The 461373-nt window shown below is 63.0% G+C and carries 413 protein-coding genes, 6 tRNA genes and 3 pseudogenes (2 of these 422 only partly in view); 255 read left to right on the forward strand and 167 right to left on the reverse strand.

Annotated elements, in window-relative coordinates:
* From PATSB16_RS04120 to PATSB16_RS04145, 6 genes are all read right to left on the reverse strand, one after another.
* Positions 1–222, reverse strand: partial view of an AraC family transcriptional regulator gene (locus PATSB16_RS04120; protein ID WP_047216251.1) — the start only. 492 nt of this gene lie to the left of the window's left edge; 222 of the gene's 714 nt are visible here — the first part of the coding sequence; the start codon lies at positions 220–222; its stop codon lies off the left edge, out of view.
* A 62-nt stretch (positions 223–284) separates the two neighbouring features.
* Positions 285–1895 (reverse strand): aldehyde dehydrogenase (NADP(+)), encoded by a 1611-nt coding sequence (locus PATSB16_RS04125; protein WP_047212763.1) that lies wholly within the window; start codon positions 1893–1895, stop codon positions 285–287.
* Positions 1896–1908: 13 nt separating this feature from the next.
* The gene (locus PATSB16_RS04130) at positions 1909–3201 is read right to left on the reverse strand and encodes an NAD(P)/FAD-dependent oxidoreductase (protein ID WP_047212764.1); all 1293 of its coding nucleotides are present in this window, start codon (positions 3199–3201) and stop codon (positions 1909–1911) included.
* Positions 3198–3458, reverse strand: coding sequence for a (2Fe-2S)-binding protein (locus tag PATSB16_RS04135; RefSeq protein ID WP_047212765.1), 261 nt, complete (start codon positions 3456–3458; stop codon positions 3198–3200). The genes PATSB16_RS04130 and PATSB16_RS04135 overlap by 4 nt, the downstream gene beginning before the upstream one ends.
* Positions 3451–4593 carry an NAD(P)/FAD-dependent oxidoreductase gene (locus PATSB16_RS04140; RefSeq protein WP_047212766.1) on the reverse strand — a complete coding sequence of 381 codons (1143 nt, stop codon included), beginning with the start codon at positions 4591–4593 and terminating at the stop codon, positions 3451–3453. The genes PATSB16_RS04135 and PATSB16_RS04140 overlap by 8 nt, the downstream gene beginning before the upstream one ends.
* The gene (locus PATSB16_RS04145; protein ID WP_156884597.1) at positions 4590–5552 is read right to left on the reverse strand and encodes a 4-hydroxyproline epimerase; all 963 of its coding nucleotides are present in this window, start codon (positions 5550–5552) and stop codon (positions 4590–4592) included. The genes PATSB16_RS04140 and PATSB16_RS04145 overlap by 4 nt, the downstream gene beginning before the upstream one ends.
* Positions 5553–5931: 379 nt before the next feature.
* Here PATSB16_RS04145 and PATSB16_RS04150 point away from each other — a divergent pair, with 379 nt between their 5' ends.
* On the forward strand, positions 5932–6849 hold the full coding sequence (locus PATSB16_RS04150; RefSeq protein ID WP_047212768.1) for a dihydrodipicolinate synthase family protein: 918 nt from the start codon (positions 5932–5934) through the stop codon (positions 6847–6849).
* Positions 6850–7105: 256 nt separating this feature from the next.
* On the opposite strand, the gene PATSB16_RS04155 is transcribed toward PATSB16_RS04150, so the two are convergent.
* From PATSB16_RS04155 to rph, 5 genes are all read right to left on the reverse strand, one after another.
* Positions 7106–7288, reverse strand: coding sequence for a hypothetical protein (locus tag PATSB16_RS04155; protein WP_047212769.1), 183 nt, complete (start codon positions 7286–7288; stop codon positions 7106–7108).
* Between the two features lie 393 nt (positions 7289–7681).
* A tRNA-Ser gene (locus tag PATSB16_RS04160) sits at positions 7682–7771 on the reverse strand.
* Positions 7772–7843: 72 nt separating this feature from the next.
* Complete coding sequence (gene hemW, locus PATSB16_RS04165; RefSeq protein ID WP_047212770.1) at positions 7844–9046, reverse strand: radical SAM family heme chaperone HemW; 1203 nt, start codon at positions 9044–9046, stop codon at positions 7844–7846.
* A gap of 2 nt (positions 9047–9048) precedes the next feature.
* On the reverse strand, positions 9049–9660 hold the full coding sequence (gene rdgB, locus PATSB16_RS04170; RefSeq protein ID WP_047212771.1) for an RdgB/HAM1 family non-canonical purine NTP pyrophosphatase: 612 nt from the start codon (positions 9658–9660) through the stop codon (positions 9049–9051).
* Between the two features lies 1 nt (position 9661).
* On the reverse strand, positions 9662–10393 hold the full coding sequence (gene rph / locus PATSB16_RS04175) for a ribonuclease PH (RefSeq protein ID WP_418303891.1): 732 nt from the start codon (positions 10391–10393) through the stop codon (positions 9662–9664).
* A 189-nt stretch (positions 10394–10582) separates the two neighbouring features.
* Here rph and PATSB16_RS04180 point away from each other — a divergent pair, with 189 nt between their 5' ends.
* From PATSB16_RS04180 to PATSB16_RS04195, 4 genes are all read left to right on the forward strand, one after another.
* Positions 10583–11521 carry a YicC/YloC family endoribonuclease gene (locus PATSB16_RS04180; protein WP_047212772.1) on the forward strand — a complete coding sequence of 313 codons (939 nt, stop codon included), beginning with the start codon at positions 10583–10585 and terminating at the stop codon, positions 11519–11521.
* A gap of 3 nt (positions 11522–11524) precedes the next feature.
* Complete coding sequence (gene gmk, locus PATSB16_RS04185) at positions 11525–12211, forward strand: guanylate kinase (protein ID WP_047212773.1); 687 nt, start codon at positions 11525–11527, stop codon at positions 12209–12211.
* A gap of 122 nt (positions 12212–12333) precedes the next feature.
* Positions 12334–12537 (forward strand): DNA-directed RNA polymerase subunit omega, encoded by a 204-nt coding sequence (gene rpoZ, locus PATSB16_RS04190; protein ID WP_047212774.1) that lies wholly within the window; start codon positions 12334–12336, stop codon positions 12535–12537.
* A gap of 57 nt (positions 12538–12594) precedes the next feature.
* Positions 12595–14982: a RelA/SpoT family protein gene (locus PATSB16_RS04195; RefSeq protein WP_047212775.1), complete on the forward strand. Its 2388-nt coding sequence runs from the start codon at positions 12595–12597 to the stop codon at positions 14980–14982.
* Positions 14983–14989: 7 nt separating this feature from the next.
* On the opposite strand, the gene greB is transcribed toward PATSB16_RS04195, so the two are convergent.
* Positions 14990–15550, reverse strand: a complete 561-nt coding sequence (greB, locus tag PATSB16_RS04200) for a transcription elongation factor GreB (protein WP_047212776.1) — start codon at positions 15548–15550, stop codon at positions 14990–14992.
* 79 nt (positions 15551–15629) lie between these two features.
* Here greB and PATSB16_RS04205 point away from each other — a divergent pair, with 79 nt between their 5' ends.
* The 15 genes from PATSB16_RS04205 to PATSB16_RS04275 all read left to right on the forward strand — a co-directional run bounded on the left by PATSB16_RS04205 (position 15630) and on the right by PATSB16_RS04275 (position 32072).
* A complete protein-coding gene (locus PATSB16_RS04205) occupies positions 15630–16511 on the forward strand; it encodes a pirin family protein (RefSeq protein WP_047212777.1) in 882 nt (293 codons plus the stop codon).
* Positions 16512–16593: 82 nt separating this feature from the next.
* The gene (locus PATSB16_RS04210; RefSeq protein WP_047216253.1) at positions 16594–17439 is read left to right on the forward strand and encodes a thioredoxin family protein; all 846 of its coding nucleotides are present in this window, start codon (positions 16594–16596) and stop codon (positions 17437–17439) included.
* 8 nt (positions 17440–17447) lie between these two features.
* Positions 17448–18029, forward strand: a complete 582-nt coding sequence (locus PATSB16_RS04215; protein ID WP_047212778.1) for a P-loop nucleotide/nucleoside kinase family protein — start codon at positions 17448–17450, stop codon at positions 18027–18029.
* A 266-nt stretch (positions 18030–18295) separates the two neighbouring features.
* Positions 18296–18388 carry a K(+)-transporting ATPase subunit F gene (gene kdpF / locus PATSB16_RS04220; protein WP_062551255.1) on the forward strand — a complete coding sequence of 31 codons (93 nt, stop codon included), beginning with the start codon at positions 18296–18298 and terminating at the stop codon, positions 18386–18388.
* Positions 18385–20190, forward strand: a complete 1806-nt coding sequence (kdpA, locus tag PATSB16_RS04225) for a potassium-transporting ATPase subunit KdpA (protein WP_047212779.1) — start codon at positions 18385–18387, stop codon at positions 20188–20190. The genes kdpF and kdpA overlap by 4 nt, the downstream gene beginning before the upstream one ends.
* A gap of 14 nt (positions 20191–20204) precedes the next feature.
* Positions 20205–22319: a potassium-transporting ATPase subunit KdpB gene (gene kdpB, locus PATSB16_RS04230; RefSeq protein WP_047212780.1), complete on the forward strand. Its 2115-nt coding sequence runs from the start codon at positions 20205–20207 to the stop codon at positions 22317–22319.
* A gap of 25 nt (positions 22320–22344) precedes the next feature.
* Positions 22345–22932 (forward strand): potassium-transporting ATPase subunit KdpC, encoded by a 588-nt coding sequence (gene kdpC, locus PATSB16_RS04235; RefSeq protein WP_047212781.1) that lies wholly within the window; start codon positions 22345–22347, stop codon positions 22930–22932.
* Between the two features lie 36 nt (positions 22933–22968).
* A complete protein-coding gene (locus tag PATSB16_RS04240; RefSeq protein ID WP_047212782.1) occupies positions 22969–25749 on the forward strand; it encodes a DUF4118 domain-containing protein in 2781 nt (926 codons plus the stop codon).
* Positions 25742–26449, forward strand: coding sequence for a two-component system response regulator KdpE (gene kdpE / locus PATSB16_RS04245; RefSeq protein WP_047212783.1), 708 nt, complete (start codon positions 25742–25744; stop codon positions 26447–26449). The genes PATSB16_RS04240 and kdpE overlap by 8 nt, the downstream gene beginning before the upstream one ends.
* 123 nt (positions 26450–26572) lie before the next feature.
* Positions 26573–26890, forward strand: a complete 318-nt coding sequence (sugE, locus tag PATSB16_RS04250) for a quaternary ammonium compound efflux SMR transporter SugE (protein ID WP_047212784.1) — start codon at positions 26573–26575, stop codon at positions 26888–26890.
* A 214-nt stretch (positions 26891–27104) separates the two neighbouring features.
* Positions 27105–27707, forward strand: a complete 603-nt coding sequence (locus PATSB16_RS04255) for a DUF4126 domain-containing protein (RefSeq protein ID WP_047212785.1) — start codon at positions 27105–27107, stop codon at positions 27705–27707.
* Positions 27682–30258 carry an ABC transporter permease gene (locus tag PATSB16_RS04260; protein WP_047212786.1) on the forward strand — a complete coding sequence of 859 codons (2577 nt, stop codon included), beginning with the start codon at positions 27682–27684 and terminating at the stop codon, positions 30256–30258. Before PATSB16_RS04255 ends, PATSB16_RS04260 begins: the two co-directional genes overlap by 26 nt.
* A 25-nt stretch (positions 30259–30283) precedes the next feature.
* A complete protein-coding gene (locus PATSB16_RS04265; protein ID WP_047212787.1) occupies positions 30284–30709 on the forward strand; it encodes a group II truncated hemoglobin in 426 nt (141 codons plus the stop codon).
* A gap of 44 nt (positions 30710–30753) precedes the next feature.
* Positions 30754–31485 (forward strand): alanyl-tRNA editing protein, encoded by a 732-nt coding sequence (locus PATSB16_RS04270; protein ID WP_047212788.1) that lies wholly within the window; start codon positions 30754–30756, stop codon positions 31483–31485.
* Entirely contained in the window at positions 31482–32072 is a 591-nt protein-coding gene (locus tag PATSB16_RS04275) for a DUF924 family protein (RefSeq protein ID WP_047212789.1), read from the forward strand. Before PATSB16_RS04270 ends, PATSB16_RS04275 begins: the two co-directional genes overlap by 4 nt.
* Positions 32073–32088: 16 nt before the next feature.
* Here PATSB16_RS04275 and PATSB16_RS04280 read toward each other — a convergent pair whose 3' ends face one another.
* The 8 genes from PATSB16_RS04280 to PATSB16_RS04315 form a co-directional block, all read right to left on the reverse strand.
* A complete protein-coding gene (locus PATSB16_RS04280) occupies positions 32089–32673 on the reverse strand; it encodes an LOG family protein (RefSeq protein ID WP_047216254.1) in 585 nt (194 codons plus the stop codon).
* Positions 32673–33341: a TetR/AcrR family transcriptional regulator gene (locus PATSB16_RS04285; protein ID WP_047212790.1), complete on the reverse strand. Its 669-nt coding sequence runs from the start codon at positions 33339–33341 to the stop codon at positions 32673–32675. The genes PATSB16_RS04280 and PATSB16_RS04285 overlap by 1 nt, the downstream gene beginning before the upstream one ends.
* A gap of 136 nt (positions 33342–33477) precedes the next feature.
* Positions 33478–34515, reverse strand: a complete 1038-nt coding sequence (locus PATSB16_RS04290) for a glycosyltransferase family 4 protein (RefSeq protein WP_047212791.1) — start codon at positions 34513–34515, stop codon at positions 33478–33480.
* 42 nt (positions 34516–34557) lie between these two features.
* Positions 34558–35457 (reverse strand): UDP-2,3-diacylglucosamine diphosphatase, encoded by a 900-nt coding sequence (locus PATSB16_RS04295; protein WP_418303892.1) that lies wholly within the window; start codon positions 35455–35457, stop codon positions 34558–34560.
* A 229-nt stretch (positions 35458–35686) separates the two neighbouring features.
* A complete protein-coding gene (locus PATSB16_RS04300) occupies positions 35687–36238 on the reverse strand; it encodes an RDD family protein (protein WP_047212792.1) in 552 nt (183 codons plus the stop codon).
* 136 nt (positions 36239–36374) lie between these two features.
* A complete protein-coding gene (locus tag PATSB16_RS04305; RefSeq protein WP_052892564.1) occupies positions 36375–37082 on the reverse strand; it encodes a DUF3106 domain-containing protein in 708 nt (235 codons plus the stop codon).
* A 19-nt stretch (positions 37083–37101) separates the two neighbouring features.
* On the reverse strand, positions 37102–37527 hold the full coding sequence (locus PATSB16_RS04310) for a DUF3619 family protein (protein WP_047212793.1): 426 nt from the start codon (positions 37525–37527) through the stop codon (positions 37102–37104).
* Positions 37524–38090 carry an RNA polymerase sigma factor gene (locus PATSB16_RS04315; protein WP_047212794.1) on the reverse strand — a complete coding sequence of 189 codons (567 nt, stop codon included), beginning with the start codon at positions 38088–38090 and terminating at the stop codon, positions 37524–37526. Before PATSB16_RS04315 ends, PATSB16_RS04310 begins: the two co-directional genes overlap by 4 nt.
* A 336-nt stretch (positions 38091–38426) precedes the next feature.
* Between PATSB16_RS04315 and PATSB16_RS04320 the strand changes: the two genes are divergently transcribed.
* From PATSB16_RS04320 to PATSB16_RS04370, 11 genes are all read left to right on the forward strand, one after another.
* A complete protein-coding gene (locus PATSB16_RS04320; protein WP_047212795.1) occupies positions 38427–40190 on the forward strand; it encodes an acetolactate synthase 3 catalytic subunit in 1764 nt (587 codons plus the stop codon).
* Positions 40191–40268: 78 nt separating this feature from the next.
* Entirely contained in the window at positions 40269–40760 is a 492-nt protein-coding gene (gene ilvN, locus PATSB16_RS04325; RefSeq protein ID WP_047212796.1) for an acetolactate synthase small subunit, read from the forward strand.
* Between the two features lie 16 nt (positions 40761–40776).
* The gene (locus PATSB16_RS04330) at positions 40777–41022 is read left to right on the forward strand and encodes a DUF4282 domain-containing protein (protein ID WP_047212797.1); all 246 of its coding nucleotides are present in this window, start codon (positions 40777–40779) and stop codon (positions 41020–41022) included.
* A gap of 69 nt (positions 41023–41091) precedes the next feature.
* A complete protein-coding gene (gene ilvC / locus PATSB16_RS04335) occupies positions 41092–42108 on the forward strand; it encodes a ketol-acid reductoisomerase (protein ID WP_047212798.1) in 1017 nt (338 codons plus the stop codon).
* A gap of 227 nt (positions 42109–42335) precedes the next feature.
* Positions 42336–42971, forward strand: a complete 636-nt coding sequence (locus PATSB16_RS04340) for a phosphatidylserine decarboxylase (protein ID WP_047212799.1) — start codon at positions 42336–42338, stop codon at positions 42969–42971.
* Between the two features lie 45 nt (positions 42972–43016).
* Complete coding sequence (pssA, locus tag PATSB16_RS04345) at positions 43017–43892, forward strand: CDP-diacylglycerol--serine O-phosphatidyltransferase (protein WP_047212800.1); 876 nt, start codon at positions 43017–43019, stop codon at positions 43890–43892.
* Between the two features lie 140 nt (positions 43893–44032).
* Positions 44033–44245, forward strand: coding sequence for a 30S ribosomal protein S21 (gene rpsU, locus PATSB16_RS04350; protein ID WP_047212801.1), 213 nt, complete (start codon positions 44033–44035; stop codon positions 44243–44245).
* Between the two features lie 198 nt (positions 44246–44443).
* Positions 44444–44890: a GatB/YqeY domain-containing protein gene (locus PATSB16_RS04355; protein ID WP_047212802.1), complete on the forward strand. Its 447-nt coding sequence runs from the start codon at positions 44444–44446 to the stop codon at positions 44888–44890.
* 82 nt (positions 44891–44972) lie between these two features.
* The gene (gene dnaG / locus PATSB16_RS04360) at positions 44973–46805 is read left to right on the forward strand and encodes a DNA primase (protein WP_047212803.1); all 1833 of its coding nucleotides are present in this window, start codon (positions 44973–44975) and stop codon (positions 46803–46805) included.
* Positions 46806–46902: 97 nt separating this feature from the next.
* On the forward strand, positions 46903–49368 hold the full coding sequence (rpoD, locus tag PATSB16_RS04365; protein WP_083566857.1) for an RNA polymerase sigma factor RpoD: 2466 nt from the start codon (positions 46903–46905) through the stop codon (positions 49366–49368).
* A gap of 27 nt (positions 49369–49395) precedes the next feature.
* Positions 49396–49471 (forward strand) — tRNA-Ile (locus PATSB16_RS04370).
* Between the two features lie 171 nt (positions 49472–49642).
* Here the strand turns inward: PATSB16_RS04370 and PATSB16_RS04375 are convergent.
* The gene (locus tag PATSB16_RS04375) at positions 49643–50452 is read right to left on the reverse strand and encodes a glycosyltransferase (protein WP_169834608.1); all 810 of its coding nucleotides are present in this window, start codon (positions 50450–50452) and stop codon (positions 49643–49645) included.
* A gap of 115 nt (positions 50453–50567) precedes the next feature.
* Between PATSB16_RS04375 and istA the strand changes: the two genes are divergently transcribed.
* The 3 genes from istA to PATSB16_RS04390 all read left to right on the forward strand — a co-directional run bounded on the left by istA (position 50568) and on the right by PATSB16_RS04390 (position 53525).
* Positions 50568–51596 carry an IS21 family transposase gene (gene istA / locus PATSB16_RS04380; RefSeq protein WP_047216197.1) on the forward strand — a complete coding sequence of 343 codons (1029 nt, stop codon included), beginning with the start codon at positions 50568–50570 and terminating at the stop codon, positions 51594–51596.
* Entirely contained in the window at positions 51593–52393 is an 801-nt protein-coding gene (istB, locus tag PATSB16_RS04385; RefSeq protein WP_047212435.1) for an IS21-like element helper ATPase IstB, read from the forward strand. Before istA ends, istB begins: the two co-directional genes overlap by 4 nt.
* 544 nt (positions 52394–52937) lie before the next feature.
* Complete coding sequence (locus PATSB16_RS04390; RefSeq protein ID WP_047212806.1) at positions 52938–53525, forward strand: cysteine dioxygenase family protein; 588 nt, start codon at positions 52938–52940, stop codon at positions 53523–53525.
* Positions 53526–53606: 81 nt separating this feature from the next.
* Here the strand turns inward: PATSB16_RS04390 and PATSB16_RS04395 are convergent, their stop codons facing one another.
* Both PATSB16_RS04395 and PATSB16_RS04400 read right to left on the reverse strand, forming a co-directional pair.
* Positions 53607–54071, reverse strand: coding sequence for a universal stress protein (locus PATSB16_RS04395; protein WP_047212807.1), 465 nt, complete (start codon positions 54069–54071; stop codon positions 53607–53609).
* Between the two features lie 120 nt (positions 54072–54191).
* Entirely contained in the window at positions 54192–54431 is a 240-nt protein-coding gene (locus PATSB16_RS04400) for a hypothetical protein (RefSeq protein ID WP_072628603.1), read from the reverse strand.
* 175 nt (positions 54432–54606) lie between these two features.
* Here PATSB16_RS04400 and hisN point away from each other — a divergent pair, with 175 nt between their 5' ends.
* Together hisN and PATSB16_RS04410 are read left to right on the forward strand one after the other, a co-directional pair.
* Positions 54607–55413 (forward strand): histidinol-phosphatase, encoded by an 807-nt coding sequence (hisN, locus tag PATSB16_RS04405; RefSeq protein ID WP_047212808.1) that lies wholly within the window; start codon positions 54607–54609, stop codon positions 55411–55413.
* A 91-nt stretch (positions 55414–55504) separates the two neighbouring features.
* Positions 55505–55822, forward strand: coding sequence for a YXWGXW repeat-containing protein (locus PATSB16_RS04410; RefSeq protein WP_052892565.1), 318 nt, complete (start codon positions 55505–55507; stop codon positions 55820–55822).
* A 33-nt stretch (positions 55823–55855) separates the two neighbouring features.
* Here the strand turns inward: PATSB16_RS04410 and PATSB16_RS04415 are convergent, their stop codons facing one another.
* Genes PATSB16_RS04415 through PATSB16_RS04450 form a run of 8 tightly spaced genes read right to left on the reverse strand, consistent with a single transcriptional unit; the run spans position 55856 to position 63846 of the window.
* Positions 55856–57331, reverse strand: a complete 1476-nt coding sequence (locus PATSB16_RS04415) for a cryptochrome/photolyase family protein (protein ID WP_047212809.1) — start codon at positions 57329–57331, stop codon at positions 55856–55858.
* A 24-nt stretch (positions 57332–57355) separates the two neighbouring features.
* Positions 57356–58141: an SDR family NAD(P)-dependent oxidoreductase gene (locus PATSB16_RS04420; RefSeq protein WP_047212810.1), complete on the reverse strand. Its 786-nt coding sequence runs from the start codon at positions 58139–58141 to the stop codon at positions 57356–57358.
* A 26-nt stretch (positions 58142–58167) separates the two neighbouring features.
* Entirely contained in the window at positions 58168–58701 is a 534-nt protein-coding gene (locus PATSB16_RS04425; RefSeq protein WP_047212811.1) for a DUF3833 domain-containing protein, read from the reverse strand.
* Positions 58698–59954 carry an MFS transporter gene (locus tag PATSB16_RS04430; protein ID WP_047212812.1) on the reverse strand — a complete coding sequence of 419 codons (1257 nt, stop codon included), beginning with the start codon at positions 59952–59954 and terminating at the stop codon, positions 58698–58700. The genes PATSB16_RS04425 and PATSB16_RS04430 overlap by 4 nt, the downstream gene beginning before the upstream one ends.
* Complete coding sequence (locus tag PATSB16_RS04435; protein WP_047212813.1) at positions 59951–60502, reverse strand: chalcone isomerase family protein; 552 nt, start codon at positions 60500–60502, stop codon at positions 59951–59953. Before PATSB16_RS04435 ends, PATSB16_RS04430 begins: the two co-directional genes overlap by 4 nt.
* A 1-nt stretch (position 60503) precedes the next feature.
* A complete protein-coding gene (locus tag PATSB16_RS04440) occupies positions 60504–61718 on the reverse strand; it encodes an SAM-dependent methyltransferase (protein ID WP_047212814.1) in 1215 nt (404 codons plus the stop codon).
* A complete protein-coding gene (locus tag PATSB16_RS04445) occupies positions 61715–62539 on the reverse strand; it encodes a DUF1365 domain-containing protein (protein ID WP_047212815.1) in 825 nt (274 codons plus the stop codon). The genes PATSB16_RS04440 and PATSB16_RS04445 overlap by 4 nt, the downstream gene beginning before the upstream one ends.
* On the reverse strand, positions 62536–63846 hold the full coding sequence (locus PATSB16_RS04450) for an NAD(P)/FAD-dependent oxidoreductase (protein ID WP_047212816.1): 1311 nt from the start codon (positions 63844–63846) through the stop codon (positions 62536–62538). Before PATSB16_RS04450 ends, PATSB16_RS04445 begins: the two co-directional genes overlap by 4 nt.
* Positions 63847–64016: 170 nt before the next feature.
* Between PATSB16_RS04450 and PATSB16_RS04455 the strand changes: the two genes are divergently transcribed.
* Positions 64017–64622 carry a TetR/AcrR family transcriptional regulator gene (locus tag PATSB16_RS04455; protein WP_047212817.1) on the forward strand — a complete coding sequence of 202 codons (606 nt, stop codon included), beginning with the start codon at positions 64017–64019 and terminating at the stop codon, positions 64620–64622.
* Between the two features lie 44 nt (positions 64623–64666).
* Here the strand turns inward: PATSB16_RS04455 and PATSB16_RS04460 are convergent, their stop codons facing one another.
* On the reverse strand, positions 64667–65587 hold the full coding sequence (locus PATSB16_RS04460) for an alpha/beta hydrolase (protein WP_047212818.1): 921 nt from the start codon (positions 65585–65587) through the stop codon (positions 64667–64669).
* 210 nt (positions 65588–65797) lie between these two features.
* Here PATSB16_RS04460 and PATSB16_RS04465 point away from each other — a divergent pair, with 210 nt between their 5' ends.
* The 5 genes from PATSB16_RS04465 (at position 65798) to PATSB16_RS04485 (ending at position 78587) form a co-directional block, all read left to right on the forward strand.
* Complete coding sequence (locus tag PATSB16_RS04465; protein WP_052892797.1) at positions 65798–66340, forward strand: phospholipase D family nuclease; 543 nt, start codon at positions 65798–65800, stop codon at positions 66338–66340.
* Between the two features lie 288 nt (positions 66341–66628).
* A complete protein-coding gene (locus tag PATSB16_RS04470; RefSeq protein ID WP_156884599.1) occupies positions 66629–67783 on the forward strand; it encodes a ShlB/FhaC/HecB family hemolysin secretion/activation protein in 1155 nt (384 codons plus the stop codon).
* 341 nt (positions 67784–68124) lie between these two features.
* Positions 68125–68586, forward strand: a complete 462-nt coding sequence (locus PATSB16_RS04475; RefSeq protein WP_047212820.1) for a MarR family winged helix-turn-helix transcriptional regulator — start codon at positions 68125–68127, stop codon at positions 68584–68586.
* A gap of 43 nt (positions 68587–68629) precedes the next feature.
* Entirely contained in the window at positions 68630–69058 is a 429-nt protein-coding gene (locus PATSB16_RS04480; protein WP_047212821.1) for an organic hydroperoxide resistance protein, read from the forward strand.
* A 1015-nt stretch (positions 69059–70073) separates the two neighbouring features.
* A complete protein-coding gene (locus PATSB16_RS04485) occupies positions 70074–78587 on the forward strand; it encodes a DUF4781 domain-containing protein (RefSeq protein ID WP_047212822.1) in 8514 nt (2837 codons plus the stop codon).
* Positions 78588–78731: 144 nt separating this feature from the next.
* Here PATSB16_RS04485 and PATSB16_RS04490 read toward each other — a convergent pair whose 3' ends face one another.
* Entirely contained in the window at positions 78732–79835 is a 1104-nt protein-coding gene (locus PATSB16_RS04490) for a saccharopine dehydrogenase family protein (RefSeq protein ID WP_047212823.1), read from the reverse strand.
* A gap of 622 nt (positions 79836–80457) precedes the next feature.
* Here PATSB16_RS04490 and trxA point away from each other — a divergent pair.
* Both trxA and PATSB16_RS04500 read left to right on the forward strand, forming a co-directional pair.
* Positions 80458–80790, forward strand: a complete 333-nt coding sequence (gene trxA, locus PATSB16_RS04495) for a thioredoxin (protein WP_047212824.1) — start codon at positions 80458–80460, stop codon at positions 80788–80790.
* Between the two features lie 3 nt (positions 80791–80793).
* Entirely contained in the window at positions 80794–81684 is an 891-nt protein-coding gene (locus PATSB16_RS04500; RefSeq protein WP_047212825.1) for a hypothetical protein, read from the forward strand.
* Here the strand turns inward: PATSB16_RS04500 and PATSB16_RS04505 are convergent, their stop codons facing one another.
* The 3 genes from PATSB16_RS04505 to PATSB16_RS04515 form a co-directional block, all read right to left on the reverse strand.
* On the reverse strand, positions 81685–83133 hold the full coding sequence (locus tag PATSB16_RS04505) for an aminotransferase-like domain-containing protein (protein ID WP_047216260.1): 1449 nt from the start codon (positions 83131–83133) through the stop codon (positions 81685–81687).
* Positions 83134–83339: 206 nt separating this feature from the next.
* The gene (locus tag PATSB16_RS04510) at positions 83340–84287 is read right to left on the reverse strand and encodes a FecR family protein (protein WP_047212826.1); all 948 of its coding nucleotides are present in this window, start codon (positions 84285–84287) and stop codon (positions 83340–83342) included.
* Positions 84288–84291: 4 nt separating this feature from the next.
* On the reverse strand, positions 84292–84870 hold the full coding sequence (locus PATSB16_RS04515; protein WP_083566662.1) for a sigma-70 family RNA polymerase sigma factor: 579 nt from the start codon (positions 84868–84870) through the stop codon (positions 84292–84294).
* A gap of 540 nt (positions 84871–85410) precedes the next feature.
* Between PATSB16_RS04515 and PATSB16_RS04520 the strand changes: the two genes are divergently transcribed.
* The 16 genes from PATSB16_RS04520 to PATSB16_RS04605 all read left to right on the forward strand — a co-directional run bounded on the left by PATSB16_RS04520 (position 85411) and on the right by PATSB16_RS04605 (position 106291).
* Positions 85411–87225: an aminopeptidase P family protein gene (locus tag PATSB16_RS04520; RefSeq protein ID WP_047212827.1), complete on the forward strand. Its 1815-nt coding sequence runs from the start codon at positions 85411–85413 to the stop codon at positions 87223–87225.
* A 177-nt stretch (positions 87226–87402) separates the two neighbouring features.
* Positions 87403–90078: an aminopeptidase N gene (gene pepN / locus PATSB16_RS04525; RefSeq protein WP_047212828.1), complete on the forward strand. Its 2676-nt coding sequence runs from the start codon at positions 87403–87405 to the stop codon at positions 90076–90078.
* 481 nt (positions 90079–90559) lie between these two features.
* The gene (locus PATSB16_RS04535) at positions 90560–91021 is read left to right on the forward strand and encodes an Lrp/AsnC family transcriptional regulator (RefSeq protein ID WP_206093685.1); all 462 of its coding nucleotides are present in this window, start codon (positions 90560–90562) and stop codon (positions 91019–91021) included.
* Positions 91022–91401: 380 nt separating this feature from the next.
* A complete protein-coding gene (locus tag PATSB16_RS04540) occupies positions 91402–93810 on the forward strand; it encodes a TonB-dependent siderophore receptor (RefSeq protein ID WP_237170295.1) in 2409 nt (802 codons plus the stop codon).
* Entirely contained in the window at positions 93800–94609 is an 810-nt protein-coding gene (locus tag PATSB16_RS04545; protein ID WP_237170296.1) for an energy transducer TonB, read from the forward strand. Before PATSB16_RS04540 ends, PATSB16_RS04545 begins: the two co-directional genes overlap by 11 nt.
* Before the next feature lie 26 nt (positions 94610–94635).
* Complete coding sequence (locus PATSB16_RS04550) at positions 94636–95373, forward strand: MotA/TolQ/ExbB proton channel family protein (RefSeq protein ID WP_047212832.1); 738 nt, start codon at positions 94636–94638, stop codon at positions 95371–95373.
* Between the two features lie 10 nt (positions 95374–95383).
* Entirely contained in the window at positions 95384–95809 is a 426-nt protein-coding gene (locus tag PATSB16_RS04555; RefSeq protein ID WP_047212833.1) for an ExbD/TolR family protein, read from the forward strand.
* Positions 95806–97611, forward strand: a complete 1806-nt coding sequence (locus tag PATSB16_RS04560) for an ABC transporter ATP-binding protein/permease (protein ID WP_047212834.1) — start codon at positions 95806–95808, stop codon at positions 97609–97611. Before PATSB16_RS04555 ends, PATSB16_RS04560 begins: the two co-directional genes overlap by 4 nt.
* A complete protein-coding gene (locus tag PATSB16_RS04565; protein ID WP_052892567.1) occupies positions 97587–98945 on the forward strand; it encodes a TldD/PmbA family protein in 1359 nt (452 codons plus the stop codon). The genes PATSB16_RS04560 and PATSB16_RS04565 overlap by 25 nt, the downstream gene beginning before the upstream one ends.
* A gap of 47 nt (positions 98946–98992) precedes the next feature.
* Complete coding sequence (gene tldD, locus PATSB16_RS04570) at positions 98993–100450, forward strand: metalloprotease TldD (protein ID WP_052892568.1); 1458 nt, start codon at positions 98993–98995, stop codon at positions 100448–100450.
* 602 nt (positions 100451–101052) lie between these two features.
* Complete coding sequence (locus PATSB16_RS04575) at positions 101053–102063, forward strand: DUF2891 domain-containing protein (protein WP_047212835.1); 1011 nt, start codon at positions 101053–101055, stop codon at positions 102061–102063.
* A 162-nt stretch (positions 102064–102225) separates the two neighbouring features.
* Positions 102226–102750: a cysteine dioxygenase family protein gene (locus PATSB16_RS04580; protein ID WP_083566663.1), complete on the forward strand. Its 525-nt coding sequence runs from the start codon at positions 102226–102228 to the stop codon at positions 102748–102750.
* Positions 102751–102836: 86 nt separating this feature from the next.
* Entirely contained in the window at positions 102837–103784 is a 948-nt protein-coding gene (trxB, locus tag PATSB16_RS04585) for a thioredoxin-disulfide reductase (RefSeq protein WP_047212836.1), read from the forward strand.
* Between the two features lie 301 nt (positions 103785–104085).
* The gene (locus PATSB16_RS04590) at positions 104086–105279 is read left to right on the forward strand and encodes an AAA family ATPase (RefSeq protein WP_072628605.1); all 1194 of its coding nucleotides are present in this window, start codon (positions 104086–104088) and stop codon (positions 105277–105279) included.
* 31 nt (positions 105280–105310) lie between these two features.
* Positions 105311–105862, forward strand: coding sequence for a TolC family protein (locus tag PATSB16_RS04595; RefSeq protein ID WP_237170347.1), 552 nt, complete (start codon positions 105311–105313; stop codon positions 105860–105862).
* Between the two features lie 354 nt (positions 105863–106216).
* A tRNA-Arg gene (locus PATSB16_RS04605) sits at positions 106217–106291 on the forward strand.
* A 38-nt stretch (positions 106292–106329) separates the two neighbouring features.
* On the opposite strand, the gene PATSB16_RS04610 is transcribed toward PATSB16_RS04605, so the two are convergent.
* Positions 106330–107316, reverse strand: a complete 987-nt coding sequence (locus PATSB16_RS04610; RefSeq protein WP_047212839.1) for an aldo/keto reductase — start codon at positions 107314–107316, stop codon at positions 106330–106332.
* A 90-nt stretch (positions 107317–107406) separates the two neighbouring features.
* Positions 107407–108258, reverse strand: a complete 852-nt coding sequence (locus tag PATSB16_RS04615) for an oxidoreductase (protein WP_047212840.1) — start codon at positions 108256–108258, stop codon at positions 107407–107409.
* 184 nt (positions 108259–108442) lie between these two features.
* Here PATSB16_RS04615 and PATSB16_RS04620 point away from each other — a divergent pair, with 184 nt between their 5' ends.
* The 7 genes from PATSB16_RS04620 to PATSB16_RS04650 all read left to right on the forward strand — a co-directional run bounded on the left by PATSB16_RS04620 (position 108443) and on the right by PATSB16_RS04650 (position 116768).
* Positions 108443–110371, forward strand: a complete 1929-nt coding sequence (locus tag PATSB16_RS04620) for a sensor histidine kinase (RefSeq protein WP_052892569.1) — start codon at positions 108443–108445, stop codon at positions 110369–110371.
* Positions 110372–110382: 11 nt separating this feature from the next.
* Complete coding sequence (locus PATSB16_RS04625; RefSeq protein ID WP_047212841.1) at positions 110383–111717, forward strand: sigma-54-dependent transcriptional regulator; 1335 nt, start codon at positions 110383–110385, stop codon at positions 111715–111717.
* A 455-nt stretch (positions 111718–112172) separates the two neighbouring features.
* Positions 112173–113366, forward strand: a complete 1194-nt coding sequence (locus tag PATSB16_RS04630; protein ID WP_052892570.1) for an amino acid ABC transporter substrate-binding protein — start codon at positions 112173–112175, stop codon at positions 113364–113366.
* 144 nt (positions 113367–113510) lie between these two features.
* Positions 113511–114374, forward strand: coding sequence for a branched-chain amino acid ABC transporter permease (locus PATSB16_RS04635; protein ID WP_047212842.1), 864 nt, complete (start codon positions 113511–113513; stop codon positions 114372–114374).
* Positions 114371–115321, forward strand: a complete 951-nt coding sequence (locus tag PATSB16_RS04640) for a branched-chain amino acid ABC transporter permease (protein WP_047212843.1) — start codon at positions 114371–114373, stop codon at positions 115319–115321. The genes PATSB16_RS04635 and PATSB16_RS04640 overlap by 4 nt, the downstream gene beginning before the upstream one ends.
* Entirely contained in the window at positions 115318–116058 is a 741-nt protein-coding gene (locus tag PATSB16_RS04645; RefSeq protein WP_047212844.1) for an ABC transporter ATP-binding protein, read from the forward strand. Before PATSB16_RS04640 ends, PATSB16_RS04645 begins: the two co-directional genes overlap by 4 nt.
* On the forward strand, positions 116055–116768 hold the full coding sequence (locus PATSB16_RS04650; RefSeq protein WP_047212845.1) for an ABC transporter ATP-binding protein: 714 nt from the start codon (positions 116055–116057) through the stop codon (positions 116766–116768). The genes PATSB16_RS04645 and PATSB16_RS04650 overlap by 4 nt, the downstream gene beginning before the upstream one ends.
* Before the next feature lie 126 nt (positions 116769–116894).
* Here the strand turns inward: PATSB16_RS04650 and PATSB16_RS04655 are convergent, their stop codons facing one another.
* Genes PATSB16_RS04655 through PATSB16_RS04665 form a run of 3 tightly spaced genes read right to left on the reverse strand, consistent with a single transcriptional unit; the run spans position 116895 to position 119929 of the window.
* Positions 116895–117689, reverse strand: coding sequence for a crotonase/enoyl-CoA hydratase family protein (locus PATSB16_RS04655; RefSeq protein ID WP_047212846.1), 795 nt, complete (start codon positions 117687–117689; stop codon positions 116895–116897).
* Positions 117690–117743: 54 nt separating this feature from the next.
* Complete coding sequence (locus PATSB16_RS04660; RefSeq protein WP_047212847.1) at positions 117744–118745, reverse strand: acyl-CoA dehydrogenase family protein; 1002 nt, start codon at positions 118743–118745, stop codon at positions 117744–117746.
* Positions 118746–118774: 29 nt separating this feature from the next.
* Complete coding sequence (locus PATSB16_RS04665; RefSeq protein ID WP_047212848.1) at positions 118775–119929, reverse strand: acyl-CoA dehydrogenase family protein; 1155 nt, start codon at positions 119927–119929, stop codon at positions 118775–118777.
* A 275-nt stretch (positions 119930–120204) separates the two neighbouring features.
* Between PATSB16_RS04665 and hpnD the strand changes: the two genes are divergently transcribed.
* The 3 genes from hpnD (at position 120205) to PATSB16_RS04680 (ending at position 123901) form a co-directional block, all read left to right on the forward strand.
* On the forward strand, positions 120205–121050 hold the full coding sequence (gene hpnD / locus PATSB16_RS04670; RefSeq protein ID WP_083566667.1) for a presqualene diphosphate synthase HpnD: 846 nt from the start codon (positions 120205–120207) through the stop codon (positions 121048–121050).
* Between the two features lie 182 nt (positions 121051–121232).
* Entirely contained in the window at positions 121233–123191 is a 1959-nt protein-coding gene (gene shc, locus PATSB16_RS04675; protein WP_047216268.1) for a squalene--hopene cyclase, read from the forward strand.
* Positions 123188–123901, forward strand: a complete 714-nt coding sequence (locus PATSB16_RS04680) for a phosphorylase (protein WP_072628607.1) — start codon at positions 123188–123190, stop codon at positions 123899–123901. The genes shc and PATSB16_RS04680 overlap by 4 nt, the downstream gene beginning before the upstream one ends.
* Here the strand turns inward: PATSB16_RS04680 and PATSB16_RS04685 are convergent.
* The 5 genes from PATSB16_RS04685 to PATSB16_RS04705 all read right to left on the reverse strand — a co-directional run bounded on the left by PATSB16_RS04685 (position 123886) and on the right by PATSB16_RS04705 (position 128910).
* Positions 123886–125049, reverse strand: coding sequence for a glycosyltransferase (locus PATSB16_RS04685; RefSeq protein WP_047212850.1), 1164 nt, complete (start codon positions 125047–125049; stop codon positions 123886–123888). The genes PATSB16_RS04680 and PATSB16_RS04685 overlap by 16 nt on opposite strands.
* Positions 125046–126047 carry a hopanoid-associated sugar epimerase gene (gene hpnA / locus PATSB16_RS04690; RefSeq protein ID WP_047212851.1) on the reverse strand — a complete coding sequence of 334 codons (1002 nt, stop codon included), beginning with the start codon at positions 126045–126047 and terminating at the stop codon, positions 125046–125048. The genes PATSB16_RS04685 and hpnA overlap by 4 nt, the downstream gene beginning before the upstream one ends.
* Positions 126048–127169, reverse strand: coding sequence for an adenosyl-hopene transferase HpnH (hpnH, locus tag PATSB16_RS04695; RefSeq protein ID WP_047212852.1), 1122 nt, complete (start codon positions 127167–127169; stop codon positions 126048–126050).
* 17 nt (positions 127170–127186) lie between these two features.
* On the reverse strand, positions 127187–128146 hold the full coding sequence (ispH, locus tag PATSB16_RS04700; protein WP_047212853.1) for a 4-hydroxy-3-methylbut-2-enyl diphosphate reductase: 960 nt from the start codon (positions 128144–128146) through the stop codon (positions 127187–127189).
* A 152-nt stretch (positions 128147–128298) separates the two neighbouring features.
* Positions 128299–128910 carry an MlaC/ttg2D family ABC transporter substrate-binding protein gene (locus PATSB16_RS04705; RefSeq protein ID WP_047212854.1) on the reverse strand — a complete coding sequence of 204 codons (612 nt, stop codon included), beginning with the start codon at positions 128908–128910 and terminating at the stop codon, positions 128299–128301.
* A gap of 101 nt (positions 128911–129011) precedes the next feature.
* On the opposite strand from PATSB16_RS04705, the gene hpnN reads away from it, so the two are divergent.
* The 8 genes from hpnN (at position 129012) to PATSB16_RS04745 (ending at position 140547) form a co-directional block, all read left to right on the forward strand.
* The gene (gene hpnN / locus PATSB16_RS04710; protein WP_047212855.1) at positions 129012–131603 is read left to right on the forward strand and encodes a hopanoid transporter HpnN; all 2592 of its coding nucleotides are present in this window, start codon (positions 129012–129014) and stop codon (positions 131601–131603) included.
* Between the two features lie 144 nt (positions 131604–131747).
* The gene (locus PATSB16_RS04715) at positions 131748–132278 is read left to right on the forward strand and encodes a hypothetical protein (RefSeq protein WP_047212856.1); all 531 of its coding nucleotides are present in this window, start codon (positions 131748–131750) and stop codon (positions 132276–132278) included.
* A 476-nt stretch (positions 132279–132754) separates the two neighbouring features.
* A complete protein-coding gene (locus tag PATSB16_RS04720) occupies positions 132755–132988 on the forward strand; it encodes a hypothetical protein (protein ID WP_047212857.1) in 234 nt (77 codons plus the stop codon).
* Between the two features lie 56 nt (positions 132989–133044).
* Positions 133045–133503, forward strand: a complete 459-nt coding sequence (locus tag PATSB16_RS04725; protein WP_047212858.1) for a GNAT family N-acetyltransferase — start codon at positions 133045–133047, stop codon at positions 133501–133503.
* An 84-nt stretch (positions 133504–133587) separates the two neighbouring features.
* Complete coding sequence (locus tag PATSB16_RS04730; RefSeq protein ID WP_047212859.1) at positions 133588–135519, forward strand: ATP-binding cassette domain-containing protein; 1932 nt, start codon at positions 133588–133590, stop codon at positions 135517–135519.
* Between the two features lie 178 nt (positions 135520–135697).
* A complete protein-coding gene (locus tag PATSB16_RS04735; RefSeq protein ID WP_047212860.1) occupies positions 135698–137674 on the forward strand; it encodes a DNA topoisomerase IV subunit B in 1977 nt (658 codons plus the stop codon).
* 49 nt (positions 137675–137723) lie between these two features.
* Positions 137724–140057 carry a DNA topoisomerase IV subunit A gene (parC, locus tag PATSB16_RS04740; RefSeq protein WP_047212861.1) on the forward strand — a complete coding sequence of 778 codons (2334 nt, stop codon included), beginning with the start codon at positions 137724–137726 and terminating at the stop codon, positions 140055–140057.
* Between the two features lie 37 nt (positions 140058–140094).
* Entirely contained in the window at positions 140095–140547 is a 453-nt protein-coding gene (locus PATSB16_RS04745) for a CopD family protein (RefSeq protein ID WP_047212862.1), read from the forward strand.
* 61 nt (positions 140548–140608) lie between these two features.
* Here the strand turns inward: PATSB16_RS04745 and fahA are convergent, their stop codons facing one another.
* Complete coding sequence (gene fahA / locus PATSB16_RS04750) at positions 140609–141913, reverse strand: fumarylacetoacetase (protein WP_047212863.1); 1305 nt, start codon at positions 141911–141913, stop codon at positions 140609–140611.
* A gap of 11 nt (positions 141914–141924) precedes the next feature.
* Positions 141925–143265 carry a homogentisate 1,2-dioxygenase gene (gene hmgA, locus PATSB16_RS04755; RefSeq protein WP_047212864.1) on the reverse strand — a complete coding sequence of 447 codons (1341 nt, stop codon included), beginning with the start codon at positions 143263–143265 and terminating at the stop codon, positions 141925–141927.
* Between the two features lie 133 nt (positions 143266–143398).
* Between hmgA and PATSB16_RS04760 the strand changes: the two genes are divergently transcribed.
* A complete protein-coding gene (locus PATSB16_RS04760) occupies positions 143399–144304 on the forward strand; it encodes a LysR family transcriptional regulator (RefSeq protein ID WP_206093670.1) in 906 nt (301 codons plus the stop codon).
* Between the two features lie 7 nt (positions 144305–144311).
* On the opposite strand, the gene PATSB16_RS04765 is transcribed toward PATSB16_RS04760, so the two are convergent.
* The gene (locus tag PATSB16_RS04765; RefSeq protein WP_047212866.1) at positions 144312–145208 is read right to left on the reverse strand and encodes a LysR family transcriptional regulator; all 897 of its coding nucleotides are present in this window, start codon (positions 145206–145208) and stop codon (positions 144312–144314) included.
* 100 nt (positions 145209–145308) lie between these two features.
* Between PATSB16_RS04765 and PATSB16_RS04770 the strand changes: the two genes are divergently transcribed.
* From PATSB16_RS04770 to PATSB16_RS04780, 3 genes are read left to right on the forward strand one after another with little or no spacing between them, the layout of a single operon-like run.
* The gene (locus PATSB16_RS04770) at positions 145309–146547 is read left to right on the forward strand and encodes an MFS transporter (protein ID WP_047212867.1); all 1239 of its coding nucleotides are present in this window, start codon (positions 145309–145311) and stop codon (positions 146545–146547) included.
* 3 nt (positions 146548–146550) lie between these two features.
* A complete protein-coding gene (locus PATSB16_RS04775) occupies positions 146551–147150 on the forward strand; it encodes a chromate transporter (RefSeq protein ID WP_047212868.1) in 600 nt (199 codons plus the stop codon).
* Positions 147147–147668 (forward strand): chromate transporter, encoded by a 522-nt coding sequence (locus PATSB16_RS04780; RefSeq protein WP_047216269.1) that lies wholly within the window; start codon positions 147147–147149, stop codon positions 147666–147668. Before PATSB16_RS04775 ends, PATSB16_RS04780 begins: the two co-directional genes overlap by 4 nt.
* A 101-nt stretch (positions 147669–147769) precedes the next feature.
* Here PATSB16_RS04780 and PATSB16_RS04785 read toward each other — a convergent pair whose 3' ends face one another.
* From PATSB16_RS04785 to PATSB16_RS04805, 5 genes are all read right to left on the reverse strand, one after another.
* Positions 147770–148225 (reverse strand): RidA family protein, encoded by a 456-nt coding sequence (locus tag PATSB16_RS04785; RefSeq protein ID WP_047212869.1) that lies wholly within the window; start codon positions 148223–148225, stop codon positions 147770–147772.
* 59 nt (positions 148226–148284) lie between these two features.
* Positions 148285–149475 (reverse strand): aminotransferase-like domain-containing protein, encoded by a 1191-nt coding sequence (locus PATSB16_RS04790; RefSeq protein ID WP_047212870.1) that lies wholly within the window; start codon positions 149473–149475, stop codon positions 148285–148287.
* A gap of 58 nt (positions 149476–149533) precedes the next feature.
* Entirely contained in the window at positions 149534–150430 is an 897-nt protein-coding gene (locus tag PATSB16_RS04795; protein ID WP_047212871.1) for a DMT family transporter, read from the reverse strand.
* 26 nt (positions 150431–150456) lie between these two features.
* Positions 150457–151158, reverse strand: coding sequence for a VOC family protein (locus PATSB16_RS04800; protein WP_047212872.1), 702 nt, complete (start codon positions 151156–151158; stop codon positions 150457–150459).
* 75 nt (positions 151159–151233) lie between these two features.
* Positions 151234–151551 carry a DUF2917 domain-containing protein gene (locus tag PATSB16_RS04805; RefSeq protein WP_047212873.1) on the reverse strand — a complete coding sequence of 106 codons (318 nt, stop codon included), beginning with the start codon at positions 151549–151551 and terminating at the stop codon, positions 151234–151236.
* A gap of 157 nt (positions 151552–151708) precedes the next feature.
* Between PATSB16_RS04805 and PATSB16_RS04810 the strand changes: the two genes are divergently transcribed.
* From PATSB16_RS04810 to PATSB16_RS04830, 5 genes are all read left to right on the forward strand, one after another.
* On the forward strand, positions 151709–153088 hold the full coding sequence (locus PATSB16_RS04810; RefSeq protein ID WP_047216270.1) for an aminotransferase-like domain-containing protein: 1380 nt from the start codon (positions 151709–151711) through the stop codon (positions 153086–153088).
* 127 nt (positions 153089–153215) lie between these two features.
* Positions 153216–155105, forward strand: a complete 1890-nt coding sequence (gene htpG / locus PATSB16_RS04815; protein ID WP_047212874.1) for a molecular chaperone HtpG — start codon at positions 153216–153218, stop codon at positions 155103–155105.
* A gap of 76 nt (positions 155106–155181) precedes the next feature.
* Entirely contained in the window at positions 155182–155760 is a 579-nt protein-coding gene (locus PATSB16_RS04820; RefSeq protein WP_047212875.1) for a chorismate--pyruvate lyase family protein, read from the forward strand.
* Positions 155757–156233, forward strand: a complete 477-nt coding sequence (locus PATSB16_RS04825) for a DNA-deoxyinosine glycosylase (protein WP_047212876.1) — start codon at positions 155757–155759, stop codon at positions 156231–156233. Before PATSB16_RS04820 ends, PATSB16_RS04825 begins: the two co-directional genes overlap by 4 nt.
* 18 nt (positions 156234–156251) lie before the next feature.
* Entirely contained in the window at positions 156252–157079 is an 828-nt protein-coding gene (locus PATSB16_RS04830; RefSeq protein ID WP_047212877.1) for a class I SAM-dependent methyltransferase, read from the forward strand.
* Between the two features lie 16 nt (positions 157080–157095).
* Here the strand turns inward: PATSB16_RS04830 and PATSB16_RS04835 are convergent, their stop codons facing one another.
* Positions 157096–157428 carry a DUF2322 family protein gene (locus PATSB16_RS04835; protein ID WP_047212878.1) on the reverse strand — a complete coding sequence of 111 codons (333 nt, stop codon included), beginning with the start codon at positions 157426–157428 and terminating at the stop codon, positions 157096–157098.
* 23 nt (positions 157429–157451) lie between these two features.
* Positions 157452–158102, reverse strand: coding sequence for an FMN-binding negative transcriptional regulator (locus PATSB16_RS04840; protein WP_047212879.1), 651 nt, complete (start codon positions 158100–158102; stop codon positions 157452–157454).
* A 162-nt stretch (positions 158103–158264) separates the two neighbouring features.
* Between PATSB16_RS04840 and PATSB16_RS04845 the strand changes: the two genes are divergently transcribed.
* Positions 158265–159233 (forward strand): threo-3-hydroxy-L-aspartate ammonia-lyase, encoded by a 969-nt coding sequence (locus PATSB16_RS04845; protein ID WP_047212880.1) that lies wholly within the window; start codon positions 158265–158267, stop codon positions 159231–159233.
* A gap of 40 nt (positions 159234–159273) precedes the next feature.
* Here PATSB16_RS04845 and PATSB16_RS04850 read toward each other — a convergent pair whose 3' ends face one another.
* Genes PATSB16_RS04850 through PATSB16_RS04860 form a run of 3 tightly spaced genes read right to left on the reverse strand, consistent with a single transcriptional unit; the run spans position 159274 to position 162531 of the window.
* Entirely contained in the window at positions 159274–160479 is a 1206-nt protein-coding gene (locus tag PATSB16_RS04850) for a benzoate/H(+) symporter BenE family transporter (protein ID WP_047212881.1), read from the reverse strand.
* A gap of 22 nt (positions 160480–160501) precedes the next feature.
* Positions 160502–161674 (reverse strand): vWA domain-containing protein, encoded by a 1173-nt coding sequence (locus PATSB16_RS04855; protein ID WP_047212882.1) that lies wholly within the window; start codon positions 161672–161674, stop codon positions 160502–160504.
* Between the two features lie 14 nt (positions 161675–161688).
* Positions 161689–162531, reverse strand: coding sequence for an AAA family ATPase (locus tag PATSB16_RS04860; RefSeq protein WP_047212883.1), 843 nt, complete (start codon positions 162529–162531; stop codon positions 161689–161691).
* A gap of 261 nt (positions 162532–162792) precedes the next feature.
* On the opposite strand from PATSB16_RS04860, the gene PATSB16_RS04865 reads away from it, so the two are divergent.
* Positions 162793–163140 (forward strand): c-type cytochrome, encoded by a 348-nt coding sequence (locus PATSB16_RS04865; protein WP_047212884.1) that lies wholly within the window; start codon positions 162793–162795, stop codon positions 163138–163140.
* A gap of 24 nt (positions 163141–163164) precedes the next feature.
* A complete protein-coding gene (locus tag PATSB16_RS04870; RefSeq protein WP_047212885.1) occupies positions 163165–163557 on the forward strand; it encodes a c-type cytochrome in 393 nt (130 codons plus the stop codon).
* A gap of 67 nt (positions 163558–163624) precedes the next feature.
* Here the strand turns inward: PATSB16_RS04870 and PATSB16_RS04875 are convergent, their stop codons facing one another.
* Positions 163625–164056 (reverse strand): DUF1841 family protein, encoded by a 432-nt coding sequence (locus PATSB16_RS04875; RefSeq protein WP_047212886.1) that lies wholly within the window; start codon positions 164054–164056, stop codon positions 163625–163627.
* A gap of 98 nt (positions 164057–164154) precedes the next feature.
* Here PATSB16_RS04875 and PATSB16_RS04880 point away from each other — a divergent pair, with 98 nt between their 5' ends.
* Positions 164155–165084, forward strand: coding sequence for a DMT family transporter (locus PATSB16_RS04880; RefSeq protein WP_047212887.1), 930 nt, complete (start codon positions 164155–164157; stop codon positions 165082–165084).
* 60 nt (positions 165085–165144) lie between these two features.
* On the forward strand, positions 165145–165732 hold the full coding sequence (locus PATSB16_RS04885) for a malonic semialdehyde reductase (RefSeq protein WP_047212888.1): 588 nt from the start codon (positions 165145–165147) through the stop codon (positions 165730–165732).
* A gap of 172 nt (positions 165733–165904) precedes the next feature.
* Here the strand turns inward: PATSB16_RS04885 and nth are convergent, their stop codons facing one another.
* Both nth and rsxB read right to left on the reverse strand, forming a co-directional pair.
* Positions 165905–166552 (reverse strand): endonuclease III, encoded by a 648-nt coding sequence (gene nth, locus PATSB16_RS04890; RefSeq protein ID WP_047212889.1) that lies wholly within the window; start codon positions 166550–166552, stop codon positions 165905–165907.
* Positions 166549–167394: an electron transport complex subunit RsxB gene (rsxB, locus tag PATSB16_RS04895; RefSeq protein WP_047212890.1), complete on the reverse strand. Its 846-nt coding sequence runs from the start codon at positions 167392–167394 to the stop codon at positions 166549–166551. Before rsxB ends, nth begins: the two co-directional genes overlap by 4 nt.
* A 126-nt stretch (positions 167395–167520) precedes the next feature.
* Here rsxB and PATSB16_RS04900 point away from each other — a divergent pair, with 126 nt between their 5' ends.
* Positions 167521–168174: a TetR/AcrR family transcriptional regulator gene (locus PATSB16_RS04900; protein WP_047216271.1), complete on the forward strand. Its 654-nt coding sequence runs from the start codon at positions 167521–167523 to the stop codon at positions 168172–168174.
* On the opposite strand, the gene PATSB16_RS04905 is transcribed toward PATSB16_RS04900, so the two are convergent.
* Positions 168171–169454 (reverse strand): polyhydroxyalkanoate depolymerase, encoded by a 1284-nt coding sequence (locus PATSB16_RS04905; RefSeq protein WP_047212891.1) that lies wholly within the window; start codon positions 169452–169454, stop codon positions 168171–168173. The genes PATSB16_RS04900 and PATSB16_RS04905 overlap by 4 nt on opposite strands.
* Before the next feature lie 153 nt (positions 169455–169607).
* The gene (locus tag PATSB16_RS04910; protein WP_047212892.1) at positions 169608–170807 is read right to left on the reverse strand and encodes an amino acid aminotransferase; all 1200 of its coding nucleotides are present in this window, start codon (positions 170805–170807) and stop codon (positions 169608–169610) included.
* Positions 170808–170998: 191 nt separating this feature from the next.
* Between PATSB16_RS04910 and uvrB the strand changes: the two genes are divergently transcribed.
* From uvrB to iscX, 13 genes are all read left to right on the forward strand, one after another.
* Entirely contained in the window at positions 170999–173083 is a 2085-nt protein-coding gene (gene uvrB, locus PATSB16_RS04915; protein ID WP_047212893.1) for an excinuclease ABC subunit UvrB, read from the forward strand.
* Positions 173084–173166: 83 nt separating this feature from the next.
* A tRNA-Met gene (locus PATSB16_RS04920) sits at positions 173167–173242 on the forward strand.
* Positions 173243–173518: 276 nt separating this feature from the next.
* Complete coding sequence (locus PATSB16_RS04925) at positions 173519–174007, forward strand: low molecular weight protein-tyrosine-phosphatase (RefSeq protein ID WP_047212894.1); 489 nt, start codon at positions 173519–173521, stop codon at positions 174005–174007.
* Between the two features lie 19 nt (positions 174008–174026).
* The gene (locus PATSB16_RS04930; protein ID WP_047212895.1) at positions 174027–176135 is read left to right on the forward strand and encodes a site-specific recombinase; all 2109 of its coding nucleotides are present in this window, start codon (positions 174027–174029) and stop codon (positions 176133–176135) included.
* Positions 176136–176200: 65 nt separating this feature from the next.
* On the forward strand, positions 176201–176719 hold the full coding sequence (iscR, locus tag PATSB16_RS04935; protein WP_047212896.1) for a Fe-S cluster assembly transcriptional regulator IscR: 519 nt from the start codon (positions 176201–176203) through the stop codon (positions 176717–176719).
* 32 nt (positions 176720–176751) lie between these two features.
* The gene (locus PATSB16_RS04940; RefSeq protein WP_047212898.1) at positions 176752–177975 is read left to right on the forward strand and encodes an IscS subfamily cysteine desulfurase; all 1224 of its coding nucleotides are present in this window, start codon (positions 176752–176754) and stop codon (positions 177973–177975) included.
* 41 nt (positions 177976–178016) lie between these two features.
* Complete coding sequence (iscU, locus tag PATSB16_RS04945) at positions 178017–178421, forward strand: Fe-S cluster assembly scaffold IscU (protein ID WP_047212899.1); 405 nt, start codon at positions 178017–178019, stop codon at positions 178419–178421.
* Positions 178422–178440: 19 nt separating this feature from the next.
* Positions 178441–178764, forward strand: coding sequence for an iron-sulfur cluster assembly protein IscA (gene iscA, locus PATSB16_RS04950; protein WP_047212901.1), 324 nt, complete (start codon positions 178441–178443; stop codon positions 178762–178764).
* A gap of 16 nt (positions 178765–178780) precedes the next feature.
* Entirely contained in the window at positions 178781–179005 is a 225-nt protein-coding gene (locus PATSB16_RS04955; protein WP_047212903.1) for a DUF3565 domain-containing protein, read from the forward strand.
* 87 nt (positions 179006–179092) lie between these two features.
* Positions 179093–179659, forward strand: coding sequence for a Fe-S protein assembly co-chaperone HscB (hscB, locus tag PATSB16_RS04960; protein WP_047212904.1), 567 nt, complete (start codon positions 179093–179095; stop codon positions 179657–179659).
* Positions 179660–179762: 103 nt separating this feature from the next.
* Positions 179763–181634: a Fe-S protein assembly chaperone HscA gene (hscA, locus tag PATSB16_RS04965; RefSeq protein WP_047212906.1), complete on the forward strand. Its 1872-nt coding sequence runs from the start codon at positions 179763–179765 to the stop codon at positions 181632–181634.
* Between the two features lie 47 nt (positions 181635–181681).
* Positions 181682–182023, forward strand: coding sequence for an ISC system 2Fe-2S type ferredoxin (fdx, locus tag PATSB16_RS04970; protein WP_047216272.1), 342 nt, complete (start codon positions 181682–181684; stop codon positions 182021–182023).
* A gap of 49 nt (positions 182024–182072) precedes the next feature.
* Positions 182073–182267 (forward strand): Fe-S cluster assembly protein IscX, encoded by a 195-nt coding sequence (gene iscX / locus PATSB16_RS04975; RefSeq protein WP_425320098.1) that lies wholly within the window; start codon positions 182073–182075, stop codon positions 182265–182267.
* 84 nt (positions 182268–182351) lie between these two features.
* Here iscX and PATSB16_RS04980 read toward each other — a convergent pair whose 3' ends face one another.
* The 6 genes from PATSB16_RS04980 to PATSB16_RS05005 all read right to left on the reverse strand — a co-directional run bounded on the left by PATSB16_RS04980 (position 182352) and on the right by PATSB16_RS05005 (position 189404).
* Positions 182352–182942 (reverse strand): glycine zipper 2TM domain-containing protein, encoded by a 591-nt coding sequence (locus PATSB16_RS04980; protein ID WP_047212909.1) that lies wholly within the window; start codon positions 182940–182942, stop codon positions 182352–182354.
* 391 nt (positions 182943–183333) lie between these two features.
* A complete protein-coding gene (lysS, locus tag PATSB16_RS04985) occupies positions 183334–184866 on the reverse strand; it encodes a lysine--tRNA ligase (protein WP_047212911.1) in 1533 nt (510 codons plus the stop codon).
* Positions 184867–184881: 15 nt separating this feature from the next.
* Complete coding sequence (locus PATSB16_RS04990) at positions 184882–185400, reverse strand: Ivy family c-type lysozyme inhibitor (RefSeq protein WP_052892571.1); 519 nt, start codon at positions 185398–185400, stop codon at positions 184882–184884.
* Positions 185401–185402: 2 nt separating this feature from the next.
* A protein-coding gene (gene prfB / locus PATSB16_RS04995) for a peptide chain release factor 2 (protein WP_156884603.1) occupies positions 185403–186507 on the reverse strand; the annotation gives its coding sequence in 2 pieces (ribosomal slippage) (positions 185403–186425 and positions 186427–186507; 1104 coding nt in all).
* A 105-nt stretch (positions 186508–186612) separates the two neighbouring features.
* Complete coding sequence (gene recJ / locus PATSB16_RS05000; RefSeq protein WP_047212914.1) at positions 186613–188325, reverse strand: single-stranded-DNA-specific exonuclease RecJ; 1713 nt, start codon at positions 188323–188325, stop codon at positions 186613–186615.
* Positions 188322–189404 carry a hypothetical protein gene (locus PATSB16_RS05005; RefSeq protein WP_047212915.1) on the reverse strand — a complete coding sequence of 361 codons (1083 nt, stop codon included), beginning with the start codon at positions 189402–189404 and terminating at the stop codon, positions 188322–188324. Before PATSB16_RS05005 ends, recJ begins: the two co-directional genes overlap by 4 nt.
* A gap of 78 nt (positions 189405–189482) precedes the next feature.
* Here PATSB16_RS05005 and PATSB16_RS05010 point away from each other — a divergent pair, with 78 nt between their 5' ends.
* From PATSB16_RS05010 to ftsB, 9 genes are all read left to right on the forward strand, one after another.
* The gene (locus tag PATSB16_RS05010; RefSeq protein WP_047212916.1) at positions 189483–190736 is read left to right on the forward strand and encodes a lipoprotein-releasing ABC transporter permease subunit; all 1254 of its coding nucleotides are present in this window, start codon (positions 189483–189485) and stop codon (positions 190734–190736) included.
* Positions 190729–191439, forward strand: a complete 711-nt coding sequence (lolD, locus tag PATSB16_RS05015) for a lipoprotein-releasing ABC transporter ATP-binding protein LolD (RefSeq protein WP_072628608.1) — start codon at positions 190729–190731, stop codon at positions 191437–191439. Before PATSB16_RS05010 ends, lolD begins: the two co-directional genes overlap by 8 nt.
* An 89-nt stretch (positions 191440–191528) precedes the next feature.
* Entirely contained in the window at positions 191529–192332 is an 804-nt protein-coding gene (locus PATSB16_RS05020) for a TatD family hydrolase (protein WP_047212918.1), read from the forward strand.
* A gap of 18 nt (positions 192333–192350) precedes the next feature.
* Complete coding sequence (locus PATSB16_RS05025; protein ID WP_047212919.1) at positions 192351–194759, forward strand: DNA internalization-related competence protein ComEC/Rec2; 2409 nt, start codon at positions 192351–192353, stop codon at positions 194757–194759.
* Positions 194760–194859: 100 nt separating this feature from the next.
* Positions 194860–195687 carry an alpha/beta fold hydrolase gene (locus PATSB16_RS05030; protein WP_047216275.1) on the forward strand — a complete coding sequence of 276 codons (828 nt, stop codon included), beginning with the start codon at positions 194860–194862 and terminating at the stop codon, positions 195685–195687.
* Between the two features lie 150 nt (positions 195688–195837).
* Positions 195838–197496 carry a CTP synthase gene (locus PATSB16_RS05035; protein WP_047212920.1) on the forward strand — a complete coding sequence of 553 codons (1659 nt, stop codon included), beginning with the start codon at positions 195838–195840 and terminating at the stop codon, positions 197494–197496.
* Positions 197497–197518: 22 nt separating this feature from the next.
* Positions 197519–198373 (forward strand): 3-deoxy-8-phosphooctulonate synthase, encoded by an 855-nt coding sequence (kdsA, locus tag PATSB16_RS05040; protein ID WP_047212921.1) that lies wholly within the window; start codon positions 197519–197521, stop codon positions 198371–198373.
* Between the two features lie 139 nt (positions 198374–198512).
* The gene (eno, locus tag PATSB16_RS05045; protein WP_047212923.1) at positions 198513–199796 is read left to right on the forward strand and encodes a phosphopyruvate hydratase; all 1284 of its coding nucleotides are present in this window, start codon (positions 198513–198515) and stop codon (positions 199794–199796) included.
* 63 nt (positions 199797–199859) lie between these two features.
* Entirely contained in the window at positions 199860–200273 is a 414-nt protein-coding gene (gene ftsB, locus PATSB16_RS05050) for a cell division protein FtsB (RefSeq protein WP_047212925.1), read from the forward strand.
* 18 nt (positions 200274–200291) lie between these two features.
* Here ftsB and PATSB16_RS05055 read toward each other — a convergent pair whose 3' ends face one another.
* The 3 genes from PATSB16_RS05055 to PATSB16_RS05065 all read right to left on the reverse strand — a co-directional run bounded on the left by PATSB16_RS05055 (position 200292) and on the right by PATSB16_RS05065 (position 202250).
* Positions 200292–200672: a hypothetical protein gene (locus PATSB16_RS05055; protein ID WP_047212926.1), complete on the reverse strand. Its 381-nt coding sequence runs from the start codon at positions 200670–200672 to the stop codon at positions 200292–200294.
* Between the two features lie 50 nt (positions 200673–200722).
* Positions 200723–201664 carry an Hsp33 family molecular chaperone HslO gene (gene hslO, locus PATSB16_RS05060; RefSeq protein ID WP_047212928.1) on the reverse strand — a complete coding sequence of 314 codons (942 nt, stop codon included), beginning with the start codon at positions 201662–201664 and terminating at the stop codon, positions 200723–200725.
* A 61-nt stretch (positions 201665–201725) separates the two neighbouring features.
* Positions 201726–202250, reverse strand: coding sequence for a gamma carbonic anhydrase family protein (locus tag PATSB16_RS05065; RefSeq protein ID WP_047212929.1), 525 nt, complete (start codon positions 202248–202250; stop codon positions 201726–201728).
* A 41-nt stretch (positions 202251–202291) separates the two neighbouring features.
* Here PATSB16_RS05065 and PATSB16_RS05070 point away from each other — a divergent pair, with 41 nt between their 5' ends.
* From PATSB16_RS05070 to PATSB16_RS05115, 10 genes are all read left to right on the forward strand, one after another.
* The gene (locus tag PATSB16_RS05070; protein WP_047212931.1) at positions 202292–203140 is read left to right on the forward strand and encodes a ferritin-like domain-containing protein; all 849 of its coding nucleotides are present in this window, start codon (positions 202292–202294) and stop codon (positions 203138–203140) included.
* Positions 203141–203230: 90 nt separating this feature from the next.
* On the forward strand, positions 203231–204118 hold the full coding sequence (locus PATSB16_RS05075) for an alpha/beta fold hydrolase (RefSeq protein ID WP_047212932.1): 888 nt from the start codon (positions 203231–203233) through the stop codon (positions 204116–204118).
* 64 nt (positions 204119–204182) lie between these two features.
* Complete coding sequence (locus PATSB16_RS05080) at positions 204183–205016, forward strand: 3',5'-nucleoside bisphosphate phosphatase (protein WP_047212933.1); 834 nt, start codon at positions 204183–204185, stop codon at positions 205014–205016.
* Between the two features lie 65 nt (positions 205017–205081).
* A complete protein-coding gene (locus PATSB16_RS05085) occupies positions 205082–205711 on the forward strand; it encodes an L-threonylcarbamoyladenylate synthase (RefSeq protein ID WP_047212934.1) in 630 nt (209 codons plus the stop codon).
* A 61-nt stretch (positions 205712–205772) separates the two neighbouring features.
* The gene (locus PATSB16_RS05090) at positions 205773–206441 is read left to right on the forward strand and encodes a site-2 protease family protein (protein ID WP_047212936.1); all 669 of its coding nucleotides are present in this window, start codon (positions 205773–205775) and stop codon (positions 206439–206441) included.
* Positions 206442–206450: 9 nt separating this feature from the next.
* A complete protein-coding gene (locus PATSB16_RS05095) occupies positions 206451–207653 on the forward strand; it encodes a tryptophan--tRNA ligase (RefSeq protein WP_047212938.1) in 1203 nt (400 codons plus the stop codon).
* A 1-nt stretch (position 207654) separates the two neighbouring features.
* Positions 207655–208233 (forward strand): class I SAM-dependent methyltransferase, encoded by a 579-nt coding sequence (locus PATSB16_RS05100; RefSeq protein ID WP_047212939.1) that lies wholly within the window; start codon positions 207655–207657, stop codon positions 208231–208233.
* A gap of 43 nt (positions 208234–208276) precedes the next feature.
* Entirely contained in the window at positions 208277–209176 is a 900-nt protein-coding gene (gene dapA, locus PATSB16_RS05105; RefSeq protein WP_047212941.1) for a 4-hydroxy-tetrahydrodipicolinate synthase, read from the forward strand.
* A 37-nt stretch (positions 209177–209213) separates the two neighbouring features.
* Positions 209214–210350 (forward strand): outer membrane protein assembly factor BamC, encoded by a 1137-nt coding sequence (gene bamC / locus PATSB16_RS05110; protein ID WP_047212942.1) that lies wholly within the window; start codon positions 209214–209216, stop codon positions 210348–210350.
* 8 nt (positions 210351–210358) lie between these two features.
* Positions 210359–211129, forward strand: a complete 771-nt coding sequence (locus PATSB16_RS05115; protein ID WP_047212944.1) for an MBL fold metallo-hydrolase — start codon at positions 210359–210361, stop codon at positions 211127–211129.
* A 78-nt stretch (positions 211130–211207) separates the two neighbouring features.
* Here PATSB16_RS05115 and PATSB16_RS05120 read toward each other — a convergent pair whose 3' ends face one another.
* The 3 genes from PATSB16_RS05120 to PATSB16_RS05130 all read right to left on the reverse strand — a co-directional run bounded on the left by PATSB16_RS05120 (position 211208) and on the right by PATSB16_RS05130 (position 214393).
* Positions 211208–212530 carry an IS4 family transposase gene (locus PATSB16_RS05120; RefSeq protein ID WP_047216276.1) on the reverse strand — a complete coding sequence of 441 codons (1323 nt, stop codon included), beginning with the start codon at positions 212528–212530 and terminating at the stop codon, positions 211208–211210.
* Between the two features lie 119 nt (positions 212531–212649).
* Entirely contained in the window at positions 212650–212940 is a 291-nt protein-coding gene (locus tag PATSB16_RS05125) for a hypothetical protein (protein ID WP_047212946.1), read from the reverse strand.
* Between the two features lie 280 nt (positions 212941–213220).
* Entirely contained in the window at positions 213221–214393 is a 1173-nt protein-coding gene (locus tag PATSB16_RS05130; RefSeq protein ID WP_047212948.1) for a JmjC domain-containing protein, read from the reverse strand.
* Between the two features lie 63 nt (positions 214394–214456).
* On the opposite strand from PATSB16_RS05130, the gene PATSB16_RS05135 reads away from it, so the two are divergent.
* Positions 214457–215020 (forward strand): FKBP-type peptidyl-prolyl cis-trans isomerase, encoded by a 564-nt coding sequence (locus tag PATSB16_RS05135; protein WP_047212950.1) that lies wholly within the window; start codon positions 214457–214459, stop codon positions 215018–215020.
* A gap of 291 nt (positions 215021–215311) precedes the next feature.
* Here PATSB16_RS05135 and mutS read toward each other — a convergent pair whose 3' ends face one another.
* On the reverse strand, positions 215312–217972 hold the full coding sequence (mutS, locus tag PATSB16_RS05140; RefSeq protein WP_047212951.1) for a DNA mismatch repair protein MutS: 2661 nt from the start codon (positions 217970–217972) through the stop codon (positions 215312–215314).
* 241 nt (positions 217973–218213) lie between these two features.
* Here mutS and PATSB16_RS05145 point away from each other — a divergent pair.
* From PATSB16_RS05145 to PATSB16_RS05185, 9 genes are all read left to right on the forward strand, one after another.
* Positions 218214–218290: transfer RNA gene (locus tag PATSB16_RS05145), tRNA-Val, on the forward strand.
* Between the two features lie 208 nt (positions 218291–218498).
* A complete protein-coding gene (gene thrS, locus PATSB16_RS05150; protein ID WP_047212953.1) occupies positions 218499–220406 on the forward strand; it encodes a threonine--tRNA ligase in 1908 nt (635 codons plus the stop codon).
* 50 nt (positions 220407–220456) lie between these two features.
* Complete coding sequence (gene infC / locus PATSB16_RS05155) at positions 220457–220978, forward strand: translation initiation factor IF-3 (protein ID WP_072628609.1); 522 nt, start codon at positions 220457–220459, stop codon at positions 220976–220978.
* 127 nt (positions 220979–221105) lie between these two features.
* The gene (gene rpmI, locus PATSB16_RS05160) at positions 221106–221303 is read left to right on the forward strand and encodes a 50S ribosomal protein L35 (protein WP_047212955.1); all 198 of its coding nucleotides are present in this window, start codon (positions 221106–221108) and stop codon (positions 221301–221303) included.
* 23 nt (positions 221304–221326) lie between these two features.
* Positions 221327–221686: a 50S ribosomal protein L20 gene (rplT, locus tag PATSB16_RS05165; protein ID WP_047212956.1), complete on the forward strand. Its 360-nt coding sequence runs from the start codon at positions 221327–221329 to the stop codon at positions 221684–221686.
* Positions 221687–221792: 106 nt separating this feature from the next.
* The gene (gene pheS, locus PATSB16_RS05170; RefSeq protein ID WP_047212958.1) at positions 221793–222806 is read left to right on the forward strand and encodes a phenylalanine--tRNA ligase subunit alpha; all 1014 of its coding nucleotides are present in this window, start codon (positions 221793–221795) and stop codon (positions 222804–222806) included.
* A gap of 17 nt (positions 222807–222823) precedes the next feature.
* Positions 222824–225262 (forward strand): phenylalanine--tRNA ligase subunit beta, encoded by a 2439-nt coding sequence (pheT, locus tag PATSB16_RS05175; RefSeq protein ID WP_047212959.1) that lies wholly within the window; start codon positions 222824–222826, stop codon positions 225260–225262.
* 69 nt (positions 225263–225331) lie between these two features.
* Positions 225332–225724 (forward strand): integration host factor subunit alpha, encoded by a 393-nt coding sequence (locus PATSB16_RS05180; RefSeq protein WP_047212961.1) that lies wholly within the window; start codon positions 225332–225334, stop codon positions 225722–225724.
* A gap of 40 nt (positions 225725–225764) precedes the next feature.
* Positions 225765–226151, forward strand: a complete 387-nt coding sequence (locus PATSB16_RS05185) for a MerR family transcriptional regulator (protein ID WP_047212962.1) — start codon at positions 225765–225767, stop codon at positions 226149–226151.
* 272 nt (positions 226152–226423) lie between these two features.
* Here the strand turns inward: PATSB16_RS05185 and PATSB16_RS05190 are convergent, their stop codons facing one another.
* Positions 226424–227125, reverse strand: coding sequence for a Bax inhibitor-1 family protein (locus PATSB16_RS05190; protein ID WP_047212964.1), 702 nt, complete (start codon positions 227123–227125; stop codon positions 226424–226426).
* Positions 227126–227392: 267 nt separating this feature from the next.
* Between PATSB16_RS05190 and ndk the strand changes: the two genes are divergently transcribed.
* From ndk to PATSB16_RS05280, 18 genes are all read left to right on the forward strand, one after another.
* Positions 227393–227818 (forward strand): nucleoside-diphosphate kinase, encoded by a 426-nt coding sequence (gene ndk / locus PATSB16_RS05195; protein ID WP_047212966.1) that lies wholly within the window; start codon positions 227393–227395, stop codon positions 227816–227818.
* A gap of 34 nt (positions 227819–227852) precedes the next feature.
* Positions 227853–228980, forward strand: a complete 1128-nt coding sequence (rlmN, locus tag PATSB16_RS05200; RefSeq protein ID WP_047212968.1) for a dual-specificity RNA methyltransferase RlmN — start codon at positions 227853–227855, stop codon at positions 228978–228980.
* Entirely contained in the window at positions 228977–229744 is a 768-nt protein-coding gene (gene pilW, locus PATSB16_RS05205) for a type IV pilus biogenesis/stability protein PilW (protein ID WP_062551257.1), read from the forward strand. Before rlmN ends, pilW begins: the two co-directional genes overlap by 4 nt.
* Positions 229737–230768 carry a helix-turn-helix domain-containing protein gene (locus PATSB16_RS05210; RefSeq protein WP_083566668.1) on the forward strand — a complete coding sequence of 344 codons (1032 nt, stop codon included), beginning with the start codon at positions 229737–229739 and terminating at the stop codon, positions 230766–230768. The genes pilW and PATSB16_RS05210 overlap by 8 nt, the downstream gene beginning before the upstream one ends.
* Positions 230769–230790: 22 nt before the next feature.
* Entirely contained in the window at positions 230791–232062 is a 1272-nt protein-coding gene (gene ispG, locus PATSB16_RS05215) for a flavodoxin-dependent (E)-4-hydroxy-3-methylbut-2-enyl-diphosphate synthase (protein WP_047212972.1), read from the forward strand.
* A 20-nt stretch (positions 232063–232082) separates the two neighbouring features.
* The gene (hisS, locus tag PATSB16_RS05220) at positions 232083–233441 is read left to right on the forward strand and encodes a histidine--tRNA ligase (protein ID WP_083566670.1); all 1359 of its coding nucleotides are present in this window, start codon (positions 232083–232085) and stop codon (positions 233439–233441) included.
* A gap of 15 nt (positions 233442–233456) precedes the next feature.
* Positions 233457–234086: a tetratricopeptide repeat protein gene (locus tag PATSB16_RS05225; RefSeq protein WP_047212975.1), complete on the forward strand. Its 630-nt coding sequence runs from the start codon at positions 233457–233459 to the stop codon at positions 234084–234086.
* Between the two features lie 124 nt (positions 234087–234210).
* Positions 234211–235350 (forward strand): outer membrane protein assembly factor BamB, encoded by a 1140-nt coding sequence (bamB, locus tag PATSB16_RS05230; protein ID WP_237170298.1) that lies wholly within the window; start codon positions 234211–234213, stop codon positions 235348–235350.
* 66 nt (positions 235351–235416) lie between these two features.
* On the forward strand, positions 235417–236757 hold the full coding sequence (der, locus tag PATSB16_RS05235; protein ID WP_047212977.1) for a ribosome biogenesis GTPase Der: 1341 nt from the start codon (positions 235417–235419) through the stop codon (positions 236755–236757).
* A gap of 126 nt (positions 236758–236883) precedes the next feature.
* The gene (gene hfq / locus PATSB16_RS05240; RefSeq protein WP_047212979.1) at positions 236884–237120 is read left to right on the forward strand and encodes an RNA chaperone Hfq; all 237 of its coding nucleotides are present in this window, start codon (positions 236884–236886) and stop codon (positions 237118–237120) included.
* A gap of 75 nt (positions 237121–237195) precedes the next feature.
* Positions 237196–238362, forward strand: a complete 1167-nt coding sequence (gene hflX / locus PATSB16_RS05245) for a GTPase HflX (RefSeq protein WP_047212981.1) — start codon at positions 237196–237198, stop codon at positions 238360–238362.
* Between the two features lie 74 nt (positions 238363–238436).
* Positions 238437–239864, forward strand: coding sequence for an FtsH protease activity modulator HflK (gene hflK / locus PATSB16_RS05250; RefSeq protein WP_072628611.1), 1428 nt, complete (start codon positions 238437–238439; stop codon positions 239862–239864).
* A complete protein-coding gene (gene hflC / locus PATSB16_RS05255; protein WP_047212983.1) occupies positions 239861–240757 on the forward strand; it encodes a protease modulator HflC in 897 nt (298 codons plus the stop codon). The genes hflK and hflC overlap by 4 nt, the downstream gene beginning before the upstream one ends.
* A 74-nt stretch (positions 240758–240831) precedes the next feature.
* Positions 240832–241020, forward strand: a complete 189-nt coding sequence (locus PATSB16_RS05260; RefSeq protein ID WP_047212984.1) for a DUF2065 domain-containing protein — start codon at positions 240832–240834, stop codon at positions 241018–241020.
* A gap of 44 nt (positions 241021–241064) precedes the next feature.
* Entirely contained in the window at positions 241065–242213 is a 1149-nt protein-coding gene (locus PATSB16_RS05265) for an ATP phosphoribosyltransferase regulatory subunit (protein WP_047212985.1), read from the forward strand.
* A gap of 62 nt (positions 242214–242275) precedes the next feature.
* Complete coding sequence (locus PATSB16_RS05270) at positions 242276–243616, forward strand: adenylosuccinate synthase (RefSeq protein ID WP_047212986.1); 1341 nt, start codon at positions 242276–242278, stop codon at positions 243614–243616.
* A gap of 28 nt (positions 243617–243644) precedes the next feature.
* Positions 243645–244193, forward strand: coding sequence for a phosphoribosyltransferase (locus PATSB16_RS05275; RefSeq protein WP_047212988.1), 549 nt, complete (start codon positions 243645–243647; stop codon positions 244191–244193).
* Positions 244194–244247: 54 nt separating this feature from the next.
* Positions 244248–245627 carry an ATP-grasp domain-containing protein gene (locus PATSB16_RS05280; RefSeq protein WP_052892575.1) on the forward strand — a complete coding sequence of 460 codons (1380 nt, stop codon included), beginning with the start codon at positions 244248–244250 and terminating at the stop codon, positions 245625–245627.
* Positions 245628–245680: 53 nt separating this feature from the next.
* Here PATSB16_RS05280 and PATSB16_RS05285 read toward each other — a convergent pair whose 3' ends face one another.
* The 5 genes from PATSB16_RS05285 to PATSB16_RS05305 all read right to left on the reverse strand — a co-directional run bounded on the left by PATSB16_RS05285 (position 245681) and on the right by PATSB16_RS05305 (position 252522).
* The gene (locus PATSB16_RS05285) at positions 245681–246148 is read right to left on the reverse strand and encodes an Rrf2 family transcriptional regulator (protein WP_047212990.1); all 468 of its coding nucleotides are present in this window, start codon (positions 246146–246148) and stop codon (positions 245681–245683) included.
* A gap of 68 nt (positions 246149–246216) precedes the next feature.
* Entirely contained in the window at positions 246217–248298 is a 2082-nt protein-coding gene (locus PATSB16_RS05290; protein ID WP_047216280.1) for a M3 family metallopeptidase, read from the reverse strand.
* 167 nt (positions 248299–248465) lie between these two features.
* Positions 248466–249317 carry a bifunctional methylenetetrahydrofolate dehydrogenase/methenyltetrahydrofolate cyclohydrolase FolD gene (gene folD, locus PATSB16_RS05295; RefSeq protein ID WP_047212991.1) on the reverse strand — a complete coding sequence of 284 codons (852 nt, stop codon included), beginning with the start codon at positions 249315–249317 and terminating at the stop codon, positions 248466–248468.
* A 101-nt stretch (positions 249318–249418) separates the two neighbouring features.
* Positions 249419–250045 (reverse strand): response regulator transcription factor, encoded by a 627-nt coding sequence (locus tag PATSB16_RS05300; RefSeq protein WP_047212993.1) that lies wholly within the window; start codon positions 250043–250045, stop codon positions 249419–249421.
* The gene (locus PATSB16_RS05305) at positions 250042–252522 is read right to left on the reverse strand and encodes a PAS domain-containing sensor histidine kinase (RefSeq protein ID WP_047212994.1); all 2481 of its coding nucleotides are present in this window, start codon (positions 252520–252522) and stop codon (positions 250042–250044) included. The genes PATSB16_RS05300 and PATSB16_RS05305 overlap by 4 nt, the downstream gene beginning before the upstream one ends.
* 308 nt (positions 252523–252830) lie before the next feature.
* On the opposite strand from PATSB16_RS05305, the gene aceE reads away from it, so the two are divergent.
* From aceE to lpdA (PATSB16_RS05325), 4 genes are all read left to right on the forward strand, one after another.
* Complete coding sequence (aceE, locus tag PATSB16_RS05310) at positions 252831–255518, forward strand: pyruvate dehydrogenase (acetyl-transferring), homodimeric type (protein ID WP_047212995.1); 2688 nt, start codon at positions 252831–252833, stop codon at positions 255516–255518.
* Between the two features lie 81 nt (positions 255519–255599).
* The gene (gene aceF / locus PATSB16_RS05315; RefSeq protein WP_047212996.1) at positions 255600–257261 is read left to right on the forward strand and encodes a dihydrolipoyllysine-residue acetyltransferase; all 1662 of its coding nucleotides are present in this window, start codon (positions 255600–255602) and stop codon (positions 257259–257261) included.
* Between the two features lie 78 nt (positions 257262–257339).
* Positions 257340–257930, forward strand: a complete 591-nt coding sequence (locus PATSB16_RS05320; protein WP_047212997.1) for an Ntn hydrolase family protein — start codon at positions 257340–257342, stop codon at positions 257928–257930.
* Positions 257930–259666, forward strand: a complete 1737-nt coding sequence (gene lpdA / locus PATSB16_RS05325) for a dihydrolipoyl dehydrogenase (RefSeq protein ID WP_047212999.1) — start codon at positions 257930–257932, stop codon at positions 259664–259666. The genes PATSB16_RS05320 and lpdA (PATSB16_RS05325) overlap by 1 nt, the downstream gene beginning before the upstream one ends.
* A 778-nt stretch (positions 259667–260444) precedes the next feature.
* Here the strand turns inward: lpdA (PATSB16_RS05325) and PATSB16_RS05330 are convergent.
* On the reverse strand, positions 260445–261002 hold the full coding sequence (locus PATSB16_RS05330) for a phasin family protein (RefSeq protein ID WP_047213000.1): 558 nt from the start codon (positions 261000–261002) through the stop codon (positions 260445–260447).
* 439 nt (positions 261003–261441) lie between these two features.
* Here PATSB16_RS05330 and PATSB16_RS05335 point away from each other — a divergent pair, with 439 nt between their 5' ends.
* A complete protein-coding gene (locus PATSB16_RS05335) occupies positions 261442–262137 on the forward strand; it encodes a nitroreductase (RefSeq protein WP_047213002.1) in 696 nt (231 codons plus the stop codon).
* A gap of 174 nt (positions 262138–262311) precedes the next feature.
* Entirely contained in the window at positions 262312–263502 is a 1191-nt protein-coding gene (gene pbpG / locus PATSB16_RS05340) for a D-alanyl-D-alanine endopeptidase (protein ID WP_047213003.1), read from the forward strand.
* A 108-nt stretch (positions 263503–263610) separates the two neighbouring features.
* Here pbpG and PATSB16_RS05345 read toward each other — a convergent pair whose 3' ends face one another.
* Positions 263611–264462, reverse strand: coding sequence for an IclR family transcriptional regulator (locus PATSB16_RS05345; protein ID WP_237170299.1), 852 nt, complete (start codon positions 264460–264462; stop codon positions 263611–263613).
* Positions 264463–264649: 187 nt separating this feature from the next.
* On the opposite strand from PATSB16_RS05345, the gene PATSB16_RS05350 reads away from it, so the two are divergent.
* Entirely contained in the window at positions 264650–265381 is a 732-nt protein-coding gene (locus PATSB16_RS05350; protein ID WP_047213005.1) for a (Fe-S)-binding protein, read from the forward strand.
* A gap of 77 nt (positions 265382–265458) precedes the next feature.
* Positions 265459–266880 carry a lactate utilization protein B gene (locus tag PATSB16_RS05355; RefSeq protein WP_047213006.1) on the forward strand — a complete coding sequence of 474 codons (1422 nt, stop codon included), beginning with the start codon at positions 265459–265461 and terminating at the stop codon, positions 266878–266880.
* A gap of 15 nt (positions 266881–266895) precedes the next feature.
* Here PATSB16_RS05355 and PATSB16_RS05360 read toward each other — a convergent pair whose 3' ends face one another.
* The 6 genes from PATSB16_RS05360 to PATSB16_RS05385 all read right to left on the reverse strand — a co-directional run bounded on the left by PATSB16_RS05360 (position 266896) and on the right by PATSB16_RS05385 (position 271844).
* Entirely contained in the window at positions 266896–267555 is a 660-nt protein-coding gene (locus PATSB16_RS05360; protein WP_047213008.1) for an amino acid ABC transporter permease, read from the reverse strand.
* A gap of 98 nt (positions 267556–267653) precedes the next feature.
* A complete protein-coding gene (locus PATSB16_RS05365) occupies positions 267654–268451 on the reverse strand; it encodes a transporter substrate-binding domain-containing protein (protein ID WP_047213009.1) in 798 nt (265 codons plus the stop codon).
* Between the two features lie 132 nt (positions 268452–268583).
* The gene (locus PATSB16_RS05370) at positions 268584–269615 is read right to left on the reverse strand and encodes a quinone-dependent dihydroorotate dehydrogenase (RefSeq protein ID WP_047216282.1); all 1032 of its coding nucleotides are present in this window, start codon (positions 269613–269615) and stop codon (positions 268584–268586) included.
* A gap of 73 nt (positions 269616–269688) precedes the next feature.
* The gene (locus PATSB16_RS05375; RefSeq protein WP_047213010.1) at positions 269689–270492 is read right to left on the reverse strand and encodes an arginyltransferase; all 804 of its coding nucleotides are present in this window, start codon (positions 270490–270492) and stop codon (positions 269689–269691) included.
* Positions 270479–271252, reverse strand: coding sequence for a leucyl/phenylalanyl-tRNA--protein transferase (gene aat / locus PATSB16_RS05380; protein WP_047213012.1), 774 nt, complete (start codon positions 271250–271252; stop codon positions 270479–270481). The genes PATSB16_RS05375 and aat overlap by 14 nt, the downstream gene beginning before the upstream one ends.
* Before the next feature lie 28 nt (positions 271253–271280).
* Complete coding sequence (locus tag PATSB16_RS05385) at positions 271281–271844, reverse strand: NUDIX hydrolase (protein WP_047213015.1); 564 nt, start codon at positions 271842–271844, stop codon at positions 271281–271283.
* A gap of 127 nt (positions 271845–271971) precedes the next feature.
* Between PATSB16_RS05385 and PATSB16_RS05390 the strand changes: the two genes are divergently transcribed.
* A tRNA-Met gene (locus tag PATSB16_RS05390) sits at positions 271972–272047 on the forward strand.
* A 178-nt stretch (positions 272048–272225) separates the two neighbouring features.
* On the opposite strand, the gene PATSB16_RS05395 is transcribed toward PATSB16_RS05390, so the two are convergent.
* Entirely contained in the window at positions 272226–273131 is a 906-nt protein-coding gene (locus PATSB16_RS05395; protein WP_047213016.1) for a LysR family transcriptional regulator, read from the reverse strand.
* Between the two features lie 95 nt (positions 273132–273226).
* Between PATSB16_RS05395 and PATSB16_RS05400 the strand changes: the two genes are divergently transcribed.
* Positions 273227–273826, forward strand: a complete 600-nt coding sequence (locus tag PATSB16_RS05400) for a LysE family translocator (protein WP_047213017.1) — start codon at positions 273227–273229, stop codon at positions 273824–273826.
* Between the two features lie 261 nt (positions 273827–274087).
* Positions 274088–275719 (forward strand): glutamate--cysteine ligase, encoded by a 1632-nt coding sequence (gene gshA, locus PATSB16_RS05405; protein ID WP_047213018.1) that lies wholly within the window; start codon positions 274088–274090, stop codon positions 275717–275719.
* 40 nt (positions 275720–275759) lie between these two features.
* Here gshA and aqpZ read toward each other — a convergent pair whose 3' ends face one another.
* The 5 genes from aqpZ to PATSB16_RS05430 form a co-directional block, all read right to left on the reverse strand.
* Positions 275760–276464: an aquaporin Z gene (gene aqpZ, locus PATSB16_RS05410; RefSeq protein WP_047216283.1), complete on the reverse strand. Its 705-nt coding sequence runs from the start codon at positions 276462–276464 to the stop codon at positions 275760–275762.
* Between the two features lie 158 nt (positions 276465–276622).
* Positions 276623–276943, reverse strand: a complete 321-nt coding sequence (locus PATSB16_RS05415; protein WP_047213019.1) for an AzlD domain-containing protein — start codon at positions 276941–276943, stop codon at positions 276623–276625.
* Positions 276940–277698, reverse strand: coding sequence for an AzlC family ABC transporter permease (locus tag PATSB16_RS05420; RefSeq protein ID WP_047213020.1), 759 nt, complete (start codon positions 277696–277698; stop codon positions 276940–276942). Before PATSB16_RS05420 ends, PATSB16_RS05415 begins: the two co-directional genes overlap by 4 nt.
* A gap of 88 nt (positions 277699–277786) precedes the next feature.
* Positions 277787–278611 carry an AraC family transcriptional regulator gene (locus tag PATSB16_RS05425; protein ID WP_047213021.1) on the reverse strand — a complete coding sequence of 275 codons (825 nt, stop codon included), beginning with the start codon at positions 278609–278611 and terminating at the stop codon, positions 277787–277789.
* A 21-nt stretch (positions 278612–278632) separates the two neighbouring features.
* Positions 278633–281083, reverse strand: a complete 2451-nt coding sequence (locus tag PATSB16_RS05430) for a penicillin-binding protein 1A (RefSeq protein WP_083566861.1) — start codon at positions 281081–281083, stop codon at positions 278633–278635.
* A gap of 289 nt (positions 281084–281372) precedes the next feature.
* Here PATSB16_RS05430 and PATSB16_RS05435 point away from each other — a divergent pair, with 289 nt between their 5' ends.
* Positions 281373–281771: a hypothetical protein gene (locus tag PATSB16_RS05435; protein ID WP_047213024.1), complete on the forward strand. Its 399-nt coding sequence runs from the start codon at positions 281373–281375 to the stop codon at positions 281769–281771.
* A gap of 95 nt (positions 281772–281866) precedes the next feature.
* Here the strand turns inward: PATSB16_RS05435 and PATSB16_RS05440 are convergent, their stop codons facing one another.
* Together PATSB16_RS05440 and PATSB16_RS05445 are read right to left on the reverse strand one after the other, a co-directional pair.
* Entirely contained in the window at positions 281867–283579 is a 1713-nt protein-coding gene (locus PATSB16_RS05440; protein WP_047213025.1) for an NADPH-dependent assimilatory sulfite reductase hemoprotein subunit, read from the reverse strand.
* 8 nt (positions 283580–283587) lie between these two features.
* Positions 283588–285426 carry an assimilatory sulfite reductase (NADPH) flavoprotein subunit gene (locus PATSB16_RS05445; protein ID WP_047213027.1) on the reverse strand — a complete coding sequence of 613 codons (1839 nt, stop codon included), beginning with the start codon at positions 285424–285426 and terminating at the stop codon, positions 283588–283590.
* A 434-nt stretch (positions 285427–285860) separates the two neighbouring features.
* Between PATSB16_RS05445 and PATSB16_RS05450 the strand changes: the two genes are divergently transcribed.
* The 10 genes from PATSB16_RS05450 to PATSB16_RS05500 all read left to right on the forward strand — a co-directional run bounded on the left by PATSB16_RS05450 (position 285861) and on the right by PATSB16_RS05500 (position 298062).
* Complete coding sequence (locus tag PATSB16_RS05450; protein ID WP_156884607.1) at positions 285861–288722, forward strand: 2-oxoglutarate dehydrogenase E1 component; 2862 nt, start codon at positions 285861–285863, stop codon at positions 288720–288722.
* Between the two features lie 79 nt (positions 288723–288801).
* A complete protein-coding gene (gene odhB, locus PATSB16_RS05455; RefSeq protein ID WP_047213029.1) occupies positions 288802–290076 on the forward strand; it encodes a 2-oxoglutarate dehydrogenase complex dihydrolipoyllysine-residue succinyltransferase in 1275 nt (424 codons plus the stop codon).
* Positions 290077–290166: 90 nt separating this feature from the next.
* A complete protein-coding gene (lpdA, locus tag PATSB16_RS05460; RefSeq protein WP_047213030.1) occupies positions 290167–291597 on the forward strand; it encodes a dihydrolipoyl dehydrogenase in 1431 nt (476 codons plus the stop codon).
* Between the two features lie 87 nt (positions 291598–291684).
* The gene (gene zapE, locus PATSB16_RS05465) at positions 291685–292782 is read left to right on the forward strand and encodes a cell division protein ZapE (protein ID WP_047213032.1); all 1098 of its coding nucleotides are present in this window, start codon (positions 291685–291687) and stop codon (positions 292780–292782) included.
* Between the two features lie 509 nt (positions 292783–293291).
* The gene (locus PATSB16_RS05475) at positions 293292–293906 is read left to right on the forward strand and encodes a DUF2939 domain-containing protein (RefSeq protein WP_047213035.1); all 615 of its coding nucleotides are present in this window, start codon (positions 293292–293294) and stop codon (positions 293904–293906) included.
* Between the two features lie 71 nt (positions 293907–293977).
* Positions 293978–294394, forward strand: coding sequence for an MbcA/ParS/Xre antitoxin family protein (locus PATSB16_RS05480; protein ID WP_047213036.1), 417 nt, complete (start codon positions 293978–293980; stop codon positions 294392–294394).
* Complete coding sequence (locus PATSB16_RS05485; protein ID WP_047213038.1) at positions 294385–295077, forward strand: RES family NAD+ phosphorylase; 693 nt, start codon at positions 294385–294387, stop codon at positions 295075–295077. Before PATSB16_RS05480 ends, PATSB16_RS05485 begins: the two co-directional genes overlap by 10 nt.
* Positions 295078–295250: 173 nt before the next feature.
* On the forward strand, positions 295251–297119 hold the full coding sequence (locus tag PATSB16_RS05490) for a chloride channel protein (RefSeq protein WP_083566676.1): 1869 nt from the start codon (positions 295251–295253) through the stop codon (positions 297117–297119).
* Positions 297120–297209: 90 nt separating this feature from the next.
* On the forward strand, positions 297210–297458 hold the full coding sequence (locus PATSB16_RS05495) for a hypothetical protein (RefSeq protein ID WP_047216286.1): 249 nt from the start codon (positions 297210–297212) through the stop codon (positions 297456–297458).
* Positions 297459–297582: 124 nt separating this feature from the next.
* Positions 297583–298062, forward strand: a complete 480-nt coding sequence (locus tag PATSB16_RS05500; protein ID WP_047213040.1) for a DUF2147 domain-containing protein — start codon at positions 297583–297585, stop codon at positions 298060–298062.
* A 96-nt stretch (positions 298063–298158) separates the two neighbouring features.
* On the opposite strand, the gene PATSB16_RS05505 is transcribed toward PATSB16_RS05500, so the two are convergent.
* Genes PATSB16_RS05505 through PATSB16_RS05515 form a run of 3 tightly spaced genes read right to left on the reverse strand, consistent with a single transcriptional unit; the run spans position 298159 to position 301508 of the window.
* Positions 298159–298827, reverse strand: a complete 669-nt coding sequence (locus tag PATSB16_RS05505; protein ID WP_052892576.1) for a MarR family winged helix-turn-helix transcriptional regulator — start codon at positions 298825–298827, stop codon at positions 298159–298161.
* 13 nt (positions 298828–298840) lie between these two features.
* The gene (locus PATSB16_RS05510) at positions 298841–300004 is read right to left on the reverse strand and encodes a collagen-like triple helix repeat-containing protein (protein WP_047213041.1); all 1164 of its coding nucleotides are present in this window, start codon (positions 300002–300004) and stop codon (positions 298841–298843) included.
* A gap of 55 nt (positions 300005–300059) precedes the next feature.
* Positions 300060–301508: a collagen-like triple helix repeat-containing protein gene (locus PATSB16_RS05515; protein WP_047213043.1), complete on the reverse strand. Its 1449-nt coding sequence runs from the start codon at positions 301506–301508 to the stop codon at positions 300060–300062.
* 1270 nt (positions 301509–302778) lie between these two features.
* Here PATSB16_RS05515 and PATSB16_RS05520 point away from each other — a divergent pair.
* The 16 genes from PATSB16_RS05520 (at position 302779) to PATSB16_RS05595 (ending at position 320854) form a co-directional block, all read left to right on the forward strand.
* A complete protein-coding gene (locus PATSB16_RS05520; protein ID WP_047213044.1) occupies positions 302779–302973 on the forward strand; it encodes a Flp family type IVb pilin in 195 nt (64 codons plus the stop codon).
* A gap of 32 nt (positions 302974–303005) precedes the next feature.
* Complete coding sequence (locus PATSB16_RS05525) at positions 303006–303512, forward strand: A24 family peptidase (RefSeq protein WP_206093671.1); 507 nt, start codon at positions 303006–303008, stop codon at positions 303510–303512.
* 32 nt (positions 303513–303544) lie between these two features.
* Positions 303545–304054 (forward strand): TadE/TadG family type IV pilus assembly protein, encoded by a 510-nt coding sequence (locus tag PATSB16_RS05530; RefSeq protein ID WP_156884611.1) that lies wholly within the window; start codon positions 303545–303547, stop codon positions 304052–304054.
* A 33-nt stretch (positions 304055–304087) separates the two neighbouring features.
* The gene (gene cpaB / locus PATSB16_RS05535) at positions 304088–305011 is read left to right on the forward strand and encodes a Flp pilus assembly protein CpaB (RefSeq protein WP_047213048.1); all 924 of its coding nucleotides are present in this window, start codon (positions 304088–304090) and stop codon (positions 305009–305011) included.
* An 85-nt stretch (positions 305012–305096) separates the two neighbouring features.
* Entirely contained in the window at positions 305097–306404 is a 1308-nt protein-coding gene (locus PATSB16_RS05540) for a type II and III secretion system protein family protein (protein ID WP_206093672.1), read from the forward strand.
* 29 nt (positions 306405–306433) lie between these two features.
* Positions 306434–307753: a CpaE/TadZ family protein gene (locus PATSB16_RS05545; protein WP_047213050.1), complete on the forward strand. Its 1320-nt coding sequence runs from the start codon at positions 306434–306436 to the stop codon at positions 307751–307753.
* A gap of 7 nt (positions 307754–307760) precedes the next feature.
* Positions 307761–309122, forward strand: a complete 1362-nt coding sequence (locus PATSB16_RS05550) for a CpaF family protein (RefSeq protein WP_047213051.1) — start codon at positions 307761–307763, stop codon at positions 309120–309122.
* Positions 309119–310042, forward strand: coding sequence for a type II secretion system F family protein (locus PATSB16_RS05555; RefSeq protein ID WP_047213052.1), 924 nt, complete (start codon positions 309119–309121; stop codon positions 310040–310042). Before PATSB16_RS05550 ends, PATSB16_RS05555 begins: the two co-directional genes overlap by 4 nt.
* A gap of 7 nt (positions 310043–310049) precedes the next feature.
* Positions 310050–311033 carry a type II secretion system F family protein gene (locus PATSB16_RS05560; RefSeq protein ID WP_047213054.1) on the forward strand — a complete coding sequence of 328 codons (984 nt, stop codon included), beginning with the start codon at positions 310050–310052 and terminating at the stop codon, positions 311031–311033.
* Positions 311030–311887 (forward strand): tetratricopeptide repeat protein, encoded by an 858-nt coding sequence (locus tag PATSB16_RS05565; RefSeq protein ID WP_052892579.1) that lies wholly within the window; start codon positions 311030–311032, stop codon positions 311885–311887. Before PATSB16_RS05560 ends, PATSB16_RS05565 begins: the two co-directional genes overlap by 4 nt.
* Positions 311888–311899: 12 nt before the next feature.
* A complete protein-coding gene (locus PATSB16_RS05570; RefSeq protein ID WP_052892580.1) occupies positions 311900–312316 on the forward strand; it encodes a DUF3613 domain-containing protein in 417 nt (138 codons plus the stop codon).
* Between the two features lie 44 nt (positions 312317–312360).
* The gene (locus tag PATSB16_RS05575) at positions 312361–314409 is read left to right on the forward strand and encodes a TadG family pilus assembly protein (protein ID WP_047213055.1); all 2049 of its coding nucleotides are present in this window, start codon (positions 312361–312363) and stop codon (positions 314407–314409) included.
* An 11-nt stretch (positions 314410–314420) separates the two neighbouring features.
* On the forward strand, positions 314421–315830 hold the full coding sequence (locus PATSB16_RS05580) for a sigma 54-interacting transcriptional regulator (protein ID WP_047213057.1): 1410 nt from the start codon (positions 314421–314423) through the stop codon (positions 315828–315830).
* 125 nt (positions 315831–315955) lie between these two features.
* On the forward strand, positions 315956–316681 hold the full coding sequence (locus PATSB16_RS05585; protein WP_052892581.1) for a DUF2968 domain-containing protein: 726 nt from the start codon (positions 315956–315958) through the stop codon (positions 316679–316681).
* Between the two features lie 106 nt (positions 316682–316787).
* Positions 316788–318680, forward strand: coding sequence for a potassium transporter Kup (locus PATSB16_RS05590; protein WP_047213058.1), 1893 nt, complete (start codon positions 316788–316790; stop codon positions 318678–318680).
* Between the two features lie 86 nt (positions 318681–318766).
* A complete protein-coding gene (locus PATSB16_RS05595) occupies positions 318767–320854 on the forward strand; it encodes an OPT family oligopeptide transporter (RefSeq protein ID WP_047213060.1) in 2088 nt (695 codons plus the stop codon).
* Between the two features lie 31 nt (positions 320855–320885).
* Here PATSB16_RS05595 and PATSB16_RS05600 read toward each other — a convergent pair whose 3' ends face one another.
* Complete coding sequence (locus PATSB16_RS05600; protein WP_047213062.1) at positions 320886–322298, reverse strand: MFS transporter; 1413 nt, start codon at positions 322296–322298, stop codon at positions 320886–320888.
* A gap of 117 nt (positions 322299–322415) precedes the next feature.
* On the opposite strand from PATSB16_RS05600, the gene PATSB16_RS05605 reads away from it, so the two are divergent.
* A complete protein-coding gene (locus tag PATSB16_RS05605; RefSeq protein ID WP_047216293.1) occupies positions 322416–323312 on the forward strand; it encodes a LysR family transcriptional regulator in 897 nt (298 codons plus the stop codon).
* Between the two features lie 8 nt (positions 323313–323320).
* Here PATSB16_RS05605 and PATSB16_RS05610 read toward each other — a convergent pair whose 3' ends face one another.
* Positions 323321–325636, reverse strand: a complete 2316-nt coding sequence (locus tag PATSB16_RS05610) for a Tex family protein (RefSeq protein WP_047216294.1) — start codon at positions 325634–325636, stop codon at positions 323321–323323.
* Between the two features lie 115 nt (positions 325637–325751).
* On the opposite strand from PATSB16_RS05610, the gene PATSB16_RS05615 reads away from it, so the two are divergent.
* From PATSB16_RS05615 to PATSB16_RS05625, 3 genes are all read left to right on the forward strand, one after another.
* Complete coding sequence (locus PATSB16_RS05615; protein ID WP_156884615.1) at positions 325752–326534, forward strand: colicin transporter; 783 nt, start codon at positions 325752–325754, stop codon at positions 326532–326534.
* 50 nt (positions 326535–326584) lie between these two features.
* The gene (locus PATSB16_RS05620; protein WP_047213065.1) at positions 326585–326788 is read left to right on the forward strand and encodes a DUF465 domain-containing protein; all 204 of its coding nucleotides are present in this window, start codon (positions 326585–326587) and stop codon (positions 326786–326788) included.
* Positions 326789–326861: 73 nt separating this feature from the next.
* Positions 326862–328934 carry an ATP-dependent DNA helicase gene (locus tag PATSB16_RS05625; RefSeq protein WP_237170351.1) on the forward strand — a complete coding sequence of 691 codons (2073 nt, stop codon included), beginning with the start codon at positions 326862–326864 and terminating at the stop codon, positions 328932–328934.
* Positions 328935–329058: 124 nt separating this feature from the next.
* Here PATSB16_RS05625 and PATSB16_RS05630 read toward each other — a convergent pair whose 3' ends face one another.
* Positions 329059–329886, reverse strand: a complete 828-nt coding sequence (locus PATSB16_RS05630) for an outer membrane protein assembly factor BamD (protein ID WP_047213067.1) — start codon at positions 329884–329886, stop codon at positions 329059–329061.
* A 20-nt stretch (positions 329887–329906) separates the two neighbouring features.
* Between PATSB16_RS05630 and PATSB16_RS05635 the strand changes: the two genes are divergently transcribed.
* The 7 genes from PATSB16_RS05635 (at position 329907) to rimO (ending at position 338186) form a co-directional block, all read left to right on the forward strand.
* Positions 329907–331019 carry an RluA family pseudouridine synthase gene (locus PATSB16_RS05635; protein WP_083566680.1) on the forward strand — a complete coding sequence of 371 codons (1113 nt, stop codon included), beginning with the start codon at positions 329907–329909 and terminating at the stop codon, positions 331017–331019.
* Positions 330997–331803: a peptidoglycan editing factor PgeF gene (gene pgeF / locus PATSB16_RS05640; protein WP_047213069.1), complete on the forward strand. Its 807-nt coding sequence runs from the start codon at positions 330997–330999 to the stop codon at positions 331801–331803. The genes PATSB16_RS05635 and pgeF overlap by 23 nt, the downstream gene beginning before the upstream one ends.
* A 369-nt stretch (positions 331804–332172) precedes the next feature.
* On the forward strand, positions 332173–333933 hold the full coding sequence (phaC, locus tag PATSB16_RS05645) for a class I poly(R)-hydroxyalkanoic acid synthase (RefSeq protein ID WP_083566681.1): 1761 nt from the start codon (positions 332173–332175) through the stop codon (positions 333931–333933).
* Positions 333934–333985: 52 nt separating this feature from the next.
* Positions 333986–335167 (forward strand): acetyl-CoA C-acetyltransferase, encoded by a 1182-nt coding sequence (locus PATSB16_RS05650; RefSeq protein ID WP_047213070.1) that lies wholly within the window; start codon positions 333986–333988, stop codon positions 335165–335167.
* Positions 335168–335225: 58 nt separating this feature from the next.
* Positions 335226–335966, forward strand: coding sequence for a 3-ketoacyl-ACP reductase (locus PATSB16_RS05655; protein ID WP_047213071.1), 741 nt, complete (start codon positions 335226–335228; stop codon positions 335964–335966).
* 196 nt (positions 335967–336162) lie between these two features.
* The gene (gene phaR, locus PATSB16_RS05660) at positions 336163–336735 is read left to right on the forward strand and encodes a polyhydroxyalkanoate synthesis repressor PhaR (protein WP_047213072.1); all 573 of its coding nucleotides are present in this window, start codon (positions 336163–336165) and stop codon (positions 336733–336735) included.
* 83 nt (positions 336736–336818) lie between these two features.
* Positions 336819–338186: a 30S ribosomal protein S12 methylthiotransferase RimO gene (rimO, locus tag PATSB16_RS05665; RefSeq protein ID WP_047213074.1), complete on the forward strand. Its 1368-nt coding sequence runs from the start codon at positions 336819–336821 to the stop codon at positions 338184–338186.
* A gap of 26 nt (positions 338187–338212) precedes the next feature.
* Here the strand turns inward: rimO and PATSB16_RS05670 are convergent, their stop codons facing one another.
* Entirely contained in the window at positions 338213–339757 is a 1545-nt protein-coding gene (locus PATSB16_RS05670; protein ID WP_062551259.1) for an RHS repeat-associated core domain-containing protein, read from the reverse strand.
* A gap of 388 nt (positions 339758–340145) precedes the next feature.
* Here PATSB16_RS05670 and bktB point away from each other — a divergent pair, with 388 nt between their 5' ends.
* The 8 genes from bktB to PATSB16_RS05710 all read left to right on the forward strand — a co-directional run bounded on the left by bktB (position 340146) and on the right by PATSB16_RS05710 (position 349172).
* Positions 340146–341327 (forward strand): beta-ketothiolase BktB, encoded by a 1182-nt coding sequence (gene bktB / locus PATSB16_RS05675; protein ID WP_047213075.1) that lies wholly within the window; start codon positions 340146–340148, stop codon positions 341325–341327.
* A gap of 749 nt (positions 341328–342076) precedes the next feature.
* Positions 342077–343210 (forward strand): branched-chain amino acid ABC transporter substrate-binding protein, encoded by a 1134-nt coding sequence (locus PATSB16_RS05680; RefSeq protein WP_047213076.1) that lies wholly within the window; start codon positions 342077–342079, stop codon positions 343208–343210.
* A 93-nt stretch (positions 343211–343303) separates the two neighbouring features.
* On the forward strand, positions 343304–344206 hold the full coding sequence (locus PATSB16_RS05685) for a branched-chain amino acid ABC transporter permease (RefSeq protein ID WP_047213078.1): 903 nt from the start codon (positions 343304–343306) through the stop codon (positions 344204–344206).
* Between the two features lie 58 nt (positions 344207–344264).
* Positions 344265–345218 (forward strand): branched-chain amino acid ABC transporter permease, encoded by a 954-nt coding sequence (locus PATSB16_RS05690; RefSeq protein WP_047213079.1) that lies wholly within the window; start codon positions 344265–344267, stop codon positions 345216–345218.
* The gene (locus PATSB16_RS05695) at positions 345215–346069 is read left to right on the forward strand and encodes an ABC transporter ATP-binding protein (protein WP_047213081.1); all 855 of its coding nucleotides are present in this window, start codon (positions 345215–345217) and stop codon (positions 346067–346069) included. Before PATSB16_RS05690 ends, PATSB16_RS05695 begins: the two co-directional genes overlap by 4 nt.
* Complete coding sequence (locus tag PATSB16_RS05700) at positions 346066–346776, forward strand: ABC transporter ATP-binding protein (RefSeq protein WP_047213083.1); 711 nt, start codon at positions 346066–346068, stop codon at positions 346774–346776. Before PATSB16_RS05695 ends, PATSB16_RS05700 begins: the two co-directional genes overlap by 4 nt.
* Positions 346777–347125: 349 nt before the next feature.
* Positions 347126–347869, forward strand: coding sequence for a carbonic anhydrase (locus tag PATSB16_RS05705; RefSeq protein ID WP_047213084.1), 744 nt, complete (start codon positions 347126–347128; stop codon positions 347867–347869).
* A gap of 91 nt (positions 347870–347960) precedes the next feature.
* Complete coding sequence (locus tag PATSB16_RS05710) at positions 347961–349172, forward strand: cystathionine beta-lyase (RefSeq protein WP_047213085.1); 1212 nt, start codon at positions 347961–347963, stop codon at positions 349170–349172.
* A 36-nt stretch (positions 349173–349208) separates the two neighbouring features.
* Here the strand turns inward: PATSB16_RS05710 and serB are convergent, their stop codons facing one another.
* The 4 genes from serB to PATSB16_RS20800 all read right to left on the reverse strand — a co-directional run bounded on the left by serB (position 349209) and on the right by PATSB16_RS20800 (position 352178).
* Entirely contained in the window at positions 349209–350072 is an 864-nt protein-coding gene (gene serB, locus PATSB16_RS05715) for a phosphoserine phosphatase SerB (protein WP_047213087.1), read from the reverse strand.
* 50 nt (positions 350073–350122) lie between these two features.
* The gene (locus PATSB16_RS05720) at positions 350123–351133 is read right to left on the reverse strand and encodes a GlxA family transcriptional regulator (RefSeq protein ID WP_047213088.1); all 1011 of its coding nucleotides are present in this window, start codon (positions 351131–351133) and stop codon (positions 350123–350125) included.
* 74 nt (positions 351134–351207) lie between these two features.
* Positions 351208–351777: an isochorismatase family protein gene (locus PATSB16_RS05725; RefSeq protein ID WP_047213089.1), complete on the reverse strand. Its 570-nt coding sequence runs from the start codon at positions 351775–351777 to the stop codon at positions 351208–351210.
* Positions 351778–351794: 17 nt separating this feature from the next.
* Positions 351795–352178, reverse strand: coding sequence for a hypothetical protein (locus PATSB16_RS20800; protein ID WP_156884617.1), 384 nt, complete (start codon positions 352176–352178; stop codon positions 351795–351797).
* 310 nt (positions 352179–352488) lie between these two features.
* Between PATSB16_RS20800 and PATSB16_RS05730 the strand changes: the two are divergent.
* Together PATSB16_RS05730 and PATSB16_RS21340 are read left to right on the forward strand one after the other, a co-directional pair.
* A pseudogene (locus PATSB16_RS05730) lies at positions 352489–352917 on the forward strand (collagen-like triple helix repeat-containing protein); the annotation flags it as partial.
* Between the two features lie 843 nt (positions 352918–353760).
* Positions 353761–354138 (forward strand): annotated as a pseudogene (locus PATSB16_RS21340) (collagen-like triple helix repeat-containing protein); the annotation flags it as partial.
* A 70-nt stretch (positions 354139–354208) separates the two neighbouring features.
* Here PATSB16_RS21340 and PATSB16_RS05740 read toward each other — a convergent pair.
* Positions 354209–355201 carry a threonine/serine dehydratase gene (locus PATSB16_RS05740; RefSeq protein WP_047213091.1) on the reverse strand — a complete coding sequence of 331 codons (993 nt, stop codon included), beginning with the start codon at positions 355199–355201 and terminating at the stop codon, positions 354209–354211.
* 121 nt (positions 355202–355322) lie between these two features.
* Entirely contained in the window at positions 355323–356501 is a 1179-nt protein-coding gene (gene argE, locus PATSB16_RS05745) for an acetylornithine deacetylase (protein WP_047213092.1), read from the reverse strand.
* A 216-nt stretch (positions 356502–356717) separates the two neighbouring features.
* Between argE and PATSB16_RS05750 the strand changes: the two genes are divergently transcribed.
* The 3 genes from PATSB16_RS05750 to PATSB16_RS05760 all read left to right on the forward strand — a co-directional run bounded on the left by PATSB16_RS05750 (position 356718) and on the right by PATSB16_RS05760 (position 359629).
* Entirely contained in the window at positions 356718–357647 is a 930-nt protein-coding gene (locus tag PATSB16_RS05750) for an extracellular solute-binding protein (RefSeq protein WP_047213094.1), read from the forward strand.
* Positions 357648–357737: 90 nt separating this feature from the next.
* On the forward strand, positions 357738–358535 hold the full coding sequence (locus PATSB16_RS05755; protein ID WP_047213096.1) for an ABC transporter permease subunit: 798 nt from the start codon (positions 357738–357740) through the stop codon (positions 358533–358535).
* Between the two features lie 2 nt (positions 358536–358537).
* Positions 358538–359629 carry an ABC transporter ATP-binding protein gene (locus PATSB16_RS05760; protein WP_083566684.1) on the forward strand — a complete coding sequence of 364 codons (1092 nt, stop codon included), beginning with the start codon at positions 358538–358540 and terminating at the stop codon, positions 359627–359629.
* Here PATSB16_RS05760 and PATSB16_RS05765 read toward each other — a convergent pair.
* The gene (locus PATSB16_RS05765) at positions 359612–360181 is read right to left on the reverse strand and encodes a TetR/AcrR family transcriptional regulator (protein WP_237170301.1); all 570 of its coding nucleotides are present in this window, start codon (positions 360179–360181) and stop codon (positions 359612–359614) included. The genes PATSB16_RS05760 and PATSB16_RS05765 overlap by 18 nt on opposite strands.
* Before the next feature lie 143 nt (positions 360182–360324).
* Here PATSB16_RS05765 and PATSB16_RS05770 point away from each other — a divergent pair, with 143 nt between their 5' ends.
* Positions 360325–360987 carry a glutathione binding-like protein gene (locus PATSB16_RS05770; protein WP_047213098.1) on the forward strand — a complete coding sequence of 221 codons (663 nt, stop codon included), beginning with the start codon at positions 360325–360327 and terminating at the stop codon, positions 360985–360987.
* A gap of 111 nt (positions 360988–361098) precedes the next feature.
* Here the strand turns inward: PATSB16_RS05770 and PATSB16_RS05775 are convergent, their stop codons facing one another.
* Complete coding sequence (locus tag PATSB16_RS05775; protein ID WP_169834610.1) at positions 361099–361536, reverse strand: plastocyanin/azurin family copper-binding protein; 438 nt, start codon at positions 361534–361536, stop codon at positions 361099–361101.
* Positions 361537–361880: 344 nt separating this feature from the next.
* Here PATSB16_RS05775 and PATSB16_RS05780 point away from each other — a divergent pair, with 344 nt between their 5' ends.
* On the forward strand, positions 361881–362183 hold the full coding sequence (locus PATSB16_RS05780) for a DUF4148 domain-containing protein (RefSeq protein ID WP_047213101.1): 303 nt from the start codon (positions 361881–361883) through the stop codon (positions 362181–362183).
* A 69-nt stretch (positions 362184–362252) separates the two neighbouring features.
* Here PATSB16_RS05780 and PATSB16_RS05785 read toward each other — a convergent pair whose 3' ends face one another.
* Positions 362253–362822, reverse strand: a complete 570-nt coding sequence (locus PATSB16_RS05785; RefSeq protein ID WP_047213102.1) for a cytochrome b — start codon at positions 362820–362822, stop codon at positions 362253–362255.
* Between the two features lie 545 nt (positions 362823–363367).
* Here PATSB16_RS05785 and PATSB16_RS05790 point away from each other — a divergent pair.
* Positions 363368–363895 carry a Spy/CpxP family protein refolding chaperone gene (locus PATSB16_RS05790; protein ID WP_047213103.1) on the forward strand — a complete coding sequence of 176 codons (528 nt, stop codon included), beginning with the start codon at positions 363368–363370 and terminating at the stop codon, positions 363893–363895.
* Positions 363896–364008: 113 nt separating this feature from the next.
* Here the strand turns inward: PATSB16_RS05790 and PATSB16_RS05795 are convergent, their stop codons facing one another.
* Positions 364009–364956: an aldo/keto reductase gene (locus PATSB16_RS05795; protein ID WP_047213105.1), complete on the reverse strand. Its 948-nt coding sequence runs from the start codon at positions 364954–364956 to the stop codon at positions 364009–364011.
* A gap of 171 nt (positions 364957–365127) precedes the next feature.
* On the opposite strand from PATSB16_RS05795, the gene PATSB16_RS05800 reads away from it, so the two are divergent.
* Complete coding sequence (locus tag PATSB16_RS05800; RefSeq protein WP_047213107.1) at positions 365128–365826, forward strand: AIM24 family protein; 699 nt, start codon at positions 365128–365130, stop codon at positions 365824–365826.
* A gap of 48 nt (positions 365827–365874) precedes the next feature.
* On the opposite strand, the gene PATSB16_RS05805 is transcribed toward PATSB16_RS05800, so the two are convergent.
* The 9 genes from PATSB16_RS05805 to PATSB16_RS05845 all read right to left on the reverse strand — a co-directional run bounded on the left by PATSB16_RS05805 (position 365875) and on the right by PATSB16_RS05845 (position 376653).
* Positions 365875–366993, reverse strand: a complete 1119-nt coding sequence (locus PATSB16_RS05805; RefSeq protein WP_047213108.1) for a 3-deoxy-7-phosphoheptulonate synthase — start codon at positions 366991–366993, stop codon at positions 365875–365877.
* A 60-nt stretch (positions 366994–367053) separates the two neighbouring features.
* Complete coding sequence (lpdA, locus tag PATSB16_RS05810; RefSeq protein WP_047213109.1) at positions 367054–368469, reverse strand: dihydrolipoyl dehydrogenase; 1416 nt, start codon at positions 368467–368469, stop codon at positions 367054–367056.
* A complete protein-coding gene (locus PATSB16_RS05815) occupies positions 368466–369767 on the reverse strand; it encodes a dihydrolipoamide acetyltransferase family protein (RefSeq protein ID WP_047213111.1) in 1302 nt (433 codons plus the stop codon). The genes lpdA (PATSB16_RS05810) and PATSB16_RS05815 overlap by 4 nt, the downstream gene beginning before the upstream one ends.
* A 1-nt stretch (position 369768) precedes the next feature.
* Positions 369769–370812 carry an alpha-ketoacid dehydrogenase subunit beta gene (locus PATSB16_RS05820; protein WP_047213112.1) on the reverse strand — a complete coding sequence of 348 codons (1044 nt, stop codon included), beginning with the start codon at positions 370810–370812 and terminating at the stop codon, positions 369769–369771.
* A 2-nt stretch (positions 370813–370814) separates the two neighbouring features.
* Positions 370815–372047, reverse strand: a complete 1233-nt coding sequence (locus PATSB16_RS05825; RefSeq protein ID WP_047213113.1) for a 3-methyl-2-oxobutanoate dehydrogenase (2-methylpropanoyl-transferring) subunit alpha — start codon at positions 372045–372047, stop codon at positions 370815–370817.
* 167 nt (positions 372048–372214) lie between these two features.
* The gene (locus PATSB16_RS05830) at positions 372215–372982 is read right to left on the reverse strand and encodes a molybdate ABC transporter substrate-binding protein (RefSeq protein WP_047213115.1); all 768 of its coding nucleotides are present in this window, start codon (positions 372980–372982) and stop codon (positions 372215–372217) included.
* Between the two features lie 105 nt (positions 372983–373087).
* The gene (locus PATSB16_RS05835) at positions 373088–374098 is read right to left on the reverse strand and encodes a serine hydrolase (RefSeq protein ID WP_237170302.1); all 1011 of its coding nucleotides are present in this window, start codon (positions 374096–374098) and stop codon (positions 373088–373090) included.
* Between the two features lie 163 nt (positions 374099–374261).
* Entirely contained in the window at positions 374262–375710 is a 1449-nt protein-coding gene (locus PATSB16_RS05840; protein ID WP_047213117.1) for an alkaline phosphatase family protein, read from the reverse strand.
* Positions 375711–375939: 229 nt separating this feature from the next.
* On the reverse strand, positions 375940–376653 hold the full coding sequence (locus tag PATSB16_RS05845) for a GntR family transcriptional regulator (protein WP_237170303.1): 714 nt from the start codon (positions 376651–376653) through the stop codon (positions 375940–375942).
* 347 nt (positions 376654–377000) lie between these two features.
* Here PATSB16_RS05845 and PATSB16_RS05850 point away from each other — a divergent pair, with 347 nt between their 5' ends.
* The 4 genes from PATSB16_RS05850 (at position 377001) to hydA (PATSB16_RS05865) (ending at position 381405) form a co-directional block, all read left to right on the forward strand.
* Complete coding sequence (locus tag PATSB16_RS05850) at positions 377001–378020, forward strand: ABC transporter substrate-binding protein (RefSeq protein WP_047213118.1); 1020 nt, start codon at positions 377001–377003, stop codon at positions 378018–378020.
* 125 nt (positions 378021–378145) lie between these two features.
* On the forward strand, positions 378146–378934 hold the full coding sequence (locus tag PATSB16_RS05855) for an ABC transporter permease (protein ID WP_047213119.1): 789 nt from the start codon (positions 378146–378148) through the stop codon (positions 378932–378934).
* A gap of 45 nt (positions 378935–378979) precedes the next feature.
* Positions 378980–379765 carry an ABC transporter ATP-binding protein gene (locus PATSB16_RS05860; RefSeq protein ID WP_047213121.1) on the forward strand — a complete coding sequence of 262 codons (786 nt, stop codon included), beginning with the start codon at positions 378980–378982 and terminating at the stop codon, positions 379763–379765.
* 125 nt (positions 379766–379890) lie between these two features.
* Positions 379891–381405 carry a dihydropyrimidinase gene (hydA, locus tag PATSB16_RS05865; protein ID WP_237170304.1) on the forward strand — a complete coding sequence of 505 codons (1515 nt, stop codon included), beginning with the start codon at positions 379891–379893 and terminating at the stop codon, positions 381403–381405.
* A 15-nt stretch (positions 381406–381420) separates the two neighbouring features.
* Here hydA (PATSB16_RS05865) and PATSB16_RS05870 read toward each other — a convergent pair whose 3' ends face one another.
* The 6 genes from PATSB16_RS05870 to PATSB16_RS20810 all read right to left on the reverse strand — a co-directional run bounded on the left by PATSB16_RS05870 (position 381421) and on the right by PATSB16_RS20810 (position 387411).
* The gene (locus PATSB16_RS05870) at positions 381421–382950 is read right to left on the reverse strand and encodes a chemotaxis protein CheW (RefSeq protein ID WP_052892586.1); all 1530 of its coding nucleotides are present in this window, start codon (positions 382948–382950) and stop codon (positions 381421–381423) included.
* A gap of 23 nt (positions 382951–382973) precedes the next feature.
* Positions 382974–383465 (reverse strand): chemotaxis protein CheD, encoded by a 492-nt coding sequence (locus PATSB16_RS05875; RefSeq protein ID WP_047213125.1) that lies wholly within the window; start codon positions 383463–383465, stop codon positions 382974–382976.
* Complete coding sequence (locus PATSB16_RS05880; protein WP_047213127.1) at positions 383449–384294, reverse strand: CheR family methyltransferase; 846 nt, start codon at positions 384292–384294, stop codon at positions 383449–383451. The genes PATSB16_RS05875 and PATSB16_RS05880 overlap by 17 nt, the downstream gene beginning before the upstream one ends.
* Positions 384295–384312: 18 nt before the next feature.
* The gene (locus PATSB16_RS05885; protein WP_047213128.1) at positions 384313–386010 is read right to left on the reverse strand and encodes a methyl-accepting chemotaxis protein; all 1698 of its coding nucleotides are present in this window, start codon (positions 386008–386010) and stop codon (positions 384313–384315) included.
* 423 nt (positions 386011–386433) lie between these two features.
* Complete coding sequence (locus PATSB16_RS05890; protein ID WP_052892587.1) at positions 386434–387039, reverse strand: cytochrome b; 606 nt, start codon at positions 387037–387039, stop codon at positions 386434–386436.
* A gap of 225 nt (positions 387040–387264) precedes the next feature.
* Positions 387265–387411: a hypothetical protein gene (locus tag PATSB16_RS20810; RefSeq protein ID WP_156884621.1), complete on the reverse strand. Its 147-nt coding sequence runs from the start codon at positions 387409–387411 to the stop codon at positions 387265–387267.
* 100 nt (positions 387412–387511) lie between these two features.
* On the opposite strand from PATSB16_RS20810, the pseudogene PATSB16_RS21290 reads away from it, so the two are divergent.
* From PATSB16_RS21290 to PATSB16_RS05900, 3 genes and pseudogenes are all read left to right on the forward strand, one after another.
* Positions 387512–387715 (forward strand): annotated as a pseudogene (locus PATSB16_RS21290) (Rieske 2Fe-2S domain-containing protein); the annotation flags it as partial.
* Between the two features lie 19 nt (positions 387716–387734).
* Positions 387735–388520: a hypothetical protein gene (locus PATSB16_RS21085; protein WP_237170305.1), complete on the forward strand. Its 786-nt coding sequence runs from the start codon at positions 387735–387737 to the stop codon at positions 388518–388520.
* 93 nt (positions 388521–388613) lie between these two features.
* Entirely contained in the window at positions 388614–389276 is a 663-nt protein-coding gene (locus PATSB16_RS05900) for a LysE family translocator (protein WP_047213132.1), read from the forward strand.
* 25 nt (positions 389277–389301) lie between these two features.
* On the opposite strand, the gene PATSB16_RS05905 is transcribed toward PATSB16_RS05900, so the two are convergent.
* The 3 genes from PATSB16_RS05905 to PATSB16_RS05915 are packed head-to-tail and all read right to left on the reverse strand — an operon-like array spanning position 389302 to position 392431.
* Positions 389302–390138 (reverse strand): DODA-type extradiol aromatic ring-opening family dioxygenase, encoded by an 837-nt coding sequence (locus PATSB16_RS05905; RefSeq protein ID WP_047213133.1) that lies wholly within the window; start codon positions 390136–390138, stop codon positions 389302–389304.
* Between the two features lie 41 nt (positions 390139–390179).
* Positions 390180–391229, reverse strand: a complete 1050-nt coding sequence (locus tag PATSB16_RS05910) for a phosphotransferase (protein ID WP_047213135.1) — start codon at positions 391227–391229, stop codon at positions 390180–390182.
* Positions 391226–392431: an acyl-CoA dehydrogenase family protein gene (locus PATSB16_RS05915; RefSeq protein ID WP_047213137.1), complete on the reverse strand. Its 1206-nt coding sequence runs from the start codon at positions 392429–392431 to the stop codon at positions 391226–391228. The genes PATSB16_RS05910 and PATSB16_RS05915 overlap by 4 nt, the downstream gene beginning before the upstream one ends.
* A gap of 244 nt (positions 392432–392675) precedes the next feature.
* Between PATSB16_RS05915 and PATSB16_RS05920 the strand changes: the two genes are divergently transcribed.
* A complete protein-coding gene (locus PATSB16_RS05920; RefSeq protein ID WP_047213139.1) occupies positions 392676–393791 on the forward strand; it encodes an NADH:flavin oxidoreductase/NADH oxidase in 1116 nt (371 codons plus the stop codon).
* 96 nt (positions 393792–393887) lie between these two features.
* Here PATSB16_RS05920 and PATSB16_RS05925 read toward each other — a convergent pair whose 3' ends face one another.
* From PATSB16_RS05925 to PATSB16_RS05940, 5 genes are all read right to left on the reverse strand, one after another.
* Complete coding sequence (locus PATSB16_RS05925) at positions 393888–395072, reverse strand: thiolase family protein (RefSeq protein WP_047213140.1); 1185 nt, start codon at positions 395070–395072, stop codon at positions 393888–393890.
* Positions 395073–395116: 44 nt separating this feature from the next.
* On the reverse strand, positions 395117–395728 hold the full coding sequence (locus PATSB16_RS05930) for a Spy/CpxP family protein refolding chaperone (protein ID WP_047213142.1): 612 nt from the start codon (positions 395726–395728) through the stop codon (positions 395117–395119).
* A gap of 212 nt (positions 395729–395940) precedes the next feature.
* Positions 395941–396384 (reverse strand): Spy/CpxP family protein refolding chaperone, encoded by a 444-nt coding sequence (locus PATSB16_RS05935; protein ID WP_072628613.1) that lies wholly within the window; start codon positions 396382–396384, stop codon positions 395941–395943.
* Positions 396385–396498: 114 nt separating this feature from the next.
* Positions 396499–396639, reverse strand: a complete 141-nt coding sequence (locus PATSB16_RS20815; RefSeq protein ID WP_156884623.1) for a hypothetical protein — start codon at positions 396637–396639, stop codon at positions 396499–396501.
* Between the two features lie 267 nt (positions 396640–396906).
* Entirely contained in the window at positions 396907–398460 is a 1554-nt protein-coding gene (locus PATSB16_RS05940) for a phospholipase C (RefSeq protein ID WP_047213145.1), read from the reverse strand.
* 191 nt (positions 398461–398651) lie between these two features.
* On the opposite strand from PATSB16_RS05940, the gene PATSB16_RS05945 reads away from it, so the two are divergent.
* Both PATSB16_RS05945 and PATSB16_RS05950 read left to right on the forward strand, forming a co-directional pair.
* Positions 398652–399164 carry a MarR family winged helix-turn-helix transcriptional regulator gene (locus PATSB16_RS05945; protein ID WP_083566696.1) on the forward strand — a complete coding sequence of 171 codons (513 nt, stop codon included), beginning with the start codon at positions 398652–398654 and terminating at the stop codon, positions 399162–399164.
* Positions 399165–399231: 67 nt separating this feature from the next.
* The gene (locus PATSB16_RS05950; protein ID WP_072628614.1) at positions 399232–399969 is read left to right on the forward strand and encodes a hypothetical protein; all 738 of its coding nucleotides are present in this window, start codon (positions 399232–399234) and stop codon (positions 399967–399969) included.
* Here the strand turns inward: PATSB16_RS05950 and PATSB16_RS05955 are convergent.
* The 3 genes from PATSB16_RS05955 to mfd form a co-directional block, all read right to left on the reverse strand.
* Complete coding sequence (locus PATSB16_RS05955) at positions 399966–401600, reverse strand: methyl-accepting chemotaxis protein (RefSeq protein WP_083566698.1); 1635 nt, start codon at positions 401598–401600, stop codon at positions 399966–399968. The genes PATSB16_RS05950 and PATSB16_RS05955 overlap by 4 nt on opposite strands.
* A 187-nt stretch (positions 401601–401787) precedes the next feature.
* Positions 401788–403155 (reverse strand): sensor domain-containing diguanylate cyclase, encoded by a 1368-nt coding sequence (locus PATSB16_RS05960; RefSeq protein ID WP_083566700.1) that lies wholly within the window; start codon positions 403153–403155, stop codon positions 401788–401790.
* Positions 403156–403259: 104 nt separating this feature from the next.
* Positions 403260–406718 (reverse strand): transcription-repair coupling factor, encoded by a 3459-nt coding sequence (gene mfd / locus PATSB16_RS05965; RefSeq protein ID WP_047213146.1) that lies wholly within the window; start codon positions 406716–406718, stop codon positions 403260–403262.
* 95 nt (positions 406719–406813) lie between these two features.
* Between mfd and ispD the strand changes: the two genes are divergently transcribed.
* Together ispD and ispF are read left to right on the forward strand one after the other, a co-directional pair.
* Positions 406814–407530 (forward strand): 2-C-methyl-D-erythritol 4-phosphate cytidylyltransferase, encoded by a 717-nt coding sequence (gene ispD / locus PATSB16_RS05970; RefSeq protein WP_047213148.1) that lies wholly within the window; start codon positions 406814–406816, stop codon positions 407528–407530.
* 8 nt (positions 407531–407538) lie between these two features.
* Positions 407539–408024: a 2-C-methyl-D-erythritol 2,4-cyclodiphosphate synthase gene (ispF, locus tag PATSB16_RS05975; protein WP_047216308.1), complete on the forward strand. Its 486-nt coding sequence runs from the start codon at positions 407539–407541 to the stop codon at positions 408022–408024.
* 308 nt (positions 408025–408332) lie between these two features.
* Here ispF and PATSB16_RS05980 read toward each other — a convergent pair whose 3' ends face one another.
* The gene (locus PATSB16_RS05980; RefSeq protein ID WP_052892589.1) at positions 408333–408890 is read right to left on the reverse strand and encodes a winged helix DNA-binding protein; all 558 of its coding nucleotides are present in this window, start codon (positions 408888–408890) and stop codon (positions 408333–408335) included.
* Between the two features lie 124 nt (positions 408891–409014).
* On the opposite strand from PATSB16_RS05980, the gene PATSB16_RS05985 reads away from it, so the two are divergent.
* The 3 genes from PATSB16_RS05985 (at position 409015) to PATSB16_RS05995 (ending at position 411941) form a co-directional block, all read left to right on the forward strand.
* Positions 409015–410142, forward strand: a complete 1128-nt coding sequence (locus PATSB16_RS05985; RefSeq protein ID WP_047213150.1) for an LLM class flavin-dependent oxidoreductase — start codon at positions 409015–409017, stop codon at positions 410140–410142.
* On the forward strand, positions 410139–410702 hold the full coding sequence (locus PATSB16_RS05990) for a flavin reductase family protein (protein WP_047213151.1): 564 nt from the start codon (positions 410139–410141) through the stop codon (positions 410700–410702). The genes PATSB16_RS05985 and PATSB16_RS05990 overlap by 4 nt, the downstream gene beginning before the upstream one ends.
* Positions 410703–410795: 93 nt before the next feature.
* Positions 410796–411941 (forward strand): porin, encoded by a 1146-nt coding sequence (locus PATSB16_RS05995; protein WP_083566865.1) that lies wholly within the window; start codon positions 410796–410798, stop codon positions 411939–411941.
* 184 nt (positions 411942–412125) lie between these two features.
* Here the strand turns inward: PATSB16_RS05995 and PATSB16_RS06000 are convergent, their stop codons facing one another.
* Positions 412126–413502 (reverse strand): amino acid permease, encoded by a 1377-nt coding sequence (locus PATSB16_RS06000; RefSeq protein ID WP_047213152.1) that lies wholly within the window; start codon positions 413500–413502, stop codon positions 412126–412128.
* A 337-nt stretch (positions 413503–413839) separates the two neighbouring features.
* On the opposite strand from PATSB16_RS06000, the gene PATSB16_RS06005 reads away from it, so the two are divergent.
* A complete protein-coding gene (locus tag PATSB16_RS06005; RefSeq protein ID WP_047213154.1) occupies positions 413840–414313 on the forward strand; it encodes an Lrp/AsnC family transcriptional regulator in 474 nt (157 codons plus the stop codon).
* Between the two features lie 18 nt (positions 414314–414331).
* Here PATSB16_RS06005 and arcC read toward each other — a convergent pair whose 3' ends face one another.
* From arcC to PATSB16_RS06045, 8 genes are all read right to left on the reverse strand, one after another.
* The gene (gene arcC, locus PATSB16_RS06010) at positions 414332–415243 is read right to left on the reverse strand and encodes a carbamate kinase (protein WP_047213156.1); all 912 of its coding nucleotides are present in this window, start codon (positions 415241–415243) and stop codon (positions 414332–414334) included.
* Between the two features lie 12 nt (positions 415244–415255).
* Positions 415256–416257, reverse strand: a complete 1002-nt coding sequence (locus tag PATSB16_RS06015) for an ornithine carbamoyltransferase (protein ID WP_047213157.1) — start codon at positions 416255–416257, stop codon at positions 415256–415258.
* Between the two features lie 22 nt (positions 416258–416279).
* On the reverse strand, positions 416280–417503 hold the full coding sequence (locus tag PATSB16_RS06020) for an arginine deiminase (RefSeq protein ID WP_047213158.1): 1224 nt from the start codon (positions 417501–417503) through the stop codon (positions 416280–416282).
* A 21-nt stretch (positions 417504–417524) separates the two neighbouring features.
* The gene (speC, locus tag PATSB16_RS06025) at positions 417525–419861 is read right to left on the reverse strand and encodes an ornithine decarboxylase (protein WP_052892590.1); all 2337 of its coding nucleotides are present in this window, start codon (positions 419859–419861) and stop codon (positions 417525–417527) included.
* A gap of 48 nt (positions 419862–419909) precedes the next feature.
* Positions 419910–421397, reverse strand: coding sequence for a basic amino acid/polyamine antiporter (locus tag PATSB16_RS06030; protein ID WP_052892591.1), 1488 nt, complete (start codon positions 421395–421397; stop codon positions 419910–419912).
* A 299-nt stretch (positions 421398–421696) separates the two neighbouring features.
* Entirely contained in the window at positions 421697–423181 is a 1485-nt protein-coding gene (locus PATSB16_RS06035; RefSeq protein WP_047213159.1) for an MFS transporter, read from the reverse strand.
* A gap of 129 nt (positions 423182–423310) precedes the next feature.
* Positions 423311–424657 carry an MFS transporter gene (locus PATSB16_RS06040; RefSeq protein WP_047213160.1) on the reverse strand — a complete coding sequence of 449 codons (1347 nt, stop codon included), beginning with the start codon at positions 424655–424657 and terminating at the stop codon, positions 423311–423313.
* 80 nt (positions 424658–424737) lie between these two features.
* A complete protein-coding gene (locus PATSB16_RS06045; protein ID WP_047213161.1) occupies positions 424738–425853 on the reverse strand; it encodes an NADH:flavin oxidoreductase/NADH oxidase in 1116 nt (371 codons plus the stop codon).
* Between the two features lie 280 nt (positions 425854–426133).
* Between PATSB16_RS06045 and PATSB16_RS06050 the strand changes: the two genes are divergently transcribed.
* Positions 426134–427054, forward strand: coding sequence for a LysR family transcriptional regulator (locus PATSB16_RS06050; RefSeq protein ID WP_237170306.1), 921 nt, complete (start codon positions 426134–426136; stop codon positions 427052–427054).
* Positions 427055–427127: 73 nt separating this feature from the next.
* Here the strand turns inward: PATSB16_RS06050 and PATSB16_RS21265 are convergent, their stop codons facing one another.
* The 6 genes from PATSB16_RS21265 to PATSB16_RS06080 form a co-directional block, all read right to left on the reverse strand.
* Positions 427128–427661, reverse strand: coding sequence for a putative RNA-binding protein (locus PATSB16_RS21265; RefSeq protein ID WP_072628615.1), 534 nt, complete (start codon positions 427659–427661; stop codon positions 427128–427130).
* Positions 427662–427728: 67 nt separating this feature from the next.
* Positions 427729–428499: a hypothetical protein gene (locus PATSB16_RS06060; protein WP_047213162.1), complete on the reverse strand. Its 771-nt coding sequence runs from the start codon at positions 428497–428499 to the stop codon at positions 427729–427731.
* A 2-nt stretch (positions 428500–428501) separates the two neighbouring features.
* Entirely contained in the window at positions 428502–429533 is a 1032-nt protein-coding gene (locus tag PATSB16_RS06065) for a hypothetical protein (RefSeq protein ID WP_052892592.1), read from the reverse strand.
* A 55-nt stretch (positions 429534–429588) separates the two neighbouring features.
* Positions 429589–430431 carry a hypothetical protein gene (locus PATSB16_RS06070; RefSeq protein WP_047213163.1) on the reverse strand — a complete coding sequence of 281 codons (843 nt, stop codon included), beginning with the start codon at positions 430429–430431 and terminating at the stop codon, positions 429589–429591.
* 273 nt (positions 430432–430704) lie between these two features.
* The gene (locus PATSB16_RS06075; RefSeq protein WP_047213164.1) at positions 430705–432126 is read right to left on the reverse strand and encodes an outer membrane beta-barrel protein; all 1422 of its coding nucleotides are present in this window, start codon (positions 432124–432126) and stop codon (positions 430705–430707) included.
* 360 nt (positions 432127–432486) lie between these two features.
* A complete protein-coding gene (locus PATSB16_RS06080) occupies positions 432487–433221 on the reverse strand; it encodes a siderophore-interacting protein (RefSeq protein ID WP_047213165.1) in 735 nt (244 codons plus the stop codon).
* A 35-nt stretch (positions 433222–433256) separates the two neighbouring features.
* On the opposite strand from PATSB16_RS06080, the gene PATSB16_RS06085 reads away from it, so the two are divergent.
* Positions 433257–433730, forward strand: a complete 474-nt coding sequence (locus tag PATSB16_RS06085; RefSeq protein ID WP_052892593.1) for a MarR family winged helix-turn-helix transcriptional regulator — start codon at positions 433257–433259, stop codon at positions 433728–433730.
* 133 nt (positions 433731–433863) lie between these two features.
* On the forward strand, positions 433864–434280 hold the full coding sequence (locus PATSB16_RS06090; protein ID WP_047213167.1) for a PilZ domain-containing protein: 417 nt from the start codon (positions 433864–433866) through the stop codon (positions 434278–434280).
* A gap of 39 nt (positions 434281–434319) precedes the next feature.
* Here the strand turns inward: PATSB16_RS06090 and PATSB16_RS06095 are convergent, their stop codons facing one another.
* Positions 434320–435033: a GntR family transcriptional regulator gene (locus tag PATSB16_RS06095; protein ID WP_418303884.1), complete on the reverse strand. Its 714-nt coding sequence runs from the start codon at positions 435031–435033 to the stop codon at positions 434320–434322.
* A gap of 200 nt (positions 435034–435233) precedes the next feature.
* On the opposite strand from PATSB16_RS06095, the gene PATSB16_RS06100 reads away from it, so the two are divergent.
* Genes PATSB16_RS06100 through hydA (PATSB16_RS06110) form a run of 3 tightly spaced genes read left to right on the forward strand, consistent with a single transcriptional unit; the run spans position 435234 to position 438766 of the window.
* Positions 435234–436529 carry an MFS transporter gene (locus tag PATSB16_RS06100; RefSeq protein WP_047213168.1) on the forward strand — a complete coding sequence of 432 codons (1296 nt, stop codon included), beginning with the start codon at positions 435234–435236 and terminating at the stop codon, positions 436527–436529.
* Positions 436530–436561: 32 nt separating this feature from the next.
* Positions 436562–437290 carry a maleate cis-trans isomerase family protein gene (locus tag PATSB16_RS06105; RefSeq protein WP_047213169.1) on the forward strand — a complete coding sequence of 243 codons (729 nt, stop codon included), beginning with the start codon at positions 436562–436564 and terminating at the stop codon, positions 437288–437290.
* Between the two features lie 12 nt (positions 437291–437302).
* Positions 437303–438766 carry a dihydropyrimidinase gene (gene hydA / locus PATSB16_RS06110; protein ID WP_047213170.1) on the forward strand — a complete coding sequence of 488 codons (1464 nt, stop codon included), beginning with the start codon at positions 437303–437305 and terminating at the stop codon, positions 438764–438766.
* A gap of 133 nt (positions 438767–438899) precedes the next feature.
* Here hydA (PATSB16_RS06110) and PATSB16_RS06115 read toward each other — a convergent pair whose 3' ends face one another.
* Positions 438900–439232, reverse strand: a complete 333-nt coding sequence (locus tag PATSB16_RS06115) for a DUF1484 family protein (protein WP_047213171.1) — start codon at positions 439230–439232, stop codon at positions 438900–438902.
* A 277-nt stretch (positions 439233–439509) separates the two neighbouring features.
* On the opposite strand from PATSB16_RS06115, the gene PATSB16_RS20995 reads away from it, so the two are divergent.
* The 3 genes from PATSB16_RS20995 to PATSB16_RS06125 all read left to right on the forward strand — a co-directional run bounded on the left by PATSB16_RS20995 (position 439510) and on the right by PATSB16_RS06125 (position 442349).
* Entirely contained in the window at positions 439510–439677 is a 168-nt protein-coding gene (locus PATSB16_RS20995; protein ID WP_169834611.1) for a hypothetical protein, read from the forward strand.
* A gap of 380 nt (positions 439678–440057) precedes the next feature.
* Positions 440058–440822, forward strand: a complete 765-nt coding sequence (locus PATSB16_RS06120; RefSeq protein WP_047213172.1) for a hypothetical protein — start codon at positions 440058–440060, stop codon at positions 440820–440822.
* Positions 440823–440825: 3 nt separating this feature from the next.
* Positions 440826–442349: an ABC transporter ATP-binding protein gene (locus PATSB16_RS06125; RefSeq protein WP_047213174.1), complete on the forward strand. Its 1524-nt coding sequence runs from the start codon at positions 440826–440828 to the stop codon at positions 442347–442349.
* Between the two features lie 554 nt (positions 442350–442903).
* Here PATSB16_RS06125 and PATSB16_RS06130 read toward each other — a convergent pair.
* On the reverse strand, positions 442904–444292 hold the full coding sequence (locus PATSB16_RS06130; RefSeq protein ID WP_047213175.1) for an NAD-dependent succinate-semialdehyde dehydrogenase: 1389 nt from the start codon (positions 444290–444292) through the stop codon (positions 442904–442906).
* A gap of 248 nt (positions 444293–444540) precedes the next feature.
* Here PATSB16_RS06130 and PATSB16_RS06135 point away from each other — a divergent pair, with 248 nt between their 5' ends.
* From PATSB16_RS06135 to PATSB16_RS06160, 6 genes are all read left to right on the forward strand, one after another.
* The gene (locus PATSB16_RS06135) at positions 444541–445491 is read left to right on the forward strand and encodes an AraC family transcriptional regulator (protein WP_047216317.1); all 951 of its coding nucleotides are present in this window, start codon (positions 444541–444543) and stop codon (positions 445489–445491) included.
* A 25-nt stretch (positions 445492–445516) separates the two neighbouring features.
* Complete coding sequence (locus PATSB16_RS06140; protein ID WP_047213177.1) at positions 445517–446401, forward strand: LysR substrate-binding domain-containing protein; 885 nt, start codon at positions 445517–445519, stop codon at positions 446399–446401.
* A 152-nt stretch (positions 446402–446553) separates the two neighbouring features.
* Complete coding sequence (locus PATSB16_RS06145) at positions 446554–447777, forward strand: CaiB/BaiF CoA transferase family protein (protein WP_047213178.1); 1224 nt, start codon at positions 446554–446556, stop codon at positions 447775–447777.
* Positions 447778–447786: 9 nt separating this feature from the next.
* Complete coding sequence (locus tag PATSB16_RS06150) at positions 447787–448563, forward strand: enoyl-CoA hydratase-related protein (RefSeq protein WP_047213180.1); 777 nt, start codon at positions 447787–447789, stop codon at positions 448561–448563.
* 23 nt (positions 448564–448586) lie between these two features.
* A complete protein-coding gene (locus tag PATSB16_RS06155; protein WP_047213182.1) occupies positions 448587–449399 on the forward strand; it encodes an enoyl-CoA hydratase-related protein in 813 nt (270 codons plus the stop codon).
* Positions 449400–449460: 61 nt separating this feature from the next.
* Positions 449461–450813 carry an MFS transporter gene (locus PATSB16_RS06160; protein ID WP_156884625.1) on the forward strand — a complete coding sequence of 451 codons (1353 nt, stop codon included), beginning with the start codon at positions 449461–449463 and terminating at the stop codon, positions 450811–450813.
* A gap of 46 nt (positions 450814–450859) precedes the next feature.
* Here the strand turns inward: PATSB16_RS06160 and PATSB16_RS06165 are convergent, their stop codons facing one another.
* Positions 450860–451765: a LysR family transcriptional regulator gene (locus tag PATSB16_RS06165; RefSeq protein ID WP_047213183.1), complete on the reverse strand. Its 906-nt coding sequence runs from the start codon at positions 451763–451765 to the stop codon at positions 450860–450862.
* A 151-nt stretch (positions 451766–451916) separates the two neighbouring features.
* Here PATSB16_RS06165 and PATSB16_RS06170 point away from each other — a divergent pair, with 151 nt between their 5' ends.
* Positions 451917–452504 (forward strand): flavodoxin family protein, encoded by a 588-nt coding sequence (locus tag PATSB16_RS06170; RefSeq protein ID WP_047216319.1) that lies wholly within the window; start codon positions 451917–451919, stop codon positions 452502–452504.
* Between the two features lie 78 nt (positions 452505–452582).
* Here the strand turns inward: PATSB16_RS06170 and PATSB16_RS06175 are convergent, their stop codons facing one another.
* The 3 genes from PATSB16_RS06175 to gcvA form a co-directional block, all read right to left on the reverse strand.
* Positions 452583–453002 (reverse strand): Zn-ribbon domain-containing OB-fold protein, encoded by a 420-nt coding sequence (locus tag PATSB16_RS06175; RefSeq protein ID WP_047213185.1) that lies wholly within the window; start codon positions 453000–453002, stop codon positions 452583–452585.
* Position 453003: 1 nt separating this feature from the next.
* A complete protein-coding gene (locus tag PATSB16_RS06180) occupies positions 453004–454284 on the reverse strand; it encodes a thiolase family protein (RefSeq protein WP_047213186.1) in 1281 nt (426 codons plus the stop codon).
* A gap of 163 nt (positions 454285–454447) precedes the next feature.
* A complete protein-coding gene (gene gcvA / locus PATSB16_RS06185; RefSeq protein ID WP_047213188.1) occupies positions 454448–455380 on the reverse strand; it encodes a transcriptional regulator GcvA in 933 nt (310 codons plus the stop codon).
* A 166-nt stretch (positions 455381–455546) separates the two neighbouring features.
* Here gcvA and PATSB16_RS06190 point away from each other — a divergent pair, with 166 nt between their 5' ends.
* The 3 genes from PATSB16_RS06190 to PATSB16_RS06200 all read left to right on the forward strand — a co-directional run bounded on the left by PATSB16_RS06190 (position 455547) and on the right by PATSB16_RS06200 (position 458854).
* Positions 455547–456221 carry a cupin domain-containing protein gene (locus tag PATSB16_RS06190; RefSeq protein ID WP_047213190.1) on the forward strand — a complete coding sequence of 225 codons (675 nt, stop codon included), beginning with the start codon at positions 455547–455549 and terminating at the stop codon, positions 456219–456221.
* Positions 456218–457432, forward strand: a complete 1215-nt coding sequence (locus tag PATSB16_RS06195) for a flavin monoamine oxidase family protein (RefSeq protein ID WP_072628616.1) — start codon at positions 456218–456220, stop codon at positions 457430–457432. Before PATSB16_RS06190 ends, PATSB16_RS06195 begins: the two co-directional genes overlap by 4 nt.
* 174 nt (positions 457433–457606) lie before the next feature.
* The gene (locus tag PATSB16_RS06200; protein ID WP_237170307.1) at positions 457607–458854 is read left to right on the forward strand and encodes an MFS transporter; all 1248 of its coding nucleotides are present in this window, start codon (positions 457607–457609) and stop codon (positions 458852–458854) included.
* 18 nt (positions 458855–458872) lie between these two features.
* On the opposite strand, the gene PATSB16_RS06205 is transcribed toward PATSB16_RS06200, so the two are convergent.
* On the reverse strand, positions 458873–459619 hold the full coding sequence (locus tag PATSB16_RS06205; RefSeq protein WP_047213192.1) for a GNAT family N-acetyltransferase: 747 nt from the start codon (positions 459617–459619) through the stop codon (positions 458873–458875).
* A gap of 304 nt (positions 459620–459923) precedes the next feature.
* Positions 459924–460982: an IS110 family RNA-guided transposase gene (locus PATSB16_RS06210; RefSeq protein WP_047216322.1), complete on the reverse strand. Its 1059-nt coding sequence runs from the start codon at positions 460980–460982 to the stop codon at positions 459924–459926.
* Positions 460983–461297: 315 nt separating this feature from the next.
* Here PATSB16_RS06210 and pdxR point away from each other — a divergent pair, with 315 nt between their 5' ends.
* Positions 461298–461373 carry the 5' portion of a MocR-like pyridoxine biosynthesis transcription factor PdxR gene (pdxR, locus tag PATSB16_RS06215; RefSeq protein WP_047213193.1) on the forward strand. The gene runs 1406 nt beyond the window's last position, so the window shows 76 of its 1482 coding nt (coding positions 1–76); its start codon is at positions 461298–461300; the stop codon falls past the right edge of the window.

Here is a 461373-nt window from a genome sequence, read left to right on the forward strand (position 1 = left end):
CGCAATCACCGCTTTGTCCTGCGCGGTATAGATGCAGCCGAAGCGTGCCGGGAATACCTGCTCGGCGGTCTTGCCCAGCAACGCCGCCTTGTCCTTGAAGCCGCACCGCGCGGCCAGCGTGCGATTGGCCAGCACATAGCGGGCTTCGGTGTCCTTGACGAAAAACACCACGTCCGGCATTGCATCGAACACCGGTTCGAGCAGCGCGAAGTGCGCGACCATCTGCGGCAGCGTGGTGCTCTCGATGGCCGCCAGCGGTGCGAAATCAGACACGGCGCGTTACCTCAGAGAGCCGGCGCGATCGGCTCGCGGGTCGGCTCGCCGTCGACCAGCCGCAGCAGGCCGAGCGGATTGGCGTCCTGCAGCGCCGGCGGCAGCAGCGCATCGGGCGTGTTCTGGTAGCACACCGGCCGCAGAAATCTCGCGATTGCCAGCGTGCCGACCGACGTGCCGCGCGCGTCGGTAGTGGCCGGGTAGGGCCCGCCATGAACCATCGCGTCGCATACTTCGACGCCGGTCGGAAAGCCGTTGAGCAGTACGCGTCCGACCTTTTCCTCGAGGGCTGCGAGTACCGCACGGTAGTGCGGCAATTCTGCCGCCTCGCCGATCAGCGTGGCGGTGAGCTGGCCGTGCAGATGAGCGATGCCGGCGAGCAGTTCGGCCTCGTCGTCGAGTTCGACGACCACCGTCGAGGGCCCGAACACTTCCTCCTGAATGGTGGCCGCGCCGCTGAGCAGCAACGCCTTGTCGGCGACAAACAGGTGCGGTGCGGCGCGGTGCTCGTCCTGCCCGTCGTGCCCGCCGGCCAGGGTTGCAACGCCGGCGGTCTCGCGCAGCCGCTGCGTGCCGGCCCGATAGTTGGCGAGGATGCCGGCATGCAGCATCGGCTGCGAGGCCTGGCTTTGCAGTGCGGCGCGCAACGCCTCGATGAACGCGCCGCTGTGCGGCGTGCGCAGCAGCAGAACCAGGCCGGGATTGGTGCAGAACTGGCCGCAGCCCAGCGCCACCGATGCGGCGAGATCCCTGGCGAGGTCGGCCGCGCGGGCTTGCTGCGCCTGCGGCAGGACGATGACCGGATTGATGCTCGACATCTCGGCGAAGACCGGAATCGGTTCGGGGCGGGCCGCCGCCAGGTCGAACAGGGCGCGGCCGCCCTGCAGCGAACCGGTGAAACCGACCGCGCGGATCGGCGCGGCCTGCACCAGCCAGGCGCTCACCGCATTGCCGCCGTAGACCATGTTGAACACGCCTGCCGGCATGCCGCACCGAGCGGCGGCCCGGCCGATCGCGTCGGCCACACGCTCGGAGGTGACCAGGTGGCCCGGATGCGCCTTGACTACCACCGGGCAGCCAGCCGCCAGGGCAGCCGCGGTATCGCCGCCGGCGACTGAAAACGCGAGCGGGAAATTGCTGGCGCCGAATACCGCCACCGGGCCGAGTCCGATCTGGTATTGGCGCAGATCGGGGCGCGGCAGCGGCTGGCGGCCCGGCAGCGCCCGATCGATGCGTGCGCCGTACCAGTCGCCACGTCGCAGCATCTTCGCGAACAGCCGCATCTGGCCCGAGGTGCGGCCCCGTTCGCCCGTCAGGCGGGCGGCAGGCAGTGCCGTTTCGCGCTGCACTTCGCTGATGAAGTCGTCTCCCAGCGCATCGATCTCGGCGGCGATGGCATCGAGAAAATCCGCGCGGGCGGCGGCGCTCAGTCGGCGATAGACTGGATAAGCGCCGGCCGCGCTGGTTGCTGCGGCCAGCACCTCGGCTTGCGTAGCCTCGAAGAATTTCACCGGATAGGGTGCGCCGTCCAGTGCCGCGCGGCTCTCCAGCGCGGGCTGCCCAAGGGCGCTGCGGGTGCCGCCGATATATTGGCGACCCTGAATCTCGCTCGTCTTGCTCATCTTGCTATCTCCATCACGAATTTGATTCACCTTGCATCAAGGTATCGATACGCGCCGGCGCAAAGGGCGGGCGCGGTGCTTGAGTTCCTGGGGTTTGCCAGCCGAGACAAAAGCCGGCGGCGCTGCCGCACACTTTACCTTGACACGGCCCCATGCCGCAGCGCGTGTGCAATTTGGCACTGCGCCACGAATCGTGCGCGGCGGCCTGGCCGAAGGTAACGTCTTCGCAGCGGCACAGCAATGTGTCGGCACGCGCGAGCGAGCGCAGCACGGGGTCGAGTGCGAAGGCGGCGTGCAAGCGTGCGGCGAATTGCCGATAGCGCTCGCGCGCCGGGAAGCTGCGCCGTGCCTCGTCGCGCTGGCCGAGCGCGGCGTATGCGGCGATGCGTCCCTCCACGGCCGCCAATTCCATGCCACCCACGCCGGTACATTCGCCGGCGGCGAATACATCGGCTACAGAGCTCGCCTGCCAAGCGTCGACCGCGATCACCGGCGCGTTCGCATTGGCCGCGTCGAGGTCGAGCCGGCATCCCAATGCCGCTGCGACCTCGGTGTTCGACAGCAGGCCGTAGGCGCAACCCAGCCGGTCGCAAGGCACAAGTGTCTCGCGACCCTGGCGCCGGATCGTGACGTGGTCGAGGCGTGCGTCGCCATGCGCGGCCGTGACGTAGGCGCCGCGCCAATAAGGGGTTTGCCACAGGCCCAGCCGCAGGCGCAGCGCCTGCGTGAGCTTGGCCGGCGTATGCACCAGCGCTCTGGCAAAGCGCGCTACGGCCGGCGCCGGCGCCTGTTCGACGATGGCCACGATGCGTGCGCCTGCCGCGCGTGCGCTGGCCGCCGCAGCCCACAGCAGCGGGCCCGAGCCCGCCATCACGACGCGCTGGCCGCGCACTGGCGTGCCGCCCTTGATCAGCGCCTGCAGGCCGCCGGCGCCGGTCACGCCCGGCAAGGTCCAGCCGGGAAACGGCAAAAAGCGCTCGCGCGCGCCGGTGGCGAGAATCAGCTTGCCGTAGCCGAGCATCAGGCTTTGCTGCGCATCTTCGGCCAGCAGGCGACCCGGGCCCAGCGACTGCACCACGCGCGTGCCGCTCAGGCGCATGACGTTCGGATGTCCCGCCAACTGCTCGAGCAGGGCGCGCGCCGGGACCGCAGGTGGATGAGCCGGACCCTGGCGCCAGATTTGGCCGCCCGGCAGCGGGTTGTCGTCGACGATACCCACCCGCGCGCCGCAGCCGGCGGCAACTGCCGCGGCCGACAGGCCGGCCGGACCCGCGCCGATAATCAGGATGTCGAAATATAAGATCATGAACGTGCGGTGATGACGACCATGCCGGGGGTACATAGGGTTTGACACGCCAGGCGGTGCGGGCGGCCATCGATCGTCACACGGCATTCCTGGCAGATGCCCATGCCGCACAGCGGCCCGCGCACTGCGCCGCCGACCGAGCGGCGCGTGAGCACGCCGGCATTGTCGCTGGCGCGCGCGATGGCGGCGGCGACGGTGCTGCCGGCCGGCACGCTGAGCGTGCGTGCGTCGATCTCGAGCGTAATGGTCTCAGCCATGAGCGACTCCCGGGCGAGCGAAGCGCGCCGGCAGGTAAGGCGCGGCGTCCAGCGGCGCCTGCGTGCGCAGCATCTGGGCGGCAATCAATCGGGCGGTGCCCAGCGCCGTGGTGACACCCAGTCCTTCGTGGCCGAGCGCGAGCCAGGTCGCGGGATGTGGCGTATCGAGCGCGGCCGGGCCGATCAGCGGCAGGCCGTCGCTGGAGGCTGGGCGAAACCCTGTCCAGGCGCGAATCGCCTGCAGCGCCGGGAGATTCGGCAGGTATTCGGCGGCGCGCCGCAGCATGCGCGCCAGGACCGCTTGATCGATCGCCGCATCGAGGCTATCGAACTGGCGCGACGAGCCGATCAGCAACTGGCCGGTCGGGCGCGGCTGTACGTTAAAGGCGACCGAAGTGCCGCTCTGATGATGGGCGCTCTTGATGTAGCCGAGTTCGAGGATTTGGTGGTGCACCATGCCGGGGTAGCGGTCGGTGATCAGCAGATGTCCCTTTTTCGCCTGCAGCGGCAGGCCCGGAAGCAGCTCGGGCGCCTGGATGCCATTGGCCAGCAGCACGGCGCCGGCGGCAATGCTGCTGCCGTCGGCCAGCCGAACGCCGTCGCGCTCGAGCGCGACGACCTCGCTGGCGAGCCGCGTGTCGATACGGCCTGCGACCGGTTGCGCGAGCAGCCAGGCGGCCACCGTCGGCGCATAGACCACGGCGTCGTCGGGCACCACCATGCCGCCGGCCAGGCCGTCGCGCAATTCCGGTTCGGCCTCGCGCACCTGGTCGGCGTCGAGCATGTGGCAGGCAATGCCCTGGGCCTCGAGCGCCTGCTGGCGGGTTTGCGCCAGCGCGAGCTCCTCGTCGTCGGCGGCGACCCATAGCGTGCCGCATTTGACGAACGCATGACGGGCCTCCAGGCGCGGCGCGAGCGCCAGCCAGAGCGCGCGCGAATAGGCGCTGAGCGCGAACTCCGCGGGCGAGTCGTCCATCACGACCAAATGACCCATGCCGGCCGCGGTGGTGCCGGTGCCGACGCCGGCACGGTCGATCACCATCACGTGCAGCCCGCGCGCGGCCAGCTCGTGGGCGCACGCGGCGCCGACGATGCCGGCGCCGACGATCGCGACATCGGGTACAGGCGTGTTCATACCGCCTGAATGCCCCAGGCGAACGGGTCGTCGTCGGCGAATATCAGGGTTGCCTGCGCGCTGATGTGCGCGTTGCCGCGAATGCTCGGCAGCACCTGCCCGGCAGGCAGCGCCGGATCGAGCGCGTAGCTGGCCTCGAACATGCTGCCGATGATGCTTTCCTGGCGCCAGGTCGCGCCCGGCGCAAGCTTGCCGTCGGCGGCCAGGCAGGCGACCTTGGCGCTGGTGCCGGTACCGCACGGCGAACGATCGTAGGCCTTGCCGGGGCACAGCACGAAGTTGCGGCTGTCGATGCCGGCTTTGGGCGATTTGACAAACAGTTCGATATGGTCGATCAGCGCACCCTCGGCGCCCGTGATGCCGTTGGCTTCGAGGGCTTGGCGTACCGCCCAGGTGTAGTCGGTCAGTGCGTCGACGTGCTGGAATTCGAGCACTTGGTCGTGGTCGGCGATGAGGAAGAACCAGTTGCCGCCCCAGGCGACGTCGCCATGCACGCGGCCGTGGCCGGGCACATCCAGCGGCACGGCATGGCGATAGCGCCACGCCGGCACGTTATGCACGGTGACGCTGCCGTCGGCATGCAATTCGGCCTCGACCACCCCCACCGGAGTCTCGATGCGGTGCGCACCCGGTGCGATGCGGCCAAGGTAGGCGAGCGATGCGATCAGGCCGATGGTGCCGTGGCCGCACATGCCGAGAAAGCCGACGTTGTTGAAAAAAATCACGCCGGCCGAGCAGCTTGGGTCGTGCGGCTCGCACAGCAGCGCGCCGACCATGACGTCGGAGCCGCGCGGCTCGTTGACGATGCCGGCGCGAATCCGGTCGAAGTCGCGCTGGAAGATCGCCAGCCGCTCTCGCAGCGGGCCGTTGCCCAGGTCGGGGCCGCCGGCGGTGACCAGGCGGGTCGGTTCGCCGCCGGTATGGGAGTCGATAACGGTTAAGGTTTTCATAACGCCTATCGTAGGTCAGCCAGCCTTGCGCGTCTTGCTGAATCTCGCTCGCGGGAGTGACGATTTCCGCATAGTGGCGACGTCCCGCGCGGCGCCTCGGCGTTTATCCGGGCGCGGCCCGGTTGCGCCGGTGCAACTTCGTCACGCGACAGAAACGGCGCCGCTTGTGGCGGCGTTGGCCCGCAGCGTAGCTTATCGTGCCGATTCCGGCATGCGGCGCGCCGGTCCTGCCGGATTGCGAAAGTCTTTGAGCAAAACAGCATCAGCGACGCATCGAGCGCATCGATTGTGCAGAGATGCTCATCGAATGCGCGCCACCGATGCAAGACAGAGGCGCTCGCGTTTCCTATAATTTTTCCACCATCACGTCACATTCTGGAGAGCAACGATGACGCATTTGTGGGAAGGTGTATTGCCCGCGGTCACGACAAAATTCAATGCTGATTACAGCATAGACCGTGCTGGCACGAAAAAGAATATCGAAGCGCAGATCGACGCCGGCGTCGACGGCATCATCGTATGCGGCTCCCTGGGCGAGGCCTCGACGCTCTCGCTCGATGAAAAATTGACGGTGCTCGACGTGGCGGTCGACGCCGCGGCCGGTCGCGTGCCGGTCCTGCTGACGGTGGCCGAGAACAGCACGCTCGACGGGTGCCGCCAGGTCGCTGAAGGCGCCAAGCACGGCGCGGCCGGCTATATGGTGCTGCCGGGGCTGCGCTATCTGTCGGACCGCCGCGAGACGCTCAACCATTTCCGTACCGTGGCCGAAGCCAGCCCGCTGCCGATCATGGTCTATAACAATCCGCTGGCCTATGGCGTGGACGTGACACCGGACATGTTCGCCGAACTGGCAAGCGAGCCGAAATTCGTCGCGATCAAGGAATCGTGCGGCGACGTGCGGCGCATCACCGACCTGATCAATGTGGTGGGCGATCGCTACAGCCTGCTGTGCGGTGTCGATAACCTGGCGATGGAAGCGATTCTGATGGGCGGTCACGGCTGGGTTGCCGGCCTGGTTTGCGCCTTCCCGCGCGAGACCGTGGTGATCTATCGCTTGCTCAAGGCCGGTCGGCTGGAAGAGGCGCGCGCGATCTATCGCTGGTTCGCGCCGCTGCTCAAGCTCGATGTCTCGGCCAAGCTGGTGCAGAACATCAAGCTGGCCGAAGCCATGGTGGGCCTGGGCACCGAACACGTGCGCCTGCCGCGCCTGCCGCTGGTCGGCGAGGAGCGCGCCAGCGTCGAAGCCTTGATCCGTCATGCGCTGGAGACGCGGCCGACGCTGCCGGACGTGCCGGCGCCGCGGTGAGATTGGCGCAGCGCGATTGATTGTCCGCCGGAGGAAAGCGCCCCGCTCGGGGCGCTTTTTTTGCCCAATGACTCGCGCGGATGGCGATTTCCCGCGCGCGTTGCGTTACGGAAGACCAAATGAAAACACCCGCGATAGCGGGTGTTGTGTGAAAGCCTGGAAGCCACGCGGCTTCCGATCGGCATGTCAAGCCGCCAGTACGAGGCGCGGGCGCCTCGACGGCTGCGAGCGAAACCTGGTAGCGCGAAGGTCGTCGCTAGGACGAGACAGCCGCGGCGATGTCCAGCAGCAGGAACCCGACAATAAAACAACTGACGGCGGTCACAGCCACGCGCAGGAACAATTGCTCGCGCTGCTGTGCGATTCTCTCGGGCGGCAATGCGCGTTTGAACGTCCCAACCCGGCTATGCGAATGCGGAAATTCCCAGCGGATACCCATGGTTCACCTCGCGTGGTAAGGGCTCGACTCCACTTCAACAGCGACCGGTATTATCTGCAATCAGGGAAAACGCGGAGATGGATCGGTCTCCCAATCTTGATTGCTGCGCCGCGCGTCAGCTCGATTTGTTGCTATGCAAAATATGCTGCAGTCCGATAAATAAACCGGGTTGGGCCGGCCATTTCCTCGAATGCGGTGGCGCAATATGCAATGTTGGGCATGCGTGCACTGCGCCGCGGCAGACTGCCAAATATGTAACCAAATCTGGAATTGGGTCGGGCGACAGGGAATTGTGCGAGCAGTGCCATCGCTGATATCGATTTCATTTTTCACGCTGCTCCGGTGATCTATGAGAGCGGTGGAAATGAAGATGCGGCGAGCGCAAATGCGGGATGGCGGAGGGCGTGGGATTCGAACCCACGAAGGCCGTGAAGCCTTGCCGGTTTTCAAGACCGGTGCATTCAACCGCTCTGCCAGCCCTCCGAGGCCGCTATTGTAACCGCAAGCGCGCCGGCGGCGCGCGCGTCGCCGCTTTTTTTGCGCGTGCCGAGCGGCTCAGGTGGGCAGGAACAGCGCCTGCAGGTCGTTGAGAAAGCGCAGCCCGAGCGGCGTGGGGGCGATGCGGCCCGGATCGTCGACCAGCAATCCTTTGGCGACGGCTGCGGCCAGCGGCTTGGCAATTTGGGCGACCGACAGGCCGGTGCGGTCGGCGAAGGTGTCGGTGGGCACGCCCTCGGTCAGGCGCAGGGCGTTCAGCATGAATTCGAACGGCAGTTCCTGCGCGGTGACTTCATGTTCTTCCTGCAGCGGCGTGCCGGCCGCGCACTGTGCGATGTATTGCTGCGGATGCCGGTGTCGGACCTGGCGCACGATGCGATGCGGAAACGACAGTTTGCCGTGCGCGCCGGCGCCAATGCCGAGGTAGTCGCCGAAACGCCAGTAGTTGAGGTTGTGGCGCGATTGGCGGTGCGGCTGGCCATAGGCGGACACCTCGTAATGCGCGAAGCCGGCCTCGGCAGTGCGCTGGTGGATCCATTCCTGCATGTCGGCCGAAGCATCTTCGTCTGGCAGGCTGGGCGGGTACTTGTGAAACAGCGTATTGGGTTCGAGCGTCAGGTGGTAGAGCGACAGATGCGGCGGCGCGAAGCCCAGCGCCGTCTCGACGTCCTGCCGGCATTCGGCCAGCGTCTGCGAGGGCAGCGCAAACATCAGATCCAGGTTGAAGTTGTCGAAATGACGCTGCGCGATGTCGATCGCGTGGCGGGCCTCGGCGGCATCGTGAATGCGCCCGAGCGCCTGCAGGTGGCGATCGTTGAAGCTCTGGATGCCGATCGACAGGCGGTTGACGCCACTGGCACGAAAGCTGCGGAATTTGTCCGCCTCGAAGGTGCCGGGGTTGGCTTCGAGCGTGATTTCGGCGTCGGCGTCGAGCGGCAGCAGCGCGCGGATGTCGGAGAGCAGCCGGTCGAGCCCGGCGGCCGACAGCAGGCTGGGGGTGCCGCCGCCGATGAATACAGTGTGCACCGGCCGGCCCCACACCAGCGGCAGGCTGTGTTCGAGATCCTGGCGCAGGGCGTCGAGGTAGGCCGATTCGGGGAATGCGGTGCTGCCGCCTTCGCCCTTCCACTCGTGCGAATTGAAATCGCAGTACGGGCATTTGCGCACGCACCACGGGAAATGCACATACAGCGACAGCGGCGGCAGGGCCGGCAGCTTGAGCTGGCCGGGCCGCAGGAAATTCTGCACCGGGGTAGTCATGCTCACGTCGTTTGCCCCAGTTTCTCGATCAGTTGGCGCAGCGCGCGCGCCCGGTGGCTGACTTCGTTTTTCACGTCGGGCGACAGTTCGGCCGCGGTCTGGCCGAGTGCCGGAATGAAAAAGTGCGGATCGTAGCCGAAGCCGTGCGTGCCGCGCGCGAGGTCGATGATCTGTCCGTCCCAGCGGCCTTCGGCGATGATCGGCAGGGGGTCGTCGGCGCGTCGCACCAGCGCCAGCGCGCAGTAGTAGCAGGCGGTGCGCTCGCCGGCGCCCGGATGCGCGGCGAGCTGCTCGATCAGATGCGCGTTGTTGGCCGCGTCGGATTTGGTTTTGCCGACGAGGCTCGCGTAGCGCGCCGAATAGACGCCGGGCGCGCCGTGCAAGGCCGCCACGCACAAGCCGGAATCGTCGGCCAGGGCCGGCAGTCCGGTGGCGGCGCTGGCGTGACGCGCCTTGGCCAGCGCATTTTCGATAAAGGTCACGTGCGGCTCGTCCGCCTCGCTCACGCCGAGCGCGCCTTGCGGCACCAGTTCGATGCCCAGCGGCTTGAATAGCGCGTCGAATTCGCGCAGTTTGCCCGGATTGTTGGAGGCCAATACGATGCGGTCGAGCATGTCAGAGCAATCCCAGGGCTTGTTTTTGCAGCTGGACGAGCTGGCCGATGCCCGTGCTGGCCAGATCCAGCAGCGTGTTGCTTTGCTCGCGGGTGAACGGCTCGCCCTCGGCGGTGCCCTGGATTTCGACGAAGCCGCCGGCGCCGGTCATGACGACGTTCATGTCGGTATCGCAATCGGAGTCTTCGAGGTAGTTCAGGTCAAGCACGGGCACGCCACGATGAATGCCCACCGACACCGCGGCGACGAAATCGCGGATCGGCGATTCGGCGAGCTGGCCGCTGGCCAGCAGTTCGCTGACCGCGTCGTGCGCCGCGACGAACGCACCGGTGATCGAGGCGGTGCGGGTGCCGCCATCGGCCTGGATCACGTCGCAGTCGAGGTGCAGCGTGCGCTGGCCGAATTTTTCCAGGTCGAACACGGCGCGCAGCGCGCGGCCGATCAGGCGCTGGATTTCCTGGGTGCGCCCGCTTTGCTTGCCGCGCGCGGCCTCGCGGTCGCCCCGCGTGTGGGTCGCGCGCGGCAGCATGCCGTACTCCGCGGTCAGCCAGCCCTGATTTTTGTCGCGCAGGAAGGGCGGCACTTTTTCCGCCACGCTGGCGGTGCAGATGACCTTGGTCTCACCGAATTCGACCAGCACCGAGCCTTCGGCGTACTTGGTGTAGCGACGCGTGATGCGCACTGGGCGCAAGGCGTCGGCGCGGCGACCGTCGGGGCGGGTGGCGGGTGGCATTGAGGCAGATGTCATGAAGGTGTCCGGCAAGAGAAAATAGGCCAATGGTAGCGCCAAACGCGTTGCATGCGCGCGCTGGCGAGCCGTGCCACGACGTTTCGACGGGGGCAAAACCGGAAAGTGCGATAATCGACGCTTATCAACGCTCTTCCAGGAAGCGCCGCGTGGCGGCGTTTTTCGGATTTTCCAATGAAAGAAAAAAATCTTTACAGCATGACCGGCTATGCGAGCGCGACCCGCGAGATCGCGGTGGCCGGGCTCGCGGGCACTGCACACAACCTGAGCGTGTCGGTGGAGCTGCGTACCGTCAACTCGCGCTTTCTCGATTTGGCTTTCCGCATGCCGGAAGAATGCCGGGCCTGCGAGCCGGCGCTGCGCGAGGCGCTGAGCGCGCGCCTGTCGCGCGGCAAGGTGGACATTCGCGTGAATGTGCAGCGCGGCGAGAATTTGCTCTCGGGTGAAGTCAATCGCGACACGCTGGCCCAACTTGCCGCGCTCGAGCAGCAGGTGCTGGCGGTGTTTCCCGATGCCGAGCGCATGCGCACCGGCGAAATTCTGCGCTGGCCGGGCGTGCTCGGCGAGCAGGACCTGAGCGCCGACATGCTGCGCGATGCAGTCATCGAATGCGGCAAGGCGGCGCTCGACGATCTGGTCGAAGTGCGCCAGCGCGAGGGCGCGCAGCTCAAGGTGATGCTGCTCGATCGCATCGCGAAAATGGAGGCGATTCTCGCCGGCCTGCAGCCGCTGGTGCCGGAGCTGATCGCGCGCCACCAGCAGAAAATCGTCGACCGCTTGCAGGAGGCCCTGGGGCTGGCGCTGCCCGACGGCGCGCCCGGCATCGGCAAGGAAGAAGTGGCCGAGCGGATTCGCCAGGAAGTGACGATGTACGGTGTGCGCATCGACGTGGCCGAGGAAATGACCCGGCTCGACACGCATCTGAAGGAGACGCGGCATTTGCTCGACAAGGGCGGCCAGCTCGGCAAGCGGCTCGACTTCATGATGCAGGAGCTCAATCGCGAGGCCAATACGCTGGGCTCGAAAGCCGCCTCGAAGGAGTTGGCCGATGCGTCGATGGAGCTGAAATTGTTCATCGAGCAGATGCGCGAGCAAGTGCAGAATCTGGAGTGAGCGATGAAGCACGAGATCAAGTACGACACCCCGCACGAGCACCCCGAGCACCGGGATTATCCCGGCAATCTGTTCATGGTGGTGGCGCCTTCGGGCGCTGGTAAATCGACGCTGGTCAACGCGCTGCTGGCGCAGGACGCCGACATTTGCCTGTCGGTGTCGTTCACCACGCGAGCGCCGCGCCCCGGCGAGCAGGACGGCCAGGCGTATCATTTCGTGAGTGTCGAGGAATTCCTGCGGCGCCGGCGCGCGGGCGAGTTTCTCGAAAGCGCCGAGGTGCATGGCAACTATTACGCGACATCGCGCTTGTGGATCGAGGAGCAGATGAGCGAGGGCCGCGATGTGCTGCTGGAGATCGATTGGCAAGGTGCGCAGCAGGTGCGCAAGCAATTCCGTAACGCGGTGGGCGTCTTTATTTTGCCGCCGTCGATCGCGGCGCTCGAGGAGCGCCTGAAGAAGCGCGGGCAAGATGAGCCGAACGTGATCGCGCGGCGGCTGCTGGCCGCGGGCGGCGAAATGGCGCACGCGGGCGAGGCCGATTATGTGCTGATCAACGAGGAATTCGCACGTGCGCTGAGCGAGCTGCAAAGCGTGGTGACCGCCACGCGCTTGCGGGTCGCCTCGCAGCGCGCGCGTCACCAGGACCTGTTCATTCAATTGGGCATTCACTCGCCCCAAGCGACGGAATAAGCGACTGCTGCAAGGCGCACTCGCAGGCATTGCGAGCAGCAGAATTCGCAAGACTTTGAGCGGCCGGCGCGTGAACCCGCCGGCTGAGCTAAAATACGCACATCTTGAGAAGGAATACCGTTATGGCCCGAATTACCGTTGAAGACTGCCTGAAGAAAATCCCTAATCGCTTCGAACTGGCCCTTGCCGCAACCTACCGTGCGCGCCAGTTGGCGCAGGGACATACGCCGAAGGTCGACAGCAAGGACAAACCGACCGTGATTGCTTTGCGTGAAATCGCCAGCGGGCAAGTCGGCGTCGAAATGCTGAAGAAAGTCCCGGTCTAACGACTGGTCATTGCTCGCAGTCACTTCGAGGGCCGATCGACCGATGCAGGTGCAAGCATGAGTACCGCGAAATCTCCGGCCCCCGATATTGCGCCGGTCGAGAAAAAGAAGAAAAGCGAAAGCTCGACCCGCCAGTACATCGATGCGCTGCTCGAGCAGTCGTATCGCCATCTTTTTGGTCCCACTGCAACACCCGAGCAGCCCCGCAAGCCGGAGGTCGTGTCGATCGCCCGCCTCAAGGGATTGCTCAGCGCATACCTGAAAAGCAGCGATCTGGCCCAGATCAAGGAAGCGTTCCATTTCAGTGACGAAGCGCATCTGGGCCAATACCGCCAAAGCGGCCAGCCTTACATCACCCATCCGGTGGCGGTGGCCGAGATCTGCGCCGAATGGAAGCTCGACCCCCAATCGGTGATGGCCGCGCTGCTGCACGACGTGATGGAAGACCAGGGCGTGACCAAGGCCGAGCTGGCCGAGCGGTTCGGCCCGAAAGTCGCCGAATTGGTCGATGGGCTGTCCAAGCTCGACAAAATGGAGTTCCGCAGTCGCGAGGAAGCGCAGGCCGAGAGCTTCCGCAAGATGCTGCTGGCGATGGCTCGCGACGTACGGGTGATTCTCGTGAAGCTGGCCGACCGTCTGCACAATATGCGCACCCTGGGCGTGACGGCCATGGAGAAACGCCGGCGCGTGGCGCGCGAGACGCTCGATATTTACGCGCCGATCGCGAACCGGCTGGGTTTGAACAACACCTACCGCGAACTGCAGGATCTGAGTTTCGCCAATTATTATCCGCGCCGTTATGCGACGCTCGACAAGGCCGTCAAGGCCGCGCGCGGCAATCGCCGCGAGGTGGTCGGCAAGATTCTCGACGCGGTGCAGAAGTCGCTCAAGGAAGGCGGCGTCAAGGCCGAGGTCTACGGGCGCGAGAAGACGCTTTACAGCATCTATAACAAGATGCGGGACAAGCAGTTGTCGTTTTCGCAGGTGCTCGACGTCTACGGCTTTCGGGTAGTGGTCGACGCCAACGTGCAGTGTTACATGGCGCTCGGCATTCTGCACGGACTCTATAAGCCGGTGCCCGGCAAGTTCAAGGATTACATCGCGATCCCGAAGCTCAACGGCTATCAATCGCTGCATACGACCCTGGTCGGGCCGTTCGGCACGCCGATCGAGTTTCAGATCCGCACGCGTCGCATGCACCAGATCGCCGAGGCCGGCGTGGCCGCGCACTGGCTCTACAAGAACGGCGGCGCGGACATGAACGATGTACAGAAGCACGCGCATCAGTGGCTGCAGTCGCTGCTCGACATTCAAAGCGAAACGGGGGACTCCACCGAGTTTCTCGAACACGTCAAGATCGACCTGTTCCCTGACGCCGTTTATGTATTTACGCCGAAGGCGCGCATTCTGGCGCTGCCGCGCGGCGCCACCGCACTGGACTTCGCTTATGCGGTGCACAGCGACCTGGGCAACCAGTGTGTCGCCGTGAAGGTCAACAATGAATTGCTGCCGTTGCGCACCGAGCTGAAAAACGGTGACATCGTCGAGGTCATTACCGCGCCTTACTCGAAGCCGAATCCGGCATGGCTGGGGTTCGTGCGCACCGGCAAGGCGCGCTCGGCGATTCGGCATTACCTCAAGACGATGCGCTTCGGCGAGTCGGTGCAACTGGGCGAGCGGCTGGTCGAGCAGGCGCTCAAGAGCTACGGGCTGAACGCGGCCGAAATCAGCCAGGAGATCTGGGACAAGCTGGCGCAATGGACCGGTAACAAGGATCGCCAGGAGATCTTCGCCGACATCGGTCTGGGGCGTCGCGTCGCGGCAGTGATGGCCAAGCGTCTGGCGGTGTTGATCAGCGGCAAGGATGGCGAGAACGAGACGCTGGACGAGGCCGAGGCGCTGCGCCTGGAGGAAGCCGTCAGCGCGCCGGTGCTGATCACCGGCACCGAGGGCATGTCGGTGCAGTTCGCACCCTGCTGCCGGCCGATTCCGGGCGACAACATCATGGGCTACATCGGCATCGGCATGGGCATGGCGATTCACACCACCGACTGCCGCGTGGCGCGCCGCATTCATCGCAAGGATCCGACGCGCTGGATCGACGTCGCGTGGTCGCCGCAACCGGGGCGGCTGTTCGACGTGGCGGTCAAGATTCTGGTCCGTCATAACCGTGGCGTGTTCGCTCGGGTAGCGGCCGACATCACCGCGTCGGACGCCAATATCGTGCACATCGCGATGGACGACGTGATGCCGCAGGAGTCCGCGCAACTGCGCTTTATCATCCAGGTGTCCGACCGCGTTCATCTGGCCAACGTGATGCGGCGCGTGCGCACCAATCCGGATGTGATTCGCGTGGCTCGCGAGCGCCCGGGCGAGCGGCATCAGGATGAGCTGCATGCCGCTCATGCGATGCGCGTGACGCGTGACCGCGGCGGTGAGTACTGAGCGGCGGCTACGCCGCCAAAACCGGGTAGCTGACGTCCAGTATCTCGATTTGCTCGATGCCGCCGGGCGTGCGCAACGAAATCGTGTCGCCCACGCGTGCCTTGGTGAGCGCCCGCGCAATCGGGGATACCCAACTGACGTGACCGCGCTCGAGATCGACTTCATCGACCCCGACAATCATGATCGTATGCTCAGTGCCGGCGCCGTCCGCGTAATGGACTTGTGCTCCGAAGAAAACCTGGTCCTGGTTTTCCTGGCGCCGTGTATCGACGACTTCGGCCAGGTCCAGCCGCTTGGTGAGAAAGCGAATGCGCCGATCGATTTCACGCAGCCGGCGCTTGCCGTAGATGTAGTCGCCATTCTCCGAGCGATCGCCGTTCGAAGCGGCCCACGATACGATGCGCACGACTTCGGGGCGCTCGACGTCGATCAGATGCAGCAGTTCGTCCTTCAGGCGCTGATAGCCGGCCGGCGTGATGTAATTCTTCGCGCCGGCCGGGATTTCCGGCGCAGCGATTTCCAGATCGTCGTCGTCGTTATCGTTCTCTTTGACAAAAGCTTTGTTCATGGTATCCGGGCTTGCAATTCAACGGCTAACTGAACAATTATAGGATGCGGTTTACAATCCTCGCCTCTGGGAGCTCGATATGACTCAACCTTTTCTGGCCGTGCTCAAGCCTCACACCAGCGACATCGGTGCGTTTACAGTACAGCGCTCGTTGCCCGGCATGCCTTTCAAAACGGTCGGGCCGTTCATTTTCTTCGACCATATGGGCCCGGCCACGCTGAGCGCGGGGCAGGGCATGGACGTGCGTCCGCATCCGCATATCGGCCTGGCGACCGTCACCTATCTGTTCGACGGTGAAATCATGCACCGCGACAGCCTGGGAAGCGAGCAGCGCATCCGCCCGGGCGATGTCAACTGGATGACCGCCGGGCGCGGCATCGTGCACTCGGAACGCACGCCGGGCGATGTGCGCGAGTCGGGCGGGCCGGTGCACGGCATACAGACCTGGGTCGCGTTGCCGCGCGCGGACGAAGAAACCGACCCGTCGTTCTCGCATCATCCAGCTGCAACACTGCCCGAGATCGAGCTGCCGGGGGTGCGCCTGCGCGTGATTGCCGGCACTGCCTACGGCCGCCAGTCGCCGGTGCGGGTTTTTTCCGGCACGCTTTACGTGGCCGTCGAGATGCAGGCGGGAGCGTCGTTCGACGTGCCGCCCGAGCATGCCGAGCGGGGCCTGTACGTGGTCGATGGCGACGTGACGGTCGATGGCCAGACGCTGCCGCCGCAGCGCCTGGGCGTGCTCGCGCCCGAACAGACCGTGACCGTCGCCGCGGCGCCCGGCAGTGCGGCCCGCCTGATGTTGCTCGGCGGCGAGCCGGTCGATGGCGAGCGCTACATCTGGTGGAATTTCGTCTCGTCCGATCGCGCCCGCATCGAAGCGGCCAAGGCCGACTGGCAGGCGCAGCGCATGGGGCAGGTGCCCGGCGAGACTGAATGGATCCCGCTGCCGGAGCGCCGCTGAAGGGCGACGCGGCGGCGACGGCTGGCGAATTGCGAAACGGCAGCTTTGAATTATTTTTTCGCAAGGCAATGGAGTGTTCATGATCGATACGAATCAAGCGAATTTTGAACTCGACGTGATCGAAGCGTCGCACCGGGTGCCGGTGCTGGTGGATTTCTGGGCGCCGTGGTGCGGCCCATGCCGGGCGCTCGGCCCGCTGTTGGAAAAACTCGAGGCGGCGGACGCCGGGCGCTGGAAGCTGGTCAAGATCAATTCCGATGAAAACCAGGAATTGGCGATGCAGTTCGGGGTCCGGAGTATTCCCTTCGTTGCCGCGTTCGTCGACGGCGCGATGGTCGATCAGTTCGTCGGCGCGTTGCCTGAAGGCCAACTGCGTGCATTCCTCGACCGCTTGGTGCCCGACCCCAGCGAGATCGAGCGCCGCCGCGCCAGGTTGGCGCTTGCCGAGGGCGACGCCGAGACGGCACTGGAAGCGCTGCAGGCGGCCCTGGCGCTCGACCCCGGGCATGACGAGGCGCGGCTCGACCTGATCGAGCTGCTGTTGAATCAGGATCGGCTCGATGCTGCCCGTCAGGAGGTCGCGTTGTTGTCGCCGAAAATCACCGGTGGTTATGACACGCGTTTTACTGCGCTGCAGACACAGCTCGTGGCAGCGGAGCAGGCCGCGGCCTTGCCCGATCCGGCAACGCTGGCGCAGCGCGTGGCCGCTCACCCCGACGATTTGCAGGCCAGATTCGACCTGGCCAGTCGCCATATCGCGGCACGCGAATTCGAGCCGGCGCTCGAGCAATTGCTGGCAATCGTGCAGCGCGACCGCGGTTTCGGCGACGACGCGGCACGCAAGACGATGTTGTCGGTGTTCGACCTGATGGGCGAGCCGGAGCGAATCGCCGCCTGGCGTCGCAAACTGGCCAGCGCGTTGAATTAAGCCTCGCCATGGCCCGGCTCATTTTCTTTTGCGGGCACGCCGGCACCGGCAAGACCACGCTGGCCAAGCGCCTGATCGGCCCGCTGATGCAGCGAACCGGCGAGTCGTTTTGCCTGCTCGACAAGGACACGCTGTACGGCAATTACAGCGCAGCGGTGATGGGCGCCTTGACGGGCGACCCGAACGACCGCGACAGTCCGACCTACCTGCGGTTGCTGCGCGACCCGGAGTATGCCGGTCTGCTCGACACCGCCCGCGAGAACCTGGCGCTGGGCGTGAACGTCCTGGTGGTTGGGCCGTTGTCACGCGAAATCCGAAATCGCCAGCTGTTCGATCGTGCCTGGCTGGGCATTGGGGCCGACGTACGATGGCGAGTGCTGTGGGTGCATTTGCCCGAGGCGCTCGCACGGGCACGCATCAACGCCCGCGGCAACCCCCACGACGCCTATAAGCTGGCCCATTGGGACGAATATCGCCAGCGGCGATTTGCGCCCGATGCGGTTACCTATCCTGAACTCCTGCATTTCGACAACAGCGCGCCCGGCGCTGCCGACTATGCGGCGCTGCTCGATGCGCTAGTGGCGCTGTAACGCCGGACTGCGTCCGGCCGATCCGCGGCGTTTACGGCTTTTTTACGCCGCGCTCGCCGAAATTATCCCTATCTTTACGCCTGGCCCGATATCGTCCTGACATCGGTCGTGGCGTCCCATTTGCCGAGTTGCGTGGGCCGCTGTGTCGACCGCTCATCGAGGAACACGGACAAGGCTATGGACTGGATCTATCTCGGCTTGCTGGCGCTTTTCACGGCGCTCACGGTTTGGCTGGTGGCGCTGTTTGGCCGCGCGGAGGGCAAGCGATGAACTGGATGTATTTGATCAGCGGCGCGCTTACGTTGTTGCTGCTCGTGTACCTCGGCTATGCGCTGTTTTGGCCGGAGAAGCTCGCATGACGACTAACGCGTGGCTGCAACTCGGCGCTTATCTGCTGGTGCTGCTGGCGCTCGCCAAGCCGCTGGGCGCCTACATGGCGGCGGTGATCGGCGGCGAGTCGCGCGTCAATCGCTGGTTCGGCGGCTTCGAGCGAGGCCTGTACCGCGCCTGCGGCATCGATCCGACGCAGGAGATGAACTGGCGCGTCTATGCGCTCGCGCTGATCGGCTTCAATGCGCTGGGGGCGTTGGCCGTCTATGCGCTGCAGCGCTGGCAAGGCTGGCTGCCGCTCAATCCGCAGCATCTGGGATCGGTCAGCCCCGACTCATCGTTCAACACCGCGGTGAGTTTCGTCACCAATACCAATTGGCAGGGCTATGGCGGCGAGACCACCATGAGCTACCTGACGCAGATGCTCGGCCTGGCGGTGCAGAATTTCCTCTCGGCCGCGACCGGGATTGCGGTGGTGATCGCTTTGATTCGCGGCTTTGCCCGCCATACGGCGCAGACCATCGGCAACTTCTGGGTCGATCTGACGCGCATCACCGCATATATCCTGCTGCCGCTGTCGATCGTGCTGGCCGTGCTGCTGATGAGCCAGGGCGTGATTCAGAACTTCGATCGATACCAGACGGTGTCGACGTTACAGGCCACGCATTACGACCAGCCGAAGTTGGATTCAGCCGGCCATCCCGTGCTCGATGCCGCCGGCGAACCGGTCAGCACGCCGGTGGTGACCGGCACACAGTTGTTGCCGATGGGGCCGGTCGCCTCGCAGGAGGCGATCAAGATGCTCGGCACCAACGGAGGCGGCTTCTTCAACGCGAATTCGGCGCACCCGTACGAGAATCCGACACCGCTGTCGAACTTCCTTGAGATGCTGGCGATTTTCCTGATCCCGGCCGGCTTGTGCCATACGCTGGGCCGCATGATCGGCGACAGGCGTCAGGGCTTGGCGATTCTGGCGGCAATGACGATCGCATTTGCCGGCGCGGCCTGTCTGACGATCAGCGCGGAGCAGGCCGGCAATCCGCTGTTGAGCGCGGCCGGCGCCGATCAGAGCGTCAGTGCGCTGCAGCCGGGCGGCAACATGGAGGGCAAGGAAGCGCGTTTCGGCATCGTCGACACGGGCATTTTCGCCACCGTGACGACGGCCGCATCGTGCGGTGCGGTCAACGGCATGCACGACTCGTTCACGCCGCTGGGCGGCATGGTGCCGCTATTACTGATCCAGCTGGGTGAGGTCATTTTCGGCGGCGTCGGCTCGGGGCTCTACGGCATGCTGGTGTTCGCCATGCTGGCGGTGTTCGTGGCGGGGCTGATGATCGGCCGCACGCCGGAGTATCTCGGCAAGAAGATCGAATCCTTCGAAATGAAGATGGTGTCGGTGGCCGTCCTGATGACGCCGCTGCTGGTGCTGCTCGGCACCTCGCTTGCCGTGCTGGCCGGTGCCGGCAAGGCCGGCGTGGCCAATCCCGGCACGCACGGCTTCTCGGAAATCCTGTACGCCTTCAGTTCGGCCGCCAACAACAACGGCAGCGCATTCGCGGGCCTGTCGGCCAATACGCCCTTCTATGACGTGACGCTGGCAGTCGCGATGTGGTTCGGCCGCATGTGGGTGATCGTGCCGGTGCTGGCGATGGCTGGCGCGCTCGCGCGCAAGAAGCGCATCGCGCCGACGGGCGGCACCTTGCCCACGCACGGGCCGCTGTTCGTCGTGCTGCTGCTGGGCACGCTGCTGCTGGTCGGCGCGTTGACGTATGTGCCGGCCCTGGCCCTGGGCCCGATCGCCGAGCATCTGCAAATGCTCGGTGTGCACTGAATTCGAGGAGTGTCATGAATCAATCATCCACGACGGGCGCCACACTGCCGTCGAAAACCGTCGCCCGTGCCATGTTCGATGCCCCGATCTTGCGTGCCGCGGTCGTCGATTCGTTCCGCAAACTCGACCCGCGGGTGCAAGCCCGCAATCCGGTAATGTTTGTCGCCTATGCCGGCAGCATCCTGAGCACGGCACTGCTGGGCTTGGCCATCGCCGGCCATGGCGAGGCGTCGACCGGCTTTATCCTCGCGGTGGCTTTATGGCTGTGGTTCACCGTGCTGTTCGCCAACTTCGCCGAGGCGCTGGCCGAGGGCCGCAGCAAGGCGCAGGCGGCCTCGCTGCGGCATGCCAAGAAGAACGTTCCGGCCAAGAAGATCAACGGCACTGCGCGTGACGATGAAATTATGCTGATCGACAGCGCCAGCCTGCGCAAGGGCGACTGCGTGCTGGTCGAGGCGGGCGATACGATGCCGGCCGACGGTGAAGTCATCGACGGCGTCGCCTCGATCGACGAGAGCGCCATCACCGGCGAATCGGCGCCGGTGATTCGGGAGTCGGGCGGCGATTTCACGGCGGTGACCGGCGGCACGCGCGTGCTGTCCGACTGGCTGGTAATGCGCGTGACGGCCAATCCCGGCGAATCGTTCCTCGATCGCATGATTGCCATGGTCGAGGGCGCCAAGCGCCAAAAGACGCCCAACGAGATCGCCCTGACGATTCTGCTGGTGGCCCTGACGATCGTGCTGTTGCTGGCCACGGCCACGTTGTTGCCGTTCTCGCTGTTCAGTGTCGAAGTCACGCGGCTCGGCGCCCCGGTGACGATCACCGTGTTGGTCGCGCTGCTGGTGTGCCTGATACCGACCACCATCGGTGGGCTGCTGTCGGCCATTGGCGTGGCCGGAATGAGCCGCATGATGCAATCGAACGTGATCGCTACGTCCGGACGGGCGGTCGAGGCCGCCGGCGACGTCGACGTGCTGTTGCTGGACAAGACCGGCACGATCACGCTGGGCAATCGCCAGGCTTCCGCGTTTTTTCCGGCGCCGGGCGTGACCGAGCAAGCGCTGGCTGACGCGGCCCAGTTGGCCTCGCTGGCCGACGAAACCCCCGAGGGGCGCAGCATCGTCGTGCTGGCCAAACAGCGCTTCAATTTGCGGCAGCGGGAGATGAACGCACTGCACGCCGAGTTCATCCCGTTCACGGCGCAAACGCGCATGAGCGGCGTCGATCTGGCCGAGCGCAGGATTCGCAAGGGGGCGGCCGACGCCGTGCGCCAATCCGTGCTGGCGGCCGGCGGCGTTTATCCGAGCCTGGTGGCGGCGGCGGTCGACGACGTGGCGCGGCGTGGCAGCACGCCGCTGGTGGTGGCCGAGTATGCCGGCGAGGGCGCGCGCGTGCTGGGGGTGATCGAGCTCAAGGACATCGTCAAGGGCGGCATCCGGGAGCGCTTTGCCGAACTGCGCCGCATGGGGATCAAGACGATCATGGTGACGGGCGACAACCGCCTGACCGCTGCCGCGATTGCCGCCGAGGCGGGGGTGGACGACTTCCTGGCAGAGGCCACGCCCGAGACCAAGCTGGCCACGATCCGTCAGCACCAGGCCGACGGCAAGCTGGTGGCGATGACCGGGGACGGTACCAACGACGCGCCGGCGCTCGCGCAGGCCGATGTCGCAGTGGTGATGAACACCGGCACTCAGGCGGCCAAGGAAGCCGGAAACATGGTCGATCTCGATTCGAATCCGACCAAGCTGATCGAAATCGTCGAGATCGGCAAGCAGATGCTGATGACGCGCGGCAGCCTGACGACCTTCAGCATCGCCAACGACGTGGCGAAGTATTTCGCCATCATTCCGGCGGCATTCGCCACCACCTATCCGCAACTCAATGCGCTCAACGTGATGCATCTGGCGAGCCCCGCCTCGGCCATCATGTCGGCGGTGATTTTCAATGCGCTGGTCATCATTTTCCTGATCCCGCTCGCACTCCGGGGCGTGGTCTACCGGCCGTTGGGCGCAACCACGCTGCTGCGCCGCAATCTGCTGATCTATGGCCTGGGCGGCATCGTCGTGCCGTTCATCGGCATCAAACTGATCGACGTGGTGTTGAGCCTGCTCGGCTTGACGTGATTTCCGCACTCGCTTAGGCATTCACATGAAAACTCTCTGGCGACCGATGGCGACGCTGTTCGTTGCGTTGAGCCTGCTCACAGGCGTGCTGTATCCGCTGCTGATAACCGGTATCGGCCGCGCGGTATTTGCGCGGCAGGCCGCCGGCAGCCTGGTGTTCCGCGACGGGCAGCCGATCGGCTCGACGTTGATCGGTCAAAATTTTGACCGACCCGGCTACTTCTGGGGACGGCTTTCGGCGACCGCGCCGATGCCCTACAACGGCGACGCCTCGGGCGGCTCCAATGACGGACCGCTGAACCCGGCACTGGTGGCGGCCGCGAAAGCGCGCATCGCGGCGCTGCGAGCGGCCGATCCGGGCAACGCCGCGCCGGTGCCGGTGGATCTGGTGACCGCCTCGGGCAGCGGCCTGGATCCGCAGATCAGTCCGGCCGCGGCCGACTATCAGGCCGCGCGCGTGGCCCGCGCCCGGCACTTGCCGCTGGCCGAGGTGCAGGCGCTGATCCGGCGCTATACGGCGGGACGGCAGTTGGGCATACTGGGCGAGCCGACGGTCAATGTGCTGGCGCTGAATCTGGCGCTCGATGCGCTCGGCGCGAAAAGCGCCGGCTGACGCGCGTGTGCGGACCCTCTCTCATTGGCTGACTTCATGGAACGTCCCGATCCCGATGAACTGCTCGACAAGTTGCAGCGCGACGAAGCCAGGCAGCAGCGCGGGTATTTGAAGGTATTCTTCGGCGCCTGTGCCGGGGTGGGGAAAACCTATGCGATGCTGCTCGCCGCGCGCAAGCTGCGCGACGAGGGGAGCGACGTGGTGGTCGGGATCGTCGAGACGCATGGACGGGAGGAGACTGCGCGACTGCTCGACGGGCTCGAGTCGATAGCGCCGCGGCAGGTCGATTATCGCGGCCGCCGCATGAACGAATTCGACCTGGACGCGACGCTGGCTCGCCATCCTGCGGTGGTGCTGATCGACGAGCTGGCGCACAGCAACCTGCCGGGCTCGCGCCACCTCAAGCGCTGGCAGGATGTCGAGGAGTTGCTCAGCGCCGGCGTCGACGTCTACACCACGGTCAACGTACAGCACCTGGAACGGCTCAATGACGTGGTCGGGCAAATCACCGGCATTCGCGTGTGGGAGACGGTGCCCGATCGGGTGTTCGATCTGGCCGATGAAGTCAAGCTGGTCGACCTGCCGCCCGAGGAGTTGCTCGAACGCTTGCGCGAGGGCAAGGTATATCTGCCGCACCAGGCCGAAAACGCGATCCGCAATTTCTTTCGCAAGGGCAACCTGATCGCGCTGCGCGAGCTGGCGTTGCGCCGCACGGCCGATCGGGTCGATGCCCAGATGCGCGAGTATCGCGCCGACCAGTCGATCAGCCGCGTATGGCAAGCGCGGGAGCGCCTGCTGGTATGCGTCGGTCCAGGGCCCGAGGCGGCCACGCTGGTGCGTTCGGCGGCGCGGCTGGCCGCCAGCCTGAAGGCGGACTGGCTTGCGGTGTATGTGGAGACGCCGCGCCTGCAGCGCCTGCCGGCGTCGCGCCGCGGGCCGGCGATCAGGGCGATCAAGGCGCTCAAGCTGGCTCAGGAACTTGGCGCGGAAACCGCCACGCTCGACGGCGCCGATGTGGCGGCGACGCTGCTCGGCTATGCGCAGGTGCGTAACGTGTCGAAATTGGTGCTCGGCGCGTCGTCTGCCCGCCGGCGTTGGCAATTCTGGCGTAAGCCCTTGTCGGAGCAGCTGGCGCACAGATCGACCGAATCCGACGTGTATGTGATTCGGCGCGAGCTCGAGCATGCGCCCGCATCGGCCAGCACGGAGGCCAGCGCCGAGAGCGGCCTCGTTGGCGAAATGCCGCAGGCCAGGTGGGGCAGCCCGCTCAGTGCTTACGGCTGGGCTGCGGCCGCGTGCGGGGCGATGACGCTGGTGGCTGCGTCACTGGTGCCGTTTCTCGAGCTGTCGAACGTGGTCATGCTGTATCTGTTGTGCGTGATCCTGGCGGCCATGCGCCTGGGGCGGGGGCCGAGCGTGCTGATCTCGTTTCTGAGCGTGATGGCGTTCGACTTCTTTTTCGTGCCGCCGAAATTTTCCTTTTCGGTCTCGGACACCCAATACCTGCTGACCTTCGCCGTGATGCTCACGGTAGCGCTGGTGACCAGTCACTTGACCACCAGCCTGCATCAGCAGGCGCGCGTGGCGACCTGGCGCGAGCGACGGACCGCGGCGATGTACGCGATGGCGCGCGAGCTGGCCGCGGCGCTGACCACCGCGCAGATTCTGGAGATCGGCGAGCGCCACGTCCGCGAAGTGTTTCAGGCGAGGGTGGCACTGCTGCTGCCCGACAGCAGCGCGAAGGTCCGCCAGCCGGTGGAGGATGCCGACCCGGCTCACCTGCCGGCCCATCTCGACGAGGATGTCGCGCAATGGGTGTACGACCAGCAAAAGCCCGCCGGCATGGGCACCGACACGTTGCCAGCGGCCGATGCGCTGTATGTGCCGCTGCGCGCGCCGATGCGCACGCGCGGCGTACTGGCGCTGGCGCCCCGGAACGCCCGGCAGTTCGCGGTGCCCGAGCAGCAGCGCCTGCTCGATACGTTTGCCGCGCAGATTGCCCTGGCGCTCGAGCGCGTGCATTACGTCGAGATCGCTCAGGACGCGCTGGTCAATATGGAATCCGAGCGCCTGCGCAATTCGCTGTTATCGGCAATTTCGCATGATCTGCGTACCCCGTTGACTGCCATCGTGGGCTTTGCCAGCATGCTCGCGCGTGACGAGCGTTTGCCGAATCAGACGCGCGCCGAGTTGATCGAAGCGTTATATGAAGAAGCGTTGCGCATGAACGGGTTGGTCACGAATCTGCTCGATATGGCTCGCCTGCAGGCCGGCGGCGTGCCGCTGAACAAGCAATGGCAGATGCTGGAAGAAGTGATTGGCACGGCGCTGCGGGCCTGCCGGTTGCCGCTGGCCGAGCATGACGTCAAGGTGATGTTGGCGCCGGGGTTGCCGCTGCTCAATTTCGACGCCGTTCTGCTCGAGCGCCTGTTCACCAATTTGCTGGAGAACGCGGCCAAGTACACGCCGCCGGGCTCCAGCATAGAAATCGACGTGCGGCGCGCCGGCGACCAGGTGCTCGCCACCATTACCGATAACGGGCCTGGACTGCCGCCGGGCATGGAGGCGCGGGTGTTCGACAAGTTCACGCGCGGCGAAACCGAATCGGCCAAGCCGGGCGTGGGACTGGGGCTGGCGATTTGCCGGGCCATCGCCGAGGCGCACGGCGGTAAAATCAAGGCCGAGAATCTTGCCGGCCGCGGCGCCCGGTTTATCCTGAGCCTGCCGATCGAGCCGATGCCGGCCGAGATGGATGTCGCCGCCTGGTCGGGCGAGCCGTCCACTGAATTCCAGTCACCCGCAAGCGAACATGAGTGAGCCGTCAGTATCGGTGGTGGTCATCGAAGACGAAAAGCAGATCCGCCGTTTTCTGCGGGCTTCGCTCGAGGCCGAGGGCATGCAGGTCCATGAGGCCGACACGGGCCGCCAGGGCCTGATCGAGGCGGCCACGCGCAAGCCGGATCTGGCGATCGTCGACCTGGGACTGCCCGATATCGACGGGCTCGAGGTCATCCGGGAACTGCGCACCTGGAGCGCGTTGCCGATCATCGTCCTGTCGGCGCGCAGCGAGGAGCGCGAGAAGGTCGCGGCGCTGGACGCCGGGGCCGACGATTATCTGAGCAAGCCGTTCGGCGTGTCGGAATTGCTGGCACGCATCCGCGCCCAGTTGCGCCGGCATTATCGCGCCGGCAGTGCGTCCGAGGCACAGGGCGAGTCGTTCGCCTTCGGCGACATCGAGCTTGACCTGGTGCGGCGCCGCGTCGTGCGTGGCGGCGTGGCGATCCACCTCACGCCGATCGAGTACCGCCTGCTCGTTACACTGGTGCGCCACGCAGGGCGCGTGTTGACGCACCGCCAGTTGCTCAAGGAGGTGTGGGGGCCGTCGCACGTCGACAGTAACCATTATCTGCGCATCTACATGGGCCATTTGCGGCAGAAGCTGGAAGTCGATCCGGCTCAGCCGAGGCATATCCTGACCGAGACGGGCGTGGGCTACCGGCTCGAGGTCGACGCTTAGCACCCTCCAGCTTTGCTAGAATGTGCCCGGTTCGTTCAGCGCGGAGCGAACCGACGGCGGGATGGCCCGTGCGTCGCCTCATCATTCGCGGGGACAGCCCCGGATTTTCAGTCGGAGGCTGTCATGGCCTGGATTCTCCTTCTCCTCGCCGGTTGCTTCGAAGTCGCCTGGGCCGTCGGCCTCAAATATTCGCACGGCTTCTCCCGTTTGTGGCCATCCATATTGACGATCATCGGCATGGTGGCCAGCGTTTGGCTGCTGGCGCTGGCCATGCGTACGCTGCCGCTGGGTACCGCCTATGCGATATGGACCGGTATCGGTGCGATCGGCTCGTTCGTGCTTGGCATCATGCTGTTTGGCGAGGCGCTCAGCGCGGCCCGCCTGGGCAGCGCGGTGCTGATTTTCGCGGGTCTGATCGGCCTGAAACTGTCGGCCGCGTAGCGCGGATTCGATGCGGCGTATCCGGCGTATCCGGCGCAGTCCAGGTGCGCTGTCAGCCCGGCAGCGCCGCTGTCGCGCGGCGATTGCAGGCCGGCGCCTGGCGTGAGAATCCTCTGACTGTTGCCGATAGCACGAAAACCCGTCGAATAGCGCCTGCACGTCGCGGCGAGCGGGAGCATAATGAAACGCATGTAGGCCTCCTCGCGAGAGAATCATGCTCGAATCCATTGCACTCGGCGCCGGCTTGTCCTGGGCCAGCGGTCTGCGCTTGTATCTGACCGTGTTTTGCGCCGGCCTGCTGGCTCGGCTGGGGTGGCTGCATTTGCCGCCGACGCTCGAGGTTCTGAGTTCCTCGTGGGTGATCGGGTTGGCAGGGGTGCTGGCGGTGGTGGAGTTTTTCGCCGACAAGATTCCGGTGGTCGACACCGTGTGGGATGCGGTTCACACGTTCATCCGGATTCCGGCCGGTATTTTGCTGGCGGCCGGCGCCATGGGGCAGATGGATCCGGCGGTGACGGTGAGCGCCGGTCTGCTGGGCGGTGCATTGGCCGGTACCTCGCACCTGACCAAGGCGGGCACGCGTGCCTTGATCAACACCTCGCCCGAGCCGCTATCCAACCTGGCCGCTTCCGGGGTCGAGGATGTCTCGGCGCTGGGGGGATTGAGTCTGGCGTTCTTCTCTCCACTGTTGTTCCTGTTGCTTCTGCTGCCGTTTTTGCTGCTGGCGGCCTGGTGGCTGCCCCGGCTGTGGCGCGGCTGGCGCAGCGCGATCAGCCTGGTCCGGCCGCGGCATGAGGGCGGCGGTTTCCGGGCCTGATGCCGCGATGAATTTTCCGGGGTTGGCGCGCCAGGCGTGGCGCATGTTGCGGCGCGACTGGCGCGCCGCAGAGTTGCATTTGCTGTCGGTGGCATTGGTGCTGGCGGTGGCTGCCCTGTCCAGCGTCGGCTTTCTGGCCGATCGCATGAGACTCGGTTTGGCGCAGGACGCGCACCAGATGCTGGGCGCGGATCTGGTCGTGCGCGGCGATGCGCCGCTGGCGCCCGATTTCGCCCAACACGCCACGCAGCTTGGGCTGCGAACTGCCCAAACCGCGGTTTTTCCCAGTATGGTCACTGCCGTGCCGGCCGATGGCGGGGAGGCTCCCGGCCGGCTGGTGTCGCTCAAGGCGGTTTCGTCAGGCTATCCATTGCGCGGCCAATTGCGTATCGCGCGCACTCCCGGGGACTCGTCATCGGCCGGCGTGGCTGCCGATGGCATTCCCGCGCCGGGTACCGTGTGGGTCGACCGGGCATTGCTCGAGGCGCTGCACTTGCAGCTTGGCGGCACCGTCCGGATCGGTACCCGCTCGTTCGTCGTCGGCGCACGCATCACGCGCGAGATGGATCGCGGCTTCGGATTCAGCAGTCTCGCGCCGCGCGTGATGATGCGCCTCGACGAGTTGCCGTCGACTGGCCTGGTGCAATTCGGCAGCCGCATTACCTATCGTTTGCTGGTCGCCGGTGCAAGCGCGCCGATGGCGGCGTATCAGCGCTGGGCCGAGCCGGTGATCCGGACGCAGCGGGGCGTGCAGCTCGAAACCCTGCAGGGGCAGCCGCAAATGCAGCAAACCCTGGAGCGGGCCGATCGCTTCCTGTCGCTGGTCGCGCTGCTGGCCGCCGTACTGGCTGCGGTGGCGATCGGCATTGCCGCGCATCGCTACAGCGCGCGGCATCTGGACAGTTGTGCTGTGATGCGCTGCCTGGGCATTGGGCGCGGAGCTCTGCGCGCCATGGTTGCGCTCGAATTCATCTACCTGGGGGCGGCCGGCAGCGTGCTCGGCGTGCTGGCTGGGTACGTTGTCCATGGGCTGTTGCTGCATCAACTGAGCGGCCTGGTGCCGGCCGATCTGCCGCCGCCGTCGTGGCGGCCGGCGGCGCTGGGCGTGGCCAGCGGGCTGTCATTGTTGCTGGGGTTTGCGTTGCCGCCATTGCTGCCGCTGGCGCGGGTCTCGCCGTTACGGGCCTTGCGTCGCGAGTGGGGCGGCGCAGCGCGTAGTGGCTGGCTGGCCTACGGCCTGAGCGGTCTGGTGTTCGCCGGTCTGCTGCTGTTCGCGGCGCGCAACGTGCGATTGGGCGCGATGGTGGCCGGCGGATTTGTCGGTGGGGCCCTGGTGTTTGGCCTGCTGGCGTGGCTGAGCATCGGCGCGCTGGCGCGGTGGGCGCATCGGCCGCATGCCGCCGGCGGCCGCGGTATTGGCTGGCGGTATGCGATCGCAGGACTGCATCGGCGCGGCCTGGGCAGCGCGCTCCAGGTGGTGGCGTTGACGCTGGGGTTGATGGCTTTGTTGTTGCTGGCCATCACTCGCAATGACCTGATCGCGGGGTGGCGGCAGTCGACGCCGCCGGGCGCGCCCAACCGTTTCGTGATCGACATTCAGACCGGCCAGCAAGCGCAGGTGGCCCGGCAATTGCAGACCGCCGGCATGACCGACGCGAAATTGTGGCCGATGGTCAAGGCGCGCCTGACCGGGATCAACGGGCGGGCCGTGACCGGTGCCAATTACACCGACCCGCGCGCGCGCCGGCTGGCCGAGCGCGAATTCAATCTCTCCTATACGAATGAGCTCCCGCCGGACGACCGCATCGAAGGCGGGCAGTGGTTTGGCGCCAGTGCCGGGGCGCCGCAGATTTCGCTGGAAGCCGGTATCGCGAAAACCCTGGGCGTGAAGCTGGGCGATCACCTGCGATTTGAAGTCGCGGGGCAGGTCATCGAGGCGCCCGTCACCAGTTTGCGCAAGGTGGATTGGGGGTCGATGCGCGTCAATTTCTTCGTTTTGATGCCCCCCAGCGCGCTGCAGGATTTTCCGGCGACCTGGATCACTGCGTTTCATCTTGCGCCGGGACAGCAGCACATCGTGGATAATCTGCTGCGTGCGATGCCGAATCTGACGGTGATCGATACCGGTGCGTTGCTCGACAAAGTGCAGCATGTCGTGAATCAGGTAATCGATGCGGTCCAGTCATTGTTCGTCTTCACTTTGGCCGCCGGCTTGCTGGTTTTGTATGCGGCGCTATCCGGCACGCGCGACGAGCGCATGCGTGAGTCCGGCGTGTTGCGTGCATTGGGCGCGTCGGCGCGCCAAATCGGCGCGATTCACCGCGCCGAGCTGGTGACGGTAGGCGCGCTGGCGGGGCTGTTGGCCGCGGCCGGCGCGGCATTGCTGGGTTGGCTGCTGGCGCGCGAGGTATTCGACTTCAGTCTGGCGTTGAACCCGTGGCTGGTGCTGGTCGGGGTCGGCGGCGGCATTTTGTGCGCGCTGGCGGGCGGCTGGAGCGGCCTGCGCACGGTATTGCGGCAATCGGCCCTGCGTACGCTGCGAGAAATTTGATTGAATTGGTAGAGACAGATCATCGATGGCAACGAATTCCGAAACAACCGACGCGCCAGCCGCCGAGCAGGCGCCGAGCGCCTTCTCATTGCTGGGCGGAGAGCAGGCGGTGCGAACTCTGGTCGACCGCTTTTATGATTTGATGGATCTCGAGCCGGAATTTGCTGGCATACGCCAGTTGCACCCTGAGTCGCTCGACGGCTCGCGCGATAAGCTTTTCTGGTTTCTGTGCGGCTGGCTGGGCGGGCCGGATCACTATATCGAGCGTTTCGGCCATCCGCGCTTGCGGGCGCGCCATCTGCCGTTCGCCATCGCCAGCGACGAGCGCGACCAGTGGCTGCGGTGCATGGCATGGGCGATGCAGGATACGGGCGTGCCGCAGGCACTGCAGGAGCGGCTGATGCAGGCGTTTTTCCAGACGGCCGACTGGATGCGTAACCGCGCGGGGTGAGACCCGTGCGATATCGTTGATCAACGCGACGCGGGAGGGAGTTGATGGCTACCGAGGCCTTGTTTCGCAGTGACGCCTATTTGCAGGAATGCATGTCGATCGTGACCCGGGTCGATGAAACCGGCATTGCATTGGATCGCACCGTGTTTTATCCGCATGGCGGCGGCCAGGCCGGCGACGCCGGATGGCTGGTGCTGCCCGACGGCGCGCGCCTGGCGATTGCCGATACGCGCAAATCGAAGCATCCCGAGGCTACCCCCGACGACGCGGTGCACCTGCCCGCGCCAGGCCAGGAGGCGCTGCTGCAGACGCTGGTGGCGGGCATGCCGGTTGCCGCGCAGATCGACTGGACTCGCCGCTATCGGCACATGCGTTTTCACACAGCGTCGCATCTGATGTGCGCGGTTTTGCCGTATCCGGTCGATGGCTGCAGCATTACGACCGAGTATGCGCGGCTGGATTTCGTCACTAACGAGCCGATTGCGCGCGAGACCGTCGAGGCGGGACTGGCGGCGCTGGTGGCGGGGGCGCACCCGGTGACGATCGACTCGATCAGCGACGAGGAGCTCGAGGCGCGGCCGGAGCTGGTGCGGACCATGAGCGTCAAGCCGCCGAGCGGACTGGGGCGGGTGCGGCTGGTGCATGTCGAGGACGTCGATCTGCAGCCTTGCGGCGGAACGCATGTGGCCAACACACGGGAGGTGGGCGAGATGCGGGTCGCCAAGATCGAAAAGAAAACCGCGCGCACGCGCCGTATCGTATTGGAGCTGGCATGAGCGCACCCATCGATGCCTGGCAGGAAGTGCTCGATTTCTGGTTCGGCGCGCCTGGCTCGCCAGAATTCAATGCCGAGCGGAGTTTGTGGTTCACCAAGTCGCCGGCTACCGATCAGGCGATCGGGCGCACGTTCGGCGCGCTTCATGCACGCGCGCTCGACGGGCAACTCAACGCGTGGGCCGAGGCGCCGGCCAGCGCCTGTGCGTTGATCGTGTTGCTCGATCAGTTCTCGCGCAATCTTTATCGGGACGACGCGCGTGCCTTTGCCGGCGATGCGCAGGCCCTCGCGCTGGCGCGGCGCATGGTGGATACCGGAGCCGACAGCCAGTTGCCGACGCCGTATCACCGCTGGTTCGTGTATCTGCCGTTCGAGCATGACGAAAGCCTGCAGAGCCAGCGCGAGTCGCTGCGCCTGTTTGGCTTGCTGGCGCAACGCGAGCAGGTCGCTAGCCCCCTCGAGTGGGCGCGCAAGCACGCCGAAGTGATCGAGCGATTCGGCCGATACCCGCACCGCAATCGCGCGCTGGGCCGGGTATCGACGCCCGAGGAGGAGGCTTTCCTGAGGTTGCCGGGATCGTCGTTTTGAGCCGTCCCGGGGGCGCTCAGACTTGATCGCGCTGCTGTGACCAGCGATCGACCTGGGCCGGCTTGAAACTCGCGAGACGATCGAGCAGCGTGGCCGGTTCGTCGGCGATCTGCAATTGATCGAGCTGGGCGCGCTGCAGGAAATTCTCGGTGACCATGTGCTGCAGGAAGCCAAGCAGCGGGTCGTAGTAGTGCTCGACGTTGAGCAGGCCGATCGGCTTGGCATGGTAGCCGATCTGCAGCCAGGTGAAGACTTCGAACAGTTCCTCGCAGGTGCCGATTCCGCCGGGCATGGCAATGAATGCATCGGCCTGGTCGGCCATCATCTGCTTGCGCTGGTGCATGTTCGCAACCACGTGCAACTCGGTCAGGCCGTGGTGCCCCACTTCCTTTTTCAGCAAGGCTTCGGGAATGACGCCGATGGCCTGGCCGCCGTGCTCGAGGACGGCGTCTGCCACGACACCCATCAGGCCGACCTTGCCGCCGCCATAGATCAGGCGGATCCCACGCTCGGCCAGCCGACGGCCGAGCAAGGCCGCGGCCTGCGCATAGGCCGGGCGCACGCCGGTGCTGGCGCCGCAGTAGACGCAGACCGACCGCATCATGCTGCCCGCTCCGCGTCCTGCTCGCGGGCCATCTTGTCGAACAGTTCGCGCGAGCGCCCGCGCAGATAGGGGGCCATCAGCGAGAGGATGTGGTAGCTGGCCAGCCGCAGGTCGGCGCCGATTTCCTCGGGGTCGTTGTATTTTCGCGGGTTCATGACGAATTGATAGGACAGCCAATAAGTGGAGATGACGACCATATTGGTGGTCAGCGGCTCGATTTCGCCGGGCTTGATATCCATTTCACCGTCGGCCACCAGCAGGTCGCACATCTCCCGCGCGAAGCGCTGCTTGTGAATGATGATCTGCTTGAAGTGGGTCTCGAGCGTGCGGTTGCGCGCCAGCAGGTCGTTCAGGTCGCGATACAGGAAGCGGTATTGCCACAGGAAACCGATCAGGTATTGCAGGTAGGTCCAGACCTCGTCGATCAGCGGCTTGTGATCGTCGGGCAGGCGCAGGCGCCGTTCGATTTCATGTTCGAACTGCGCAAAGATGCTGTTGATGATGTCGTCTTTGTTACGGAAATGGTAGTAAAGATTGCCGGGGCTGATTTTCATCTCCTCGGCAATCGTGGTTGTGGTGACGTTGGGTTCGCCGATGTCATTGAACAATCTCAGCGAAACTTCGAGAATCCGTTCGCGAGTACGGCGCGGCGGTTTTGCTTCCATGACTGGCGGCCCGGTATGCGGAGGAGCTTCCGCTAGCGTTTATCGGAATGTTTTCCGATTGATTATACCCGGCGCGATTGGGCTGCCAAGCTCGTTTTAGCCTCAAGGGCATGGAGGATGCGGGCCGCGCCGCATCTCACGCGGTTTGCGCGACGGGCCCGGCGTTGGCGCTGCGTGGGTGCAGGTGGGCGAGAAACTCCATCGACGCAGCTTGCCAGGAGAAACGCTCGGCCCAGGCGCGGGCGCCCTGGCGCGGCACTTTCAGCGCGTTCAGGCAAGCTTCGCGCAGATCTTCGTGTAGCGCGCCAGCGCTTCCCGGGGCGCTGCCGGCGAGCACGTCGATCGGGCCAGTCACCGGGTAGGCGGCGACCGGCAGGCCGCAGGCCATTGCTTCGAGCAGGACCAGGCCGAAGGTGTCGGTTTTGCTGGGAAACACGAACACGTCGGCCGAGGCATAGACCTTGGCCAATTCAGGCTGCGAGAGCATGCCGAGGTAATTGACGTCGGGGTAGCGCGAGCGCAGATGGGCCAGTTGAGGGCCCTCGCCGGCCACCCACTTGGAGCCGGGCAGGTCGAGCGCGAGAAATGCTTCGATGTTTTTTTCGACCGCGACGCGCCCGACGTATAGAAAAATCGGATGGGAGGTGTTCAGGACATGGGATTCCTGCGGGTGGAAGATGTCCAGGTCCACGCCACGGGTCCAAAGCGTCACATTCTTGAAGCCGTTCGCTTCGAGGTCGCGCTTGACGACCGGTGTGGGCGCCATCACCGCTTGCGAGCGGCTATGAAACCAGCGCAGAAAGCGGTAGGTCGCCGACAGCGGGATGCCGAAGCGCGCCTGAACGTATTCCGGAAAGCGCGTGTGATAGGCGGTAGTGAACGGAAAGCCGTTGCGCACTGCCCAGCGGCGGGCGGCCAGACCGAGCGGGCCCTCGGTGGCGATGTGCAGGGCGTCCGGACGAAAGGTCTCGACCCGCTGCGTAAAACGCTGCGCCGGCAGGATCGACAGGCGGATCTCGGGGTACGTGGGGCACGGTACGGTACGGAACTCGAGCGGCGTGAGCATTTCCACGGTGTGGCCAAGCAGTTGAAGCTGCGCGGTGGTGTTTTTCAGCGTGCGGACCACGCCATTGATTTGCGGCTCCCAGGCGTCGGTAACGATCATGATTCTCATAAGGATGCCTCTCGGTCGCTCATTGAAAATAAAAGGGCGTTGTTAAACGGTGGTACGGCTTTTGAGTGTCTGCGCGGCGGCGCCTTGCCGCTGCGTCCAGTAGACGATGCGCAGTTCGCCCTCGTCGGTCTCCACGAGCGCGGACAGACTCTCGACCCAATCGCCGTCGTTGCAGTAAAGGACGCCGTCGATATCGCGTATTTCAGCTTTATGGATGTGCCCGCATACGACGCCGTCGCAGCCGCGCCGGCGCGCCTCGTCGGCCATTACGTGTTCGAACGCGGAGATGAAATTGACCGCGTTTTTCACCTGATGCTTGAGATATTGCGACAGCGACCAGTACGGAAAGCCGAGCCGGTGACGCACGCGATTGAACCAGCGGTTGAGCACCAGCACCATTGTGTAGAGCGAGTCGCCCAGGTAAGCGAGCCATTTGGCGTGCTGGACCACGCCGTCGAACAGGTCGCCATGAGTGATCCACAGGCGCTGGCCGGCCAGCGTGGTGTGAAACGCTTCATCGCGTACTGCGATGTCGCCAAACGCCAGCCCGCAAAATTGCCGCGCGACTTCGTCGTGATTGCCCGGCACATAGGTGACCTGCGTGCCTTTGCGGGCTTTGCGCAGCAACTTCTGTACGACGTCGTTGTGCGCCTGCGGCCAGTGCCAACCCTTGCGAAGATGCCAGCCGTCGATGATGTCGCCCACGAGGTAGAGGTAGTCGGATTCGTGGTGGCGCAGGAAATCGAGCAGGTAATCAGCCTGGCATCCGTTGGTGCCGAGGTGGATGTCGGACAGCCAGATCGCCCGATAACGTCGAGCGTTCTCGGGCGGCGGGCTGTGCCGGTCCGTATCGGGGTCGTCGTGACGCAACCCGCTCGGGCTCACGAAGGGACGCTCGACCGGAAAGTTGTCACTCTGGCGAGCCAGGGTGCGCGAAAACATTCTGTGTGGTGTCGTCATGCCGACCGTCCATCGCAATCAACATGACCGCATTGCGCCATGCCGATGTGAAATGCCGATGACAGTCACAATGTGAAGCGCGCTGTTGTGCTTTGCCAACAGCGGCGGATGACGTGGTCCGGATCGCGCCGCACTGCGCGTGCGGACACTTTTGTCGACCCGACGCGACTTGCGCGGTGTCTTTGCCGGGATGGGGGATGCGTGCGCGCGGTCAGGCGGGCCTGGGGACGCTCGGCGTTTCGATGACGCTGACGAGCCGTGTGCCGGCCAGACGGTCGTGCAGGAACTGACGGTCGCGGTCGATGAACATGGTGCAGGCCCATAGCGCCACCCAGGCGCTCGCCACGCCAACGCTGCTCCAGTCCTTGATGCCGAACAGCCAATCCAGCGCCATGCCGGGCACAAACCACAGCCAGCAAAGACAATAGCGCAGCACGGCGCGAGGCAGCGAAACCGCACGCAGGTCGGCGCCGACGACGCGGATTTTCCAGGTTTTCATCGGCAGGGTCTGGCCGCCGTGGCGCCAGAACCACGTGAAGTACGCGCCGAGGACCAGGAACAGCCAGAGTTGCAGCGCATGACGGTACATCAGTGCGCTGCGTTGCTGTGTCAGGGTGCTGAACAGGTAGCCGGTGATGAACAGCACGCCGAACAGGATCAACGCTTCATAAATCACGCAGAGCACGCGCCGACGCAATGTCGGCACGGCGAGCAGGGCCGGGGCGGCGGGACAGGGCGCAGTGGCGTGGGTGGAATCGGACATTGCGGCGCGTGGTCGGTTACGGAGTATCGGGCGGCGACTGACGAGTGCCTCGGTTGGCCGACATTATCTGCCAGAAATGCCGGTTCGAGGGGACTGTCGCCGCGACGAGAAGGTGATTGCCGCGGCCGGCCCGCTCTCAATGCTGATAGAGATCGGAGTTGACCGGCGATGGCGGCGAGGACGGCAGCGCCGCAGGGGCCGAGGCAGGCAGTGCCGAGGCGGCTGCCGGGGCGCTGGCGGCCTGGGCTGCGCGGCGGTGGACCGCGTCGTAGGGATTCTGAACGCCGGGCTTGCCGCTGGGCGGCGCCGTGACGACGCTGGGTCGCTTGCGATCACGATATTCCGCCGCTAGCCGCTTCTTCTGAGCCTCTGACAATTGCTGGTATTTTTTCCAAGCCTCGGCCTTGGCGTCGGGCGGCAGCGACTTTGCATTGAGATAGTTTTCGCGGGCGATACGCTTTTGCTGCGGTGTCAGCCTGAGCCAGGCGCGCATGCGTTCGTGCAGCCGGTCACGGCCGGCCGGCGACAGTTTGTGATACCGCCGGGCAATGGCGAGCCACTTGTCGCGCTGGAACTGGCTCATATGCCCCCAACTGTCTGCCAATGGGGCGAGCGCGCTCTTTTGGGCCGGCGTCAGGGCCAGCCAGGCCGCCGAGAGCTTCACCGGGGCGGCGGCCTGCGACGCACCGCCTGCCGACGCGCCGACGGCTGCTCCGACCTGTGTGGATGGCATGACCGGGGAGGGACCGGCCGGGAGCCGGGCGGGACGCCACCATACCACCGCGCCGACGATGGCGGCGATGACCAGCAATGTCAGCAGGAGAGGGCGGGTGCGGATCGTCACGGGGCGTTTGGAGACGGCGCTATCGGGCGTCGTGCTTGAGATAGACGTCGAAGCCGTGGTCCAGGTAGGCGGACAACGGCAGTTCGTCGCTCATGACCGCCGCGTCGATATCCGCCATATCGTTGATGTGCTGCTGCCGCTCCCAGTAGCTGATGCCAGCCAGGACGAGGATCAGCGCGAACAGCGGCAACAGCAGGCCAAAGCGATTGAGCAATCCGCCACGCCGCGCATTGCCGGCGCTCAGGCCGAGCGGCGCTCCCATTGCGGTGACCAGCACCGGTTCGCGCACCACTCGTGCCTCAGGCTTCTTGCGGGCGATAGCCTGTCGGCGTGCGGCAGCCAGCCGCTCGGCCGCCCCTGCGGGCAGTTGACTGGCGGACTCATCCAATGCCTGCCGGATCTGGTAGGCGAAGCGAATTTCCTCTGGGTCGGGCGTGTGGCTCATAATTTGATTCCTTGCGCCTTCAACGCATGTGCCAGCGCATGGGTGGCGCGAGAGCAATGCGTCTTGACACTGCCTTCGGAGCACCCCATGGCGGCAGCGGTTTCGGCGACATCCATATCTTCCCAATAACGCATTAGGAATGCTTCCCGTTGACGCATCGGCAGTTTCTTAATTTCGTTTTCAATCAACGACAGGGTTTCGGCACGGGAAACCTGGTCTTCCGTGCTTTCCGACTGGGTTGACCCGTCCTCGGATTGGAAGGTTTCCAGCAGATCGAAATCGTCGCGCTCTTCGTCGGAATTAAGACTGGAGAACAGTGAAATCCAGGTATTGCGTACTTTTTGACGACGGAAGTAGTCAAAAATGACGTTCTGGAGGATGCGCTGAAACAATAGCGGCAAGTCTGCGGCCGGCTTGTCGCCGTATTTTTCTGCCAGCCGGATCATGGCGTCCTGAACGACATCCAATGCCGCATCGTCGTCCCTGACGGCGAAAACGGCTTGTTTGAAGGCGCGCCGCTCGATATTTTCGAGAAAATCCGCCAGTTCTTTGTCAGATGCCATCCAGGTCGGCCAAAACGATCAAATGCAGCAAGTGCTTAAACGGAGCGGATCGTAACAAAATTTGCTTGGCTTGTACCGCGTTTTGTGATTTTGCGACATTATCGCCGGCAAAAGCGGCTTTTTGCGGGCCAATGGTACGCGCAAACTGCCGGCAGCGCTTGACCAATCGGCGACGACAGATTATCGTTCCGAGTTCGCGACATAAAGTGATTGTCTCAATATCGGCGCAGCCTATCCGGAGCGCCAATCATTCAGACGCGCCGCTTGAACCCGTGCCACAAGCCCGAGGAGAGAGCATCCGATCAAATTTTTTGCCGAAAACTTGAAAGGTTGACGATGAACATGCCAAGCGCGGAATTTTCCGAAGCGGACGCTTCTCGACATCAAGCCCCCGAACTCATTGGCGCCGAAATTCTCGTGCGCGCCTTGCAGGAAGAAGGGGTGGAGTACATCTGGGGTTACCCGGGCGGCTCCGTGCTCTACATCTACGACGAACTCTACAAGCAGGACAGGATCCAGCATATCCTGGTGCGCCACGAGCAGGCAGCAGTGCATGCCGCGGACGCCTATTCCCGCTCCACCGACAAGGTCGGCGTGTGTCTGGTCACCTCGGGTCCTGGCGTGACCAACGCGGTCACCGGGATCGCCACCGCGTATATGGATTCCGTCCCGATGGTGGTCATCACCGGGCAGGTGCCGACCGCGGCGATCGGCCAGGATGCGTTCCAGGAGTGCGATACGGTCGGGATCACCCGGCCGTGCGTGAAGCATAACTTCCTGGTCAAGGATCCGCGCGACCTTGCCGCCACCATCAAAAAGGCGTTCTATATCGCCCGTACCGGCCGGCCCGGCCCGGTGCTGGTCGATATTCCGAAGGACGTCTCCAAGGCCAAGGCGCCTTTCGAGTATCCCAAGACGATCTCGCTGCGTTCGTACAATCCGGTCACCAAGGGCCATTCCGGTCAGATTCGCAAGGCCGTCAACCTGTTGCTGCAGGCCAAGCGCCCCTATATCTACACCGGCGGCGGCGTGATTCTTGCCAACGCGTCGAAGGAGCTGAACCAGTTTGCCGACCTGCTGGGATACCCGGTCACCAATACCCTGATGGGGCTGGGCGGCTATCGCGCGAGCGACCCCAAGTTTCTCGGCATGCTGGGCATGCATGGCACCTACGAAGCCAATATGGCGATGCAGAATTGCGATGTGCTGATCGCCGTGGGCGCACGTTTCGATGACCGGGTGATTGGCAATCCGGCGCACTTCGCCGAGTCGCCGCGCAAGATCATCCACGTCGACATCGACCCGTCGTCGATTTCCAAGCGCGTCAAGGTCGACATTCCGATCGTCGGTGACGTCAAGGAAGTGTTGCGCGAGATGATCGATCACCTGCAAACGGCCGAGCATGGTCCGGACGGTGCGGCGCTCGATGCCTGGTGGAAGCAGATCGAAACGTGGCGCGCGCGTGATTGCCTCAAATACGATCGCGACAGCGAGATCATCAAGCCGCAATATGTCGTCGAAAAACTGCACGAGCTGACCCACGGCGAGGCGTACGTCTGTTCCGACGTCGGCCAGCATCAGATGTGGGCGGCGCAGTACTACAAATTCGACAAGCCGCGCCGCTGGATCAACTCCGGCGGGCTGGGCACGATGGGTTTCGGCCTGCCCGCGGCGATGGGCGTGAAGATGGCGCATCCGGATGCCGAGGTTGCTTGCATCACCGGCGAAGGCTCGATCCAGATGTGCATCCAGGAGCTCTCGACCTGCCTGCAGTACAGCACGCCGATCAAGATCATCGCCCTGAACAACCGATACCTCGGCATGGTTCGTCAGTGGCAGCAAATCGAATACAGCAAGCGCTATTCGCATTCGTACATGGATGCGCTGCCCGATTTCGTCAAGCTCGCCGAGGCGTATGGTCACGTCGGCATACGCGTCGACAAGACCTCGGACGTGGAGGGCGCTCTGAAAGAGGCGTTGCGTCTCAAGGATCGTACGGTATTTCTGGACTTTCAAACGGACCCGACGGAAAACGTCTGGCCCATGGTGCAGTCGGGCAAGGGCATCACCGAGATGCTGCTTGGCTCGGAGGACCTATAGCGCGTGCCATGACCGAGCCCGCTGGCGCGGGTTCGGGCGGCGCGGCGATTTTGTCACCAGAACAACCGGATACCAACCATGAGGCACATAATTTCTGTTTTGCTGGAGAATGAGGCGGGCGCGCTCTCGCGCGTGGTGGGCCTGTTCTCCGCGCGGGGCTACAACATTGAAACGCTGACCGTGGCGCCCACGGAGGATCGCTCCTTGTCGCGCATGACGGTGGTCACGAACGGCTCGGACGACGTGGTCGAGCAGATCACCAAACACCTGAATCGTCTGATCGAAGTCGTCAAGGTGGTCGACCTGACCGAGGGGTCGCACATCGAACGCGAACTGATGCTGATCAAGGTGCGCTCGGTCGGCAAGGAACGCGAAGAAATGAAGCGCATGGCGGACATTTTCCGCGGGCGCATCATCGATGTGACGGAGAAGACGTATACGATCGAACTGACTGGCGATGCTTCCAAGCTGGATGCCTTCCTGGAAGCGATCGATCAGACGGCTATCCTGGAAACCGTACGCACCGGCGGCTCGGGGATCGGTAGGGGGGAGCGCATTCTAAAGGTGTAAATTAAAAAGAGGTGGCATGAAAGACTGGCTGTCGTTTGACAAGATGATCACACCGGTCATCCTCAAGATCGTCTACATCCTGGCCATGATCGCAGTGGTAGTCTCCGGGGTCATCACCCTGTTGCGCGGCGAGTTCTGGCATGCCATCGGCATCATCGTATTTGGTTTGCTCGGCGTGCGGGTGTACTGCGAGTTGTTGATACTTCTGTTCAGAATCCACGAGAATCTGGTTGAGATCAATCACAGCTTGAAAAACAAGTGAAAGCAGCGCGCATCTCGGGCGGGGCCGCCACGGTTACATATTATTGAGTTCGATTTACGGGACAATTCCATGAAAGTTTATTACGACAAAGACGCAGACCTCTCCCTGATCAAAGGCAAGCAAGTCACGATCATTGGCTACGGTTCGCAAGGCCACGCCCACGCACTGAACCTGAAAGACAGCGGCGTGAACGTCACCGTCGGCCTGCGCCGCGGCGGCGCCTCCTGGAACAAGGCAGTCAATGCCGGCTTGACGGTCAAGGAAGTCGCCGAAGCCGTCAAGGGCGCCGATATCGTCATGATGCTGCTGCCCGATGAGCAGATCGCCGAGGTTTATCAGCGCGAAGTCGCATCGAACATCAAGGAAGGCGGCGCGCTCGCATTCGCCCACGGCTTCAACGTGCACTACGGTTGCGTGGTGCCCCGTGCTGACCTCGATGTGATCATGATCGCTCCCAAGGCACCTGGCCACACCGTTCGCTCGACCTACACCCAGGGTGGCGGCGTGCCGCACCTGATCGCTGTCGCGCAGGACAAGTCCGGCGCCGCTCGCGACATCGCCCTGTCGTACGCCGCAGCCAATGGCGGCGGTCGCGCCGGTGTGATCGAAACCAATTTCCGCGAAGAGACCGAAACCGACCTGTTCGGCGAGCAGGCCGTGCTGTGCGGCGGCACCGTCGAACTGATCAAGGCCGGTTTCGAAACCCTGGTGGAGGCCGGTTACGCGCCGGAAATGGCTTATTTCGAGTGCCTGCACGAGTTGAAGCTGATCGTCGACCTGATTTACGAGGGCGGCATCGCCAACATGAACTATTCGATTTCGAACAATGCCGAGTACGGCGAGTATGTGACCGGCCCGCGTATCGTCAACGAAGACACCAAAAACGCGATGCGTCAGGCTCTGAAGGACATCCAGACCGGTGAGTACGCGAAGAGCTTCATTCTTGAGAATCGCGCCGGCGCGCCGACGCTGATCTCCCGGCGCCGCTTGATGGCCGAGCATCAAATCGAGCAGGTTGGCGGCAAGCTGCGCGCAATGATGCCCTGGATCGCCAAAAACAAACTGGTCGACCAGTCCAAGAACTGATCGGGACCGTAACCCGTGCATCGAGGGCCGACGGCTTCGCCGGCCCGCAAAAAGCCGCTTCAGGCACCCACAGGCGTCTGAAGCGGCTTTTCTGTTGGCTCCCGGATCGGGAAAATCCGGTCGCGCGCCGACCGAGTTGTTACAATGCGGCCACACCGCGCGAGCGCGGATAGCCGCAAGGCTGGTTTGCCCCTCATTCACCCGTTTTTAGGACGCGAGCGATTCGCATGAATTATCCCCATCCGATCATTGCCAAAGAAGGCTGGCCGTTCCTGGCCGTGGCTGTTGCGGCAGCGCTGATCGTCCATTTCATCGCCGGCGTGTTGTGGGCCGCGCCCCTATGGCTCGTGGCCCTGTTCGTTCTGCAGTTCTTTCGCGATCCACCTCGCGTGGTGCCGTCCCAGGCCGGGGCCGTGCTGTCGCCGGCCGACGGCCGCATCGTGGCGATCGAAACGACGCAGGATCCTTACGGGCAGCGCGATGCGCTCAAAATCAGCGTTTTCATGAACGTCTTCAACGTGCACTCGAACCGGGCGCCAGTTGACGGTACCATCACGAAGGTGGAATATTTCCCTGGGCGTTTCCTCAACGCCGCGCTCGACAAGGCTTCGCTGGAGAACGAGCGCAATGCGCTGGTGATCGACGCCGGTGGGCACAAGGTGACCTGCGTTCAGGTGGCCGGACTGGTGGCACGTCGCATTCTTTGTTACGTCAAGGTCGGCGACGCGCTTACGCGTGGCCAGCGTTACGGTTTCATCCGCTTTGGCTCGCGGGTCGACGTTTATCTGCCGCTGACGGCCCAGCCACGCGTGGCCATCGGCGACAAGGTATCTGCAACCTCGACGATCCTGGCCGAACTCTAATGGCGCATGCGGTCAAACCGCTGGGTCACGTTTTAGGAGCAAGCAATGGCGGGCAACAATCGCCGCCGGCCGCGTAACAATGTCACTCATTTGCCACGGCTGTCGCGCACTGACCAGACAATGAACGAAGAACTCGAGCACGACGACGACGCGAGGGCGGCTCGCCCGCGCAAGCGGGGCATTTATCTGCTGCCCAACGCCTTTACCACGGCGGCGTTGTTCTGCGGGTTCTATGCGATCGTGCAGGCCATGAATCTGCGCTTCGAGTACGCAGCGATAGCGATCTTCTGCGCCATGGTGCTCGACGGCATGGATGGCCGCGTCGCCCGCATGACGAACACGCAGAGCGCATTCGGCGAGCAGTACGATAGTCTGTCCGACATGATTTCGTTTGGCGCCGCGCCCGCGCTGGTGATGTACGAATGGATCCTGCGTGATCTCGGCAAATGGGGGTGGCTGGCGGCCTTCGTCTACTGTGCCGGCGCTGCCCTGCGCCTGGCCCGCTTCAACACCAACATCGGTGTGGTCGACAAGCGCTTTTTCCAGGGGTTGGCCAGTCCGGCGGCCGCTGCGCTGATCGCCGGTTTCGTTTGGCTGGCAATCGACAACAAATTGCCGGTGCGCGATGCGTGGATGCCTTGGGTTGCGTTTGGATTGACCGTCTACGCTGGCGTGTCGATGGTTTCGAACGCGCCGTTCTATAGCGGCAAGGCGCTCGATGTGCGGCATCGGGTGTCATTCGGCATGATTCTGCTGTTCATGGTGGGCTTCGTGCTGGTGTCCTCCGATCCTCCGGTGGTGCTGTTTTGCCTGTTCGTCGCCTACAGCGTGTCCGGATACGTGGTTTGGGGCGCTCGTGCGGTGCGGGGGCGGCATACGCGGATTTTTGGGGACGACGACCTGGGCGGCGCGGACGAATAACGAATAGCCGTCAATTGCCTCGCGAGGCCCGCAGGGCCTCGTATCGCGGCCGAAATGGGGTGTGACGGACGTGCTGCGGATCGGGAAGAGCTGTGGTAAGATTTTCAGCCGTTGCGGAAAGTCAACCCCCCAATCAGCAAATGACGACTATTCGTTTAAAAGAGAACGAACCGTTCGAAGTCGCGATGCGCCGTTTCAAGCGCACGATCGAGAAAAACGGCCTGCTGACCGATCTTCGCGCCCGTGAGTTCTACGAAAAGCCCACGGCTGAGCGCAAACGCAAGAAGGCGGCGGCAGCCAAGCGCCATTTCAAGCGCCTGCGCAGCCAGATGCTGCCGAAAAAGCTCTACTGAATTCGCTGCCGGCGGCATGCTGGTCAAGATGTCAAAGAACCCGCTTGCGGTTTTGCGCAAGCGGGTTCTTGTGTTTCAAGCGTGTCGCCCCGATAACCCGTAGTCACGCCGGCCGACCAGTCTTTTGCCGGCTTTGCGTCAGCGGTTTGGCGGGGCATGGTCTACACTGAATTGTATTCGTCCAGGAAAGGTTTGCCGATGAGTTTGAAAGCCCGTATCAACGACGACATGAAAACAGCCATGCGAGCCAGGGACGCCGAGCGCCTGGGCGCCATCCGGCTGCTGCTGGCAGCGATAAAGCAGAAAGAGGTCGACGAGCGCGTCGAGCTGGACGACGCCGCCATTACGGCGGTGATCGACAAGCTGATCAAGCAGCGCAAGGATTCAATCACCCAGTTTCAGGCCGCAGGACGGGACGACCTGGTCGCCAAGGAAAGCGCCGAACTGAACGTGCTGATGGCGTACATGCCGCAGCAGCTGTCGGCCGAGGAGGTCGCTCGGGAGGTGCAGGCGGCGATCACGCAGACCGGCGCGGCGGGGCCGCAGGACATGGGCAAGGTCATGGGTATTCTCAAGGCCAAGCTGGCAGGCCGGGCCGACATGACGGCCGTCTCGTCCCAGGTCAAGGCGTTGCTGGCCCGATGAGGTCGCGGCGGCCCGCCCTGGCGTGGAGAACACCCCACGCCATATGCTGCGCGGGCCCCTGCCATAGTCGATACGCAATCCCGTGATCCCCCAATCCTTTCTTCAGGATCTGCTCAACCGCGTCGATATCGTCGAGGTGGTGGGCCGTTACGTGCAATTGAAAAAGGGTGGCGCCAACTTCATGGGGCTCTGCCCGTTCCATAACGAGAAATCGCCGTCGTTCACGGTCAGTCCGACCAAGCAGTTTTACCACTGCTTCGGGTGCGGCGCGCACGGCACGGCGATTGGTTTCCTGATGGAACACACCGGCCTGTCGTTCGTCGAGGCGGTCAACGATCTGGCCAGAAATATCGGCATGACCGTGCCCCAGGAGGGCGGCACGGCCGGGCATGCCGGGCCGCGCGGTCATGCGGTGGCGCTGACGGACGTCATGACCCGCGCCTGTGACTATTATCGGCAGCAACTGCGCGGCGCCTTGAGCGCCATCGAATACCTCAAGGGACGTGGCCTGTCGGGACAAATCGCCGCGCATTTTGGCCTGGGCTACGCGCCCGAGGGCTGGCAGAACCTGGAGGCGGTATTCGAGCGCTACCAGGACGATACGCTGCTCGAAGCCGGGTTGGTGATCGACAGCGAAAAAACCGACGCTCAAGGCCGCAATCGCCGCTATGACCGCTTTCGCCACCGCATCATGTTCCCGATCCGCAATACCAAGGGGCAGGTGATCGCTTTCGGCGGGCGGGTGCTTGGAGCCGGCGAGCCGAAATATTTGAATTCGCCGGAAACACCCCTATTTAGCAAGGGAAGCGAGTTATACGGATTGTTCGAGGCGCGCGCGGCGATTCGCGACGCGGGTTTTGTGTTGGTTGTCGAAGGTTATATGGATGTCGTGGCGCTCGCGCAGCTGGGCTTTCCGAACGCGGTGGCCACGCTCGGCACGGCATGCACGCCGATTCACGTGCAGAAGCTGCTGCGGCAGACCGACGAAATCGTGTTCAGCTTCGACGGCGACGCGGCCGGCCGGCGAGCGGCCCGTCGGGCGCTCGAGGCTTGCCTGCCGCATGCCTCCGACAACCGGACGCTGAAATTCCTATTTCTTCCTGTCGAGCACGACCCGGACAGTTTCGTGCGTGAGTTCGGCGCCGAGGCGTTCAGCGCGGAGATAGCCAAGGCCTTGCCGCTATCGCAATTTTTGCTTAACGAAGTCTTGCACGACAAGGAATTGCACCAACCTGAGGGGCGTGCGCGTGCGCTGTTCGAGGCCAAGCCGCTGCTGCAGGCGCTGCCTGCCAACGCGTTGCGGGCGCAGATCGTTCACGCGCTGGCCGAACGCGTGGGCAGTCCGCTCGACGAGGTAACGCGCCTGTGCGGACTCGATGCGGGCAAACCGGCCTGGGACCGCGCTCCGGCCAAGCGCGAAAAGCGCCGGGTGCAGGGCCAGGCGCATCGCGCGCTGCAGAATTTGCTCATGTACCCACGGTTGGGAAACGAATTGAGCGCCGACGACATCCAAGTTTTAGCGTCGACCTCATATGCCGAACTGTTTGGCGAGGTTCTTTCTCATTGCCGCGAGATGGGGGCGCAAGCGGAATTCCGCTATTTGTCGGACCGGCTGCGCGACTCCGAGAATGCCGCGAGCTACGAGGACCTCTTCAAGGAAATCCTGTCGATGGACGAAAACGTCCGCGATTTGCTGCTTTACGATCCGGACGACGCCCTGCAGGCCGAGCGGGCCGAGGAGCAATGGCGCCTGCGTCTGGCCGAACTCAGGGCGGCGGTGCGCAAGCTGCATTACGACAGCGTGTGCGACCGGCTCGAGCAGATGTTCAAGCGCGGCACGCTGAGCCCGGACGAAATGACCGAGGCCGCGGCCCTGACGCGCCAGCGGGCCGTGCTAAAGCAGCAGTTGGCGTGAAGTAGAGGGCGGCATCGGAGCTACTGGCCTCCGAGTGCTATAATTGAGAGTTTTCAGTGGGCTGTTTTCGAGCGGAAGCGAGATCGCTATGGCAAAGATGACAAGCGGAAAAACGGTGGGCAAGAAGGCAGTGGCAGCAAAGGCCGGTCACAAAGCGCCCGTCACGGGCAAGCCGGCTCGCTCCGCGAGATCTGCTGCCGCCACGCCGTCCGCGACAGGCCACCGAAAGACGTCGGGAAACGTAACGGCACAAAAAAGCGCAGCGGCCAAATCAGTTGGCACGACGGCTGCGAGAGCGGCAAACGCCGCAGTGCGCAAGACGGAGACCGGCAGCAAGGCGAGCGCTGCGCCCAAGGCAAAGCAACCTGCTCGCAACGGAACGGACGCCAAGGCGTCCGCATCGAAACCCCTAACCGGCAAAAGACCCGTCATGGAAAAACGCAAAACCCCATCCGGGCAGCATGCTGGCTCCGAGAAACACTCCAAGGCCCCGACGCCTGCCAAACGCGGTAAAGCCGCATCGGCAAAGGCGGTCGCCTCCGCGACGCAACCGGTGGCTCCCGAGTCTCTTGACAACGAATCCGTGAACGAAGATCAGACCAAAGTTGAAAAGCAAAAGGCGCGTGATCGCCGCGCCAAGGAAAAAGCCCTCCTGAAGGATGCGTTCGCCTCGCACCAGCCCGGCACCGCCGAAGAGCTGGAAGAGCGCCGCACCAAGCTGAAGGCGCTGATCAAGCTCGGCAAGGAGCGTGGCTTCCTCACGTACGCCGAGATCAACGATCACCTGCCGGACGATCTGGTGGAAACCGAAGCGCTCGAGGGCGTGATCGGCACCTTCAACGACATGGGGATTGCCGTCTACGAACAGGCGCCCGATGCCGAGACGCTGCTGCTCAATGACAACGCTCCGGCCGCCACCAGCGACGACGAGGTGGAAGAAGAAGCCGAGGCGGCGCTGTCCACCGTCGACTCGGAATTCGGCCGCACGACCGACCCGGTGCGCATGTACATGCGCGAAATGGGCACTGTCGAGTTGCTCACGCGCGAGGGCGAAATCGAGATCGCGAAGCGTATCGAGGAAGGTCTCAAGCACATGGTGCAGGCCATCTCCACATGTCCGACCACGATTGCCGAAATCCTCGCGCAGGCCGACCGCGTGGCCAACGAAGAAATCCGTATCGACGAATTCGTCGATGGCTTGATCGACCCGAATGCCGAGGAAAACGCTCTGGCCGCGGCGGCAGCCGAGGAGGAAGAGTTCGAGGCTGACGCGGAGGAAGAGGAAACCGAAGAGGCTGACGACGAGGATGATGGCGACGGCGGCGCCAGCGCCAATGCCGCGCAACTGGAACAGCTCAAGCGCGACTCCCTGGAGAAATTCCAGTCGATCGCCGACTGGTTCCAGAAGATGCGCCGTGCCTTCGAGAAGGAAGGCTATCAATCGAAGCCGTATATGAAGGCTCGCGAGGCGATCCAGACCGAATTGATGTCGATTCGGTTCACCGCGCGCACGGTCGAGCGCCTGTGTGACACACTGCGCTCGCAGGTCGACGAAGTGCGCAAGATCGAGCGCGCGATTCTGCATATCGTCGTCGATAAATGCGGCATGCCCCGCGCCGATTTCGTGAGCCGCTTCCCCGGCAATGAAACCGACCTGAACTGGGTGCACAGCGTGGTCGCCGATGGCAAGCCGTACAGCGCGATCGTCGAGCGCAACGTGCCCGCGGTGCAGGAACTGCAGCAAAAACTGATCGATCTGCAAGCGCGTGTGGTGTTGCCGTTGCCCGAACTGAAAGACGTCAACCGCAAAATGTCGGAAGGCGAGCGGCGCGCTCGTCAGGCCAAGCGCGAAATGACCGAGGCCAATTTGCGGCTGGTGATCTCGATCGCCAAGAAATACACCAATCGGGGCCTGCAATTCCTCGACCTCATCCAGGAAGGCAACATTGGCTTGATGAAGGCGGTCGACAAGTTCGAATATCGCCGCGGTTACAAGTTCTCGACCTATGCCACGTGGTGGATCCGGCAGGCGATCACCCGTTCGATTGCCGATCAGGCGCGCACCATCCGCATTCCGGTGCACATGATCGAGACGATCAACAAGATGAATCGTATCTCTCGCCAGATTCTGCAAGAAACCGGTCTCGAGCCCGATCCTGCGACGCTGGCCGAGAAAATGGAAATGCCGGAGGACAAGATCCGCAAGATCATGAAAATCGCCAAAGAGCCGATTTCCATGGAAACGCCGATCGGCGACGACGACGATTCCCATCTTGGCGATTTCATCGAGGACACCGGCACGGTGGCACCGGCCGACGCAGCCTTGCACGGCAGCATGCGAGACGTCGTCAAGGACGTGCTCGACTCGCTCACGCCGCGTGAGGCCAAGGTCCTGCGCATGCGCTTTGGCGTGGAAATGAGCACCGACCATACGCTCGAGGAAGTAGGCAAGCAGTTCGACGTCACACGCGAGCGCATTCGTCAGATCGAAGCCAAGGCGTTGCGCAAGCTGCGTCACCCGAGCCGCTCGGACAAACTGAAGTCGTTCCTGGAAGGCAACTGATCCGCTGGTAACCGCCTATCGTTTGACGGGCCGTTAGCTCAGCGGTTAGAGCAGGGGACTCATAATCCCTTGGTCGATGGTTCGAACCCATCACGGCCCACCATCCCTGCGGGCTAGCAAGCATATGCTTGCTAGCCCGTTTTTTTATTGCGCGACGATTTCACGAGAGGAGCGATCGACATGGTCGTCAATCCACGATATTTCCCGCTTGCGAGACGACGGGGCAACGGCGCGTGCCGCCCGAACCTGGGGTGCCTCCGAATCTTTTGCTCGTTTAGCGATGACTGGCTGTATCAAACACAGGCATATCTTCGAGATCACAAAGAAAAGAAGAGAGAGCGGAAGGAAAGCCTTGCGAATAGGGAGTCGGCTGTGTGGCTATCCGTCTTGGATTGGATTTTATGTGCTCGATAAAGAGCGATTCGTCCAGCTGTGAGTCAATTAGCGCATTGAAGACATTCGTATCGTGAATCAGCTGTATCCATCGCGCGGAGTGACACTGTATGTGCGGGTGTGAAATCACGTGCTGGTGATAGATATCGTAGACGTTTTCTCCATTGAACCGCGGGCAAAATCTCGTCAGAAACGGTGAGCGGTTGTAATACACTTCCTGCCAGCATTCTTTCGTGACGTGATAACCTCGTGTCGCGACCACGTGCGTGAATCGAATATTGTTTTCGATTGCTCTTTGAATCGCTCGATTAATCTCTTCAAAATAGTTGTCGGCCAAAGCATCGTCCGAATCAACGCGAGACAGTGCAATGTTGGTATATCCCGCCCGTGTGATTTCTTCGTTGACCTGTTGGATATGATTTTTGTCTTTTGAAAAAACAGGGGTAACGATGTCGGAAAATAGATGCTCAAATTTTCTGTAATCTGCCTCGTCAGTTTCATCCATCAGGAGAAAATTTTTAAGGCTCTTAACCTTTTGACGCCGCAGTGACGCCGCCAGGAACCGACGAAACAATGCAACTCTGTAGGCGAACCATTTGCTTCTATTCTCTTCTGGTCCGTAGGCAATTTCCTGCCACTCTGGATTCAACTTAAGCGAAAATCGAACCACCACGAGGTTGTTGATCTCCATACCCATCGTGTGAATCGACTTGTGCTGTTACGCGCGGAGTAAAAATGAGCCACTTCGCGCGAAGTAAATCTGAGCCACTTTTTCGTAAAGTCGGATCTTTTTGCGCGAGATCCGAGTGCTACACAAGGAAGAGTGGATGGAAATTCATGTGCTCAAGGCCCAGGGCCTCTCGGAGCGACAGATAGCCCGCCAGCTGGGCATTTCGCGAAACACGGTTGCGCGGTACCTGGATGCACCGCAGGCACCGAAGTACAAGATGCGCGAGCCACGAGCGACCAAACTGGAGCCGTTCAAAGCCTATATCGAGAAGCGGATTGCGCAGGCCCGGCCGGATTGGATACCGGCACCGGCCATGCTGCGCGAGTTGCGTGCACAGGGCTACACCGGCCAGATCCGGCAATTACAGGATTTCATGCGAAGCCGCAAGCCGATTCCCAAGGACGATCCGGTGGTACGCTTTGAGACCGCACCCGGCCAGCAGATGCAGTGTGATTTCGTCGTGTTCCGGCGCGGACGTGCTCCTCTCTATGCGTTCACGGCCACCCTCGGCTACAGCCGCTGGCGCTGGGTATGCTTCACTAGCGACGAGACCGCCGCCACGCTGGTCGCCTGCCACCATGCTCTGTTCGAGGCCTTGGGGGGTGTGCCCAGGGAGGTCCTGTACGACAATGCCAAGAGCGTCGTGATCAAGCGCGACGGCTACGGCCAAGGCCAGCATCGCTGGAACGATGACTTCCTGGACATGGCCAAGCTGTATGGCTTCATGCCGCGCCTGTGCCGTCCGTATCGCGCTCGCACCAAGGGCAAGGTAGAGCGTTTCCACCGCTACTTGCGCGGCAACTTCTATGTCCCGCTGGACAGCCGGATGCGCGCCAGCGGACTGGTCGTCGATGTCGCCACCGCCAATGCCGAAGTCGGCAAATGGCTGCGTGATGTAGCCAACCGCCGCGTGCATCCGCAAACCGGTCATGCCCCGTGCACCCTGTATGAGAACGTCGAGAAGGCACAGCTGCAATCATTACCAAAGCACGTACCGAAGCTTCAGCCGAGCTGGCCGGCGACACGGCCGGTGCGTGAGCAGATCCACTCGCTTCAGCATCCGCTGTCGGTCTACCAACAGATCCTCACGGAGGTGGTGGCATGAATCTGCAAGCAGAGCGCATCGACGCCTACTGTCGGCAACTCAAGCTTGACGGCTTGGCCGAACGGTTCGAAGCTATCGCCGCTCAGGCCTCCGAGCAGGACTGGAGCTTCATGGAATTCCTGGAGCAGGCCTTGGCCCACGAACGGGATGCTCGGCAGGTGCGAAGTCGGCAGACGCTCGCCCGGATGGCCTCCTTCCCGGTGATCAAAACACTGGAGCAGTATGACTTCGAGTTCGCCACCGGCACGCCAAGGAACCTGATCGAAGAGTTGGCCACGCTGCGTTTCATCGAGCGCGGAGAGAATGCTGTCTTCCTCGGTCCTTCTGGCGTGGGCAAGAGCCATCTAGCTATCGCTCTGGGCTACCTAGCCACGCAGGCCAGCATAAAAACTCACTTCGTGAGTGCCGCCGATCTGATGCTGCAACTCGCGGCCGCACAGCGACAGGACCGCTACGACTCGGTCATGCGCCACCGGGTGCTCGGCCCACGATTGCTGATCATCGACGAAATCGGCTATTTACCCTTTACCGGAGATCAGGCCAGCCACTTCTTCCATATCGTCTCAAAGCGCTATGAGCGAGGCGGTTCGATGATCCTGACCAGCAATCTTCCGTTTGCACAATGGGGCGACACCTTTGGCGATAACCCGACGCTGACTGCGGCAATGCTCGACCGCATCTTGCATCACGCTCACATCGTGCAGATCAAGGGTGACAGTTACAGGCTAAGGAAGCAGAAGAAAGCAGGATTCCTGGGCAAACCAGGTAAGCCAGTGGCTCAGAATTCGGTCGCGTAAACCGCCGCCTAGTGGCTCAGATTTACTTTGCGTTTGACAGTGCTGCATTTTTTCCATTATGCGCGCCATTCGTGATTACCATTCGCATTATGGCCGTTGACAAAAATGAGTTTAACAGCGCACGCGCAGCCGTATTGAGTTAGCGAAAACCTCCTCGATTCGTCACGGGAGCGTGTGTGCCGGTGAGTATCTACCCGGCGGAAGATGTCGGCCGGCTAGCAGCAAAGCGCGGTAGCGCGAGGCTGTCGAGCATGTGATTTATCGCGGCGGAAATCGAAATCCGCCTTAAACGACGAGCAAAAAAAATGGCCAGCAATCTGCTGGCCATAAAATCCACCAGGAGGAGGTGGAGGAGACAGGTGAATAATATCAGGGAAATCCCTATCAGGGATAGCTCTTAATAGAGGTGTTGCTCTATTGCAACAATTGAGCCGGTCAGCGCCTATATTGCCGCCTGTAACGCATTGCAGCACTGCCGGCTGGCTGGGCAATGCACAATGGCCAGCAACCCCACAATATTCGTTTGGCATGAGGTCGACCGTTGATGAATCCGAATTTCGCACGTCTTCGTGAATTTGTAACGGCCTTCGGGGCGTTGGTGGCAGCTCGGCCCAGCGAGGCAGACTTGCTGCGCGAAGGCGAACCGCTTTTGGCCGGCCTGGTGTCGGTCGACGATTGGCTGCCGGCTGAATATGCTCAGCCGGATCCGGCCCGCTACACCCAATATCTGCTGCACGCCGATTCCGAGCAGCGTTTCTCGATCGTCAGCTTTGTGTGGGGCCCCGGACAGTCGACGCCGATCCACGATCACACCGTGTGGGGAATCATAGGATTGCTGCGAGGCGCCGAATATTCGCAGCCCTATCGCCTGGCGCCTGGCGATCGGCCTATCGTGCAGGGCCCGGCCAAGTTGCTGGAGCCGGGGCAGGTCGAAGTCGTTTCGCCGACGGTCGGCGACGTCCATCAGGTACGCAACGCTTTCGATGACCGCGCATCGATCAGCATCCACGTCTATGGCGCCAACATCGGCGGCGTCCGGCGATCGGTCTATCTGCCAGAAGGCGGCCGCAAAAGCTTCGTCTCCGGCTATTCGAACGCCGTCTTGCCCAATATCTGGAGCCTCAACGCATGAGGTGAGCCGGTCTGGCCGCTTTCACGATTGCATTACCGTCACAGTGTGCGACGTAGCAGGGCGCCGGCTGGCGCCGTGGCCTCACGTCGTCTCGGGAGACTTCACCAGCAGCAGCGGCAAGGTCGAGATGCGCAGCAGCGCTTCCGCCACGCTGCCCAGCAGCAGACGGGTCACGCCGCGCCGGCCGTGCGTGCCCAGCACCACCACATCGGCTTTCCAGGCGGTTGCCTCGGCGAGGATGGCCTCGGCGATGGTTTGCGCTCCGACATCGAGATCGAGCCGCTTGATGTCGGCGGCGACACCCTTGGCCTGCAACGGTGCCAGCGCCGCCTGCAGGATGTCATCGGCGTCCTTCTCCAGGACGGCTTGAGTATCGACCGGTACAAAGCCGGCATAGGCGCCGGCGGCCGACGGGTCGAGCATCGGCGGCACGACGGACACCAGATGGATCTTGCCTTGTGTGAGACCGACCAGCTTGACGGCCTCGTCAAGCGCGCGTTGCGACGGCGTGCTGCCGTCGACGGCAACCAGGATGCGTTCGTACATAGGATGTTCTCTCGATGGGAGGGCGCTTTACGAGGATCAACGCCGTTCGTCATGACTACCCCGCCATTGTCGCACCGGCGGGCGGTATCGTCATCAGCAGTGCAAATTAATCAGCGCGACTCAATTCGGCGCCGCCTTGCACGCGATCAGCATCGAGCGCGTGGCATCGTCGTCATCGTTGCGCTGGATCACGTCGAAGCCGGCCGGACCGCATTGCTTGGCCGCGCGCAACCGGCATAAGTCCCATGAACTGCCCGGACAGGAGATCAGGTTGGTCGGCCGATTGTCGGATGTGAATAACGGCGGAGCCGAACTGCAGGCAGTCAAGACAAGCGCGCTCACGCAGATGGCAGTTTTCATGACGAGAGAGTGTGTCGAGGAAATCCAGATGCCGGGAGTATAGCGCGGCGCCACGCGCTTGCGCGGCGAGCCCGATGCAAAGAAGGGCGGGCCGCGCTACAGTAGCGGTTGATGCCCTGCTGGCGCCGCTTGGCGCGGCTCTGCCGTCCTGCTGGGCGCTTTATGGAGGCATTCAGTGCACCCCTCGCCGACGACTTCACCCACGCCGGAAGCGCTCGCCGCTTTTGCGGTCGAGCTCGCTCAGGCGGTACGCCCCATTTCACGGCGGTGGTTTCGCCACCCGCTGGAAATCGAATCCAAAGCCGATCTGAGCCCGGTCACCATCGCCGACCGCGAGATCGAACAAGCGCTGCGCCAGCGCATCGCCGAACGCTTTCCGCTGCACGGCATCCTGGGCGAGGAATTCGGCCTGGCGCACGGCGAGGCCGAATACGTCTGGTCGATCGATCCGATCGACGGCACACGCAGCTTCATCTCCGGATATCCGCTGTGGGGCACGCTGCTGGCGCTGCTGCACCATGGCGCGCCCGTGCTCGGCGTGATCGACGTGCCGGTGTTGAACGAGTGCTGGGTTGGCGTGCGCGGCCTCGGTACGCACCTGAACGGCGAACCGTGCCATACCGGTGCCCGCGGCAACCTGTCCGATGCCACGCTCTATGCCACCACGCCTGACATCTTCGACGCGGCCGAACTCGCCGTGTTCGATGCGCTGAGCCGTCGCGTCGGCATGCGCCGTTTCGGCGGCGACTGCTACAGCTATGCGCTATTGGCCGCCGGGCATGTCGATCTCGTCATGGAGGCAGGCTTGCAGCCCTATGACTACCTGGCGCTCGCGCCGGTCATCGAAGGTGCGGGGGGCGTCATCACCGATTGGCAGGGCCGCGCCTTGACGTTGAGCTCCGGCTCGCGGGTGCTGGCCGCGGCGAACCCGGAACTCCATCGGCAGGCCCTGGATGTGATTCGCGCGGCCCCACCCGGGTAAGCGTTTGTAACAATCGACGCACAAATCCTTACAGCACGTGCAAGCGCCAGCCCTTAACATGAAACGCATTCGCACCGCAGAAGGAATTCGCATGAACGTCACCTGGTTTTTCATGGCGGCAGCCATCTCGTTGGCTGCCGCGCTGTTCTCGCCGGCGTCGTCGGCGCGACCGCAGGCGAACGTAACCGTGATGATCGACCGGGCGCCGCCGCCGCCCGTCTACGAACGGATGCCGCCGCCGCGTCGCGGCTATGTCTGGTCGCCCGGCTACTGGCGCTGGACCGGTCATCGCCACATCTGGGTCAACGGACAATGGGTGCGCGCGCGCCGCGGTTACCGCTACCAGCCGCCGCACTGGGTACGCGACGGACGCGAGTGGCGATTCTCTCCAGGTGACTGGCGTCGCTAGCGAGGCGCTGCCGACGAGACTACCGCGCGCGCCTTACGGAGAAGGGCTTGTCGTCAGCTTGAGCGCATCCAGAGCGCGCTCGCGCGCTGCCTGATGCGCCACGATTGGCGCGGGGTAGGTCTGGCCGAGCGTCAACCCGGCTGCTTCGCGCTGCGCTGGCGAAGCCTCCCACGGATGATGCACGACAGAGGTCGGTAAGCCGTCCAACTCCGGCACCCAGCGTTTCACATACACCGCCTGCGGATCGAATTTCTCCGCTTGCAGCACCGGATTGAAAATGCGGAAATACGGCGCCGCGTCGACGCCGGAGCCCGCCACCCATTGCCAACTCGACGGATTGCTGGCCGGATCGGCATCCACCAGCGTATCCCAGAACCACGCCTCTCCGTCGCGCCAGTCGAGCAGCAGATGCTTGGCAAGAAACGACGCGCACACCATGCGCACGCGGTTGTGCATCCACCCGGTGGTCCACAGTTCGCGCATGCCGGCATCCACCAACGGATAGCCGGTGCGACCCTGCTGCCAGGCCCGCAATGCAGCCGGGTCGGTACGCCAGGGCATCGCATCGAAACGCGCTTGAAAATTGCGGCGCGCCAGATCGGGGAAATAATAAAGCTGGTGATACGAGAATTCGCGCCAGCCGAGTTCGGCAAGCAGCTTGTCCAGATCGGTCTGGCTCGCGCGTGTCGTCCCGGCGCGCATCGCCGCCTTGGCTGCGTGCCAGATTTGACGGGGCGACAGATGGCCAAAGCGCAAATACGGCGACAGTCGGCTCGTGCCGGCCACATGCGGCAGGTCGCGGTGGTTGGCATAGCCTGCCAATCCATCTTCCAGGAAGTCATCGAGCCGTTCGTGCGCAGCAGCCTCGCCGCGCCGCCAGGCGCGACGCAATCCCCCGGCCCAGTCCGGTGTGTGCGGCTCGAGCCGCAAGCTGGCCAGCGACACGGTGCGCATCTGCCCAGGCCAAGGATGAAAGGTCAGGGTGGCGGGCGCCGATAACGGAACGGCCGGTTCATCCTGCCGGGAGCATGCCCGCCAGTAGGCCGTGAAAACGCGAAACGGCTGCCCGGCGCCATTGAGCACCGTCCATGGCTCGGTCAGCAATTGGCCGTTGCTGCTGCGCACCGTGATGCCGCGTGCTTCCAGATTCTTTTTCAGGCCGCTGTCGAGCGCACGCTCGGCCGCGCCGTAACGGCGATTCCAGTAAACGGCGCCGGCGCCTGTTTGCGCCACCAGGGTTTCGATCTCTTGTGCCGCTGAGCCTTGCAATATCGCCAGGCGTCCGCCGAGCGAGCTCAGACTCGCATCGAGCGCTTCGAGCGCGCCGTGCAGCCACCAGCGCGCAGCGCCGCCAAGCGGGCGCAAACCGTCGCTTTGTTCGTCCAATACATAGACGCAGATCAGCGGGCGGCCCGATGCGGCAGCGTGATGCAGGGCGGGATTGTCCGCCACGCGCAGATCGTCGCGAAACCAGACGATCGCGGGTGACGGTGATGACGTTGCGGACATGGCAATTTCAATAAAAGGCGGAGGCTAGGATATACCCGTCACGCGTTGCAGGGCGGCCAGGCGAAGCCGATAGGGCAGCAGGCTGGCGAATTTTAACAAGCGCGTAAAGCGCTTTGGAAAGTCGATTTCGAAGCGCCCGCGCGCCAGGCCGTCGACGATCGCCTCGGCGGCCGCCTCGGGCGTTTGCAATGCCGGCATCGGAAAGCTGTTGGCCGCCGTCAGGCGCGTCTTCACGAAACCGGGATTGATCAAATAGACACCGAGCCCCTTGGCATGAAGCTCCGTGTACAGCAACTCCGCAAGATTGATCAGCGCCGCCTTGGTCGGCCCGTACACGGTGGCATTGGGCAGGCCGAGGTAGCCGGCAATACTCGCGATGACCGCAATGCCGCCGCTTTGCTGCGACAGCAGCCCAGGCAATACGACTTCAAGCCCATAGTAGACGCTGTTCAGATTGACCTCGACTGTTTTGCGAACCTGATCCGCCCGGATATCCCACGGACGCAGCGGGCGATATTCGGCCGCGCAAAAAACGATCAGATCGATGGCTTCCCATTCCTGGCGCAGAGTCCGGTGGGACGCGTCCCACGCGGCCGGGTCGGTCACATCCAGCGGCACGATCCAGGCGGTCGGAAGATCCGCCGCGACCGCTTGCAACGCGTCGATGCGCCGCGCCGACAAGGCCACGCTCGCGCCGCGCCGCAACAGGTTCCGCGCCAACGCGGCGCCAATGCCGCTGGAGGCTCCGACCACCCACACCCGCTTGCCTTGCCAGTTGGTCCAACGAGGGTTAAGAGACGTCCATTTCATGATGGCCTCGCGGCGAGCGCATAAGATTAGGCAGGATGCCGAAAGAACAGGGTGACCTGTCCGACCTCGAAGCCGAACTTGGTGACCTTGGCCCGATTGATCATGGTGTGTTCATCGACCAGATACATCCAGTCGTCGAATTGCACGTTGTAGGTCGTCTTGTCGACCGGCAGCTTGACCGTATAGCGCCAATGCAGGGTGTTGCCGGCGGTATGGCCGATCGCCTGGCCGATCACGTCGGCGGCGATACCTCGCCACGAGCCGTCGGGTTGCGCCGTGAGCGTCCAGACGCGACTTTGCTTGGTGCCGTCGCTATAAGTGAAATGCTCGTCGAGCACCAGCTTGCCGTTTTCCTCGCGGCCTTCCATATTGACGTGAAAGCGCTTGACCACTTCGCCGTTGCGTTTCTGGAACATGCCCCATGCCTCGGTTTTACCGCTGAAGAATTTGACGACGTCGAAGTGCGGCTGATTTTGCGCGTAATCGGAAATCTTTTGCGTGGCGCAGGCCGAGAGCATCATGGTGGCGCCCAGTGCGAGCGCGTATTTAATCGAGATCATGTCGAAGGTTCCTCGCTGGTTGAGAATTCCGCGGTGCGCAGGGTCCCCCACGCCGCGAGCTTGAATAAACAGGGCAGCCCGCCATAGGCGAGCGCGAGCGCCGCACCGCCGCTGGCGGCCGCGCCCGGCTGGTAGCCGAACGCAGCCAGCAATGGCAGCGTCAGGCCGGAAAGCGCCAACGCCAGCTTGCCGAGCAGGCTCCACACGCCGTAATAGCCGGCCGGCTGTTCGTTCGGTGGGATCAGGCAAGCCAACAGCACCGGCGGCAGGATCAAATCTGCCCCCAGCGCCAGCCCGGCCATCACGCACACGGCCAGATAGGCTGGTGCGTCACCCGGCCCGAGCAGGGTCGCCCAAATGAAAGCCGCCACCGCCAACGCCATTCCCAGACGCCAGGCACGTGCCGGGCCGATGCGGGCGGCCAGCCGCGTCCAGCCCGGCAAGCCAGCCGCTCCGGCGGCGAAGTAGACGGCCAGGAACAGGCCCGACCAGCGGGGCGCCTGCAGCCGGTCGGCAATAAAAAAGAGCGCCAGCGTGGCTGGTACCGACACGGATATGGCGTTCAGGAAGTAGGGCACCAGCAACTGGCGAAAGCGCGCATTGGCCAGCGTCGAGGTCCAGTTCGGCGCAACCGCCACGACGGGATCCCGCCAGCGCGGTGCATAGCGCAGCAATGCCAGCAGGCCGATGAACAGCAGTACGGCGAATAACGCTGAATAAGCGGCCATGCCTCGCTCGGCTGACCACGTGTGGCTGTTCATCAGCCAGGTCGGCAAGGCGCTGGCGAGCATCACGCCGAGCAGGCCTGCACCCTCGCGCCAGCCCGCGGCATTGGTCAGCCCGGTGGTGCTTGGCGCCAGACGCGCCCCCCAGGCGAGGTAGGTGATGTTCAGCAGGCTGTGCGCGGTATAGACGGCGATCAGCGCCAACGCGAGCCATGCCGCCAGTGCATTGCCCGACAGCGGAGGCAGCCAAAGGCCGGCAAACGTCATGGCCAGCAATAGTGCCGCGACGACCAGCATCGGCGTGAGCCGCCCGCGCCGGGCCAGCCGGTCGATCCATTGCCCCAGCCAGGGGTCCTGCACGGTATCGACCAGCCGGGCGGCAAACAGCACCGTGCCGGTTAGCGACAGCGCCAGCCCGAGATGGGTCGTGTAATAGATGGGCACCTGCACGTACACGGGCAGCGCGGCCATCGCCAACGGCATGCCGAGTGCGCCATATGCGGCCAGCGCCGAGACCTTCTCGCTCATGACGAAGCCCGTCCCAGCAACTGGCGGCGAAGATCGGGCGCCCGCGTGCCGCGATCGAGCCAGATACCGAAGAACCGTTTAGCGAATGCCGGATCGTCGACCGTCGCGGTAAGGCGGCCGTCGGCATAAAAGCGCGCACCTTCGCCGGGCAGGAACACGCCGACGATGCTGTCGCCCGGCGCCACGCCCACGAAGGCGCGCTGCATTGCCAAACGCCACTGCTGCAGAGCGGCCGCGTCGATCGGGTGCACCGCCATCCGGGTGATCTCGTCCAGGCTGCTTTGCACCAGCCGGGCGCGGGAAATGTGCCGGTGATAGATCAGCTTGAGCGCAAACGGCGCCGCAAACGGCGCGCCCGGATTTGCCGCATCGCACGCGCGCCACATTTGTGCGGTGTAGATCAGGAATCCGATCACGCGAAAGTCGCCCTGGCCGCACAGTTGCGCGGCTGGCACATCGGCCCGCCAGCCGGCGTCGAGCGGCGCGGCAGATGCCGGCGGCAGCGTCAGCAGCAGGGCGATCGCGAGCGCCGGGATAAGACGGCGCATGTCAGGCCTGCCGCTTCAGCACGAACTGCACGACATCGGTGCGGGCCTCGTCGAAGCCCGCCTCGCAATACGCCAGGTAAAGGCGCCACAGGCGGATGAACTCCTCGTCGAATCCCTGCTGCCGTACTTCGGCCAGCCGTGCCTCGAACGCCTGACGCCAGCGCCGCAGTGTCTCGGCGTAGTCCCTGCCGAAAGCAAGCGAAACGCGGCCCGCCAGATTGGCCCGGCGGGCGGTGTCGAGCAGCCGCTCGGGACTCGGCAGCATGCCGCCGGGGAAAATCGTGTGCCGGATGAAATCGCTGCTCGCGCGATAGGCGAGAAAACGCGATTCGTCGATCGTGATCGATTGCAGCAACGCGCTGGCCCCCGGCACCAGCCGGTCGTGCAGCACGTTAAAGAAGCCAGGCCAGAAACGCTCGCCCACCGCCTCGAACATCTCGATCGACACCACGGCGTCGTATCGGCCGGCGATGTCGCGATAGTCGCACAGCGCCAGCGTGACCAACGTGCCCAGGCCTGCCTCGGTAACGCGCTCGCGCGCCAGCGCAAGTTGCGCCTCGGAAATCGTCACGCCATGCACCCGAATGCCCTGGCGCGCGGCGTGCAGCGCAAAGCCGCCCCAGCCGCAGCCGATTTCGAGCACGTGCATGCCGGGCCGCAGGCCGAGCGTGTCGATGATGCGCTGGTATTTCGCCGCTTGCGCATCGGCCAGCGGGCGCTGCAGATCGCCGTCGAACCATGCGCTGGAATAGCTCCAGGTCGGGTCGAGCCACAGCGCATAGAACGGATTGCCGATATCGTAGTGTGCGTGAATGTTGCGCCGGCTACCCGCTCTGGTGTTGGGGCGCAGCCGATGCAGCAGGCCGTACCACAGACGCGCCAGACGATTTCCCCACACGGTTTGCGCGACGGCGTCCTCATTGCGGATCGCCAGCCGCAGCAGCGCGGTGAGATCAGGTGTATTGAGCCAGCCGTGGCGATAGGCGTCGGCAAACCCGATATCGCCGGCCCGCAAAACCAGCTCGCAGCCGCGCCAGTCGGTCACTTCCAGGCGGGCGCTGGGGCTACCGTGCGGATCGCCGAATACGCGCTGTTCGCCGGACGGCATGATCAGCACCAGATGCCCGCAACGGATTTTCTCGAGCAGCGAAAGAAACACGCGCGCCAAGGCGGGGATGGGCGTACGCGACGAATAAAGAGTGCGGGAGAGATTCATAATGGGTGTTTCTCCGACGAGGACTCGGTAACGTGAATGGTTTGCGCGACTGCTGGAGGGGCGGGCTTGGTATGAAATGGCACTTTGCGCAGCCACAGGCGCAGCGCCTGTCGATGAATGCGCGCGACGACGCCAAAGGTCAGCAGCGGCTGCCGTAGCACGGCGCTCAGCACCTGCGCGCGGGAGAATGGCTGCTTGCGCCCGCCCACCGAGGTGCGTAACAGCAGGCCGTCGCGATCGAAGTAATCGATGCCCGTGAAGGCGGTCGCGGCGCTCTCGCGCAGGCGGAACTCGTAATGCCCCTCGACCTCGCAAAACGGCGAAACATGGAATGACTTGCGGCACGTCAGCGTCGTGCCCGGGCCGATCGGCGCGGCGTCGCCGGCAGCCAGCAGATAGCGGTGACGCTCGCCGAAGGTGTTGTTGACCTCCGCCAGCAACGCCCGCAATTGGCCCGCGCTGTCGTGGCAGTACCAGAAACTCACCGGGTTGAAGACATAGCCGAACAGGCGCGGAAAGGTCTGCAGCCAGATCGGCCCGTCGTTGGGCAGGCCAGCCTCGGCCAGTTGCGCCCGCATCCAGGTTGCCAGGTCGCTGCCGTCGCGCGGGCCGTAGTCGCGCACGAAAAGACTCAAAAGCCGCCAGCGGTTGACGCCGAACCACCAGCGGCTCAGGCCGGCCAGGCGGTCCAGATTCACGCGCACGCAAAATACCGGGTAGACGAAGCGATTGCGCGTCGGGCGCAGGCGCTCGTGCATGACCTGGCCTGTCAGCAACAGGGCATCATCACCGATATGTTGGGCGGGGCGGGATGTTTTCATAGCTTGGCCCAGGCCGGCAACACGCCGAAATCTCTGGCAACGCGCAACGCCGACTTGAGGCCGTCCTCATGGAAGCCATAACCGGTCCAGGCGCCCGCAAACCAGGTGCGCCGCTTACCCTGTAGTGCCGGCAGGCGCTGCTGGGCCGCGATGGCGGGCAAATCCAGCAGCGGGTGTTCATACTCGAAGCGCTCCAGCTCGGAGCCCTCGACCGGCATTTCGATCGGATTGAGCGTGACGACTACCGGACGGCGGAACGGCAGCGGCTGCAATTGATTGATCAAATAGCTCACGCACACCGGGCGATTGCCTGCAACTGCGCGCCCGCCCAGGTAATTCCACGCCGACCAGACACGCCGCCGCCGGGGCAGCAAGCGCGTATCGGTGTGCAGCAGGGCGATGTTTTTTTGATAACGCACCGCGCCCAGGGTGTCGCGCTCGGCGTCGTCGGCGTCGAGCAGCAGGCGCAGCGAGGTCGGGGCATGAGTGGCCAGTACCACCGCATCGAAGCGCGCCGGGCCCGAGGGCGTCAGCAGCGTGACGCCGTCCGCATCGCGCTGGATCGCGTGAATCGGGGTATCGAGGCGCACGTCGTCCAGCCGCGCGGCAATGCGGCGCACGTACTCGCGCCCGCCGCCGAGCACGGTCCTCCACTGCGGGCGGTTGCGAATTTGCAGCAGCGCGTGATTCATGCAAAAGCGCAGAAACGTCGCAGCGGGAAAACGCAGAATATCCGCCGTCGCACTCGACCAGATCGCCGCGGCCATCGGCAGCAAATAGTTGTCGCGAAATGGCGTGCCATATCCGCCGGCCGTCAACAGCTCACCCACCGAGCAGCCGCTGTGCTGAGATTCGGCAAGGTGGCGCTCGGCGGCGTCGTTAAAGCGCAGGGTGTCACGCAGCATCGACAGGAAGTTTGGCGAAAAAAGGTTCTGGCGTTGTGCGAACACCGTATTCAGATCGCTGCCGGCCCATTCCAGCCGGCCTTGGTCGAGCGACACTGAAAACGTCATGTCGCTGGGGTGGCTCGCTACGCCGAGTTCGGCAAACAGCGCGATCAGGTTGGGGTAAGTCCGGTCGTTGAAAACCAGGAAACCCGTGTCGACCGGATGGCGCTCGCCATCGACTTCAGCCTCGACGGTATTGGTGTGACCGCCGAGATAGCTGCCCGCCTCGAACAGCGTGACTGCGTGGCGCCCGGCCAGGAAGTAGGCGCTGGCCAGACCGCTGATGCCCGAGCCCACCACGGCAATGCGTAGTCCATTGGATCTGGTCGGATTGACAGTGTTGATCGCGTGCTTGCCCATCGAGTTATTTTCTCCGGCCGCTTTGAGTCATTTCCGGGAATCCCCGTAACTATTTGTTAAATAACTATTTTTTTGCTTTCTGGCTTTTCCCGTTGCCTTTGCCGGTAACGGTGCTAAGATGCTTAAACTATTTTGGAAAAAATACTACTACACAGTAGCGATATTTACCAATGGGTATTTTCAATAAATTGAGCTTCAAGGATCAAGCCTTCAAGTTGCGCGAGGACGCCATCCTCGATGCCGCCACGCGCATGCTTGCCAGCAAGGGCTTCGATCTGATGACCATGGACGACGTCGCGCTCGAGGTCGGTATCTCCAAACCGAGCCTCTATAAGCATTTCAAGTCCAAGGAAGATCTGGTGGGCGAGGCGTTGATCCGCCTGATCGACGGCGCGATCGAGCATCTCGGGCAAATGCCCGCCACGCTCACGCCATTGCAGCGCCTGAGCGATCTGCTCGAATGGGCGCTGCGCGTGCGGCTCGGCGGCGGCTTGCCGTTCCTGCCCTCGACGAGTGCCCACGTGCGCGACATGCTGACGCGCAATTTGCGGTACGTCGCGCGCGTGCTCAAGTTGCATCAGCAGCTCAAGGCGCTGGTGCGCCAGGCGAAGGCCGCTGGACAGCTCGACGCGGCATTGCCCGACGACGTAATCCTGTTCAGCTATTACGCCCGCACTTGCGACCCGTCGGTCGATTACCTGCGCCTGTACAGCCAGCTCGACGATGAGGCGATCGTCGCCAGCATGCTGCGCGTGTGCTTCGACGGGCTGCGCTGACCGGGCTCCCGGCCATGCCGCCGCGCCCATGCCGCGCGCGGTCATCATGACGCCCCGCGCGGCAGGATCTGCGCCACATGGTCGGGTGTCGGGCGCGTCGCCGGCGCCGTGTGCTCCACGAACGCCACCACCCGCGCCAGCGCCGGCGCGACCCAGCGCAGCGGCCTGGCAAACGAGCCGATCAACAGTGCATGCGTCACGCCCCGATAGTTTTCGGCCTGGACCGGGTCGTGCGCGGCGCGCAACGCGGCAGCCAGCGCGTCGGAATTGCGTATCGGGCTGACGATCGTGTCGGCCGAGCCCGTGAGCAGCAAGCTCGGCGGCGCGTCGCCGGTGACGTGATTGATCGGTTGCGAGGCCGGCGGCGTATTCGGAAACAGGAAGATCGGCTTGATTTCGTCGACGTCGATCGGCAGAAAATTGTACGGACCGGCCAATCCGATCCAGCCGCTGAGCATGCCTGGCGAGTCGCCAAAGCGGGCCAGCCAGCGCGGATCGAGCGCCACCATGGCAGCGTTGTAGGCGCCGGCACTGTGTCCCATCACGAACAGCCGGTGCGGATCTCCGCCATAGGCTTCGATGTGCGCAAGCGTCCACGCAACCGCACGGGCGGAGTCCTCCACAAAGTCCGGATAAACCACCTGCGGATACAGACGATAATCTGCGATGACCGCGGTGATGCCGCGCGAGGCGAGCGCCTCGCCGACGAAACGGTACTCGCTGCGAGCCCCGCTATCCCAGTTGCCGCCGTAGAAAAACACCACCACTGGTGTTGGCCGGGTCGCGCCAAGCGGCGCATAGATGTCGAGCTTCTGCCGCCCCAGCGGGCCATAGGCGATGCCCGCGCTCAGGCGGTAGGTATTATCGGGCGTCAGGCGATCGATGGTGCGCAGTGGCGAGCAGGCGGCGAGGCAGCCCAGTAAGAGCGGCGTCAGAAAAAACCTGGACCAGATCGAACCAGTCATAAAATCTCCACGAAAAGTGCTGGGCGGCAACGATATTCGTAGATACGGCCGGTCGCGCGATTTGGATGCACTCTGCATTCGAGTTGCGGGATTACGCCCCAGTGGCGGCAGGAATTTTCCGGGAGTCGCGTTGGCGTGGTCGTGCCCGGGGCGTAACGCTTGCCGAGCCGCTACAATGGCCGGCCTCTCAAACGCTTCCTGCCGAACCTCATGCGACGCTTTTCACGCTATGCCGCCGTGTTGTTGTTCCTTGCCGGCGCGTTACACGCGCAAACCAACCCGCCGATGGCACTGCGCGGCGCCACCGTGCAGGTGTACTTCTCACCCGACGGCGGCGCGGCGCGCGCGGTCGTCGGCATGATCGACGGCGCCCGTCAGCGCGTCATGCTGGCCGGCTATCTCCTGACCTCGTATCCGATTGCCCGGGCGCTCAAGCGAGCCCACGCTCGCGGCGTGCAGGTGCGAGTAGTGCTCGATTCGGCCAATGAGACCGACCGATACAGCGGCGCCACCTATCTTGCGCGGGCTGGCATCGACGTAGTGATCGATAAAAAATACGCGATCATGCATCACAAATTCATCATCGCGGATCGCACTCTGGGATTTGGGTCGATGAATTTCACGCGTGCCGGCGATGAAAAAAATGCCGAGAATTTCAATATTTTCCGTGGCGCGCCGACGTTGCTCGACAGATACGAGAAGGAGTTCGAGCGGCTCTATCGAGAGTCGGCGCCCTATCGACGTGGCGGATGAGCCGATTCGACGTAATGGTGCGCGGTCGGCGCCGGCGATGCGATGTCGGGAGTTGCCGTCAGGAAGAGAGGACGAGCCGATGCCCGGTCTACCCTTTAGCGAGACGAGAAAGAAAAAACCCGCCGACGGCGAGATGCCGGTAGCGGGTGAAATTACTTCTGGGGAAGTCCTGCACTCGTGGGAGTCGAAGAATCTGCAGTTGGTTCCGCGCGCATGCGTTCACCGAACAAATTTAAGGCACTAAAATATCGCTTTGACCACTGATGTTTTATGCAAAGCGACTGCAGCATGGCTTCTCTCGGACGTTTCGTGAAATGGATCGGACTGTGTGCCATTGGCGTCGCTGTTTGCCAGTGCCCGGCCCAGGCCACCGGCACCCCCTGTTTCGTGAACTCGGTCGTCTATGCGTTCACCATGCCTGCAAGCCCGTGGTCATTGGCGTCGGCCGGGGCCTCTTTGCCACGCCCGACATTCAATAGCGGCGGCGAACTCGGCCGGCATTCGATCGTAACGGCGCCGCTGACGGAAGTCACGGCCGCGCCGATAACGTCGGGGGACATCGTGGTCGCGCCATTGCCCCAGGCGGCCGACGCATCCCAGACAGACGGAGCCGCGCCGGAGCAGGGTGTCTCGGCGAGCATTACCCCGCCGTCGAACACATCGGCGCAGGCGCAGCCCCCGCGCGCCAATCGGACCCCGCCGGTGTCGGACTGTTTCCGGCTTGAAGCGCGGAATCCCACCCGCATCCAGCAGAATATCCATTACGCGATCACCCAATTTCAGCCGCAGCGCGGCAGTTGGCTGCCAACCTTGAATGTGCAGCGCAGCGGCGTGCCCGGTGAGGGCAACGTGGGTTGGCAGGTCATCGACGAGCGCCCCTGGCAATTCAATGTCGGCTTGAACAACAACGGCATGACCAGCACCGGAAAAATGGAGGGCACTGCCGGCTTGACCGTCAACAATCCACTGGGTTTGCGCGGTTTGCTCAATACCACCTGGAGCAAGGATCTGCAAAATGCCGCGAATGATCCGACCAATCAAGGCATGAGGGCCAACTACACCTTGCCGTGGAGCGACGCGTGGACATTCGGCGTTTCTGGCAGTTCGATCTTTTCGGCCGATCAGGGCGTGCCGTCGAGCGACAATACTTTCCACTCGCTGCAATGGCGAGTGCGGCACGTCCTGGACGGCTCGCGCGACGGCCAGACATCCCTGCTGTTCTCGGTCACGCGCAACATCGACCAGGCGGCCGGCGATCAATCCACCGGCGATACTTACGCCCAAATCGGCCTGACGCAGCGACATTATCTCGGCATGGGCTATGTCGATTTCTCGTTGTTGCAGCGGGTCGGATCGCCGCTGGCGCCAGTGGCCCCTGGAGCGGGCGGATGGGCCTATCGTTTCGAGTCGCTCAACGCGAACTTCTCGATTCCATTTTATTGAGCCGGTCTGCACCGATGCTGCTTGCGCCGATAGGCTCGGCGCCAGTCGCGCGCCGCGTGCAAAAAAAACCCGCCACGAGGGCGGGTGTAAAAACGAGCCTTTCACGGGGATGAAAAGGCCGACCTCTGCACAAAGAGGTGCATGCATTATGCGAGTCCACACGCATTTGAAACATGAGAATCGGCCGAATATTCGATTCCTTAGTCTGAATGAACGATGCTGCCCGGCATTTCCCGCCGTTGCTGGCTGACGGGCTCAAACAGAGATTCCACAGGTATCCACAATAGATTCGATTGAAAATTTAAATTGCACACAACTTAATTGTGTCCTATATTAAAGCCATGCCAAACAAATCCAAACCCGCCGATCAAAGTCCTGGCGATGACCTGCGTCTCGAGAATCAGCTGTGTTTTGCACTGTATTCGACGTCGCTTGCCATGACAAAAATATACAAGCCGCTACTCGATGCGCTCGGACTGACCTATCCGCAATATCTTGTAATGCTCGTGTTGTGGGAGAGCGACGGGCTGATGGTGTCGGAAATCGGCGAGCGTCTGTTTCTGGACTCCGGCACATTGACACCATTGCTCAAACGCATGGAGGCAAACGGCTTGCTGAGCAGGCTGCGCGACGCCGACGACGAGCGTCGTGTGCGCGTGAAGTTGTCGAAAGCAGGCAGCGATCTCAAGCGTGCGGCCGCCGGCATACCCTCGTGCATTCGCCAACTCTCCGGGTGTTCTGTTTCTGAATTGATTTCCCTGAGCCAAAGCGTGAAGGCCTTCCGCCAACGGCTGGTGGCCTGATTTCCCCTCAATCCCACTGATTCAATCTATCCAAGGACGCATGATGACGACGAAACTCGACAAAGTTATTTACACCGCCAAAGCTCACACCACGGGTGGTCGCGACGGCCGCTCGGTGAGCGACGATGGATTGCTCGACGTCAAGCTGGCATTGCCCAAAGTCATGGGCGGCGCGGGCAACGCGACCAATCCCGAGCAGCTCTTTGCCGCCGGCTATTCGGCTTGCTTCATGGGCGCGCTCAAGCATGTGGCAGGGATGAAGAAAGTCGTGGTGCCCGCTGATGCTTCCATCGACGCCAGCGTCGACATCGGCCCCATTCCCGCCGGCTTCGGTATTGCGGTCAAAATGGCAATCCATCTGCCCGGCCTCGACCGGGCCGTGGCGCAAGATCTGGTCGATACCGCGCACCAGGTTTGCCCCTATTCGAACGCCACACGCGGCAATATCGAAGTCGAGTTGACGCTGGTTTGAGTCCAATATCGTCTGCCTGGACCTCGTCTCCACGGGCTCCGTCCCGTGCATTCGGCTAACCGATAGCTGAAAGCCCGCAGCGCCCGGATGCGATGCTGCCCCCTGATGGTTCGGGGGCGGCATCGCCGCAAAGTCGTTTGTGCTGTAGACAATCTGACCGCAAAAGCCTCTGACGAATTTGCCGCCGAAGCTCATGCTGCCGGTTTCGACGATACTCGAGCGCCGCTGGGCGCCCGATACAAACCTCGACGCCCACACTCACTTTCGACGCACGCGGGCTCGTCACACAGGGCGATGTGGCTCACCTGCGATGGCGTGACACGCCGTCTGAGCGAAGGCGATACCTGCTCGGTCGCCCGCCTGGCGCCCCACTCGGAGCGATACTGGCCGCAGGGCGTGACTTGTTGGGCAGCGCGGTGGCGCGGCGGGGTGCGCGGTAGGCGCCGATTGAGAGGTCGCGCCCGGGGTGTAGTTGCCCATGATGGCAAAGACGATCCGGCCCCGTTCATCCGCAATGTGGACACTGGCATTGCCAAGCGTATTGCCACATTGGATTGCCTCGATATTTCAAGCCGAATAGCTCCTCCCCTACGAAAATACCGAGGATTGCAAAGTTTTCCCCAGTGCCTGCATCGTCGACTACGAGAAGGTTGGATTGAGCGTTGGCGTGCCGCGCCGCACAATGTATCGCGCTAACGGTCCCCGCAGATATCTTCTCCCGTAACGTCTTCGACACTGAAGCCATCGGGCCATACGCTGCTCGAACCGAGGCATCTGCGGATTTCGTAGCCGATACCAGACGCATTCCCAGCGACTCCGTGGCCTGCGGGTGGCCAAGTGAAACTGCATGGCCGGCGTCATTCATAGGGGATGGAACATGTACATAGCGAGCGTGGACGGAAGCCTCGTCGACCCATCTGCGCTTGCAACCAGGGCGGATGCGCCGGGTAATGCCAACGCTTCTGGCGGCCCTCCCAACGGCGGCGGCAACCCGACGGTCCCCGCCACGTCGCAGGTGAACGCACCCGGTCAGAGTCCTCAGCAAGCGCTGCTGGCGGCCGACGCGGAGACCGCGCGACGTCTGGCGATCGCGCAAGGCGATACGAAGACGGTGCAGGCCGCTTTGCAGAAGCAATACCCGAACGGGATGACTGACGCCCAGTTCAGCGCATTCCTGCAAAACGACCCGACGGGCCAGAAATTCAACGCGGACTGGTCGGCGGTGCAACGCTCGGTGTCAAACCAACTGAGGCTGGCCGCGGATGGGGCGAAGGACCCGGGTGACACGGGCAGCGTGAACGCGGCTATCGCCGCACGAGCCAGGCAAATCAAGGCAACCGGCAAAGACGACCCGACGCTGGACGCCGTGGTGGACGATTCGGTCACGCAGGTCCAGAGCCAAAGCGCGGCATCGCGCGCGACCAGCGAAGCGGCATTCCGGGTGGAGATTGTGAGCAACATGCCCGGGGCGACGTCGACGCAGGTCAGCACGGCGATCGGAGCGTTCAAACAGGCGTTGGCCCATGAGGTAGCACTGAGCGCAGCCAAACTGCATCTGGACAATGCGCAGGCGGCACTGGCGGCGCTGGGCAAGAAGCCGATCGAAGCGCGCCGTGCCGACGCAGGCGACGTGAATGCGACGCTCGCCGAAGCGAAGCGCGAATACGGCCAAGTGCAGGCAGGCAATGACGCGGCCGGCAACAGCATCACCCCCGACGAACAGGCGCAAGCCGAACAAGCCGTTGGCCAGGCGCACAACGGCGAAATCTATTCGCAAGGCAACAACGCCCCGCCGCTGGCCGTCGCCGGGCAAATCGGCGTCGTCTCGGCCAGGCAAACCTTGCAGCACTACGTGGCGACGCTGGATCCGAGTGACCCGATGCTCAGTCCGGCTGAACAGCAACTGGCCAAGACCAACCCGATCGCGGTGGCGCAAATCCAGATGAGCGGGGTGCGGATCGACCCCAGCCAAATCGCCAACCCGTGGGAAAAGCACCTGGCGCAGAGCGACCCGCTGGAATACGCGATCTACAAAATGACGGGGGTCGATGCCACGGCGGTCAACCCCAACGATCCGCGCCTGAGCGCCACCGACCAGACGCAACTGCATAATCAGCAATACCTGCAGTACGCGATGGCCCACGCGAGCCAGGGTACGCAGCAGCAAATCGGTCTCATTCTGGGGGCGGGCGAAGCGGTGCGCTACGACAGCGTCAAAGCGCAAGTCAACGCACTGACCAGCGGCACGCGCAGCACGGCCAACGACCAAAAGGCGCTGCAAGTCCTGGCCGTCAACATGAATCAAACGATGCTGCCGGGCGCAGCCGACGCGCTGTGGCAAAACATCGGGGCGCCCAAATTCAGCGCGAGCTACATCCAGAGCCAATACGCGGCGCTGGTTCAGAGCCCTGGGGATAACGCGACGCCGGCGCAGAAAAGCGACGCGACGATGAACGCGGACAAGGTCGGCGTGTGGCTGCAGCAGATGACGAAGAATGCGCCGCCGCAGTTTGCCGCCCTGGCGCTGCAAACCCTGCGGCACAACTTCAATGGCCAGTGGTTCCAGTCCAACAGCGGCATCCCGTCCCCCACGCGCGGCAAGAACATCTACAAAGGTTTGAGTCAGGCGGTGCAAACGGCAGACCTGCAAGACCCCAGCCATACCGAGGCCAACAGAATGGCCGGATGGCTGCTCGATGCAGGCAACACCAGCGCGACGGGCAAATCCGGCAATCTCATCTATGTCATCCAGGGCAGCGCAGGCAGCGGGGAGATGTTGTTTGAAAGCGTGCGCGACGCGATGAGCGGGGGTTTTGGCACTGACCTGTCGGATGCGTTGAATGCGCAAATCTACAACGCCAGGAACGTACCGGCCAACAACTTCACCCAGGCGTACCAGCAAGGCAGCCAAGCCGCGGCGGGCAAACAGAACTCGGCGGCGGCGCAGCAAAGCTACCAGAACTTCCTGAACGCAATGCCGCAGACGTTGCAGACCTACTTTGGCGACGTGGCGAAGAATTTCGGGAACGCCCCGGTGCAGTTCAGGGATGGCACGCAGTTGAACAACTTCCTGGCGGCTGGGCTGAACGTGTCGCCGGACACGGTGGCGATGCCTACGGCCAAGGGCAGCGACGCCCAGGCGCAAGGGCAAGCGCAATCGCCGCTGATGACCGCGCAGTGGCTCAGGCAGGCCGGGTATGCGGCGCCGCAAAGCGGGGGCAAGCCGGTCTCCAATGAAGCTTGGGCGCAGCTGATCGTGGACGGGCAATATGCGTTGCCGCTCGACGGGCAGGCCCAGTTGCTCACCCCGCAGCAGCTGGCCAAACTGCTGGCCACCGGGCAGTATGCGCACGTGACGCCGCCCACGGACAACCAGGGCAAGGCAATGGGCGCGCAGCAGATAGCCAACGCGCTGAGCGCCGGAAAATACCAGATCCCGGCCGCGGGGCTGGTGAACTTCAGCGCACAGAGCACGCTGGACGGGCGGCACGCGGTGCCGGTGGACATCTATGGCAAGCCGCTCACGGAAGGCGCGCTGCTGCACCAGATCAGCATCGGGACGTACCAGGGCGAAAACCTGTACGCGCACAACCCAAAATTGCAGCAGATCGTGAACCCGATCGCCAAGGAGCTGCAGAAGACCGCTGGCGTGAGCCTGCCCGGCCAGAGCAGCGCGGGCGGCACCGGACCAGTGCTCACGGTGAGCCTGATCCCCACGTTCTACGCGTCCAACGGGGTCGGAGCGAGCCCCTCGGCGCTCTTTAGCGAAAAAGACCGCGACGGTCACACCAAACTGATCGACGACCGGGGGTGGCGGTACGACGATCTGAACGACTATCAGCACAACAACGCGCTGGCGGGGGGCAAGCTGTATGTGCCCACGTGGCTCAAGAACGGCAACACGGCACCGGGGGCGGGTATCGAACTGGCGAGCTACAGCCCGGGCGGCAGCCCCGGCGCCAGCGGCGGTGCCGGCGCGAGCTATACCGACGTGGCTTCGCACAAGACGAGCTTTGGTCAAGAAGTGGAAAGCGTGGTGGACGGCATCGCCACGGTCGCCACCGTGGCGGCCGGCGTGGGACTGATGTTTACCGGCGTGGGCTCGATCGCGGGGGCCTCGCTGCTGGGCGTGACGGCGGCGGGCATGGGTTGGGGGGCGTACCGCTCGTTCGACGACCTGGCCAACCTGGGCGAGCACGGGCAGGCGATCAACCCGTTTGCGGGAGGCAAGGCCACGCAGGACTGGATGATGGGAACGGTGAGCCTGGTGGCGATGGGCGCCAGCGGGCTCGCGTTCAAGGGTGCACGGGTGGTGGCGCTGGCGAACGGCATGGAACAGGCGGGGGCCGATCCGGCGGCGGTGGAAGCGGTCAGGGCGAGCGCGCGGAGCTGGGAGGGCGCGGCGCGGCTGACGAATCTGCCGGCGATGGCCGGAGGCGGGTACATGTCGGTCAAGCAGGGCGCCTCGCTGATGCAGAACTGGGGGGCGCTCTCGGGCGGGCAGAAGTGGTGGCAGGCCGCGCAGATGGCGCTGAACCTGGTGCCTTTCGCAGTGGACAAGACCATCGTGTCGCAGCGCAACGCGCTGGCGGCGAGCAATCCGAATGCCGCGACGGTGCCTGCGGTGGGCGCGCCGGGCGAGGCATTCGCGCCGCCGGGGGACGAGGCGCTCACCCAAGCCGCGGCGGTGGGGCTGGCCGGCAACGCGCTGGCCAAGCTGGGGAATCAAGGAGAACAGAACCAGAGCGGGCAGGGGCAGCAAAGCGCCCAGGGGCAGGACGCGGTCGCTGGCATCGGCGGGAGGGATGGGGCGCAGGGCAATCAAGGAGGGTTGCACAGCTTCGTCAAGCCGAATGCGCTCAATGCGCAGGATGCCTTACTAACGCTGCCACCGGGGAAGCGGGCGGCGGCGGGGGGCGGGCAGGGCGCGGCGCCAGCGGCGTATGAGCTGAATCCCTCGCTTGCGGTGACACCCGAGGACAACTGGCGGCAAGGCTTGATGGACCTGGCCAACCCGCTGCATTCCGGCGTGCTGGATCAGTATCCGTCGCCGGCCACGCTGCAGGCGATCGCCGGAATCGATCCTGTCGAACTGTACCCGGCATTGCGCAGCGTCGGCGTTTCGGACGAGACGGCGCGCGGCTTGGCGGCCCAGGTCTCCAGCATGGCCGCGCCGCCGCCGGGCAGCTATGAAATCCCCGCTGCAACGCGGGCCAATCCACTCGCGCTGGCGACGGTCATGTCGATTGTGCTGCGCACCCATGGCCGCATCAATGGGGCGACTTACGTGGTGTTCCCGCATGATCTCGATCCGGCGCAGCGCGGTCTGAATTCATCCAATGCCTCGCAAACCGCGATGCAGGCCGACAAACTGCTCGAAGAGATCGATCTGGCCAGCCGCAATGCGCTCCCGCCGACGCGCTACGGCTCGCTGGCCGACGCGCGCATGGTCGCGAATGCGTCGCCGTCCTATGGCGTCGCGATGGTCGATGGCAGTGCGGTAGGCCAGAATGGTGCGGTGCTGTCTCACGACGTAATCGCGACGATCGGGGCGGGAGGACTCTCGCCGGGCCCGAAGCAGATCGGTATCAACCCAGGTTACGTGAAGCCGATTCGCTTCTCGTATCCGTCGGCGGGGCGCGCGAGCGCGCCACCCCCGGTTGAGATCGACCCGGCCACGGGCGGCTGGCTCGTACCTGACGACGTGCGTCAGCACGGCCCGCTGATGAACGAGTTCGTTACCGGACTGCTGAATAGCGGCGGGCGGCTCGCGGGCACGCACTATGCGCTGTTCAGCCAGAATGGCGGCATCGATCCGGCGCTTGCGATTGGTGAGCAGGCGGACGAAGTTGAGCACTTCCGCAACTTCGATGCACTCGCGCGCGCGATCGATACGTCACAGCAACACGGCCCGAACGCTGGGCAAGGCGACGCAAACAACAACGGATATCGGCCGCGCCTCGCTGCGATCGTCGACGACTCCGGCCGGGTGGTCGCGACGCTGTACCGCGATCCGGCCAAGGGCCGCTGGCTGGCGACCTTCCTGAGCGACTACACGGGAAACGTATCGGTCGCGTACCCCGACAATTTCGAAGCGGGCAAGCCGCTGATTCGCGGTGATGGCGTCGACGCCATCAACGCGCTGACCGGAGAGGGCCCCACGCAACTCGTGAGCTATCCACGCCGCGCGGCCGATCTCTCGGTGCTCTTCAGCGCCAATACAGATCAGCAGAACCGGTTATCCGGCAGCGACGCGTCGGGCAATCCCCGCGCGTCATTGCTACCCGCTCCGCCGGGCTATTTCATCGTCGAGCAGCATTCGAACCCGATGGGATTCGTCAGCCGCTCGGGAGGCGTGTTGGAGCCTGAAGCCGAAGCGGCGCTGATCATCGGCGCGGGGTGGGACGGCAAAGCGCCGATCCTGTTCTATTCATGCGCGCCGAGCACGCAGATCGACGCAGGCGGCGGCCATCTGATTCCGACGCCAGTCATCCAGCGGGTCACCGATGCGCTGCAGCAGTTGTATCCGCTGATGCGCGGCAAGCCCGTCGATGAAGGCTTTCACACCATCGCGGCGAATAGTCTGGTTGGTGTTGATTTGCTATCCAGCGCGAACGTCGCTCCCTACACGGTGGACGTTCACGTCGCGTCGCAGGAAGCTTGGCAAAACTCGCCGGCCGTGGCGTCCTGGCTCGATCAGCAGCAGGTGTCGATCATCGGCACCGGGAATCTGCGCTTCTCGCGCTTCTATCCGTCGCTGCCGGTTGTCAAGGCCGACGAACCCGGCACCGGTTTGACCGACCCGCCGGCGGGCGCCATAGCGATTCCAATGTCGCTGGGGCCGGGCAGCGGGGGCGCGCATGAGCCGCCGCGCGGTCAGGCGGTGGTGCCGTCAGGCAAGCCGCCGATGCGAGGCTATGAGATTCCCGCCGAGACCCGCGCCGATCCGCTGGCGCTGGCGACGGTCATCTCGGCCGTGCTGCGTTCGTATGGCCGCATCGAGGGGGCGACATACGGCGTGTTCGCACCGGATGATCTCGACCCGGCGCAGCACGGTTTGAGCTCGTCCTATGGTTCGCTGGATGAAGCACGCTCGGCCGCCAATGTGTCGGACGGCATTGCAATTGTCGACAGCAGCGCAGTGGACGTGAGCGGCGAGGTGCCGCCGCAAGGCGTGATCGCGACAATTCGGCCAGGTGGATTGTCGCTGGCCCCGGACCAGATCGACGTCAACCCCGGTTACGCGAAGCCGATCAGCTTCGCTTATCCGTTCGAGGGGCGCTCGCGCACGCAGCCGCCGGTCGAGATCGATCCGGCGACCGGCGGTTGGCTCGTGCCGGATGACGTGCGCCACAACGGCGCCGTGATGGACGAGCTTATTACGGGGTTGCTCAACAGCGGCGGGCGGCTCGCGGGCACACACTACGCGGTCGGGGGCGCGAGCGGTCATGGCGATTCGGCGCATCTGCTCCACGACCAAGCGGGCAACATCGAACACTTCCACAACATCGATGCGCTCGCTCGTGCGATCGATGCATCACAGCAACCCGGATCAAACGGTGGGCAATACGGCGTAAATACGATTGGAAGCCAATCGACCCCCACCATTGCGATCGTCGACGACTCGGGCCGGACCGTTGCGACCGCATACCGCGATACCGCTCGGAATCGCTGGGTGGCAAGCTTCATGGACGATTACGAGGGCAACGTGGCGGTTGCGTATCCCGGCAACTTCGAGGCGGGCAAGCCGCTGATTCGCGGCAATGGTATCGACGCCATCAACGCACCGGCCGGCGTTGGCCGCACGCAGCTCGCGAGCTATCCCCGCCGCGAGCCGGATCTCCCGGTGTACGTCACTCTCGATACGTTTACGGAGAACTGGATGGTCGGCCGCGATCGATCGGGCAACCCCAACCCGTTGCAGCTGCCGGCGCCACCGGGTTATTTCGTCGTCAGTCAGCACGCGAGCCCGAACGAGTTCATCTACAGAGACCCGCAACAGACCTTGACGCCAGAGGCCGAAGCGGCGCTGATCATCGGCGCGGGTTGGGACGGCAAGACGCCAATCCTGTTCTATTCGTGCGGACCGGGCGCGCAGATTGACGAAGGTGGCGGCCAATTGATACTGGCGCCGCTCATTCAGCGGGTCACCGATTCCCTGCATCAGCTATACCCGCTGATGCGCGGCACGCCGGTCGATGCGGGCTTCCACACCATCGCGGCGAACAGCCCGGTTATGTATTATCTGCTGCAGGACGAAGGCGGTTATACGGTCGACGTGCGCGTTGCGCCGCGGGAGGAATGGCAGAACGGAGCGGAGTTGGCGTCCTGGCGTGAGCAGCAGTATTCGATCATCGACACCGGAGATCTGCGCTTCTCGCGCTTCTATCCGTCGCTGCCGGTGGTGAAGGGCGATTCGGCGGGTTCGGCGGGGTCGCCGACGGGCACACAAGCCGCCGTCAGCGCGCTTGACCCGGTCAGGATGACGAACGCGCTGCTCGATGTCGGCGTATCGGAGGATACGGCGCAGGCGTTCGTCGCGCAATTGAACCAGGCGGCACACAGCGGCGGGCCGGGACCGCTGGATCCCGTGCGCTCCGTCAATGTAACGGCCGCCGATACCCCCGGCTGGGCGATGCCGTTCGATCCGCGGGAGCGGGCGCGCCTGGGATTGGAGTACACCGCCCGAACCGAGGACTCGACGTTTACGGCGTTTACGCGTGCGGATAAGGATGTCGATCTCTATATCGACGTGGATGCGCGCGAAGGCGGGAGGTCCGACGATTGGGCCCGCGTGACCAACATTCTTTCGTTCTATCGCGGTCATTTGCCGAAGGGCGGCGGCAGCCGCTTACTGGTGTCGCTGCTGGATCATTTCAATCTCACGCCGGCGCCAGGTGGGCAGATCGTATTCGAGGGCATTGTCAACAAGGCGACGAAGAACGCGTTCGCGAACGGTACCGATCCGGCACAAACACCCCTGGCGATCTCGCTCACGCGCGCATTGGGCGCCTGGGGGCTGGATGTCGAGCAGTTCCGGTTCACGACCGATAAACATGGGAGCCTGTCGCTGGTGGCCCAACTGCGCAACGCGGGCACGCCAGGCATGCTGCCGCTGCGCGTCGACGTGCCATGGCGCGACGCGCCGCTGTCCAGCCCAAACCTGAGCTATTTGCCCAGCTGGATTCCCGCGCGCTTGCCGGTGCCGGGCGGGCCCGATGCTTACTACACGGTGCAGGCGCTTGGCGTAGACGCCGGGATCGTGTTTGACCAGAACGGTGACGAGCTTTCTCCGGATCGGCTGGCGCAGGACATCAATCTCGACGGGGGCAGTCTGCCGCGCCGGCCAATTCTGCTGGCGTCCGACTATGCGGGGTCCGGCGGGCCGCAGGCCTACGCGCAACAGCTGGCCGACATCCTTGGCACGGAGGTGCTCGCACCTGACTTTGCGCTGAGCCTCGGCGAAGACCAGGCGGTCAATATGACCGGAGACGGCAATTGGTATCGCTTCACCCCGGCGGTCGTTTGAGCAGCTGGACTTGGGGGAGAGTGACTCTGCGGTGTCGCCCGACAAATGAACAGGTGCAGCGTCGGGAGCGGATCGTCGATTGGCCTTCAGACCGCCACCCTTCCCAGTCGCCATTAATGGCTGTTACCTCCTGCTGTTATGGGCTCAGGAAATCGACTCGATATGAGTTGACTGCGCGTAGGCACGTCCGAATCGATTAGCGAGAAAATCAGGTAGATTGATCTGCTCCTGACGAATGAAACCGCGCTTCGGCAGCTTGCCGGTGCGGAACAGATCGAGTGCGGCACAAATGCCTGCGGCCGTGGTGATTTGGATAGCGCTGTGCGTATGCCCATCGGTGCGCTCGGCGAAGATTTTGCGTGCCAGTACCTCTTGCGCTAGTACACCGTTGCGCATCCCGCTGGCAATTACCACCACCAGGACGACGTCTTGCAGTGTGGTCGGTACTGAGCGGCGAAAGATTGTTTTCAAATTATCCGGATCAGATTTGAGCTGCAATTCATCGAGCAGCATGCTCATCAAGGCGCGATGTCCCGGATAGCGTACCGACTTGTAATCGAGGTTTTCGACTTTTCCCTCGAGGGTGGCGCATAACGTACCCAGGCCACCCGAGGTGTTGAAGGCCTCATATTCGACGCCGTCGAGCGAAAAATGCTCCAACCCTTCCATGGGCAATACGGGGATGCGGCGGTTATCGCGTATGGCGTCACACGGATGGCAGTACTCGTTGATTAGGCCGTCGACGCTCCACGTCAAATTGTATTTGAGCGCGTTGGAGGGGAAGGCGGGCAGCGCGCCGACACGCAATTTCAGGTCGCGCACCGAGTCGAAGCCGGCAGCCACATGATGGGCCGCTATCGAGATAAAACCCGGCGCCAGTCCGCATTGCGGCATGAACGCCGTCCGCGCACCCTCCGCCAGGCGAATAATGGCTTGAGTGGCGGCGACGTCTTCCGTGAGATCGAAGTAATGACATCCTGCCGCCGCCGCTTGGGTTGCAGCATGAATCGCTAATGAGTATGGCAACGCGTTGACTACCGCATCCTGCCCGGATAGAGCCTCGCGCAGAATCGTCGGGTTTTCGAGCGCCAGCGGGCGCGTTGCGCACGCGTTTGCTGTTGCATTTGCGGCGACTTCGAGCGCATGGCGGTCCCGGTCCATGATCGTAACGCGATAGTCACCCGACGCATTCAGCAGTCGGGCGATAGTTTGGCCGATATGACCGGCACCTAGCAGGGCAATATTCATCTTGTGATCCTTTTCTTGGTTAGTTCAGCGATTAATCGCTCGCCTTAGTGTAAGAAAAGAGACTGATGAATCGTAGTTCAATATTGACGATATCAACTATTTTTATGTCATTTCGTCGAGAATATTAGACGATTCGTCAAATACTGAAGATAAAGGCATTTCCCTCGCGTTGACGGAGCCGCGCCGCCGCAACCTACTTGCGCTGCGCCCGGGCGGCTCCGTCAACGCTCGCAATATGCCGCCGGTCTGCCATTCCGAATCGGGTGATAGGCGACAGCCGGTATGTTGATTGTCCGACGGGCATCTGGCGGAAGATCGCCAAGGAAAGTGGAGGGGATCATTAGCGTGCATGTCACCGTTAACACGCCACGCGGGTGTGGCACTTCGTGCGCTCCGTGCGGGTACATCGCGAACCGCTTGATTTTCAGCGATCGCCGTGATCATCATCCCCCATCAACTGTCCTGACAAAAATTTCATGACAGACGGGGGCGCAATATTTGGCCGTGTCCCGATTATTACGCGAGTAATCCCTTACGGTGTCATCTGGCGAGCAACCGGCTCAAGGGCAATTTTCTTGAGCTCCGTGCGGTGGCTTCGCTGCTACTTTAAGGAGATTTATTCGTGTCCGATAAAATTTTAACCGTCACGGATGCTTCGTTTGAGGTTGACGTGACGAAGTCATCGGTTCCTGTTCTGGTCGATTTTTGGGCAGATTGGTGTGGTCCATGCAAAATGCTTGCGCCGTTGCTCGCCGAGGTGGCGGAGGATTTCGGCGATGGCTTGCGTGTTGCCAAGATCAATGCGGACGAAAACAAGCAACAAATGGAACGCCTTGGGGTTCGCGGTCTGCCGTCATTGTTGCTGTTCGTCAATGGAAGCGAGCGCGCCAGGCTTGTTGGCACGCAATCGAAAACGCGTCTTGTCGCGTTCATCGAAGCCAATCTTGAGGGGTGACCGATGACAAGTTCGTTTCAAGACAACATCGACGTGAAGAATACGATGCTGCTGCGCGCCGAAAAGCATTGGACCGCCGGGCATATGAAACCGACGCCGCTTGCTTGGTCGGACGGGGACGGCAGTGTTGTGGGATGCGCGATAGAGAGCGTCGACCTGTTGATCTGGACCGATTCGTTGGGGTTGCCCAAGTGGCTGGCGCTTGTGATCGATGAAATAGCGTCTGGACTGACTTCTCGCGATGTGGCGCCGCAGGAGGCATGCAAAGCCGGGCTGGAATTACTCAAGGCAATTCCGGTTGGCGTGGATCTTGGGCAGGCTGGCAGCAAATTTATAATCTCTCTCCTCGCCGACGTTGACGAGCGCCTCGTGCAATTGGAGCAGGACAAGGTGTTGGGGCAGATCTATCGCGCTTTGGTCGAACTTCATCATGGGGTAATTGGCGGTGACCAACCCGATGCCACGCAGTGGCGCGCGATGCGCAAGTCGGCGGTCGAGTTGACCAACAATCTGCCAGAGGGGTCAGAGGTTGCGGCATTGGCGGGCGTCGTGGAGGCGGCGATGTGGGACGCGCGGACGTCGCCATCAGTCGGGGTTGACACTCTGCGCCAATTTTCCCGTGCCCGCAGTATTCGTGCCGTTGTTGAGTTTGGATGGACGGAGGCCGATGAGGCTCATACTAAAATGCGCTTGGACGATATGTTTAAACGCTTCCTTAAGGACAATCCGGAAAACAAGCGTACCGTGTTCGACCATTACGCCGATGAATTCCCTGAAGAGGAGGCGCGGCTGCGTCGTCGCATCGCAATTGAACGGGACGCGCGTTGCATCGGGGCCGAGCTTGGAAGGATCGCACTATCGAACGTGCTGGGGGCGGCATCAAAAAAGCAGTAGTTAGCGACTTCGACTAATCGTTGCTGCAAGCATGCGAAACGCGGTCTCGTTTTCGCATGCGGCAATATTGAAGCGCATATATGAACGGCATGCTTGGGATTGAGAGAACAGGCGACCTGGCGCCGTAAGATAGCCTGCCTCAAGCATTCGCTCGGCGACGCACAAGGCGTCCAATTCACCCGGGAGTCGACCCCATAGGTACATGCCGGGGTAAGGATTGGACGTCACCGCGATATCGAGATCGCATAGCTTTTCTAGCGCATGGACGCGGGAAGAGTTGAGCCGCGCGCGCAGTTGTTCGCAATGGTGCCGATAGGTGCCTTCCGACAGCAATCGATAAACGGTACGTTCGCCGAGACTGCCGTTCGTAGCGCGACTAACCGACTTGTACCGAAGGAGCCATTCAATGGATTGTGCTGATGCCGCAATATATCCCACCCTAAGACCTACGCCGAGGATTTTTGAAAAGCTACCTATGTAAATGACGCGACGTAGTTGGTCGAGTGTCGCAAGTCGTGTTAGGTGAGGGGCAGTGTTGGCTGGCAGCAGGTCACCATAGGTATCGTCCTCGACAATAGTGAGATCGAATTCCTGGGCTATCTGCAGTACTTGAAATGCCTTGTGCGGCTCGAGGCTGGTCGAGGTCGGATTGTGGAGCAGCGTATTGCAGAAGAACAGTCTTGGCCGGTGGTGCTCGCAAGCCAGACGCAGTGCTTCCACATCGGGGCCATCATGCAGGCGTGGCACCCCAATAATATTGAGGCCGGATGCCAACAGCCGATCTATCAAAAGGAAGGATGCGGGATCATCCACCAAAACCGCTTCGCCGGGCGTGCGTAGATAACTCATGACAACCAGGTTCAGTGCATCCGTTCCGCCTATTGTCGTCATGATCTGTTTGGGGTCTACCGCTACTCCAAAAGCTCCCAATTTCAAGTGGAGTTGCTGTCTTAATGGCAGGTAACCTTGCTGATCTTCATATTCCATCATCCAGTTCAGCTTGCCGCGTGCAACGCTACGTAATGCGTTCGACAATTGAGGTTCGTTGATCCACGCAACCGGCAAGTTGCCGCCGCCAAGGTTCCCCGCCAGCACTGTGCGTGGGTCGAGTAGGCGCTGGCGCCAGTCCTCCGGCATAGGAAGCGCTGCGTCGCCACGAGATTGATCCGCTACGCCGGTGCGCTTGTCCGGAACGTCCTGGCCCCTGACATAAAACCCCGCGCCGGGTCGCGTGATCAGATACCCGTGAGCCACCAATTTGTCATAGGCGCGGGTTGCAGTGTCGCGGCTCACATCGCAAGCTCGAGCGACATCACGAATGGATGGCAACCTCTGGCCCGGCCCCAGTTGCTTCGACTGGATGGCGGTACGCACTAGCAGGAAGATACGGTCGACAAGCCCCGTCTTTGGGTCTGCAATAGCCACAGCATCGAGCTCTCGCTTGCTCAATGCGAAGGTCTCCACCAACGGCGTTGAAGGTTTCATCGGACGGCATATATTGATCGCGAGTGCGATTGTCGGCGATGATCCGCCGGGCGGCAATGCCCAGACGTCATCCGTGGGGGGGTATCGTCGAATTTCGAGAAATTTTGAAATTCAATGCCATTGCAATGATGGTTATGAGTATATTTTTCTTGTCTATTCGCTTGCGCTATTTAGCTGTTCCTTACGACCACGAGAAAATTGCCATACGAATCGATCTTCAGCGAAAGCGACTCGGCCAACTGCCGCAGGGCTTCATTCGGATGATTTAGACTGAACACGCCGCTCACGCGGCGTCGCGCCGCCGTGCTGGAAACCTCGATCAAGCCATGATGGTAGCGGCGTAATACGGCGATCAAGTCTCCCACGGATTCGTTGGACGCGACGTGCAAACCGGATGTCCACGCAAGCGCACTCGCAACGGCCTCCTTTCTGCGCTGAATGCTGTCGCTGGAAAACCCTACGACCTCGCCTTTCGCGATGGGTTGTACTGTGCCATCCTTTAATGTCAGCTTGCCTTGCCCGGATTCCATGGCAACAACGGTATGCAAATCGAAGACGCCTATGCTGAAGCGCGCATTCTGTGTATGAATCGCACCGTGCTTGGAGGCAATTGCAAATCGCGCGCTGTTTGATGCACTGACAAGCATCCGGCCGGAGTGGAGGCGCCAGCGATTGTCGTGCGGGCGTGAGTCAGTGTAGACGGTGGTGTCCGCATCGAGCAGAGCATGAATGTTTGGCGTCAAAGCCACCGTGCGACGCTCGGCAGTACCGGTGCGAAACTGGGCGTCATAGCCCAGTTCGTGAACGACTCGATAACTGACTACACCGCAAACGGCGAGGCCCAGCGTTCCCTTGAGGCCGAGCTTGAGCATATTGCGTCGTTCGCGGCCAACCGCCAGGAGCGCTTCGCGTCCTGCTGCCGGGGCCTGAGTGGCCAGTGCTTGAAAGGGCCTGAGTTTGGCCTGCAGCGAATTCCACGCGTTGGCGTTGGCATGACTTGCCGAACGCCAAGCGTCAAAGCGCGAGAAATCTTCCGTTGTGGCCTCGCCTGATCGGAGACGTACTTCCCAAGCAATTGCTGCCTTGATCGGGTCCTTCAAATTGTCCCTGTCAGACATGATGTCAAGCGCATAAGTAGCATTTTTCCAGTGCCTTGGAAATATACTTTCGAACCATACTCGCGGACACACCGAGCAGGTCCGCGATCTCGTTATATGTCATACCGTCGAGTTGGCTATACAGAAACGCCTGCCTAGCCCTTTTGGGCAGCCCCCGAAGCAATTTATCGATGTGATTTAATGTCTGAACGACTTCCAGCAGTGCTTCCGGCGACGGCGTGGTGGGTTCGTCGGCGGCGGCGAGCGCGGCAAGATAGGCGGCTTCGAGGTCGCGCCGTCGCCAAAGATCGAATAGCACACGACGTGAAATCGTGGTGAGAAGCGCACGGGGCTCCCGTACGCCCCGAAGATCCGGCATTGCCGCCAACTCGACGAAGCTTGACGACGCTACGTCTTCCGCATCCGCGGGAGAGTTGACGTGACGACGCAGATATTGTCGAAGCCAGCGGTAGCTTCGTGCAAATTCGGCTGCAAGGAAGTCGTGTCGAAAGGCGAGTTCACCGGCGTCGGAAGGAAGCGAGGAGGCTCGCTCAGACGTCGGGGAGGACGTCAACGCGAATGAATCAGGACTCGTCCCACGCATTTTTCTCCAACCTGGTACGTAACGCTCCCGACAAGGCACAGTTTTTGTGCGCCTGAAATTGCCCAATAACGGGGCACAGGAGTTGATATTTTCGACGCGCGCCGCTAAACGGCAATTCAGTGCTTCACCTATGAATGGTACTAGAAAAAATCTACTGAATCCGCCGGCATCACCTAGGGAGTTTCCCGTAAGGTGTGATTGGAAAATACATCTACGTAATCACCATCATGCAACAGATCGAGACTTTGCGTCACGGGGGACGTCGACGCCACATTTGGTGCGATGACTTTGGTGTACGTGGGGTGCGATGGGCGAAGCCTTCGGCTTATTGGGCGTAAGTCAAGGAACAGGTTTCTCTTTGCCGCGTGGTTTGCGCATCAATTTAGCAAAATATTCTGAGGACCCTTTGCTAGCCTACTGATTGTCAGACCGCATCGCATGTTCGCTTGGTTCAGTGTGCAGTGCCGTCGACGCGGAGCTTAAGCACCGGTGTGAAAAATCGAGATAAGTCCGGTTTGTGCCCAGTAGAAAGCAAAAATTATGAATCGCTGTTTTCATGACGATACAACCATCCCCGATCGGCTCCGTCGTTTGCGAGCTGCTATGGTCGACGTGGGTCTCGATGCCTATGTGGTCCCGTCAAGCGACCCGCATCTATCGGAGTATCTCCCCGAGCATTGGCAGGGCAGGCAATGGCTGTCGGGATTTACGGGGTCTGTCGGTTCGCTCGTGGTGACGGCCGAATGCGCTGGGTTGTGGGTCGACAGCCGCTACTGGGTACAGGCTCAGGCACAACTGACAGGTACCGGTATTGAAATGATGCGGGCCGAGAATGGGGCGGCAAGCGCTCCCTATGTCGATTGGCTCGCAAAGCACATTCCTTGCGGCGGGTCGGTCGGCGTCGATGGCGCCGTGTTGAGTGTACTGACCTCGCGTGCAATGAGTGACTCACTATCCCGGCGCGGCATCAGACTGCGAGTCGATCTGGATTTGCTGGATTCCATTTGGCAGCAACGTCCGCCGCTATCGACCCATCGAATTTATGAACACGGCGCCCCATATGCGTGCGTGTCTCGCCGTGAGAAAATTTTACGGATTCGCGAAGCGATGCGGATGCGGGAGGCGCAGTGGCATTTGATTTCCGCGCTTGACGATATCGCCTGGCTGCTGAATCTGCGGGGTGCGGACGTCGAGTACAACCCCGTGTTCGTCGCGCATATGTTGCTCGGCCTTGACTGCGCGTCGCTCTTTGTGGTCGACAAAAAAATCTCGCAAAAGCTGGCTGAATCGCTGGCGTCCGATGGCATTCGGATCGAATCCTACGACAAGATATCGGCCGCGCTCGCGGCGCTGCCGGCCGCTCAGGCACTCCTGATCGATCCGCGCCGTACTGCACAGGGCATCGTGCGGTCGGCCCCGGCATCGGTGCGAATCATCGAGGCAGTGAACCCATCGACTCTGCTCAAATCCCGCAAAACGCAAGCCGAGATCGAGCACATACGCGCAACAATGGCGCGTGATGGCGCGGCACTTGCTGCGTTCTTCGCTTGGTTTGAAGGTGCACAGGGGCGCGAACGAATCACGGAGCTAACCATTGACGAACGGATAACCGCAGCGAGGGAGCGTCGTCAGGGGTTTGTCGGGCCGAGCTTTGCAACTATCGCGGCGTTTGGGCCGAACGGAGCAATGCCCCATTATCGCGCGACACCCGCATCGCACTCGCTGATTGAAGGTAACGGATTGCTGCTCATTGACTCCGGCGGCCAATACCTTGATGGAACGACCGATGTGACGCGTGTCGTCCCCGTTGGCGACATCAGTGATGCACATCGACACGACTTTACGGTGGTGCTCAAGGGTGTGATTGCGCTCGCGCGCGCCCGCTTCCCGCGTGGTATTCGATCGCCGATGCTTGATGCCATCGCTCGTGCGCCTATATGGAACGCGGGACTGGACTACGGCCATGGCACCGGGCACGGCGTCGGCTATTTTCTGAATGTCCATGAAGGTCCGCAATCGATCTCATATAAGGCGCCTGCGGACGCCTGGACCGCGATGGAAGAGGGCATGGTGACGTCCATCGAGCCGGGCGTCTATCGTCCCGGAAAATGGGGTATTCGTATCGAAAACCTGGCGTTGACCCGAACCGCAAACCAGACCGAGTTCGGAGATTTTCTCGAATTCGAGACTCTGACTTTATGTCCAATAGACACGCGCTGCATTGCCGTGAATTTGCTCAGTGACGAAGACCGCCTGTGGCTGAATGCGTACCACAAGATGGTGCTTGAGAGAGTCTCACCGATGGTTTCTGGAGATGCCCGGGCATGGCTTGAGTCTCGCACAACCCCGATTTGAAAATTGAACTTGAGCAGTGAACGGGGTGCATCCGGTGAACAACGGTTACCGATTCGCTGGGCGAGCCCGAGACGCAGGATGAGGCTCGAATGAATTCACAGCGATTGGTACGTTCAATCGGCATCTCGTTTGCGTCGACCCATCAATATTCCGAGAACCAATCTTATTTTTCCTGAGATGCAAAACAGAACAGAAGTTGCCGTGATACAGCGCAGCGATTATGCCCGCCCCGATTTTCTCATTCATGATGTCGTCTTGACTTTCGACTTGGCATTGGATCGCACGCTAGTGAAGAGCCGCATGGCAGTGCGCCGCGCGCCCGAAACGCCGAAGGACAGGCCATTGATCTTGGACGGTGAGGGACTCGAACTTCTGTCGACTCGTATCGACGGTGAGGCGGCAACCAGCGCGATCGTGTCTCGCCACCATCTGACGATCGAGGGTGTACCGGACGTCTTTGACCTGGAAATCGAAACCGCCTGTTCACCGGTGGCCAATTCGTCGCTCACGGGCTTATATGCCTCCGCGGGTGGGTTGTTTACGCAGTGTGAGCCCGAGGGGTTTAGGCGCATCACGTACTTCCTGGATCGTCCAGACGTTATGGCGACCTACACTGTTACGTTGAGAGCGGATAGAACGACATTCCCGGTACTTCTCTCGAATGGCAACCTCACGGCGAGTGGCTCCCTGGACAATGGCCGACATTACGCAGTGTGGGAAGATCCCTTCCGAAAGCCAAGCTATCTCTTTGCAATTGTCGCCGGTAAATTTGTTGCCAGAGAGGAACGGATTACGACCGCGTCCGGTAAGGAAAAGCTCTTGCAGATATGGAGTGAGCCGCGTGATTTGCCTCGCACTGGCCACGCGATGGCATCCTTGATCAATGCAATCCGCTGGGATGAGCATCGCTTTGGGCTCGAGCTCGACCTGGAGCGGTTCATGATTGTAGCGGCGACTGATTTCAATATGGGGGCGATGGAGAACAAGGGGTTGAATGTGTTCAACGCAAAGTTCCTGCTTGCGGATCCCGATACTGCTACTGACGCGGATTACGAGCGGATCGAATCGATCGTTGGCCATGAATACTTCCACAACTGGACAGGGAATCGCGTCACGTGCCGAGACTGGTTTCAACTTAGCCTGAAGGAGGGGCTTACGGTCTTTCGCGATCAAGAGTTCAGTGCCGACATGTCAGGCGATCCCGCCGGCCGCTCAGCGGAGCGAATTGCCTCGGTGCGGGCTCTGCGTCGCGCCCAATTCGCTGAAGATGCCAGTCCTATGGCGCACCCGGTGAGGCCCGAGGCATATGCTGAAATTAACAATTTCTATACGCCGACTGTTTACGACAAGGGAGCCGAAGTTGTGCGCATGTATCAGACGCTCCTGGGTCGAGACGGCTTCCGCTCGGGTATGAAGTTGTATTTCGATCGTCACGATGGATGCGCGGTGACCTGTGATGATTTCCGTATGGCAATGGCGGACGCGAATAATCGTGATTTAACGCAGTTTGAACGCTGGTATGACCAGGCCAGAACCCCTCGGGTGAGCGTTGATACGCATTATGACGAGCCATCGCGTCGATTTACTCTCAACCTACGCCAGCATTACGCGCACTGCGTTACTGGAACCGGCCTGGCACCGCGACCATTTCATATTCCATTTGCCTTTGGGCTGGTGGGGGCGGACGGCTGCGACGTACCGCTGTGGCTGGAGGGTGAGGCCAATCCGGGAGGGACAACCAGGGTGCTCGAGCTGAGCGAGGAAACACAGCAATTCACCTTCGTTGGCGTAGCCCCCGGCTGTTTGCCATCGTTACTTCGCGGTTTTTCCGCGCCCGTTTCCGTCGACTATGACTATTCAGATGAGCAATTGGCGTTTCTGTTGAGTCACGATAGTGACGCTTTTAATCGCTGGGAAGCAGGTCAAAAGCTGTTTTGCAGGGAGTTGCTGCGTCTGGCTGGGTGCGCCAAGCGGGGCGAGCCGCTTGAAATCACACCCAATGTCGTTGACGCGGTAGCCAAGGTGCTCCGTGGCCAATCCCAGTCCCCGAAATTGCTCGAATTGATACTGACGTTGCCGTCGGAGAGCTATCTGGTCGAGCTTACGACGGCAGCCGATCCTGCCGCAGTCCGGGCCGCGCATAAATTTTTGTCTCGAACATTGGCCACGACACTGAGCGAGCTGTGGCTCGATATCTACCACAGCGCCGCGGCGATGGCGGCTGATACGTCGACGAGTCAACCGGGCGGCGCCCGTGCACTGAAAAACCTAGCCCTTCGCTATCTTGCCGAGATCGGTAGTCCGGCTGGAGAGGCTCTTGTCCGCGCTCAGTATGCTGATGCGACCAATATAACGGATCGCATTGGAGCGCTTTTTGCTGGAACGATCGGATGGAATTCTTCCGCTGACGAACTGCTGGACGGCTTCTACCTACGGTTCGAGAGGGAGCCACTTGTCGTCGACAAATGGTTCATGCTGCAAGCGCTACGGCCTGGCGCACCCGACGGGGGAGCGCTTGTCCACCATATTCGGAAATTGATGGGGCACCCGTCGTTCACACTCAAAAATCCCAACCGGATGCGGAGTCTGATCTTTAGCTTCTGCGACGGAAACCCAAGTCAATTTCACGCCTCGGATGGGGCAGGGTATGAACTCTGGCAAGAACTCGTGGCGGAGCTCGATGCAATCAATCCGCAGATGGCAGCGCAACTTGCGCGCAAGCTCGAAGGATGGAGAAAGTATACGCCGGCACTGCGCGAGAAAATGACCGCAGCGTTGTCCCGATTGAATCAGTTGCCGCTGTCGCGCAATACCACCGAAATCGTTAGCAAAGCCCTCTCTATCGACGCTTAAACCGGATAGGCTGAATCATCACCGACACGGATGACAACTCACCGTGTCGTGCCCACGGTCTACGTATGCATGTATGCGCAGACCAAAATGGCACCTGAAGGTTGAGGGGCATGGCGAATGCCAGCACCGGGCGGCGGTCCTTGGCGGTGTGCTAGTCAACGCTAGGAATTGATCACCCTTTTATATTATCGCCGCGCAATGCGGCGGTCATGGTCGTCGACTTGAGCGCCGCTCGGCGCGGCATCCGACTTTTCCTGCGTCTCCCCGGAATCTTGGCCGGCATGGCCCCAGGCCGAGATTCCATTTTTCCAGCGTTTGACGCCAGGGCTTTGACTTTCGCCTAGCAGCGCAAGGGTACCGCAAAAAAAAATCGCATGTCGTGGTGTCACTTTTGCGCTCTCGTCGCACATATCTCATATAAGCGTCGCGGCCGCGATATCCAGAAGCAATGAATCCTCACAATTTTTCGAGGGAAAACGTGATCGACCGAACGGACAAACGAATTTTAGAAATTCTCCAGGAAGATAGCACCTGCGCAGTTGCGGACATTGCCGAGCGCGTGAGTCTGTCGACCACACCGTGCTGGCGTCGCATCCAGAAATTGGAGCAAGAGGGCGTGATCAAGCGTCGTGTCGTCCTGCTCGACCCCGAAAAACTCAATGTCGATGTGACGGTGCTGGTCGAGATCAAGACAACGCAGCATAACGCCGCCTGGTTGAAATCTTTTCGCAACGCGATTGAGTCGATCCCGGAAATCGTGGAGGCATACCGGATGAGCGGGCACATCGACTACCTGCTCAAAGTGGTCGTGCCCAATATCGGTGCCTACGACAAAGTCTATAAGCGCCTTATCGGAACAGTGGAATTGCATGACGTGAGCTCAAGCTTTTCGATGGAGGTGCTCAAGTCGACGACGGCACTGCCACTGACTTATTCGGATTAGGGTTCGCCCTAGGGAAATGAAATGCGAAAACCCATTCCATTTGCGAGGCATTGCATGAAATCACATTTCCATATTGCTCTTATGACATCGTCGATTTAAAAAAAAAATCCGTTAAACGGTCTATAGAATTTCCATTGATTACTGCGTTGCGCACAAGAATTTCTAGGGTATCGCCTTGAGCGAATGAATGTGAATGCACAAAAAATTTTTGAGCGCGGAAGCGGCGAGAAGTTGGCACTAACGCTGAGAAGGAGGGGCACCAGAATGGAGCGAGGCTTGTTAAATTTTACGAAAAATAGGCTGAATGGGTGCGAGAAATAATTCTAGCTATTTATGAGAAATAGAAAGTAATTTTAAATCCCTGTTTTACGCCAGATAACATGAGAGATAACATCAAAATGAGAGTGATTTCAAAATCTTGCCGGATGTTCCGCCCCACGGCCATTGCATTAGCCATTGCGGCGGCACAATGCCTGCTTGCCAACGCCGCTTATGCGCAAAATCCCCAGCCGCCGCAGGAATATCATCTTCAGCGGGCGCCGCTTGATCAGACGTTGCTGTTGATTGCGAAGAAAAGTGGCGTCCTGATTTCGTATGACCCGACGCTGGTCAACTCTCTTCAGTCTTCTCCAGTCAACGGAAAATTCTCGCCAGTGGGGGCTATTGAACAAGCGCTCCAAGGCACGGGGTTGGAACTGGTTACGACCGCTGGCGGACAGTTGACGCTTCGGCGTAGCTCACAAGCCAAAGTGAAATCTGCAAAGCCGACGAAAAAGCCTGCATCATCGGCAGCACTGCCGGAAGCTGAGCTGCCGCTCATTAGCGTGGCAGCGCAGCGTGACTCTGGGGGAACCGGCTTTGTCGCAGACTCATCCAGCACATTCACCCGTACCGATACTCCCTTGAGCGAGACGCCGAAGTCGGTGTCCGTCATCAACGCCGCTGTTATTCAGAGTCAGTCTGACACAAGTCTGTCGGAGATCCTGCGTAACGCGTCGGGGGTTGTGACCCGGCCAGGGCCGTATGGAGTGCCTTCTTACAACGTGCGAGGTTATGCAGGTGCTCCTGTCATGTCTAATGGCCTTAGCACGCAGAGCATCGACGCGGGGCCGACTCTGACACCATCGATTGCTATTGCCAGCGTGGAAGTGGTTAAGGGGCCGTCAGCAATTCTAGCCGGGGACGCCCCCCCGGGGGGCGTGATCAATATTGTTAAGAAGATGCCGCAAGCAAAGCCATTTCACGAAATACAGGCGGGTGTCGGCATGTATGGGTACCAGCAACTGGCATTTGACAGCACGGGCGCAATTACCCAAGACAAAAAGCTGCGCTACCGCTTCATTGTTTCCGGCGACAAAGCAGGCCAAACGGCGATGGGATACGACGGCAGACGCGATTTCTATTTTGCGCCGACGTTGCAGTGGAAAGATAGCTCAACGGATTTCACGATTGGCTATAGTCGAACGGTAGCAAGACAGCCGTTTCCCCAATATACGGTTGGCTTTGCCAAAGGCGGTTTTATTCCAGGCTATCTTGGCTATCCGCTGGGTAGCAAAGAAGACGCTTTCCCCGTCAAAACCGATGAAGTGGAAGCCAAGTTGGAGCAAAAATTTGGGCAGTATGTGGCCTTTGTCAGTCATGCCGCGTACAGTCGCTCTGATCAACTGCAGGACGGATGGGCCTCTGTAACGCCAATTAGCAACTCAAACAGCCTCACGCTTTTGGGTTTCTACTCTAGATCAATCTACTACAACTTGAGCATGCAGAATTACTTGCGTGTCAAGACAAGCGTTGGCCGGTTCAAGTCCACCACGTTGGTTGGAATGGATTATTCAAGATATCGCTACACGCAGTTTGACACGAACGACTTCAATATTTTCACGATCCCCAATGTCTTTGTGCCGGCCGAAGTGCCACCACTCAATGATTCGCTGTACAACGATATTCGGGGCGAGACGACAAATGTCGGCCTGTATCTGCAGGAACAGGCAAACTATGGCCGCTTTCACATTCTCGGGTCGTTGCGTCAGGATAACAACTTAACCGATGCACTAGTCACTGGTATGCCGCCGTATCCTGGCAGTCACCAGAGGGCGGTCAGTCCGAGTTTGGGGGTGATGTATCAATTGACCTCAGATGTGGCGGCTTATGTCAGCTATAACGGCGGATTCGTGCCTGGTACCGCAACCACGTTTACCGGTGCCCTTTTGCCGCCGCAACGTAGCAAACAGGTTGAGGCGGGTTTCAAATTCAATCTGCTCAATGACCGCCTTTTCGTAACGACCTCGGTTTATCGGATTGGTTATTCGAACCAGAATGTCTCTGATCCGGTCCATCGTGGCTTTTCCCTTCCCGCCGGTGGGGCTGTGAGCAGAGGCGCCGAGATCGAAGTGCAAGGGCAAGTGTTGCCGGGCCTGAACGTTACCGCACAATACGCTTATAACAACTATCGGCAGGACTATAACCCCGCCCTGAAGGTTAATTTGCCCAGGAATACGGCCAGCATGTGGGCAACCTATAACTTCCAATCGCCAAATCTGCGCGGCTTTGGGGTTGGTCTCGGGCTTTTCTTCGCGAGTGATCAGTCGGTTGGAAACCAAGGGCTTTATAACCTGCCGAGCCAGCTTGAAACCGATGTCGGCCTCTTCTACCGGAAAAAGAAGTATGGCCTGAATCTCTCGGTCAAAAACATCTTCAATCGAAATCTCTATTACAGCTCTGTTAACTCGACATTCATTCCAATGGGGCCGTCGCGTACCGTGATGCTGACGGGGACGTATGACTTCTAATGTGATGACTGCTTCCGCGGCCAAAAGCGTCACTGCGCGAGGCAACGGCCCAATAAATCCCCGTGGTGTAAGAAGAGGGATTTGGGCGATTGTGATAGCAGTTATCGTCCTGCATTTGCTGGGCATCTATTGGTTGGTTTATCAATCATCGGAAGTCACGCTCAGTTCGGCTGGATCGACTTCGGGCAGCCGATCGGTTGCGGTGACGCTTGTCAGGCGCACGCCAACCCCGAAGCCCGCACCGCCCAAACCGGTTCCCCCTGTCAAAAAGCCCGTTGAGAAGAAAGTGGTCAAGCCTGTGCCGCCCAAGATAACAAAAGTGAAGGAGCCGCCAAAACTGGTAACACAGGCTCCGTCGACTCGCACAGTTCAGGCGCCCGTACCGCAACCGGTCGCGAAGCCTCAACCCGTGCCAGCCCCGCAACCCACAGCGCAAGCGCCCACACCAGCGCCCGCAGTGCCGCAGCGAGCTGGAAACCCCACCAGCAATCAACCGATGCTCGCGACCAAGACGATCAGTTTTAACGAGCTTAAACAGCTTGACTGCCAGATTCCGCAGCCCGTCTACCCACGGAAGTCGAAACGGCTCGATCAGGAGGGTGTCGTCGTACTCAAAGTCACTATTGGCGCCAATGGACACGTAGTTGCCGCCGCAGTCTCAAAGAGCAGCGGGTTTCCGTTGCTGGACGCCGCAGCGGTCGACGCTTTGCGTGTGGGGCAGTGTCATCCCTATGTGGATGGTGGCTTACCGCGTCAGGTTCAGGCGTTGCAGGCTATCGCATTCCGTCTTAACGATTAAGCAGCAATCGATTTCAGGAGCTTCAAATGCAACAGTATGGTTTGATCAATGTTTGGCAATCGGGCGATTGGGTCATCCGATTCATTCTCGTTTTCCTATTCAGCATGTCGATCGTCTCGTGGACGGTCACCATTGCCAAGGGCTTCTCCAATCGGCGCTTGAAGCGGCTTGGCCTGGCGGCGCAAAAGCGGTTCTGGGCGGCACGCTCGATTGACGGCGGTATCGAGGCACTGGGCAACGACGCCAACAACCCCTATCGCAATTTGGCCATCGCGGCCCGCGAGGCGAGCGAGCAGAAGGACCAGCCGATGCTGCAGGGTGATCGCAACGGCAGCGAATGGGTCGCGTATTGCGTCCGCAATGCCCTCGACGAGCAGGTTGCGCATCTGCAAAACGGATTGGCTGTACTCGCGTCGATCGGAAGTACCTCGCCATTCGTCGGGCTGTTCGGCACCGTGTGGGGTATCTACCACGCGCTGGTTGCTATCGGTGTGTCGGGTCAGGTGGGGCTCGACCATGTGGCGGGCCCGGTCGGCGAAGCGCTCGTGACGACGGCCATTGGCCTGTTTGTTGCGATTCCCGCAGTGCTTGGCTACAACTATGTGGCCCGTGGCAATAAGAACGTGGCACAAAAGCTCATGCGCTTCTCATATCAACTGCACGTCTTCCACGTGACCGGCAGCAAATCGGAGAGGACTCAACCGACGGCGGCGTCCAGCGCGGGATCGGCGGATTGCAAGCGAGTTGGTGCGTTGACGGCGTAGGGGGGGGAATATGGCCATCATTATGAATGACTCGAACGTCGAGTCCGACTTCGTCAATGACATCAACATGACGCCGTTGATCGATGTGATGTTGGTGCTGTTGATCGTTTTTATCATCACGTTGCCGGTGATCAATCAGGCAGTGAAGGTGACGCTGCCTCAGGCGAGCGCACAGGCGGCCAAGGCCAACGTCAAGGATATCGATTTGTCGATTACGAGCGACGGAACGGTTTCATGGGATCGCCAACCCGTTGATGACAGCGAGCTCAGTGCCCGTATTGCCAATGCGGCAAATGTCGCGGACGCGCCGGCCGTGAACATATACGCGGACGAAAACGTGAGGTACGGGCGGGTTGCAAAAGTGTTGGCCAGCGTTGAGGCGGGAGGACTCACCAAGATCAACTTTGTCACCGACCCCGTCAAGGATTCGAAATGAAGCAAAGTGAGCAACCGGACCTCACATATGCTGAATCCGATGAACGCCGCGCGCACTTCAATACGTCGGTATGGCAACTGATTCTGCCTTACTGGAAATCCGATGAGCGATGGGTGTCCGGGTCACTCGCACTATTCATGATCGGTGTAAGTTTTGGGCAAGCGTACATTGGTGTATGGAGAAATGGTTGGATCGGGAAATTCTATGATGCAATTAGCGGTGCGCATTTTGGAAAATTGTCTCCGCTATTGGCCATTTATTTGATAATCATCGTTGTCACGACGGCGGTGACGATCGCCAGCTATGTCGCCAATGAGGTCCTGATATTGCGCTGGAGAACTTGGCTGACCAATTATCTAGTAGACAGGTGGACTCATAATGAAACCTACTTCCGCATCGAGCGAGACAAGTTGCTCGACAATGCAGATCAACGTATTTCGGAAGACGCCAAAAATTTTGTGAGTACCACAGTCAACTTGGTTTTTGGCTTAATCAGCGTCCCGGTGACGACCGTGACATTCAGCGTTTTGTTGTGGCGGATTTCCGGAGACTATGTGCTGCATGTAGGCGGATCGCGGTTTGTCATTCCAGGCTATATGGTGATCGCGGTGTTTCTATACACCGGTATCACGCTCCTGGTGACCCATCTGATTGGTAGGCGTCTGATCCCTGTCAACGTTCGACAACAAAAAGTCGAAGCGGATTTTCGAGCGTTAATGTTGCAGATTCGAGAGGGGGCCGAACAGGTGGCTCTTTACGGGGGGGCACACACTGAAGCGGCAAGGCTAAAACGAACGTTTTGGGCCATCCGAGATAACACTTGGAAAGTGATCCGTGTGACCAGCGACGTTATGTTCAGTACTCAGGTGCCTGGCCAAATAACCAGCATCTTGCCGGCGTTGTTGGTGCTGCCGCAATTGACCTCCGGCGCGTTGACACTGGGCGGATTGATGCGAATCACCTCCGCCTTCGGTTCGTTGGACGGCACATTGAGCTTTTTCCCTCAAACGTACCAGTCGTTCGCAAGTTGGCGTGCCATCGTACGCCGCTTACTAGCGCTATTGGACGCCGTTGAGCCTAGAGATCTGGCGCAGACCCTGTCTCTGGAGTTGCGTGACGATGGTGCAATCGACGTCGGGCCGTTGAATCTTGCGACGATGCGAGGTGCAGTGTTGTCACAGATTCCTGCGTTCAGAATCGAGAAAGGAGCGCGGTGCCTTATTCGAGGGCGTTCGGGTGCCGGGAAAAGCACGCTTTTGCGAGCGTTGGCTGGGATTTGGCCTTATGGTGACGGAGTGATTGGCATGCCTAGTGGCGTCTCGACGATATTCGTTCCGCAAAAAAGCTACGTACCGGTCGGCACGCTTAAACAAGCGCTGGCGTATCCGGCTGACGAGGCCGATGTGACCGACGAAGCGGCTTGTCGCGCGTTGACCGACTGCGGGCTAGTCAAGTATCGCGGTTGCTTGCACGAGGTCGATCGGTGGGGAAGCCGCCTTTCTGGGGGCGAACAGCAACGCCTGGCTTTCGCTCGGATTTTCCTCAGGCGTCCAACGCATATCTTTTTGGATGAATCGACCAGCGCGCTCGACGATGTCTCCGAGAGGCGGCTTTATTCGCACCTGATTGAGACGTTACCCGAGAGCACATTGGTGAGTGTGGCTCATCGCAAGGAAGTCGAGGAATTTCATACTCAGTTTGTTGACCTGTCAGCGGCGACGGTACATCCGATGGGCACTGAGTCAACTGCCGCAGGCGATCAACACGGACAGATAGCATGGCAAAGATTGTCGGCAACATAAACGATTGGAAAGGCGAATTGGAACGAACGATTGAACTCACGCTTTCCTGCGCAAAAAGGGCGGGAGCTCATTCAGCAATCGCACGCTTAAATGACTCCGACGAAATCTCCGTCAGTGTTCGGGCGGGCGAACCGACGGAGCAGACGATGCGTCGCACAAGCCATCTGCAACTAACGTTGTACGGGGCAAACCGACAGGCAAGCGTTTCATCGTCGGATTTTTCGCCCAAGGCAATTGAGGCGCTGGTCGATCGCGGCATGAAGATCGTGGATATTGCGGCAGAAGATCCGTATGTCGGACTTCCGGACAGCACGGACTACGCCACGGAGATTGTCGACCTTGATCTGGATCACCCTTGGTCACTAAGCATTCAGGACGCAACCGATGTGGCGCGCCGCGCGGAGGACGAGGCGTTGTCGACGAGTCCCTATGTCTTGCAAACCGAAGGAGCAACACTGAGCTCGCATCGGTTACGTCAATGTTTGGCGACCAGTGATGGATTCCTGCAAACTCAAGCGTCTACGTCCCACTTTATTTCTTGCACGCCAATCGCAATCAAGGATGGTTGCAAGGAAATTGATCGCTGGTGGAGCGTTATGGTGCACCCGGAGGATCTGATGTCACCCCAGGACATTGGAAGAATTGCGGCTGATCGAGCAGTGAGTCGACTTGGCGCTCGCAAGATTTCCACGCGATCATGTCCAGTCTTGTTTGAGCCCTTGGCTGCAGCGGCTCTGGTAAGGGACTTCGTTGCGGCGACGACGGCTCGCCCTCTCTATACGAACGCCTCATATCTGGCGGGCGCCCTGGATTCACAGTGCTTTGCACCGCACGTCAGCGTAACTGATGACCCGTTTGTGCGACGCGGGCAAGGGAGTCGGTCTTATGATGATATCGGCATTGCCTTGCGTCGCCGCTCAATAGTTGAGAACGGTTTTCTGCGCGGATATTTTCTCGGCCTCTATGGAGCGCGGCGACTCGGTCTGCCGGTCTCTGAGCATGGCAGCGGGCCGACCAATTTGACTGTGTCAAGCGCTTTGACGCGCGACGAAGACGACTTTGATCGCATGCTGTGGCATCTGGGGACAGGGCTCGTGGTGAGTGGGCTGACGGGGCAGGGCGTCAATCTGATGACCGGCGACTTTTCTCGGGCTGCTCACGGTTTCTGGGTCGAGAATGGCGTGATCCAATATCCGGTTGCCGGAATTACCGTCGCCTCGAATCTGCAGCGGATGTTCAAGGCGCTGCAAGCTATTGGGCGCGACACCTTGACACAGCAAGGGGTGACCACAGGGTCTTGGCTGGTCGACGACATGCGAATCGGTGGTGTGTAAAATATAATTAGGATATCAAAATGCATAAATATGCTTCACCAATTCCCATGGTTCTTGGCGGTACGACGGCAGACGCCTACGGTTCGGCGAGCGATGCGCTTCTTTCCCGCAATGGATTGGGCGAGGATAATCTGATTTCCAATGCTTCCCTTGCCCTGGGCAAGGGGGGCGACTACGCGGATATTTACCTGAAGTCGTCCATGGTCGAAAGCTGGGCGATAGAAAGCGGAGAAGTCAAGCGAGGCAGCTTCGGTATCGATCAAGGATTCGGTGTGCGAGCGGTGAGGGGGGAGCAATCCGTACTGGCGACGTCGCAGCGCATTGATTTTCCCTCGGTGCGACAAGCGTGTAACGTCGTCGCCGGTCCGTTGGGTGCGCAGGCGTCCAACGGAAATGCTGTCGTGCGTATGAATCAGGCAACGCCCATATATTATGGGTTCGATGACCCGGTCGCGGCGATCGATTCGAGCGAAAAGACAGCACTGCTTGAAGCAATCGATAACGCGGCGCGCCGATATGATGCGCGCGTTGTCGAAGTTATGGCAAGTTTGACTGTAAGCCGGGATATTGTGTTTATCGCTCGCCATGATGGTTATTGCGGGTCGGACATCCGCCCCCTGTCGCGCCTTGATGTCATGGTGCAGGTTATGCAAAACGGCCGACGCGAGAGCGCCTCGAGGACGATAGGGGGACGAGGTAATCTCGGTGGTTTAACGCAGCAGGCGATTCGGGAACTTGCCGCCGAAGCCGTTGACGCCGCCCTGAGCAAATTGGATGCGCAAGCGGCGCCGGCGGGAACGATGACTGTTGTTATCGGGCCAGGATGGAATGGCGTGTTGCTGCACGAGGCCGTCGGTCATGGCCTGGAAGGAGACTTCAACCGCCGGGGTGCATCGGCTTTTGCTGGGCGAATTGGGCAGCGCGTTGCCGCCCCGGGCGTAACGATCGTTGATGATGGAACGGTGGTCGGCAGTCGGGGTTCCGTCAACATAGATGACGAAGGTACGCCAGGCCAATGCACAACGCTTATCGAGGATGGCATTTTGACCGGCTATATGCAGGATACGCTGAACGCTCGACTGGCCGGAGTCGCCAGCACAGGAAACGGGCGGCGCGAGAGCTACGATGTCTTGCCGATGCCGCGCATGACAAACACGTATATGCGTTCCGGCGGAGTAGACCCGGATGAGATTATCGCCTCGGTAAAGCGAGGCATTTATGTAGCACACCTTGGAGGAGGGCAAGTCGACATAACAAGCGGACGCTTTGTGTTCTCGGCGTCCGAGGCGTTTCTGATCGACAATGGCAAGCTCACAACCCCAGTGAAAGGCGCAACGGTGCTGGGTGATGGCCCCGAGTCGCTAAAGCGAGTCAAGTTGATCGGCAATGATTTGCGTATCGACACAGCTGCCGGCGTATGTGGGAAAGGCGGACAGAGTGTGCCGGTTGGCGTCGGTCAGCCGACACTGCGCATAGATGAAATGACTGTTGGCGGAACCGCGTAATAGTGCCGTTAACTGATAGAGACGAAGTTAATCAACAAAGCGAGTGTAATCCTCTTCGCCATGCCGGCAGCTGCTGTTCTGGACCGTCAATGTGCCTCGGTAAGCATCCCTTCGTGTGGGCGAACCTCTTTATCGCGGTCATCTTGTTGAGGCCAATACACGGTGAATTGCCAGTGATTTGGTAAATCTTCGTACGCATCATCGTGGCGCGAGAGCTCGACATATCTGATGCATCTTTGCGGGGGGCTGACGCAGCGTAGGGAGCTGCGTTCGATCTGACGAGACGTAGCGATACGATGAGCGGGTGCCCCGGCCGCGTCCGAGAGCATCCGTCAGTGTCGACAGGTTTAAGCTCCGATTGCGGAAATTTTCTCCTGATATGCCAAATCTGGCGGTGTTGCCTTATAGGGAGATTTCTGGTCAACGCGATAGAACTGCTTATTCGAAAAATTTGACTGTCTATCGGAACACACGTCCAGTTGACTCCGACGCCGGGCTGGCACGACAGCAGGCAGGAGCTACTCCTAAGGTGCTCCCCTCACCGTATGCAAAGCCTCGTAGCTTATGAACGCTTTTGAATCGAAATATCGATGAGAGGATTTATGGCCGCTTTGTTGACGGCAGAGATAGCCGATGATTTTGTGGAGCTTGTGCTTTGTCATCTGACACGGGAGTTCCCCAATAAGCCGTCGCACGAGCTCGCGTCTCCCGCTGACATTAAGGGCCCACGTGCCTTGCATCCGGTTTTTTACGGAAGCTACGACTGGCACTCGTGCGTACACGGATACTGGCTTCTCCTGTATTTAATTCAACGCTTCCCCGACTTGAGACAAGCGTCGCGGATCATCGAAGTTGTTGATGACCACTTCACTGTTCCTAAGTTGGCCATGGAACTGGCGTACGTCGAGATGCCGCATAACCGAAGCTTCGAACGGCCGTATGGGTGGGCGTGGCTCCTGAAGCTAGCATCTCAGGTCGAAGTGTCGCAATTGCCGGGCGCGAAGGTGTGGCGTGATGCGCTCGCTCCCCTTGCGGCGGCTTTTGTGGCGCGATTGGAAGAATATTTGCCTAAGGCCACGTACCCCATCAGAACCGGTACCCATTCCAATACCGCGTTCGCCCTTGCATTCGCGCTCGACTTTGCGCGCACCATCGGCCACCATACACTGGCCGACCTCGTAACGAAAACTGCCAGGAGGTGGTATTTGGCGGACGTAGCCTGTCAGGCTTGGGAGCCTTGCGGGGATGAGTTTCTGTCACCCTCACTGATGGAGGCTGAACTGATGCGTCGCGTACTGCCTGCCTCCGAATTTGGGGAATGGTTTTCGGTTTTTTTGCCTGAACTGGCCCATGGCCGACCCGCCACGCTGTTTCGGCCTGCAACAGTCACTGACCACAGCGATAGCAAGATTGCTCATCTCGACGGACTGAACTTGAGCCGTGCTTGGTGCCTAAGGTCTCTCGCGCAATCACTGGCCGCGAATGATAGCCGCAGAGAACGGATGCTGCATGCAAGCGAGCTTCATCTTGTCCAAGGGTTACAGCACGTCAGGGGTAACTACATTGGGGAGCACTGGCTGGCCACATTCGCGACTCTCGCACTCGAAGGCTAGACCGGCACTGAAATACTTTTCAGCATTGCTATCAGATTTGAAAAAATATGCTATTCGGTTCAATGTTTGCGGCCAATTTAGCAAAATTTTCGCCATGCTTACCGCATAAGATTGTTGGGTTGATTCGACGTTCGTGATCGAATAATTCAAAGGATTTATGCGATGCCGAGTTCACTCGAAACGCTCAATTGCGTGTCGGAATTTGCTCAACGAATTGAGACTATCGTTGATCTACCCTGGGATGAATTTCGCCAGCGATTACCGGGTATGTTGCATGACGCGTCCGACCTAGGCGTGAGCCTTACGGAGGCGCAGCGGCTTGGCGAAGCGCAAAAATATGCGCGGCACATTCTTCACGCGGATGCGCAAGGGCGTTTTACCGTCATGGCACTCATCTGGCGAGAAGGTCAGTTTAGCCCGATTCATGGGCATTGGACCTGGTGCGGCTATGCTGTGCTAGAAGGATCTTTAACGGAAGAACATTTCCATTGGAGTGCGCTTTCCCAAACGGCAACGTTGGATAAGTGTGTAGAGCGGCCAAGTGGCTCGGTGGTCATATCCTCGGCCGGATTGAACGAGGTTCATCGTCTGGGAAATGCTCACGCGACGCCAGCGGTTTCGCTGCACGTGTATGGGGTTGCCGCGGATCTCGCTGCTACGCGTGTCAACCGGGTCGTGACTCAATGAATTGCGCATGATGTGCAATCTGGTTCGGTGGCGCCGCGCGGTTCTCCGTCGAACCCGCCGATGACGGGGTAGTAATCTTTCATAACATGAAGAAACACAGCAAAGTACTTGTTCTGGGATCCGGGCCGGCTGGGTACACGGCCGCCATTTATGCCGCTCGGGCGAATTTGAAGCCGCTCCTGGTCACCGGGCTGATGCCCGGCGGGCAACTGACGACGACCACCGACGTCGAGAACTGGCCGGCGGATGTCTACGGTGTGCAGGGCCCGGAATTGATGGCGCGTTTTCGAGAGCATGCCGAGCGGTTCGGCACCGATATCGCGCTCGATCACATCAACGCCGTGCATTTGCAGGAGCGCCCGATGAGACTCGTTGGAGACGACTGCGAATATACCTGCGATGCGTTGATCGTGGCGACCGGGGCGTCGGCCAAATATCTGGGCTTGCCGTCCGAGGAAAAATTTATGGGGCGTGGCGTGTCGGCATGTGCGACTTGCGACGGCTTCTTCTACAAGGGTCGCGATGTTGCCGTCGTTGGGGGCGGCAATACGGCTGTGGAAGAAGCGCTATACCTGGCTCAAATCGCCCGTAAGGTTACCGTCATTCATCGACGCGACAAATTTCGCGCCGAACCGATCCTGGTCGAGCGACTGCGCGCGCGTGAGCGTGACGGGCGGGTAGAGATCATTTGGAACGCGGAGGTCGACGAGGTGCTCGGCGACGAAAGTGGGGTGACCGGTATTCGACTACGCAAGTCAAAGACGGATGAGACAGCGGAGCTTCAGGTCGCCGGGGTGTTCATCGCAATCGGACATCGGCCAAACACCGATCTGTTTTCCGGCCAATTAGCCAGCAATAACGGCTATCTCGTGACCAAGGGGGGGCGTGACGGCGATTCAACCGCGACTTCCATGCCGGGAGTGTTTGCCGCCGGAGACGTTCAGGACTGTGTATACCGGCAAGCGATTACCAGTGCCGGGACCGGCTGCATGGCGGCGCTTGACGCCCAACGTTTTATCGACGCGATCGCTTAATTCGTGGACGGTGCTTTGGTCATTGCAAGGCGGCCGCCACTTTACGTTGACGCCGTCGGGGTCGCGCAGCCACACCTCCCGGCGGTTGAAAAATAGCCGGCGGGGATGCGGACAAAATCCTGGACTACTTTGGGGGTACGCCATGTCTTCATATGAAGACCGCATGACGGCTGTGTGATCTTGCCTTGCCCCGCTTTTACCGGACACAGTCACATTCGGGTAGTTCAACTTCCGTTGTTGGTGCGTACGTCGCCGGTTGATTGTAATACCGCAGAAAATTCAAATCGATTTGGAGACGTCGATGTTAAACACGCTGGCTATTAATAACTATCGCTCGATTCGCGAACTCGTTATGCCGCTAACGCGACTGAACCTAATAACTGGTGCGAACGGCAGCGGCAAGTCTAACCTCTACAGAGCGTTGAGATTGCTGGCTAGCACGGCGCACGACGGCATCATTGCTCCATTAGCTCGTGAGGGAGGTTTGCAGTCGGCAGTATGGGCCGGAGTGGAAGACCGTGCCGGGCGAGTGCGCCGTGGTGAGATCCTTGCTACCCCAAGGGCGCCGGGCACACCAGCGCCACGACTTAGGCTGGGCTTCAGTGGTGACAGCTTCGGCTACGCGGTAAGCATGGGAATTGTGTCGCCACCTGGAAATGCTGATAGAGATACTCGCTCATCGTTTGAACTGGACCCGGAGTTCAAACGCGAATCGATTTGGTCGGGGCCTTTTTTGCGACCCGCCAGTCTTTTAATAGACCGCGATGGTAGCCTCGTTCGTCGTCGTTCCGGGCAAGGATGGGACGTTGTTACAACGCATCTGCCGCGCTTCGAGAGCCTGTTCTCCCAAGTCGGCCGCGATGAGCTTAGCCCCGAAGTGTTCGCAGTTCGAGAGGCGATGCGGAGCTGGAGGTTCTATGACCATTTTCGCGTCGATTCGGATTCTCCGGCACGCCAATCGCAGATAGGCACGCGCACACTGGTGCTGCACCATGATGGAAGGGACTTGGCAGGCGCATGGCAGACTATACGAGAAATCGGAGACCGTCGGGCTCTTGATGAAGCGGTGTCGGATGCGTTTCCGGGTGCGCGAGTCGAAATAGACGCTCGCCCAGGTGGTTTGTTCTCGGTGCTCTTTCACCAGAATGGCCTTTCAAGGCCTCTTTACACATCTGAATTGTCCGATGGAACGTTACGTTATTTGTTGCTCTGCGCGGCGCTGCTAACTCCACGGCCACCGGAACTGATGGTTCTTAATGAGCCTGAATCAAGTTTGCATGCCGATCTGATACCTGCACTAGGACGCTTGATTCGCCATGCAGCCCAAAACTCGCAAATTTGGGTCATCTCTCACTCGTCTCGGCTGGCTGCAGCGCTTGAAGAGGATTCAGATTGCAACACTGTCGTCCTCGAGAAAGTTTTCTCCGAAACGGAAATCGTTGGATTGCGTCCACTAGACCGACCCGCTTGGCATTGGGCTGATTCTGGGAAATAGCGGAATTTTCAGCACGATCGCCTTGTTGGTCGTGTCGCTGGGCGTTGCCGCATGCGGGACGCTGACGCGCACGGCGTGGACGCGGCCCGAGGTCTCGATTCCCCGGCGTTGGCAGACAGACTCTGCCGTCTCGGTCGGGGCGTCTTACAACCAGAGCGGCGCTCCTGACGCGTCCAGGTCGTCGTCGGTAGACACGGAAGCGAATCCGGGCAGTGATACGAATATCGACCCGTGGTGGTACGCGTTCGGCGATCCAGAACTGAACCGGCTTGTCGAGCGGGCGTTGGCTGCCAATCACGATCTCAAGACCGCGATCGTCAATCTGCGCGCGGCGCAATTTTCCGTCGAGCTCGCCCGCGCAAATCAATTGCCCACGATGAGCGTAAGTGCGGGGCTGTCGAATTCTCATTCGCTGCGTGGTGCGCCCGTCGTATCACACGCGAATTCGCTTCTCGCATCGGCTAGCTATGTCGTTGACCTATGGGGTTCGCAGGCGAGTTCGACCGGTGCATCGCGCTGGGAGGCGCGGGCAACTGAGCAGGATGAACGGACGGTTAAGATGGCGGTCGCATACCAGATGTGAATTTCGGCATACATCGATATTCCAGCTTTCGGGGCAGGTCACTGCGGCCGCCTTCGTTCGAAAGGTCTTTGATATACTCTGGCCTCGCCGGCGAACCTGCGCCCGCCAACGGTTGCCGATTGGAAGGATGGAGGGCATGCGATTCGTGTCTGGTAGACTGTAGCAACGTTAGGTGGATAAAGTTTGCTATGCGATATTTCGTAGCAATTTTGTAGCATACGCAACGTTTCACAGCGTTACACAATGGGTCACGGCGCTTCATTTAGGGTGAAGCAAAAATGCCGAAAACCCACGCTGGATATGACGAAACCCCCCCTTGATCGAGGATTCGTCCTATCCGGTGAACAATGTGCTCTCCCCGTAGTTCAATGGATAGAACGAGTGCCTCCTAAGCGCTAGATACAGGTTCGATTCCTGTCGGGGGGACCACCCAATTTCCCCGCCCGACAGCATCCTTCCCCTTTTTCTCAGCGATTGAGCGCCTGCATCGCCGGCGCCGCGTAGCGTTCGCCGGCGGCCGCGCCCGGCGGCAGGATGCCGTCGATGCGCTGCAAATCCGCGTCGCTGAGCGTCACTTCGAGCGCGCCGACGTTGTCTTCGAGCTTGGCGCGCCGCTTGGTGCCGGGAATCGGCACGATGTCTTCGCCTTGCGCCAGCACCCAGGCGAGCGCCAATTGTGCCGGCGTGCAGCCTTTTTCCGCGGCCATGCGCTCGATTTCGGCGAACAGGTCCAGGTTACGCTGGAAATTGTCACCCTGGAAGCGGGGCGAGTTGCGGCGGTAGTCGTCGGCGGCGAGATCGTCGATGCGCTTGATCTGGCCGGTCAGAAAGCCGCGCCCCAATGGGCTGTAGGCGACAAAGCCGATGCCCAGTTCGCGCAGCGTCGGCAGGATCTCGGATTCGACGTCGCGGCTCCAGAGGGAGTATTCGGTTTGCAAGGCCGTGATCGGGTGCACCGCGTGGGCGCGCCGCACGGTTTGCGCCGCTGCTTCCGACAGGCCCAGATAGCGCACCTTGCCGGCTTTGACCAGATCGGCCATTGCGCCAACGGTTTCTTCGATAGGGACCTTCGGGTCGACCCGGTGCTGGTAGTACAGGTCGATATGATCGACGCCGAGGCGCTGCAGCGATGCGTCGCATGCGCGCTTGACGTAGGCGTCGTCGCCGCGAATGCCGAGAAACTCGCCATTGGCGCCGCGCTCGTTGCCGAATTTGGTTGCCAGTATCACTTCGTTGCGCAGCCCCTTGAGGGCCTTGCCCACCAGCAGTTCATTGGTAAATGGCCCGTACATGTCGGCCGTGTCGAAGAAGTTGACGCCGAGCTCCAGCGCACGGTGAATCGTGGCGATGGATTCGGCTTCGTCGCGCCCGCTGTAAAACTCCGACATGCCCATGCAGCCCAGGCCCAGGGCGGAAACTGCGAGGCCTTGCGTCCCCAGTTGGCGTGTTTGCATATGCTTCACCCTCGATTGAGTTTTGGGAATATGAGATCGCGAACCGGCGCAGTCGCGACTGCGCGCGGCGTTGCCGGCATCGGTCAGCCGTTATTCGCCGGGCGGAAAATCGGCGCCCAGCGTGACGCGCTCCCACGCGTCGAAATCGTTGCGCAGCATCTCCAGCTTCTTGTGCGCGAGATCAAGCGCGTCCTTGCCCAGCAGCAGCCGCAACGGTGGTGTGTCCGACAGCGCCGCTTCGATGATCGCTTGCGCGCCGCGCACCGGATCGCCCGGCTGATGCCCGCTGCGGCCCATGGTCTGGCGGCGGCGCGCGCCGGCCGTGTCGGCATAGTCGTCGATGTGCGTGGCCGACTGCTTGAGCGAGGCGCCTGCCCAGTTGGTGCGAAAGCCGCTCGGCTCGACGATGAGCACGTCGATGCCCAGCGGCTTGAGTTCGTAGGAGAGCGCTTCCGAAATGCCCTCGACCGCATATTTGGTGCCGTTGTAATAACCAATGGCAGGGGCGCTGCGCAACCCGCCGATCGAGGAAATGTTGATCACCAGCCCGCTGCGCTGCTCGCGCATCGCGGGCAGCACGGCTTTGGTCATGTCGACCAGGCCGAACACATTGGTCTCGAACATCGCGCGCACCGCGTCGTCCTCGCCTTCCTCGATCGCCGCGAGATAGCCGTAGCCGGCGTTGTTGACGAGCACGTCGATGCGCCCGAAGCACCGCAGCGTTTGCGTCACCGCGTGATCGATCTGTCGCCGGTCGGTCACGTCCAGATCGAGCGCCAGCGCCCGGTCTGGATGTCCTTCGAGCAAATCCGCGACCGTGGCGCTGTGGCGTGCGGTGACGACCGCACGCCAGCCGCGCGCTAGCACCTGTTTGGCCAACTCGCGGCCGAAGCCGCCCGAGCAGCCGGTGATCAGCCAAACGGGATTGTCACGATTCATCATGATTGAACTCCTGGGATGGGGGGGCGCGCGCGGCCGGCGCAGTGGCATGACACTGACTTTATAATAGCGCAGGGCGCGCGCGCTCGCAGCGCCCCGGCGCCGGCGCCACGAGACGACGATATGGCCGCCTTATAAGAATGTATACCGGAGACCGCCGCGGCACGATTCACATGAAAGAAATCCTATGACTCCATCGACGCAAGCCTCGCGCGCCGGGCGGCTGGCCGCCCGGTTGTCGGCCCGTCCGTGGGTGACCCAGGGGATCAAGATCATCCTGCTGCTGTCGTTGATCACGGTCGGCGCATGGCGCGTCTATTTGTACGCCGAACGTATCGAGATCGGCGATATGCGAGACAGCGCGCAACATCGGTTGGATATCTACGAGAGCGCGGTGACTAGCGCGATTGCGCGCTACGATTATCTGACCGGCCTGCTCAATCTCAATCCGGACGTGATCGCCCTGTTGCGGCACCCGAACGATCCGGTGCTGATCGATAAGGTCAATCGCTATCTGGCGGCGGTCAACGCCGATGCGCGTACCAACACGCTTTATGTGATGGATCTGCAGGGGACCACCCTGGCGGCGAGCAATTGGAGTACCCCCATCAGCTTCGTCGGCGCCAATTTTTCGTTCAGGCCATACTTCATCGATGCAATGAAAAATGGCCACGGCACGTTCTACGGCCTTGGCACAACCAGCAAGCAGGCCGGCTACTTCTATGCCGAGCGCATTTATGCCGACGGCAAGCCGATCGGCGTGGCCACCGCCAAGATCGACCTGGATAAGGTCGAGCAGGTGTGGAAGCAAAGTACCGAGACGGTGATGGTGGCCGATGCCAATGGCGTTGTTTTCCTGACATCGTTTCCCGGCTGGAAATTCAAGGCCCTGCATCCCCTCACGCCGCAAGCCCGCGAGGAGATCGCCGCGACGCGCCAATACAACGCGCCCGGCGCGCTCGAGCTGATCGGGCTGCATCAGGTCGAGCGGCTCAGCCAGAACGCCAGTATCGTCGCGTTGCCGCAGCACAGCCGCTTTGCCGCCAGCGCCTCGAATCCGTTCAGACCAGAATATTTGCTGGTGAGCCGCCCGGTATCCGGCACCGACTGGCACATCATGATCCTCTCGAACGTCACCTCCGCGCGCGTGGCGGCGCGCAACGCCGCGTTCGATACCGCGTTGGGGTTGGCCTTCGTGTCGATCGCCGTGCTGTACGTGTTGCAGCGCCGGCGTATCATCTCCCAGCGGCTGGCGATGGAAGAGACCCTGCAGCGCCTGAACGATGAGCTCGAACGCAAGGTCGCGCGCCGTACCGAGGCACTGAGCCGCTCGAACAACAGTCTGCGCAGCGAAATCACGCGCCACAAGCAGACCGAGGCGACCCTCAAGGCAACGCTGGAAGAACTGGTGCAAGCCGGCAAAATGGCGGCGTTGGGCCAGATGTCGGCCGGGGTCACCCATGAATTGAACCAGCCGCTGGCGGCGTTGCGTACATTGTCGGACAACGCGTTGATGTTTCTCGAGCGTGGCCGCACCGGCGAGACGCAGGACAACCTGCGCATGATCAGCGAGCTGATCGAGCGCATGGGCAAGATCACCGCGCAGCTCAAGCGCTTCGCGCGCAAGTCGCCGCCCGACATGCGCGCGGTTTCGGTCGACACGGCGATCTCGAACGCGCTGTTTCTGATCGAACCCCGCTTGCGCAAGGAGTCGGTAACGCTCGACTATGCCAAGCCGCCGGTTGCGAGCTATGTGCTGGCCGACGCCAATCGGCTCGAGCAGGTGCTGGTCAACCTGTTCGCCAACGCGCTCGACGCCATGGCACATAGCGAACACCGGCAACTCAGCGTTATCGTGCAAACTGATGCCGAGCGCTCGACCATTACCGTGCGGGACACCGGCGATGGACTCAGCGAGGCGGCGCAGGCGCATTTGTTCGAGCCATTTTTCACTACCAAGGCGCAGGGGGCCGGGCTTGGCCTGGGGCTGGCGATTTCGGCGGGCATTTTGCGAGAATTCGGCGGCAGCCTCAGAGGAACCAATTGGGACGGCGGCGCAGAGTTCATCGTTACCCTGCGTACCGCCGCACAGAACAACGCGTTGGAGACAGAATAAAGGTTGGCAACATGCATGAGCCGTTGAAGGTACTTTTTGTGGAAGACGACCCGGCCGTGCGCCTGGGCAGCGTCCAGGCGCTCCAATTGCACGGTATCGAGGTGCAGGCGTTCGAGCGCGCGGAGCCGGTGCTGCGGCAGGTCAAGATGGGGTTCCCGGGCATTGTCGTGAGCGACGTCAAGCTGCCCGGAGTGGACGGGCTGACATTGCTGCAGGAGCTCGCGCAAGTCGATCCGACCCTGCCGGTCATTCTGGTGACCGGGCATGGCGACATTTCGATCGCCGTGGAGGCGATGCGGCGCGGCGCGTATGACTTCATCGAGAAGCCGTTCTCGTCGGAACAACTGGTCGATGTGGTCCAGCGGGCGCTGGAAAAGCGCCACTTGACGCTCGAACTCGAAAGCCTGCGCGAAAAACTCGACAGGCGCGACAGTATCGAGAGCAAGATACTCGGACGCGCGCCCGCCATCGAGCGTCTGCGGCGCGTCATTCTCGAGCTGGCCGACACGGATGCCAACGTGCTGGTGCTGGGCGAGACCGGAACCGGCAAGGAGCTGGTGGCGCGTTGCCTGCACGAGCACGGCCGCCGGCGCGGCGCGAATTTCGCCGCGATCAACTGCGCGGGCATTCCCGAACCGCTGTTCGAGAGCGAGGTGTTCGGTCACGAAGCCGGCTCTTTTACCGGCGCACTCAAGCGCCGTATCGGCAAGATCGAGCATACCCGCGGCGGCACGCTGTTCCTCGACGAGATCGAGACCATGCAGATGTCACTGCAGGTCAAGTTCCTGCGCCTGCTGCAGGAGCGCACTTTCGAGCGCGTCGGCTCCAACGAATTGCTGCCGATGGAATGCCGCATCGTCGCCGGCACCAAGGCCGACTTGCTCGAGCTGGCCCGGCAACAGCGGTTTCGCGACGACCTGTACTACCGGCTAGGCGTCATCGTGCTCGAAATTCCGCCGCTGCGCGAACGCCGCGAAGATATTCCGATCCTGTTCGAGCATTTTGTCCTGCAGGCGGCCGTGGCTTATGGGCGGCCGGTGCCGACCCTGTCTCCGACGCTGATGCACGACCTGATGTCGCGACCCTGGCCCGGCAACGTCCGGGAGTTGCGCAACGCGGCCGAGCGGCTCACACTCGGACTGCAGGACGCCGGCGGCACGGCCGATCCGGCGCCGCCACGCAGTCTGGAGGAGCAGATGAATCTGTTCGAGCGCCATCTGATCGAGGACGCCTTGCGCGCGTGCGGCGGACGGGCTGCGCTGGCCTGCGAGCAGCTTGCCGTGCCGAAGAAAACGCTTTACGACAAAATGCGACGTCTGGGCATCGCATCGGACGATTTCAAATAGGGCGCCCACGCGGGTTTTCCCGGGTGCGCCCGTCTGACACGATTTCCGCACACGCCATCCGGCGAATGTCTGGAATTTCGCCAAGTGAGGTCAGATGCTTAATTTTTATCTCATATAAATCAATTAGTTAAAAAATTTGCTCGGTAGGCACGGAGCTTGCGTAAGTCTTGGAAACAACATATTCAAAAAATTGGAGACAAGGCCAACACGCCAATCCCCTTGGCGAGCCATCACGCTGCGTCCCCTTGAATTGAATTGTGTATCCGCCCCGTCGTGGCCGGCCGGCATCTGCTTGGCGTGCCAAACCGGGGCCGGTAGTACCAGGCAGCAAGCGCTGGCCGAGACCTGACCGTCCCGGCCGGCGCGACCGATGCGTTCGGCCCGGCGAGACGGGCCGACCACATCGGTCGAAAACGCGGTACCGCAGTTTCTTTTAATGAAAATAGGAGATTGGAATGAAACGTCTGATGATCGGGATTGCCGCCGCGCTGGCATTGAGCGGCACGGCGATGGCCCAGGATACGATCACGCTGGGGGCATCGGTACAGGAAACCGGCCCGCTGGCCAACACCGGGCGCTACTATCGCGACGGCTACAACTTCGCGATCGACAAGATCAACGAAAAGGGTGGCGTGACGGTCAATGGCAAGCATTACAAGCTGGCGCTGAAGATTCTCGACAATCAATCCGACACGAATCTGAGCGTGCGCCAATACGTGCAGTTGCTCACGCAGGATAAGGTCAATTTCCTGCTCGGACCGTTCGCCAGCGATTTTGCCCTGGCCGATTCGTCGGTGGCCGAAAAATATCAAGTGCCGATGATCGAAGGCGGCGGTGCGTCCGACCAGATTTTCAGTCGCGGCTACAAGTACATTTTCGGTACTTTGCCGGCCGGCAGCGAATATTTCGACAGCACGCTGCAGATGATGGGCAAACTCAAGCCGGCGCCGAAGTCGGTTGCCTTGCTGTACGCGGATGACGCGTTCGATGTCTCGGTGGCCAAGGGCACGCGCGCGCTGATCAAGGCCTACGGCCTGCAGGCGGTGCAGGACCAGCGTTACAGCAGCAATACGTCGGATTTCAGCACGCTGATTTCCCAGTTGAAGTCGTCGCAGCCCGATGCCATTCTGGTCTCCGGCCATGAAACGGAAGTCCTGAATTTTATCCGCCAGGCCAAGAGCCTCAACCTCAGCGCCAAGCTGTATTCGTTCACGGTGGGCGTGCCGACCGCTGACTTCCGCAAGGCGCTCGGCAAGGATGCCAACTATGCATTCGGGATGACGCCGTGGCTGCCGTCGACCAAGGACAAGGACGAATATTTTGGAGACGGCGCCAATTTCGCCAGTGCGTACGCCAAGCAGTTCGGCTATGCGCCTGATTACCATGCGGCGTCGGCAGCAGCCGATGTCGAAGCTTACGTGAAGGCAATCACCGCAGCCAACTCGCTTGACCCGAAGAAGGTCCGTGACGAGATTGCCAAGCTGAACTTCGACAGCCTGTATGGTCGGATCGCATTCACCGCCCATGGTCAGATCAATCTGCCGCAAACGGTGATTCAGGTGCAAGACGGCAAGGTCGTGCCGATCTACAACCGCACCGGCTTCCTGGCCAAAGCCCAGTACCCGATGCCTGCGTGGGATAAGCGCTAATCCCGTTTGCCGGGGCCGCTCGAACGAGGTCTGTTCGGTGTGGCCCCGGGATAACGCCTGGCATTGCCGGCACGCTCGACCGTCGAGGCGTAGCGTGCGTGCCGGATCGATCAATTTTTGTCAAAGGCGGCTTGCCTAATCACTATGCATTTGCTCTTGCAAATTCTCGTCAACGGGGTGCTGCTCGGCGGCTTGTATGCGCTGATGGCCCTCGGTTTGGCGCTGGTCTGGGGCGTCCTGAACATCGTTAACCTGGCACACGGCTCGTTCATCATGCTGGGTGCGTATGCCGGGTACTACCTGTTCACCAAACTGGGCGTCGACCCGTTCGTCGCGCTGCCGATCTCGATGGTGTCGCTGTTCTGCGTCGGTTATCTGATTCAACGCAACATCCTTAACCTGATTGCGCGCGCACCCATGTTCAACACGCTGCTGATCACGTTTGGCATCGACGTGGTGCTGACGTATCTGGCGCAAATGATCTTCAGCGCGGACTTTCGCACCACCAACCCGGTCTATGCCGGCGACAATTTTGCCGTCGCCGGAATCACGCTGCCGCTGGTGCGGGTGCTGGCGTGCGGCATTGCCCTGGCGCTAACGATCGCACTCTGGTTGTTCCTTAGCCGTTCGCGGCTGGGGCGGGCGATTCGGGCGACAGCCCAGAACCTTGGCGCAGCCCGTTTGTACGGGGTCGAGCCGCGCCTGATCTACGCCTTGACGTTCGGACTGGGCGCCGCCCTGGCCGGCGCTGCCGGTGACCTGTACGGCGTCGTGTCGCAAATCAACCCGTACATTGGCGCAACGCTGACCGGCAAGTCGTTCGCGATTGCCATCATCGGGGGGCTTGAGAGCCCGCTGGGCGTGGTGGTGGGCGGCATGTTCCTCGGTATCGTCGAGTCGCTGACCGCGCTTTACATCGGACCGACCTACGTCGACGTGGTCAGTTTCGGGATTCTCGTACTGGTCTTGATTTTCCGGCCGAACGGCATTTTGGGGGCGACGGCATGACAGCTCGTTTTGGTTTGATTATCGCGTTGGCGGTGGCCGCGCTGCTGGCGCTGGTGCCCTGGGTGGCATCGCCCGTGCTGGTGCAGTTCGGCATCACCACGCTGCTGCTGGCCACGCTGGCGCAAGGGTGGAACATTATCGGCGGCTACACCGGTTATGCCTCGTTCGGTAACTCGGTGTTCTACGGATTGGGCAGTTACGGCACCGCGATCGCCATGGTGCAGTGGAACCTGCCGTTCGGCGTGGGCCTGGCCTTCGGCGTAGTCCTGTCGGTTGCGTTCGCGTTTCTGCTGGGTTTGCCGGTACTGCGCCTGCGCGGGCATTACTTCGCGATCGCCACGCTGGCGCTGGCGCAAGTGATGACGGCGGTGGTCTCCAACCTGGAGATCGCCGGGCGCAACGTCGGACTGGTGTTGCCGCTGCTCAGCGGCGACAAGCTCTTCTATGAGCTGTCGCTCGGCTTGCTGGTGCTGGCCACGCTGACCGTCTTCTGGCTCTCGCGCAGCCGCTTCGGCTTTGGCCTGATCGCGATCCGTGAGAACGAGGATGCTGCCGCGTCGATGGGGGTCAACACAACGCTGTACAAGGTGCTGGCGTTTGCCCTGGCCGGCGTGTTCAGCGCGTTGGCCGGCGGTATCCACGCCTACTGGATCACCTTCATCGATCCGGTCAGCGCGTTCGACATCAGTCTGAACGTCAAGATGATCATCATGGCGGTGTTCGGCGGGCCCGGCTCGATTCTCGGACCGGCCATCGGCGCCTTCGTGCTCTCGGCGATCTCCGAAGTGCTGTCGACCGAGGTGTCGACCATCGCAAGCCTGTTCTTCGGCGCGGTGGTGATCGTTGCCGTGGTGTTCATGCCGCGCGGCCTGGCTGACCTGGTGCGGCGCATCAGGAAGACCGGCTGGCGCTATTTCAGTGAAAACGTCAAATCGCACCGCCTATGACTACCGCTCCTATTTTAGAAGTCCGCGACCTGACAAGGCGTTTTGGCGGCCTGGTGGCCGTCAATCAGGTGAATTTCAGCCTGCAGCGCGGCGAAACGCTCGGCCTGATCGGCCCCAACGGCGCGGGCAAGACCACGCTGATCAGCCTGATCAGCGGCACCACCGCGCCCAGCGCCGGCGACATCCTGTTCGAGGGCCGCTCGGTCAAGCACGAGTCGGCCTACCAGCGGGCGCGCCAGGGCATCGGCCGCACCTTCCAGATCATGAAGCCGTTTCCGGGGCTCACCGTGCTCGACAATGTGGCCGTCGGCGCGTTGTTCGGCACGGCTTCTTCGGCCAAGGCACTGCGCGTGGCCCGCGAGGAAGCGCGTGAATGGCTGCGCCTGATGGATCTGGACAAGCACGCCGGCCAACGCGCCGACGAGCTCGGCGGGCCCGACCGCAAGCGCCTGGAGCTGGCCAAGGCGATGGCGATGAAGCCCAAGCTGCTGCTGCTCGACGAAGTGATGGCCGGCCTGAACCACGTCGAGATCGACGAGGTGATCGACGCCATCAAGAAAGTGCGTTCGAGCGGCATCACGGTGCTGGTGATCGAGCACGTGATCAAGGCGATCCAGAGCCTGTCGGACCGCCTGCTGGTGCTGCATCACGGGCAGCAGATCATCGAAGGGCCGCCGGCCGAAGTGCTGGCCGACCCGCGGGTTATCGAAGCGTATCTTGGACGGCGGCGCGCATGAGCGATATTTTGTTGAAGGTGGAAGGCCTGAGCGCCGGCTATGGCGCCATGCCGGTATTGCGCAACCTCGATTTGACGGTTGCGCGGGGCGAGATCGTGGCGATGGTCGGCAGCAACGGCGCCGGCAAGACGACGCTGCTGCGCGTGCTCTCGCGCATGCTCGGCAGCACCGGCAAGATCGAGCTCGACGGCCAGGACCTGAGCGGGCTGACGCCCGATCAGGCGTTTGCACTCGGTCTGGTGCAGGTGCCCGAGGGCCGGCAGTTGTTCGACCAGATGTCGGTCGAGGAGAACCTGCTGATGGGCGCTTACCGGCGTCGCGACAAAGCCGGAATCGCCGCCACGCTCGAGCATGTGTACGAGTTGTTTCCGCGCATGCGCGAGCGCCGGCAGCAGCGTGCCGGCAGCATGTCCGGCGGCGAGCAGCAAATGTGTGCGATGGGGCGCGCCTTGATGGCGCAACCCAAGCTGCTGATGGTCGATGAAATGAGCCTGGGCCTGGCCCCGGTCATCGTCGACCAGTTGCTCGACGTGCTCTCGGCAATCCGCAAGCAAGGAGTCACGGTGCTGCTGGTCGAGCAGGACGTGTTCGCCGCGCTGCAAGTGGCCGATCGTGGCTACGTGCTGGAGCTGGGTGAAATCACGCGCACCGGCACCGCCACGGAGCTGACCGAGGATCCGGAGGTGAAGCGGGCCTATCTGGGCATCTGAGGCGCCTGCACAAAGCGGGCAGCCGATCGGCTGCCCGCTCGGCGTCGCAGCACACACTTGGCAGCACCGCGGCACGGCATACCGATTTCGATCGTCATGCCGTGCCGCTTTCTTTTTTTCGCCCGATCAATCGCTGAACTTGGGTGCGCGCTTTTCGATGAAGGCCTGCACGGCCTCCCGGTTTTGCGGCGTTTTGTGGGCGATCGCCTGCATCGTGGCCGACATTTCCAGGACAGTGTCCAGGCGCGCTGTCTGAGCTTCGCGCAGCAGGCGCTTGGTCATGCGCAGCGCCGGCCCGGAATTCCTGACGATGCGCGACGCGAGTTCACGCGCCGCGTTCAGCAGTTCCGCGGCCGGCACGACCTGCGAGACCAGTCCGATCGCCAGCGCCTGCTGCGCGTTGAGCGTGTCGCCGGTAAAGGCCATTTCGGCGGCCCGCGAGGCGCCCACCGCGCGCGGCAGCAGCCAGGCGCCGCCGTCGCCCGGCACGATGCCGACTTTGACGAAGCTCTCGGCGAAGCTGGCGTTTTCCGAGGCGATGCGGATGTCGCACATGCAGCTCAAGTCGCAGCCCGCGCCGATGGCCGGCCCGCCGACCGCGGCGATCGTCGGCACCTCGAGTCCATGGACCGCGCGCGCCAGGCGTTGAATGCCGGTGCGATACTCCTGCGCGATGCGCTCGGGCGTCATCGCATCGTCGAAAAAGCGGCGCATGTCCTTGACGTTGCCGCCCGAGGAAAACATGCCCTCGTACCCGGTGATGATCACCGCGCGCACCGTCGGATCGGCGTTGGCCGCTTCGCAGGCGGCGATGAACTCGGCCGCGGCGGTGTTGCCGGTCAGGGCGTTGCGCACTTCGGGCGCGTGCATCGACCAGGTGAGCACCGGGCCATCCCGGTCGATTGTCAGAAATGTTTCCATTGGCGATTTCCTTGCAAACGGTAGGTGTGACGGCGAGCGGAAAATCGCCGGGTGTCAGGTCGCCGCGGGCGACAGCGTGGTTCGCACAAAGTCGAGCGCGCTGGCCTTGCCGGCCAGCCACAGCTCGCCGAGTTCGCCGTGCCAGTACGACTCGGCGCCATAGGCCAGGCGCCACGCATGCAGCCGCCGCGTGTAGCTTTGCAGGGCGAACTCGGCGGTGATGCCGATCGCGCCATGCACGGCGTGAGCAATGCTGGCGGCCAGCGTGGCGGCCTCGCTGGCGTAACCCTTGGCGAGCGCCGCGGCAGCGCGCTCGACGCGCCAGCCCTGCGCGGCACAGCCAATGCAGGCGGCCATGCGAGTGGCGAATACGCGCTCGGCCAGCACACTGATCTGCTGCTGCAGCGCCTGGAATTTGCCGATCGGCCGGCCGAACTGGCTGCGGTCGTTGGCGTAAGCGATGGTCATCTCGAGAATCCGCGTCATCGCGCCGGCCATCTGCACGGCGCTCACGCACGCGGCGATGGCCTGCCAGTCGGCCAGCGGCAACGGGACGGCATCGCCGGGCGGCGCGGGCCAGACAATGTCGGCATCGAGGCTGGCGTATATGCCGTCGCCCTCGATCGAGGCCCCATGCACCGGCCACAATGCCGGCAGGCCGTTGTCGACCACGATCCAATCGGCCACCGCGCCAAACGGCACCCGCGCGCAGCGGATACCGTCGCTGCCGGCCTGCGGCGCGGCCGCGGCGATCGTGATGGGGCCGGCCACGCTATGCGCGCCGGTTTCCGCCAGCGCCGCACGAACCACCATGGTCAACGGCAGCGGGAGAGGCAGCGCGTGGCGGGCGCAGGACTCGATCAGCGGCACGGCCTCGCGCAGGGATAGCCCGGCGCCGCCCGCGGCCTCGGGGCTCAGCGCATCGGCGAAGCCGGCGTCGGCCAGCGCCGTCCACAGCGCCTCCTTGGGTTGGCCGGCTTCGAGCGCGCGAATCGTCTCGGGCTGGCAGATGTCGGCCAGCAGGCGTTCCATGGCCTCGGCGAGCATGTCTTGCATCAGGCGATCTCCATTTTTATTGTCGAGGGTCAGCGCAGGCCCAGCCCGCGCGCGATCATGCCGCGCAAAATCTCTCGCGTGCCGCCGCGCAGCGAGTACGAGGGCGCCACATGGGTCACGTAGGCCAGCGCGCGCAGCAACTCGGCTGGCGGCGCTGCACCATCGGCATCGTTGTCGAGCAGGTCGCCGATCACGATCGGGATGGCCTGTTCGAACTCGGTACCGAGATCCTTGGTCAGCGCGGCTTCGGTAACCGGGCTCTGTCCGGCGGCAAGTTTCGCCGTGATGGCCACCGACATCGCCCGCAAGGTGGCGAGTTGGGCCAGCAGGCGGCCGGCAGCGATACGGGCCGGCTCGCGCACCTGGCCCCGGCGGCGCAGCAAATCGATCCATTCATTCAGGACCACGATGCTCGAGTAGATTCGTTCCGGGCCGCTGCGCTCGAACGCCAGCTCCGCGGTCACTTGTTGCCAGCCGCTGCCTTCGGTGCCGATCAGCGCATCGTCGGCGAGTTCGACGTTATCGAAAAAAACCTCGCAGAAGTGCTGGTCGCCGGCCAGGTCGGTGATCGGGCGCACGGTAATGCCCGGCAGTTTGAGGTCGATAATGAATTGGGACAGCCCGGCGTGGCGCTCGGCCGTGCTGGCCGAGGTGCGTACCAGCGCGATCATGTAGTGCGAGCGATGCGCCTGGGTGGTCCAGATCTTTTGCCCCGACAGGCGCCAGCCGTGTGCGGTTTTTTCGGCGCGCGTCCGCACGCTGGCAAGATCCGAGCCGGCGTTGGGTTCGCTCATGCCGATGCAGAAGAAGGCTTCGCCGCGGCAGATTTTCGGCAGGTAAAGCGCTTTTTGCGCCGCGGTGCCGTAGGTCGCGATCAGCGGACCGCTTTGCCGGTCGGCGATCCAGTGGGCGCCAACCGGCGCGCCGGCATTGAGCAGTTCTTCAGACAGTACGAAGCGCGCGAAGGCGCCGCGCTCGCTGCCGCCATATTCGCGCGGCAAGGTGAGTCCGAGCCAGCCGTGGCGGCCCAGGGCGCGGCTGAAATCGGCGTCGAAACCCATCCAGGAGCGCGCTCGCACGTCGGCAGGCACGGCGGGCAGGCTGGTCTGCAAAAAGGCGCGTACTTCGTCGCGCAGGGCTTGATCCTCGGCGGGAATGCCAACCAGAGCGAGCGGCTCGATCATCTTGTCTCCGTTGTTATTGGGCGGATGGCGACTCAGGGGTAAATAATGCCATGCAATGCCCGATATCGCCGGCTGCCATCGTCGCAAGCGCGTCGCCGGCGCCCGGCAGGCGACGCGAGCCGCGCCGAGACTGCTCCGCACCGGCCGTCGGGAGCCAAGTCGGAAGATTCTATGCTATCGTGCGAACCAACGGCGGGGGCCGGGCCGTGTTCCGCGGTTTTCCCGTCAAGCCGAATCCTGCCTGTGACACGTTCATTGAGCATTGAGGAGCCTCCGTGGGCGTTGCCGAACCAATCGAAATCCAAGCCGTGGAAACCAGCCAGCGCGTTGCCGCCAGCAGCACTTTTTATGCAGCCATGCGCATTTTGCCGCGCGCCCAGCGCGACGGCATGTTCGAGATCTACGCATTTTGCCGGCAGGTCGACGACATCGCCGACGGCGAGGGCTCCAGCGCCAGCCGGCTGGCAGACCTGGCGCGCTGGCGCGACGACATCGAAGCGCTGTACGCGGGCAAGCCGCCGGCTGCGTTGACCAGCCTGGCGTGCGTGGTCGCCGAATTCTCGCTCGAGAAAGCCGATTTCCTGGCCGTGATCGACGGCATGGAAATGGATGTGCACACGACCATCGTTGCCCCCGACCTGCCGACCCTCGATCTTTATTGTGACCGGGTGGCCAGCGCGGTCGGCCGCCTATCGGTGAAAATTTTCGGACTGCCCGAGGCCGACGGGCGCGAACTGGCCCACCACCTCGGCCGGGCGCTGCAATTGACCAACATCCTGCGCGATATCGACGAAGACGCGGCCATCGGCCGCGTTTATCTGCCGCGCGAGACGTTGGCGCACGCCGGCATCACCGCGCCGCAACCCGCGGCGCTGGCCGGCACCTCCCTTGACGCGGCCTGTGCGCCGCTCGTCGCGCAGGCGCGCGAGCATTTCGCCGTGGCTCGCACTATCATGGCGCGCTATCCGCGTCGCATGGTGATCGCCCCGCGCATCATGGCGCAGGCATACGGCGCGATCCTGGAGAAACTGATCGCACGCGGCTTTGCCGCACCGCGCGAGCGCGTGCGGGTCTCGCGGCTGCGCGTCGGCGCCTTGCTGTTGCGGCAGATGCTGTTCTGATGGACGTCGCGATTCATGGGCTCGGCGCGGGAGTGCCCGGGTTGGCCGCAGGCGAGCGCGCGCACTGAGCGCATCGCCGAAACGGCGTGAGCGCCGTTCAGGCGGGCTTTGATATTTTGTTGGGAGTACTCTTGTCGGATCAAGCAATCATGCAAACGGCACACGATCAGTCATCGCCGGCCATGACGCGGCAGTCGCTGCCCGGAGAATTCGCCCAGCGGGTGGAGACTGGCGTCGAGCGCGCGTGCGACGCGCTGCTGGCGTTGCAGCATGCCGACGGTTATTGGCTTTTCGAACTCGAGGCGGATGCCACGATTCCGGCCGAATACGTGCTGTTGCGCCATTATTTGGGCGAGCCGGCAGATGCCGCGCTGGAGGCGAAAATCGCCGTCTACCTGCGGCGCATTCAGGGCAAGCACGGCGGCTGGCCGCTGTTTCACGATGGCGCGTTCGATATGAGCGCCAGCGTCAAGGCCTATTTCGCGCTGAAAATGATCGGCGATCCGCTCGATGCGCCGCACATGGTCCGCGCGCGCGAGGCCATTCTGGCGCGTGGCGGGGCGGCCGGCAGCAATGTGTTCACCCGTATCCTGCTCGCGCTGTACGGCGTGCTCGACTGGCGGGCCGTGCCGATGATGCCGGTCGAAATCATGCTGTTGCCGGCCTGGTTTCCGTTCCATCTATCGAAGATTTCCTACTGGGCGCGCACGGTGATCGTGCCGCTGCTGGTGCTGCAGGCCAAGCGGCCGTGCGCGCGTAACCCCAAGGGCGTGACGATCGACGAACTGTTCATCGGCTCGCCGCGCGAGGTGGGCCCGCCGTCCCGGGCTGCGCATCAGAGCCGGCTGTGGTTCACGTTCTTTGCCGGCGTCGACTCCGTGCTGCGCGCGACCGACAAGTGGTTTCCCAAGCGGTTGCGGCAGCGTGCCATCGACGCGGCGGTGCGTTTCGTCGACGAGCGCCTCAATGGCGAAGACGGGCTGGGCGCGATTTTCCCGGCAATGGCCAATGCAGTCATGATGTACGACGTGCTTGGCTATGCCGAAGACCACCCGCGGCGCGCGATTGCGCGCCGTTCAGTCAATAAGCTGCTGGTCGTGCACGAGCGGGAGGCTTACTGCCAGCCTTGCCTGTCGCCGATCTGGGACACCGCGCTGAGCGCGCAGGCGCTGCTCGAAACCGGCGACGCGCGGGCGATCGAGCAGGCCGAGCGCGGATTGTCGTGGCTCGCGCCGCTGCAGATTCTCGACACGCGCGGTGACTGGATTTCCCGCCGGCCGCACGTGCGCCCGGGGGGCTGGGCATTCCAGTTCGCCAATCCGCATTATCCGGACGTCGACGATACCGCTGTGGTGGCCATGGCGATGGATCGCGTCGCGCGTCTGCGCGGCCACGACCAGTTTCGCGAGGCGATCGACCGCGGTTGCGAGTGGGTCATCGGCATGCAAAGCGGCAATGGCGGCTGGGGCGCGTTCGAGCCGGAAAATACCCATCTGTATTTGAACAACATCCCGTTCTCCGATCACGGCGCGCTGCTCGATCCGCCGACCGTGGACGTGTCGGCCCGCTGCCTGTCGATGCTGGCGCAACTGCCGCTGTCGCCGGAGCGCGAGGTCGCCGCCGCGCGGGCTCGCCAGTATCTGCTCGATGAACAGGAGACCGACGGCAGCTGGTATGGCCGCTGGGGCATGAATTACATCTACGGCACCTGGTCGGCGCTGTGCGGACTGCGCGCGGCCGGCCTCGAGCCCGGCAGCGCCCCGCTGCAACGCGGCGCGCAGTGGCTGCTGGCGATTCAGAACGACGATGGCGGCTGGGGTGAGGACGGCGAGAGCTACAAGCTCGATTACCACGGCTATGAGCGTGCGCCGAGCACGGCCTCGCAAACGGCGTGGGCGCTGCTGGGTTTGATGGCCGCCGGCTATGTCGACGATCCGGCGGTCGCCAGTGGCATTGCCTACCTGCTCAAGACTCAAGGCGCCGACGGGCTCTGGGAAGAAGCGTTGTTTACGGCAACCGGATTTCCGCGCGTGTTCTATCTGCGCTATCACGGTTATCGCAAATTCTTTCCGCTGTGGGCGCTGGCGCGGTACCGCAACCTGACGGTGCGCAATCTCTGTCCGGTGCCGGGGGGAATGTGAGCCCGGCCAGGCCGGCATCGAGCGGCAGAGACGATCGAGCGGAAGACGGCCGGCCGGTGGTCGTCGTGACCGGTATGCCATTCGAGGCGCGCATTGCCGCCGGGCCGGACGTGCGGGTGGTCTGCCAGCAGAATACCGCGCTGGCCGAGATGCTCGAGGCGGCGCTGGCGCAAGGCTGCCGAGGCGTGGTCAGTTTCGGCACGGCGGGCGGGCTGGTCGATGCGCTGCGCCCCGGGACCTGGGTGGTTGCGCGGCGCGTGCTGAGCGAGACGGAGTGTTTCGAGACCGATGAAGACTGGTCACGCGCCTTGTGCCGGGCGCTGCCGGGCGCCTCATACGGCGATTTGGCCGGCGTTGCCAGTCCGGTGGTGCAGGCGCAGGCCAAGCACGCGCTGCATCAGGCGAGCGGAGCGGTTGCCGCGGACATGGAATCGCATATCGTCGGCCGTCTGGCCGCGCAGCGCGGACTGCCATTCGCCGTTTGCCGGGTGGTGATCGATCCGGCCGAGCGCTCGCTGCCGGAGGCTGCGCTGGCGGGCTTGCGTGCCGACGGCTCGACCGACGTGTGGGCCGTGCTGCGCTCGCTGGCTCGTCACCCGGGACAATTCCCCGGCTTGCTGCGCCTGGCCGGCGACGCTCGGCGTGCCCGGCGGGCCATGATCGCCGGGCGTCGTTCGCTCGGCCGCGGATTCGCCTACTGCCGGGCCTGAGCGCGCCCCTTCCACATCCCGCCGCGCCCGCGCCAGTGCTGGAGCGCGGAATCGAACGTGAATAGCGTATAAAGCGCCGCAATAGCCGGCAGCAGCGGCGCGTACCCGGGTGCGCAGCGATAGAAGTGCAGCATCGGCAAATAGGCCACCATCATGGCCAGCCAGGCCAGGGCGCCCAAAAGTTGTGCCACGCCGCTGCCGAACAGCGCCAGCGCCGGGGGCACGATAAAGGTCAGCAGCAGCGAGACTATCGTGCCGGCCAGCAGCCACGGCGAGTATTTCAGCTGCGCATAGGCCGTGCGCGAGACCATGCGACGAATCTCGCCCAGGTTGTCGTACGGACGCAGACTCACGGCGCGCTCGGTCAGGCCAAGCCAGATCGCGCCTTGCTTTTTCATCAGCGCGCCGAGTGAACAGTCGTCGATGATTTCGTCGCGAATCATCTGAATGCCGCCTGCTGTCTCCAGGGCGTCGCGCCGCACCAGCATGCAGCCGCCGGCGGCTGCCGCCATCGAGTGCCGGCGCCGGTTGACCCAGGCAAACGGGTACAGCATCTGGAAGAACAGCACGAAGGCCGGAATCAGTGCGCGCTCGAACCATGCGTCGCAACGCAGCCTGGCCATCAGCGACACCAACACACGTTTGTCGGATACGGCCCGGGTGACCAGGCGGCGCAGATTGTCGGGCGTGTGAGCGATGTCGGCATCGGTCAGCAGTAGCCAGGCGGGTGCGTTTTCGCTGGCGCAGGCATGCGCGATACCTTGATGCACGGCCCACAATTTGCCGGTCCAGCCGCCTGGCAGCGGTGCGCCGCGCAGCACGTCCAGACGTGCCCCGGCGCCGGCCGCCGTCGCGGCGGCGCGGGCGAGTTCGGCGGTGCCGTCGTCGCTCTGGTCGTCGACTACCACGATCCGGAAGGCGCCCGGGTAATCCTGCCGGCAAAGGCTTTCGACGGTCTGCGCGATCGACTCGGCTTCATTGCGGGCCGGAATGACCACCGCCACCGCCGGCCAGTCGTCGGGCTCCGTGAGCGGATAATCGCCGGGTTGGGTGTCGCGTTCCCGGGTGAGCCAGAAGCCGCCGCGCGCGCTGAGCAAATAGATCCAGATGGCCAGCGCGAGGGCGCCGAGCAGGGCGAGTGGGTTCATTTCAGATAGCCGGCGCCGCCAAACCAGTCGAGAGCGTCGCGCAAGCCTTCGGCGTAGGGGCGCGCGCGATAGCCCAGTTCGGCCTGAGCCTTGGCCGAGCTGAAAAACATGTGGTAACGCGACATTTTCAGCCCGTCGACCGTGAGGAAAGGTTCTTTGCCGCTCAGGCGCGCGATGCCTTGCGCCACGTGCGCCAGCGGGTAGAGCGGCCAGCGCGGCAGGGTCAGCGTCGGGGCTTTGCGTCCGGTCATGCGGGCGATCTCGCCGAGCATGTCGCGCAACAGCACGTCGTCACCGCCCAAAATATAGCGCTCGCCGATGCGGCCGCGTTCGAGCGCCAGCAGGTGCCCTTCGGCGACGTCGTCCACGTGCGCCAGGTTCAGGCCCGTGTCGACGAAGGCGGGAATCTTGCCGAGCGCGGCCTCGACGATGATTCGCCCGGTCGGCGTCGGCTTGATGTCGCGCGGACCGATCGGGGTCGAGGGGTTGACGATCACGGCCGGCAGCCCCTGCCGGGCAATCATCTGTTCGACCAGACGCTCGGCCGCGACCTTGCTGCGCTTGTAGATGCCGATGGTCTGCTGTTCGTCGGCAGGTGCGGATTCGGTCACCGGGGCGCTGGCGCCCTGCACGCGCAGCGTGGCGACACTGCTGGTGTAGACGATGCGCTCGACGCCCTGCCGCAGCGCGGCCTGCATGACGGTACGGGTGCCTTCCAGGTTGGCCCGCATGATGTCGGCCGGATCGGACGCCCACAGGCGGTAGTCGGCGGCGACATGCAGCAGAATGCCCACGCCAGAGAGTGCCTTGTCCATCGATGCGGCGTCGCGCATGTCGCCTTCGACGAGTTCGACGTCCAGCTCGCGCAGGTTATCTCGCGGGCTGGACGCGCGCACCAGCGCCCGCACGCGATGACCTCGCGCGAGCGCCGTGCGAATCACCGCCGAACCGACGAAACCGGATGCGCCGGTGATCAGCACACGGTCGGAATCGGGCATTTAAGCTTTGTGATGGCCGAGTTCGGCGAGCTTGATCTCGACGTGGCGGGAGAAAACATATTCGGCCGGCCGCTGCTGCTCGAAGGAGACGTCGGGCGCCATCTGCCCTTCGGTACGCACGCCGCGCATGGCCACACCCAGCGCGCGCAGCGGATGCGCCATGGTGTCGTTGACCGCCGTGGCTTCGTAGCCGCTATGCACCATGCAGTCGGCGCATTTCTCGTAGTTGCCGGTACCGTATTTGTCCCAGTCGGTCGACTCCATCAGCTCGCGATAGGTCTTGGTATAACCTTCGCCGAGCAGATAGCACGGACGTTGCCAACCGAACACGGTGCGCGTCGGGTTGCCCCACGGCGTGCAGTGATAGGTGCGGTTGCCGGCCAGGAAATCGAGAAACAGGCTGGACTGGCTGAACGACCACTCGCGCCCGCCGCGGCCGCGCTTGAGAATGTCGCGGAACAGCTGCTTGGTTTTTTCGCGATTCAGGAAGTGCTGCTGGTCCGGTGCGCGTTCGTAAGCGTAGCCGGGCGAGACGGTGATGCCGTCGATGCCCAGCGACTTGGTCTGATCGAAGAATTCGGCAACCTGTGCGGGCTTGGCGTCGTTGAACAGCGTGCAGTTGATATTGACGCGAAAGCCGCGCTCCTTGGCGAGCTTGATTGCCGCCACGGCGCGGTCGTAGACGCCGGTCTGGCAGACCGACTTGTCGTGCATTTCACGGTCGCCGTCGAGGTGAATCGACCAGACGAAGAACGGGCTCGGCTCGTAGTCGTCGATCTTCTTCTCGAGCAGCAGCGCGTTGGTGCACAGGTAGACGAATTTACGTCGCGCGATGATGCCCTTGACGATCTCGGGCATTTCCTTGTGCAGCAGCGGCTCGCCGCCGGCGATCGAGACCACCGGCGCGCCGCATTCGTCGACCGCCTCCAGCGCCTCGGCTACCGAAAGACGCTGGTTCAGAATCGGATCTGGATAGTCGATCTTGCCGCAGCCAGCGCAGGCCAGGTTGCAGCGGAACAGCGGCTCGAGCATCAGGACCAGCGGGTAACGCTTGGTGCGCTTGATGCGCTGTTTCATCAGGTAGGCGCCGACATACGCCTGTTGCAGAAATGGAATTGCCACGTTCGGCTCCTATTGCCTTAACCCGCCACCGCGCGCGGCGCCTTGACGGGGGTATCTTCGGTGAGTTCGGTCGGCAGGCGAAACTGAATGGTTTCTTCGATGCCGTCCATGGTGGTCACTTCGACCGGCTCGATTTTGCGCAGCGCGTCGATGACGTCTTCGACCATGCGCTCCGGGGCCGAGGCGCCGGCGGTGATGGCCACCGTGCGAGCGCCGCGCACCCAGTCGGGATTCAGTTCGCTGCCGTCGGCCAGCAAATAGCTCGGCACGCCGACTTCGGCGCCGATCTCGCGCAGCCGGTTCGAGTTCGAACTGTTGGTCGCACCGACCACCAGCAGCACGTCGGCGCGCGCGCACAGCTCGCGCACCGCCGTCTGGCGGTTTTGCGTCGCATAGCAGATGTCCTTGGTGTCGGGGCCGACGATGTTGGTGAAGCGGCGCTTGAGCGCGGCGATGATACCGCGCGTCTCGTCGACCGAGAGCGTGGTTTGTGTCACGTACGACACCGGGGTGTCGGCCGCGAGATCGAGCGCGTCGACGTCGGCCTCGGTCTGCACCAGGTGGACCGGGCCGTCGATCTGGCCCATGGTGCCGAGAATCTCGGGGTGGCCGGCATGTCCGATCAGAATCACTTCACGTCCGCTGGCAACATAATTCTTGCCCTGGATATGGACTTTGGTGACCAGCGGGCAGGTCGCATTGAGCACTTTCAGGCCGCGTTCCTGCGCTTCGACCTCGACGGCCTTGGCCACGCCGTGTGCGCTGAAAATCGTGACCGCGCCGGCTGGCGCTTCCGAAAGTTCGTCGATGAAACGGGCGCCCTTGGCCTTCAGCGATTCGACGACGTGCCGATTGTGGACAATCTCGTGACGCACGTAGACCGGCGCGCCGTACTTTTCTAACGCACGCTCGACAATCTCGATTGCGCGAATGACGCCTGCGCAAAAACCGCGAGGTTGAGCAAGGATGACTTGCATGTAGCTCTCCGACTTGGGTCGACCAGTTGGGTAGTCTGACGGAGCGTCGGGCGCTCGTGACCGAACCCTGCTAATTGTGGGCAGCAGCGATTGTAACCTCCGCCGGGGATTATTGCTCGATCCAGGGCGGCCCGACGCCGTCGATCCGGTACTTATTTCCCGAAACGCGCATTATGCGCCGCCAGGTACTTGATCAGCCCGTCGATGCCGTTGCGCGCGATCTGGTCGGCGAATTGCTGGCGGTAGATTTGGATCAGCCATGCGCCCATCATATCGATATCGTAAATCTTCCAGCCCTCGCTGGTGCGCCCCAGGCGATAGCCTACCTCCAGATCGTCGCCGGAGCCGCTCACGCGGGTATTGACGACCGCATCGGTTCCGTTGGCGCTGAGGGTGGCCGGCGAGAAGTGAAACGTCAGCGTCTGGCCGCGCAACTGGGTCAGTTGCAGCGCGTAGGTATGCACCAGGACCGTCTGGAACTGCTCGAACAACTGCTGCTGCTGCGCCGGCGTGGCGGTTTTCCAGGCCGCGCCGACCGCCAGGCGGGTGGTGCGGCGAAAATCGGTGTAGGGCAGGAAGTCGCGCTCGACCACCTTGACGGTAGCCAGGACGTCGCCCGCGCGCGAGGCCGGGTCGGCCTTGGCGGCCTTGACGACGGTTTCGACCGCTTGCTTGACCGCCGTGTTCGGATTGGCCGTGCCGGTTTGCGCCAGTGCGCCGGTCATGGTCAACGCCGTCATCAATGCCATTAGAAATTTCTTCATCCGCTTACCTTGTGCCATCGTTGGGTTGGGTGCCGCAGCCGCCGTGAGGCGGCGCCCGCCCGGTATACTACCGGCGATTCCCCATCTCTTCAGGATTCTGCATGCTGACTTCGATCATCGTGCGCGTGGTTCGGTTCTCGACACGGCACGCGTATCTGGTCATCGCCGCCTCGTTGTTGCTGGCGGCAGCGAGCTGCTTTTACGTGGCTTCTCATTTCGCCATCAATACCGACATATCCGGCCTGATCGACAGTCACACGCCGTGGGCTCAGCGCGACAAGGCCATCGATCGCGCTTTTCCGCAACGCTCGGATACCACGCTCGCGGTGATCGAATCGCCATCCGCAGAATTTGCCGACCGCGCGGCGGCCGAATTGGCCGCGAAACTGGCCGGCGAGCCGCAGTTCTTCCGGTCCGTCAGCCGGCCGGGCGCGGGCGAGTTTTTTGCGCGCAACGCGCTGCTGTTCGCCTCGCGCGACGATTTGGCGAGCCTGAGCAAAAAGCTGCTCGATGCCAAACCCTTGCTGAACCGGTTGGCCGGCGACCCGACGCTGACCGGTCTGGCCAATTTGCTGTCGGTCACGCTGCAAACGCCTTTGCTGACCGGTCAGGTGCATCTGTCCGACATGGCCGGGCTGCTGTCGCACAGCGCGGATACGGTCGACGCCGTGCTGGCCGGGCGTCCGGCGGGTCTGTCGTGGCGCACGCTGGTCGAGCCCGATGCGGTGCCGCGCAGCTTCGTCGAGGTGCAGCCGGTGCTGGACTATGCGGCGCTGGAGGCTGGCGCCGCCGCATCCGAGCGGATTCGCGCCACCGCCGAAGCGTTGCAGTTGCGGCAACGATACGGTGCGACGGTCCGCCTGACCGGCTCCCAACCGCTGGCCGACGAAGAATTCGGTTCGGTGGCACAAGGTGCGGTGCCCAACGCGATCGCCACCTTGCTGGCGGTGCTGGTGGTGCTGTGGCTGGCGGTGCGCTCGGGCAAGATGGTTATCGCGGTATTCATCACGCTGTTGGCCGGCCTGGCGGTGACGGCCGCGCTCGGCCTGTGGATGGTGGGCGCCCTGAACATGATTTCGGTGGCGTTTGCCGTCCTTTTCGTCGGCATCGGCGTCGATTTCGGTATCCAGTTTGCGGTGCGCTACCGGGAGGAGCGGCATCGGCACGGGGATCTCGACATGGCGTTGGCCAGCGCCGGACGGTCGATTGCGATGCCGTTGTCGCTGGCGGCGGCGGCCACCGCGGCGAGCTTCTTCTCGTTTTTGCCGACTCACTACCGGGGCGTGGCCGAACTGGGGCAGATCGCGGGCGTCGGCATTCTGTGCGTTGCGTTCCCTTCGAGCATTACTTTGCTGCCGGCGCTCATTCGCGTGCTGGGGCCGGTGAGCGAGCGTGTCGCGCCGGGATTTCGCTGGCTTGCGCCAGTCGACGATTTCACTCAGCGCCACCGTCGACCGTTGCTGTTCGGCACACTGGCGCTGGTGTTGGGGGGATTGCCGTTGCTGTTGCACCTGCGCTTCGATTTCAATCCGCTGCACCTGAAAGATCCGCATACCGAATCGATGGCGACGCTGCTCAAGCTGGCCGATTCGCCGCAAACCGGCGTCAACGACGTGCAGGTTCTGGCGCCGTCGCTGGCGGCCGCCGATGCCGACGCGGCCAGACTGCGCCGCGTGCCGCAGGTTGGGCAGGTCGTAACGCTGAGTAGCTTTGTGCCCCAGGATCAAGCGGAAAAACTCGCGGAGATTCAGTCGGTCGCCGCGCAGCTCCTGCCCGTGCTCGAGCAGGCGCCCGCCTCGCCCGCGCCGGACGAGGCGCGCGTGGCGGCGCTGCGTGTGGCCGCCAGCCAGCTGGAAAACGCCGCGCTCGACCATCCGGGGCCGGGCGCCGCGCAGGCCCAGCGCTTGGCTGCCGGGTTACGCAAGCTGGCGGCCGCCGACGCCGCCGCGCGCGACCGGGCCGAGCATGCGATTGCCGGTTCGTTGCGTCTGGCCCTGGCCGACCTGCGCCTGGCTCTGGAGCCTCAGCCGGTGACGCTGGCCAGCGTTCCGCCAGCGCTTGCCAGGCAGTGGCTCGCGGCCGACGGGCGCGCCCTGGTCAATATCTCGCCGAAGGTAGCGCCCGGTGCCGATCCGAACAATGACGCAATGCTGCGTGCGTTCAGCCGGGCGGTGTTGCAGGCGATGCCCGATGCGATCGGCGGCCCGATCTCGATTCTTTACTCGGCCAACACCATCATTCGTGCTTTCATCGAGGCGGGCATCCTGGCCCTGGTGACCATCACGCTCCTGCTGTGGCTGGCATTGCGCAATTTCGGCGACGTGTTGCGCACGCTCGTGCCTTTGCTGGTGTCGGCCGCCGTCACGCTGGAAATCTCGGTGCTGATCGGATTGCCACTGAATTTCGCCAACATCATCGCGCTGCCGTTGCTGCTCGGCGTCGGCGTGGCATTCAAGATTTATTACGTGATCGCCTGGCGCGCGGGCGGCACGCACTTGCTGCAATCGAGTCTGACGCAGGCCGTCATCCTGTCGGCGGCGACCACCGCCATTGCCTTCGGCAGCCTTTGGCTGTCGCACCACCCGGGCACTTCCAGCATGGGCAAGCTGCTGGCGCTGTCGCTGGCCTGCACGCTGATCGGTGCGGTGTTTTTTCAGCCGGTGCTGATGGGCAAGCCGCGCGCGCGGCGCTGAACCGGGCGGCCATGCCGAGGGGCCGCGCCGTCCGGCATGGCCCCCGGCATGATGCGCTGCGGCAAGCGCCGAGTGGATGATTCGCCGCTATCGACCTATGCTAGGGATGAAGTACTTCAACGGCACCTCGACAAGGAGGCTGGCATGGAACTTCATCTCGGTACGCATCATTTCACGCATCGCAGACCCGACTGGTCGGCCGCCGCAACGGCCGGCTTCGCCGCCTGCGCCTTCTTCTGCGCGGTGGAGATGCTGGCGGTGCTGCTGGTGACGGGGCAAAGCCCCTGGATACCGCCGCGCATGGTGGCGGCCATCTTGCTCGGCACGGGCGTCCTGCAACCGCCGGCGACCTTCGACGTGACGATCGTGGCCGCCGCACTGGCCGTTCACTTCGTGCTTGGCATCGGCCTGGGGCTCATCCTGGGGGCGATCGTCGCGCCGTTCCGGCTCGACTCCGACGTGGCAACCGTCTCGATTGCCGGCGGCGTGTTCGGTTTGGTGGTCTATCTGTTCAATTTCCATGTGATGACCGACGTTTTTCCCTGGTTCGCCGCCTCGCGCGGCTGGCTGATGCTTGCCGGCCATCTGGTATTCGGCGCGTTTGCCGGCTACATGTACTGGTTGCTTGCGCAGATCGACGAGCGGCCCAGAGCGCGGACTCTGGCGCGTCGCTAGCGCGATTTGCACGGAGCCCGCCTGCCTGTTGGCGCAGGCAAGCGGGCGGGGTTGGTCGTGGGCGGCGGTTTGATGTATAATCCGCCCCTAGCCGCATGACATTTGCCTAATTAAAAGAAAGTTTTTGCGCGCCATCTTGTTGGTTTCTGCAGTTCTCCTGCATATTCGCATTTCACGAATAACAAGTTTTTTCGCGCGCTTTTTCCTCTGCCAGCCCATTACCCGGTTTGCATTTTTCGTTCGTGTTGTCGACTGCGTCGTCAACCGGCCGAGGTAGATTTTCAGCGGGCGCGCAACACCCTCGGGTGCCGTGCCTGATTGCGGTAGAGCTGGCCTGCCAGTTCGCCCACTGCGGCTCGACGCCGTGCGGGTGACATGCATGGTCCGGCGTTTTATCGAACGAACGCCACCTTCGTCACGTATTTGCAAAACACGCCTGCGAAGATGCGCCGACTCAAGCGAGAAATTTGAACAAGATGAAATACACGAAATATCAAGATCTTCATTACCACGTCAGCGCGGTGCAGCGCGACAATGCGCGCTGGGACGCGTTCTACGAAATTCTGCAGCCGTGCGACACCGGCCTGAAGAAAGTCCGTACGTATCAGGTTCAGACCGCCTACGGTTTCGAGAGCCGGCATACGGCGCTCGACGACGCCGAGCGCAATGCCCGGGCCGACATCGAAGAAGGGATTGTGCGTTTTCACTGAGCCGGCTGGCGCGGCGCCCACCTTATATCGATCCCCTATTTATTCTCCTCGCGCCCATGCAATGGCACTGCAAACGCTTCGAATCACTCCAAGCCGATGAGTTGTACGGCATCCTGGCCGCTCGCGCCGCGGTATTCGTACTCGAGCAGCAATGCCTTTACGCCGATATCGACGGCAAGGACGAGCACGCGCTGCATGTCTTTGCGCAGGCGCCGGGCGAAGCCGGGCAGGCGGTCATTGCCGCTTACGCACGTTTGTTGCCGCCCGGCGTGTCTTATGCCGAGGCGTCGCTTGGCCGTGTTCTGACCACCGCCGGGCATCGCCGCACCGGCATGGGCCGCCAATTGGTGAGTTACGGGCTCGATTGCATTCGCTCCCATTGGCCCGGTAGTGCGGTACGTATTGCCGCTCAGGCGCACTTGCAGCGCTTTTACGAATCATTTGGTTTCGTCGCGGTCGGTGAGCCCTACGACGAAGACGGCATTGCCCATCTCGAAATGCTGCGGCGCGCCTGACGCCGGACGTCGCCAAGCCCGCGACGCCGCCGGGGCCGGCGCGTACAATAGCCCTTTTTCGCAGTTCCCCACGCATCTCTACATATGTCCCTGTTTTCCATTTCCGCCGCGCAACTGGCGTTTGGCCACGTTGCGCTGCTCGATCATGCCGAATTCTCGCTGGAGGCGGGCGAGCGCGTCGGCCTGATCGGACGCAACGGCGCCGGCAAGTCGTCTCTGCTGAAAATCGTCGCCGGCTTGATCGCTCCCGACGATGGTCAGATCACCCGGCAAAACGGCATCAGCACCGTCTACGTTCCGCAGGAGCCTGCGTTCGATGCGCAGCAGACGGTGTTCGACGCGGTCGCCAGCGGGCTCGGCGAGATGCACGTCACGCTGTCGGCCTACGAGCGGATTGCCGAAGAACTGGCGAGCAGCGGCGAGGGTGCCGAGCACGACGCGTTGCTCGCCGAGTTCACCGCTTTGCAGGCATCGCTCGATGCCACCGATGGCTGGCAGCTCAAAACGCGGGTCGAGACGACGCTGGCACAGCTCAAGCTCGATGGCCATGCGCGTGTGGGCACGCTCTCGGGCGGGCAGCAAAAGCGCGTGGCGCTTGCGCAGGCGCTGGTGGCGCGCCCCGACGTGCTGCTGCTCGACGAGCCGACCAATCACCTCGACTTCGATTCGATCCGCTGGCTCGAGGAGCTGCTGCTGGGTTTTCGAGGCAGTCTGTTGTTCATTACCCACGACCGCAGTTTTCTTGATCGCGTGGCAACGCGCATCGTCGAACTCGACCGCGGCCGGCTGCTGTCCTATCCAGGCAATTTTTCCAAGTATCAGGAACGCAAGGCGCAACAACTCGCGGCCGAGCAGGTCGAGAACGAGAAATTCGACAAGTTGTTATCGCAGGAAGAGGTTTGGATCCGCAAGGGCGTCGAGGCGCGCCGCACGCGCAGCGTGTCGCGCATCGAGCGCTTGCTGCAGATGCGCCGCGAGCGCGCCGCGCGCCGCGAGGCCCAGGGCAACGTCAAGCTCGATATCGCCCAGGCGGACCGCTCCGGCAAGGTAATTGCCGAACTGGTCAACGTCAGCAAGTCGTTCGGCACGCGCTGCGTGGTCCGAGATTTTTCGGCCACCCTGATGCGTGGCGACAAGGTCGGCATCATCGGGCCCAACGGTGCCGGCAAGACGACCCTGCTGAAAATCATTCTCGGCCAGTTGACGCCCGATGCCGGCCAGGTGCGCAATGGCACCAATCTGCAGATCGCCTATTTCGACCAGATGCGCGCGCAGCTCGACCCGGAGCGTTCGCTGGTCGACACCATCAGTCCCGGCAGCGACTGGATCGAGATCAACGGCGCGCGCAAGCACGTCATGAGCTATCTGGGCGATTTTCTGTTCTCGCCCGAGCGGGCCCGCTCGCCGGTGCGCTCGCTCTCGGGCGGTGAGCGCAATCGCTTGCTGCTGGCCCGGCTGTTCGCCAAGCCTGCGAACGTGCTGGTGCTCGACGAGCCGACCAACGACCTGGATATTCCGACGCTCGAGTTGCTCGAGGAGCTGCTCGAGGATTTCGCCGGAACGGTGTTTCTGGTCAGCCACGATCGCGCTTTTCTCGACAACGTCGTGACCTCGGTCATCGCCGCCGAGGGCGACGGCCGGTGGCGGGAGTATGTGGGCGGATTCAGCGACTGGCAGGTGCAGTCGGCGCGCGCCCAGGCGCTGGCGGCCGCCGACGAGGCCAGCGCCAAGCCCGCTGCGAAAGAAGATGCCAAGGTCCCGCGCGGCGCCAATCGCACGGTCAAGCTCAGCTATAAGGAGCAGCGCGAGCTCGACACGCTGCCCGAGCAAATCGCCGCACTGGAGAGCGAGCAAAAGACCATCGCCGCGCAGTTGGAGGACGGCAGCGTGTTCGCCGCCGATCCGCAGCGCGGCACCGCACTGAGCGAGCGGCATGAGCAAATCGAGCTGGCGCTGCTCGATGCGCTCGAGCGCTGGGAGGCACTGGAGAGCAAGCGTCGTGGGGAAAACGGCTGAGTCTCCCGTAGAATAGGCGCGCCGAACCGGGCACCGAATCTGCCCAGATTCCGGGCGCAACATGGAACGCTTTGATTCCATGATGGTTTTGAGAAATTTCAACGGGTTTTCCCCGCACTTGTCCACACGCGCTGTGGACAAGTGCGATGAGATCCCGGATCGTCCGTCAAGAAAAAACATGTCGAAGAAAACGTCATCCGCGCAATACAGCGAAGCGTCGATCAAGGTGCTCAAGGGACTCGAGCCGGTCAAGCAACGGCCGGGCATGTACACCCGCACCGAGAATCCGCTGCATATCGTTCAGGAAGTGATCGACAACGCCTCGGACGAGGCGCTGGGCGGCTACGGCAATCAGATCGAAGTCACGCTGCACAAAGACGGCAGTGTCAGCGTCGAGGATGACGGGCGGGGCATCCCCGTCGGCCCGCACCCGGAAGAGCGGGTGCCGGTGGTCGAGATCGTCTATACCCGATTGCACGCCGGCGGCAAGTTCGATAAGGCCGCCGGCGGCGCCTACACTTTCTCTGGCGGCCTGCACGGCGTCGGCGTCTCGGTCACCAATGCGTTGTCGACCCGCCTGGCGGTCACCGTCTGGCGCGATGGCCAGGTCTCGGACATCGCCTTTGCCGGTGGCGAGGTAAGCGAGGCGCTGCGCTCGCGCCCCCTTGCGCGCGGCGAGAAAAAAAGCGGCACGCGCGTGACGGTCTGGCCTGACCCCAAGTATTTCGACGCGAATCATATTCCATTGCCCGACTTGCAACGCCTGCTGCGCTCGAAGGCCGTGCTGCTGCCCGGCGTGCGCGTGCGGCTGCGCAATGAAAAAAATGGCGATCAGCAGGAGTGGTGCTATGAGCATGGCTTGCGCGGCTATCTGCTGGAAGCGCTCAATGGCGCCGAGCCGTTGATTCCCCTGTTCGAGGGCGAGCGCTTTGCCGATGCGAACGAAGAGAGTTTTGCCGAGGGTGAGGGCGCGGCCTGGGTCGTGGCCTGGAGCGAAGACGGCGCGCTGGTGCGCGAATCGTATGTCAACCTGATTCCCACGCCGGCCGGCGGTACTCATGAAGCAGGGCTGCGCGACGGGTTGTTCCAGGCCGTGAAGAACTTCGTCGAGTTGCACGGCTTGCAGCCCAAGGGCGTCAAGGTGCTGCCCGAAGACGTCTTCTCGCGCGTGTCGTTCGTGCTGTCGGCCAAAGTGCTCGACCCGCAATTCCAGGGGCAGATCAAGGAGCGCCTGAATAGCCGGGACGCCGTGCGTCTGGTATCGACCTTCACTCGTCCGGCGCTGGAATTGTGGCTCAACCAGCACGTCGAGCACGGCAAGAAGCTGGCCGAACTGGTGATACGCCAGGCGCAGGCGCGCACGCGCGCCGGGCAGAAGATCGAGAAGCGCAAGAGTTCGGGGGTGGCGGTGCTGCCCGGCAAGCTGACCGACTGCGAGTCGGAAGACATCGCGCGCAATGAACTTTTCCTGGTCGAGGGCGATTCGGCCGGCGGCTCGGCCAAGATGGGCCGCGACAAGGAGTTTCAAGCGATCCTGCCGTTGCGCGGCAAGGTGCTCAACACGTGGGAGACCGAGCGCGACCGGCTGTTCGCCAATAACGAAGTGCACGATATCGCCGTGGCCATCGGGGTCGACCCGCATGGCCAGGGCCAGGAAGCGGATCTGTCGAATTTGCGTTACGGCAAGATCTGCATTTTGTCGGATGCCGACGTCGACGGCTCGCATATCCAGGTCTTGCTGCTGACCCTGTTCTTCCGTCACTTCCCGCAATTGATCGCGCGTGGCCACGTGTTCGTCGCTCGCCCGCCGCTGTACCGGGTCGATGCGCCGGCGCGCGGCAAGAAGCCGGTCCAGAAGCTGTATGCGCTCGACGAGGGCGAACTCGAGGCGATCCTGGACAAGTTGCGCAAGGAGGGCGTGCGCGAGGCCAGTTGGGCGATCAGCCGATTCAAGGGGCTGGGCGAGATGAGCGCGGAGCAATTGTGGGAGACCACCATGAATCCCGACACCCGTCGCCTGAGCCCGGTCACGCTGGGCGAACTCGACTTCAGCACGACCGTCGCGCGCATGAATATGTTGATGGGCAAGGGCGAAGCGGCGGCGCGCCGCAGCTGGCTCGAAGAGAAAGGCAACGAGGCGCAAGCCGACATCTGAGCGACTGGCCGGATCTTCTCCCCGATTTCTGAAAATGCACAGCTGATTTATGGAACAACAAGACATTCTTTTCGAGCCGAATGCCGATGCCCTGACGCTCGGCGCTTATGCCGAACGCGCCTACCTCGACTATGCGGTCAGCGTGGTCAAGGGGCGTGCGCTGCCCGACGTTTGCGATGGGCAAAAGCCGGTGCAGCGCCGTATCCTGTTCGCGATGAACGAGATGGGGCTGGCGGCCGACGCCAAGCCGGTCAAGTCGGCGCGCGTGGTCGGCGATGTGCTGGGCAAGTTCCATCCGCACGGCGACCAGTCGGCCTACGACGCACTGGTGCGTCTGGCCCAGGGGTTCTCGATGCGCTATCCGCTGATCGACGGCCAGGGCAATTTCGGCTCGCGCGACGGCGATGGCGCGGCGGCCATGCGCTACACCGAAGCGCGACTGACGCCGATCGCGCGCCTGTTGCTCGACGAAATCGATGCCGGCACGGTCGATTTCGTGCCCAACTATGACGGCTCGACCGAGGAGCCCAAGACTCTGCCGGCGCGCCTGCCGTTCGTGCTGCTCAATGGCGCTTCCGGCATTGCGGTGGGGCTGGCGACCGAAATCCCGTCGCACAACCTGCGCGAAGTGGCCGACGCGACGATCGCGTTGATTCGCAATCCGAAGCTCGATTCGGGCGACTTGCTGGAATACATCAGCGCGCCCGATTTCCCGGGCGGCGGCCAGATCATTTCGAGCCCGGCCGATATCCGCGCAGCCTACGAGACCGGGCGCGGCAGCCTGAAAGTGCGGGCGCGCTGGAAAATCGAGGAGCTGGCACGCGGCCAGTGGCAGTTGGTGGTGCACGAGTTGCCGCCCAACGCTTCCTGCCAGAAGGTGCTCGAAGAGATCGAGGAAATCACCAACCCGAAGGTCAAGCTCGGCAAAAAGTCGCTCACGCCCGAGCAAACACAGCTCAAGCAAAGCGTGCTGGCGCTGCTCGACGCGGTGCGCGACGAGTCCGGCAAGAATGCGCCGGTCAGGCTGGTGTTCGAGCCGAAGTCGAGCCGGATCGATCAGACCGAGTTCGTCAATGCGCTGCTGGCGCACACCAGCATGGAGTCGAACGCGGCGATCAATCTTGTGATGGTCGGCGCCGACGGCCGGCCGCGCCAGAAGTCGCTGCGCGACATTCTGAGCGAATGGATCGGCTTTCGCTTCGTCACGGTCACACGCCGTACACAGCATCGGCTCGGCAAGGTGGACGACCGCATCCACATCCTGGAAGGCCGCCTGACGGTCTTCCTCAACATCGACGAGGTGATTCGCATCATCCGCGAATCCGACGAGCCCAAGGCGGCGCTGATCGCCGCTTTCCGCCTCAGCGAGCGGCAGGCCGAGGACATTCTCGAAATCCGCTTGCGCCAATTGGCCCGCCTCGAAGCGATCAAGCTCGAACAGGAGCTGGCGGCGCTGCGCGACGAGAAGGCCAGGCTGGAAGAACTGTTGGCCAGCGAGACGGCGATGAAGCGGCTCATCATCAAGGAGATCGAGGCCGACGCCAAGCAGTTCGGCGACGCGCGCCGCACGCTGATCCAGGAGGAAAAGCGCGCCACGCTGGAGACGCGCGTGGTCGACGAGCCGGTCACCGTGGTGGTGTCGCAAAAGGGCTGGTTGCGTACCCAAAAGGGGCACGGCCTCGATCAGCAGCAATTCGGCTTCAAAAGCGGCGACGCGCTGTATGGCGCATTCGAGTGCCGCACGGTCGATCAACTGATCGCCTGGGGCAGCACCGGCCGGGTCTACTCGGTGCCGGTTTCGGCGTTGCCCGGCGGACGCGGTGACGGGGTGCCGATGACCTCGCTGATCGAACTGGAGCCCGGCTCGCATCTGACGCATTATTTCGCTGGGCCGGCCGAACAGGTGCTGATGCTGGCGACCAGCGCCGGCTTTGGCTTCACCGCGCGAATTGGCGACATGGTCAGCCGCGTCAAGGCCGGCAAGGCGTTCATGACGATCGACGATGGTGCCGTGCCGCTGCGGCCGACGCCCGTGTGGCATGGCGCACATCAACTGGCGTGCCTGTCGGCCGACGGGCGTGTGCTGGTGTGCGAGCTGGACGAAATCAAGGCGCTTGGCGGCGGCGGGCGCGGGCTCACGCTGATCGGCCTCGACGGCAAGGAGACCCTGCTGCAGGCCCTGCCGATCGGTCCGGGCGGGCTGGTGCTGTTTGGCTTGGGCCGCGGCGGCAAGCCGCAACAGGCGACGCTCGCCGGCGAAGCGCTGACGCCGCACCTCGGCAAGCGCGCGCGCCGGGGCCGCACGCCGGCAACAAAATTCAAGGTGACCGATCTGATGCCGGTGTTGCCGAAAGTGGCGCCGGGGACGACAGCCACGCCCTGATGCTCGACCCTATCCCCCCATTTTTCGGAGGCATGCCATGAAGTTGTACGCGCTGAGTCTTTTTCTGCATCTCACCAGTGTCACCGTCTGGGTCGGCGGAATGTTCTTCGCTTACCTCTGTCTGCGCCCCGCCGCATCCAGCCTGAAACCGGAGCAACGCCTGCCGTTGTGGGAGGCCGCGCTGGGGCGCTTTCTGAATTGGGTTGGTATTGCCGTCGTGTTGATTCTGCTCTCGGGCCTCTACATGATGATGGCGATGGGACCCGCCAACACGCCCTGGCCGATTCATGCGATGGCGGGCCTGGGGATTGTCATGATGCTGGCGTTCGGGCATGCGCGTTTTGCTTCCTATCGGCGCCTGCGCCGCGCAGTGCAGGCGCAGAACTGGCCGGACGGCGCCCGCGCACTGGACGGCGTGCGCCGGATCGTAGCCTTCAATCTGGTGTTGGGCTTTATCGTGATCGCGCTGGCGGCCGCCATTCGCGGCTGAGCGCATTGAAGACGGTGAAGACGGGCGCCGACGCCCCAAGCGGGACGCCGGCGCAGCGACGCTAGCGGGCGCCAGGCAGCGCCGGCAGGATTTCTCCGCGACATTCGCCGAAGCCGACCCGGTAGCCGTCGCCCTGGCACCAGCCGACCAGCGTCAATTCGTCGCCGTCCTCGATGAAGGTGCGGGACTCACCGCTATCGAGCGTCAGCGGATGCTTGCCGCCCCACGTTATTTCCAGCAGGCTGCCGTAGGAATCGGGCGTCGGGCCGCTGATCGTGCCCGAGCCCATCAAATCGCCCACGCGCGTATTGCATCCCGAGACCGTGTGATGCGCGAGCTGCTGGGCCATGGTCCAGTACATGTACTTGAAATTCGTGCGCGAGATGGTGCTTGCCCGAGCTGCCTGCGCCGGACGCATGCGCACCTCGAGATGAATGTCGAAGCCGTGCTGGCCGGCATGGCGCAGATACGGCAGCGGCTGCGGCGATTGCTCGGGCTGCGCGACGCGAAATGGCTCGAGCGCGTCGAGCGTGACGATCCATGGCGAAATCGTGGTGGCGAACGTCTTGGCGTTGAATGGGCCGAGCGGCACGTATTCCCATTGCTGGATATCGCGCGCGCTCCAGTCGTTGAGCAGCACCATGCCGAAAATATGCTGCTCGGCGTCCTCGCACGCGATCGGCTCGCCCAGCGCATTGCCCTGGCCTACGATGAAGCCGGTTTCCAGTTCGATATCCAGGCGGCGGCACGGGCCGAACGCCGGGCGCTCCTGATCCGGCAATTTGATCTGCCCGTTGGGGCGCCGCACCGGCGTGCCGCTGACCACCACCGACGAGGCCCGGCCGTTGTAGCCGATGGGGATCTCCAGCCAGTTCGGCAGCAGTGCGTTCTTCGGGTCGCGAAACATCGCGCCGACATTGGTCGCATGTTCTTTCGACGAGTAGAAATCGGTGTAACCGGGAATCTCCACCGGCAGATGCAGGGCGGCCACCGCTTGCTTGACCAGGGCACGCTCGCGCAGCGCGCTGTTGTCGCGCAGCGTGGCGGTGCCTTCGCGCAGCAGGCGGCTCAGTTGCAGACGGGTGTCGCGCCAGGCGGCGCGGCCCAGGGCGATGAAGGGGTTGAGTGTGGCCGCGGCGAACACCGGCTGCTCGGCGCCGGGCGGGCTCACCAGCCCGGCGGCCTCGAGCGCGGCCAGATCGACGATGACCTCGCCAATGGCCACACCGACGCGCGGCTGCGGGTCGTCGGCCGTGGAGAAAATGCCGAACGGCAGGTTCTGGATCGGGAAATCGCAGGACGGATCGTTGGCGCTGCTGATCCAGCTCTTCAGTTTGGGGTCGTGGGTTTCGTTCAACAATGTCATCGGCGCGTCTCTTATTTCGCGTTCGGGTTGAAGTGCTTGCGCAAGCCTTGCCAGCATTCGAAGTAGTCCTGCTGCCGCAACGGCGTATCGAGCGCGAAGCGGGTCGGATGAATCACGGCGCGCGTCTCGAACATGAAGGCCATGGTGTTGTCGACCTTGTGGGGCCGCGTGGTGTCGCTATGGCTGGCGTTCTCGAACGTCTCGGCGTCGGGGCCGTGACCGCTCATGCAATTATGCAAGCTCGCGCCGCCCGGCACAAAGCCCTCGGCCTTGGCGTCGTAGGCGCCTTTGATCAGGCCCATGAACTCGCTGGCGATATTGCGATGGAACCAGGGCGGGCGGAAAGTATTTTCGGCGGCCAGCCAGCGCGGCGGGAAAATCACGAAATCGATGGTGTCGACCCCCGGGGTGTCACTGGGCGCCTGCAATACCAGGAAGATCGACGGATCGGGGTGATCGTAGCTGATCGAGCCGATCGTGTTGAAGTGGCGCAAATCATATTTGTAGGGGGCGTAATTGCCGTGCCATGCGACCACGTCCAGCGGCGAATGGTCGATCTCGGCGCGCCACAGGTTGCCGCTGAATTTCGCCACCAGCTCGAATTTGCCCTCGCGATCTTCATACCAGGCCTGCGGCGTGAGAAAGTCGCGCGGATTGGCCAGGCCGTTCGAGCCGATCACGCCCAGGTCGGGCAGGCGCAGCAACGCGCCGTAATTTTCACAAATGTAGCCGCGCGCCGCGCCGTCCGGCAGTTCGACGCGAAAGCGCACGCCTCGGGGAATCACTGCGATTTCGAGCGGCTCGATGTCGAGCCGTCCGAGTTCGGTGGCGATATGCAGGCGGCCCTCTTGCGGTACCACCAGCAGTTCGCCGTCGGCGTTGTAGAAGAAGCGATCCTGCATCGAACGGTTGGCTGCGTACCAGTGGATCGCGCAGCCGCTCATGGCTTCGGGCGCGCCGTTGCCGGCCATCGTCACCCACCCGTCGATGAAGTCGGTGGGGGCGTCGGGAATCGGCAGCGGGTTCCAGCGCAGCTGATTGGGCGGCGTGGCCACGTCGCCGAAGCGGCTCACGATGCGATCGTTGGGCAATGGTACGAACGGCTGGTGCATGGCGGCCGGACGGATACGATAGAGCCACGAGCGGCGGTTATGGCTGCGCGGCGCGGTGAATGCGGCGCCGTTGAGTTGCTCGGCATACAGACCGTAAGGCGCTTGCTGCGGCGAGTTGCGCCCGATCGGCAACGCGCCAGGCAATGCCTCGGTCGCGAATTCGTTGCCGAAGCCGGACTGATAGCCGGCGGTCTGCGCTGCCACGGGCAATGCCACTTCGTTCGGTGAGACCTGATTCATCAGCGGTTCTCCTGATCAAAAATAGAGACTCCCCGGCACGCGCCGGACGTCGATGACGCTATTTTCGTCCAGTTGACCTATCTTCGTGCAAAAAATGAGAAAATAACTCTTATTGATTTCATGAATAATGGTCATGCGCGAACTCCGGGATGTCGATCTGAATTTGCTGGTGGTGTTCCAGGCGCTCTATCAGGAGCGGCAGGTGTCGCTGGTGGCGCGCCGCCTGGGTTTGTCGCAACCGGCGGTCAGCAATGCGCTGGCGAGATTGCGCAAAACGTTCAATGACGAGCTGTTCGTCCGTTCGCCGCAGGGCATGCTGCCGACCCCGCTGACGGCGACGCTGGCCGACCCCATCGCGGTCGCGCTCGAGAACGTGGCGCGCGCGCTCAATCATGAGGAACGTTTCGATCCGGGCACCAGCCGCCGGCAGTTCACTCTGGCCATGAGCGACGTCGGCGAGATTTACTTCATGCCGGCACTGGCGCAACTGTGCCGAGCCAGCGCGCCCGGCGTGAGTCTGCAGACGGTGCGGGTGGCCAGCCAGGCGCTGGGCGAGGCGATGGCCGCCGGCCGGATCGACCTGGCGATCGGCGCTTTCGAGCGCCGCTCGGACGCGCTGTTTCAGCGCCGCCTGTTCACCCAGTCTTATCTGAGCCTGTTCCGCGCCGGTCATCCGCTCGACGGCAGGCCGCTGACCCGCAAGGCGTTTGCCGCGGCCGAGCATCTGTTCGTCACGGGGCAGGACGATCCCTACGATCGCCTGAACGCTCATCTGGAGAAAATCGGCATTGCGGCGAGTGCCAAATTCCGGGTGCCGAACCTGATCGCCGTGCCGTTTATCGTCGGCAGCACCGATCTGGTCGTGACCGTGCCGCAAAAGTTGGCCGAACGCGTGGCCGAGCCGTTCGGCCTGCGCCATGCGGCGCCGCCAATACCGCTGCCGGCGCTGCAGACGCATATCTTCTGGCATCGGCGCGCGCATCAGGACCCCGGCAATCAGTGGCTGCGGCAATTACTGGCCGACAACTTCGCGCAATGACGCGGCGTCAATGCGCCGCATGCTCCGCGCATAGCTCGACGAAGGCTCGCACCAGCGGGCTCGGATCGTCCTGCCGACGCGCCAGCAGGAGTGGCGAGACGGCGTCGGGGTCGGACAGCCGGACGTAGCGCACCCCGTCGATCTGAATGCACTGGATGGCGGCCGGCAAGATCGAAATTCCGAGTCCGGTCGCGGCCAGAGCGACGATCGTGGTGGATTCGCGCGCTTCCTGCACGATGGTCGGCGTGTACCCGGCGCGCTCGCACATCTGCACGATCTTGTGATGGATGGCGGTGCCCGAGCCGCGCGGATGCAGGATGAAGCGCTCCGCGCGCAGTTCGCGAACCGCCACTGTCCGGCGGCCGGCCAGCGGATGATCGCGATGCAGGACCAAGACCAGTGCCTCGTTGCTCAACACGGAGAATTGCACCGAGGGCGCCGGCCCGATGTGCTCGGGGCGGCGCACCAGGCCGATATCCAGCTGGCGCTGCTCGATCGCCTGCACCTGAAGCGACGACGGCATTTCATGCAGCGTCAGCGTCACTTGGGCAAATCGCTTGCGATAGGCGCTGAGCACCTGCTGGAGCAGCGATGTGAAAGGCGACGAGGTGGTGAAGCCGATGCGCAACTCGCCGCTCTCGCAGCCGGTGACGCTGCGTGCCTGGTGGGCGGCGCTCTCGACATCCGCCAGGATTGCCTCGGCCCGCGCCAGGAAAATGCGGCCGGCGTCGGTGAGGAAGACCCGGCGGCGCGTGCGCTCGAACAGCGTCACGCCCAGTTCCTGTTCGAGCGCCCGGATCTGCATGCTCAACGGCGGTTGGCCGATATTGAGCTTGGCCGCCGCGCGGGAGAAGTGCAGCTCGCGCGCGACGGTCACGAAATAACGAAGATGGCGCAGTTCCACTGATATTTTTTATATATTGAAAAGCGGTGAAAATATATATTGGACTGAAATTAAGCACAACTTTAATATAGTCCGTTATCGTCTTCATCGCAGCGTGCGCATGTCGTCCCTTCCCACCGATTCGTTTGCTCCGTCCGGCGCGACACCGCCAGCCGGAGTCACGCGCGGCACGCGGCGTTATACCCACATCAGCTGGGCAATGTTCTTCGGTGGTTTCGCGACCTTTGCACAGCTTTATTGCATGCAGTCGCTGTTGCCGTTGCTGGCGACACATTTCGATATCACGCCAGCGCGCAGCAGTCTGGCGGTGTCGGCATCCACGCTGACCATGGCGGGCGGCCTGCTGGTGACCTGCCTGCTGTCGGACAGCATCAGCCGCAAGCGACTGATGTGCGCGGCGCTGTTCAGTTCGTCGCTGCTGACTATCGTCTCGGCCTTCACACCCGGCTTCGCTTCGCTGATCGCGATATGCGCGCTCAAGGGACTGGCACTGTCGGGGCTGCCTGCGATCGCCATGGCTTATCTGAGCGAGGAAGTCGAACACGGCTCGCTGGGCATGTCGATGGGCCTGTACATCAGCGGCAATATTCTGGGCGGCATGGTCGGGCGCGTCGGCTCGGCGTTGTTGGCCGACGTATTTTCCTGGCGCGTCGCGGTGGCTGTGATCGGCGTGAGCTGCTTTCTGATGAGCCTGCAGTTCGTACGAGGCCTGCCGCCGTCGCAGCGCTTTACGCCGCGCCGCGCGCCGGTGAGCGACATCGTGCGCCAGGCCCGGCGTCATCTGAAGGATCCGGCACTGCTGGGTTTGTACCTGTTCGCCGGATTGATGATGGGCAGTTTCGTCAGCGTCTATAACTACCTCGGCTTTCGTCTGGAGGCGCCGCCGTTCGGCCTGCCGCAGGCCGTGATCGGCATGATTTTTTCGATGTACCTGATCGGCGTGATGGGTTCGTTCATTGCCGGGCCGCTGTCCGACCGGCTCGGACGGCACCGCATGCTGTGGCTGCTCGTGGCACTGGCTCTGTGCGGGTTGCTGCTGACCCTGTCGCAACAGTTGGGGTGGGTCATCGGCGGGCTGGCGCTATTTACGTTTGGATTCTTCGGAGGCCATACGGTCGCCAGCAGCTGGGTCGGTCAGCATGCCCGCGAAGGCCGCGCCGCTGCATCGGCCTTGTATCTCTTCTTCTACTACATGGGGTCGACCGTGCTGGGCACTTACACGGGCGTCGTGATGCATGGCTCGGGCTGGCATGGCGTGGTTGCCCTGTTGAGCGTCGCATTGCTGATTTCGCTGGCGGTATCGCTGGCCATGCGCCGCGCCTTTATGCGCAAGGGGTGACTCATGGAACATCGGACATCGTCGCCGGAACCGGGCCAGACACCGCCGCCGCAGGACGTCGGCCGGGCCGCGGCGTCGATCACCGCCGCCGAGCTGTTTCGCGCTTTTGCGTTGATGGGGCTGTACGGCTTCGGGGGCGTGATGCCGTGGGCTCACCGCATGCTTGTCGAGCGCAAGCGCTGGCTCGATGACCGCGAGTTTGCCGAACTGCTGAGCCTGGGGCAGATCCTGCCGGGGCCGAACATCACCAATCTGGCCGTCATGTTTGGCTATCGCAGCGGCGGCGTGCGCGGCGCGGCCGCCGCGGTCGGCGGGTTGCTCGGTCTGCCGTTTGTCATCGTGCTGCTGCTCGGCGGCCTGTATCACATCTATGGCGACGTACGCGCCGTGCAGGGCGCTTTGCACGGCATGACCGCGGTAGCTGCCGGACTGATCTTCGTTACCGGCCTGAAGCTCGCTCGCAAACAGCCTCGCACCCGCCGCGGACTGATATTCGGGGCACTGGCGCTGATATGCGTCGGCGGCCTGCAATGGTCGCTGCCGCTGGTGATGGCGGTATTGATCCCGGTGGCGATCGCCGTCGAGTGGAGGGCGCGCGCATGAATGTTCTGCTGACCCTGGCCGGGCACTTCTTTCTCATCTCGCTGATTTCGTTTGGCGGTGCCAGCGCGGTCCTGCCGGAGATGCACCGCTTCCTGGTCGAATCGATGCATTGGCTGACCGACAGTCAGTTCGTCGCCCTGTATGCGATTTCGCAGGCCTCGCCCGGACCGAACGTGTTGTTCGTTGCGTTGTTCGGCTGGCAGGTGGCAGGCGTCATCGGTGCGCTGGTGTCGATGCTGGCGATGTGCGGGCCCACCTCGTTGCTGGCGCTGGCCGTCGAGCGTTACGGTCGCCGCCATCAGGACTCGCGTTGGCACATCACGGTGCGCCGGGCGCTGGCGCCGCCGACGATCGGCTTGCTGCTGGCGACCGCCTATGTGCTGGCACGCTCGGCCGATGTCAACTGGCGGCTCGTGCTGTTGACCCTGCTGACGGTCGCGGTCGGGGCGCGCACCCGCGTCAACCTGTTGTGGATGATCGGCGCGGGGGCGCTGCTCGGCGCGCTCGGCTGGTTGTGAGCGGCCGGCGCATCGGATGCGGCGCGCCGCCGGTTGTCGATAAAAAAATGCTGCGGCCCCGGCGGGCATCGCAGCATTTTTTTGCCAGTACCGCAGGTGATTTATTCGACCTCGGCGATCAATTCGATTTCGACGCAGGCGCCGAGCGGAATCTGTGCAACACCGAATGCGGAGCGAGCATGCTTGCCGCGCTCGCCGAATACCTGGGCCAGCAATTCAGAGGCGCCGTTGGTCACCAGATGTTGCTCGGTGTATTCGAGCGTCGAATTGACCAGGCTCATGACCTTGACGATGCGCTTGACCTTGTTCAGGTCGCCGGTGTGGGCGTGCAGCGTGGCCAGCAGGTCGATCGCCACCGCGCGCGCGGCGGCAACGCCTTGCTCGGTGGTGATGTCCTGCCCCAGCTTGCCCGCCCAGACCTTGCCGTCCTTCTTGGCGATATGGCCGGACAGAAATACGGTATTGCCGGTTTGCGCGCTCATCACGTAGGCGGCTGCGGGCGCGCCGGCGCTGGGCAGGTCGATGCCGAGTTGCTTCAGGGTTTCATAGACGGACATGCGAATTTCCTTATCAGGTAAAAGGTGTATGGGAGCCGGGCTAGCGCGCCGGCCCGGCTTCAGGCGGCTTGCCTGTCGAGCGCCGCGGTGATCAGGCCGGCCAGCGTGGCGACGCCCTGTTCGATCTTTGCCGGCGGCACGGTCACGAACGACAGCCGCAGCGTGTTGGTCGGTGCGCCGTTGGCGAAAAACGGTGCGCCAGGCACGAACGCGACATTGTGCGCGACCGCCTGCTCGAGCAGTTGCATGGTGTCGATGTTGCCGGGCAGCGTGACCCAGATGAACATGCCGCCGGCGGGCTGGTTCCAGTGCGCGCCCGCCGGCATGTGGCGCGCCAGCGCGTCGAGCATGGCCCGGCACTGGGCCGAGTACAGTTGCCGGATGGTGGGGATGTGGGCGTCGAGAAAGCCGTCCTTGACGACTTCATAGACGATGCGCTGCAGCAGGCTGGGCGAGTGCAGATCGGCCGCTTGCTTGGCCTGTACCAGCTTGTGGTGAACCGGCTGCGGCGCGATCACGTAGCCCAGGCGCAGGCCGGGCGCCAGCACCTTGGAAAACGAGCCCAGGTGTATGACGTTGTCCGGCGCCAGCGACAGCAGGGTCGGCAGACTCTTGCCCTCGTAGTCGAGCGCGCCGTAGGGGTCGTCTTCGACGATCGGCAGGCCGCGCTCGCGGGCGATTGCCGCCAGGGCTTGGCGCCGTGCCAGCGACAGGCGGCGCCCGGTCGGATTCTGGAAGTTCGGCATCGCGTACAGAAAGCGCGCGCCGTCGGTGAGGGCCGGGCTCAGCGCCTCGGGGTCCAGCCCGTCATCGTCGGTCGGCACGGAAACGTACTGCGGCGAGAACAGCGAGAAGGACTGCAGTGCGCCCAGATAACTGGGGGCTTCGACCAGCACGCGGCTGCCTTCGTCGATCAGGATCTTGCCGAGCAGGTCGAGCGCCTGTTGCGAGCCGGTCGTGATCAGCACCTCGTCGGGTTTGACGGTGTGCTGCGGCGTCGAATAGCGGGCCGCGACCCACTCGCGCAGCGGCAGGTAGCCCTCGGTGGCGCTGTATTGCAAGGCGGCATGGGGTGCTTCGCTGAGCACGCGGTTGGTGGCGACGCGGATTTGTTCGGCGGGGAAGGTGGCCGGGGAGGGCAGCCCGCCGGCGAATGAGATCACCTCCGGACGTTCGGTCACTTTGAGGATCTCTCGGATCGCCGAGCTGGTGAGATTGCGGGCGCGCTGGGAAAAGGGCCAATCGTTCATGCTTGTCTCGCTTGATATCGTTGCTATTGAGTTGGGGGTGATTCCCCGCCGAGGCGGCTCAAGAGGCCTTGTGAGCCAATTGAGCGGAACCGATCTTCATATTCCGCCCGATCGCGATGGTGGCAACCACGCCGGCGGCGAACAGCCAGGTCGTGAGGTCGACCTTTTCGCCGAACAACAGGGCAGACAACGCAATGGTAAAGAATATTTGCAGCAATTGTACTTGGCCCACGCGGGCGATTCCGCCTATCGCCAGGCCGGCATACCAGGCAAAGAAGCCCAGAAACTGCGAAAACATCGCGACATAGCCGAACGCGAGCCATACCCTCAGGCTGAGCGGCGCGCTCTGGTGCCAGGCCAGCCAGCCCACCGGCAGCGCCAGCACCGGCGCGGCGACCACCAGCGCCCAGCATATCACTTGCCAGCCGCCCATCTGCTTGGCGAGCTTGCCGCCCTCGGCGTAGCCGAGCGCGCCGATGCCAACCGCCAGCAGCATCAGGCCGTCGGCCGGTTGCGGCATGCCGCCGCCTTCGCGCAGCGCGAACATCATCACCAGGGCGCTGCCCAGTCCGGCGCAAGCCCAGAAGCCCCTGGACGGGCGCTCGCCGCCGAGCAAATAGGCGTAGATCGCTACGAAAAACGGCTGCAGGCCGTTGAGCACCGCGCCGTGCGAGGCCGGAATGGAGCGCATGGCCCAGGCCGAGAGCACCGGGAACGCCAGGATCACGCCGCACGCGACGATTGCCAGACTTTTCAGCTGGGCAAAGGTCGGCCGTTTTTCACCTCGCCACCAGAGCAGCGCTGCGGCCGGCACCGCCGCCGCCAGTGCGCGGCCCAGGCCGACCAGGATTGGATTCATTTCGGTCACGACGATGCGCGTCATCGGCAGCGTCAGGCTGAAAATAAGCACGCCGAGCAAACCGAGCAACATGCCTTTGGATTCGTGTGAATTCATGAGTCCTTTCCTGGAGGGGGATGACATTACTTCAGTGTTCGCACGCCGGCAGGCGTTTCGATTTCGGCAACCAGCGTTGGCTCGACCAGCGTGGCATCGAGCTGCAGCAGCCCGTCCGCGCCCAGCCAGCGCAGCGGTTCGCGCAGCAGCTCGGCTTGCGGGTGGAAGGCGCGCAGACACTTCAGCGCGCAGCCGCTGGCCGGCAAGCGAGTCGACGGATGGGCCGGGGTATCCCACTGGATCAGCGTCGGCAGCACGCCGTGCGCGTCGAGCATCGGCTGGCTCGGTTGACCGGGCCAGCCGGGCAGGGCGCCATCGTCCGGCACGCTGATGTGCCAGTGCAGATCGCCGCGCGCCATCGGCATGACCGGCGCGATGCGCTGCGGGTATTGCTGTTGCCAGCGCGCCAATTGACGCGGTCGGGGCAGCCTGACGACCCAGTGGGCCAGGAATGGCCCGTCTTGCAGGCGTTCGGCGGTGGCCGGGTCATCGAGCCCGAACCAGCGCGGCCGGGTCGGCGCAGGCGCCTGCGGGTCGATGGCGATGATTTCCAGATAGCTGCCGCCCCACAGGTTGAGCAGGCTGTTGTGCGTGCCCATGCCGGCATGTTTGCCGCCGCGCACCGGCCGGTGCTGCTCGTCGAGGGCAAGCTGCTCGATGACATGCTGCTCGCCGGCCTCGAGGGTGGCGGCAGCGATGACGAGATGATCGAGTTGGGTCGCGTTCATGCACAAACCTGGGACAAAAATTCAAAGGGGCCTATGTTACCCGTCGCCGCGAGCCATCGCAGCGTAGCCGCGTGCTCAGCGGGCCAGGCGCCTGCGCAACGGCAGCCGAACCCACTGGGACGCCCAACGGAGTCGGCCGCTTGGCGCGCCAACCTGCCGGTTGTCCAGGGGCTGGCTCAGGCGGAACCGCACGGCCCCTTGCCAATTGCTCAGCCACAGCAGTTCGCCCGGGTGCACCTCGATGCAGTCTCCGGCATGCAGCCAGTGATCGGTAGGGTGTCCCTCGACCGTGAGCCACAACTCGCCCCGCAAAACCTGCAAGGTCTGGTGGTCGGTCGAAAGCCAGCGAACGGCTTGGCGGTCATCTAACTCGAAGGTACGGATTTCTCTCATGGTTTTCTCCGATTGAGAAAACACTTTACCGATGAAACCCTGTACAGTAACGGTACAGTTTGGCAATTAGTGCTCAGTACAGTCGGGGTAAACCATGGATCGACCGCCCGCCGCTTCATTCGGCACGTTTTCCGGCGCCGGCGCCGCCCAAGGGGGCATGACGCTGGTGGACCAACTGGTGAATTGGGCCTGCCTGCGCATCGACGAGCGGGTATTCCGCCCCGGCGTGCGCATGCCGTCGATTCGCGCGCTGGCGCAGGAGCGGGGCATTTCGCGCTTTACCGTGGTCGAGGCTTACGACCGGCTGGTGGCGCAGGGGTATCTCGAGTCGCGCCGCGGCTCGGGTTTTTACGTGCGGGCGCGCCCCGCGCTGCCGGTTCAGGCGCAATCGGTGCTGCCGGACAACCGCAATATCGACGTGGTCTGGCTGCTGCGCAGCATGCACCATACGGTGTCGCCCGAGCGCGGGCCGGGGCTGGGATACTTGCCGCCGAGCTGGCTCGACGGCGATCTGCTGTCCGGCGCGTTGCGCTCGCTGGGCCGACAGAACGGGGCGCAGCTGCTGGGCAACGGCACGCCTCAGGGCTTTTTGCCGCTGCGCCAGCAACTGCAGCTGCATTTGGCGGAGCTGGAAATCGGCGCCCAGCCCGAGCAGATCGTCATGACGTCGGGGGTTACCCAGGCGCTCGATTTCATCCTGCGCTTGCACGTGCAGCCCGGCGATACCGTACTGGTCGGCGATCCGTCCTGGTTTGTCATGTTCGGGCGTATCGTTGCCCAGGGCGCGCGCGCGATCGGGGTGCCCTATACGCTCGAGGGGCCGGACATGACGGCGCTCGAGGCGCTGGTGCAGGCACATCGGCCCAAGCTGCTGATTCTCAATTCGATTCTGCATAACCCGACCGGCACGTCGCTGTCGGCCGCTCGCGCCTTCCAGATACTGAGGCTGGCCGAGCAGTATGACTTCCTGGTAGTGGAGGACGACATCTATTGCGATCTGTGCCCGCCGGGACTGGCGGTGACCCGCCTGGCCAGCCTCGATCAGCTCAAGCGGGTGTTTTACCTGGGCAGCTATTCGAAGTCGCTGGCCTCGAACCTGCGCACCGGGTTCATCGCCTGCGCGCCGGAGCAGGCCAAGACGATTGCCGACCATAAAATGCTGATCGGCTCGCCTACCCCGGAAATCAACGAACGGCTGCTGTACCGGGTGCTCACCGAGGGGCATTACCGCAAGCACACCGAACGCCTGCGCACCCGGCTCGACACGGTGCGCGACAAGGCGCATCGCGCGCTCGAGCGGATCGGCATTCGCGCGCTGGTGGCGCCGCCGGCCGGCATGTTTCTGTGGGTCGACACGGGTGTCGATACCAATGTGCTGGCCGCGGCAGGCCACGAGGATGGGTTTTTGCTGGCGCCCGGCAGCCTGTTTTCGCCGACCCAGGCCCCCAGCACGTGGATGCGCTTCAACGTGGCCTGCAGCGGAGAAAACCCGGCCGTGCTGGATTTCCTGGCCCGGCAAATCGAACGTGCCGCGTAGGCCCGGCCAGGCCCGCTGCGGGTCTTGAAAGCGGCGCTGGCATCCCCATTTGGGCTGACAGGTTTTGCTCGCGCGCAGCCCGCGCGCGGTTCCCGGTTTTTAGCAACGACGATTGAGGACTGAATCCATGGCGCAACAAACCATGAGCTTCCAGGCGGAAGTCAAACAGCTTTTGCAGTTGATGATTCATTCGCTGTACAGCAACAAGGAGATTTTCCTGCGCGAGTTGATTTCCAATGCTTCGGATGCCGCCGACAAGCTGCGTTTCGAGGCGATCAACAACGATGCGCTTTATGAAAACGACCCGCAGTTGCGTATCCGCGTCGGCTACGACAAGGCGGCCCGCACCGTATTCATCGAGGACAACGGCATCGGCATGAGCCGCGACGACGCGGTCACGCACCTGGGCACGATCGCCAAATCGGGCACGCGCGAATTCTTCCAGCGTCTGACCGGCGACCAGCAAAAGGATGCGGCGCTGATCGGCCAGTTCGGCGTCGGGTTCTACTCCGGCTTTATCGTGGCCGACAAGATCACCGTCGAGTCGCGCCGCGCCGGGCTGCCGGGCAACGAGGGCGTGCGCTGGGAGTCGGGCGGCGAGGGCGATTTCACGGTCGAGACGATCGAGCGCGCGGCGCGCGGCACGACCATCACGCTGCATTTGCGCGAGGGCGAAGACGAACTGCTGTCGAGCTGGCGCCTCAAGTCGATCATTCAGAAATACTCGGATCACATCTCCCTGCCGATCGTCATGCGCAAGGAAAGCTGGGACGCCGAGAAGAGCGAGATGGTACTGCAGGACGAAGACGAGACGGTCAATCAGGCCAGCGCCCTGTGGACCCGAAGCAAGAGCGAGATCACCGACGAGCAATATCAAGCGTTCTACGAACATATTGCGCACGATTCCGAAGCGCCGCTGGCGTGGGCGCACAACCGCGTCGAAGGGCGCAGCGAATACACGCAGCTGCTGTATGTGCCGTCGCACGCGCCCTATGACCTGTGGGATCGCTCGCAGCGCGCGGGCATCAAGCTGTACGTCAGGCGCGTGTTCATCATGGACGACGCCGAGCAGCTGATGCCGTCCTACCTGCGCTTCGTGCGCGGGGTGGTCGATTCGAGCGATCTGCCCCTCAATGTGTCGCGCGAAATTCTGCAGGAAAGCCGCGACGTCAAGGCGATTCGCGAGGGCGGCACCAAGCGCGTGCTGGGCCTGCTCGAAGATCTGGCGGAAAACCAGAAGGAAAAATACACGACGTTCTGGCGCACCTTCGGTCAAGTGCTCAAGGAAGGGCTTGGCGAAGACAACGCCAACCGGGAGCGTCTGGCCAAGCTGTTGCGCTTTGCCAGCACGCGGCAGGACAGCGACGAGCAGAGCGTGTCGCTGGCCGATTACGTGGCGCGCATGAAGGAAGGGCAAGACAAGATCTACTACGTGACGGCCGAGAGTTGGCAGGCCGCGAGCCATAGCCCGCATCTGGAGGTGTTCCGCAAGAAGGACGTCGAAGTGCTGTTGCTGACCGATCGCGTCGACGAGTGGATGCTGTCGTTCCTGCAGGAGTTCGACGGCAAGCCGCTGGTGAGCGTCGCGCGTGGCGATCTCGACCTCGGCCAGCTGGAAGACACGCAGGTCAAGGAAGAGCGCGAGAAGATCGGCGAGACGTTCAAGCCGTTGATCGAGAAAATGCAGGAAGCGCTCAAGGACAAGGCCAAGGAGGTTCGAGTCACGTTCCGCCTGACCGATTCGCCATCCTGCCTGGTGGCCGACGAACACGACATGAGCGGCACCTTGCAGCGCCTGCTCAAGGCAGCCGGCCAGAAAGCGCCGAATTTCAAGCCGATCCTGGAGATCAATCCCGAGCATGCACTGGTGCGCCGGCTGTCGGCCGACGACAGCCAACTGGCCGATTGGTCGCATCTGTTGTTCGACCAGGCGCTGCTTGCCGAGGGCGGCAGCCTCGAGGATCCGGCGGCGTTCGTCAAGCGCACCAACACGCTGCTGTTGGGGCACCTGCAGTAAGGCAGCATATGGGTCGGCGCCATGGTGCTCCGACCCGTATCGTGCGACGGCCGGCGAGGCCGTATAATCGCGCCTCATGTCTCGACGTTTCCATGTGGCCGGCAATCGCTGGCTCGATCATCCTCCCCCTGTTCTCTCGCCGGCGCAGAAAGACTGGCTCACGCGCGGCGGCTCGCTGACCCGGCACCTGCAGGCCTTTGGGCGGGTCAAGGTCGTCGTGCTGAATGAATCGGTGGTCGGCGCCGATGGCGACGAACACGGTTGCCTGGCCGTCGCGCCGCGCCATCCGCTGTGGTCGCGCGATGTGATGCTGACCGTCGATGGCTCACCGATGGTGGTCGCGCACAGCGTGACGCGCCTGGCGCACAGCCGCTCGGTCTGGCAGGCGATGCGCCGTCTGCGCACCCGGCCGCTGGCCGATCTGCTCTATCACGACACCACGGTGACGCGCTCGATTCTGGTTTGCCGCGCGCTGGGCCGGCGGCACATGCTGCATCGCCTGGCCTGGCAAAGCGGTGCGCAGGCGCCGCTGCCGCCGCGCCTGTGGGCACGCCGTTCGGTGTTCCAGCGGCACGGCGCTGCGTTGCTGGTGAGCGAGGCGTTTTTGCCGCGCTTCTGGGACATGCTGAACTCACAATCGCTGGCGGCGCGATGAAGCTGCAGGGCTTGCCGCCGGTATGGCGCGCGGACACCGAAGTGGTCGTGCTGGGCAGTTTTCCCGGCGCGGCGTCACTGGCCGCAGCACAGTACTACGCGCATCCGCGCAACCAATTCTGGCGCCTGCTGGAGCAAGTGCTTGGCGAGCCGTTGGCGGCGCTGCCTTATGAAGCGAGGCTCGAGCGTGTGCTCGGCCACCACGTGGGCATCTGGGACGTGCTGGCGGCGTGCCGCCGCGAAGGCAGCCTGGACGCCGCAATCCGCGAGGCCACGCCGAACGATTTCGAGTGGCTCCGTGCGCACGCGCCGCGCCTGCGAAAATTGTGCTTCAACGGCAAGACCGCCGGGCGCTTCGCGCCAAAGCTGGCGGCCGCCGGCTATGCGACGCTGGTGATGCCTTCCTCGAGTCCGGCACATGCCGCGCTCACTTTCGAGCAAAAGCTGTGCGACTGGCAGCATTTGCTGGCCTGAGTTCTTATCGACACGACAATGACCCCCCTCATCAAGAAGAAATCCATCGAAGCCCAAGCTTTTGCCGGTGACGCCCGTCCGCGCTACAGTCCGCGCTTTGCGCCGGTCACGTTTTCGGAGCAGGGCGGCGTGCGCTATCTGCACTTCGGTACCGAATGGGTGCAAGGTGCGATGCGTTTATCGAAACCCGATCGTATCGAGCTGGAGTACGCGCAGCAGATGATGGCCTGGCTGCTGTTTTTGCAGTCGCCCCGCCATGTCGTGCAGCTCGGCTTGGGCGCCGCGGCGCTGACCAAGTTCTGTCACCGCTATTTGCCGGGCACCCGGGTGAGCGCGGTCGAATTGAATCCTGCCGTGGTGGTGGCCGCTCGCAGCATGTTCGGCTTACCCGACGATGACCGCCGTTTGCAGGTCCTCGAGATGGACGCCTGGGACTACGTGACCGATCCGGCGCGACACGCGAGTGCCGACGTCCTGCAGATCGATCTATATGACGCCACGGCGCGCGGCCCGGTGCTCGACACGCCGGCGTTCTACAAGGCGTGCCGGTCGGTGTTGCGCTCGCCGGGCGTGCTGAGCGTGAATCTGTTCGGCGATCACGATAGCTTCCCGAAGAACATTCGGCGCCTGCGCGCTGCCTTCGATGGCCGTGTCCTGGTATTTCCGGAGGTGCACGAAGGCAACGTGGTCGCGCTGGCGTTCAACGGTCCGCCGCTGCAGGTTGGCTGGGACCAGCTCGAACTGCGCGCCCGCGGGTTGACGCAGAGCACCGGTTTGCCTGCGCTGCGCTGGGTCAAGGGACTCAAGGCAGCTAATGCATTCGCCTCGGATCTCTGCGAGGTGTGACGCGACGCTGCCGTATTCAGGCAGCGCGTACGACCCGCACGGTATAGGGCGGCGCGCCGTCGCGCAAAGCCAGCAGCCGGTCGACGTTCGGGTGTTTGCCGGGGTGGGCGAGGGCGTCGGCGGTATGTTCGCCGAACACTGCCAGGCCATGCGCCGCCGCGCGTGCATCGAGGGTGCCGAATTGTTGCTGCAGGTAGTGATAGACCGCCAGCGAGCCCTGCTTGCCGGGTTGATTCTCGATCACGCTGTCGAGTCGCTCATCGGCGCCGCGCAACTCGATGCGCACGATGCCGTCGATCGATGGCAGGCGTGCCAGGTTTTCCTTGAAATTGGCGCTCGGTTCAATCACTGAAAGACTCCACAAAGCCGGGTTTATTTGGAAAAGGTCGCGGGACTGGCCGCCACCACGGTGTCGGCCATCGCGATTGTCTCATGCGTGCCGACTTCCCGAAGGCCCGCCACCGCGCCGATCTTGTCGGCGTCCGAGCGGTTCTGGCTGGCCTTCCATTTGCCGCTTAGGCGGGTGATTTCCAGCTCGAGCCCGACGATCTTGGTCAGCATGTCGGCGATGAATTCGGGCGGTGCGTCACCCATGCGCCATGGTTTGGGCTGGTCGGCCTCCATTTTGCGGGTCAGGCGCGCAAGCAGCGAGCGCAATGGTTTTTCGTCATCCATCACGCGCAGCCGCCCGTGCGCGTGCACGACCGCATAGTTGTAAGTCGGCACTGCCTGATGGTGTTCCCCCTTGGACGGATACCAGTTCGGCGAGATGTAGGCTTGCGGCCCCTGGAATACTGCCATCGGCGCGATCGGTTCGTCGCATTGGGTCCAAACCGGGTTGCCGCGCGCGACATGGAACAGCAGCGTGCCGAATCGGCCGCGCGTGGGATCTAGCAGGAACGGCAGGTGGTTGACCTCCAACTGGCCGCCGGCGGCGCTGACCAGCATGCCGAGGGGGTGTTCCTCGATCAGGCGGTGCATCACTTCGACCCGGGTTTCCTCGAAATGCGGGGGCATATACATGGTTGGCTCCAGAATTCTGACGTTGGCTGCCCTGGCGCCACGCCCCGCGCCGTTGTTGGATTCAGTTGATCAGGCGTGTTTGCCGTAAGCGTAAGATAATGCGGCACAGGCGCACCGGTGCGCAATAGCGAAGCCCCCACTTTGGCCAGAAGGACCTCAACGATGGAAAAACCCGAGTATCGCGATGTCGAAGCCGCCGCCGCCCGCCTGGCGGGCGTCGCGCACCGCACCCCCGTACTGACCTCGAGCGAGGCCAACCGGCGCACTGGCGCGCAGCTGTTTTTCAAGTGCGAGAATTTTCAGCGCATGGGCGCCTTCAAGTTCCGGGGCGCTTACAACTCGATCGCGCAGTTCACGCCGGCGCAGCGCGAGGCCGGCGTAGTGACGTTTTCCTCCGGCAATCATGCGCAGGCGATCGCACTGGCGGCGCAATTGAGCGGCATCAAGGCGACCATCCTGATGCCCGAGGACGCACCCAAAGCGAAGGTTGCCGCCACGCGCGGCTATGGCGGCGAAATCGTGACCTACAACCGTTATACCGAGGATCGTGACGCGATCGGCCGAGCGCTGGCCAGGGAACGGGGCATGACGCTGATTCCGCCCTACGATCACCCGCACGTGATCGCCGGGCAGGGCACCGCCGCCAAGGAACTGATTGAAGCGTGCGGCGAGCTGGACGTGCTGGTGGTGTGCCTGGGCGGCGGCGGCCTGCTCTCCGGCAGCGCATTGGCGGCCGCGGCGCTCGCGCCTCGGTGCCGCGTGATCGGCGTCGAGCCGGAGGCCGGCAACGACGGCCAGCAATCGCTGCGCAAGGGCGAGATCGTACATATCGCAGCCCCGAAGACACTGGCCGACGGCGCCGCCACCACGCATCTGGGTGAGTGGACCTTTCCGATCATCCAGCGGCATGTCGCGGATATTGTGACGGTGTCGGACGAGCAGCTGCGGCAAGCGATGCGCTTCTTCGCCGAACGGATGAAGATGGTGGTCGAGCCGACCGGTTGCCTGGCCGCCGCGGCCGTGCTGTCGGGCGTGATACCGACGGCCGGGCAAAAGGTCGGCATGCTGATCAGCGGCGGTAACGTCGATCTGCCGGTGCTGGCCGCAATCCTGAACGCCGAAGGCGCTTAAAAGCCCGAAACCCGATGCGCGTGCGGTCGGCGGTGTCCGTCTAGGATGCCGGCGGTTTGCGCCAGTTCAGCACGAACAGCGTCAGCGCGCCGGCAATCAAGCCCCAGAAGGCCGAGCCGATCGACAGCAAGGTCAGGCCCGAGGCCGTCACCATAAAAGTCACGAGGGCGGCTTCGCGCTGCCGGGCGTCGCTCATGGCATTGGTCAGTCCGTTCATGATCGAGCCGAACAGCGCGAGCGCCGCGATGGCCGCGACCAGCGCGGCCGGGAATGCCGCGAACAGCGCGGCGATGGTGGCGCCGAATATGCCGGCGATCAAATAAAAAAGTCCGCACCAGATGGCAGCCGTGTAGCGCTTGGCATGATTTTCGTGCGCCTCGTGACCGGTGCAGATGGCGGCGGTGATGGCCGCCATGTTCAGGCCGTGCGATCCAAACGGGGCGAGCACCAGCGACGCCAGGCCGGTGACCGAGATCAACGGCGAGGCCGCCACGTTGTAGTTGTCGGCGCGCAGCACCGCCATGCCCGGCACGTTCTGGGAGGCCATGGCGACCACGAACAGCGGAATGCCGATGCTGACGATCGATGCCAGCGAGAAGGTCGGCGTGGTCCAGACCGGCCTGGCCAGCGCGACGTGAAAGTGGCTGAAGTCAAGTTGTCCGAGTGCGCCTGCGACCAGAATGCCGGCCAGCAGCGACAGGAGAATCGCATAGCGCGGCACGAGCCGCTTGGTAACGAGATAGGCCGCGAACATGCTCAGCACCAGTTCCGTCTGGTGCTGCGCGGCGACGAAAATTTCCAGGCCGATTTCGAACAGAATGCCCGCGAGCAGCGCCGCGGCGAGCGAGCCCGGCACGTGACGCATCAGTTTCTCGAAACCGCCGGTCAGGCCGCACGCGGCCAGTAGCACCGCGCATACGACAAATGCGCCGATCGCGTCGCTGTACGGCACGCCCGGCAGGCTGGTGATCAATAGCGCGGCGCCCGGTGTCGACCAGGCGATCACAATCGGCATCCGGTAACGCAGCGACAGGCCGATGGTGCAGATGCCCATGCCGATCGACAGCGCCCAAATCCATGAAGAAATTTGTGCGGCCGACAAGTGCGCGGCCTGGCCGGCCTGGAACATCAGCACGAGCGAACTGGTGTAACCGGTCATCATCGCGACGAAGCCGGCGACCACAGCCGATGGCGAGGTGTCGGCCAATGGCCGCAGGAAGGAAGAGCCGGGTTGCGAAGAGGTCATGTTTTTCTGATTGTCGGAAGGCTTATTTGCTTAGCAGTCGCATGGCGCTCTCGAGTCCGGCGAGCGTGATCGGGAACATGCGGTTTCCCATCAACTGCCGGATGATCGCCACCGACTGGCGGTATTGCCACAGTCCCTCGGGCTCCGGATTGAGCCACGCATGGCGCGGGAAATGATCGGTGAAGCGACGCAGCCAAAGGGCGCCGGCTTCGGGGTTGTTGTATTCGACCGAGCCGCCGGGCTGCAGTATTTCGTAGGGACTCATGGTCGCATCGCCGACGAAAATGACTTTGTAGTCGGGTGGATACTTGCGGATGACGTCCCAGGTCGGAAAACGCTCGGCGTGCCGCCGCCGGTTTTCCTGCCACAGCCAGTCGTAGACGCAGTTGTGGAAATAATAGAACTCGAGATGCTTGAACTCGGACTTGGCCGCCGAGAAAAGCTCTTCGGTGCGCTTGATGTGATCGTCCATCGAGCCGCCGACGTCGAGCAGCATCAGCACTTTTACGTTGTTGTGCCGCTCCGGCACGAGTTTCAGGTCGAGCCAGCCCGCATTGGCCGCAGTGCTGCGGATAGTGTCGTCCAGGTCGAGTTCTTCGGCCGCGCCTTGCCGCGCGAATTTGCGCAGGCGCCGCAACGCGATCTTGATATTGCGCGTGCCGAGTTCGACTTCATCGTCGTAGTCGCGATAGGCGCGCGCGTCCCAGACCTTCACCGCGCTGCGATTGCCGCCATCGCCGCCGATGCGAATGCCCTCCGGGTTGTAGCCGCCGTTGCCGAACGGCGACGTGCCGCCCGTGCCGATCCATTTGTTGCCGCCCTGATGCCGCTCCTTCTGCTCGTCGAGCAACTGCTTGAGGCGCTCCATCAGTTTGTCGAGCCCGCCCATGGCTTCGACCTTGGCCTTTTCTTCGGGCGTGAGCTCGCGCCGCAGGCGCTGTTCGAGCCAGTCGCGCGGAATCTCGGGATGGTTCTCGAGCGCCTGGCTGATGCCGTTGAAGTAGGCGCCGAACGCCTGGTCGAACTTGTCGAAATGTTTTTCGTCCTTGACCAGCGTCATGCGAGCCAGGTAGTAGAACTCGTCGAGCGACGGACCGATGACCTGCTTTTGCAGTGCTTCGAGCAGCGCCAGGTATTCCTTGACCGAGACCGGCAGCCTGGCGTCGCGCAGCGTGAAAAAGAAATCGATGAGCATGGCCTGGGACCGTGTCAGCGATTGGCGCGGTTCATGAACACCAGGCGCTCGAACAGGTGCACGTCCTGCTCGTTTTTCAGCAGGGCGCCGTGCAGCGGCGGGATCGACAGTTTGTGGTCCTTGCTGCGCAGCGCTTGCGGGCCGATGTCCTCGGCCATCAGCAATTTGAGCCAGTCGAGCAACTCCGAGGTCGAAGGCTTTTTCTTCAGGCCGGGGATCTCGCGGATCTCGAAAAAGCTGGCCAGCGCCGCGCTGACCAATTCCTGCTTGATGCCGGGGTAGTGAACGTCGACGATCTGTTGCATGGTCGTCGCGTCCGGGAATTTGATGTAATGGAAAAAGCAGCGCCGCAGAAAGGCGTCCGGCAGTTCCTTTTCGTTATTCGACGTGATCACGACCAGCGGGCGATGACGGGCGCGCACCAGCTCGCGGGTCTCGTACACGTAGAACTCCATGCGGTCGAGCTCCCGCAGCAAATCGTTGGGGAACTCGATATCGGCCTTGTCGATTTCGTCGATCAGCAGCACGCTTTGCTGGTCGGACTCGAAGGCTTGCCACAGCACACCCTTGACGATGTAGTTGCGGATGTCCTTGACGCGCTCATCGCCCAGTTGCGAGTCGCGCAGCCGCGACACCGCATCGTACTCGTAGAGTCCTTGCTGCGCCTTGGTGGTCGACTTGACGTGCCACTGCAGGAGCGGCATGTTCAGCGCCGCGGCGACTTCCTCGGCCAGCATGGTTTTGCCGGTGCCGGGTTCGCCCTTGATCAGCAGCGGGCGTTGCAATGTCATTGCCGCGTTGACGGCAAGCTTGAGGTCGTCGGTGGCGACGTATTGGGAAGAGCCTTCGAAGCGCATGGCGGACCGGGGGGGAAATGGCAAAAAAGTCAGTATAAGTCAAAGCGCATATCCCCTCCCGGAATTCCGCGCAAGTCGTTATTGGCAAAGGCTTGCACCCCTATTGGTCAGAGCCGCGCCGCAGGCCCCCCACCCCAATGGACTGGCGTTAGGCGACTGGGGTACAATTGACCGATTTTTTCGGCTGGTCGTCCGATGGAGCACGGCGGCGGTCGGTGAATGGCGCGTCAAACTTCTCAACCCATCGTTCTCGAAAAAACCATGAAAAAGTTTCTCACGATGTTGACGCTGGCGGCCGGCATGACGACGCTGCATGCGGCTGATCTGAAAGGCAATGCCCTGGCGGCCAGGGACAAGGTCGCGATGTGCATCGGCTGCCATGGTATCCCCGGCTATCGCACGGCGTTTCCCGAGGTCTACCACGTCCCCAAGCTGGGCGGCCAGAACGCGCAGTACATCGAGAATGCGTTGAAGGAGTATGCGAAAGGCAACCGCAAGTTCCAGACGATGCATGGCATCGCGGCGTCGCTGAGCGATCAGGACATCGCCGATATCGCGGCCTACTATTCGCAGCAGACGGCGGCCACGCCACCCAATCCCGACAAATAACAAAGACGCGGCATAGGAGAACCCATGAAATCACTGTACGCAGTATTGACCGCGGTTGCCGTATCGACGCTTGCTTTGCCGGCCGCCCAGGCCGCCGATGTGGCGCTTGGCAAGGCACTGGTTGAAAAGGCCAATTGCGCGGCCTGTCATGGCGCGGGCTTGAACCATCCGATCAGCCCGGCCTATCCGAAACTCGCCGGGCAGTACGCCGACTATATCTACAACGCGTTGCGCGCCTATCAGAACGGCGACAGCCCGGTGTTCGGGCGTGATAACCCGATCATGAAGGCCCAGGTGCTGCAGAGCCCGGCGGTGACCGGCAAGGACGGCAAGCCGCGACCGTTCACGTCGGCCGAGTTACACGACATTGCTGCTTACGTCGCGTCGTTGCCCGGCGACCTGGTGACGAACAAATAAACCGGCATTGGTTTGCCGCCGTGAAAAAGCCTCGGTGTTGCGCCGAGGCTTTTTCGTATTTGCGGCGCTAGCGCGAGGCCAACTGCTCGATGCGCTCGAGGTAGGCCGCGGAGTCCGGCGGCGTGCCGGTGCGCTGCGCCTCCCAGAGCGTCTGTCCGAGGCATTCCATGATCTGGTGCTGCGCTTCATGAGGTGAGTCGAGCCGTTGGCTCAGGCGCTCGTAGGCGGCCCGGATCCCCGGCGGCTGGTCGATGGAGATCTGCTCGCTGATGGCAAGGTGCATCGACAGATGCAGGAAAGGGTTGGTTTTGCCTTGTTCCGGGGTGTAGTCGTGCCCGACGCTGTCGCCCGCATCGCTCAGGTCGTCGTGATATTCCGGGTGCTCGATGATCCACTCGGCCGCGATGCTCTCGAGCGGTGTGAGCACACCGCCTTCGCGCTGCTTGCGCCATGTCTGGCAAAAGAATTGCCGCACTTCGTCGCGGCTTGGATTGAACATGAAACCTCCGGCGCATGCACGCCCCATAAGTGTCTGCGGACGCTACAATGGCGCGGCGCGAGGCGTGACATCAACAGTAATAGCGATCGTTCGACATTATGACGCATGCATTGAGACTGCGCTGGCCGGCCGGCGCCTGGCAGGGCGTGGCGCTGATCGCCAGCTCGGCTGCCGCTTTTGGCGCGATGCCGATTTTCGCTCGCGCCGCCTATGCCGACGGAGCGGACGTGTTCGGCTTGCTGCTGACGCGTTTTGGCCTTGCTTTCGTATTGCTCGGGTGGTTCGCATGGTCCCGGCGTATCGCGCTGCCGCCCTGGCGGCGCGTCGCCGCGCTGGCCTTGATGGGCGGCATCGGGTATGTCGGGCAATCGATCTGCTATTTCGAGGCACTGCGATTCGCGCAGGCTGGCCTGGTGGCGTTGCTGCTTTATCTGTACCCGTTTTTCGTGACCGTGTTGGCGGCTATGTTCCTGCACGAGCGGCTCACGCGGGTTAAGATTGGCGCGCTGCTGCTGTGCTCGGCCGGTTGCGCGCTGACAGTGGGTGGCGGCGTCGGCCAACCGCTCGGCATCGGTTTGGCGATCGGGGCTGCGATGATCTACTCGATATACATCGTGGTCGGGGCACGCGTGAGCGCCGGCGTCGATCCGCGCGCGACGACGCTGGTCGTGTGTGGCGCCGCGTCGCTGGTCCTGAGTTGCGCCGCGCTGGTCCGCAGCCATGCGGGCGCCCCGCCGCATTGGCCGGCCCACGCCGGTGGATGGCTGGCGCTGGTCGCGATTGCCGTGTTCTCGACCGTGGTTGCGATCCTGACTTTCTTTGCCGGCATGCAGCGGTTGGGCGCGGCGCGCGCATCGATGCTGTCGACGCTCGAGCCGGGCGTGACCGTGGCATTGGCCGCCATCACCTTGGGCGAGAAACTCAAGCCCGGGCAGTTGGCCGGCGGCTTGCTGATTTTGGCCGGCGTGCTCTGGCTGTCGGTGCGCGATCGCCAGAGCCATGCGCCCGAGCCGCCGACGCCAGCCTGACGCGATTCGGCCGGCGCCGTTAAAATCAAGCCTGCACGAACTCTCACCATGGAACTGGCAATGAATCAAATCGACCCGTCCGCCATCGGGCAACTGTTCACGGATGCCCGCACGCACGCCGCATGGCAGGACAGGGCGGTGCCCGACAGTGTTCTCAAGGATTTGTACGACCTGATGAAATGGGGGCCGACCTCCGGCAACAGTACGCCGGCGCGCATGGTCTTCGTGCGCAGTCCGGCGCAAAAGGCCGTGCTGCTTGAATGCATGGCGCCCGGCAATGTCGAGAAGACCCGCACGGCGCCGGTCACGGCCATCGTGGCCTACGATTTGGCGTTTTTCGAACATTTGCCGCGCCTGTTTCCGCATGCCGACATGCGCACCGGATTTGCCGCGAACCCTGAACGAGCTGCGCGCGCCGCGCTGATGAACGGTTCGCTGCAAGGCGGTTATTTCATTCTCGCGGCCCGTGCGTTGGGCCTGGATTGCGGCCCGATGGGCGGGTTCGACGCCGAGAAGGTCAATGCCGCGTTCTTTGCCGACAGTACCTGGCGGGTGAATTTCATCTGCAATCTTGGGTATGGCGACGCGGCGCGACTGCACCCCCGTGGCCCGCGCCTGTCGTTCGACGAGGCTTGCCGGATCGTCTGAGCGATTTGTCTCGATGCGGCCGCTTGGCAGGGCGTCGAGAGACTGCCGTGTGTGCCTGCCTGACTCGGGGCTGGGCAGTGCCCGGAATTGTTACAGCCGACGTGTGCGCTCCGCTTCCCGCGCGTCGGCCTGACCTGATTCAAACCCGCTCGCTACGTTTTTCAACGCCGTGTCACGCGCCGTCGGGCGCCGGCGTTTTATCGCGATATTCGCACAGGGGTTCGATCACGCAGTGCCAGCACTCTGGCTTGCGGGCCTTGCAGACATAACGTCCGTGCAGAATCAGCCAATGATGCGCGTCGAGGAGGAATTCGTTGGGGGTGGTGCGCTCGAGCGCCAGCTCGACGGCCAGCGGGTCCTTGCCGGGGGCCAGTCCGGTGCGGTTGGCGACCCGGAAAATGTGCGTGTCCACAGCGATGGTCGGCTGACTGAATGCGGTGTTGAGCACGACGTTGGCGGTTTTGCGACCGACCCCGGGCAAGGCTTCGAGCGCCTCTCGCGAGGCTGGCACCTGGCCGCCATGCCGTTCGAGCAGCAGACGGCAGGTGGCAATGACGTTCTTGGCCTTGTTGCGGAACAGGCCGATGGTCTTGATGTATTCGGTGAGTCCCGGCTCGCCCAGCGCCAGCATCGTCTGCGGCGTATTGGCCACCAGAAACAGGCGGCGGGTGGCTTTGTTGACCGACACGTCGGTTGCCTGCGCCGAGAGCATCACGGCGATCAGCAGTTCGAACGGCGTGGTGTAGGCCAGCTCGGTGGTGGGGTGAGGGTTGAGTTCGCGCAACGTCTCGAAAATCGCGCGACGCTTGACGTCGTTCATGACGGCGTTCCTGTTGGGTTGTCGGGCTTGCCGGGTTCCGGCGGAGCATCGCTCAGGCCAAGACGGCGTCGCCGCGCCTCCGCCTGATCGATCTGGGCCTGGGTTTGTGCGCTCGGATTATCGACGTTTTTGGGCCCCAGCCCTTGTTGGCGCAGGGCCTCCTTCTTTTGCCGGGCGCGCTCCAGCGCCGCCTGGATGATCGCCTGCTTGCGTGCGGCGGCGGCGGCGGCGGCGGCGTCGACGGCGGCGGCCGGCGCGTTGCCGCCAGGCGGTTGCGCCTGGGCGGCAGCCAGGCGCGCCGCCTTGGCTGCCAGGCGGGCTTCCTGAGCCGCCTGCTCGCGCCTGCGGCGAGCCTGATGTTGCTCATAGCGCTCGCGCGCGGCGTCGGCCTGCGCCTGCGACCAGGCATCCCAGCCGGTCAGGTTGCCGGTGACGGGCACCATGGCGATGCAATCGACCGGACATGGCGGCACGCACAGGTCGCAGCCGGTGCAAAGGGCTTCGACGACGGTGTGCATTTGCTTGGCCGCGCCCACGATCGCATCGACCGGGCACGCCTGCATGCACAGGGTGCAACCGATGCATAACGATTCGTCGATGAGCGCGCGCGGCCGTGGACGTTCCACGCCATTGGCCGGATTGAGCGGCAGCGGCGGTTTGCCTAGCAAGTCGGCAAGTCGCGCCACGCCTTGCGCGCCGCCCGGCGGGCACTGGTTGTGTTGCGCCTGGCCGCGCGCCATCGCCTCGGCGTAGGGCCGGCAACCGTCGTAGCCGCATTTGGTGCATTGCGTCTGCGGCAAGGCGTCTTCGAGACGCTCGGCAAGGGAACGGGATTCGGTCACTTCAGCACATCGGTTAAGGGCAATCGGAAATTATCGTCGATTTTTGGGCCGGCCGGATCCCTGTGCCATAATGCGCGCGCCGGGCGCAAAGTCGGCACAGGCTGGACTTCCATGAACGACAAGGCCATGACTCAAGATCTGAACAAACTCAAGCGGGATCCGGAACGCACGCGCAAGCGCATTCTCGAGGCCGCGACCGAGGAGTTCTCCGAGCGCGGCTTGAGCGGCGCCCGGGTCGACAGCATTGCCCGTCGCGCCGACGTCAACGAGCGCATGCTGTATTACTACTTCGGCAACAAGGATCAGTTGTATCTTGCCGTGCTGGAGAAGGTCTACGGCGATTTCAACGACGCCGAACACGCGCTGCAGCTCGATGCGCTCGCGCCGCTCGATGCGGTCCGGGAACTGGCGCATTTCATCTGGAACTATTATCAGCAGCATCCGGAGCTGATTCGGCTGATCAACAACGAAAACCTTCACGAGGCGCGCCATATGCGCGAATCGACCCGGGTCCAGGCGTTCGTCTCACCGATTGTCGCGATGCTGGCGTCGGTGCTCGAGCGCGGCGAGGCCGATGGCACGATCCAGCCCGGCGTCGATCCGGTGCAATGTTATGTGACGATCTCCGGGCTCGGCTACTACGTGCTCTCCAATCGCCACACGCTGACCACCGTGATGGGGCGCGACCCTCTTGCGCCCGAGGAGCGGGCCCGCACGATGGCATTTCACACTGACATGCTGCTGAATTACCTGCGCGCGGGCGCCAAGCCGGCTAACTAGCGAGCGGAGGCCGTCTTGGCGACGGTCTTGGGCATCGGATTGTCGTAAGCGCGAATGAAATCCCTGATTTTCGGGTAAATCACCGTACGCCAGCGGCTTCCGGAGAAGATGCCGTAGTGTCCGCAACCCGGTGCCGTGAAGTGCTGGCGATGGCTCGCCGGAATGCCGGTGCAAAGGTCATGCGCCGCTTCGGTCTGGCCGCTGCCGGAAATGTCATCGAGTTCGCCCTCGATCGTGAACAGGGCAGTGCGAGTGATGTCCTGCGGGCGCACGCGCTCGCCACGTACATCCCACGTGCCCTTGGCCAGGCGAAATTCCTGGAACACAGTGTGAATGGTCTCGAGGTAATACTCGGCCGCCATATCGAGCACGGCGTTGTATTCGTCGTAGAAGCGGCGGTGGGCCTCGGCGTCGTCGTTGTCGCCGCGCAACAGGTCGAGGTAGTAGTCCCAATGCGAGGTGACGTGCCGATCGGGGTTCATCGCCACGAAGCCGGCATGCTGCAGGAAACCCGGATAGACCATTCGGCCGGCGCCCGGATAGTTGCTCGGCACCGCGTAAATGACGGTATCACGGAACCATTCGAAAGACTTGTTGGTGGCCAGCGAGTTGACCGACGTCGGACATTTGCGCGCATCGATCGGCCCGCCCATCATGGTCATGGTCTTGGGCGTGGGCTCGCCGTTGCTGGCCATCAGCGAGATGGCCGCCAGTACCGGTACGGTGGGCTGGCAAACCGAAATCACATGCAGATTTTCGGCGCCGATGTGGCGGATGAAATCCTGTATGTAGGCGACATAGTCGTCGAGATGGAACGGTCCTTCGGAGGCCGGCACCATGCGTGCGTCGTTCCAGTCGGTGATGTACACCTTGTGATCTTGCAGCAGTGTGCGCACGGTGTCGCGCAGCAGCGTGGAGTGATGGCCGGACAGCGGCGCGCAAACCAGCACGGTCGGCTCTTCCTTCATGCCCCGCACGGTATTGGTGTCGTCCGAGTAGCGTTTGAAGCGCAGCAGGCGGCAGAAGGGTTTCTCAATGATCGTCTGTTCGATGATCGGACACTTGCGACCGTCCTTTTCGATCTGGCGAATATCGAATTCCGGCTTTTCGTAGGCCTTGCCCAGCCGGTAAAGCAGTTCGTACCCGGCAGCGACCCGGGCGGCGCCGGGGATCAGGGCAAACGGGCTGGCGGGGTCGGCAAACGACTTTGCCGCGGCCTCTGCCCAGGCCGTCATCGGATTTAACCAGGCGCGCTGATATTCATGAATTTGATACAGCATGGCATGCCTTGGAACGAGGGGAATGATTTGATTATGCAGTACATTGATTTTGTGTGCAACGCAACAAAATCAATGGCTTGAATTTTTTGTTTCCAAAACGAACGGCCCGCCGAGGCGGGCCGTTTTCGTTGGACCACGGAGGGTCGACAGGGGTTAGCGCAGCACCTGGGCGATCGCAGTGACGACCGGGTCGATATTGGCGTTATTGAGCGCCGCGACGCAAATGCGACCGGTGCCGACCGCATAGATGCCGAATTCCGTCTTCAGGCGCTCGACTTGCTCCGCGCTCAGCCCGGAGTAGGAGAACATGCCACGCTGCTGTGCGACAAAGGAGAAGTCGCGCGCGACTCCCTGCGCCTTGAGCTTGCTCACCAATGCATGGCGCATGGTGCGGATGCGCTCGCGCATTTCGCCGAGCTCCTGCTCCCACAGCGCGCGCAGCTCCGGGCTGTTGAGCACTGCCGAGACGATCGAGCCGCCATGTGTGGGCGGGTTCGAGTAGTTGGTACGAATCACTCGCTTGACTTGCGACAGCACGCGGGTGCTTTCATCCTTGCTGGCGGTCACGATCGACAACGCGCCGACTCGCTCGCCATACAGGGAGAACGACTTGGAGAACGAGCTGGACACGAAGAAGCTCAGGCCAGCGTCGGCGAACAAGCGCACGGCTGCGGCGTCGGGTTCGATGCCGTCGCCGAATCCCTGGTAGGCGATATCGAGGAACGGCACCAGATCGCGTGCGCGTACCGCATCGACCACCTGTTGCCACTGGGCGGGGGCGAGATCGACGCCGGTCGGGTTATGGCAGCAGGCGTGCAGCACGACGATGGAGCGTGCCGGCAGCTTGCCCAGCGCATCGAGCATGCCGTCGAGATTCACGCCATGGGTGGCGGCGTCGTAGTACGGATAGGCCACCACCTCGAAACCGGCGGCAGAGAACAGCGCGCGGTGATTTTCCCAGCTCGGATCGCTGATGGCGACCTTGGCCGAGGGGTTGAGCTGGCGCAGGAAGTCGGCTCCGATCTTGAGCGCGCCCGTGCCGCCCAACGCTTGCGCGGTAACCACGCGACCTTCGGCAATCAATGCCGATTCGGCGCCGAACAACATCTTCTGCACCGCCTGGTCGTAGGCTGCGATGCCTTCGATCGGCAAATAGCCGCGCGGCGCCGCGGCCGCGACCCGTGCCTTCTCCGCTTCCTGCACGGCACGCAACAGCGGAATGCGTCCTTGATCGTTGTAGTACACGCCAACGCCAAGATTGACCTTGGTGGGGCGGGTATCGGCGTTAAAAGCTTCGGTCAGGCCAAGAATGGGGTCGCGAGGGGCCAGTTCGACGGCGGAGAAGAGCGTCATGATAGATCGGCTGTGAGAGAGGAAACGAGGGTCGGGCGTGCGCCCTGAGGGCGAAAACATATATTGTAACGGAGAAATATCGCCTTCGGCGGCGGCGCGGGACATGAGGGCGCCGCGCGCGCCGGGCTTGCCGAGTCCGAAGACGGTAGAATGCTCTTTTGCCGTCCGGGCGCAGGGCCCTGCCAAACGCCATGCCAGATTTGCACAAAGTTTCCGACGGGCTCGACGAGAGCAAATTCATCAGCTTCGAAGGCTCCCCCTACCGCTTGTATCAACCGTTCGCCCCGGCGGGCGACCAGCCCGAGGCGATTCGCCAACTGGTCGAGGGCATTGACGACGGGTTGTCCTTTCAGACGCTGCTGGGGGTGACCGGCTCCGGCAAGACTTTCACGATGGCCAATGTGATTGCCCGCCTCGGACGACCCGCCATTGTGTTCGCGCCGAACAAGACGCTCGCTGCGCAGCTGTATTCCGAGTTTCGCGAATTTTTCCCGCATAACGCGGTGGAATATTTCGTCTCGTACTATGACTACTACCAGCCCGAAGCGTATGTGCCGCAGCGCGACCTGTACATCGAGAAGGACTCGTCGATCAACGAGCACATCGAGCAGATGCGCCTGTCGGCCACCAAGAGCCTGCTCGAGCGGCGCGACACCGTGATTGTGGCGACGGTTTCGGCGATTTACGGGATCGGCAATCCGAACGAGTATCACCGAATGATCCTGGTGCTGCGCCAGGGCGACAAGATCGGCCAGCGCGAGGTCATCGCGCGGTTGATCGCGATGCAGTACACGCGCAATGACATGGATTTCGCGCGCGGCACCTTTCGGGTGCGCGGCGACACCATCGATATTTTCCCTGCCGAGCATGCGGAGTTGGCCGTGCGGGTCGAACTGTTCGACGATGAGATCGAGTCGCTGCAATTGTTCGATCCGCTCACCGGCCGCATACGGCAGAAAATTCCGCGCTTCACGGTGTATCCATCGTCGCACTACGTCACGCCGCGCGAGACGGTGATGCGCGCGATCGAGGCAATCAAGGAAGAACTGCGCGAGCGGCTCGATTTCTTCTACGCAGAAAACAAGCTGGTCGAGGCGCAGCGGCTCGAGCAGCGCACTCGCTTCGATCTCGAAATGCTGCAGGAGCTGGGTTTCTGCAAGGGCATCGAAAACTACTCTCGCCATTTGTCCGGCGCGCAACCGGGCGAACCACCGCCGACCCTGGTCGATTATTTGCCCAGTGACGCGCTGATGTTTCTGGACGAGTCGCATGTGCTGATCGGGCAATTCAATGGCATGTACAACGGCGACCGAGCCCGCAAGGAAAATCTGGTGAATTACGGATTCCGGTTGCCGTCGGCGCTGGATAACCGGCCGCTCAAATTCGCCGAATTCGAGCGCAAGATGCGCCAGGTGATCTTCGTCTCGGCCACGCCCGCCGATTATGAAAATCGTCAAGCCGGCCAGGTGGTCGAGCAAGTCGTGCGCCCGACCGGCCTCATCGATCCCGAGATCCTGGTGCGCCCAGCGCACAATCAGGTGGACGACGTACTGTCGGAAATCCACAAGCGGGTCAAGGTCAACGAGCGCGTGCTGGTGACGACGCTGACCAAGCGCATGGCTGAGCAGCTGACCGAATATCTGGCGGATAACGGCATCAAGGTGCGCTACCTGCACAGCGATATCGACACGGTTGAGCGCGTCGAAATCATTCGTGATTTGCGGCTCGGTGCGTTCGACGTGCTGGTCGGCATCAACTTGCTGCGCGAGGGGCTGGACATTCCCGAGGTGTCGCTGGTGGCGATTCTCGATGCCGACAAGGAAGGCTTCCTGCGGGCCGAGCGTTCGCTGATCCAGACCATCGGCCGGGCCGCGCGCAACATTCACGGACTGGCGATTCTCTACGGTGACAAGGTCACCGACTCGATGCGCCGGGCGATCGACGAGACCAATCGTCGGCGCGCCAAGCAGACAGCACATAACGAAGCGCTGGGGATTACGCCGACCTCCGTGACCAAGCGCATCAAGGACATCATCGACGGCGTGTACGACCCGGACGAGGCACGTGCGGAGCTGCAGGTTGCCGAGGAGCAGGCGCGATATCAGGAGATGAGCGAAAAGCAGTTGTCGAAGGAAATCAAACGGCTGGAAAAATTGATGCAGGAACACGCGCGCAATCTCGAGTTCGAGCAGGCGGCCCAGGTGCGAGACCAGTTGCTGCACGTCAAGCAGCAGGTCTTCGGCGCCGATGGTGCCGGAGAGATGGCAGCGCTGTGAAGCGCTGCCCAATAAAAATTGCGTTGTCGCGCGAATTTCTGGTTGCTTATTTTTCCCGACGCTATATACTTCACTCCCTCTGACGCGGGGTGGAGCAGTTGGCAGCTCGTCGGGCTCATAACCCGAAGGTCGCTGGTTCGAGTCCAGCCCCCGCAACCAGTCCGAATCATCGCCAAGGCCCGCCATCGCGCGGGCCTTGGCGTTTTCTGCGCGCCCGCGGCAGATTCGGCGTGCCTCGGACAACCGCGAATCACTGAAGGCAATGGCTTTTGCGTCAATGTGTTAGCGCACGCGTTAACACGTTATCAACAAGCTTGTGCACTTTTTCTGTGGATAAGGGCGCACGGTGATCAAGGCATTCGAAGCGGCATCGATGCCACCTTATAATTCGTCATCGCGTCAAGCCGGCGGCGCTTCCCGTTTTGATCTGATCAAATGCAGAAAGTCTCAGTCCTGTTCGTTTGCATGGGCAATATCTGTCGCTCGCCGAGCGCCGAGGGCGTGATGCGGCGCTTGGTCGTCGAGGCTGGGTTGGACGATGAGATCGTCATCGATTCGGCCGGCACCCACGGTTATCATCTGGGCCACGCCCCCGATGCACGCAGCCAGGCGGCGGCCGCCGCACGCGGCTACGACCTGACGGCACTGCGCTCGCGCCTGGTGACGACTGAGGATTTTCAGCGCTTCGACTGGCTCCTGGCGATGGACGCCGACAATCTCGCCGAATTGCGCGCGCGCTGCCCAGCCGCGCAACAGCACAAGCTGGCTTTGCTGATGCGATTCGCGAGCAAGCATGCTGCCGAGCATGTGCCCGACCCGTATTACGGCGCGGCGCAAGGTTTCGAGCAGGTGCTCGATTATGTCGAAGACGCCTGCGAGGGACTGCTGGCGCATTTGCGCGAACACTTGCGCGCCGACTCCTGAAAGATCTACATAACACGTCATGCTGCTGACCCTGCGCACGTACTGGAGGAAGTGGCGAGTCTCCCGCCATGCCGGACAGCAACTCGACGCACTGCTCGCGCACGCCGACCCCACCGCGCCGCTGGGCGTGCGCAATCAGTGGCTGATCGAGCTCGCGCATTGGCTGCATCGCGGCGGCTCGTTGCCTGACGAGTTGCGGCACGACGCGGTCGAGGCGACCGGCAAAGGCGCGACATTCCCGCCACACACCCGTCTGCGCTACCTGCTGCAAATGCTGGAGCGCAATCCCGCATGGCGTCTTGCGGTCGCGCGCACGCTGCGCTCGATCATCCACGAGAGCGATGCCATGTCTTTGCTTTGCGATACCGGCATGCCGGTGCGCTCAGGATTCTGGGGGGCGCTGGTCGAACGTCTCGAAACTCACCTGATTCCGCCGCCGCCGACGCGCCGTGATCTGGGCGCTCTCTTCACGTTAATGTTCAACTCGGCCGATGATGCCGAGTGGGTCGTCGAGTTGCCGGATGACCTGCGCATTGCGCTGGCCGACCTGCTGCAATTCGAGGTGACCGGCGATGAATGCGATTGGAACCGCTTTGCGCAAGACCTGATGGCGGCGATGCACAATCTGGTGAGCCAGATCGGCTCGACTGGCCTGTCGTATGCGGTGCGCACGCGGCTGGCCGAAGTGCGCACGACGGAGTTGCCGTTTTACCGCTTGAGCCGCGCCATGCAGGCGGTCGAAGATGCCGCGCAGGACTTCGGCAGTGGCGCACCGCCCAGCCAGCGCCTGCTTCAGCAAGTGAATTATTTCCGACTGGTGCTGGACGACTGTCGGCGTGCGATTGGCGAAGTGTATGCGCATTTGGACGACAACGGCGTCAGCGTCGAAATTGTCTTTCAGGTCGAGCGCATGCGCACCCGCATTCGCCGATTGGAGCGCCTGCTCGAGGCATGGCTGGCGACCGGCAACGATGCCCTCCAGGCGCGCATCAGCCTGCTGGCGGATCTCATTCGGGCAAACCGTGCCAGTCAGAGCGTGGCCTCGCTGGCGAGAACCTCGTTCGGCCTGCTTGCACGCAAGGTGGTCGAGCGCAGCGCCGAGACCGGTGAACACTACATTGCGAAGGACCGCCCGGCCTATCTGTCGATGCTGAAGATGGCAGCCGGCGGGGGGCTGGTGACGGTAGCCACTGTCTATTTGAAATTCTTTATCGTCGGCGCTCATTTGCAACCCATGGTGGAGGGTCTTCTGGCCGGCTTGAATTACGCGGCCAGCTTCCTGCTGATGCATTTTTGTCATTTCACCCTGGCGACCAAGCAACCGGCGATGACGGCACCGGCGATCGCCGGCAAGCTCGACGGCGTGCACACGCCGGAGGGCATGGCCGCCTTTGTGGATGAGGTGATCGCGTTGGTGCGCACGCAAGCGGCGGCCATTTTCGGCAACCTCGCGCTGGTTTTTCCCGGCTGCCTGCTGATCCAGTGGCTTGCCGCCAGCGCGCTGGGGGTCGACCTGATTTCCCCGGCCAAGGCCAGCGCGACGCTGACGTCCTTTTCGCTGCTTGGCTGGACGCCGATCTACGCGGCCCTGACGGGTGTTCTACTCTGGTTTTCCAGCGTGCTGTCGGGGTGGGCCGACAATTGGTTCGCGTTTCATCGACTGGGCGACGTGCTCGCCTATAACCGCCGGTTGCGTTTCGTTTTCGGTGACCGCGGCGCAGCCCGTCTCGCGGCGTTTTGTCGCGAGCATGTTTCCGGGGTCGTGGGCAATGCCGGTCTGGGCCTGATGCTGGGATTGGTGCCGGCAATTTTTACCGCTTTTGCCTTGCCGTTCGAAGTGCGCCACGTGACGCTGAGCATCGGGGCGATCGCCGCGGCATTGGGCGTGCTGGGCCCGCAAGCGCTGGATATGCGGGCGCTTTGGCTGGCTGTCTCCGGAATCACCAGTATGGCCATCCTGAATGTGGGGGTAAGTTTTATGCTAGCCTTTCAGATGGCGCTGCGCTCCCGCTCCCTGCGGCCCGTCGATCGACGGCAGATCCACCGCGCCATCTGGCGCGCAGTCTGGCGAAATCCTCTTTGTTTGATTTTTCCTATTGCGCCAAAAGCTAAAATCAATCCCGAATAACTTGACTAAATCTGTAGGGTATTTATACTTGAGCGAAATAGTCGAGATTATATCCCTGCACGATCATGAGACTCACCACGAAAGGACGTTTCGCCGTCACGGCGATGATCGACCTGGCCATGCGCCAGGACGGTGGGCCCGTGACGCTCGCGGGCATCAGTCAGCGTCAGCACATTTCCCTCTCTTATCTTGAGCAACTGTTCGGCAAGCTGCGCCGCCACGAGATCGTGGAGAGCGTGCGCGGCCCCGGCGGCGGCTACAGCCTGGCACGCCGCGCCGAAGACGTGACGGTGGCCGACATCATTATCGCGGTCGACGAGCCGCTGGATGCGACGCAATGCGGCAGCAAGGGCAATTGCGAAGGGCAGGATGGCGCCAAGCGCCAATGCATGACGCACGAATTGTGGGCGACATTGAACCAGAAGATGGTTGAGTACCTGGATTCGGTGTCTCTGAAGGATTTGGTGGAGCAGCAACGCAACAAACAAGCGCAGTCCTCGGTGCTGCATGATTCGCGCGAGGCGACGCCGGCGCGCAGCCTGGGCGCCAGAATTCCCAATTCCGTATTCGATATGGCTCGTTAGTAGCGCGAGCGCAGTGAGCTTTTGGAGCATTCATGAAAAACGACACCCTGCAACTCCCCATTTACATGGATTACAGTGCGACCACGCCGATCGATCCGCGCGTGGTGGACAAAATGCTGCCCTACTTGCGCGAACAGTTCGGTAACCCGGCGTCGCGCAGCCACTCGTTCGGCTGGGCCGCTGAGCGCGCTGTCGAAGAAGCACGGGAGCAGGTGGCGGCGCTGGTCAATGCGGACCCGCGGGAAATCATCTGGACCTCCGGTGCGACCGAGTCCGATAACCTGGCCCTCAAGGGCGCGGCGCATTTCTACCGCGGCAAGGGCAAACACATCATCACGCTCAAGACCGAACACAAGGCCGTGCTCGATACCTGCCGCGAGCTCGAGCGCGAAGGGTTCGAGGTGACCTACCTCGACGTCAAGGAAGACGGTCTGCTCGATATCGAAGCGTTCAAGCAAGCGCTGCGGCCCGATACCATTTTGGTTTCGGTGATGCTGGTCAACAACGAAATCGGCGTGATTCAGGACATTCCGCAGATCGGTGAAATCTGCCGCGACAAGGGCATTATTTTCCACGTCGATGCGGCTCAGGCCACCGGCAAGATGGCGATCGATCTGGCCAACTGGAAGGTCGACCTGATGGCGTTCTCGGCGCACAAGACCTATGGCCCCAAAGGCATCGGCGCGCTGTACGTGCGCCGCAAGCCGCGTGTGCGTATCGAGGCGCAGATTCACGGCGGCGGGCACGAGCGCGGGATGCGCTCGGGCACGTTGGCCACGCATCAGATTGTCGGCATGGGCGAGGCGTTCCGTCTGGCGCGCGAGGAAATGGCGGTCGAGAACGAGCGCATCCGGATGCTGCGCGACAAGCTGCTGCATGGCCTGACGCAGATGGAAGAAGTGTATGTCAACGGTGACATGGAGCACCGTGTGCCGCACAACCTGAACATTAGTTTCAATTTTGTCGAAGGCGAGTCGCTGATCATGGCGATCAAGGACGTGGCCGTCTCGTCGGGGTCGGCCTGCACGTCGGCTTCGCTGGAGCCTTCGTACGTATTGCGCGCGCTGGGCCGCAACGACGAACTGGCGCACAGCTCGATCCGTTTCACGGTTGGCCGGTTTACCACCGAGCAGGACGTCGATTATGTCGTCAAGTTGCTGCAGGGCAAGATCGCCAAGCTGCGCGACCTCTCGCCGCTGTGGGAAATGTACAAGGACGGCGTCGACCTGAACTCGATTCAATGGGCGGCGCATTGAGCGATCGCCAAACAGGTTATACGGAATACTAGGAGCGCGTTATGTCTTACAGCAACAAAGTTCTGGATCATTACGAAAATCCCCGTAACGTGGGGTCGTTCGACAAGGGTGACGATGCGGTCGGCACCGGCATGGTCGGTGCGCCGGCTTGCGGCGACGTGATGAAGCTGCAGATTCGGGTCAATGAACAGGGCGTGATCGAGGATGCCAAGTTCAAAACCTATGGCTGTGGCTCCGCTATCGCTTCATCGTCGCTGGTGACCGAATGGGTCAAGGGCAAGACGCTCGATCAGGCGCTGACGATCAAGAACACACAGATTGCCGAGGAGCTGGCGTTGCCGCCGGTGAAGATTCACTGCTCGATTCTTGCCGAGGACGCAATCAAGGCGGCCGTGGCCGACTACAAGCAAAAGCACGAGGCGGCAGCCGATCAGGCAGCGGCCTGATCGAACTGGCGGATTCGATATGGCAATTACATTGACCGAAAAAGCCGCGCAGCATGTCTCGCGCTATCTGACGCGGCGCGGCAAGGGCGTCGGCTTGCGGCTCGGCGTGAAGACGACCGGCTGCTCTGGCCTGGCATACAAGCTCGAGTACGCCGATGAGATCGAACCGCACGACGAAGTGTTCGAATGCCATGGCGTGAAGGTCATCGTCGATCCGAAAAGTCTGGCCTATATCGATGGCACGGAGCTCGACTTTGCGCGCGAGGGGTTGAACGAAGGATTCCGCTTCAATAACCCCAACGTCAAGGATGAGTGCGGTTGCGGTGAGTCATTCCGCGTCTGACTCGTCATCGACTGGCGTGCCGCGCCGGATCATCGGCTTTCATCTCGACGACGAAGGGCACTGGGTAGCCGAGCTGGCCTGCGGACACGGTCAGCACGTGCGTCACGATCCGCCCTGGCAAAGTCGCCCATGGACCCAATCGGCGCAGACGCGCGAGGCCCGCATCGGCAGTGTGCTGTATTGCCGGAAATGCGAACGCGGCGAGCCCGCCGACGCGTGGCAGGAGCGGGTCGAGCAATGATGGCGCCGCGCAGGCGCCAGGCGATGAATCAAGGCGGCGACAGCCGCTTTTTTTCTGGGGCGAATGCAGTAACGATAGTGGAGTGGCATGGCAGAGAACTCGGGACAGACTACAGGAACGGCAAACGCGCTCAAGGGCGATTACTTTGAACTGTTCGGCTTGCCGCAGCGCTTCGAGCTCGATCTGGCGGCGCTGGAGAGCGCCTATCGTGCCGTGCAGGGACAGGTCCACCCTGATCGTTTCGCCAGCGCAGGCGCCGCGCAGCGGCGCGCGGCGATGCAATGGGCGGCACAGGCCAACGAGGCATTCCAGACCCTGCGCCAGCCGCTCAAACGCGCGGTGTATCTGCTCGGCTTGCATGGCGTCGACGTGGCAGCCGAGAGCAACACCGCGATGGCGCCGGCGTTTCTGATGCAGCAAATGGAATGGCGCGAGACGATCGATGATGCGGTTGCCGCTGGCAATCCGGACGCGTTGGAGCGCTTGCTGGGCGAATTGCGCGACGAGAAGCGCGCGCGGTACCAGAAGCTTGGCGAGTGGCTCGACGGCAACGCGCACCAACCGGCGGCCGAGGCAGTGCGCCAACTGATGTTTATCGAGCGCGCAGAGCAGGAGATCGTACAGCGTATCGAGCGTTTGGAAGATATGGCGTGACGACGGCAGCCGAGCCGTCGCAGCGAGCTCGGCACCGACGTGACGCAGACCGATTAACGAGAGACTGGCCGGATGCAGGCGGCCGGCCCGATGCAAGCGAATTATGGCGTTACTACAAATTTCCGAACCGGGGATGTCACCCGCGCCGCATCAACGGCGCCTGGCGGTCGGCATCGACCTGGGAACCACGCACTCGCTGGTGGCGACGGTGCGCAATGGCGTGGCTGAAGTCCTGCCCGACGAGCGGGGCAGAGTGCTGTTGCCCTCGGTGGTGCGTTACCTGGCTGGCGGTCGCACGCATATCGGGCATGCCGCCAAGGACGCCGCGGTGGAGGATCCGCGCAATACGATCGTCTCGGTCAAGCGCTTCATGGGGCGCGGCCTGAGCGATGTCGCGGAAGCCGACAACGCGCCCTATGATTTCGTCGATGCCCCCGGCATGGTGCAGTTGCGTACCACCGGCGGCGTCAAGAGCCCGGTCGAGGTATCGGCGGAAATCCTCGCCACGTTGCGCCAACGCGCCGAGGATTCGCTCGGCGACGAACTGCTGGGCGCGGTCATCACGGTGCCGGCGTATTTCGATGATGCCCAGCGTCAAGCCACCAAGGACGCCGCGCAGCTGGCGGGTCTGAACGTGCTGCGCCTGCTCAACGAACCCACCGCGGCGGCGCTCGCGTATGGGCTCGATAATGGCGCCGAAGGCCTCTACGCCGTCTACGACCTGGGCGGCGGCACATTCGATATTTCCATCCTGCGGCTGACCAAAGGGGTGTTCGAAGTATTGGCCGCGGGTGGCGACTCCGCGCTTGGCGGTGACGATTTCGATCAGGCGCTCTATCGCTGGATCCTTGCCGAGGCCGGTTTGCCGGCAGCGCTCGCACCGCAGGACGTCCGGCAACTGTTGAATCAGGCGCGCACCGCCAAGGAGGCATTGTCCTCAACGGAGCAAACCGACATCGCGGCGACGCTCAGTGACGGCCGGGCGGTGAGCCTGACGATCAGCGCCGCGCAATTCGCCGGGTTGACGCAGCCCCTGGTGCAGAAAACCATCGGACCGATGCGCAAGGCGTTGCGTGACGCCGGCATTGGCGCGCAAGAGGTCAAGGGCGTTGTGCTGGTGGGCGGCGCCACGCGCATGCCGCATGTGCGCGCCGCGGTCGGCGAGTTCTTCGGCCAGCCGCCGTTGACCGATCTCGACCCTGACCAGGTGGTCGCGCTGGGCGCGGCGATTCAGGCCAATCTGCTGGCGGGCAATCGCGCGCCCGGCGACGATTGGCTGCTGCTCGATGTGATTCCATTGTCGCTCGGCGTGGAAACGATGGGCGGCCTGGTGGAAAAGATCATTCCCCGCAACTCGACCATTCCGGTCGCCCGCGCCCAGGAATTCACCACCTTCAAGGACGGCCAGACGGCGATGGCCATTCATGTCCTGCAAGGCGAGCGCGAACTGGCCAACGACTGCCGCTCGCTGGCCCGTTTCGAATTGCGCGGCATCCCGCCCATGGCCGCCGGCGCGGCCCGGATTCGCGTGACCTACCAGGTCGACGCCGACGGGCTGCTCTCGGTGGTGGCCCAGGAACTCCACTCGGGCGTGGAAGCGTCGATCGTGGTCAAGCCGTCTTACGGGCTGGCCGACGACGACATCGCGCGCATGCTGCAGGACAGTTTCAGTGCCGCCGAGGTCGACATGCGCGCACGTGCCCTGAGAGAAGAGCAGGTCGAGGCCGAGCGCTTGATCGCCGCGACCGAGAGCGCGCTGGATGCCGATCACGATCTGCTCGATGCGGCTGAGCGCACACGCATCGACGCGCAAATCGCCGCCTTGCGCACGCTAGCGACGGGCACCGATCACCTGGCGATCAAGGACGGCATCGACGCGCTTGGCCGTGCTACCGAGGATTTCGCCGCGCGCCGAATGGACAAGAGCATCCGGGCCGCGCTGGCCGGACGCAAGGTCAATGACCTGAATACGTGAACGGCTGATTCTCGCCGATTCGAATGCAAGAAACTGCGGACCGCAAAATGTCACAAATCGTTGTATTACCCCACGTCGAACTCTGCCCGGAAGGCGCCGTGCTGGAAGTCCCGCCGGGCAAAAGCATTTGCGACACGCTGCTCGATAACGGCATCGAAATCGAGCACGCGTGCGAGAAATCGTGCGCCTGCACCACCTGCCACGTGATCGTGCGTGAAGGGTTCGATACCCTCGAGCCCGCCGAGGACGACGAGGAAGATCTGCTCGACCGGGCCTGGGGGCTGGAACCCACCTCTCGCCTGTCGTGCCAGGCGATCGTGCCCGAGGGCGCCGAACTGGTTATCGAGATTCCGAAATACTCGATCAACCACGCTAAGGAAAATCACTGATCGTTGCCGCCGAACTCCCGTGAAGGCAGCCGACTTGAGGAGAATGACGATGAAATGGACCGATACGTTGGATATTGCGATTGCGTTGTACGAGACCCATCCCGACGTCGATCCGCGTTATGTGCGCTTTACCGATTTGCATAACTGGGTGATGTCGCTGGAGGACTTCGACGACGATCCGAAGCACTCTGGGGAGAAGATTCTCGAGGCGATTCAAATGGCGTGGATCGACGAAGCACGCTGAGCATCCGTCCGCGGCCTTGGCCTTGGATAAAAAAAGGGCGATCCCCAGAAGGATCGCCCTTTTTGATTGCGAGCCTGGCGGATACTATCCGGCCATCACAAGCCTGCCGTTCTCCAGCCGCACGCGGGTGCCCGGCTGCACGCCAGGGGCGCTACGGTAGTTGAAGCTGCGCCAGGTGCCGTTGTCCATATGGACGCTGACACGGTAATACGTTTCCGAACGCATATTCTTTTCGACTTCGTTGCCGGCCAGGCCGCCGCCCACGGCGCCGACGACCGTCATGGCGGCACGGCCGTTGCCGGCGCCGAACTGGTTGCCGAGCAGGCCGCCGGCCAGCGCCCCGCCAATGGCGCCGATACCCGTGCTGGCGCCTTGCGTACGCACCGGCGTGACCGATGCCACGGTACCGCATGCGCTGCAGGCGCTGGCACGTTGATGGGCCCGGGCTTCCTGCGCTTCGCGCGCACGCGCCTGGGCCGCGCGCTGCTCATCGGTGCGTGAAGGTGAGGGCGCGTGCTGCGCCTGCGTGACCGCAGGTGTCGGGCGGTCGGTGCCGAGCGCCTTGGGCAGCACGCCGGTGATGGCGGCTACCGCGACCAGACTGGCGATCAATACCGCGCCGGCGGCGGTCGCCACGAGCGGATGCAGGCGGCGTGATGAGTTATTGGTATCCATAGGAGATGCTCCCGCGTGTTCTGTATTCCGTATTCTTTTGGCGCCAGCCTGAGTGGGGGGCTGGCTTGCCGTAAGTGTCGGTGAATTGCCGGACCCCAATGGTTTCAATTTGTAACGGCTTGTAAGCCTGCCGGCCGTGGCGCATCGGGCAAACACCGTGTCGGACGTCGCGACAAGGATTGCGGGGCCACCGCGCGGGCGCGCGAGGGGTAACCGCTCAGAAACGGTTACAAATTCGGCTGCGGCTTTTCGAGCGCGACGCGCGCCCGACACCGGCCATCGGGCCATCGAACCATCGAACCATCGGGCAGCACCGGCGAGAGCGCAGAGCGGCTCGCAAAAATAGAAAAGGGCGGCCTGGGCCGCCCCGACAACGGTGCTGAGATACGGCTCAGTCTTCCCGGCGCATGTGAGGAAACAGAATCACGTCGCGAATATTTGCACTGTTGGTCAGCAGCATGACCAGACGGTCGATGCCGATGCCGCAACCACCGGTCGGCGGCATGCCGTATTCGAGCGCGCGAATGTAGTCGGCGTCGTAGAACATCGCTTCCTCGTCGCCCGCGTCCTTTTGCTCGACCTGCTTGCGAAAGCGCGCGGCCTGGTCTTCCGGATCGTTGAGCTCGGAGAACCCGTTGGCGATTTCACGTCCGGTAATGAACAGTTCGAAGCGTTCAGTGACACCGGGGATTCGATCCGAGGCGCGCGCCAGCGGCGACACTTCGACCGGGTAATCGACGATGAAGGTGGGCTCCCACAACTGGCTCTCCGCCGTCTCCTCGAACAGCGCCAACTGGAGCGCACCGAGCCCGGCGTTGAGAAAATTGGCGGCTTGCGTATCGACACCGAATTTCTTGAGTTCGGTGCGCAGGAATGCGGCATCCTGCAATTGCGCGTCCGTGTAGTGCGGCGCGTATTTCTGGATCGCAGCGCAAATTGTCAGGCGGTGAAACGGCTTGGAAAAATCCAGTTCGCGGCCTTGGTATTCGATGCGCGCCGCGCCGTGTGCGTCGGTCGCAGCCTGGCGGATCAGGTTTTCGGTGAAATCCATCAGCCACGTGTAATCGGTATAGGCCGCATAGAACTCCATCATCGTGAATTCCGGATTGTGGCGCGGCGAGACGCCCTCGTTGCGGAAGTTGCGATTGATCTCGAACACGCGTTCGAACCCACCGACGATGAGTCGCTTCAGATACAGTTCCGGTGCGATGCGCAGGTACATATCCATGTCCAGCGCATTGTGGTGCGTAATGAACGGCTTGGCTGCGGCACCGCCGGGAATCACATGCAGCATCGGCGTTTCGACTTCCATGAAGTCGGCGTCGGCCATGTATTTGCGGATCGAGGCGATCGCCCTGGTGCGCGCGGCGAACGTCGCGCGCGTCTCGGGCGATACGATCAGGTCGACGTAGCGCTGGCGATACCGGGTTTCCTGATCCGCCAGCCCGTGGAATTTGTCCGGCAACGGGCGCAATGCCTTCGACAGCAGGCGCAGTTCCTTGACGCGCACCGACAGTTCGCCCTTGTTGGTGCGGAACAGCACGCCGCGCGCGGCAATGATGTCGCCCATGTCCCAGTGCTTGAAGGCCGTCTGGGTTTGCGCTCCGACATCCTCGGCGCTGATGAAGAACTGAATCTGGCCCGTGGCATCCTGCACGGTGGCGAAGCTGGCTTTGCCCATGACGCGCTTGAGCATCATGCGGCCGGCTACCGCTACAGTGTGCTGGCGTGCCTCGAGTTCTTCCTTGGTGACCGTGCCAAAACTCGCATGCAGATCGCCGGCATGGTCGGTGGGCCGAAAGTCGTTGGGGTAGGCTACGCCGGCAGCCCGAATCGCCTGCAGCTTCTCGCGACGCTCGGCGATGATTTGGTTTTCGTCCAGCGCCTCCGGGGCGCTTGCGGGTGTGTTGCGGGAGTCGGTCATGGGCGGGATGGAGAGTTATTCGGTAAAGCGAAGCGCGTGCAGCAGCGCGTTTTTCATCTGGCCGTCGGGCGCGCCCAGCCAGATCAGTTCAGTCTTGTCCTCGTGATGCTTCGAGGCTTGCGGCGCGGCGCCAGGATCGCGCACGAACATGCCCACCATGGTGTCCGAGCGAGGCTCGAACAGAACGTGGATGTGCTCGCTCGGGCAGTCGTGCGGTTTGCAGCTCTCGGCGAGCAGCCACGGCTTGCCGTTGATCTGTATCCGTTGCGCCGGCGTCGACGTACCGCCGGTCCTGACCCAGCCGGGCAGACCCGCGCTGGCGATCAGCTGTCGGTAAGCATCGGCGAACATCGGCATTTTCAGCAAGTCATGCAGGTACGGGCCGGACGCCTCGCTGGCGAGCTCGCCGCCATCGTGCGCCGGCCGGCCGGCAAACCCGGACGAGGAAGCCGCGGCCGGCAGGCTCATGGAGCCGGCCTGAACGCTGGCAATTCCCAGTCCTGCCAATGCCAGTGCGCATAGCAGCCGACGCATCGTCACACCCCTTGCTTCAGGCTGGCAACGATGAAGTCATCCAGGTCGCCGTCGAGCACGGCGCGCGTGTTGCTGACCTCGACATTGGTGCGCAAATCCTTGATACGCGACTGATCGAGCACGTATGAGCGGATCTGATGACCCCAGCCCACGTCGGTCTTGCTCGACTCGAGTTTGTCCTGCTCGGCCTGGCGCTTGCGCAATTCGAACTCGAACAGGCGCGACTTGAGCATCGCCATGGCCTCGGCGCGATTGCGGTGCTGCGAGCGATCGTTCTGGCACTGCACGACGATGCCGGTCGGCAAGTGAGTGATGCGCACCGCCGAGTCGGTCTTGTTGATGTGCTGCCCGCCGGCGCCGGAGGCACGGAACGTGTCGATGCGCAGATCGGCGGGGTTGATGTCGACCTCGATCGAGTCGTCCACCTCCGGGTACACGAACACGCTCGAGAATGACGTATGACGGCCGCCCGACGAATCGAACGGCGACTTGCGCACCAGCCGGTGCACGCCTGTTTCGGTGCGCAGAAAGCCGTAGGCATACTCGCCGTTGACCTTGATCGTCGCGCTCTTGATGCCGGCCACATCGCCGGCCGATTCTTCGAGGATTTCCGTCTTGAAGCCCTTGCGTTCGCAATATCGCAAATATTGGCGCAGCAGCATCGCCGCCCAATCGCAGGCTTCGGTGCCGCCAGCGCCGGCCTGGATGTCGAGAAAGCAATTGTTCGGGTCGACCGGATTGTTGAACATCCGGCGAAACTCCATATCGCCGACACGTCGGGCAATCGCGGCGGTGTCGGCCTCGACGGCGAGCAACGTTTCTTCGTCGGACTCTTCGCGCGCCAAATCGAACAGATCCTGGGTATTGCGCAGGTCCCCGTCGAGCGAGGTCAGGGCGAGTACGACGCCTTCGAGCTGTTTCTTTTCCTTGCCGAGTTCCTGGGCGCGCTTGGCGTCGTTCCAGACGTTCGGATCTTCGAGCTCCCGGTTGACGGAGTCTAGACGCAGTTCCTTGGCATCGTAGTCAAAGATACCCCCGTAGCTCGCCGGCGCGGGTGCGCAGGTCGGCGAGCAAAGTTTCGATGGCGTTGAGGCGTTCGGCTTCCATGAGCAGCAGTCAGTTCGGGAGAAACAGAAATTATAGCCGATCGAGGCGAGCCGGTCCGGCCGGCGAAGCGATAAACGACGCGCGAAACCCTTGCAAACACGCCATTTACGCTCCCGCCGCGTGCTCGACGATCAGTTGCACGCGCGCCGCGCCGTTGAAGGTGTCGCTGGCCAGCCGATAGGCCACTAGCGCACGCTCGGGCAGCAGCACGTTATGGTTGAACCAAATGGCGTTGTAGCGCTGGCGCGGCTGGCCGGGGCGGCTCAGTTGCAGTTTCAGGTGCTTGTCCTTGAGCAGTGTCTGCGAGAGCACCTGGAATTCGCCGCAGAAGACCGGCGGCGGGAATCCCTGGCCCCATACCTGGCTGTCGAGCAGTTCCACGAAGGACGGCGAGAAGCATGTCTCGTCGTCGAGGTCGCCGTCGGTTTCAATCACCCGAGAGAGGGCTTTTTCGTCCAGCCACTCGCTGCCGACCGCCTCGAAGGCGGCGGCGAAACGGTCGACGTCGTCGGCTTGCAGGGTCAGTCCGGCCGCCATCGCGTGCCCGCCGAATTTACGGATCAGGCCGGGATCGCGCTTGGTTACGAGGTCGAGCGCATCGCGCAGATGAAAGCCGGGAATCGAGCGGCCCGAGCCCTTGACCAGGCCGTCGTCGCCTGGCGCGAAAACGATCGTCGGTCGATAGAATTTTTCTTTCAGGCGCGCCGCGACGATGCCGATGACACCCTGGTGCCAGGTGTCGTTGAAAACGCACAGGGTCGAGGCTCGCCGCGGGTCGAAGCGGGCCAGGTCGGCCAGCGCTTCCTGCTGCATGCCGGTCTCGATCTCGCGCCGCTCGCGGTTCATGGCGTCGAGTTCCTGCGCCAGCTGCCAGGCGCGCCCGCTATCGTCGGTGAGCAGGCATTCGATGCCCAGCGACATATCGGCAAGCCGGCCCGCCGCATTCAGGCGCGGGCCGAGACCGAAGCCGAGATCGAAGCCGCCGGCGGTGCGAGCGTTGCGCCCGGCCGCCCGAAAGAGCGCGGCGATACCCGGTTGCATTCGCCCGGCGCGAATGCGGGAAAGACCTTGCGCCACCAGGATGCGGTTGTTGCTGTCGAGCTTGACCACGTCGGCGACCGTGCCCAGCGCGACCAGGTCGAGCAGGGCATCCAGGCGCGGCTGGCTGGCGGCATCGAAATGGCCGCGTTGGCGAAGTTCGGCGCGCAGCGCCAGCAGCACGTAAAACATCACGCCGACGCCGGCCAGATGCTTGCTCGCGAAGGTGCAGCCCGGCTGATTGGGATTGACGATGCAGCGCGCCTGCGGCAGCGTGTCGCCGGGCAAGTGGTGGTCGGTGACGACGACGTCGATGTTCAGCGCCTGGGCGGCGGCGACACCGTCGAGGCTGGCGATGCCGTTGTCGACGGTGATCAGCACGTCCGGCGCGCCGCCGCGCCGGCGCGCGGCCAGCGCGACGATTTCGGGCGTCAGGCCATAGCCGTATTCGAAGCGGTTGGGCACCAGGTAATCCACCTCCGCGCCCATCGTGCGCAGCCCGCGTACGGCGACGGCGCATGCCGTGGCACCGTCGCAGTCGTAGTCGGCCACCACCAGCATGCGCCGCCGCGCGGTGATGGCGTCGGCCAAAAAGGCGGCCGTCGCGTCGATGCCTTTGAGTTCGGAGGGCGGCAGCAGGCGTGATAGTCCGCTCTCCGTTTCGGCGGCCTGAGTGATACCGCGCGCCGCATACAGGCGCGCCAGAACCGGGTGCAAACCGGCGTTGCTCAACGCCTCGGCTGCTGCGGCAGGGTAGCTGCGGGTGACAAGTTGCGTCATATCGCGCTCAAGCCGGCCAGCCGGCTCGCCAGCGGCCCACGACGCCAGAATTTGCGCAGGTCGCCGCGCCGGGCCAGCAGTGTTACTTGCTGGGTGTCGCCGCATAGCGTGAGGCTCAGACGCGCCAGATCGCCCTGCTCCAATTGCGCCAGCGCCGGCGCGAACCAGGCGTTTTCCAGGCGCACCAGCGCATCGCGCCAGCGGGCCCAATCCTGGCGGACGAAGTGGCCGGCAAGCTCGCCCAGTTCGACCAGCGTGGTGCCCGCCGGCCACGTCGTCGGGCTCGGGCAGTCGTCGGCCGGCGTGCCGACGGGAATGCTGTGGTGCAACGCGAGCCCTCGCGTCGCCGGGTTTTCGCTGTGCACTGCCGCAAGATGCCGGCCGGGCCCATCTGCCGAAGCGAGCCTGCCGCCGCCATACAGCCATACGGAATTCACCGGCGGCAGGCCAAGCGCTTCTCGGCGCGCGTTGACCGGGTGATCGAACCAGGTCATCTGGATCTCGTTCTGCAATTTCAACCAGGCACGGGCGCCATCGCCGCTGGGCATCCAGATGTCGATGTTATGGCCGCAGGCACGCAGCAGCGACGTCGTATGCAAGGCGCCCAGCGCGTCGTCGGCCAGATACCAACGCGCCGGCCGGGTGCCGGATGGGGCAAGCAGTGCGGCGTCGCCAGCTATCAGCGGCAGCGCGGCCGCGTGCAGGGCTGCGGCGTCCTGCGCATTGAGTTCGAGGTCCGACGGATCGGTTAATACGAGGTGATCGCGTGCGATGTGAATGTGTACCGGCTGCGCGCAGAACCAGGTGCGCTCGCCCGGCACGCCGCCATCGGCCAGCAACATGTATGGTGCCAGCGGCGTCTGGTCGCCGGACTCGGTCAAGCCGAAAGTACGCGCGAGCCAGCGCTCGTGCGGCAACGTATGCTGAAACGGGTCGGCCGGCGCGTGATGATCGGTCAGACTGGCGCGCGCCAGCAACTTTTCCAGCGCGGGCAACTCCAATCCGGCGACGAGTGCGGCTGCCTCGGCTGCTGGCGGCAGTACGAAGGGCACCAACAGATGTAGGGCGGGTGTATCCATAGTGTGCGAATTGTATGGCAAACTGCGCCCTGGCAGGCCGATACCCTACTGTCAAGTTACTAGAAAACAAGGTTAAGCTTGAAATTTCCCTACGAATGGCAAATAGGCTGGCGCTACACCCGCACGGGCAAGCGATCGTCCAACAACAGTTTCATTTCCTTCATTTCGCTGATCTCGATGTCGGGTATCGCGCTCGGCGTGGCGGCGCTGATCATCGTGCTGTCGGTGATGAACGGCTTTCAGAAGGAAGTGCGTGACCGCATGCTTTCGGTGCTGGCGCATATTGAGATCTTTTCCGTTGACGGCAGCATTCCCGACTGGCACCTGACGGCAACCCAGGCATTGACTAACAAGGAGGTGATGGCCGCCGCGCCTTATGTCGGCGAGCAGGCGATGCTCACGCGTGACGACGTCGTGCGCGGCGTGGTGCTGCGCGGTGTCGAGCCCAGCGCGGAGGCCAACGTCTCGGGGATCGCCAAGGATATGAAGCAAGGCTCGCTGAGCTCGCTCAAGCCAGGCAGCTTCGGCATTGTGCTGGGCCGGGAACTGGCCGAGGCGCTGGGGGTTCAGGTGGGCGACAAGGTGACGCTGGTGGCGCCCGAGGGCACCATTACGCCGGCGGGCATGTTGCCGCGAGTCAAGCAGTTTACGGTCACCGGTATTTTCATGGCCGGTCACTACGAGTTCGACAGCACGCTCGCGCTGATCAATATCAAGGACGCCGAGGTGTTATACCGACTGAGCGGGCCGACCGGCGTGCGACTCAAGCTCCACGACATGGAGCGTGCGCCGATCGTGGCGCGGGAACTGGCCCATACGCTCACCGGCGACCTGTGGGTGCGCGACTGGACCCAGCAAAACAAGAACTGGTTCGTCGCGGTGCAGACCGAGAAGCGCATGATGTTCATCATCCTGACACTCATCATCGCTGTAGCAGCGTTCAATCTGGTCTCGTCGTTGGTCATGACGGTAACCGACAAGCAGGCGGACATTGCTATCTTGCGCACCCTTGGTGCGCAACCGTCGTCGATCATGAAGATTTTCATTGTGCAGGGCATCACGATCGGTTTTATCGGGACGCTGCTCGGCGTCGGCTTCGGTAGCCTGATTGCCGCCAATATCAGCACTATCGTGCCGTTTATCGAGCGCCTGTTCGACGTTCATTTCTTGCCGCAAAGCGTGTATTTCATCAGCGAGTTGCCGTCCGACCTGCGCTCGGGCGATGTCACTCGCATCGGTGTGATTTCCTTCATCCTCGCTTCGCTGGCGACCATTTACCCGAGCTGGCATGCCGCGCGTGTCAAGCCGGCGGAGGCCCTGCGCTATGAATAACGTCACGCCAATGGCCGGCAGCGGGGGCGGTGACATCGTGCTGCAGGCGCGCGATGTGCACAAAACCTTTCAGCAGGGCCAACTCAACGTCAACGTGCTGCATGGCGTCAATCTCGACATCCGGCATGGCGAGAAAGTCGCGATCGTCGGTTCCTCCGGCTCCGGCAAGAGCACGCTGCTGCACGTGCTGGGTGGTCTGGACGAGCCCACGAGCGGCAATGTATCGCTGCTCGGGCAGCCCTTCACGGCCTTGCGCGAGCGGGAAAAAACCGACCTGCGCAACCGGTCGCTCGGCTTCATCTATCAGTTTCACCATTTGCTGCCCGAGTTCAGTGCGCTCGACAACGTCGCGATGCCGCTGCTGATACGCCGGCAGGACACTGCCGAGGCGCACGCGGCAGCACAGGCGATGCTCGAGCGAGTCGGCCTGGGCAACCGCGTCAAGCATCGGCCCAGCGAGCTATCGGGCGGCGAGCGGCAACGGGTCGCGGTGGCGCGTGCGCTGGTGACGCATCCGGCATGCGTGCTGGCCGACGAACCGACCGGCAATCTCGACGGCGCCAGCGCCGACACGGTTTTTGCTCTGATGCTGGACTTGAGCACCCGGCTCAACACCAGTTTCGTCATCGTCACGCACGATATCGATCTGGCGCATCGCTGCGACCGCATTTTGCGCTTGAAGGACGGCGTGCTGTCTGCCTGAGCGCACGCTGCACCGTGACATCTCCCCCCGAATCCGGCGTGCGTTGCAAGGCGCCTGCTCGTACAATGTTTTCGATGGGAGATTGACGCATGTGGATCGACACACACTGTCACCTGGATGCCGGGGAATTCGACGATGACCGCGATGCGGTGGTGAGCGCCGCCGAGCGCGCCGGCGTTCGAGGGATCGTCGTGCCGGCCGTCTCGCGGGACAATTTCGGCGCCGCGCGCGACGCCGCTCATCGCTTTGCCGGGGGCGCCTTTGCGCTGGGAATTCATCCGATGTACACGCCGCATGCGGCCGAGGCCGACCTGGCGGTGCTGCGCGACGCCGCGCAGGCCGCACTGGGGGACGCGCGCTTCGTCGCCATCGGCGAGATCGGTCTCGATTTCTTTGTCGAAGGACTCGACGCCGAACGTCAGCACTTCTTTTACGTCGAGCAATTGAAAATTGCGCGCGAGCTCGATTTGCCGGTCATTCTTCACGTCAGGCGTTCGCAGGATGCATTGCTCAAACAATTGCGTCGCTTCGACGTGCGCGGCGGTATTGCTCATGCGTTCAACGGCAGCTTTCAGCAAGCCGAGGCGTTTATCGAGCGCGGTTTCAAGCTCGGTTTCGGTGGCGCGCTGACCTTCGAGCGGGCACTGCAAATTCGTCGCCTGGCGACCCAACTGCCGCTCGATGCGCTCGTCATGGAGACCGACGCACCGGACATTCCTCCCGCCTGGCGCTACAAGCAGCGCAACGATCCCGGGCAGTTGCCGCGCATGGCGGAAATTCTGGCCGGTCTGCGTGGTATCGAGCCGGAGATACTTGAGGCCGCTACAACGCAAAATGCCTATGCGGCACTGCCGCGCCTGCGCGCAGTGCTGGCCGACGCAAACGCCCGCTGACCAGCCGGCGCGGGTCCGATGCGGCTTATTCTGCTGGCAGGCGCCGCCGGCGTTTGGGCGTTGCAGCAATGCGCTCAATTGCCGGCGCGGCATGGCATTCTCGCTTGCGTGGCGATTGCCATCGTCGCCGCACTGGCGGCGCTGGGCGCACGCCTCGGAGCACGTCGTCGAGCCGGGCGGTATGCCTGCTACGGTGTGTTGGCTCTGTGCGCTGCCGCGCTGGGCTTTTCATGGGCAGCGCTGCGCGCGGAGTGGCGTTTGGCCGACGAACTCAACCCCGGCTGGGAACGGCGCGACGTCACCGTGGAGGGCGTGGTGTCGACGCTGCCGGCGCAGTTGGCGCGGGGCGTGCGATTCGGTTTCGATATCGAGACGAGCCAGCGTGAAGGCGTCGTGCCACACCACGTGCAATTGTCGTGGTATGCCGAGCGGCGTGGTGCGGCAACACCATTGCCGGAGGTGCGACCGGGTCAGCGCTGGCGAATGACGATACGACTCAAGCGGCCGCACGGCACCGCCAATCCCCAAGGGTTTGATTACGAAGCCTGGCTGCTGGCCAAACGCATTCGCGCTACCGGCTACGTGCGTACCGGCAAGGCAAGGGTGCCCGTGCTGCTGGCCGAGCGGTTGCCTTCGGCCCGCTACGCGCTGGCGCGCTGGCGCGATCGGCTACGCGGTCATATTCACGGGGCTCTGCCGCCGGATGCTCGCTATGGGGGCGTGCTGAGCGCGCTGACAATTGGCGATCAGCGCGCGATAGCGCAGCCCGACTGGCAACTGTTTCAGCGCACCGGCGTGAGCCATCTGTTGGCGATATCCGGCCTGCATATCGCTCTGGTCGGCGGGTTGGCTGCTGCCGTGGCCAACCGGCTGTGGCGTTACCGGGCTCGCGCCGGCGCGTCGTGGCCCATGCTGACGCCGGCTCAGCGCGTCGCGGCGCTGGCGGGATTGCTGGCCGCGTTGGGATATGCTGCCATGGCGGGTTTCGGTATTCCGGCGCAGCGCTCTCTCTACATGCTGAGCGTGGTAGCGCTGGCATACTGGGCCGGCCGTCGCAGCGGCTCGTCGCATGTGATGTGCTGGGCTTTGGCCGTCGTGCTGATAATCGATCCGTGGGCGATCCTGGCGCCGGGGTTCTGGCTTTCGTTCGGCGCTGTATCGACCATTCTTTATGCCATGCGGCTCGCGGACGACTCGACTGGCGGACGTTGGCGGGTCTGGCGACAGGCAGCCCACGTTCAGTACGCGGTAACGCTTGGCATGGTGCCGTTGACGCTCGCATTGTTCGCGCAGGTTTCGGTGGTCGGGCCGTTGGCCAATGCGCTGGCAATTCCCCTGGTCAGTGTGCTGGTAACGCCAATGGCGCTGGCCGGCGCATTGATGCCTGCGCCATTGGGCAGCTGGCTGCTGCAAGGCGCGCATTTCCTGATTGAGTGGCTCACGGTGTGGCTGCGCTGGCTCGATGGCTTGCCGCTGGCGGTCTGGCGCGCGCCGCGGCCGCCGTGGTGGTTGACGCTGATGGCGCTGACTGGGGTTGCGTGGCTGCTGGCCCCACGCGGCTGGCCGATGCGTTGGGCCGGGGCGGGGCTGCTGCTGCCGCTGCTGCTTCGTGCGCCGGAACGCCCCGCCGACGGCGAATTCCGTCTGCTGGCGTTCGATGTGGGGCAGGGTACGGCGGTGCTGGTCGAGACGGCGGGTCACCGCCTGTTGTACGACACCGGGCCGCGACTGTCCGCGGCTGTCGATGCCGGCGCTCGTGTCATCGTGCCATATCTGTACGCGCGCGGCATCGAGCACCTCGACATGCTGGTGGTCAGCCATCAGGACGACGACCATGCGGGGGGCGCGCAGTCGGTGCTGTCCGGCGTGCGGGTGAGCGAGACGCGCTCGTCGCTGACGCCGGAGCATCCCATCGTGGCAGGCTCGCTGCGCCATCGTGCCTGTGGCGACGGCCAGTCGTGGGTGTGGGACGGGGTGCGTTTCGACATGCTGCATCCGGACGCGGCCACGCTGGCTTCGAGCAAGATCCGACCCAATGGGCGCAGCTGTGTGTTGCGCGTGTCGAACGCACGTCACGCGGCGCTGTTGCCCGGCGATATCGAGCGCGCGCAGGAGGCCGAATTGCTGGCACGGCTGCCGGCCGAACGACTGGCGGCCGATATTGTCGTGGCGCCTCATCATGGCAGCTTGACCTCCTCGACGTCCGCATTTGTCGCGGCCGTCTCGCCTCGTTACGTGATTTATCAGGCGGGCTATCTCAACCGATTCGGCCATCCGCGCGAGGCGGTTACGGCCCGCTATGCCGCGCATGGTGCGATGGCGTTTCGGAGTGATCGGCACGGCGCAGTCGAATTCAGTACCGCCGGGGAAAGGCTGCGGGTGTCGGCCTGGCGTGTCGAGGCGAAGCGATACTGGATGGGGCGCTGAGCCGGCCGCGCCATGACTTTGGATGCTTTCCTCTATGACAGCGCGGGCGCGCAACGCGATCACGCCGCTAGAATGGCATTTTGTGGAACATCTTTTCGTCATGTCTCGGGAGATTATTCATTTTTCACACGCCAACGGTTTTCCGTCGTCTGTGTATAGGAAATTGTGGCGCTTGCTGGGGGATGATTACGAAGTTCGTGCGATCGAGCGCATCGGTCATGACAAGCGCTATCCGGTGACCCCGGAGTGGGCGCTTCTGCGCGACGAGCTGGTGGATACGCTCGCTCGCGAATATACCGAGCCGGTCTGGCTGGTCGGGCATTCGCTCGGCGGCTTTCTCAGCCTGATGGCCGCCATACGGGCGCCGCAACGGGTGCGCGGGGTCGTCATGCTCGACTCGCCGATCGTCGCGCCCGGGTGGCGCGTACACCTGCTTCGCCTGAGCCAATTGACCGGCTTGTATGACCGCCTGTCGCCGGCACGAGCCACCCGCACACGCCGCACCCACTGGGACAATTGGGACGCCGCCTGGCGGCACTTCAAATCCAAGCCGGTATTTGCCCGCTGGGATGAAGACATGCTGGCCGACTACATTACCTTTGGGACGTCGCCCACCGGGTTTGGTGCCCAGCGGGTGCTGGCGTTCGAGCGCGAGATCGAATACCGGATCTACCGCACCTTGCCCCGCCGGTTGGGCGCGCGGGCACAGCGGGGTGTCCCGGTGCCGGTCGGATTTCTGGCTGGTACCGACTCCAGGGAGTTACGCCAGGTCGGGCTGGCGGCAACCCGGCAACTGGTCGGCGAGCGGCTGCGTTATGTGCCCGGCACTCATCTGTTTCCGATGGAGCAGCCGGAACAAACCGCCGAGCGCCTGCGCGAGGTGCTGCGGGCGTTGCGGGGTGCGCAAGGCCTGCCGGCGGCGGCCTGAGGTTCACCCGATCGGCTCCTGCAACGTGCTCGCGCCAGCCCGGATAGTCGAAGCCAGGGCTGGCTGTCAAGCGCAAAATTTGCGGCGCCGCGTCGCGGCGTGGCTGGGGCTTTACGGTATAATCCGGCTTTCCCGCGAGCAATTAATGCGATGACTAAGTTCGTTTTTGTCACCGGCGGCGTGGTGTCCTCTCTCGGCAAGGGGATTGCAGCTGCTTCTCTCGCCGCGATTCTCGAATCGCGCGGCCTCAAAGTCACCCTCCTCAAACTCGATCCCTACATCAACGTCGACCCCGGCACGATGAGCCCGTTCCAGCACGGCGAGGTGTTCGTTACCGAGGACGGCGCGGAAACCGATCTGGATCTGGGGCACTACGAGCGCTTCATCAGCGCCAAGATGCGCAAGGCCAACAATTTCACCACCGGCCAGATCTACGAGTCGGTGATTCGCAAAGAGCGGCGTGGCGAGTATCTGGGCAAGACGGTTCAGGTCATCCCGCATATCACCAACGAAATCCAGGCGTTTGTCGAGCGCGGCGCACGTTCCACGTGGGACGGGCACCCGGATGTCGCCATCGTGGAAATCGGCGGTACGGTCGGCGATATCGAGTCGCTGCCGTTCCTGGAGGCAGCCCGGCAAATGAGCCTGCGGCTGGGGCGTAATCAGGCGGCCTTCGTGCACTTGACGCTGGTGCCCTACATCGCCACGGCAGGCGAATTGAAAACCAAACCGACTCAGCACAGCGTGCAGAAATTGCGCGAAATCGGTATCTCGCCGGACGTGTTGCTGTGCCGGGCGGATCGCCCGATTCCGGACGACGAGCGAGCCAAGATTTCGCTGTTCTCCAACGTCCCGCAGGACGCGGTGATTTCGGTGTGGGACGTCGATACGATCTACAAGATTCCGCAGATGCTGCACGACCAGGGCATGGACACGATCATCTGCGACGAACTCAAGCTGACGCCGCAGCCTGCCGATCTGTCGATGTGGGCCAAGCTGGTCGAGGCAATCGAGCACCCGAAGCACGAGGTGACGATCGGCATGGTCGGCAAGTATGTCGATCTGACAGAGTCGTACAAGTCGCTGATCGAAGCGCTCAAGCATGCGTCGATCCACACGTCGACACGCGTGAACATCGAATACCTCGACTCGGAGCAAATCGAGAAGGAAGGCACCGACTGCCTCAAGCAATTGGATGCGATCCTGGTACCCGGCGGTTTCGGTCGTCGCGGCACCGAGGGCAAGATAAAGGCAATTCGCTATGCGCGCGAGAATCGCGTGCCATATTTGGGCATCTGCCTGGGCATGCAGTTGGCGGTTATCGAATTCGCGCGGGATGTGGCGCACCTGGCCGGGGCCAACAGCACGGAGTTCGACCCGAGCACTGACCATCCGGTCGTCGCGCTCATTACCGAATGGCTGGATCGCGACGGGCGCATCGAACAGCGTTCCGAAGACTCCGAGCTCGGCGGCACCATGCGCCTCGGGGCGCAGCGCGTACCGATTGCCCCGGGCACCCTGGCGTCGCGCATCTACGGCGATCATGTCAACGAGCGTCATCGCCATCGCTATGAAGTAAACAACCACTACGTTCCCCAGCTGGAAGCGGGGGGGCTGGTGATTTCGGCCCGCACTCCGAGTGAAAATCTGCCGGAAATCATGGAATTGCCGCAGCAGATCCACCCGTGGTTCGTTGGCGTCCAGTTCCACCCGGAGTTCACCTCGACGCCGCGCGATGGCCATCCGCTGTTCAAGGCTTATGTCGAAGCGGCGCTGGCGGGCCAGGCGGCTCGCAAGAAGGCGGCCTGAGACACGGCCCGGGAGACGGATCATGAAATTATGCGGTTTCGATGTCGGGCTGGAGCATCCCTTTTTCCTGATTGCCGGCACCTGTGTGGTCGAGTCCCAGCAACTGGCGCTCGACACGGCGGGAACCCTGAAGGAAATCTGCGCGGCGCTAGATATCCCCTTCATTTACAAGTCGTCCTACGACAAGGCAAACCGCAGCTCCGGCAAGTCATTTCGCGGGCCGGGCCGTGCCGCCGGTTTGAAGGTGCTCGACGAAGTGCGCCGCCAAATCGGCGTGCCGGTGCTTACCGACGTGCATACCGAGGAGGAAGTATCCGAGGTAGCGGCGGTGGTGGATGTATTGCAGACGCCGGCGTTTCTGTGCCGCCAGACCGATTTCATCTGGGCCTGCGCGCAGTCGGGCAAGCCGGTCAATATCAAAAAGGGGCAGTTCCTTGCGCCTCACGATATGGTCAACGTGATTGCCAAGGCGCGTGATGCGGCGCGCGAGGCCGGTCTGCCGGAAGATAATTTCATGGCGTGCGAGCGCGGCGCCTCGTTCGGCTACAACAACCTGGTGTCCGATATGCGCTCGCTGGCGATCATGCGCGAGACTGGCGCACCGGTGGTGTTCGATGCGACGCATTCGGTGCAGCTGCCGGGTGGCCAGGGCACCAGTTCGGGCGGCCAGCGCGAATTCGTGCCGGTGCTGGCACGCGCCGCGGTTGCCGTGGGGGTGGCTGGGCTTTTCATGGAAACCCATCCGGATCCGGCGCACGCCAAGTCCGATGGGCCGAACGCCGTGCCGCTGCATCGCATGAAGGATTTGCTGACGTCGCTCAAGGAGCTCGATAAGGTCGTCAAGCGTGGCGTATTCCTGGAGCAGGATTTCAACTGAGAAGTGGCTGAAGCATGCCGCCGCCGAGGCCAGAAACATGGCGGAGCAGCGAAGCCGGGTATAGCGGCTCAGGGATTGGCAAATTTTGCATCACTCGCTAATCTTGCCGGTTTGAATTGTTTTTTCCATCGAGGAACTCATGAGTGCAATCGTAGACATCATCGGCCGCGAGATACTGGATTCGCGCGGCAACCCGACAGTCGAGTGCGACGTGTTGCTGGAATCCGGCGTGATGGGACGGGCCGCCGTGCCGTCGGGCGCATCGACCGGTTCGCGCGAGGCGATCGAGCTGCGTGACGGTGATGGCAGCCGGTATCTCGGCAAGGGTGTGCTCAAGGCGGTGGAACACATCAATACCGAGATTTCCGAAGCGATCATGGGGCTGGATGCGGCCGAACAGGCGTTTCTCGACAAGACGCTGATCGAACTCGATGGTACCGACAACAAGTCCCGTCTGGGCGCCAATGCGACGTTGGCCGTGTCGATGGCGGTGGCCAAGGCTGCGGCCGAGGAAGCCGGCCTGCCGCTGTATCGTTACTTTGGCGGATCCGGCGCGATGCAGATGCCGGTGCCGATGATGAATATCGTCAACGGCGGCGCGCATGCCAATAACAGCCTGGACATCCAGGAATTCATGGTGATGCCGGTCGGGCAGGAGAGCTTTCGCGAGGCACTGCGCTGCGGCGCGGAAATCTTCCACGCGCTCAAGAAAATCCTCTCCGACAAGGGCATGAGCACCTCGGTGGGTGACGAAGGCGGTTTCGCGCCGAATTTCGCCAGCAACGAAGAGTGCCTGAACACGATCCTGCAGGCCATCGACAAGGCCGGCTATCGTGCTGGCGACGACGTGGTGCTGGCCCTCGACTGCGCCTCGAGCGAGTTCTACAAGGACGGCAAATATCACCTGTCGGGTGAAGGGCTGCAACTGACGTCGACGGAGTTCGCCGACTATCTGGCGGTGCTGGCCGACAAATTTCCGATCGTGTCGATCGAAGACGGCATGGCCGAAAACGATTGGGACGGATGGAAAGTCTTGACCGAGAAGTTGGGCAAGAAGGTTCAACTGGTCGGCGACGATCTGTTCGTGACCAACACCAAGATTCTCAAGGAAGGTATCGAGCAGGGCGTGGCCAACTCGATTCTGATCAAGATCAATCAGATCGGCACGCTGACCGAAACGTTCGCGGCCATTGAAATGGCCAAGCGCGCCGGCTATACCGCCGTCGTGTCGCACCGCTCCGGCGAGACCGAGGATTCGACGATTGCAGACATCGCGGTAGGCACCAATGCCGGGCAGATCAAGACCGGCTCGCTCTCGCGGACTGACCGCATGGCCAAATACAACCAACTGCTGCGCATCGAGGAAGATCTCGGCGACGTCGCCAGTTATCCGGGCAAGTCCACGTTCTACAATCTGCGCTGATACGCGCGCTGAGCGCCCGCCCGGCGTTTCGCAGGGCGGGTGAATTGCCCGAGAGCAAACACGATGCGATTCGTGACCCTGGTGCTGGTTCTGTTGCTGGCGCTGATCCAGTACCCTCTATGGTTCGGCAGCGGCGGGTGGCTGCATGTGCGCGAATTGCGGCAGCAACTTGCTCTTCAACAACAGAAAAACGAACAGTTGAAGGAGCGCAACGAACGGCTGGCCGGTGAAGTGCAGAATCTGAAAGATGGCACGGCAGCGATCGAGGAGCGTGCGCGCTATGAGCTCGGCATGATCAAGGACGGCGAGGTCTTCGTGCAATTTGTCGCGCCAGACGGTACCGCCGATCCGTTTCGCTGGGGGGCGAGCGGCGCCGCCGCCGCCGGGCAATTACCTCCCCACGCAATTGCGCAGGCTGTGCATCAGTCGCCGACGGCAAAGCATCCACGCACCCATCGCGAGCACGCCAAACGCTAGCGCTGAAAAAAGCGCGACTTACCAGCCCCACCCCCAGGGGCTCGACCCATAGTAGTAACCGAAGCCGTAACGAGGTCCGAACCACGGCCCATAACCACCGTAGTAGTAGGCATTCGCGTTCCAAGCGTCCCGCAGGGCGGCATTGTAAGCAGCCCAGGCGCGTCGATTGCGGATGTCATTCTCCTGCTCCTGCAGCAGGCGCGCATCGAGCTCCGTCAGTTTTTTGCTTTGCTCCGGCGTCAATTTCGGTGCCAGGCGGGCTGCGGCCCCCTCGGGTAGCCGCTGGATGGGCGCACCGCGCGGCGGCAGCGCCGCGCATCCGCCCAATACTGCGGCGCAGAGGCTAATCAAAACCAGCCGTCGCGGGCGGGGTGAAATAGACGCGAGAATGGTGTTCATTGAATTTCCGACTGGTAGCTTCCGGAGCATCGGCCCGATACTGGCGTTGCTCAATGCCGCTGCGATGGAGCAGCGGTCACATCGGCTGAGAACTTGTCGCCCGCGAAAAGTTGCGCCGCATCGACCGCGTCGAACGTATAGTGCTGGCGGCAATACTCGCAGTCGATATCAATTTTCTCGCGCTCGTCCAGAACGCTTTTGACTTCCTCCCAGCCGAGCATGCGCAACATGTTGCCCACGCCGCGGCGTGAGCATGTGCAACGAAAACGGGTCGGCAGCGGTTCGAACACCCGCACGTCCTCCTGCCAGAAGAGACGGTGCAACAGATCGTCGGCGGATACCGAGAGCAATTCGTCGCGCTTGAGCGTCGCACCCAGGTGGCATGCGCGCTCCCAGGTATCCTCGGCCTCCTGGGCGACAGCGCGTGCATCGCCGCCCCCCTCGCCGGGCAGACGCTGCAACATGACGCCAACCGCTTGTTGCTCATCTGCGGCCAGCCAGAGATGCGTATCGAGCTGCTCGGAATGCAGCATGTAATGCCGCAGAACTGCCGCCATGTCTTCGAGCGGTCCGTCTTCGTCGGCCAGCGGGACGATGCCTTGGTAGGCCTGCTGGCCGGGGCGCTTGTCGTGCGGGTCGAGCGTGATGGCGAAACGTCCGTTGCCATTGGCATTGACCATTTGCGCCAGGGTCGGACTGGCGGGCAGGTCGGGCGAATATTTGGCCGTGGCACGCATCGTGAGGTCCGAGTTGCACTCGACCACCAGCATCTGTACCGGACCGTCGCCGTGGATTTGCATGATCAGGGCGCCGTCGAATTTGAGATTGGCCGACAGAAGCGCGGCGGCGGCCATCATTTCGCCCAGGAGCGTGCGCACGGGCGCCGGATAATCGTGATTCTGCAGCACGGTTCGCCACGTCGTACGCAGATTCACGATTTCGCCGCGCACCGGCGCGGCGTCGAATACGAATTTCTTGAGTTGGTCGGACACTGAATGGGATTCCTGCGATAAAGGGGCGAGCCCCCCGCGGCGTCGATGAGAAAAAGAGCGATCAGCCGATTCTGACCAGCTTTTCCTTGAAGAATTGACGCCGTGTGGAGTAACTCTGAGTGGCGGCCATCATGCGCTGCCGATCTTCTTCGGTCAGCTGCCTCACCACTTTGGCGGGCGAACCCAGAATCAGGGAGTTATCTGGAAATACCTTGCCCTCGGTAACCAATGCGCCAGCACCGACCAGGCAGTTTTTCCCGATAACCGCGCCGTTCAAGACCACCGCCTGAATGCCGATCAGCGCTCCGTCGCCGATCGTGCAGCCGTGTAGCATGACCTGATGGCCGACTGTCACGTTTTCGCCGATGGTCAGCGGGAAGCCGGGATCGGTGTGCAGGATGCTGCCATCCTGAACGTTGCTGCCCGCGCCGATGGAAACCGGCTCGTTGTCGCCGCGTGCCACTGCGCTGGGCCAGATGCTGGTATTTTCGGCCAGCGTCACTTTGCCGATGATGGTGGCGGTATCCGCCACAAATGCACTTTCGTGAATTTGTGGCACGTTGTCTCCGAGTTTGTAGATTGGCATATGAGGCCCGCTAAAATGTTACAAGTCATTATTGTACCGTCATGAACCCAAAGACTTCTTCACCTGGCGCAATGCCATTGTGCGCGCGCCGCGCCGCGCTAGACATTCTGCTGACGACCGATCCGTTCGCCAAGGCGCGCGCGGCGCGTGAGCTTGGTGCGCTGGTGCGCGATGGTGGTGCCGGGGTCTCGGCCGCGCTCGAGTTGCCCGAGCCGCCAGGCATTCCGGGGCGACCATCGCAACCTGAGCTTGTGTCGCCGCGCGCGCTGGAGCGGCGCGCGATGCATACCGATGCCGGTCGCGCGGCGCTGATCCACGCGCTGGCTCATATCGAATTCAATGCGATCAATCTGGCGCTCGACGCGGTGTGGCGCTTTGCCGGGCTTCCCGATGCCTTTTACGCGGATTGGCTGCGGGTCGCGGCCGAGGAGGCCTATCACTTCACTTTGCTGACGGATCATTTGGCCGGCATGGGTTACCGGTACGGCGATTTTCCGGCGCATAACGGACTGTGGGAAATGGCGCAGAAGACGTCAGGCAACCTGTTGGCACGATTGGCCCTGGTGCCGCGCACCCTGGAGGCTCGGGGACTTGACGCAAGCCCGCCGATCCGCGCCAAGCTGTGGCAAGCCGGCGATCGGCGTGCGGCGAACATCCTCGACATCATTCTGCGCGACGAAATTGGCCACGTGGCCGTCGGCAACCGCTGGTATCGCTGGTGTTGCACGCAGCAGGGACTCGACCCGCTCGAAGCTTATCGCGAGCTGGCGCAGCGTTATCAGGCACCGCACCTCAAAGGACCGTTCAATCTGAAGGCACGCCGCGCCGCAGGCTTCGACGAGGCCGAGCTGGCCGCGCTGATGCAGACCACTCAATCCCCCGCGGCCTGAAATATTTGATGTCGCCGATGAAGGCGGCCGACGTGCAGCGTGGAAGTGTCATCTCCGATATAATCGAACGGTCATTCTTTTTTCTTTGCGATGAAAACTTCCTGCTCTGAGTTTGTCGACGTGCGCGGTTTGCGCTATCACGTCCGACGCTGGGGACCGTCGACCGGGCCCAAGTTGTTCCTGCTGCACGGTTGGATGGACGTGGCGGCCTCGTTCCAATTTTTGGCGGACGCGCTGCCCGATGACTGGCAGTTGATTGCGCCGGATTGGCGCGGCTTTGGGCAGACCGATTGGCCGGCGACGCATGGTAACGCGGGGTGTTACTGGTTTCCCGATTATCTTGCTGACCTGGAGGCTTTGCTGGATCATTACGCCCCGGCAGAGGCAGTCGATCTGGTGGGGCACAGTATGGGCGCCAATGTGGTTTGCCTGTACGCCGGCATCCGTCCTGCACGGGTACGCCGTGTCGTCGACCTGGAGGGCTTCGGCCTGCCTGCGACGGTTCCGGAGCAGGCGGCCGGGCAATTTGCCCGGTGGCTCGACGAAATGCGCGAGCCGCCGCAATTGAAGCGCTACGCTTCGCTGGCCGACGTGGTTGCGCGTTTGCGCAAGAACAACCCGCGCCTTTCGCAGGCGCGTGCGGAGTTTCTGGCGCCACACTGGTCGCGTCAGACCGATGCGGGTGACTGGGAGATCCTTGGCGATCCTGCTCATAAAATTGCCAATCCTTTCCTGTACCGGCTCGACGAGATCATGGCAGTCTGGCGTCAGGTCACCGCGCCCGTGCTGCATGTCGAGGCCCGCGATTCGGAGACCTTGCGCTTTCTGGCGCGACGGGAGTCGATCGAATCGTTTCGCGCCCGTTTTCAGGCCTTTCCGGATTTTCGTGAAGTGTTTCTCGACGACGCCGGGCACATGGTGCACCACGACCAACCCGAAGTACTGGCGAGGCTGATCGACGAGTTCTGCCGTCACTGAAGCGGCCGCCGTCGCAGGAATGGCGTCTGCGGTAAAATGAAAATCTATCTCCCGCATACGCCCCATGCTCAACGCTGATCTTCATTGCCATTCGACCGTTTCCGACGGCACTCTGCCGCCGGAGGAGGTCGCGCGCCATGCCGCGGATGGCGGCGTCGAGTTGTGGTCCCTGACCGATCACGACGAGATTGGCGGCCAAGCCCGGGCACGCGCTGCGGCCAAGGCGCTGGGCATGCGCTATATCGACGGCGTGGAAATTTCGGTGACGTGGGCCGAGCGCACGGTGCACATCGTGGGGCTGGCGATCGATCCTGCAAACGCCGACCTGATCGACGGTCTGGCACGCACCCGCGCCGGACGCCAGCGCCGCGCCGAACAGATGGCCGACGGGCTTGCCGCCGTGGGCATCCCGGGCGCCTATGAAGGGGCGTTGCGCTACGTTGGCAATCCGGACTTGATTTCGCGTACCCATTTCGCCCGCTATCTGGTCGAAATCGGCAAGGGCGACTCGGTGCGCGATGTTTTCGGGCATTACCTGGTTGAGGGACGGCCTGGCTATGTGCCGCATCGCTGGGCGACGCTGGAGGATGCCGTGACATGGATCCGCGGCGCGGGCGGGGTCGCGGTGATCGCCCACCCGGGGCGTTACAGATATTCTGCGCTGGAGTTCCAGGCGCTGTTCGACGAATTCAAGGCGCTGGGTGGCGAAGGCATCGAAGTCGTCACCGGCAGCCACTCGCCGGAGCAGTACCGTTATTACGCCGACGTGGCCCGCCGTCTCGATCTGCTGGCATCGCGCGGTTCCGATTTTCACGGCCTGACCGACGGACGTGCGAGCATTGGTCGATTGCCCGCCCTGCCGGAGGGGCTCGTTCCTGTTTGGCAGCGTTGGGTCTAGTCGATGCGCCGGCGGGAGCTCCCGGCCGCCGTACTCGGCAACGGTGCTTTTTTCCTTGATGCCTGATGTCACAATTCTTTCAGATTCATCCCGACAATCCGCAAACGCGCCTGATTCGGCAAGCCGCGCAGATTATCGACCAGGGCGGGGTCGTCGCATTACCCACCGACTCCAGTTACGCATTGGCTTGCCATCTCGATGACAAGGCTGCGGCCGACCGTTTGCGCCGGATTCGCGGCATCGACGAAAAGCATCATCTGTCGCTGCTGGTGAGGGATCTCTCGGAACTCGCCAGCTTTGCCCAGGTGGACAACCGGCAATATCGCCTGATCAAGGCGGTGACGCCGGGGCCCTATGTATTCATTCTGGAGGCGACCAAGGAGGTGCCGCGGCGGTTATCGCACCCGTCGCGCAAGACGATCGGGTTGCGCGTGCCGGACCATGCGATCACATTGGCGCTGTTGACCGAATTGGGGCAGCCGCTGCTCGCCTCGACGCTGATCATGCCGGGTGAGCAGGACCCGCTCAACGATGCGGAGGAAATCCGGTCGCGACTGGAGCATCAGGTCGAATTGGTAGTCGACGGCGGCGCTTGTCCGCTCGAACCGTCGACCGTGATCGACCTGACCGGCGAGGTGCCGGTGCTGGTGCGGGCCGGACGCGGACCGGTCGAGCCTTTCGGAATCAGCGCGTGACGCGCCGCGCGCGAGCGAATAATCGATGGCGCGTGCTGCTGGCTTGTTACAATAGCGCGCTATGAACTCATCCTCCCTGATCCAGGCAATCGCGGTCTACGCGCTGCCCATCCTGTTCGCCATTACGCTGCACGAAGCCGCGCACGGTTACGTGGCGAAGCATTTTGGCGATCCGACGGCGTATCTGATGGGGCGGGTGACGCTCAACCCGCTCAAGCATGTCGATCCGCTGGGTACGATCGCGGTACCGCTATTTTTGTATTTCGCCACCGGCGGCACGTTTCTCTTCGGTTATGCCAAACCGGTGCCAGTCAATTTCCGGGGGCTGCGCAACCCGCGCTGGGATACGCTGTGGGTGGCGTTGGCCGGGCCGGCCTGCAATTTCGTTCAGGCCGTGCTGTGGGCGCTGGCGGCCGTGCTGATCCAGGCAGCCGGTGTGCACGAACCTTTCTTCATCGATATGGCTTCGGCCGGGATTATCGTCAACCTGGTGCTGTGCGCCTTCAACCTGTTTCCGATTCCTCCGCTCGATGGCGGGCGGGTTTTGACTAGCCTGCTGCCGCCGCGCTACGCGTACTACCTCGACCGCTTGGAGCCTTACGGATTTTTCATCGTCCTGGCGCTGGTGGTCAGCGGCGTGTTGGGCAACCTGTGGTTATGGCCGCTCATCGACACAGGGCGCTTCCTGATTCGAATGATTCTTTCTCCACTTTTAACGCTGCTTTCGTAAATCAAAATCATGTACCCCGAACGCGTTTTCTCGGGCATGCGCCCGACCGGCAGCCTGCACTTGGGTCATTACCACGGTGTCTTGAAGAACTGGGTCAAGCTGCAATCCGAATATCCTTGCTTCTTCTGCGTGGTCGACTGGCATGCGCTGACCACCCACTACGAGACGCCGGAGGTCATCGAGAAAAACGTATGGGATGTACTGACCGATTGGCTGGCCGCGGGGATCGACCCCAACCAGGCGACCCTGTTCATTCAGAGCAAAGTGCCCGAGCATGCCGAACTGGCGTTGCTGCTGGGGATGAGCACGCCGCTGGGCTGGCTCGAGCGGGTACCGACCTATAAGGAGCAGATCGAAAAGCTCAAGGACAAGGATCTGTCGACTTATGGCTTCCTGGGTTACCCGGTGCTGATGTCTGCCGACATCCTTCTGTATCGCGCGGTGCATGTGCCGGTCGGCGAGGACCAGGTGCCTCACGTCGAGATGACGCGCGAAATCGCGCGGCGTTTCAACTACCTGTATGGCCGCGAGCAGGGTTTCGAGGAGAAGTCGCTCGAAGCCGCGAAGAAGCTGGGCAGCAAGCGCGCCAAGCTCTATCTTGAACTGCGCACCGCCTATCAGGAGCAAGGCAATGACGAAGCCCTGGAGCAGGCGCAGGCGTTGCTGTCGGAATCGCAGTCGCTGAGCATGGGCGATCGCGAGCGGTTGTTCGGCTACCTGGAAGGCGCTCGCAAACTGATTCTGGCCGAGCCCCAGGCGCTGCTGACGAAAGCCTCGCGGATGCCGGGGCTGGATGGACAGAAAATGTCGAAGTCGTATGGCAACACCATCGGCCTGCGCGAGGACAAGGAAACCATCACGAAGAAGGTTCGCACCATGCCGACCGATCCGGCGCGCGTGCGGCGTACCGATCCGGGCGATCCGGATAAATGCCCGGTGTGGCAACTGCACGAGGTTTATTCCGACGAGGCGACTCGCGCCTGGGCCGACAAGGGATGCCGCAGCGCCGGTATCGGCTGCCTGGAGTGCAAGCAGCCGGTGATCGACGGCATTTTGCGCGAGCAGCAACCGATGCTCGAACGCGCGCAGAAGTATATGGACGACCCGACCTTGTTGCGGGCGATCGTTGCCGACGGCTGCGACAAGGCCCGTCGGTCCGCGCAAGAGATCATGCGTGACGTCCGCGAGGCCATGGGGCTGTCGTATTCCTGACATGCCTCCCAGCATGCCATCTGCTGCGCCGCCCATGATGACGGCCGATCCTTCCGCCTGGGTAGTGAGATGGGCCCACGCGGTGCCGGCCGGCGGCCGAGTTCTCGACGTGGCCTGCGGGCGCGGGCGACACGCGCGGTACTTTGCTGCGTTGGGCCACCCGGTGACGGCGATCGATCGCGACGCGGCGGCGCTGGCGGAGCTGCCTGCCATGGCGCGGGCCATCTGCGCCGATATCGAGTCGGGAGGCTGGCCGCTGGACGCTACGGCACAGTTCGATGCGGTGCTGGTCACGAACTATCTGTTCCGTCCGCTGCTGCCGCGCCTGATTGACTGTGTTGCCCCGGGCGGTGTGCTGCTTTATGAGACGTTCGCGCAGGGTAACGAGCGGTTCGGCCGGCCGGCCAATCCTGATTTTCTGTTGCACCCCGGCGAATTGCTTGCCGCGGTCGATGGCAAATTGCGGGTCATTGCCTATGAGGATGGACGCCTCGAAGCGCCGCGCCAGGCCTGCGTGCAGCGCATCTGCGCGGTGAATTCAGCGAGCGCGGATGCATGCTGCTACGAGCTGCGTCCGTAATCCGCTACAATCTGCATTTCTCGCCTGTTTTTTCAGATAAATCATGACACCCGCCAGCCCCATTCGAGGAAGTATCGTCGCCATCGCCACGCCGATGAAGGATGACCAGGAAGCAAGCCTGGATCACGACGCGCTGCGAAAACTGATCGACTGGCATATCGCCGAAGGCACTGACGGTATCGTGATCGTCGGCACCTCAGGCGAATCGCCCACGGTCTCTGTCGAGGAGCACTGCGAGCTGGTCAAGCTGGCGGTGGACCAGGCCGCCAAGCGGGTGCCGATCATTGCCGGTACCGGCGGCAACTCGACTGCCGAGGCGATCGAGTTGACCGAATACGCTCGCAAGGTCGGCGCCGATGCCACGCTGCAGGTCGTTCCTTACTACAACAAGCCGACCCAGGAAGGCATTTATCGGCATTTCCGCTCGATCGCGGAGCACGTCGACCTGCCGGTCATCCTCTACAACGTTCCGGGCCGCACGGTTGCCGATGCCAGCAACGAAACGCTGCTGCGCCTGGCGCAGGTGCCGGGCATCGTCGGCGTGAAGGACGCTACCGGCAACCTCGACCGTGGCGCCCAATTGATCAAGGATGCGCCCGAGCATTTCGCCGTGTATAGCGGCGATGACCTGACGGCGGTCATGCTGATGCTCATGGGGGGCAAGGGCAATATCTCGGTCACTGCCAATGTGGCGCCCCGCGCGATGCACGAGCTATGCGAGGCGGCGATGCGCGGCGACGCGGTGGCGGCGCGCGACATGCACTTCAAGTTGCTGAACCTGCATCGTGCGATGTTTGTCGAACCCAACCCCATTCCCGTGAAATGGGCGCTTCAACAAATGGGTAAAATCCAGGGCGGTATCCGGTTACCGCTCACTCCTCTGGCCAAACCGTATCACGACGCGGTGCTGACGGCACTGCGCGAGAGCGCTGTTCTGTCCTGATCCATAAGCGGCCTTGCTCAATCTTCCTTAGCGACTCATGAAACGAATTGTCCGTCTTTCCGTTGTCCGGCCTGTATTGACGTGGGCCGCCTTTGCCGCCGTAACGCTTGTCGCCGGGTGCAGTTCGCTGAACTCCGCGCTGCAATCCGATCGAGTCGATTACAAATCCGCCGAGACCGGCCCTTCGCTGGCGGTGCCTCCGGATCTGTCATCGCTGGCCGCGACGCCGGCTGCACCGATTGGTGGGGCGACCTCACTGTCAAGCTACGAGAAAAAGGAAAAGGTTGTGGCCGCGCAGCCGAAAGTGCAGGTATTGCCTGAAGTGCCTGGTATGAAGGTCGTGCGCGACGGCAACGAGCGCTGGCTGGTGGTTCATCAGGCGCCGGGAGATCTGTGGCCGACGCTTCGCCAGTTCTGGCAGGAGCAAGGTTTCGTGCTGACGCTCGATTCTCCGGATACCGGTGTGATGGAAACGGGCTGGGAAGAGAACCGGGCCAAGATTCCTCAGGATTTCATCCGTAACCTGCTCGGCAAGGTGATCGATGGCTTGTATTCGACGGGCGTGCGCGATCGTTTCCGTACGCGCGTCGAGCGTGGCCCGGATGGAACGACCGACGTGTTCATCACCCACAGTCGAATGGTCGAGGTTTACACGAACTCCCAGAAAGACACGACGAAGTGGGAGCCGGCGCCGAGCGATCCCGGCCTCGAAGCGATTTTCCTGACCAAGCTGATGCAGCGTCTGGGCGCGACCGCCGAAGCCGCCAAGAGCGAGGTGCAGGCCGCCGCGCCGGCCGCACCCGCGACGCGTGTGATCAATGCGGCCGACAAAACGTATCTGGATATCAACGAGCCGTATGACCGCGCATGGGTCCGTGTCGGCGTAGCGTTGGATCGGGCCAATTTCACTGTGACCAGCAGCGACCGCCAAAAAGGCCTCTACCAGGTCCGTTATGTCGATCCTGCGGCGTTGCACAAGGACAACGGCTTCTTCTACAGCCTGTTCCACTCGAAGCAGATTCAGCAGAGCAAGGAGCCGCGCCAATACAACGTGAATGTACGAGGCGAAAGCAACGACCAGACGCGCGTTTATGTGCTTGATCCGAACGGCAATATCGACACCTCGGAGATTGCGAAAAACATCATTGGCGTCCTGAGCGCTCAGTTGCAGTAAGGCGAACCGTGCGGTTCGCCAGTCTGGGGAGCGGTAGCGAAGGCAACGCCCTGGTGGTCGAGGCGCACGACGGCGTCTCGACCACGCGTGTTTTGCTCGATTGTGGTTTTTCCGTGCGCGAAGCCGAGCGTCGTCTGGCAAGGTTGGCGTTGAGCGCCGATTCGCTCGACGCCATTTTCGTGACTCACGAGCATGCCGATCATATCGGCGGCGCAGCAGCATTGGCGCGCAAATACCGTATCCCGATTTACATGAGCTGGGGCACAGGGCAAGCCTGCTCGCTTGCTTCGGACCTGGAAGTCGGTTGGTGCCGTTCGGAGCAGCCAGTGGTCGTTGGCGCTCTTCAAGCGCTGCCCTACACCGTCCCTCACGATGCCCGCGAGCCGCTCCAGTTCGTTTTTTCGGATGGACGCAGCCGGCTGGGCGTATTGACCGATGCCGGCAGCGCGACGCCTCACCTGATCGAAGTGCTCGGAGGCTGTACTGCCTTGGTGCTCGAGTGTAACCATGATCGAGAGATGCTGGCTGGCAGTAAGTATCCGCCGTCGCTCAAGGCTCGCATTGGCGGCGACTATGGGCACCTGGCCAATGACAGCGCGGCGAACATATTGCGATCGGTCGAACGCGGCCGCTTGAAACGCATCGTTGCGGCTCATTTGAGCCAACAAAATAACTCGCCGATGCTCGCGCGCATGGCCCTTGCCGAGGCGATTGGTGAGGTGCCGGACGAAATCCTCGTCGCTACGCAGGAGGAGGGGTTCACATGGCAGGACGCGTGAAAATCATCGCCACCCGCGTCGCCAGCGAAATGGCGCATCGATAGAAATAAAAAAAGCCGGCCTAAGCCGTAATGCCGTTCAGTTAAGGTCTTTTTGTAGGTACCGAACGGTGTAGCGGAGGGGTCGCGATTTGACGACCCGATCGCATTTGCGGTCGGGTCGTTTTTCGTTGATGAGCCGCTTGAGGTGCTCACGCAGACGTTTAAGAACTGCGGGAAGCTTGGCAAGCGCCGGCGTGCGAGCGGCCCACATCATCTCGTGCTGGATAAGGTGGAAGGAGCGCACGAAGCTGAGTTCGGTTGGTTCGCACCTGGCCTCGAAGGCCGCGCTGGCCATTTCGCGGCGAATCAGGTTGTAGGCGATCAAAGCGCCCCAGATTTCCTGGTAGACACCTTCGACGGTTCGGCTACGTAGCGTCAGCTCGCTACCGAGCATAGATTGTTTGAGTTCGCGGTAGCTGGTTTCGACCTGCCAGCGGCGCTCGTAGCAAGCATCCAGGTCGGCCGCCTTGAAGCGGCGTCGGTCGGTCAACGAAGTCAGTAGCACCCGCTCGCGGCCGCCCGCATCGGCCACGCGAATCGCACGTGCCATCCACCATTCAGGTAGCTCAGGGCACTTCTGCCGCGCCTGTGGTGAGACGCGCATGCGCACCAAGGCATCTTCGGGCTTACCTGATACCACTTCCCAGCGCGTATTGGCTTTGGCAGGAATCAGGAAGTGGCGGTTGCGCTTGCCCGCAGTCAGGCCGCACAGGATCTCTGCAGACAGAAAGCCCTTGTCGAAGACCGTCAGCGAGTGATCCGGGATCTGCCCCAGCAATTGCTTGGCATAAAGCATCTCATTCGTGTCGTAGCGACCGAACGCGATATTCGAGACGAGGTGGGTCGGCACCGAAGTCAGCGTCACGGCTCGCACCTGCGGATAGCTCGCCACTTTGCCGCTGGCATAGCCTTGCGCACCGAAATGCTCTCGATTCTCGGCACTGTCCGGGACGCGCAGCGTCGTGCCATCCATGGCCCACAGACTCAGCCCCTTGAAGGCGTAGCGTGCAGCGTCTTGCTGGCACCAGGCTCGTGCGGTCCGTTCGAACAACCAAGCCATCGGCGCATCGCCCAGGCGTTGCCGAGCCTGGGTCACAGCGCTCTTGCTCACAAACGTCGCTTCGTTAGGTAATACCAGATCAAGGCTGTCGACTACCTCGCTGATTGACCAGTGGCGGTAGATCGCTAGCGCGATCACGAGCCAAACCACTTGCTCGGCAGGCAAGCGCCGACGGCGAATGCTTGCTGTGCCCGTAGCCTCAATCGCTTGCTCAATCCATTCCTGCGGAAGATGCGCGCCCAGCCGACTCAGGTCGGCAGGCGTGGCATCCAGCACGAAGTTCAGGTGGTCGCTCAGCATCGCGACCAAAGTTAACAGCTTGCCGCCCCGTTTACAACTCCAACCCCAAAACAAAAATGCCGTTCAGCTCTTAACTGAACGGCATTACGGCCTAAGCCGGCTTTTTATCAGAAGCCCAATTACTGCTTCTTGACAGCGTCTTTCGCTGCGTCGACGGCGGCGCCGGCAGCAGAAGCTGCCGACGATGCGGCAGCGCTCACGTCCGAAGCGGCATCTTTGGCAGCTGCACCAGCGGCCGAAGCGGCATCGCTGGCTGCGGCGCCAGCAGCGGAGGCAGCAGAGCTGGCTTCCGAAGCGGCAGCAGCGGCTGCGCTGGCAGCGGTGTTGTCGGCCGCCGGTTGTTCCTCTTTCTTACCGCAAGCAGTCAGGGTCAACGCCAGCAACGCAGCGACGAGCAGAGACTTTTTCATGATCACGTCCTTTTATAGTGTAGACAAACGAAAAAATATGCAATGACTTGGGATACGCTTGGTCAGCGTAAGGCCAGCTGCTTGCGCGTCGGCAATTGTGGATTACCCTAGTTCTGCAGGTGGCTTGGCGGGAAATTATAGGGGGTTTCATATATGCCGTCGATGATATTTCCCCGCATTCGTTGCTTTTTTTTCTTCGTTTTACCTATGGAATCGCGCTGATGGATGTGCGCTAGCAGGCCCGGTTTCCGAACCACGGAAAAGCTCACCGACTGGACGTTTAGGGACTGAGTTCGATCCATCCGGCGCAATACCATTCGTACAGAATGTCCCAGTCTGGCGCGGGCGGCGCCGGCAGCTTTGCGCAATCGGCCTGACTCAGTCGGCGAGTGTCGGCCAATCGGCGAAACCACTTTTGCACGATGCCGGGCAGCGGTTGAATTTCCCCGTTGATAAATGACTGGCCTTTCTCATACAGGCATTGACTTTGACGCGCCAGCACGACGCCGTGCGCGCGAGCGCGACGCACAAAGGAGCCCCGCGCCATGGGTGACTCCGGCGGCGTGAAATAGACCTGGGGTTTGGGTTCGCTCAACCATTGCCCGAGGAAGCGGGCGATGTCCTGCCGGCGCCATCGGACTCTCGCCAACTGTGCGGCGATGTGATCGATCATTTGGTCTGGCAGGCGTGCCGGGTGTGCGACAGACGGTTGCCAGGGGTCGGCGTAACGCCCTTCAAACGCGCGGCCAAGCGGTAGTTCGTCAGTATTTTCAGCCAGAAAATAGAGAAAGTTTTGCAGTATCTCGCGATTGGTCGGTGCCCGGAAGCCGATCGAATAGGTCATGCATTCACCTAGCGCGACGCCGTCGTGTGCATAGCCTGGCGGCAGGTAGAGCATGTCGCCGGGGGTCAGATCCCATTCCTGTTCTGCCTTGAAGTTTTTCAGTATTTTCAACGGCAAGCCGTCGATGAGCGTGTGATCCTGTTGGGCGGAAATGCGCCATCGGCGGGTCCCGTGCGCCTGCAACAGGAATACGTCGTACGAATCGAAGTGCGGCCCGACGCCGCCGCCGTCGGTGGCGTAGCTGATCATGAGATCATCCAGCCGCGCGTCCGGCACGAAGCGGAACTGATCCAGCAGCGCGCGTGCGCCATCGTGATGCAGATTCACTCCCTGCAGCAGGAGCGTCCATTGACGCGCGCGTGCGCTTGGTAGCTCGGATGCCTCGAACGGCCCGCTCGATAGCGTCCAGTGTTGTCGGACCTTCCGGATCAGACGGGACTCGACGTCGTCCCGGGTCGCCAGCGCGAGCAGTGCGGCGCGGTCCAGCAATGGCGCGAAGCCGGGAATCGCCTGGCGAATCAGCAGCGGTTGGCGGTGCCAGTAGCGCCGCATGAATTCGGTTGGCGAGAGGCCGCCGAGCAGCGAGGGTGGTTGCAAGGATCTTTTCATGCGAGTACAAAGGAGCCGTCAGATAGGCTCCCGTATAATGTGGGCTGTTTTCCGGAGAGTTTGATGAAGATTGAAAAAAATACCGTCGTGTCGGTGGCGTACACGCTGTCAGATGCCCAAGGCAATCTGATCGAGGAAAGTGGCGACGAACCGATGGTTTATTTGCATGGCGGCTATGATGGCACGTTCCCGAAAATCGAGGAAGCGCTGGATGGCCAGGATATCGGGTTTGAGGCGCAGCTGCAGTTGGAGCCCGAGGATGCATTTGGCGATTATGATCCCGAACTGATCAAGGTCGAGGAGCGCGGCCGTTTTCCCGAGCCGCTGGAAGTCGGCATGCAGTTCGAGGGATCGCCCGAAGACGGCGACGATGAGGCGCAGATCCTGATCTACACGGTGACCGACGTGGCCGACGACAAAGTTGTGCTTGACGGCAACCACCCGCTGGCGGGTATGGCATTGAGATTTTCTCTCAAGGTCACTGACGTCCGGGAAGCTACCGAGGACGAAATCGAGCATGAGCACGCACATGGTGCGAGCGGACTCGAAGTTCTCGACGAGGACGATCAGGGTGAGGCCGACGGCGAGCAAGATGATCGTGATGGGACGCCGCGCATCCTGCACTGATAATTCCGGGGCTGCGTCCGACGTTTGACTGTGCGCAAGCCGGCATGTCTGGCACGCTGCGCTCGTCGCGCCCACGCAGGCGCGCGTGTTCGGGGTGGTTGGCTTGCAACGGCTGACGAGCTCTGACGCAAGGGCGCGGACGTTGTCCGCAATGAGCTGGTACGTCGCTGAGGTGACATCAGAATTGGCCGCTTGATGCAAGCGGCCAATTTTTTTGCAGGCGGCAAAGCTGTTGCCCATCGGCGTGAGGTTTGCCGCCGGGCTCCACGAAGTGATCGCGGTCGCGGCGTCCTAGGTCTTGTCCAGCAGGCTGCGCAGCTCGTATAGCGCCTCAAGCGCCTCGCGCGGACGGAGATTATCCGGGTCGATTGCCTCGATGCGGTCCAGAATGGCCTGTTGCGCCGCGCTGGGTGCAGGCGTGACAGGAGTCGCTTCGATGGCGTCGAAGTGCGGCGTGGCAAACAGATCCATCTGCGGCGCTGCGGTGTTGAGCGATTGCTGCTCGAGCGCGGCCAGATGTTTGCGCGCGGCCCGAATCACGGCAGGTGGAACTCCGGCCAACTGCGCGACCTGCAATCCGTAGCTCTGGCTAGCCGGTCCGTCCTGTACTGCGTGCAGGAACACAATGCCGTCGCCGTGTTCGATGGCATCGAGATGGACATTGGCCGCCTGCGGGAATTCCTCGGGCAATTGAGTCAGCTCGAAATAATGGGTGGCGAAAAGCGTGAAGCAGCGATTGTGTGTCAATAGCTGACGCGCGATCGCCCACGCCAGCGCCAAACCGTCGAAGGTCGATGTGCCGCGCCCGATTTCGTCCATCAGGACCAGACTTTGTTCGGTCGCATTGTGCAAAATCGCGGCCGACTCCGTCATTTCGACCATGAAGGTCGAACGGCCGCCAGCCAGGTCGTCGGCTGCGCCGATGCGCGTATAGATAGCGTCGAGCGGACCGAAGGTCGCCTGGTCGGCGGGAACGTAGCTGCCGACATAGGCGAGCAATGCAATCAGCGCAGTCTGGCGCATGAAAGTCGATTTGCCGCCCATGTTGGGGCCGGTGATCAGCAGCAATTTGCGCGCCGAGTCCAGTTGGCAATCATTGGCGATAAAGCGCTCGACTTGATTTTCCACCACCGGGTGCCTGCCTTGAATGATCGAGAGCGCCGGCTCGTCGCTCAGGGTTGGCGCTACCCAGCGCAGCGCGCCGGCGCGCTCGGCCAGCGTGCACAGCACATCCAGCTGGGCCAGTGCGGCGGCAATGCGCTGGCAATCCGCGATATGGGGCAACAACGATTGCAGCAGCGCGTCGTATAACATCTTCTCGCGCGCCAGGGAGCGCTCCTGAGCCGATAGCGCCTTGTCCTCGAAGGTCTTGAGTTCCGGCGTGATGTAGCGCTCCGCGTTTTTGAGCGTTTGGCGACGCCGATAGTCGTCCGGCACCTTGTCGGTTTGACCGCGCGTGACCTCGATATAAAAGCCGTGAACCTTGTTGTATTCGACGCGCAGATTGGGGATGCCGGTGCGCGCTCGCTCGCGCGCCTCCAGATCGACCAAGAACTGTCCGCAGTTTTCGGAAATGTCCCGCAATTCATCGAGCTCGGCGTCGAAGCCTCGCGCGATGACGCCGCCGTCGCGCAGTATCGCGGCAGGCTCGGCAGCGATCGCGCGGGCCAGCATGTCGACGCACGCTTCGGGCGCCGCCAGCTCGGCATAAAGGGTGTCGAGCAAATGCGCTGCTCCACCTTGCGCCGGAGCCAAGGCGGCCTGCAACTGTGGCAACTGCTGCAACGAGTCGCGCAGGCTCGATAGATCTCGCGGTCTGGCCGATAACAGTGCCAGCCGGGCGGTGATGCGCTCGACATCGGCGATGCGGCGCAATTCATTGCGCAACGGCCGCCAGACGGCACCGGATGCATCGTCGGTCAGCACGCCGATGGCTTGCTGGCGCGCGCGCGGGATTTGCTGATCGCGCCAGGGATGATGCAACCAGTGGCGCAATAGCCGGCTGCCCATGGTGGTGCTGCAGGTATCGAGCAGCGAGAGCAGCGTCGGCGAATCCGTGCCGCGCAGGGTTTCCGTGAGTTCGAGGTTGCGGCGCGTGGCGCTGTCCAGGCCGATGTACGCAGACTCGCGCTCGACGATCAATTTTTGCACGTGCCGCAGTGACTGCCCCTGAGTCGCCGCAGCGTATTGGAGCAGTGCGCCGACCGCGCCGAGGGCTGGGGCAAGGCCATCGCACCCGAAGGCGCTTAGCTGCGTTACCCCCAGTTGATCGCACAGGCGTTGGGTTCCCGCGGTGATGTCGAAATGCCAGTCCGGTAGTCGCGTCAGAGCGCCGTGAGCGAGCCCTTTGACGGCATCAATCTGGCTGTCCGCTACGAGCGTCTCGGCAGGACGAATGCGCTCGAACTCACGCTCCAGACGATCCGGCGCAACATCGAGCAGGCGCAATTCACCGCCGGCCAGATTGAGCCAGGCGAGCCCAAGTTTGGGGGCTCCCGCCTTGCGCGCCGGCTGCGCGTATAGCGCCAGCAGGTATTGGTCGACCTTGTCGGACAACAGTGCCGCGTCGGTCAGCGTGCCAGGCGTGACGACCCTGACCACCTTTCGCTCGACCGGGCCTTTGGCGGTGGCCGGGTCTCCGATCTGTTCGCAGATTGCGACCGATTCGCCGAGTTTGACCAGTTTGGCGAGGTATTGCTCTGCCGCGTGATGCGGCACCCCGGCCATCTTGATCGGCGTGCCGGCAGAGGCGCCGCGTGCGGTCAGCGTGAGGTCGAGCAGGCGAGATGCTTTTTCCGCATCGTCGAAGAACAATTCGTAGAAATCGCCCATGCGATAAAACACGAGCGTGTCGGGATGATCGGCCTTGATGCGCAGGTATTGCTGCATCATCGGCGTGTGGTTATCGAGGGTGCTATCGCGATCGGCAGCTGCCTTGGGTGATACGGCCATTCATTCCTCTCAGAGGCGTCCCAAGCGGACGCTTAACGCAAATTTGCCAGGCAAAATTTAGCACACATGCGTTAGTGGATTTCACCTGCGAGCCGAACCCCACGCTCCGAGTGCCGCCGGAACCCCGCTGAACTGACGCAGTGGCGCGCAGCTTGAGGCTCCGGCGCGAAGATTTACTTTTAATGGTTTTGGTGCTTGTTGATTTTTAAAATGCCGTGCTACAATCGCGTTCTCTTGAAATAGGCTCGTAGCTCAGCTGGTTAGAGCACCACCTTGACATGGTGGGGGTCGTTGGTTCGAGTCCAATCGAGCCTACCAACGAACACACGTTTTTCTGTAAGAATTTAGGAAGGCATCCAGGTTATGACAGCGCGAACTTTTACCGAGGTGAAGGCGCGACGTTAGTCGGGGTGTTTTTCGTCTCAAGAAAAGCAAGCAAATGCGGCCTCGGCATACGTCGAGGCCGCATTTTTTTCGCCCATTGAATTTGCCCGATGAGGGGCTTTGCAAAAAAAGGGGTCGCCGCATGGTTTCTGTTCGTTTGCCTGATGGTTCGCAGCGCCAGTTTGATCAACCGGTCACGGTAGCGCAAGTCGCTGCATCGATTGGCCCAGGGCTGGCCAAGGCCGCCTTGGCTGGCAAGGTCGACGGCAGGTTGGTCGATACGTCCTACTTGCTCGATCAGGATGTCGATCTGGCGATTGTTACCGAGCGTGACCCGGACGGCCTTGACGTCATCCGCCATTCGACGGCTCACTTGCTCGCTTACGCCGTGAAGGCGCTCTATCCGGAGGCGCAAGTCACCATCGGGCCGGTGATCGAAAACGGCTTTTACTACGATTTTTCCTTTCATCGGCCTTTCACGCCGGAGGACCTCGCGGCGATCGAGCAGAAAATGCACGAACTGGCCAAACGAGACGAGCCGGTCGTGCGCGAAGTGTGGAATCGTGACGACGCGGTCGCCTTGTTCAATTCAATGGGTGAAAAGTACAAGGCGGAGATCATCGCGTCGATTCCGGCCGAGCAGGAGATCGGGTTGTACCGGGAGGGGCAATTTGTCGATTTGTGCCGGGGCCCGCACGTTCCATCCACCGGCAAGCTGAAGGTTTTCAAGTTGATGAAGGTCGCCGGCGCTTATTGGCGCGGTGACTCGAATAATGAGCAGTTGCAGCGCATTTATGGCACGGCATGGGCGAAGAAGGAAGATCAGGATGCCTACCTGCATATGCTCGAAGAGGCGGAAAAGCGCGATCACCGCAAGCTCGGTCGGTCGCTCGATCTGTTTCATTTCCAGGAGGAAGCGCCTGGCCTGATCTTCTGGCATCCGAAGGGGTGGACGATTTGGCAGGAAGTCGAGCAGTATATGCGGCGCATTTACCGCGACAACGGCTATCAGGAGGTCAAGGCACCGCAGATTCTCGATCGCGCCTTGTGGGAAAAATCCGGGCACTGGGAGAACTACAAAGAGAACATGTTCACCACGGAGTCGGAAAATCGCCACTATGCGCTCAAGCCGATGAATTGTCCGGGACATGTGCAGATCTTCAACGCCACCCTGCACAGCTATCGGGATTTGCCGCTGCGCTATGGCGAATTCGGTCAGTGTCATCGCAACGAGCCGTCCGGCGCGCTGCATGGATTGATGCGGGTGCGCGGCTTTACCCAGGATGACGGCCATATTTTCTGCACCGAAGATCAAATTCTCGACGAGTGCGTGAACTACACGTCGTTGCTGCAGCGCGTTTATAAGGATTTCGGCTTTTCGGAGATCATCTATAAAGTCGCGACGCGTCCTCCCAAGCGGGTGGGAACCGATGCGGGCTGGGATAAGGCGGAGTTTGCCTTGATGGAATCGCTGCGTCGCTCGGGCTGTGAATTCGAGATCGCGGAGGGCGATGGGGCATTTTACGGACCGAAGATCGAGTACACCCTTAAAGATGCGATCGGTCGCCAATGGCAATGCGGAACGATGCAAGTCGATTTTTCGATGCCGGAGCGACTGAACGCCGAGTATGTGGCCGAAGATAATGCTCGCAAGCGACCGGTGATGCTGCACCGAGCCATTCTTGGGTCGTTGGAGCGGTTCATCGGCATTCTGATTGAGCACCATGCTGGTGCATTGCCCCTTTGGCTCGCGCCGGAACAGGCTATCGTGCTGAATATTGCGGAAAATCAAGCCGAATATGCCCAGCAGGTAACTCAAACGTTGAAAAAACAAGGGTTTAGAGTTCGGGCCGATTTGCGCAATGAGAAAATTAGCTATAAAATACGCGAGCACGCGCTGCAAAAGGTACCGTATTTGCTTGTCGTTGGTGACAAAGAGCGCGATGCCAACGTGGTAGCCGTTCGGGCTCGTGGCGGTGTGGACTTGGGGACTCTACCCTTATCCGCGTTATCAGAACGCTTCATTCAAGAGTGTGAAGCTTTTCAATAATGCCACCGAGAAGCGCGGCTAATTTTTTGTATTTTTAAAGGAAACGTAACATCGCTACGGAGAAGTCGCATCGCATCAACGGCGAAATTACCGCGCCGGAAGTGCGTCTAGTTGGGGTCGACGGGGAACCGATCGGCGTCGTTAAACTGGCTGAAGCCTTCCGGATGTCCGAGGAAGGCGATCTGGATTTGGTCGAGATTGCGCCGCAGGCGCAACCGCCGGTGTGTCGGCTGATGGATTACGGTAAATTCAAATACCAGGAATCCAAGAAGGCGCACGAGGCCAAGCTCAAGCAAAAGGTCATCCAGATCAAGGAAGTCAAATTCCGTCCTGGGACAGACGAGGGTGACTACCAGGTTAAGTTGCGCAATCTACAGCGTTTCTTGGACGAGGGTGACAAGACCAAGATAACGTTACGTTTTCGCGGGCGCGAAATGGCTCACCAGGAGATCGGCATGCGCGTGCTGGAACGCTTGCGTGCGGATCTCGACGAAATTGGGCAGGTCGAGCAAATGCCCAAGATGGAAGGGCGCCAGATGATCATGGTGCTCGCGCCCAAAAGGAAGAAGTGAATCGTGTCATCGCGGAGGAATCCGCGGTGAGACAAGCAGGGGCATCAGCCCCACATAAGTGAGAGCAGGTCAGTCAAGGGTCGCTGTTCGCGGCACACCTGTGATCATGTCAAAACTGGAGTTTTTCATGCCGAAGATGAAAACCAAGAAAAGCGCATCCAAGCGCTTTGTGGTGCGTCCGGGCGGAACCGTCAAGCGCGGTCAAGCCTTCAAGCGCCACATCCTTACCAAAAAAACCACCAAGAACAAACGCCACCTGCGCGGTTCTGCGGAAGTTCACGAGTCCAACGTGAAATCCGTGCGCGCAATGATGCCGTTCGCTTAAACCCCGACCGATAGGAGAAAAACATGCCTCGAGTCAAACGTGGGGTCACAGCGCGGGCCCGTCATAAAAAGATCATTGCTGCCGCCAAGGGGTACCGCGGTCGCCGCAACAACGTATTCCGCATTGCCAAGCAAGCTGTCATGCGCGCCGGGCAATATGCCTATCGCGATCGCCGCAACAAGAAGCGTGTCTTCCGCGCACTGTGGATTACGCGGATCAACGCGGGTGTGCGTGAGCATGGCATGACCTACAGCGTGTTCATCAATGGCTTGAAAAAGGCGTCGATCGAGCTTGACCGCAAGGTGCTGGCGGATATGGCTGTCACGGACAAGGCTGCCTTTGCGGCGATTGTCAATCAGGTGAAGGCCGCCGTCGCAGCGTAAATGCTGTATTTTGAGCAGCGCCAGAATTTGGCGCCGCCGCCTAAGGGGGCTCTCACCGAGCCCCCTTTTGTTTTCGACATTCGATTTGCTCAACCTCCGAGCCCTTATGGATCTGGAACACATCGTAAGCGAAGCGCAGCGAGCCTTTGCCGCTGCCCTGGATGCCGCGTCCCTTGAAAATGAAAAGGCGCGTTTTCTCGGAAAATCCGGGCAACTGACCGAATTACTCAAGGGACTGGGCAAGCTTGACGCGGAGCAGCGCAAAGCGGAAGGGGCGCGCATCAACGCGGCCAAGCAACAGGTCGAGGCCGCCTTGCAGGCCCGTCGTCAGGCGTTGAACGATGAGCTGATGAATGTTCGCCTGGCCGCCGAGGCCATCGACGTGACGCTGCCGGGGCGTGGGCAATCGCGCGGTACGCTTCACCCGGTGTTGACCACCTGGGAGCGGGTGGAAAAGATCTTTCACTCGATCGGTTTCGACGTGGCCGACGGCCCGGAGATCGAAACCGATTGGTATAACTTCACTGCGTTGAACAGCCCGGAAAACCACCCGGCTCGCTCGATGCAAGACACTTTTTACGTCGATGGCAGCGATGAGACGGGCAAGCCATTGCTGTTGAGGACTCATACAAGTCCGATGCAGGTGCGCTATGCGCGGATGCATCGTCCGCCGATCAAGGTTATCGCGCCGGGGCGTACATATCGCGTTGACAGCGATGCGACGCATTCGCCGATGTTCCATCAAGTCGAAGGACTGTGGATTGACGAGAACATCAGCTTCGCCGACCTGAAGGGCGTATACACTGATTTTCTGCGGCAGTTCTTTGAGCGGGACGACATCCGCGTTCGATTCCGCCCCTCCTATTTCCCATTTACCGAGCCGTCGGCAGAAATCGATATGACGTTCGAGACAGGGAAAAATGCGGGGAAATGGTTGGAAATTTCCGGGTCTGGCCAGGTTCATCCGAACGTTGTGCGCAACATGGGACTCGACCCCGAGCGGTACATCGGTTTTGCCTTCGGCAGCGGTCTGGAGCGTCTGGCGATGTTGCGCTATGGCGTCGATGACCTGCGCCTGTTCTACGAAAACGATCTGCGCTTCCTGCGCCAATTTGCATAAAAGGCTGCTTCAACAACATGCAATTCTCCGAATCCTGGCTGAGAACCCTGATCGATCCGCCGCTGACGAGCGAAGCATTGGCGCATGCGCTGACCATGGCGGGACTGGAAGTCGAAGAAATCCAACCGGTTGCGCCGCAATCTTCGGGCGTTGTCGTAGCCAAGGTGCTGGAGGTCGCGAAGCATCCCAACGCCGATCGTCTGAACGTATGCCAGGTCGATGCCGGCACGGGCGAAATTCTGAACATCGTCTGCGGTGCGCCGAATGTGTCGCCCGGTATCAAGGTGCCGTGCGCCCTGCCTGGCGCTCTGTTGCCGGCACCGGAGGATGGTGGCGCGCCGTTTCAGATCAAGGTAGGCAAATTGCGCGGCGTCGAGAGTCATGGAATGCTTTGCTCTGCCCGGGAGCTCAAGCTATCGGAGGACCATGCCGGCCTGATGCTGTTGAGTGACGACGCCCCGATTGGGCAAGATGTTCGCAAATATCTTGATCTCGATGACACGCTTTTCACCGTCAAATTGACGCCGAACAAAGCGGATTGCCTGTCGCTGCTCGGGATTGCGCGTGAGGTTCAGGCGATTACCGGGGCGACCAATCATGGCGTGCCCGTTACGCCAGTCCAGGCAACCATCGCTGACACGTTCCCGGTGCGTATCAGCGACCCGAGTGGCTGCGGACGGTTCGCGGGCCGAGTTATCCGAGGGGTGAATGCCAAGGCGGCGACGCCTGATTGGATGGTCGCCCGGCTCGAGCGCGCGGGGCAACGCAGTATTTCGGCCTTGGTCGACATTACCAATTACGTGATGCTGGAGCTGGGCCAGCCGCTGCACGTCTATGATCTGAACAAGCTGCAAAGTGGAATCGATGTGCGCTTTGGGCAGCCTGGCGAGACGCTCAAGCTGCTCAACGATCAGACTATCGAGCTCGATTCGACCACTTTGGCGATCACTGACGCGTCCGGGCCGATTGGCCTGGCCGGCATGATGGGTGGAAATTCCACCAAGGCAGAACTGGATACCGAAGACATATTCCTGGAATCCGCTTTCTTTTTTCCGGCAGCCATCCAAGGGCGAGCACGCCGCTTCAATTTGTCGAGCGATGCCTCGCATCGTTTCGAACGGGGTGTCGACTTCGCGGGCAACGTCGTCGCGCTCGAGCGGGCCACGCGATTGGTGATCGATATTTGCGGCGGTCAGCCGGGACCGGTGTCGGATCTCGTCGCTCAGTTACCCGTGCGCAATCCGGTGCGTCTGAGGGTGTCCAGGGCCGCCAGGATTCTCGGGGTGCCGGTCACGGCTGCCGAGGTCCGCGAGATTTTTGCGAGACTGGGACTGCCGTGCGAGCAGATCGATGCTGACGTGTTCGAGGTGACTCCGCCGTCTTATCGTTTCGATCTGGAGATCGAGGAAGACCTGATCGAGGAAGTCGCGCGAATTCATGGTTTCGAGCGCATTCCATCCAAGCCGCCGGTCGCCGCCAACGCGATGCGTCGCACCGACGAGGCGCGTCGCCCGCTGCACCCGTTGCGGCATGAGTTGGCAGGGCGCGGTTATCAGGAAACCGTCAATTTCAGTTTTGTCGACGCGGAATGGGAGCGCGATTTCGCCGCGAACGAGGCGCCCATTAAATTGATCAATCCGATCGCCAGCCATCTCGCCGTCATGCGCTCCACGCTGATCGGCGGGCTGCTGCAGGCCGTACGCTACAACCTGAACCGTAAGGCATCGCGCGTGCGAGTGTTCGAAATCGGCCGAGTCTACCATCGCGATCGCGCGGTCGAGACCGGACCGCTATCGGTGCAGGGAATCCGGCAGCCGTTGACCGTCGGCGCGTTGGCATATGGCCCCGTGCTCGACGAACAGTGGGGGGCGCCGACTCGCCTGGTCGATTATTTCGATGTCAAGGGCGATCTTGAGGCGCTGCTTGCGCCGGCTGCCGCGCGGTTTGTCGCGGATGCCCATCCGGGCTTGCATCCGGGCAGAAGCGCTCGAATCGAGATCGACGGGCGCAGTGTCGGCTGGATCGGCGAATTGCATCCCCGCTGGTTGCAAAAGTATGAGTTCCCGCACGCACCGGTGCTATTTGAGATCGAGGCGGAGGCTTTGTTTCAGCGTGCCATACCCGTCTATGAGGACATCTCTAAATTCCCGCCGGTGGTGCGCGACGTCGCCGTAGTGGTGTCGCAGACTCAACCGGCGCAAGCGCTGCTCGATGAAATGCGCTCGTGCGCTCGCAGTGAGCAGGTCTGCGTGGACGTGCAAAGCATCGTATTGTTCGACGAGTTTCGCCCCAAGGCGGGTATGTCTGGCGGGCTTTCAGTCGAGGAAAAAAGCCTGGCGTTTCGTGTTACCCTGCAAAACGCGATGGGGACCTTGCAGGACGAGAGCGTTGATCGAGCGATCGCCGCGTTGATCGATCGAGTGACAAGCGTATTCGGCGCGCGTTTGCGAGCCTGAAGGCGATGCCGACTGTTAGGGAATGCGAGAGACAATGCTCCGCACTGTTGTAGTGATAGCGTTGGAAATATGAACGAAATGAATCCGGGTGAATTTGAAGCGATGCTGACAGCGCAACGTTCCGCATTGGAGCGTAACGAAATGTCTGGTTCCTCAGACGAGCCCCCGACTCTGACCAAGGCAGAACTTGCCGAGCTCCTGTTCGAGCAGGTCGGCTTGAACAAGCGTGAGGCGAAGGACATGGTGGAGGCCTTTTTTGAGGTCATTCGCGATGCGCTGGAGAGCGGCGACAGCGTCAAGCTTTCCGGGTTCGGCAATTTCCAGCTGCGAGACAAGCCCCAGCGGCCGGGGCGCAACCCCAAGACCGGCGAGGCCATTCCGATCGCTGCGCGACGCGTCGTCACGTTTCATGCCAGTCAAAAATTAAAATCAATGGTCGAGACTCAGACCCCCGACAATTGACGCTATCTGATTTGCTGACGCCGTTTGCGTCCATGCCGCCATGGAAAAGGTGAACCTGCCTCCGATCCCTGCCAAGCGCTACTTCACCATCGGTGAGGTCAGTGATCTATGCGGCGTGAAGCCTCATGTGCTGCGTTATTGGGAGCAGGAATTCACGCAACTGCGGCCTGTCAAGCGGCGCGGCAATCGGCGGTATTACCAGCATCATGAGGTATTGTTGATCCGGCGTATCAGAGAGCTGCTTTATGAGCAGGGCTTCACGATCAACGGCGCGCGGAATCGATTGGACGCAGACGGTGTCCGCGGCGCTCCTGGAGGCGGCGAGTCGAGGCCGGACATGCCGCAACAAGTGAGTCGCGGTCAATCGGTCAACGTCGGGCAATTGCAGGCGGACTTGATGGCCGTGATTGACTTGCTTCGTCACTGAGTCGCCTGCGGCTGCTCCTTGTGCGATGCGTGCGTCCATCCGATACATCAGCCTGGCGTAACGCCCAAAGAGTGGGCTCTCTGTAGTTTTCGATCCCTGTCCACCCAACCCCAAATTCGATTGATATGGCAAACGCTGCGGGTGTCGCCGTAGGGGTGCCTGCGGAATGTGGCTGAATGATAGATTGGGTCAAAAAAACCCCCGTCCTGAGAAGACGGGGGTTTTCGAGAAGCAGACTGGGGTTGCCGCGCCGTGATGGCGGAGCAACGACGTCAGTTTCTGTTGCCGCCGAGCACCCCCAAGAGTGCCAGCAGATTGGCGAATACGTTATACAGATCAAGGTAAATCGCCAGCGTGGCGGTGACGTAGTTTGTCTCACCACCATTGACGACGCGTTGTACGTCGAACAGGATGAAGGCCGAAAAAATCGCAATCGCCAGCACCGAGATAGTCAGCATCAGGGCGGGGAGTTGCAGCCAGATATTGGCGACCGAGGCCAGCAGAATGACCACCACGCCCATGAACAGCCAGCGGCCCAATCCACCAAAGTCGCGCTTGCTGAGCGTGGCGACAGACGCCATTGCGGTGAAGATCACCGCTGTGCCGCCAAACGCCATCATGATTAGCGATGCGCCATTGCTGAAGCCGAGCACGAAGCCGAGCAGCCGGGACAGCATGAGCCCCATGAAGAACGTGAAGCCGAGCAGCAAGCCGACCCCGATGCCGCTGTTCTTGAAGCGCTCGATCGCAAACATGAAGCCAAAGGCAATGGCCATGAAAGCGATCAAGCTGACTGCCGGGCTGCCGGCGAAAAGCGTGAAGCCGGTGGTAACGCCGAGCCATGCGCCCGCAATCGTCGGCAGCATCGAGATGGCGAGCAGCCAATAAGTGTTGCGCAACACACGATTGCGTGCCGCCGCACTGGTAACACCGCTGCCACGGCCGAAGTCGTAGCGCTGAAAATCCTGGTTCATGTTTTCTCCTCGTGAAACGCCGCTAGGGCTCTAAAACCGGCGAATCTCCCAGGACTGCGGCACTGCCGAATCGATGCGTCAGCCTGCTCGGTTTTCCTGGGCGGGCGTGTATCGGATTTCTTCCCAAAATACGTGCCCGATCGCCGTGTCATGCCGTAGTTGGACGCGACGGGAACCTACCAGTTCCCACGCCAATCATAGCAGCCTTCATGCTACAATATCAGATTCATTTTGTTTATATAACTGCTTAATTTTCTGGAGTTTTTCATGGCTGTAGAGCGCACCCTGTCGATTATCAAGCCCGATGCCGTCGCAAAGAATGTGATTGGTCAGATTTATAGCCGTTTCGAGGGCGCTGGTTTGAAAATCGTCGCCGCGAAAATGGCTCATTTGTCGCGCGCCGATGCTGAGAAATTCTATGCCGTGCACAAAGCGCGCCCGTTCTTCAAGGATCTGGTGGACTTCATGATCTCCGGACCGGTCATGATCCAGGCGCTGGAAGGCGAAAACGCGATCGCGAAAAATCGCGAACTCATGGGCGCGACGGATCCGAAAAAAGCGGACAAAGGCACCATTCGTGCCGATTTCGCCGATAGCATCGACGCGAATGCCGTGCATGGCTCGGATGCGCCGGAAACGGCACAGGTCGAAATTGCGTTTTTCTTCCCCGAGATGAACGTCTATTCGCGCTGACCCGCACTCGTCCCTGTAGCCCGGGAGATAGGCCATGACCGAATCGCTGACAAATCTGCTCGACTACGATCCGGGTGGTTTGGTCGCCTATTGTGCAGGCCTCGGGGAGAAGCCCTTCCGAGCCCGGCAACTGCAGCGTTGGATACACCAGATGGGGGTTGCCGATTTCGACGGCATGACCGATCTGGCGAAGTCGTTGCGCGCCAAACTGGCTTCGCGAGCGACGGTTGCTTCGCCTGCGGTAATTACCGATCACATTTCTGCTGACGGTACCCGGAAATGGCTGCTGGACGTTGGCAACGGCAATGCGGTCGAGACAGTGTATATCCCGGAGCAGGCGCGGGGCACGCTATGCGTTTCGTCGCAGGCGGGCTGCGCGGTGAACTGCCGCTTCTGTTCGACGGGCAAGCAGGGCTTCAGCCGCAATCTCTCTCAGGGTGAGATCATCGGCCAACTATGGATGGCGGAGTTTGCGCTGCGACGTGCCCTGGAGCGTAGCGGTGCGACCGCCGAGCGTGTGATTACCAACGTTGTCATGATGGGGATGGGCGAGCCGCTGCTCAATTTCGACAACGTCGTCGGTGCCATGCGCCTGATGCTGGACGACAACGGCTATGGCTTGTCGCGTCGACGCGTGACGCTCTCCACCTCCGGCGTCGTGCCGATGATGGATCGTTTGGGCGCGGAGCTGCCGGTGGCGCTGGCCGTATCCCTGCATGCACCCAACGACGCCTTGCGAGACATGCTGGTGCCTTTGAATCGCAAGCACCCGTTGAGGGAGTTGATGGCCGCGTGTGACCGCTATCTTGCCGTTGCGCCGCGCGATTTCATTACGTTCGAGTATTGCATGCTCGACGGCGTCAACGACAGCGAATCGCATGCGAAGGAATTGTTGGCGTTAACGCGGGACGTGCCCTGCAAATTTAATTTGATTCCCTTCAATCCGTTTCCTGACTCGGGTCTGAGGCGATCCAACGACGCTCAGATCAAGCGTTTCGCGCAAATTTTAATCGATGCGGGTGTCGTTACAACGATTCGCAAAACGCGCGGAGACGACATCGACGCCGCCTGTGGTCAGCTGGCTGGCGAGGTCATCGACCGGACCCGCTTGGCGGCACGGGGCAAATTCGGCAAAATCCCCGTCGAGGTTCGCGAAGCATGATGTGGCGCGCCGGTTTGCTGTCTCCACTTGGCTTGGTGATTGCGGCTTGCGCCCAACCATTTCAGCCCCCGGAGGCCGCAGCGAGTCGCGTCGAGCTTGTGGAGCAGCGCGCGCAGGTGCATTTTGAGCTTGCGAACACGTATTTTCGTGCAGGACAATTGCAAACCGCGCTTTCGGCGGTGCACAAAGCAATAGCGGCGGATCCGGCGTTCGACGAAGGCTACCACTTGCGAGCCCTGGCCCATATGGGATTGGGCAATTCGGCAGAAGCAGAAAGTGATTTTGAGCGCGTATTGCAATCGCGCCCGAAGGATGGCGCGTTACTGAACAATTATGGGTGGTTTTTGTGCGAACAAAGCCGCTACGAGGAAAGCGTCGCAGCCTTCGAGCTTTCGGCAGCCTCCAGTAGGCATGTCGCGAAGCCGCTTATCGGGGCCGGCATTTGCAGCGTGCGTCTGGGGCGAATCGAGCAGGCGCAGGCATTCTTCGAGCGCGCTCGCCAGGCGGATCCGGAGAATGTCGTCGCTGCGGTTGAATTGGCGCGTCTGCATTTGCGGCACAACGAATTCGACGCGGCGCGCGCACAGCTTGGCGAACTCAACCGATCGACGCGTGCGACCGCTGAATCGTTGTGGCTGGAAGCGGGTATCGCCCACCGGCTGGGATTGACTCAGGAACGCAAAGCGCTGACGGACGCATTGCTGCAAAAATATCCACGGTCGCCAGAAGCGGCTGCTTTCGAACGGGGGAGTCTCGATGGATAGTCAAGATCGGCCGGACGAACGTTCGGTCTCGCAAGCTTCATCGCAGTTGCAGTCCGGCTCAAGAGGGGGCGAGGCCGGAAACGTCCCGCAACCGGGCTCGTTACTTGAAGTGGCCTCGAGAATAGGCCGCGAGCTACGGGAGGCGCGCGAGCAAAGAGGTTTGCTGATCGAGGATGTTGGCGCGCGACTGAAAGTGTCGGCCAGCAAGCTCAAAGCGCTGGAGGCCGGGCAATGGGAGCATCTTCCCGAGATGCCCTTCGTGCAGGGGCTGGTGCGAGGATATGCCCGCCTGCTGGACGTCGACCCATCGCCCATGACCGAGGCGCTGCGTCCTTTCGGTCGCCGTGCCGCCATCGACATTCCGCCGCCGTCACCGAATGCACCCAGTATCCCACGCAGTCCGGCACGCTTTCGCTCGCCGGTCGGCAATGCCGCCGGCCCTCGCCTTGTCTGGATCGTCATCATTATTATCGCGGTCGGCGCCGGTATTTTATGGTTTGGAAATCGGCGCCACAATGAGCGGAAGGTCTCCACGTCGGTAGCGAGCGCACCTGTCGCCCAGAGCGGCCCGAATGCGGCCAGCGATGGTGTCGCAAGCGCCGGCGTGGCTGATCAGCAGGCGGTCACGGGCGGCGCCGCATCTGCGGTCCTGCCGTCGACCCAAAGCGCTTCGCCCGCGAGCGCCCCTGCTGACCAAACACCCACAAGTGAGCCGGTGGCAAATCAAGCTGTTACGCCGGCCACGACGAGCGCACCCGATGCGGCTTCGTCAACGCAAGCCAAGACCGGCCAGTTGCGTTTGCAATTGTCCGGAGACAGTTGGATCGAGGTGCGCCAAAGCGACGGCAAGGTCGTGTTCTCACGCCTGCTGCATGCTGGCGACCAGCAGGACATCACGGGTACGCCACCATTGAAGGTCGTCATCGGCAACACCGCTGGCGTGGCATCGCTCCAATACGATAATCAGCCGGTGGATGTGAAAACACGCGGCAATGGTAATGTGGCAAGGTTGACATTGCCTTAAGGCAATCTGCCGGAGAATTGAAATGTCAGAACAGGTTTTACCCATCGTCGGTGGCGCGCGTGAGCGCCGCCGCACGCGAACCGTGTCGATTGCCTGGGGAGGCAAGAAGATCTCCGTGGGCGGTAGTGCGCCCATTCGCGTGCAATCGATGACCAATACGGATACCGCCGATGCCATCGGCACCGCCATCCAGGTGAAGGAGTTGGCGCTGGCTGGTTCAGAGTTGGTGCGAATCACCGTCAATACGCCGGAAGCTGCGGCCGCCGTGCCGGCGATCCGCGAACAACTCGATCGGATGGGCATCGACGTGCCGCTGGTCGGCGACTTTCACTATAACGGGCACACGTTGCTGAAGGACTATCCTGAGTGCGCGCAGGCATTGTCGAAGTATCGCATCAACCCTGGCAATGTCGGGCAGGGCGCCAAGCGAGACAGCCAGTTCGCGCAGATGATCGAGGCCGCATGCCGCTACGACAAGCCTGTTCGCATCGGTGTGAACTGGGGGAGTCTCGATCAGGGTCTGCTGGCCCATATCATGGATGAGAACGCGCGCCGGCCGACGCCTTGGGATGCCCAAAGTGTTATGTACGAGGCGCTGATCACTTCGGCAATCAGTTCCGCAAAGCGTGCCGAGGAAGTTGGCTTGCCGGGGGATCGGATCATCCTGTCGTGCAAGGTCAGTGGCGTACAGGATCTGATTGCGGTCTATCGGGAGCTGGCGCGTCGCTGTGACTACCCGCTGCACCTTGGCCTCACCGAGGCGGGCATGGGTTCGAAAGGCATCGTTGCGTCCACCGCGGCTTTGTCGGTGCTGCTGCAGGAAGGGATCGGTGACACGATTCGTATTTCATTGACGCCGGAACCTGGCGCGCCGCGCAGCAAGGAGGTGATCGTCGCCCAGGAAATTCTGCAGACCATGGGGTTGCGGGCTTTTGCTCCGATGGTCATTGCGTGCCCCGGGTGCGGGCGAACCACCAGCACGCTATTCCAGGAACTGGCCGCGCAGATTCAGGATTATCTGCGGGCGCAGATCCCTGTTTGGAAAATCCAATATCCAGGCGTCGAGAACATGCATGTGGCGGTGATGGGTTGCATCGTCAACGGTCCGGGCGAATCAAAGCAAGCCAACATTGGCATCAGCCTGCCGGGATCGGGAGAGAACCCCGCAGCGCCGGTGTTCGTTGACGGCGAAAAGGTCAGAACGCTGCGCGGCGAACGCATTGCCGAAGAGTTCCAACAAATCGTGGATGATTACGTGAAAAAACGCTATGCGCCGGCGCAAGCCGCGGTGTAACGGGAGTCGAAAGAAAAAACATGGCGCAAACTGAAGGAAACAGTGCTCGGCCAAGTGTCGATGGTCAGCCCAAGGCGAGTGGAAAGATCGCCGGCGTAAAAGGCATGAACGACATTTTGCCGGCAGACGAGACGCTCTGGACATTCTTCGAGCAGACTGCGCGCTCGATGCTGCGTGCCTATGGTTACCGGCAGATCCGTACACCGATCATCGAACACACCAACCTCTTCTCGCGCGGTATCGGTGAAGTGACCGATATTGTCGAGAAAGAAATGTACAGCTTTACAGACTCGCTCAATGGCGAGAACCTCACGCTGCGCCCGGAGAACACGGCGGCGGTCGTACGGGCCGCGCTGGAGCACAATTTGCTGTATGACGGTCCGAAGCGGCTCTGGTACATAGGTCCGATGTTCCGGCACGAGCGGCCGCAGCGGGGGCGGTATCGACAGTTCCATCAGGTCGGCGTCGAGGCGCTCGGGCTGGCCGGACCGGACGCGGATGTCGAGATCATCCTGATGTGCCAGCGGCTGTGGGACGATCTGGGCCTGACCGGCATTCGTCTGGAGCTCAATTCGTTGGGGCAGGCGAGTGAGCGAGCCGCACATCGGCAGGATCTGATCGCCTACCTGGAAAAGCACTCGGCGATCCTCGACGACGACGCCAAGCGTCGGCTCCATACCAATCCGTTGCGCGTGCTGGACACCAAAAACCCCGCGCTGCAGGAGATGGCCAAGGGCGCCCCCCGATTGATCGATTATTTGGGGGATGCTTCCCGCGAGCATTTCGATGGTGTGCAGCGCCTGCTCAAAGCCAACAATATTCCATTCACGATCAACCCCCGCTTGGTGCGCGGTCTCGACTATTACAATCTCACCGTGTTCGAGTGGGTAACCGATAAGCTGGGCGCTCAGGGGACCGTGGCCGGTGGCGGGCGCTATGATCCTCTGATCGAGCAACTGGGCGGCAAGGCGACGCCGGCCTGCGGTTGGGCCATGGGGGTCGAGCGAATTCTCGAGTTGTTGCGCGAGGACGACCTGGTGCCGCAGGACGAAGGCTGTGATGTATACATCGTGCATCAGGGTGAAGCCGCGCTCTCGCCTGCGCTGGTGGCGGCGGAGCGCCTGCGTGACGTTGGGCTGGATGTCATTTTTCATTGCTCCGCCGATGGCAAGGGCAGTAGCTTCAAATCGCAACTGAAGCGTGCCGATGCCAGTGGCGCGGCCTTCGCCGTAATCTTGGGCGATAACGAAGTGGCGCAGCAGCAGGCCGTCGTCAAGCATTTGCGCAGTTCAGACCAGCAGGACAACCAGGTCGGCGTGGCTTTCGACCAGTTGACCGACTATTTAATCGATGCCATGGTGGCAAGCGCTGACGCATAAGGGTGGAGAAAAAGGATGGGGTATCACGAGGAACAAGAGCAACTCGAGGAACTCAAGGCGTGGTGGAAACAGTATGGCAACGCGGTCATTTGGGTTCTGATTGTGGCCCTGTTGGTTTTCGCTGGCTGGAATGGCTGGCGTTACTATCAACGCAAGCAGGCAGCTGAAGCCTCGGTGCTTTACGGCGAGTTGCAGCAATCGATTGCGGCCAAGAATCAGCCGATGATCATTCGCATTTCCGGCGACATGGGTAACAAATTCGGGCGTACTGCTTACGCTGAAATGTCGGCCTTGATCTCAGCCAAGGCGCTGTACGAACTGGGCGATACGGAAGACGCCAAGGCACGACTGCAATGGGCCATCGACCACGCAAGCGACAACGAGTACCGCCAGTTGGCAAGACTCCATCTGGCGGGTCTGCTGCTTGACCAAAAGGACTATGAAGGCGGGCTGAAAGCTCTGGGGAATAACCCACCCGCGGGGTTCACCGGCCTTTTCGATGATCGCCGGGGCGATTTGCTGGTAGCACAGAACAAAATCGCCGATGCGAAGCAGGCCTATCGCGCCGCGCTTGAGAAATTGAGCAAGAACGATAACAGTATGCGACAGTTCGTTCAGTTCAAGCTTGATGCCCTCGGCGGTTGAGGCCAGCCGAAATGTGTGACAGAAGCGGTTCCGACCACTCCATAACGACATAAGATCACCCGACTACATGATGAGCTTACGTGATTCCAGCCGTACTCTGCCTGATGCATTGGGCCGCCGTTTCATGAAACGCACCGCTGCCTGCGTGCTGCTTGCCTCGGCGACTGCGCTGCTCGGCGGTTGTGGGTTGTTCGGCAGCAAGCCGGCACACGTGCCTACGCCGCTGACGACATTCCAGCAGTCGCTGAATGTTCAGCAAGTCTGGACAGCCAGCGTCGGTAAAGCCGGCTCCTACTATTTCGAGCCGCTTGCGGTGGGGGATAGCGTTTACGCTGCAGGTGTCAGCGGCACGATCATTCGAGTCGATGCGGGTAGCGGAAAAGTCACCTGGACCGCCAAAGCCGGCACTGATATCAGCGCCGGCCCGGGTAGTGACGGGGAAGTCACCGCAGTCGGCACAGTGAAAGGCGAGGTGCTCGCATTCGATCACACCGGCAAGCAAATCTGGAAGGGCAATGCCGGCAGTGAAGTGCTGACGGCGCCTTTGGTTGGGCACGGATTGGTCATCGCGCGTGCCATCAACAATCGAATCACCGCGTTCGACGCCCAAACCGGCGCGGTGCGATGGATTTTTCAGCAACCGAATGTGCCGCTTACGTTGCGAACCGGCTCGAGCATGATTTTCGTCGGCGACCATGCAATGGTGACCGGTTTTCCCGGCGGGCAGTTGGCGTCGCTCGACCTCAATAATGGCAGCGTGCTGTGGGGCGCGACCCTGTCATTGCCGCAGGGCGTGACCGAAGTCGAGCGCATCAACGATGTCACCGGTACGCCGACCTTGTTTGGGCGCCAGATATGTGCCGTAACGTTCCAGGGGCGTATCGGTTGCGTCGATGCGATTACCGGTAATGGTCTGTGGGCGCGCGCGTTTTCGTCGTCTGCGGGGCTGTCGCAAGACGGACAAATCGTGGCCTCGACCAATACGCAATCGCAGGTCTTCGCGCTCGATTCGAGCAATGGTGATACGCTGTGGCAAAATGACAAGCTGATGTGGCGCGGCCTGAGCGCACCGCTGATATTGGGGCCGACCGTCGTGGTGGGGGACGATGAGGGGTACCTGCATTTCCTTTCCCGAGACAAGGGTGACTTCATTGCTCGCGTCAAGACTGACAGCAGCGGTATTCGAGCGCAACCGGTGTTGGTCGGTGATACGCTGGTCGTCCAGACTCGTGACGGAGAGTTGTTCGCTTACCGTCCCAAATAATTCAGACAATTCGTCTCAGACGCGGCCGGCGCCATTGCCGGCCGCATTTGTTTTAATGGCAAGACTATGAAACCCGTGATCGCCCTTGTCGGGCGCCCCAATGTCGGTAAATCGACACTTTTCAACCGTATGACCCGTTCGCGTGATGCGCTGGTCGCAGATTTGCCAGGCCTGACGCGTGACCGACATTACGGCGAGGGTCGAATCGGAGATTTTCCGCATTTGGTCATCGACACAGGCGGGTTTGAACCGGTCGCCAAAGACGGCATCCTGCATGAGATGGCCAAACAGACTCGTCAAGCGGTTGTCGAGGCCGATGTTGTCATATTTATTGTCGACGGACGCCAGGGCATTACCCCCCAGGACAGTGTGATAGCTGACTACCTGCGAAAAACCGGGCGCAAGATCCTGCTGGTCGTCAATAAAGCGGAAGGTATGAAATATTCGGCCGTCGCGGCTGATTTTTACGAACTCGGTTTCGGCGATCCGCGCGCTATTTCCGCCGCGCATGGCGACGGCGTACGCGACCTGGTCGAGGAAGCGCTGGCGCCTTTCTATAGTGCCCCGACCAATGATGAAGCAGTCGAGCCGGAGGAGGGCGGGCCGATTCGGATCGCGATCGTCGGTCGTCCCAACGTCGGCAAATCGACCCTGGTAAACACCTTGCTTGGGGAAGAGCGCGTTATCGCCTTCGATATGCCTGGGACCACCCGCGATTCCATCTATATCGATTTTGAGCGGCAGGGCAAGCGTTACACGCTTATCGATACTGCAGGGCTGAGGCGTCGCGGCAAGGTGTTCGAGGCAATCGAGAAATTTTCGGTGGTCAAGACACTTCAGTCGATCGCGGACGCGAACGTTGTTATTTTGTTGTTGGACGCGCAGCAGGATGTCAGCGATCAGGATGCTCATATTGCTGGATTCGTAGTCGAATCAGGCCGGGCGCTGGTCGTGGGGGTCAATAAGTGGGACGGTCTCGACGAGTATGCGCGCGAACGAATCAAGAACGACCTGGAACGCAAACTCAAATTTCTCGATTTTGCGAATTTCCACTTCATCTCGGCCGCCAAGCGCACCGGCATCGGCGCGTTAATGAAATCGGTGGATGCGGCCTATGCCGCGGCCATGAGCAAGATGCCCACGCCCAAGTTGACGCGCGCATTGCAGGAGGCCGTCGAATTCCAGCAGCCGCGACGCGCTGGCGTATCGCGCCCGAAAATGCGCTATGCGCACCAGGGCGGATCCAATCCGCCAATCATCGTTATTCACGGCACCGGTCTAAGCGGTGTTACCGATGCCTATAAGCGCTATCTGGAAAGGCGCTTTCGAGAAACTTTTGGTCTGACCGGCACTCCATTACGCATAGAACTTCGCAGCGGCAAGAACCCTTACGCCAAAACGGAGTGAAACGCCTTCAGGGGCGGGGTTTTACTGGTGTTCACAGTAAAATCGGCTATAGTGTGAAAATTGGGTTGAGATGCTCACTTTCGCCCCAATTTACGGTCAATCGTTAAAAATACAATGGAGTATCTTATGAGCAACAAAGGGCAACTGTTACAAGACCCGTTCCTGAATGCGCTGCGCAAAGAGCACGTTCCGGTTTCCATCTATTTGGTCAATGGCATCAAATTGCAAGGCAACATCGAATCTTTCGACCAGTATGTCGTTTTGCTGCGCAACACGGTTACCCAGATGGTGTACAAGCACGCTATCTCCACGGTAGTGCCGGCTCGCCCGGTCAACTTCCAGCCCGATGCTGAACAATCTTAATTTGGCGGTACCCGGCAGGTTTCGCGACCGCCGGGTTTCCCTTTCTTCCCTGTTGTTTCTCCCAATCTCCGTCGTTTGATTAATGCCGCTCTCGTCGGCATCGATTTCGGTAAAGTCGATTTCGAAGCCAGTCTCGCCGAACTCGACCTGCTCTCCAGAAGCGCCGGGGCCGATCCCGTAGTTGCCGTTACGGGCCGACGCGGCAGCCCCGATGCCGCAATGTTCGTCGGTAGTGGTAAAGCCCAGGAAATCAAGGACGCCATTGCGCTGCACCGTGTTGATCTCGTGATTTTTAATCACGCGCTCAGCCCGGCTCAACAGCGCAATCTGGAGCGTTTTCTGGAGCGGCGGGTCGTCGACCGTACCAGTCTGATCCTTGATATCTTTGCCCAGCGCGCAAAAAGCCACGAAGGGAAGCTTCAGGTCGAACTGGCTCAGTTGCAGTACTTGGCAACCAGGCTGGTGCGAGCGTGGAGCCATTTGGAGCGGCAAAAGGGCGGCATTGGTTTGCGGGGGCCGGGCGAAACTCAGCTCGAAACCGATCGACGTCTCTTGGGTGAACGTGTCAAGTCCTTAAAGGTTCGACTGGACAAGCTCCGTCGGCAACATGCCACCCAGCGTCGTGCCAGGAAGAGAAGCGACACCTTCTCCATCTCTCTGGTCGGGTACACCAACGCAGGCAAGTCGACGCTGTTCAACGCGTTGACCAAGGCGCAAGCCTATGCGGCGGATCAACTTTTTGCCACCCTCGACACGACGTCCCGGCGAGTCTACTTGGGAGAAGTCGGGCAGGTTGTGCTTTCCGACACGGTTGGCTTCATTCGCGAGCTGCCTCACCAGCTGGTTGCCGCTTTTCGGGCGACGCTCGAAGAAACGGTACATGCGGATTTGCTGCTCCATGTTGTGGACGCGTCCAGTGCAGTGCGACAGGAGCAAATCGACCAGGTCAATACTGTGCTCACCGAAATCGGCGCGGACGGCATTCCGCAGATTCTCGTATGGAACAAAATCGATGCGGCGCCCGAATTGCTCGCTGACGGTCCGCGCATCGAGCGCGACGAATCCGGTAATGTCACTCGCGTGTTTGTCAGTGCCCGGGACGGAATTGGACTGGATTTGCTTCGGGCTGCAATCGCTGAAACGATCGCTCGGCCAGCGACTGCGTTACAATCGTCGGGGCAATCGCCAAATCATTTGCCAGCAGAGTCGGGTGTGGGCTTTCATACGGCGGGAAACCTCTGAGCCGGTGCTGCCCCGATTTTTTCTAACGGGGGACCACCGATTCGCAATAACCGCTGATATTAACTCGATCGAGCATGGCGTCGACCAAACCAATACCAAGGACCGGCACCAATGCACTGTTGCCCGAGCGCGCAAGCGCTTCTGTCACATTGCCTCTTCTTATGCTTTCTAAAGCCTTGATTAAACGACTTGGATTGATTTTCTCGCTCAACGATCCGCGCTGGGGGCGGGGCGATGACAACGACGGCAAGAACGGGCGTGATGAGCCCAACCGTCAGAACCAGGATCGTCCACCGGAAGGTCCTCCGGATCTGGATGAATTATGGCGGGATTTCAACCGACGCCTGAATCGTCTGTTCGGTCGTAACAATAACGGTGGTGGCGGCGACGCCGGCGGCAAATTGCCGTCCTCCGGCCGAGGCTCCAGCATCGGTGTGAGCGTGGTCATCATCGTCGCGGTATTGGTCTGGCTGGCCACCGGTGTATTCATCGTGCAGGAGGGGCAAGTCGGTGTGGTGATGCAGTTCGGAAAATACAAGTACACGACCACTTCCGGCATCCAATGGCGGCTTCCATATCCGTTTCAGTCGGAAGAGGTCGTCAACATGTCACAGATTCGATCGGTCGAGATCGGGCGTTCCAATGTTGTGCCCAATACCGACTTGAAAGACTCGTCGATGCTGACCGGTGACGAGAACATCGTAGACGTCAGATTTGCCGTGCAATACCGGGTCAAGGATGCCAGCGAGTTTCTGTTCAACAACGTTGATCCCGAGGCCTCCGTCAGTCAAGCTGCGGCGACGGGAGTACGCGAAATCGTTGGCAAGAGCAAGATGGATTATGTGCTGTATGCCGGGCGCGAGGAAATCGCCAACGAACTCGTACAATCGATCCAACGAATTTTGGATAGCTACAAGACGGGTATCCTGGTTACCAGCGTAACCATGCAGAGCGTGCAGCCTCCGGAGCAGGTGCAGGCGGCGTTTGACGACGCAGTCAAGGCAGGGCAGGATCGCGAGCGCCAGAAAAACGAAGCGCAGGCCTACGCGAACAATGTGATCCCGTTGGCCAAGGGCACAGCTGCCCGCCTGCTGGAGGAAGCGTCCGGTTATAAGTCGCGGGTGACCGAGCAGGCGCAGGGCGATGCGGAGCGCTTCAAACTGGTCGAGCAAGCCTATGCCAAGGCACCTGATGTGACACGTGAACGTATGTATCTGGACACCATGGAGCAAATCTACTCCCATACGACCAAGGTCCTGGTCGATACGCGCGACAACAAAAATCTGCTTTACCTGCCGCTTGATAAATTGATTTCACGAAGCAAGGACGAAATCGGTGACGCCGCCTCGGCGCCGAAAGCGCCGCAAAATCATGCTGCCGCGCCGGCGCAGTCTGCGCCCGACGGCAGCAGTGCGGCTACCAGCGGTGCAGGCGAAACGCGGAACCGTTCGCGCAATGCCCTGCGTGACAGCGATCCGCTGCGTTCGGGGGACAGCCAATGAACCGTATCGGAACCGTCCTCATTGCACTGATCGTCCTGCTGTTGTTGCTCTCCTCGACTATGTTCGTAGTCGATCAGCGCCGCTATGCAATCGTTTTCTCCTTCGGGGAAATCAAGCAAGTCATCAGCAAGCCCGGGTTGCATTTCAAGATGCCGCCGCCTTTCGAGAACGTCGTGTATCTCGAAAAACGCCTGATGACCATCGATAATCCGCAGCCCGAACGATTCATTACGGCAGAGAAAAAAAATCTGGTTGTCGATTCCTACATCAAATGGCGTATCACTGATCCTCACAAGTTCTACGTCAGTTTCAAGGGCGATACCACGTTGGCGCGGGAGCGACTTACGCAGCAGGTCCGCTCGGCACTGCAAGAGGCATTCGCCAAACGGACAATCTCCGAAGTGGTCTCCAGCCAGCGGGATCAGGTAATGCAGTCTGTGAGGCAAAAGGTCAGTGAAGAAGCCGCTCAACTCGGCATCGAGGTGACCGATGTGCGTCTGCGTCGAGTCGATCTGCAGGCCGGCATCAGCGATTCAGTATTTCGCCGCATGATTGCGGAGCGCAAACGCGTGGCGAACGAATTGCGTTCGACCGGTGCCGCCGAGGCCGAGCAAATCCGTGCAGATGCTGACCGTCAGCGCGAAGTCATTGTCGCGAAGGCATACAGCCAGGCGCAGAAAATCAAGGGTGAGGGGGATGCGCAAGCGTCCCAGATTTATGCGCAGGCATTCGGCAAGGATCCGAAGTTTGCGCGGTTCTATCAAAGTCTCGAGGCCTACCGAAAAACCTTCTCGAGCAAGAGCGATATTATCGTCACAGACCCGGGCAGCGATTTCTTCCAGTTCATGCGCGGCGCTGGTACTGACACAGCGGGCAAACAGGGTGCCCGCTGACCGGCAGATGCCGTCGTCCCCCGTGGGGCGGCGGCAGAAGGGAACGCTGCAATATTTCCAAAGCAATTGGCCAAATGGGTAGGGTTCTGATTCTTGCTTGTGCGTTCATGCTGATCGTCGAGGGAGTCTTCCCTTTTTTCTGGCCCGATCAGTGGCGCCAGACTTTTCGTAAAATAACGGAATTCCGAACTGGGCAAATTCGCTTTTTCGGCTTCGTGGCGTTGGTGTTGGCCCTGATCCTGCTGGCCATTGCCTACGCATAGCCAGCCTGGCGCCATTATTTGAAACCTTTGATTCTCTGACACCCATGCCGAATTGGCTGCTCCCCGAAAATATTGCCGACGTATTGCCATCCGAGGCGCGCAAGATCGAAGAACTGCGTCGGGCCATGCTTGACCGATTTCGTGCCTACGGCTACGAACTCGTCATGCCGCCGTTGCTTGAATACACCGACTCGTTGTTTACCGGGACCGGGCACGATCTGGACTTGCGTACCTTCAAGTTGGTCGATCAGATGTCTGGGCGCACCATGGGGTTGCGTGCAGATATCACGCCGCAGGTCGCGCGCATCGACGCTCACCTGCTCAATCGCACCGGCGTGACCCGGCTGTGCTATGCGGGCAGCGTGCTGCTGACACGGCCGCGCGGACTGCTGACCACCCGCGAGCCGTTGCAAATTGGCGCTGAAATATTCGGGCATGCCAGTATCGAAGCGGATCTCGAGATTCAGGAACTGCTGCTCTTTTGTCTGCGCCAGTCAGGGTTGAAGCAGGTTCGCCTCGACTTGTGCCATGCTGGCGTGCTGGAGGCTCTGCTGGAATCGGTGCCAAAGGCCGAGGCGCTCGAGTCTGCCCTGTTTGGCGTACTGGCGGCCAAGGATGTGCCGCAACTCGAGGCCATCACGGCATCCCTGCCGTCGCCGGTGCGCGATGCCCTGCGGGCATTGCCCCACCTCTACGGCGACGTCGGCATATTGGATGAGGCCAGACGCCGCCTGCCGGCGCACCCGAAGTTGCACGCCGCGCTCGATGACCTCGCTTTCCTGGCCGGACAAGGCGGCGACGCCACCGTCACCGTTGATTTGGCGGATCTGCGCGGCTACCAGTATCACAGCGGGGTCATGTTTTCCGCCTACGTCGACGGCGTGCCCAATGCCATTGCCCTGGGCGGCCGATATGACAAGGTCGGGCAGGCATTCGGCCGCGTGCGCCCTGCTACGGGGTTTTCGATGGATTTGCGAGAAGTCGCCGGCGTCTCCCCGGTCGAGGCTCGCAGCAATGCGATCCTTGCGCCGTGGAGTCAGTCACCGGGCTTGCGCGAGGCGATCGCCACTTTGCGGCAAGCCGGCGAAGTGGTGATTCAGGCGTTGCCGGGACATGAGACCGATCTGGAGGAATTCGCTTGCGATCGGGCCCTTATCGAGCGCGACGGCGCCTGGCAGGTCGTCGATCGCTGAAAAAAGCGGCACCTCGTCCGCAACACGGGTAAAATACGTTTTTAACCAAACCAACTATTGTTATGTCCGGCAATGCTTTGAAACAGGGGCGCAACGTCGTCGTCATCGGTACTCAGTGGGGCGACGAGGGCAAAGGTAAGGTCGTCGACTGGCTGACCACCCATGCGCAAGGCGTGGTTCGTTTCCAGGGCGGGCACAATGCTGGGCATACGCTGATCATCGGCGGCAAGAAAACGGTTCTGCGCCTGATTCCGTCGGGCATCATGCACGAGAGCGTGACGTGCTACATCGGTAACGGCGTGGTTCTGTCGCCGGAAGCCCTCTTCAAGGAAATCGCCGAACTCGAAAGTGCCGGCCTCGACGTTCAATCGCGTCTGCGTATTTCCGAAGCCTGCACATTGATACTGCCTTACCATGTGGCGGTCGACCAGGCCCGTGAAGCCAAGCGTGGTGCCGACAAGATCGGCACGACCGGCCGGGGCATTGGCCCGGCCTATGAAGACAAGGTCGGCCGTCGGGCTCTGCGCGTGCAGGACTTGTTCGATGCGCCGCGCTTTGCCGAGCGACTGCGCGAGAACCTCGATTATCACAATTTTGTTCTGACGCAATATCTCGGCGCGCCAGCGGTTGATTTTCAGCAGACACTCGACACCATGCTCGGCTACGCGCCGCGACTGGCTCCGATGCTGGCCGATGTGTCCCAATTGCTGTATGCGGCCAACAACGACGGGCAGAATCTGCTGTTCGAAGGCGCGCAGGGCACTCTGCTCGACATCGACCACGGCACCTATCCGTTCGTGACCAGCAGCAACTGCGTGGCCGGCGCGGCCAGCGCCGGTGCCGGGGTCGGCCCGCAGCAATTGCATTACGTGCTCGGAATCACCAAAGCATATTGCACGCGAGTGGGCGCTGGGCCGTTCCCGAGCGAGCTGTACGACGCGGACAATCCTGCCCGCCAGGCGGCGATCGGGCTTCAACTGGCAACGGTCGGCAAGGAATTCGGTTCGGTCACCGGCCGTCCGCGCCGCACTGGCTGGATGGACGCCGCCGCACTGAAGCGATCCATCCAGATCAATGGCGTTTCGGGCCTGTGCATGACCAAGCTCGACGTGCTCGACGGCCTCGACACGATTCGCCTTTGCGTCGGCTATCTCGTCGAAGGCAAGCGTGTCGATATCCTGCCGCGTGGCTCGGTCGATGTCAGTCGCTGCGAACCCATCTATGAAGACTTCCCCGGCTGGCAGACCAGCACGGTCGGCGTGCAGGCATGGGACAAGCTTCCGGAGAGCGCCCAACGCTATTTGAAGCGTATCGAGGAGGTATGCGGCACACCGATCGACATGGTCTCGACCGGGCCTGATCGGGAAGAAACCATTTTGCTGCGCCATCCGTTCAAGGGTTGACCGGTTTCCTTGGCCGTTTGCTGTATTCATGAACACACCGCAAAACGACGATAAGAATCTGTGGGTTTCCTGGGACGAGTACCACCGGCTGATTGAGCAGCTCGCGTTGGCCGTGCACGAGTCGGGGTGGCAATTCGACAAGATTCTCTGCCTGGCCCGTGGCGGCTTGCGAGTTGGCGATCAGTTGGCGCGTATTTACGACGTGCCGCTGGGCATCTTGGCCACCAGTTCCTATCGAGAAGCTGAAGGGACTTTGCGAGGTGATCTCGATATTGCCCAATACATCACCATCACACGCGGCGCACTGAGCGGTCGTGTGTTGCTCGTCGACGATCTCGTCGACTCCGGGGTGACGCTCGAGAAGGTCGGCCGTCATCTCCAGGAGCGTTATCCAGGCGTGACGGAAGTAAAGTCCGCGGTATTGTGGTTCAAGGCATGCTCACACGTGAAGCCTGATTTCTACGTGAAATACTTGCCCACCAATCCCTGGATCCATCAACCGTTCGAAGGCTACGATACGCTGCGCCCGCATAATCTCGCCGCCTGGATCAAGCGCGGCAGCAACGAAAGCTGCTGACGCGCCTCGCCTGGGCAGAGTCATGATGCGGCGAGCGGACAAGGCCTACTGCGCATGACCAAGCAGCCTCGCCAGACTACCGACACAAATGCAACCGAGGCTGAGCGAGCCCACCGTCAATGCACGCTGGCCGATCAGCCTGAAGACGCCGCATCGCACCGCGTCATGGCCGAAGCGCGGCGTCGTCAAGGCGATGAGCTGGCGGCATTGGCGCATTTGATCGCCGCTCACACGCTTGACTCGTTCGCCGCGGACCCGCTGCATGCCTCTGTGCGCGAGCTGTGCGATGTCGCCACCGGTTATTACATGAAGGGTGATCATGCGACAGCCGAGTCCTGGTACCGGTTGGTACTAAAAGTCGCGCCCGGCCTGCCGCTGGCGCACCAGAATCTCTCCGCCATTTGCGCAGGCGCCGGCCGTCGTGCCGAAGCTGAAGCTCATCGTGCCCAGGCTTACCGAGCGCAACGGGTTTTCATTGAGCAGGCTGCCCAGCAGGCCCGCCCGATTCTCATCCTGTGCGCGGGGCGAGAGGCAGGTAACATTCCCTTCGAAATTCTGCTACCGACCGATACCTATACGCGTATCAAGTATGTCATCGACTATGCGGCTGACGAAGAAGACCATCAATTGCCACCTTTCGATCTGGTATTCAACGCTATCGGCGACGCGGACGTCGCCGCTTCGATGGATGCCCGACTTACCCGCTTCGGGCAGCGCTGTCAGCGCCCGATGCTCAATGCGCCGGCGGCGGTTGCACGTACTCAACGCCATCGGCTGGCGGCGCTGCTGAGCGATATCGATGACGTCGTCATCGCGCCCTGTATCCGCGTCGAACGTGGGGGCAACGGAGCGAAGGCGTTGGCCTCGACGTTGGCGAGCGAAAACGTGCCATTCCCGATACTGGCCAGGCCCACGGCTATGCACGGTGGCGAGGGATTGGCGCGCTGCCAGACGCTGGCCGCCCTCGAGCAACATCTGGCCGGCACCGATGCGCCCCATTATTTGAGCGCGTTTCTCGACTACCGCAGTGTCGATAGCTATTACCGCAAATACCGCATGATCTTCATCGATCGACGGCCATGGCCCTATCACCTGGCCATCTCGTCGTATTGGATGGTCCACTATTTTTCCGCGGATATGGCTGCCCATCCCTGGAAAATAGACGAGGAGCGGCGCTTCCTGACGAATCCGGCCGACGTGCTGGGCGCGCGCGCAATGACAGCACTTGCCGCAATCGGGCGCCGGCTCGATCTCGATTACGCCGGGATCGACTTCACGTTGTTGCCCGACGGGCGGATATTCCTGTTCGAAGCCAATGCGACCATGCGGGTTCATTATGAGCGCGCCGACGGGCCATTGGCGCATAAGAATCGCCATGTGCAGGCGATCATCGATGCGTTTGCCCGTTTGCTGTCTCGCCATGCCCCCGCCTGAAGCGGCGCAAAGCCTCCGCCAATTTTTCTGTGGTCGTGAGCGAAGCCTGCCTGTCAGCGAGTCTTGGCGTTGGTTGACGCGGGGCGCCGAGGATGCAGCAGCACGCGTTGGAGGCCAGCGGGCTGCTCCAGCAGATCGGCCAGCGTATATCGATCGAGCGTCGCAAACAACGCTTCGGACGCATCGGCCAGAATTCCACGCAACTTGCAGACCGGCGTGATACGGCACGAACCACCCCCCTGTTCGAGGCATTCAACCAGCGGACTGTCTGCCTCCGAGGTGCGTACCAGGGCGCCGATCGAAATCTCCGCAGCCGCGCGAGCGAGCCGGATGCCGCCTCCTTTGCCCCGGGTCGTCTCGAGATAACCGGCACGTGCGAGGAAGTTGATCACCTTCATCAAATGGTTATCCGAAATCCCGTAAGCGGTGGCGATCTCCGAGCGCGTGGCATGGCCGTCAGTCCGCACGCCGACATACATCAACGTGCGCAAGCAGTAATCCGTGAACGTAGTCAGTCGCATGAATTGGGGATCGCTGGCGTGCGCCTCATGAACCGTGAACCGCTACGCGGAAAATCGGCGCACGCACGTCAGGCCGCCATACCGCTGTGCCGCAACAGCGCGTCGACCGTCGGCGCTCTCCCGCGGAATGCCTTGAACGAGTCGATTGCCTGGCGGCTGCCGCCGACCGCCAGAATTTCGTCCCGATAGCGGGCGCCGATCTGCGCGTCGAGCACCGTACCGGTACGCCTGGCGGCCTCTTCGAAGGCGGCGTAGGCGTCGGCCGACAGCACTTCCGCCCACTTGTAGCTGTAGTAGCCGGCCGCATACCCACCGGCAAAAATATGACTGAACGTATTGGGCCACCGCGAGAAGGGCGCTTGCGGCAGGACGTGCAGCCGATCGTTGGTTTCTCGCGAGAGCGCCAGCACCGTTTGCGGCCCGTTCGGATCGAAGTCGGCGTGCAAGCGCATGTCAAAATCCGAGAAGACAATCTGGCGCAGCATCATCAAACCGCTCTGGAAGTTTCGTGCGGCGACCATTTTGTCGAACAGCGGGCGTGGCAATGGGGCTCCCGTTTCGGCATGGGCGGTCATGTGTGTGAGCACGTCCCATTCCCAGCAAAAATTCTCCATGAACTGCGAAGGCAATTCGACCGCGTCCCACTCCACGCCGTTGATGCCCGATACTCCGGCATCCTCCACCTGGGTCAGCATATGGTGCAAGCCATGCCCGAACTCGTGGAACAGCGTAATCACATCGTCGTGCGTAAAAAGGGCGGGCTTGCCATTGACCGGCGCCGGGAAGTTGCAGGTCAGGTAGGCCACCGGCGTTTGCAGACCCCCGTCGCCAAGACGCTTGCGGGCGCGCGCGTCGTCCATCCATGCGCCGCCGCGCTTGCCCTCGCGAGCATAAAGATCGAGGTAAAACTGGGCGACGAGCTCCCCGGCCGAATTCTCAATGCGGAAAAAGCGCACATCAGGATGCCAGACTTCGGCGGTGTCCGGGCGAATGGTCACGCCGAACAGGGTCGAGGCAACGCGGAACAAGCCCTCCAGCACCTTGGGCTGCGGAAAATATTGTCGCACCTCGTTTTCGGAGAACGCGTACTGCCGTTGGCGCAGTTTTTCAGACACATAGGTCACGTCCCACGGTTCAAGCGTCGTCAGCCCGAACTCCTGCGCGGCAAACGCCGTCAGCTCGGCCCAGTCCTTTTCCGCATAGGGGCGGGCGCGGCGTGCCAAATCCTCCAGGAAACCCAGGACCTGGGCAGGGGACTCCGCCATCTTCGGCTCGAGCGATACCTCGGCATAGTTGGCAAAGCCGAGCATTTGCGCTTCCTCGTGCCGCAATGCCAGTTGTTCGGTAATGATCGCGGTATTGTCCCAGTCCGCCTCGCCTGCGCCATACTCGGGCGCCAGTTCGGAAGCTCGTGTCACATTGGCCTTGTACATCGCTTCGCGCAATGCGCGGTTGTCCGCGTACTGCAGCACGGGGAAATACGATGGGAAATGGAGGGTGAATTTCCAGCCTGATTTCCCATCCTTGCTGGCCGCTTCGCGGGCGGCGTCCTTGACGTCGTCCGGCAGTCCGGCCAGCTCGGTTTCGTTCTCGACATAGCGTGCAAACGCATTCGTGGCATCGAGCACATGATCGGAAAAGGCTTTGCCGAGAGCCGCTTGCCGTTCCTGAATGGCTGCGAAGCGAGGCTTCTCCGACTCGGGCAGTTCGGCGCCGCCCAGGCGAAATCCGCGCAGCTCGTTCTCGAGTATTTTCTTGCGGGCCGCCGACAGGCCGGCGTATTCAGCCCCATTGGCGATCGACTTGTATTTGTCGTACAAGGCCAGGTTCTGCCCCAGCGACGACCAGAATTCCGTCACTCGCGGCAGGTTCTCGCCGTGCGCCGTGCGCAGTGCCGGCGTGTCGGCTACCGCGGTGAGATGATTGATGACGCCCCAGGCCCGGCCGAGTCCTTCGGTGCCATCTTCCAACGCCTCGACGACGTCGCGCCACGTGCCGGGCGTGGCAGGGTCGGCGGCGCGCTCGACTGCCGTGCGGGCTTTGGCCAGCAGGGTGTCGATGGCTGGCGTGATGTGTTCCGGTCGAATCGAGCCAAAACGAGGTAAATCCGAGAAATCCAGCAGCGGGTTGGCGGCGTCGTGAGCACTCATGGGTTGCATATCCGTGAAATCGAACTTATCGATGAGTGTGGGGGCAAGCGGCCGGTTTTTCCAGTCGTTTTTATCTGCGGCGCCGATAGCCTGCTTCAACCGGCGCGCATCGGGCTCAAAGGCATGACGGTCCAGTCAGGGGCCGCGCCGTCATGCCGGTGCGCCAATCAGCCCGCGGCGCGCTCGGCTGCCTCCAGCGTATTGACCAGCAGCATCGTAATCGTCATCGGCCCAACCCCGCCGGGGACCGGCGTGATCCAGCCTGCGACTTCCTTGACGGCGGCGAAATCGACGTCGCCGCACAACTTGCCCTGGTCGTCGCGGTTCATGCCGACGTCGATGACCGCCGCGCCCGGCTTGACCATGTCGGCCGTAATCAAATTACGCCGACCGACCGCGGCGACGATGACATCGGCCTCGCGCGTATGCGCGGCCAGATCGCGGGTTTTGCTGTTGCAAATGGTCACGGTCGCGCCGGCCTGCAGCAGCATCATTGCCATCGGCTTGCCGACGATGTTCGAGGCGCCCACCACCACGGCACGGGCGCCGCGCAGCGGGAATTCGATGGACTCCAGCATTTTCATGCAGCCATAAGGGGTACAAGGCCGAAACAATGGCGCGCCGGTCATCAGCGCGCCGGCGTTGGCGACGTGAAATCCGTCGACGTCCTTTTCCGGCGCGATCGCCTCCAGGACCTTGTGGCTGTCGATGTGCTTGGGCAGCGGCAACTGCACGAGAATACCGTGCACCTTCGGATCGGCATTGAGTTCGGCGATGCGTGCCAGCAGCTTCGCCTCGGGCAAGTCGGCTGGAAAACGATCGAATACCGAGTAAATGCCGTTGTCTTCGCACGCCTTGACCTTATTGCGGACGTAGACCTGGCTGGCAGGGTCTTCGCCCACCAGAATCACGGCCAGGCCTGGCTGGTGGCCGCGGGCGGTGAGTTTCGCCGCGCGGGCAGCGACGTCGGCACGAAGTTTTTTGGCAAGCGCGTTGCCGTCAAGCAGGGTAGCAGTCATGGTGGTGAATCACACGAGAAATAAAACCGGCGCCGGCGACGCCCGCACCCGGGCGTCTCGCGCCGTCAATCGAATAAAACGTTATACCTGTGGCATCGCGCTCAGGAGCGCTTGGACAAGGCCAGGCGCAGCAGGTCGGCGACCGTGTTGACGTTGAGCTTTTCCATGATATTGGCGCGGTGGGCCTCGACCGTCTTGATGCTGATGCCGAGGTCGTCGGCAATCTGCTTGTTCAGCCGGCCGGCGATGATGCGCTCGAGTACCTGCTGTTCGCGCCCGGTCAGACGCGCCAGCAGTTCGTCGGCCGCCTGCTGCTCGCGCTGGCTGCTGGCGTCAAGCCGGGCCTTGCCCAGCATGCGCTCGACCAGCACACGCAGCTCGGCCGCATCGAACGGCTTTTCGATAAAGTCCATCGCACCCTTTTTCATGGTGTTGACGGCCATCGGCACGTCGCCGTGGCCAGTGACGAAAATGGTCGGAATCGAAATATTCTGAGCCAGCAGATGCTCCTGCAACTCGAGTCCGTTCATCCCGGGCATGCGCACGTCGAGGATCAGGCATGCCACCTGGCGCCGGTCGTAGTGCGCCAGGAACTGCTCGGCACTGTCGAAACTGCGCACGTGATAACCGTTGGCTTCGAGTAACCAGCGCAGCGAGTCACGAACGGCTTCATCATCGTCGACAATAAAGACGGTTTCTTGATCAGTGTTGTTGTTGCTGGCAGTCATGCTTCCCCCACGGATGAAGTATCGGCGTCAAATGGTAAAAGGATAAAGAACGTGCAGCCGCTGCGCACGTCCCCGGCATAGTTGTTTTCCACCCACAGGCGGCCATGATGGGATTCGATGATCGAGCGGCAAATATTCAGACCCATGCCCATACCGTCGGATTTCGTACTGAAAAACGGTTCGAACAGGCGTTCGATGGCGGTCTCGTCGACGCCCGGACCATGATCGACGACGGTGAACTCGATGGCTCTCTCCTGTCGGCGCACGTGCAGGCGAATCGATAGATCGCGCCGCAGGCCCGGCGGCGGCGTATGGTTTTGCATCGCCTCGGCCGCGTTTTTGAGCAGATTCACCAAAACCTGTTCGATCAGCACCGGGTCGACGTAAATTTGCGGCAGGCCCGCCGGGAGCTCGGTCACGATGCGGATGCGCCGCTTGCGCGCCTCGATTTCGGCCAGCCCCACCGCATCGGCGACGATCTCGTAAATGCTCGTGGGTTGACGCTTGGGTTCGCTGCGTTTGACGAACGAGCGGATGCGCTTGATGATCATGCCCGCCCGCACCGCTTGTTGCGAGGTTTTTTCGAGTGCCGGCAGCAACGTCTCCGGACTGGTGCGTCCTGCCCGCACCAACGCGGCCGTTCCCATGCAGTAATTATTGATTGCGGCCAATGGCTGATTCAACTCGTGGGCCAACGAAGAGGCCATCTCGCCCATTGTCATCAGTCGGCCGGTGAATTGCAAGCGCTCTTCTTCCTGGCGCGCCAGCTCCTCGGCCTGACGCCGCGCGGTAATGTCGGTGGCCACTTGCAGTTGTGCCAAGTGACCGTCCACCCATTGGATGTATTGGCGCCGCACTTCAAACCATTTTTGCCGGCTGGGCAGGTAGATCTCCTGCGTTTCGGAAGCCGTATCAGTCAGAGCCACGGCCGGCAGACCCGCATAGGCGTCCACCATGTCGATCGAATCGCTCGACGCTTGCGCCGACTCGAGCGCGCCGTCGGACAGCTCGAGATGTCCCTCCGGTCGCGTGCCGAACAATTGCCGGTAATAACGATTGGCGAACAGCAGCTCGGCCTTGTCGACGGCCAGCACCGAGACCGACGCGTCGAGACTCTCGAGCACCGTGGTGAAACGCTCGTGGGCCGCGGCAAGCTCCTCGCGGGCGCGTTTGGGTTCACTGATATCGGTCAGTGACGACATCCAGCCGGTTTGCCTGCCATGCGCGTCTACCAGCGGCGAGACGAACATACGGGCATAGAACACCGAGCCGTTCTTGCGCCGCACACGGATTTCGAACCCGTGCGACGGGGCCTTGCCGCGCAGGGTCATGTCGATGCGGCGCTGCATCTCGTAAATGTCGTCGTCCGGCCAGTAGGGATAGGGCGGCGCATGCCCCAGAAGGTCCGCCTCGTCCCAGCCCGTCATGCGGCAAAACGCCGGATTGACATAAGTGATATGGCCTTGCAGATCCAGCACCCGCATGCCGATCACGATGGAATTTTCCATCGCCCGGCGAAACGATGTTTCGTTGAACAGCGCCTGTTGCGCCTCGAAACGTTGCCGCGTGTGGCGCCACAAGCTCCAGAGGCTCCAGAGCACGAAGCACGACAGGCCGACAATTAGCCATACCAGCGTGTTATTGACGAAGTTGCCGACCGATGGATATGAATAGACGCGCACCAGCAGGCTATGCCCGGGAGGGTCGAGCAGCAGCTCGGACGAAACGTCGCGTGGCGACGGCGGCCGGGTCGATGTGGTGGCCAGCTCCTTGTTGTGGGTGTCGACGAACGAGACCTTGAACTTGTTGCCGAGCTCTTGCGGCAATTCATGAATCAGCATTCCCTCGACCGAATACACCACGCCGATGGTGCCGAGGAATTCGCGCCCGCGCAGCACGGGCACTTCGAGCGCTATGTAGGACATGCCCGAAGCGTCGTACAGTAACGTCGAGTAGGCCGGTCGCCGCGAATCACGGGCGGCACGAAACGCCACCAGCAAAGCGTCCTCCATCGGACTGTCCTTGCTCGCCTGCAGTCGCGCGGCAAACGGCGAATCGCTCGGCACTGCCCACTGCGGCCGTTGCTCGGCATTCAGCCAGTTCATGAACACGATGTCAGGATGATTCTGCATCATCTCGTCGGCTGCGCTGGCGAAATGTCCGAGGCCCTGGGGAGCCGCGGCGGTGTCGCGCGCGAGCGAACTGATCTGATCCTGGATCGACAGCATGTTCAGGCGAATCTGTTGCTGCGCCCAGGCGACATTCCGGTACAGGGTATCTTGCTGCTGCTCTGTCTCGCGGCGGTTCAGGCTCCACAGAATCAGGCTCATCACCACCAGAAAGATAACAATCGAGGCGAGCGGCACCAGCAGGTAGTAGTGCGATTCCGCAAAACCCTGCAGCCAGCGGTTCGAACGGCCGGCTGCGTGATTCGGCCGTGTGGGGGGGGCGGGAGTGGCGACGCGGTGCGGAAACATCCCAAGATTGTAGCTCAGACGGCACCGTCGCCCGCGCCCCCGCGACCCGTTGCACCGCCATTGTCAAATCGCGGTGAAACGCCTACGGTAGGTCAATACAGGTATCGAGGTCGAAAAATCGCGCTGAGGTTTTTGCTGCACTGCGGCGTGACTTTTCATATTATAAAAACATATATCGTAATTTGAAATTTTTCTTGCGCTTCGCCCCGCGTACTCCTTACAATGGCGCGGCATAAGGTCGGCGAGCCTGCCGTGCTCGAAACAGGCTCGACCGCGTCGCCCACTCCCACGACAGACAGGAGACAACCATGTCCGCCGTACCTGATGAAGTTCTGAAATACGTGTCCGAGCAGGACGCCGATCCCCAAGAGACCAAGGAATGGCTCGAATCCCTGGAAGGCGTGCTTAGCGCCGAAGGTCCGGAGCGGGCGCACTACCTGCTCGAAAAGCTGATCGAATACGCTCGCGTGAACGGCGAACACCTGCCGTTCTCCGCCAATACGCCCTACATCAACACCATTCCGCTCGATCAGCAAGCCCATATTCCGGGCGACCAGGAGATCGAACATCGCGTGCGTTCGTACACGCGCTGGAACGCGATTGCGATGGTGCTGCGCGCGGGCAAGACCACCAACGTGGGCGGCCATATCGCTTCGTTTGCCTCGGCCGCCACGTTGTACGACGTCGGTTTCAATCATTTTTGGCACGCGCCTTCCGACAAGCACGGTGGCGACCTGATCTTCGTGCAGGGCCACTCGTCGCCCGGCATCTACAGCCGCGCATTCTTGCTGGGCCGTCTGACCGAGAAGCAACTCGACGGCTTCCGCCAGGAAGTCGATGGCCATGGCATCCCGTCCTACCCGCACCCGTGGCTGATGCCGGACTTCTGGCAATTCCCGACCGTTTCGATGGGCCTGGGCCCGATCATGGCGATCTATCAAGCCCGCTTCATGAAATACATGGAAAGCCGGGGCGTGCTGAAAACCGACGGCCGCAAAGTGTGGGCTTTCCTGGGCGATGGCGAAACCGACGAGCCCGAATCGCTCGGCGCGATCGGCATGGCCGGGCGCGAACGGCTCGATAACCTGATTTTCGTGGTCAACTGCAATCTGCAGCGCCTGGACGGCCCGGTGCGCGGCAATGGCAAGATCATCCAGGAGCTGGAGTCGGAATTCCGCGGCGCCGGATGGAATGTCATCAAGGTCATCTGGGGCAGCCGCTGGGATGCCCTGTTGGCGCGTGACAAGAAGGGTTTGCTGATGAAGCGCATGATGGAGTGCGTGGATGGCGAGTACCAGACCTACAAGTCTAAGGACGGCGCTTACGTGCGTGAGCATTTCTTCAACTCGCCCGAGTTGAAGGCGATGGTGGCCGACTACTCCGACGAAGACATCTGGAATCTGAATCGCGGCGGTCACGATCCGCACAAGATCTATGCGGCGTTCCAGCAGGCGACCAATCACAAGGGTCAGCCGACCGTGATCCTGGCCAAGACCATCAAGGGTTATGGCATGGGCGAAGCCGGCCAGGCGATGAACATCACCCACCAGCAAAAGAAAATGCCGGTGGATGCGCTGAAGAAGTTCCGCGATCAATTCAAGCTGCCGATCACCGACGAGCAGATCGCCGACGTGCCTTACGTGACGTTCGAAGAGGGCTCGAAAGAACTCGAATACATGCGCGAGCGCCGCATGGAGCTGGGTGGTTACCTGCCGGCCCGGCGCGCCAAGGCCGCATCGCTTCAGGTGCCGGCGCTGTCGGCTTTCGAGCCGGTGCTCAAGGCGACCGCCGAAGGGCGTGAAATCTCGACCACCATGGCGTTCGTGCGGGTGCTGAACATCCTGCTCAAGGACAAGACGCTGGGCCAGCGGATCGTGCCGATCGTGCCGGACGAATCGCGTACCTTCGGCATGGAAGGGTTGTTCCGTCAGATCGGTATCTGGAACCAGCAAGGCCAGAAGTACGTGCCTCAGGACCAGGACCAGCTGATGTTCTACAAGGAATCCGAGAACGGTCAGATTCTGCAGGAAGGGATTAACGAGGCCGGCGGCATGTGCGACTGGATCGCGGCGGCCACGTCGTACTCGACGCATGGCGAGCAGATGATCCCGTTCTATGTCTTTTACTCGATGTTCGGCTTCCAGCGCATCGGCGATCTGGCCTGGGCCGCCGGCGACATGCGCTCCCGCGGCTTCCTGGTCGGCGGCACCGCCGGGCGCACGACGCTCAACGGCGAAGGCCTGCAGCACGAAGACGGTCACTCGCTGCTGTGGTCCTCGGCGATTCCGAACTGCATTTCGTACGACCCGACCTATGGCTACGAACTGGCGGTGATCGTGCAGGACGGCCTGCGCCGCATGGTGCAGGAGCAGGAGGACGTGTACTACTATATTACCGTGATGAACGAGAACTACGCGCAACCCGGCTTGCCCGAGGGCGTGGAGAAGGACATCGTCAAGGGCATGTATCTGTTCCGGCGCGGCGAGCAAAGCAAGAAGGCCCCGCACGTGCAACTGCTGGGCTCGGGCACGATCTTCAACGAAGTGGTCGAAGCCGCCGCGCTATTGAAGAACGATTGGGGTGTCGACGCCGATCTGTGGAGCTGCCCGAGCTTCACCGAACTGGCGCGCGAAGGCCACGACGTGGCGCGCTACAACCTGCTGCATCCGACCGAGACGCAACGCCAATCGCATGTCGAGGCTTGCCTCAAGGACGCGAGCGGACCGGTGATCGCTTCGACCGATTATGTGCGTGCCTATGCCGATCAGATTCGTCCGTTCCTGTCGCAGCGCTATGTGGTACTGGGCACCGACGGTTTCGGCCGTTCCGACACGCGCGAAAAATTGCGTCATTTCTTCGAGGTTGACCGCTACTGGGTCACCGTTGCGGCGCTCAAGGCGCTGGCCGACGAGGGAACGATCGCTGCAGCCAAGGTCGCCGAAGCGATTGCCAAGTACGGGCTCGATCCGAACAAACCCAACCCGATGATCGTGTAAGCTGCCTGCTAGCGGCAAAGGGCGCGCCTGTGGACGGGTGCGCCCTTCGCAGTGCGGGCAGACGCGAGGAGACTGTCAGAAATGAGTCAAGTAATTGAAGTCAAGGTGCCGGACATCGGCGGGTACAACGATGTCCCGGTTATCGAAGTACTGGTGAAGGCGGGCGATCGGGTCGAGGCGGAAACGTCGCTGGTCACGCTGGAATCGGACAAAGCGACCATGGACGTACCGAGCCCGTCGGCCGGCGTCGTCAAGGACATCAAGGTCAAGGTTGGCGATACGGTGTCCGAAGGTTCGCTCATCATCATGCTGGAGTCGGCCGACGGCGCAGCGCCCGCGGCCGTCAACGGCAAGGCGGCCGCCAGCGCGCCGGCCCCGGCCGCGCCCGCGGCGGCAGCCCCGGCCACGCCGACCGCACCGGCGCCCGCTGGTGGGACGACTGAAGTCAAAGTACCCGATATCGGCGGGTACAACGATGTGCCGATCATCGAAGTCCTGGTCAAGGCCGGCGACAAGGTCGAGGCCGAGCAATCGCTGATCACGCTCGAGTCCGACAAGGCCACCATGGACGTGCCCAGCCCGTCGGCCGGCGTGGTCAAGGAAGTCAAGGTCAAGGTCGGCGACACGGTGTCCGAAGGCAGTGTGATTATCCTGCTCGAAGGCGGTGCCGCACCGGCGCAAACTCAGGCGACAGCGCCGGCCGCGCAACCGGCCGCACCCGCGGCAGCGGCGCCGCAGGTCGAGGTGCCCAAGGCGCCTGCACCGGCGAAGGCAGCTGAACCCGCCGCACCGCTGGTGCCGCTGGTGCAGGAAGGCGAGCATACGATCAGCCACGCCAGCCCGTCGGTGCGCAAATTCGCGCGCGAGCTGGGTGTCGACGTCGCACGCGTGCCGGGCAGCGGTCCGAAAGGACGCATCACGCTGGACGACGTGCGCGCGTTCATCAAGCGCGCGATGAGCGGTCAGGGCGCTGCCGTATCGGCTCCTGCAAGTGGAGGAGCGGGCCTGGATTTGCTGCCGTGGCCGAAAATCGACTTCGCCAAATTCGGTCCGGTCGAACCCAAGCCGCTGTCGCGCATCAAGAAAATATCCGGCGCCAATCTGCATCGCAACTGGGTGATGATTCCTCACGTCACCAACAACGACAACGCCGATATTACCGATCTCGAAGCGTTCCGCGTCTTGCTGAACAAGGAAAACGAAAAGTCGGGCGTCAAGGTAACGCTGCTGGCTTTCCTCATCAAGGCGTGCGTGGCCGCGCTGAAGAAGTTTCCGACTTTCAATGCCAGCCTCGATGGCGACAATCTGGTCTACAAGCAATACTTCAACATTGGCTTTGCCGCCGACACGCCCAACGGGCTGATGGTGCCGGTCATCAAGGATGCCGACAAGAAGGGCATATTCGAGATTGCCCGCGAGACTTCGGAATTGGCCAAGGCGGCGCGTGACGGCAAGCTCAAGCCCGATCAGATGCAAGGCGGGTGTTTCTCGATATCGTCGCTCGGCGGCATCGGTGGAACCTATTTCACGCCGATCATCAATGCGCCGGAAGTCGCCATTCTCGGCGTGTGCCGTTCCACCCAGCAGCCGGTGTGGGACGATGCAAAGCAGCAGTTCGTACCGCGCCTGATATTGCCGTTGTCGCTGTCGTACGATCACCGCGTGATCGATGGCGCGGAAGCGGCGCGCTTCAACACCTATCTGGCGCAACTGTTGCACGACTTCCGTCGAGCGATGCTCTGACGGCTCGGGGGTTCGGGTACTGGCGTGCGCCGGTACCCGGCTCCGATGCCGGGTTTCTGACCTTGCCGGGAAATCGCCATGACCACCGTCGTTGTCGTCCGCAAGCACAATGAAATCGCCATTGCGGCGGATTCGCTGGTGACCTTCGGCGAGACGCGGCTGTCGCAGGCCTATGAAGCGAATCGCAAGATCTTCCAGATCGGCGACTCGTATATCGGCCTGGCTGGCACCACCGCGCATTTCCCGGTCATGCGCGCCTTGCTCACGGGGCTGGGCGAGGAGTGCAAGCTGCATTCGCGCGACGACGTTTTTCGTACCTTCTGCAAAGCGCATCAGAAGCTCAAGGAAGAATATTTCCTGAACACCAAGGAAGAAGAGGACGACCCGTACGAGTCGTCGCAGATTACTTGCCTGATTGCCAACCCGAGCGGTATTTACGGTGTGTACTCGTACCGCGAGGTGTTTGCCTTCGACCGCTTTTGGGGCATCGGCTCTGGGCGCAGCTTTGCGCTTGGCGCGATGTATGCGGCCTACGATTCGGCCCCGAATGCGAGTGCCATTGCCGAGCTGGGTGTCAAAGCCGGGGCGGAATTCGATAAAAGCTCCGGTGGGCCGTTCCAGATTCATGCCTTTCCCATTCCAACGCCAAACGCGACAGGAGACAGCTAATGAGTCTCATCGAAGTCAAAGTGCCGGACATCGGCGACTTCAGTGATGTTGATGTAATCGAAGTGCTCATCAAAGTGGGCGATACCATTGCGAAAGAGCAATCGTTGATCACGCTCGAAACCGACAAGGCCACCATGGAAGTGCCGAGCGAGCAGGCCGGCGTCGTCAAGGAGATGCGCGTCAAGGTCGGCGACAAAGTGAGCCAGGGCACCGTGATCGCAATGGTCGAAGCGGGTGCCGCCCAGGAGGCCGCACCCGCGCCGGCGCCGAAGCCGCAACCGGCCGCTGCCGCGCCGGCGCCCGCGCAGCATGGCGGCGGCGCCGACATCGAATGCGACGTGCTGGTGCTCGGCGCCGGCCCCGGCGGGTATTCCGCCGCCTTCCGCTCGGCCGATCTGGGCCGCAACACCGTACTGGTCGAACGCTACGCAACGCTGGGTGGTGTGTGCCTGAACGTCGGCTGCATCCCGTCGAAGGCCCTGCTGCACACGGCTGCCGTGACTGACGAGGCAGCCGCGCTGGCCGCCCACGGCATCACGTTCGGCAAGCCGCAAATCGATCTCGACAAGCTGCGCGCTTTCAAGGACAGCGTGGTCGGCAAGCTCACCGGGGGTTTGGCCGGCATGGCCAAGGCGCGCAAGGTGCAGGTGGTGCGTGGCGTGGGCGCGTTCCTCGATCCGCATCATCTGGAAGTCGCGCTGGCCGACGGCGGCAAACAGGTCATCAAATTCCAGCAGGCAATCATCGCCGCCGGCTCGCAGGCGGTGAAGCTGCCGTTCGTACCCGAAGACCCGCGCATTGTCGATTCGACCGGCGCACTCGAACTGCGCCAGTTGCCGAAGAAAATGCTGGTGATCGGCGGCGGCATCATCGGCCTGGAAATGGCTACCGTCTATAGCACCCTCGGCGCCGAGATCGACGTGGTGGAAATGCTCGACGGGCTGATGCAGGGCGCCGATCGCGATCTGGTCAAGGTGTGGGAAAAGTTCAACGCGAAACGCTTCGGCAAGGTCATGCTCAAGACCAAAACCGTCGCGGTGGAAGCAAAGTCCGACGGCATCTACGTGAAGTTCGAGGGCGAAGCCGCACCCGCCGAGGCGCAGCGTTACGACTTGGTGCTGGTGGCGGTGGGGCGCAGCCCGAACGGCAACAAGATCGGCGCCGACAAGGCGGGTGTAGCGGTCAGCGAGCGCGGATTCATTGCCGTCGACAAGCAAATGCGCACCAACGTGCCGCATATTTTTGCGATCGGCGACATCGTCGGCCAACCGATGCTGGCGCACAAGGCGGTGCACGAGGCCCACGTGGCGGCCGAAGCCGCCGCCGGCGAGAAGTCCTATTTCGATGCGCTGCAAATTCCGTCGGTGGCCTACACCGATCCCGAGGTGGCCTGGGCAGGCAAGACAGAAGAGCAGTGCAAGGCCGAGGGTATCAAATATGGCAAGGCCGTGTTCCCGTGGGCGGCTTCCGGCCGCGCGATCGCCAATGGCCGCGACGAGGGTTTCACCAAGCTGCTGTTCGATGAACAGACCCATCGCCTGATCGGCGGCGGCATCGTCGGCACGCATGCCGGCGACCTGATCGGGGAGTTGTGTCTGGCGGTCGAAATGGGAGCCGACCCGGTCGACATCGGCAAGACGATTCATCCGCATCCGACACTGACCGAGTCGATCGGCATGGCGGCGGAAATTTTCGAAGGCGTTTGCACGGACGTGCCGCCGCCGCGCAAGAAATAATCGAAGCTGCTCACCGCTCCCAGGGGCGGTATGATGGCCCGCATTGCTGCCCGGCATTGCGGGCCTTTGCATTTCATATTCGTATCGCTGGCGTCATCGGCGAGAGCACCTGGGACCGCGGGGCCTGCCCGTGCTGCCCGGCCGCCGAAGACTCATCTGAGTTCGACTGCGTATGAAGTGAAGGGGTGCCGAGACAATTCTGATGTCGGAGCATGTCCGGAGTTTGCATAATCGTCATGCCGATCGGGTTCCCTAGACGTGTCAACGGCAGGTCGATGGCGCTATGCCGGCCTGTTGGGCGAAAGAATGTTGCCCGATCCCTCCCAACGACTCGCGCTGGCTGCGCGTGGCATACGCGTGCCACGCGCGGCCAATTTCCCAATGACGCATGACATGACAAGGATGACCAGAACAACGACCGCGGCGCAGTCGATGAGCGGTTCAGGTAAGGGGCTTTATCAAGCCTGATTCGTGGGCTCTCGCGCCTCGAAGCCCGGCAGCGAGTTAAGAATGTTCTTTGGCTTTCGGCCGAAATATGGGATCGGTCCCAAACATCAGACTCAGATGGGAAGAGGTGCCCGTGGGGTGATCGAATCGGCGCACAGGCGCGACGAGGGCCGGTGGGATGGGGCGATGTCCGGCTTCAATGGGTGACGGCGGGCATAAAAAAACCCAGCAATGTGCCGGGTTCAAAGGTACCTGTGAGGTACCGAGGAGACAACTCTAACTGGCGCCTAGATATAGACGCGCAGCGTAAATTCAAGGGCGCGTGCGCCGTTTATTTCTTGGCAGCGCGCGAAGAAGCTTGTTGAGCTGCCTTGGTGGCCACGTTGGTGGCTGCCGCGAAATTGGTTTCAGCCAGTTCGACGGCTTGCTTGGTCGCTTTGTGAACGCTGTCATAGGCGCTGTTGGCGGCACTGATGGCGGACTTCACGACGGCCACGGCGGATTCGGAACCGGCGGGTGCATTCTTGGCGATATTGTCGACCATCGATTGCAGCTTCTGCGAGTTCTCGGCGAGCTGCGATTCAGCGACTTTGCTGAATTCGGCTTGAGTGTTCGAGGCGATTTCGTACAGATGACGGCCATAGGCAAGAACCTTCTCGGCAGCCGGTTGCACCAGATTTGCCTGCAGGGCCAGGAATTCTTGCGGGTCTTTGGCCGTCAGCGCCTTCTGTGCGTTGCTCGCACCTTCTTCCAGCGTCGTCTTGACGACCTGCAAATTCAGTTCGACCAGCTTTTCAATGCCTTCGAAGGCTTTGTTGGTCAGACCAAACAGGGTTTCGAGGTTGGCTTTGTGAGCCGAGGCCAGTTGTTCCGGGGTCAAAAATGACATTGCTTTCTCCTGAGGCAGAAAAATTGTGTCCCACTCCGTGTTTGCTGGTCTTTGGTTTTCACTTAAGGGTGAAAACACGGTTCGGGTCATCTCGCTGTGTACCGCATTGGTGCAGTGCACAAATGCAAGTTTATAGCAAAGATTCCTGATGTCAAGCATTTTTTGTGCAGAGCAACATTAATGAAAATTCATTAAGAATCAGCCAATTGCACTGCAGTTCGCATAGCTCCAACGGCGACCGTGCACCTTTTCGTGGCATGCCGTTCCGTGCCCCTTGGGATACTGATGGTGCACGACGGTGATAACATCGCAAACGGGCTGTTTATCGCCATGGGCCGCGGCATTTCGATAAGCGCCCCTGAAACGTGCCTCGCCTGGAAAATTCCCCATCGGCGCGTCAAAAATTCCAATGCTTTGACCAATGACCACTATGACTCAAATGCCTACGCCAGAGATGACCCGTATCGTGGATGACGCATTGCGCTCGCGTCGCAGTGTTCGGGCTTTTTTGCCGACACCTGTGCCGCGCGAGACGATCATGGAAATTCTCGAGCTCGCGAGCCGGGCGCCATCCGGCAGCAATATCCAGCCGTGGCGGGTGACGGTGCTCGAGGGAGCGGCCAAGGACGCGTTGGTCGAGCGTCTGCAGGCAGCGCACGACGACCCCGAGGTCAGCCGCAGCCACGTCGAGGAATACGCCTACTACCCGCGCCAATGGGTCGAGCCCTACCAGGCGCGGCGGCGCAAGATCGGCTGGGACTTATACGGATTGCTCGGCATCGGCAAAGCCGACAAACTTCAGATGCATCGCCAGCATGGGCGCAATTACCGCTTCTTCGATGCGCCGGTCGGCATGATTTTTACGATCGATCGCGTGCTGGAGCAGGGCAGCTGGCTCGATTACGGCATGTTTTTGCAGAATCTGATGATCGCGGCCCGCGCTCGTGGGCTCGACACCTGTCCCCAAGCGGCCTTTACCCAATTTCACCGCATCATCGCCGAATATCTGGCGCTGCCGCCGGAGCAAATGGTCGTGTGCGGGATGTCGCTGGGCTATGAAGACAAAACCGCGGTGGAAAACCAATTGGCGACCGAACGGGAGCCGCTGGCCGGCTGGGTCAAGTTCATGGCGTGACCGGATGTGGCATTCTGTGGCGGAAATGGCGTTATGACCGGTTGCCATGGGGCTTTACACAAAATTTCTAGAGGCGGGTTTAAGTATTGAACCTAAGTATTTCATATTGCTTATTTTTTCGACATTAACTAAACTTTCGAACAAAGTATCGCCGCCAACCCAACGCCGCTAAAAATGTTTTCATCCGACCTGTTCCCTCGTTTGTGCCGTCGCGCTCTGTGGGGGGCTGCCATGGTGGCGGCCGCGCTCACCGCCGGCACTGCGGCATATGCCCGGCCTGCCGCATGTACGAGCAAGCATTCCCGCTTGAGCCCTGCCGAAAAGCGGGCCTGCCTGCATCACACCTCCGTCAAGCAATCGACGCTCAAGCGGCATCGCGTCGAGCGCACCTTGTCGAGCCACAAAACCGTCGTGAAGCGCGTCGCTGTCAAGCGGGTCGTCTATCGCGGCGGGCGACGCCATGTCGTCACCAGCTACCGCAAGGTCAATTTCCGCCCGCAACATCTCTCGCCGGGCCGCGCTTATGGCCTGCACGACGGACTTCCGCAAGCCCTTGCCTTGCGCTCGCAGGAAGCACTGGTGGTCGACGAGAACACCTCGGAAGTGCTGTATGACAAGCAGTCGTCGGTGGTGCGGCCCATCGCATCGATCTCCAAGCTGATGACGGCGATGGTGTCGCTCGACGCGCACATTCCGCTCACCCAGACGATGGAGGTCACGGCTGATGACCGTGATTACGAAAAGGGCACGGGCTCGCGCCTGTCGGTCGGGTCGCGCCTGAATCGCGCCGATATGCTGCACATTGCCTTGATGGCTTCTGAAAACCGTGCGGCGGCCGCCCTGAGTCGTTACTATCCTGGAGGGCGCCCGGCTTTTATCGCGGCGATGAACCGCAAGGCGCGTGAACTGGGGATGAACGATACCCATTTCAACGACCCGACCGGTCTGTCGAGCCAGAATGTGTCGAGTGCTCGCGATCTGGTCAAGATGATCAAGGCCGCATATCAGTATCCGCTGATTCGCCAGTTCTCGACCGACAAGAGCTACGACGTCGACACCGGCAAGAGAAATCTTCACTACGTCAGCACCGATCATCTGGTCGGACATCCGGGCTGGCAGATCGGCCTGCAGAAAACAGGCTTCATCAATGAGGCCGGGCAGTGCCTGGTGATGCAGGCGGTCGTGCACGGTCGGCCGGTCATCATTGTCCTGCTCGACTCGATCGGCCGGTATTCGCGTTTTGCCGACGCGGCGCGGGTTCGCCAATGGCTGCTTGACGGCGGCGGTAGTGCCGCGTTGCGTACGGCCGGCGATCAGCCGGCCGCTCCGAGCACTCAGGTGGCCAATGTGCAGCGCGCGCTATAAGTCAGCGCGACGGATCAGATGTAATAAAAAACGCTCCGCAGGGAGCGTTTTTTATTTTCCGTGAGATAAAAGTTTTGCGCGGGCGGCAGGGGGATTCCAAGCCGGCAGTTACTCGCTGGCCTGGGCGGCTGCCGCCGTTCGCAAGGCGCCGCCCGCGAAATCGGCTGTTGTCTGCGCGCCATCGGCGGCGGGACGCTTGAAGCCCAGCGCCTGCGAGATCTGTACGGCGGTTTCGTTGAGACTGGCCAGCCACGCGTCCTGCATGCGATCGGCCGGTGCCGACAGCGACAGGCCGGCGACGAGCTTGCCGCCATCGTCGTAAATCCCGGCAGCGATACAGCGCACGCCCAATTCGAGCTCTTCATTGTCGCGCGCATAGCCATGGCTGCGTACCGAATTGAGTTCGCGCTCGAGCTTGCCCAGATCGGTGATGCTGTTGCTGGTGTGACCCGACAGCCCGGTGCGCGTGGCATAGGCGCGCACCCTCGCGGTTTCGTCGGCTGCCAGAAACAGCTTGCCCACGGAGGTCAAGTGCAGCGGCGCGTGACCGCCAATGGCCCGCACCACCTGCATGCCCGAGCGCTCGCTGTAAGCGCGCTCGACGTAGACGATTTCATCGCCCTGCCGTACCGAGAGGTTGACCGTTTGGCCGGTCAACCGGTGCAGGCCGCGCATCGGCTGCAGTGCGGCGTCGCGCACCGACAGCCGCTCCTTGACCAAATTGCCCAGCTCCAGCAGACGCATGCCAAGCCGGTAAGTGCCGGGGTCGGAGCGATCGACGAAGCGGCAAGTCACCATATCGTTGAGGATCCGATGCGCGGTCGACGGGTGCAGCTCGGTCGCCAGGGCCAGTTCTTTGAGACTGACGGGATCCGCATGCGAGGCAAGCGCATCGAGCAGCCGCATCATGCGTTCGATAACTTGAATGGACGTACGGGATTCTTGACTGGCGTCTTTCATGGGGGAGCCGGGAAGGACAAGAAAATGATGCGTGATATTCTATATCATATTGTGAAAAATCCCCAAGCAAGGAATCGTCCGACGTGGCCCCGGGCGCCCTCGGCCGAGCGGGCGGCAGCCGCAATGCGTGTTTGTGCGGGGGATCGGGGCCTATAATGACGCATTGTTTTCCTCACGGGACGTTGCGATGCGAGTTGGCTTGTTCGTTACCTGCCTGATCGACCTGATGCGACCGGAAATCGGTATGTCGGTGCTGGATTTACTGGAATCGGCCGGCTGCGAGGTGGTCGTGCCCGAGACCCAAACGTGCTGTGGCCAACCCGGTTACAACTCGGGGGAGCGCAGCATCGCGCGCGATCTGGCGCAGAAATTCCTCGACGAGTTTGAAGAGTTCGACTACGTGGTCGTGCCTTCCGGCTCTTGCGGGGGCATGGTCAAGGCGCATTACGGGGATCTGCTGCGCGACGACCCTGAATTGATGGGGCGGTTCGAGCGGCTGCAGCCGCGCGTCTATGAACTGACCGATTTCCTGGTCAATGTGCTCAAACTCGACAAGGTGCCCGGCACTTTCAGCGGCGAAGTCACGTACCACGATTCCTGTTCCGGCTTGCGCGAATTGGGGGTGCAGGCACAACCGCGCGCCTTGCTCGGCCTGCTGCCGGGCGTGACCCTGACGGAGATGAAGGATTGCCAGGCGTGCTGCGGTTTTGGCGGCACCTTCGCGCTCAAGTATGGCGACATCTCGACGGCAATCGTCGACGAGAAGTGCGCGAACATCAAAGCCAGCGGTGCCCCGACTGTCGTGCTCGGCGATCTCGGTTGCATCCTGAACATCGAGGGCCGGCTGCGCCGCACGGGCGACCGCACCACTCGCGTGCTGCACATTGCCGAGGTGCTCGCCGGCCGGTCGGACAAATGATGCAGCGCTATTGCGCGGCGCGACACGCGTTGCCGCACGAAATCAGAACAGCCCCATAGTCTTTTTGGTGAGACGCGATGCAAGTACAGTCGATGCAATTCAAGGCCCGCGCCGGCCAGAAGCTGGCCGATCAGCGCCTGCAGAACAACCTCAAAAAGCTGTCGACCAAATTCGTTTCGGCGCGTGCCGAGGCGGTCCGGCACATCGATTTCGAGGCCACGCGCGCCGCACTCAAGGAGCGGCGCAATCGCGGCCTGGACAATCTCGACGTCTGGCTCGAAATATTCGAGCGCGAGGCGACGCGCCGCGGGGCCACGGTGCTGTTCGCCGAAACCACGCAGGAGGCCGCCCGCCTGGTCGCTGAGATCGCCCGGAAGCACGAGGTCAAGAAGGTCATCAAAACCAAGTCGATGGTGACCGAGGAAATGAATCTGAATCGCGTGCTTGCCGACATGGGCGTGCAGTCGATCGAGACCGATCTGGGCGAATACATCCTGCAGATCAACGATAACGAACCGCCCAGTCACATCATCGCCCCGGTGGTGCACAAGGACAAAGAGGAAATCGCCGATCTGTTCGCCAGAACGCATCACCGTCCGCGCCAGACGGAAATCCCGGCAATGACCCGCGAAGCGCGCGAAGTGCTGCGTCCGCAATTTCTGTCGGCCGACATGGGCGTGACCGGCGGCAACTTCCTGATTGCTCAGACCGGGTCGGTCGCGGTGGTGACCAACGAAGGGAATGAAGGCATGTGTACCATCATGCCGCGCGTGCACGTTGCCGTGACCGGCATCGAAAAGGTCTTGCCGACGCTGGAGGATCTGGCCACGGCAATGCGCCTGCTGCCGCGCTCGGCGACCGGGCAATCGACGTCGAATTACTTCTCGTTGTTGACCGGCACGCGTGTGGAGGGAGAGCAGGATGGTCCCGAGCACATGTATTTCGTGCTGGTCGACGGCGGGCGTACCGGTCTGATTGGCGGGGCATTCCAGGAGATGTTGCGCTGCATCCGGTGCGGCGCCTGCATGAATCACTGTCCGGTCTATCAGAAGATCGGGGGACACGCCTATGGCTGGGTCTATCCGGGGCCGATGGGTTCGGTACTGACCCCCAGCTACGTCGGGTTGGAAAAGGCCATTGACCTGCCGCAAGCCGCGACTCTTTGCGGCGAGTGCAACCGGGTGTGCCCGGTCGGCATTCCCATCTCGGATTTATTGCGCAAACTGCGCGAGCGGCAGATGGAACGCAAGTTGCGTCCATGGCAGGAGCGCTTTGGCCTGGCCGCATGGGGTTTCATGGCGCGCCGTCCCAAACTCTACGGCGCGATGACCGGCGTGGGCGCTCGCGTGCTCAAATGGCTCGGGCGTGATCGGCAGTCGATCAGCCGCTTGCCGTTGGCCGCGGGCTGGACCAACACGCGCGAGATGCCGGCGCCTTCGGGCCGGACATTTCGCCAAATGGTGCGGGAGCGCCGGCCCGGCGGGACTCGCTCGGTCTGAGGCCAGTGGCGCGCGTCAATGCTTGCCGGGCAGCGCCAGGCGCTGCTCGACGCGTCGCTGGACCCAGGCCAGCCCCGTGCTCAATACCCAATAGATGGCGGCCGCTGCCAGGTAGAGCGGCAGCGGCTGATAGGTCGCCGCGATCACTTCCTGGGCGCTGCGCAGTAATTCCGTGACGGTAATCACCGACACGAGCGATGTGTCCTTGATCAGGCTGATCAGACTGTTGCCCAGGCTCGGCACCGCCAGGCGCAAGGCTTGCGCTCCGACCACGTATCGCAGCGTTTGGCGATGCGTCAGTCCCAGGCTATAGGCGGCCAGCCATTGCCCCTGGGGAATGCCCAGAATCGCGCCGCGCATGCTCTCCGACAGATAGGCGCCGACGTTCAGGCTCAAGGTCAGGATGCCCGCCGGCGTCGGATCAAGCGACAGGCCGACGCTGGGCAGGCCGTAATACACGACGAAGATCTGCACCAGCAACGGCGTGCCGCGCATGATGCTCACGTAAGCCCGGGCAATATGCTGAAGCCAGCGCCGCCTGCCGATGCCCATCAACGCGGCGACGACGCCGATCATCAGACCGAACAACATCGACCACAGGGCAAACTTGACGGTAATCGCCGCGCCCAGCAGCAAGACCGGCAGGGACTGAACAATCAGATCGTAAGGGTGCATGGAAAAAGCGCGCGAACCGCGCCGGTAAAAAGCGCCATCATAAAATGATTTCAGCCCCGCAAGGGGGCCGAAACGGGGTACAGCAAGGAACGAGCCGCTTAGTTGGTCGGCTTGCTGGTGTCCTGGCCGAACCAGTGCAACGACAGCTTTTTCAGCGTGCCGTCTTGTTTGAGCGAGCTAAGCGCTGTGTCGATGGCTTTGGCGAACTCCGGGTTGCCCTTGCGGAACGGGATGCCGACCGCTTCGCCGCCGCCTTTGACCAGCGCGCCGGCACGCAGCGGCAGCTGCGAGGTCTTGATCAGATAAGCCAGCATCAGCCGATCGTTGAGGGCCGCGTCGAGGCGCTTGTCGGCCAGATCACGCAAGTATTCGGGAGCCCCCGGGTAGGTCTTGACGTCGATACCCGGCACCGAATTGGCCAGCTGGTTGTAGTTGCTGCCCAGGCTCACGCCAAGTTTTTTGCCCTTGAGATCCTCGAGCGACTTGAATTGCCGCTTGTCATCCTTGCGCTGAATCAACTGTGCCGCCGAGTAAGCGTACGGCTGGCTGAAATCGAGCACTTGCTGGCGCTGCGGGGTGATCGCCACCTGATTGACGATAACGTCGAACTTGCCAGCCTGCAGGCCGGCAATGATGCCGCTCCATTCGGTGGTGATGAATTGCGGCTTGACGCCCAGCTTGGCGGCGACTGCCTTGGCCACATCCACATCGAAGCCTTCGAGCTTGCCGTCCGGGCCCCGGTAGTCGAACGGCGGGTAGGTGCCTTCCAGGCCAATGCGCAATACGCCGCGCTGCTTGACGGCGCTCAGCAGGTCTTCGGCATGCGCGCTGACGGTGCCGAGCAGGGCGACGCACAGGACATTGGAGAGCAGCAATGCTTTGATTAGTTTTGACATGCAAGACTCCTTATGACGTTATTCCGACCGGACGGTCGGATGACAGGGATGCATCATAGTGCCGAGGCTATTGAATTTGAAATATGAATTCATTATTTCGATATAACCGCCGGTGCCCGCTCTCATGACCTCTCAGGCGCCTGCGGCAAGGGCTGCGGCGCATTCCGCGACCAGCACGGGGCCGCGATAGATCAATCCGCTGTAGAGCTGCACCAGGCTGGCGCCGGCCTCGATCTTGGCGCGCGCATCCGCGCCGCTGAGGATGCCGCCCACGCCGATGATCGGGATGGCGTCGCCGAGTGCCGCGCGCAGCGCCCGGATCACGCGATTCGAGCGCTCGAACACCGGGCGGCCCGACAGGCCGCCGGCTTCGTCGGCATGTGGCAGGGTCTTTACCGCTTCGCGGTCGAGCGTGGTGTTGGTGGCAATCACGCCGTCGATACCATGGCGAAGCAGCGCGTCGGCAATCACTTTGATCTGCTCGTCGTCGAGATCCGGGGCGATTTTCAGAGCGATGGGCACGTACCGGGCATGCTGGTCGGCCAGCCGTTGCTGCTTGTCCTTGAGCGCGGCGAGCAGTGCGTCGAGTTCGCCCGCGCCTTGCAACTGGCGCAGGTTTTTGGTGTTGGGCGAGGAGATATTGACCGTCACGTAACTGGCAAACGGGTAGACGCGCTCCAGGCAATAAAGATAGTCGTCGGCGGCGCGCTCGATCGGCGTGTCGGCGTTCTTGCCGATGTTCAACCCGAGCGGGCCACGCCACCTGGCCGATTGCACGTTCTGCAGAAACTGCTCGACGCCGCCATTGTTGAAGCCCATGCGATTGATCAGCGCCTGCGCCTGCGGCAGGCGAAACATCCGGGGGCGCGGATTGCCGGGCTGCGGCCGCGGCGTTACCGTGCCGACTTCGATGAAACCGAAGCCCAGGGCCGCCAGCGCGTCGATGTAGGCGCCGTCCTTGTCGAGGCCGGCAGCCAGGCCGATCGGATTGGGGAAGCGAATGCCCATCACCGTGCGCGGGTCATCCGGTACCGCGGTGCCGAGCAGGCTGCCAAGGCCCAGATGCTCGGCCTGGCGCAGCGCGCCGAGCGTCAGGTGATGCGCCTGCTCGGCGTCGAGACAAAACAGTGCCCGGCGGGCCAGAGGGTAAAGCGATGAGAGCACGATAGGTTGCGAACGAAGCCGGAAAGCCGCCATTGTAGCGGGGCTGCGCGGCGCTCGGGAATGCTCGGGAATCTCAGATGGATGTGTCCGGCCCTTGGGCTGCCGCTGGCGGCGGGCCGGCGCTATCGCAGGCGAATGGTTGCCAGCGTCCGTCGAGCAGTGCCTCGAGCGGCCGGAAGTTCGACTTGTAGAGCATCTTGCTGCTCTCGCGAATCCAGTAGCCGAGATACACATAGGGCAGACCCAGTGCGCGGGCCTGCTCGATTTGCCACAGGATGTTGTAGGTGCCGTAGCTCGCGCGGGGCAAGTCTGGATCGAAAAACGTATAAACGGATGACAGGCCGTCGCTCAGGATGTCGATCATGCTGATCATGCGCAGTGTGCCGGCGTCGGGGCGCCCCGGCGGCTCGCGAAATTCGACCAGACGGGAATTGACCCGGCTTTGCAGCAGGAACTGCTCGTATTGCTCGCGACTGTCGTGATCCATGCCGCCGCCGGCATGGCGACGCGCCTGATAACGCATGTACAGCTGATAGTGCTCCTCGGAAAAATGCAGACCGCAGACGAGCACGTGCAGCGCGGCGTGGCGGCGCCAGATCCGGCGTTGAATGCGGTTGGGCGTGAACTGGCGCACGGGAACGCGCACCGGGATGCATGCCCGGCAACCATCGCAGTAGGGGCGATAAGTGAAGATGCCGCTGCGGCGAAAGCCCGCGCGCACCAGTTCGCTATAGACGTCGGAATTGATCAGATGACTGGGCGTGGCAACCTGTGAGCGGGCAGTACGGTGCTCCAGATAGCTGCACGGGTAGGGCGCCGTCGCATAAAACTGCAGGGCGGTAAGCGGCGAGAGCGGCAGTTCGTTAGGGTGCGTCATCACTGCAGGACCTTTGTGCTGGGATGCCGTCAAGCGGGGCCAGGCGGCTCAACACCGCTTTGTCGAAGCGCCATGCCAACGGCGGTAGCGCGATGCTCTGCTGTACGTGGGCGACGAACTCACGGCGGGGAATTTCCCGGCCGCCGAGTGAAGCCAGGTGCGAAGTACGCTGCTGGCAGTCTATCATTTCCACCCCATGACTGTGCGCATAGGCGACCAGCGCGGCGAGCGCGATCTTCGATGCGTCGGTGCGGCGGGCGAACATCGATTCGCCATAGAACATGCGTCCCAGCGCGACGCCGTACAGGCCGCCGACGCGCTCGCCACGCCACCAGGTCTCCACGCTGTGGGCAAGCCCCATGCGGTGCAGTCCGCCATAGGCGTCGATGATCTCTCGTGTGATCCAGGTGCCCAACTGGCCATGCCTGGGGGCCAGCGCGCAGGCCAGCATGACGTCGGTAAAGGACGCATCGACGCGAATCTCCCAGTCCGGGTCGCGCTGTATGCGGCGCAGCGTCTTGCGAAAGGTGTGCGACACGGCGAACTCGGCCGGATACAGCACCATGCGCGGCTCGGGGCTCCACCACAGAACCGGCTGGCCGTCCGAATACCACGGGAAAATGCCTTGCCGGTAGGCCTGGAGCAGCCGCGGCGCCGTCAATTCGCGGCTCGCGGCGAGCAGTCCGGGGGCGTCGCTATCGTCGTCCAGCGCCTGGTCGACAGCCGGAAATGGATCGTCTGGTTCGAGCCATATGACCATGGGGCAGTGCGTTCGATTCAGCGATCGATCATAACTGCAGCATCGGCCGCGTAATGTCGTGTGTGTGCATGCGGAAGCGGCCCGCGGCACGGTCGGCGAAATAAAAGCGCAGGGTCTCTGCCACCGTGGGAAACGCGATGTCGTCCCAGGGGATTTCCGGCTCGGTGAACAACCGTACTTCCAGGCTTTCCTCGCCCGCCGCGAACTCGGGGCTGCGCATGTCGGCCAGGTAGAAGATATGCACCTGATGCACGTGCGGCACGTTCAGCATCGAGAACAGCGCGCCGATTTCCACCTCGGCGCCGGCCTCTTCGAGCGTCTCGCGCGCAGCGCCCTCGCCTGTGGTTTCGCCAATCTCCATGAAGCCCGCGGGCAATGTCCAAAAGCCCAGGCGCGGCTCGATCGCACGCCTGCACAGCAGCACGCGGTCTTGCCAGATCGGCACTGTGCCAACCACGTTGCGCGGATTCTGGTAATGGATAGTGCCGCAGCTCGGGCAGATGTGCCGCTCACGAGTATCGCCCTCGGGGATGCGAAACTCGACCAGGTGGCCGCATGCGGAGCAGAATTTGAAGGGAGGGCGTCGATTCATGTTGACCAGAGTTTAACATCGGCCAAACGCGCTGTGCGGCCCGAAAATCGGTAACTTTCCGTCGACTCGGCATGAAAATTGCTCTCGGTTGTTGCAATGCAACCTGCTATGAGCATATAATAGCGACCGCGGGGTGGAGCAGTTGGCAGCTCGTCGGGCTCATAACCCGAAGGTCGCTGGTTCGAGTCCAGCCCCCGCAACCAACTTCATGCAAACGCCTTGATTTCATTCGAAAATCGAGGCGTTTTGTTTTTGGGGCAGGGTTGCCGCCGGAGCCGCGGCGGCAGCCCTGCCACGGCAATCAAATGCGCAATCGCCCGCTCGGTCCCAGGCGGGCAAAGCAGGCGCCCCTCGTCAAGCCGGGGAGGCTTTTTGCGGATGTCACGGATCGATAGCTTCCGCCGCCCCCGATTTGAGCGCCGTGTCTTCACGGGCGCTTTGCGCAAAACCATCCTGAAGAAAACGCCGCACCTCCGCGACAGCCATGGAGGCCTGGCCGGGCGGCGTGTGCAGATTGATCGTAAAAACCGGCAGTTCGGGAAGTCCTCGTCCCGATGGCAGAACGTCAAAGCCCGGCGGCACGGTGGACGAAAGCAGGACCGTAACGGCAAGATCGGCCCTCACGGTAGCTGCTGCCGCGTCGATGCTCCCATTCTCGAACACGGTGCGCCAGGGCCGGCCGTCGCGGCGGAGCGCGTCGAGAACGACGGGCCGAAAAGCGCATGTTTCGTCGACCATGGAAACCGGCAAGATGTCCTTGCGGAAAGCGGTGCCACCCTTGGCGCCGACCCACACGAGGCGATCCGCGGCCAAGCATTGGCCGTCCGAAGTTCCGGGCATTTCCTCGACCAACGCGATGTCGATCTCACCTCGTCCGAGGGCTCGCATCAACTCCGTTGACGCGGCGCACATGAGCGTCAGCTCGACATCGGGGTAATCCGCGGAAAAGTCTTTCAGAATCGGGCCCAGCCTGGATGCCACGAGATCCTGCGGCGCACCCAGGCGCACCGACCCCGCGACGGTGCCGCGGTTCATTTCCTGCCAGAGTGCATCATGAACGGACAAAAGATGCCGGGATGGGCCAAGCAGCCGCTCGCCATTTGCCGTCAGGCGCATATCGCGGTGCTCGCGTACGAACAGGGGGCCGCTGTGCGTCTCGAGCCTTGAGATTTGCTGACTGATCGCACCTTGTGTCAAATGCAGTAGACGAGCGGCCGCCGTCATGCTCTTGCGATCTGCCACCGCAACGAACGCGCGGAGCAATGCAATGTCGAGGTTGCGTGCCATTAGAGTCGCTAATATAAGTGATAATTGAAATTCGCTTCAATAATGGAGAGTATGCGGGTAAAACACGGTTTATGCCCAGAATGAAAGGATAAGCCGTGTCCCTCCGAGACTGCCTGCCGTTAATTGTTTTCGTCATTGTTGCGACCGCGACACCGGGGGGAGCCACGGCCCTGGCCACAGCCTCCGGGGCTCATTTCGGCTATCGTCGCTCTGTCCCATACATGATGGGCATTGCCGCCGGACTTGGAACGATGGCCGCTGCCGCGGCCGCCGGCCTGGGGGGCATCGTGCAGGCAAGCCCGAACCTGCAATCCGCCTTGAAGTTGATGGGCTCGCTGTATCTCGCGTGGCTGGCGTGGCGGATTGCACGCAGCGCATCTCCTCATGCGGGCTCTGCGCTGCGCAAGCCGATCGGTTTTGCAGGCGGCGTCTGGATGCTCTGGCAAAACCCAAAAGGGTGGGCCATGACCTTGGGCGCGGCGGCTTCGTTCGCCGTGATCGCGCATGGCCCCATGCGACTTGCCGCGCTGCTCGGGATCTCGTTTGCCGTAGCGGCAATGGCGTCCCTGTCGCTCTGGTGCATTGCCGGGCTGGCACTTGCCCGCGTGCTGCGCAGCCAGGGGCAATGGCGATGCTTCAATGGCGTATTGGCCTTGCTCCTGGTGGCGTCGGTAGTCGCCATGTGGCTGCCGTAGACGCTGCTTCGATATATCGAAGGCCGAGCTTCGAACTTTTTCGGCGCATCAAGAGCCCCATTTTTCGGCCCTGGCGCGCCACTCGATATACCCTGCTTGGGGTGGGTCTACCCCGTCATCGCTGGCTGCGCGGCTAGCTCAGACGCCGATTTCGATTTTCAGTTATGCTCTGGCGCACATACGGTCGCCGGCGCAAGTCACGCCTCGCGACCCCTTCATCGAAACTTTGTAAAAGCACTTATCCAGGGGAGGAGCGGGCGGATGCCAGCCGAGAACAAGCCGCAACATACTTCGACAGCGACGTCCTACCTGCGTCGCCTGGCCCAATTGAACGATGCGGCTCACCGCCCGTTGCTCGGCCAGGGCTTGCGGGGTGTCGAGCGCGAAACGTTGCGTGTCGACGCGCAAGGGCGGTTGGCGCTGACGCCACACGCTCGTGCACTTGGCTCGGCTTTGACGCATCCGCAGATCACGACCGATTACTCGGAGTCGCTGCTGGAATTCATCACCCCGCCGCAGCATGACGCCTCAGATGTGCTCGCCCGGCTCGACGAGATCCACCGCTTTGCCTACAGTCAATTGGGCGACGAGATGCTATGGAGCCAATCGATGCCCTGTCCGCTACCGGACGAGGCGACGATTCCGATCGCCTGGTATGGCACATCGAACATCGGTCAACTCAAGCATGTCTATCGTCGGGGCCTGGCGGTGCGATACGGCAAGGCGATGCAATGTATTGCCGGGATTCACTACAATTTCTCGCTTGCCGATTCCGTCTGGCGCGTACTGCGTGATGCCGAGCAAGCGCAGGGCTCCGATCAGGATTTCCAATCCGAGCGTTACATTGCGCTGATCCGCAACTTCCACCGTTACAGTTGGCTGTTGATGTACCTGTTCGGCGCATCTCCCGCGCTGTACGACGGTTTCGTCGCTGGCAAGGCGCACGGTTTGGAGCGATTCGACGACCACACGCTGTTTCTGCCTTACGCGACCAGCTTGCGCATGAGCGATCTGGGATATCAGAACAGCGCCCAGGCCGACGTGACGCCGCGCTTCGATAGTCTGCAAAGCTATATCGACGGTTTGACGCGCGCCGTCAGTCTGCCGCATGCGCCCTATGAGGCGATCGGCACCAAGCGTGACGGCCAATGGCAGCAATTGAGCACCAACGTTCTGCAAATCGAAAACGAGTTTTACTCGACCATCCGCCCGAAACGGGTGACCTACAGCGGAGAGCGGCCGGTGCAGGCGTTGCAACGCCGTGGCGTGCAGTACGTCGAAGTGCGCTGTCTGGATATCGACCCGTTTGCGCCGCACGGCGTGAGCCTGCCGACAATGCAGTTTCTCGATGCGTTTTTGCTGTTTTGTGCGCTTGATGACAGCCCGTTGCTATCGGCGCAGGCGCACGCGGAAAATAAGGCCAATTTCGCGCAGGTGGTCAAACAGGGGCGTCGCCCCGGGCTCGAGCTGCAACGGGACGGACAGGCCATTGCATTGCGTCAGTGGGGCGACGAGTTGTTGGCGCGCATTCGTCTGGCGGCCGACGCGCTCGACGCGCAGCGTGGCGATGGTGCCGTCGGAGCTTCTCTGGTCGAGCAGCAGGCCAAGCTCGACGACGCGTCGCTGACTCCTTCGGCTCACGTGCTCCAGGCGCTGCGCGATGTTGGCGGCGACGGGCAAGGTGCGTTCTTCAACTTCGCCATGCGGTGCACGCGTGAGCATGCACAGTACTTTCGTTCGCACGCGTTGCCGTCCGACCTGCAGGCGCAATTCGTCGAAATGGCGGCAGTCTCGCTGCGGGAGCAGGCGCAACTGGAACAGACGCAAACGGGGGACTTCGACGCATTCGTCGCCGCGTATCACGCGGGTGCGCTGGGCGACGCGCACGCCTGAGCCCAATGCCGTTGCGCCGGCCGCTTGCCGGCCCGGCGGCTCAGGCGGCCCGGACGGTTCGATTCTCCAACAGCCAGCGATAGATCAACCCGCCTGAAATGCCGCCCGCCAGCGGTACCAGCCAGAACACCCAGAGCTGCTGGAGCGCCCAGGTACCCTGGAAGATCGCTACGCCGGTGCTGCGCGCCGGGTTCACGGAAGTATTGGTGATCGGGATGCTGATCAAGTGAATCAGCGTCAAGGCCAGACCGATGGCCAGCGGCGCAAAACCTGCCGGCGCGCGTTGGTCCGTGACGCCATGAATGACGATCAGAAAGAAAGCTGTCAGCACCAGCTCGGCGAGCATTGCAGCCGCGAGCGAATAGCCGCCGGGTGAATGGGCGCCATAGCCGTTGGCAGCGAAGCCGGCGCTGGCGTCGAAGCCGGCCTTGCCGCTGGCGATCACATACAGTACCGCGCCGGCCGCGATCGCGCCGACCACCTGAACCACTACATAGGGAACGACGTCCCTGCCCGGAAAGCGCCCACCCGCGAACAGGCCGAGCGTGACCGCAGGATTGAAGTGGCCGCCGGAAATGTGACCGACGGCGTACGCCATGGTCAGCACTGTCAGCCCGAACGCCAATGCCACGCCGGCAAAGCCGATCCCCAACTGCGGATATGCCGCGGCGAAGATAGCACTGCCGCACCCGCCAAAAACCAGCCAGAACGTGCCGAAAAATTCGGCTCCCAACCGCTTGGACATCTCATGTTCCCCCAAAAAAATCGCGCGGCCGACATCCGCATCGTCGTTCGGCGGAACGACGATGCGCAATCAGACGATGCCGGGCCGGCGCGGCGCCGTGATGGCGAGATTCTTGGGGCAAGCGTGACGCGGGGCAAGTTAAAGATTGTTAAGGCGGTTCACAGCACGCCAAATTGCCAGCCGAAAAACACCGCCAGGGCGACGCCGATGGTCAGCAACTGATGGCGAGTGGCGGCGCACACGACGATGGCTGCCAGGGCGGCTACCAGTTGCGGATTGCGCCACGTCAGCTCCAACCCATGGCCATGCGGCGCCAGCACCATTGGCACGATAATCGCTGTCAGCACGGTGACTGGCACGAAGGCCAACGCTTCGCGCAGCAGCGGAGGGAAGCTCACGCGATCGCCGAGCACAAAGATAACGGCCTTGATGAAGATCGTGACGACAGCCATGCCTGCGATCATGACGGTGTAATTCATGGCGTCTCCTTCGAAGCTGTGCGGCGCTCGCCCTGCTGCGCGTCGGATTGTCGCCGTCGCTCGTGATGTAGGCTGACGATGCCAACCGCGATGCCCACCAATACGGCGGCCAGCAAGCCGAGTTTGTAAGGCATGTTGCGACTGGCATAGGCCACTGCGCCGGCAGCCAGTGCGGCGGCCAGCCACGGCAGGCGCTTGCACTGCGGCACGACGATGGCAATAAAGGTGGCGACCATCGCGAAATCCAGGCCGAGGGTTTGCAGGCGAGGGAAGGCCGCGCCGAACAACAGTCCGAGCAACGTCCAACCCTGCCAATTCAGGTACATGGCCAACCCCGATCCGAGGAAATACCAATGACCGAGTGGTGCATGCGGGTGTCGCTGGTAATACACGCTGGTGATCGCGAACGTCTCGTCCGTCAGCAAAAACCCCAGCGGCCAGCGCCAGCGTGCCGGCAGGTGACTTACATGGGGCTGCAGCGTGGCTGCATACAGCACGTGGCGCAAATTGACGATGAACGTCGTCAGCCAGATCACCAGCAAGCCGGTTTGGCCGGCCACCAGGCCCACGGCGACGAACTGGCTCGAGCCTGCGAAGACCAGCAGCGACATCAATTGGCCGTGCCAGAGCGCCAGCGGACTGGCCGACACCAGGGCACCGAAAATCAGCCCGAAAGGTGCCGCGCCGACGAGCATCGGCAACGTGTCGCGAGCGCCAGCCAGAAAATGGGAAGTTCGTGTCGAATGCCTTGCCATGATGGGAAGAGTCCTCCTAAGTTCAGGAGGCTACCTCACTCGCGCGGCGGGTGGCTTGTAGATTTTTGCGCGCGAAGCGCAGGCGTTGTCATCTCGCCTTTTGCCAATGCCCGGGGGGTACGCCGTAGCTTCGCTTGAAGCTGTGCGTGAAGTGGCTCTGGTCAGCGAAGCCGGTGGCAGCCGCCGCTTCGGCCACCGACAGACCCTGGCGCAGCAGTGCGCGGGCACGTTGCAGCCGCAACTGGTTGCGCCACGCGTGCGGCGGTATGCCGACGGTGCGGGCAAAGAGCCTTGTTGCATGGTAGGGCGAGAGGCCGACTTGCGCGGCCAACTCGCTCAGACCGAGCGGCTCGTCCAGCTGTTCGGCCAGACGCGCCTGCATGCGCGCCACGCGCGCCTGGTCCGCGTGCAGCGACGCCGGCCGCGGCGCGCTGAGCGCGTGGCGCATGACGAGCAGGCTCAGGCCGTCGATCAGCAGCGTTTCGGTGGCCAGTGGATCGGCGCCGGCTTCCATGGCGCGGTGCGCGCGCAGCAGCTTGACGGCAACTTCCGCATCTTCGATGACGCAATCAGGCAGCCAGGGCACATCGGCCGGTTTGCCGCTCAGATCGGCCGCGATTCGTCGCATCAGCGCCGCCGACGGATAGAACGCCCGGTAGGCCCAGCCGATGTCCGCCGCGCGCTCGCCGGTGTGGACTTCGCCCGGGTTGATGGCCATGATGCCGCCGGGCCGCCCGATCAAATATTTGCCGCGATACCGGTAGCCTTGCGCACCCGCCTCGACGATGGGAATCGAGAATTCCTCATGCCAGTGCGGCGCGAACTCATGGCGAAAGTACTGCGCCGACAACAATTCCATGTCCGGCAACAGCGGGCTGCGCCAGAAGCGGGCCGAGTCGTGGAACGGACGCATGACAGTCTCGCTCGATCGCGCTCAAGGCTTGCTGTTCTTGAAGAAGTCCAGGATTTGCTGGCGTTCGCCCGGTGTGACGTTCGGCGCCTGACCGGACATCGATGGTGCCGTCGCCGGCCCGCCCGGGAAGTTCGGGCCGATCGGCGTCGCCGGCGCGGAACCCGGCATCCCGGAGGCCAAGCCATTGCTGTTGCCCAGACTGATGCTGGCCAGGAAGCCGTTACCTGGTGTCTTGTCAGCGAAATACAGCTCGCCGCCGACGTTTGCAACGGTGGGCGGCATCGGCGCCGTATAGCTTGGCACGCCCTGCAGCGCGGTGCGCATGTAGTTGATCCAGATCGGCAGCGCCACGTCGGCACCGAATTCATGACTGCCGAGCGGCTTGGGCTGATCGAAGCCGAGCCATGCCACGGCCACCTGCGTGTGCTGATAGCCGGCGAACCAGCCGTCGCGAGCATCGTTGGTGGTACCCGTCTTGCCGGCCAGATCGGTACGCTTGAGCACGTTGCTGCGTGCGCCGGTGCCATGCTGCGCAACGCTGCGCAACATGCTGTCCATGATGTAGGCGTTGGCCGGGTCGAGCACTCGGGGGGCATTGTCGCCCGCGGTGGTTGGAGCCGCGAGGTCGATCACGTTGCCTTGAGCATCGGTGACTTTGCTGATCAGGTACGGTGTCACGCGATAGCCGCCGTTGGCGAAGACGGCGTACGCATTGACCAGTTGCATCGGCGTGACGTCGCCCGCGCCCAGCGCCATCGGCAGATAAGGCGGGATCTTGTCGACATCGAAGCCGAAGCGCGACGTGACGTAATCCTGCGCGTACTTGGTGCCGATGTAGTGCAGCACGCGAATGGCCACCAGATTCTTGGATTTTTCCAGCCCCACGCGCATCGTCATCGGACCCTCGGGCTGGTCATCGTCTTTCGGATCCCAATATTTCCCGCCAGTCTGATCGGGCGGCAGATTCAACGGCGCATCGTTGACGATGGTCGCCGGGCCAAGGCCTTTTTCCAGCGCGGCGGAGAAAATGAACGGCTTGAACGACGAACCGGGCTGCCGCCATGCCTGGGTGACGCGGTTGAATTTGCTCTGGTTGTAGTCGAAGCCGCCCACCAGCGCGCGAATCGCGCCGTTACCCGGCGAGAGTGCGACCAGCGCCCCCTGCACCTTGGGAACCTGGGTAATGCTCCATTGCCCCTTGGCGTCCTGCATGATCCGGATGATCGAGCCCGGGCCGATGCGCCTGTCGGCCGGCAGGCGTGGGTTGAGTGCCGATGCGGCAAAGCGCAGGCCTTCGCCCTCGATGGTCACGGCCACGCCGCTCAGCGGCATCGCGGTGACCTTGCTGCGCGTCGCATTGAGCACTACCGCGGCGAACATGTTGCCGTTGGCCGGGTGATCGGCCAGCGCGTCGTCTATGGCCTGCTGCTGATCGGCGGGATTGGCCGGCAGGTCGATATGGCCCTCCGGTCCGCGATAGCCGTGCCGGCGCTCATAGGCCAGGACTCCGGTGCGCACCGCGTTGTAGGCGGCATCCTGATCCTTCGAATTGATAGTGGTAATGACGTTGAAGCCGCGCGTGTAGGCCGCCTCCTTGAACTTGTCGTACATCGCCTGGCGAACCATTTCCGTCACATAGCCGGCGTGCACCGAGAATTGCATGCCTGCCTTGACCAGGTGAATCTTTTCATTGATCGCCTGGTCGTACTGCGCCTGGGAAATGTAATGCAGATCCAGCATGCGCTTGAGGATGTACTCCTGGCGGATCTTGGCGCGACGCGGATTGGCGATCGGATTGTAGGCCGACGGGGCTTTGGGCAGACCCGCGAGCATGGCGGCCTGGGCCAGCGTAATGTCCTTCAGATCGACACCAAAATAGGTGCGCGCGGCGCTGGCGAAGCCGTATGCGCCTTCGCCCAGGTAGATCTGATTCATGTACAGCTCGAGAATCTGGTCCTTGGTCAGGGCAGACTCGATTTTGTACGACAGCAACATTTCATAGAGCTTGCGCGTGAACGTCTTCTCGCGTGACAGGAAAAAATTGCGCGCGACTTGCATGGTGATGGTGCTCGCGCCCTCGGCTTTGGTGCCGTGCAGGACGTCGGCGATCCCCGAGCGCAGAATCCCGATGAAATCGACCCCGCCGTGCTCATAGAAGCGATAGTCCTCGATCGCCAGCACCGCGTTTTTCATGATCGGCGGAATGTCCTGGATGTGGACCACATTGCGGCGCTCCTGCCCGAATTCGCCGATCAGCACGTGATCTTCCGTGTAGACGCGCAACGGCATTTTCGGCCGATAGTCGGTGATGACATTCAGTGACGGCAGATTCGGCTCCATCACCGTGATGATGTAGCCCAGCAGCAATGCGCCGGTTGCGCCGGCTGCGGCGATCAGTCCGATGATCCATAGCCACAGCGGAGTACGGCGCTTGGGTTGACGGGAGTCTTTAGAGGAAGATTGAGCAGCCATAAACAACGATAAACGGGGGGTAAGTGGGGCGCGTGACAGTTGCCAGCCCGCAAGATACCACGTTGCCGGCGGCGCTGGTCGTTAACGCTTACTTCGACGGCTTGCGGCATCGAGGAAATGGGCGTGTATCGCCTTGGTTGTCCGCCCAACGCTCCATGCGCGGTGCGCGTCAAGAGCGGCCGCCTGGCGTTCGCCGTCTGCGGGTATCCAGGCACGCCGCCACGTTATACGTGCCGAGAGGGCGCGAACCGGGTAATATCGTGCTAATTTTTGCGAGGAATCTCTAGGCATGAAACGCATGGTAATCATGGCGGCCGCGACGTTGCTGGCTGGATGCGCAGTTTTGAATACCGGAGGCGGCGTTATGTCCGACGGCAGGCATGCCCTGCTGGACCAGTATTCTGCAGCCGACCCCTACATGGTGGTCAATTGCGTCTATAACGGCTGGAGCCGGCTGGGCGTGAACGTCGAGAGCACTTCCTATGCGGCCTCCGGCGTGCCGACCGTGCGGGTATATCGCGGCGTCGGCGCCGACCACAAGGCCCAATACGATCCGGTGCTGGAGGTTCGGCCCTCGGGTAGCGGCAGCGAACTGCTTTATGTCGAGGCCCACCCTGGCACGCTGCCGCGGGCTTTCGAGCAGACCGTCAAGCAGTGCATGGTGCCCTACGCGGGTTCCACCGACTGATTTGTCTATTGTGGCAACCGACGCCGTCGGTTGAGGATCGTTTCGACAGAATGTCGAGCGGCGCCGGCCCCTGACGGGCCGGCTGAGCGCACGAATCAGCCGTGAAAGTCGCGGCTGGCTTCGATTACCGCCTTCACATAGCCTTTTCGTACCACGAAGTCACCGAATTTCTCACCCGCCTCGCGCTCCTTGGCGTAGCGCTGGATGAGCGGCGTGAGTTCGGCCAGGATCTGCTCCTCGCCCACCGATTCCTTGTACAGCTTGTTCAGGCGGTCGCCGGTGAAGCCCGCGCCCAGGTAGAGGTTGTACTTGCCGGGCGAGCGCCCGACCAGGCCAATTTCGGCCAGATACGGCCGCGCGCAGCCGTTCGGGCAACCGGTCATGCGGATCGTGATCGGATCGTCGGCCAGCCCGGCCTCGCGCAAGACGTCTTCCAGTTTCGTGACGAGGTCCGGCAGGTAGCGCTCGCTCTCGGCCAGCGCCAGACCGCAAGTCGGAAACGCCACGCACGCCATCGAGTTCACGCGCAGGGCACTTTGCTGCGACCCGTCGAGCAGCCGATACTGCTTGACCAGTGCTTCGATCCGGGGCTTTTGCGCGTCGGTCACGCCGCCGATAATGAGGTTCTGGTTCGCCGTGATGCGGAAATCGCCCGAATGCACCTTGGCGATCTCGCGCAAGGCCGTCATCAGCGGGTAGTCGTGCCAGTCCTTGATGCGGCCGTTCTGGATGAACAGCGTCAGATACCAGCGCTCGTCGCTGCCCTTGAGCCAGCCGTACTGATCGCCGTTGGTGGTGAACGCATAAGGCCTGGCGGCTTCCAGCGACCAGCCCAGGTAGCGGTTCAACTCATCGCGATACCACTCGACGCTGCGATCGTCGATCGTGTACTTCAGGCGCGCATGCTTGCGGTTGCTTCGGTCGCCAAAATCGCGCTGCACCTTGAGCACGTTTTCAGCCACCTCCACCACCTTGTCGGCCGCGCAATAGCCGATCACGGTCGCCGCGCGCGGGTAGGTCGCGGCGTCGCCGTGCGTCATGCCCATGCCGCCGCCGATGGCGACGTTGAACCCCTGCAGCTTGCCTGCGGCGTCGATGATTGCGATAAAGCCGAGATCGTTGGCGAACACGTCGACATCGTTGTTGGGCGGAATGGCAATCGCGATCTTGAACTTGCGCGGCAAATAGAGTTTGCCGTAGATCGGCTCATGATCTTCCTGGTCCGCGCCCAGACGCTTCTCGCCCAGCCATATCTCGCGGTAGGCGGTGGTTTGCGGCCGCAGGTGCTGGTCGATTTTGATGCACCAGTCGGTCACTTCCTGATGCGCGGGGGATTGGAACGGATTGCTGCTCGACAGCACGTTGCGATTGACGTCGCCGCAGGCCGCGATGCTGGTCATCGCCACCTCGTCGATGCCGCGCACCAGCGGACGCAGCTGATGCTTGAGCACGTTGTGATATTGCACCGTTTGACGCGTCGTCAGCCGAATCGTGTTGCCGCCGTAGCGCTGCGCCAGCTCGTCGAGCTTGAGCCACTGCGCGGGCGTGCAGACGCCGCCGGCCATGCGCAACCGGATCATGAACTGGTAGGCGGGCTCCAGCTTCTGTTTTTGGCGCTCCAGGCGCAGGTCGCGATCGTCCTGCATATAGGAGCCGTGGAACTTCAGCAACTGCGTGTCCTTCTCGGCGATCGCGCCGGTCAGCGCATCGGCCAGTCCGGCGGCGATCGTGCCGCGCAGGTAATTGCTGGCCTCCTTGATTTTCTCGACTTCGGAGCGTGCAGGCGTGGGGGTGGTGGTTTGCGTCATTGGAAACTTTAATAAACGTCGCGCTGATAGCGCTTGTCGCGCTGGAGTTGCTTCACATACTCGGCCGCGGCCTCGGCGGACAGGCCGCCCTCGCGCTGTACGATCTCGTGCAGCGTGTCGTTGACGTCACGCGCCATTTGCTCGGCGTCGCCGCACACATAAAGGTAGGCACCTTCCTGCAGCCATTCATACAGCGCTTTGCCTTGCTCGGCCATGCGGTGCTGCACATACACCTTTTCCTCGGTGTCGCGCGAGAACGCCAGGTCGATGCGGCTGAGCACGCCGTCCTTGACGTAGCGCTGCCATTCGCGCTGGTAGAGGAAGTCGTTACGGAAGTTGCGGTCACCGAAAAACAGCCAGTTCCTGCCCGGCGCGTCGTTGATCTGGCGCTGCTCGATAAAGGCGCGGAACGGTGCGATGCCGGTGCCGGGGCCAACCATGATGATCGGTGCGCGCGGATCGGCCGGCAATTTGAAATTGCGGTTGGATTCGATATAGACCGGCAGCGTCTGGCCAGGCTGAGCCAGATCGGCCAGGAAAGTCGACGCCACGCCTTTGCGGGACCGGCCGTGACTCTCGTAGCGCACCGCGCCCACGGTGACGTGTACCGAGTCCGGGTTGGCCTGCAGGCTCGAGGCGATCGAATACAGGCGCGGCTGCATGGTGCGCAGCGTGCCGACGAACTCGGTCGCCTTGAGCTTGCGTGCCGGGAAGCGCTTGACCACGTCGAGCACGTCGCGGCCGTGCAAGAACTCCCGCAATGCACTCTCGTTGCCCGGCTGCAGCAGCGTCTTCAACTCGCCGGCGTCGCTCAGGGCCGCGTATTTCTCCAGGAATGCGCGCGACAGCGTGGTGATGTCGTAGGCATGCAGAAATGCTTCGCGCAAGGCGATCGTGCCGTCGTGGGTCGTGGTCGTCGCGCTCGGGTCAAGTTCGAGCGTTGCAATCAGTTCGTCGACCAGGGCAGCGTCGTTTTGCGGCACGATGCCCAGTGCATCGCCCGGTTCGTAGGTCAGGCCCGAACCCTCGAGCGACAGTTCGATGTGATGCACTTCCTTGGAAGAGCCGCGGCCGCTGAGCGTGACGTTTTCGAGCACGGTGGCCTGGAACGGGTGCTTGCGCGAGTAGGCTGCCTTGCCCGGGACGGATTGCGAAGTGGCGGCTGCGGCCAGCGCCAGACCGAGCTGATGTTCGGCCGACTCGGGGGCGCCAAGGCCGGCGTTGCCGACCGGGGCGACGCTGCGCAGTTGGGACAGCACATCGTCGATCCAGCGCTCGGCCGGCGCGTCGTAATCGACGTCGCAATCCACGCGCGGCAGCAGGCGCTGCGCGCCCAGTGCGTTCAGGCGGGCATCGAAGTCCTTGCCGGCCTGGCAGAATTTTTCATAACTGGAGTCGCCCAGGCCCAATACCGCAAAGCGCGAACCCTCGAGCTTCGGCGCTTTCGGGCCATGCAGAAATTCGTAGAAGTCCCGCGCATCGTCCGGTGCGTCGCCTTCGCCCTGGGTGCTCACTGCCAGCAACAGTAACTTGTCGTTTTTCAGACGCGTCTGCTTGTAGTCGCCCATGGCAAACAGATCCGCCTTGAAGCCGGCCGCCTGAACCTTCTGCTTCGCCAGTTCGGCCACCTCCTGGGCATGACCGGTTTGCGACCCATATAGAATCGTTACACTCGGCGCGCTCGTCGGCGCGGCCGCGGTTGCCGGCTGAACGCCGCTCTGGCGCACCGACCGGCTGATGCCGGCCAAAAAGCCCTTGACCCAGGCCAATTGTTCTACGGTGAGGCCATCCACCAGTTGGTTCAGCAGATTGGCCTGCTGCGGCGATAAAGGCGTAATCTCTTGCATTTTTGGGCGTGCTCCGGGGGCAAGCGCCTGTCAGCGAGGGCTGGCAGGGGATAGCGGACACGATAATCGGGTTGAGTTAGAAATTAAAATAATAAAAATAAATATTTTTATATCTGAATTTCATATCAACTCGTCGGCGATCGGTAATAACCCGAGCCGCCCCATGATTGCAGGATTTCCAGGGTGGCGGGTACGCAAAGCCGAGCCGGCCGCGGCCAGGCGGGAAAGGCGTGTTTGTCAAAAAACGGGACGGCCGCCGCGCTACATAATCAGATGATTCTCTACTCTCGAATCGTGCTATCCTCTCCGCCGTGAATTCCAAGGTCCTTCCAAGCACCACTTGATTCCGCAATCCGCTACTCGGTCAGGCCGTGACGCGGAAGGTTTCTAAACCCGCTATTTCTTGAGAAGCTCGAGAAAAAGGTGAGCGTAAAATGAGTTTGATGGAGCAGTTCAAGGCGAACTCGTACTTGTTCGGCGGCAACGCGCCGTACGTAGAAGAACTGTACGAGTCGTACCTCGATAACCCGGCCACCGTGCCGGATCACTGGCGCGAGTATTTCGACGCGCTGCAAAACGTCCCCGCTGTCGACGGATCCAACGCCAACGATGTTGCGCACGCGCCGATCGTCGAATCGTTCGCGCAACGCGCCAAGGCCAATGCATTTCTGTCGCGGGTCGGTGCGACCGACATGGCCGTGGCCCGCAAGCAGGTACACGTGCAGTCGCTGATCGCCGCCTATCGTTTCCTCGGCGCGCGCTGGGCCAATCTCGATCCGCTCAAGCGCCAGGAACGCCCGCACCTGCCCGAACTCGAACCCGCCTTCTACGATTTGACCGAAGCCGACATGGAAGAGGTGTACTCCGCCTCCAACACGTATTTCGGTTTCGAGCAGGCCAGCCTGCGCGACATTCTCAAGGCATTGCGCGACACCTACTGCGGCACGCTCGGCGCCGAGTACATGTATATCAGCGATCCGACCCAGAAACGCTGGTGGCAGGAGCGGCTGGAATCGATTCGCGCCACGCCGAACTTCTCGGCCGAAAAGAAAAAACACATTCTCGAACGCCTGACCGCTGCCGAAGGGCTCGAGCGTTATCTGCACACCAAGTTCGTCGGCCAGAAGCGCTTCTCGCTCGAAGGCGGCGAGAGCTTCATCGCGGCGATGGACGAACTGGTTCGCCGCGGCGGTGAGCGCGGCGTGCAGGAAATGGTGATCGGCATGGCCCACCGCGGCCGCCTGAACGTGCTGGTCAACACGCTGGGCAAAATGCCTGCGGATCTGTTCGCCGAGTTCGAAGGCAAGCACGTCGATGACCTGCCGGCCGGCGACGTGAAGTACCACAAGGGCTTCTCGAGCGACGTCTCGACTGCCGGCGGCCCGGTTCACCTGTCGCTGGCATTCAATCCGTCGCACCTGGAAATCGTCAATCCGGTGGTCGAGGGATCGGCCAAGGCGCGCATGGAACGCCGCGGCGACCTCGAGGGCTCGCAAGTGCTGCCGGTGCAAGTGCACGGCGACGCCGCCTTCGCTGGCCAGGGCGTGGTGATGGAAACGCTGAACCTGGCGCAAACGCGCGGTTACGGCACGCACGGCACGGTGCATATCATCATCAACAACCAGATCGGCTTTACGACGTCCGATCCGCGCGATTCGCGCTCGACGATCTATTGCTCCGACGTGGTCAAGATGATCGAAGCGCCGGTGCTGCACGTCAACGGCGACGATCCCGAAGCCGTGGTGCTGGCGATGCAGCTGGCGCTGGATTTCCGTCAGGAATTCAAGAAGGACGTCGTGGTCGACGTGGTCTGCTTCCGCAAGCTCGGCCACAACGAGCAGGACACGCCGGCGGTCACGCAACCGCTGATGTACAAGAAAATCGCCCAGCACCCCGGCACGCGTGCGTTGTACGCCGAAAAGCTGGTCACGCAGGGCGTCATCACGGCCGAAGAGGGTGATGCGTACATCAAGCAGTACCGCAAGGCGATGGACGAAGGCCATCATACGATCGACCCGGTGCTCTCCAACTACAAGAGCAAATACGCGGTCGACTGGGTGCCGTTCCTGAATCGCAAGTGGACCGATGCCGCCGATACCGCGGTGCCGCTGGCCGAGCTCAAGCGCCTGGCCGAGCGCATCACCACGGTGCCGGAAAATTTCAAACTGCATCCGCTGGTCGAGAAAGTCGTCAACGATCGCCGTGCGATGGGCCAGGGCGAGCATGCGCTGGACTGGGGCATGGGCGAGCATCTGGCGTATGCGTCGCTGGTGTCGTCCGGTTATGGCGTGCGCCTGACCGGCCAGGACAGCGGCCGCGGCACGTTCACGCACCGTCACGCAGTGCTTCACGACCAGAACCGCGAGCGCTGGAACGACGGCACGTACATTCCGCTGCAAAACATCTCCGAGAACCAGGCGCAGTTCACCGTGATCGATTCGGTGCTGTCCGAAGAGGCCGTGTTGGGCTTTGAATACGGCTACTCGACGGCCGAGCCGAACACGATGGTGGTCTGGGAAGCGCAGTTCGGCGACTTTGCCAACGGCGCACAAGTGGTGATCGACCAGTTCATCTCCAGCGGCGAAGTGAAATGGGGCCGCGTGTCGGGCCTGACCATGCTGTTGCCGCACGGTTACGAAGGGCAAGGGCCGGAACATTCGTCGGCCCGCATCGAGCGCTATCTGCAACTGTGCGCGGAAACCAACATGCAGGTATGCCAGCCGACCACGCCGGCGCAGATTTTCCACCTGCTGCGGCGCCAGATGATTCGCCTGTTCCGCAAGCCGTTGATCATCTTCACGCCGAAATCGCTGCTGCGCCACAAGGAAGCCGTGAGCAATCTGGCGGATCTGGCCACCGGCTCGTTCCAGCCGATCATCGGCGAGACCGACGCCAGCGTCGATGCCAAGAAGGTCAAACGCGTGATTGCCTGCTCGGGTCGCGTGTACTACGACCTGATCGCTCATCGCCGCGAAGTCAAATCGAAGGACGTTGCGATCATCCGCGTCGAACAGCTGTATCCGTTCGCGCACAAGGCGTTCGAGAACGAGTTGAAGAAATACGAGAATCTCACCGAAGTGGTGTGGTGCCAGGACGAGCCGCAAAACCAGGGCCCCTGGTTCTACATCGAGCACCACCTGATGGAAGGCATGAAAGAAGGCATGAAGCTGGCGTATGCCGGCCGGCCGGCCTCGGCGTCCCCGGCGGTGGGATATTACGCGAAACACTACGAACAGCAGAAGGCTTTGCTCGAAGCCGCTTTCGGCCGCCTCAAGGGCGCCACGCTGGTGCAGTGACGACGTAATGAAGCGGTCGGGTCAAACCGGCCGCTTCGCCATCCGCCAATTGAACTCGTAAAGTATTCAGGAACACATAATGTCAATCGTAGAAGTCAAAGTCCCCCAGCTGTCCGAATCGGTCGCTGAAGCCACCCTCATGCAGTGGAAGAAAAAGCCCGGCGAAGCCGTGGCCATCGATGAAATCCTGATCGAAATCGAAACCGACAAAGTGGTGCTGGAAGTGCCCGCACCGTCGGCTGGCGTGCTCGCCGAAATCGTCGAGGCCGACGGCGCGACCGTGACCAGTGACCAAGTGATCGCCAGGATCGACAGCGAAGGCAAGGCGCAGGCCGTGGCCCCGGCCGCCGCCAAGCCGGCTGAAGCCGCGCCTGCCGCGGCCCCGGCCGCGCAGCCGGCGGCCGCCACGGGCGGCGCCGCCAGCGGCGTGGCGATGCCCGCCGCGGCCAAGCTGATGGCGGAAAACAATCTCTCCGCCGCGCAAGTGGCCGGCTCCGGCCGCGACGGCCGCATCACCAAGGGCGATGTGCTTGGTGCGGTGGCCGGCGGCGCCAAGCCGGCTGCTGCTGCCAAGCCGGCCGCCGCCGCGCCCGCCGCGCGCCCGGCGTTGCCGCAGGTCGCTGCCAATCTGAGCGGCGATGCGATGCTCGATGGCCGTCCGGAGCAGCGCGTGCCGATGTCGCGCCTGCGCGCCCGGGTTGCCGAGCGCCTGCTGCAGTCGCAACAGACCAACGCGATCCTGACGACCTTCAACGAAGTCAACATGTTGCCGGTCATGGAGCTGCGCAACAAATACAAGGACAAGTTCGAGAAGGAGCACGGTGTGAAACTGGGCTTCATGTCGTTCTTCGTCAAGGCGGCCGTGCATGCACTGAAGAAATATCCGGCCATCAACGCCTCGGTCGACGGCACCGATATCATTTATCACGGCTATTTCGACATCGGTATCGCAGTCGGATCGCCGCGCGGCCTGGTGGTGCCGATCCTGCGCAACGCCGACCAGCTCAGCCTGGCTGACATCGAGAAGAAAATCGCCGAGTTCGGCAGCAAGGCCAAGGACGGCAAGCTTTCGATCGAAGAACTGACCGGCGGGACGTTCTCCATTTCCAACGGCGGCGTGTTCGGCTCGATGCTCTCGACCCCGATCATCAACCCGCCGCAGTCGGCCATTCTCGGCGTGCACGCGACCAAGGAGCGCGCGGTGGTGGAAAACGGCCAGATCGTGATTCGGCCGATGAACTATCTGGCGATGAGCTACGACCACCGCATCATCGACGGCCGCGAAGCGGTGCTCGGCCTGGTGGCGATGAAGGAAGCGCTGGAAGATCCGGCGCGCCTGCTGCTCGACCTGTAATTCGCGGCAGGCCCGGGTCCGCGCGGCAGTTGCCGTGCGCCCGGGTCCGCTCTGTCTCACGCGTTTCAATTTGCGAGTGTTATTGGACAAATGGCTAAAGAATTTGACGTCGTTGTCGTCGGTGCCGGCCCTGGCGGGTACATCGCCGCGATTCGCGCAGCTCAACTGGGTTTCTCGGTCGGCTGCATCGAAAAATGGAAGAACCCGAAAGGGGAATTGGCCCTGGGCGGCACGTGCCTGAACGTCGGCTGCATTCCCTCCAAGGCGTTGCTGGCGTCGTCCGAAGAATTCGAGAAGATCCAGCATCACGCCGACCAGCACGGCATCAGCGTGCAGGGCGCCAAGATCGACGTGGCGAAGATGCTTGCCCGCAAGGACGGCATCGTCACCAAGATGACCAAGGGGATCGAATTCCTGTTCCGCAAGAACAAGATCACCTGGCTCAAGGGCAACGGCAAATTCGTCGCCAAGACCGACGCCGGCTATCAGCTCGAAGTCACCGGGGACGAGGGCAGCGAGACCATCAGCGGCAAGCACGTGATCATCGCCACGGGTTCGAAGGCGCGCCATCTGCCGAACATCAAGGTCGATAATGACCTCGTGTGCGACAACGAAGGTGCGCTGAACTTCCCGAGCGTGCCGAAGAAGCTCGGCGTGATCGGCGCCGGCGTGATCGGACTCGAACTCGGCTCCGTATGGCGCCGCCTGGGTGCCGAAGTAACGGTTCTCGAAGCGCTGCCGGCGTTCCTCGGCGCGGTCGACGAGACGGTTGCCAAGGAAGCGGCCAAGCTGTTCGGCAAACAAGGCCTGAACATCCAGCTCGGCGTGAAGATCGGCGAGGTTAAGACGAGCAAAAAGGGCGTGAGCCTCGCATACGCCGACAAGGACGGCAAGGAACACACGCTTGAAGTCGACCGCCTGATCGTTTCGATCGGCCGTGTGCCGAATACCGACGATCTCGGCCTGGGGGCGATCGGCCTGGGCGTGAACGAGCGCGGCTTTATCGACGTCGACGAGCACTGCCGCACCAAGTTGCCCAACGTGTACGCGATTGGCGACGTGGTGCGCGGGCCGATGCTCGCACACAAGGCCGAAGACGAGGGCGTGATGGTGGCCGAACTGATTGCCGGCCAGAAACCGCACATCGATTACAACTGCATTCCTTGGGTCATCTACACGTCGCCCGAGATCGCCTGGGTCGGCAAGACCGAGCAGCAGCTCAAGCAGGAAGGCCGCGCCTACAAGACCGGGCAGTTCCCGTTCATGGCCAATGGCCGCGCGCTCGGCATGGGCGCGCCGGAAGGCTTCGTCAAGATGCTGGCGGACGCCAGCACCGACGAGATCCTCGGCGTGCACGTCATCGGCCTGAATGCGTCGGACCTGATCGCCGAGGCGGTCGCCGCGATGGAGTTCAAGGCCTCGTCCGAAGATATCGGGCGCGTCTGCCATCCGCACCCGTCGCTGTCCGAAGTCATGCGCGAAGCGGCGCTGGCGGTCGAAAAGCGCGCGCTGAACATGTGACGGTTCCGAACTGACGCGTCACTCCCGGGAAGGCGAAGCGAGGCAACCCGCTTCGCCTTCCTTGTTTTTACTCCCTCCAACGCTGGCATGAACGTTCAGGAATACTATCGGCACGAATTGGCCGCGCGCGGTTACCGCTCGGATGCCGCACAGCAGCGGGCGGTCGATCGGCTGCAGCGTTGCTACGATGAATGGTCGGCCTACAAGGCGCGCCGCTCCAGTGCGCTGCGAAAACTGATTATCCGCCCCGAATTGCCCAAGGGCGTCTATATGTGGGGTGGTGTGGGGCGCGGCAAGAGCTTTCTGATGGATAGCTTCTACGCCGTGGTGCCGGTGCAGCGCAAAACGCGCCTGCATTTTCACGAGTTCATGCGTGAAGTGCATCACCAGTTGCTGATTCTCAAGGGGCAGGCCGATCCGCTCGACGAGCTGGCGCGCCGCATCGCCAAGCGTTTCCGGTTGATCTGTTTCGACGAATTCCACGTCTCGGACGTGGCCGATGCGATGATCCTGTATCGCCTGCTCGACCAGTTGTTCAAAAACGGCGTGCAGTTCGTGATGACGTCCAACTATCGCCCCGACACGCTTTACCCCGACGGGCTGCATCGCGACCGGTTGTTGCCGGCCATCGACCTGCTGAACGAGCAGCTCGATGTTCTAAATGTGGACGCTGGCGTCGACTACCGGCAACGCACGCTGTCGCAAGTCGAGGTCTATCACACGCCGTTGGGCGCGGCGGCCGACAAGGCGCTGCGAGCGGCCTTCACGCATTTGGCCGAAGTGCCTGACGAGAGCCCGTTGTTGCATATCGAGCAGCGAGAGTTGCGCGCGCTGCGGCGCGCGGGCGGCGTCGTCTGGTTCGATTTCCAGACCCTGTGCGGCGGTCCGCGCTCGCAGAACGACTACCTGGAGCTCGCCAATCGCTTCCATACGGTGATTCTGTCGGGCGTGCCCCAAATGACGCCACGCATGGCGTCCGAGGCGCGGCGCTTTACCTGGCTGGTCGATGTGTTCTACGACCACAAGGTCAAGTTGCTGATGTCGGCGGCCGTGCCGGCTGAGCAGCTTTACCCGGAGGGGACGCTGGCCAACGAGTTCACGCGGACCGTCTCGCGTTTGATGGAAATGCAGTCCACCGAGTATCTCGAAGCGCCCCGGCGAGTCGTCGATACCGCGCTTACCTAGGGGCGGCCCTGCGGCTGGCACCCGCCGGCGGGCTTTTCCGCGGAGCCTGCCTGGTCTGCGCGGCGCGCTCGTGATCTTGCAAATGACGATAGATATCGGCGCGCAGGTCTCCGTGCGGCCGGAACTCGGGTGTCGCGCCGGCGCGTGCCGGTGCAGGGCCGCGCGCCAGAAATGTGGTTCGATCCAGGTAGCGCGCTGACGTATATCCGCTGCTCGCGGCGGCTGCCGAATCGCTGCTGGCCAGTGCGCTGATCGGCGCCGCCCCGAGACTGCACAGCAGTGCCGCAAACGCGATAATCTGCATCGATATGACGTGGCTCATGCAATGGTCCGGGAAGCGGCAAATACGGGTTCATCATTCTTGACTCTTTGTCTCCAGCCTAGGAGAGCGGCGCGCGCGGTACTGTAAAACTTTGTAATTCTGTGTAAATCGATTCCCATCGGGTGATCGAGCCCGGCCGCCTGAGTTAAGATCAGCGTCAACCATCTTCTTTCCTGGTGACGTATTCATGCGCAAGAAAATCTGGACAGGCGCCGTTCTCGCGGTGATCCTGGCAATCGCCGCCGTGGCCGTATCGCCGTATTGGGCGCTCGAGCGCATCAAGCGCGCCGCGGACCAGCACGACGCAGCAACATTGTCCGCTTATGTCGATTTCCCGCAGGTGCAGGAAAGCCTGAAAACCTCCCTGCACGATTCGCTGCGCAAGCAACTGAATCGACAGTCGCAGAATCCGCTCGAGGGGTTTGCCCTGGCGTTGGGCGGCTGGGTTTCCGACCGCATGGTCGAAGCGCTATTGAGCCCGCAGAGCATTGCCGCGCTGTTGCGTGGCGAGTCAGTTTCGCCATTGGAGCCGTCTGGCAACCCGCCGGCGACGGTTCCGCCGCCGTCGGCGGCCGACTCGTCCGGCACATCCACGCAACCTGCCGCGCCGGCTCCGGCATCGTCCGGGCCGGGCACGAGCGACAATCAGCGCGCGAAGCTGAGCGCCGGTTACGAGGACTTCAGCCATTTCGTGATTCGCGTCTATCGCCGCGGCCAGCCCGACAAGCCGGTGCTGTTCACCATGACGCGCCAGGGATTGTTCGACTGGAAGTTGACGGCAATCCAACTGCCGCCCTTGTAATTGGTTTTTGGCAATAACGGCAATTTCGTCCTAAAATGGATTAATAGTCTATTTATGGACGAATTATCGTCATGCCCCGAGCGCAAGCAAACCCACCGACCCGAGCCCAGCCCGATCTCAAGGCCATGTCCGCGGCGGGCTTGCGCGCTTTTTTCAATATCGCCCGCGACTGGGCGCTATCGACCGAGCAGCAGATCGTGCTGCTGGGCTCGCCCGGCCGCTCGACCTTTTTCAAGTGGCGTGCCGCACCCGACAAGGCGCAATTGGGCCACGACACGCTCGAGCGCCTTTCGTACCTGCTGGGCATCTACAAGGCGCTGCAGATCCTTCTGCCCGATCCGGCGGCAGCCGACGCCTGGCTGAAAAAGGCGAACTCGGCGCCCCTGTTCGGCGGGGGCAGCGCGCTCGATCGAATGCTTTGCGGCAATGTCGGCGATTTGTTCGTCGTGCGCCAGTATCTCGACGCTGCGCGCGGCGGATGGGCATGACCTATCCACGCGTATCGATCGAATGGCGGCCCGGCTACCGGGTCGTGCCCACGCGTTATCCGGCGGTGAATCTGTTCGATAGGGTCGCCGATGCCGATGACTTCGAAGCGCTCTACGCGCTCGAAGCCATGACCAACGAGCGTGTGCGCGACGAATTGGGCGAGATCGGCCGGGTGCCTGCGCAGGAGCGCCTGTATGGCCCGGGGTCGGGGCCGATCATGGCCGCTTTCACGCACCTGAACCCGGCCGGCAGCCGCTTTGCCGACGGCAGTTACGGTGTGTTCTACGCCGCCCGCGCGCAACACACGGCAATCGCCGAAACCGTCTACCACAGCACGCTCTTTTTGCAGGCGACGCGGGAGCGCGCGATGCAGTTGCAAACGCGCCTGTATCGTGTCGGCGTTCGCGGCGAGGCAGTCGATTTGCGACAGGCCTGCCGCGAGATGCCGGCGATCGTGGATCCGCACAGCTACGCGACAGGGCAACGTATTGGCCGGCAGCTGCGCGAGCAGGGCGCTCTCGGTGTGCTTTATCCGAGCGTGCGGGATGACGGCGGCGAGTGCATTGCCGCGTTTCGCACGGCGTTGCTGCGCCACTGTGTGCATGCCGCCTATCTTGTCTACCACTGGGACGGCGAGCGCATCGCCGACGTCTACAAGCTGACCCGCTTGCATCAGGGCTGACCGGAGCCGGCCTCACCCGCGGCGATTTGGCGGATCCAATTTGGGCGTGTCCAATCAGGCGCTGTACTATCATAAGAAAGTATGCGAGCCCGCAGGACGTTTCCCTCGCGCCACTGCGGCGCGAGCCGGCAAATCCCGAGACGGGCGACGCCAACCTCTGAGGAGGGCAGACGATGGCGGGCGATCCCGAGCAATCCGATAACACGACGCTGCGCGATGCGCGGCACGTGAAGGTCGCTCCGATCCAACCGCGCCCTGCCGCACAGGCCGACGAAGACACCCCGGCTCCCATCGGATTGCGATGGCTTTGCCTGTTTGCTTTCGTGGTCGGGATCGTGACGGGCCTCGGAGCCATCGTATTTCGCGGCTTGATCGGGCTTATCCACAACCTGCTCTTTCTCGGGCAGTTTTCGTTTTCCTATGACGCCAGCCGTTTCGATCCAGCCTCGCCGTGGGGCGCGTTCGTCATCCTTGTGCCGGTCGTCGGCGCGCTCGGCGTGACATGGATCGTCAGCAACTTCGCCCCCGAGGCGAAAGGCCATGGCGTGCCGGAAGTCATGGATGCCATTTACTATAGCCGCGGCGTGATTCGCCCGGTGGTGGCGGTGGTCAAGTCGATTGCATCGGCGCTGGCCATTGGGTCGGGAGCCGCAGTCGGTCGTGAGGGGCCGATCATACAGATCGGCTCGGCGCTGGGCTCGACCCTCGGGCAAGTGGTGCGCATGACGCCCGGGCAACGCATCACCCTGGTGGTGGCCGGCGCCGGCGCGGGCATTGCGGCGACGTTCAATACGCCAATCGGCGGCGTGCTTTTCGCCACCGAATTGATGATGCCGGAGATCAGCGTCAATACATTTCTGCCGGTGGCGATCGCGACCGGTACGGCCACGTTCATCGGGCGGCTTTACTTTGGCGCGGCGCCGGCATTCTTCGTGCCCGCGCAGCTCGGGGCCATTCCCAACCAGCCGGGCAGTGCACTGACGCTGGTGCTGTATGCGCTGCTGGGGATCATTACCGGCGCGGCGGCGGCGCTGCTGATTCGCTCGCTGCATTGGGCAGAGGACCTGTTCGATTTGGTGCCGGGGCGCTATGTACGCCACGCCGGCGGCATGCTGATCGTCGGCGTGTCGATGTACCTGCTATGGATCCACGCGGGTCATTACTATATCGAAGGCGTTGGATACTCGACCATTCAGGCGACTCTCTATGGCCAGTTGCAGGGCGGCGCGTTCTTGCTGCTGCTCGCGCTGCTCAAGGCGATGGCCATGTCGGTCAGCCTTGGCTCGGGATCGTCCGGCGGCATCTTCTCGCCGTCGCTCTATATTGGCGCGACGCTCGGCGCTTCGTTTGCCGCACTGATCAGCCTGGCATGGCCAGGGGCGCCGGTCAGCGCGCCGGCCTTCGCCATGGTCGGCATGGGCGCGATGGTCGGCGGCGGCACCGGTGCGGCCATGACGGCGGTGGTGATGATCTTCGAGATGACGCGCGACTATGACATCGTGCTGCCGATGATCATCGCCGTGGCGTTCAGCCTGGGAGCCCGGCGCATTCTGTGTGCCGAGAGCATCTATACCCTCAAGCTGGTGCGACGCGGGCACCGGATTCCGAATGCACTGCATGCGAATATGTTTCTCGTGCAGAGTGCCGCGCAGATCATGGATACCGACGTTTTTGTGCTCGATACGAAAACACCGTTTCGCGACATCGTCACACGCGCTGGCGGGTCGGCATTTCGGCATGTGGTGGTGACCGAAGAGCACAAGATCTCCGGCGTATTGCGCATCAACACGGGCCTGCGGCGGGCGGTCAGTCAGGGCGCAGCGGACATTGCGGTCGGTGAACTGGCGCAGCGCAACTTCATCGTGGTCCACGAGCATGACGCGGCGTTTGGCGTCATTACGCAACTCTGGAAGCGCCATGCCGTGATGGCGGTGGTGGTCGGGGAACAGCAGGGGCAGGGCCCGGCGCGCGTGCTTGGCATCATTGCCAAAGAGCATATCGCCGACTCTGTGGCGAGCAGTATCAAAATATTTCCTGGCTAAGCGTTATCGGCCGTTTTCGTTGCGAGTGGCCGACGCAATGAACGATGTGCTTGCCCGAGGGCATGCGTGTCGATGATCAAGGAGCGCCAAATGAGACTGATGCAAGGACTGGACGCCGCCTGCCGGCGCATTGGCAAGTCGCTGCACCTCACGATGCTGAAGGATCTCTTGAATGTCGAGAGATTGGAGCCAGCCACGCCCGAATGGGTCATTGTCTATCGCACCGCCAAAGGCTTCTGCTGCGTTTATCACGGCGAGCCGATCAACTTTCACGAAATGATCGACGTGCAGGTCTGGGCCGAGGAGATGGAAGTACAGCCCTACTATATGGGCCTGTGACGATCGCCCCGGACTAGAGCCCTTCCTCTGCACATTGCGTCGATCTTGTCGTACTCTTGACGATGGCGCCGCATCTCATGCGGCGCCACACAAAATCATTCGATTCAATTGGGAGGAAGACATCATGCGTTTCTCGATTTTAGGCGGCCGAGCGCGCCGCGCAGGCATGCAGTTGGCAGTAGCGGCAGCTTTGATCGGCAGTGCGGCGATTACCTGGGCCCAGGCAACCGATAGCCCGGTGGGCGTGTGGCGCACGATCGACGACAAGACCGGCAAACCCAAGGCGCTGATCAAGATCGCCGAGCAAAACGGCGAATACACGGGCACCATCATCAAGGGGCTCGAGCCCAACGACGATCCCAATCGCGTATGCACCGCCTGCACCGGGGCACGCAAGGGCCAAAAGATGCTCGGCATGGAAATCATGGAGGGCATTCACAAGGATGGCGACGTCTACGACGGCGGCCACATCCTCGATCCGGAAAATGGCATGAACTACAGCTGCAAGCTCAAAGTCGTCGACGGCGGGCAGAAGCTCAAAGTGCGCGGGTACCTCGGTATTTCGCTGCTGGGGCGTACGCAGACGTGGATCCGCGAGCAGTGATCTAAACGGTTTGCATGCCGAAACAAAGCGCCCGCCGAATGGCGGGCGCTTTGTTTTGGGATCGATAGCAGGCCTGCCATCGAACTCGTCTCATCGCTATGACTTGCCTTTGGGTTCCCCTTTCGCTTTGCGCGGGTTGGTCGCCCCGTTCTGATGGGACTCGATGCGAAGCCGGAGCGTTTCGCTCTTCAGCGTCCGGATGCTTTGCACCAGGAAATCGTGAATCGCGGCAAGTTCGTTGTGGTCGTAAGCCGCACTGATGGCCGTGATCTCGCGCGTGATCGACGAGAGGAAGCGCGAAATTTCCTCGCAGCGCTGCGCGACCGGATGAACCACCACGATGCGTCGATCGCTGGGATCCTTCTCGCGCTCGACAAAGCCGGCACGTTCCAGGCGATCGATGACGGTGGTGATGCCCCCGGAGCTCACGCTCATGAGTTCGGCCAATTGCCCCGCAGTGACCGACTCGAGTTCGAGAATCAAGTCGAGTGCATTCAGGTCCGTCATGTTCAGCCCCAACTGGTCGGCCAGCGCGGCATGATACAAGGCGGTATAGACGCTCAGACGGCGGCCCAGCGAGCGGGCAATGCCATTGAGCAGGTCGCCGCGATTCGATTGTCGGTCATTCATAGTGGGGACGGATGAGCAAAACGGCGAAACGGTTGCCTCGGTCGCCTCGAACGGCGCCACGGAGTCCGCGGCGCCGCTTGCGAGGTCGCCATGGCCGCTAAAGAAAGCGCCGATATCGTGGGCATAGCGAGCCATGATCTGTTCCCCCTCATTTAGTGGCGGTTACACCGCCCAGCGAGCTCAGCAAGCTGGTGACCGGGGCCAGCAGGCCGCCGACGCCGCCGGACCCGCCGGTGCTGCCGAGCAGACTCGTGACCGGCGCCAGCGGACTGCTGCCGCTGCTACCGGCGGCTCCGCCCAGCCCGCCGAGCAGGCCGGTCACGGGTGCCAGCGGATTGCCGCTGGCGCCGGCGCCGCCCAACCCGCCGAGCGCGCCGGTGACCGGGGCCAGCGGATTACCCGTGGTGCCGCTGCCGCTGCCGCCGCCGCCCGTCAAGCCGCTACCGAAGTTGCCCAGCAGGCCGCCGAGCGGATTCACGCTACCCGAGCCGGTGCTGCCGTTGAGCAAACCGCCAGCGCTGGCCACGGTGTTGCCCAGTGCTCCGACGGTCAGGCCTAGGTCGCCGACGAACGGCGCCGGTGCGGAGGCGGTCACTTGCTGACCGACCGTAGCGACTGCGCCGCCCACGGTGCCAAGCAGGCCCGCCAGAGGGCTGCCAAGACCGGTAGTGCCGCCCACCGTCTGCGTCGTATTGGCCAGCGTGTTCGTAATCGGCGTGACCGCCGAGCTCAGCGCCGTGGTCAATTGCTTGACCGGCCCGCCGGACACCGACTGACCGAGAATGCTGCCGCCTGCCACGCCCGCCTGGCCGACTTCGCTGACGACGTTGCCGAGCGCGCCGGTCAACCCCGCGACTGGGGTATTGGCCAACGGCCCGCTCTGGCCGACGCCTGATACGGCACTACCAAGATTGATGCCGGCATTGCCCAGATCCGTCACCACGTTGCCGGTGCTGGCCACGGTAGTTCCCACCGGGTCGGACGATGCGCCGAGCTGACCCAGCCCGTTCGTGATCCCAGTACCGAGATCGGACACGGCGGTGCCGGTGGAGGCAAGCGAGTTGCCGAGACCTTGGGTGGTTTGCGTGCTGACCACCGGCAGGTTGGTGCTCGCCGCTTGTTTGCCCAGCGCGGTGACGGCGTTGCCGGCGCTGCTGACTACGCCGCCCAGCGAACCCGAGGTGGTGCCGATCGCGTTGGGCGTGGTGCTGCCGGTGGTGTCGGCCGCGCCGCCGCCGCCGCCGCCGCAACCGCTCAGGGCAAAAGTGGCGCAGGCTGCGGCTGCGAGCAATGTTTTCGATGTCGTGATCATGTTGGTCTCCCGAAGTCTTTGAATATGAAGATGTGTTAATGAATTTGAAGTTGGGTTAGAGCTTGCCAAGCAAGCCAGTAATTGGCGCCAATGGATTGCTGCTGCCAGTGCTGCCGGTGGCGCTGCTGAGGGGGGCGGTCACCGTATTGAGCAATCCGGTGACCGGCGCCAGCGGGCTGGTGCTGCCCGTGCCGCCAGCTGCGCCGCCAAGCGCTCCGGTGACGGTGTTCAGCAGTCCGGTGACCGGCGCCAGCGGGCTGGTGCTGCCCGTGCCGCCTGCCGCGCCGCCGAGCGCGCCGGTCAGGCTGTTCACCAGTCCGGTGACCGGCGCCAGCGGGCTGCTGCCCGTGCCGCCAGCTGCGCCGCTGAGCGCGCCGGTCAGGCTGTTCACCAGGCCGGTAACCGGGGCCAGCGGGCTGCTGCCCGTGCCGCCAGCTGCGCCCCCAAGCGCGCCAGTCAAACTGCCGACCAGCCCGGTGACGGGCGCCAGCGGGCCGCTGCCGCTACCCCCGGTGGCACCGCCCAGCGAGCCCCCGAGGCCGCCGAGCAAACCACCCAGCGGATTGCCCGCGCTCGAGCTGCCCGTTCCGTTGACGACGCCTCCCAAGCTGGCCACGGTATTGCCCACGCCGCTGACGATGCCACCGACGTCCTTGGCGATCGGGTTGTTGACGCTGCTGCCCAACTGGATGCCGGCCGTATTGACCGCGCCGCCAAGTGTCGCGAGCAGACCGTTGACCGGCGAGCCGAGGCCGGTGGTGCTGCCGATGGTTTGGGTCGCGCTCGTAACGGTTGACGTGATCGGCGTGATGACCTGGCTCAGACTTGAGGTCAGCTGCTCAACCGGCCCGGTGCTCAGGGCCTGCGTCAGCGTATTGCCGCCGGTGACACCCATTTGTCCCACGCTCGATACAGCGCCGCCCAGCAAGCCGGTCAGGCCTGCTATCGGCGTATTGGCCAGCGGTCCGCTTTGTCCGAGGCCGCTCACGGCGCTCCCGAGACTCTCGCCTGCGGTGCCAAGGTTGGACACCACGCCGCCGACACTGGCCACCGTCGGATTCAATGGATCGCTCACCGCGCCGAGTTGGCCCAGCCCATTGGTCAATCCGCTGCCCAGGGAAGAAACCGCGTTCCCCGTATCGACCACAGCGTTGCTCAGCCCCTGCGTCGTTTGCGTGCTCACGCCAGGAACCGGTACCGTGCCAAGGGCGGTGCCGAGATCCGAGACCGTTTGACCGGCCTGCGATACGACGCCGGTGCCGGCGGTGCTGGCCACCGTGCCGATCGGATTGACGCTGGCGGTGGTGCCACCGCTTGGTGTGGTGGTGCCGGTGGTGCTACTGCCCGGGTTGCCCCCCGTGGTGGGACTGCCGCCGGTCGTGCTGCCGCCGCCGAGCGAGCTGCTCATCGTGCCGGAGCCATCCGAGGCGCAGCCGGCCAAAGCCAGCAGTGCGCCGGCGCAAGCGGCGATGGCGAGTTTCCTGTTGATATTGAAATGGTTCATGATCGTTCCCCCAGTGATCAGTTCAAGCGTGTGCCGATCGCGTGGCGCGCAAACGCCGTCCGGCCGGTGTGGTAAATGAAATGATGTTGCTCGAGCAGTGTGGAAAATTGCCGTGAAAAACGCACTGCCATGCCGCTGGGCAGTTCGCACGGTGAAAACGGAGCGGCGGTGGCGCGTGCGCCACCGCCTTTGCATCCGCCCCTCCCCGGGCTCCCGCAACTACGTTCGGTATCGCCTTGGGCTGCGTCGCATGCTGCCGCGGGAATCATCGCGGAGCGATATAACTGCCCATATTGTTTTGTCGTGCGAAATAACATGTCTCCCCCATCGTGTTCCGGTCCTGATACGGGGAGATGAGCAATATCGATGCCAGCTTTCGATGGGGGCGCTACCCAGGAATTAGATTAAAAGCTCTAAACGGCCGCAAACGCTTGGTTTTATTTGAAAAAAGAAATTCAAGAATCTCTACTTTCAAAGTAAATGCGATCCGCGAAATGGCTCGATAGGTGTCGGGCGCGGCGCCAAAAAGCCCGTTACACGTTACGGGTTACGGGGCCTGTTACGTAACGTTCAGGTTTGGCGGGGATCGTTGCGGCGCAGGGCATTCAGCCTGCCAACTACGGAGTTGGCAGGCAAAAGTCAAGAACCTCAGCGTTATTTAACAATTTGATTTGAAACGCGAAAGAAGCGGCGCCTGGGAGGGGGGGAAGGGCGGTGGCTTTGGCTTGCAGTAAACGTTCAAAACCCACTATGAAATGAGTCTTTTGCACGCCAGGTGGTTATCCTGATTTTCCCCAATGCATATTGCGCAAAAATCATTTTGGAGTAATGTAAGGTCATGCTTTACATTAACGATTTCTTACATTTGACTAAAACTTCAATAGGAATTCTTTAGTAATGCATGGATAATTGCTTTAGTGTTGTAGCAAAATGCCGATATAGGTATTTAAAACGTATAGTCAATAAAGAACCCTGCTAAGGGTCTCTCCGCAAAGTGGCCGATCCCGGATGCGTTTGCTTCCGCCGTGCCTTGTTGCGGGCATAGGTTGAATGCGAAAGGAACGGGGGCGGCCAATGCATTTGGAATTCATCAATAGCGAGATTGCCGGCGCGCTTGCCCGGCAAATGGTGCCCCGTGCAGGGCGCCGCACAATCCATGGTTACCGTGTATCCCGACTGCGCCTGTCGTGCTGGGCTGGCGGTCGCGCGCATCGTTGTGATTAATTCGAATTACGTTTTAATTGTGGTTGAGCTGGGATAGGAGATTGTCATGAAAAGCAAAATTATTCAGTTTCTGCGTGAAGAAGACGGTGTAACGACGCTGGAGTATGGCGTGCTGGCGGCCGTGGTGGCGGCTGTCATTGGGTCGTTTTTCTACACTCAATTCCAGTCGACGCTGAAATCTTTGTTCAGCACCGTCAACACGAACGTGCAAGCGGCCACAGCCGCATCTGGTGGCAGTTGAGTTTCAACAGCAACGCGAGACGGAGCAAGTCTTTGTCTTTCCATGTGCCAATGCTGTTGCTTGCCATACTTTGCATACCGGCGCTGTGCACCGATTTGCTGGCGCGCCGCGTCCCGAACACGCTGCTCGCGGCGATCATGTTGCTGCAGGCCGGCTGGCTGGCATGGCAATTAATCCAGGGCGGTTCCTGGCACAGCGCGAGCGTGCATCTGCTGGGGCTGGGTCTCGGCCTGCTGGCGCTGTTGCCTTTCTGGGTGATCGGCTGGATGGGGGCAGGGGATGTCAAGTTGTTTGCCGTCATCGGTTTTCTGCTCGGCTATCGCATGCTGCTGCCGGTTTGGGCGCTCGCCTCGCTGCTCAATGGTGCGGCGTTGGTGGCGCTGTGGTTTGCGCGCAGCCGCCCCGCGCTGGCACTGGTCGAGGCAAAGCTGGCCGGACGTCCCTGCGGCGAGCGCTTGCGGCAGATGCGCGCGGGGCGCCACGGTATGCCGTACGCGGCGTTCCTTGCGTTATCGGCGCTGGTGATCGCGAGCATTTGAGACAGTGTGGGAATGTGGGCTCGAGGAGAAACATGCAATGCACGCTAAAGCGGGCCAGGGTGGCTAACCACCGGGTGCCGCGCCAACAACGGGGAGTCGCGGCAATCGAGTTCATGCTCATCATGGCAGTGTTGCTGCCGGCGTTTTACGTAGGCGTGGCCTTTGCGGTCACGTTGTTGGCGCAGCAAATGGTGACCCAGGCGACTGCCGAGGGTGCCCGTGCCGCGTTGCGCGGCTGCTCGCTGGCCGACCGGGAGAATCTGGCGACTCAGGCGGTGCGCAATGGTCTGTCATGGCCGGCCGTGCCAGTGGGCCAGCCACAGTTCGTGCAAGACACCCAATATCCGTGTCCGGCCGATGGCACCACGAGCGCGAGCACGCCGGCGCAATGCATCCTGCACGTCACGCTGTCGGTCAAGCAGCAACTGGTGGCGAATTGGCCAGGACTGGGCGATCTGATTCCGCAGACGTTGAATGCGAGTGCTGCAGTAACGCTCAATACTTCCGACCTGGGCGCTGGCAGCACGTGCGTGAGCGGCTGAATTTCGCCCCGATTTCCATTACTACAAAAATCCATGAACAAAGCCACCAAGATCATAGCAATTGCGCTGGTGTTAGCGGGTCTGGCGCTTGCCGTGTTCGCGCTCATCCTGGGGCACCGGCCCGCGCCGCCAGTGCCGCCGGCGGGCTCGCCGGCCTTGGCCGCGCAGCACGCCGTGGTGGTCGCGGCGCAGGCGCTGGCGCCGGGTGTGCCGATCACGGCCGCGGCGCTCAAGCTTACGCCCATGACGAATCCCCCAGCCGGCAGCTACGCCAGCGCCGCTGATGTCATTGGGCAAGTGCCGGTAGTGGCCGTGGCCGCTGGTGCGCCGATTATGCCCAGCACGCTGGCGCATGGCTTGGCAACACAATTGGCCGATGGCGAGCGCGCCGTGGCGGTGCCGGTCAACGCGCTGTCTGCCGTGGGCAATCGTATCAAGCCGGGCGACTATGTCGATGTGTTCTTCTCGCTGCGACTTGGCCAGAACCCCGCCGTTGCCCAGTCGCGTCTGCTGGCCTCCCGTGTGCGCGTGCTGGCCTACGGCGCGGCGACGCTGGACAACCGCAACGGCGGCGCGAAGAAGGGCGCGACGGCGGCCCCAGCGTCCACCGCGGTGCTCGCGGTACCGGTCAACAGCGTCAACCGGCTGACGCTGGCGGCGCAAAACGGCAAGCTGACGCTGGCGCTGCGCGCGCCGAACGATAACGAAGTGTCCGATCCCACCCTGTTTCCCCGACCCGCAACGGTGCTGATGGCCAGAAGCAATCTCGATCAGGCGCAGCACGAGGCGCTGCAAAACCCCGACAACCGGGCCTACGCGGGGCTGGCGTTGGGGCAGTTGGCCGGCCGGGACGATGCGTCGCACCCGGCGCCAGCCGTGCACGTGAATGGCGAAGTACGGCGCGAGCGAACCGTGCAGGTGATCCGGGGGGCGCGCCAGCAGGCCGAGCCTTATTAATTCGTTTGCCGAAATACGTGAGTCAATCAAGCTCGGGCCACACGCCACCGGCACTCACCACAGGATGAGCCAAGACAGGATGAAGATGAGCCCCATACGCTACGCAAGATTTCTCGCCGGCATGCTGTTGATGTGTCTGGCCTGGTGCGCCGTTGCTGCTGGAGACAACGCGTCGACGCTGGTGCTGGGCCTGCATGAGCAGCGTGAACTGCGACTGCCGGCTGGTTTGGCACGCATTGCGGTGGCGGACCCGGCGGTGGCTGACGTGCTCGTGCTGCGCGGCGAGGGCGGCGCGCGCGGCGGCGTGCTGTTGGTTGGTAAGAAGGCCGGCACCACGACGGTCACTGCGTGGCAGCGCAACGGTACGACCCGGGTGTGGCACGTGCAGGTGCGCGGCGCGCTCGAATCGGCATTGCCGCCGCAGAATGCGCGCGGCGATGCCGCGCTTACCGTCAGCGACGGCGCCGCGGTGATCAGCGGGCAGGCATCCTCGATGTTGTCGCATCAGCGCACGGCGATGGCTGCAGCCGATGCCGCGGGCAGCAAGGGTCATGTGCTCGACACCTCGACGGTGGGTACGCGCGGCGTGGTTCAGGTCGACGTAAAGATTGTCGAATTCAGCAAGACCGCGCTCAAGCAGGCCGGTTTCGGTTTCCTGTTGCAGCACAACGGCAAGAACGGCGTATCGGGTATCAGCGGCAGCGGCGGGCCGCTATCCAACGCCTTCAATCTGGTCATTGCACCCACCTCCGGCTGGCTGCGCTTTGCCGGCAACCTGAGCTTTCTGCAAAGCAACGGGTTGGCGCGCGTGCTGGCCGAGCCGACGCTGGTGGCGCTGTCGGGACAGAGTGCCAGCTTCCTGGCGGGTGGCGAGCTGCCGATCCCCGAGTCGGGCGGCCTGGGCACTACCGATATCGTCTACAAACCGTACGGGATCGGCCTGACCGTCACCCCGACGGTGCTCTCCCACGACCGCATTGCCTTGAAGGTCGCGCCCGAGGCCAGCGAGATCGATTTCAGCAATGCCATTACCACCAACAGCATTCAGATTCCGGCCATCACGACGCGCCGGGCCGATACCACGGTGGAGCTCGGCGATGGCGAGAGCTTTGTGATCAGCGGCCTGGTTTCGCGCACCACGATGTCGAATGTCGACAAGGTGCCATTGCTGGGCGATCTGCCCATCATCGGCACTTTCTTTCGCAGTCTGCAGTATTCGCAGGATGAAAAGGAACTGGTGATTATCGTGACGCCCCATCTGGTCAAGCCGATTGCCAAGGGGGTGGCGTTGCCGCTGCCGGGGCAGGACCGCGAGCAGCGCGACGGCCCGGTGTGGGGCGACTACCTGATGGGCGCGGCCGGCTCCTCGGAAGTGCCGGGTTTTTCGAAATAAGCGGTAGCGGGGTGTATGAGGGCGCTCAAATGAATGCTCCGAGCAAAATACTGAATTCCATGACCGAGCTGCATCGTTTTCTGTTCTGCTCATCGCATGGCGCGCATGGCCAGTGGCTGTCCAGCGCGCTGCGCGGTGCCGGCATCGTGCTGCAGGAGAGCGATCGGCCTGCGCTGTTGCAGCAGCGTGTCATGGATCTCGATGCGCAAGTGGTGCTGCTCGATTTTTCGGGTGACGCTGATCCCGCCACATCCCAGGAGGGCGGTGGCGGCGGCATTACTTATGCGACCGAACTGGCCAGGGTGCTCACGCGTTGCATGCCTGCCGTGCCGCTGGTGGCGGTCGGCTCGACGACGTGTCCGGAAGGTGCGGTTGCCGCCTTGCGTGCCGGCGTGCATGAATTCATCGACATGTCGCGCGGCGCCGACGAGGCGCTGGAGGTCGTGCGTCGCGTGCTCGAAGGCGTTCACACCGCGCCGGCGGCGGCGCCATTGCGTCACGGCCGGTTCGTCGTACTGCTGGGCGTGCGCCCGGGCGTGGGCTGCAGCACGCTCAGTGCCCATTTGACGCATATGCTGCAGGCGCATGGCATCAGGAGTCACGGCGAAGCGGTGGCGGCGTCGGCGGGCGCCTCGAACGCACCGGACGCGCCATTGGCCAGTCATGCCGCGCTGCTCGATCTCGGCTTGCCGGCCGGCGACTGCTCGCTGTACCTCAATACCCAAAGCGACTTCAATTTTGCCCAGGCCGTGCTCAATTTGCGGCGGCTCGATGAGACGCTGGTGCATACCGCCATGGGGCATCATGCGAGCGGCTTCGTGGTGCTGCCGCTGCCGCGCGACCTCACCGAAATGCGCAGCGTCGCCCATGCCGACGCACTGGCGCTGACGGACCGGCTGCGGGGTTTTTTCGACGTCACGGTGGCGGACCTCGGCGGATTCTCCAACATGGCCTTTCTCGCGAATCTGGCGCGCGCGGCGGACGAAGTGTGGTTGGTGACCGACCAGAGTGTCGGGGCGATCGTGTCGCTGGCGTCGTTGTTGCGCGAGCTCGAAGACAGCGAGGTGCCGCGCGGCGTCATGCAACTGGTGGTCAACCGTTACGACCCGCGCTACGGCATGGCGGCCGACCAGATCGCGCGGCGCTTCGAGCTGCCGCTGTGCGGAGTCTTGCCGGACCGGCCGGTGACGCTGCTGGCGGCGGCCAACCAGGGCAAATTGGCATGTGAGACCGCTCCCCAGGATGCGTACGTGCGCGCCCTCAAACCTTTGGCCGAAAGGCTGTCCGGCCCTGGTTCGGCTCTGCCGCCGCAGGGCCGCCGCTGGCTTGGCAAATTGATGAGAAAGTGACTTCGACATGAGCGATGCGATTGAATTTGCCGACGACAACCGCGCCTTTGCCCAGACGCAGCAATTCCAGGACATCAAGAATGCCGCCCACGAGCATTTGCTCAGCCGCATCGAGGAGCTCGGCGCCGAGTTCGGGCGCTGGACGCGCGGCGCGATTCAGCAGTTCGTCGATCTGGAGATGGACAGCTTCGCGAGACTGCGCCGGATCCCGATCAACGAGTCCGAGCTGCGCCAGATCGCCGATGCGCTGACCAAGGAGCTGGCGGGGTTCGGTCCGATCGAGGATCTGCTCAACGACCCGCTGGTCGAGGACATCTTGATCAACGGCTACAACGATGTCTATGTGTCGCGTCATGGCGTGCTGCAGCACGAGCCGGTGCGCTTTGCCGACAACCAGCATCTGCTAAGAATCGTGCGCCGCATTCTGGCGCCGATTGGCCGCCGGCTCGACGAATCCAATCCGATGGTCGATGCGCGGCTGCCCGATGGGGGCCGCTTGAACGTGGTGATCGAGCCGCTCGCGGTGGATGGGCCGGTGGTGTCGATCCGCAAATTTCGCAAGGATCCGCTCAAGCCTGCCGACCTGCTGGCGCTGGGCAGCTTCAACGAGGAAATCTATGCATTGCTCGATGCGGCGGTGAAGGCGCGTTGCAGCATCCTGGTCTCGGGCGGCACCAGTTCGGGCAAGACGTCGCTGCTCAATGCACTGGCCAGTTTCATCCCGAACGCCGAGCGTGTCGTGACCATCGAGGACACCGCGGAGCTTTCGCTGGCGCACCCGCACGTGGTTCGCATGGAGGCACGTCAGGGCGGCTACGAGGGCACCGGTGAGGTGACGATTCGCGACCTGATTCGCAACAGCCTGCGCATGCGCCCGGACCGCATCATCGTCGGCGAAGTGCGGGGTGCCGAGGTGCTGGAAATGATGCAGGCGATGAATACCGGGCACGAAGGCTCGATGGGCACCATCCATGCCAACTCGCCGCGTGAGTGCCTGTACCGGCTGGAGATGCTGGCGGGTTTCGCCGGCTTCCAGGGCAGCGAGGCGAGCCTGCGCCGGCAAATCGCCAGCGCGATCGATTTCATCGTGCAGATCGGCCGCCTCTCGAGCGGGCGGCGGCGGATTCTATCGATCACGGAGGTCACCGGGGTGAGCGACGCGGTGATCTCGACGCAGGAACTCTATCGCCACGAGGCTTACATCGCGCCCGACGGCGAGGAAAAGGATCGCTGGGTGGCGCTTGGCATCCAGCCCCACTCGCCCAAATTGCAGCGCTTTCGCGAACTGGCGCGCGGTGCCGGATCCGCCGTGCCGGACGGTGCAGGCGTGGGCGGCGGCGGGTTCTTCGGGCGGGGGCGCAACAAATGAGCCTGTTCCTGTGGCTCGCGTGCGCGGCGCTGCTGTTGCTCGGCGCGGGCCTCGAAATGTGGCGCCGCGCGGCTTTGCGGGCGCAGCATCAGGCCACCCGGGCGTTCATCGAGCGACAGGTTGCCGCCAACGTGCCAAGCAGGGAGGCCGGCGCGCAGGCCGGGCCGACCTGGCGCGCTCGCCAGCAGGCCCGGCCCTGGGAAGGGTTTTTCGAGCGTGCCGGCGTGTTGCCGAGCCCCGGCTTTTATGCGCAGTGGCTGATTCCGGCCGCGGTCGTCGCCGCGCTGGCCTTGCTGATTGGCGGCGTGCTGTCGGCGGCGGTGGCACTCGCGCTTTATACGTTGCTCGTGTATTTCCGTTTCTGGTTCAAGGCCGAGAAGCGCTACCAGGTAATCGTGCGGCAATTGCCATCGTTTCTGGACAGCATGGTACGGCTGCTGACGGTCGGCAACAGCCTGCCTTCGGCGTTCCAGACGGCCGCCGGCAATACCGAGGACCCGCTGGCCGGACTGCTGCAGCGCGCGGCGGCGCAGGTGCAGGCCGGCATGGATCTCGATATGGCGTTGGTCCAGGTGGCGCGGGTGCATCGCATCGACGAATTATTCCTGTTCGCCGCCATCGTCGATCTGAGCACGCGCTTTGGCGGTCGCGCGGATCAAATCCTGGCGCGCATGGCCGCGTTCATGCGCGACCGCGAGCAAGCGCAGCAGGAACTGTCGTCGCTGTCCTCCGAGACGCGCGTCTCGGCATGGGTGCTGGCGCTGCTGCCGATTTGCGTCGCGGGTTTTCTGATGGTGGTCAATCCAGGTTTTTTCGAACCCATGCTTTATACCTCGTCGGGCCAGCAAATGCTGTTGATCGGGCTCGGCCTGGAGTTGCTGGGCGGTTTTTTGCTGTACCGCCTGGCAAAGTCGATCTGAGGCGCTCATGGCACATTCTCTTGCTCACCAACTGCTGACGCTGGCGATGCTGCTGATGGCCGGCGGCTTGCTGCTGGCTGGCGGGGCGCTCGCCATGCGTGCCTACCAGCAGTTGCGCAGCGGCAGGATGATCGACCGCATGCTGGCGGCGCGCGAGACGCGTCTGGCCGCGCCCGGCCAGGGCGAGATTTCGCCGGCCGCGGTCGACGCGCCGCCGCCGCGCGCCGCGCGCCGGCTTGAGCAGATGGTGGTATCCGTCGGGCAGCGCTGGTCGGCCACACGCTGGGGCGAGTATCTGATCGCCGACGAAGACCGCCGCTTGCTCGAGCAATGCGGGGAAGGTGGCGCGCGCGGGCAGGCGCTGTTCCTGTTGTCCCGCGTTGCCCTGACCGGGCTGCTGCCGGTGCTGACGTGGTTCTGGCTGCGTACGGACGGTGCGAACATGTTGGTACGGCTGGTGTCGGCGGGGGCCGTCGGGCTCATCCTGCCGAAGCTGGTGTTGCACGGGCGCGCCCGGCGCCGCCGCGAGAAGGTGATCGACGAGTTGCCGTTGCTCATCGACCTGTTGCGCCTGTTGCAGGGCGTCGGCCTGTCGATGGATCAAAGCCTGTATGTGATCGTCAGCGATTTTCATGTCATTTTGCCGATTCTCGGCACCGAATTCGCCACCGCCAATCGTCAGTACGGTACTGGGCGCTCGCGCGAGCAGTCGTTGGCACGCCTGCGCGATGTTTACGACAACGATGATCTGCGTGCGCTGGTGCGACTGATCGTGCAGGTCGAGCGGCACGGCGGCGCGGTGCAGGAACCGCTGCAGCAATTCAGCGACCGCCTGCGCGAACAGCGGCGGCAAACCATGAAGGAGCGCATCGGCAAGCTGACGGTGAAGATGACGCTGGCGATGATGCTCACGCTGTTGCCGGCGCTGGTGCTGGTGATCGCCGGCCCCGCATTGCTGTCGCTGTCACACACGCTTGGGAGTTTGAGATGATCGATTGCAGGCGCACGTTGCCCATGCTGTTCGCAGGATTGCTGGCGGCCGCACTCGCCGGTTGCGGGACTGCCGCGGGCGGTGGTTATGGGCTGGCGCAGAACAACGCCAATGTCGAGGCCGCGATGCGTGCGCAGGCCGCCGACAAGCAGCCCGCACCCAACGATCGTGAGGTCTACGCGTCGCTGATCCGCGATATGCAGTCCAAGGGCCTGTATTTTGCGGCATTGGCACATATCGCCGCCTACGAGCAAAAATATGGCTCGACGCCTGCAGTGGAATTGATGAAGGGCGATGCGCTGCGCGAGACCGGACAAAACGACGCCGCGCGCACGGTTTACGATCAGTTGCTGGATACCGCGGACGCGGCGGCTGCGTGGCACGGACTGGGCTTGCTCGACGCGGGTGCGAAGAACTTTCCTTCGGCGGTGATCGCATTGCGCAACGCGGTGGGCCGCGCCCCGACCGAGCCGCTCTACCTGAACGATCTGGGCTTTGCCCTGCTGCGCACGGGCGATGTCGCCGGCGCGCGGGTACCGTTGGCCCAGGCGGCTGAACTGGCGCCGGGCAACGGCAAGATCATCGCCAACCTGGCGATTTACCTGCTCGTGGCCGGGGAGCCGGCCAAGGCCCGAGCGGTGATGGAAAAATCCCATATGCCGCCGGCGACCCGCGAGGCGGTAACCAGGCTGGCCGCCAGTATTCGCCGCGCAGCCCAGGTGCGCCGCGCCCGGTCGGCGGCAGCCGCGGCGACGCACCCGACCCGCGTGGCCGACGCGACGGACGGCGGCCGCCGGAATTGGGATGGACCGACGCCGCCGCTGCTCGAGCGTGCCGACCCACCACGCTGGTAGAGGAAAGAACCCATGACGATATCCCTGAACAAACTGAGCGTGGCGCTGCTGGCAACGGCCTGGCTGGGCTGCGCGCCCACTTGGGCGCAGCCTGCGCCGCCGTTGACCGGCACAATGATGCAAACGCCCACGCCGATGCCGACGCCAATACCCGCACCGACGCGGCAGCAGGCCGGTTCTGCGCCGATTGCGCTCGCCCCGCCGGCGCGCCCGTCCGGGCAGCAACCGCGCCGCCATGCCGAAATCGGCGGCACGACGAGGGAGCTGCTGCAAGCCCAGGCCGATGGCCGATGGGCCGGCCCCGCCTTGCCGATGCTCGGCGCCGAGGCCAGCGCAAGTTACCGGCGCTATCTCGACAGCTTCCGTCATCCGATTCCCGAGTTCTTCAGCAGCAAAGTCTCGGGCACCTCAGGCAGTCAGTCGAGATAAGGCGCGCCGTGAAGCCGAGTTCAGCACGTTCGTCAGCCAGGCCTATGTCGCCGTTGCCGCATCGGCAGCGGGGGTCGGTGGCGATCGTCTCGGTGATTTTCGTGATGGTGGCGGTGATTCTGGGCTTGGCGATCGACACCGGTTACGTTTTTTACGTCAAGCGCAATTTGCAGAAGGTGGCCGATCTGGCCGCGCTGGCTGGCGCGCAGAGCTTGCCGGACTGCACGCAGATTACCGCCAGCGTTCAGACGAATCTGAAGGCCAATCTGTCGGCCGCCGATTATCTGACGGTGAGTCAGGACAAGATCCAGTGCGGTACCTGGACCGCCGGCGCCCGCACCCTGAGCAGCTTCACGGCGGGCTCGACCAACGCCAACGCGGTGCTGGTCCAACTGAGCAAGAGCGTACCTTCGCTGTTTGCCGGTATTGGCACACGGGTCGTGCAGGTCGACGCGGTGGCGCGCAGCGCGGCGCCGGTAGCCGCCTTTACGGTGGGCAGCGGGTTGCTGCGCATGGACTCGACGGGATTGCTGCCGCAACTGCTGGCCAACATCGGTGTCGACCCTACGTCGATCGATCTGGTTTCGTACGCGGGGCTGGCCAATGCCAACATCACGCCGGCCGGTTTGCTCCAGCAACTCGGTATTTCCGTGACGGCCAACATCGACGTGGCTACGCTCAACAGCCTGGCGACCATCCAGCATCTGACCATCGGGCAGTTGCTCGATGCGAGCAAATCCTACGTGGTGAGCCAATACGGCACTGCGAATCTGGCGGTCAGCGCGCTCTCGACGCTGCAGGCCGAGCTTGGCGTAGCGGCCTTGAATTTGCCGATTCAACTGTTTGGCAACGGCACGACGCCCGGTATCTTCGCGAACATCACTTCGGCCAATGGAAGTCCCGACGTAGCCTCGGCGCTCAATGCGCAAGTCAATGTGCTGGACCTGGTCAACACCACACTGGGCGTGGCGACGGGTAGCGGCGCGGTGAGCATTCCGACCACCAATTTGAACGTGCTGGGATCGAGCGTGAGCGGCAATGTCAGCGTGATCCAGCCGCCGGCGATCGGCATCGGCGGCGTGGGCACCACGGCCAGCGATGCCCAGGTGCGTGTACGCCTGGATATCAGCACCAGCGGGGTACCGCTGCTCGGCAGCCTGATTAACGTGAACTTGCCGCTGATCATCGAGGTTGCGCAGTCGACCGGCACGCTCAGCCATATGTGCGAAGCGGGCCTGCCTGCCAACGAGGCGGAAATCGACGTGAGCTCGGGTGTGGCCAACCTGTGTGTGGGCTCATTCAAGAATGGGGTGCTCGATTCGCAAAGCAGCTGCGCGACGATGACCGGCCCGGCGACGATCGCGACCGTGCTGGGTTTTCCGATCAGCACCGAGGTCAATCTCAGTCTGCTCGGGCAGTCGACGACCAATCCGCCGTTTGCGGTGGGTACTACGCAAACCACCAATACCAATGTGAATCTGGGCACGACCGCCAGCAGCGTAACGAATGCGCTGTTGCTGGCGCTGATGCATGGCATCGGCGCGACCAACCCGGTGGCGACGACCAGCCAGCAAAATCAGTTGGCGACCAATCTGGTCACCGCCCTGAATGGCGACCCGCTGACACTGAGCAAGATCAATCAGTCGCTGAGCACAGCCGAGAATCAGGTCACTGGCGTGGCCAATAGTCTCGGCAGCACGCTCACCAACGTGCTTACCCTGAACATCGGCGGGACTGTGAGCAGCGTCGACTCGCTGGTCAGTAATGTGCTCGGCACCGCCGATGCGCTGCTCAGCGGCCTGGGTAATCTGCTGGGCGACGTCACGTGCGACGCGTTATTGATTCCGTCGGCGCAGCAGGCGTGCCGGGTGACGTTCGTGCAGCCGGTGGTCGGTGCCAACAGCGGACAGAATGCGCTGACGGCTCTGTCGGGGCTGGTGCTGCAAGTGCTGCAGCCTACCTTGAACGCGCTCTCGACCTCGCTTATCCAGAACTTGCTGTTCAACGATATTCTGGGTATCAAGATCGGTGTCACGGATGTCTCGCTGCTGTCGGTCGACTGTGGCACCAATCACGTGCAACTGGTGTATTGAATGGAAAGACAATGAGTATCAAGCCGCCGCTGGACGACCTCGACGTGTATGTATGGGAAGGCAAGTCTGACATTGCCGAGCGGGTGGCCCATTGCCTGGCGAGTTTCGACATCGACGTGATACGCGCCGATGGCCTGGAGGTGCTCCCCGAGCGGCCGGTCGCAAGGCCCGCGCTGGCGGTGGTGAGCGTGACCAATATCGATGGCAGCCGTCTTAAGGCGCGCGACTGGCAGCTCGGCCAGGGCATGCCCGTGATTTGGGTGTCGGCCGCGCCGCGCGAGAAGGACCCGCGCGTGTACCCGCCCGAATATTCGAACATACTGACCCTTGATTTCACGGGCGCCGAGTTGCGCACGCTGATCTTCAAACTCGCCGCGGAGCTGCGGTCGGCCGACGGCAAGGTGGCTCAGAGCGAGCCGCTGGTCGCGAATTCGCCGGCCATGCTTGCCTTGCTGGGCGAAGTCGACGCGTTTGCCGATTGCGATTCGAACGTGCTGATCCATGGCGAGACGGGGGTCGGCAAGGAGCGCATCGCGCGGCTGCTGCACGACAAACATCGGCGCTACGGGCAGGGCGCGTTCGTGCCGGTCAATTGCGGCGCGATTCCCGACGGTCTGTTCGAGTCGCATTTCTTCGGTCATGCCAAGGGGGCGTTCACCGGCGCGCTCTACGCGCACAAGGGTTATTTCGAGCAGGCCAACGACGGTACGCTGTTTCTGGATGAAATCGGCGATTTGCCGCTGTACCAGCAAGTCAAGCTGCTGCGCGTGCTCGAAGACAGCGCGGTGACCCGGCTCGGGTCGGCCGCGCCGATCCAGCTGGATTTCCGGCTGGTGGCCGCCACCAACCGGAATCTTCAGGAGATGGTGCGGCAGGAGACTTTCCGGGCCGACCTGTATTATCGGCTTGCCGTGATCGAGATTCGCATCCCGAATCTGGAAGAGCGCGGCGCAATCGATAAAATTGCCGTTTTCAACGCTTTCCTGAGCCGAGTGGCCGGGCCGGATGTCGGACAAAGTGTGCCGCAAGCGCCACAGTGGGTGCTGGATTTGGTGGCAAATATGGTTTTTCCGGGTAATGTACGGGAGCTGCGAAATATTGCCGAACGCGTCGGGATCGTTTATCGTCAGCTCGGCGTCTGGGACGAGTCACGTATCCGGCAGATATTTGCCACGCTGGCGGCGTTGCGCGCCGGGCGCGACGCGTCGGCGCGCGAGTCGGCACAGATCGAGCCGGTGGACCGCTCGAGATGGGATCTGGCCGAGCGTCAGCGTATCGTCTCCGCGCTCGACGGCAACGGCTGGCGCCGCCAGGACACGGCGAATGCCTTGGGCATCAGCCGCAAGGTGTTGTGGGAAAAGATGCGCAAGTATCAGATCGTCGGGGCCGACGCCGAGACCTTGAACGAGTTTGAAACGTAGCGGATGTCGCGTATATTTGCGGCGCAGCGATATCAACAAATAGACGGATAACGAGGGAACCAGAACAGATGAGTGCTTTTGGGGGAAAAGGGCGCGCGGGCAGATGGATCGGTGTATTGGGTTGCATGATGTTGGCAGTGCCGTTGGCTGCCGTGGCGCAGTCGGCAAGCCGCGCGCAGGCGACTGCGGTGGTGCCGTTGGCTCAGGCCCAGGCAGGCTCGGTCGCTCCGCTGGCTCAAACGAGCGCCACTGACGCCGCCCCGGCCGCGGCGCCGTCCGGCGCGGTCCAGGAACTGCAGGCGTTGATCAAGCAGCACGAATTGAGCGAGCTGCGCACCACCTACAATGGCAAATACGGCGCCAGCCTGCTGTTTCATCCGGGCACACTGACTTATTACGTGGCGTTGTTTCACGATGGCCAGTTCTGGCGGGTAGCCAAGCTGACTGACGCCGCGCGCAGCGAGGCGCTCTATCATGATTTCGTGGAGCAGACGGTCAAACTGTCCCAGGTCGAGATTCGCCGCATCCTGCTCGATGCACAAAATGCTCATATCGCGCAGTTGATGGCGGCCAATGAAAGTCGACTGGCCGGTTTGCAGACCGACCTGAGCATCCAGCGGCGACAGGAAGCCGCACTGGCGCAGAATCATCAGGAAGTCGCCGAGCAGGCTGCCGCTCTCGATGCCGAGCGTAACGCGGCCCAAGCCCGGCTGGCCAAGGTCCAGCAGCAGATCCGCTTGCTCGAGCATCAGCAGAATTCGGCTGATTTGAAGGCGGTGCAAGACATTCAGCGGCACAAATCCTATGCTGAAATAAAGAAAGGGTCCAAACGCCACGCCGTTTCCGAGTAAGGGTTTCGGGACGCCGGTTGGGCGATGTATAGTGGCTGCGAACTGCGGGGGCGGTTAGAATAGCGCCGTTTGTGCGGTGCAAAAAATCGACTACCACCAACTTGTCATGACGCAAACCCAACGACACGGGCCCGGCCCGCAAGCTTTGCCCGCAGTAATCATCGCCGCCATAGGCGTGGTGTTTGGCGATATTGGCACGAGCCCGTTGTATGCGCTAAAGGAATGCTTCGATAAGCATCACGGCATTCCATTCAGCGACAGCTCGGTATTCGGCATCATCTCGCTGCTGTTCTGGGCCCTGATGATCGTCGTTTCGATCAAGTACGTCCTGTTCGTGATGCGTGCCGACAACAAGGGCGAGGGTGGGGTGCTGGCCTTGATGGCGCTGAGCCTGCGCAGCGTGCGGGCGGGCGGGCGCCTCGCCGGCATCCTGATGATGCTGGGAATTTTCGGCGCTTGCATGTTCTATGGCGATGCGGTCATCACGCCAGCCATTTCCGTCATTTCGGCCGTCGAGGGGCTGGAGATCGCGGCGCCGTCGCTGACCGAATATGTCATTCCGATCACCCTGGCGATTCTGGTTCTGCTGTTCTCGATGCAAAAATCCGGTACGGCCAAGGTCGGCAGCCTGTTCGGGCCGATCATGCTGGTGTGGTTTGCCGTGCTTGCAATTCTCGGCATCTACAACATTGCGCAAGCGCCGGCCATCATCAAGGCCTTGAGCCCGCACTATGCGATCGAGTTCATGCTGCGACACGCGTTGCAGGCGTATTTCGTGCTGGGATCGGTGTTCCTGGTGGTAACGGGGGCTGAAGCGCTGTATGCCGACATGGGGCATTTCGGTGCCCGGTCGATCCGTTTTGCATGGTACGGCCTTGTGTTCCCCTCGCTGGTGCTGAATTATTTTGGGCAGGGCGCACTGCTGTTGAATCACCCGAAAGCCGTTCAGAATCCGTTTTTCCTGATGGCCCCCGACTGGGCGCTGATACCACTGGTGGTGGTGTCGACCATCGCCACCGTGATCGCGTCGCAAGCAGTGATTTCGGGGGCCTTCTCGCTGACCAACCAGGCGATTCAACTGGGTTACGTGCCGCGCATGAAGATCCAGCATACCTCCGAGCATGAAATCGGCCAGATCTATATGCCGGTCATCAACTGGATGCTGCTGTTCGTGATCATTTGGATCGTGCTGGCCTTCAAGAGCTCGACCAATTTGGCGGCGGCCTATGGCATTGCCGTGACGACCACAATGGTGATCACGACCATTCTGGCCTGCGTGGTGATGGTGAAGGTGTGGAATTGGAACAAGCTTCTGGTGGCGCTGATCATCTCCGGATTCCTGATCGTCGATTTCGCCTTTTTCAGCGCGAACCTGATCAAGGTCGAGGAGGGCGGCTGGCTGCCGCTGGCGCTCGGCGGCTTTATCTTCTTCCTGCTGGTGACCTGGCATACGGGCCGCATGCTCGTGCGCGAGCGCACCGCGGTCGACGGTATTCCGCTCAAGCCGTTCGTCGAGGGACTGCTGGCCCATCCGCCGCATCGCGTACAGGGCACGGCGATTTATCTCACCGGCGGCAATACGCTGGTGCCGGTCAGTCTGTTGCATAACCTGAAGCACAATCGCATTTTGCATGAGCGGACGATCTTCATGACCATCCGCACGCTCGACGTGCCCTATGTGGAAGATGCGGAGCGCATCGAGATAAAAGACCTCGGCGGCGGCCTGCACAGCGTGGTGGCGGCGTTCGGCTTCAACGAAACGCCCGATGTCAAGGATGTGCTGCGTTTGCTCGAAGAGTATGCCGGCATGACGTTCGACCTGATGGATACGTCGTTCTTCCTGGCCCGCGAGACCGTCGTGCCGACCAAGCTGCCGGGCATGTCGATATGGCGCGAACGTATTTTCGCCTGGATGCATCAAAACGCCGCAAAGCCGACGGATTTCTTTAGCATTCCGGCCAATCGCGTGGTCGAGCTCGGCACCAAGATCGAAATCTGAGCGAGCGCATCGCCGCCTGCTTTCGCGGCGTTTGCGCTTTTGCTGCGGTAGACTGTGCACTTCTCATCCTATGCAGAGTGCACAGTATGACTACCGATCGCATATCCGATGATATTTCGCTACCCGAACTGACCTTGCGGGGCATCGTTCTGGGGGCCTTGCTCACCGTCGTATTCACCGCTTCCAACATCTATCTCGGCCTGAAAGTCGGCCTGACCTTCTCCTCCGCGATTCCGGCCGCCGTGATCTCCATGGCGGTACTGCGGATGTTCAGTAGCGCGAACATTCTCGAAAACAATATGGTGCAGACCCAGGCGTCTGCGGCGGGAACCCTGTCGTCGATCATCTTTATCCTGCCGGGTCTGGTGATGATGGGCTACTGGCAGGGCTTTCCATTTTGGCAAACCTTCGGCATCTGCGCCGCAGGCGGCATGTTGGGCGTCATGTTCACGATCCCTTTGCGCCACGCAATGGTGGTGCAAAGCGACCTGCCTTACCCGGAAGGGGTAGCGGCGGCGGAAATCCTGCGGATCGGCAGCGACCATGCCGCCGGTGCGGAAGGCGGCACGATTGCCACGGCCGAAGCGGGCGCCGGGCGCAAGACTGCCGGGTCCGGCGTCAAGGATATTGCCGCCGGCGGCGTGGTGTCGGCGTTGATGGCATTTGCAACCGGCGGACTGCGGATCTTCGCCGACAGCATCAGCGGCTGGTTTTCGGTCGGCTCGGCGGTGTTCCGACTGCCGCTGGGTTTCTCGCTGGCGCTGGTCGGCGCCGGGTATCTGATCGGCATCGTGGCAGGCATCGCCATGTTGATCGGCCTGCTGATTTCCTGGGGCCTCGCTGTGCCGATCCTGACCGCCGGCGCGACCATGCCGCCGGGCATGTCGATCGCCAAGTTCGCCACCGGACTGTGGAGCACTCAAGTACGGTTTCTGGGGGCGGGCGTCATCGGTATCGCAGCCATCTGGACGCTGGCCACACTCTTCAAGCCGATGGTGGCCGGGGTCAGGACCTCGTTCGCAGCGCTGCGCGACGCGGGTGGCGCAGGCCGGATGGGTGGCGGCGGGCCGCGCACGCAGCGCGACCTGTCGCCGCGCTGGATCATCGTCATTACGCTGGCGTTGGTCGCCGCGCTGGCCGTGGTGTTCGGGGCCTTCCTCTCGGATGTGCCGTTGACCTCCGGGGTCATCGCCAGTCTGGTGATCTATGGAGTGATTTTCGCGTTCGTCTTCGGTTTTCTGATCGCTGCGGCGTGCGGCTACATGGCTGGACTGGTGGGCTCCTCCGCCAGTCCGATTTCGGGTATCGGGATCGTTGCGGTGATTCTGGTCTCGCTGCTGTTGCTGGCAATCGGGCAAGCCAACGGCATGCTGCATGACCCGGCGGGCAGGCGTTTGGCGATTGCACTTGCCATTTTCACGACGTCGGCCGTGGTGGCGGTGGCGACGATCTCCAACGACAATTTGCAGGACCTGAAAACCGGCTGGCTGGTGGGCGCGACGCCCTGGCGGCAGCAGGTGGCATTGCTGATCGGTTGCGTGGTTGGAGCGCTGGTGATTCCACCGATTCTCGTGCTGCTTTATAACGCCTATGGTTTTGCCGGCGCGCTGCCGCATGCCGGCATGGACCCGGGGCAGGCGCTGTCAGCACCGCAGGCCACGCTGATGACGGCCATCGCCATGGGCATTTTCACGCACAAATTGAACTGGACCATGATCGTGACGGGGCTGCTGATCGGCGTGGTGCTTATCGTCATCGATCTCCTGCTCAAGCGGCGCCAGGAGCGCAGCGGGGGCGTGGCGCGTTTGCCCGTGTTGGCCGTGGGTATCGGCATTTACCTGCCGCCCACCATCAGCGCGCCGCTGGTGATTGGCGCGGTCATTGCCTGGCTGCTCGAGCGACGCCTGCGGCGCGGCGCGGTGGCGGCCGGGGTTGCGTACGATCAATACGCCGCTCATGCGAACCGGCGCGGCGTGCTGATCGCCTCTGGCCTGATCGTTGGAGAGAGTCTGGTTGGCGTGATATTGGCCGGGGTCATCGGCGTGAGCGGCAGCAGTGCGCCGCTGGCGATCGTGGGCGCGGGATTCGCGCCGACCGCCGAATGGCTCGGCCTGCTGGTGTTCGCCGGCGTATGCTGGTGGTTCAGCCGGCGCACGCTGGCCGCAGCAGGGTAAGCAGGCGGCGGTCGCTGTTGCTCCGCGCCTGTTACGCGTGCAACCGGATGTACCGGGTGACCAACAGCACGGCGCATGCGTAGGCCAGGCCGATGATGCCGAAGGTGATGGGCAGCGCGTGCGGCCAGCTGGGTACCGTGTGCAATACCGCGCCCATCGCCGCGACGCCGATCAGCGCACCAATTTGACGATTGGCGTTGAGCGAGGCCGCGGCGATGTTGGCGTGTGCCTGACCGGCCACATGCATGACGGTCGCCGTCATCGCCGGCACGGCGATGCCCACGCCGAAGTTCGCCAGCGCCGCGCCCAGCGCAAACCATCCGTATGGCAGCTGCGCGCCGCAGGCGGCCAGCAGCAATGACAGGACCGCCGAGCCGAGCAATCCCCACAGCATGGGCGAGCGGGCGCCCCAGCGGGCGGTAATGCGGCTCGACAGCAGGTTGCCGACCGTAAACACCGCCATGAGCGGTAGCAGATCGACGCCGGTGTGCCAGGCGTCGGTGCCGCGCGCCTGTTGCAGAAACAGGCTGAAGAGGAACAGTTGGCCGAACGCACCCAGATTGATCAGGAATCCGATCGCATTGGCCGCTGGAAAACGGCTGTCGTGAAACAGCGCGCGCGGCACGACCGGCGTGGCGTCGCGACGCTCGCGTACGACGAAGGCCGCTATCGCAATTGCGGCCAATGAGAGCGCGGCAATGATCGGTGCCGATCGCCAACCCAACGGCGCTCCCTCGATCAAAGCGAAGGCCAGGGCTGCCAGGCCGGTCACGCCCAGTGCGTGGCTGGCGGGATTGAGCGCCTGGGCGTGCCGTGGCGACGGGGCAATGCACCAGCGCGTAAGCAGCAGCCCAACGATACCGATCGGCACATTGAGCCAGAAAATGCTGCGCCAGCCGAGCGAAGCCACCAGCACCCCGCCCACCATCGGCCCCATGGCCGCGGCCACCGATACGATCGCCGACCACAGGCCGAGCACTTTGATGCGCACCGCATTATCGGGATAGGCCTGGCTGAGCAGGCTCAGCGAGCTCGGCATGAACAGCGCCGCACCTACGCCCTGGAGCAGCCGCGCGCCGATCAGGGCATTGCCGCTGGGCGCCACGCCGCATAGCAGCGAGGCGACGATGAACAGTGCCAGTCCTGCCATGTAGACGGTTCGCGCGCCGAAGCGGTTGGCCAGCGCGCCGCCCACCAGCAGCAAGGCGGCGAATGTCAGGGTATAGCCATCGACCACCCAGACCAGGCCCGCGAGCTGAATCGACAGACTGCGCTGGATGTGAGTCAAGGCGACGTTCACGACCGTGACGTCGAGCATCGCCATCACGAAACCCAGTGCGACGGTGATCAATGGCCAGGCGCTCTGGCGGGCGGCGTTCGCCGAACGAGCTGCGGCGGGGGCGGCAGCAGCGGTGGCGGCGGTGGGGCAGCAGTCGTTGGACATGATGGCAACTCCTTGGGAGGTTGACCGCGAGGGGCGAGAAGTCGCCATCATAAAGACTTCTGTTGATGCAAAAAAGCGATAAAATCGCGGCGATCAAATGCAAAAATGCATCATGCCATGGACTGGGACAACGCCCGTATTTTTCTTGCCATTTACCGTCAGGGCACACTGCGCGGCGCCGCCAGCGTCCTGCAAATCGATCAGGCGACGGTCGGGCGACGCCTTGCCGCGCTGGAAAAATCCCTGGATGCGCGCCTGTTTCTACGGACCCCCGCCGGGTACGTGCCCACGCCGGCCGGTGAACACGCCTGCCAGGCGGCCGAGCAGATGGAGCTGGCTGCGCATCAGCTGCAGCGTCAAATGCAGGGCATTGACGAGCGGCTCTCCGGCACAGTGCGCGTGGCCTGCACCGACACGGTGGCGTTCGCCTCACTGATGCGTGCCTTGCAACAGCTGCATGCCGCGCATCCCGATATCCGCATGGTGCTGAGCACTGCCACGCACCTGACCAATCTGACGCGTCGCGAGGCCGATCTGGCCGTGCGCACGGTGCGGCCAGACAGTCCGGATCTGATCGCTCGGCACCTCGCGCGCCGGCAAGTCGGGTTATTTGCCGCCCGAGCCTACCTCGATACGCATGGTATGCCGGTGCCCGGCAATGCGCTGGCTGGGCACGACGTGGTGATTTATCAACGCGCGGTGGCCGCTTATCAGAGCGAGGCCCTGTGCGGGGAGTCAATCGCCAATGCGCGTGTGGCGCTCGAGGTCAATTCGGGGCTGATGCTGCTGCACGCGGTGCGTATGGGACTCGGAATCGGCGAATTGCCGACCCACGTGGCACAAAACGATCCACTGCTCGCGCGTGTGTGGCCCGAGCGCGCCGACCCTTATGACATGTGGCTGGTCATGCACGGGGATCTGAACCGCACGGCACGAGTGCGCGCCGTGGCCGATGCGATCGTCGAGGTGTTCGAGCAGGAGTCGGCGGCCGGATCGATGAGCCGGCCGCGCTAGTATGTTGCCTACCGTTTGAGTTTGGCGAACGCGGCAGCCATCGCGCTGGCCGGTTCGGCCTCGCGCTGGCGCGGCGGACGATGGGTGCCGCCAGAGCCTTGCGGGCGTGCGCCGCTGCGCTCGCCGGCGGGCGGCAGATCGTCGGATAGCCGCATGGTCAGGGAAATGCGCTGGCGCTTTTCGTCGACTTCAAGCACTTTGACCTTGACGATATCGCCGGCTTTGACCACCTCGTGCGGATCCTTGATGAATTTCGTGGACATCGCCGAGACGTGCACCAGACCGTCCTGGTGCACCCCGATATCGATGAACGCGCCAAACGCGGCGACGTTGGTGACGACTCCCTCGAGCAGCATGCCAGGCTTGAGGTCGGACAGTTTTTCCACGCCTTCCTGAAACGACGCGGTCTTGAATTCCGGACGTGGGTCGCGCCCCGGTTTTTCGAGCTCGCCCAGGATGTCCTTGACGGTGGGCAGGCCAAAGCGTTCGTCGACGAATTCGGCCGGCGACAGGCCGCGAATCGCTTCCCGGTTGCCCATCACCTCGCTGATCTGCTTGCTGATTCGCGCCAGAATCCGCTCCACGACCGGGTAGGCTTCCGGGTGAACCGACGAGCGATCGAGCGGATTTTCGCCGCCGTTCACACGTAGAAAGCCGGCGGCCTGCTCGAACGTTTTGTCGCCCAGGCGCGGCACTTTTTTGAGCGCCTCGCGGCTCGGGAAGGCGCCATTGCTGTCGCGGAACTCGACGATGTTCTTCGCCAGTGCGCTGTTGAGCCCCGACACGCGCGCGAGCAACGGCACCGAGGCGGTGTTGACGTCGACCCCCACCGCGTTGACGCAGTCCTCGACCACGGCGTCGAGCATGCGCGCCAGCTCGCGCTGGTTGACGTCGTGCTGGTACTGACCGACGCCGATTGCCTTGGGCTCGATCTTGACCAGTTCGGCCAGCGGATCCTGCAAGCGCCGCGCGATCGACACCGCGCCGCGCAGCGAGACGTCGAGTTCCGGGAATTCCTTGGCAGCCAGCTCGGACGCCGAGTAGACCGACGCGCCGGCCTCGGACACCACGATTTTCTGCAGCTTGAGTTCGGGGTGGCGCTTGATCAGTTCGGTCGCCAGGCGGTCGGTCTCGCGCGATGCGGTGCCGTTGCCGATGCTGATCAGCTCGGCGCCGGTCGCTTGCGCCAGGCGAGCGAGCTTGGCCAGCGATCCGTCCCAGTCGCGCCGGGGTTCGTGCGGATAAATGGTATCGGTCGCCAGCAGCTTGCCGGTGCGATCGACGACCGCCACCTTGACGCCGGTGCGCAGGCCCGGATCGAGACCGATGACCGCCTTGGGGCCGGCCGGCGCGGCCAGCAGCAGCGCCTTGAGATTGCGCGCGAACACCCGGATCGCCTCGCTCTCGGCGCTCTCACGCAATTGCGTGAGCAGTTCGGATTCCAGGTGCGGCTGCACTTTCACCCGCCAGCACCAGCGGCACACGTCGCCCAGCCATTTGTCGGCCGGGCGGTTTTGCTGGCGGATCCCGACGTGCGCCGCGATCATCCCTTCGCATGGATGCGGTGCCAGGGCGTCGCGTTCTTCGCCCAATCCGAGCTTGATCATCAAGATGCCGAGATTGCGGCCGCGAAACAGCGCCAGCGCGCGGTGCGACGGCACGGTGGCGAGCGTTTCGGCGTAGTCGTAATAGTCGCGGAATTTTTCGCCTTCCTCGCGCTCCTTGCCCTCCACGACTTTGGATGACACGACCCCTTCGGCCGACATGAATTCGCGGATTTTGCCGAGCAGCTCGGCCGTCTCGCCGAATTGTTCGGACAAAATATCGCGCGCGCCGTCGAGCGCGGCCTTGACGTCGGCCACGCCTTTCTCGGCGTCGACGAACCTGGCGGCCTCGAGCGCCGGATCGAGCATCGGGTCGCCCAGCAGCGCCAGCGCCAGCGGTTCCAGACCGGCCTCGCGCGCGATCTGCGCGCGCGTGCGGCGCTTGGGCTTGTAGGGCAGGTAGAGATCTTCCAGAACCTGTTTGGTCTCGGCCGCTTCGATGGCCGCGCGCAGCGTGTCGCTCAGTTTGCCCTGTTCATCGATGCTTTGCAGGATGGCGGCGCGTCGCTCTTCGAGCTCGCGCAGATACAGCAGACGTTCTTCCAGGTTGCGCAGCTGCGTGTCGTCCAGGTTGTCCGTCGCCTCCTTTCGGTAACGGGCGATAAACGGCACCGTCGCGCCTTCGTCGAGCAGTTGCACGGCAGCGGCGACCTGACGAGGTTGCACACCGAGTTCGGCGGCAATGCGCTGGATGATCTGTTGAGCTACGTTATCGGTCATTCGTCGTGAAATATCGCGATCAGCAAAGCGACGCATTTTGCCATAAACAACCGGCAGGGCCGGGCGTGCGATGTTAAAATTTGCCATTACTTTGCCCAAACGCATGATTTCATTTGTGAAAAATTTCCTCGCTGGCATCGGGCTGGCTGTGAGCCTGTGCTGGCCCTATGCGGTGCGGGCGCAAACCCCCAGTTCGGCCGTCTCGGCGGCTGCTCCATTGACCGGCGCGACCGCCACGGGGGGCAATTCTCCCGAGTTCACCCGCCAACGCGCAGCACTGGATAACCAAAAGGCGTGGGCTGTCTACCATTACAAGGTTGCCGAGCGGGATTGCTACGACCGGTTTTTCGTCAACCACTGTATCGATCAGGCCAAGGACGCCGAGCGTGACGCCCTGGCGAAAATTCGCGCGCAACGCCTGAAAGTGGACGCGGCCGAGCGGGCTGCGCGAGCCCAGGCGCGTGACCAGCGACTGGCCGAGAAGCGTGCGCAGACTCAGGCGCAGGCGCCGGAGCGCGAAGCCCAGCAACGCCAGAACGCTGCCGACTATCGGGCCAGGCAGGCCGAATTCGAGCAGAAGAAGGTTCAGCGCACCGGCGAATTGCCGCAGCGCGCGGCTGATGCGAAGGCCTATGATGCCAAGCAGGCCGAGTTCCAGCAGAAGCTCGAGCAGGACCGGGCTGCCGCCGAGCGTCGGGCGCAGGAGCGAGCGCAGAACGTGCAGAAATTCCAGCAGAAGCAGGCCGACGCCGCGCAGCGGGCCAAGGACGTCGCGGCGCGTCGGGCCGCGGCACGGCGCAAGGCGCAGGAGCAGGAGCAGCAGCGGCAACAGCAACAGCAACAGCAACAGCAACAGCAACAGCAACAGCAACAGCAAAAGACGCCACAGGGGCAGTAACCTTCGGATCGTCATGACGCGGCCGCACTGGCGGCGCGTAAGGAATGGCTATGCAAGATAATCTTCATTCGATCGGCCGGCGCATCATCGAACTGCAGATCGAGCACCGCGATCTCGATTATCTGGTCGACAAATTGATGGAAGAAGACAACTATGACGAACTGCAACTGCGGCGGCTGAAGAAGCGTCGGCTCAAAATCAAGGATGCGATTACATTGCTGCAATTGCAGCAGGCGCCCGATACCCCGGCTTGAATGCTTTACCCCTGCTAACTGAACCGTTTTGACCAATTCCAACGCCAGTCTCGACGCCGCCACGGCTGACAGCATCCTGCCGCAACCGGCGCCGCAACATGCGAGCGAACTGGAAACGATCTTTGGTGCCGACGGCTTGCTCGCGCGGACCATCGATGGATATCGGCCGCGTCCGGCGCAGCTCCAAATGGCGCGCGCCGTGAGCGCTGCGCTGGCCACCCACGACACGCTGATCGCCGAGGCCGGCACCGGCACCGGCAAGACCTACGCGTATTTGGTGCCGGCCATGCTGTGGGGCGGCAAAACGATCATCTCGACCGGCACCAAACATCTGCAAGATCAGTTGTTCGCACGTGACATTCCCACTGTGCGCGAGGCGTTGGCAGTGCCTGTCTCGGTCGCGGTGCTCAAGGGGCGGGCTAATTATCTGTGCCACTATTATCTGGAGCGTGCCGAGCACGAAGGCCGCTTCGGCTCGCGCCACGAGATCGCGCAGTTGCGCGAGATCGTCCAGTTCGCCAAGCTCACCCGCAGCGGCGACAAGGCCGAGTTGGCCAGTGTGCCGGAGAATGCGCCGATCTGGTCCCAGGTGACCTCGACGCGCGACAGTTGCCTGGGGGCCGACTGCCCTCGCTACAAGGACTGTTTCGTCATGCAGGCGCGCAAGGAAGCGCAGCAGGCCGATCTGGTGGTGGTCAACCATCATCTGTTCTTTGCCGACGTCATGCTGCGCGATACCGGCATTGCCGAGCTGCTGCCAAGCGCCAACACAATCGTGTTCGACGAGGCGCACCAATTGCCGGAGACGGCTACGCTGTTTTTCGGTCAAACCCTGTCGACCGGCCAATTATTGGAGCTTGCCCGCGACACCGTTGCGGAGGGCTTGGTGCATGCGCGCGACGCCGCGCAGTGGAGTGCGCTGGGTGCCGCGCTCGAGCGTGCCGCGCGCGATGTGCGGCTGTGTTTTTCGCAAGATGCGTTGCGCGTGTCAGCCGCGCAACTCGGCGAAGCGCATGCGTTGTTCGAGGCACTCGATAAGCTGGAGTCGGCTTTGCTCGACCTGATCGCGACGCTCGAAGCGCACGCTGAGCGGGCCGAGGCGCTCGGCGCCTGTCTGCGTAGAGCCATTGATTTGCATCGCTTGCTGGCGCAGTGGCAGCATGCCGAGCCGCCCGCCGGCGAGGCCGTGGCATCGATCGGCAAGGCGCCCGCGAACGCACTCGGTAAGGGCGACGAAAGCGGCAGGGGAGGCGAGAGCGGGAGTGCGGACGAAGGGGCCAGCGTGCGCTGGGTCGAGGTGTTCTCGCACGCCGTGCAGCTTCACCTGACGCCATTGTCGATCGCGCCGATCTTTGCCAAGCAGCGCGGCGGCGCGCCGCGCGCGTGGATATTCACCTCCGCGACGCTGTCGGTCAAGGGCAACTTCACCCATTATGCAGCCCAGCTTGGGCTGGACGCCGCCAAGTCGATCTCGCTGCCCAGCCCATTCGACTATGAAGCGCAGAGCCTGCTGTACGTGCCGCGCAATCTGCCGGCGCCATCGGCACTCGGCTTTACCGATGCGGTGCTCGAAGCGGCGCTGCCGGTGCTGGAGGTCAGCGGCGGCCGAGCGTTCCTGCTGTGCACCACGTTACGTGCTGTCAAACGCGCGGCCGAACGCCTGCGCGACGAATTCGATCGGCGCGGCTGGTCGTATCCGTTGCTGGTGCAGGGCGATGCCAGCCGCACCGAATTGCTCGATCGCTTTCGTGCGCTTGGCAATGCCGTGTTGATCGGCAGCCAAAGTTTCTGGGAAGGCGTCGACGTGCGCGGCGAAGCGCTTTCGCTGGTAATCATCGATAAATTGCCCTTTGCCCCGCCCGACGACCCGGTGCTCGCCGCACGGCTCGACGCGCTTGCCAGGAAGGGGCTGAGTCCTTTCGCCGTGCATCAATTGCCGCAGGCGGTGATTACACTCAAGCAGGGTGCGGGCCGTCTGATTCGCTCCGAGAGTGATCGTGGCGTGTTGATGATCTGTGATGCGCGCCTGGTCGAGAAGCCCTATGGCAGGCGAATCTGGCAAAGCCTGCCGCCGTTCAAGCGTACTCGGGAACTGCCGACCGTACTGTCGTTCTTCGAGCACGTCGAGGCTGCCGGCGCGCAGTGAAATTGTCGTTTGCCGACGATACGGCGATGGGCCGAGCGCCCGGCGCCTGCCCCAAAAGAAAAATGCCGCGCAACTTTCGTTGAACGGCATTTCTGTATGGTCAGGTTTGTTACCCGCTCAGGGATTACGAGGTGGTACCGCCCCAGAATTGCCACCAGTGGGAACGCTTGCTGCGCTTGTAGCCGTACGTCAGGTAGTCGCTCTTCGGGTAGGTCGCGGCCAGTACGCGGCGAGCGTCGTCGCTCAGTTTGGTCAGGTGGAGCTTTTTGTAGGCTTCGACCATGATCCACAGAGCGTCTTCCACAGCAGGCGCCCGGTTGAATTTCTTGATTGCGTCCTGCGCACGGTTGGCGGCAGCCAAATAGGCGCCGCGGTCGTAGTAATACTGCGCCACGAGCACTTCATGCTTGGCCATCGCGTTGAGCGCGTACCGCATGCGTTCGGCCGCGTCCTTGGCGTATTGGCTGTTGGGGTAATGCTCGACCAGATATTTGAAGGTTTCGTACGATTGCTGCAGGGCTTTCGGATCGCGTTCACTCAGATCCTGGCCGCTGAACCGGCCGAACAGACCGAGATTGTCGTCGAAAGTGATCAATCCCTTCAGGTAGTACGCGTAGTCGATGATCGGGCTCGACGGATGCAGCCGGATGAACCGGTCGACATCGGCCATTGCCTGATCGGTGTCGCCATCCTTGTAGTGGGCGTAGGCCGTATTGATCTGTGCCTGCTCGGCGAATTTCCCGAACGGATCACGACCTACCAGCATCGCGTTGTATTTCGCGGCCTTCGAGTAGTCGCGATCGGCCATGCTGCTCTGGGCTTCCGCGTATAATTTGCTGGTCGACCAGCTTTGTGTCTCGTCGACCTTCTCCGGCAGAACGCCACATGCGGCGAGTACGCTGGTCAGGCAGACCGCCAGCAGCGTCAACTTAGAAAATTTCAGGGCTTGCATGCTTTTCGCTTCACTTCTCAATGACCCGTTCGACAGTCCCGGATTATAGCCTAACCATTCCCGTTGCCACCGAAATTCCGGACGATGGCGACGACGACGCGCCGATCCATACGGGCGCTGCGGCACTCGATGTGGCCGAGACTGCGACGCTGGCCGGCACGGTGCCGCCCGAAGCGGCCGGCGAGCGCTTCGATAAAGTGCTGGCGCGCCTGTTTCCGGCCTACTCGCGCAGCCGTCTGCAGGACTGGATCGATGCGGGGCGGGTGAGTCTCGACGGCACCCCTGCCAGGATGCGTCAGCGCGTCTTCGGTGGTGAGCAGGTTGTCGTGCGGACCGCCGCGCTGCCCGAGCAGATGGCCTTTACACCCGAGCCGGTGCCGCTCGACGTCGTCTACGAGGATGCGCAACTGGTGGTGCTGAACAAGCCCGCTGGGCTGGTTGTACATCCGGCCGCCGGCAATTGGTCGGGCACCCTGCTCAACGGACTATTGCACCGGTATGGCGAAGCAGCCGCAGGATTGCCGCGCGCCGGCATCGTGCATCGCCTGGACAAGGATACTTCCGGTCTGATGGTGGTGGCGCGCACGCTGACCGCGCAAACCGATCTGGTTCGCCAATTGCAGGCGCGCACGGTCAAGCGTTATTACGCGGCCGTGGTTTGGGGCACGCCGCCGGCTCGTGCGCTGGTCGACGCGCCACTTGGGCGAGACCCGCGCGAGCGCACTCGCATGGCGGTGGTCGACGGAGCCGCCGGCAAGCCGGCTCGCACCCGGCTGGCGACCTTGGCCAGCGGTCATTGGCAGGGGCAGCCCGTTTCGCTGGTGCTGTGTTCGCTCGACACCGGGCGCACGCACCAGATCCGCGTGCACCTGACTCATCTGGGCCATCCATTGCTGGGGGATCCGGTATATCGCGGTCGCCACGCCCGCCCGGCACTGCCCGGGGCGTTCGGGCGCCAGGCGCTGCACGCCTGGCGACTCGGCCTGTTGCATCCGGCCGACGGACGGCCGATGTCCTGGCAGAGCGAGTTGCCTGACGATATGCGTGACTTGCTGGGCGCCTTGGGGTTATCTTTCGATATGAACGAATTATTCGCATCAGAGCATATCGATGACCTTTTCGCCTCATCCTGACTGGATTTTGCCCGATTGGCCCGCGCCAGCCCGGGTGCGCGCTTTGTTTACCACCCGGGCCGGCGGCGTCAGCGTCGGCCCGCATGCCAGCTTGAATCTTGGCTTGAATGCCGGCGATGACGTCGCGGCGGTGCAGGCCAATCGCGCACGCCTGGTTGCGGCCATCGGCGCACGCCCAGGGTGGCTGGCTCAAGTCCACGGGACCGCCGTCGCCAACGCCGATCAAGCCGCCTATGCCGCCACGGCGCCAGCGGCCGACGCCAGCGTGACGGTGGCGCCCGGGGTGGCGTGCGCGGTGCTGGTGGCGGACTGCCTGCCGGTTTTGCTGTGTGACGTCGAAGGCCGGGCGGTAGGCGCCGTGCATGCCGGCTGGCGCGGTTTGTGCGCCGGCGTGATCGAGCAGGCCGTGGCAACACTGCGCCAGCGCGTGGGTGGGCCCGCCGAATTGCTGGCCTGGCTTGGCCCGTCGATCGGCCCGGGTCGTTTCGAGGTCGGCGCGGAAGTGCGCGACGCGTTTTTGGCGGCCGCGTTGCCGGGCGAGGCCGCCGCCACAGAGGCGGCCTTCGCACCCGTGCCAGGCACCGGTCAAGGTACCGCGTTGCCGCCCAAATATCTCGCCAGCCTGCCGGCGTTGGCCCGCTTGCGTCTGGCTCGCCATGATGTGACGCGAGTGTTCGGCGGCACGTGGTGCACCTACGACGCACCGGCGCGGTTTTATTCATACCGTCGCGATCGCGTCACCGGCCGGATGGCCGCGCTGGTCTGGTTGGAAAAGGGGCGCTGAGCGCTGCTCGACGGCATCGGGCGCCCGGGGGCAGTGCGTTGGCCGCCGTTCGATGACAGGGTAAAGCGATCGAAGCCGGGCCGCTCGTGCGGGCAGACGGTCAACCGTCGGAAAATCGGGCGTGCTGCGATACCGACCACGAAAGTGACACACAGTCCGCCTAAAATCGCGACGCCCCATTGGGATAAACCTGCGTTCAAAAAGTAAAGGAAGGGCTTCACAATGAACTCTGTCGTGAGCGATGTCATTGACACGCTTGGCGCCAGACGCAAGAATGACCGAAGCTTTCCGGATACTCCGGGTGACGTACAGATTCTTTGCCTTTAAGCCATCATGAAATCCGCCAGCGCTCGTGTCGACCCTCCCTTCATGGCGGGTCTCTTCCCTGGATTCGGGGCTTCCCCTGCTCAGGCATCCGATATGTCCGAATGGTTCGGCGCATTGCGCCGCACACTGGATCCGACATTTCTTTCGTCACTCATGCCCGATGGTTCGGCCACCGGCGCGACGCGCGACGACCGGCCGGCGATGCCGGCGCTCAAAATGGACCCGGCTCAATTGAGCGCAATACAGGCCGATTATTGGCGTGAATTCTCCGACCTGATGGCGCGCTGCTCGGCGCCACCCGCCGACGGTCTCGCACTTGCCGACCGCCGCTTCGCGGGTGACGCCTGGCGCAGTCCAATGTACGCGATTCCGGCGGCCTTGTACTTGCTCAACGCGCGTTGTCTGACACGCCTTGCCGCTGCGGTGGAGGCCGATGCGAAGACACGCGAACGCCTGCATTTTGCCGTCGAGCAGTGGATCGCCGCTGCCGCGCCGAGCAATTTCATCGCTACCAACCCCGATGCGCAGCAGCGTCTGGTCGAAACCCAGGGCGAGAGTCTGTTGGCCGGACTGCGGCATTTGCTGGCCGATTTCAGCAAAGGAAAAGTTTCGCAAACCGATGAAACGGCGTTCGAGCTCGGCCGCAACGTGGCCAGCACCGAGGGAGCGGTCGTGTTCGAGAACGACCTGATCCAGCTGATTCAATACAAGCCGCTGACCGGCACGGTGTTTCAGCGCCCGCTGCTGATCGTGCCACCGTGCATCAACAAGTATTACATCCTCGATTTGCAGCCCGCCAACTCGCTGGTGCGCCACGCGGTGGAGCAGGGGCACACGGTTTTCATGGTGTCCTGGCGCAATGCCGACGAGACCCTGGCCGACAAACAGTGGGACGACTACATCGCCGAGGGCCCGCTCAAAGCCATCGAAGTGGTGCGTCAGATCAGCAAGCAGAGCCAGATCAACGCGCTGGGCTTTTGCGTTGGCGGCACGCTGCTGGCGACCGCGGCGGCGGTACTGGCCGGGCGTGGCGAGCGCGGTGCCAAGGCTCCGCTCAAGAGTCTGACGCTGCTGACTACGTTTCTCGATTTCTCCGATACCGGCATTCTCGACGTCTTCATCGACGATGCCCATGTGCAGTGGCGCGAGCAGACCATCGGCGGCAGCAATGGGCCCTGCGGGTTGATGCGCGGTGTCGAGCTGGCCAACACATTTTCATTCCTGCGGCCCAACGAGCTGGTGTGGAATTATGTGGTCGATAACTATCTCAAGGGCCAGTCGCCACCAGCGTTCGACCTGCTGTACTGGAACGGCGACAGCACCAATCTGGCGGGGCCGATGTTTGCCTGGTATCTGCGCCACATGTACCTGCAGAACGAACTGAAGCAGCCTGGCCGGCTGACGGTGTGCGGCGTGCCGGTCGATCTCGGTGCGATCGATGTGCCGGTCTATATTTTCGGCTCGCGCGAGGACCACATCGTTCCGTGGCGTGCCGCGTACGCGTCGACGGCGTTGCTCCGCGGGCCGAAGCGCTTTGTGCTGGGTGCCTCGGGCCATATCGCGGGGGTTATCAACCCGCCGGCCAAGCAGCGCCGCAGCTATTGGACCGGCGATGCGCTGCCGGCGAGCGCTGACGATTGGCTGGCCGGTGCCGAGGAGCATCCTGGCAGCTGGTGGCCGGATTGGCACGCCTGGCTTGCTTCTTATGGCGGGCGACGCGTCAAGGCGTCATCCGGCTATGGTAATGTCCAATACCAGCCGGTCGAGCCGGCGCCTGGCAGCTATGTCAAGGCCAAGGCTTGAAAATCAGGTAAAAGCGGGGCGTTTTTAATTTCATGAAGTCAAGGTGATCGTAATGACAGATATCGTTATCGTTTCAGCGGCCCGATCCGGGGTCGGAAAATTCGGTGGCTCGCTGGCCAAGGTCCCCGCGCCGGAGATCGGTGCTCAGGTCGTGCGCGCGGTGTTGGAGCGCGCCGGGCTCGCGCCCGAGCAGATCAGCGAAGTCATTCTCGGTCAGGTGCTGACGGCAGGTTCGGGTCAGAACGTGGCGCGTCAGGCGTCGATCAAGGCAGGGCTGCCCAGTGCGGTGCCGGCCATGACCATCAACAAGGTGTGCGGCTCGGGACTCAAGGCGGTCATGCTGGCAGCCAACGCCATTCAGGCCGGCGACGCCGAAATCGTGGTGGCCGGCGGCCAGGAAAACATGAGCGCGGCGCCGCACGTGCTGCCGGGTTCGCGTGACGGCTTTCGGATGGGCGACGCCAAGCTGATCGATACCATGATCGTCGACGGTCTGTGGGACGTGTACAACCAGTATCACATGGGCATTACTGCGGAAAACGTCGCCAAGGAATACGGCATCACGCGCGAGGCCCAGGATCGCCTGGCGGTGGAATCGCAGAATCGCGCCGAGGCCGCGCAGAAAGCGGGCCGCTTCGCGGACGAAATCGTGCCGATCGCGATCCCGCAGCGCAAGGGGGATCCGGTGCTGTTCGAGCACGACGAATATATTCGCCACGGCGCCACGCTGGAATCGCTCGCCGGCCTGAAGCCGGCCTTCGCCAAGGATGGCTCGGTCACCGCCGGTAACGCGTCCGGGCTCAACGACGGCGCCGCCGCCGTGGTCGTCATGTCGGCCAAACGCGCGGCCGAACTGGGCCTGACGCCGCTGGCGCGCATTGCCGCCTATGCCAACGCCGGGGTCGACCCCAAGGTCATGGGCATGGGACCGGTGCCGGCCTCGCGCCGCTGCCTGGAGCGTGCCGGCTGGCGTGTCGACGATCTCGACCTGCTCGAGATCAATGAAGCGTTTGCCGCGCAGGCGCTGGCGGTGCATCAGCAAATGGGTTGGGACACCAGCAAGGTCAATGTCAACGGTGGCGCGATCGCCCTGGGGCATCCGATCGGCGCATCGGGCTGCCGCATCCTGGTGACGCTGCTGCATGAAATGGCGCGGCGCGGTGCCAAGAAGGGGCTTGCCTCGCTGTGTATCGGCGGCGGCATGGGAGTTGCACTGGCGGTCGAGCGCGCCTGACGCGCGAGCGGCATCCGTGATCTCAATTCAAATGGTCAGTTAATAAATGGAGCATTCCATGACACAACGCATCGCCTACGTTACCGGTGGTATGGGCGGCATCGGTACCGCCATTTGCCAGCGACTCTACAAGGAAGGTTTTCGTGTGGTGGCCGGTTGCGGCCCCAATTCCCCGCGCAAAGCGAAATGGCTGGCAGAGCAAAAAGCGCTCGGTTTCGATTTTGTCGCCTCTGAAGGCAACGTCGCGGATTGGGATTCGACTACCGCGGCGTTCGACAAGGTCAAGGCTGAAGTCGGCCAGATCGATGTATTGGTGAACAACGCCGGCATTACCCGCGATGTCGTGCTGCGCAAAATGACCCGCGAAGACTGGAGCGCGGTGATCGACACCAATCTCAACAGCCTGTTCAACGTGACCAAGCAGGTCATCGAAGGCATGGTCGAGCGCGGCTGGGGGCGCATCATCAGCATCTCGTCGGTCAATGGCCAGAAGGGGCAGTTCGGGCAGACCAACTACTCGACCGCCAAAGCCGGTATTCATGGCTTCACGATGGCGCTGGCGCAGGAGGTCGCGACCAAGGGCGTGACGGTCAATACCGTATCGCCCGGCTATATCGGGACCGATATGGTGCGCTCGATCCGGCCGGAAGTGCTCGAGAAGATCGTCGCGACGATCCCGGTCAAGCGTCTGGGTGAGCCTTCCGAGATCGCCTCGATCTGCGCCTGGCTGGCATCCGAGGAATCCGCCTTCGCGACCGGCGCTGACTTTTCCCTGAACGGCGGGCTGCACATGGCGTAATGCCGGAGTCGGGCAAGCCGCGCGCCGCGGACCGACCGTCCGCGGCGCGCGGCTTGTTTTGACTCGGGATTGCCGCAAGGCAGCAAGCGGCCTACAATCGAAAAACACGGGTTGGACGCTTCGGTACCCCACGGCCGTCCAGTACCCGTCAATAGCCGGCCAACCGGCGCCGTCGCAAGAGAGGGACAGACCGCGAATGAGCACGCAAAAAAAAACCGACGAACGTCTGATCAAGAAATATCCAAACCGCCGGCTCTACGATACCCAGACCAGTACCTACATCACCTTGAGCGACGTCAAGCAACTGGTGCTCGACAATGAAGAGTTCAAGGTCGTCGATGCGAAATCGAGCGAAGACCTCACCCGCAGCATCCTGCTGCAAATCATTCTGGAAGAGGAAACCGGCGGCATGCCGATGTTCTCCAGCGTCATGCTCGCGCAGATCATTCGTTTCTATGGTCACGCGCTGCAAGGCATGATGGGCACCTATCTCGAGAAGAATATCCAGACTTTCATCGAGATCCAGCACAAGCTGGCCGACCAGGGCAAGGGGCTGTACGACGGAGCTACCTTCAACCCCGATATGTGGTCGCAATTCATGAACATGCAGGCGCCGATGATGCAGGGCATGATGACCAACTACATCGAGCAATCGAAGAACCTCTTCGTGCAGATGCAGGAGCAGATGCAGAGCCAGGCCAAGAATATGTTCAGCACTTTTCCGTTCCCGCCCGGCGGGCCGGGGCAGCCGAAAGATCCGAACAAGTGAGATAGCGGGGGCAGGGTACAATACCGGCCTTCGCAGCCTCGCGGGCTGCCGTTTGCCGCCGATATCGCTTCAGGAACCGTACCATGTCCAACCCGTCATCTCCCGCCGCCACGCCCAAGGTCGGTTTCGTCTCGCTCGGCTGTCCGAAGGCGCTGGTCGATTCCGAGCAGATCCTCACGCAGTTGCGCGCCGAGGGTTACGAGATTTCCGGCACTTATGACGGCGCCGATCTGGTGGTCGTCAATACCTGCGGATTCATCGATGCGGCAGTGCAGGAGAGTCTCGACGCCATCGGCGAAGCATTGACGGAAAACGGCAAGGTCATCGTGACCGGCTGCCTGGGAGCCAAGAAGGACGCGGCCGGCCAGGACATCGTCAGCAGTGTTCATCCCAAGGTGCTGGCGGTGACCGGCCCGCATGCGACCAATGAGGTCATGCAGGCGGTTCACCAGCACCTGCCCAAGCCGCACGATCCGTTTATCGACCTGGTGCCGGCGCAGGGCATCAAGCTCACGCCCAAGCACTACGCCTATCTCAAAATCTCCGAAGGCTGCAACCACCGCTGCACGTTCTGCATCATTCCGTCGATGCGAGGGGATCTGGTGTCGCGCCCGGTGGCCGAAGTGATGCTCGAGGCGGAAAATCTGTTCAAGTCGGGTGTCAAGGAGTTGCTGGTGATTTCCCAGGACACCAGCGCCTACGGCGTCGACGTCAAATACCGCACCGGCTTCTGGAATGGCCGGCCGGTCAGGACGCGCATGACCGAACTGGTCAGCGCGCTGGGTGAACTGGCGCAGCAGTATGGTGCGTGGGTGCGTCTGCATTACGTCTACCCCTATCCGCACGTCGACGAGATCATCCCGCTGATGGCCGAAGGGAAGATTCTGCCGTACCTCGACGTGCCGCTGCAGCATGCCCACCCCGACGTTCTCAAGCGCATGAAGCGGCCGGCCAGCGCCGAAAAGAACCTGGAGCGCATCCGTGCCTGGCGTGCCATCTGCCCGGACCTGACGATCCGCAGCACCTTCATTGCCGGCTTTCCCGGCGAGACCGAAGCCGAGTTCGAGACGCTGCTCGAATTTCTGCGCGAGGCGGAACTCGACCGGGTGGGCTGCTTTGCCTATTCGCCGGTCGAAGGCGCGAGTGCCAACGAGCTGCCCGGCGCGCTGCCCGATGAGGTGCGCGAAGAGCGTCGCGCGCGTTTTATGGAGGTCGCGGAGACGATTTCCGCGCGCCGCCTCAAGCGGCACGTCGGCAAAACCCTGAAAGTGCTCGTCGATGAAGTCAATCAGGACGGAGGCATGGCGCGCTCGATGGGGGACGCGCCGGAAATCGACGGCATGGTCTACATCGAGCCAACCACCAAGGCCTCCAAGCGCTACAAGGCCGGCGACTTCGTGTCGGTGAAGATCACCGGCGCCGACGGCCACGATCTGTGGGGTGAGGTCTGAGGCTCCGTGACCGTCCGGTGCGCCGGTTAGGCACGCCGGGCGCCGGCCTGCGTCAATCCCTCCTGATCGAGATTCCACACTGCTCGTAGTTCGATAGAGGGATCGAGCGGCGAGGCTGGGTGATCCCAGTCGTCCGGTGCGCTCAGTGTGGCGGCATCGCCACTGAAGCCGCCCCAACGTTGCGTATGGAAAACCTCGGCAATGCCTTGCTGGACCTGCGTGCCCACGTAAGTGCGCCACTCGGTCGGCAACGTCGTTATGCGGCCCACCACCCCGGCAGCATTTGCATCGGCCGGCGTGCCGCCATGCGCGAGTGCTCCATCCAGGCCTTGAATCACGGTCGAGCCGTTCATGCGCATGAGCGCGGCATGCATTGTGCCCCGCGGATCCGGCACCGATAACCGATTACTCCCGTCGACATAGCGGGTGTCGCTGCGCAGGCTGCGCACCAGGGTTCCGCCGGCACCGTCCAGTCCCTCGATCAGGGCGGTCGAGAAAGTCCCGTCGACCCACCGCGGCAGGTGCGGACGCAGCGCGCCGACGCCGGCGAGCGCTACGCTATAGGGACCCATCGACGCTGCCACGCCAACCGCGCTCGGCGATCCGCTCCAGGCCACGCGCGGGCCCAGTTCAGCGACTGTCTGCTGGCTGGTGTCGCGTACGCCCGCATAGACCAGGCTGCCAATTTGCCGGATCGCCTCCGGATTGAGCCCGCCCGGGTTGGTGAAATAACCCAGCAGCGACGGCATGGCCCCGGTCACCGCACCACTGAGCGCGCCGCCGCCGGCCAGAATGAAACGCACGCCGCGGTTATTCGCGTAGGTCTCGGGCAGCGCATCCGCCGCGCGCGAGCCCAGTCCGGCACCGGCATAGCCGCCGGCCACCGCGCCGGCCGTCGCGCCGACCGCGGTCAAGACTGCATTGGCCGGGCCGCTCCCCGCCACCGTCCCCAGCCCGAACGAAATGCCGTATCTGGCGACCGCACCAGCCAGCGTGCTGGCGCCATCCCGCAGGAAAGCCGCGCCAGCGGCCCGCCAGCGCTCTGGCCAGGTGATCAGGCCCAGCATATCCGTGCGACTGGTGGGATTGTTGCCGGTCATCGCGAACAGATTCGGGCCGTCCACCGGTCCCGCCGGGTCGGTGTTGAGCCAGCGGCCGAGCCAGGGCGCGTAATAGCGGAAGCCGTAATAGCTCAAACCCGATGCATCGCGCTCCTTGCCGGCATGGCGCGTGGTCTTGTAACGCGCCTCGCACTGATGCCGGGCCATCCAGCATGCCGTGCCGCCGAATGGATAGTAGCTCTCCCGTGTCAATTGCGCGGCGCTGGCGTCGAGCTCTTGAGTGGTCGAGGCGAGTGCGTCGGAAAGGGCAAAACGCACCTGATTGTCCGGCAACGACGGCGGTCTGCCGGCACGCCAGCGCAGGACGCGCGCCATCTGGGAGCCTGCCTGGGCAACGACGACAAGGTATTGCTGCGTGGCGGCGCGCCGGATTTCCAGGCCTGGCAAATAACAGGTGGACTCAGGCGCCGGGCGCGCTTGACCGTCGCGGCGGGGGGGCGCTGGCCACATTGGATTTTCCCGAGCGCAAGCCGGTGCCGCTATAGCAATAGCGTTCGATGACGTTGTGCGGGTGATTGGAAGCTGGGAGGGCATGGTGGCTCATGATGTCGGCTCATGTAGAGGGGGATAGGCGAGGAGCAAATGCCGTGCGCCGGGATGGCACACGGCATTTGCACCGTAGGCCATCGCATCCCCGCGAGGCAAGCTGCTGCGCGCTGGCGCGCGTGCAAGCGATTGGTTTATCGATACAAACCCGGCCCGAGTGCGATCGTTTTATCTCGTCGCCCTTCGGAATGTTCGGGCCGCGCACGGCGCGCGACATCGAGGCCCGCTATACTGAACTTTTTAGGAAAAATTTCCTGTCCGGTGCCGGGCAATCATTGAAAGGGGTGAGCTAATGCAACGTGAAGTCGTGGTCGTCAGCGGAGTGCGTACTGCCATTGGAGATTTTGGCGGCAGCCTCAAGGATGTCGCGCCAACCGAGCTGGGGGCGCTGGTGGTGCGAGAATCGCTGGCGCGCGCCGGCGTGTCGGGCGAAGAAGTCGGGCACGTGGTGTTCGGTCACGTGATCAACACCGAGCCCAAGGACATGTACCTGGCACGGGTGGCCGCGATCGGCGGCGGTGTGAGCCAGGATGCGCCGGCTTTGACGCTCAACCGCTTGTGCGGCTCCGGCTTGCAGGCAATTGTCTCGGCTGCGCAAAACATTCTGCTGGGCGACGCCGATATTGCCATCGGTGCGGGGGCGGAGAGCATGAGCCGCGCGCCATACCTGATGCCCGGTGCGCGCTGGGGTACCCGCATGGGCGAGTCGCGTCTGGTCGACATGATGCTGGGCGCGCTGCATGACCCGTTCGATGCGATCCATATGGGCGTGACGGCCGAGAATGTCGCGGCCAAGTGGCAGATCACCCGTGCCGACCAGGACGCGCTGGCGGTGCAGTCCCACCAGCGGGCCGCGCGCGCCATCGCCAACGGCTACTTCAAGGATCAGATCGTGCCGGTGATGCTCAAGACGAGGAAGGGAGAGGTCGCTTTCGTCACCGACGAGCATGCGCGCGCCGAGGCGACACTCGACGATATGGCGAAGCTGCGTCCGGTATTCCAGAAAGACGGCACGGTCACGGCTGGCAACGCATCGGGCCTGAACGATGCGGCGGCAGCGGTGGTGCTGATGGAGCGTCGCACCGCCGAGCAGCGTGGCGTCAAGCCGCTGGCGCGTCTGGTGAGCTACGCCCACGCTGGTGTCGATCCGCGCTATATGGGCATCGGCCCGGTGCCGGCCACGCGCCGCGCACTCGAGCGCGCCGGGCTGAGCGTGCAGGACCTCGACGTCATCGAAGCGAACGAGGCATTCGCCGCCCAGGCCTGCGCCGTCACGCGCGATCTCGGACTCGATCCGGCCAAGGTGAATCCCAATGGCTCCGGGATTTCGCTGGGGCACCCGATCGGCGCGACCGGTGCGCTGATCACGGTCAAGGCGCTGCACGAGCTGCAGCGCGTGGGCGGGCGCTATGCGCTGGTGACCATGTGCATCGGCGGCGGGCAGGGCATTGCCGCGATCTTCGAGCGTATCTAGCCAGACTGAGCACCAGCCGCGCCGCCGGGGTGGGCAACCGCTTCGGCCGCGCGGCTCGACTAGGGGTTTGCCCCAATGCACCGAGTATCTTCGCAAGATCCGGGCTATGCTGTAATCATCTTTCGACTTGCGTTCGACCAGAATCCCGAAAAGCTGGCGTCACGATCGTTGCGTCGATTTATTCATCCGATGCAAATGACGATCCAGCTTGGCTTTGTCGCCGAGTTTCGGACTCTCAAGTACGCTGATCGACAACCTTAGGGTTTGTACTACCCTGTTGTCGATTGTGCGGAAATTCTCATTGAGCGCAGGGCAAAAGCGCAAGACATGACGCCGACACATTCGTATACTTTCATGAGTAATACGGGTTGTACTCACTTAAATTGACAAGTTATACTCCGCCCACTCGTTGGGTTGCGCTTTTTGTTTTTGGTGGGTTGTACTCTGCTGAGCGGTGAATCACTTCAGAGACGGTCCGTTTGACGAAAAAGCTCGCGGCGAGGGCGCGCGCGGCGCTTTGCCCGCATCATGCTGCAGCGCTTGCGGATTCGATTTAGTGGCAAAAGAAGGATTGCTTCGAGTTGAGTTCGGATTAAGATGGGGCACCTCATCTTGTCGAGGCAAGTAACTGAGTGAGCTTGAGGTAAATGTCGCGTCTTCGTGCGGGGGCGAGCGCGTGCAATGCGTACGAACCCGACATAAAGATAGCTGCTGCACAAATGCACGTCGTTAGATCAGGAGAATAGAGAATGAAAAGGTTTGCGAGAATCTCTGCAGTTTCCGTTTTTTCGCTGACGGTAGGGGTAGGCGCCGCACTGGCCGCGAGCGGCCCGATCAAGATCGGGGTCCAGGCGCCGATCACGGGCGATTACGCTGGCGAAGGCCAGGGCATCGAAAATGGCGTGAAGTTGCTGGCCAATGAGCAAAACGCCGCTGGCGGGCTGCTGGGCCGCAAAATCGACGTGGTGGTCTGCGACGACGAAGGCAAGCCGGCTCAGGCCGCGATCTGCGCTCGCAAACTGGTCAACGACGGCGTGATCGCCGTGATCGGGACGTACACCAGCGGCGCCGCGCTGGCGGCCGCGCCGATTTACTCGGCCGCCAACGTGATTCAGACCTCCGACGGCACCAGCGATGAGCTGACCGCCAAGGGCTGGAAGACTTTCTTCCGCAATGCGCCGCCGAACAGCGCCGAAGCCGTGTTCACCGCGCAATACCTGGTCAAGGCCAAGCATTACAAGCGTATCGTCGTGCTGAGCGACCATTCGAGCTACGCCACCGGGCTGGCCGACAGCGTCGACAAGGCTATCAAGGCTGACGGCGGCAATGTCGTTGCGAAGGACTACATCACGGCTGGCACGCAGGATTACAGCGCAGTGCTGACCAAGCTCAAGGCCGCCAACCCCGATGTCGTGTACTTCTCCGGCTATTACACCGATGGCGGCCTGATCCGCGCGCAAATGGAACAACTGGGCATGAAGGCCGCGTTCGTCGGCGGCGATGCCAACCAGAACGCCGCGTTCGCCAAAATCGCTGGCCCGGCCGCCAAGGGCGCGATCATCATCAACATTCCCTCGCCGGAAAACCTGCCGTACAAGGAAGCCAAGAAATTCCTGGCCGACTACGTGAAGGCTTACGGTTCCGCGCCGCCGAGCATCTACACCTTCACCAATGCCGACGGCTTCCGGGCAGTGATCGCTGCGATCAAGGCGACCAAGAGCACCGATACCGCCAAGCTGATTCCGTGGCTGCACAACATGAAGGGCTTCCAGGGCGTGACCGGGCCTTTCTCGTGGGACGCCAAGGGCGAGCGTATCGGCAGCCCGATGGCAGCGTTCGAAGTGCAGGCTGACGGCAGCTACAAGACGGTCTATCCGATGTAATGCCTGAGACGCGGGCGCCGCATCGCCAGATGCCGGCGCCCCGCGTCGAGATTTCCCGCTCGCCGCCAGGCGGCCATCCACGGAAATGGATCGATGGACTTTATCCTGCAGCAATTCATCAACGGGCTGACGGTCGGCGGCATTTACGCCTTGATCGCGCTCGGCTATACGATGGTCTACGGGGTGCTCAAGCTGATCAACTTCGCGCACGGGGACCTCTGCATCCTCGGCGCCTTCATCGGCCTGACGACCCTGACCACCGGCGTGTTCGGCGGCCTGTCGACACCCGTGCTCCTAGCTTTGGCATTCATCATCGCGGTGATCGTGGTGGGGGTGGCCGGCACCGTGCTCGAGCGTCTTGCCTACAAGCCGCTGCGCCGCGCGCACCGGCTCTCGCCGATGGTCTCCGCGCTCGGCGCATCGATGCTGATCGAAAACGGCATCATGCTGATCTGGGGCCCGAACGTACGGGTGTTCCCCAGCAATCTGCTGCCCACTTCGACCTGGCATATCGCCGGTGCCTATCTGAGTTTTGTCCAGCTGCTGATTATCATCGGCGCTTTCATCCTGATGATCGCGCTGTATCTGTTCGTTCACCATACCCGGCTTGGCACGGCCATTCGCGCCGCCGCGATTGACCAGGACGCCGCGCGCCTGATGGGCATCAACGTCAATCGCGTGATCGCCAGCGTGTTTGTCATCGGGCCGGTGCTGGGCGCCGTGGGCGGCCTGTTCATCGGACTTTACTATCGCCAGACCTACTTTACGATGGGCTGGTCGTATGGCCTGAATGCTTTTATCGCCGCCATCATCGGCGGGATCGGCAATATCCCGGGCGCGATGCTCGGCGGCTTGTTGCTGGGCCTGTTCAACGCGTTTGCCGCAGGTTACGTGTCGAGCTCCTGGCAGGACGCGATCACCTTCGCGCTGCTCATCGCGATTCTTCTGGTACGTCCGTCCGGCATTCTGGGCGAACGTGTCGCGGAAAAGGTGTAAGCCCATGACCAACCGCGCTACTGAAACCACATCCGCGCCGTCGACGGCATCGCACCCCATGTCAAAAACAGCGTCACAACCGCCCGGCCCCAACAAGTTGCGCCGCACCATCGGACCGCTGCTCTGGATTCTCGGTCTGGCGCTGCCGCTGGTATCGTCGCCGGCCTGGATCACCGTCGGCGGCATCTTCGCCATTTATGCGATCGTCGCGCTCTCGCAAGACATCGTGCTGGGCCGCGCCGGCATGTACGACATGGGCCACGCGGTCTATTTCGGCATCGGCGCCTACATCACGGCGATCCTGGCCCCGACCTTCAACTGGCCGATTCTGGCAACCATTCCCGTGGCGATCGTCGTCGCGGCTTTGCTCGGCGCCGTGCTATCGGCGCCTATCGTCAAGCTGCGCGGTGATTATCTGCTGGTGGTGACGATCGGCTTCAACGCGATCTTCGTGCTCGCCATGAAGAACAATCTGTTCGGCCTGACCGGCGGTCCCGACGGCATCTTCGGCATCGGCGGGCCCTCGGTGTTCGGCCATGCGTTCGATTCGCAGAGCGATCTGTTCTATCTGAACTGGGTGGCGCTGGCGTTGGTGTTGTGGGTAATGCGCAACCTCGACCGCTCGGCGCTCGGGCGCACTTTCCGCTACCTGAAATACGATGAACTCGCCGCCACCACGCTGGGGGTCAACGCGCACCGCTATAAAGTGGCCGCATTCGCCCTGGCCGCCGGCGTCGCGGGTCTGGCCGGTTCCCTGTTCGCCATGCAATTGTCGGCGGTGAGCCCTGGCTCGTTCCAGTTCGCCGACTCGGTGACGCTGTTTGCCATCGTGCTGGTCGGCGGTCAGGCGTCGGTGCCCGGCGTGCTGCTCGGTACCGCAATGATGTTCGTGGTGCCGCAGATCTTTACCGACCTCGCGCAGTACCGTTACCTGGCCTTCGGCTTCGCGATGATCGTCATCATGGTGCTCAGGCCTCAGGGCATTTGGCCGGCAAGGAGGGGCGGGCAATGACTCAAACGACCACGATCCCGGCCGTGTCCGGTGAGACCCTGCTCGAACTGGAGGGCGTGGGCATCAGCTTCGGCGGCCTGCGCGCGGTGGACGACCTGAGCTTTCGCGTCCAGCGCGGCCAGATCGTCGGCCTGATCGGCCCCAACGGCGCCGGCAAGACGACCGTGTTCAATTTGATCACCGGCGTCTACAAGCCGACCAACGGCCACATTCGCTGGCGCGGCCAGGAGGTTACCGGCCTGCAGCCGGACAAGATTGCCGCCCAGGGCATTCGCCGCACGTTTCAGACGATCCGCCTGTTTGCCGACATGACCGTGCTGGAAAACGTCGTCGCCGGCGAGCATCTGCAGATCAAGCAGCGCTGGTGGCAGGGCCTGTTGAATACGCCCGCGCAGCGGCGCGAGGAGCAAGCGCTCGTCGATCGTGCGATGGAGGTGCTGCAACAGCTCAATCTCGTCGATGTGGCACACGAAAATGCCACTTCGCTACCCTATGGCGTGCAGCGGCGGGTCGAGTTGGCGCGCACGCTGGTCGCGCGTCCGGAACTGATCATTCTCGACGAGCCCGCAGCCGGCTTGAACGAGTTCGAATCGGCGGGACTTAACGACACCATTCGCGCGATTCGGGACGCGGGCGTCACCGTGATTCTGGTGGAACACGACATGAGCGTGGTCATGAACGTGACCGACAACATCGTCGTGATCAATTTCGGCAAGAAGATCGCGGAAGGCAAGCCCGCGGAAATCCGCAACAATCCCCTGGTGATCGAGGCCTATCTCGGCCAGGAGGATGACGATGAAGAGGAAGATCCGCTGATGCATGCGGTACATACCGGACAGGTGAGCTCATGAGCCTGCTCGAAGTCGAAGACCTGCGTGTCAACTATGGCCACATCCAGGCGCTCAAGGGGATTTCCCTGCAGGTCGCCGAACGGGAGGTGGTCGCCATCCTCGGCGCCAATGGCGCCGGCAAGACCACCCTGATGCGTACGCTCAGCGGATTGATCACACCGCAGTCCGGCAAGATCACCTTCGCCGGCACCGAGACGACCCGGCTGGGTGCCGACAAGATCGTCCGGCTGGGCATCGGGCAATCGCCCGAGGGTCGGCGCGTGTTCGGCACGCTGTCGGTCGCCGAAAATCTGCGTCTGGGCGGCTTCACCCGCCCGCCGGCGGAGATCGGCCAGAGCTGCGAATACGTCTACAAAATTTTTCCGCGGCTCTATGAGCGGCGCGCTCAGTTGGCCGGCACGCTCTCCGGCGGCGAGCAGCAAATGCTGGCGATCGGCCGCGCGCTGGTCACCAAGCCCAAGCTGTTGCTGCTCGACGAGCCGAGCCTCGGCCTGGCGCCGATCATCGTGCGAAACATCTTCCAGGTGCTGCGCGAGGTGCGCGCCACGGGCGTGACCATCCTGATCGTCGAGCAGAACGCGCGCATGGCGCTCAAGCTCGCCGATCGCGGTTACGTGCTGGAAGTCGGGCGTCTTCAGCATGAAGGTTCGTCCAAGGAATTGCTGGCATCGCCGGAGATTCAGGCAGCATATCTCGGCCACGGTTGAAGTTGACACCGCAGTATCGAACGGGCTCCGCCATGGCGTTGCATCGCTGCCAATGCCATGGCGGAGCTCCATTTATTACATCGGGTAACGAAATAATCGGCTGGTCTTACCTCCCTGCCGAGGGGTACAATGCGCGCAACGCAGGCATTCTGCCACTTGATCCGTCCGATTTCTCGTAGTTGACGGATCATTGCTCACGGCTTGCCGTGCCGCAGGGCTGCTTCGTGTGGTGCTTGCGTTCGCGCCCCCCCACTTAACCTTTCCGCTGCACCGGGCGCGGGTCTCTTTGCTTCAGTTTGTCTTTCGTATCTCTAACGATGCAAGTCAATCACTGACGAGGAAAAGATCCATGTGCAACCAACATAATCTCGGCCGCTCCGAATCTCCCGCTTCGCCGTCGCGCCGCCAGGTGCTGCTGGGCGGTGCCGCCACCGCCACGCTGATGGGCTGGTCCGCCTCCGACGCGCTGGCCAAAGGCGAGACAGCGATCGACACCCCGCCCAATGCCATCTCCCCCGATCAAGCGCTCAAGCGCCTACTCGCGGGCAATGCGCGTTACGTTGCCAATACGCCGGCACGAAAGGACTTCTCCGCCGGGCGTGCGGCGCGGACCCGGGCACAGTACCCATTCGCCTCGATCGTCAGCTGCGCCGATTCCCGTGTAGCCCCCGAGCTGGCCTTCGATCAGGGGCCTGGCGACCTGTTCGTGGTGAGGGTGGCCGGCAACTTCGTCAACGATGACGGACTGGCGAGCCTCGAATACGGAGCGAAATTCCTCGGTATCCCGTTCATCCTGATACTGGGACATACCAACTGCGGTGCCGTTGGCGCCGCGGTCAAGGTGGTCAAGGAAAATGCCCGTCTGCCGGGGCACCTGCCCGAGCTGGTCAATGCCATCAAGCCCGCTGTCAGGATCGCGCAAGGAAAAAAAGGCGGCGATCTGGTGGCCGACGCCACCGTCGAGAATGTGCGTCTGAACGTGCACCGGTTGATGGTGTCGCGGCCAATCATCGGCGAACTCGTCAAGACCGGCAAGGTTCGTGTGGCCGGCGGCGTCTACGATCTGGCGACTGGCAAGATCGATCTGGTGTGATGCCCGGCGCCCGGCGCGAGTGTGCGCCGGGTAGCGTATTTGGGCGGCATCGGCGACACTATCGCCATTACCGGACATTTCAGAATTCATCATGACGCACAAGTCTTCCGATACTGCCGACGGCATGCCGGCGCACGATCTGCAAACGCGTGTGGTTCACCCGCGCAACGACATACCCGATGGTTTTGCCTCGTTCTCGACGCCCATCGCGCGTGCCTCGACGGTGGTGTTTCCCAATCTGGCCGCGCTGCGCAACTACGACCCGCACAGCGATACGCAATGGCGCTACGGCCTGCATCACACGCCGACCTCGATGACCCTGGCGCAGCAAATCGCGGCGCTCGAGGGCGGCACGCACACGCTGCTGCAACCATCGGGCCTGGCGGCCATCTCCAACGTCTACTTCGGCATCGTCAAGCAGGGCGACGACGTTTTGATTCCGGACAACGTCTATGACCCGAATCGCTCGCATGGCGAGTGGCTGGCGCGCAACTTCGGTATCTCGGTACGTTATTACGACCCGATGATCGGCGCTGGCATCGCCGAGCTGATTCAGCCCAGCACACGGCTGCTGTGGCTCGAGGCGCCCGGCTCGGTCACCATGGAGGTGCCGGACGTGCCGGCCATGACCCAGGCCGCGCGTGCACGGGGGGTGGTCAGCGCGATCGACAACACCTGGTCGGCTGGCCTGGCATTCGACGCCTTCGGGCACGGGTGTGACATCTCGGTTCAGGCGCTGACCAAATATCAGTCGGGCGGCAGCGACGTGCTGATGGGCTCGGTCACCACGCGCGACGATGAGTTGCATTACCGCCTCAAGCAAGCCCGCATGCACTTGGGGCTGGGAGTCGCCGCCGACGAATGCGCTCTGGTGCTGCGCAGCCTGGCCAGCCTCAAGCTGCGCTTCGAGGCGCACGATCGCAGCGCGATGGCGGTGGCCACGTGGCTCAAGGCGCGCCCCGAAGTCGCCGCCGTGCTGCACCCCGCCTTTGCCGATTGCCCCGGGCACGATGTCTGGCGCCGCGACTTCACCGGCGCCGGCGGCCTGTTCTCGGTCGTGTTCCATGAACGCTATACGCCGGCTCAGATCGACGCTTTCGTCGAAGGGCTCAAGCTATATGCGATCGGGTTCAGTTGGGGCGGCGCGCACAGCCTGGCCGTGCCGTATCGTGTTTCGACCATGCGCACGGCCACGCATTGGCCGCATCGCGGCACACTGGTACGGCTCTATATCGGGCTGGAAGAAAGCGGCGACCTGATCGCCGACCTCGCGCAAAGCATCGAAGCGCATCTGGCCGGCTGATGGCGGTGGGCGCCGGAGCGGCCGGCGCAACCGTCCTTACGCGTCGAACAGGCGCAGCAGTGCATCGAGCCCGACATGGTTGAACGCCACACTGGCCTGGGCGCGTACTACCGGCTTGGCGCGAAATGCGATCGACAGGCCCGCGGCGGCCATCATCTGCAAGTCGTTCGAGCCGTCGCCGATGACGATCGCCTGATGCGGGGCCGCGCCGATCTGCTCGCACATCTCGCGCACCGCGCGCGCCTTGACCTCCGCATTGACGATCTCGCCCAGCACCCGGCCGGTCAGCTTGCCGTCGACGATCTCCAGCGTATTCGCGCGCGTGGCATCCAGCTTCAGACGCGGTTTGAGCCGCTCGGTGAAATAAGTGAAGCCGCCCGACACCAGCAAGGTTTTCAGGCCGCGCGCCTGCACCCCCAACAGCATTGACTCGGCACCCGGCGAGAAGCGCAGGCGATCTTCATAGACGCGCTCGAGCGCGCCGGCGTCGAGCCCCTTGAGCAGCGCCACGCGGCGCGTCAGGCTTTCGTTGAAATCCTTGATCTCGCCGCGCATGGCCGCTTCGGTGATTGCCGAGACTTCCGCCTTCAAGCCGCAATAGTCGGCAATTTCATCCACGCATTCGATTGTGATGAGCGTCGAGTCCATGTCCATCGCCACCAGCCGGAAATCGGTCAGCCGGCGCCCCTCGGGCAGCAGCGCGTAGTCCCAGCGATGCTGGGCGCCAAGGGTTTCGAGTTGCGCTTGCAGCGTCTGGGTAGCAGTGACGCCGGCGATGCGCACCGAGCCGATATGAGCCAGGGCGTCGTCCACGGACATGTCATGGTCGGGCAGCAGCGAGCGCAGCGCGGCCAGTTGCGGGGGCGTAAACGGCGTGGTGCCGAGAATAACGAGATTCATGAAAGCAGCGCCGGCTGTGTGACCGGCGTCGATGGAAGAGGGCAAGGGCGCTATTTTAGCTTACTGGCCCGGGCCGCCTGCCGCGCCTGCACGGGCGGCGCAGTGTCGAATTTGTGCCAGACCCGACGTAGCTGGCGTCCCGAGCCGAAGCCGGCCTGTTCGGCCACGCGCTCGATGCCTAGACGGGAATTGGCCAGCAGCTCGCGCGCCAGGCCGATCCGCAGCCGGTGCACATAGTCAACCGGGTTGGTGCCCGTATGCTCGCGGAACAGCCGTGTGAAATGACGTACGCTGGTGCAGGCGAGCTCGGCCATATCGGCGGCACTCCACGGGCGCGCCGGGTCGGCGGTCACCGCATCCTGCACGCGGTGAATCGCCGGGTGAATGTGGTTGCGCCCCTCCAGCCACGGAGATAATTGCGGATCGCCCCCGGTGCGGCGCAGATAGGCCACCATGTGACGCGCCACGGCTACCGCGCATAACGGATTGGTCAGGCGGCCGATCAGATGCAGCATCAGATCCAGCCCGGCGGTGATGCCCGCGCTGGTGTAGACGTTGCCGTCCTCCACATAAAGGCGGTTGGCAACCACCCGCGCCTTCGGGGCGAGTGTCTGGAGTTCGTCGCAACTGGTGTGATGGGTCGTGCACAGCCGGTCATCGAGCAAACCCGCGCGGCCGGCCAGCAATGCACCGGTACACACACAGGCGAGCCGGTGATACGGTTTCACGGTCTCGCGCAGCCATGCCACGGCACGTGCCTCGGCCGCCGCGACGTGCTGCGCATCGAGCGGCCGCGCCGCGACGGGCAAGGGGTGAGCGACGCTGCCGGTCAGCACCAGCAGCGCGTCCTCGGGCAGCGTGACGGGCGGCGGCTCGAACGGGCCGAGCGTGAGCCCGATCGACGTGTCGAGCGTGGCGCCGGCCGGACTCACGTAACTCAACTCGAACGCCACTTCGTCCTGCATCTGCCCGGCCATGCGCAGCGCCTCGGCTGGCGCCGCCAGGTCGAGCATCAGAACGTGCGGTGTGACGAGAAAATAAACCGGTTGGCGGCGCTGCATGCAAGCGGACTCCACTGGGATTTGCCGAAAGCGCGGGGCGGACTGTTTACGCCACCGCATGCAAACGGATTCTGTCACATCTCGGCCAACACCTGCTCGACCGTGGCGATGCGTGCGAAGCGCTGGTGCAGGACCAGCTCCGTCCGGGCCTTGATGTCGGCGGCCGAATACACCTGACCGGAACCCGGATGGGTCATCGGAAAGGTCAGTGTCGCCTCGGTGATGTAATCGACCAGATAACCGGCATCGGAAGCCGCTCGGGTGGTCGTCTCGCAGCATTGCTCGGTGCGAATGCCGGAGACCAGCAGGCGCCGGGTGCCGTGGCGCGTCAGCCATGCCTGTAACGGGGTCCCGGCAAGCGCACTGTGCACGACCTTGTCGACCACGAAATCTGGCTTGATCGACAGCGGCGCCAGCGTTTTGACGAACCCTGACGCCCGCGAGAACACGCCGGTTTCCTCATGGTGAAATACCTGGACGATCGGCACGCCGCGCGCGGCGCAACCGTCGATCAAGGCCTGTTGCCTGCTCAGATAGGCCGGCACATCGGACTCCACCCAGTATGGCCGGCGGCGGAACGATTCCTGGACATCGATCACCAGCAGGGCGGTTTGGGAGGCGGGTACGGCGGCAGAGGGGGTCATGGGAACTCCTGGCATGGTCAGTTGAATAGCCTCCATCGTAAGTCGCGGTCGTCTTCCGGAATACACCGGACCAAGACAGGATTCGGACGTTTTAAGCCATGCCGGTCGAGTGCTGCAGCCGAGTGCTGGCCGGGCACTGGCGGCAACGGGTTACGTAGCGTGTAACGTAACGCGACTCCACTTTGTGTTCCGGCGGTGCTTGTCTGGTAAACAGGAAACATTGAAAGGGCCACGCGCGAGCCTGTCGCGCGGCCCTCGGGCGTTACGTCGATACTTTTAGGCATGCGCATTTTCAGCATGGCATGGTCCTTGCTGAATAACACCGCCCATCCGCTGGAGGGCGCGCGGAAATCCGATGCTCTATCGGTTTTCCGTTCAAACCATGCAAAGGAGATGTTCATGAGTTTTCCTTATGTTCAAATCAAGCTGCGGCAAGTTGCCGCCGCGGCCCTCACATTGAGCGGTCTGGTCACCGGGGCGTGGGCGCAATCGCTTCCCACCCTGCCGATCAGCGCGAATGCCACCGCGAATGTGACGCTCGACGGCGCGGCGTCGCCCTTGCCGATCGGGGTGCCGATGCCTGTTGTGGCGATCCAGGCCATGGCTGGCACGAACGGAATTCATTTGAGCGGCACGGCTGGCGGTCACGCGATTCCGCCGATCGATCTGCCCGGTCTGGGGGCGTTGCCCGGCTTACCTGGTCTGCCTGGTCTGCCTGGTTTGCCAGTTGGTGCTGGCGGACCTCTGGCGCCGGTCACAGACCTCGTAGCGACTCTGACCGGCGCGCTGGGTGGGGCGGCCGGCGGCGGCAACCCGTTGGCGCCGATCTCCGGTGCTGTGTCTGGCCTGACGGGCGCGCTGGGCGGGGCCGCGGGCGGCGGCAGTCCGCTAGCGCCGATCTCCGGTGCTGTGTCTGGCCTGACGGGTGCGTTGGCCGGGGCGGCTGGCGGTGGCAATCCGCTGGCGCCGGTCTCCGGTGTAGTGTCGAGCGTGACGGGCGCGCTGGGCGGGGCCGCAGGCGGCGGCAGTCCGCTGGCGCCAATCTCCGGTGTGGTGTCGGGCCTGACCGGCGCGTTGGCCGGGGCCGGGGGCGGAGTCGTTCCACTGGGGCCGGTGACTACCGTGGCAAGCCGGCTGTAAATTCACCGATTTAGTTCGTTATGCAACACGCTGCGCGGTTCATGTAACGACGCGCAGCGTGGACAAATCGGCAGCGTTACGTAACGCATGGTGCCGTCAAGGTAACGTCTCGCAACTGCCACTACGAGTTTGCTGCGCAAAACAGAAATTCTTCCTGATCGTAATTTAAATAATAAAACGGAGTACTACTCTTTTCAGGAAATCCTCTGACGGCATGTTTTTTGCACGTTTTGACTTGCTCTCGATGTACGAGAGCCGCGGCGAATCGCACCGCTGCGCAAATACGTCAAAAAGGACACTGCCATGACTACCTCCATTGCCAATGCCGTGAAAGGCGGCTTCCTGGGAGCCGGTTCGGTCCAAGCCCAGAGTCAATCCTCCAACCCCGCCGTCAGAGTCAGGGGCCGGATAACGGCTGGTGCCCCCGGCACCGGCAAATATCAGGAGAGGGTAGGCATTGTGCAAAACGCTGAGGTTTTGCCGATATCGAAAGCGGTCCCAGGCGAACCCGGATCCACCAGTGTGTCGAACGATACCGACGTGTCACTTAACCGGGTCGACAGTGGTAAGTCGCCAACCAGCGTCGCGATGTCACAGGCGCAGCCCGAGGGGACCAGCGTGCATTCGAGCACGCATATTCACTACAAGCCTAAAAGGCTTGCGGTCCCGGCCGGAGGTGTCGCGAATTCGCCGCTATCCGGCCTGAGTGCCAACACCTCCAACGACGTGGTGGTCGATACAAGCGCGCTACCGCTGCCGGTGAGTTTGCCGGTCCCGGTGGTGGCAATCCAGAGCACGGTCGGCACGGACGGCGTGCAGCTGAGCGATACGATCGGCGGCAAGCCGATATTGCCGCCGATCAATCTGCCGGGCCTGAGCAGCCTGCCGGGCATATCCGGGGCGAGCGACTTGTTGGCGCCGGTTACGGGGGTAGTGGCGAGTGTCACCGGTGCGCTGGGCGGGGCGGCAGGCAGCGGCAGCCCGCTGGCGCCGGTTACTGGCGTGGTGTCGGGACTGACAGGTGCCCTGGGCAGCGCGACGGGCGGCAGCAGCCCGCTGGCGCCGGTCACAGGTGTCGTCTCGGGTATCGGTGGGGCGACGGGCAACGCGACGGGGGGCGGCAGCCCGCTGGCGCCGGTCACCGGGCTGGTGTCAGGCTTGACGGGTGCCCTTGGCGGAGTAGCGGGCAAGGGCGGCGCGGGCGCACCGCTCGCGGGCGTGCTCGGCAAGCTGTAAATCCGTTATGGACCCAAGCGCGCGGCGGGCCGGCATGCTGCCGTGCGCGAGGCTCTCACGCCTGCGCGCGCGCCGCCTCCAGGTGTTTGGCGAAGGTTGCCGGATCGGTATTGGTGCCGCATAGCAGCACACCCACCCGCTTGCCCGCCAGCGGCTCGCGCAACGGCCCCAGCAGCGCGGCGGTGGCCGCTGCGCAAGCCGGCTCGACCGCCAGCTTGAGTTGTTCGAACAGGCACAGCATGGCGTGGCGAAGCGCGTCGTCGGACACCGTCACCAGGCGGTCGACATGCTTGTGGCACAGCGCGTAGCTGTATAGCTCGGTATGCGGCGCCATCAGGCTGTCGGCAATACTCTGCATCGGCCCCATTTTGATCGGACCGGCGGCTGCGAAGCTGCGGCTCATCGCGTCGGCGCCCTCGGGCTCCACCCCGAATACCTGGCAGCCTGGCGAAAGCGCCTTGATAGCGGTCGACACGCCCGCCATCAGCCCGCCGCCGCCCACCGGAATGATGACCGCGTCGAGTTCGCCGGCCTGCGACAGCCACTCGTGACCGAGCGTGGCGGTACCCAGCACGGTGCGGTAGCCATTGAAAGGATGCACGAAAAAGCGCCCCTCGCGCGCCTCGATCTCATGCACCGTCTCGAACGCCTGCTGGCCGTTCTCGGCGAGTACGACCTCGGCGCCGAACTGCCGGCACAAGGCAACCCGCGCGGGGCTGGCGGTCTTGATCATCACCACCTTGGCGCCGATGCCCAGCCGCATCGCCGCATAGGCGACCGCCACCGCATGATTGCCGGCCGACACGCAGGTCACGCCCGCGGCGCGCGCCGCGTCGTCCAGCGCCAGCAAATTCGAAAATGCGCCGCGTGCCTTGAACGTGCCGCTGGCCTGCAGCAGTTCGAACTTGAAATTGATGGTCGTGCCGTCGAGTTCAGCGAAGTCGCTTTTATCCATCACGGGGGTGGCGCGCACATAGGGCGCCAGGGCGGCGTGCTGGTCCGCAATGGTCTCGCGAGTGGGAACAGGCTGGTTGTCGATTTCGGTCATGGGCGAGCAGGGATGAAAATTGGGGAAATCCGTGAGGTTCGGGCGCCAGCCACCGCATGAGGTGACTGGCGTGCAGGCAATCAGCCGGGGGCGCCATGCGCCCAATGCGACGGTCCCGCTATCAATCGCTCATGCTGCGAATGACCTTGCGCAGAAAGCCCTCGCATGCTTCGATCTGTTCCAGCGCGACGAATTCATTGGGTTTGTGGGCCTGCTGAATGTCACCGGGGCCGCACACCACGGCTGGCACGCCGGCCTGCTGGAACTGGCCGGCCTCGGTGCCATAGGCCACTTTTCGTTTGTCGGTATCGGCCGTCAGCGCACGAACCAATTGGGTAATCGCGGCCTGCTCCGATGCGTCGAGCGACGGCGCGGCGGCGACCGGCGTCAACTCAATCCTGGCATCGGGATGCTCGCGCTGCATTTTCGGCAACAGGGTGCCGTGTGCGTAGTCCTGAATGCGCGCGTAGATGGACGGCGCATCGACGCTCGGCAGATTACGGTATTCGAAGGTGAACTCGCAAAAATCGGGAATCGTGTTGAGTGCGATGCCGCCCTTGATGACACCGGTTTGCGCGGTCGTGAAAGGCACGTCGAAAGCCTCGTCGAACGGCCCGTTGGCGCGCAGTTCGTCGGCGACGTCGCGGATATAGCAGATCAGCCTGGCAGCGTATTCGATGGCATTGACGCCGTGCGGCGTGAGCGAAGAATGCGCCGCCTTGCCGTGCACGCAGCAGCGATAGGCGTTGATGCCTTTGTGCGCGACGATCACGCGCATGGAGGTCGGCTCCCCGACGATGCAGCCGTCGGGCTTGATGCCGCGCGCTTTCAGGTCGGCCAGCATGACCGGCGCGCCGACGCAGCCGACTTCCTCGTCGTATGACAAGGCAAAATGCAGCGGCTGTTTGAGGCTGGCCTTTTGCATCTCCGGCAGCAGCGTCAGGGCGGTGCCGATAAAGCCCTTCATATCGCAGGTGCCGCGCCCGAATAGCTTGCCGTCCCTGACCACCGGGGCGAACGGATCGGAGTCCCACGGCTGACCGTCGACCGGCACCACGTCGGTGTGGCCGGACAGCACAATGCCGCCTTGCGTGTTGCCGTTTGCCGCCGGCACGGTGGCGAACAGGTTGGCCTTGCGGCCGGTGGCGTCGTAGCTCAAGAGCGCCTCGATGCCGGCGCCGCGCAGATGGTCGCGCACCAGCTCGATCAGGCCCAGGTTGGATTCCCGACTGGTGGTGTCGATGCTCACGAGCTTCTTGATCCAGTCCAGCGAGGCGGGGATGTTTGCGGCAGAAGTCATTGGAATCGCTCCGTTTTCGATCGGCCCATCATAGCCCGGATTGCTTTATATGTGAATTAGTTGCGCTCCCCTTCGGTCCGTCGCCGGCCGGCGAGCCTTTACGGCGACTCCGGTTAACCGTAATATACACGAGTTTATAACGGTGCTTTTTACCAACGTCGGCCTTGAGCCAGACGGTGGGTGCACGCTTTTGCAGGTAACCGGGAGAGACCTTCGATGAGACGTTTGCAGTTATCGCACTGGGCGGCAGCGCTGCTGCTGGGTGCCGGACTTTGGTGTGCAGCGGTATCGGCCGAGGCCGCCGATACGTTGCGAGTGGCCTACGCGGGCTCGATGGGCGTGGTGATGGACCGCTTCATCGGTCCGGCATTCGCCAAGGCCAATGGCGTGCAGTACCAGGGCATCGGGCAGGGCGCCTACGGGCTGGCGCGCCGGCTCGAAGGCAAGCTGCTGCAAGCCGATGTGTTTGTCTCGATTACGCCGGGGCCGATCGATATCCTGAAAAAGGCCGGCATGGTGGGCACCGCGCAGCCGGTGGCCAGCACGCAGATGGTCATCACCTACAGCCCGAAGAGCAAATTCGCCCCCGCGCTGGAAGCCGCCGCGCGGGGCGAAAAGCCTTGGTGCGAGGTGCTGACGACACCGGGATTGCGCTTTGGCCGCACCGACCCGGCTACCGATCCGCAGGGGCGCAATATCATTTTCGCGATGCTGCTGGCGCAGCATTATTACAAGCAGCCGGCGCTGGCCCGGCGGATTCTGGGCGACGTCGAAAACCGTCAGCAGATTTTCGCCGAGCCGTCGCTGCTCTCGCGCCTGGAGGCCGGCCAGCTGGACGCCTCCTCCGGTTATCTGAGCGCGGCGCAATCGCATCATTTGCCCTACATCAAGCTGCCGGATGAAATCAATCTGAGCAATCCGGCCATGCAGGCGAACTGGTACGACAGCGCGCATTTCAGCATCAAACTGCCCAACGGCAAGACGAGCGAGCTGAGCACGCAGCCGCTGGTTTTCTATGCCGTGGTGCTCAACGACAGCAAGCAGCACGCGCTGGCGGAGAAATTCGTCAAATTCCTGCAAAGTCCGGCGGGCCAGAAGATGCTCGCCGAGCACGGTTACAGCGCGCCAAAGGGAGGTCCGATCTGAATCGGCCGATGTCTTAAATAATCGGGCGGGCCGGTTCGGATTTGTGTATCCTCGGCGTCGTTCGAGGCATACCGCGAGGGTAAGGGTTTCATGAGCGCGCAGGTTGATCTTCAGGTGTCCGATGGCCTGCCGCGCGCGCGCGCGCCGGCACTGCTCGGCGCACTCACCCTGTTGCTGATTGCCGGGCCGTTCATCGGCCTGGCCTGCGTCACCCCGTGGCGCGATTTTCACTTCTTTCCGGGCGATACCCGTGCAATCGCCGTGTCGCTGGTCTACAGCCTGGTATCGCTCGGGCTGATCATCGGGCTCGGTACGCCGTTGGCATGGTGGCTGGCGCGTCACACATTTCGCGGAAAATGGCTGCTCGAGGCCATCATTTTGCTGGCCTTGCTGACCCCGCCGCTGGCCATGGGCATTTTGCTGGCTACGCTTTATGGTCCTTACGGGCCGGCCGGCAGCCTGGCCGCGCGCGCCGGCATCGAGCTGACCAATTCGGCGCCGGCCTTCATCCTGGCGCAGTGCTATGGCGCGTTGCCCTATTTCGTGGTCGCGGCGCGCGCCGCTTTCGAGGGAGTGCCGCGCGAGCTGGAGCATATTGCGCTCACATTGGGCAAGACTCCCTGGCAGACCTTCTGGCTGGTCAGCATGCCGCTGGCCCGGCTCGGACTGGCCGCGGGAGTCGCGCTCGCCTGGGTGCGCGCGCTTGGCGAATTCGGCGTGGTCCTGATCGTGGCCTACTACCCGCAGGGCATCCCGGTCAAATTGTGGGTGAATCTGCAGGATATCGGGCTGCCGGCAGTGTATCCGCTGCTATGGGTGTTTTTCCTGGTGGCGATGCCTCTGCCGCTGATTCTTGGTTTGGCCTCACGTCGTCAGCGTCTTTTCTGAGCATGCGTATCGACTACCGTATCGATCATCCCGTGCGGCTCGAGGCCTGCTTCGAGGTCAACGGCTTCACCGTGCTGCTCGGGCAAAGCGGCGAGGGCAAGACAACGCTGCTGCGCGCGATCGCCGGCCTGTTGCCGGCCTATGGGGAGCCGTTCGGCGGCATGCCGCCGCAACATCGCGCGATCGGCTACTTGCCGCAGGGCTATGCGCTGTTTCCCCATTTGCGCGCCTGGGAGAACGTCGCTTTCGCTCTGTCCGGGCCGCGACGTCGAGCCCAGGCGCTCGAATTGCTCGCACGCGTACAGCTGGCGCATGTGGCCGACGCCTATCCGTCGGCGCTATCGGGCGGGCAACAGCAGCGCGTGGCGCTGGCCCGTGCGCTGGCTCGCAAGCCTCAACTGCTGCTGCTCGACGAGCCGACTTCCGCGCTCGATGCGGCCACGCGCGACGAGGTGATGGCGGAACTGATTTCCGAGACTCACGACTTCGGCTTGCCGACCCTGGCGGTCAGCCATGATCCGCATCTGGCGTTGCTGGCTGATCACGTTGCCGTGATGAGCGGCCGACGCATTGCCCAGGAGGGTGCGCCAGCCGATGTGCTGGCGCGGCCCAATGGCGTGGCGGTGGCGCGTTTGCTGGGGCATCGCAATTTATTTACCGGGCGCATCGACGGGCATGCGCCGCAGGCGGGCGTCACCCGCCTGCGCTGGGATGGTGCCGGCGCGGCGGTGCTGCACCTCCCGCTGCAGCCTGAGCTGGCCGTGGGACAAACAGTGCACTGGATGATTGCGCCGCAGGCGGTAGAGCTCGCAACGGATACATCTGCCACTGAAAATCGTGTGACGGCGCTCGTGGAGAACCTCCTTAACCTCGGCGGCCATTATCAGGCGGCGCTGCGTTGCGGCACCGAGCAGTTGTGGCTGGCAGTGTCGAGCGAGCGGGTGCGCCAGCACCGGCTGGCGCGCGGTGCCCAAGTCGTCGTCACGCTATGCCGTACCGGACTGCTGTGCTGGTCCCGGCCGGCCGATGCCGCCGGGCCAACCGGCGGACCAGGCGGGCCGGCAGACACTTCCTCGTCAGACACCGCCCGTTGAGGTGCCGCACAGCAGCGCCACGCCGGCGAGCGCGGTGGCGCGCAACGCCGCGCGGCTGTCACCGGCGCGCGAACGCAGCGCCAGCGAATGCAACAGTGCCGACGCTATTTTGGCCAGCGATGCCGGGTCGGCGTCGCCGGCTATCTCTGCCTGCGCCCGGGCTCGCTTGAAACGTGCCTCGAAGGCGCGGTCGAAAGTGCGCAGTCCGTTACCTAATGATCGACGGACCTCCTCGTCGGTCATCGCTTCGGTGGCGGCCGTATTGATCAGAAAACAGCCGCGCGCCACGCCGCCGGCTGGAAAGTAAAGTCCCAGCGCACTGTCATAGACCCGCATCAACGCTTGCGGCAGCGGCAGACCCGCGTCGAGCGCGGCGTCCATCGCCTGGCGACCGGCGTCGATATAGCGGGCGAGGGCGCTGAGGTAGAGCGCGTGCTTATCCCCGAAGGCGCCATATAAACTCGGTCGATTCATACCCGTCGCGGCGCTCAGATCGTCCAGCGACGTGCCGGCATAACCGCTGCGCCAGAACGCGTCGGTGGCGTCGCCCAAGGCCTGCGCCGGATCGTAGGCGCGCGGTCGGCCGCGGCTCTTTTTCGGGGAATCAGATTTTTGTACCATTTTGAATAAAATAATTGACGATGGTTATTTTTGTGCAATATAGTACAAAATCAATTGCCCCAGGAGGAATCCTCATGAATTTATTCTTTGCCCCGCTCGCATGTTCGATGGCAACCCGCATCGCGCTGTATGAAGCCGGTGCGCAAGCCGACTACACTGAAGTCGACACGGATCTCAAGCAACTGATCGACGGCAGCGACTTTCTGCCGATCAATCCGTTGGGGCAGGTCCCAGCGCTGCGCACCGACGACGGCGTGTTGCTGACCGAAAACACGGCCATCCTGCCGTACGTGGCCGATGCGTATCCGCAGGCCCAGTTGGCGCCGGCAGCCGGCATGGGCACCGACCGGGCGCGCCTGCATCAATGGCTCGGTTTTGTCAGCACCGAGTTGCACAAGGCGATTTTCGTGCCCTTGCTGGATCCCGATGCCCCGCAGGAGGTCAAGCGCTATGCTCTCGAAAAATTGGAGACACGTATTGGAATGCTGAACAAACACCTGGCCAACCAGGATCATCTGCTCGATCGTTTCAGCGTGGCTGATGCCTACCTCTTCACGGTGCTCAACTGGGCACAGTATTCGGGCGTCGCGCTATCGTCATGGCCGCATGTCGATGCCTATTACGGCCAATTGAAGCAGCGGCCGAGCGTGGCGCAGGCGCTCGGCGAGGAAATGGCGCTGTACATGCAGGCAAGCAAACGCCGCAAGACGGCTGCATCGCAAACCGAAAGCGCCTAACGGGCGCGTTGTGGAACCCGTGGCATCCCGGGCCTTCGGCTCCCCCCGCTGCCAGGGGGTTCGAAGAGGCGCGGCGCTTCGTTCATGCGATCCGATGAAGCGCCGCGGGAATTACTTGACGGTCAGGGTGGCCACCATATGGGCTTTGTAATGCCCGGGCTCGTTGCAGAAGGTCACGTAGCGACCGGGTTTGAGCACGAAGCGCGCGGTTACCGTTTCGTGAGGATTCAAATCTTCGACGCCAACCATCTTGGTCAGCTTATCCTCTTCCACCTGTTGCGTCTTGGTGTCATAGGGCAGGGCCGCCGAGTTGCCTTTCCACGGTTCGATCATGAACTCGTGCTTCATGTTGGACGAAAGATTTTCGATCGTGAATTCCACTGGCCCGGCCGGCACGGTGTTGCGGCTGAGGGTGAGAGACATCGTACCGTTATTCTGGTTGGCGAGCTTGACGGTGACCGACGGCGGCTCGGAAGCAATCGCCGCGGCCGAGGCCAACGCCAGTGAGAGGGCGATCAGGGGATGACACATCATAAAAGAACGACGCATGGCAAACCTCTGCATAAAAGATTGAAGGAAGCGCGTCGTTGGTTTTGTTTGCGTGCTCGACGCGGCCACCCTCGATGCGCGTCATTCGCGTTTATTTGCATTGTGCGTGAATGACGAGCCCAGCGTAGCCATGCAGACTTAGCGCCGACTTAGTCTGCGGGTAATACCTAGGTTGTCCTCGTTGCGTTTTGGCTGCATCAAAATTTATGCGGAGCGCGCATTATTGCCAAAAGCGAAATTATCCATTGAGTCCGCGGCCGTTTTTCTTCGCCCAGCGGCGCAATAGACTGATCCTGTCGACGATGAAAACACATCGCCCCTTTTGAATAGACAGGAGAATGATCATGAAGCGCAATCTTTTGGCCGCCGCCTTGCTGTCCGCTTTGCTCGCCGGGGCTGCCGGCTCGGCGATGGCCAGCGACGCTTACCCCGATGGTTCACAACTGGCCGGCATCCCCGCCGCCTCGGCGCTCAGCCGCGCGCAGGTCAAGAGCGAGCTGGCGCAGGCTCGTGCTGCCGGAGCGCTTGATCAAAGCGATATCGTGTATCCGCGTGCCGTGGCGGTGGCGCAGTCCGAAGCCGTGATGCGCGGCGGCGCGCTGATGATCGCCAGCAACGATTCCAGCAACATTTCGCCGCAACCGTGATGCGGCAGCTTGCACTCAATGAAATGAGCCCACCGCATGCGGTGGGCTTTTTGATGAGGATGCCGACGCTTACTTTTCGTCCGGATGATCGAGCGGCAGCCAGCGCGGCAGCATCGATGCGAGCACGCCGTCCTTGAGGACGAAGTGATGAAAAATTGCCGCCAGCGCATGCAGTCCGGCAAGCCACATGATCGTGTCACCCAACCAGCCATGCAGTTCGGAAATGGCTTCGCCGAGATCATGCGATGGGCCGATACGAGGGGCGATCTGCACGTCGCCGAGCAGCGTCAGCGAATGCCCTTCGAGCCAGGTGCCGGTGATGGCGCTCAGCGGCAGCGCAAACAACAGCAGATAAAGGACCCATTGCACGGTTTTGGCCGCCAACCCCATCCAGCGCGACACCTCGGGCGGGTCGGGCTGCTTGTCGATCGAGCGCCACAACACGCGCACGATGACCAGGGCGAGCACGCACAGGCCCAGCGTCTCGTGCAGTTGCCGGCCGCCGTCGCGCGCGGCTGAATAAACGCGTTCCTCGGAGCCGCCCGGGCCGTAGATAAAAGCGATCAACACCAGGATCGCAGTGGCCCAATGGAAGAACTGAGCGACCGAGCCGTAACGTGTCAGCGTGCGGTGTGCCATGGTGCTTCTCCTCATGTGTCGAAAACTGTGGGGTCCTGGGCATGCCGACGTTATTCTGACGCATCTTTTGCCATTGCGTTTGATTGTCGTCAAACCGCGGTGTCAGCGCATGGCCCTCGCTGGCATCCAACCGGATCGCTGATATACTCCAACGAAGCAGTAAAATTTCCGACAGCGTTGCGCATCGATTCATTGTCTCACCGCAGCTCGATTGTTCGCACTGAAGCAGGCGGAGATGCCGGCGAGTCAAGCCGCTGACGCGGTGCGGCAACAGATCGAAATTCGCAGGAGGCAGGTAATTCATGCCAAAAGTATTTGAATTCTTTGGATTCCGACGGTTTTCTTCGACGACATCTGTCGCCGCAATCCGATCGGCGCCACTACGATTCCCACCCGCATCGGGCATTCAACGAGACGCCAACCCGTCCGACGCCTGAGCGTAGCCACACGACAAGAGACCAGAGCCGCACGGTGGGGCCTGCAGCCGAACCATCGGTCAGGCCCAACCGTTTGATTAATCCATCAATCGATTTGGGCTTCAAAACATGAAAAATTCTCTCATTCGTCATGCCGCAGTGCCCGCTCTCCTGACGCTGGCTTTTCTGACAACCTCCGCGTGGGCGCAAACGCCACCCGCCGCGAAGGCGCCCGAGTCTCGCGCCGCCGAGTATGTGCAAAATCATGCGAAAAAACACGAAGACTATGTCGAGCGTCGTATCAACCGCTTATACGGTCAACTCAAGATAACGCTGGAGCAGGCACCGCAATGGTCGGCTTTCGCCCAAACGATGCGCGACAATGCGAAGCGCATTGACGACGCATTCAAGGCGCGTGCCGAAAAATTGCCGACCATGAATGCCGAGGACTCGTTGCAGTCCTACGCCGAGCTGGCGCAAATGCATGCCGAAAACATGCAGAAGCTGTCCGCTTCATTCAACGCGCTGTATGCGACCATGTCCGATCAGCAGAAAGAGATCGCCGACAAGTTGTTCCGCAAGCCGTACCGCCATCGCCGCGACGAGAAGCGTCGTGAACACGGTGCGCGCAAACCGGCGATGGCGCCCAAGCAATAAGCCGCCGCCAGAGTCGCGGCGCGCACGCAGCATGCGTGTGGTAAATGACAAACCCCGCCGGCCGGCGGGGTTTGTCATTTCGGGCGCCGGTCATTATTTGAATCGCCTGGCCGTCAATACATGCTGGCCCGGTCCAGTTGCGCGATATCCTCGGCGTCGAGCTTCAACTCGAGCGCCTCGCCCAGCGCCGCGAGTTGCTCGAGCGAGGTGGCGCTGGCGATGGGGGCGGTAATACTGGGGCGCGCCATTTCCCAGGCAAGCGTCACCGCCGTGGGCGTGCTGTCGTGCCGCGCCGCGACCTCGTCGAGCGCGGCCAGAATTCGCATCCCGCGCGCATCGAGATAATGGCCGACGTGCTCGCCGCGCGTGCTTTTCTTCAAGTCATCGCGCGAGCGGTATTTGCCGCTCAGAAAGCCGCTGGCCAGCGCATAGTAATTCATCACCCCCAGCTTGAGCGCGACGGCGGTCGGTTCGACATCGCGTTCGTAGGTCGCCCGATCGTACAGGTTGTACTCGGGCTGAACCACCTGATAGGCGGGCAGGCGATAGCGCCTGGCGATTTCGGCGGCTTCATGCAGGCGCGCGCCGCTGTAGTTCGAGGCGCCGATGATGCGCACCTTGCCGGCTTCGATCAGCCGTTGATAGGCATCGAGCGTTTCCTCCAGCCGCGCGGTGTCGGGCAGGTCGTAGTGCGAAAAATAGAGATCGATATAGTCGGTCTGCAGGCGCCGCAGCGAATCGTCGACCGCCTGCAGGATATTCTCGCGCGACAGTCCGGGCCGGGCCGCATGCCGCCCGACCTTGGTGGCGATCACGACGTCGGCGCGCTTGCCGGTGCGTGCCAGCCATTTGCCGATGATGGTCTCGGACTCGCCGCCGTGGTTACCCGGCACCCATGCCGAATACACGTCGGCCGTATCGATGAAATTGATGCCGTGATCGGCCAGCGCATCGAGCAGCGAGAACGAGGTCGCTTCGTCGGCTGTCCAGCCGAATACGTTACCGCCGAAGGCCAGCGGGGAGACCTGAATTTCCGATGTGCCGAGGGTTCGCAATATCATGGCCGGGCTCCTTTGATCAGTCGGTATGTCGAGTCATGTTACGCCAGAGCGCGTGGCTCGTGCAGCCCCTGCGCCAGGCCAGGCCCGGACGCGCTACCATAGCCGCAGGCGCGGGCTGTCGGACCAGATCGCCTGCCCCGCGCCGCGTGCCAATCTCAACAAGGAATGCCAATGAACGAGCTGCCGCGCCTGATGCCCACCCAAGTCTCCCAGGAAACATTCGGGGGCGTGACCTACCATATCGACGGCGAATTAGTGCCGGTACTGTCGGTCGATGTATCGCAAAAGGAAGTCTATTTCGAGCACCACATCCTGCTCTGGAAGCACCCCAGCGTCAAAATCGGCCTGCGCGCGATGCGCGGTGCGCTCAAGCGCATGATGGCCGGCATGCAGGTATTCGTTACCGAGGCGAGCGGGCAGGGCATCATCGCCTTCAGCCGCGACGGCGCTGGGCACATCGTGCCGCTGCACTTGCGCAAAGGAGAAGAGATTCACGTCCGGGAGCACCAGTTTCTGGCTGCCACGAGCGACATCGAATATACCTTCGAGCGCGTGCGTGGCGTCTCCAACATGCTGTTCGGGCAAAGCGGCTTCTTTATCGACAAGTTCCGCGGCGCAGCCGGCGAGGGCGTGCTGTGGCTGCATGGCTACGGCAACGTGTTCGAAAAGGTGCTGGCACCGGGAGAATCGATCGATATCGAGCCGGGCGGCTGGCTCTACAAGGACGCCGGCGTGCAGATGGAAACCCGGGTCGACCGCCTGAGCAGCGGCCTGTTCGGGGCCAACGTGAACTTCATCGTCAATCGGTTCACCGGCCCCGGCCGGGTCGGCATCCAGTCGATGTATCTACATATGCCGACGGCCGAATGAGCGGCCTGGCGGCGCGGCTGCGCCGCCACCGCGCCCAACTGACTGGCGCTAGCCCGCGCGGCGCTGGCGTACCGCTTCGGCCAGCGTGGCCAGCACCGGCTCGGTCTGGCTCCATGCCAGGCAGGCATCGGTGATCGATACGCCGCGCCGCAGCGGCACGCCCGGCTTGAGGTCCTGGCGGCCTTCTTCCAGGTGGCTTTCGATCATCACGCCCATGATGCGGCGCTCCCCGCCAGCCAGTTGGCCGGCGATGTCCCGCGCCACGTCGACCTGGCGCAGGTGAGACTTGTTGGAGTTGGCGTGCGAGCAGTCGATCATCACCTGCTCGCGCAGGCCCAGCGCGCGCAGCGCCGCGCAGCTTGCCTCGACCGATGCGCTGTCGTAGTTCGGGCCATGCTTGCCGCCGCGCAGGATCACGTGCGCGGCATCGTTGCCGCGTGTCTCGAAGATTGCCGCCATGCCCATCTTCGTCATGCCCATGAAGGCGTGGCTCGCGCGTGCGGCAACGATCGCATCGGCGGCGACCTGCACGCCGCCATCGGTGCCGTTCTTGAAGCCGATCGGGCAGCTCAGCCCCGAGGCCAGTTGGCGATGGCTCTGGCTTTCCGTGGTGCGCGCGCCGATCGCCCCCCAGGCGATCAGGTCGGCGATGTATTGCGGGCTCAACAGATCGAGAAATTCGGTCGCGGTGGGCAGGCCCAGGCCATTGATCTCGAGCAGCAGTTCGCGCGCCCGGCGCAGTCCTTCATTGATGCGAAAGCTCCCATCCAGGCGCGGGTCGTTGATATAACCCTTCCAGCCCACGGTCGTGCGCGGCTTTTCGAAATACACCCGCATGACGATCAGCAGATCCTGGCGCAACGCGTCGGCGGCATCCTTGAGCCGATGCGCATAATCGATCGCCTGTTCGTGGTCGTGAATCGAGCAGGGGCCAACCACCGCCAGCAGGCGATCGTCGCGTCCGTCGAGCACGGCGGCGATGGCCGCCCGGCTGTCCTCGACCAGCGCCTGCACCGCCGGCGGCACCGGTAATTCGTCCTGCAAAAGCGCGGGGGAGATCAGCGGGCGCACCGCGCCGATGCGCACGTCGTCGATGCGGGTCGTGTCCTGGGTCGAGTCGGCGGAGCCGGCCTCTTTGTCATGCGTGGGGTTGTCGATCAGATTCAAGATAATCCTCGGGGCCGCGGGAAAGCAGCCCCGATTATCGCACTGGCCGGCGCAGCCGGCTCAAATATGCAGCGCGTGACCCAGCGCCCGCAGCGCTGCCTCCTGCACCGCTTCGCCCAGCGTCGGGTGCGCGTGGATGGTGCCGGCGACGTCTTCCAGCCGTGCGCCCATCTCCAGCGACTGCGAAAACGCGGCGGCGAGTTCGGATACGCCGCGACCGACCGCTTGCCAACCGACGATCAGATGGTTGTCGCGACGCGCCACCACACGCACGAAGCCCTCGGTCGAGCCGAGCGTCATCGCGCGGCCGTTGGCGCTGAACGGGAAAACGGCCGACACGCAGTCCAGCCCGGCCGCCTCGGCCTCGGGGGGCGACAGCCCGGCGGTGACGATCTCGGGGTCGGTGAAACACACTGCCGGAATCGCGGCGGGGGTGAAATGGCGGCGCCGGCCGGCGATCAGCTCGGCCACCATCTCGCCCTGCGCCATGGCGCGATGCGCCAGCATCGGCTCACCGGTGAGATCGCCGATCGCCCATACGTTGCGCATCGAGGTGCGGCATTGATCGTCGATGCGCAGCGCGCCGCCGTTGCGATCAAGCTGCAGGCTCTCCAGGCCCCAGTCCTGGGTGCGCGCGCGCCGGCCGACGGCGACCAGTACCCGATCGGCCGGCAGCTCCGTCTCGGCGCCGGCGGCATCCTGCACCCGCACGGCGTCGCCCGCGTGATTGAGCCCCAGTACCTTGCGCTCCAGATGCACTGTCACGCCCAGGCGGGCCAGCGCCTCGGCCACCGGCTTGGTCAGCGCGGCATCATAGGTCGGCAGGATGCGCGCCTTGGCCTCGACCACCGTGACCTCGACGCCGAGCTTGCGGTAGACCGTACCCAATTCGAGCCCGATATAGCCGGCACCCACCACCACCAGGCGGCGCGGCAGCGTGCGCGGCGACAGCGCCTCGGTGGAGGTGATCACCCTGTCGCTGAACGGCATCGAGGGTAGCGGCACCGGCTCGGAGCCGGCTGCCAGCAACAGATGCTCGCACTGAATGCGCAGCGGCTGGCCGTCCTGCGCATCGCCACTCGTGACCTCGACGGTCTTGCCGTCGAGCACGCGCGCGTGGCCGTGGATAACCGTCACGCCATGCTTTTTCAGCAGGCCGGCAACCCCGCCGGTCAGCCGCTCGACGATACCGTCCTTCCAGGCTACCGTCTGCGCGATGTCGATGTGCGGAGCCTGCACCCGGATGCCCAGCGGCGAGGCCTGCCCGGCCGCGTAGTGCGTCGCTTTCTCGAATTCCTCGCCCGCGTGAATCAGCGCCTTGGATGGGATGCAGCCGATGTTCAGGCAGGTGCCTCCCAAACGCTCGCGCTCGACCAGCACGGTCGGCACGCCCAGTTGACCGGCACGAATTGCGGCGACGTAGCCGCCAGGGCCGCCGCCGATGACCAGCAGCGTCGTCGTCTGGATCTCGCTCATGGGGCCTCCACGAAAAGCATGGCGGGTTGTTCGAGCAGGGCGCGCACCGCCTGGATAAACTCGGCAGCATCCATGCCGTCGACCACGCGGTGATCGAACGACGACGAGAGATTCATCAACTTGCGCGGCACCACCGCGCCGTGCCGGATCATCGGCCGCTCGACAATACGATTGACGCCGACGATGGCCACTTCCGGATGATTGATGACCGGCGTGCTGACGATGCCGCCCAGCGGCCCGAGGCTGCTGATCGTAATGGTCGAGCCGAGCAGCTCGTCGCGCTCGGCCTTGCCGCCACGCACGGCCTCGCCCAGCCGGGCGATCTCGGCGGCGATCGACCACGGATCGCGCGCCTCGGCATGGCGCACCACCGGCACCATCAGGCCGGCCGGGCTTTGCGCGGCAATGCCCAGGTGCACCGCGCCATGGCGTGTGACAACCCCGAGTTCGTCGTCAAAGCGCGCATTGATCTGCGGGAAGTCCCGCAACGCCAGCACCATGGCCCGTGCCAGTAGCGGCAGCACCGTCAGCCGCCCGCGCGACTCGCCCCATTTGCGGTTCAACTGGACGCGCAACTCCTCGAGTTCGGTCACGTCGATCTCCTCGACGTAGCTGAAGTGCGGGATGCGCCGCTTGGCTTCCTGCATTTTCTGGGCGATCTTGCGCCGCAGGCCGACGACCGGTACCGCTTGCTCGTCGTTGCGCTCGACCAGGCCGGCGCGCGCGCCGAGCGTGCCGCCGCGCCCCTGCAAATAGGCGTCGAGATCTTCATGCCCGATCCGGCCGGCCGGGCCGGTGCCGTGCACGAAGCGCAGTTCGATGCCCAGATCCCAGGCGCGCTTGCGCACCGCCGGTGAGGCGAGCGGCCGCTCGCCAGGCTGGCGCGCGATCACCGGCGCCGGCTTCGGTGGTGCGGGCTTCGAGGCGGCCGGCGCGACCGGTGCGGGTGCTGCCGCGGGCACCGGCTCGGGCGCGGCTCGCGGCGCCGGTTCGGCTTGCGCTGCCGCGGGCACAGCCGGCGCCGCTGGCGCGGCCCCTGGCTTTTGATTGCCCGCACCTTCGACTTCCAGGCGGATCAGCTCGCTGCCCACCGCCATCACGTCGCCGACCTGGCCGCCCAGCGCGAGCACGGTGCCGCTCACCGGCGAAGGGATTTCCACCGTGGCCTTGTCGGTCATCACGTCGGCCAGCGGTTGATCTTCCTTCACCGTCTCGCCCACCCCGACGTGCCACGCGGCCAGTTCGACCTCGGCGATGCCTTCGCCGATGTCGGGCATTTTGATGATATGCGTCCCCATCTCAAGCCTCCATGACACGCCGCAGGGCTTCGCCGACCCGGCGCGGGCCGGGAAAGTACGCCCATTCCTGCGCATGCGGATACGGCGTATCCCACCCGGTCACGCGTTCGACCGGCGCCTCCAGCGCATAGAAGCAGTGCTCCTGCACCAGCGAGATGAGTTCGGCGCCAAAGCCGCAGGTGCGCGTGGCCTCGTGCACCACCACGCACCGGCCGGTCTTGTTCACCGAGTTCACGATGGTTTCCAGATCGAGCGGCCAGAGGCTGCGCAGATCGATGATCTCGGCGTCGATGCCGGTCTCTTCGGCGGCCGCCAGCGATACGTGCACCGTCGTGCCGTAGGTCAGTACCGTCACGGCACTGCCGGCGCGCACCACGGCTGCCGATTCGAGCGGCACCGTGTAATAGCCTTCGGGCACCGCGCTGGCCGGATGCTTGCTCCAGGGGGTCACGGGCCGCTCGTGATGACCGTCGAACGGGCCGTTGTAAAGTCGCTTGGGCTCCAGGAAAATCACCGGGTCGTCGTTCTCGATTGCCGCAATCAGCAGTCCCTTCGCGTCATACGGGTTGGACGGCATCACCGTGCGCAAGCCGCATACCTGCGTGAACATCGCCTCCGGACTCTGGCTGTGCGTCTGTCCGCCATAAATCCCGCCGCCACAGGGCATGCGAATCGTCAGCGGCGCGATGAACTCGCCCATCGAGCGGTAACGCAGGCGCGCGGCCTCCGAGACGATCTGGTCGGAGGCGGGGTAGAAATAGTCGGCGAATTGAATCTCGCATACCGGCCGCAGCCCGTAGGCGCCCATGCCCACCGCCGCACCCACGATGCCGCCCTCGGAGATCGGCGTATCGAACACGCGCGAGGTGCCGTACTTGGCCTGCAGGCCTTCGGTACAGCGGAACACGCCGCCGAAGTAGCCGACGTCCTGGCCGAACACCACCACGTTGCTGTCGCGCTCGAGCATCACATCCATGGCCGAGCGCAGCGCCTGGATCATGCTCATCGGAGCGGTGGCCTGGCCGTTGTCTTTTTCTGTCGCCATGCTCAGACCCCCAACTGTTGACGTTGCCGGCGCAGGTGCTCCGGCATGTCCTTGTAGACATCCTCGAAGATGCTCGCCGGGCTCGCCGTATGTTCATCGGCCATCGTGCCGTATTGTTCGGCTTCCTTCTGCGCGGCGAGCACCTCGGCCTCGAGCGCGGCCTTGAGTTCCTCGTGCGCGGCGTCCGACCAGATACCCAGCCTGATCAGGTGCTGTTTGAAACGCGCGATCGGGTCGCCCAGCGGAAACGCATTCCAGTCGTCGCCGGGCCGATATTTGGAGGGATCGTCGGAGGTCGAATGGGGGCCGGCCCGATAGGTGACCCACTCGATCAGGGTCGGGCCGAGATTGCGGCGGGCGCGCTCGGCGGCCCAGCGCGAGGCGGCATAGACCGCCAGGAAATCGTTGCCGTCCACGCGCAGCGAGGCAATGCCGCAGCCCACGCCGCGCCCGGCGAAAGTCGTGCCCTCGCCGCCGGCGATCGCCTGGAAGGTGGAAATGGCCCACTGGTTGTTGACCACGTTCAGGATCACCGGCGCGCGATACACGTGGGCAAAGGTCAGGGCCGTGTGGAAGTCCGATTCAGCGGTCGCGCCGTCGCCGATCCAGGCCGACGCGATGCGGGTATCGCCCTTGATCGCCGAGGCCATTGCCCAGCCGACCGCCTGGATGAACTGGGTCGCAAGGTTGCCGGAGATCGAGAAGAACCCGGCTTCGCGCACCGAGTACATGACCGGCAATTGACGCCCCTTGAGCGGGTCGCGCTGGTTGGACATCAGTTGGCACATCATGTCGACCAGCGAGACGTTGCGGGTGAGCAGGATGCTTTGCTGGCGGTAGGTCGGAAAGCACATGTCGCCATGCTCGAGCGCCAGCGCGTGCGCCGAGCCAATCGCCTCTTCGCCGAGGCTCTGCATGTAGAACGAGATTTTTTTCTGGCGCTGCGCGACCAGCATGCGCGCGTCGAAAATTCGGGTCTTGAGCATCGCCCGCATGCCCGCGAGCAGCGCGTCGGGGCTCAGATCCGGAGCCCAGGGTCCGACGGCCTGGCCATCGTCGTCGAGCACGCGCACCAGGCTGTAGGCCAGGTCGCTGGTATCGGCGGGACTCACGTCGATGGGCGGTCGGCGCACCACGCCGGCCGGCGAGACGTGAAGGTAGGAAAAATCAGTCTTGCAACCCGGACGCCCGGTTGGCTCCGGCACGTGCAATTTCAGCGGCCCGTATTGGCTCATCGGTAGGTCTCCACGTTTGATTGTGTCGCACGCTTCTACTGGAACGGTCTTGCGTCTGGCGATAGCCCTGCGCCATTCCGTCGCCGGCACGCGCCTGGGTAAGGTGGGTGCCGACGCAATCGAGATTACCACAGCTCGCCGGTGGGTGGCGGGTACGGCAACCCGCTTTACGGCGCCTTGCGGGGGGGCGCCGACGGGCCGAGCTCGGCGGCAAGGAACGCCAGGAAGGCGCGCGCCGCGACGGGCCGGCGCGCACGTGCGCCAACGCCGCCCACGAAGGAAATCGGCTGCTGCAACGCGCCCGGCAGCGGCCCGGCGAACTGCACGCCCGGCGCCTGCTGCAGCACGGTCGATTCGGCCAGCGCCAGGTCCGCCTTGCCCACCTGCAACTGGGTGACGACAAGCGGGCCGGACACCAGGACCGCCTTGGCTTTCATGGGCTCGGAGATCCCCAGGCGGTCGAATAGTGTGAGCGCGTTGGCGCCGCTGGGGGCGTCGGAACCCGGATCGGCCAGCGCCACGCGATGCGCGGCCAGCAATGTGCGCCGCAACGCCGCGGCGGTGGTGACGTCCGGCAACGGATGGCCGGACGGCACGCCAATGCCGATGCCGATGCGCGCCAGATCGGTGCGGCTGCCCGGGGCGACGCGATGTTGCCGCGCCAGCGCCGCGTAGCGGCCGGCATTGACGATCACCACGTCGAACGGCTGGCCTGGGGCGTGAATCGCGTGTGCGGCGTAGCGGGCCATGTCGACACTATGAACGCTCAGCGCGATGCCGGTGCGCGAGGTGAATCGCGAGGCCGCTTGGCGCACCGGCTGCAGCAGTGCGGCGTCCGAGGCAACGTTCAGCGGTGCGGCGCGCACCGCGGCCGGCAGGAGGGCGCCGCACAGCAGCAGAGCCAGGGCGAGACGGAGAAATCGGTTCGGTTTCATGGCAGTATCCGCTAACGGTTGATGATGTTCAGTAGCAGGCGATGCAAGGCATGCCAGTGCCTTGCGCATAGTGCGTCGGTGCGGGCCGGCGTCGCGCATCGCGCCCTAACCCAGCGAGCAGTCGAGCCAGCGGCGGATTCGAATCGCATCGGCGATGTCGCCGCGCGGCGTGCGCGAGCCCAGCAGCACCAGCGTTTGGGGGCGGCCCCGCACCAGCATGCGCATCACCACGCCGTGACCGGACTCGTTGATAAAGCCGGTTTTCTGCAACTGGATGGGCGCATGCCCGAGCCGAATCAGCGCGTTGGAGTTGACATACACGAGTTGGCCGCGCCCCGGATGCACGGTATCCCACTTGTCGGTGGAAAAGCGTCGGATCAGCGGGTCGCGATGCGCGTATGCCACCAGCTTGGCCAGATCGGCGGCGGTCGAGACGTTGTGCGGCGAGAGCCCGCTCGCATTGCGGAAGTGCGTATGGCGCATGCCGAGCTGGCGCGCCTTGCGGTTCATTGCGGCGATGAAGGCCGGCCGCCCGCCCGGATAGTCGCGGCTGAGCGCGGCCGCTGCACGGTTCTCCGACGACATCAGCGCGATATGCAGCATATCCCGGCGCGACAGCCGTGAGCCCACCTTCAGTCGCGAGCCGGTGAACTTGATGCGGTCGCGGTCCTGCGCAGTTACGCGCAGCATGCCATTGAGCGGCCGATGCGTGCTGCGCGCCACGACCGCCATCATCAGCTTGGAAATCGACGCAATCGGGCGCACCTCGTGGGCGCGGCGCGACAGCAAAACCGTATTGGACTTGACGTCCAGCACGTAGATAGCCCGCGAATGCAGCCGTCGTACGGCCGCGGGGCTGTAGCCGCAGCGCGGGAGCAGGCGCGGGCGCCGCGGGTGTTGGGTGTGGCGGACCGAATGCGGCTTGGCCCTGGTGTGATGAGCTTCGTGCCGTGGCTGGTGCTCGCGCGCGAGCACACCTCCGGCCGGGCACACCAACGCCAGGCAAAGCGCAGCAAATGGCAGGCACCGGATCAGGCGCCGGGGGCGGTGCGGGTCACGCAGGAAGGCGATAAGGACACAGGCGGAACGGGTGAGGCGGGCAGCGATGCCTTTCAAAACGTGGATTCCTTTGGCGTACGGATGACAAGGAACGATAGACCGATCGTCCGCCGTTAGTGTAACGCCCATGCGGTTTGTTCACCAGACATGCTACGGATGCCGAATATATTGGCCCAACCCGCAGCGCCGTCTCGGCGCAGCCCGCACACCCCGTTCGAAGTCAGCCGGGACGCCGTTGACGCAGTCGCCGCATGTGTTCGCGCCAGGCGGCCGAGCGGTCGCGGATGAAGTCGCCAAGCTCGCTGCTGGACCTCAAGTCAGGTGTCGCTTCCTCGTAGAAACCCTTCTCGTTGCGCAATGGCAAGGCAGCGATGCGTGCCGCGTGCAGCCGGTCGAGCCGGGACGGGCGCGCCGCATTGGGGTGATGAATGCCGGCCTGAGGTACGCTCACGCCCTGCAGCGGGTCGTCGGTGCGCGCTCGTGTGAGCGTGAGCACGTCGCCCAGCGATGGTGCGGCCCGGTCACGCGCGCTCAATGGCGCGGTACCCCAGCGCTGGTGAATCGTCGCCAGCACCGACGTATGGTCGATCGGAGTGGTGGACGAAGTGCGGAATACCGTGCCGGGAGCGATCAGCGGTGAGACCAGCACGGCCGGCACACGCACGCCCAACCGGGTGAAGTCGAAGCCGAATTCTCCCTGCGTGCCGTCGCCAGGCGCGGCGACATTCGCCGGCGGCGCAATGTGATCGTAGTTGCCGCCATGCTCGTCGTAGTTGATGATCAGCAGCGTGCGATGCCAGTTCTTGCCGGTGCGCACGGCCTGGTAGACGTCGTGAATCAACTGTTCGCCGGCGGCCACGTCATAGTTGGGATGCTGGCTGTTGCCGTTGGCGTCCCAGCTCGGTTCGAGAAACGTGAACGCCGGCAGCGTGCCGTCGGCCGCGCGCGCCTGAAAGTCGCGGAAATGGCCGAAGTGGCTGTCGTCGGCGCTTTGCGTGTCGGGAAAATCATGACGCGTGATGGGGTCGCGGTTATAGCCGAACACGGCCCAGTCGATCTGTCGTTCGCCCAGGCGCCCGAAAATGCTCGGACAGGTGAATATCTTCACATGATCGTCGAGATGCCCCTGCGACGTGCCGGCCAGCGCGAATGCGCGATTGGGCATCGTCATGCTCGGCACCGATGCAAACCACGCGTCGCAAACCGCGTAGCCGCGTGCCAGCCCGCTAAGCACCGGCAGCAGTTCGGGCGTGTACATGCCCATGATTTGCGACGGCTCGGTGCCGGGCAGCGAGTCGCGATAATGCCTGGCCAGATCGGAGGCGATCGCTGCCTTGAAGTTGCGTACGAAACCTTGATTGTTCGGGATCGCATCGTGTGCCGGGGCGTCGGTGCCGAACAACTGGTAATTCGTGTTGAGAAATCCCTCGCCCGGATCTGCGCCCGGCATCAAATACGGGTGCGCGTCGCTCGCCCGTATTTTGTAGACCGGCACCGGGCGACCCGCGTCGTCAGGGTTCGACTCCTGTCCCGTCAGGCCGTCGAACGCATGTCCGGCCGGCGAGCGATTGCCGCTGTCGCTATAGAGGAATCCCAGCATCTGATCGAACGAGCGGTTTTCCAGCATCAGATAGACGATGTGATCGATATTGCCAAGTTGATTTGCCATACGAGACTCCCAAGGGCGGCTGCCAGCCATCTAAACGGTAGCGGCATTGCGTGATGCTTGTGTGACGCCGCGCGGGCGGTCTATCGCACCTGCACTTGGAGTCGCCGGGCGAGCATGGGTTGTGACGGATTTTCGTAGTGCGAACGAGACTGCCTGGAGGGGGGCCGCCGCGTCGGCGCCCGCCTGCGATGACGGCTGATGGGGGAGGATTGCGTGGCGAGCGGCAGTCTCAGGAAAAAATCGCTTCGATGTCGACGGCCGCTGTAGCCGGCGCGTCGAAGCTCAGCGTCGCTTCGATGTGCCGCAGGTGCTCGAGCATGATCGCGGCGGCGCGCTCGCCGTCGCGCGCCTCGAGGGCGTCGATCAGCGCGTCGTGTTCATGGTGTGGGCACGCTGGCACGTTGGGCTTGTCGTAGAGGGTGATCACCAGACACGTCAGCGGCGTGAGTTCGCGCAGCAGCCGCAGCAGAATCTCGTTGCCGTGCATCTGTGCGAAAAGCACATGGAATTCCCCGGAAAGACGGATCACCGCGTGCATCTCGCCGCGTCGGCGTGCCTCGCCCTCCTGACGCACGTGCCGGCGCAGCGCACGCAGTTGCGGCGTGGTGATGGTGTTCGCCAACTGCCGCGCCATTTCCGGCTCGATCATGCGACGCGTGACAAACACGTCGCGCGCCTGTTGGGCACTCGGGCTGGCAATGAAGGCGCCACGGTTGGGAATCAATGTCACCAGCCCCTCGTGCGCGAGCTTGCCGAGCACTTCGCGGATCTTGGTGCGGCTGACGCCCGAGATCTCGGCAAGTCGCTCCTCCACCAGCTTGGTGCCCGGCGCGAGGCGATGCTCGAGCACCGCGTTCTGGATGCGGCGAGAGATCTCGTCGTTCGAAAACGATGGACGGTTCGATATCTCCGGCGCGACGGCCGGCACGGCAGCTTGCTTCAAGTCGGTTCTCGTCTGCACGATAAGTAACCGAAATAATAAGGCAGATCGAGAGATGTTGTGTACACGAAGATCGGAATATTTGCTGTAACCGGCGCGACTCGGCATGGTTGACGATGACGCACGGGCGCACCGGAAAGGGGCGCGGTGTCGCGCATCCTGGTGCGGCCGGTCGGCGGTGGGGCGGATCTGGAGAGGGCCAGGCGCCGGGAGGGCGATCGGCCCACGACGCGCAATTCATTGCGGACAAACGATTTAATAATTGTATTCAATTTATTTCTGTTTGTTGGCATGCATCTTGCGAATCATGGGCTGCGCAATCCGGCGCACGTTGCTCACAGGAGAGACACATGTTTCGCAAGGCATTGTTCGCGGCAGCCGTCGCGATGACTTCGCTAGTGCTGCCGCTGGCCTCGCCCGCAGCCCGCGCCCAGGGCGCCGAACCGGTCGTCAAGGTCGGCTTTGCCAAATGCGCCCAGTGCCTGTCGATGGCGCTGGTGCCGCAATACGGCAAATCGGTCAAGATCGAGGCGATTCCGTTTACCTCCGGCAATGACGTGCTGACCGCGCTGGTCTCGCACAGCATCGACGTCGCGCAGGTCACGTATCTGCATCTGGTGACGGCGCTCGATCGCGGCTTCGACGTCGTGGCGATTTCCGGCCAGGTCAACGGCGGCTCGGAGATCCTGCAGCGCAACGGCCTGGGGCTCAAGGCCAACGATTGGGCCGGACTGGTCAAGCTGGTCAAGGCGCGCAAGGCGGCGGGCAAGCCGCTGAAGGTTGCGGCTTCGCGCGGCAACGCGCAGGACATTCATATGCGCGGCGAATTCCTGATGCATGGCATCGATCCCGACAAGGACGTCCAATTCATCAATATTCCGAATCCGGCTGACGATGCGAGCGCGTTGCAGCGCGGCGATATCGACATGGTCTGCTCGGTCGAGCCGTTTGCCTCGCAGATCCGCATGATGGGGGCGGGCACGCTATTCAATCTGCCGTACGATCAGGCAGCCGGCAATCTGACCAACCTGATCCTCACGCGTTCGGACGTGATCAAGCAGCATCCGGAAGAAGTGCAGCAAACCGTCGACGCTGTCGTGAAGATGGTCGACAGCCTCAAGGCCGGCGATGGCCCGTGGCTGGCCGCGATCGGCAAGTACACGGCGCTCGACCCGAAAGTGGCGGCGGAGTCGCTCAAGAACACCGATCCCGACTATCGCATGTACCGCAAGAAGACCCACGCGATCGCCGCGATGATGCACGACTTGCACTACGTCTCGTCCGACGTCTCGACGCAGATCGATCAACACATGGATTATTCGTTTCTCATGAAAGCCACCGGTCAGCCGAAGACCGTGCTGGGTTATTGAGCAATGTCGTGCCGGCGCCCCCATCGTTTCATCCTTTGCCAAATAGACCGGAGCCATCGACCACTATGAATCCGACCACTACGCTTTCCACCATATCCGTGCCGGTCTCGAAGCCGAGGGGGCGCATGCGCACCAGCTTCCTGAGGTCGTTCGTCCCGCTTGTCCTGATCATGGGGTGGGAACTGTTCTCTCGCTCGGGATGGATCCCGCCGTCGCTACTGCCGGCGCCGTCACAGGTGCTGAGGACCTTGGCCGATTGGATCTTTGCCATCGACGGCTCGACCCTGTCGTACAGCGGCGCCTGGCTCGGCAGTGCCGCCGCGAGTCTGGCACGTGTGGCATGCGGCTACGCGCTCGCCGTGGTCGCCGGGATTGGGCTGGGGGTAGCGATTGGCTGGTGGCGCTGGGTCGAGCAGGCGATCGAGCCGACCTTGCAACTGTTGCGCCCGATTCCTCCCGTGTCGTGGATTCCTCTCGCAATCATCTGGTTTGGCATTGCCAACAAGCCGGCGATATTTCTGGTGTTCCTCGGCGCGTTTTTCCCGATCCTGCTCAACACTATCCACGGCGTGAAGGCTACCGACCGCCAACTGATTCGTGCCGCGGCGATGATGGGCGCCACCCAGCGGCAGATGCTGCGCTTCATCGTGCTGCCGGCTTCACTGCCGAGCATCTTTGCGGGATTGCGCATCGCCATCGGCTCGGCCTGGATGCTGACGGTGACCGCGGAGATGGTAGCGGTCAAGAGCGGGCTGGGTTATTCGCTGTGGGATTCGTATTACTTCCTGCGTTACGACCTGGTGATTGCCGCGATGATCAGTATCGGCGTGCTTGGTTATTTGTCCGACCTGGCGATGAAGTTGTTGATGAACCGGGTGTTGCATTGGCAGCATCGTGGCGCCATGAAGCGCTGAGACCTTCGGGTTGGTTCCGTTATAGATTGCCCTCGGGAAACCAAAATGGCTTATGTACAAATCGACGATGTCAGCAAAGTGTTCACCGACGCCCGGCGCGGCACCGAGTTGCTGACGCTCGACCGCATCTCGCTGCACTTGGAGCAGCGGGAGTTCCTCTGTCTGCTCGGGCCCTCCGGCTGCGGCAAATCGACCTTGCTGAATATGATCGCCGGCTTCGAGAGCGCCTCCAGCGGACGCGTGAGTGTCGGCGGCCGGCAGGTCGACCAGCCGGGCGCGAATCGCGGCATGGTGTTCCAGCAGGCGACGCTGATGCCCTGGCTCACGGTGTGGGAGAACGTTGCCTTCTATCACAAGCTGCAGGGACGCGGCAAACGGGAGCGGCGCGAACTGGCGCAGGCCTATATCGATCTGGTCGGCCTGACCGGCTTCGAAAACCACTATCCGTCGGAGCTCTCCGGCGGCATGAGCCAACGCGTGGGCATTGCTCGAGCGTTGCTGCTCAACCCCGACGTCATTTTGATGGACGAGCCGTTCGCCGCGCTTGACGCGCAGACCAAGGAAGAGCTCCAGCAGGAATTGGTGACAATCTGGCAGAAGTCGCAAGCGACCATCGTGTTCGTCACGCACAGCGTCGACGAGGCGCTGCTGCTTGGCACCCAGGTGGCTGTCATGACGCACCGCCCGGGGCGCATCCGGGAGTTGATCGGCGTCGATCTGCCGCGTCCGCGCGACGTGACCTCGCCGCGCTTTAACGATCTCAAGCGTCACGTCCTGGGGCTGATTCGCGAAGAGGCTTGCGCGGCCAACCGGCTCGCCCGCGCGCTCTGACGGCACCGCTTGTCGAGCCATTGCGCGCCGCTTTGAAATCGAATCGGGATTGTCATGACTTTACGCCGCTTGCCAGCCATCTCGACCCTCGTCGAGGACGCCTCGCATCTGCTTTTGGATCTCACATGAGTGCCACCGAATCTCCTGTCCGGCAACGGATGCAAGTGCATCCGGCGTTCGATCTGGTGATCCGCAACGCCCGCATTGCCACGGCCGCCGACACCTTCAGCGCCGACATCGGCATCACCGACGGCGTGATTGCCTCGCTGGGGCAGGGTCTGAGTGACGGCGCCAGGGAAATCGATGCTGCCGGACGCTGGGTGTTGCCCGGGGGAGTCGACGCGCACTGCCATCTCGATCAGCCGAGCGACGACGGCACCGTGATGGCCGACGATTTTGCCAGCGGCACGCGCTCGGCCGCCTGTGGCGGCACGACCACCATCATTCCGTTCGCGCTGCAGCGGCGCGGCGGCACGCTGCGCGAGGCAGTCGCTGACTATCACGCGCGCGCGGCCGGCAAGCCGATCGTCGATTACGCCTTTCACCTGATCATCACCGACCCTACGCCGGCACTGCTCGAAACGGAGCTGCCGGCATTGATCGCCGAGGGTTACACGTCGTTCAAGATCTACATGACCTATGACGCGCTCAAGCTCGATGACCGCCGCATCATCGACGTGCTCGAAGTGGCGCGGCGCGAGAAAGCGATGACCATGGTGCACGCCGAGAACGCCGACTGTATCGCCTGGCTGACCGAGCGGATGCTCGAACGCGGTTTGAGCGCACCGTCGTATCACGCGCTCTCGCGCGTGCCGGTGGTCGAGCGCGAAGCGACACATCGCGCGATCTCGCTGGCCGAAATGCTCGACACGCCGGTGCTGATCGTGCACGTGTCGGGGCGCGACGCCATCGAGCAGATTCAGCAAGCCCAGCTGCGCGGCGCGCCGATCTATGCCGAGACCTGTCCGCAATACCTCTTCCTGACCGAGGACGACCTGGGAGGAGGGGGCTTCGAAGGGGTCAAGTGCCTATGCAGCCCGCCTCCGCGCGACGCGGCCAACCAGGCGTCGGTGTGGCGCGCGCTCGACCACGGCACTTTTCAGGTGTTTTCGTCGGACCATGCGCCGTACCGTTACGCGGACGCGCACGGCAAGCAGATCGCCGGCGACCATGCCCCGTTCGATCGCGTGCCCAATGGCATCCCCGGCCTGGAGACCCGCCTGCCGCTATTGTTCTCCGAGGGCGTTATGCAGGGCCGCATCGGCGTGCAGCGCTTCGTCTCACTCACCGCGACCGAGCCGGCAAAACTCTATGGCCTTTACCCGCGCAAGGGCAGCATCGCGATCGGCGGCGATGCCGATCTGGTGATCTGGGACACCTTCGCCCCGCAGCCGATTCGCAACCGGGCGTTGCACCACGCGGTCGACTACACGCCTTACGAGGGGCGCGAAGTGCGGGCCTGGCCCGCGCTCACGCTCTCGCGCGGCACGATCTTGTGGGAGCGCGCCACCGGGTATGTCAGCGAAGCCCGCGGGCGTGGCGAATTTCTGCGGTGCGCCCGTCCGGTCGACTATCATCGGCAATCCCGGCCTGGCCGCCGGCAATTGTTTCCCTGGCTCGAGGCACTCGGGATCGCATGAGTCGCGCGCCGCGGCCTACGCCGCGACTTCAAGCCAGACGTGCTCGCAAAGGCGGCCCAGGTCGATCAGCATCAGCATGCCGCGCCCGGGTAATTCGATGGCCTCCGTCATGCAGCCGCGCAGCGCGGCGCCGGCCTGCTGCAGCAGAACGCCAGGCACCGGCACGCGCTCGCCGTCATCGAGCGTGACGATGTTGTCGACCGTATCGACCACCAGCCCGAATTTTTCCCCGCCATGTTCGACGATCAGAATCTTTGTCTGCGCAAGATCGTCGTACGGGGCCATGCCGAGCATCGCGCGCACATCGACCACGGTGATCAATTCGCGCCGCAGGTGCAGCACGCCGCGTACGAACGACGGCGCGCCCGGCGTCGTGACGATCTCGCCGCCGTAATCGATTACCTCGCGCAACTGGCGGATGCGCACTCCGAGCAGGTGCCCCAGCCGGAACATCACATAGGTCTCACGCACGCCGGTATGCCGTCGTGCGTTGGGGCCGGTGACCGCCGCGGCCGCGCCGGCCGCGCGGTACAGTTCGCGGTGTCCCTCGGCGATCGCGGCGAGCTGCGGGTGCGCCAGCAATGCCGCCGGACTCAGCAGGATGATGCTGTCCTGCCCGTCATGTCCAAAGCAGCCGGCGAACAGAGATACCTGCCGCGCGCAATAGGCCGGCATGGGCAACAAATCGTCGGCGTGATAGCCGACGATGCTGCGCACCTCGTCGACCAGCAGTCCGACGTGCACGTCCTGTTGCTGAAAGATCACGATGCGCCGCTCGTCGGTAGCAGCCTGATTGCCCGGCTCGCTGGACGACTCCTCGGCCTCGGCGTCGCCACCGGAGCCCGCGCCCAGAAAGCGAGCCAGATCCACCACCGGCAGGGTCGCACCGCGCAGGTTCAACATGCCGATGCATAGCCCGTCGGCCAATGGCGAGGCAAGCAATGCCGGCACGCGGATGATCTCCTGGATGGCCGCCATCGGCAGCGCCACATGGGCGCCCGCCGCCCGGAACGACACCGTTTGTTGGCGCAGCGCCCGCTGCGCGCGGCGCTGCATGCTGTCGGCCCGGTGCTGCAGGCGCGGCATGTCGGGCAATCCGAGCAGCGCCGCGGCCGAGAGGATCTGCAAAATGCGCTCGCCGCCGTTGAGCTTGAGTGCGCCGGCGATCACCGCGATGCCGTTGGCGGGCGGCTCGAAGGTGACTTTTTGGGCGGCCGGCACACGCAGGATTTCTCCGGTGCCATCGAACAATAAGCCGACGCGGGCTTCGCCCAGCTCGACAATGGCAATCTTGCCGGCCGGGCGTGCACGGTCCCCGGGCAGGCGCAGCAACTGGCACAGATCGACGATGGGAATGAGCGTGCCGCGCAGGTTGAACAGGCCCAGTAAATGGGGCGGGGCAAGTGGCACCCGGGTGACGGCGGCGGGATAATTGACGACCTCCTGCAGCGCGGCGACCGGCAGCGCCAGTTCAGTCTGGCCCAGGTGAAACGAACCGTACAGTTCGACGGCGGACGAAAGGTCGGGCGCGGCGGCGTTTTCCATGGCGGGGTTCCGATTCATCGAGATCAGGCAAAACGGGAGATTGTCTTGACCGCATATTCGTGCCGGGCGCAATCGATCGACAATTGGCGGCCGCAGTCGCCGCCGACGTCGAGGTGCACCACCCGCACGCCGTGCTCGGCAAGCAGTTTTTGCGCGGTACGCACATTCAGCTCGCCGATCGGCGCATGGCGTGGCGTGCTGACGTAATGCACCATATTCGCGCCGCCGGCCAGCACCGCTTCCAGCGCGTCCGGTGGGGCATGCCAGGCATGCATCATCGACAGCAGCGATGGCACGGCCTGGGTGACGTATTTGGCGCCGGGGGCGACCGGACGAGGCGCGCCGGGCGCGCTGTCAGGCAGCAGGCAATGCGCCAGTCCATAGAGGTCGCGCTCACGCCACAGCAAGCCGATGCCCACGCAGGAGCCGAGCGTAGTGCGCAGCACGTTGCCGTCGCAGCCGCGGCCGATAGCGATTTTGCACATGTGCACCTGGATCTCATGCGTGCTGGGCATGGGCCGTTCCCTGACGATAGATCAGCGGCTGCTCGAACACGAAGCCGGCATGAAAGCGGCTCAACGACTCGGATTCGCCGACGATCAGCACGCCGTCGGGTGCCATCGCGCGCCGGACATTCTCCAGCACTGCCTGCTGCCCCGCCGTGTCGAAATAGATCAGAACGTTGCGCAACAACGTCAGCTCGACCGGCCCGACGTCGCGCGGCGGCTGGTACAGATTGTGCTGGCGAAACGTCACTTGCGCGCGCAGGGCTGCATTGGCACGAATACCGGTACCGTCCTCGTCGGTGCTGAAGTATTTTTCCAGCAAGGCGGGATGCGTTTGTCGCAGGCCGGTGGCGCTTCGTCCGCGGTAGTGGCCGGTTGCGGCGCTGCGCAGAATGCCGTCCGAGATATCGGTGGCGAGAATACGGTAGCGGAAAGTCGGGTGCGCGGCGCGGAATTCCTCGCACAGCATCGCGACGCTATAGGCTTCCTCGCCGCTCGATGCGGCAGCCGACCAGACGCGCAACGGCTGATGCGGGTGCGCGTCATGCCAGCTCGGCAGGAAGTGCTCCGCCAGGTAGTGCCAGATGCGCGGCGTGCGGAAGAACGATGTTTCGTTGGTGGTGACCAGATCGACGAAGTCGCGCACTTCGCTGGGCGTTGCCTCCAGCAAGCCCAAATACTCGCGGTAGCCCGGCAGCGCGAGCGCCTGCAGGCGACGCCGCAGGCGGCCGTCGAGCATCGGCCATTTGCGCTCGTTCATGACAATGCCGGTATGCCGGCGCACCTGCTCGAACAGGGCGCGCCGGGTGAGCGGATCGACTTCCGAATCGCTGCTCATGGCAGGTGCTTTCCTGCGCTAGACTACGAAACGCATGACCGTCTTGTCGAGCGCCTCGGCACCACGCATGAGCGTGGCGCTCTCGCGCGCAATCAGATCGCAGGCGCCGGCCGATTTCTCCGCGTCCTCGGCGACTTGCTGGATTGCCGCGCTGACTTCGCGTGCGGCCACCAGCTGTTCGTCGGCCCCGCAGGAAATCTCGGAGATCGCCTGAGTGGTCCGGGCTACGCCGGCCACGATCTTTTCGAAGGCCTCGCCGGCCTGACGCGAGATGTCGCTGCCCTGGGCGATGCGCTTGACCGATTCGTTGATCAGCTTGGAAATTTCCTTGGCCGCCTGTGACGAACGCTCGGCGAGCTTGCGAACCTCGTCGGCTACCACGGAAAAGCCCAGTCCGTGCTCGCCGGCGCGCGCCGCTTCGATGGCGGCGTTGAACGCCAGCAAGTTGGTTTGGCTGGCGATTTCGCCGATCACCTTGATGATTTCACTGATGTCTTCCGACGATTTATTGATCAGCTCCATCGATTCGATCGAGCGCGCGATCGCTTTGGCGCCGCGCTCGGCTTCCTGCTGGGTGTCCTTGGCCAGGCCGTCGGCGCTGCGCGAGTTGTCGGCAATCGAGTTGATCGAGGCGGTCAGCTCTTCGACCGAGGCGTTCATTTCCTCGACCGTCGCGCCAAGCGATTGCGCACCGCCGGCCACCGTATTGGCGCGCCCGGCGATGTCCTGCGAGGATGCCGAGAAGCCGCTGGCGGATTCGACCACCTGGCCGATCACGCCGCGCAGATCGTCGATCATGTGCTTGATGCCGGCGCCGAGCTGGTCGATCGGATCGGTACCGCCAATCACGATCTGCCCGGTCAGGTCGCCCGCGGCAGCGCCGTTGACGACCTCGAGCAGGGCGGCCACCTTGCGCTGATCATCCTCGGCGCGCCGCCTGACCTGCTCCTCCAGCTCGACCTGAGCGGTGACATCGGTGGCGAACTTGACCACTTTGCTGAGCCGGCCGTTGCCGTCGTCGATCGGATTGTAGGTCGCCTGGATCCAAACCACCCGGCCACCCTTGCCCAGTCGCTTGTACCGGCCCGCGTCGAACTCGCCACGGTTGAGCTTGGCCCAGAAGGTGCGATAGTCGTCGCTGGCCGTATAAGCGTCGTCGCAGAAGATGCGGTGATGCTTGCCCTGAATCTCCTCGAGTCGATAACCCATGGCGTCGAGGAAATTCTGATTGGCCGTCAGTATGTTGCCGCTCGGATCGAATTCAATCACCGCCTGCGCCTTGTCCATCGCGCGCACCTTGCCTTCGTACTCGGCATTGCGCTGGCGTGCGGCGGTGACGTCGGTGGCGAACTTGATCACCTTGTACGGCTTGCCGTCGGCGTCGAACACGGGGTTGTAGGAGGCATTGATCCATATCTCGCGCCCGTCGCGGCCGATGCGCTTGTATTCGCCATGGTCGAATTCCCCGCGGCCGAGCTTTTCCCAGAACTGGCGGTAGGCGGCGCTCTCGGCATAGGCGGCTTCGCAGAACATGCGGTGATGCTGGCCACGGACTTCGTCGAGCGTGTAGCCGAGAACCTGCAGGAAATTGTCGTTCGCATGCAGCACGATACCGTGCAGATCGAACTCGATGACCGCCTGTACTCGATTCAGCGCCGTGCTGACGGCACTCAGTTCGTGCAGTTCCATCTGCCGCTCGGGCGTTGAGTGTTCCATTGCGTGCTCCTGGTTGTACTGGTTGTGTTGGCCTGGACAATGGGGTTGCACCGCGTTGCGCGCCGGTACAGGTGCGCAACGCGGTTTCGATCCGCAAGCTGCCGGGGTCTGGGCATTGCATATGCCTGGCTGTCTTGCGGATTGCGACATCGTGCTCGGTTTAACGGCCCGCAATAGCGGTGCTTGAGGCAGGGGTTACCCTAATGCATTGAAATACATATCGGATGCCTATGTTTCCCGAAGAATGGGAATTGACGTCGCTGACAGGGCCGCGCGGTGGCACGAAGATCCGCTGTGGCAGGGCTCGCCAGGGAAAAGGTGTGCGTGTCCTGGTGGGGCGACGAACCGGGTCGCCGGGCGTCATTGGACGCAATGGGCGCCCGGGCGGCGGCCAGCTTGCCGCACCCGGGCACGTCGCTTGACCTATTTATTTTCCGCGTCGGGCGTCGCGCGTCCGGTCATGCGACCCAGCACGTCGACCCGTTGCACCAATTGATGGTAGACAACGGCCAGTACGTGACCAGCAATCAGCGCATAGGTGGCCCATGCCAGCAGGCGGTGCGTCTGACCGGCCAGATGGGCCAGTGGGCGGTCGGGCGATGTCATCGCCGGCACCTGGAACAGCCAGAACCAGTCGATCGGATGGCCGCCGGCATAGGAGTTGAGGTAACCGCTGATCGGCATGCCGAGCAGAATCAGATAGAGCAGGCCATGGCCGATATGGGCAAGCGCTCGCTCGATTGCCGGAATGCGGGCCGGCAACGCCGGCACCGTGCCGGACAGGCGGGTGAAGATGCGAATGAGAGTCAACACCAGCACCGTCAGTCCGATCGACTTGTGCAAGGTGAACCACATCACCCGATGCGGATCGTGGCGATCCAGCTCGGTCATGTACCAGGCCAGCGGGATGACGATGAACATGCACAGCGCGCTGAGCCAATGCAGCAGCCGCAGGGCGGCGGAGTAGGTCGCGGGTCGGGGCAGCGTGCTGACGGCTGCCGAGGCGGCGGTTCGCGACGATTCAGACATGGGGAATTTTTTCCGTTGTAAAAAGATCGTGCCCACACAAGTCGGGCACAAATGCGTTCCCCTCTGATTGACGCAATGCAAAAGAGTTTCCAACGAGACGATCAACAGTTGATGCGCGCGGACGCGGATCCGCACGCAGGCAGACATCAAGGACTCCTTCACATTGTATTCACCCAGGATGCGACGCTACCCGACGGCGCTCGGCGGTCGTGGCGTGAGGGCTGCTCAGTCGGGTTCGCCGGGGAGGGTGTTCGGATATGTCCTGACGCTTTCCTTGAAGGCGCGCACCAGTTTGAGCATCGGTCCGAGCGCCCATGTGTTGTGCGTCAGACTGGGCGCACGGCGGCAGCACCGACGGGTAATGATCGTCATTGGCCCGCCCGGAGCACCGCACCGTGCGCGAGCGCGTCGCTCGCCCGGGCGTCATGGCAAAATCGGTTTGTCCCGGTTACCTACAGGAGCGCTGCCCGCGATGTTCGTCCCCCGTGAGCACTGGTATCCCGTTCTGCAAAGCTGCGAACTCGGTCGCAAGCCATTGGGCGTCGAGCGCTTCGGGCGTCGGCTGGTGTTCTGGCGCACGGCGGATGGCCGGGCGCATGCGCACTTTGACCGCTGCCCGCACCTTGGCGCCCAACTGAGCGAGGGCACGATCGACCGCGATTGCCTGACCTGTCCGTTTCATGGATTTGCCTTCGATGCGCAGGGACAGTGCCGCCGGATTCCGGCTGTCGGACGTCAAGGCAGGATTCCCAGGGGGCATGGCGCTCGACGCGTTCGCGGTGCGCGAGGCGTACGGGCTGCTCTGGCTGTGGTGGGGCGCGCCCCGCGCGGCCTACCCGGCGCTGCCTTTCTTCCCCGAATTGGAGGACGGCTGGCGTTACGGCACCGAGACGGTCGAGTGGCCGGTGCACTACACGCGCGCCATCGAAAACCAGCTCGACGTAGCTCACCTGGCGTTCGTCCATCGCACCACCATCGGCGCGGGCGGGCGAAGTTTTGTCGAGGGCCCCTATGTGGAGAGCGACGACGACGGAATTCGGGTATGGGTGAGCAATGCCGTGGATGTCGGCCAGAGCCCGCGCGCTCTGGCCGAACTCGCCGCCGCGGCCGCCGGCTCGGCCCCCGGACTGAGCTTTCGGTTTCCGGCGTTATGGTTGCTGAACCTGGGCGCGCGCCAAAAGAACATGATCGCCTTCGTGCCGGTCAACGAAAACACCACGCGCTACTACCTGCGTTTTTACCACCGCGTGCGCAATCCGCTGCTGGCCAGGCCGCTCGAGTTCGTCATGGGGCTGAGTAACCGCTTCATTCTGAACCAGGATCGTCGAGTGGTCGTCACGCAAACGCCGCCAGACAGCGGGCACGCACAGCACGACCGCCTGATCGGCGCGGACCGCGCGATCAGCGAATTTCGCAGCTGGCACCGCCGCATGCGCGATATGCCGGCGACCCAGGCCGCGCCGCTCGCCGACGAGCGATAATGTGCGGCGAGGTCGCGTCGCGGCGGCGAACTCATCTACAGCGTCGCGCTCTGGCGGGCGTTACGATTCGCCAGGTATCTCAAAGGAGGCTCCATGCCGGATCTATCGACAATAGGCACGTTCGTGGCCGTGGTACTTGGCCTGTTTCTGATTCCCGGCCCGGCGGTCCTGCTGGTGCTCACACGCACCGTGCAGGGCGGGCCTCGTGTGGGGATCGCCACTGGTCTGGGGATTGCCACCGGCGACGCGCTCCATACGCTGTGTGCTTCGATCGGCCTGTCGGCGCTGCTGATGACCTCGGCGCTGGCTTTCAACGTGGTCAAATGGATGGGGGCGGCCTATTTGGTCTACCTCGGTATGCGCGCACTGCGGGCCAAGCCCGTCAAATCGAACGAGCCAGCGAGCGATCTGACGGAAGTGCCGGAGATATCCCGGGTGGCGACGTCGCTGACGGCTGGCCGAGCTTACCTCCAGGCCATTCCGACCGAGCTGCTCAACCCCAAGACGGCGCTGTTTTTCCTGGCGTTCCTGCCGCAGTTCGTCCATGCGTCGCAAGGCGCACCCTTTGTGCAGTTTGCAGTGCTGGGCGCAATTTTCGTCATGCTCAGCGCGCTCTACACATCGCTGATCGCCCTGACCATCCGGCCGTTGGGCCGGATGCTGAAACGCCTCGCCTGGCTAAGGCGCTGGCAAAACCAGCTGATTGGCCTGATATTCATTTCGCTGGGCCTCAAGGTCGCCACGCAGACGCGCTAGCCGGCCAGGCCGCTCATTCGACCAATCATGCCGTCTCGGTGGCGGCCTGCTGGCTGCCGCCGAACATAAAGCTCGACACGCTCAGGCCACCGGCGAAATCGTCCTCGTGATAGACCAGCGCGGCCGGCTCGTGCTCGGCCGCCCCGAGGGCGACCATCAGCGGCAGCAGGTGTTCCTCGCGCGGGTGCGCCTGGCGCGCCGAGGGTGCGGCCTCCCAGGCGGCGAGTGCGGTACTGCGACGGGCCGCATCGGTGTCGGCCAGGGTCTGCCGCAGCCAGGCGTCGAACGCCGCGGACGGCGCCTGGCCGGCCGGACCGAACACGCGCAGATTGTGATAGCTCAGCCCGCTGCCGATGATCAGCACGCCTTCGTCGCGCAGCGGCGCGAGCGCGCGTCCGAGCGCCAGGTGCTCGAGCGGATCGAGCCCGTGCCTGAGCGAGAGCTGCACGGTCGGCATGTCGGCATTGGGGTAGATGACTGCCATCGGCGCATACATGCCGTGGTCGAAGCCGCGTTGCGCGTCGAGCCGGGCGGCTATGCCCGCGCTCCCGAGCAAGCCATGCACCCGGGTCGCCAGCGACGGCATACCCGGCGCCGCGTAGGCGATCTGGTAGGTATAGTCGGGAAACCCGTAATAGTCATAAATCATCGGCGGCTGCGGGTGCGCCATCGCCGTGAACTCCGGCGCTTCCCAATGGGCCGAGATCATCAGCACGGCCTTGGGGGCCGCTCCCACCAAATGCGGCATTTGCCGCAGCGCCGCGGCCAGGCGGTCGTAGCGGCCGGCCAACTGATCGGTCATCCAGGGCCACGGGCCGCCGCCGTGGGAAATAAAGAAAGTGGGGAGTCTGGGCGAGGTCATGGAGGCCTTGGAGGTCGTGGTGTGTTTCGTCTGCCCGCCGTTCAGGCGCCCATGCGTTCGGCCTGCTGCCATGCCAATTGCGCGATGCGCTCGAAGCGTGCCGCCATGGCCGGCGCGTTGGCGCTGGCGGCGGTGCCGCGTGCCAGCCGTCCCTTGATGCCATGGACGATCGCCGCGAAACGGAACATATTGAAGGCGATATAGAAATCGAGATCGGCGATGCCTTCGCGCCCGGTGCGGCGGCAATAGCGCGCAACGTACTCGGCTTCGTCGGGAATGCCGAGCGCGGCCAGATCGGCACCGGCGATGCCGCCCAGAATGTCGGGCGGCATGCGGTACATCATCACGTGATAGGCGAAGTCGGCCAGCGGATGCCCGAGCGTCGACAATTCCCAGTCGAGCACCGCCAGAATGCGCGGCTCGCTCGGATGAAAGATCATGTTGTCGGCGCGGTAGTCGCCGTGCACGATGGCGGTTTCGTCGCCCGGCGGGATGTGCTCGGGCAGCCACGCCAACAGTCGATCCATGTGCGGGTCGCGCCCGGCATCGGTGTCCTCGATGTACTGGCGCGACCAGCGGCTGATTTGCCGCTCGATATATCCGCCGGCGCGCCCGTAGTCGGCCAGGCCGAGCGCGGTGTAATCAAGTCGATGCAGTGTGGCGAGCGTGGCGTTCATCGCGTCGAAGTAGGCGTCGCGCTGTTCGGTGGGCACGCCAGGGAAGGTTGCATCCCAGAAGACGCGACCCTCGACCATGTCCATCACGTAGAACCAGGTGCCGATCACCGCATCGTCGACGCACAGGCCATGGACGTGCGCGACCGGAAAGCCGGCACCGGCCAGTGCGGTGAGCACGCGGGCCTCGCGGTCGACCGCGTGCGCGCCCTTGAGCAATTCGCCGGGCGGTTTGCGGCGCAGCACATAGCTGCGCGCCGGCGTCACCAGCCGATAGGTCGGGTTCGATTGCCCGCCCTGGAACTGTTCGACCGTCAGCGGGCCGCTGAACCCCGCCACGTTGGCCCGCATCCACTCGCTCAGGCGCGCGACGTCGAAACGGTGCGCCTCGCGCACCGGCATGGTCGAGCCGCTCATCGGTGGGCCCCCGACGCTTCACGCTTGATCTTCTTGGCCAGCGCCCACTTGTGCACCTCGGTCGGGCCGTCGTAGATGCGGAACGCGCGGATTTCGCGGAATACCTGCTCGACGATCGTGTCGCGCGTCACGCCGGTGCCGCCCATCACCTGCACGCAGCGGTCGGCCACGCGAAACAGCGCATCCGAGACGGCGACCTTGGTCATCGAGCTTTCGGTGGTGCCCAGCGAGCCGGTATCGAGCACGTCGGCGCACCAGTCGATCATCAGTTCGGCCTGCTTGAGATCGATCAGGTTATCGGCCAGCATAAAGCCGACGCCTTCGTGATCGATCAGCGGCTTGCCGAATGCGTGGCGCCTGACCGCATAGGCTGTGGCGATCTCGTGCGCGCGCGTGGCCGCGCCGTGCCAGCGCATGCAATGTGACAGGCGTGCCGGCGACAGGCGCACCTGCGCATACTTGAAGCCCTGGTCGACCTCGCCCAGCACGTCGCGCGAGGGCACGCGCAGATTGTCGATCTCGATCACCGCATGGCCACCCGGCATCGCACCGTCGATGGTGTCGAGCACGCGCGCCACGCGAATGGCCGGGTGGGGCAGTTCCACCAGGAACATCGTCGCCGCCAGCGCTTCGCCGCTCGACGTTTTCGCCATCACGATGCCGACCCGGGCGCCAACCGCGCCGGTGATGAATGCCTTGCGGCCGTTGATGACCCAATCGTCGCCGTCGCGCTGCGCCGTAGTCTGCAGCATCGAGGGATCGGAGCCGGCGCCGCCGTCGGCGGCCGGCTCGGTCATGAAAAATGCCGAGCGTGCCTCGCCGGCCACCAGCGGGGCCAGGTAGCGCGCCTGCTGCTCGGCCGTGGCGACCTTGCCCAGCAACAGCATGTTGCCTTCGTCGGGCGCGGCCGTATTGACCGCCACCGGCCCCAGCGGAGAGAGGCCGGAGCGCTTGAGCACCAGCGCCGTCTCGCGCTGGCTCAGATGGCTGCCGTCGGGCAGGATGTGCGGCGTCATCACGCCGGCCGCGCGCGCCAGCGTGCGCATCTCATGCACCATTTCTTCGCTGGGGCCGTGGCTGCCGTAGCGCGGATCGTGTTCGAACGGCGCGACGACGTCGCGCACGAACGCTTCGACGCGATCGGCAATCGCCTGTGCGCGCTCGGAAGCGCCGGTTCGGGGGGCCTGGTCGGGATGATTCATGGCGTGAAGCTCTCTCGGTCAGTATGGACGGGCAGGGCTTGCGCGTCTCGCAGGCTTCATCATAGCGACGAATCCCGCTCCTTACATGGGAGCCCGCACTTTTCTTGTCGGCATGGGCTTTGCCCCGACCCACACGCGGAAATGACCGTTGCCATAAAATGCCTGCACAGTGACCGACGCTATCGGCGGGCAAGCGCCGCCGGCCGGCCCAACCCCATGCCAACGAACGAATCAGGAGTCTTGCGTGAGCCAACTTTTTCAGCCGCTAGCGATCGGCAAACTGCAACTCGATAACCGCATCGTTATCGCGCCCATGTGCCAGTACTCTGCCGAAGACGGCTCGGCGGGCGACTGGCACATGATCCATCTCGGCCATCTGGCGCTGTCCGGCGCCGGGCTCTTGATCACCGAGGCCACGGCGGTGTCGCCCGAGGGGCGCATCACCGCGAACGATCTTGGCCTGTATTCGGATGCCAACGAGGCAGCGCTGGCCCGCGTGCTCGGCGCTATCCGTGCGTACGCGCCGATCCCCATAGCCATGCAGATCTCGCATGCCGGGCGCAAGGCTTCGAGCCAGGCGCCCTGGGCGGGCGGGCTGCAGATTCGCCCGGGCGAGCCGGGCGGCTGGCAAACCGTCGCCCCATCGGCCGTGCCGCATGCCCAGAGCGAGGCGCCGCCCACCGCGCTCGACCGCGCCGGTCTGGACAAAGTGCGAGCGGATTTTGCCGCCACGGCCCGGCGCGCCGCGCGGCTCGGCATTGATGGCCTGGAGATCCATGCCGCGCACGGCTATTTACTGCACCAGTTCCTCTCGCCGCTGGCCAATCATCGCGACGACGAATATGGCGGCAGCCTGGAAAACCGCATGCGCTTCGTGCTCGAGGTGTTCGATGCGGTGCGTGCCGAATTTCCGGCCGACAGGCCCGTCTGGGCGCGCATCTCCGCTACCGACTGGGTGCCCGGCGGGTGGGACATCGACGGCACGGTGGCGCTCTCCCAAGCGCTCAAGGCGCGCGGCTGCGCGGCGATTCACGTGACCACCGGCGGCGTCTCGCCGGCCCAGGCGATCAAGCTCGGGCCGGGCTATCAAGTGCCTTACGCGCAGCGCGTAAAGGCCGAGGCCGGCTTGCCGACGCTTGCGGTCGGGCTCATTACCGAGCCTGAGCAAGCCGAATCGATTATCGCGAATCAGGAGGCCGACGCGGTGTCGCTGGCCCGCGCGATGCTCTACGATCCGCGCTGGCCGTGGCATGCCGCCGCCAGGCTCGGCGCCCAGGTGAATGCGCCAAAGCAATACTGGCGTTCGCAGCCGCGTGAGTTCAAGGATTTGTTCAAGGGCGCCAGCTTCGGCCAGCGGTAGATAAGCGACGCCCGCCATGCAACGGCATGGCGCGGGCATCAAAATGAGCGCCCCGGCCGGATTCGCATCGGGCCGGGGCGCTGTTTCGAGGTGCCGCTAGATCATCTCCAGCGCCAGCGCGATGCCCTGGCCGCCACCGATGCATAGCGTGACCACGCCGCGCTTGAGTCCGTCGCGCAGCATCGAATGCAGCAGGCGTGTCGTGAGCACGGCGCCGGTCGCGCCGATCGGATGGCCGTGCGCGATCGCGCCGCCTTCGACGTTGACGATATCGACGGCCAGCCCGAGTTCGCGCGTGCAGGCGATTGCAATGGCGGCAAATGCCTCATTGATCTCGACCCGGTCGACCGTCGCCAGCGGCCAGTTGGCTCGCTCCAGAGCCTGACGCACGGCCGGCACCGGACCGAGTCCGAACATACCCGGCGCGACCGCCGCGACCCCGTAGCTGACCAGGCGCGCCAGCGGCATCAGGCTGTGCTGCTCGGCCCAATGGCGCTCGGCCACGATCATCGCGGCGGCAGCGGTATTGAGTCCGGGCGCATTGCCGGCGGTAATCGTGCCGTCCTTGCGAAACGCCGGCTTGAGCTTGGCCAGCGACTCGGCCGTGGTGTCGGGCCGGTTGTGCTCGTCCTTGACGAACTGCTCCGCGCCTTTGCGCCCCCGGATTTCAACCGGCACGATTTCCTCGCCGAACTTGCCCGCCGCCTGCGCCGCGGAAAACGCCTGCTGCGAGCGCAGCGCCCAGGCATCCTGTTGTTCGCGCGTGATGTTGAACTGGCTCACCAGATCTTCCGTATGCCAGCCGGAGTGCTGGCCACTGAATGCGTCGTTCAGGCCGTCGTGCAGCATGCTGTCGATCACCGCGCCGTCGCCCATGCGCAGACCCCAGCGACCCTGCGGCAGAAGGTAAGGGGCCAGATCCATGTTCTCCATGCCGCCGGCGATTGCGCACTGAAGATGGCCGCTGGTGATTTCCAGTGCGGCGCTGACGATCGCTTGCGCACCGGATCCGCATACGCGGTTGACCGTCATCGCCGGCACTTCGATCGGCAGGCCGCCGGCGATGGCGGCCTGGCGAGCCGGATTCATTTTGGCGCCGGCCTGGATGACCTGGCCGAAAACCAGGCTCTGGACCTGTGCCGGGTCGAGCTCGGCACGCTTGAGCGTCTCGCGCACCACTGCGGCGCCGAGGTCGGTGGCAGGCACGCTCTTGAGCGTGCCGTTATAAGTGCCGATAGCGGTGCGCAGCGGGGCGCACAGAACGATTTCCGGCAAGGACATTATGAAGCTCCTGTAACAATGGATGGAAGGTGGAACAACGCGGCTTACCAGTCCGACTCTTCGTCGCTGCGCCAGGCCTTGCGCAGCTTGTCCCGCTGTTCCTTGGTCAACACCGCTTCGATTTGCCGATGCGCGGCGATCGATGCGTCGTACATTTGCTGCCGGAGCTGGGCAAAGTCTTTCTCGGCCTTCTCGATGGCGGCGTTGTCGCGCTGCGGCGCCTCGTAGAGGTCGCGCAGCTTGGCCTGCTGATCCATGATCTGACCCATCAGCGCCCAATGCGCACGCCGCGTGTCGTCGTGTATGCGATTGATTTTGGCGAGCTGTTCCTGCGTCAGGCCCAGCTCGCTACCCCAGCCATAGCCGCCATAGCGGCCATAACCGCCCATCATGCCCGGGCCCATGCCGCCGTAGCCGCCATAGCCGCCCATCATGCCCGGGCCCATGCCGCGGTAGCCGCCATAGCCGCCGTAACCCCCCATCATGCCCGGCCCCATGCCGCCGCCGCAGGGCCCGTAGCCCGGTCCGTAGCCGCTTGTCGCGGCGGCGCCGTCCGCGGCGGGCGCGGCATGCCCCAGCTGCGAGGCGCCGAACAGCGCCACGGCAAACGCGCAGGCGATGAGTAGATTGGAACGTTTGACCTCGGAGATTCTCATGATCGTTTCCTTCTCGTAATGACAACAATCTGCCCGACCGGGCATGTGCGGCCCCTTGATCGCACGGCGCGATCCGTTGCCCGAGAAAGCCAATCGTCAGGGCGACGGCAGGTACCTTCCAAGTCTAGGAAAGCCGGGCCGGGCGGCGTTGATATAAGTCAAGGATGCTGGCCTGCGATGCCGGCAGCCGGGCGGATGCCGACCGGGCCGGGCTACCAGATCTGCTGGTCGTCGCGCAGCAAGCTCTGGTTGAGTTGTTCGCGTTGCCGTGGCGTGAGGATGGCTGCGATACGACGGTGTTCCGTTTTCGAGACGTCGACTACCTGCCGCCGGAGCTGGTGTATGGTTTGCACGGTGGCGTGGATGGCGGGTCGGTCAGGCGTTGGCGCTTGGTAGAGCTCGCGCAGAATGGCGTGCTGGCCTCTGATGGCGTCCATCAGCGACCAGCGTTGTCGGCGTGCCCGATTGCGAATATGGTCAATGGCGGCGCGTTGCGCGGTGCTCAGGCCCAGTTCATCGCCCCACCGGTCGACGAGTGTCTGCGTGCCGGGCGACTGGCTTGCTGTGACGGCGCCGCGCGGCCGGCCGGCTGCCGCCCCGCTGGACGAGGTACCACTGGCTGTTTGCGCGAGCGCCGGAGCGGCAACGAGGAGCATGGCGACGAGCGCGCGGCTCGTGCGCCATGCGAGGGAGTGCGTTATCGCTAACTTCGGATATCGAAACGTTCGGGCGCCCATCGGCATCGAAAAGGCGCCCCGGATAAATGCAGATCAGCGCGCGCGTACCGCTCGCTGTACTTTTTGTGCCGCGAGCGCGACACCGTAGCTGACCGCGAGAGCCGCCATCAGCCACAAGCCGCCGAACAGCATACCGCCGCCGAATAGCCAATCAGGGTTGTATAAGGCATGCATCGCATTGTCTCCAGAATAAAAAAACCGTCCGGCACGCTGGGCTGAGCCGCCGGACGGCTGCAAATCCCGGCAGGCATCCCCTCCCGACCGGGCGACGGAGACTGAACTTGCGCGGTGTTCCACACAAGACCTCAGTGTCATGGATGCAAGTTTAAAGAGAGCCGCCAGATGGAGCTTGACGTAGGTCAAGAAAGCCGCTTGGCAGCGGCATGATTCAAGGCTCGCGCCCGCGGCGGGGAGCCGCGGACGGGGCTGCGCAGGCTCGGCTTAGGAGAACGAAGGCGCGCGCGGTTTCTGCGTAAAGTCGAAACCATCGAGCAGGTTGTACGCGTTGGCATCGCGTTCCTGCATTGGCGCCAGGCCGAAGCGCGCCTCGATCAGGGCGAGCACCGACACGGTATCGGACACGCGATGGTCGACGTAGCCGCGCCGCGCCCACGGGCTGACCAGCAGCGCCGGGATGCGCGTGCCGCAGCCGTAGGCGTCGGGGTGCGGCGGCTTGACGTGATCCCAGAAGCCGCCGCCTTCGTCATAGGTGATGACCACCGCCGTCTTGTTCCATAGCGGGCTCGCCCCCAGCGCGGCGAGCAGGCTCGAGACCCACTGCTCACCCCAGCGCGGCGCCGAATCGGCGGGATGTTCGTCATGCGCGCCGGTGGCCTTGATGAACGACACGTGGGGCAAATGCCCGGCTCTGACATCCTCGAAAAAATCGTTGCTGTCGCGCATATGGCCGCCCTTGACGTTGGCGAACCAGCTCGGGTAGTACTGGAACGGATTGTGATGCGGCACGTATATGCCGATGTTGTCGACCACGGCCGAGCCGTCGCCGGCGCCGAACGCGGTCTTCATCGCCCATGGCTTGACCGCATTCCAGTTTTCGTTGTACCAGGCCCAGGAGCGGCCCGCGGCATTGAGCCGGTCGCCGATGTTCGGATAGGACTGCTCATCGGGCGGCGGCGCGATCTTGAGATTGCCGAACGATGCCTCGGTCGGTCCGTTGAGCGGGGGCAGGTCGTTGATCAGCACGCCCTGCGCATCGTACGGCTTGTCATACACCGGCGGCGTGAGGCTGCCCGTGAGCTTGTGCGGCGCGGCGTGCCAGACCGCCGAGCGCGCGGCCGCCAGATACAGCGCGTTGCCCGTCGAGCCGCCCGACATGGCCTGGAAGAAGTGATCGAACAGGACGTATTCGTCGGCCAGCCGGTGGTACAGCGGCAGGTCTTCACGCGTGTAAAAACCCAGCACTGCGCCCGACGGGGCCGACTCGGCCATCATCATTTCGAGCGGGTCCGTCAGCTTGGCGGCCGGGCCGTGCGGTTTTTTCGCCAGGGCGAGTGCGACGAAACGATCCATCGCGCCGTTGTCGATCTGCGCCTGCATACGGAAGAAATGGTGCTGCGGGTCCCAGTGCACATTGTGGCTCGCAGGGATGTACGGCGCGAGATGAAATGGCTGGTTCTCGAGCAAGGCACTCTGGAATCCGGGAATGTCGTCGGGTACCGGCAAATAGGCGTAAGGCACTCCCGCCGGGTTTTTCTGCAGACCGGTAAAACGCGGGTCGACCTTGCCTTCCTTGTCGAGCAGGTTGTTGACAAACGCGCCGGACGGCGACTGATAGGCGCCGAAATAGTGATCGAAGCTGCGGTTTTCCTGATAGATCACCACGATGTGCTCGATCTTCTCGCGCAGACCCTTGAGGTCGGCCGGCGCGGGCGCCGCGTGTGCCAGAGTGGCGAGATTGGTGCCGGCGAATGCGGCGCCGCCGGCGGCCGCCATCCCTTTGAGAAAGTCCCTGCGGCTGGGCCAAATGATCGTCATGTGCTGCTCCTGCGAGTCGATGAGTGAAGTGACGAGCCTCGGCCGGTCGCGCCGAGGGCGGTAGCATCGCAAAGTAGCATTGCCATATGACGGACATTTGATGGCCGAAACAGTTTAACCGGGCTGCGGTTGCGATCCAGACCGCACATAGGACGTTGCCGAATACCAATTTTGAGTGTATATACACATTTATGAGTTTATCTCCAAAAAATCAGGCTTCCCCGTTCGCCGCATGCGTGGAGTGCAAGTGCTCGGCGCTGCGCCGTGCCAGCCGCGCGGTCACGCAGCACTACGAGATTTCGTTTCGCGGCACCGGCCTGCGCGCGACCCAATTCACCGTGCTGGCGGCGCTGGCGCAAACCGGGCCGCTGCCGTTGAGCGCATTGGCGGCGATGCTCGGGCTGGAGCGTACCTCGTTGACACGCAACCTCCGTCCGCTCGAGAAGAAGGGTTTCGTCGCCTCCGCGGCGAATGACGACCATCGCGTGCGCCTGATCGAAATTACTCCGGCCGGCGAGCGCACCGCGCTAGCCGCGTTGAGCGCGTGGCAGCGGGCTCAGGCAACCGTTGACGGTGTGGTGGAGGCGACCCTCGGGCAGGGGGTGCTCGACAAGATGTTGCATGGTGGCGGGCACAGCGGTACGGGCGATAAGGGCGATAAGGGCGATAAGGGCGATAAGGGCGGAAAGCGAGGGGCGGCATAGTCTGGGCGTGTGAGTGTCTGTCGCCCTTTTTTTTGATCAAAAAGGTGTATATACACGGAGGTGGTTTATGGAAATCGATCTACTGGCGGCGGTCGCGTTGAGCGCGAGCGCGTCGATCACGGTGGCGACACTGGCCATTGGCTTCGGCGCAGATGTCCTGGCTCGAGCGCGCATTGCCGTCGTGCTCGCGGCGTGGTTCGCATTGATCGTGGCGCTGGCAGCTACTCGTGCATTGCATTATCCGGACGGCGTCGGCGCGCCCGGACTGGGATTGGTCGTGCTGTTGCCGCCGGTTGTGATCGTCGCATATGCCCTGCGCTCGCCGGCACTGCGCCGGGCGTTGATGGCCGTCCCGTTGGCCGCGCTGGTGGGAGTCAACAGCGTGCGCGTGCTGGGTGTCCTGTTCCTGGTAATGCATGCGCAGGGGCGTCTGCCGGCGCCGTTCGCATTCCTGGCGGGCGTGGGTGACGTGCTTGCCGGGCTGGGCGCCGCATCACTGGCGTGGCGGCTTTATCGCCAAAAGCCGGTGGCGCGGGGCCAGTTGTGGATCTGGAACGGCTTTGGCCTGGCTGATTTGGTCAATGCCATCGCGCTTGGCGCCCTGTCGGCACCCGGCCCGCAGCAACTGCTTTTCGGCGCCTCGAACACCAACGTGATGACCACGCTGCCATGGCTGCTCATTCCCGCTTTTCTGGTGCCGCTACTCGCATGCACGCATCTCGCGGTGTTCTACCGGCTTGCCAAAAGCCGGGTGAGCGAGGTGCGCGGCACCGGGTGGGGGCGAAATCCCAAGGGCGCGGATTAGCCATTGGCCACACGCCGGGCCTCTGGCCGGGACGCGGGCGCGATATCGTTCGGTGCGGCGGACGCGGTGAGCGTTGCCTCGCCGACCTGAAACGTCGACATGGCCGTTTGCAGGTGCCGCGCCTGCTCGGAGAGCGACTGCGCGGCCGCGGCCGCCTGCTCGACCAGTGCCGCGTTTTGCTGGGTCATGCCGTCCATTTGCGTGACCGAGGTGTTCACCTGTTCGGCGCCGGCGCTTTGCTCGGCCGCTGCAGCGGCGATCTCCTGCACGATGCCGGTGACGCGCGCGAGCGCACCGCGTGCCTCGTCGATGGTCGCGCCGGTCTTTTCCACCAGCTCGGCGCCGGTGCCGACCTTGTCGACCGCGTTGTGGATCAACGCGCGGATTTCCTTGGCCGCGCTGGCGCTGCGCTGGGCCAGCGTGCGCACTTCGCCTGCCACCACCGCGAAGCCGCGCCCCTGCTCGCCGGCGCGAGCGGCTTCCACGGCGGCATTGAGCGCGAGGATGTTGGTCTGGAACGCAATGCCCTCGATCGCGGCGATGATGTCGCCCATCTTCTTCGATTCGTCGGAGATGCCCTGCATGGCGGAGACGGCCTGCGCAGCCATCTCGCCGCCGCGATCGGCGATTTGCATCGCACTGGCTGCCAATTGGCTGGCGTTCCTGGCGTTGTCGGCGGTCTGGCGCACCATCGAGGTGATTTGCTCCATGCTCGAAGCGGTTTCCTCGAGCGACGCGGCCTGATTTTCGGTGCGGCGCGAGAGGTCGGCGTTGCCGTTGGAGATCTCCCGCGAGGCCGCGGCGACGTTGTCGGCGGCGAGCTTGACCTGGCCGATGATCTGCGTGAGCGCGTCGCGCATGCGGCTGATGGCGTGCATCAGGCTTTGTCGATCGCCGGAGCGCGTGCCGATGGCGATCGCCAGATTACCCGCGGCGATCGCGTCGGCCACATGCGCGGCATCGGCCGGATCGCCGCCGATCGTGCGCAAAATGCTGCGGTTGGTCAGCGCCACCAGCGCGCCCAGCAGCAGCGCCATCGTCACGAAGATGCCGCCTGCCAGATAGAGCGAGTGCATGAAGGCGGCGTCGATGTCGTCGACGTAGGCGCCGGTCGAGAGAATCCAGTCCCACGGCGCGTAGCGCAGCACGTAGCCGATCTTGGGCACCGCGAGCGCGGGCGTGACGTGCGGATGCGGAAACACATAATCGACAAAGCCGCCTTGCGGCGCTTGGGCGGCCTTGGCGAAGGCCAGGTAGTGATGCCCGCCGTCGGCATCGGTGACATGGCCCAGATCCTTGCCGTCGAGTGCCGGCTTGATCGGGTGCATCACCATCTGCGGCTTCGAATTGATCACCAGGAAATAGCCGTCCTTGCCATAGCGGATGCCTTGCAGGCGCTCGAGCGCCTGTTTCCTGGCGTCGGCCTCGCTGAGCTTGCCGCTTTGCGCGAGCCCCGCGTATTCCTTGACGATGGCCAGGCCGATCTGCGCCGCGTTGACCAGGTCGTTCTTGCGCTCTTCGATGCGCGTCTGGCGCGCCATATACGCCGCTGAAACCGACACCAGCAATAACGCGATCAGGCTGACGAGCAAAGGGGCCCAGAGCTTCTGGGTAAAGGTGAGTCGGTGCATCCAAATGTCTCCGTCCAGGTGCCGCCACCGGGTCGTGCATTGCGACCGGCATGAAGTGGGCGCCGCGGTCGGGCTCGGCTACTGTGCGGCAACCCCTTTCCTGGTTATCGGCAGATCGACGGGAATTGTTTAAAAAATATGACAACCGCCTGCGATCGGACGCCCACAGGGGGTTCGCGGCACCCCGCTAGGCGCACTCGATGCGGTTGCGGCCGTTATGCTTGGCGCGATAAAGCGCCGTGTCGCTGCGCGACAATGCGGCGTCGGCGCTGGCGTCGGTCGCATACATGGCGGCCAGGCCGATACTGACGGTAATGGGGATGAGCCGCCCGGCATCGACGAACGGCGTATTGGCGGTGCGCAGCTGGATGCGCCGGGCGAACCGGTTGGCCTGGGCGACGTCGGTGCCGCTGAGCACCACGGCGAATTCCTCGCCGCCGACACGGCCGACGATATCGTTTTCCCGCACCTGGGCGCGCAGCAGCGCGGAGAAGTGCCGCAGCACCGCATCGCCCACTGCGTGACCGTAATTGTCGTTGATCGTCTTGAAGTGATCGAGATCGCACATCAGCACGGCCGTCGGCGCGCTGGCCGCGCGCCGCATGCGAGCCAGCTCGGCGTCCATGCAGGTCATGAAATAGCGCCGGTTCGGGATCTGGGTGAGGAAGTCGATGGTGGCGAATTCCTGCAACTCGGCCTCGATGCGCTTGCGTTCGGTCACGTCGGTGATGAAGCCGTGCCACACCGTGCCGCCGTCGGGCAGGCGGCTCGGCCGCGCGGCGCCCTGGCGCCAGCGCAGCCCTTGCCTGGGCAGCACCACCCGATATTCGAGGTGCCAGGGCTTGAGGGTGGCGGCCGATGCGGCCAGCGAGGTGCGATAACGCTCCAGGTCATCCGGATGGACGAGTCGATGCAGGCAATCGGCATCGCGCATGACCTGCTCCGGCGTGACCTCGTACATGTCGCGAATACCGGCGCTGGCGTAAGAGAAATGCCCGTGACCCTCCGGCCATTGGCGATACTGGAACACCAGGCCCGGGACTTCGTTGGTCAGATTGGTGATGAGCTCGACGCTTTGCTGCAGCCGGTCCGACAGGCTGCGCATGGCCGAAATATCGGTGGTGGTGCCGATCATGCGCAGCGGCCGCCCGTCGGCATCGCGGCTGACGACCTTGCCGCGGCTGGAAATCCATTTCCAGCTGCCGTCCTTGCAGCGGATGCGATGTTCCACCGTGTAGCTGTCGGTCTTGCCGTCGAAGTGCGCCTGGATGGTGGCTTTGACGTATTCCAGGTCGGCCGGGTGCACGCGCGTATAGCTCTCTTCGATCGCGTCGCCGAGTTCGTGGGGCGCGTAGCCCAAAATGGCCTTCCAGCCCGGCGAGTAATAGATCCTGCCGGCGGGCACGTCGCGGTCCCAGATGCCGGTGCCGCTGCCGTCGATGGCCAGCGCCATGCGTTGCGCGTCTTCCATCAGCGTCGACGGGCCGGGTCCCGGCTCGGCGTGGTGCTGATCGTGCGCGGCGGCGGCCGTGTGTCGAGCGTCCTCTGGCGCCATGATTGTTTCCCCGATCTCGAAGCTTGCAGCAGCCGATGACCGTGCCCGGCGCCATCGGGTGAGCCGCCATGCGGGCCGGCTCCCTACGTCTCAGTCTCTGCCTGTTATTGTTCTCGTGCTCCCGCCCCCGCGAGCGCACGCAGCGTTTCCTTGATCTTGCCGACCCGTGCGCCCAACTCCGTGTGGGCTGCCTCGATGCGCAACTTGTCCTGCCCGGCCAGTTTGACGTGGCGGTCGCGCTGCACCAACTCGATGATGCGTAGTGCATCGATCGGCGGGTCTGGAATGAATTGTAACGAAATAGCGGCTTCCGAGGCATCGATTTTGGCGATGCCCAGCGGTTTGGCGATCAGCCGCAAGCGATGCGTCTCGATCAGCGCCTGCGCTTGCGGCGGCAGCTTGCCGAAACGATCGACCAGTTCCTCCTGCAGCGCGTCGATGGCATCGCGCGAGGTGCCGTTGGCCAGGCGCTTGTATAGCGACAGGCGTTCCTGCACGTCGGCGCAATAGTCGCTGGGCAAAATGGCCGGCACATGCAGGTTGATCTCGGTGGTGGCCGCCAGCGGCGCGGTCAGGTCGGGCTCGCGCCCGGCCTTGAGCGCCTTGACCGCATCGGCCAGCATGTCGCTGTATAGCTGAAAGCCGATTTCCGTCATCTCGCCTGACTGCTTGTCGCCCAGCACCTCGCCCGCGCCGCGGATTTCCAGGTCGTGCATGGCCAGGTAAAAGCCTGCGCCCAGTTCCTCCATCTGCTGAATGGCTTCGAGCCGGCGCTGCGCCTGCTTGGTCAGTGCCTGCGGATCGTGCACCAGCAAATAGGCATAGGCCTGATGGTGCGAGCGCCCGACCCGTCCCCGCAACTGATGCAACTGGGCCAGGCCGAATTTGTCGGCGCGATGCATCAGGATGGTATTGGCGGTCGGCACGTCGATACCGGTCTCGATTATGGTGGTGCACAACAGCACGTTGGTGCGCTGCGTCACGAAATCGCGCATCACCTGCTCCAGGTCGCGTTCGTGCATCTGGCCATGTGCCACGGCAATGCGCGCCTCGGGCACCAGCGCCTCGAGCATCGCGCGACGGTTCTCGATGGTCTCGACCTCATTGTGCAGGAAGTAGACCTGGCCGCCGCGCTTGAGCTCGCGCAGGATGGCCTCGCGGATCGTGCTGTCGTCCTCGCGCCGCACGAAGGTCTTGATCGCCAGACGCTTTTGCGGCGCCGTGGCGATGACCGAAAAGTCGCGCAGCCCTTCGAGCGACATGCCCAGCGTGCGCGGAATCGGCGTGGCGGTGAGGGTCAGCACGTCGACCTCGGCGCGCAGCGCCTTGAGCGCCTCCTTCTGGCGTACCCCGAAGCGGTGCTCCTCGTCGATGATCACCAGCCCCAGGCGCTGGAACTTGACCTCGCTCGACAGGAGCTTGTGCGTGCCGATGACGATATCGACCTGGCCTTCGTTGATGGCCTTGATCGACGCCGAGATTTCCTTGCCGCTCCTGAAACGGGACAATTCGGCGATGCGCACCGGCCATTCGGCGAAGCGGTCGGCAAAAGTTTGCGCATGCTGCTCGGCCAGCAGCGTGGTGGGCGCGAGCAGCGCGACCTGCTTGCCGCCCATGATGGCGATAAAGGCGGCCCGCAAGGCCACTTCGGTCTTGCCGAACCCTACGTCGCCGCACACCAGGCGGTCCATTGGCTTGCCGCTTGTCATGTCTGCAATAACGGCAGCGATCGCCGCGGCTTGATCCGGGGTTTCCTCGAAGCCGAACGAATCAGCAAATTTTTCGTAGTCGCGCGGCGACATCTCGAACGCATGGCCGGCGCGCGCGGCGCGGCGTGCGTACAGATTGAGCAGCTCCGCCGCCGTGTCGCGAATCTGCTCGGCGGCGCGGCGCTTGGCCTTCTCCCACTGGCCCGAGCCGAGCGCATGCAGCGGCGCGGTATCCGGATCGGCGCCCGAGTAGCGCGAGATCAGGTGCAATTGCGAGACCGGCACATACAGCTTGGCGCCGCCGCCGTATTCGAGATGGAGGAACTCGGTCTCGCCTTCGCCCAGGTCCATGCCGACCAGGCCGAGGTAGCGGCCGATGCCGTGCTGGCTGTGCACCACCGGGTCGCCGATCTTCAACTCGGCCAGGTCGCGCACCATCGAGTCGACCGAGCTGACCTGTTCCTGGCGGCGCCGTCCGGCGCGCCGCACGGTACCTTCGAAAAGTTCGTTCTCGGTGATGACCGCCAGGCCCTCGGCGGGAATCTCGAAACCGGTGGCGAACGGCGCGACCGTCAGCGCGACGCGCGCGTCGCTGCCGTGCAGGAATTCCTCCAGCGACTCGCATGCGGTCGGCCGGATGTCATATTCGTTGAGCAACTGCTGCAGCGTCTCGCGCCGACCGGGCGAGTCGGCGCACAGCAGCACGCGCTGCGGCGTACGGGCCAAATAGGCGCGCAAGGCCGCCAGCGGGTCGTCGGCGCGGCGATTGACGGCCAGCGGCGGCAGCGCCTGGGCCCAGGTGCCGTCGCCGGCTGCCGGCAGCGCCAGTCGCGCGAACGGCTTGGCGAATATGAAAAAGTCGTCGTCGCGCAAGAACAGGCGCTCGGGCTCGAGAATCGGTCGCTCGCGGTCGTGCGAGAGAAAATTGAAGCGCTGGCGGGTGTCGCTCCAGAAGCGCTTGATGGCGGCGTCGAGGTCGCCGCACATCACCAGATGCGCGCCCTCGGGCAGGTAATGGAACAGCGTGGCCGTTTCGTCGAAAAACAGCGGCAGGTAGTATTCGATGCCTGCCGACGGCACGCCGATGCCCAGATCCTTATAGATCGGGCTGCGCGTCGGGTCGCCCTCGAAGGTCTCGCGCCAGCGCGCCCGCGCGGCGGTGCGGGCCGCTTCGTCGAACGGAAATTCCCGCCCGGGCAGCAGCCGCACTTCCTTGACCGGATAGAGGCTGCGCTGGGTGTCCGGATCGAACGCGCGAATGGTTTCGATGGTGTTGTCGAACAGGTCGAGCCGGTACGGTAGCGGCGAGCCCATCGGGTACAGATCGATCAACCCGCCGCGCACGCAGTATTCGCCCGGGCGCATCACTTGGCTCACGTGCTCGTAGCCGGCCAGCGTCAACTGGGACTTCAGGCCCGCCTCGTCGAGCGTATCGCCCTGCGTGAAGAAAAACGTGTAGGCTGCCATGAAGCTGGCCGGCGCCATCCGGTACAGCGCGGTGGTGGCGGGCACCAGCACGATGTCGCAGCGCCGGCTGCTCAGGTCGTGCAGGGTGGCCAGGCGCTCCGAGACGAGATCCTGGTGCGGCGAGAAGGCGTCGTAGGGCAGCGTTTCCCAGTCGGGCAGCAGGCGCACGCGCGCCTCGGGCGCGCAGTGTCGCAGTTCCTGCAGCAGGCGCAGCGCATCGGTGGTGTTGGCGCACAGCACCGTCAGCAGGGGGATGGCATTGCGATGGGCGGCAAAATAGCGCGCGATCAGCAGCGCGTCGGCGGAGCCGTGCGACCCGGCGAAGGCATAGCGCTGCCCACTTTTGACCAGTGCGAAGGGCAGTGCCGGGGTGTCGTTTTCAGGCATAAATACGAATTATTCGGGAGGCGACCTGCGAACAGGGCAGGCCGTATTATAAAATCCTCCCCTGTGTCTTACTCCCTTTTCTTATTCTTCTGACCGTGGCCGATCGACTTTTTGCCGTCATCCCGTGCGCCGGGACGGGTTCCCGCGCCGGCGCAGAGGTGCCCAAGCAGTACCGCAGTATCGCGGGCCGCGCCATGCTCCACTACACCCTGGCGGCGTTCGACGCCTGTTCGGAATTTGCCCAGACCCTGGTGGTCCTGGCCCCGGACGACACCCATTTCGACGGGCGCCGCTTCGGCGCGCTGCGTTTTGCCGTCAAGCGCTGCGGCGGCGCCACGCGTCACGCGTCGGTGCTCAATGGCGTGCGCGCGCTGGCCGAATACGGCGCGCAGGACAGCGACTGGGTGCTGGTGCACGACGCCGCCCGCCCGGGTATCACCGCGACGCTGATCCGCACGCTGGTGGCTGCGCTCAAGGGCGATGCGGTGGGCGGATTGCTGGCCTTGCCGGTACCCGACACGCTCAAGCGGGCCACTCCCGGCGACGAGCCGCGCGTGGCCGCCACCGAGCCGCGCGACGGCCTGTGGCAGGCGCAGACGCCGCAAATGTTCCGCCTCGGCCTGTTGCGCGAAGCGCTCGAGCAGGCGCTGGCCAACGGACAAAGCGTGACCGACGAAGCCAGCGCGATCGAACTGATGGGGCACGCTCCCCGCTTGGTGCAGGGCAATCTGCGCAATTTCAAAGTCACCTACCCGGAAGATTTCGCGCTGGCCGAAGCCATGTTGCGCGAGCCGCCCAAGGAACCCCGATGAGCGCCACGATGTTGCCCAAACTCCGCGTCGGCCAAGGCTACGACGTGCACGCGCTGGTGCCTGGCCGCGCGCTGGTGATCGGCGGCGTGACGATTCCGCATAGCGCCGGGCTGCTCGGCCACTCCGACGCCGACGTGCTGCTGCATGCCATTACCGACGCACTGCTGGGTGCCGCCGCGCTGGGCGACATCGGCAAGCATTTTCCCGATACCGACCCGACCTTCTATGGCGCCGACAGCCGCACACTGCTGCGCGAGACGCTGCGCCGAGTGGCCGAGGCGGGCTGGCACGTGATCAACCTGGACTGCACCGTGATCGCCCAGGCGCCCAAGCTCGGCCCGCATATCGCGGCCATGCGCGAGGCCATCGCCGCCGATCTGGGCGTGGCCGTCGAACAGGTCAACGTCAAGGCCAAAACCAACGAAAAGCTCGGATACCTGGGCCGGCAGGAGGGCATCGAGGCCCAGGCGGTGGTGCTGGTGGGCGGCGCTTGACGCTTAACCGCCTGGCCTCACTGCCAAGTCGCACAGGCTAGTGTGAGCGCGCAGCCGGCGCATGCCGCCGCCATGCAAGATCCGACTCCGCAGTAACGCAACGGGCGCTCGAGGCGCCCGTTGCCGTTTAGCGGCCGCCGCCTTGGCGACCGCCTCCGCCCGGTATTAACCCTAGTTGCACATCGGCATGAAATCTCCGACATTAAATTAAATAGAAAATCTATTATAAATTTTATTTAAAGGTGCCGACGATGCATGGCGTCCAGGTTGGGAGCGGATGGGACAGGCGTGGGATTTGCCGCGCGAGCTCAGCGGCGGCGATAGAAGGTCAGCGCTTCGCGGGCCGCGCTTTCGTAGCATTTCTCGAGTTGCTGGAGGTGGTGCGCGGCCTGTTGCAGCAGTTCCTGCGTGCGGGACAGGCGGCCGACTTCCTGCTGCAGCACTTCGCGGCGCAGCGCGGCATAGGCCTCGCAGACTTCGGTGCCCTGTTCGGTCGCCGCGTAGTAGACGCCGACGCGCCCGGCGCCGGACTTGCTCACCAGGCCGGCTTTCATCAGCTTGCGCAGGCCGTATTGCACGTTGGCCAGGTCTTGCCGATTGGTCACCTGCATCAGCTCCTTGATCATTTTGGGTCGGCCGTGCATGCAGATCACGTGCAGCAACGCGTTGTCCTGCCCGTTGAGTTCGATGCCGGCGACCGCCGCCAGGCAGGCCGACTGCCAGCGCACGAAGGCTTCCTGGGTGCGCATCAGCGCGTATTCGAAATCGGTGAGGGCGGTGCTCGGCGCATCGGTGGCCAGGTGCCAATGGTGCGGCGCGGCCTGGGCGGCGGACTTGGTTTTTTTTGCGGCGGACGTGTTGGGCATGGAGCGTGTTCCGAGGCGGAGCCGGCATTGCAGCGATTGTAGCGGTTTGCGCCTGCCGCGACATCGCAGATTGCGCGGCAGGACGATTTTCGTTTTACCAACCAAGCATATCAACGGAGGCAACATGAGACGTCTGCTGGCAACCCCCGACTTCCTGCTCGGCACCTTTGCATCGAACTGTTCCGGCGGCATGTCGGTCACGCAGATCGACGAGCGCTGGAACAATTCCTGGGACAACAATCTTCGTCTGGCGCGCTTGCTCGACGAGGCCGGCATCGATTTCATGCTGCCGATCGCGCGCTGGATCGGCTACGGCGGCGCGACCGACTTTCACGGCTCGGTGTTGGAGACGGTGAGTTGGGCCGCCGGCCTGCTGGCCAGCACTCAGCGCCTGACGGTATTCGCCACGCTGCATACCAGCGCCAACCATCCGGTGGTGGTCGCCAAGCAGATAGCCACGCTCGACCATATCGGCCGCGGCCGCGCCGGGCTCAATATCGTCGCCGGCTGGAACAGGCCGGAGTACGAAGCATTGGGATTGACCTTGCCCACCGACCATGAGACCCGCTACGGTTATGCGCAGGAGTGGTTCGACATCGTCGAGAAGCTCTGGACGCATCCGGCCCCGTTCGATTGGCACGGCAAGTATTTCGATCTGAAGCGAACCTACGGCCTGCCGGCGCCGTGGGACGGCAGGCCGCCGATCCTGAACGCGGCCGGCTCGGGACAGGGGCGCGAGTTCGCGCTGCGCAATGCCGATTTTCTGTTCACTCCCGCGATCGATCTTGCCCGCTCCCAGGCCGAAGTGGCCGACCTCAGGCACAAGGCCGCAGCGGTCGGGCGCGAGGTGGGCGTGCTGACCTTCTCGCACGTCGTGTGCCGGCCGACCGAGCGCGAAGCCCAGTCGTTCCACAAGCATTTCGCCAACGACCGCGCCGACTGGGCCGCGGTCGACAACCTCGTGGCGCTGCAGTTCGCCAATGCGCAGTCGTTTCCGCACGACCTGCTGGCGCTCATTCGCGACCGCATGGCGGCCGGGCATGGCGGCTACCCGCTCACCGGCACGCCGGAGCAAGTGGCCGATGGCATTTGCGCGCTGGCGGCGGCCGGCTTCAAGGGGACCACGCTGTCGTTCGTCGACTACGCCGAGGAATTCCCGTACTTCCGCGACAACGTGCTGCCGATTCTCGAAGCGCGTGGCATCCGCGCGCCGCGCGAGGCGCTCGGCCAAACCGTGGCAGTGGCCGCATGAGCGCCGCCGCGTGCCAGGGCGGTTGGCCGGCGCAGGCCGACACGCAGGACTTCAAGCGCGCCATGCGCCAGCTCGCGGGCGGGGTGAGTGTGGTCACCGTGCAGGCCGGCACGCGGCGCAGCGGATTCACCGCAACCTCGGTGAGTTCGCTGTGCGTCGACCCGCCCACGCTGATCGCCTGCGTGAACAAGGTCAGTTCGTCGGCCGCGCTGCTGCGCGAGACACGCCACTTCGGCGTAAGCGTGCTCGCCGAGCCGCAGCAGCTCGTCGCCGAACGGTTTGCGGGCATGGGCGGCACGGCCGGCGAGCAGCGCTATGCCGGCACCGACTGGTTGCGCCTGACGCCCGACGGCGCGCCGGTCATGGCGCATAGCCTGATCGCACTGGACTGCTGCGCGGAAGACATGATCGAGCGCCACTCGCACTGGCTTCTGATCGGCCGCGTGCGCGCCGTGCGCCAGAGCGATGCATCCGCGCCGCCGCTGCTGTACTGGAACGGCGCCTACCGGCGCCTGTCGGCCAGCGAGCCGTTGCGCACGGAAAGCCAGACCCGGCGCTAGAAAAGCAATATTCAAATCACCAGGAGACGCGGCGACCCGTCGCAAGACCGGCGCGCCGCCGCATTGAACGAGACAACCGAGACCATCCTCATCATGACGACAAACACATCCCACGGCGCTCGCCAGCATGGCGCACGACCCGGCCCGGCGCGCCGCTGCGCCGCCTGCCTGCTGGGCGCCACCTTCGCCGCCGTCGGCCTGGGAGCGCCGCTGGCGGCCCAGGCGCAAAGCAGCGTCACGCTCTATGGCCTGATCGACGCGGGTATCGACTACACCACCAACGTGGCGGGAAACAGCCAGACCTCGCTCGACACCGGCATCCTTTCGCCCAATCTGTTCGGCATGCGAGGCAGCGAGGATCTCGGCGGCGGCCTGCACGCGAAGTTCGTTCTCGAGGGGCAGTTCAACGCCGGCAATGGCGCGCTGATCGGCAACGAGTTCGGCCGCCAGGCCTATATCGGCCTGACCGACGCGAAGTGGGGCAGTGTGACGCTGGGCAATCAATACGACTTCATGTTCACGTCGCTGTCGGTCAAGCGTTATGGGCCGATGTTCCCGTTGATCTCCTTGCAGAACCTGCGCCAGGGGCCCTTCAATGCGCTGAACGTGCCGAACCGTCCGACCGGCGCGTTCGACTTCGACCGCATGGCCGGCGAACAGATCGCCAATGCCGTCAAATATGAAAGCCCCGATCTCGCGGGGCTGACGTTCGGCGCGATGCTCGGCGTTGGCGGCCAGCCCGGTTCATTCTCGCGCGACAGCGCCCAGAGTTTCGGGGCCGACTACCGTCGCGGCCCCATCCAGCTCGATGCCGCCTACACCTTCGTCAGATACCCGTCGCTCAATAACGGCAACGACGGCATTCGCAACTGGGGCATCGGCGGGCGGACCGCGCTCGGCAAAGGCTTCGTCGACCTGCTCTATACATCGACCGCGAACACCGCGACCGGCGCCCATGTCGACGTCTACGAAATCGGCGGCATGATGCCGCTGGCGGCCGCCACGCACCTGGCGCTCGCATACCAGTACATGAAGGGCAATGCCGTGCTCGAAGGCAACCGCGCGCAGCAGATCAATGCCACGCTCGACTACTCGCTGTCGATCCAAACCGATCTGTACACCACCGTGACGTACCAGCACGCCAACGGTCCGGGCGCGCAGGCGCAGATTCTCGCCGCGGGCCCAGCCAGCGGCGGAAACCAGGCCGAGCTGCGCATCGGGATGAGGCACTTCTTCTGAGGGTGTAGGGGGAGCAAATGGGCGCCGCCGGCCGCGGCAGGGTAGGCCAAGGCCGGCGGCAGCGTGTCGGGCCGGGCCGGTCGGGCCCGATCCGGGAGGACGTGCCCCAGGGATTGTGCCCCGGGCGTCCTGTGGGTGAGGCCGGGCGAATTACCCCGGCCGGTTGGGTGATCTGTTGCGCGATTTATCGTGCCGACGCGCCGCGCAATGCGGCGCCGGGGCGCTTGAAACGGTAGCTCACGGCCAGCACCACCAGCCACAGCGGGATCAGGTACACGGAGATACGCAGCTCGGGCGTCAGGTACATGATCACCAGAATGCCGGCCAGGAACGCCAGGCACAGGTAGTTGGTGAGCGGGTAGCCCAGGCTCTTGAAGCGGGTCTGCAGGCCCGCGCGGCGTTTGTCGTGACGGAATTTCAGATGGATGATGCTGATCATCGCCCAGTTGATCAGCAGCGCCGAGACCACCAGCCCCATCAGCATTTCGAACGCCTTGCCCGGCATCAGGTAGTTGATCAGCACGCACAGTCCGGTCACCAGCGAGGACACGCCGAGCGCGGCCAGCGGAATGCCGCGGCGGTTGACCTTGAGCAGCGCCTGCGGCGCATTGCCTTGCTGCGCCAGGCCGAACAGCATGCGGCTGGTGCAATACACGCAGCTGTTATAGACCGACAGCGCGGCGGTCAGCACGACGACGTTCAACGCATTGGCCACCAGGTTGCTGTCCATCGCGTGGAAGATCAGCACGAACGGGCTGCCGCCGGTCACGACCTTTTCCCACGGGTAGAGCGAGAGCAGCACGCTGAGCGCGCCGATGTAGAAAATCAGGATCCGGTAGATCACCTGGTTGGTCGCGCGCGGAATGCTGTGCGACGGATCGTCCGCCTCGGCCGCGGTAATGCCCACCAGCTCCAGGCCGCCGAAGGAGAACATGATCACCGCCATGGCCATTACCAGGCCGCTCACGCCATGCGGGAAGAACCCGCCGTGCTGCCACAGGTTGGCCACGCTCGCGTCGGGGCCGGCCTTGCCGGAGAACAGCAGATAGCCGCCGAACAGAATCATGCCGATGATCGCGGCGACCTTGATGATCGCGAACCAGAACTCGGTCTCGCCGTACGATTTGACGCTGGTCAGATTCAGCACGTTGATGATCACGAAAAAGCCCAGCGCCGAGACCCAGGTCGGGATCTGCGGCCACCAGTACTGAATGTAGATGCCCACGGCGGAGAGTTCGGCCATGCTCACCAGGATGTACAGCACCCAATAATTCCAGCCCGAGGTGAAGCCGGCGAAACTGCCCAGATAGCGGTTGGCGAAATAACTGAACGAACCGGCCACCGGCTCGTCGACCACCAGCTCGCCGAGCTGGCGCATGATGAAAAAGGCGATGATCCCGCCGATGGCGTAGCCGAGCAGCACCGAAGGGCCTGCCATCTTGATCGTCTGGGCGATGCCGAGAAACAGGCCGGTGCCGATCGCGCCGCCCAGTGCGATCAACTGAATGTGGCGGTTTTTCAGCCCGCGTTTCAGTCCATCCTCTGCATTGTGTGAAACCATGTGTGCTCCTGTCTTCCTGCCTTTGATTTGTCCTGCCTGATTTGCCACGCCGGCCGCACCCGGGGCTCCGGGCGTGAGCCCGTCGCGCCCGTGGGTCGGGCAAACGCCGCGACCGCCGTGCCGGGGAGGCATTATGCACGAAATAAAATTGCGGGGGCCGGCCGGCTCGCGCATTCGCCCGGCACTGCGCCAAATCGGCCTGTTTCGTGCAACCTGAGCGGCCCATCGAGGCAAGCAGTTTATCCAGACGGTTGGGAAATAGGCTCTCATTTGGTGCGCGGACAAACCCTAACTAATGCGATAAAATTTCCCGAAATCAAATAAAGAGGAGGAGAAATTGCATAGTACGGAGCTCGATCGGGTCGACCGCCATCTACTCGACGTCCTGCAGCGCCAGGCCCGCGCATCCAATCTCGAGCTGGCCGACGCCGTGCAGCTCTCGCCCGCCCAGACCTCACGCCGGCATCGCCGCCTGGAAGAAGCCGGGGTCATCAAGCGCTACGAAACGAGGCTCGACGCCGCCAGCCTCGGCTTTGGCGTGGTCGCCTTCATTCACGTCACGATGGAGCGCGGCTATTTGCGCGACATGTCGAAATTCCAGAACCTCGTGGCCGAACTGCCGCAAATCCAGGAGTGCTTCTCGGTGACCGGCGACATCGACTACGTCCTCAAAGTCGTCGCCCGCGATCTCAAGGATTTGTCGACCTTCCTGCTCGATACGCTGATGCAGATCCCCGGCGTGAGCGGCGTGAAGTCCAGCGTTTGCCTGGACGAGGTCAAATGCACCAGCGCGCTGCCGGTGGGAGGGTAAGGCGGGCTGATCCGATCGCTATGGCTGCAGTTGAACCGACGTACCGGCCTTGCCGGCGACGAGCCGGTCGATATCGGCCAGTGCGCCGATCACCGCACGCCGCCGCGTGGCGGCGGCGAATTCGCACGCGGCCTCCACTTTCGGGCCCATCGACCCGGCCGCGAAGCGCATTGCGGTCAACTCGGCGGGACTGGCCCGACTCAGCCGCCGCGCCGCGGGCGTACTCCAGTCGAGATACACCGCATCGACGTCGGTCGCGATGACCAGCAAGTCGGCGCCGATGTCCCGCGCGAGCAGAGCGGCGCTTCGATCCTTGTCGACCACCGCCTCGACACCGCGCAACCGGCCTTGCCGGTCCGCGGTGACGGGGATTCCGCCGCCGCCCGCGCAAATCACGATCGTGCCATGCGCGAGCAGCCACTGCAGCGGTTGCATTTCGATCACGCGCAACGGCTTCGGGCTGGGGACCATGCGGCGCATGGCATGGCCGTCCAGGGCCATCGCCCAGCCTTTGTCGCGGGTCAGCGCGGCCGCCTCGTCAGCCGTATAGAGGGGGCCGATGGGTTTGTCGGGATGCGCGAACGCGGGGTCGTCGCCGGCGACTTCGACCATCGTCAGCAAGGTGGCACAGGCGCGCGCGGGCGGCAGGCGGTTGCGCAACTCCTGCTCGATCAGATAGCCGATCATGCCTTCGGACTCGGCATCGAGCACGTCGAGCGGGAACCGCTCGGCCGGCGGCAGCGACTCGTCTTCGAGCGCCAGCAGGCCGACCTGGGGCCCGTTGCCGTGCACGATGATGAGTTCGTTGCCGGCGGCGATCTTCGCCAATTGCTCGGCGGCAACACGCACGTTGTCGCGCTGCACGCTCGCGCTCACTTTTTCCCCGCGCTTGAGCAGCGCATTCCCGCCCAGGGCGATCACAATCCGCATGGCTTTTCCCGGTTAGCCGGCAAGGGTCGCCACCAGGAGCGCCTTGATCGTGTGCAGGCGGTTTTCCGCCTGTTCGAAAACGATCGAACGCTCGGACTCGAACACCTCGTCGGTGACCTCCACGCCGTTGGCCAGGCCGTAGGTCTGCGCGATCTGCTGGCCGACGTGGGTCTGGGTGTCGTGCAGCGCCGGCAGGCAATGCATGAATCGCACACGCGGATTGCCGCTGGCCTGGATCAGTGCCTCGTTGACCTGGTAGGGCAGCAGTTCGCCGATTCGCTCGCCCCACTTTTCGAAGGGCTCGCCCATTGAAACCCAGACATCCGTGTAGATGAAATCGACGCCCTTGACGGCATCCGCCGGTGCCTCCGTCAGCGTCAGGCGAGCTCCGGTCAGTGCGGCGACCGCGCGGCACTGCGCGATCAGGTCGTCGTGGGGCCAAAGGTGCCGCGGCGCGCACAGGCGCACGTCCATGCCGAGCTTGGCGCCGACGACCATCAGGGAATTGCCGCTGTTGTTATGCGCGTCGCCGATGTAGCAATAACTGACTTGATGCAATGGCTTGTCGCTGAATTCGCGCATGGTCATGACGTCGGCGAGCATCTGCGTCGGATGGAATTCATCGGTCAAGCCGTTGTACACCGGCACGCCGGCGTATTGCGCGAGCTCGTCGACCACCGCCTGGCCGAAACCGCGATACTCGATCGCGTCGAACATGCGGCCGAGCACGCGCGCGGTGTCCTTGATCGACTCCTTGTGACCGATCTGGGAGCCGCTCGAATCGAGATAGGTGACATGAGCGCCCTGGTCGTGCGCGGCGATCTCGAACGCGCAGCGCGTGCGCGTGGAGGTTTTCTCGAAAATCAGAGCGATGTTCTTGCCGGTCAGGCGCGCAATTTCGGTGCCGGTATATTTGGCCCGTTTGAGGTCGCGTGCGAGATCGAGCAGATATTCGATCTCACGCGGCGCGTATTCGATCAGCGTCAGGTAGCTGCGATTGCGGATATTGAACATGGTGAAAGCCTCGGGGAATTCATCAAAGAGGAATGGGATCGCGCTCGATCGGGCAACTGAGACAATGGCTGCCGCCTCGGCCGCGCCCGAGTTCACCGCCCGGAATTTCGATCACTTCGACGCCGGCCTTGCGCATCTTGCGGTTTGTGTAGGTATTGCGGTCGTAGGCGAGCACCACGCGGCGATCGAGCGCCAGCACGTTGTTGCCGTCATCCCATTGCTCGCGCTCGGTCTCGTAGGTGTCGCCGCCGGTCGTCAGCACCCGCAGCGAACCGACTCCCAGCGCGTCGGCGACCACCGCCAGGAAGGGCTCGTCGTGACGCTCGTAGCGTATTTGTCCGAGTGCGTCGGCCGGATATAAGCTGGTGCAGCGGATTTCCTGCGCGACGTCGGGGTAGATACTCACAAAATCGACGTCGAGAAACGAAAACACGGTATCGAGATGCATCGAGGCGCGCGCCTTGGGCATCTGGCAGGCGATGACGCGGCGCGCGCCCTGGCCGGCGAACAAGCGCCGCGCGACCTGGGTCACGGCTTGCGGGCTGGAGCGCTCGCCCATGCCGATGAGCACGACGCCATTGCCGATCGGCATCACGTCGCCGCCTTCGAGCGTCGCCGCCCCGTGGCTTTGATCGGGGTCGCCCCACCATATCTTGTGTTGCCCGGCAAAGCGGGGGTGAAACCGGTAGACGGCGGCGAGCAGCAGCGCCTCCTGGCGGCGCGCCGGCCAGAACATCGGATGCAGGGTAAGCCCGCCATAGATCCAAGCACTGGGATCGCGCTGAAAAATCAGGTTGGCCAGCGGCGGAATCACGAAGTCCGAGCGCTCCAGGTGGCCGCCGAACAGGCCGCGCGCATCGAACGGCAGCTCGGCCTTGGCGATGCCGCCGATCAGGAATTGCGCCAATTGCTGCGCGGGCAATTCCTCGAGCCACATGCGCAATTCCCGCAGCATGCCGGTACCGACTTCGTCTTCGGCAATGCGCCGATCGAGCACCCAGTCGCGAGCGGTCGAGTCGAGGCATATTTCGGCCAGCAAATGCCCGAACTCAAGGACTTCGATGCCGCGCTCGCGCATCACGCCGGTAAAGAAATCGTGATCTTCGATCGCCTTGTCGACCCAGATGACGTCATCGAACAGTAATGACTCGCGGTTTGCCGGCGTCAGCCGGCGGTGCGCGAGGCCCGGCCGGCAGACCATTACGGTGCGCAGTTTGCCGGCCTCGGAGTGAACGCCCAAAGTCATGGTGAATTCTCCTGTGAAGCGTTATTCGCTGACGACGTACGTGTAGAGGCGCACGCTGCCGTCGTCCATCGTCTTGCGATAGATGCCCTGGATCTCGTTTTCGAAACCGGGAAAGCGGTTGCCGGCGGCCTCGAACATGCGGAAATAATCCAGCATCGGCGCGGCGCGATCGTCATAGCGCTCGCCCGGTACCACCACGCCTATGCCGGGCGGATACACCAATGCCAGGGTCGCCGCGATGCGCCCGCCGATCTGGTCGATCGGCAGCAGCTCGACGTTGTTGCGCACCAGTTCATGCATCGCGTCCTGCGGCGTGAGCGCCGCCGTGGGGAAATGCTGTGGGCGAAATTGCGCGCGCTGCAGGGCGCTGACGTCGCGCTCGCGATAGAACCGATGCATCTCGCCGCACAGGTCGCGCAGCCTGACGCCCGCATAGCGCGCGCGATGGGCCGCGACGAACGCCGGAATCACCTCATCGAGCCGCGCGTTGTCGTCGTGCAGCTGCTTGAAGCTCACCAGTGCCGACAGCAGCGTTCCGGCCTTGCTCGACTCCAGCCCGGGCGTGAGAAGAAAAAGAATGCTGTTGAGGTCGTTTTTCTCCGGCACGATGCGTTTTTCGCGCAGAAACTCCGCCACGATCGACGCCGGGATGCCGTGCTCCTCGTAGGCGCCGCTGCGGCGGTCAAAGCCCGGCGTGAACAGGGTCAGCTTGTTCGGGTCGGTCATGGCGTAACCGGGGGCGAGTTGCCCGAAGCCATGCCACGCCTGGCCGGGGGCGAGCGCCCAATGGCGCGCGTCGCTGGCGAGCTCGTCGGTGGCGGCGTCTTCCCAGCGCATCGCGCGCCCACGAACCTCGACCATATCGGGCACGAACGGATCGAAGAACCAGCGCCGCGCGGGATCGCTTTCCTGCGCCTCATAGCCGTGCCGCAGCGCGCGGATTTTCTTGCGCATCTCGATCCCCAGCCGGATCGTGTCGTCCCACAACGCCTGGCCGCCTCGGCCTTTCATCATTTGCGCGCCGACGTCGAGCGAGGCGAAAAGCGGATAGAACGGCGAGGTCGACGAGTGCTGCATGAAACTTTCATTGAAGCGCCGATGGCTGACACGGCGGCGCTGGTCGGCGAGATGGCTGTCTCTGACGTGAATTTGCGATGCCTGCGAAAAGCCGGCAAGCTGCTTGTGGGTCGATTGCGTGGCGATGATGCCGGGCGAGTCGGCATCGAGTCCCTCGATGCCCATCGCAAAGCAGCCCTTGAACAGCGGGTGGAATTTCATGAAACCGGCCCACGCCTCGTCGAACACGATGTATTCGCAAAGCGGGCCCAGCTTTTCGACGATCGTCTGCGCGTTGTAGATCGTGCCGTCATAGGTGCATTGCTCGATGACCGCGACCCGGAACGGCCGCTTGCGCTCCCAATGGTGCGGATCCTTGACCAGCGGGTTGTTGCGGATGCTATCTCGAATGCGCTGTTCGTCCAGGGCATCGAAGTCGATCGGGCCGATCAAACCGTGCGGGTTGCGCGCGGTCGGCAGATAGATCGGAATGCCGCCGCCGAGCAGCAAGGCGCCGTGGTGGGCCGCCTTGTGGTTGTTGCGGTCGAACAGCACCAGATCGCCTGGCGCCACCAGCGCCGTCAGGGCGATCTTGTTCGAGGTCGACGTACCGTTGAGCACGAAATACGTGCGTTCGGCGCCGAAGATCTCCGCCGCGGCTTTTTGCGCGGCCAGCGCAGGACCCTCGTGCACCAGCAGATCACCCAGTTCCACTACCGAGTTGTCGAGATCGTTGCGAAACACCTGCTCGCCCAAGTGTTTGACGAAAGCCCGCCCGATCGGGCTTTTCTGATAGAAGACGCCGCCGTTGTGACCGGGGCACGTCCACATCTGGTTGGCCTGATCCGCATAGTCAACCATGGCGCCGAAAAACGGCGTCTTGAGGGTCTCGGCGTAGGTTCGCAAATGGCTGGCCAGATTGCGTGCGACGAACTCCGGCGTGTCTTCTTCCAAAAACACATAGCCGGTCACTTGTCCCAGCACGCCAACCGGCACTTCCTCGAGCCGGTGGCGCTCCACCAGGATGAAGATCGGCATGTCGAGCCCGCGTTCGCGGATGAACCGCACGAGGGTCTCGACCTCCGCTTCCGATTCGCTCAACGACCACTCAACGATCATGCATCCGATACTGGCGTCGCTGCGGATCGTCGACCGCGCCTCGTCGGTGCTCGCCGCGAGGGCGGTGGCAAAACCCAGGCGCTCGAGTTCGACCACGATGTGGCGCAAACGCTGCGATGGCAGCGTCGATGGCACGGGCATTGAGCAGCAAAACAGGAAGCCGAACATTTGTTCGTATCGCATCGGTGACTCCAGGAGACGGCGCGCCCGGCGCAATGCCGGGCGCGCGGTTTAGCTGATCTTGACGACGCCGCGCGCGAACAGCACGATCGCTGCGATCGCCAGCACCACGAGAGCGGCCGCGATCAAGGCTTCCCGGCGGTTGAACGTCGGCTCGCCGGGCGCATGCTCGCGCCGCGCCCACCAGAACACCGGGAGACCGAGCGCAAACAGAATCGTTGACATCAGGATGAATTGAGGGCCCGCGGCGTAGAGCAGCCACACGGCGTACAAGGTGCCGAACACGCCGGTCCAGATCGACTCGCGCGCGGTTTCTCCCGCGCTTGCGTGATAGCGTGCTTGCGAAGCGTAGCGCCAGAGAAAGGCGGTGCTGGCCAGATACGGCGGCAGGATCATAACGCCCGTGATCGAGATCAGCCAGATCCACGCGTTATGGGCAAACAGCACGACGAACACCGCCAACTGCATCGTCAGGCTCGATATCCACAGCGACGGCGCCGCGGCATGATGCCTGTTTTCGCGGGCCAGGAACTTGGGGAAAACGCCGCCCTTGGCACCCTCGAACGGCAGCTCCGCCACCAGAATGGTCCAGGCCAGCCAGCAGCTGAGCAGCGACATCATCAGCGCGCCGGCAATGAACGTTGCCCCCCAGTTGCCCACCGCCGCCTTGAGCACATAGGCTGCCGACGGTGACGCGAGGCCCGCGAGCTGGGCCTGGTGCATCAGGCCGAACGGCAGCGCCGAGAGCAGGAAATAAAGCACGGTGCAGACCGTGAGTCCGAGAAAGGTCGCAATACCCACTTGCGACGACTTCTCGGCGCGATCCGATACGACCACCGCACCCTCGATGCCGATGAAGACCCACAGCGTGACGAGCATCGTGCTCTTGACCTGGCCGAGCAGGCTGCCAAGGTGTTGCTGATGCCCCCAGAAATCGAAGGAAAACATGCCGGCCTTGATTGCGACGGCCATCGCGCACAGCGCTACGGTGATGGTGCCGATGTTCAGTACGCTCGAAATCACGTTAAGGATGGCCGCGCGCTTGACCCCGGAGAGCACGACGAAATTCATTACCCAGATCAGTGCGGAGGCCCCGACGATCGACGGCCAGTTGCTGCCGCTTTTGAAAATCGGGAAAAAATACCCGACTGTCTGCATAAACAGCACCGCGAAGGCGACGTTGCCGAACGCGGCCGAGAGCCAGTAACCCCAGGCCATTTCGAAGCCGGCCAACGATCCGAACCCTTCTTTCGCATACGAATAGATGCCGGCCTTCAGATCGGGCCGCTTGTCGGCCAGCGTGCGGAATGTGTTGGACAAAAAGAACATGCCGACCAACGTAATCGCCCAGGCAATGACGACCGCACCGAGTCCGGCACCTTGCGCCATGTTCTGCGGCAGATTGAACGCGCCGCCGCCGATCATCGACGCGATGACCACGCCAGTGAGAAGGGGCAGCCCCAGTCGGCGCGTCTTCGGTTGCGATATCGATGCGGGTTTCGCATCGGCTTTAGTCAACAGATCCTGAGGAATAGCCATGATTCGATCTCCAACCGATTATTTCGAGAGGTGCCACAGGCGTGGTGCGTGATCGCAATTGAGGCGCGCTGGAAAAAAGCAAAGCGCTTCCCGGCGTTCGAGTGCGTCAAGCGTATCGCCGCGATCTCCAGGCCTGCTTGATATTTGTCAATGAAATAACGGGTTGGTCTCGGCGTGAGAGAAAGGCGCACGCCGCTGTGAACTATCGAAATAGGATCGGATAACCGATTTATTTGATTCTATTTATATCGTTATCCGTAGCAAATGAATGCGATGGAAGCGTCTCTTGCGGGCGTGCTTCATTCCGATTCATTGACACGCGACAGCGGCGCCGCGACTTCCTCCAGTGGGCGGCGCTCGGCGTCGAGACCCCAGCGTGCTTCGATGAGCGCGGCGGCCACCATGAGCGCCGCGCCGACCAGGTAACCGGTGAAAACGTCGCCCCGTTGATGGGTGGCGATCAGATGGCCGAATACGGCGGGGCCGGCGATGCCGCCCAGCGCGGTGCCGAACGCGTAGAACACGGCGATCGCCAGTGCGCGGATTTCCAGCGGGAACGATTCGCTCACCGTCAGGTAGGCCGAGCTGGCGGCTGCCGAGGCGAAGAAGAAGATCACCATCCAGGCGATCGTCTGCGTCGTCAGCGTGAGCCAGTGCTGGGCGAACAGGTAGCCGCTGAGCGCCAGCAGCACGCCGGAGAGCGCGTAGGTCAGGGTGATCATGGTGCGGCGGCCGAGCACGTCGAACAACCGGCCGAGCACCAGCGGGCCCAGAAAATTACCCAGCGCGAAGGGCAGCAGATACCAGCCGACGCGCGCACCCGGCACGCCGTAGAAATCGGTCAGCACCAGCGCATAAGTGAAAAAGATCGCGTTGTAGCAGAACGCCTGCGCGCTCATCAGCGACAGGCCCACCAGCGCGCGGCGGCGATGGCGTCGAAGCAGCACGTCGAATACCTCGCGCAGCGGCGTATGGCCGCGCGCGCGCAATCGCAGGCGTGTCGCCGGCGTCTGGTCCCACACGTGGCCGGCACCGCGCAAGCGGGTCTCGATGCCGTCGACGATGGTGTGGGCGCGCGCCTGCTCGCCGCGCAGCACCAGCCAGCGCGGGCTTTCCGGGATCCACGCGCGCATCGGCAGGATCACCAGCGCGAGCGCCGCGCCCAGCAGGAAGCAGGCGCGCCAGCCCCAGTCGGGCGGCAGCGCGCCGGGCGCCAGCAGCACCAGCGAGCCGGCCGCGCCCAGGCCCGCGCCGACCCAGAAGGTGCCGTTGATCGCCAGGTCGGTCCAGCCGCGCACGCGTGCCGGCGTGAATTCCTGAATGGTCGAATTGATCGCCGCATACTCGCCGCCGATCCCGGCGCCGGTCAAAAAGCGGAACGCGATGAAGCTCGCGAAGCTCCACGACAAAGCGGTGGCCGCGGTAGCCGCCAGATACAGCGTGAGGGTGACGAAGAACAGTTTGCGCCGCCCGAGCCGGTCGGTGAGCCAACCGAAGCCCAGCGCGCCGAGCACCGCGCCGGTGATATAGGCGCTGCCGGTCAGGCCGATCTGGGTATTGCTCAGATGCAGGGCGGGGCTGGTGCGCAAGGCGCTGGCCACCGCACCGGCCAGTGTCACCTCGAGACCGTCGAGCAGCCATGTGATGCCCAGCGCGACGACGATCAGCCGGTGAAAGCGGCCCCACGGCAAACGGTCGAGCCGTGCGGGCAGGTCTGTGTCGATGATGCCCGAGGGGCGCGGGGATGCGCTTCGGGACTTGGAGTGCGGCACGTGCGGGGGCATCGGTCTGCTCGAAGCGGCCGGCGTGACCGGCCATCGAACACGATGATAACAACCCGCGTCGGCAACGGCCGCCCGAGGGCGGCCGGCCCATCGTTGGCGGCAACCCGCTGGCGCGGGCCGCCGTCGCCTTCAGTCAGGCATGCCGGCGCCGCGCGTCTCGGGCAGGAACCACGGCAGGAAAATGCCCAGCACGTAGACCGAACCCATCGCCAGCGCCGCATGCGAGACGCCGCCGAACGATTTGATCATGGTCCCGGCAATGATCGGGAACACCCAGGCGATCAAGCGCGCCGCGTTGAACACAAAACTGATCGCGGTCGAGCGCACGGTGCTGGTGAACAGTTCGCACGGATAAATGGCCATCCACACATAGGCGCAGCCCAGCGTGAAGAAGCCGTTGATCGGCGCGATGATCATCATCGCCTCGACGCTGCTGGTCATCTTGTAGGTGACGATCGTGGTGGCCAGCGCGCCGATGAAAGTCAGCGACAGGAAGGTGCGACGGCCAATCGCGTCGACGATGAAGCCCGCGATCATGTAGGCGACGATGGCGCCCACGGTGTACGAGATCGACACCTTCGAGCCCCATGACACCGGATTGGCCACGCCTTCGGCCTTGGCCAGTGCGATGGAGTAGCCCGGCAGCCAACTGGAGATGGCCCACCAGCCGACCGTCGTGACGATCGACAGCACCAGCAGGATCACCGTGCGGCGCAGCGCTTCGCGCTCGGTGAACAATTGCGTCAGCGTGAACGGGCGCTTGCCGGAGGCCGTTGCGGCGCTCGGCTCGGCGCCGGTCGCACCCCAGCGCTTTTCGCGCACTGCGCGTTGCCATTTTTCCGACTCGTTGATGCCGCGCCGCAGGTACAGCACCGCGAAGGCCGGCAGCGCGCCCAGTACGAACATCAGACGCCAGGTTTCGGCGCCCATCGGATGCGTGCTCGACAGCGCATACCAGGCCACCGCGGCGATCAGCGTGCCCCAGCCGAAGCCCGATTGCAGGAAGCCGGCGCCCTTGGCGCGCGCCCGCTCGGGCCAGGTTTCAGACAGCAGCGCGATGCCGGTGCTCCACTCGCTGCCCATCGCCAGGCCGGTCAGGAAACGCAGCGAGCACAGCACCCAGAAACTCTGCGAAAAGGCGGTCAGGCCCGAGAACATCGCATACAGGAAAACCGACCACAGCATCATGCGCTTGCGCCCGACGTAGTCGGCCAGGATGCCGCCGACCAGGCCGCCCACGCCCCAGCCCAGCAGCGTGATGCCGATCACCGTGCCGGCATAGATCGTCGGCGAGGCCGCCTGTGCCGGCGTGAGCACCGAATGCAGCATCGGCCCGAGTACGACAACGAGCGCCAGCGCCTCGTAGCCATCGAAAATCCAGCCCAGAAAGCTGGCCTTGAGCACGCGCCAGTGCATTGCCGTGAGGCCGCTGTTCCAGCGCGAGCCGGCGCCTGCCGCCAATTGTCCTTGTTCCATGAATGTCTCCTTCGTCGTTCCTGCTGGTGATACGGTGAATCGGTGTGGCTGCGATGCTACGCCGGTTTGGTTTACTGCGATTAACGTTGCCCGAATGATGCGCCGTCGAACACGCGCGAGGTCCCGCGCGGCTCGCAGCGCCAGTACTGCGGCGGCGCCTTGAGCGTGGCGCCCAGCGCGGCCGCGGCGTGCCATGGCCAGCGCGGATCCCACAGGATGGCTCGCGCCAGCGCGACGAGGTCGGCGTCGCCGTCGCGAATCGCCTGGTCGGCGCGCTGCGCATCGGTGATCAGACCGACGCCGATGGTCGGCATGCCGACCGCTTCGCGCACGGCGCGGGCGAACGGCATCTGGTAGTGCGGCCCGAGCGCAATCTGCTGGCGCGGCGAGACGCCGCCCGTGGACACGTCGATCCAGTCGCAGCCTCGCTCGCGCAGGCGCTGGGCCAGCTCGATGGTTTGCGTCAGGTCCCAGCCGCCATCGACCCAGTCGGTGGCCGACACGCGCACGCCCAGCGGCTTGCCGGCGGGCCAGACGGCACGCACGGCATCGAACACTTCGAGCGGAAAGCGCATGCGGTTCTCGAGCGAGCCGCCGTATTCGTCGCCGCGCTGGTTGGCCAGCGGCGAGAGAAACTGGTGCAGCAAATAGCCATGCGCGAAATGCAGTTCCACGGCGGCCAGATCCAGGCGGGCCGCGCGCCGCGCGCTGGCGACGAACGCCTCGCGAACGCGCGCCAGTCCAGCGCGGTCGAGCTCGGCCGGGAGCTCCTCGCCATCGTTGTGCGCCAGCGCCGAGGGTCCGTAGGTTTGCCAGCCGCCCTGGGCCGACGGGATCAACTTGCCGGCCCGCCAGGGCGGCTCGCTCGATGCCTTGCGTCCGGCATGGCACAGCTGGATGCCGATCGGCATAGCGCTGAATTCACGCACTTCCTCGAGCACCTTGGCGAGCGCCTGCTCGTTGGCGTCGGAATACAGGCCCAGGCAGAACGGCGTGATGCGCCCGGCGGCTTCCACCGCGGTGGCCTCGAGCAGCAACAGGGCGGCGCCGCTGAGCGACAGATTGCCGATGTGCGTGCGATGCCAGGCGCTGGCCGAGCCGTCGAGCGCGCTGTATTGGCACATTGGGCTGATGACGATACGGTTCTCGAGCTTGAGCGGCCCGAGTTCAAACGGCGAAAAAAGTGGTGCGCTCATCAAAAAACGAATTCCTCGTGCACGGCGAATGAAGTTCCATGGCATTCGGACCGGCTCGCCGGGCACGCGGGCGCGAGAGGCGGGACAAAGCCGCCGCGCCGACTTAGAATCGTATTACGCGATGCTCGGCGCATCCTGGCCGATGCGCTAACGCCCATAAGGATGGGGATTGCCGAGCGTTTTGGGAACTTCTCAATGTTCAATGCAGCCATCGCCGTCCGCGATGGCGCGCATCGTAAATTTCTACGGGAAAACCCGCATCGGAGGAGTAAAAATGCGCATGGGAACCGATCGCCCGCTGCGTTTCGACATGGAATCGCTGCGCATTTTCGTGGCGGTCGTCGAGGAGGGCAGCATCGCCGCCGCCTCGGTGCGCACGCATCTGGTCGCCTCGGCGGTCAGCAAGCGCGTCTCAGACCTGGAGAGCGACGCCGGCACGCTGCTGCTGTATCGCCACAGCCGCGGGGTCCAGGCCACGCCGGCCGGCGAGGCGCTCTATCGCCATGCCCGGCGCATGATCGAACATCTGCAGCAGATCGCCGACGAGTTGTCCGAATACTCGGAAGGCCTGCGCGGCCATACCCGCATCTATGTCAACTTCACGGCGATGGTTCAGTATCTGCCCGGGCCGCTGCATTCGTTTTTGCGCGCCAACCCGGAAGTACGCGTCGACATGGTCGAGAAGCGCAGCGACGAAGTGGTGCAGGCGATTGCCAGCGGCATCGCCGATCTGGGGCTATGTTCGGCCACGCCCGGCACGTTGGGCGACCTGCAGTGGCGGCCCTACAGTACCGACACGCTGGTGCTGATCGTGCCGCCCGACCATCGCCTGGCGACGCGCTCGAGCATCGAGTTCGCCGAGGCGCTCGACGACGAGTTCGTCAGCATGCAGCACGGCACCTCGATCTCCAAGCTATGCCGCGCCGCGGCCGAGCGCAGCGGCAAGCGCCTGCGTGTGCGCATCGAGGTGACCAGCTTCGAGGGGGTGCGCAATATGGTCGGCGCCGGTCTCGGGCTCGGCGTGCTGCCCGAAGACAGCGTACGGCCCTATCTTCACTCCGCGCCGTTGCGCGTCGTGAAACTCGAAGACCCGTGGGCAATGCGGCCGCTGCTGCTGCTCGCGCGCAATTTCGAGACGCTGCCGCTGCCCGCGCGCATGCTCGTCGATCATCTCGAACAGGCGCGCAAGCGGGCCTCTTAGTGAGGTTCTTTCATATGCGGATCAGCCGCCACGAGTGCAGTGCGCGCCTCGTGGCCGGCAGGGACGGATCGCCTTAACGGCCGCCGCCACCGACGCCACCACCCATACCTCCGCCCATACCTCCGCCCATACCGCCACCGTAGCCACCACGGCCGGTGCTATTGCCGCGCGCGGGCGGCATATCCGGCAGGGTCACGCCGCGTTCGCGCGCGCGCTCCTGCATTTGGCGGTGATGTTGCAGGCGGATGGTTTCGCGCTCGCGTGCGGTTTTCGCCGCGCGCATTCTGGCGCGATATTCATTGCGTTCGCGCTGCGTCATCAACTGGCTGCCATAGATGGTGTCGCGCGATTGCGTTTGCGTGCGGTCGCGGGTACGGTCTTGCAGGCGATCCTTGTCCTGGAGCTGGTCCTTGTCCCGCAGGCGATCCCTGTCCTGCAACTGATCCTTGTCCTGCAGGCGATCCCTGTCCTGCAACTGGTCTTTTGTCTGATCCTGGGTGCGATCCTGAATCCGGTCCTGCGCGGTGGCGATGCCGACGTTTGCGCCCAACAGCAAAACGAGGGTCGACGACACGGCCAACGAACCAAGCAATTTGCGTGATTTCATGGTGCTCTCCAATTTTTGCGTGCGGGCAATCGCCCGCGGGGTGATAAATCTAAAAATAGGGGGGTGATTACTGCTTTGGCGTGCCACCCGGTGTACCGGATGGCGATAGCCGTTTGAGCCGCTGTGCTTCGGCGATCGCGGCGATGGCGTGCGCTCGGCTTGGCGGCAGGGGCGGCGCGCACAGCGATTCGCTCACTACCGACACCAGATCCGCCGTCACCGGCCGCACCGAGATCATGCCCAGATACGTGCCGGCGAGCAGCGGATCGGGATCCGGCTTTTCCAGTTCGGCCTGCATGTCGGCCAGCAAATAACGGGCCGTTTGCGCGCCTTGCCGGGTGCCCGGCATCAGCCCGTCGGCGAGTGCGTCGATGCGTGCGAGATTGTTGCCGCTCAGGCGCGCCTGCGGCGACGCGAGTGTGGCCGAATGCGCGCATTTGCCGAACTGGCTGACCGACAGCACCGTCAACGGTGCGACCGGCACCGTGGTCGACGTGCTCGGCGGTGTCTCCGGCGGCGGCGTGACCACGGGCGTGGTGCGCCCGCCGAGATAGCCTTGCCGGGACGACTCGGTCGCTTGCGGCGTACGCCCGCTTGCGCCGCCGCCATTGATGGCCGAGCCCGCGCCGGCGCCCGGGCTCGGGTTGCTCACGCCACCCGCGCCGCCGCGATTGGAGGCGCCGTTCGCCCCGCCGCCGAGCGTGCCATTGGAGGGGCCCGTGGCGGTGCTGGCGCGGCCTTGCGCGCCGGCATCGGGCAGCGTTGCCGCCGCGATGGCGAGCACGAAAGTCAGCGGCAATGTCCATTGCCGGCATAGTCGGTTGGCCAAACTTCGCATGTTCATTTCCCGGGGGTGGGTGCGGCGGCGAGCGCGGCTCGTTGTTGTTCGGCGACCTTGGCAATCTGGTCGGCTTGTGTGTCACTCATCCTGGCGCACAGCAGAAAGCCGATTCTCTTGACGGCCGCCGGCGTGACCGGCGTCTTGGCCACCAGCCCGAGCAGGGTGCCTGCCAGTTCGGGATTCGGTGTGGGCTTGATCAATTCGTTTTGCAGATTGCCCATCAGATAAGGGGCCGCGATCTTGCCGCTGGCGGCCAGCGCGGGGTCGACCTCGCCACGCGCTTCGTTCAGGCGTAACAGATTGCCGCCGCTGAATTGCTGCGCGGCCGGCATGCCGGGGCCCACGCCCTGGCAGCGCGGCGAGCTGTCGAGCGAGCCGCGCACGTTGACGGCCGGACCGCCGCCGGGGCCCGGGATGAAGTCGGACGTCGTGGTGCCGGTGCCCGGATCGGTCGTCTCGGTGCCCGAGTCGGGCGGGGTCGACGGATCGCTCGGGTTGGACCATCCGCCCCAGTAACGCAGGCGGGTGCGGCCAACGTCCTGCATGCTCGCCGCGCCGCTGCCGTAGCGCCCAACGCCTTCGGGCACCTGGCTGTTGCCGCGCACGCCGCTGCCGCCGCCGAAACGGTCGGGGCCCGGCGTCGGGTGCGAGATGGCACCCTGGTGCTGGCCGCTCTCGTGGCCTTGGTGACCGTATCGCGTGCCGTGGCCTTTTTCGACCGTTCCCCCGGTTTCGCCGCCGCCTTCGTGCCCGCCGCCGCTACCGCCGCCGCCGTGTCCGCCGCCGCCACCACCGTGGCCGCTGCTGCCGCCACCGCTATCGTGGCCGCCGGTGCGGCCACTGTCATGGCCCCCGCTGCCGCTGCTGCCGCCGCCACTGTCGTGACCGCCGCCGGCGTCCTGGGCATGTGCGATACCGATCACGCCAGGCATGATCGGCACGCCGGCCAGCCGTGATGCCAGCAGCGGCGTGCCGATGATCGCCAGGGCGACTGCCGTGACGCGCAACTTATGTTGAATGACAGCGTTCATTGTCGTGACTCGAGCAATCGATGGCGAGTGGCCTGGAGAGTGGCGGGCGGGGCGATCAACCATGCGCTTCCGCAATCGCGGCGCGCACCGCTTCGGCTGCCGCACCCAGATCGGCATCCGAGACACCGGCGGGCAACGTCAGCGACATGATCTTGTTGACCGCGTCGACCGTCGCGGTGCTCACCGGCAACGTTTTGTCGGATGCCGTGCCAATGAAGACCGCGGCAAGCAGCAGGGAGCGCGTGGCCGTGTTGGCGTCGTAGGTGCCCGAGGCGCTGACGATCTGTCCAGTGCTCAGCATGTCTTTGTAGAGCGCCAGGTTTTGCAGCGGCGAGTCGACCATCACGATCGACGTGTCGGTAAAGGTCGACTTGACCAGCGTCTGCAATGCGGCGACCTTCTGATCCATGGTGAGGCTCGCGTTGTCGGCGATCGCCAGCACCTGGTTGTAGAACGCCGGCTGCATGCTGGAGAGCGCATCGGCGAGCGAGCGGTCGAGCACATGGGACGGCGCGCGGGCCACGTTCAGGCGACCCAGTTCGAGATCCGAAGGAATCCCTTCCTGAGCCCAGGCGGGTTTGCCGCCTTGCGTACCGGGCGCCGGCTTGGAGCCGCCACCGCCGTATTTCGGCCCCTTGGCGTCGCTGTCGGAGCTCGGGCCGCCTTGGCCGGAGCCGCTCGCGCCGGGTTCGGTCGACGAGCCGTGCTTGCCCTTGCTGCCGCGATCGGCGCCCGGGCCGCCCTGGCCTTTGGATGTGCCGCTTTGGGCGTGCGCGGACGACACCGGCGCGATCGACGCCAGCCAATTCGGGGCCGAACTGCTTATGCTGAGGGCCATGCCCAGCGACGCTGCGGCGGCAATGGCAATCTTGCTCAGGGGTAGGGTCTTGATGGACATGACATTCCTCTCTGCTTGTGGTTGATTGAGTGCGCTCAATGGTTGCGGGGGGATCCAATTCACCTGAAATGGCCCATATCACTCGATTACATTTTTGCAGTTGGCGCAGCCAGGATATTGACGATAATCAAGGGTCTCGCATCCTGTTTGCCGGGTTTGATCAAGGCCCGAAGGAATGCGCCGAAAGCCCCAGTCGCCGCGGCCCAGGCATGCGGCGGCGCGCCGGCAAATCGGTGCCGGCGCGCCGTCGAACCCGGGAGAAGTTGGCGCGGATCAGTGCGAGAACGGAATCGCCACGCGGGCCATCACGGTGTATTGATTGAAGTCTTCGGTGGGCACGCTCGAGTTCAGCCTGCGCCCGGTGACGCTCAGGTCGAAATACAGGTTCCGATGCAAACGATAGACCAGCCCGAGCGTGACCCCGTAGTAGTCGTCGGTGCGGGGCAGGCCCTTGTAGGCGACGTGAGACAGCGAGCCCGTGCCGCGCACCGTCAGCTTGCCGGTCAGCTGTTGCTCGACGCCCAGGGACGCATAGGTGTTGACGTAACTCGACGAGACCAGCACCACGCTGGGCGACGGCGTCGAGGTCACGGTGGTTTCCTCGATGGTCCGGTCGAGGTACGCGGTCACGGAGGTGCGACTGGTAGCCGACCACTGCAGCGCGGTTCCAATCACTGGCGCGCTGACATTGGCAAAGCGCGGGTCTTGGTAATCCTGCTGCATCCATCCGGCAAACGCGTCGAGCTTGAGCACCCGGGGAATGTTCCACCGTACGCCCGCCAGGTAGCGCATGCCGCTCGAGTCGCGCTGATAACCCAGATCGTCCACCGCGTCGTTATAGCGGCGGTTGTCGAAGGCGATCTGCACGTAAGGCTCGACACGCGGCGTGATCTCGTACCCCACGCGCACCCCGCCGGTATATTGCCAGCGGTCGCGATCGTGATTGTTGATGATGTTGATCACGCCGCTGCCGGTGAGGAAGTTGACGTTGTTGTAAGTCAGTTGCTGGGCCGTGCCGGCCACCCGCACCGACACGCGGCCGAACTGATGAAACACCCCGCCGTACAGGCGCAACTGGTGGTACTGGGTGGGCGTCAGCCCATTGCGCGCGGAGGGCGACTCGCGGTCTTCATGCTCCTGCGAGAAATGCACGCCGCCATAGACGTTGGTGTCGGAGCTGAAATCGTAGCGGCCTTCCGCGCTCAAATGGTAGTCGTTCGAGTTTTCCGACGTATAGGTCGAATAGCGCGTGCTATCGAGCGATGCATGAAAATCCAGTTCATGCTTGGTCCAGTTCGACAGCGCCCACAGCGCCGGCGAGAAAACCCAGGCGCGGTCGCTCAGCCGTGTGTCTTTGGGTGAGAAAAAAACGTTACTGTCGTACATCCATGTCGCGTCGATCTCCGGGTAAAGCAAATACGAGCCGAGCGAGAATGGCGTGCCGGCCGGGCTCACCTGGCTGGCTGGCGTCGGAACCCGGTCCGGCGCCTTGCCGGGCACGGCGTTGTCGACCGGCGCCTGCGCCGGCAGGCTGGGCACTTGCGCCGATGGCGAGGGCTGATCGGCGGTCGGCGATTGCGGCACCAGTTCCTGGCCGAGCGCCGGGACCGACCACACCAGGGCAGCGGCCACCAGCGACAGCACCGTTCTGTGATGCCGGCTCAGCCAGTTGGCCTCCGGCGCTCGCCGCGCCATGCTCCGGCATCCTGCCGCCGTGGTTTTCCCCGTTTTTGCGCGCTTGTTCGACATCTTCGTTTCTCCCGGCGCCATGCTGCGGTGTTGGGCGACAACCGCACGCGCATGGTGCGCTCACTTGTCGAGCCAGCATAGTCGGCGGAGTGGCCGGGGAGTTTGATTTTTTACAAACAGTTTGCAGTTACTTCGTCACCTTGAGGGTGACGTTGCGGGCGGCCCACAGACCCGGCCCCGCCGCGCTTGACGGCGTGGCCGGGCTGCGGGTTGCGGCAATGGCGCAGGCGAAGGGGGAAGGCGGGAGTGAGGGCAGAATGAGGATAAGGAGGCGGCGAGGGCGCGATTACCGCGCCACCCGCCTGCCTATTCCAGGTGCTCGTGAAAACTCGACGCGCCCTGTTTCCAGTAGGCCGCCACGCGCATCGCCTCTTTCGGCAGGCCGTGCTCGCGCAGCAGGATCTCGCGCGTTTTGGCCATCACCGCGGCCTCGCCCGCGCACCAGGCAAAGCCTTCGCCGGGCGGCAGCCGCAGCGCGCCCAGGGTGGCCAGGAAGGCATCGGCACCCGTGACCCAACGCACGTCGCATTGCGCGCGGCTGGCAAACTCGCGCCGGTCGCCGGGCTCGCCCAGCGCCACCACGATGGCGCGGGCGTTTGCCGGCAGCTCCTCCAGGCGCCGGCTGATGGCGGGCAGGGCGGTGGCGTCGCCCGCCAGCAGGTGCCAGTCGTAGTCGGTGGGAATGATCAGCGAGCCGCGCGGGCCGGCGACGATCGCAGGCTCGCCGGGGCGGGTGCTGCGCGCCCAGGCCGAAGCCGCGCCCGCGCCATGCCGCGCGAACTCGATGGTCAGCTCGCGCGCGGCCGCGTCGAAGCGGCGCGGCGTATAGTGGCGCCCCACCGGCTCGCCCTGCGCATCGAGCACCATGAGTTTGATATGATCGTCGAACGAGTCGGACGCAAAGCCTTCGAGCGCCTCGCCCGTGAACGTGATCGTGACGAAATTGGGGCCCAGCGCCTCGACACGAGCAACCTCGACCTCCCGATGCTGCAATTCATAACGGACCCGGCGCACGCGGCGCGTGCCGATCGCGTTTTCCATCGCCTTCTCCAAATTGGTTGATAATGTCACCCATTATGCGAAAACAAGTTGATAAAGTCAACCAGATGCCGGATGCCTCGCCTGACGAGGTTTTCGAGTCGATCCACACCATCATGCATCTGTACCGGTCGCGGCAATATCGCGCGTTGCGCGAAGGCCCGCACGAACTCACGCATATGGAAGACAAGGTGCTCGGATACTTTTCGCGGCACCCCGGCGCCACGCAGAGCGACCTGGCCGCGCATTCCGGGCGCGACAAGGCGCAACTGACCCGGCTGATCCGGGGGCTGCGTGACAAGGGGCTGCTCGAGGCCGAGCTCGACGAAAACGACCGGCGCAGCACCCGGCTGCATGTGAGCGCGGCCGGCAAAGCCATGCACCGCGCGGTGCACGCGCAGGGCGCCGAGTTGGCGCGCCGCGCAATGGCCGGCTTGAGCGACGCCGATGGCCGCCAACTGGCGGCGCTGCTCGCGCAGGTGCAAACCAATCTCGAAGCCGAGCCCGAGTAGGGCGCGCCGGCATCGCGCCCGGCACCGAGGGTTTTCCCGGTTGCGGGTGTACCGGACCATGGCTAGACTGAGGTGGCAGAGGGATCTCGGTTAACCCTATCGTTTGGGCGCCGAGGAGTCACGGGGGGAACCGATGGCCTCGATATCCAATGATATTGCTTCAAAACTAGGCCTTTCGCCCGTTTTTCCCGAGCGACGCAAAGAGCCTCGATTCCGCGTCAACTGGCACGCGCTGCTCGACTTCGCGGGGGCTATCTCGACCATCCGCGTCTGGGACATCTCCAGGGAAGGCCTGAGCATCATCACCGACGCGGCGATTCCGCTCAATGCCACGTTGACCCTGCTGGTGGTGGGCGATCGCGGCGAGGGGCGGGGCCAGCCGGTCGCCGTGCCGCTCAAGGCGGCCGTGCGCAACCGCGTCGGCACCAGCGGCGGGTATCGCCTGGGCGCCCATATCGAGAGCATCGACGCCGCGAGCTGGCGCTTCCTGCTCACCGGCTCGGCCGAGCCCGAACCCGGTGAGGGCGACGGCGAGTACCGCGAATATTGATTGACGTTCGCCGGGCGCTGCGTCGTCCCGGCGCCGGTCTCAAGCCTTCGCGCCCGAGCGTTTGACCAGCGGGCCGCGCAGGATCTTCATCACCTCTGCCGCGGTATGCTCCGAGTGAAAACGCAGGATCGCCGCCAGCCGCCCGGCATCGCGCTCGCGCAGCGCCTGCATGATCGCTTCATGTTCCTCGGACGACTCCTGCCAGCGCAACACATCGGCATTGGCGACGCCGCGCGCGCGATACACCTTGGCCATCAGCGTCGCATACATCGAAGCGAGCACCGGGTTGCCGGTGGCGGCCACCAGCTGCACGTGAATCTCCTGATTGGCGCGGTAATAGGCCAGGCGCTTGCCGTCGCGGTGATACCCGGCCATGCGCTGGTGCTGTTCCATCAGCCGCGCCAGCGTCGCATCGTCGATGCGCTCGGCCAGCAGGCGCCCCGTCATTTCCTCCAGGCCGTGCAGCACTTCGAAGATCGACGCGAGCTCGTCCAGATCGATCGGCGCGACCCGAAACCCCATATGCTGGCGATGCGTGACGTGCCCCTCGAGAGTGAGAATCTTGAGCGCCTCGCGCAGCGGCGTCTTGGAAATATCGAACGCCTCGCACAACTCGCGCTCGTTGATATGCTGCCCGGGGGCGAGCTCGCCCTCCTGGATCATCTCCCGCAGCCGCTGTGCGGTAGCCTCGTGCATGCTGCTGCGGCGCAGGCTGGCGCGCCGCGCCACGCCTGGGTCAACTTTGACATCCATACCCCGCATCCCCTTTGCATTGAATTCCGGCAAGAGCATAAGGCAAAACCCTACGTTTTATAAAAATAACAATAAATCAATAAGTTATGTAATTTGTAATTATTGATTAATCATAATATACTCCGTTCGACACGTGTCGCACCATCAGCTTGGCCGGCTGATCCGTATCAAATATTTCCGACACACCGACAGGAGGGGACATGGACGCACCGTCTATTGCCGTGCCTACGCAGGCCAAGACAACCGTACGCTGGAAAATTTTCTTGATCATGTTGATGCTGATATCAATCAACTACGTCGACCGGGCTTCGCTGTCGGTCGCGATGCCGCTGATATCGAAAGAATTCAATCTGAGCCCGGCCATGCAAGGGTTCATCCTCAGCTCGTTTTTCTGGACCTACGCGCTGATGCAGATTCCGGGCGGCATGCTGGCCGACCGCTTCAAGCCGCGCATCGTGATCGCGCTGGCCACCGTCTTCTGGGGATTCTTCCAGGCCATCGCGGCCGGCTGCACCAGTGCCTTCACGCTGGTGCTCACGCGCCTCGGGCTGGGCGCCGCCGAAGCGCCGATCTACCCGGCCGGCGGCAAGCTCAATGCGATCTGGATGACCCCGCACGAGCGCGGCCGAGGCGCCACGCTGCTCGACGGCGGCGCACCGCTGGGCGCGGCGCTGGGGGCCGTGATCATCTCCAGCCTGATCGCCGTGATCGGCTCGTGGCGGCTGTCGTTCGTGGTGGCCGGCGTGGGCACCATGCTGGTCGGCCTGCTGGCCTGGTATTACATTCGCAACCATCCGCGCGAGCATCCGGCCGTCAACGACGAGGAAGCCAGCTGCATCGAGGCCGCCGCCGCGCAGGAGCACAGCCAGGAGCCGGCCAACCTCAGCGGGCGCAGCCTCGACTTCTTCAAATACCGCTCGGTGTGGTGCATGGTGTTCGGCTGGATGTGCTTCAACGCGCTTTTCTACGGACTGCTGACGTGGATGCCGACCTACCTGAACAAGGTGCAGGGCCTGAACATCGCGGAAATGGGCGGCGCGACCTTCATCATCTTCTTCTCGGGATTCGTCGGCGAAATCTTCGGCGGCTGGCTGGCCGACCAATGGCGCGCGCGCGGCGCGAGCGCCAACAAGGTCATGCGCGTGCTGTTCGGCATCGCGGCGCTGATCGCCACCGCGTCGATCTTTTCGGTGGCCTATGCGACTACGCCGATGATGGTCGTGATCCTGCTTTCCACCACGCTGTTCTTCCTGCGCTGGTGCGGCATGTACTGGTGCATTCCGTCGCTGCTCGGCACCCGCAACAAGGTGGGCTTCCTGGGCGGCACGATGAACCTCGGCGGCAACATCGCCGGCGTCTCGGTACCGATTATCGTGGGCCTGATCGTGCAGGCCACCGGTTCCTATTTTCTCGCGCTGATGTTCTTTGCGGCGGCGGGCATCGGCCTGTTCCTGTGCTCGACGCTGATCGACTATCAACGCAAATTGCCGGTCTAAACACCGGAACCCTCGATGGAGCATGACTTTAAATGAGTAAACGTATTCTGCTGGGCATGTTGACCCCCTCGTCCAACACCGCGCTCGAACCATTGACGAGCGCCATGGTGGCCGGGCTGCCGGGCGTCTCCGCCCATTTCTCCCGCTTTACCGTCACGGAAATCTCGCTCAAGGACCGCGCCCTCGGCCAGTTCGACGACAGCAAGATCATCGAAGCCGCCAAGCTGCTGGCCGACGCCAAGGTCGACGTGATCGGCTGGAACGGCACCTCCTCGGGCTGGCTCGGCTTCGAGGCCGACCGCCGCCTGTGCGAGCGCATCACCGAAGCCACCGGCGTTCCCGCCACCACCTCGGTGCTCGCGCTCAACGAGATCCTCGAAAAAACCGGCGCTAAGCGCTTCGGGCTGGCCACGCCGTACCTCGACGACGTACAGGAAAAAATCGTCAGCAACTACGCCAGCGAGGGTTTTCAGTGCGTGGCCGAGCGCCATCTGGGGCTGCACGTGAACTTCAGCTTCTCCGAAGTCACCGAAGACCAGATTCGCGGCATGGTGCGCGACGTCGCGCGCGAGCGGCCGGAGGCCATTTCCACCTTCTGCACCAACCTCAAGGCGGCGCACCTGGTGCCCGAGCTGGAGCGCGAAACCGGCATTCCGATCTATGACACGATCGCCACCGTGGTGTGGAAATCGCTGCGCATGGCCGGCTTCGACACCACCCAGGTCAAGGGCTGGGGCCGGCTGTTCCAGGAAGTCGCCTAAGGAGGGCCGCACATGCCATCGCACACCCCCGAACCAGCGGCAGACAAAGACGGCTTCGACCTGGTGATTCGCCATGCCGACGTAGCCACCGCGGCCGATCGCTTCACCTGTGACATCGGCGTGCGCGATGGCGTGATCACCGCCCTGGCCAGGCGCCTGCCCGAAGGGCGCCAGGAAATCGACGCGGCCGGGCGCCTCGTGCTACCCGGCGGCGTCGACGCGCACTGCCACCTCGACCAGCCCATGCCCGACGGCATGCGCATGGCCGACGACTTCGTCACCGGCACCCGCTCGGCCGCCTGCGGCGGCACCACCACGGTGATCCCATTCGCCGCGCAGGCCAAGAGCGAGTCCCTGGCCGCCGCGGTGAGCGACTACCACCACCGCGCCGAAGGCAAGGCCGCCATCGACTACGCGTTTCACCTGATCGTCAGCGACCCGACCCCGGCGGTGCTCGAGCAAGAGCTGCCGCGCCTGATCGCGCAGGGCTACACGTCGTTCAAGATCTACATGACCTACGACGACCTCAAGCTCAACGACCGGCAGATTCTCGAAGTGCTCGACGTCGCGCGCCAGCACCGCGCGCTGGTCATGGTGCACGCCGAAAACGCCGATTGCATCGGCTGGCTCACCGACCGCCTCACCGCGGCCGGGCACACCGCGCCGCGCTACCACGCGATGTCGCGGCCCAGCGCGGTGGAGCGCGAAGCCACGCACCGCGCCATCACCTTCGCGGAACTGGTCGACGTGCCGATCCTGATCGTGCACGTCTCGGGGCGCGAAGCCATCGAGCAGATTCGCTGGGCGCACGGGCAGGGCCTGCGCATCTACGCCGAAACCTGTCCGCAATACCTCTACCTCACGGCCGACGACCTGGGCCTCGACGACCACGGCTACCACGGCGCCAAATGCGTGTGCAGCCCGCCGCCGCGCGACGCGCAAAACCGCGACGTGGTCTGGAACGCCATCGCCGACGGCCTGTTCAGCGTGTTCTCGTCGGACCACGCGCCGTTTCGCTACGACGACCCGCACGGCAAGAAACTGCACGGGCAGGAACAGCCGTTCCAATACATTCCCAACGGCATCCCCGGCCTCGAAACCCGGCTGCCGCTCCTGTTCTCGGGCGGCGTCATGAGCGGCCTGATCGACGTGCACCGCTTCGTCGCCCTGACCGCCACCGAGCCGGCCAAACTCTACGGCCTGTACCCGCGCAAGGGCACCATCGCCGTCGGCGCCGACGCCGACCTCGTGCTATGGGACACCGAGCGGCGCGTCACCATCCGCAACCGCGACCTGCACCACGCCGTCGACTACACCCCGTACGAAGGCACCGAAGTGCAAGGCTGGCCGGTACTCACCATCGCCGCCGGCAAAGTCGTCTGCGACAACGGCCAATTCGTCGGTGAGCCAGGCGCAGGGCGCTTCCTGCCCTGCGGCACCCCGGCGGCGTTCGTGCAGCCGCCGCGACGGGGCTAACGCAACCGCAAAAGCGGGGCAACAAAAAAGACCACCGCACACCCGAACGGGTGTTGCGCGTGGTCTTTTTTTCATTGCCAATGCATACGCACTTCGCAGCCGCGCGGCAAACCGCGCGCCGCGCGACCGAGCGTCAAATCATCTGCCGCACCGGCGCACAGGCCGCATCGAGCTGCCGCTTGAGCGGCGCCACCAGCGTATGCAACTGCCGCGCCGTCAGCCGCTGCTGATCGGCCTCGTCAAGCAGTGCCAACAAGCCTTCCAGCCCTTCGCTGACCACGGCCAATTCATGGCAGGCAGCCTGCACCGCGTCGTCGACGGTGGCGGCGAGCGTTTCGAGTTCGGTGAGGATCGGTTGGGCGCAGGCAAGATCCAGCGTGGGTCGGCTGGCGAGTTCGGCGAGCAGGTCGCGTTGGCGGGAGAGGGGGAAGGGGGTGGTGGGTTGGGCAGCAGGATGGCGAGCCATGGAATCTCCAATAGTAAACGCCGCCTATCGGGCGGCATCGACCGTCGATGTTCCGGCTCTCAACCCGGGTCGCCGTTGTGTCGGCAACGGGGGGGATTCTTGGCGATATGAGCCCAGGTGTCAAGGCACGGGCAGGCCGCCCACGCCGTCATGCATCGCCACAATCGACGCGCTGCCCGAGCCCACTCTCGCCCCGCTGGCACTCGAGCGGCTTGTGGAGCAAAATCACGCAAAGCCGGGGTAGGACGCTTTCGAAACATCTGAACAGGTGGCCGAAATGACGAAAAACGTGTCTGTCGTGATTTACGTCGCGGTATTGATCGCCGTTATCGTTGGCGTCGATGTGCTGTTTTTCAGGCATCGATTGTGGGAACGGTTGATGGCGAATGTCGGCATCGTTTTGGTGTTTGGGGCGTTTTATTTGCGGTTTTTTGGGAGGGGGTGATACCGGCCAACAGCTGTCTGTCGTCAACGCCAATCCCCCGGGCACTCAGATGGTCCGATCCGCTCTAACAGCGGACGTTTGCACTAACCGCGTTCGGCCCAGGTCGGAGAATCTTCAATTCATTCCCGCCTGGCGAAGGCTACGCCGCGATGTCCAGCTCACAGCCGCGCGAATAGCTGCTCGCGATTTATGCGAATCGGGAACGTCGCTGGCAGCGACGCCAAACAATCGAGTACATGTCAGTGACCGGGAGCCTTCCGCCCAACTACGGCAGACCCCGCTTGGATTAGCGTTGCTTTCGGCGGTATGCTTATTTGCTAGACTTCCACAGTTGCGCAAATAGAACGCGTTTCCGAATCGGTTGTTACGGGGCACATACAATGACGAACATCGACGCAGCCAAGCTAACATTCGATCGCCTCCGCTCTGAGTGGGAAGAGCAACGCACCGAAATCGAGACCGAGCAAGATGCTCGATTTCGGATCATAAACGTTATGCTCACTGCCGTTCTTGGATGGCCATCTAATCGTGTACAGACTGAAAAGCACGTAGACGATGGTTACGTCGACTATCTGATGATCGAGGGCACCCGGAATCGGCTGGCAGTGGAAGCGAAAAGACAGAGCGTTTTGTTGATCGATACTCGTCTTCCGGGCAGGCAGGCATATAAAATCAAAGGTCCCGCCTTAAAAAGCGCTCGTTCCGGCATTGACCAAGTTGCGGCGTATTGTTCCGAGACAGGGGCTCCATTTTGCGCCTTGACTAACGGCTTCGAATGGATCGGACATTGGCCTTTTCGCGGAGATGGGCGACCAGCCTCCGACTACTCCGCAATCGTGTTTCCGAGTCTTGAGGCTATTGCTCAAGACTTCGCCGAATTTTATGATCTTTTTTCGCGAGAAGGCGTGGCCCGAGATCTTTTCAAGCTGCGAATAAATGCAGCAGAAGGCCTAGCGTTAGCCCATCACGAGCCGCTTCGGCCTTTGAGGGAGGCGAAATTTCTGCGCCGCCTTGAAAAGAACCCCCTCGCTCGCGAATTAAGCGAAGTGTTGAGTGGTTTTTTTAGCTCCATGAACGGCGAGGACGATCCTGAGATGCTTGCGTACTGTTTCGTGGAAAGTACGGAGAGCAGAGAGGCAGAATAAAATTTGCAGAAAATAGCTCAGAACATACTGCACAACATCGAACTCGTTAGCAATGATAGTGCGGAAAACCTTCAGGACGAAATAAGAGGTGCGGTTGAACTCGAGCGAAAAGAGTTTGTTCTCATTGTCGGCAATAAAGGTTCCGGCAAGTCTACATTTGTTGACAGGTTCTTCGGGCTTACACTAGATAGATCGCTCCGGAATAAATGCACTCTGCTGACAGTGGATTTACGGGACAGCGATGGTCAAGTCGAATCAATCCAACGCTGGCTCACCGAGCAGTTAATTATCAAGATTGAACAAGCACTTTTCCCCAATGCCAATCTTAGCTATGAGCAACTGCAGGGAGTATTTCATAAGCAATATACTCGATGGGCTCAAGGGGAGTTTCGGCATTTGCACGAATCCGATAAAATTGCGTTTAAAATTAAATTTGGAGAATATGTCCACAATCTAAGAATAAATTCTCCAAGTGAGTATCTTCAAGCATTTCTGGCTCATACGGTCTTTGCAAGGCAAAAAATGCCTTGCTTGGTGTTCGATAATACAGACCACTTTAACCAAGAATTCCAGGAAGCGGTCTTTCAGTATGCGCAATCGATTTACAGGGCGATTTATTCGTTTATAATTTGCCCCGTTACGGATAGGACGATATGGCAACTTTCCAAGCATGGGCCAATGCAGTCATATGAAACCAAATCTTTTTACCTCCCCGTTCCGTCGACGAAGGACGTACTTCAAAGGAGAGTCTCATTCTTAAAAGAAAAGCTTCTTTCTCCGTCAAAACAAAGGGATCAATATTTTCTATCCAAGGGAATAAGACTTTCGGTTAAAGACATGAGCGCATTTGCGGCGTGCGTCGAGGAAGTTTTTATTAATACCGAATATGTTTCCAGGACTGTTAGTTGGTTATGCAACTATGATATTCGACGAGGATTACAACTTTCAAAACAAATTTTGACATCGCCACAAATCCCTATTGATGATCTGGTAAAGACATACGTTTCCGGGCGGCGACTTACAATTCCAGAATTTAGGGTTAGGAAGGCGCTGTTTTTAGGTGACTACAATCAATTCAGGCAGGAGGATAGCGAATTCATTTTGAATGTATTCACTATGCTTCCGGATGCCATCGGGACGCCGTTTGCAAAACTCAGCATAATACAGGTGCTAAAGGATAAGCAGGCTCAGGCGCACTCCCCCGCGGATGCATACATGGAGATCGGAGAAGTCGCCGCGTATTTGGAACCGATGGGCATGCCGCCAGCGATTACGCTACGTCATTTCCAATTTCTGATGGACTATCGTCTTGTTGAGCCCTACGACCCAACTGTCAACACTTCTGATTACTCTGTTCCGGTGAAAGTAACCCCGAGTGGTCTGATTCATCTGGAGTTCGCTTTGGCCGATGCGGCATATCTTGAGCATGTGGGATTAACAACCCCGGTGAGGGAGGATAAGAACGCGGACGAGATCCGGAACATGATGGCAAAGAAATGGAACACCAATGAGGCAGCGGAGCATTGAGACGAGCTAAAGAAAACCTTTGCTGAGTTTATGCTTGAAGAGGACCTGCGCTACTGCGTTGTACCGGAACAGTTTGAAGGGCAGCGCTTTCTTCGCTCTTCCTTCCGCTCAAAATGGGTGCGCGAAGCGGCCCAGTAATTACTGAACAATGGTGATTGCCTAATAGCGCGAGGTTCGCGTGTGGAGCGCATGACAGACGATCGCGAGGGCTCAACTGACGCGGCCGCCGGAAATGCTCCGTCTTCCCGCGCAGGAAGACGACTGCGGGAATGTCTGTTGTACATTGGAAGCGGCAGTTGCGATCGCGATGAGACGACGGGCCGGAGTGGGTCGGAAAGCGCCACACAACCACTAACCCGTCCATCCGGACACCCCCCAACTCAAAATAAGCCACCAACACCCTCTCAACCCACCCCATAAATCCCCGCATCTGCTACGACAGCTTACTTCTCTGAGCGACGACGAGCCACGCAGCGGGGCGAAGTTCGGGCGCCCATCGACCAGGCAACCAACATTTCATCAATGCCCAGCCCCGGGCAATCAAGCAACCAAATCTACCGACCCACCTCGCCCAACCCACCCATCAACACATACTTCACCTGCACATACTCTTCGATGCCGTAATAGCTGCCTTCGCGCCCGTAGCCGGATTGCTTGACCCCGCCAAACGGCACGGAAGCGGTGCCCACCGAGCCTGAGTTGAGGATCACCATGCCGGCCTCGATGTCGCGCGAGAGCCGGAATGCCCGGCCGAGATCGCGCGTGAATGCGTAGGCGACCAGACCGTATTCGGTGGCGTTGGCGCGCGCAATGACTTCGTGCTCGGAGGCGAATGTGTAGACGGGGAAGACCGGGCCGAAGATTTCAGTCGAGCAGATCTCCATGTCGTCGGTGAGGTGGGTGAGGATGGTCGGCGCATAGAAGAGCCCGCCGTTGTCGTGTCGCCGCCCGCCGAGCAGCGTCCTGGCGCCGCTTCGCTGCGCCTGTTCGACGAGCCGCGATACCTTGTCGAGCGCGGCCTGGTTGATCAGCGGCCCCACCACGAAGTCGGGCTGCAATCCCTGGTCGACGCGGATTGGCTCGACGGCTTCCTTCAGGCGCTGCACGAAGCGATCGTGAATGCCGGCCTGCACGTAGATGCGGTTCGGCGAGATGCAGACCTGGCCGGAGTTGCGCAGCTTGGCGGCAACCAGCCCTGACAGCGCCTGTTCGATGTCGGCGTCGTCGAACACGATGAACGGCGCGTTGCCGCCGAGTTCCATGGTCAGTTTTTTCAGCGTATCCGCGCTTTGCCGGGCGAGCAGCCGGCCGATTTGGGTCGATCCGGTGAACGAGATCTTCCGGATGCGCGGGTCGCCGGTCATCAGGCCGCCGATGGTGGCGGGGTCGCCGGTCACCATCTCGAAAACGCCCTCGGCAATGCCGGCGCGTCTTGCGTATTCAAGCAGTTTGTAGGCGGTCAGCGGCGTTTCTTCCGCCGGCTTGATGATGATCGTGCAACCGGCCGCGAGGGCGGTGGCGACCTTGCGGGCAATCATCATGAACGGGAAATTCCATGGCGTGATCGACGCCACCGGGCCGATCGGCTCCTTGACGACCAGCACCGCGGCATCGGCGGCGTGCGACGGAATCGTGTCGCCATATACGCGCCGGGCTTCTTCCGCATACCATTCGATGAAGCCCAGGCCGTAGTCGATTTCGCCGAGCGCTTCGCTCAGGCACTTACCGTTCTCGCGCGAGATCAGTTCGGCGAAGTCCTGCCGGTCTTGCCTGACCAGCTCGAACCACTTGCGCAGCAGGTCGCTGCGCTGCCTGGCCAGGGTTCGCGACCATGCATGGAACGCCGCGCAGGTGCGATCGATCGCCTCGCGCACTTCCTGCTCCGAGTGGTGTTTGACGTGGCCGACGATGCTGCCGTCGGCGGGGTTTCTTACTTCGATCATGACGTGTCCTTGAGTCCGTGTCGGGATGGCGATTGCCGTGAGCGCGCAGTGCGCGAGAGCCGTCAACCGGCGCCTCGACGTCGCTACCGGCGTTCGCGGCAATCTTGCGGAAATGTTATGGGCACCGGCCGGCGCGGCAAACGCGCATTCGTCTGTGATTCTTGCCTGATCCTATGAGCGGCTGGTGCTTTGCCCGGCTGCATGCGAAACTGCACCGGTCGACCGCTACGGTTTGTCTTTCCGCCGCCATGGACCCCGCATCCAAACGTCAAGAGCGCCTGCGCCAACAGATGATCGAGTTGCTGCTGGCGCTCGCGCCCGACGAGGGCTATAACCTTTCCCCGCTGCCCGATATTCGCTTTCTGCGTTCGAACCGGTCGTTGACCAGAACGCCGGTGCTCTACGAGCCGGGCATCGTGATCGTGTGCCAGGGGCGCAAGCGCGGTTATTGGGGCGATGAGGTCTATCTTTACGATGCCCAGCGATATCTGGTGGTCTCGGTGCCGTTGCCGTTTTCGATGGAGACCGACGCGAGCGAGGCCGAGCCGTTGCTGGCGATTTATTTGCGGCTGGATTTCGGCATGGCCGCCGATTTGCTGCTGCAGCTCGAGGAGCACGAAGCGCTGGCGCCGACGCCGCCTCGCGGCATGGCGACCACCCGGCTCGATATCCCGCTGGGGCAGAGCGTCCTGCGCTTTTTACAGGCGATGCAAAATCCGCTCGAGGCGCAGATCCTCGGGCCGGCGCTGGTGCGGGAAATCTACTTCCGGGTTTTCATGGGCGAGCAGGGCGGCTCGATGCGCGCCGCGATCAGCCGCCAGGGCAACTTCGGCCGCATCTCCCGCGCGATCCGCAAGATTCATACGAGTTTTGCGCAACCGCTGACGGTGGAAGAACTCGCCGCCGAAGCGCGCATGAGCGTACCCACCTTCCACGTGCACTTCAAGGCGGTGACCGATACCTCGCCGCTGCAATACATCAAGTCCACGCGCCTGCACCAGGCGCGGCTCCTGATGGCGCGCCACGGCATGACCGCGGCGGCGGCCAGCGGCCAGGTCGGTTATGAAAGCCCGTCGCAATTCAGCCGTGAATTCAAGCGATTGTTCGGCGGCAGCCCATTGCAGGAGATCGCGCGAATGAAGCGTCATTTTGCGTTGCCGGACGAAGGCGCGCCGTCGATTTTCGTATCCTCGCACTAACCGCAATCTCTGGAAAATCCCGCCCATGGCTCGCCGCGATTCGCTTCCCCCTCTCAATCCGACCCGCGCTTTCGAGGCGACCGGGCGCCTGCTCAGCATTTCGAAGGCCGCGGAAGAGTTGTCCGTCACGCCGGCCGCGGTGAGCCGGCAGGTCAGGGCGCTCGAAGACTTTCTCAAGGCGCCGCTGTTCGAGCGGGTGCGCGGCGGCCTCGTGCTGACCGCCGTGGGGGCCCGCTATCTGTCCGACTTGATGCCGCTTTTCGCCACGCTGCGCGCGGCCACGGATGCGGTCATCTCCGGCAGCCCGGGCGGCAACGTGCTGCGCATCCGCTCGCCGGCCACCTTCGCGGTGCGCTGGCTGATTCCGCGTCTGGCGAGCTTTCACCGGCTCAATCAAAACATCGACGTGCAATTGACCACGTCGTCCGCACCGCTGAACTTCGCGCAGGAAGACATCGACGCGGGCATTCAGCTGGGTAACGGCGATTGGCCCGGGATGAACACGCAGCGCCTGATCCCGAACGAACTCGTGCCGGTGGCCGCGCCCTCGCTCGCGGTGAAACGGCCCAAACAGCTCGACAGGCAAACGCTGCTGCATTCCCTCGCGCGCCTCGACGACTGGAGCCTGTGGCTGAAGGCCGCGGGCCTGACGAGAATCAATGCGCAGCGCGGCATGCGCTACGAGACCTCGCTGTTGGCCTACCAGGCGGCGATCGAAGGGCACGGCGTGGCAATCGCACAGAAAGCGCTGGTGGAAAAGGAGCTGGCCGACGGCACGCTGGCCGTCCCATTCGGGCCGACGCTCGATCGCGGCGCGTACACCTATTATTTCGCGTGGCCGGCCGGCAAGCGCCAGAGCGCGGCATTGCGGGCGTTTCGCGAGTGGCTGGCCACGGTCGTGCGCGGCTGACGGTTCTTGCGCAGCGCGTGGCTTTACAAAAAGTCAAAAGGTACGGTCGATAAAGTCGTTTGTCGACGCTTCGTATGCTCCCTATCCTGTTCTCGATGACTGCAAACCGGTGACACGACTGTCGTTTGCAGCGCGTAACAGGACAGGAAAACATGATAAGAGACAGCCTTCGAGGCATACGCGTGCTGGATTTCTCGCACGTGCTGGCCGGACCCGTTTGCTCGCTGATGCTTGCCGATCTCGGCGCGGACGTGGTCAAGATCGAACCTCCATCGGGTGAGCTCGGGCGCAGGATCGGGCCGCCGTGGATCAACGGCGAAAGCGTCGCCAGTCTGAGTGTCAATCGCAACAAGCGCAGCCTGGCGATCGATCTGAAAACCGAAGCCGGCCGGCAAGCGGTACGGAAGATGGCCAGCCAGGCCGATGTGATCGTCGAGAATTTCCGGCCTGGCGTGATGGCGACGCTGGGTCTTGATTACGCGTCGCTCGAAGCGTCCAACCGCAAACTCGTCTACTGCTCGGTCTCCGCGTTTGGCCAGACCGGCGCATCGCGTAGCCGTCCGGCTGTCGACGGCATCATTCAGGCGGTCAGCGGGTTGATGAGCACGCTGGGCGCGCCCGGCTCCGACCCGCTGAAGGTGCCGGTTCCGGTGGCCGACATGGTCGGCGGCTATATGGCCGCCATCGCCGTGCTGGCCGCGCTGCACGAGGTCCGCCAGGGCGGCCCCGGCCAGTATCTCGACGTGAGCCTGTTCACCACGGCGATCGCTTTGCAGCAAGTCGGTTTCACGTCGTTTCTGGCCTCTCGCGTCGATCCGGAGAAGGTCGGCAGCGCCGCGCCTTACGCGTCTCCCAACGAGGCCTTCCAGACGCGCGACGGCTGGCTGATGATCGCGGCCTATCACCCCGACCGGTGGGCGTCGCTTTGCGAGGTGCTCGGCTTGCCGCATCTCGAGTCGGACCCGCGCTTTGCCACCAATCCCGATCGCGTGCGCAACCGGGCTGCGTTGCGCCATGCGCTGGGCGAATGCTTTGTCGCCCGCACCACATCCGAATGGCTCGGCCTGCTGGCTGCGCGCGACATCCTGTGCGCCCCGGTGTCGACGTACAGCGAAGTGGTGAATTCTCTCGAGTATCGCGAAAGCGGGATCGATTCGAGCGTCGATCATCCCGTCGCCGGCAAGGTGCGGCTGCCGGGCTTCGCGCTCGCCAGGACGGACGATCCGTGCGCGCACGACGTGGCCGCGCCGCTCGTCGGGCAGCACTCCATTCAGGTCCTCGAAGAATACGGGATTGCCAATGACGAGATCGCCGGGCTGCTGGGCCAGGGCGTGATCCGAACGACCGCCGCGCAAGATGCGCCGGTCGCCGTTTAGGAGGCGGATGTGAAGCGCGCTCCCGTCCTTATCGAGAAGCATGGCAATGTCACGTTGCTCCGGCTCGCATCGGAGAACCCGTTAAACCCGCTGACCGATGAGCTCGTCGATGCCTTGGGCGATGCCCTGGGCCGGATCGATGCCGACGACGCGGTGCATGCCACCGTCATCACCGGCTCGGAGAAAGCCTTTGCCGCCGGTGCCGACATCGTCGCCATGTCGGCACTGGATTACGCCGAAGCATTCCGGCGGGACTATGTCGGCAGGAACTGGGACCGCATCCGCGCGCACCGCAAGCCGCTGATTGCGGCGGTGCAGGGATACGCCCTTGGCGGCGGATGCGAGTTGGCGATGATGTGCGACATCGTGATTGCCGCCGACGACGCCACCTTCGGCCAACCGGAAGTCAAGCTCGGCATCGTGCCCGGCGCAGGCGGCACGCAGCGCCTGCCGCGCGCCGCGGGCAAGTCGCTGGCGATGCAGATGTGTTTGTCCGGTGCGTCGATTTCGGCGCAGCAGGCCTTGGCCTGCGGCCTCGCTTCCAGGGTTGTCGCCCGTGAGCGGCTGGTTGCCGAGGCACTCGACATGGCCGGTTCGATCGCAAGACATTCCCTGCCGGTGCTGATGGCGATCAAGGAAGCCGTGGGCCGATCCTTCGAGTCGTCGCTGAGCGACGGACTGTTGTTCGAGCGGCGTCTGTTTCAGGCGGGCTTCGCGTTGCGCGATCAGAAGGAAGGCATGGCGGCGTTCCTGCAGAAGCGAACGCCGGAATTTCTCAACAAGTGAGTATCGGAATGAACGGTTACCCAATGAACACCATAAGCGATGACACGACGGCCGCCGGGGCGCAAGGCGAGAGCCTGGTCACGACCCGCGTCGTCAATGGCGTGATGACTATCACGCTGAATGAACCGAAAACCGGCAACGCACTCGATGTCGCAATGACCGAGGCGCTGGCGGACGCGCTGGAGCGGGCGGGCGGTCTGGCGAACGTGCACTGCGTTCTGCTGAGGTCCTCGGGCAGGCATTTTTGCACGGGCGGCAATGTGAAGGATATGGAGGCCGGCGCCGATCTGATGCAAGGCTCGGTCGAGGCCGTCAGGGAGCGCCTCGCCGGGAGCCTGCATCGCATTACCCGCGCGTTGCATGCGCTGCCCGTGCCGTCCATTGCCGCGGTCAATGGCGCCGCGGTGGGCGCCGGATTCGATATCGCATTGATGTGCGATTTGCGCATCGCTGCCGAAACTGCGCGCTTCGCGGAGAGCTTTCTGCGGCTCGGCCTGGTCTCCGGCATCGGCGGGGCGTGGTTTCTCGCCCGCATCGTCGGCGTAGCCAAGGCAATGGAATTGACGCTGACCAGTGAATTCATCGATGCGCATCGCGCGCTCGACGCCGGCATCGTCTCGCGTGTCGTGGCCGACGACGCGCTGGACACCGAGGCGCAACTGCTTGCCGAAAAAATCGCCGGCAGCCCGGCACACGCTTTGCGCATGGCCAAGCAACTGGTTCGCCAATCGGCCGAAGCATCGTTGCCGGCGGCGCTGGAGATGGCAGCCTCGATGCAGGCCATTCTCCTGTGCGGCGACGAACACAAGGCGGCGGTTCGCCGGTTTCTCAAGTAAAGCGTCGCCAGACGACGCGTTCTATGTAACGCAAACAAAAAAACAGTGGAAGGAGACAGTCATGAACATGCATCATCGCCAGCCGGCGACGCTACGGCAAATGCTGAAAATCATCACGACCTCGAGCCTGGGAACGATGCTCGAGTATTACGACTTCTTTGTGTACGTCGCGCTGACGAGCACACTGACGCAACTGTTTCTGCCGTCGCAGGATAAGGCCGTCGCTGCGCTCGCGGGGGTTGCCACCTTCGGCATCGCCTATCTGGCGCGCCCGATCGGCACGATCATCTTCAGCCCGATGGCGGACCGGATCGGGCGCAAGAAGACCTTTGTCATCACGCTTGCGATGATGGGCGTCGCAACCGTCGGCATCGGCTGCCTGCCGACCTATGCGGCGGTCGGGGCGGCCGCGCCCGTCGCATTGCTGGTGCTGCGCATTACGCAAGGCATTGCGCTCGGCGGCGAGTACGGCTCGGCCGTCGTCTATGTGATCGAATACGCGCCGCAGGGCAAGCGGGGCATGTTTACGAGCGTCTTGCAGAGCACGGCCGGCGTCGGCCTGTTGCTCGCCCTGGCGATCGTGTCGGCGTTGCGATTGACGCTGGACGCCCACGCATTCGCCACCTGGGGATGGCGCGTGCCGTTCCTGATCTCCGCGCCGATCGTGGCGATTGCAACCATGATTCGGCTGGGCATGAAGGAGACGCCGGTATTCGTCGAGATGCAGGAGAGCGGACGTTTGTCGAAAGCGCCGCTGTCCGACACGGTGACCAGCAAAACCTCATGGAAATCCATTCTGGTGGCGATCTTCGGCGCCCAGGGAGGCACCTCGGTATCGCTGTACACGTCGGTGGTCTATATGCTGTACTTTCTGCAGAACGTGCTCAAGGTCGAGCCGACGCACGCCAGTCTGTGCGTGGCCGTCGGTATCGTGATCGCCACGCCGATGTTCCCGGTGTTTGGGCGCCTGTCCGACCAGATCGGGCGTGCACGGGTGATGTTCATCGGCATCCTGCTGTGGATGGCCTGCGCGTATCCGGCCTTCGCGGGGATCCGCACAGGGGTGCTCAACGGGGCCTGGGGCGTGGTTGCGGCACTCATCACGGTACTCTCCGTGCTGACCGCCATGATCATGGCGCCGCTGCCCGCATTTATCGCCGAGTGCTTTCCGCCGCAGAGCAGGACCACGGGATTCGGACTCGCGCAGCAACTGGGCAACATCCTGTTTGGCGGATTTCTGCCGCTGATCAGTCTGTCGCTGGTGGGCCTGACCGGCAATCAATTGGCGGGAGTGGCTTATTCGATTACGTCACTCGTGCCCTGTCTCGCGGTCACCTATTTCTGGGGGCTCAAAAGAGATCGCGCCAGAGGCCGGGCGGAGTTGATGACGGCTCCGGCACCCGCAGGCGACTGATCCACCGGAAAAACCTTGCGTTCGGTAGGGGCTGGCGACGCCGCCGTCACTCGAAATAAGGCCCCGCCACCGCCTCGATCCAACCCATGAACGCCCGCACCCGTTGCGACAGGTTGCGTCGATGCGCGACCACGAGCCATGCGGGGAGCGGGGAGGGGCGCAGTTCGGGCAGCACTTCGACCAGCGCGCCGGTTTCGAGGTGCTGGGCGAGCGCCGCGTGGCCGGCCTGGATCAGGCCGATGCCGGCGAGCCCGGCGGCGTGATAGGTCCGCACATTGTTGACCTGCACCGCGCCGGGCAGCGCCAGCGTCGCGTAGCCCTCGCCGTGCGGGTATTCCCACCCCGCCGGTCTGGCGCCGAGCGTCGGCGTGTAGTGCACCATCTGGTGTGCCTGGGTGCGCAGATCGTCGAGCGTGCGCGGCGTGCCGTGGCGCGCCAGGTAGCTCGGGCTGGCCGCGTTGATCATGCGCAGTTTGCCGAGCGGCCGGGCAATCAGGGTTTCGTCGATGATCGGACCCAGGCGAATCACGCAATCGAACCCTTCCTGAACCAGATCGACGCGCCGGTCGGTGCTGGAGAGCTCCAGTTCCAGCTCGGGATGCGCGGCCAATAGTTGCGGCAGCGCCGGCATGACGATGCTTTGCGCCAGCTCGGTCGGCATGTCGACACGCAATTTGCCGCGCAGCGGCGCGCCGCTGCCTGCGAACATCGACTGCAATTCCTGCACTTCGGCCAGCAGGTCGCGCGCGCGGGCGTGAAAGGCGCGCCCGTCTTCGGTGAGCTGCACGCTGCGCGTGGTCCGGTGCAGCAGGGTCGTGCCCAGCGCCTGCTCGAGCCGGCGAACCACCGCCGAGACGCGTCCCTTCTGAATGCCGAGGCTTTCGGCGGCCCGCGTGAAGCTCGACATTTCGGCCACACGGGCAAAGATCAACAGTGCGTCGAGATCTTGCATTGTTCTCTCGGTGAGTCACAGTGCGTTCCATTTTCGCTTATTTATGTCGTGAACGTGACTCAGTAGACTGTTTTTCCATGTCGTCCACGACGGACGGCCCGAACCAAAGGAAGCCACCATGACTCAGCCCGCCTCATCCACTTCGGCCACCATGTCCACCGCGTCCACCGTGTCCTCTGCGCCCATCAACGCGGTGGTCGTCTACCACTCCGGCTACGGGCATACCCGGCGCATGGCCACGGCGGTCGCCGAAGGCGCCGGCGCCGAGCTCGTGGCGATCGACGCCGAGGGGAACGTAAACGAGGCCGCCTGGCAGGCGCTGGCCGGCGCCGACGCCATCCTGTTCGGTTCGCCGACCTACATGGGTGGCCCGAGCTGGCAGTTCAAGAAATTTGCGGATGCCTCGTCCAAGGTCTGGTTCGAGCGCGGCTGGCAAAACAAAATCTTTGGCGGCTTCACCAATAGCGCCAGCCTTAACGGCGACAAGCTCAATACGCTCGAATACTTCTTTTTGCTCGCCGGCCAGCATGGCGGAATTTGGGTCAGCATGGACATCAAGCCGGCCAATCTGAAAGCGTCGCTGCGCGACGACCTCAATCGCATGGGCTCCTATATTGCGCCAATGGCGCAAACGCCCGGCGATGCGTCGCCCGAGGAAATGTCGCCGGGCGACCTCGAAACGGCACGCCGCTATGGCGCGCGCGTCGCGCTGGTCGCCGGCCGGATGCGGCCGCGTTGATGGCGGCGCGCATCCCATGAGAAATGGGCGCGCGGCGGCGAGGCCGACCTGTTTCGCCGGCCGCCGCCCCGTGTCTGCTCAACCTGTCACCCGAAACGCCAGCACCGGCAGGTCGTCCATTTGCAGCGTTTCTGCCTTGGCCGGCACCGGGCCGCGCTCGAAGAGTTCGCGCAGGTCTTGCGGGGTGGCCTTCACACCGACCACGATCGCCTGAACGATCGGGCCTTCCTTGAGCTGAAGGTGTCCGTAGACGTAGGGGGCGATTTTTTCGAAGCGCGGGTGGCAGGCCGGCGTGATGTTGTGCGTGGCGAAGAGCAGCGTGGCTTCGCCGCTGAGTTCCGCGGGTTCGACGTTCCAGCTGCCGCAATGCTCGCAGCAGCCGGTCGGGGGAAACGTGTAGCGTCCGCACGACTTGCAGGCGATTGCGCGAAACACGCCGTTGGCGAGCCCTTCGTAATAGGAACGGATGGTGTTGGGCTGTTCGGTAGCGTTTTGCATGTCAGAGACTCCCGAGAACGACCACGGTGCCGATCATGGCGTAGCCGTGGGTATGAATGACGGAGACCCGGGGCGGCCTGGGAATCTGCCGCGCGCCTGCCTTGCCGCGCATTTGCAGCACCGCCTCGTAGGTATCGGACCCGGCGCTGGCGGCCCACGCATGGCCGAACGCATGGCGCCCGCCATGGGTCGACATGGGGCGGTTGCCGTCAAAGCGCAGCTGTCCGTCGCGCGCGGCGGCAAGGCCCTTGCCCGCCTCGAGATAGCCGATCGTCTCGGCCGTGCAAATGCTCGAGATATGCGAGCAGTCGTGGGTGTGCAGGTAGTCGATGTCGGCCGCCTTGATGTCGGCCATGCCAAAGGCCGCGTCGATTGCCCGCTTGTCGAATTCCCAATAGGTCGGGTCGTCGCCATACCACGGCAAGTCGCTGTAGCTGATGCCGAATCCCTTGAACTCGACCGGCTCCGATTTGCCTTGCTTGGCCAGATCGGCGCGCGTGAGCACCATGGCCGAGGCGCCGTCGGCGGTCGTCACCAGGCTCAGCAGCCGCGACGGCCACGCGACGAACGGGTTGTGCTTGTCCGATTGCCAGTAGTCGTACGGGTCGGAGAAGCCCTCGCGCGCGGCGCGGTCTTCGAGCTTTTCCTGGATGTTGGCCTTGGGCGTCATCGAGCCGTGCAATCGCCGCGTGCGGCAGAGCTCGAACATGCCGCGGTCGAAATCCTCGATCGAGATGCCGTATTTGCGGCAGTAGCCGAGCGCGACGAGGCCGTTGTAGGTCGAGAAAATGTCGTAGCCTTGCGGCACGCCATACGCCTGGTTGACCGCCATATCGGTCCACAGCCAGGTTTGCTGATGCGATATCGGCTCGCGCTCGTACGGGCTGAATTGCTTGACCTTGGTGCGCGTGGTCTCCACGCCGTACACCAGCACCGTGTCGTAGACGCCGGCGGCAATCGACATGGCGGCCAGCGCGGCGCCCACGTTGGTGGTCGAGCATTGCGCCTCGAAATGTACGCCGGCCTTGAACTGGGTGCCGATCCATTTGGAGAGCTGCGTATAGGTGCCGGGCAACTGCGAGCTGGCGACCATGGCATTGCCCGCGAAGACGGCATCCACGTCCTGCGCGCTTACCCCGGCATCGTCGAGCGCTTCCTTGACCGCACGCGCGGTGAGCTCCTGGATACTCGTTCCCTTGAGCTCGGGCGTCTCGAGCAGGTCGCCAAAACGAGAGCAGCCGACACCCGAAATCGCCACTCGTTCGCGCAAAGTGTTTGTCATGGAAATGCCTCCTTGAATGGTCCACGCAGCGCTATCTCAGCACCGGGCAAGGGGGCATGGTTTGATTCACGTCAATCGCGTCGTGAATTTCGCCGCAGGCGTGTGGGCGGTTTTTGGCGGTGGCGCGCTGATCCGGTCGGTCGGGTTTGGGTGCCTCGCGCCGTCAGTAGCGGCGCTTGCCGCGCGGGGCCGCCGCTTCGTCGAGCAGCCAGTCGCGAAAGGCGACGAGCTTCGGCATCTCGGCGCAATCGGCGCGGTAGACCACGTAGTAGGCCAGCGGGGAGGTGAAGGTGATTTCCGGAAACAGCCGCACCAGCCGGCCGGTGGCCAGGTCGTCGCCGGCCATCACGCTGCGCGCTAGCGCCACGCCGTGGCCGTCGATGGCCGCCTGCAGCACCGCGGCGGAGTTGTTGATCTTCATGCCGCGCGCGGTCGCCACGCCCGTCACGCCGGCCTTCTGCAGCCATATGTCCCAGGTGGGAAAGCCGGTGGCGGCGTCCATCGAAAGGTCATGAATCAAGGTTTCGCGCGCAAGCGACTCCGGCGTCAGCAATCGGCCGCGCCGGTGCAAGAGTTTGGGCGAACAGACTGGATATACCTCTTCGTCCATCAGCTTGACGGCGCTCAGGCCGGGCCAGTTGCCGGTGCCGTAGCGCACGCCGATATCGACGCCCAGCGCGACGAAATCCACCGGCTTGAGATTGGTGTCGAGCCGCACGTCGGTGTCGGGCCAGGCGGCCTGAAATCGCTCGATGCGCGGCAGCAGCCATTTGGCGGCAAACGCGGGGCTCACCGCCACGGTGAGCATCCCGCTGGCCGATCCTTCGCGCAGGCGCTCGAGCCCCAGCATCAGGCGATCGAACCCGGCGCGAATGTCGGGCAGGGCGCGCTCGGCGGCGTCGGTCGGCACCAGCCGCACCCGCCCGCTCGCGGCCCGGTGAAACAGCGCCACGCCCAGCGACTCTTCCAGCGTGCGCACCAGTTGCCCGACCGCGGCCGGGGTTACGTGCAATTCGGCCGCGGCAGCCGCAAAGCTCTGGTGGCGGGCGCTGGCTTCGAACGCGCGCAATGCGTTGAGGTGAACCGGAGATTTCATGACGGTAAAGATTTTCTATCGATGCCGGATACTTTATCTCGTTTGCCAGCCGGCGGGAATCGATGAAAAATTCCACCATTGGTCCGCTCGAATGAACATGCGGCGCATGCCCGTCGGGGCGCCGGCGCCAGGCGGGCTCGGCAGATAGTTTTCCTTTTTGACAACCATGCTGATCAATGACGATTTTTCGCGTTGGGCGAGCGTGACGCCGCGCGAGTATCGGTGGGTCGCTTCCCCGCAGGGTGGCGTCGAGCGCGTCATGCTCGACCGCATCGGCGCCGAGCAGGCGCGCGCGACCAGCATCGTGCGCTATGCGCCGGATTCGTTTTTTCCACGCCACGAGCATCCGGCCGGCGAAGAGATCCTGGTGCTCTCGGGTGTTTTCTCGGAGGAGGGGGCGGATTATCCGGCGGGCTGGTATCTGCGCAACCCGCCGGGTTCCGGCCATTGCCCGTCGAGCCGCGAGGGCGCGCTCATTTTCGTCAAGCTGCGGCAGATGCTGCCCGACGAGCGCCTGAGTGTGCGCATCGATACCCGCGATCCGGCATCGTGGCAGAAAGAGGGTGATGCCGATGTCTGCCCGCTATTTGCCAACGCGGCGGAGTGCGTCAGCCTGCGGCGCGTGGCGCCGGGCGCGACGGCCCTGGCCGCGTCGAAGCGCGGCGCCGAACTGCTGGTATTGGCCGGTGACCTCGTGATCGGTGCGCAGTCCTACGAGTGCGGCAGCTGGATCCGCTCGCCGCGCGGCGAATGTCCGGCCGTCGTGGCCGGCGCGCACGGCGCGATGTTTTACGTGAAGCTGACCGAAGCACTCGATCGCCCGGGCGAGGCACAGCCATGAACACCACGCGCGTCGCCATCGTGGGCGCCGGTGTCGCCGGCCTGTATGCCGCGTATCTGCTCGAGCGGCAGGGCATTCGCGATTATGTGGTTCTGGAGGCGCGCACGCGGCCGGGGGGCCGCATCCTGTCGGCCTCGCTGGCGCCAACGCCCGATACGGCCGAGAGCGCCGGTTCGAGCGGCATCGATCGCTTCGATCTCGGGCCGACCTGGTTCTGGCCGGCGCTGCAGCCCGAACTCGACGCGCTGATAACGCAGCTGGGCCTGGCGCGCTTTGCCCAGCACGAAACCGGCGACATGGTGGCGGAGCGCTCGTTGCACGAGGGGCCGATGCGCATGCGCGGCTATGCGACGTCGCCCCAATCGGTGCGCCTGGCGGGCGGCATGGCCGCCCTGACCGATGCGCTGCAACGGCAGTTGCCGCCGTCCCGGATCGCGCTGGGCATGCGGGTGCGGCAGCTGCGCCGCACCGGGGCGCACGTCGAGCTGAGCGTCGAGAACGTCGACGAGGCGCAGGGGCAGCGCGCGATTTACCGTGCCGAGCAGGTGCTGCTGGCCGTGCCGCCGCGTCTTGCGCTCGCCTCGATCGAGTTTGCGCCTGAGCTGCCCGCGCCGCTCGCACGCGCGTGGCATCGCACCGCCACGTGGATGGCCGCGCACGCCAAGTACGTTGCCGTCTACGATGCGCCGTTCTGGCGCGATCGGGGGCTCTCCGGCGAGGCTCGCAGCGCCTGCGGCCCGCTGGTCGAAATCCACGATGCATCGATGCCGGGCGGTCGTGCCGCGCTGTTCGGTTTTTTCGGGATCGCCGCGCAAGCGCGCCAGCGTCTGTCCGATGACGCGTTACGCGAGCACTGCCGGGCGCAGTTGACGCGGCTCTTCGGCGAGCCGGCCGCGCGCCCCCGCGAGGAGTTCGTCAAGGATTGGTCCGCCGACCCGCTCACCGCCACCGACGACGACCTGAGCGGTCCGGCCGAACATGCCGCCGCGCCGGCCGCCACGGCCGGCGAGGGCGTGTGGCGCGATGCGCTGGTCGGTATTGCCAGCGAATGGTCGCCGCAATTCCCGGGCTATGTCGCGGGCGCCATCGAGGCGGCCGGCGCGGGAGTGCGCGCGGTATCGGGCTCGATATCGGGCTCGATATCGGGCGCCGTGCCGGGCGCAGCATCGGACATTGACCCGTACAATGCGGTTTCGGCCGAGCGTCGCTGAGGCCGGCGGCGCGGCGGCACCGGCAGCAGGCAACGGCCGCGCCAACGACACTGGGAATAACCAACGTGAAAATTACGATAAAGGCCAGGCAGGTGACGACCCTGCACGCCTCCGGGCGGAGCGCGCAGGGTGAGGTTGCATGCCGGGCGGCCTTGGCGATGGGGAACACGCATCTTGCATTCTGACGACAACCTTTACACCCACGCCGGCAGCAACGTGGCCAGACTCACGATTGCGCAGGCGCTGGCCGGCGCGAATTCGACCGTGGTGTTCGCCACGGGCTCGATCGTCGGCAATGCGCTGGCGCCGCACCGCGCGCTCGCGACGTTGCCGATTTCGATATTTGTGGTGGGCATGGCGGCGTGCTCGTTGCCGGCGGGGGTCGTCGCCCAGCGGTTCGGGCGCCGCGCCGCATTTCTGCTGGGCACGGGGTGCGGCATGCTGGTCGGCCTGCTGGCCGCGCTGGCGATCGTGCTGGGCTCGTTCGCGCTGTTCTGCACGGCGATGTTCTTCGGTGGCGCCTATGCGGCCGTGGTGCTGTCTTTCCGTTTTTCGGCGGCCGATTGCGTGCCGCCCGAGCGCCGCGCAAGGGCGCTGTCGTTCGTGATGGCCGGCGGCGTGTTCGCCGGCGTGCTCGGTCCGCAGCTGGTGAACTTTACGATGAACCTGTGGACGCCGCACACGTTCGCGGCGACGTTCCTCGCGCAAGGCGCGGTCGCCATGCTGGCGGCGCTCGTTTTGTCGGGGGTGCGGATTCCGGGACACGCGCGGGCTCCGGCGCCGGCACCCGCCTCGGCAACCGCGGGCGCGCCGCTCAAGACGCATGCCGCCGGCGGGCGTCCGATGCGTGTCATCGTTCGCCAGCCGCTGTTCGTGACCGCGGTGTTTTGCGCGGCGGTGTCTTACCTGCTGATGAATTTTTTGATGACGGCGGCGCCCCTGGCAATGCGCATGAGCGGCTTGTCGCAGACCTCGTCCAACCTCGGCGTTCAATGGCACGTGATCGCCATGTACGCGCCCGGGTTCTTTACCGGTCGCATCATCGCGCGGGTCGGCGCGCAGCGGGTCGTCATGACCGGGCTGACGCTGATCGGACTCGCGGCGGCGGTCGGCCTGACCGGTGTCGACGTGGCGCACTTCTGGGTCACGCTGGTCCTGCTGGGCCTGGGCTGGAACTTTGGTTTCGTGGGAGCATCCGCGCTGGTGCTCGAATGCCATCGTCCGGAGGAAAAAGCCCGCGTGCAATCGGTGAACGACTTCATCGTGTTCGGGACGATCGCCTGCGGTTCGTTCCTCTCGGGCAGTCTTTTGAACGCGTACGGATGGAGCACCGTGCTGTGGGTGTCGTTCATTCCGCTGGCGCTGGTGGCGTGCGTGCTGGGCTACGCTGCCGCGACGCGTCGCGGCGAGATGGCCGCCTGAGACCGGGCTCGGCCTCGATCAGCCTGACGCCAAAGGCCGGTCGGGGCGCGACGCTTCCTTCGCGATGCAACTCGCGAGCGTCTCGATCTGCTGGCCCCGGGCATCGAAATTGTGCGGATCGAGCCATCGTGCATAAGCAGCGCGCAGCGCCGGGTATTCACTGTCGATGATCGAATGCCACGCAGTGTCGCGGTTGCGCCCGCGCGTGACGATCGCCTGGCGAAAAATCCCCTCGAAAGTGAAACCGTAGCGCAAGGCCGCGGCCCGCGAGGGCTCGTTGAGCGCATCGCATTTCCACTCGAAGCGGCGGTAGCCGAGATCCTCGAACACGTATTTCATCAGCAGCGCCAGCGCCTCGGTGGCGATGCGGGTGCGCTTCAGGCGCGGCGAATAGGTGACGTGCCCGACTTCGATGACGCCGTTGGCCGCATCGATGCGCATCAGCGCGAAGGTGCCGACCGCCTTGCCGGTGGCCAGATCGATCACCGCGTAATGCATCGGGTCGCGGCTTTGCGCGGCGCTCGTCAAATGCGTCCGGTAAGCGTCGAGCGTCGCGAATGGCCCGACCGACAGATAGGTCCAGTCGCGGCCGTCGGGCGCATCTCGGTAGGCCTCGAACAGTTCGGCGGCATGCCGCTCGACCGCGATCGGTTCGATCCGGCAATAGCGTCCCGCCAGCGTCACCCGTTCCGGCAGCCGCGCGCCGCGCCAATCCGGCAGGGCCGCACCGATCGGCTGCTGGTATTCGTTGAGTCGGGACGCCATGTCAATCTTGTATGGATGCCTCCCGGCGATAGGTAGTAACCCGCATCGTGTTGTGAAGAAGTCGGCTGCTGCCTTGTATCCGGCCTAGTGTGTGGATCGATGGGTTGCCCCGCTCGGCCACTGGCCCCGATGTAATCCGCTGACGAACACCTCATCTCCAAAACGGACTGTTGAAGTCCGGAATGACATTCAGGTTTAGCTCGTCCCGGTCTGACCTGTTTCACATCACTTCGCTTCGTGCTGCCTGTGCGCCTTCAAAGGCTCACCATATCCTTCTAAAGGTGATGGATGATTGGTTACCGAGTTAGGCCGCAAGCGGCTTGGTGCTCTGGTAACCCCGTTGGTACTCTTGCTGCTTGGCGGTGATGGCCCAGATCGTGCGTGCCATCTTCGCGGCTTGTGCCACGATGACCACGTTCGCTGGGCGCCGCACCTTGATCTGTTCAAGCCATGGTCCCGGCTCCTTGGCGTTCGTGAGTACCGACCGCGCCCCGTGAATCAGCAACGTGCGCAAATAGGTGTCTCCTCGCTTGGAGATGCCCAGCAGATTGACCTTGCCCCCTGTGCCGCGTTGCTTTGGCACCAAGCCCAGCCACGCGCAGAATTCGCGGGCGGACTTAAAGGCGCGAGCCTCGCCCATCGTGGCGATCGCTGCCGTCGCGGTGAGCAGACCCACGCCCGGAATCTCGGCCACGCGCTTCATGTCAACGTTCTCACGCAGGCGCTGCGCCAGCCGCTGTTCGATCGCCCTAATGTCGGCTTCGGTTTGCTTGATCCGTTGAGTTTGCTCTCGCAGGCTGTCAGCTACGTACTGCGGGATGTCCTTGGCCAACGATTCAAGCGCCGTCTCCATCTCACTGAGCAGGGCCCTCGCTCCCTTGGCGAAGATCGTGCCGAACTCATAGAGCAGGCCTCGCAGTGAGTTCATCTGCATGATTTTCATCTTCATGAGCAGCTCTCTCTGGCGGTGCAGCGTCAGCGTCGCCTGCTGCTCCAACGTCTTCATGCCCACGAACTTCGTTCCAGGTTGCTGAATAGCCAGCCAGATCGCACGTGCGTCCGTCGCGTCGGTCTTGTTGCCGCAGACAAACGGCCTTACTGCCTTGGCGTGGATGAGTCGTACGCTGTGACCCAGCGCCTTGAACTTGCGTGCCCAGTAGTGCGCACCACCGCACGCCTCAATGCCGATCAAGCAGGACTGACGGTTTGCGAAATACTCCAGCACCTTCGCACGCTTGATCTGCTGGTTAATGATTTCGCCAGTGTCCATGTCCACCGTGTGTAGCTGGAAAACGCTCTTGGCAATGTCCACCCCAAAGACCTGCTGGCCGTCGATCAAGCCGATGATTTGCCCAGCTCCCATGCTTGCTTTACGATTCATGTCGGACCCTCGATGGTGTTTGTGAAGACCTCGGTCTATCACACCCTGGGCACCTTGATGCCGTATCCATTCGAGGGTCCACCTTGCGATCGCCGCAAGACAACTCCACAGAACAGCCACGTTCTTCATCTCCGTACTCCAGTCCCAGTTTCAATCCCCGTAGGGAGGGAGGCATCCATTACATCTCCTTTTTTCCGCGGGTATGAGTCAGGGTGAGTCGTGTTCTGCACGTAAGATACGGCAGCTGTGGTACGTTAAAAAGATCCAGGAATTGATCATTTCATAGGTCCAGGCACCATGATCGAAATCATCGGCCCGTTGACGCCAGGGGCGACTGCGCCGACCGGCAAGCTCGTGCCGCTGCAAAAGCAGC

Source organism: Pandoraea thiooxydans (assembly GCF_001931675.1).
Classification (GTDB): Bacteria; Pseudomonadota; Gammaproteobacteria; order Burkholderiales; family Burkholderiaceae; genus Pandoraea; species Pandoraea thiooxydans.

Coding starts and splice junctions, on each gene's coding strand:
- PATSB16_RS04125 (WP_047212763.1), bottom strand. CDS start 1,895: ATGAGCAAGACGAGCGAGATTCAGGGTCGCCAATATATCGGCGGCACC.
- PATSB16_RS04130 (WP_047212764.1), bottom strand. CDS start 3,201: ATGATCTTATATTTCGACATCCTGATTATCGGCGCGGGTCCGGCCGGC.
- PATSB16_RS04135 (WP_047212765.1), bottom strand. CDS start 3,458: ATGGCTGAGACCATTACGCTCGAGATCGACGCACGCACGCTCAGCGTG.
- PATSB16_RS04140 (WP_047212766.1), bottom strand. CDS start 4,593: ATGAACACGCCTGTACCCGATGTCGCGATCGTCGGCGCCGGCATCGTC.
- PATSB16_RS04150 (WP_047212768.1), top strand. CDS start 5,932: ATGACGCATTTGTGGGAAGGTGTATTGCCCGCGGTCACGACAAAATTC.
- PATSB16_RS04155 (WP_047212769.1), bottom strand. CDS start 7,288: ATGGGTATCCGCTGGGAATTTCCGCATTCGCATAGCCGGGTTGGGACG.
- hemW (WP_047212770.1), bottom strand. CDS start 9,046: ATGACTACCCCGGTGCAGAATTTCCTGCGGCCCGGCCAGCTCAAGCTG.
- rdgB (WP_047212771.1), bottom strand. CDS start 9,660: ATGCTCGACCGCATCGTATTGGCCTCCAACAATCCGGGCAAACTGCGC.
- rph (WP_418303891.1), bottom strand. CDS start 10,393: ATGCCACCCGCCACCCGCCCCGACGGTCGCCGCGCCGACGCCTTGCGC.
- PATSB16_RS04180 (WP_047212772.1), top strand. CDS start 10,583: ATGAAAGAAAAAAATCTTTACAGCATGACCGGCTATGCGAGCGCGACC.
- gmk (WP_047212773.1), top strand. CDS start 11,525: ATGAAGCACGAGATCAAGTACGACACCCCGCACGAGCACCCCGAGCAC.
- rpoZ (WP_047212774.1), top strand. CDS start 12,334: ATGGCCCGAATTACCGTTGAAGACTGCCTGAAGAAAATCCCTAATCGC.
- PATSB16_RS04195 (WP_047212775.1), top strand. CDS start 12,595: ATGAGTACCGCGAAATCTCCGGCCCCCGATATTGCGCCGGTCGAGAAA.
- greB (WP_047212776.1), bottom strand. CDS start 15,550: ATGAACAAAGCTTTTGTCAAAGAGAACGATAACGACGACGACGATCTG.
- PATSB16_RS04205 (WP_047212777.1), top strand. CDS start 15,630: ATGACTCAACCTTTTCTGGCCGTGCTCAAGCCTCACACCAGCGACATC.
- PATSB16_RS04215 (WP_047212778.1), top strand. CDS start 17,448: ATGGCCCGGCTCATTTTCTTTTGCGGGCACGCCGGCACCGGCAAGACC.
- kdpF (WP_062551255.1), top strand. CDS start 18,296: ATGAACTGGATGTATTTGATCAGCGGCGCGCTTACGTTGTTGCTGCTC.
- kdpA (WP_047212779.1), top strand. CDS start 18,385: ATGACGACTAACGCGTGGCTGCAACTCGGCGCTTATCTGCTGGTGCTG.
- kdpB (WP_047212780.1), top strand. CDS start 20,205: ATGAATCAATCATCCACGACGGGCGCCACACTGCCGTCGAAAACCGTC.
- kdpC (WP_047212781.1), top strand. CDS start 22,345: ATGAAAACTCTCTGGCGACCGATGGCGACGCTGTTCGTTGCGTTGAGC.
- PATSB16_RS04240 (WP_047212782.1), top strand. CDS start 22,969: ATGGAACGTCCCGATCCCGATGAACTGCTCGACAAGTTGCAGCGCGAC.
- kdpE (WP_047212783.1), top strand. CDS start 25,742: ATGAGTGAGCCGTCAGTATCGGTGGTGGTCATCGAAGACGAAAAGCAG.
- sugE (WP_047212784.1), top strand. CDS start 26,573: ATGGCCTGGATTCTCCTTCTCCTCGCCGGTTGCTTCGAAGTCGCCTGG.
- PATSB16_RS04255 (WP_047212785.1), top strand. CDS start 27,105: ATGCTCGAATCCATTGCACTCGGCGCCGGCTTGTCCTGGGCCAGCGGT.
- PATSB16_RS04260 (WP_047212786.1), top strand. CDS start 27,682: ATGAGGGCGGCGGTTTCCGGGCCTGATGCCGCGATGAATTTTCCGGGG.
- PATSB16_RS04265 (WP_047212787.1), top strand. CDS start 30,284: ATGGCAACGAATTCCGAAACAACCGACGCGCCAGCCGCCGAGCAGGCG.
- PATSB16_RS04270 (WP_047212788.1), top strand. CDS start 30,754: ATGGCTACCGAGGCCTTGTTTCGCAGTGACGCCTATTTGCAGGAATGC.
- PATSB16_RS04275 (WP_047212789.1), top strand. CDS start 31,482: ATGAGCGCACCCATCGATGCCTGGCAGGAAGTGCTCGATTTCTGGTTC.
- PATSB16_RS04280 (WP_047216254.1), bottom strand. CDS start 32,673: ATGCGGTCGGTCTGCGTCTACTGCGGCGCCAGCACCGGCGTGCGCCCG.
- PATSB16_RS04285 (WP_047212790.1), bottom strand. CDS start 33,341: ATGGAAGCAAAACCGCCGCGCCGTACTCGCGAACGGATTCTCGAAGTT.
- PATSB16_RS04290 (WP_047212791.1), bottom strand. CDS start 34,515: ATGAGAATCATGATCGTTACCGACGCCTGGGAGCCGCAAATCAATGGC.
- PATSB16_RS04295 (WP_418303892.1), bottom strand. CDS start 35,457: ATGTTTTCGCGCACCCTGGCTCGCCAGAGTGACAACTTTCCGGTCGAG.
- PATSB16_RS04300 (WP_047212792.1), bottom strand. CDS start 36,238: ATGTCCGATTCCACCCACGCCACTGCGCCCTGTCCCGCCGCCCCGGCC.
- PATSB16_RS04310 (WP_047212793.1), bottom strand. CDS start 37,527: ATGAGCCACACGCCCGACCCAGAGGAAATTCGCTTCGCCTACCAGATC.
- PATSB16_RS04315 (WP_047212794.1), bottom strand. CDS start 38,090: ATGGCATCTGACAAAGAACTGGCGGATTTTCTCGAAAATATCGAGCGG.
- PATSB16_RS04320 (WP_047212795.1), top strand. CDS start 38,427: ATGAACATGCCAAGCGCGGAATTTTCCGAAGCGGACGCTTCTCGACAT.
- ilvN (WP_047212796.1), top strand. CDS start 40,269: ATGAGGCACATAATTTCTGTTTTGCTGGAGAATGAGGCGGGCGCGCTC.
- PATSB16_RS04330 (WP_047212797.1), top strand. CDS start 40,777: ATGAAAGACTGGCTGTCGTTTGACAAGATGATCACACCGGTCATCCTC.
- ilvC (WP_047212798.1), top strand. CDS start 41,092: ATGAAAGTTTATTACGACAAAGACGCAGACCTCTCCCTGATCAAAGGC.
- PATSB16_RS04340 (WP_047212799.1), top strand. CDS start 42,336: ATGAATTATCCCCATCCGATCATTGCCAAAGAAGGCTGGCCGTTCCTG.
- pssA (WP_047212800.1), top strand. CDS start 43,017: ATGGCGGGCAACAATCGCCGCCGGCCGCGTAACAATGTCACTCATTTG.
- rpsU (WP_047212801.1), top strand. CDS start 44,033: ATGACGACTATTCGTTTAAAAGAGAACGAACCGTTCGAAGTCGCGATG.
- PATSB16_RS04355 (WP_047212802.1), top strand. CDS start 44,444: ATGAGTTTGAAAGCCCGTATCAACGACGACATGAAAACAGCCATGCGA.
- rpoD (WP_083566857.1), top strand. CDS start 46,903: ATGACAAGCGGAAAAACGGTGGGCAAGAAGGCAGTGGCAGCAAAGGCC.
- PATSB16_RS04375 (WP_169834608.1), bottom strand. CDS start 50,452: ATGGAGATCAACAACCTCGTGGTGGTTCGATTTTCGCTTAAGTTGAAT.
- istB (WP_047212435.1), top strand. CDS start 51,593: ATGAATCTGCAAGCAGAGCGCATCGACGCCTACTGTCGGCAACTCAAG.
- PATSB16_RS04390 (WP_047212806.1), top strand. CDS start 52,938: ATGAATCCGAATTTCGCACGTCTTCGTGAATTTGTAACGGCCTTCGGG.
- PATSB16_RS04395 (WP_047212807.1), bottom strand. CDS start 54,071: ATGTACGAACGCATCCTGGTTGCCGTCGACGGCAGCACGCCGTCGCAA.
- PATSB16_RS04400 (WP_072628603.1), bottom strand. CDS start 54,431: ATGAAAACTGCCATCTGCGTGAGCGCGCTTGTCTTGACTGCCTGCAGT.
- PATSB16_RS04410 (WP_052892565.1), top strand. CDS start 55,505: ATGAACGTCACCTGGTTTTTCATGGCGGCAGCCATCTCGTTGGCTGCC.
- PATSB16_RS04415 (WP_047212809.1), bottom strand. CDS start 57,331: ATGTCCGCAACGTCATCACCGTCACCCGCGATCGTCTGGTTTCGCGAC.
- PATSB16_RS04420 (WP_047212810.1), bottom strand. CDS start 58,141: ATGAAATGGACGTCTCTTAACCCTCGTTGGACCAACTGGCAAGGCAAG.
- PATSB16_RS04425 (WP_047212811.1), bottom strand. CDS start 58,701: ATGATCTCGATTAAATACGCGCTCGCACTGGGCGCCACCATGATGCTC.
- PATSB16_RS04430 (WP_047212812.1), bottom strand. CDS start 59,954: ATGAGCGAGAAGGTCTCGGCGCTGGCCGCATATGGCGCACTCGGCATG.
- PATSB16_RS04435 (WP_047212813.1), bottom strand. CDS start 60,502: ATGCGCCGTCTTATCCCGGCGCTCGCGATCGCCCTGCTGCTGACGCTG.
- PATSB16_RS04440 (WP_047212814.1), bottom strand. CDS start 61,718: ATGAATCTCTCCCGCACTCTTTATTCGTCGCGTACGCCCATCCCCGCC.
- PATSB16_RS04445 (WP_047212815.1), bottom strand. CDS start 62,539: ATGAAAACATCCCGCCCCGCCCAACATATCGGTGATGATGCCCTGTTG.
- PATSB16_RS04450 (WP_047212816.1), bottom strand. CDS start 63,846: ATGGGCAAGCACGCGATCAACACTGTCAATCCGACCAGATCCAATGGA.
- PATSB16_RS04455 (WP_047212817.1), top strand. CDS start 64,017: ATGGGTATTTTCAATAAATTGAGCTTCAAGGATCAAGCCTTCAAGTTG.
- PATSB16_RS04460 (WP_047212818.1), bottom strand. CDS start 65,587: ATGACTGGTTCGATCTGGTCCAGGTTTTTTCTGACGCCGCTCTTACTG.
- PATSB16_RS04465 (WP_052892797.1), top strand. CDS start 65,798: ATGCGACGCTTTTCACGCTATGCCGCCGTGTTGTTGTTCCTTGCCGGC.
- PATSB16_RS04470 (WP_156884599.1), top strand. CDS start 66,629: ATGGCTTCTCTCGGACGTTTCGTGAAATGGATCGGACTGTGTGCCATT.
- PATSB16_RS04475 (WP_047212820.1), top strand. CDS start 68,125: ATGCCAAACAAATCCAAACCCGCCGATCAAAGTCCTGGCGATGACCTG.
- PATSB16_RS04480 (WP_047212821.1), top strand. CDS start 68,630: ATGACGACGAAACTCGACAAAGTTATTTACACCGCCAAAGCTCACACC.
- PATSB16_RS04490 (WP_047212823.1), bottom strand. CDS start 79,835: ATGAATATTGCCCTGCTAGGTGCCGGTCATATCGGCCAAACTATCGCC.
- PATSB16_RS04500 (WP_047212825.1), top strand. CDS start 80,794: ATGACAAGTTCGTTTCAAGACAACATCGACGTGAAGAATACGATGCTG.
- PATSB16_RS04510 (WP_047212826.1), bottom strand. CDS start 84,287: ATGTCTGACAGGGACAATTTGAAGGACCCGATCAAGGCAGCAATTGCT.
- PATSB16_RS04515 (WP_083566662.1), bottom strand. CDS start 84,870: ATGCGTGGGACGAGTCCTGATTCATTCGCGTTGACGTCCTCCCCGACG.
- PATSB16_RS04520 (WP_047212827.1), top strand. CDS start 85,411: ATGAATCGCTGTTTTCATGACGATACAACCATCCCCGATCGGCTCCGT.
- pepN (WP_047212828.1), top strand. CDS start 87,403: ATGCAAAACAGAACAGAAGTTGCCGTGATACAGCGCAGCGATTATGCC.
- PATSB16_RS04540 (WP_237170295.1), top strand. CDS start 91,402: ATGAGAGATAACATCAAAATGAGAGTGATTTCAAAATCTTGCCGGATG.
- PATSB16_RS04545 (WP_237170296.1), top strand. CDS start 93,800: ATGACTTCTAATGTGATGACTGCTTCCGCGGCCAAAAGCGTCACTGCG.
- PATSB16_RS04550 (WP_047212832.1), top strand. CDS start 94,636: ATGCAACAGTATGGTTTGATCAATGTTTGGCAATCGGGCGATTGGGTC.
- PATSB16_RS04555 (WP_047212833.1), top strand. CDS start 95,384: ATGGCCATCATTATGAATGACTCGAACGTCGAGTCCGACTTCGTCAAT.
- PATSB16_RS04560 (WP_047212834.1), top strand. CDS start 95,806: ATGAAGCAAAGTGAGCAACCGGACCTCACATATGCTGAATCCGATGAA.
- PATSB16_RS04565 (WP_052892567.1), top strand. CDS start 97,587: ATGGCAAAGATTGTCGGCAACATAAACGATTGGAAAGGCGAATTGGAA.
- tldD (WP_052892568.1), top strand. CDS start 98,993: ATGGTTCTTGGCGGTACGACGGCAGACGCCTACGGTTCGGCGAGCGAT.
- PATSB16_RS04575 (WP_047212835.1), top strand. CDS start 101,053: ATGGCCGCTTTGTTGACGGCAGAGATAGCCGATGATTTTGTGGAGCTT.
- PATSB16_RS04580 (WP_083566663.1), top strand. CDS start 102,226: ATGCCGAGTTCACTCGAAACGCTCAATTGCGTGTCGGAATTTGCTCAA.
- trxB (WP_047212836.1), top strand. CDS start 102,837: ATGAAGAAACACAGCAAAGTACTTGTTCTGGGATCCGGGCCGGCTGGG.
- PATSB16_RS04590 (WP_072628605.1), top strand. CDS start 104,086: ATGTTAAACACGCTGGCTATTAATAACTATCGCTCGATTCGCGAACTC.
- PATSB16_RS04610 (WP_047212839.1), bottom strand. CDS start 107,316: ATGCAAACACGCCAACTGGGGACGCAAGGCCTCGCAGTTTCCGCCCTG.
- PATSB16_RS04615 (WP_047212840.1), bottom strand. CDS start 108,258: ATGATGAATCGTGACAATCCCGTTTGGCTGATCACCGGCTGCTCGGGC.
- PATSB16_RS04620 (WP_052892569.1), top strand. CDS start 108,443: ATGACTCCATCGACGCAAGCCTCGCGCGCCGGGCGGCTGGCCGCCCGG.
- PATSB16_RS04625 (WP_047212841.1), top strand. CDS start 110,383: ATGCATGAGCCGTTGAAGGTACTTTTTGTGGAAGACGACCCGGCCGTG.
- PATSB16_RS04630 (WP_052892570.1), top strand. CDS start 112,173: ATGAAACGTCTGATGATCGGGATTGCCGCCGCGCTGGCATTGAGCGGC.
- PATSB16_RS04635 (WP_047212842.1), top strand. CDS start 113,511: ATGCATTTGCTCTTGCAAATTCTCGTCAACGGGGTGCTGCTCGGCGGC.
- PATSB16_RS04640 (WP_047212843.1), top strand. CDS start 114,371: ATGACAGCTCGTTTTGGTTTGATTATCGCGTTGGCGGTGGCCGCGCTG.
- PATSB16_RS04645 (WP_047212844.1), top strand. CDS start 115,318: ATGACTACCGCTCCTATTTTAGAAGTCCGCGACCTGACAAGGCGTTTT.
- PATSB16_RS04650 (WP_047212845.1), top strand. CDS start 116,055: ATGAGCGATATTTTGTTGAAGGTGGAAGGCCTGAGCGCCGGCTATGGC.
- PATSB16_RS04655 (WP_047212846.1), bottom strand. CDS start 117,689: ATGGAAACATTTCTGACAATCGACCGGGATGGCCCGGTGCTCACCTGG.
- PATSB16_RS04660 (WP_047212847.1), bottom strand. CDS start 118,745: ATGCAAGACATGCTCGCCGAGGCCATGGAACGCCTGCTGGCCGACATC.
- PATSB16_RS04665 (WP_047212848.1), bottom strand. CDS start 119,929: ATGATCGAGCCGCTCGCTCTGGTTGGCATTCCCGCCGAGGATCAAGCC.
- shc (WP_047216268.1), top strand. CDS start 121,233: ATGACGCGGCAGTCGCTGCCCGGAGAATTCGCCCAGCGGGTGGAGACT.
- PATSB16_RS04685 (WP_047212850.1), bottom strand. CDS start 125,049: ATGAACCCACTCGCCCTGCTCGGCGCCCTCGCGCTGGCCATCTGGATC.
- hpnA (WP_047212851.1), bottom strand. CDS start 126,047: ATGCCCGATTCCGACCGTGTGCTGATCACCGGCGCATCCGGTTTCGTC.
- ispH (WP_047212853.1), bottom strand. CDS start 128,146: ATGCAAGTCATCCTTGCTCAACCTCGCGGTTTTTGCGCAGGCGTCATT.
- PATSB16_RS04705 (WP_047212854.1), bottom strand. CDS start 128,910: ATGAAGAAATTTCTAATGGCATTGATGACGGCGTTGACCATGACCGGC.
- hpnN (WP_047212855.1), top strand. CDS start 129,012: ATGCTGACTTCGATCATCGTGCGCGTGGTTCGGTTCTCGACACGGCAC.
- PATSB16_RS04715 (WP_047212856.1), top strand. CDS start 131,748: ATGGAACTTCATCTCGGTACGCATCATTTCACGCATCGCAGACCCGAC.
- PATSB16_RS04720 (WP_047212857.1), top strand. CDS start 132,755: ATGAAATACACGAAATATCAAGATCTTCATTACCACGTCAGCGCGGTG.
- PATSB16_RS04725 (WP_047212858.1), top strand. CDS start 133,045: ATGCAATGGCACTGCAAACGCTTCGAATCACTCCAAGCCGATGAGTTG.
- PATSB16_RS04730 (WP_047212859.1), top strand. CDS start 133,588: ATGTCCCTGTTTTCCATTTCCGCCGCGCAACTGGCGTTTGGCCACGTT.
- PATSB16_RS04735 (WP_047212860.1), top strand. CDS start 135,698: ATGTCGAAGAAAACGTCATCCGCGCAATACAGCGAAGCGTCGATCAAG.
- parC (WP_047212861.1), top strand. CDS start 137,724: ATGGAACAACAAGACATTCTTTTCGAGCCGAATGCCGATGCCCTGACG.
- PATSB16_RS04745 (WP_047212862.1), top strand. CDS start 140,095: ATGAAGTTGTACGCGCTGAGTCTTTTTCTGCATCTCACCAGTGTCACC.
- fahA (WP_047212863.1), bottom strand. CDS start 141,913: ATGACATTGTTGAACGAAACCCACGACCCCAAACTGAAGAGCTGGATC.
- hmgA (WP_047212864.1), bottom strand. CDS start 143,265: ATGAATCAGGTCTCACCGAACGAAGTGGCATTGCCCGTGGCAGCGCAG.
- PATSB16_RS04760 (WP_206093670.1), top strand. CDS start 143,399: ATGCGCGAACTCCGGGATGTCGATCTGAATTTGCTGGTGGTGTTCCAG.
- PATSB16_RS04770 (WP_047212867.1), top strand. CDS start 145,309: ATGTCGTCCCTTCCCACCGATTCGTTTGCTCCGTCCGGCGCGACACCG.
- PATSB16_RS04775 (WP_047212868.1), top strand. CDS start 146,551: ATGGAACATCGGACATCGTCGCCGGAACCGGGCCAGACACCGCCGCCG.
- PATSB16_RS04780 (WP_047216269.1), top strand. CDS start 147,147: ATGAATGTTCTGCTGACCCTGGCCGGGCACTTCTTTCTCATCTCGCTG.
- PATSB16_RS04785 (WP_047212869.1), bottom strand. CDS start 148,225: ATGTCCGTCTATGAAACCCTGAAGCAACTCGGCATCGACCTGCCCAGC.
- PATSB16_RS04790 (WP_047212870.1), bottom strand. CDS start 149,475: ATGAACGATTGGCCCTTTTCCCAGCGCGCCCGCAATCTCACCAGCTCG.
- PATSB16_RS04795 (WP_047212871.1), bottom strand. CDS start 150,430: ATGAATTCACACGAATCCAAAGGCATGTTGCTCGGTTTGCTCGGCGTG.
- PATSB16_RS04800 (WP_047212872.1), bottom strand. CDS start 151,158: ATGAACGCGACCCAACTCGATCATCTCGTCATCGCTGCCGCCACCCTC.
- PATSB16_RS04805 (WP_047212873.1), bottom strand. CDS start 151,551: ATGAGAGAAATCCGTACCTTCGAGTTAGATGACCGCCAAGCCGTTCGC.
- PATSB16_RS04810 (WP_047216270.1), top strand. CDS start 151,709: ATGACGCTGGTGGACCAACTGGTGAATTGGGCCTGCCTGCGCATCGAC.
- htpG (WP_047212874.1), top strand. CDS start 153,216: ATGGCGCAACAAACCATGAGCTTCCAGGCGGAAGTCAAACAGCTTTTG.
- PATSB16_RS04820 (WP_047212875.1), top strand. CDS start 155,182: ATGTCTCGACGTTTCCATGTGGCCGGCAATCGCTGGCTCGATCATCCT.
- PATSB16_RS04825 (WP_047212876.1), top strand. CDS start 155,757: ATGAAGCTGCAGGGCTTGCCGCCGGTATGGCGCGCGGACACCGAAGTG.
- PATSB16_RS04830 (WP_047212877.1), top strand. CDS start 156,252: ATGACCCCCCTCATCAAGAAGAAATCCATCGAAGCCCAAGCTTTTGCC.
- PATSB16_RS04840 (WP_047212879.1), bottom strand. CDS start 158,102: ATGTATATGCCCCCGCATTTCGAGGAAACCCGGGTCGAAGTGATGCAC.
- PATSB16_RS04845 (WP_047212880.1), top strand. CDS start 158,265: ATGGAAAAACCCGAGTATCGCGATGTCGAAGCCGCCGCCGCCCGCCTG.
- PATSB16_RS04850 (WP_047212881.1), bottom strand. CDS start 160,479: ATGACCTCTTCGCAACCCGGCTCTTCCTTCCTGCGGCCATTGGCCGAC.
- PATSB16_RS04855 (WP_047212882.1), bottom strand. CDS start 161,674: ATGCTCATCGATTTCTTTTTCACGCTGCGCGACGCCAGGCTGCCGGTC.
- PATSB16_RS04860 (WP_047212883.1), bottom strand. CDS start 162,531: ATGCGCTTCGAAGGCTCTTCCCAATACGTCGCCACCGACGACCTCAAG.
- PATSB16_RS04865 (WP_047212884.1), top strand. CDS start 162,793: ATGAAAAAGTTTCTCACGATGTTGACGCTGGCGGCCGGCATGACGACG.
- PATSB16_RS04870 (WP_047212885.1), top strand. CDS start 163,165: ATGAAATCACTGTACGCAGTATTGACCGCGGTTGCCGTATCGACGCTT.
- PATSB16_RS04875 (WP_047212886.1), bottom strand. CDS start 164,056: ATGTTCAATCCAAGCCGCGACGAAGTGCGGCAATTCTTTTGCCAGACA.
- PATSB16_RS04880 (WP_047212887.1), top strand. CDS start 164,155: ATGACGCATGCATTGAGACTGCGCTGGCCGGCCGGCGCCTGGCAGGGC.
- PATSB16_RS04885 (WP_047212888.1), top strand. CDS start 165,145: ATGAATCAAATCGACCCGTCCGCCATCGGGCAACTGTTCACGGATGCC.
- nth (WP_047212889.1), bottom strand. CDS start 166,552: ATGAACGACGTCAAGCGTCGCGCGATTTTCGAGACGTTGCGCGAACTC.
- PATSB16_RS04900 (WP_047216271.1), top strand. CDS start 167,521: ATGACTCAAGATCTGAACAAACTCAAGCGGGATCCGGAACGCACGCGC.
- PATSB16_RS04905 (WP_047212891.1), bottom strand. CDS start 169,454: ATGCTGTATCAAATTCATGAATATCAGCGCGCCTGGTTAAATCCGATG.
- PATSB16_RS04910 (WP_047212892.1), bottom strand. CDS start 170,807: ATGACGCTCTTCTCCGCCGTCGAACTGGCCCCTCGCGACCCCATTCTT.
- uvrB (WP_047212893.1), top strand. CDS start 170,999: ATGCCAGATTTGCACAAAGTTTCCGACGGGCTCGACGAGAGCAAATTC.
- PATSB16_RS04925 (WP_047212894.1), top strand. CDS start 173,519: ATGCAGAAAGTCTCAGTCCTGTTCGTTTGCATGGGCAATATCTGTCGC.
- PATSB16_RS04930 (WP_047212895.1), top strand. CDS start 174,027: ATGCTGCTGACCCTGCGCACGTACTGGAGGAAGTGGCGAGTCTCCCGC.
- iscR (WP_047212896.1), top strand. CDS start 176,201: ATGAGACTCACCACGAAAGGACGTTTCGCCGTCACGGCGATGATCGAC.
- PATSB16_RS04940 (WP_047212898.1), top strand. CDS start 176,752: ATGAAAAACGACACCCTGCAACTCCCCATTTACATGGATTACAGTGCG.
- iscU (WP_047212899.1), top strand. CDS start 178,017: ATGTCTTACAGCAACAAAGTTCTGGATCATTACGAAAATCCCCGTAAC.
- iscA (WP_047212901.1), top strand. CDS start 178,441: ATGGCAATTACATTGACCGAAAAAGCCGCGCAGCATGTCTCGCGCTAT.
- hscB (WP_047212904.1), top strand. CDS start 179,093: ATGGCAGAGAACTCGGGACAGACTACAGGAACGGCAAACGCGCTCAAG.
- hscA (WP_047212906.1), top strand. CDS start 179,763: ATGGCGTTACTACAAATTTCCGAACCGGGGATGTCACCCGCGCCGCAT.
- fdx (WP_047216272.1), top strand. CDS start 181,682: ATGTCACAAATCGTTGTATTACCCCACGTCGAACTCTGCCCGGAAGGC.
- iscX (WP_425320098.1), top strand. CDS start 182,073: ATGAAATGGACCGATACGTTGGATATTGCGATTGCGTTGTACGAGACC.
- PATSB16_RS04980 (WP_047212909.1), bottom strand. CDS start 182,942: ATGGATACCAATAACTCATCACGCCGCCTGCATCCGCTCGTGGCGACC.
- lysS (WP_047212911.1), bottom strand. CDS start 184,866: ATGACCGACTCCCGCAACACACCCGCAAGCGCCCCGGAGGCGCTGGAC.
- PATSB16_RS04990 (WP_052892571.1), bottom strand. CDS start 185,400: ATGCGTCGGCTGCTATGCGCACTGGCATTGGCAGGACTGGGAATTGCC.
- recJ (WP_047212914.1), bottom strand. CDS start 188,325: ATGACGCAACTTGTCACCCGCAGCTACCCTGCCGCAGCAGCCGAGGCG.
- PATSB16_RS05005 (WP_047212915.1), bottom strand. CDS start 189,404: ATGGATACACCCGCCCTACATCTGTTGGTGCCCTTCGTACTGCCGCCA.
- lolD (WP_072628608.1), top strand. CDS start 190,729: ATGAATAACGTCACGCCAATGGCCGGCAGCGGGGGCGGTGACATCGTG.
- PATSB16_RS05020 (WP_047212918.1), top strand. CDS start 191,529: ATGTGGATCGACACACACTGTCACCTGGATGCCGGGGAATTCGACGAT.
- PATSB16_RS05025 (WP_047212919.1), top strand. CDS start 192,351: ATGCGGCTTATTCTGCTGGCAGGCGCCGCCGGCGTTTGGGCGTTGCAG.
- PATSB16_RS05030 (WP_047216275.1), top strand. CDS start 194,860: ATGTCTCGGGAGATTATTCATTTTTCACACGCCAACGGTTTTCCGTCG.
- PATSB16_RS05035 (WP_047212920.1), top strand. CDS start 195,838: ATGACTAAGTTCGTTTTTGTCACCGGCGGCGTGGTGTCCTCTCTCGGC.
- kdsA (WP_047212921.1), top strand. CDS start 197,519: ATGAAATTATGCGGTTTCGATGTCGGGCTGGAGCATCCCTTTTTCCTG.
- eno (WP_047212923.1), top strand. CDS start 198,513: ATGAGTGCAATCGTAGACATCATCGGCCGCGAGATACTGGATTCGCGC.
- ftsB (WP_047212925.1), top strand. CDS start 199,860: ATGCGATTCGTGACCCTGGTGCTGGTTCTGTTGCTGGCGCTGATCCAG.
- PATSB16_RS05055 (WP_047212926.1), bottom strand. CDS start 200,672: ATGAACACCATTCTCGCGTCTATTTCACCCCGCCCGCGACGGCTGGTT.
- PATSB16_RS05065 (WP_047212929.1), bottom strand. CDS start 202,250: ATGCCAATCTACAAACTCGGAGACAACGTGCCACAAATTCACGAAAGT.
- PATSB16_RS05070 (WP_047212931.1), top strand. CDS start 202,292: ATGAACCCAAAGACTTCTTCACCTGGCGCAATGCCATTGTGCGCGCGC.
- PATSB16_RS05075 (WP_047212932.1), top strand. CDS start 203,231: ATGAAAACTTCCTGCTCTGAGTTTGTCGACGTGCGCGGTTTGCGCTAT.
- PATSB16_RS05080 (WP_047212933.1), top strand. CDS start 204,183: ATGCTCAACGCTGATCTTCATTGCCATTCGACCGTTTCCGACGGCACT.
- PATSB16_RS05085 (WP_047212934.1), top strand. CDS start 205,082: ATGTCACAATTCTTTCAGATTCATCCCGACAATCCGCAAACGCGCCTG.
- PATSB16_RS05090 (WP_047212936.1), top strand. CDS start 205,773: ATGAACTCATCCTCCCTGATCCAGGCAATCGCGGTCTACGCGCTGCCC.
- PATSB16_RS05095 (WP_047212938.1), top strand. CDS start 206,451: ATGTACCCCGAACGCGTTTTCTCGGGCATGCGCCCGACCGGCAGCCTG.
- PATSB16_RS05100 (WP_047212939.1), top strand. CDS start 207,655: ATGCCTCCCAGCATGCCATCTGCTGCGCCGCCCATGATGACGGCCGAT.
- dapA (WP_047212941.1), top strand. CDS start 208,277: ATGACACCCGCCAGCCCCATTCGAGGAAGTATCGTCGCCATCGCCACG.
- bamC (WP_047212942.1), top strand. CDS start 209,214: ATGAAACGAATTGTCCGTCTTTCCGTTGTCCGGCCTGTATTGACGTGG.
- PATSB16_RS05120 (WP_047216276.1), bottom strand. CDS start 212,530: ATGCTGAGCGACCACCTGAACTTCGTGCTGGATGCCACGCCTGCCGAC.
- PATSB16_RS05125 (WP_047212946.1), bottom strand. CDS start 212,940: ATGAAAAAGTCTCTGCTCGTCGCTGCGTTGCTGGCGTTGACCCTGACT.
- PATSB16_RS05130 (WP_047212948.1), bottom strand. CDS start 214,393: ATGAAAAGATCCTTGCAACCACCCTCGCTGCTCGGCGGCCTCTCGCCA.
- PATSB16_RS05135 (WP_047212950.1), top strand. CDS start 214,457: ATGAAGATTGAAAAAAATACCGTCGTGTCGGTGGCGTACACGCTGTCA.
- mutS (WP_047212951.1), bottom strand. CDS start 217,972: ATGGCCGTATCACCCAAGGCAGCTGCCGATCGCGATAGCACCCTCGAT.
- thrS (WP_047212953.1), top strand. CDS start 218,499: ATGGTTTCTGTTCGTTTGCCTGATGGTTCGCAGCGCCAGTTTGATCAA.
- rpmI (WP_047212955.1), top strand. CDS start 221,106: ATGCCGAAGATGAAAACCAAGAAAAGCGCATCCAAGCGCTTTGTGGTG.
- rplT (WP_047212956.1), top strand. CDS start 221,327: ATGCCTCGAGTCAAACGTGGGGTCACAGCGCGGGCCCGTCATAAAAAG.
- pheS (WP_047212958.1), top strand. CDS start 221,793: ATGGATCTGGAACACATCGTAAGCGAAGCGCAGCGAGCCTTTGCCGCT.
- pheT (WP_047212959.1), top strand. CDS start 222,824: ATGCAATTCTCCGAATCCTGGCTGAGAACCCTGATCGATCCGCCGCTG.
- PATSB16_RS05180 (WP_047212961.1), top strand. CDS start 225,332: ATGAACGAAATGAATCCGGGTGAATTTGAAGCGATGCTGACAGCGCAA.
- PATSB16_RS05185 (WP_047212962.1), top strand. CDS start 225,765: ATGGAAAAGGTGAACCTGCCTCCGATCCCTGCCAAGCGCTACTTCACC.
- PATSB16_RS05190 (WP_047212964.1), bottom strand. CDS start 227,125: ATGAACCAGGATTTTCAGCGCTACGACTTCGGCCGTGGCAGCGGTGTT.
- ndk (WP_047212966.1), top strand. CDS start 227,393: ATGGCTGTAGAGCGCACCCTGTCGATTATCAAGCCCGATGCCGTCGCA.
- rlmN (WP_047212968.1), top strand. CDS start 227,853: ATGACCGAATCGCTGACAAATCTGCTCGACTACGATCCGGGTGGTTTG.
- pilW (WP_062551257.1), top strand. CDS start 228,977: ATGATGTGGCGCGCCGGTTTGCTGTCTCCACTTGGCTTGGTGATTGCG.
- PATSB16_RS05210 (WP_083566668.1), top strand. CDS start 229,737: ATGGATAGTCAAGATCGGCCGGACGAACGTTCGGTCTCGCAAGCTTCA.
- ispG (WP_047212972.1), top strand. CDS start 230,791: ATGTCAGAACAGGTTTTACCCATCGTCGGTGGCGCGCGTGAGCGCCGC.
- hisS (WP_083566670.1), top strand. CDS start 232,083: ATGGCGCAAACTGAAGGAAACAGTGCTCGGCCAAGTGTCGATGGTCAG.
- PATSB16_RS05225 (WP_047212975.1), top strand. CDS start 233,457: ATGGGGTATCACGAGGAACAAGAGCAACTCGAGGAACTCAAGGCGTGG.
- bamB (WP_237170298.1), top strand. CDS start 234,211: ATGAAACGCACCGCTGCCTGCGTGCTGCTTGCCTCGGCGACTGCGCTG.
- der (WP_047212977.1), top strand. CDS start 235,417: ATGAAACCCGTGATCGCCCTTGTCGGGCGCCCCAATGTCGGTAAATCG.
- hfq (WP_047212979.1), top strand. CDS start 236,884: ATGAGCAACAAAGGGCAACTGTTACAAGACCCGTTCCTGAATGCGCTG.
- hflK (WP_072628611.1), top strand. CDS start 238,437: ATGGCGTCGACCAAACCAATACCAAGGACCGGCACCAATGCACTGTTG.
- hflC (WP_047212983.1), top strand. CDS start 239,861: ATGAACCGTATCGGAACCGTCCTCATTGCACTGATCGTCCTGCTGTTG.
- PATSB16_RS05260 (WP_047212984.1), top strand. CDS start 240,832: ATGGGTAGGGTTCTGATTCTTGCTTGTGCGTTCATGCTGATCGTCGAG.
- PATSB16_RS05265 (WP_047212985.1), top strand. CDS start 241,065: ATGCCGAATTGGCTGCTCCCCGAAAATATTGCCGACGTATTGCCATCC.
- PATSB16_RS05270 (WP_047212986.1), top strand. CDS start 242,276: ATGTCCGGCAATGCTTTGAAACAGGGGCGCAACGTCGTCGTCATCGGT.
- PATSB16_RS05275 (WP_047212988.1), top strand. CDS start 243,645: ATGAACACACCGCAAAACGACGATAAGAATCTGTGGGTTTCCTGGGAC.
- PATSB16_RS05280 (WP_052892575.1), top strand. CDS start 244,248: ATGACCAAGCAGCCTCGCCAGACTACCGACACAAATGCAACCGAGGCT.
- PATSB16_RS05285 (WP_047212990.1), bottom strand. CDS start 246,148: ATGCGACTGACTACGTTCACGGATTACTGCTTGCGCACGTTGATGTAT.
- PATSB16_RS05290 (WP_047216280.1), bottom strand. CDS start 248,298: ATGAGTGCTCACGACGCCGCCAACCCGCTGCTGGATTTCTCGGATTTA.
- folD (WP_047212991.1), bottom strand. CDS start 249,317: ATGACTGCTACCCTGCTTGACGGCAACGCGCTTGCCAAAAAACTTCGT.
- PATSB16_RS05300 (WP_047212993.1), bottom strand. CDS start 250,045: ATGACTGCCAGCAACAACAACACTGATCAAGAAACCGTCTTTATTGTC.
- PATSB16_RS05305 (WP_047212994.1), bottom strand. CDS start 252,522: ATGTTTCCGCACCGCGTCGCCACTCCCGCCCCCCCCACACGGCCGAAT.
- aceE (WP_047212995.1), top strand. CDS start 252,831: ATGTCCGCCGTACCTGATGAAGTTCTGAAATACGTGTCCGAGCAGGAC.
- aceF (WP_047212996.1), top strand. CDS start 255,600: ATGAGTCAAGTAATTGAAGTCAAGGTGCCGGACATCGGCGGGTACAAC.
- PATSB16_RS05320 (WP_047212997.1), top strand. CDS start 257,340: ATGACCACCGTCGTTGTCGTCCGCAAGCACAATGAAATCGCCATTGCG.
- lpdA (WP_047212999.1), top strand. CDS start 257,930: ATGAGTCTCATCGAAGTCAAAGTGCCGGACATCGGCGACTTCAGTGAT.
- PATSB16_RS05330 (WP_047213000.1), bottom strand. CDS start 261,002: ATGTCATTTTTGACCCCGGAACAACTGGCCTCGGCTCACAAAGCCAAC.
- PATSB16_RS05335 (WP_047213002.1), top strand. CDS start 261,442: ATGCCTACGCCAGAGATGACCCGTATCGTGGATGACGCATTGCGCTCG.
- pbpG (WP_047213003.1), top strand. CDS start 262,312: ATGTTTTCATCCGACCTGTTCCCTCGTTTGTGCCGTCGCGCTCTGTGG.
- PATSB16_RS05345 (WP_237170299.1), bottom strand. CDS start 264,462: ATGAAAGACGCCAGTCAAGAATCCCGTACGTCCATTCAAGTTATCGAA.
- PATSB16_RS05350 (WP_047213005.1), top strand. CDS start 264,650: ATGCGAGTTGGCTTGTTCGTTACCTGCCTGATCGACCTGATGCGACCG.
- PATSB16_RS05355 (WP_047213006.1), top strand. CDS start 265,459: ATGCAAGTACAGTCGATGCAATTCAAGGCCCGCGCCGGCCAGAAGCTG.
- PATSB16_RS05360 (WP_047213008.1), bottom strand. CDS start 267,555: ATGCACCCTTACGATCTGATTGTTCAGTCCCTGCCGGTCTTGCTGCTG.
- PATSB16_RS05365 (WP_047213009.1), bottom strand. CDS start 268,451: ATGTCAAAACTAATCAAAGCATTGCTGCTCTCCAATGTCCTGTGCGTC.
- PATSB16_RS05375 (WP_047213010.1), bottom strand. CDS start 270,492: ATGACGCACCCTAACGAACTGCCGCTCTCGCCGCTTACCGCCCTGCAG.
- aat (WP_047213012.1), bottom strand. CDS start 271,252: ATGGTCATATGGCTCGAACCAGACGATCCATTTCCGGCTGTCGACCAG.
- PATSB16_RS05385 (WP_047213015.1), bottom strand. CDS start 271,844: ATGAATCGACGCCCTCCCTTCAAATTCTGCTCCGCATGCGGCCACCTG.
- PATSB16_RS05395 (WP_047213016.1), bottom strand. CDS start 273,131: ATGGCACGCAACCTCGACATTGCATTGCTCCGCGCGTTCGTTGCGGTG.
- gshA (WP_047213018.1), top strand. CDS start 274,088: ATGCCAGCCGAGAACAAGCCGCAACATACTTCGACAGCGACGTCCTAC.
- aqpZ (WP_047216283.1), bottom strand. CDS start 276,464: ATGTCCAAGCGGTTGGGAGCCGAATTTTTCGGCACGTTCTGGCTGGTT.
- PATSB16_RS05415 (WP_047213019.1), bottom strand. CDS start 276,943: ATGAATTACACCGTCATGATCGCAGGCATGGCTGTCGTCACGATCTTC.
- PATSB16_RS05420 (WP_047213020.1), bottom strand. CDS start 277,698: ATGGCAAGGCATTCGACACGAACTTCCCATTTTCTGGCTGGCGCTCGC.
- PATSB16_RS05425 (WP_047213021.1), bottom strand. CDS start 278,611: ATGCGTCCGTTCCACGACTCGGCCCGCTTCTGGCGCAGCCCGCTGTTG.
- PATSB16_RS05430 (WP_083566861.1), bottom strand. CDS start 281,083: ATGGCTGCTCAATCTTCCTCTAAAGACTCCCGTCAACCCAAGCGCCGT.
- PATSB16_RS05435 (WP_047213024.1), top strand. CDS start 281,373: ATGAAACGCATGGTAATCATGGCGGCCGCGACGTTGCTGGCTGGATGC.
- PATSB16_RS05440 (WP_047213025.1), bottom strand. CDS start 283,579: ATGACGCAAACCACCACCCCCACGCCTGCACGCTCCGAAGTCGAGAAA.
- PATSB16_RS05445 (WP_047213027.1), bottom strand. CDS start 285,426: ATGCAAGAGATTACGCCTTTATCGCCGCAGCAGGCCAATCTGCTGAAC.
- PATSB16_RS05450 (WP_156884607.1), top strand. CDS start 285,861: ATGAGTTTGATGGAGCAGTTCAAGGCGAACTCGTACTTGTTCGGCGGC.
- odhB (WP_047213029.1), top strand. CDS start 288,802: ATGTCAATCGTAGAAGTCAAAGTCCCCCAGCTGTCCGAATCGGTCGCT.
- lpdA (WP_047213030.1), top strand. CDS start 290,167: ATGGCTAAAGAATTTGACGTCGTTGTCGTCGGTGCCGGCCCTGGCGGG.
- zapE (WP_047213032.1), top strand. CDS start 291,685: ATGAACGTTCAGGAATACTATCGGCACGAATTGGCCGCGCGCGGTTAC.
- PATSB16_RS05475 (WP_047213035.1), top strand. CDS start 293,292: ATGCGCAAGAAAATCTGGACAGGCGCCGTTCTCGCGGTGATCCTGGCA.
- PATSB16_RS05480 (WP_047213036.1), top strand. CDS start 293,978: ATGCCCCGAGCGCAAGCAAACCCACCGACCCGAGCCCAGCCCGATCTC.
- PATSB16_RS05485 (WP_047213038.1), top strand. CDS start 294,385: ATGGGCATGACCTATCCACGCGTATCGATCGAATGGCGGCCCGGCTAC.
- PATSB16_RS05490 (WP_083566676.1), top strand. CDS start 295,251: ATGGCGGGCGATCCCGAGCAATCCGATAACACGACGCTGCGCGATGCG.
- PATSB16_RS05495 (WP_047216286.1), top strand. CDS start 297,210: ATGAGACTGATGCAAGGACTGGACGCCGCCTGCCGGCGCATTGGCAAG.
- PATSB16_RS05500 (WP_047213040.1), top strand. CDS start 297,583: ATGCGTTTCTCGATTTTAGGCGGCCGAGCGCGCCGCGCAGGCATGCAG.
- PATSB16_RS05505 (WP_052892576.1), bottom strand. CDS start 298,827: ATGGCTCGCTATGCCCACGATATCGGCGCTTTCTTTAGCGGCCATGGC.
- PATSB16_RS05510 (WP_047213041.1), bottom strand. CDS start 300,004: ATGATCACGACATCGAAAACATTGCTCGCAGCCGCAGCCTGCGCCACT.
- PATSB16_RS05515 (WP_047213043.1), bottom strand. CDS start 301,508: ATGAACCATTTCAATATCAACAGGAAACTCGCCATCGCCGCTTGCGCC.
- PATSB16_RS05520 (WP_047213044.1), top strand. CDS start 302,779: ATGAAAAGCAAAATTATTCAGTTTCTGCGTGAAGAAGACGGTGTAACG.
- PATSB16_RS05530 (WP_156884611.1), top strand. CDS start 303,545: ATGCAATGCACGCTAAAGCGGGCCAGGGTGGCTAACCACCGGGTGCCG.
- cpaB (WP_047213048.1), top strand. CDS start 304,088: ATGAACAAAGCCACCAAGATCATAGCAATTGCGCTGGTGTTAGCGGGT.
- PATSB16_RS05540 (WP_206093672.1), top strand. CDS start 305,097: ATGAGCCCCATACGCTACGCAAGATTTCTCGCCGGCATGCTGTTGATG.
- PATSB16_RS05545 (WP_047213050.1), top strand. CDS start 306,434: ATGAATGCTCCGAGCAAAATACTGAATTCCATGACCGAGCTGCATCGT.
- PATSB16_RS05550 (WP_047213051.1), top strand. CDS start 307,761: ATGAGCGATGCGATTGAATTTGCCGACGACAACCGCGCCTTTGCCCAG.
- PATSB16_RS05555 (WP_047213052.1), top strand. CDS start 309,119: ATGAGCCTGTTCCTGTGGCTCGCGTGCGCGGCGCTGCTGTTGCTCGGC.
- PATSB16_RS05560 (WP_047213054.1), top strand. CDS start 310,050: ATGGCACATTCTCTTGCTCACCAACTGCTGACGCTGGCGATGCTGCTG.
- PATSB16_RS05565 (WP_052892579.1), top strand. CDS start 311,030: ATGATCGATTGCAGGCGCACGTTGCCCATGCTGTTCGCAGGATTGCTG.
- PATSB16_RS05570 (WP_052892580.1), top strand. CDS start 311,900: ATGACGATATCCCTGAACAAACTGAGCGTGGCGCTGCTGGCAACGGCC.
- PATSB16_RS05575 (WP_047213055.1), top strand. CDS start 312,361: ATGTCGCCGTTGCCGCATCGGCAGCGGGGGTCGGTGGCGATCGTCTCG.
- PATSB16_RS05580 (WP_047213057.1), top strand. CDS start 314,421: ATGAGTATCAAGCCGCCGCTGGACGACCTCGACGTGTATGTATGGGAA.
- PATSB16_RS05585 (WP_052892581.1), top strand. CDS start 315,956: ATGATGTTGGCAGTGCCGTTGGCTGCCGTGGCGCAGTCGGCAAGCCGC.
- PATSB16_RS05590 (WP_047213058.1), top strand. CDS start 316,788: ATGACGCAAACCCAACGACACGGGCCCGGCCCGCAAGCTTTGCCCGCA.
- PATSB16_RS05595 (WP_047213060.1), top strand. CDS start 318,767: ATGACTACCGATCGCATATCCGATGATATTTCGCTACCCGAACTGACC.
- PATSB16_RS05600 (WP_047213062.1), bottom strand. CDS start 322,298: ATGTCCAACGACTGCTGCCCCACCGCCGCCACCGCTGCTGCCGCCCCC.
- PATSB16_RS05605 (WP_047216293.1), top strand. CDS start 322,416: ATGGACTGGGACAACGCCCGTATTTTTCTTGCCATTTACCGTCAGGGC.
- PATSB16_RS05610 (WP_047216294.1), bottom strand. CDS start 325,636: ATGACCGATAACGTAGCTCAACAGATCATCCAGCGCATTGCCGCCGAA.
- PATSB16_RS05620 (WP_047213065.1), top strand. CDS start 326,585: ATGCAAGATAATCTTCATTCGATCGGCCGGCGCATCATCGAACTGCAG.
- PATSB16_RS05630 (WP_047213067.1), bottom strand. CDS start 329,886: ATGCAAGCCCTGAAATTTTCTAAGTTGACGCTGCTGGCGGTCTGCCTG.
- PATSB16_RS05635 (WP_083566680.1), top strand. CDS start 329,907: ATGACCCGTTCGACAGTCCCGGATTATAGCCTAACCATTCCCGTTGCC.
- pgeF (WP_047213069.1), top strand. CDS start 330,997: ATGACCTTTTCGCCTCATCCTGACTGGATTTTGCCCGATTGGCCCGCG.
- phaC (WP_083566681.1), top strand. CDS start 332,173: ATGGCGGGTCTCTTCCCTGGATTCGGGGCTTCCCCTGCTCAGGCATCC.
- PATSB16_RS05650 (WP_047213070.1), top strand. CDS start 333,986: ATGACAGATATCGTTATCGTTTCAGCGGCCCGATCCGGGGTCGGAAAA.
- PATSB16_RS05655 (WP_047213071.1), top strand. CDS start 335,226: ATGACACAACGCATCGCCTACGTTACCGGTGGTATGGGCGGCATCGGT.
- phaR (WP_047213072.1), top strand. CDS start 336,163: ATGAGCACGCAAAAAAAAACCGACGAACGTCTGATCAAGAAATATCCA.
- rimO (WP_047213074.1), top strand. CDS start 336,819: ATGTCCAACCCGTCATCTCCCGCCGCCACGCCCAAGGTCGGTTTCGTC.
- PATSB16_RS05670 (WP_062551259.1), bottom strand. CDS start 339,757: ATGTGGCCAGCGCCCCCCCGCCGCGACGGTCAAGCGCGCCCGGCGCCT.
- bktB (WP_047213075.1), top strand. CDS start 340,146: ATGCAACGTGAAGTCGTGGTCGTCAGCGGAGTGCGTACTGCCATTGGA.
- PATSB16_RS05680 (WP_047213076.1), top strand. CDS start 342,077: ATGAAAAGGTTTGCGAGAATCTCTGCAGTTTCCGTTTTTTCGCTGACG.
- PATSB16_RS05685 (WP_047213078.1), top strand. CDS start 343,304: ATGGACTTTATCCTGCAGCAATTCATCAACGGGCTGACGGTCGGCGGC.
- PATSB16_RS05690 (WP_047213079.1), top strand. CDS start 344,265: ATGTCAAAAACAGCGTCACAACCGCCCGGCCCCAACAAGTTGCGCCGC.
- PATSB16_RS05695 (WP_047213081.1), top strand. CDS start 345,215: ATGACTCAAACGACCACGATCCCGGCCGTGTCCGGTGAGACCCTGCTC.
- PATSB16_RS05700 (WP_047213083.1), top strand. CDS start 346,066: ATGAGCCTGCTCGAAGTCGAAGACCTGCGTGTCAACTATGGCCACATC.
- PATSB16_RS05705 (WP_047213084.1), top strand. CDS start 347,126: ATGTGCAACCAACATAATCTCGGCCGCTCCGAATCTCCCGCTTCGCCG.
- PATSB16_RS05710 (WP_047213085.1), top strand. CDS start 347,961: ATGACGCACAAGTCTTCCGATACTGCCGACGGCATGCCGGCGCACGAT.
- serB (WP_047213087.1), bottom strand. CDS start 350,072: ATGAATCTCGTTATTCTCGGCACCACGCCGTTTACGCCCCCGCAACTG.
- PATSB16_RS05720 (WP_047213088.1), bottom strand. CDS start 351,133: ATGCAGCGCCGCCAACCGGTTTATTTTCTCGTCACACCGCACGTTCTG.
- PATSB16_RS05725 (WP_047213089.1), bottom strand. CDS start 351,777: ATGACCCCCTCTGCCGCCGTACCCGCCTCCCAAACCGCCCTGCTGGTG.
- PATSB16_RS20800 (WP_156884617.1), bottom strand. CDS start 352,178: ATGAACATCTCCTTTGCATGGTTTGAACGGAAAACCGATAGAGCATCG.
- PATSB16_RS05740 (WP_047213091.1), bottom strand. CDS start 355,201: ATGACCGAAATCGACAACCAGCCTGTTCCCACTCGCGAGACCATTGCG.
- argE (WP_047213092.1), bottom strand. CDS start 356,501: ATGACTTCTGCCGCAAACATCCCCGCCTCGCTGGACTGGATCAAGAAG.
- PATSB16_RS05750 (WP_047213094.1), top strand. CDS start 356,718: ATGAGACGTTTGCAGTTATCGCACTGGGCGGCAGCGCTGCTGCTGGGT.
- PATSB16_RS05755 (WP_047213096.1), top strand. CDS start 357,738: ATGAGCGCGCAGGTTGATCTTCAGGTGTCCGATGGCCTGCCGCGCGCG.
- PATSB16_RS05760 (WP_083566684.1), top strand. CDS start 358,538: ATGCGTATCGACTACCGTATCGATCATCCCGTGCGGCTCGAGGCCTGC.
- PATSB16_RS05770 (WP_047213098.1), top strand. CDS start 360,325: ATGAATTTATTCTTTGCCCCGCTCGCATGTTCGATGGCAACCCGCATC.
- PATSB16_RS05775 (WP_169834610.1), bottom strand. CDS start 361,536: ATGCGTCGTTCTTTTATGATGTGTCATCCCCTGATCGCCCTCTCACTG.
- PATSB16_RS05780 (WP_047213101.1), top strand. CDS start 361,881: ATGAAGCGCAATCTTTTGGCCGCCGCCTTGCTGTCCGCTTTGCTCGCC.
- PATSB16_RS05785 (WP_047213102.1), bottom strand. CDS start 362,822: ATGGCACACCGCACGCTGACACGTTACGGCTCGGTCGCTCAGTTCTTC.
- PATSB16_RS05790 (WP_047213103.1), top strand. CDS start 363,368: ATGAAAAATTCTCTCATTCGTCATGCCGCAGTGCCCGCTCTCCTGACG.
- PATSB16_RS05795 (WP_047213105.1), bottom strand. CDS start 364,956: ATGATATTGCGAACCCTCGGCACATCGGAAATTCAGGTCTCCCCGCTG.
- PATSB16_RS05800 (WP_047213107.1), top strand. CDS start 365,128: ATGAACGAGCTGCCGCGCCTGATGCCCACCCAAGTCTCCCAGGAAACA.
- lpdA (WP_047213109.1), bottom strand. CDS start 368,469: ATGAGCGAGATCCAGACGACGACGCTGCTGGTCATCGGCGGCGGCCCT.
- PATSB16_RS05815 (WP_047213111.1), bottom strand. CDS start 369,767: ATGGGGACGCATATCATCAAAATGCCCGACATCGGCGAAGGCATCGCC.
- PATSB16_RS05820 (WP_047213112.1), bottom strand. CDS start 370,812: ATGGCGACAGAAAAAGACAACGGCCAGGCCACCGCTCCGATGAGCATG.
- PATSB16_RS05825 (WP_047213113.1), bottom strand. CDS start 372,047: ATGAGCCAATACGGGCCGCTGAAATTGCACGTGCCGGAGCCAACCGGG.
- PATSB16_RS05830 (WP_047213115.1), bottom strand. CDS start 372,982: ATGAAACCGAACCGATTTCTCCGTCTCGCCCTGGCTCTGCTGCTGTGC.
- PATSB16_RS05840 (WP_047213117.1), bottom strand. CDS start 375,710: ATGGCAAATCAACTTGGCAATATCGATCACATCGTCTATCTGATGCTG.
- PATSB16_RS05850 (WP_047213118.1), top strand. CDS start 377,001: ATGTTTCGCAAGGCATTGTTCGCGGCAGCCGTCGCGATGACTTCGCTA.
- PATSB16_RS05855 (WP_047213119.1), top strand. CDS start 378,146: ATGCGCACCAGCTTCCTGAGGTCGTTCGTCCCGCTTGTCCTGATCATG.
- PATSB16_RS05860 (WP_047213121.1), top strand. CDS start 378,980: ATGGCTTATGTACAAATCGACGATGTCAGCAAAGTGTTCACCGACGCC.
- hydA (WP_237170304.1), top strand. CDS start 379,891: ATGAGTGCCACCGAATCTCCTGTCCGGCAACGGATGCAAGTGCATCCG.
- PATSB16_RS05870 (WP_052892586.1), bottom strand. CDS start 382,950: ATGGAAAACGCCGCCGCGCCCGACCTTTCGTCCGCCGTCGAACTGTAC.
- PATSB16_RS05875 (WP_047213125.1), bottom strand. CDS start 383,465: ATGCCCAGCACGCATGAGATCCAGGTGCACATGTGCAAAATCGCTATC.
- PATSB16_RS05880 (WP_047213127.1), bottom strand. CDS start 384,294: ATGAGCAGCGATTCGGAAGTCGATCCGCTCACCCGGCGCGCCCTGTTC.
- PATSB16_RS05885 (WP_047213128.1), bottom strand. CDS start 386,010: ATGGAACACTCAACGCCCGAGCGGCAGATGGAACTGCACGAACTGAGT.
- PATSB16_RS05890 (WP_052892587.1), bottom strand. CDS start 387,039: ATGTCTGAATCGTCGCGAACCGCCGCCTCGGCAGCCGTCAGCACGCTG.
- PATSB16_RS20810 (WP_156884621.1), bottom strand. CDS start 387,411: ATGACGATCATTACCCGTCGGTGCTGCCGCCGTGCGCCCAGTCTGACG.
- PATSB16_RS21085 (WP_237170305.1), top strand. CDS start 387,735: ATGCGCAGGGACAGTGCCGCCGGATTCCGGCTGTCGGACGTCAAGGCA.
- PATSB16_RS05900 (WP_047213132.1), top strand. CDS start 388,614: ATGCCGGATCTATCGACAATAGGCACGTTCGTGGCCGTGGTACTTGGC.
- PATSB16_RS05905 (WP_047213133.1), bottom strand. CDS start 390,138: ATGACCTCGCCCAGACTCCCCACTTTCTTTATTTCCCACGGCGGCGGC.
- PATSB16_RS05910 (WP_047213135.1), bottom strand. CDS start 391,229: ATGAGCGGCTCGACCATGCCGGTGCGCGAGGCGCACCGTTTCGACGTC.
- PATSB16_RS05915 (WP_047213137.1), bottom strand. CDS start 392,431: ATGAATCATCCCGACCAGGCCCCCCGAACCGGCGCTTCCGAGCGCGCA.
- PATSB16_RS05925 (WP_047213140.1), bottom strand. CDS start 395,072: ATGTCCTTGCCGGAAATCGTTCTGTGCGCCCCGCTGCGCACCGCTATC.
- PATSB16_RS05930 (WP_047213142.1), bottom strand. CDS start 395,728: ATGAGAATCTCCGAGGTCAAACGTTCCAATCTACTCATCGCCTGCGCG.
- PATSB16_RS05935 (WP_072628613.1), bottom strand. CDS start 396,384: ATGCTCCTCGTTGCCGCTCCGGCGCTCGCGCAAACAGCCAGTGGTACC.
- PATSB16_RS20815 (WP_156884623.1), bottom strand. CDS start 396,639: ATGCATGCCTTATACAACCCTGATTGGCTATTCGGCGGCGGTATGCTG.
- PATSB16_RS05940 (WP_047213145.1), bottom strand. CDS start 398,460: ATGACGATCATTTGGCCCAGCCGCAGGGACTTTCTCAAAGGGATGGCG.
- PATSB16_RS05945 (WP_083566696.1), top strand. CDS start 398,652: ATGAGTTTATCTCCAAAAAATCAGGCTTCCCCGTTCGCCGCATGCGTG.
- PATSB16_RS05950 (WP_072628614.1), top strand. CDS start 399,232: ATGGAAATCGATCTACTGGCGGCGGTCGCGTTGAGCGCGAGCGCGTCG.
- PATSB16_RS05955 (WP_083566698.1), bottom strand. CDS start 401,600: ATGCACCGACTCACCTTTACCCAGAAGCTCTGGGCCCCTTTGCTCGTC.
- PATSB16_RS05960 (WP_083566700.1), bottom strand. CDS start 403,155: ATGGCGCCAGAGGACGCTCGACACACGGCCGCCGCCGCGCACGATCAG.
- mfd (WP_047213146.1), bottom strand. CDS start 406,718: ATGCCTGAAAACGACACCCCGGCACTGCCCTTCGCACTGGTCAAAAGT.
- ispF (WP_047216308.1), top strand. CDS start 407,539: ATGTTGCCCAAACTCCGCGTCGGCCAAGGCTACGACGTGCACGCGCTG.
- PATSB16_RS05980 (WP_052892589.1), bottom strand. CDS start 408,890: ATGCCCAACACGTCCGCCGCAAAAAAAACCAAGTCCGCCGCCCAGGCC.
- PATSB16_RS05985 (WP_047213150.1), top strand. CDS start 409,015: ATGAGACGTCTGCTGGCAACCCCCGACTTCCTGCTCGGCACCTTTGCA.
- PATSB16_RS05990 (WP_047213151.1), top strand. CDS start 410,139: ATGAGCGCCGCCGCGTGCCAGGGCGGTTGGCCGGCGCAGGCCGACACG.
- PATSB16_RS05995 (WP_083566865.1), top strand. CDS start 410,796: ATGACGACAAACACATCCCACGGCGCTCGCCAGCATGGCGCACGACCC.
- PATSB16_RS06000 (WP_047213152.1), bottom strand. CDS start 413,502: ATGGTTTCACACAATGCAGAGGATGGACTGAAACGCGGGCTGAAAAAC.
- arcC (WP_047213156.1), bottom strand. CDS start 415,243: ATGCGGATTGTGATCGCCCTGGGCGGGAATGCGCTGCTCAAGCGCGGG.
- PATSB16_RS06015 (WP_047213157.1), bottom strand. CDS start 416,257: ATGTTCAATATCCGCAATCGCAGCTACCTGACGCTGATCGAATACGCG.
- PATSB16_RS06020 (WP_047213158.1), bottom strand. CDS start 417,503: ATGACTTTGGGCGTTCACTCCGAGGCCGGCAAACTGCGCACCGTAATG.
- speC (WP_052892590.1), bottom strand. CDS start 419,861: ATGCGATACGAACAAATGTTCGGCTTCCTGTTTTGCTGCTCAATGCCC.
- PATSB16_RS06030 (WP_052892591.1), bottom strand. CDS start 421,397: ATGGCTATTCCTCAGGATCTGTTGACTAAAGCCGATGCGAAACCCGCA.
- PATSB16_RS06035 (WP_047213159.1), bottom strand. CDS start 423,181: ATGCCCCCGCACGTGCCGCACTCCAAGTCCCGAAGCGCATCCCCGCGC.
- PATSB16_RS06040 (WP_047213160.1), bottom strand. CDS start 424,657: ATGGAACAAGGACAATTGGCGGCAGGCGCCGGCTCGCGCTGGAACAGC.
- PATSB16_RS06045 (WP_047213161.1), bottom strand. CDS start 425,853: ATGAGCGCACCACTTTTTTCGCCGTTTGAACTCGGGCCGCTCAAGCTC.
- PATSB16_RS06050 (WP_237170306.1), top strand. CDS start 426,134: ATGGGAACCGATCGCCCGCTGCGTTTCGACATGGAATCGCTGCGCATT.
- PATSB16_RS21265 (WP_072628615.1), bottom strand. CDS start 427,661: ATGAAATCACGCAAATTGCTTGGTTCGTTGGCCGTGTCGTCGACCCTC.
- PATSB16_RS06060 (WP_047213162.1), bottom strand. CDS start 428,499: ATGCGAAGTTTGGCCAACCGACTATGCCGGCAATGGACATTGCCGCTG.
- PATSB16_RS06065 (WP_052892592.1), bottom strand. CDS start 429,533: ATGAACGCTGTCATTCAACATAAGTTGCGCGTCACGGCAGTCGCCCTG.
- PATSB16_RS06070 (WP_047213163.1), bottom strand. CDS start 430,431: ATGTCCATCAAGACCCTACCCCTGAGCAAGATTGCCATTGCCGCCGCA.
- PATSB16_RS06075 (WP_047213164.1), bottom strand. CDS start 432,126: ATGGCGCGGCGAGCGCCGGAGGCCAACTGGCTGAGCCGGCATCACAGA.
- PATSB16_RS06080 (WP_047213165.1), bottom strand. CDS start 433,221: ATGGAAAACGCGATCGGCACGCGCCGCGTGCGCCGGGTCCGTTATGAA.
- PATSB16_RS06085 (WP_052892593.1), top strand. CDS start 433,257: ATGCGAAAACAAGTTGATAAAGTCAACCAGATGCCGGATGCCTCGCCT.
- PATSB16_RS06090 (WP_047213167.1), top strand. CDS start 433,864: ATGGCCTCGATATCCAATGATATTGCTTCAAAACTAGGCCTTTCGCCC.
- PATSB16_RS06095 (WP_418303884.1), bottom strand. CDS start 435,033: ATGGATGTCAAAGTTGACCCAGGCGTGGCGCGGCGCGCCAGCCTGCGC.
- PATSB16_RS06100 (WP_047213168.1), top strand. CDS start 435,234: ATGGACGCACCGTCTATTGCCGTGCCTACGCAGGCCAAGACAACCGTA.
- PATSB16_RS06105 (WP_047213169.1), top strand. CDS start 436,562: ATGAGTAAACGTATTCTGCTGGGCATGTTGACCCCCTCGTCCAACACC.
- hydA (WP_047213170.1), top strand. CDS start 437,303: ATGCCATCGCACACCCCCGAACCAGCGGCAGACAAAGACGGCTTCGAC.
- PATSB16_RS06115 (WP_047213171.1), bottom strand. CDS start 439,232: ATGGCTCGCCATCCTGCTGCCCAACCCACCACCCCCTTCCCCCTCTCC.
- PATSB16_RS20995 (WP_169834611.1), top strand. CDS start 439,510: ATGACGAAAAACGTGTCTGTCGTGATTTACGTCGCGGTATTGATCGCC.
- PATSB16_RS06120 (WP_047213172.1), top strand. CDS start 440,058: ATGACGAACATCGACGCAGCCAAGCTAACATTCGATCGCCTCCGCTCT.
- PATSB16_RS06130 (WP_047213175.1), bottom strand. CDS start 444,292: ATGATCGAAGTAAGAAACCCCGCCGACGGCAGCATCGTCGGCCACGTC.
- PATSB16_RS06135 (WP_047216317.1), top strand. CDS start 444,541: ATGGACCCCGCATCCAAACGTCAAGAGCGCCTGCGCCAACAGATGATC.
- PATSB16_RS06140 (WP_047213177.1), top strand. CDS start 445,517: ATGGCTCGCCGCGATTCGCTTCCCCCTCTCAATCCGACCCGCGCTTTC.
- PATSB16_RS06145 (WP_047213178.1), top strand. CDS start 446,554: ATGATAAGAGACAGCCTTCGAGGCATACGCGTGCTGGATTTCTCGCAC.
- PATSB16_RS06155 (WP_047213182.1), top strand. CDS start 448,587: ATGAACACCATAAGCGATGACACGACGGCCGCCGGGGCGCAAGGCGAG.
- PATSB16_RS06160 (WP_156884625.1), top strand. CDS start 449,461: ATGAACATGCATCATCGCCAGCCGGCGACGCTACGGCAAATGCTGAAA.
- PATSB16_RS06165 (WP_047213183.1), bottom strand. CDS start 451,765: ATGCAAGATCTCGACGCACTGTTGATCTTTGCCCGTGTGGCCGAAATG.
- PATSB16_RS06170 (WP_047216319.1), top strand. CDS start 451,917: ATGTCCACCGCGTCCACCGTGTCCTCTGCGCCCATCAACGCGGTGGTC.
- PATSB16_RS06175 (WP_047213185.1), bottom strand. CDS start 453,002: ATGCAAAACGCTACCGAACAGCCCAACACCATCCGTTCCTATTACGAA.
- PATSB16_RS06180 (WP_047213186.1), bottom strand. CDS start 454,284: ATGACAAACACTTTGCGCGAACGAGTGGCGATTTCGGGTGTCGGCTGC.
- gcvA (WP_047213188.1), bottom strand. CDS start 455,380: ATGAAATCTCCGGTTCACCTCAACGCATTGCGCGCGTTCGAAGCCAGC.
- PATSB16_RS06190 (WP_047213190.1), top strand. CDS start 455,547: ATGCTGATCAATGACGATTTTTCGCGTTGGGCGAGCGTGACGCCGCGC.
- PATSB16_RS06195 (WP_072628616.1), top strand. CDS start 456,218: ATGAACACCACGCGCGTCGCCATCGTGGGCGCCGGTGTCGCCGGCCTG.
- PATSB16_RS06205 (WP_047213192.1), bottom strand. CDS start 459,619: ATGGCGTCCCGACTCAACGAATACCAGCAGCCGATCGGTGCGGCCCTG.
- PATSB16_RS06210 (WP_047216322.1), bottom strand. CDS start 460,982: ATGGGAGCTGGGCAAATCATCGGCTTGATCGACGGCCAGCAGGTCTTT.